The organism is Pseudomonas matsuisoli, from assembly GCF_014647635.1.
In the GTDB taxonomy this organism is placed as follows: Bacteria; Pseudomonadota; Gammaproteobacteria; order Pseudomonadales; family Pseudomonadaceae; genus Pseudomonas_P; species Pseudomonas_P matsuisoli.
Window position 1 is genome coordinate 115343 of record NZ_BMPO01000001.1, and the last position, 459005, is coordinate 574347.

Consider the following 459005-nt stretch of genomic DNA (forward strand, 5'->3'; position numbering starts at 1 on the left):
GCGTGCGACCGCATCGAAATACTTCAATGATCTTAGTTGCATACGTTTCCCCTCGGATCACTGCTTGGCGATGTTCCAGAACACCGGGACCGGCGACGAAATCACGCCGTCGAGCTGCTTGTTCCAAGCTGAGACCATCTGGTACTCGCCCAGGGGGACGTAGCTGACCTCTTTGAGCGCATGGGCCTGAATTTCGCTGGCGATGCGCTTGCGGTCTTCGTCGTTGTTCGCAGCAGCGAACTGGCCACGCATCTCGTCCATTTTCGGATCGCTCTGCCAGCCGAAGAAACCGCCTTCCTTGCCATGCCCGTTCAACATCGGATTGACGATGGGGTTCCACACCTCGGGGATGATCCAGTTGGTGAAGAACATATTCCAACCGCCTTGCGCCGATGGTTGCTGACTGGCACGGCGGGTAACTACCGTCTGCCAGTCCATGGGTTGCAGTTGCACGTTGAAGCCCGCTTTGCGCAGCGCTTCGGCGGCCACGACAGGCTGGGTAGATACACTGGCCACATCGGTAGGTTGCAGAATGACCACCGGGGTATTGTCGTAGCCTGCTTCCTTGAGTAGCGCCTTGGCCTTTTCGAGATCGCCCGTGGCCTTGAAACCCTCTGTACCCGCATCACTGCCCAAGGGTGAACGGCAACCGTAGAACGAACCGCACTCGCGGTAGAAACGGGGGTCGCCCACGCGCGCGGCCAGGATGTCAGCCTGATTGATGGCGACCAGAGCAGCCTGACGAATCTTCACGTTGTCGAACGGCGGATAGAGGAAGTTCATCCGCCCCATGGTCTGGTTACCCAATGGGTTGAGGTCCGCCGTGGCGATGTCCTCGTTGCTTTCCACCAATGGCATGAGGTCCTGCGGGACCTGTTCCATGAAATCCAGATCGCCAGAATTCAAGGCATTCAGGGCCGTCTGTGCGTCCGGCATGTTGATCCATTCGACTCGATCGACCTTCACCACCTTGCCGCCCGCCGTCCAGCTGGCCTTTTCCTTACGCGGGATGTAGTCCGCAAATTTTTCGTAGACGACCTTGTTGCCGGGGTCGAACTCGTTCGCTACGAAGCGGAACGGGCCCGAGCCGATCTGTTCCTTGATGGGTTGATCCGGCGCTGTGTCGGCGAGGCGTTTCGGCATCATGAACGCCGGAACGGAAGACGGTTTGGCCAGCAGTTCAAGCACGTAGCCGAACGGTGTAGCCAACGTCATCGTGATGGTTTTTGCGTCCGTGGCGACGAGACTTTTGACATGCGTCATCATCATCTGGCCACCAGAATCACGCTTGCCCCAGCGGTTGAGCGAAGCAATGCAATCTTCCGCAGTAACCAGTTGCCCGTCGTGCCACTTCAGGCCATCACGAAGAGTGAAGGTGTAGGTCATGCCGTCGTCACTGACCTTCCAGTCCGCCATCTGCGGCTGTGGCTTGAACGCTTCGTCCATGCCCAAAAGCGTGTCGAAGATCATGAAACCGTGGTCACGCGTGATATGGGCGGTAGTAAGGATTGGGTCGAGCACCCGCAACCCGGAATGCATCATTGCGTGGATCGTCTGCGCGGACACAGGCGCACTTGCGGCAAGCACACTCAGACCCAATGCCACCGATACTGCTGTACGACGAAAAACTACCTTCATTTCACCCATGGATGGCTACCCCGATTGTCGTTGGTCGATCTTGGGCGGGAGATGCAAGAGCATCTCCGCGGCGAAACGTACCGCTGGCGCGGGGCCTGAGCGGTTCAGCGACTGCAATCGATCGGCATGCGATCGGCAGTTACGCTGGAGGTAGACGTACTGCAACCCGAGTCCGGGAAACGCCTTTCCTTGGGGCACGGCCTGAACCGTGCGGCGAGCATCTTGTGACCAGAGCAATAACCTTGCCGCTTTCCGGAAAAGCACGTTAGAGCGGCGGATGACGGTGCCTGCGGTTTACGAGGAATGAGTGCAAATGTGCTCTGCATCACAACCCTGCACCAAAATCTTGCGCGCTGACTCACCCATGCCCGCGAGCGAACAGGATGTAACCGGACAGACCTTTCCTGCATCGGCAAGGTCGAAGCAACAAGCTCAAAGAAAGGAAGGAATGGCCATGGCCGAAGATCTGCACCAGCAGTTACAGGCGCTTCGGGATCACCTCGACAGCAACCCGCCGATTACCGAAGAAGAGCGCGAAGAGCTCAACAATCTCATTGCGGATGTGGAACTGAAGATGAGTGCCGAGAACGCGGGCCTGAGCGACCCAAGCCTGATCGATGGCGTAAAACTCGCCGTCGAACGCTTCGAAGTCGCGCACCCGACGACCGCCGGCACCTTGCGCAACATCATGCAGAGCCTGGCGAATATGGGGATCTGAGCCCGGATCGGACGGGCCTCCGCGAGCAAACTCCTCTGTGGGAGCGGGCGGGGCGGCCATCCGCCATGCCCGCGATTGTGGTTAGGTTGTCTGGACGATCGATTCGCGGGCATGGCCCGCTCCCACAGTACTTGCCCCGCCCCCTATAGCAATTTTGACATTGTCCATCTTGGGGCTACTGATGAACCGGCCACCCATTGAAACGTAGGGTGGAAAACGGCGCAGCCTTTTCCACCTTCACGAGCCGCCCTACTGACGAACCAGACGCCCATTAGCCGGCCAGTTTTGCTCCGTTGTGCGATAGGGATTGATGTCCAAACCGCCACGTCGAACGTAACGCGCATACACCGTAAGCCGCTCAGGCGAGAGTAAACGCTGAAGGTCGAGAAATATCCGTTCGACACACTGCTCATGAAAATCCGCATGGCGACGGAAGCTCACCACGTACGCCAGCAACGCTTCACGATCCAGCTTTGGTCCCTTGTATTCGATGAACAGGCTGCCCCAATCCGGCTGACCGGTTACCGGACAGTTCGAGCGCAGCAGATGACTATGCAGCGACTCTTCCACTGCTTCGTCCGCAGTGCACTTCAATAGCTCGGCCTGGGGGTGGTCGTAGTTGTCGATGCGTATGTCCAGATCATCGATGCAGTCACCTGCCAGACGCACCACGCCTTCCGCCTCGACCTCACCCAGCCTGCGAACCCGAACGTGGACCGGCGCGCCCGCCGCTGACGAGAGATCTCTCGTCATCACACCTTCCAGCGCTTCGGTACTTTCGAAAACCGTCTGGTTCAGCGAATTCAGGTAAAGCTTGAACGACTTGGACTCGATGATATTCGGCGAATCGGCCGGAATCGTGAACTCGCCAATAGCCACTCGCGGCTTGCCCGACGGTTCCAGCCAGGACAGCTCGTAGCAGGTCCAGTAGTCCACGCCCTGATAGGGCAATGCCTGCGGGTCAAGCCCAAGCTCCACCCACTTCGTGAGGCGTGAGATCGGAAACAGCAGCTCAGGGCTGTATTGATCGAGGTATTCAGTGGATTTGCCAAGCAGGGAATGCTCGGCGGGGTGATGGGAAGACATGATCGAATCCGGTGAAGCGAATAGATGCGCAGTATACCTGCGGACAGCGAAGAGGCTCGCTGAAAGCCTGCCGGGTGGATCTGTAGGGCGGGTGAAACCCGCGTGGAGTCCGTATTGTTGAAAGAGAAAACAGCAAAGCCGCGGGTTTTACCCGCCCTACGAAACTGTCAGGCGGATCCTGTTGTAACACCCCTACTCGTTTCACAGGTAATGCACTAACGAGTGGCACATCCGCTTTTCTGTAGGAGCCAGCCGGGCTGCGTTCAGCTTGCTGGCGATGCTTTTAAAGAGCGGATCGCCAGCAAGCTGGCTCCTACAGATGAGCTCACCGGGTACATCGATATATCAGCGGCATCACAAACGCCACCGGTAGCCCCCATCAGGGGACAGAATGGAATCGTAGTTTCGAGGGTTAAGCGATATGGATGTCGCAAGAGCGGCAATCACTGCCTCATTCCCCTCCCGCTCACCAACAACCTCACGCAAACCACATACAAAACAACCGTCGCCACGAGCATGAAACTGATCGCCACACCAATATGAATGTCGGAGACACCGAGAATCCCGTACCGGAACGAATTCACCATATGCAGGATCGGGTTGGCCAACGAAACCGTCTGCCAGAACGGCGGCAGCAAGTGGATCGAATAGAACACCCCGCCCAGATACGTCAGTGGCGTCAGCACGAAGGTCGGCACAATCGAAATGTCGTCGAAGTTACGCGCAAATACGGCATTGATGAATCCACCCATGGCGAAGATCGTGGCCGTCAATAGCACCACGAGAATCGTCACACCCAGGTGATGAACCTGCAAATGAGTGAAGAAGAACGACAGCACAGTCACGATGAATCCAACCGCCAGCCCACGCAGCACGCCTCCAGCCACATAGCCGATCAAGATCGTATGCGGCGATACGGGCGAAACCAGTAGCTCTTCGATATTGCGCTGGAACTTGCTGCCGAAGAAGCTGGAAACGACATTGCTATAGGAGTTCGTGATGACCGACATCATGATGAGGCCGGGCACGATGTACTCCATGTAGGTGAAACCACCCATTTCGCCGATCCGCTGGCCAATCAGATTTCCGAAGATCACGAAGTACAGCACCATCGTGATGGCTGGCGGCAGCAGCGTCTGTGGCCAGATCCGGGTAAAACGCCGCACCTCGCGTTTGACGATGGTTTCTAGTGCTACGAGATTGGACTTCAGCTCTTCGCTCATACCGCCACCTTGGACAGATTCTTCTCTACTAACGACACGAACAGCTCTTCCAGCCGATTACTCTTGTTGCGCAGGCTGCTTACTTCGATTCCTTGTGAAGCCAACTGCGCAAACAGGTCGGTGATGCCGAGGCTCTTATCGACTAGAACCTCTAGGGTATGGTGGTCGACGAGCTGCGCCGGATAGCCTTCAAGCTGCGGCGGCACCAGGAGCGACTCCTTCAAATCGAGCAGGAAGGTCTCCACGTGCAACTGCTTGAGCAGCGATTTCATGCTCGTGTTCTCGACGATCGTTCCGTGGTCGATGATTCCGATGTTTCGGCAAAGCTGTTCGGCTTCCTCGAGGTAATGCGTCGTCAGGATGATAGTGATGCCTTGCTTGTTGAGCTCGGAAAGGAAACTCCACATTGACCGGCGCAGTTCGATATCCACGCCCGCAGTAGGCTCATCGAGAATCAAGAGACGCGGCTCGTGGACAAGCGCGCGAGCAATCATCAAGCGTCGCTTCATGCCACCGGACAGTTCTCGCGAGGCGGCGTCGCGCTTGTCCCATAGCCCGAGCTGGTTGAGATAACGCTCTGCCCGCTCAGCAGCTACACGACGGGATATCCCGTAATAGCCGGCCTGAGTGACGACGATGTCGAAGACTTTCTCGAATTGATTGAAATTGAATTCCTGGGGAACGACTCCCAGACAACGCTTTAGCCCAGCGGGGTCGCGGTCCAGATCGTTGCCGAACACATTGACGGTTCCGGAAGACTTGTTCACCAGCGTTGAGAGAATGCCGATGGTGGTCGATTTTCCGGCTCCGTTGGGACCTAACAGGGCGAAAAAGTCACCCTCCTTAACGTCTAGGTCTATGCCTTTCAGTGCTTGAAAGCCGTTTCCGTAGGTTTTGGTCAGCTCCCGGATGGTCAGGGCAGAACTCATATGAAAGAGGCTCTTACTTGAAATGAAGGAGACGCAAGCTCAGACAATACGGCTTCGAAAAGCGCAGCGCCGGCCCTCGAGTTGGCGAGCCGCCGCGCGTGCAACTTGCGGAGTTGAGACGTTAGATAGGGGCGTTGAGTCGGAAATACAACGCCCTAGGGAAATACATCGTTACATGCGTCAATCAGGTCAGCTCCGTCATCACCGCTAGGCGATAAGCATCACGTTCACGCAACGCGTCGTACCAGCGACGTAGATTCAGCAGATCCGGCCGTACGATCGGCATCTCGAACCAGGCATAGGCGAGCGCGCCGAGTGGAATGTCGCCGATTCCCAGTGTGTCCCCGGAGAGGTAAGGACGCTCGGCCAACGCCGCATCCGCAATGGCAAGCACTTCACTGCATTGCTCGATACCGCGCTTGATTGCCGCGTTGTCACGTTCGCTCGGCGGCGTTCTTATCAGCCCCAAAAAAACGGGCGTGAATGTTGGCACCAACGTGCTCGTGGTCCAATCCATCCAGCGATCCGCGAGGGCCCTCTCAGCCGGCAGCTCGGGGCTAAGCTCGCCGGGCGAATAGCGCGCGGCCAGGTAGCGCACAATGGCATTCGACTCCCATAGCACCAGGTCGCCGTCCTCGATCACCGGCACGCGTCCGTTCGGGTTCATCGCAAGGTATCCCGGCTCGTTTACACGACCGAAGACGCCACCGGCATCGATCCGCTCGTAGGGCAGGCCAATCTCTTCGGCACACCAAAGCACCTTGCGCACGTTGTTCGAGTTCTTGCGTCCCCATATCTTCAACATGATTCCGCCTCCTGTAAAAAGCGACAGCATAGCGCCAAGCAAACGCTACAGTGCGGGGCAGACCGTCGAATGGAAGGAACGCTTGGAACCCGAGACAGCCGAAACATAAACGCCGCTTGCTGATTGCGTCCGTCATGAGCGCTGGGTGAGCGGTGTGGCATGTTAACGATCACGGTACCGGCGCCTTATACTGCCGGGCCCCAACCGTATAGGCATCCCATGGTCAGCAAGAACTATTTCGATCACAACCTCGCCCTCCTCGCCCATCTGCGCGGTCTGCTCGTTGCGCTCGGCGAGCGCGAACAAATTCCGGACGAAAGCCATGCGGCGTTCGTTCAGCGCCTGGATGAGCTGATCATCGCCCTGCCGGACATTCCTGAGGACCGTCACCTTGGCCAGGATATGATCTGTCAGGTCTTCCATCGCTACCCACAGGTTGCCCACCAGGTTCCGCGTGACCTGCTGTGGTTCTTCGGCGGAGATTGCCTGCATTACATGCCGGACGAAGAGATTTCGATCTACCAGCAACTGGACGAGCGTCGCCACGAGGCAGAAGCCCAGGGGCAGCCGTTCGACTGGAATCAGGAGCGCCAGCTACTGGAGTTGCCGGAGACCAGTAGCCGGCATTGATGCCCGGCGTAGCGCTAACGCTCGCCGGAAGCTGAAAGCTCGTTCTTCTCCCCCCGTTCGGCCCGTGCGTTTCTGCGCACGGTGTAGCCGAACGCCAGGATGAAGGCGATGGAGAGCAACAGAACGATTGTCGGTGCCGGCGCACTGTCGATGAAGAAAGATAAGTAGACGCCGAGAAAGGCGGCGACCATCGCAATCAGCACCGACAGCAGCAGCATATGGCTGAACCTGCGGGTCAGCAGGAAGACAATTGCCCCAGGCGCGATGAGCATTGCCACCGACAGGATGACGCCCACTGCTTGTAGCGCGCCGACGATGGTCAACGAAATCAGGCACAGCAGGCCGTAATGCAGCCATCTAACGGCAAGCCCGATCGCTTTTGCCTGCGCCGGATCGAAGGCGTGCAAGAGTAGATCGCGCCATTTGATTGCGATCATGGCAGCCACGACGAGCGCGATGACGCCCGACTGCACGATATCAGCGCCATTCACCCCCAACATGTCGCCGAATAGAATGTGGTCCAGATGGACTTCTGCCTGGATCTTCACATAAAGCACCAGGCCCAATCCGAACATTCCCGCGAACACCACGCCCATTACCGTGTCCTGCTTGACCCGGCTGTTTTCCTTGAGAAAGCCCGAGGCCAAGGCACAGAACATGCCCGCGATGAACGCCCCGATCGCATAGGGAAAGCCGACGATATAGGCGATCACGACGCCTGGAAACACCGCGTGGGAGATGGCGTCCCCCATGAGCGACCATCCCTTGAGAACCAGAAAGCAGGACAGCAGCGCCATGGGTATGGCCACCAGCACAGCGATGACAAGCGCGTTGACCATGAAGTCGAACTGGAACGGCATCAGCAACAGATCGATCATGACGCGCTCCCCACCACTCGCGCGGCACGACGGCGGGCGGCGAGCATGCCGTGCTTCGGCGCGAGGAAGAAGGTCAGCAGGAAAATCGACGTCTGCAGAACGACGATGATCCCACCGGTCGCGCCATCGAGAAAATAGCTGATGTACGCGCCGACAAAGCTGGTGAGCGTACCTATCGCGACGGCCACCATGAGCAATCGAGGAAAACGATCGCACAGCAGATAGGCGGTGGCGCCCGGCGTTACCACCATGCAGATCACCAGGAACGCACCCACGGTCTGCAACGCCGCGACCGTGGAGGCGGACAGCAAGGTGAAAAAGACAACCTTCAGCAACGTCGGGTTGAGACCGATCGAGCGAGCATGGTACTCATCGAAAAACGTCACCATCAAGTCCTTCCATTTCACCAGCAATACCGCCAGTGAGACGAAGCCGATAAGCGCCAGCTGCACGATATCCTCAGGTGTGATGGCGAGAATGTTGCCCAGTACGATGGTCTGGATATTCACCGATGTCGGCGAGATCGACACCATGAATAGCCCGAGACCGAAAAAAGCGGAGAAGATCAGGCCAATGATCGCGTCCTCCCGCAGCTTCGTACGCTGATTCAAAAACAGCATTGCGCCCGCAGCCAAGCCACCGGAAAAAAAAGCGCCGATCGCGAACGGCAAGCCGAGCATGTACGCGCCGGCGACGCCTGGCACGATGGCGTGAGAAAGCGCATCGCCAATCAGCGACCAGCCTTTGAGCATCAGGTAGCAGGATAGAAATGCGCAAACGGCGCCAACCAGCGCCGACACCCACATTGCGTTGCGCATGTAGCCGTAGGTAAAGGGTTCCAGCAGCACCTCCATCAACGCTCGTCCCCTTCGTCCGGTTCGGGCGGCCGGGCTGTGGCACGGCCGCCCCGCAGGATTAGCGGGCGTTCGTCATCGGTGATCACGCCGACCGACTGTATCGGCAAGCCTTTACCGTCGCTCAATACGAAGTGGCGCAGCACGCCGCCGAATGCGCGCTCAAGGTTCTTCTGCGTGAAGATGTCTTCTGTCGGTCCATGGGCCAGGATCGTGCCCTTGATAAGGATGGTTCGGTCACAAAATTCGGGAACGCTGCCGAGGTTGTGGGTGGAAACCAACATGACGCGACCTTCATCGCGCAATTCGCGCAAAAGCGCGATGATCTGATCCTCGGTTTTCACGTCGACCCCGGTGAAGGGTTCGTCCAGCAGGATGACGCGACCATCTTGCGCCAGGGCCCGGGCCAAAAAAACCCGCTTCTTCTGCCCCCCTGACAATTCGCCGATCTGTCGGTGACGAAAAGCAAGCATGTCCACTCGCGCCAGCGCCGTATCGACAGCCGCATGATCCGCACGCGACGGACGCCGCAGAAAACCCATGTGACCGTAACGCCCCATCATCACGACATCTTCGACCAGCACGGGGAAATTCCAATCCACCTCTTCGGCTTGCGGCACATAGGCGACCAAGTTTTGCTTGAGCGCCTCGGCTACCGACATACCCAGGATGCGGATATCGCCTTGCGCGAGGCGAAGAAACCCCATGACCGCCTTGAACAAGGTCGACTTGCCGGAACCGTTAACCCCTACCAAGGCGGCGATGGTTCCGGTCGGTATCGTAAAACTGGCATTCCTAAGGGCCGCGTGCCCATTGCGGTAGGTGACCGTGGCGTCCCTGACGTCCAGGCCTACGGCCGAATCAGGTAGCGCATTAACCGTTACCGTCATTCGCCAGCCCCTTCGCAATGGTTTCGGAAGTGACCTTCAGGAGGTCAAGGTAGGTCGGCACAGGTCCCTTCGCGTCGGTCAGTGAGTCGACATACAACACCCCGCCATAGCGTGCACCCGTCTCGCGAGCAACCTGCTTCGCCGGGTCCGCCGAAATAGTGCTTTCAGAAAACACGACGCCGATGTCGTGCTTGCGAACGGCATCAATCACCTTCCGGACCTGTTGGGGAGTACCTTGTTGGTCGGCGTTGATTGGCCAGAGGTACAGTTCCTTAAGGCCGTAGTCTCGCGCCAGATAGGAGAAAGCGCCTTCACTGCTAACCAACCAGCGCTTGGATTCAGGTACACGATCGAGCTCGGCTTTGATAGGCGAGACGACATCGCGGATACGGGCCTTGTAGTTTTCTGCATTGGTCTTGTAGACCTCGGCGTTCTCCGGGTCATGCTCGACCAGAGCATCGCGAATATTGTCCACGTAGATAATCGCGGCGTCTGGCGACATCCATGCATGCGGATTGGGCTTCCCGGAGTACGGTCCTTCGCTAATGCCAATCGGCTCCACCCCTTTCGACACGACGACACTTGGCACTGACTTCAAATTCTGGAAGAACCGCTCGAACCATAACTCCAGGTTCATCCCGTTCCAGAGAATGAGCCTTGCGCCCTGGGCTTTCCTGATATCGCCCGGTGTTGGCTGGTAATTGTGTATTTCGGCGCCGGGTCGCGTGATCGATTCGACGATTGCCGCATCGCCCGCGACGTTGCTAGCAATGTCGGCAATGACAGTGAACGTGGTGACGACTTTGAATTTATCCTGGGCCAACACAGGGCCGGTGAACGCTGCGAGCAAACCGACGAGGCCCGCGGCAAGGGTGATGCGTACCGTTCGGAGATTCATGCGCTTCCTTAGATGATCCAGCATGGTTAGTTGACGACACCTTTATAATCACAAATAAGAGTCATTACCAATCATAGGCAATCTTCGATCTATAAGAATTGTCGCGAAAGACCAGAATGAAGACACCGGGAACGCGCCATCTATTCCCTTTGCAGCCCCATATCTCTATACACGCAAGGATGCTGTAAATCTCTCGCGAGCGTTTGCCTTGTACGCGGTAGGGGGCTACGTACGTTGATACCGGGCATCGGGCAGAAGCGTTTGTGGGGAAATGGAGGGCACCGTCCAAGAACAGACGGCGGAAAACAAAAAAGGCTCCACATCATTCGACGTGGAGCCTCTTTGCTGACCTCGGAATACTTACTCCGAGGTCAAAATTTGGAGCGGGAAACGAGACTCGAACTCGCGACCCCGACCTTGGCAAGGTCGTGCTCTACCAACTGAGCTATTCCCGCGTGGCGTCCCCTAGGGGACTCGAACCCCTGTTACCGCCGTGAAAGGGCGGTGTCCTAGGCCACTAGACGAAGGGGACGTGGCCCGGAACTTCAACAGCTTTTCCGGCTTCCTTCGTTCCGGCTTTCGCCTTCTCGCTGGAAGTGGCGCGCATTCTATGGAGCGCTCCCACCCTCGTCAACCCTAAATTAAACTTTTTTTATCAATGACTTCACGCGTGACAGGAAGCAGACGTCGGTGCTGCATCGGGGCTTGCTGCGTAGCAAAGAAAGCAGGTCGTTCGTCCGCCTATAGAAGACGCGCGTCGTGCCGATAACTTCTCTGCCTACCCCCGCTGTATAACCTTCGACACGTCGTGGCATACAATCTGGCCAAACGCCATCACCCAAAAGGAAACAGGGCAAATGTCCTCAGTCATCATCATGTCGCTTCTCGTTGTCGGCATAGTCGTTCTGATGATGGTCGTGTATGCCAACCATCTCCTCGAAGCGAACAAGCTCGACAAGGCGCGTCAACGGGCAGATTTGACGGACCGGATAAACCGCTGTGCGTCACTGGCCACGGCGCTACCGGGCCAATTCGTTTCGGCCGAACTCAAGCTATTACTGGCGCGGGTCGAACTTTCGCTTTCCCAGCGACTGCAATCGCTGGAAAAGAACAATGCCGCGCTGGCCGAACGTGCGATGGAGTTGACCGCCATGGTCAAGGCGGGCGCGAACAAGATAACGCCCAACCCGCCGCGCCCTATGGACAAAGAAGCGAAGGTGAAGGACCTACGCTTTCAACTCGAAGCGCTGCATGGCCAGCTGGGCCGGGCTGCCCACGATGGCATCATTCCAGCGAATGATGCCAAGGCATGGGTTGAAGAAATCAAGAAAATGCTCGTTCTGGCGCACACCGAGCTGTTCGAAACGGTAGGTCGTCAGGCGTTGCAACAGCAGCAACCACGGCAAGCCCGGTTGGCCTTTGAGCGCGGTGTTCAATACCTTCGCAAGCAGCCCAACCAAGCCCCTTACAAACTCCAGCTGACCAGGCTCGAAGAGTTGCTGGATCATTCGGAAAAGCTGGTTCTCGCTATCGACGCCCCCGAAACCGTCGTCTCCAGCGAACTGACCGACGGCATCAGCACCATCGAAGACGACAGCTGGAAGAAAAAGAACATCTACGATTGATTCGGTGAGGCTCGCTGGCAATCCGTTGCGGCCAAGAAAATTTCCGCTAACCGCTCGATACCTAGCTGGTCGGCGGCGGAGAATCGGCCGACATGAGGGCTGTCCAAATCGAGTACGCCAATGAGCTGTCCATCTTTCAGCAGCGGAACGACCAGCTCGCTATTGGACGCGGCATCGCACGCGATATGACCTGGAAACGCATGGACATCGTCGACTCGCTGCGTCGTCCGGTTTACCGCTGCCGCGCCACAAACGCCCTTACCGAACGGAATCCGGACGCAGGCAACCTTGCCCTGAAAGGGGCCAAGCACCAGTTCGCTCCCGTCATTCAGATAAAAGCCAGCCCAATTCAAACCATCGACTTCATGGAACAGGAATGCCGCAAACTGGGCTGCATTCGCAACGAAATTACGCTCGCCTGCGAGCAATGCGGCCAACTGCGCTTCCAACAGCTCGAACCCGTTCTTGCCGCTGCCCACCTCGTTCAAGTCGATCATTGTTCACGCTCGAGCAGTGCACGCCCCACCCACTGACGGGCGAATTGATAAGCACAGCGGCCGTTCCGGTTTCCTCGCCCAAGCGCCCAGCGGATGGCCTCCTTTTCCAGTGTTTCGTTCCAGCTCCACTCCAGGCCCGCCTTCTGCGCATGCACGTCCACCCAATGCCGCACCACGTCGAGGAACTGGTCTTGCGTGAACGGATAGAACGACAACCACAGGCCAAAACGGTCGGATAACGCGATTTTGTCTTCGACCGCCTCGTTGGGATGCAGCTCGCCGTCCACCATTTGCCAGTTTTCGTTATCGCTTTGCTTTTCTGCCAGCAGGTGCCGCCGGTTCGAGGTCGCGTACAACAAGACGTTGTCCGGTGCTCGCTCCAGTGAGCCATCGAGCACACTCTTCAGCACGCGATAGTCCCCTTCACCGGCATCGAAAGACAGGTCGTCGCAAAACAAGATGAACCGTTGGGGCAAGCGCACGAGGGATTCCACTACTCGCGGTAGATCCGCCAGGTGATCACGCTCGATCTCGATCAGCCTCAAGCCTGCGTGGGCATATCGCGCGAGCAATGCCCGAACGAGGGACGATTTGCCAGTACCGCGCGCGCCCCAGAGCAGCACATGATTCGCCGGCAAGCCGTCGACGAACTGCTGGGTATTGCGAGTGATCTGGTGGCTTTGCGTATCGATACCGTGCAAGTCCGCAAGCTCAAGGTCAAGATCTACGCGCAGCGGCTGGAGATAACCGCCCCGGGCCTCGCGTTGCCAACGGGCCGCGATCTGCTGGTTCCAGTCGATTGCCTCACGCAGCGGCGGAAGCAACGGCTCCAAACGTTCCAACACGCGTTGGGCATGAGTTAAAAACGCATTCAACTGATGATCCAAAATGTTTTCTCCTTCAAGCTCTAGACGCTAACGCACAGGTAGCGGAGGACAGTTCGACGCGACTATGCTTGGCACGCTTAGCCAGGGAGGCGTCAGCACATGGAAATACCCCGCCAGCAACGGCTGTCATTCAAGCAAGCCGGCGTCACCGTATTGGTGGCGTTCCTGCTAGGCGTCCTGCTGAGCGTCATTCAAGTGGGTATCGATTATGCCAGCGAAGACGCGGCCATCAATCATGAAATAGACACCCTCCTCAAGATCACCCATACCCCCGCCGCACGCATCGCCTACAACATCGACGATGAACTGGCACAAGAGTTGGTGCTTGGACTGATCCGTTCGCCGGCGGTACTGAAAGCAGAAATGCTCGACCACAATGGCATTCCATTGGCGTCCACGGCTCGCGAGCCGATCAGTAGCCAGTACCGCTTCATCAGTGACTCACTGTTCGGTGCGAGGCGGGTGTTCTCCGAAGCGTTGCGTGTGGATCATGCGCCTGACGAGCACCTTGGAACCCTCAGCGTTGAAGTCGATACTTATGCTTTCGGTAGCCATTTTCTTAAGCGGGCGCTACTGACACTCGCTAACGGGTTCGTCCGCACATTGTTCCTGTCCCTCATTCTGCTGGTCTTGTTCTACTTCATGCTGACGAAGCCCCTGGTCACCCTGACCCGTGAGCTGGACAGCCGAAACCCGCGCAGTGGCTCTACGCCCCCACTGCCCTGCCCGACTGGACACGAACGCGATGAGATCGGTGTGCTTGTGGATGCGATCAATCGGCAACAGCGCAGCATCGCAGACGAGATGGCGCAACGTCGCGCGGCTGAAGACCGCATAACCCAGCATTTGGCTGAGCTCGAAAGCATCGTGTCAGCACGCACCAAGGAGCTGGAGCAGGCGAACTGGCGCCTGAGTGAATCGAACCGAAATCTTGAAGCGGCCCGACGTACTGCAGAAGACATGGCGCAACAACGTGCGGCGTTCCTGGCGCATATGAGCCATGAGATACGCACACCGTTAAATGGTTTGCTCGGCATGATCGCCTTGTCGCTGGACGCCCCGTTGGATGCGCAACAGCGGCAGCAACTGGAGATCGCCAATGAATCAGGTAAGACGCTGGTCAACCTACTCAATGATTTCCTGGATTTGTCCAAATTCGAGGCGCGGCAATACGAGCTCGAACACATTCCCTTCGATCTAGGCGCCCTGATCGAGGAAACGGCCAGTCTCTTGTCGCAGAACACGGCGGCGGGCGTCGAGCTGACGTGCCATATCTCGCCCCAGCTACCTGCGAAGGTTCTCGGCGACCCGACGCGTATTCGCCAAATCGTCAGCAATCTGCTCTTCAATGCCCTGAAATTCACCCGCGCAGGTCGCGTGGATGTTTATGCGAAGCCCCAAGCAGGCGGTGTATATCTCAGCGTCTATGACACGGGAATAGGCATCGAGCAGAGCGTCCTGCCCGACCTTTTCCAACCTTTTCGCCAGGCTTCTACGGGCACTACCCGCCAGTTCGGCGGCACAGGATTGGGCCTTGCGCTCACGCGTACGCTATGCGACGCCATGAACGGTGAACTTACCGTCTCGTCGGAATTGGGCGAAGGCAGTCAATTCAGCGTGTGGTTGCCGCTCGAGGCGCACGAGCCGCCGCGCGCGATGGCAGGTCTCGACGGTCAAGCTGTGCTCATCGGCCAGTTGGGCTCCGGGCTGGATGAAATGCTGTCCGCTTGGATACCCAACTGGAACATGACCTATGTGTGTGGCAGTGGGTTGGAGTGGGCGCAAGGACTGCGCCCAGACGTATTCATCGTGAACGACATCAAAACGGCCCGCGCCCTCAGACAATCCACCTCGACGCCGATCATTTTGATCGCGACATATGGCCTGTTCCTGCGTCCCGAGCACGCGAGTGAGATGGGGCACTTCCAGCAGTTGCCGCGCCCTGTCACCAGGGCCGCCTTACACGAAGGTATTGGACATGCGCTCTCGGGGACGTTTGCACCACCGAAAAGAATGGCGCATGCCACCGCTGTAACAGCCCACTCGAAGTGCATCCTGCTCGTCGAAGACAACACGGTAAACCAATTGGTGGCCAAGGCCATGCTCACTCGGCTCGGCTACCAGGTCGCATTGGCGGGCAATGGCCGCGAGGCGATTGCCTACCTCGAAAAGCACGACGTCGATTTGATTTTGATGGACTGCAACATGCCGGTCATGGATGGGTATGAGGCGACGCGCCACATCCGCGCCCAAGAGCGTTGGCAGGCGCTCCCCATCATTGCCTTGACGGCGAACGCCATGCCGAACGAGCGGCAAAGCTGCGAGGACGTGGGCATGAACGACTATCTGGCAAAACCGTTCAATCGGGACGATTTACGCGAACGCATCGAAACCTGGCTTCCCGAACCCGACACGGTCAGCGAGATATCCTGAACGCTCCCTTTCGTACTCGCTTCAAAAAGGCCGACCAGCAACAGAAATGCCCCTGCAGCGCTAGAGCATCGCCTCGATGCGATCGGCAAGCGCTTCTGGTTTCACCATCGGCGAAAAACGAAGGACGCTACCGTCCCGCGTATCGACCAGGAACTTGGTGAAGTTCCAGTTGACGCGGCCGAACCAGCCAGGCGCCCGACGCTTAAGTTCGACGAACAACGGATGCGCAGCATTACCGTTTACGTCGATCTTGCTAAAAAGCGGAAAAGTGACGTTGAAGCGACGCTCGCAAAAGCCCTCTATGGCTGCGTTTGCCCCAGGCTCCTGTTTTCCAAATTGGTTACAGGGAAACGCCAGCACAACCAGGCCTCTCGCCGCGAAGCGCTGCCAGAGCGATTCCAAGCCTGCGTATTGCGGCGTGAATCCACATTCACTGGCGGTGTTGACCACCAGTAGAACCTTGCCGCCGAAATCCCCGAGCGTCATCGCCTTCCCATTGATCCGTTCGCAAGCGATGGCGAACAACGGATCCGACATGCCAGGCCCATCGGAATCTTCGACTTTATTCACTCACTTCCAGCCTCAACGACGCGGAATTGATGCAATACCGGAGTCCGGTCGGCTGCGGACCATCTGGGAACAAGTGGCCGAGATGTGCGTCACAGTGTGCGCATAGCACTTCGACTCGATGCATGTTGTGGCTGTAATCATCCCGTTTCGAGATGGAGGTCTCGTCCACCGGCTGAAAATAACTTGGCCAGCCACTGCCTGAGTCGTACTTGGCGTCCGAATCGAACAGCGGCGCGTCGCAGCATTTGCAATGGTAAACACCCGGCGTCTTGGTGGCGTAGTACTCACCGGTGAACGCACGCTCAGTACCGCCCAAGCGACAGATGTGGAAATCCTGCTCGCTCAACTCTTCGCGCCACGTTTCGGTGTCTTTTTCAACTTTGGACATGATCGATTCTCCAGTCTTGCCTTATCGACAGCTCAACGGCTCGCGGCTGCTTGCGATCCAAAGCACCCCGCAAACCAGCAAAAGGATCGCGCGACCTTTTCGGACGTAGAGGGCGAACGTATGATGCGTGTCTGTCGAAATGAGTCTGTCACTCATCCCCTTCCCTGCCAAGCGTCCGGCGGCCGCTAAGGTCTCCCGCGCCTACCTCGTCTGGAATTTCCGCCATGCAGTTCAGCAAGTCCAACAAGCTCGCCAACGTCTGTTATGACATTCGCGGCCCGGTACTTCGTCATGCCAAGCGTCTGGAGGAAGAAGGCCATCGTGTCCTAAAGCTCAATATTGGCAATCCGGCGCCGTTCGGCTTCGAAGCGCCGGAGGAAATTCTGCTCGACGTCATCCGCAACCTGCCTACAGCCCAAGGGTATAGCGATTCGAAAGGGCTGTTCAGCGCGCGCAAGGCTGTCATGCAGTACTACCAGCAAAAGCAGGTAGATGGCATCGGCATAGAAGATATCTACCTTGGTAACGGCGTCTCCGAACTCATCGTCATGTGCATGCAAGCGCTGCTGAACAATGGCGATGAAGTGCTGATCCCAGCACCCGATTACCCTCTGTGGACCGCCGCCGTGGCCTTGGCAGGCGGCAACCCTGTGCACTACATCTGCGATGAGCAAGCCAATTGGTGGCCGGACCTTGCGGACATCGAAGCCAAGATCACCCCAAATACCAAAGCCATGGTGATCATCAACCCGAACAACCCGACCGGTGCGGTGTACTCCAAAGAAGTACTGCAAGGCATGGTCGACATTGCGCGTAAGCACGGTCTGGTGCTGTTTTCGGACGAGATCTACGACAAGATCCTCTACGACGAAGCCATGCACATTTCCACCGCCGCGCTCGCTCCCGATGTACTCTGCCTGACATTCAACGGGCTGTCCAAATCCTATCGTGTTGCCGGGTTCCGCTCAGGCTGGGTCGCGATCTCCGGCCCCAAGGCGACCGCGCAGAGTTATATCGAAGGGATCGACATTCTGGCCAATATGCGCCTATGCGCGAACGTGCCGGCGCAGCACGCCATACAAACGGCATTAGGCGGTTATCAAAGCATCAACGATCTGGTGCTCCCGCCGGGTCGCCTGCTTGAACAACGCAACCGGACCTGGGAGCTGTTGAACGACATCCCCGGTGTGAGCTGTGTGAAACCAATGGGCGCGCTGTACGCGTTCCCGCGTATCGACCCCAAGGTGTGCCCGATTGCTAACGACGAAAAGTTCGTACTCGATCTGTTGCTGTCGGAAAAATTACTCGTCGTCCAAGGCACCGCGTTCAACTGGCCTTGGCCTGACCACTTCCGTGTAGTCACGCTGCCGCGTGTCGACGATCTGGAAGTGGCCATCGGCCGGATCGGTAATTTCCTCAAGACCTACCGTCAATAAAGCGGCTGCCCGGGACAGGATGATGGATTTGCAGATCGACGATTTCTACAAAGACATCGCCAACGCCCTGCTGACGCTCTACCAGGCGTTTCCTCGGCGAGTTCCCCTTTATGTAGAAGACCTCATCGGCCGAGAGGGGGTCGATGAGTTCGGCCTGCCCAGCAAGCGTCACCTGAGTTGTCTCGGCGCCCTGCTCTGGTTGGCAGACGAACACTACCTCCGGTACGAAGCCCGTATCCACTACGAAGCCATCGACCAGGCCGTGCTGACCGAGAAAAGCCTTGTGCGTTTGACGCGTCTGGTCGGGCTTCCGGAGGCGTCGGAAATGCCAGCCGGCGTGATGCGCATCAAAAGCAGCATGGCGCACCAGATGCGCGAGGCACTTGCCGATCAGAACAGCGAAAGCATTGCTAAAGCTGTCCGCGCGTTTCTGACCGATACCGATCGGGCCCCAATATCCAAGGGCGTTACGTGATGCACCCCCGCTAGAGACATAGTTTGAAATAGTCGCCAGTTGAATAGAACCCGACCGGACCTTATATAGCCGGCATACCCATCGCGTTCAGCCTGTAGGAGATCGCAATTTCATGATGCGCATCGTGTTGTTCCTGGCCACTAACCTGGCGGTACTGGTAATTGCCAGTATTACCTTGAAGTTGCTGGGTGTTGACCGATTCACCGGCCAGAACCATGGCAGCCTCCTGGTCTTCTGTGCGGTGTTCGGTTTCGCAGGTTCTTTCGTCTCGCTATTCCTCTCCAAGTGGATGGCGAAGATGAGCACCGGCACTCAAATCATTACGCAACCGCGCACACGCCATGAGCAGTGGCTTGTCCAGACCGTTCAGGAGCTATCGCGCGAGGCTGGCATCAAGATGCCCGAGGTAGGCATTTTCCCTGCATACGAGTCCAACGCATTCGCCACCGGATGGAACAAGAACGACGCGCTTGTCGCCGTGAGCCAAGGCTTGCTAGAGCGCTTTTCACCGGACGAGGTCCGTGCTGTGCTGGCGCACGAAATCGGCCACGTCGCCAATGGCGACATGGTGACACTCGCATTGGTCCAAGGTGTCGTGAACACCTTCGTCATGTTCTTCGCGCGTATCTTCGGTAATTTTGTTGATAAAGCCATTCTCAAGAACGAAGACGGCCACGGCATCGGCTATTTCGTAGCGACCATCTTCGCCGAGTTGGTATTGGGTATTCTCGCCAGCATCATCGTCATGTGGTTTTCGAGAAAGCGCGAATACCGCGCAGACGAAGCCGGCGCGCAATTGGCGGGTACCAGCGCCATGATCGCGGCGCTGCAACGCCTTCGCGCCGAGCAAGGTGTGCCCGTACAAATGCCGGACAGCCTTCAAGCCTTCGGTATCAACGGCGCGCTTAAGAACGGCCTGGCGGGCCTGTTGATGAGCCACCCGCCTTTGGAAGATCGTATCGAGGCGCTTCGCCGTCGCGGATGATTCGATTGGTGAAATGAAAGAGGGCGGCCATTGTGCCGCCCTCTTTCATTTGCGGTCCAAGCAAACTCGATTCCCATCAGGACCTTCGAACGTGCGTGTATTTCCATACGGTTGCTTACTTATATGTCTAGCGGTGCTCTCCGGCTGTAAAAGCGTCTACTACGATGCCCTCGAACGTACGGGCGTTAGTAAACAGGACCTCTTCGTCGACCGTCTCGAGGACACCAGAAAAGCGCAAACCAATGCCCAAGAACAACTAGAGCGGACAATTCGAAGCTACCGGAGCCTTGCGCTGTTTCGAGCCGGGAATCTGCCCAGTCGCCTGGAGCAATTGAAAGGTGACTACCGTACCAGCGATTTGCGTGCACGAAACATTCGCTACCACCGACAAGGCGTGGAAAACGTCGCGGACGATATGTTCGATGAATGGGAGGACACATCGTCCAGCAATGCGACGTTGAAGCCTGTTCGCACGCGCGACATCGAACGTATGCGCGACGAATACGATGATCTGCACGCGAATTTGCTGAAGGTCGATAACAGACTGTCAACGCTACTGGGCTTGCTGGAAGAGCAGATCTCGGTGCTGGAGCAACGACCGGCACCCATACCGAAAGACCTGAGCAGCGCTGTCGCAGGCATCGATGCCAGGCTTCGTGAGGTCGAGACTTATATCCAGCGTAGCAACGATCAGATCGATCGACTCGTCGGTACGTTACGCGACTGATCGAAATGGACGTTCATTCGTCCGAGCGCGTCAGGCGATAGGCGCGTTCGAGTAAATAGGTCACCCCATGCTGATGGAAGCGCTCGTTGCGGTGAAGCACCTCGTCTTCCTGAAGCAGCTCAACCTGCCAGTGCCGACCAAATAGCCGATGCACTTCGTTATCCGGCACGCAGAATGGCGGGCCGTCTTTTTGCTCCTGCGGATACTCTAAAGACACGAGCAAACCGCGCGAACCGCTCGGCATCAACGATGACAGGTGCTCGGCGTATTGCTCTCGTAGGGGCGGAGGTAACGCAATGAGCGCGGCGCGATCATAAAAGCCAGCGCAATCCGCTGTCCGCAACGATCGAAGGTCGAAGAAATCACCGCACAATAGTCGCAGTGGACCCGCGGAGTACTCGATCAAATTATCCAGAGGCTCGCGCTGCGCAGAGAGCGAATGTTCGCTGAGAAAATCCTCAATGGCCTGCTCGGCCAGTTCGACTCCTAACACGGCGTGCCCTTGCTCTGCCAACCAGAGCATATCCTTGCTCTTTCCGCAAAGGGGAACCAGCACCGTAGAAGACTCAGGTAGCTCGAGCCCGCTCCAATAGCTCTCGAGATATCCGTTTATGCGTTTTTGGTGAAAGCCGATTTCATTGCGTGCCCAGCGCTGGCGCCAGAATGCCGAATCCATGGAAGCTCCTGAAATATCGATAAGTGACGTTGAAAACTTGCGTTGGATCAAATGTGTTTGTCCGTCAAAGATAGCCGGATATCCATCAGGAGCCACGACAGTGTTGCCAAGCCTATTCATTTCTCACGGTTCGCCCATGCTCGCGCTTGAGCCCGGCGATAGCGGCCCGGCGCTAAGACGCCTCGTGTCGACGCTGACGAAACCCCATGCCGTGGTCGTGGTATCGGCTCACTGGGAAACCGACGGCGTCTGCATAGGGGCTTCGAATCACCCTGACACCTGGCACGATTTCCGAGGCTTTCCTGAGCCGCTGTACGCATTGCGATACCCTGCCAACGGGTCGCCGGAAATTGCAGCGACAATTCAGCGTTACCTGACAAACGCCGGGATCCCATCAACGCTGGATCACCAGCGCCCTTTGGATCACGGCGCCTGGGTACCGCTGATGCTCATGTATCCAGAAGCGGACATACCTGTCATCCAAATATCGTTGCCCCGTAGAGGCGGCGCCGAGCTTCAGTTACTTATAGGAGCAGCGATGCGCGAGCTTCGAACTCAGGATGTGCTTCTAATTGGGTCGGGAAGCATCACGCACAATTTGGCCGAATTGGATTGGCGAGAAACTGGTACTGGGGTTCCGCATTGGGCGCAAGCATTTCGTGACTGGATAGTAGAGAAGAGTTATGCCAACGATCGCAACGCGTTGACGCACTACCGCTCACTCGCACCGCACGCCTTGCAAAGCCACCCAAGCGAAGAGCACCTTCTGCCATTCCATTTCGCATTAGGCGCCGGTGAGATGTTCGAAGTGGTACACGCTGGTTTCACGCACGGAGCACTAGGCATGGACATCTATCGCTTCGACTAGCTAAGGGCATCTTGTCCTAAAAATTTTTGATAGATCGCCAGCGACGCGGTTCGAGAAAAAGAAAAGAGACCCGGCTCGTCTTTCGCCAGGGCATTGACGCAATACTGCTCCGCCCTAACGGCTAACTGTCGGGCTCGTCGATTTCCTGCGTTACGCCCCAGCCATCCAACACGCCACCCAAAGGCTCGACGACCGACTCCATATCCTGTTCAAAATCGTCGATGCCCACCCGCGTGGCATACATCACCTTACTGACCTGCAGATGCCAGCTGCAGTCTTCACGCTCGAGCACCTGGGCGTTCATGGATTCACCACGAAAGCGGGTGGCTGCTTTCCGTGCACAGTGCTCATCGGGAAAAATTGCGAAAAATTCGATTGGATGCACGCGAGCGAAGTCGAAGCCCCCCTCTTTCATCCGCCGCAATACGGTCATACTGACGTCATCTTGGAAGGTTGCGCTCATGGAACTCCCCTCTTTCAAGCGATGGAAAAAGGTGTCTCTATTGTTTAGGTCGCGTGGTGTTGTCGCGGTTCCTCCTGCATCTAATTGCCGATGCCTTTTAGATGTATTACCTAAAGCCAGAGTAGCTCCCAATCCCTACCACCGCCTTGCCGGATATCGCAAAGCCGTTTCTCAGGCAGCTAGCGAGCCCGCGGCTCGACGCCTTCTAAGAGGCGAGTATCTTGTTTGAAAGCGGAAACGGGAGGACAGCAACTGCCTCTAACGGATAACCTCATACGATGAGCTCACACCAATATTCATCGCATTCGCTTGCTTATCACCCACCGCTGGACTGGCGCCAGTTCGAGTCTTTTTTTGCCCTTCGACTATTACCCGGCGCTGAGCAGATCAGCGCACGCAGCTATCTGCGTATTTTTCGCCACAATGGGCAGGTGAGCTGGTTTTCGGTGCATCCTGCTGAAGATCGGAACGCGCTCGAGTTACGTATCTACAACGGTCACTCGGCAATCGTCTCTTGGCTGGTACCCAGGGTTAGGCACATGTTCGACCTTGACCTGACTCCTGGAACGATCAATGAGCATTTTTCCCATGACAACGATTTAAAGGTATTGGCGCGCCTGGTTCCCGGATTGAGATTACCAGCCGCGTTCGATCCGTTCGAACAGGCGGTACGCGCAATCATTGGCCAACAGATAAGCGTAAAAGCAGCCGTCACGATCACTGGCCGCATCGTTGAACGCTTGGGAGAGATGGTTAGCGGCTGCCAACCCGACATGCCATGCAGGTTGTTTCCCACGCCCGATGCCATCGCAGACGACGAGCTGCTCGAGATAGGGATACCTGGAAAGCGCGTCGCCGCATTGCGAGGCTTCGCCCATGCCGTTGCCCAAGGCCGGATAAGTCTGGGAAGCCATCGAACGGCTGATGAGCTTGTGAACGAACTGCTGATGCTGCCAGGGATAGGGCCGTGGACTGCGCAATATATCGCGCTTCGGGCGTTTGGCGAGAAGGATGCCTTTCCAGCGTCCGATTTAGGCCTCTTGAAAGCGCCCCTATGGGGCGAGAATGGCATCAGTGTAAATGAACTCAAAGCTAAAGCAGAGCAATGGAGACCTTATCGGGCCTACGCCGCCCTGCTCCTCTGGCATAACTACACAGTGGCACCCTAGCAGCCTGAGGGCTTCGATATGTTTTATGACTATTACGACAGCCCAATCGGCTGCCTTCGTTTGATGAATGACGGCCAAGGGCTGAGTGAGCTTAAAAAGGTACTGCCGAATTCTGCGGAACCTACAACGCCGGAAGCACGGAACCCTCCGCTATTCACCGAGGTTCATAGCCAACTCGATGAGTATTTCGCCGGAAGCCGGACGTCATTTGCTTTGAAGCTCAGCTTGAAGGGGACTGCATTTCAGTTGTCGGTATGGCGTGCGCTGATGGACATACCGTTTGGACAAACGACGACCTACAGCGAGATTGCACGACGCATCCAAAACCCACTTTCGGTCAGAGCCGTCGGTGCCGCGAACGGCGCGAACCCGATATGTATCGTCGTACCGTGCCATCGTGTGATCGGTCGTGACGGAAGCCTAACGGGTTACGCAGGTGGGCTTTCAGCAAAAGCCACATTGCTCAGGCTTGAAGGCTTCTGTCCCCACGAACAGTTATCTTTAACCTAGCCATACCGGACATACGCCCACCGGGGCGCATGGCGAGCCAACATCTTAGTGATTGACTGTATGTGCAAGCATCACGGAGAGCTGGCACAACGGTCGCTTACTTTCTTCGTGCCAGGCATTGAATGCCTCTTGCGTTGCGCGCAAGAGCTTTTGACTCGTGGGTGCTTTATCGATAATGCCCTGCGCCTTGAGCGCGACCACAACGTCTTCGGTAAGCACGTATGTGTCCTTCCCAGCCATGCGCAAGAAACGCGGTGCTGATAAGCCACCTAGCTGGTCGCCGCGCTTCACTAATAATCGCCAAAGCCCGGTGATATCGTCTGCCGGCCAGGCCGCAATGAGCTCAGCGAAACTTCCGTGGCTATGGCGTATTTCCATCATTAATTGCGCGTTACGCGGTACGCTTTTGAGTTTCGCCAAATGCCGGATCAAGCGCTCATTCTGCATTAGCCGCTCAAGATGCTCAGCGCTCATTAATGCCACCTTCTCAGGATCAAACCCGAAAAACGCTTCTTCGAATGCGGGCCATTTCGAGTCGACTACGCTGTGCTTAAGGCCAGCCCTGAAAATGCGCAAGCTCATTAGCGAGAGATAACGATTGTCCGGAATACCTAACAACTCTTCTGAAGTCTTTGGCTTCGGCAAAAGTCGCTCGAGGCTTTCCGCGGATCCGAAGCGGTTCAAACAATATTCGTGTAGCCACTTATAGTCGTGCATATGGACGTCACCGGAATTACGAAATCTCTACCAAGCAGACATTATCGCCAGTAGAGAGGTTCATGCGGTAGCGCGTTCATAGAAAGGGGTTAACCACGAATATAATAATGCTCACTCAAATAAAGTCCGCCGAATGAGGGAACGGCCGTGCAGGCAATCACGAGCATGGCTCGTTCCCAATGGGCTATCAATCAGTTTTAAGTCAGCAGCACCAAATGTTTAGATTGGCTCATTGTATTAGATGAGGACCTATCAGATCGTGATCTTCGTTTTATTCTTTTCGAGAGTCGACGCGCCTATGCCTTTGACTTCGAGAAGTTCATCGATATTTTGGAAAGGCCCATGCTCGTCACGGTAATCAACGATCGCTTTAGCTTTCGAGGCGCCAATGCCGGAGAGTTCGCGTGTTAGTGTTTCAGCATCGGCCTCGTTGATATTCACTTGAATGATCGCTTGCTCAGCAGCGGTCGAAACAGCAGCCGATGAAGACTCATTAGCAAATGTAGCGACAGAAGTAGAGGCAATGAGTGCAAAGAATGCTGCGGATAGATACTTACGCATATTAGTCCCTTAATAGTTTGTGTTGTACGGCATACTTGCCGTCCACCCAAAGTAAGGTTTTTAAGCGAAAGCGCAAAGGAAAATTGTGGGTTTCAATCAATAGCGTGATAGGAACCACGAAGAGGATGTGCGCGGAAACGCAAAACGTTTGTCACAGCAGGCACGAGCGATTCGATACTAAGCGCATCAAATGAATAGCGATTATTCCTCTTCGTTAACTCGGTCACGCAGCTCCTTGCCGGGCTTGAAGTGTGGAACGAACTTCCCGTCTAACCGGACTGAATCTCCGGTTTTGGGGTTTCGCCCAACTCGTGGTGCACGGTAATGCAGCGAAAAACTTCCAAAACCCCGAATCTCTATTCGGTCACCAGTCGCCAACGCCTGCGACATCTGCTCTAGCATGGTTTTGATGGCCAGCTCGACATCCCTCGCCGAAAGCTGCCCTTGGTGAGTCACAATACGCTCGATCAATTCCGACTTGGTCATGGATTTCCCTTCTTTTTCAAGTGGCTAGAGCAATCTAAGCTGGTTTTAGCACGCCCGCTTCGTTTTGGATAGCCCTTGAATGGAAGTCCATATTTCCACTTCATCTACACTGCTGCCCTCGATCTGAAGCATCGCGCTCGATCACGCATGGCGCATAACAGTACGATTACTGAAAAGCAGGCAAAGAAAAAGGCGACCAATTGGTCGCCTTTTTCGGATGGTGTATCAGAACGTCTTAGTTCTGGTTTTCCATCTGAGCACGGATCAGATCACCAATGGTGGTCGGACCAGCGCTTTCTACTTCGTGCTTACGCAGCTCTTTCATCGCATCCTTCTCGTCGTCGACGTCTTTGGACTTGATGGAAAGGCTGATAACGCGCGACTTGCGATCGATGCTGATGATCTTCGCTTCGACTTCTTCGCCTTCCTTCAGAACGTTACGCGCATCTTCAATGCGGTCACGGCTGATTTCAGAAGCTTTCAGAGTCGCCTCGACTTCGTTGCCCAGATCGATGATGGCGCCTTTGGCGTCGACTTCTTTCACGGTGCCACGAACGATGGTGCCCTTTTCGTTGAGGTTCGCGTAGTTGGAGAACGGATCGTCTTCCAGCTGCTTGATACCCAGGGAGATACGCTCACGCTCTGGATCGACGGAGAGGATAACGGTATCCAGCTCGTCGCCCTTCTTGAAGCGACGTACCGCTTCCTCGCCCACTTCGTTCCACGAGATGTCGGACAGGTGGACCAGACCGTCGATGCCGCCTTCCAGACCAATGAAGATACCGAAATCGGTAATCGACTTGATGGTGCCGGAGATACGATCACCCTTGTTGAAACGGCCAGAGAAGTCTTCCCATGGGTTGGACTTGCACTGCTTGATGCCGAGGGAGATACGGCGACGCTCTTCGTCGATATCCAGGACCTGAACTTCAACTTCGTCACCGACCTGTACGACCTTGGACGGGTGGATGTTCTTGTTGGTCCAATCCATTTCGGAAACGTGAACCAGACCTTCAACACCCTCTTCCAGCTCGGCGAAGCAGCCGTAGTCGGTGAGGTTGGTGACACGTGCGACAACGCGAGTGCCTTCTGGGTAACGCGCCTTAATGGCAACCCATGGGTCTTCGCCCAGTTGCTTCAGACCCAGCGATACGCGGTTACGCTCGCGGTCGAACTTCAGCACCTTGACGTCGATCTCGTCGCCAACATTGACGATTTCGGAAGGATGCTTGATGCGCTTCCACGCCATATCGGTGATGTGCAGCAGACCATCGACGCCGCCCAGGTCAACGAATGCACCGTAGTCGGTGAGGTTCTTGACGATACCTTTGACCTGCTGGCCTTCCTGCAGGGATTCCAGCAGCGCTTCGCGCTCTGCACTGTTTTCCGCTTCCAGGACGCTACGACGGGAAACGACAACGTTGTTGCGCTTCTGATCGAGTTTGATGACCTTGAACTCGAGCTCTTTGCCTTCCAGGTGCGTGGTGTCACGAACCGGACGCACGTCGACCAAGGAACCCGGCAGGAACGCGCGAATACCGTTAACGTCGACCGTGAAGCCGCCCTTGACCTTACCGTTGATAACGCCCTTGACGACTTCTTCTGCAGCGAAAGCAGCTTCCAGAACGATCCAAGATTCGGCGCGCTTGGCCTTCTCGCGGGAGAGCTTGGTTTCACCGAAACCGTCTTCGACCGCGTCGAGCGCTACGTGAACTTCGTCACCGACCTTGATGGTCAGCTCACCTTGTTCGTTGTAGAACTGCTCTACCGGGATGACACCCTCGGACTTGAGACCAGCGTGAACGGTAACCCAGTCACCATCGATATCGACCACGATGCCGGTAATAATGGCACCTGGCTGCATGTCGAGGGATTTTAGGCTTTCTTCAAATAGTTCTGCGAAGCTTTCGCTCATGTTGATTCCTGTAAGTCGGGCGGGGATTCGCCCTTATCCGCATACCAGCCATGCGGGCTCGTTCATATAAAAAAAGGCCTGCGGGACTATGACTGGTCTCCCGCACGCCTCCTTGTCAGCCTTAGGTCAGGCTCATCCAGCAAGACCGCGATTGGCGACCTCGCTCAGGATCGTTTCCAGCACCTGCTCGATCGGCATTGCCGTCGAATCGAGGTGGACTGCATCTTCTGCCGGTATCAACGGTGCGATAGCACGCTGCGAATCGCGGGCGTCGCGCTCCTGTATCTCCTCAAGAAGACTCGCGAGATTAACATCATCGCCCTTGTCCTTCAACTGATGATATCGCCGGCGGGCACGCTCTTCCGCACTTGCGGTCAAAAACACCTTCAAAGGCGCGAGCGGAAACACCACGGTTCCCATGTCGCGTCCATCGGCGACGAGGCCAGGCAGCTCGTGAAAGGCTCGCTGCCGCTGCAGCAATGCCTCGCGTACGGCTGGCAATGCTGCGACCTGCGATGCCCCAGCCCCCACATGCTCGTTGCGAATGGCGTTAGTAACCTCCTCTCCTTCGAGGACGATGGTTTGCTGCCCCCCGGTCGCACTGGAGAGAAACTGCACGTCCAGATGGGCGGCCAGCACCTTGAGTGCCTCTTCGTTTGTTAAATCGACGCCGTGATTACGCGCCGCGAACGCGAGCAATCGGTACAGGGCACCCGAATCCAAAAGATTCCAACCGAGCCGCCCTGCCAGCAGGCCAGCGACTGTCCCTTTACCCGACCCGCTTGGCCCGTCGATGGTGATGATCGGCGCGCGCGTAATCATGAGACCGCCTCGTGCGAAACGCGCAAGCCTACGCGCTTGGCGAGCTCCAGGAAGTTCGGAAACGAGGTCGCGACGTTCGCGCAATCATGAATGCGTATTGGGGCACTCGCTCGCAGCGACGCCACGCTGAAGGCCATCGCGATACGGTGGTCACCATGACTGTCGACCTCGCCGCCGCCCATCTTGCCACCTTCGATCACGATACCGTCCGGCGTCGCCTCAGCATGGACACCCAGTACCTTCAGACCATCCGCCATTGACTGAATACGGTCGGATTCCTTGACCCGAAGCTCTTCAGCACCCGTCAGCACAGTACGCCCCTGCGCGCACGCAGCCGCCACGAAGAGAACCGGAAACTCATCGATGGCCAATGGCACGAGCGCCTCGGGAATGTCGATACCCTTCAACGGCGCCGAGCGCACGCGGATGTCGGCCACAGGCTCGCCGCCTACCTCCCGCTGATTTTGGAGGGTCAGGTCCGCACCCATGAGCTGTAAGATATCGATGACGCCGGTCCGTGTTGGATTGATGCCGACATGCTCCAAAACCAGCTCCGAACCTTCAGCAATACTCGCAGCCACTAAAAAGAATGCCGCTGAGGAAATGTCCGCTGGCACCTCAATCGCACCACCCTTCAGATGATGGCCGCCCGTCAGGCGTGCAGTGTTTCCTTCTGTAGTCACCGGGTAACCGAACCCGCGCAGCATGCGCTCGGTGTGGTCACGGGTGGGCGCAGGTTCCGTAACGGACGTTTGACCGTCGGCATAGAGGCCGGCAAGCAGCAGCGACGACTTGACCTGCGCGCTGGCGACCGGCATGTCGTAATGCATGCCCTTGAGGCGCTGCGCCCCCTTGATCTTGAGTGGCGGCCGGCCATCCGCACCGGTCTCGATGACAGCACCCATCTCACGCAGCGGCACGGCCACGCGATTCATGGGGCGCTTGGACAGCGATGCATCGCCCGTCAATTCGGTATCGAAGGCCTGCGCCGCCAGCAACCCCGACAACAAACGCATCGACGTACCGGAGTTACCGAGGTACAGCGGCCCCGGGGGCGCCTTGAGTCCATTCATACCGACCCCGTGAATCGTGACGCGGCCGTGCAGCGGGCCCTCGATGACGACGCCCATGTCGCGAAACGCCTGTAGCGTCGCAAGCGCGTCTTCACCCTCGAGAAACCCGCTCACTTCTGTCGTACCTTCGGCCAGCGAGCCCAGCATGATTGAGCGATGAGAGATGGACTTATCGCCAGGAACACGTACACGGCCAGACAATGTGCCGCCTGGTTGCGCATTGAAAATCATGTCGTTTTCGGAGTGCATGGTATCCACATAGGCTCTACGAGCCAGAATTTTGTCGAAATGTTCGCGGGCCACTCGGGCGCGAGTGAAGACGCCCAAGAGCTCGCGCCCGTCTCCTGCGTCGACCGCGGCACGCAGTGCATCCAGGTCGTAGCGATAGGTGTCCAATACGCGAAGAACCGCTTCGCGATTGGCCAGAAAGATGTCATGCCACATGGTCGGATCGCTACCTGCAATCCGGGTGAAATCGCGAAAGCCACCTGCCGCATAGCGGAAAATATCCAGGTTCTCGTCGCGCTTTGCCAGCGAGTCCACGATATTGAACGCGAGCAAGTGCGGTAGATGGCTAGTGGCCGCGAGCACCTGATCGTGATGCTCAACATCCATATGCTCTACGTCAGCACCTAGCGCACGCCAGAGGCGGTCGACCAACGCGAGCGCCGCCACATCCGTCGTCGCCAGAGGCGTCAAGATAACCTTGTGCCGGCGGAACAGCTCGATGCGCGCGGCCTCCACTCCACTTTTCTCCGAACCGGCAATGGGGTGCCCTGGCACGAAGCGAGCCGGAACAGCACCAAACACGCGGACAGCCGCAGCGACAATAGCGCCCTTGGCGCTGCCGACGTCAGTGATCACCGCGTTGCCCAAATCGAGCGTCGCCAATACGGAGAGAACGCGCTCCATCGCCAGGATCGGCACGGCCAGCTGAATAACGTCTGCCCCTACGCACGCCGTGGCGAGATCTTCCTCACAACGGTCCGCCACCCCCTGCTCCACCGCTAACTGGCGAGATGCAGGATCGAGATCGACCCCTACAACTTCGCGAAACAGACCTTGCGCTCTGATGCCTTTCGCGAACGAGCCACCGATCAAGCCAAGCCCGATGACGACCAGGCGGCCTAGTGGTGCTGGATTTGGCACATACGCCACCGTACTCATAACGCCAATATCCCATGCCCGGCCGCCTTACCATTCATGCGGTAAAAGCCACTCACGTGCAAAACATTTCGTGTTTGGTTCAAAGCACGGCCTTCGGGTAAGAGCCAAGGACTTTGAGCGCAACGGCTTCTTGTTGAATCTTGTCCAGGACTGTTTTGATCGCCGGGTCCTGATGATGACCAACAAAGTCGATAAAGAAGACATATGTCCATTTACCGCTTCGCGATGGCCGCGTCTCGATTCGGGTCAGGTCGATTCCATTGCTGTGGAACGGCACCAATAGCTCGTGCAGCGCGCCTGGCTTGTTGCGCATCGACACGATGATCGATGTCTTGTCGTCCCCGATGGGAGGCACATCCTGATTTCCGATGATCAGAAAACGCGTCGAGTTGTCGGGTCGATCCTCGATTTTTTCGAATACTGGCCGGAGCCCATAAAGGCTTGCAGCCATATCGCCGGCGATAGCTGCGGAGTTCCATTCGCTTTTCACGCGTCGCGCTGCATCAGCGTTGCTCGATACGGCGACGCGCTCCACATTCGGGTAATGCGCGTCGAGCCACTTGCGACATTGCGCCAGCGACTGGGCGTGAGAATAGATTCGGGTAATGTGTTCGGTCTTGGTGTTCTCGCCCACCAGCAGATGGTGGTGGATCCGTAATTCCACTTCGCCGCAAATGACGAGATCGTGCTCCAGAAAGCTGTCCAGCGTGTGATTCACCGCGCCTTCAGTCGAGTTTTCGACAGGCACCACGCCAAAATCCACCGCACCGGCTGCCACTTCCCGGAACACTTCATCGATGGCCATCATCGGCTTGCTCACGACCGCCTGACCAAAATGCTTGATCGTAGCGGCATGACTGAATGTCCCTTCCGGCCCGAGATAGGCTGCTTTCAATGGCTCTTCAAGAGCCAGACAGCAAGACATGATCTCCCGGAACAGGCGCGCCATGTCCTCGTTGCCAAGCGGGCCTTCATTTCTTTCCATGATGCGCTTGAGGACCTGTGCCTCGCGCTCCGGCCGATAAAAAACAGCGGTCTCGCCCTCGGCGAGCGCGGCCATTTTGACGCGAGCCACTTCCTGAGCACATTGCGCGCGTGCACTGATGAGTTGGAGGATTTGTCCATCCAGATCATCGATCCGGATTCGCAACGCTTGAAGTTGATCGAGATCAGCCATCACCCGCGCTCCTTTTCGAACTCGGTCATGTAATCGATCAGCGCCTCTACCGCCTCCGGTCCGGTGGCGTTATAGATCGAAGCACGCATGCCACCCACTGAGCGGTGCCCTTTCAGGTTGAGTAGCCCGCGCGCATCCGCGCCCTCCAGAAACGCTTTGTCCAGACGCTCGTCGGCCAAGCGGAAAGGAACATTCATCCAGGAGCGCGCGCTTGGCGCAATAGGGTTCGAATAAAAGGCACTGTTATCGATGAATCCGTACAAGCGCTCCTTCTTCTGTCGATTACGCGCTTCCATGCCGGCGACGCCTCCCTGCTCTTTCAGCCACTCGAACACCAGGCCGGATAGATACCAGGAATAGGTGGCGGGCGTGTTGTACATCGAGCCGTTGTCCGCTGACACCTTGTAGTTCAGCATCGTCGGGCAAGCACTACGTGCACGACCAAGCAGGTCCTCACGAACGATCACGACCACCAGGCCAGACGGACCAATGTTCTTTTGCGCGCCAGCATAGATCAGCCCGTACCTGGACACATCGATCGTGCGCGACAGGATGTCCGAGGACATGTCTACGACAAGCGGCACATCGCCAACGTCAGGCAACCAGTCGAATTGCACCCCGCCAATGGTTTCATTCGAAGCGAGGTGCACATATGCGGCATCGTGGCTCAATTGCCACTCGGCCTGCGCTGGGATCGCCTGATAGTCGTATGCCTTGGCACTCGCGGCGACGTTGATACGACCATAGCGCTGCGCTTCTTCGATCGCCTTCCGCGACCAAATGCCAGTGTCGACATAGTCCGCGACACCGTTTTCAGGCAAAAGATTGAGCGGAATTTCCGCGAACTGCTGGCTGGCACCGCCTTGCAGGAACAACACCTTGTAGTTGTCTGGGACCGCGAGAAGCTCACGCAGATCTCGCTCAGCTTTCTCTGCTATGGCGGTATATTCGTCACTGCGATGGCTCATTTCCATCACCGACAAACCACGCCCTTGGTAGTCCAGCATTTCGGCGCGAGCACGCTCGAGTACGGCAGTAGGAAGCGCGGCTGGGCCGGCACAGAAGTTATGGGCGCGTTTGCTCACAGCGATTTCTCTCGATTCGATTGCCACTCAAACGGCGCTGAGCCGAGAGCCCCTCGCCGACGCGATGCCGTTTTTGGTCATTCGACTTCGCTCAACATCGGCCAAATACGGGTCCGGCCATGCTGGAAAGAGCCGAACGAGAAAGTTCGTTGACGACAAACGAACCCCTCTCGTAATGACGTAAATACGGCTGCCTGCATCTAACACGCAAGCGTTTGAACACTCAATGGCCACAGGGTCGGCTGGCATCGTCAGATGCCAGCCAGCGCAGGCTAGTCTTCGTCGTCCGTCGGTACGACATCCGGCGAGACATCACCTTTGCCACCCAGCAGCTCATCTTCCTCAGGCTCGGTGCTCTCGACCGGCATGCCCTGGGCAAGCGTCTCGTCGTCCAGGGTGGCTTCGATCTCTTCCAGATCCGCCTCGACACTTGGCTCCTGGACCCGCTCGAGCCCTACCAACTTCTCGCCTTTGCCAAGCTTGATGAGCGTCACGCCCTGGGTATTACGCCCCAGGGAAGAAACACCGGAAACCGATGTCCGTACCAGCGTGCCCTGGTCGGAAATCAACATGATCTCCTCGCCTTCATGAACCTGAACAGCACCGATCAGCTCACCATTACGCTCGTTGCAGACCATGGCGATAACACCTTGGCCGCCACGACCACGACGAGGGAATTCAGGCAACTGGGAGCGTTTGCCATACCCATTGATACTTGCGGTCAGCACCTGGGCGTCCGTTTCAGGAATCAGCATCGAAATGATGCGCTGCCCTTCCGGGAGACGCATACCGCGAACACCACGCGCGGTACGCCCCATGGTGCGCACCTTGCTTTCCTTGAAGCGGATGACCTTGCCACCATTGGAGAACATCATCACGTCCTGCGCACCATCAGTGATGGCCGCAGCGATCAGCGTATCGCCCTCCTCCAGACGCAAGGCGATCAAGCCACTGGAGCGAGGCTTGCTGAACTGGATGAGCGGCGTCTTCTTGACCGTACCCTTGGCGGTAGCCATGAAGATGTAGCTGCCGGTGGGTTCGTCCTGACTGTCGTCGTCGGCATCGCCTTCTTCGATTTCCGCGGACAACTCTTCTTCCGGCTCGGCCAAGGTGCCTTCGATGACGTCATCGTCCGCGCCCTCGGCGCCTTCCGGTGCCTCACGACGCACTGCATCGAGATCGACCTGCAAGATCGCGGTGATCCGCTCGCCTTCGTCCAGCGGCAGGATATTCACCAACGGACGACCTCGCGCAGCACGCGACGCTTCGGGAATCTCGTACGTCTTGAGCCAGTAGACCTTGCCCTTGCTGGAAAACAGCAGCAGCGTGTTATGGCTATTGGCGACGAGCAGATGCTCGATGTAGTCCTCATCCTTCACGCCAGTTGCACTGCGCCCGCGACCGCCGCGACGCTGCGCATCGTACGAGGCCAGCGGCTGCGACTTCGCATAACCACCGTGGGAGATGGTGACGACCCGCTCTTCTTCGGTGATCAGGTCCGCAATCGTCAGATCGACGTGGGACGCGACGATCTCGGTACGACGCGTATCCCCGAAGTCCGCCTTGATCTTCTCCAGCTCTTCGCGGATGACTTCCATCAAGCGCTCAGGGCTCGTCAGGATACGGATCAGCTCGCCGATGAGATTGAGGATTTCCTGATACTCAGCAAGCAGCTTCTCGTGCTCGAGGCCTGTCAGGCGGTGCAAGCGGAGGTCTAGGATCGCCTGCGCCTGATCCGGCGACAGGTAGTACTTGCCATCACGCAGCCCGTACTGTTCATCGAGCCCTTCCGGCCGGCACGAATCGGCACCGGCCCGCTCGACCATCGCTTCCACCGCGCTGGATTCCCATGCGGTAGCGATCAGGCGCTCCTTGGCTTCAGCCGGCGTCGGCGATGCCTTGATCAGCTCGATCACCGGATCGATGTTCGACAGCGCAACGGCCTGGCCTTCCAGCACATGCCCCCGCTCGCGGGCCTTGCGCAACTCATAAACGGTACGGCGCGTCACCACTTCACGGCGATGACGGACGAACACTTCGAGCATGTCCTTCAGGTTCAACGTGCGCGGCTGGCCATCCACCAAGGCCACGACGTTGATACCGAAGACACTCTGCAGCTGCGTCTGCGCATAGAGGTTGTTGAGAACGACCTCAGGCACTTCACCACGACGCAACTCGATGACGACGCGCATGCCGTCCTTGTCCGATTCGTCGCGAAGCTCGGTGATGCCTTCGATCTTCTTCTCTTTCACCAGCTCGGCGATCTTTTCGATCAGGCGAGCCTTGTTGAGCTGATAGGGCAGCTCGGTAATGACGATCTGCTGCCGACCACCGACCTTGTCGATGTCTTCGATCTCGGCACGCGCACGAATGTAGATACGTCCACGGCCCGTGCGGTACGCCTCGATGATACCCGCGCGACCATTGATGATCCCCGCCGTCGGAAAATCCGGCCCCGGGATATACTGCATCAGGTCATCAATGGTGAGATCGGGGTTTTCGATCAACGCCAGGCAACCGTCGATCACTTCCGACAGGTTATGCGGCGGAATGTTGGTCGCCATGCCCACCGCGATACCGGATGAGCCGTTGACCAGCAGGTTCGGCACCTTGGTTGGCAGGACCGCGGGAATTTTCAACGAGCCGTCGTAGTTATCTACCCAATCGACGGTTTCCTTATCGAGGTCCGCCAGCAGCTCGTGGGTGAGCTTGAACATACGGACTTCGGTGTATCGCATCGCGGCGGCGTTATCGCCATCCACCGAACCGAAGTTACCTTGGCCATTCACCAACATGTAACGAAGGGAAAACGGCTGCGCCATACGCACGATGGTGTCGTAAACCGCAGAGTCCCCGTGCGGGTGGTACTTACCGATGACGTCACCGACCACACGAGCCGATTTCAGGTACGGCTTGTTCCAGTCGTTGCCCAACTCGCTCATCGCGTAGAGCACGCGGCGATGCACGGGTTTCAAACCATCGCGCGCATCCGGCAGCGCACGCCCGATGATCACGCTCATCGCGTAATCAAGGTAGGACTGTTTGAGTTCGTCTTCGATATTGACCGGAAGGATTTCTTTGGCCAGTTCACCCATGGAAAGCTGGTTCCTTATAAATCAGGGAGGTCCTGCGGAAAGCGCGGGATCATATCACAGCACGCCGTCGACAACCTCTGATGGCCCGCATGAAAGCGTGCGATGGGAGACAATAAAGGCGCACTCGAACCGTTGCCTTCAGTGCAGGCGCTTGCGGCTCATTAATGCGGCCATTTTCGCCGCGTCCGGCCTCTCGATGACACCCCGCTCGGTCACGATGGCATCGATGAGGTCCGCAGGCGTCACATCGAAGACGGGATTGCACACCGGCACATCCGCCGCGACTCGATGTCCAGCCACTTCGAGAAGCTCACTGCTGGGGCGCTCTTCGATGGGAATATCGTCACCGTTTTCCATACTCAGGTCGATACTGGAACTCGGCGCGACCACCATGAAGCGCACGCCGTGGTGCATCGCATTGACCGCCAATTGATAGGTACCAATCTTGTTCGCGATGTCGCCATTCGCAGTGATGCGGTCCGCACCCACGATGACCCAGGTGATCCCCGCATGCTTCATAAGGTGTGCGGCTGACGAATCCGCCACCAGGGCGACATTCACGCCCTCGTTGTGCAGCTCCCAGCTCGTGAGTCGCCCACCTTGCAACCAGGGACGCGTCTCGCCGGCGTAAACCGTCTTCAGCAGGCCGTCCAGACTCGCGGCGCGAATCACACCCAGCGCTGTACCGAAGCCACCGGTGGCGAGCGCCCCGGTATTGCAATGTGTCATCAGGTTCTGCGCGGCTGACTGGCGCTTGCGGATAAGCTCCAAACCAAGCTGAGCCATCGTCAAATTGGCTTCTCTATCACTTTGATGGATTGCGATCGCTTCGCTTTCCAGCGCCTGTAACGGTTCTTCTTCTGGCTTCAAACGCGCGATCCGCTCGCGCATCCGGTTCAGTGCCCAAATTAGATTCACAGCGGTAGGCCGGGCATTAGCCAATACTTCGAAGTCGGCTTCCAGTCGCGCGCGCCAGTCGCCGCCTGCTGCAATCCGTTCGCGAGCACCGAGCAAGAGACCATAGGCAGCCGCGATACCGATTGCTGGAGCGCCTCGTACCACCATTTGCTTGATGGCCGCAGCCACATCGTAAGCAGTGCGGTAGCTCAGCCAGGACTCTTCGAGCGGCAGCACACGCTGGTCGAGCAGGCGCAGCGTACCGTCCACCCATTCGATCGCCTTCACCTTTTCAGCCGCCAGCAAACGCTCGCGCATGCCACACCTCGAGTACCCCTTCAAAGCGGCGGAGTATACGCGAGCCCTGGCCGCTGTTGAGGTTTCGTCGCCGTAACGCGAATTGCCGCACTCTAATGCCGCGAAACCGCGAAGAAGCCTATGGCATTTGTAGATAGGGCCGGAACCTCCAGACAACGAGGACCACAAAACCTTGCTCAACGCGTTAATACAGACACGATCTCGACTTGGCGTCGATAGGCCGTAGGCTTCAAGCTTCGGCGCCGACGCTTTACACTCCAGCGACGCTTCATCAATGCGGACCTTCTCGACATGCCAAAGCCAATGCCAGCACCCTTCGATCTGCTGTTGCTACCCACATGGCTGGTGCCTGTAGAACCCGCTGGCGTGGTACTCAAGGGGCATGGGTTGGGCGTCTCGAACGGTCGTATCGAGGCAATTGCCCCACGTGAGGATCTGCTTCGCCGCGGCGCCGTCGACGTCCGCGAACTCCCTGGCTGCATGCTGACGCCGGGCCTGATCAATGCACATGGGCATGCGGCAATGACGCTATTCCGCGGCATGGCGGATGACCTGCCGCTGATGACCTGGCTCAAACAGCACATCTGGCCCGCCGAAGCCAAATGGGTCGACGAGCAATTCGTGCTTGATGGCACCGAGCTGGCCATCGCCGAGCAGCTCAAAAGCGGCATCACGACGTTTTCCGATATGTACTTCTTTCCCAAAATCGCCAGCGAAGCCGTTCACGAAGCGGGAATACGCGCACAAATCTGCATCACCCTGCTCGATACGCCGATACCGGGCGCCCTCGACACGGCTGACGCCATTCGCCGCGGACTTGAGCTCTTCGACGACCTCAAGCATCACCCTCGAATGAAAGTCGCCTTCGGGCCGCATGCGCCCTACAGCATCAGCGACGACAAACTCGAGACCATCCTGATGCTGGCCGAAGAACTCGATGCGGGCATCCAGATGCACGTGCACGAAGCCGCTGCGGAAGTTCGACAGGCCGTCGAACGCACAGGTGAACGCCCGCTCGCGCGCCTTTCTCGTCTGGGCCTGCTCGGTCCACGCCTCCAGGCCGTGCACATGACCCAGATCGATGAAAGCGACCTTTCGTTGCTTGTGGAAAGCAACAGCAGCGTCATTCACTGCCCTGAATCGAACCTCAAACTGGCCAGTGGCTTCTGCCCGGTCGAACGCCTGCTGCAAGCCGGCGTCAACGTCGCCATCGGCACCGACGGCGCGGCGAGCAACAATGATCTCGACTTGCTGGGCGAAACAAGAACGGCGGCATTGCTCGCCAAGGGCGTTGCTGGATCAGCCACGGCTCTGGATGCGCATGCTGCGTTACGCATGGCGACACTGAATGGCGCCAGGGCCCTCGGAATCGACGACTGTACCGGCACCCTCGAGCCCGGCAAATACGCAGACATGGTCGTATTCGATCTCGATGGTCTGGCGCAACAACCCATCTACGACCCTGTTTCCCAATTGATCTACGCGACCGGCCGCGATGCCGTACGCGACGTCTGGGTCGCAGGCAGACCCCTTGTCAGCGACCGCGCCTTGGTCCGTATGGACGAAGACAAACTAATCGCCACGGCTAACGCATGGGCTGACCGCATTTCGCGAGGTTGAGCACCGCCACCGCAAGCCTTCTAACCTTATCCATTACCCACTTCGAGAACACCATGAGCAACGTTGATCACGCCGAAATCGCCAAATTCGAGGCATTGGCCCACCGTTGGTGGGATCGCGAAAGCGAATTCAAACCGCTTCACGAAATCAATCCACTGCGCGTCAACTGGATCGACGAGCGCATTGGTCTTGCCGGAAAGCGCGTCCTGGACGTGGGCTGCGGCGGCGGCATCCTGAGCGAAGCCATGGCGCAACGCGGCGCGTCGGTGATGGGCATCGATATGGGCGAGGCACCATTATCCGTCGCGCAGTTACATCAGCTCGAATCCGGCGTTCCGGTCGAGTACCGTCAGATCACTGCCGAAGACCTCGCTGCGGAGATGCCGGGCCAGTTCGACGTCGTGACCTGCCTGGAGATGCTGGAACACGTGCCAGACCCTGCCTCTGTAATCCGCGCCTGCCATACCCTGGTCAAACCCGGTGGTCAGGTCTTCTTCTCCACGATCAACCGCAACCCGAAGGCTTATCTGTTCGCGATCATTGGCGCCGAATACGTGCTGCGACTGCTGCCGCGCGGGACACATGACTTCAAGAAATTCATCCGTCCTTCCGAGCTTGGCGCCTGGTCCCGAGCGACGGGACTGGACGTGAAGGACATGATCGGGCTGACCTACAACCCCATCACCAAGCATTACAAGCTCGAACCCGATGTGGACGTGAACTACATGGTCCAGACCCAGAGGAGCCTCTGATGCGCCTCGAGGCGGTACTGTTCGACATGGACGGCACCCTCCTGGACACCGCGCCGGACTTCATCGTTGTTATCCAGGCGATGCGCGCATCGCGGAGCCTGCCGCCCATTTCCGAACAGTCCATTCGCAACGTCGTCTCCGGCGGCGCACGTGCAATGGTGGCCAACGGGTTCGATGTCGATCCGCTATCGGAAGCGTTCGAAGCACTGAGGTTGGAATTTCTGTATCGCTACCAGCAGGACTGCGCCGTTCACTCACACCTCTACGACGGCATGGCAGAGATACTGGCAGACATCGAAGCAGCCGGCTTGAAGTGGGGCGTCGTCACCAACAAACCGGTGCGCTTCGCCGAGCCGATCATGCAGCGCCTGGGCCTGGCCGCGCGCTTGTCGGTGCTCGTCTGCCCGGACCACGTGACCCGCAGCAAGCCCGACCCCGAGCCCATGCAGCTTGCGTGCAGCCAGATGGGCATCTCGCCGGCCAACGTGTTGTTCATCGGGGATGACCTGCGTGACATCCAATCAGGGCACGCTGCGGGGAGCCGGACGGTCGCGGTCACCTATGGCTATATTCATCCCGAGGACAATCCGCGCAGCTGGGGCGCCGATGCCGTCATCGACCACCCGAGCGAGCTACGGGCATTGCTCGATCGCGCAATCTGCAGCTGCTGAGGCATTACCGCGGCCAGTGTCGGCAGACACTTTGCCCATCGACACCTGCCATAGGAGACGCTTTTGTTCGTCTACACCGCCACACCCGATCTGCTCTCTGGACGCGTTATCCTGATTACCGGCGCCAATCGTGGCATTGGTGCCGCTGCGGCAGAGGCTTTCGCCGCGCATGGTGCAACCGTCGCGCTGCTGGGCCGGGCAACCGAAGGCCTCACCGAAATCGCTAATGCCCTTGAGCAGCAAGGTTACAAGCGCCCCAGCGTTCACCCTCTCGACCTTGCAACCGCTGGCGTAGACGACTTTGCCGGGCTGAGCGATGCACTGGCGCAGCGCTACGGGAAGCTCGACGGCCTTCTTCACAACGCCTCTATGCTCGGCCCGCGCTGCAGCCTGGAAGACACACCGCTCGACGCATTTCAGCAGGTAGTGCAGGTCAACGTAACGGCACTACTGGGCCTGACACGTCCATTGCTGCCGCTGCTGCGCGCGTCGAGCGATGCTTCACTCGTTTTCACCTCTAGCAGCGTGGGCCGTAAAGGCCGCGCACATTGGGGGGCGTACGCGATTTCGAAATTTGCAACCGAAGGCATGATGCAAGTCTTCGCGGACGAATTCGCCGGTTCGACAATTCGGGCGAACAGCGTCAATCCTGGTGGTACTCGCACAGCGATGCGTGCGTTGGCATACCCAGAAGAAAACCCAAAAACACGTCCTACGCCAGACGCCATCATGCCGGTCTATCTGTACCTCATGGGCCCGCAAAGCAAAGGGGTCAATGGCCAAGCGCTGGACGCCCAATAACTGTCAGAAATCCGTCTGAACGCGGATATTTTCGGTTGCTTTGGTTAGCGGAAGCGGCAAAAAAATGCCGCAGAGACATTCCCCTAAAAACTAAGCAGCTGATTTATATAGATTTTTAAGAGTGGCATGGAAATCGCTATAGCTGGCTCATCTTGGCCCCCAAAACGCCAAAGGCATCAACTATGGTCATTGCAAACACATCCAATACGATCGACTTCGACGCCGCGAAATTGCGGCGCATGGGCTTGTCCGAACGGCGTAAAGCGTCTGCGCGACCGTTAACGCTGAATGAATTGCGCCGCTTGCTCAATCACCAGCTGCAGACCAGCCTCGAGCTCGATCGCGTACTGGCGCTGTTCTTCGCGTCGGCCCCTCGGCTCGTTCCGCTGGATGCAATGACGTACGTTCATTCAGCCAGCGAGTTCAAGCTTGAACTCGGCGCGGGTGGCATTCATACCGTCGCGTACGAGCTGACGCATGAGCAAAACTATCTCGGCGAATTAGTCTTCAGACGCGAGCACCGTTTCCAGCAGGAGGAGCTCACTCAACTCGAAGCACTGCTCGCCTGCCTGCTCTTTCCCCTTCGCAATGCGCTGCTCTACCGCACTGCGGTACAGAATGGCATGCGTGATTCGCTCACCAATACAGGTAACCGATATGCCATGGATCAGACGCTTCGGCGCGAGGTCGATCTCGCCCTCCGGCATCTGCATCCACTCTCGATTCTGATGGTGGATATCGATCACTTCAAAAAAGTGAACGACACCTATGGACATGGCACCGGGGATGACGTTTTGCGTGCAGTAAGCGCGACCTTGACGGCCAACCTGCGCAATATCGATATGGTATTCCGGTTCGGCGGCGAAGAATTTCTGGTGCTAATGTCGAGCACCGATAGCGATCCAGCCACCATGGTTGCGGAGCGCTTATGCACTGCGGTCCAACAGTTACAGTTTCTGGTGCACGGCAACGACCTTCAACTGTCGATCAGCGTTGGCTGTGCCACGCTGCAATCGATGGAGAGCATGGACAGCCTGCTACGCCGGGCTGACGCCGCGCTGTATATGTCGAAACATGGAGGCCGCAACCGAGTGACCTCCGCGCCTTCATTCTGACTGCCGACCGGTTATCGCTAACCGGCCGCAGGACAGTATCAATAGCGCTCAGCCAATCAAGATTTACGACCGCGACCGAAGCCCGGACGCTGCCCATCCGCAGCGGGGTTTCCACGTTTTGCCGGGCCTGCACCCGGTTTACGCGGCGCCCGAGACGGCCCAGCGGAATCCGACTTCGGGCCACGTGCTGGCTTCTTGTTCACGTCGCGAGGTCGCTCGGCAACAGGGGTACCCTCGTTACGTGAGTGCTTCTCCGGACGCATTGGACGTCCCGATTCGTCGCGCAGCACGCGTGAGGGGCGACCACCCTCTTCATCTTTGCGAACGCGCGGCTTGCGCGAGTCGGACACCGGTTTGGCTGACTTGCGTTGTAGGCGATCCAGGCGATCACGTAATTTAGTTTTCATCTCCGGCAGCGGAATGGGTTTCAACCCAACTTCTGCGCTCAGGATATCGATCTCGCCTTGGGTCATCTCGCGCCAGCGGCCCATGCTCAACTCGGCAGTCAGGAACACCGGGCCGAAACGGACCCGCTTCAGGCGACTGACCACAACATCCTGGGATTCCCACAAGCGACGTACTTCGCGGTTACGCCCTTCCATGACCACGCAGTGGAACCAGTGGTTGAAGCCCTCACCACCCGGCGCACGTTGGATATCGGTGAAGTTGGCCGGACCGTCCTCGAGCATCACGCCGTTCTTGAGCAGCTCGACCATTTCATCGGTGACCTCGCCTCTAACGCGTACCGCATATTCACGGTCCATCTGATAGGACGGGTGCATAAGCCGGTTGGCGAGTTCACCATCGGTCGTGAACAGCAACAGGCCCGTGGTATTGATGTCCAGGCGTCCGATATTGATCCAGCGGCCTGCACGCAGGCGCGGCAAACGCTCGAATACGGTAGGCCGGCCTTCGGGGTCGTCGCGCGTGCAGACTTCGCCTTCGGGCTTGTTGTAGATCAACACACGGCGAACGGATTCCACGGCCTCTTCCCGCTTGAGCGGGCGACCATCCACACTGATGGCGTCGTGACTGTCGACACGCTGGCCGAGCGTTGCGACCACACCGTTGACGCTAACGCGCCCTGCCGAGATCCAGCTCTCGATATCCCGTCGTGACCCCATGCCGACTCGGGCCAATACTTTCTGCAGTTTTTCTCCGTGAGGAGTATGAGGTTCGGTCTGTTCGATATCGGTCATTGGGCACCTCCCGGTGTGCGAATCGAGGAAAGGGCGCGCATCATACGCGCCGAATCAATAGCGCAAAAGCGGCTTCGGTCGCTTGGCGACGTCAACGGTTAGCCGAACGCGGCGAGGGCCTTGCGGCACGCCTGCGTGACCGACTCCCAATCCTGTGCGCTGATCCATTTCGGGTCGAGCATCCAGCTTCCCCCCACGCACATTACGTTAGGAAGCGCGAGATAGTTTTTTAGGTTGTCCGGTGACACCCCACCGGTGGGGCAAAAACGCAGCTCGCCGAACGGCGCCGAAAACGCCTTCAATGCCGCGACGCCACCGCTCACCTCGGCGGGGAACAGTTTGAAGCGTCGATAGCCCAAGCCGTAACCCAGCATGAGATCGGAAGCGGAACTGGCGCCCGGAAGCATCGGGACGGCACTGTTCATGCCGGCCTGTAGCATCTCTGTGGTGCATCCCGGCGTCACCACGAACTGAGCACCGGCCTCCTCCACTGCCTTGAGCATCTTCAAATCCAGCACGGTTCCAGCGCCGACGCATAGGTCCGGTCGTTCCTTACGCAGGCGCCGAATCGCCGTCAAACCATGCTCGGTTCGCAAGGTAATTTCCAGCGTCCGCAGCCCACCGGCGGCCAACGCATCGCACATGGGAAGGATGTCTTCCTCGCGGGGGATAGTGATCACCGGCAGTATGCGCGCCTTGGAACAGATCGATTCCAGCAATGCGTTTTTTTCGTGCATGTTCATCATGTTGTTCAGCTCCGGGCCTCATCAGCGCCAGTAGAGTTCACGGGCGACTCAAAGAGTCGCTGCAAGTCGCGACGATCGAGTGGTGTCGTCTATATCGAACAACGCGAAGTCGTCCACTTGATCGGAAGCACGCCTTGCGCCGCGTGTTCACCGTAAGACCCGATCTCGCGCGTTTCGCTCATAATCTCTCGTACGTGTGCCGTGTAGGCCTACATATCTCCGTACCAGGACCGCCCATCACGGATGATGAGCGCAACGGATGAAACCGGCCCCCAGGTTCCGGCAGCATACGGCTTGGGCAAATCGCCCTGGCGCTTCCAGCCGGCGATGAGCTGGTCGCACCACAGCCACGCGTTTTCTACCTCGTCCTTGCGGACGAACAGGTATTGGTTGCCCTGCATGACTTCGAGCAACAAGCGCTCATACGCATCGGGTATACGCGCACTCTTATAGGTATCGGAGAAATTGAGCTGCAGCGGGCCGCTACGCAGGTGCATGCCCTTGTCCAGCCCCTGGTCTTTCGTCATGACTTGTAGGGAAATGCCTTCGTCCGGCTGGAGGCGAATGATCAACTTGTTGCTGATCAACGAACGCTGCTCAGGGGCGAAGATATAGAACGGTGGTTCCTTGAAGTGGATGACGATCTGCGACAGCTTCTGCGGCATACGCTTGCCGGTACGCAGGTAGAACGGTACGCCGGACCAGCGCCAGTTGCGGATCTCGGCACGCAGCGCAATGAACGTTTCACTGCCGCTCTGGGTATTGGAATTCTCTTCGTCAAGGTAACCCGGGACCGGCTTACCATCGCTACTGCCCGCAGTGTATTGCCCGCGAACGGTGTATCGGCTCAATTGTTCCTCCGTGATGGGCGCAAGCGCCTTCAGCACTTTCACCTTCTCGTCCCGGATGCTGTCAGCGCTTAGATCGCTTGGCGGATCCATGGCAACCAGACACAAAAGCTGCAACAGGTGATTCTGGACCATGTCCCGCAGCTGTCCCGCCTGATCGAAATAGCCCCAACGCCCTTCGATGCCGACTTTTTCAGCGACCGTAATTTCCACATGCGTGATGTGGTACTGGTTCCACTGGCTTTCGAACAGGCTGTTAGCGAAGCGCAGAGCAATCAGATTCTGGACCGTTTCCTTGCCGAGGTAGTGGTCGATCCGGTAGATGCTCGACTCGGGAAAATGCTGCGCGACGGCATCGTTAATGACCCGAGATGACTCCAGGTCATGCCCGATAGGCTTCTCGAGTACGACCCGCGTCTTGTCCGCCAGCCCCTGCGCGGCGAGGTTCGCGCAGATATCACCGAACACGGCAGCCGGCGTCGCGAAATACGCAATGTGCGTTTCTTCACGCGCGAGCAGCGTGACCAGCGGCGCGAAGCTGTCGGTATCCCGAAAATCCATGGGTACATAGGTCAAACGGGCAAGGAATCGGGCCACCGTCTCGGCGTCCATTTCCCTTTCAGCGACATAGCGCTGGAGCGACTGCTCGATCATGGACGCATAGCGGTCGGCTTCGATGTGCTCCTTGGAGAGCGCCAGCACGCGAGTATCAGGATGAATCAGTTTCGCCCGATCCAGGTGATACAACGCTGGGAACAGTTTCCGCAGCGCCAGATCTCCTGTGGCGCCGAACAGGCTCAAAGTGCAGGGATTAACGGTCGTACCCAACATACGCAATCTTTATCCATTGAGAGCGGGCAGCGAATTGCATACCCGGATTTCACGTCGCGCCAGGCGAACTGGCGGCCATAGCAGATGAAGAAAAAGTAGCTCGAGCTGCAAGCATATCGTGACGCTCGTTAATGAACGCAATACGGATGCGATCGCGACAATGAAAAATCGCTTTCGCATGTCCGCCATAGGATAGGCGGAAACGAAAAAGCCGGGCACGAGCCCGGCTTTTTTTTCACTCGGCGATTAAGGCTGAGCTTCGACTTCGGCTTCAACGCGACGGTTGACCGCGCGGCCTTGCTCGGTGCTGTTGTCAGCCACCGGACGGGACTCACCGTAGCCGACAGAGCTCACACGGTTCGAACCTACGCCGTACTGGTTGACCAGCACGTTACGTACCGCGTTGGCCCGACGCTCGGACAGGCGCTGGTTGTACGCATCGGTACCGACGGAATCGGTATGGCCTTCAACCACGGTCGTGGTCTGTGGATACTGGCTCATGAAATCAGCCAGCGACTTGATGTCGCCATAGCTTTCGCTCTTGACGACCGACTTGTCGAAGTCAAACTTGACGTCGAGTTCCACACGTACGGCTTCTGGTTGCTCTTCCACGACAGGTGCCGGAGCCGGTTCCATCACGGTCTCTTCGACCATGACGACTTCCTCCTCGCCCTGTCCGTGAACCCAGCAATAACCGCCAGCGGTGACAGCGGCGATCAAACCGCCCCAACCAGCATAAGCACTGCTTTCGATGGCTCCGATCGCGGCACCGGTTACACCACCCACTGCGGCGCAAACAGGCCAGTCAGATTTCTGTACGCCGGCACAGCCGGTCAATACTCCGGTTGCAACAACGAGCGGAACTGCTTTCCATATCATCTTCACTGGTGGAGTCTCCTAGGTTGATCGGGTCGGGCTCACGGGCCTTCTTATAGAGTTTTCATTGGATCCAACCGCATGCAAATGGCATGGCCAAAGGGCCACCTGCCATAGAGCGTCAAAACTTAGTCTATACCGTTTATCCAGAGGTTCCATGATGGCAACATGCTTTTCTCGACATTCTCCGCAAGAAGTGCTGGCTGCCCTCATCGATCAGACACGGCCCGACCGTGTGCTCTACGTAGGACAAGGCGCGCTGCCTGCACTGGAAGCCTACCGTGCGGCCCATACCGAGCGCACGGTGACCGCTGCGAAACCGGGCTTGTTGGAAGCGGAAATGGGTAGCCAGCGCTACGATCTTGCGCTGTTCGCGGACTGCTTCGAACACATGAGCAAGCGCGATGGGCAGCAGCTCCTTGGTGGCGTCCGTAATCTCAACGCGAGCCGCATCATGGTATTAGTGGATCTGGCAGCCACCGAGTGGCGCGATACCGATTTCTTCGCCCTAGCGCTCCAGGTCAATGCGCGCTTCCAACGCGAAGACCAGGTGTTGACTCTGTACGGTTACGACCTGCTCGAATACAAGCAGGCACCGGATTGGTTAAATGCCAAGTTCTGGGCCAACCCTGAGAATTTCGGCAAATACTGGTGGTGATCGATGAGCCCTTCTTGTCCTTGCGGTAGCGGTGCCCTGCTCGCTGAATGTTGCGGGCGTTACCACACGGGCGCACCGGCCCCTTGCGCGGAACGTTTGATGCGATCGCGCTACAGCGCGTATGTGCTTGGTCTCACCGATTATGTGGTGCAAACCACGCTGCCCGCTCAGCGGAGCGCGCTCGATCGTGATTCGATCGCCGCTTGGAGCGCGTCGAGCACCTGGCTTGGATTGGATGTCGAAGCGAGCGAGGTGATGGGAGGCGTACCGGAACACGCATTCGTCACCTTCGTAGCCCGCTGGCACGACGGAGCGACCGAACATGCCCACCGTGAACGTTCGGCGTTCGTCCAGTCCGGTGGGCGTTGGTATTTCCTCGATCCTACGGTGCCCATGAAGGCAAGCCGCAATGATCCGTGCCCATGCGGAAGCGGCAGCAAGTTCAAGAAGTGCTGCTCCGCTTACTTATGAGTGGTTAGCGGTCATCGTCGAATGAGTGCAGTTCAATCGACCAGCTTCAGATGGGACGTATCAGGCGTCGGGTGAAGCCCGTCATCTTTAACCTGTCCGAGGTCAGCCCCCACGGGGGCCAAGCTCAAGCCCGACAAATCGAGCGCTGGCGACGGTACCGCCGGACGCTCGTCCTGCAAATCGGTCCCTAGCGCAGCCACGCCGAAATCCGGCGCATCAACCTCGGTAAAAGCCGCCATGTACTCGTCGCGCGGCACAACCTTCAAGCGTCCGGTGGCGTGCTCCACCGCTGGCGGTGGTGCGAGCTCGACCTCTTCGATCTCGACATCGAGCGCCCTTACCCGTGCACGCGCACCGGCCTTGGCTAACACCTGCTGGTATTTGGTGGCGGAGGCTTCGTCCAACCCGGTTTTCAATACCCGAGTGCCACTGAACAATGCCTCAACGCGCCCGGCATCGACTTGAAAAAGTCGGGCGAGGTTTGCCCTCACGTGAGCGGGATCCGCTTCAGGCATCAGCTCACCCTCGAACACAATTTCGAAACCGTGCATGACTTTCCTCGTCATCAGATTGTCGGACCGTTGTCGTAAAGTCGGCTCCCACCGTGCCTAAGACGTCATTTTGGCGGGTAGAAGCGGCTAGCGATGGCCTGGCGCATGCCAGAGTCGGCAGCATTGCGGCCCCGCAGACGAAAGGAAACCTTCGTTCAGCCCTCGGCAGTATGGCCCGCTTTTGTGGCTGGCCCAATTCGATTGCGGCCAAACGGTGCATATAGGACACTGAGATGCAAAACAAGGGGATGAGAATGATTCTCTACGGACGCACCGCACATTGTTTCCGCATGGTCTTATGCTGCGGGCTGCTGGCGACGCTGGCCGGCTGCTCGTCCTGGTTCCGTACTGACTTCGAGGATCCAGACGTGCGACTCAAGGACGTGGAGATCGTCAAAGCACGACTTCTCGAGCAAGAGATGCTGTTGACCTTCCACATCGACAACCCGAACAGCATCGCCATCCCAGTGAGAGGGCTGGAATACGACATCCAGCTCAACGGTGTTCCGCTCGCCAAAGGTGAATCGAGTACCTGGTTCAAGGTGCCCGCCTACGGCTCGAAGGATTTTCAGGTCCCTATCAACACGAACCTGTGGCAACACATGAAGTACATTGCCAAGCTGCTGGAGACGCCCGACAAACCTATCGCCTACCAGCTACGTGGCGAGGTGAAGACCGGATTTTTCTTCGGCATGCTAGGACGTGACGTGCACCTTTTACGTAATGGCGAGATAATCCCCGGCAACTACCTTCCGGAGTGATTTCGATGTCCCAACACCCTCACGTACACGGCCCCGACTGCAACCATGACCACGATCACGACCACCACGTACATGGCCCGCATTGCAACCACGGCCCGCAAGAGCCGGTACGCAATCCGCTGAAGCAGGTGGGCCGCAACGATCCATGCCCATGCGGCAGCGAAAAGAAATTCAAGAAGTGCCACGGCGCCTGATCGGCGCCAGATCTAGAACGCCCCGGCGGACGCCTTCTGCGTCTTCACGAATGGCGCCCGCTCATGCAATAACCGTAATGTTTCCTCTCCCGCGCGCCCTCTCCTGAAGGAGCTCGATGCATGCCCTCGTGTACGTTCCGCCCCATCGCCTGGCTAGGCCTTAGCGCCAGCCTTTCTGCGTTCCTACTGCTCAGTGGCTGTGAAAGCCTGCTGGATAAGCGTTACGGCGAAAGCGTCGCACCTACGGAGGGTACGGCGCGCATCCAGGGTATTGGTGAGCGAGCGGACGTTCGACGCAATGCGATGGGGATGCCGCTGATCGAGGCGCCCAACTTTCACGATGCCCTATTTGCATTGGGCTATGTGCATGCGAGTGATCGCTTGAGCCAGATGATCGGCATGCGCGCGCTAGCCCAAGGGCGGCTGGCAGAAACTGCCGGGCCGGGCGTGCTCGATATCGATCGGTTCATGCGCACCGTCAATTTACGCAGCAGCGCCGAGGTGATGTACCGCAATGCCTCGCCGCGCTTGAAGCAGTTCTTCGAGGTGTATGCACGGGGCGTCAACGCCTACATCTTTCAATATCGCAACAAGCTGCCCATGGACCTCGCGCAATCGGGCCAAAAGATCGAGTACTGGGAGCCAGAAGATTCCGCACTGGTGTTTGCGCTGATCAACTTCGGCCTGGCGACCAACCTACGTGAAGAGCTCGCGTCGCTGACGCTGGCGCAAAAGGTCGGAGCGGACAAGCTGGCCTGGCTGATGCCGACCTATCCTGACGAGCAGCTGCCTTTCGACGAAGCCGACAAACTCAAGAATCTGAATCTCACCGGCAACCTGGCAGGGGTGGACGCGCTCACGGAAACGCTCGCGAGCGTTGCGGACCTTCATATGTCAGGTGTTGCGGCATCCAACAGCTGGGCTATCAAACCCAGCAACGCCCGTAGCGGAAAGAGCCTCTTTGCCAATGACATGCACCTGCCACTGGCGATGCCGTCACTGTGGAATTTCGTACAGATTCGCTCGCCCAAATACCAGGCAGCGGGCGTTTCGGTCGCCGGCATCCCCGCGATCGTCGCGGGCTACAACGGCCACCTGGCCTGGGGTATGACCATGGTGATGGGCGATAATCAGGATATTTTCCTGGAACAGGTCAAACGCGAGAACGGCCGAACCCTTTATCTCGCCGATGGCAAATGGATCGCCGCTCGCGAACGTCAGGAGACCTATCTTGTGAAAGGCCAGCGTCCTATTCAAGAGAAGGTTTACGAGACCCGCAACGGCCCGCTACTCAACGCGGCTCTGGGTGAACGCAAGCAAGGCGTACAGCCGCTACCGGCCAGCTCCGGATATGGCCTCGCGCTGCGCTCGATCCAGAACGAGGCGGACCAGACACTCGACGCGCTGTTCGATCTCAGCCGTGCCAAGAGTGTCGATCAGGCGTTCGATTCGGCCCGGGAAGTCCGCTCCATTGCGCTCAACTTGATGTTTGCGGATGCCGGGCACGTCGGGTGGCAAGTCAGTGGCCGCTATCCAAACCGTCGCGATGGCCGTGGCTTGATCCCCTCCCCTGGCTGGACCGATCGCTACAGCTGGGACGGCTATGCTGACCCGATGCTGCATCCCTATGACCTCGACCCGCCGCAAGGCTGGCTGGCGACCGCCAATCAGCGCACGGTCAAGGGCGGCTATGGGGTGCAACTGTCCAACTCCTGGTATTACCCGGAGCGCGCCGAGCGTATTGCTGAGCTCGCGGGTCGCAGCAAGCAGGACACCCGCAGTACCGTCGCCATGCAATACGACCAGACGACGCTTTTTGCCAAGAAGCTAAAAGCGATGCTCGAAGATCCCGCCATGGCCAGCTCGCTACGTCGCTCCATCGATGCACTGCCGGCGCCGCAACGCGTCAAAGCGGACGAGGCGCTGAAACGACTGTTGGCGTTCGATGGACAGATGGCTGCGAGCTCGGCAGATGCGGCTATCTACAGCGCCTTCTTGCAGGAAAGCGCGAAACAGACCTTCCTCGATGAACTGCGCCCAGAAGACGGGCCGACCTGGAAAGCCTTCGTGGAAATGGCAGATATCTCCTACTCCGCGCAGGCCGACCACTTGCTGGGACGTGAAGACAGCCCCTTCTGGAACGACACCCGCACTCCGCGGGAGGAAGACAAGCCTACAATTCTGGCTCGAAGCCTTGCCGCATGCATCGAATACCTTGAAGCGAATCTCGGCGCAGACCGCAAAGCCTGGCAATGGGGGAAGCTGCATCAATACCGATGGACGACTGAAACGACACGTCTAGCGCCTTACCTCGACGCCGGACAACGCGCATCGGTCAATGCGATTCAGGGCTATCTGGATAGAGGTCCCTATCAGGCCGGCGGCGATCACAGCACGCTGAATACATCGGCCTATCACTGGGGCCAGGGTTTCGATACCTGGCTCGTTCCGTCCATGCGCATGATCGTCGACTTCGGCTTAGCCGAACCGATGATGGGGCTCAACAGCACTGGGCAGTCGGGAAACCCGGCAAGCCCTCACTATGACGACGGCATTCAAAACTGGATGAAGGGTCAGTACATGAGCTTCCCATTCCAGCCGGCAGCGATGGACAAGGTTTACGGCACGCGTCGCCTGACGCTGTTGCCGGGCGCTGGAAAGTAACTATTTGCGGATGACGGGCGATAGAACGCCGCGCCGTTGTAGGAGCTAGCTTGCTGGCGATCAGCGTCCAACAGGGCGCTGACGTGGCGTCTATATAAAAGCGATCGCCAGCAAGCCCGCTCCTACAGCCGCTTGTGCCCCATGCGAAAGGGTGGCCCGACCCCGTAAACGCTCTAAACCGGCGGTAATCTGACGAAAAGAACGCGACTTATACGCTCCGCTTGCTACTCTCTCGTCAAGCGTCAAATAAAAGACTCGGCAATAGGAGTACAGAACGTGGCCCGCATCTCGCTGGACATTCCGTCCGACCAACTTTTCTACAAGACCCATCAAACGGTACGTAGCACCGACATCAACAGCAGCGGCCACCTCGGCAATCAGGCGATGATCGCAATGATTTCCGAAGCACGGACGCGCTTCATGTTCTATTACGGAATTCGCGAAGGCGCCGATAACGAGAAAGGCGTGGGCACCATGGTCACGGACCTGGCGACCGTTTACAAAGCCGAAGCCTTCGTTCGCGACCGGCTGCTGTTCGAAATTGGCCTGATGGACCTGAACAAATATGGCGGGGACATCGTTTTTCGCATCACCCGGCCCGAGACGGAAACGCTCATCGCGTTCGCTAAATGCGGGTTCGTGTTCTACAACTATCGCGACCGTCATATCGAGCCGATGCCAGCTGGGTTTCACCGCAATTTTCCCAAAGTGAATTGGGTCTCCGACATGGAAACCGCGCGCGATCAATCGGCGTCGGTGCACAGTTCCTGATCCAGTCGTTGCAGTCGCGAAGGTCTGAAAACAAGGGATCGCGCGGGATCACCTCAACAATAACGATGCGAGTAGCGCGACGGTTAGCAATAGTGAGACGCCCTGCCAAAAGCGCACGGGATCGCGTTCGATAAGGGGCCGACTGACGCGCTGCAGTCCCGCCGGTCGCGGGTTGCGCAACTCGAACGTGAATTCGGAAAGCGCTTCGAAGCGTTGAGACGCAAGCGGATGCAGCGCTTTCCTCAGTACATCGTCGATCCATTCCGGGATGTCACCGTTACCGGCCCCCAAAGGTAGATATCGCAGTCGCCGTCGTGCAGCCGCGGTTCGACATTGTGTGACTTGCACGCCGTAAGGCAGCCGCCCAGTCAGCATCTGATACGTGATGACCGCAAGCGAGAACTGATCCGAGCGTTCGGACGCGGGTTCTCCTAGGAAGTACTCCGGCGCAGCGTATTGCGCCGCACCAGGCGGCAATGCGCTGACCGCGGAATTTTGCGTGACGCCAGGAACGTGCGCAGTTCCGAAGTCGATGAGCTTCACCGTGCCGGAGGCGTCGATCAGAATGTTGGCGGGTCTCAAGTCCTGGTGAAGCATTTCCAATCGATGAAAAGCTCTCAACCCGCGGACGATCTGCTCGATGATGTCGCGCACCTTTTCCATCGGCGGCTTGGGATGATCGATCATCCACTGTGCCAGCGTTTGCCCTTCGACGTATTCGAAAACGCCGTATAAATAGCGCCTCGTTCGGCCCTGCTCCGCCGCTTTCAAGACGTAGGGGCTGTCGATGCGCCGTGCGATCCATTCTTCTAAACCGAAACGCTCCAGGTGCTCGCCACTGTGCGCAAGGTCGATAGACGGCACCTTGAGTACTACCAGTTCTGTCGATTCGCTATCGCTGGCGAGGTAGACATGGCTCCGTGCACTGGCGTGCAGCGTGCGGATGATGCGGTAACCATCCAGCTCGGCCCGCGCCTCCAGCACTGGTGGAATCGGCAACCCGACCGTTTGCTGACGGGCTTCGTGAGCCTGCCGGTTCGGAAGCGAATCGATACGCACGATCATGGCAGTCAGGTTATCGTCGCTGCCGGCTGCGTAGGCCAGTGACGTGAGGCTCCGCGCCAGTGCGTCCAGATCTTCATCAACCGCAAGCAGTTCTCGCAGCCGCTTCGCTGCTACGTACTCGTGAATGCCATCAGTGGTGATGAGATAGAGATCGCCAGCCTGCGCCGGGAACGCGTGGTAATCGATCTCCAGCGTGGCGGTGATCCCCATGGCACGACTGAGATAACTCTTGTCCTGTGAGACCCACAAACGATGGTCGTTGGTGAGCTGCTCTAGATCGCCATCGCGCATACGGTAAATCCGTGCATCTCCGGCATGGAACAGATGCACGGTGGTGGAGCGCACAACCAACGCGCTGAAGGTACACACGTACCCACGGTCCGCATCGTAGCGATACTGACTCTGTCGGGTTTGTGCATGCAGCCATGAGTTGGTGGCGGCAAGCACGCGTTGGCCGGATTTCTTCACCGACCAGGTTTCCGGCGTCGCGAAATAGTCGTCCAGAAACGCGCCGACCGCCGCCTGGCTCGCGATCTGGCTCACGTCGCTGCTACTGATCCCGTCGGCCAAGGCCGCGGCGATCCCCTTCGTCGTGAGCTGCGGCTCAGGCGGAATCAGCACCCCATGAAAGTCCTGATTCGTCGCCTTGCGGCCCCGGTCAGAATGCTGGCCGACCGAGACCGTGAGCTGCCCTGTCATCCCCTACTGCGCCTCGCGTCGGACTTAGATCAGCTCGCGCTTGGGGGCCGTACGGACGTGCGTGGCGTACAGCGTCAGCCCGGTGAACGCTAGCCCGCCGACCAGATTGCCGAGCGCGGTCGGAATCTCGTTCCAGATCATGTAGTCGGATACGGAGAAATCGCCGCCTAGAATCATGGCGGACGGGAACAAGAACATATTCACCACCGAATGCTCGAAGCCCATGAAGAAGAACAGCATGATGGGCATCCACATCGCGATGACCTTGCCGCTGACGGACGTCGAAATCATCGCGCCCACGACGCCCATGGACACCATCCAATTACAGAGCATGCCGCGGATGAAAATGGTGATCCAACCGGCAACGCCATACTCCGCATAACCAAGCGTTCGCGCCTCGCCGATCCCCGCGATCTTTTCGCCGATCGCGCCAGGGCTGGTGGAAAAGCCAAAGGTGAAGACGTACGCCATCATGAACGCAACGGTCAGCGCACCGGCGAAGTTACCGACGAACACCAGGCCCCAATTTCTCAGTACGCGCGCCGGTGTCACCCCCGGTCGCTTGTCCAACAACGCCAGCGGCGTCAACACGAACACGCCGGTCAGCAGATCGAACCCCATCAGGTAAAGCATCACGAACCCCACCGGGAACAGCATCGCGCCCACGAGTGGGCTGCCGGTTTGCACCGTGATGCTGACAGCGAACACCGCGGCCAGCGCGAGAATCGCCCCAGCCATGTACGCGCGAATCAGCGTATCGCGGGTGGACATGAAAATTTTCGACTCGCCGGCATCCACCATTTTGTTGGCAAACTCGGCTGGCACTAGATACGACATGGGTTAATCCTCTGGACAACATTCACGGATGGGCGAACCTGGGCCGATGCTCATGGGAGCTCGTCGGCTTCACTAAAAAACACGCAAGGGGCTAGACCGGGCTGTCCGCGATCTCGACGTGATCACCGTTCAAACGTACCGGCCATACACGCAGGCGCTGCTCTGGAAACTCCATGCAGGAGCCGTCCTTCAATCGGAAGTGCTGCTTGTACAGCGGGGCCGCAATGACGAGATCGCCACAGATTTGGCCGACGATCCCGCGACCGATGATGTTGGCGGCTGACTTGGGGTCGCGGTTATCCAACGCGTACACCGGCTGCTCGGCCTGATCGGGGAGGTAGAACAGCGCGATTTGCGCATCCCCCACTCGCGCGACAACGCCGGAATGAGCAACCAGGTCGTCGCGTCGGCATACGGGCTGCCAGGCCATAGGTTCGGTTTTCTGAGCGAGCATGTTCATCAGGCGGTTTCCTCGGTCACGGGTACGAGCTTAAGTTCATGGAGCGTGGCTGGACGGCGCTGGCCGCGCTCGCTGACAAAATGAATATCCGGATCGCTGCCCTTGTCATTGACGAAGGTGCGGAAGCGCTTGAGCTTTTCGGGGTCCTTCAAGGCGTTGGCCCATTCGCATTCGTAGCGATCGACAACCATCTGCATCTGCTCTTCCAGCTCATCGCCGATGCTCAGGCTGTCCTCGATGACAACGGCTTTGAGGTACTCGAGCCCACCTTCCAACGACTCGCGCCAGACGGAAGTACGCTGCAACTTGTCTGCAGTACGGATGTAAAACATCAGGAAGCGGTCGATGTAGCGGATCAGGGTTTCGTCATCGAGGTCGGTGGCGAACAGCTCGGCATGACGCGGACGCATGCCACCGTTGCCGCAAAGGTAGAGGTTCCAGCCGTTCTCGGTAGCGATGACGCCGACGTCCTTGCTCTGCGCTTCAGCGCATTCGCGGGTGCAACCGCTGACCGCGAACTTGATCTTGTGCGGTGAACGCAGGCCCTTGTAGCGATCTTCCAGGCGTAGGGCCATGCCGACGCTGTCCTGCACGCCATAACGGCACCAGGTGCTACCGACACAAGACTTCACCGTGCGCAGCGACTTGCCATAGGCATGGCCCGTCTCGAAACCGGCTTCGATCAGTTCACCCCAGATATCCGGCAACTCGTGCAGCTGTGCGCCAAACAGGTCGATACGCTGGCCGCCGGTAATCTTGGTGTAGAGGTCGTATTTCTTCGCGACCGCGCCAATGGCGATCAATTTGTCCGGGGTGATCTCACCGCCCGGAATACGCGGCACCACCGAGTAGGTCCCGTTCTTCTGCATGTTCGCCATGAAGGTGTCGTTGGTGTCCTGCAGCGGCACCAGCGACGGGTTCATAATCGGGCGGTTCCAGCAGGATGCGAGGATCGAACCCACGGCAGGTTTGCAGATGTCGCAGCCGACATGGCCCTTGCCGTGCTTGGCCAGCAGCTCTTCGAAAGTCTCGACACCTTCGACGCGGACAAGGTGATACAGCTCCTGCCGGGTATGGGCGAAATGCTCGCAAAGGCTCTTGTCGACCTCAACGCCGCGCGCCGTCAGCTCGTGCTCGAACACCTGCTTGAGCAAGGCCGAACAACCGCCGCAGCCGGTACCGGCCTTGGTGCAGGACTTGATTCCGGCAAGGTCGCTGCAACCCTCGTCGATGGCCGAGCAAATGGCCGCTTTGCTCACGTTGTGGCAAGAGCAGATGGTCGCCGTCGCCGGCAACGCATCGACACCCAGTGCCGGCGCCGCTTCGCCCCGAGGCAGAATCAACCCCGCAGGATCGGCCGGCAGCGCGATACCGTTCTGCACGTATTGCAGCAAGGTGTCGTAATAACTGTTGTCGCCAACCAACACGGCGCCCAATGCGGTCTTGCCATCCGCCGAAACCACCAAGCGGCGATAACTCGATTTCGCCTCGTCGATAAAACGGTAGCTGCGTGAACCGGGCGTTGCGCCGTGGGCGTCACCGATGGAGCCGACGTCCACGCCAAGCAACTTCAACTTGGTGGACATATCCGCGCCGGTGAACGCTTCGGCATCCTCACTGCAAAGGCTGGCTGCGACGGCACGCGCCATCTGATACCCCGGCGCCACTAGACCGAAGATACCGCCGTTCCATGCCGCGCATTCGCCAATGGCATGGATGCTTGGATCGCTGGTGAGGCAGGCATTGTCGATGGCGATGCCGCCACGCGGCCCAAGGCCCAGACCGGACTGACGCGCCAGTGCATCCTGCGGGCGAATGCCGGCTGAAAACACGATGAGGTCCGTTTCCAGGAAATCCTCGCCTGCGAAATTCATGCGGTAGCGATAGATCTCGCCTGCCGTGATGGAACCTGTCGCTTTCGACAGATGCACCTGCACACCCATGCTCTCGATTTGCGCTTTCAGTGCGGCACCGCCTTGATCGTCCAACTGCACCGGCATCAGTCGCGGCGCGAACTCGACGACATGCGCCTCGAGCCCCAGTGACTTCAGCGCGTTCGCTGCCTCCAGGCCAAGCAGGCCGCCACCAACTACAACACCGCGCACGGCCCCCTTGGCTGCCGCACGGATAAGGTCCAGGTCTTCCAGCGTCCGATAGACGAGCCGCGAATTGCCCTCCGCGCCTTCGATGGGCGGCACGAAGGGATAGGAGCCGGTCGCCAATACCAGATGGTCATAAGTCATGCGCCCGTTTCGGGTGATGACCGCCTTGTGCTCGCGGTCGATCTCCACCACCGGCGTGCCCAGATGCAGATGCACGTTCTGTGTGTGATAGAGCGCCAGTTCCCCCAGCGCGAGCGATTCGGCATCGCGTCCACCGAAGTACTCGGACAGATGCACGCGGTCGTAGGCACGCAATGGCTCCTCGCCGAATACATGGATCTGGTAACGCTCACCGGCACCGCGTGCGACCAGTTGTTCGACGCAGTGGTGCCCGACCATGCCATTGCCTACCACGATCAGGGTGGGCAAGTCGTTCGAAGTGGCGAGGTAATTGTTCATGGGGGACCTCGGCTAAGCCATTCACGGTTTTCTTCGGTGCAAAAAAAACGCCCGGACCGAGTGACGGTCCAGGCGCCTTTGCCTGTTCTTTATCTGCAATGTGGGCAGCGGGATTCGTTCGTGGAATCAACCGCTGCACCATAGCTTTTGCACCGGGCATGCCAACGACCGAGTGCCCCTGCTAGAAACAGGCCACAAGGCCCGGAACGCGAGCGTTCAAACGCTTTCAAGCTCTTCTCGCACCGTTGATTGGCAGTGAAACAGACACCTTCGCGACAAACCAAAACCGTGCAGATGATCCGGCCCTTGCACCAAAGGTGAACAAAAAACGGGGCGGCTCGACCCAAAAAACTGGCCACCAAGACCTCCTGAAGCTCCTTACCTATCTTTCCCCAGACATGCGCATCATCCGGTGCATATACCCACCGTGGGAGCGGGCCATGCCCGCGAAAGGAACTGATCAGGCCAGGCATCAATGGGCTTGAGACCGCATCGCGGGCATGACGGATCGCCGCCCGACCCGCTCCCACATACACATATGCCTAGCTATCCAAGACTTCAGTCCACGCGATCATGAACAGGTTCTCGCAGTCTGCCTTCCGCCCTCTGGCTCGCCACTTGCAAAACAGCCGTTGCAGCGATTCCCAATGGATCGCCCTCTTCACGACAAAGGCGCCGTACCACTTCTGTTTTTTCGAACGGAACGTGGACGGCGCCTTTTGCGTTTCTGCTTTACGTTTTTGGAAGGCCGGCATGAAGACAGTGAAAAGCGTGTGTCCCTATTGCGGTGTCGGCTGCGGCATCGTCATGGATGTGGAGAACGACCGCGTCGTGAAGGTCAGCGGGGACAAACAACATCCCAGCAACTTCGGCCGGCTCTGCACCAAGGGCAGCACCTGTCACCTGCCCATTGCCGATAGTGGTCGCATGGAGCACGCCTATCTTCGCCGTGTGCGCGGTGGCGATCCTCTGCCCGTGGCTCTCGACGAAGCCATTTCGGAAACCGCGAATCGCCTGCGCGACATTCTCGACGAGCACGGTGCGGACGCCATCGCGCTCTATGTGTCCGGGCAGATGTCGCTGGAAGCGCAATACCTTGCCAACAAGCTCGCAAAGGGTTTCATCGGCACCAATAACATCGAATCCAACTCCCGGTTGTGCATGGCCAGCGCCGGTACTGGCTACAAGTTGTCGCTGGGTTCAGACGGCCCTCCCGGCGGCTACGACGACTTCGATCACGCCGACCTGTTCTTCGTCAGCGGCGCCAACATGGCGGACTGTCACCCCATCCTTTACCTACGCATGATGGATCGTGTGAAAACCGGTGCACGGTTGATCGTCGTCGACCCACGCCGTACTGCCACCGCCGACAAGGCCGACCTTTACCTGCCCATTCGACCCGGAACCGACCTTGCCCTACTCAACGGCCTGCTCCATCTATTGCTGGAAAACGGCCACTGCGACGAAGACTTCATTGCTCGTCACACCGAAGGCTGGGAGGCGATGCCAGCCTTCCTTGCGGACTACACCCCCGCGAAAGTCGCCGCACTGACCGGGCTGGACAAAAGCGCTATCCGCCAGGCCGCGCAATGGATCGGCGAAGCCGGAGAATGGATGAGCTGCTGGACCATGGGCCTCAACCAGAGCACCCATGGCACCTGGAACACCAACGCGCTGTGCAACCTGCACCTCGCCACGGGCAAGATCTGCCGCACCGGCAGCGGCCCCTTCTCGCTGACCGGCCAACCCAACGCCATGGGCGGACGTGAAATGGGCTACATGGGCCCGGGCCTGCCCGGCCAGCGCTCGGTCCTGAACGAGACGGACCGCGCGTTCGTGGAGGCGGCCTGGAAGATTCCGGCGGGCACGCTGCACACCCGCCTGGGCAAAGGCACCGTTGCTATGTTCGAGAACATGCGAGCGGGGCTCATCAAAGCCTGCTGGATCATCTGCACCAACCCGGTCGCCAGCGTGTCGAACCGCGCCACAGTGATCGAAGCCTTGCAGACGGCCGAACTGGTAATCGCCCAGGACGCCTACCTCGACACCGAAACCAATCGCCATGCCGATGTGCTACTCCCCGCCGCATTGTGGGCCGAGGCGGACGGCGTGATGATCAACTCCGAGCGCAACATGACGCTCGCCCCCCAAGCGGTAGCGCCACCGGGTGAGGCGTTAGCTGATTGGCAGCTCATCGCCAGGGTCGCCACCGCGATGGGCTTTCATGGCTTCGAATATGCGTCCGCTGCCGAGGTGTTCGAGGAGATCAAGGGTTTCTGGAACCCGGTGACGGGCTACGACATCCGCGGTGTCAGTCATTCGCGCCTGCGCGAGGCGCCCGTGCAGTGGCCGTCCGCGCCGGGCGACGAGTCAGTACGGCATCCAATCCGCTACCTCAACTCCGGTACCAGTCAGTTGTTGCGGCTGGAAGAAAATGGCGCGACGCCGACGCTGAATTTCGCAACGGCGTCGGGCAAGGCGCAGTTCTTCCCTCGCCCGCACATGGACGCGAAGGAGCTACCTGATACGGACTTCCCGTTCCTGCTCAACACCGGCCGGCTCCAGCATCAATGGCACACGCTGACCAAGACCGGAAAGATCGCCACCCTCAACAAGCTCAACCCCAAGCCTTTTATCGAAGTGCACCCGCAGGACGCGAACGCACTGAACGTGAAAACTGGCGAGTATCTGGAAGTGCGTTCGCGGCGTGGCCGTGCAGTGCTCCCCGTTCAGGTCAGCGACCGGGTTCAGCCGGGCAACGCGTTCGCGCCCTTTCACTGGAATGATCTCTACGGCGAAAACCTCGCCATCAACGCCATTACCAGTGACGCAGTCGATCCGCTGTCACAGCAACCAGAACTGAAGGTGTGTGCGATCAGCCTGATGAAGGTGGAATTGCTCGAACATCAATTCCTGCCCACGACAATACCCCAGGAAGCAATCGCGACCACTCCGCTGCACGCCTTGGCCACGACACTCGACATTGCGGATGAGCCACGCCCCGTGCTCACCGCAGCCGAACGAACCTGGATGGCGGGCTTCATCGATGGTGCCCACGCGCGGCAGCTTCCTGGCATTCCGACCCTGCCGGCCACTGCGCCAATCGAGCCGGCAACCCGACTCTGGCTGGATGGATTGCTTGCCGGACTGTATGCCGAGGCCATACCGCTCAAAGATGACGCACCGAGCATAGCCGTGCTCTGGGCCTCGCAAACCGGAAATGCGGAAGGACTTGCCGAACGCCTCGTCACCCATCTTGGTGCCGCAGGGCTCAACGCCCAGAGCCACTGCATGGCGGACTACCCTGTCGAACGTCTCGTGAACGCCGGCACGGTCCTGCTCCTCAGCAGTACCTTCGGTGACGGCGATGCGCCAGACAATGGGCAGGCATTTTGGGAATCGCTCAGCGCCAGCGCCTGTCGCCTGGACGGTTTGCGCTATGCCGTGCTCGCCCTCGGCGACAGTAGCTACGATGAATTCTGCCGTCATGGCGGCAATCTGCACGCGGCGTTCGCCGAGCGCGGTGCAGCGCCCCTACTCGATTGCCAGCGCTGCGACGGCGATTTCGAAGGCCCGGCGCAAGGCTGGTTCGAGCGGCTGACAGCCGTTCTGGATCCCTCGATAACACGTTCCGCAAAACCGCTAGCAACCGGCGTCGACTCGCCGAAGAAAGGCATCTCGAAAGAGCGCCCTTTCGCTTCTCGGCTCGTCGGTAATCTTCGTCTGAACGCCAAAGGTTCACTCAAGGACACTCGCGCCTTCGCATTGCATCTGGACGGCACAGCGCTGACCTACGAGGCAGGCGATGCGCTGGGTATCTGGCCCCGTAACTGCCCCGATCTGGTCGATGAAATTCTTCAGAACGGTCGCCTCGACGGAGAGCGTTGCGTGAACGTGCCAAAGGTCGGCGACGTGTCGCTGCGTGAAGCGTTGAGCCGGCACTACGAAATTGCCCGGCCAAGCACGGACAGCCTTGCGCTGATCGCCGAGCGCAGTGGCAATGAAGAATTGCGCGCGCGCCTGAGTGATGCCGTCGGGCTGAAGGACTGGCTCTGGGGCCGACAGCTGGCGGACGTACTGCACACCTATCCCACAGAACTGGACGCCAACACTCTGCTCGCCAGCCTCAAGCCGTTGCAGCCTCGGCTCTACTCGATTTCATCCAGTGCCAAGGCCTACGCCGATCAGGTCCATCTGACCGTCTCGGCCGTGCGCTACGGCGCGCGCAAGGGTGTGGCGTCGACCTTCCTGGCCGATCGGGCAGAGTTCGATCCAGTCTCGATTTTCGTCCAGCCCACCCGTGATTTCCGTCCGCCAGAGGGTGATACACCGGTCATCATGATCGGCCCAGGAACTGGCGTCGCGCCGTTCCGTGCATTTCTCCAGGAGCGTCGGGCGCGTGGCGATACGGGACGCAACTGGCTGTTCTTCGGCGAGCAACATGAAGCTTCGGATTTCTATTACCGCGACGAACTGCTGGGCTTTCACCATGACGGCCTGCTGACACACCTGAGCCTCGCCTTCTCCCGCGACCAGACGCACAAGCTCTATGTTCAGGACCGCATCCGCGAACAGGGCAACGAACTCTGGCGTTGGCTGGACGCCGGCGCCCACCTCTATGTCTGCGGCGACGCGACCCGCATGGCCAAGGACGTCGACAAGGCCCTGCGCGAAGCCATCAGCCTCCACGCAGGAGTCGACGAGACCCGCGCCGCCGAATACCTGCGCACGATGGCTCAGCAGAAGCGCTATGTACGGGATGTGTACTGACACCGGCTACTGGACCACAACTTGCTACGATGGCCCTACCGTGAACCTTTAGCCATGAATACAGAAGAAATGCCCGATACCCACATGCCGCCGGCGCTGCGCTTCATGCTCGCCGCGCGCCGTTGCGAACTGCAGGGGCTGGAAAGCCTCGCGCTCACCGGTGAGCTGGTAACGCTCATCAGCCAACTGGTGCACGCCCTGCAAAAAGAGCGCGGCTATTCGAACATTTATCTAGCCGGCTCGGATCCAGGTCGATTGCCCGCACTCGATGGGCATACGGCCGAAGCCCAGGCGATGGAGGTTCAGGTCCGCGAGTGCTTCGAACGCTTCGACCTGGACGCCGCCAGCGCTACCGACCGCGCTCGTCTGTTCAACCGTATCGCCTATGTACTCCACGGCCTGGACGATCTGCCCGGCTTACGTCGCCGTATTCGCGACCAGGCCCTTTCTTCAGCACAGGCCACTGTATTTTTCACCCGGCTGATCGGTGGGCTGCTGGCTGTGGTTTTCGAGGCGGCCGATACCGCTCTCGATCCCGTCATCACCCGCGCGCTGGTGGCGATGTTCAATTTCATGCAGGGCAAGGAGCTGGCAGGACAGGAACGCGCTGCGGGGGTCGCCGGGTTTTCCGCCGGCCATTTCACGCCCGAGCAGCTGGATCATGTCCGGCACTTGATCGAAGCGCAGGAGCGCTGCTTCGATGTCTTTACCCAATTCACCGATCGCACCGCTCAGGCGAACTGGCAGGCCCTGCAATACGGCGAGACCATGGCGCAGATCGCGCAGTTGCGCCTGATGGCTCAACGTACGTCTGCCGAGGCTCAGGTCGCTCCATCGCTATGCGATGTCTGGTTCGATCTCAATACCCAACGCATCGACGCGATGAAGGACATCGAGGCCCATCTCGCAAGCGACCTGCTCGATCGCTGCCAACAGGCAATCAAGGTCGCCAAGGCCGATCTCGACAACCATCGATCATTGCTCAAGCGTCTGGCCGGCTTCGACAAGGCAAGCGGCCGCGCCGTGCTGTTCAATGTCCAGGGCAGCACGCTGGATGCAGGGCCGCAGGATGGGGTTGGCTCGCACCTCAACCGCTCCATTCTGGACCTCATGCAGGAACAGAACACTCGCTTGCAAAGCGTCAGCGACGAATTGCGAGAGGCACGCCAGACGCTCGACGAACGCCGCCTGGTCGAACGAGCGAAGAAAGCGTTGATGAAGGAGTACCACCTTTCCGAAAGCGATGCTTATACGCATCTGCAGAATGCAGCCATGCAACGTGGCATGCGGTTGGTGGATGTGGCGAAGAGTGTGTTGGATCAGGTCGGGCGAAAAGGATCGGTGCGGGGGTGAGGTCTTTTTAGGGAGGCGATCGGATCGAGTTGTCTTGTGGTTTGGCTTCAGGGTGGTCAGTGCTTGATAGATCGCGGGCGGCTAAAGGGGATCCCTGCCCGGCCGCCCTTACAGGTACGGTGGATTGACCGCCTATTCATATGCGATCAGTAATTCCTGTAGGGGCGACTTTAGTCGCCCGCGATTTCATAAACACCAAATCCCCTAACCCTGCCCCGCTCCCGAGCATCGCAAACGCTCCCCGCCCATCTTCTGTGCGCGAAATGGCTACGTATTCTAAGTGCCCCCTAGACGCTTCTCCTGCCTGATCACTCTACCCCATTGAATTACATAGCGAATCCTTTCTACCCATAGCGTTTTCGCTCCAAACGTTCTTCAAGCGCAAAGCCTGGCACACAAGCTGCTATTTCCCTTTTCGTGACGAAGCCACGCTTCGCCACCTACAACCAGATTCCAGGACAACGGCGTCCACTCTCGCTTCGGCCTAGCGCCAGCAGCGAGCGTGACGCCGTTTTTTTATGCGCGCCTTTTGGGAGTACGACGATGGACGAGAAGAAGACAGGCAAAGAGAAGTTGGCCAGCGAACCACGCCGGACGTTCATCAAACAAACACTTGGCGTGCTTGGCGGTGCTGCCGTCATGGGCATGCTGCCACCGGGCATGAGTTCGGCCGTCTGGGCGGCTGGCTCCGACGCAGTGGAAACCACCAAGGCCAAGCTCGGCTTCATCCCTCTGACCGACGCCGCTCCGCTGTTCGTCGCAGACGAAAAAGGCTTCTTCGCCAAACACGGCATGACCGATGTAGAGGTCGTCAAGCAGTCTTCCTGGGGCACGACCCGCGACAACCTCGTGCTGGGCTCGGGCAGCGGCGGTATCGACGGCGCGCACATACTCTCGCCCATGCCGTACCTGATCTCAGCCGGAAAGGTCACGACCAACAACACGCCATTACCGATGTATTTGCTGGCACGCCTCAACCTCAATGGCCAAGGCATTTCCATCAGTAACGAATTCAAGGACCTCACGCTCACGACGGACGCCTCCTCCTTCAAGAAGGCCATCGCCGACAAGGTAGCCTCCGGCAAGAAGGTGTCCGCCGCGATGACCTTCCCAGGCGGCACGCACGATCTGTGGATTCGCTACTGGATGGCTGCCGCGGGCATTGAGCCGAACAAGGACCTGCCCACCATCGTCGTCCCACCACCGCAGATGGTCGCGAACATGAAAGTCGGAAACATGGATGCCTTCTGCGTCGGCGAACCATGGAACGCCCAGCTCATCAACCAGAACATCGGCTACAGCGCGGTCACTACGGGCGAGTTGTGGAAGAACCACCCGGAGAAGGCTTTCGGGATGCGCGCCGACTGGGTCGACGCCAACCCCAACGCAGCGAAGGCGCTTCTAAAGGCAATCATGGAAGCGCAGATGTTCTGCGAGGACATGGCCAACAAGGAAGAAGTCGCGGAGATCTGCGCCAAGCGCCGCTGGATCGGTGCGCCCGCCAAGGACTTCCTCGCCCGCCTGCAAGGCACCTTCGACTTTGGCACGGGCCGTGTGGAGGAAAAGAGCCCGCACCTGATGCGTTTCTGGAGCGAACACGCGTCCTACCCGTTCCAGAGCCATGACCTGTGGTTCCTCACAGAGAACAAGCGCTGGGGCTATCTGCCAACCGACTTCGACAGCCAGGCTCTGGTTGCCAAGGTCAACCGCGAAGATATCTGGCGTGCCGCCGCCGGCGAGATGGGCCTGCCCGCAGAGCAGATTCCGACGTCCAAGTCTCGTGGCGTAGAGACCTTCTTCGATGGCAAGACCTTCGACCCGGAAAACCCGCAAGCCTATCTCGACAGCCTGTCCATCAAGGCACTCGCCTGAGAGGAGATCTGACCCATGAATGCTCCCGCCAAGCCTCTCAACGCCCCCGCCGCAGGGATATCCAAGACCGTGAAGCCACAGGCTTCGACGGGTTGGGCTAAGCGCCTGGGCAAAGATCTCGTACAGAAAGTCCTGCCACCGCTGGTCATTACGGCCTTCCTGCTGGTGGTCTGGCAGATGCTGTGCAGCGGCACTAACGCCTCGCTGCCACCGCCGAGCCAAGTGCTGGAGGACACCTGGGAGCTGATCGTCGATCCGTTCTATGACAACGGCGGTACCGACGTCGGCATGGCCTGGCAACTCCTGGCCAGCCTCGAACGCGTGGCCTACGGATACCTGATGGCCGCGGTCGCGGGGATCGCGCTCGGCGTGCTGGTCGGCCAGTCGACCTGGGCCATGCGCGGCCTCGACCCGCTGTTCCAGATCCTGCGGACCGTACCACCACTCGCCTGGCTACCACTGTCGTTGGCGGGCTTCAAAGACAGCCACCCTTCAGCGCTGTTTGTGATTTTCATCACGGCTATCTGGCCGATCATCATCAACACCTCGGTGGGCATCCGGAACATTCCGGACGACTACCGCAACGTTGCCAAGGTGCTGCGCCTGAACGGCTGGGAATATTTCCAGAAGATCATGCTGCCGGCCGCTGCGCCCTACATTTTCTCTGGCTTGCGGATCGGCGTCGGTCTGTCGTGGCTCGCCATCATCGCAGCGGAAATGCTCATCGGCGGCGTCGGCATCGGCTTCTTCATCTGGGATGCGTGGAACGCCTCGCGCATCAGCGACATCATCCTCGCGCTGGTCTACGTCGGTCTGGTCGGTTTCATCCTCGACCGTATCGTCGCATTCATTGGCCATCGTGTTACTCGCGGCACGTCAGCAGGTTAAGGAGAACGATATGAGCAGCTACCTCAGCATCGAAAACATCGACAAGCGTTTCGAACGCAACGGCCTCTCCTCCCACGTGCTGGCGGACGTCAATCTGCAAGTCGCGCGTGGCGAGTACATTTCCATCATTGGTCACTCTGGCTGCGGCAAGTCCACCGTCCTGAACATCGTTGCAGGCCTGATCGATTCCACCAATGGCGCGGTGATTCTCGATGGCAAGGAAGTCAAAGGCCCCGGCCCGGACCGCAGCCTGGTGTTTCAGAATCACTCGCTGCTGCCCTGGCTGACCGTCTACGAAAACGTCGCCCTGGCGGTGGACAAGGTGTTCAAACACGGCAAGAGCAAGGCCGAGCGCCAGGAGTGGACACTGCGCCACCTGGACATGGTCGGCATGAGCCACGCCCTGAACAAACGGCCCAGTGAAATTTCCGGCGGCATGAAGCAGCGTGTGGGTATCGCCCGCGCCCTGGCGATGGAGCCCAAGGTGCTATTGCTGGATGAACCCTTCGGTGCCCTCGACGCCCTGACCCGAGCCCACCTGCAGGACGAGGTGATGCGCATCCAGAGCGAATTGCACAACACGGTGATGATGATCACCCACGATGTCGACGAAGCCGTACTGCTCTCCGACCGCATCGTCATGATGACCAACGGCCCCGCTGCCACCATCGGCGAGATTCTCGATATCGATCTGCCCCGCCCTCGCGACCGTATCGCCCTGGCCAATGACGCTCGCTACAACGGGTATCGTCAGGCGGTGTTGAGCTTCCTGTACGAAAAGCAACGCAAGGTCGAGGACATCGGTCAGCATCGTGCGCGCGGGCAGGAGTCTGCCTCGGTCAAGAAGCAGGCGTGACGTGTATCCAGCTAACTGGGCACTGAATGGCTGGCTTCGCAAGGCGGCTGAAGCCGCCCCTACCAAGGCGTTGCAAGCGCAGAATTCCGGACAAATCGAAATTCTGTAGGGGCGGCCGAGCGGCGATCGCTAGCGCTGAGCACGTAAGCTGGCGCATCTCCCTCCGACAGCTCTCCCGCCCCAATGGTCTATGCTGGACATCCCGATCCGACCCACCGAGGGAAACATGGAACAACGCGATGTCGACTTGTTCATCAAGGCCAAACAGCAAGCTCGTCGAGAGCGGGTGATTGCGCCCATTGCCTTCCTGATATTCGTGGCGTTGGTCATCGGCTACCTGACGGACAGCGTGCCGGACTCTCTCAGCGACCCCCTGATCGCGACATTGATTTCCATATCGCTTATGAACTTCGCATGGAGCGGTCTGGTTCGCAGTAATGACTTGCTGCCCGTCATCGAACGTCAATTGAGCCGCGATCCTGATGCGCTTGCGTACTATCTGAGCAGGCGTAATCACAAGTAGCTTCGTGTGGCGCGCGGTCATGGCTATCGCGAGCCCCGCTCGCCCATACAAGGTGTCGGTGCCTAGGCTCACGCACGCCCTGGAACACGTGAAGCCGTAGGGGCTTATACAAAGTCGATCGTTTGTAGAACTCGGACTCCTCCAAAGCGCTCGAAACCATAAGCCCGTTTCGAGCGTATTCATGGATCTCGTTATCGCCCGGCCCGAAGGCCTGTATTGCCCCCCCGGCGACTTCTACATAGACCCTTGGCGGCCAGTGGACCGTGCAGTCATCACGCATGCCCATGGCGATCACGCGCGCTGGGGGATGAAGCACTACCTCGCAGCCGCGCCAGGTGAAGGCATTCTCCGGTCTCGCATCGGGGCTGACATGCCCTTGCAGACACTGCCTTACGGCGAACGCATCGTGCATCACGGGGTAACCTTGAGCTTTCATCCGGCCGGTCACGTGTTGGGATCCGCGCAAGTCCGTCTGGAATACGAAGGTGAAGTCTGGGTCGCATCCGGCGACTACAAGGTCGAACCAGACGGTACCTGCGCACCATTCGAGCCCGTGCGTTGCCACACATTCATCACCGAATCCACGTTCGGCCTGCCCATCTACACCTGGCAGCCACAAGCGGAAATCTTTGCCGGTATCAATGAATGGTGGCGCGCCAATCAGGCCCAGGGCCGGGCCAGCGTGCTGTTCTCCTATGCGTTCGGCAAAGCCCAACGCATCTTGCATGGCATCGATGACGGGATCGGCCCGATTCTCGTACACGGTGCAGTGGAACCACTGAACCGCGTATACCGTGAAGCGGGCATTCGTATTCCGGAGACGCATTACGCGGGCGATTTCAAGAAGAACGATCCGATGCTACGCGAGGCGTTGATCGTGGCGCCCCCATCCGCCGGGGGCAGCACGTGGATGCGGCGTTTTGGCGATTATTCGGATGCGTTTGCCAGTGGCTGGATGATGTTGCGCGGCACCCGTCGCCGTCGGGGCGTCGATCGGGGCTTCGTGCTCTCCGACCACGCGGATTGGCCCGGTTTGCTTTGGGCGATCGAACAAACCGGCGCCGAGCGGGTGATGGTGACGCACGGCTCGGTGGCAATTCTCGTCCGTTACCTGCGTGAACAAGGGCTCGATGCACAAGGATTCACGACCGAGTATGGGGACGAGGAAGAGGCAGACTTGGTCAAAGAGGGGGCGTCGGTATGACAGCGATGGATACGCTGCCCGCTACAGAAACTGACAACCATGCGCGCCCGGCCGATTCGACCTGTAGGAGCGAGTCGGGCCGCGTTCGGTCGGGCCGCGCTCGGCTTGCTCGCGAAAGCGATCGCCCTACCGACACCTTAGCCACCCTGCATTCCCCCGTACGCGAACCCACAGCACATCGGACAGTCATCAACCGCCATCCCTTGCGAGCCACCTTTAACTGTCTCCGGAGGCCCCATGAAAGCCTTCGCTGAACTCTACGCTCGGCTCGATGCCACCACCTCCAGCAACGCGAAGCTCGCGGCGCTCGTTGACTACTTCTCCGCAGCCGAACCAGCAGACGCGGCCTGGGCGGTTTATTTTCTCTCCGGTGGCCGCCCGCGCCAGCTCGTGCCTACCCGGCTCATGCGAGAACTGGCAATGGACGCCGCCAACCTGCCGGAGTGGCTGTTCGAAGAAAGTTACCAAGCGGTGGGGGATTTGGCGGAAACCGTTTCTCTCCTCGTCCCGACCGCCGAGCACAGCTCCAATGATGGGCTTGCGCAGTGGATGGAAGAAAAGCTCTTGCCGCTTCGAGGCGAACCGCCTGAAGTGCTAGCAGATCGCTTGCCACCGCTTTGGCGGCAACTGGATCGGCAAAGCCTCATGGTCTGTCTGAAACTCATCACCGGCGCATTTCGCGTTGGGGTGTCGAAACTGCTGGTCACGCGGGCATTGGCAACGATGACCGGTCTGGATGCCAAGCGAATAGCCCAGCGGCTCGTGGGGTATACCGATCTTTCCAACCGTCCGGACGCTTCGGCCTATGAGCGCCTTGTCGCGCAGGAATCGGCGGACGAACATGCCCAGCGCGGTGGTCAACCCTACCCGTTCTTTCTCGCGCATCCCCTTCAGTTACCGGTCGAGCAATTCGAGCAAACGCTCGGGCCACCGAGCGCCTGGCAGGTCGAATGGAAATGGGACGGCATTCGTGCGCAGCTTGTGAAACGGGACGGCCGCCTTTGGGTGTGGTCGCGCGGCGAGGAACTCATTAGCGAACGTTTCCCTGAGCTCGACGAGTTGGCGCCGCGCCTACTTGACGGCACGGTGATCGATGGTGAACTGGTGGTTTGGAAGCACGCGCCCGATGCCACGGCGTCGCAGGCAGACCTCATGCAGGACGCCGCCGAGCTTGATAGCCAAACCCTGAACGAACAGGTCGAAGGTGAACTAGAACGGTTCGGCATCCAGCCTTTCGCCCTGCTTCAACAACGGATCGGCCGCAAGACGCTCAGCAAGAAGATCCTTCAGGATGTCCCTGTCGCCGTCCTCGGCTACGACCTTCTCGAATGGGAGGGTCGAGACTGGCGCAGCCACCCGCAGCACGAGCGTCGCGCGCAATTGGAAGCGGTCATCACCGCGTGCGCGAGCCCGCGTCTCATGCCCTCCCCCAAACTGACCGCAAACACCTGGGCGGAACTTGCCGAACAGCGTGAAGCATCGCGGTCGCTGGGTGTGGAAGGCATGATGCTTAAGGCTCGCGATGCACTGTACGGCGTTGGCCGGACCAAGGACATGGGTGTCTGGTGGAAATGGAAGATCGATCCGTTTTCCGTGGATGCCGTATTGATCTATGCCCAGCGCGGGCATGGTCGCCGCGCCAGTCTGTATTCCGACTACACCTTCGCCGTCTGGGACGGCCCGCCCGGTGCCAAGGAGCGCACACTCGTGCCGTTCGCCAAAGCCTATTCCGGCCTTACCGACGAGGAGATGCGCAAGGTGGACGCCATCGTCCGCAAAACCACGGTCGAAAAATTCGGCCCTGTCCGCAGTGTGACACCGACGCTGGTCTTCGAGCTCGGCTTCGAAGGCATCGCCCTCTCCAAACGCCACAAGAGCGGCATCGCCGTACGGTTTCCACGCATGCTGCGCTGGCGACAGGACAAACCCGTCGAAGAAGCCGATACGTTGGCAAATTTGCAGGACTTGTTGCAGTGAGGGCTGAGCTCGTCGTTCTTCCTCAATGGCGGCAGCGCCTGCGATTACGCATTCGCGGGCAAGCGGATCGCCGCCCGGCCCGCTCCTACAGAAACGCGGATGACGCCAACTCGGTGTACGACGGTAAATCATGTAGGAATGGGCCGGGCCGCGACCTGCTTGCCCGCGAATGCGATGGGAACGGCAACGCATCAACCCGGCTTTGCGACGCTTTATGCCACCAACGGTCATTCTCCGCATGACCCTCGCCACCGGTTGGTTCGCCCGCAACGGCTGGAAGCCTTTCCCTTTTCAAAAGGACGTCTGGAGCGCCATTAGACGAGGCGAGTCCGGATTGCTTCACGCATCCACCGGCTCAGGCAAGACCTACGCCGTTTGGCTCGGCGTGCTCAATCGTCTGGCTAAGGACAGCAAGTCCGCGGACAAACCGGCCCCGCTCCAAGCACTTTGGATCACACCGATGCGCGCCCTTGCGGCCGACACCGCTCGGGCATTACAGCGGCCGATCGATGACCTGAACATAAATTGGACGCTGGGCCTTCGCACCGGCGATACCGGCAGCGCCGAGCGGGCAAGGCAAGCACGCCGACTGCCCAGCGCGATGGTCACGACACCTGAGAGCCTGACGCTGCTACTGACGAGAGCCGACGCGCAACAGGCGTTCAAAAGCCTTCAGGTCGTCGTGGTGGACGAGTGGCATGAACTGCTCGGTAACAAACGCGGCGTGCAGTTACAGCTAGCGCTCGCGCGCCTACGCCATTGGAACCCAGGGCTCATCGTGTGGGGACTGTCCGCTACACTGGGCAATCTCGCGCATGCCCACGACACTTTGCTCTATCCACGGCAAGGTCGGTTGGTGCAAGGCCGCGTCGAAAAGACGCTGCACGTCGATACGTTGCTTCCCGAGAACATTGAACGCTTTCCATGGGCTGGGCACCTCGGCCTACGCATGCTTTCTCAAGTGGTAGCAGGACTGGATTCCGCGCAGACATCGTTGGTGTTCACCAACACGCGCGCCCAGTCCGAACTTTGGTACCAGGCCATCCTCGGCGCCCGTCCGGACTGGGCGGGCCTGATTGCGCTGCACCATGGCTCGCTTGCCCGAGAGGTCCGAGACTGGGTCGAACAGGGCTTGAAGCAAGGTCAACTGAAAGCCGTGGTCTGCACGTCCAGCCTGGATTTGGGGGTCGATTTCCTGCCCGTGGAACGCGTCCTCCAAATCGGTTCCCCGAAAGGCGTCGCGCGTCTGATGCAGCGAGCCGGCCGCTCCGGCCATGCGCCAGGCCGCCCTTCACGCGTGACGCTGGTACCGACGCACTCCCTGGAAGTCGTGGAAGCGGCGGCCGCGCAAAACGCCATTGCCGCAGGCCGCGTCGAAGGCCGCGCTTCGCCGGAAAAGCCGCTGGACGTACTTGTGCAGCATCTGGTCAGCATGGCGTTGGGCGGCGGCTTCAGACCCGACGATCTCCTCGCCGAAATCCGTACGAGCTGGGCCTACCGAGCATTGACCGACGATGAATGGGCGTGGGCCCTGGCGTTCGTCCGGCATGGCGGCCATTCGCTGACGGCGTACCCGGACTATCAGCGAGTCGAGCCTGATGCAGGGGGTGTCTGGCGCGTACCGGATCGGCGTCTCGCGCTTCGTCACCGCATGAGCATCGGCACGATTGTTAGCGATGCAAGCCTCAGCGTGCGCTATTGGAGCAAGGGCGGAAGTGGCGGGTCATTGGGATCCGTGGAAGAAGGATTCATCGCCAGGCTCCGCCCTGGCGACTGCTTTCTCTTCGCGGGACGCCTGCTCGAACTCGTGCGTGTAGAAAACATGACGGCGTTCGTCAACCGGGCCTCGGGTAAGAAGCCTGCGGTTCCCCGCTGGAATGGCGGACGGATGCCGCTTTCCAGCGAGCTAGCAACTGCGGTGGTAGAGGCGTTTGGTAGAGCAGCACAGGGCCACTACGACAGCCCTGAACTACAACTCGTGCGCCCGCTTCTCGACGTGCAGGCGCACTGGTCAGCCCTGCCGGTGCCGGGCACATTGCTGGCGGAGACGATGAAATCCCGCGAGGGCTGGCATCTGTTCCTCTACCCCTTCGCCGGGAGGCATGTCCACCTTGGGCTCGGTAGCTTGCTGGCATGGCGAATGGGTCAACGCCAGCCGGCCACGTTCTCTATAGCGGTCAACGACTACGGCTTTGAGCTGCTCTCGCCGACGGAGGTGGACTGGCCAAGCTGGCTGGACGATACGCTGTTCGCGCCCAGCCATCTGTTACACGATGTACTGGCGAGCCTTAACGCCGGAGAGTTGGCCCGCCGACGTTTCCGTGAGATTGCGCGAGTCGCGGGCCTGGTGTTCTCCGGCTATCCCGGCGCGCAGAAAAGCACGCGCCAATTGCAGGCCTCCAGCGGGTTGTTTTTCGATGTCTTTCGCCAGTACGACCCTGAAAACCTGTTGCTGACCCAGGCGCAAGAGGAAGTGCTGAAGCAGGAACTCGATGTCGACCGTCTGCAAGCCACCTTGGACCATCTGCGCGATATGCGACTGGACGTGCACTCACTCAAGCGCGCAACGCCGCTGGCATTTCCATTGATGGTGGAGCGTCTGAGAGAAAGCATGAGCTCCGAAAAACTCGTCGACCGGATTCGCCGCATGGTGGCCGATCTCGATAAAGCTGCAGGCCCTGGCGGCTATCAACTGGGGGACGACGACGCCGCGCCTCTGGTTCCCGAAGAGCCTGCACCGAAGCGCAAGCCACGTACTCGAAAGACCGGCATGGCGCGCACGACCAAACGGTCACAATGACCATACGTGTGGACCGCACCACCACCCTGTCCGAAGCAATCCCGGCAGTGGGATATACCGTGATTCAACGCATTAGAACTCGAACATGACCTCGACATTGTCCATCGACTACGCCGGCACGACACTCATACTGCTGGCTGACAAGGCCATCTACTGGCCTGCACAAAGAGCGCTTCTTATCGCCGACGTTCATATCGGCAAAGCCGCTGCTTATCGGCGCCTGGGCCAGCCGGTCCCGCATGGAACGACAGCGGACAATTTCGCGCGGATCGACGCACTGCTGCGTGGTCACACCTGCGAACGGCTTATCGTTCTGGGTGACTTTCTTCATGCGCCCGAGTCGCACAGTATCGCCACGCTTGATGCTATCGGCGAATGGCGTTTTCAGCATGCGGATTTGGATGTCGTGCTGATTCGCGGTAATCACGATCGCTGGGCGGGTGATCCGCCGGCAAGCCTATGTATCCATACCGTTGCCGAACCGCTGTTGCTGGGTCCACTTGCGCTGCAACACGAGCCCGACGCACACGCTACGCATGCGGTCATCGCAGGGCACCTGCACCCTATGTTTCGCCTACGGGGTCGTGGCCGGGAACAGCTGCGGCTGCCGTGCTTTCACATTGATCGGAAGGTGTGCCTCATGCCGGCATTCGGCCTGTTTACCGGGGGCATGAACATCGAGGCCACCGACTACTCACGAACCTATGTCGTGGCGGACGGCGGCCTTTTGGAAGTTTGAAGAGGGCTATAGCCGGGATATGCCGGTCACGGCAATTCCGTAGCATTCGGCGAGTTGAACAGCGGGCTCACTGAGGTCCAGCGACTCGTCCGCGGGCTCCTTGGACTCGCAGTTCTGGTCGGCGTAGGTGAGCACACGCTGCACCGCGTCATCCAGGCTTGGCTTATCCGCCGCCTCGACCTCGAGCTTCTCGGTGTTGTTGTCCTTGCTGTAGGTAATCGCCCATTTGGACATGATGTGTTCCTCCCGCTGGAAAGCTGACAATCCGCGGCCCGATAGCAAGCCGCTCGTACAGGTTTAGCCCATGAGGCGTCCCTGCGCTTTCGGTCTATGTAACGTGCAGCTTCGAAATGAGCCGCGAGACAGCAACGCCGACCTAAATCGGCGCTGCCTAAGATTCAAGCGATGGGTGCAGGTGGCGGCTGATCAGGAACCGTCGGCTCGCCAGGTTCGGTTGGAAGATCAGGGACACCGGGTTCCGGTGTATCCGGCTGCGGTTGTCCGGGTATGCCACCGGCGAGACGCCGCCAGACGCCTACCGCATGCTCCGCCAGGACCAATTCGGCCAGGATGGGATCGTCCGGCATCTGCCGAAACGTGGTGGTGTCGAGATAGCTAGGCATCACAAGGCTCCATTGTTTCACCCGCTCTTCGCCGGGCCTTAACGAATAGAGATGAACAAACGGTGAAAAATTCAACCCGCTCGTCCAACAACTAAGCCTGTTGACCCCCGAAGAAGCCGTGATGCCGCGAAACAGCGGGATCACGCCCGCGGCAGTGTGACGCCTCGCTGCCCTTGGTACTTACCACCGCGATCTTTGTAGGACACTTCGCACGCCTCATCGGACTGCAGGAACAGCATCTGCGCCACGCCTTCGTTGGCGTAGATCTTCGCAGGAAGGTTGGTGGTGTTCGAAAACTCCAAGGTGACGTGCCCTTCCCACTCGGGCTCGAGCGGCGTGACATTGACGATGATGCCGCAGCGCGCGTAGGTGCTTTTGCCAAGGCAGATGGTCAGGACGTCACGTGGGATACGGAAGTATTCGACCGTACGCGCAAGTGCAAAGGAGTTGGGCGGGATGATGCAGACATCACTTTTGATATCGACAAAGCTCTTCTCGTCGAAATTCTTCGGGTCCACCACAGCCGAGTGAATGTTCGTGAAGACTTTGAATTCGTCGGCACAGCGAACGTCGTAGCCGTAGCTCGAAACGCCATAGGAAATGACTCGGTTGTCATCGGCGCCACGGACCTGCCGCTCTACGAAAGGCTCGATCATGCCCTGCTCAAGGGACATGCGGCGGATCCACTTATCGGATTTGATGCTCATTAACGGCGTCCTATGGCGAGCTGAATGTGCCGCGCATATTACCGGGGGGTCTGGCACTCTTCAAAGGTCAGCGTGCCTTGGCACCCCAGCTGACCGCTCATCGCTGCGTTGCGCTGAATTTTGACTATCATTCTCATTAACATTAGTATCGCCAGCACGTTGTCGCTATCTGATAGGTCTTTCATGTACGTGTGCCTCTGCCAGGGTGTTACCGACGGCCAGATCCGGGATGCCATTTACAACGGATGCTGCAGCTATCGCGAAGTGCGTGAGGCCACCGGGGTCGCCACCCAATGCGGTAAGTGCGCCTGCCTGGCGAAACAAGTCGTCCGGGAAACGCTCACCGACGTCCAGACCGCTTCCTTGAATTTAGCCTACCCCGCTCAATTCGCTTCCGCCTGATCCCAAGGCGAATATCCCGCTGCTTTCTATAGAGCGCCGTTACCTAAAGCGGCGCTTTTCTCGTTTCGAAAAAAAAATTTTCTTGGGCCAATGCCACGCGCGCTGAGGACCTGACTACCCTTTGCGTTCGAAATCAATAGTTTGCTGCTCAAACGCGGAATGCAAACGTTCTTATTCAGATTCAAATCTCTATATATTTCAATACGTTAGTGTTGACTGCTCAAAAACTGAGCGGCACACTCGCGCCATCTCTATTTCCTGGCGAGCTTCAGATCATGAAAGGCGACAAGGTTGTCATCCAACACCTGAACAAAGTGCTCGGTAACGAGCTCGTAGCGATTAACCAGTATTTCCTTCACGCCCGCATGTATGAAGATTGGGGCTTGGAGAAGCTTGGCAAGCACGAGTATCACGAGTCCATTGATGAGATGAAGCACGCCGACAAGCTCATCAAGCGCATCTTGTTCCTCGAAGGTCTGCCTAACCTGCAAGAGCTCGGCAAGTTGATGATTGGCGAGAACACCAAGGAGATGCTCGAGTGTGATTTGCGTCTCGAACAGAAAGCAGTGCCGGATCTGAAATCGGCTATCGCCCACTGTGAAAGCGTTGGTGACTACGGCTCCCGGGAATTGCTGGAAGACATCCTCGAATCCGAGGAGGAACATATCGATTGGCTGGAAACGCAGCTTGGTTTGATCGAAAAAATCGGCATGGAAAACTACCTGCAATCGCAAATGGGCGAAAGCGGCCACTGATTTCGAGGTCATGCGTGGAGTGGATTAGCCATGCAATGGCGTAATCCACCGTTCGACCTTAGACCCAGAGCCCATCTGCCCTAGCCGATCAATAATCCCTTCGCCACCGCTCGGTCATGGCAACGCTGCAGCGTTTCCCGGCGTTCCGCGTTCGTCATGCGTGACCAGTCTGTTATTTCAGTGATCGAACGCTGGCAGCCACTGCAGGTGTCGTCGTCCTCCAGCGCACAAATATGTACGCAAGGCGATGCAACGGGCCGCTCCTCTTCTGTAAGGCCGGTCATCGCTCTGACTCACGCAACGACTCAGCCTCGGCGAACGGTTCGTCCAGCACGATGCCTGCGTCGTAGACCACGTTGATCAATTCGACGATGACCATGGCGGTCAGTCCCCAGATCTTGAAGCCTTCATAGCGATAACACGGCACATACCAACTACGCCCCTGGTGGTCGATACGGTGGGTCGATTCTCTCGGCTGCGTGAGGAAGAACCCTAGCGGCACGCTAAAAACAGCAGCGATTTCATCGTCGTTAGGCACGTACTCGACGTAGCTCGGAATGACAGCCACGTATGGCGTCACCTTGATTCCATGTTTTGAAACGAGCGTGCTTAAAGGCCCGACCACTTCCACCAAGCCTGGCGGCAAGCCAATTTCTTCGTGCGCCTCGCGCAATGCGGTGTCTGCTAGCCCAGCATCTTCGAGGTCACGCCGCCCACCTGGAAACGCCACCTCGCCGCCATGGGTCGAAAGGCCGCTGGCGCGCAATGTGAGTACGAGCTCGGGTTCGTCGGTACGCGTGATGGGGACCAGTACCGCCGCTTCGGGATACGTGCGCTCGCTCTCGAGCAGCAAGGGGCGATGATCCCGGACGCGCTGAAGCAGTTCGTCCTGCATGGATTCATACTCGGCTTATCCTGACTGCGAATAATCGCATGAACGCCAGGTCACGCCAAAGCGCGATCATCCGCCAATCGTTGCTGGTTGCGTTGCGCCGCTACTGCACCCAAGATGGCGGTGCCTTGGGAGAGATCATGAAATTCTGCAATCACTGTGGCGGTCCCCTCGTCGAACGCATACCAGATGGCGGTAACCGCGTACGGTTCGTATGTACGAACTGTCATGCCGTTCACTACCAAAATCCCAGGATCGTTGCCGGCTGCCTCCCCGTTTGGGAAGATCAAGTGCTGCTGTGCCGACGCGCGATTGCGCCGCGAAAAGGTCTCTGGACGTTGCCGGCCGGTTTCATGGAAAACGGTGAAACGATGGTCCAAGCGGCGATAAGAGAAACAGAAGAAGAAGCGTGCGCGCGCGTTTCCGGCATACAGCTCTATACGCTGTTCGACCTACCGCACATCAATCAGGTGTACGTCTTCTTTAGAGCGGAGCTCACGGACCTGGCGTTCAGTGCTGGCGTTGAAAGTCTGGAGGTGGCGCTGTTTCGGGAAGCGGCCATCCCGTGGTCAACGATGGCGTTTCCTACGGTGAGCAGAACGCTGGAATGCTTTTTTGCAGACCGGAAAACGCAGGTATTTCCCGTACGCAATGAATTGACCCCGCCACTTGTGACATCGCCGACGTGTACGTCGTGATGCGTCTGCGGCTCAACATGCGTTGGTTGATGGTTGCAATGTTGATGCTGTGCCCGCTCGTTTCCCACGCGGCGATCACCATCAGTATCGGCGACAAGACGGTGGACAAGGTGCTGGTCGTCAAATCGGCTCGCACGCTGCAGCTGATGCACCGCGACGAAGTGTTGAGATCCTATCGCGTGTCACTGGGTAAGCGGCCCAACGGCGCAAAGCTCATGGAAGGCGATCAGCGGACACCGGAAGGTTTCTATTTCATCGATTGGCGCAAGCAGAGCCAGAATTTCAACCTGTCGCTGCACATCTCCTACCCGAATCAAAGTGATATCGAGCGCGCCCGTGACGCCAAGGTGAAGCCAGGTAGCATGATCATGGTCCACGGAACGCCAATCGATGAGGAATATCCGGAATGGTACTTTCATACGCTGGATTGGACTGACGGCTGCATCGCCATGAAGAACGATGACATGCGAGAAGTCTGGGCGCTGGTTAAGGATGGAACATTGATCGAAATCCGACCGTGAACAAAAGCCCCGTCAATGTGCAACGAGCTTTGTAGAATCGCCGAGCCAATTAGCAAGTCCGTCAGAGGTATTTATCTACACACTACCTCTGTAAGAGCGGCCTTGGCCGCGAATGCGGTTCCGGCCTCGACACCCCTGGTGCGACGTACCGCGCATTCGCAGGCAAGCGAATCCCCAGACCATCCCAACATAAACCGCGGGCAGTTCAAAAATCAGCAAGGGCCCAAACGTCGTAAGCCGGCGTTTCATAGGGGTGCGTAGCCTTGAGCGCAGCAACGGCCTGGCGAATCAAATCATCCGCCACGACCATTTCCACCTTCCATTCGGCAACCGTCTCGACTTTACCAAGGTCCCCTATGAAGGGGTCGGCACCGTCCAAAGGGCGGAACTGCCCTTTCCCATGCGTCTGCCAGCAGCAACTGTCGTAATCACCGATCCGACCACCGCCGACCGCGAAGATCGCCTGCTTGACCCCTTCGAGGTGACTGTCAGGAACGAAGAAACATAGCTTGTACACTTTCGCTCCGAGGATCCCGGCCTACCTGACGGTGCCAAGTAGGACGGGGTATGCGGCCATCAATCGACCCAGACGCGCGCATTACGGAAGATGCGCATCCAACCGCCGTCTTCCTGCCACTCATCGTCGCACCAGGAGTTCTGCACCGCACGGAAGACCCGTTCAGGATGCGGCATCATGATGGTCACGCGGCCATCCTGACTCGAGAGTCCCGTGATACCACGTGGCGAGCCGTTCGGATTCGCCGGATAACGCTCGGTGACCTTCCCATGGTTATCGACGAAGCGCAGGGCAACGGTCCCGGATAGGTCCGTCTGCAGCATGGCCTCATCGCTTTCGAACTCGGCAAGCCCCTCACCGTGTGCAATAGCGATCGGCATCCGCGAACCGGCCATGCCTTGCAGGAAGATCGACGGCGAGTCCTGTACCTGAACCATCGCCACTCGCCCCTCGAACTGCTCGGATCGGTTGCGCACGAAATGCGGCCACAACTCGGTTCCCGGGATCAGTTCATGCAGGTTGGACAGCATTTGGCAACCATTGCAGACGCCCAGGGAGAAGCTGTCCTGGCGATCGAAGAAGCGCTGGAAAGCCTCACGTGCCCGCGCGTTGAACAAGATCGACTTGGCCCAGCCTTCGCCGGCGCCCAGTACGTCGCCGTAGGAAAAGCCGCCACAGGCCACAAGGCCCTTGAACGAGTCCAGATCAACGCGTCCAGACAGAATGTCGCTCATGTGCACGTCAACAGCCGAGAACCCCGCGCGATCGAACGCAGCGGCCATTTCGACCTGCCCGTTCACGCCCTGCTCACGCAGAACGGCAATGGAGGGGCGAACGCCCTTCTTTATATAAGGGGCTGCGATGTCTTCGTTGACGTCGAACCCGAGCTTGATGGACATCCCCGGGTTGTTTTCCTCGAGAATCGCATCGAACTCCTGATCCGCACATTCGGCGTTATCACGCAGGCGCTGAATACGATAGCTCGTTTCGCTCCACTGGCGTTGCAGCAAGCGGCGCTGCCCGGTGAACACCGTTACGTCATGGTAGTGGATCGACACGTCGCCATTGTTCAGCGGCTGCCCGATCACAGCGACGCAATCGGCAAGCCCGGCGGCGCTGAATTGCGCGAGCACCTCTGCCGTATCTTCCTGGCGGACCTGTACGACCGCGCCAAGCTCTTCGTTGAAGAGCAACGTCGCGATTTCCGCTTCGCTCTCTGCCAATGCATCCAGCTTGAGCTTCAGACCACAGTGGCCCGCGAATGCCATCTCCAGCACCGTGGAGAGCAATCCACCGTCGGAGCGGTCATGGTAGGCAAGCAACTTGCCGTCCAGATTAAGGCCTTGGATCACTGCGAAGAACGCTTTCAGGTCCTCGGGATCATCGACATCTGGAACCGCCTGGCCGAGTTGGCTGAAGGTCTGCGCCAGGATCGAACCGCCCATGCGGTTCTGCCCACGGCCCAGGTCGATGAGGACGAGATCGGTCTCGCCCTTGTCCATGCGAATTTCCGGCGTGAGGCTCTTACGGACGTCCTGAACCGGTGCGAAGCCGGTAATGATCAACGACAACGGTGCGGTTACGCTCTTGTCGACGCCCTCATCCTGCCAACGGGTTTTCATGGACATGGAGTCCTTGCCCACGGGGATGGTGATGCCAAGTGCCGGGCAAAGCTCCATGCCCACGGCTTTAACGGTGTCGTACAGTCGCGCGTCCTCGCCAGGATGCCCAGCGGCAGCCATCCAGTTCGCCGACATTTTAATATCGGAGATCTTTTCGATTTGGGCCGAAGCCAAGTTGGTGACGGTCTCGCCAATGGCCATACGACCGGATGCCGCGGCGTCCAGAAGCGCAAGCGGGGCCCGCTCGCCCATGGCCATCGCTTCACCAGTGAAGACGTCGAAGCTGGTGGTGGTCACCGCGCAGTCTGCCACCGGAACCTGCCACGGGCCGACCATCTGGTCGCGCGCAACCAGGCCGGTAATGGTCCGGTCGCCAATGGTGATGAGGAAGCTCTTGCTGGCGACCGTGGGATGTTGAATGACACGGGTAACCGCTTCTTCGATGGTCACGGCGGATGCGTCGAAATCATCGCCCTGCTCTGCTTCGCGGGTCGCCGAACGATGCATGCGCGGCGGCTTGCCGAGCAACACGTCAAGCGGCATGTCCACCGGTTTGTTATCGAAATGGTTGTCTGCAACCGTCAAATGACGCGCTTCGGTCGCCTCGCCAACGACGGCATATGGGCAACGCTCGCGTTCGCAGATCGCCTTGAAACGCTCGAAATCCGCAGCATCCACGCTCAGCACGTAGCGTTCCTGGGACTCGTTGCACCAAATTTCCAGCGGACTCATGCCCGGCTCGTCGTTCGGTACGTTACGCAGTTCGAAACGACCGCCACGGCCAGCGTCGTTAACCAGTTCAGGGAAGGCGTTGGACAGACCGCCCGCGCCAACGTCGTGGATGAACTTGATCGGGTTGTTTTCGCCCATCTGCCAGCAACGGTCGATAACCTCTTGGCAGCGGCGCTCCATTTCGGGGTTTTCCCGCTGTACGGAAGCGAAATCCAAATCTGCCGAACTAGCGCCGGTCGCCATAGACGACGCCGCGCCGCCACCCAGGCCAATCAACATGGCCGGGCCGCCAAGGACGATCAGCTTGCCGCCGACGGAAATCTCGCCTTTTTGCACATGATCTTCGCGAATGTTACCGAGACCACCCGCAAGCATGATGGGCTTATGGTAGCCACGAACCTCTTCACCACGTGGCGATTGGACAGCCTGCTCGAAGGTGCGGAAATAACCGTTCAACGCAGGGCGACCGAACTCATTGTTGAAAGCGGCGCCACCGAGCGGGCCTTCGATCATGATGTCCAGCGCGGAAACGATACGTTCCGGCTTGCCGTAGGGTTTCTCCCACGGTTGCAGGAAATCGGGGATGTTCAGGTTGGATACAGTGAAGCCGGTCAACCCTGCCTTGGGCTTGGCACCGCGACCCGTGGCGCCTTCGTCACGGATTTCGCCACCGGAACCCGTCGAGGCACCTGGAAATGGGGCAATGGCGGTCGGGTGGTTGTGGGTTTCCACCTTCATCAGGATGTGCACGGGCTCTTTCGAGGCGCCGTATTGGCGCGTCTCGGGATTCGGGTAAAACCGCCCCGCCGTGAAACCTTCCATCACCGCAGCGTTGTCCTTGTAGGCCGACAGGACGCCTTCGCTGTTCATCTGGTAGGTATTCTTGATCATCCCGAACAAGGATTTCTCTTGAGCTTCACCGTCGATATCCCAACTCGCGTTGAAAATCTTGTGACGGCAATGCTCGGAGTTGGCCTGCGCGAACATCATCAACTCGATGTCGTGCGGATTGCGGCCCAAACCCTTGAAGCTCATGACCAGGTAGTCGATCTCATCGTCGGCCAGTGCGAGGCCGAGCTCGAGGTTGGCGCGTTCTAACGCGTCGCGGCCACCACCCAGGATGTCTACGGACTTCAACGGCTTCGGCTCGGCGCGACTGAATAAGCCGGCCGCCTCATCCAAGGCTGACAGCACCATTTGTGTCATGCGGTCGTGCAATACGGCTGCCGCCACCCGAATATCGGCAGCGCTCAGATCGCCCGAGACGTAGTAAGCGATGCCGCGTTCCAGGCGGCGGACCTTCTCCAGCCCGCAACTGTGCGCGATGTCGGTCGCTTTGCTCGACCAAGGGGACAACGTCCCGAAGCGCGGAACAACGAGGACCAATTGCCCTTCGGGTTCCTCGACCTTTGCGCTCGGCCCGTACTTCAGCAGGCGTGCGAGAACCGTCTGCTCATCGCCGGTCAATGCGCCATCGACATCGGCAAAATGCACGAACTCGGCATACAGCTTGCTGACAGCCGGGACCTTGGTGGTCAACTGGGACAGCAGTTTGCCGTGGCGAAAAGCAGAAAGGGCGGGCGCGCCGCGCAGGATCAACATCGTCAGGACAGCCTCTGGTGGATAGGTGCTGGGAAAGCGGGATAGGCAAAACGCGGGAAACGTCCAAATACCAGCGAACGACCTCGCAGCTCACGCAACGATACGGACGCAGGGCGCGCTTCGAGGGTTCGAGCCGGTTCCGATGGCCTTGGCATGGACAACGGTTTCCACACGGTATGAAAGGCGCTGCATTCTAGCGCAAACGATGCCGACACGCAGCCTGCTACCTGACAAGGTAGACGGTAATGCGCGCTCCGGTAGACGTCGGGGACATCGCAAACTCTGTCGCCCGACTACAAATCTTGAGTGAACGGGACTGTCCGCACAAAGCGATCCGCCGACGGTATGGCGAACATGGCCCTTTGCGTATACTGCTCCGATGTTTGCCCAAACCATGCTCCGCTCGCGTCGTGCCATCGTGTCCATGGCGATCGGAATCTTCCTGTTGCTCGGAGGCTGCAGCCCGCCTGCACAGCCTACTACGCTCGAGCGCGTCAAGGAGGAGGGAACGCTGCGCGTTATCACCCGCAACAGCCCGGCAACGTATTTCCAGGACCGTAGCGGCGAAACCGGTTTCGAGTATGAACTGGTCAAGCGTTTCGCCGACGAGCTCGGGGTTCAGCTGCAAATCGAAACTGCCGACAGCTTCGAATCTCTGTTCACTCGATTGAGTGCGGACGGCGGTCCGGTGCTGGCTGCCGCGGCCTTGGTGAAGACCGAAGGCCGGCTTGCGCAGGCGCAGTTCTCGGACACGTATCTCGAAGTCACGCCCCAGATCATCTATCGCGAAGGCCAACCTCGCCCTACCCAGGTAAGAGACCTGCTCGGCAAGCGCATCATGGTGCCCAAGGGCAGCAGTCAGGCCGAGCAATTGGCCGAGTTAAAACGTGAGCTGCCGGACTTGACCTGGGAAGAATCAGACGAAGTCGAAATCGTCGACCTGCTACGAATGGTCGACGAAGGTCAGATCGACCTGACCCTGGTGGATTCCAACGAGCTGGCAATGAACCAGGTGTATTTCTCGAAAGTCCGCGCGGGTTTCGATTTAGGGGATGCGCGAGGCTTGAGCTGGGCGGTCGCGGCTGGCGAGGACCGGAGCCTGCTCGATGAAGTGAATCGATTTCTACGCGACACGCGGGAAAACGACTTCCTGGAGCGGCTGACGCAACGCTACTACGGCCATGTCGATGTCCTTGGCTATGTTGGGGCGTACACCTTCGCGCAGCACTTGCAGCAGCGGTTGCCGAAATACGAGCAGCAGTTCCGCGCTGCGGCCAAGACCCATGGCGTCGATTGGCGGCTGCTCGCCGCGGTCGGTTACCAAGAGTCGCTCTGGCACCCCAGCGCGACCTCCAAGACGGGCGTACGCGGGCTGATGATGTTGACGTTGGATACAGCACAAGCCATGGGCGTTTCCGATCGGCTGAATGCCAAGCAAAGCATCGAAGGCGGCGGGAAGTATTTCACGCTTATCAGAGACGGCTTGACCGAAGACCTCACCGAGCCGGATCGCACCTGGTTCGCGTTGGCGGCATACAACATTGGCATCGCCCATTTGTCAGATGCGCGCAAACTGGCCGAGGCCGAAGGGCTCGACCCGAACAAATGGCTGGACGTGAGCAAGATGTTGCCCCGCCTCGCCCAGAAGCAGTGGTACAGCAAGACCCGTTACGGCTATGCCCGTGGCGGTGAAACCGTTGCCTTCGTCCGTAACGTTCGGCGTTACTACGACATTCTCACTTGGGTCACTCAGCCGCAGATGGAAGGCAATCGATTGGCCGAAAGCGGCCTGCACGCACCTGGCGTCTCCAAGGACAAGCCCGAGCGCGAACCCAGCCCACCGCTTTGACCGAATTTTGAAAATCGCGAATTACGCAAAAATCGGGTTTTGAGAATTCACTGTAGGAGCCCACTTGTGGGCGATCGCGTTCGTTCAGACCGCTTCTATTACACCTAGATCGCCCACAAGCGGGCTCGTACAAATACCCTAGCGCCCGGTACATTTTTCAAACGATAGCCCGCGCCACGGACGGATAAGACGATTACAACAGGACTTCAACCTCTACGGGCCTTGAAGAACGCCTTCAGCATCTCCCCCGCCTCCTCCGCAAGCAGTCCGCCCTCCAGCAGTACGCGATGATTCAGGTAGTCCTGATCGAAGAATTGCGAGCGACTGACAACTGCGCCCGCGCGTGGCTCGCTGGCCGCGAACACCACGCGCTGAACACGGGCATGGACGATCAGCCCTGCGCACATGCTGCAGGGTTCGAGCGTGACATAGAGCGTGGTTCCGGGGAGTCGATAGTTCTGGGCCTGCTCTGCCGCCATGCGGATGGCGACCATTTCGGCATGCGCACTAGGATCGTGACGCGAGATGGGGCAATTGAAACCACGACCAATGATCTCGCCGTCACGCACCAGAAGCGCGCCCACCGGTACCTCGCCGATTGCCGCGCCTTCTGCGGCAAGGCTCAGCGCCTCGCGCATGAAATGCTCATCGCGACTTCGATCGACAATCAGTGGCCTACGCACGTCAAACCACCGCGATCGCGGCCATCAAACCGGTTTCCATGTGGTCGATGACGTGACAGTGGAACATCCAGACACCGGGGTTATCCGCCACCAAGGCCACACGTGCGGTTTCGTTCTTACCGAGCAGGTAGGTATCGGTAAAGTACGGCTCGATCTTGCGCCGGTTGGAGGAAAGCACCTTGAACGTCATGCCATGCAGGTGGATCGGGTGGAAATACTGCGCCATGTTGCGTAGCTCGAAGATGTAATGTCCGTCTTTTTTCAATGTCGCGATGGGGCGATCGGCGCAGGTCTTGTCATTGATATCCCAAGCCTCCCCATTGATTTGCCAGTACTTCGCCGGCCCTTGATCGTTTTCGCTCGCCAGGGTGGCAGACCATTCGAAATTGAAACGCAGCAACTCCGCGCGCTCCACGTCCGGTTCGGCGATGGGGTTGGGCGGTAGCGCCGGCGGCCAATCGGCACCCTCTTCCGCTTGCGGCGCCACCCCGCGCAAGCTCGCCAAACGCAGCGGACCATTCTTCAGGGGGCGCACTACGTCATCCGTCATCCGGACCGCCACATCCAGACGCATGCCTGGGCCGAGCCAATATTCTTCTTCCAACGGACGCGGCGCGACAGGATTGCCGTCGATGGCATAGACCCGAGCGTCGACATCCGGGAGATTGAGCCGGTAGGTCACAGTATTGTCCAGATTGAACAGGCGTAGCCGCACCACCTGCCCTATCGGCAAATCGATCGTGGGTATCGATACGCTGTTGATCGTGGTCAACCGACCGCGCGTGCCCTCCCGCGCGGCCTCACGCGGAACGCTGAACGCAGTGAAAGCGCCTTCTTTGTCGACATGCCAGGTCTTGAGATTCAATGACCGCTCATGCGCGAAACCTGTAGGTTCGCGCTCCTCGACAATCAGCGGGCCAACGAGCCCGCGGCCCAATTGTTCGCTACTCGTGGTGTGTGGGTGATACCAAAAACTTCCCGCATCATGACACTGGAACTGGTAGTCGAAGTACTCGCCAGGCAGCACCGGCGCCTGGGATACATAGGGCACGCCGTCCATTTCCAATGGCAGGCGTATGCCGTGCCAATGAATGGTGGTCTCCTGGTCGAGCTTGTTGATGAAACGAACACGCAGCCAATCGCCTTGGCGCACACGCAACTCGACACCCGGCACCTGCCCGTTGTAGCCCCACGCCTGCGTCGTGTGACCCGGTACCAATTCCAGATCGAACGGCGCAGCAATTAGCTCGTAGTCATGGGTCGTCGCCGTCAGAGGACGGCCAAGCCAGTACCGGGCACCGCCTGCGCCAGCGCCGACAATACCCACCCCGGCGATCCCAGCCAGCACCTGTCTCCGGGAAAATTTCATGGCCTGCTCCTTACCGTGTGACGGTCTTACGGGCGAACGATAGAGGCGCTGTTAGCCGACCCGTTCGTGCAGTCCGCACACTCTTGAAAATGACAAATTGCAGATCGCCCTTGGCGGCTTAGTCGAGGCGGCGCCTGACCTTTCGGGCCGTCATCAGATACACCGGCAGCCCCGACACCAGCACGATCAAGGCCGCGTATGGTGCGGCAGCGGCATATTCCAGTACGGTCGTATGCGACCAGAACGCAGTGGCTAAGGTATCGAGCCCGGTCGGCCCAAGCACGAGCGTTGCGGTCAGCTCCTTCAGGGTATCGAGGAATACGAGAACGAAACCGGCGGCAATCGCGGGAAATACGATGGGCAGCGTGACTTTCAAGAAGGCAGTGAGCGGTTTGCAGCCCAGTGTACGCGCGGCTTCTTCCAGTTGCGGCGATGCTTTCTCCAGTGCGGTCCTTATCGGGGCCTGCGCCATCGGCATGAACAGAAGCGCATAGGCCACCAGCAGCAACAGCGTCGTTTGGTACAGCGCGGGAACGTAACTCAGCGCGACGAATACTAGCGAAAGCGCCACGACCAAGCCGGGCACAGCCTGTAGCAAATACGGCAAACGTTCCGCCGCCTGCGCGAAACGTCCCTTGTAGCGGACGACGACGAATCCTACCGGCAACGCCAATGCACAGCTCAACAATGCGCCACCTAAAGACAAATAAAGCGATGCGCCGAGGGTCTCGCCAATACGCGCCAACGGGAAGCTTGCAGACGTGCCCTCGGCCACCCAATAACCCAGCATGACCAACGGAATAACGCAGCCGACCGTGACCAGCGCCAGCAGCATCGCTTGGACGACCCATTGCCAGCGCCCGAGCGATACGCTCGCCGGCTTTCTGGCGACACCCTGACCAATACGCGCAAAGCCGCGGCCCCGGAGACGTATCTCCATCCACAGCAGTACCAGACACATCGCCAACAGTACTGCAGACAGCATCGCCGCCTGAGTACTGCTGAACTCGAGTTCGAACTGCTGATAGATCGCAGTGGTGAACGTCTGGAAGCGCAGGATCGACAACGCCGCGAACTCGATTAGCATGTGTAACGCCACCAGCAAACTCGTGCCGAGCAATGTCGGCTTCAACAGCGGAAACGTCACCCGCCAGAACGCGGTTCGCCGGTCGTAGCCAAGCATGCGCGCGGACTCTTCCAAAGACGCATCCAGGCTACGCAGGGCCGCAGCGACCGGCAGATACACGACCGGGTACTTGGACAGCGTCATGATCATGACCGCCCCGCCGAGCCCCTCGAACTCCGGCCCGATGGAAATCCAGGTAAAGCTGCTGACGAAAGCCGGGATCGCGAAGGGCAGACATAGCAACACGTTCCAGTACCGCCGCCCCCGCAAATCGCTGCGTTCCATGCACCAGGCCAGCGCGAGCCCGATAACCGCACATAGCGCAGTCACCAGCACCAGTAGCATAAGCGTATTGACGAGTAATCCGCCTACGAACGGTCGCCACAACAGTCGCCAAGCCGACTGCCAACCCGATTCCCAGGTGCGTACGATGACGAAAAGCAACGGCAAGGCTGCGACGATCCCGACCAGCAGGACCGGGAGCTGTAGCCAAATAGGGGGCCGGCGCGCGACACGAGCGCGGCCACTTACCGGCGCCTCGGCCAGCACGCTTGCCTGATTCAGCATGTCAGTTCAATCCGACTTCACGCTCGAGCTCGAGAGCATCTTCGGCAAGACCGATTTGCGCCGGGGTCAATTGCGGGGGCTGCAGCTCGTCGAACGGTTTCAGCAGCGGATCAGCGGCAACGTTCGGATTCACCGGGTATTCAGCCGACTTGCTCAATACGGCCTTTTGCCCTTCTTCGCTGATCATGAACGCCAGGAACTGCTGCGCTTCCTTCGGATGCTTGCTGGCTTTGACGACCGCAGCACCCGAAACGCTGACCAAGCCGCCCGCGTCGCCGTTGCTGAAATAGTGCAGCTTCGATTTGAGCTGACCCTTTTCCTTGTGCAGGGCGGCCCAGTAATAGCTGTTGACCAGCGCCGCGCCGACCTCGCCGTTCTCGACGGCTTTCATGGCAGTGACGTTGTTCATGTAGGTGCCGCCGAATGCCTTGAGGCCGATCAACCATTCTTCGGTCGCCTCGCGTCCGTCGAGCTTGATCATCGCCGCCGTGTGCCCGAGGAACTCACCGCTGCTGGGCACGAAGGCAATCTTGCCCTGCCACTCGGGGCCGGCGACATCGCGGGCACTTTCCGGCAGATCTTCTTCGCTGACGAGATCCGGGTTGTAGGCCATGACGCGCGCCCGCAAGGTGATGCCCAGCCAGTAACCGTTGTCGTCGACATAACGGGGATCGACCTGAGCCAGTGTCGCATCGTCGACCTTGGCGAGAAGTCCGTCTTGCGCCAGCTTGATCAACGGCGGCGCTTCTTCGGTATAGATGATATCGGCGGGCGAACGCTCGCCTTCCACCGTGATCTGGTTAGCCAGCTGTCCACCGCCGCCTTTGCGGATTTGCACCTTGATGCCGGTTTTTTCCTCGAACGCCTTGGCTACCGCGACACCGGTGGCTTCATGCTGACCGTTGTAGAGCGTCAGGGTGACCGGATCGGCCATGGCGTGCCCAGCCAGGAGCGTGCCAACCAGAGTGGCTGCCGCCAGCCGTGCAACAACGTTGAGCGGTCGCGTATTCATGGATAAACCGTCCTCCTGAGAACTTCTGAAACGTGGGGGCCGGCAGTATAAAGGCGCAAAACCCGGACTGCACTTCATTCTCATCAACTGCCTTTCCAAAAAAAAACCGCCCAAACAGGGCGGTTTTTCTGAGACGCGGAAAATTAGCGCGTCAAGTGCAAGTAATGGCGATGCCGCTCGTATTGGTCGAGCACGTCGCCAATGACGCCATTCAAGCTCCAGCCCATGATGTCGTAGTCCTGCCCACCTTCACGCAGATGCACTTCGGCCCGGAAGTACTTGCGCTCTTCCTGATCCTTTTGATCGCGAGGCACCAGAACCGGCTGTGCGTAGGCTTTCGGATGAACCGAATAATGGAAGTCCAGATGTTCGCCGTGCATCACATCCAACGAGATATTGTTCTTCTCATCGCGCGACACCTGCACCTCGTAACCATGCTTGCCCAACTCCGCCGCCACGGCTTCGAAGGCCGGCTCGACGGTGTCGTCGATGAAGCGCATCACGTGGTTACGGCGCGGCATCATGATCATGTTGCGCAAGCGGCGCTGCCAGTTGTCGCCACTCGAACTTCCACCACTGGAAAGGTTGAGGGCCTGGTGTCGCAGCGACTGCTTGGCTGCATCACGCGACAACGCTTTGAACAGGCCCCACAGTGCGATGAGCAAGATAACCGAGAACGGCAGTGCCGTGGCGATGGTCGCGGTTTGCAGCGCTGTCAGCCCGTCGGCCAGCAATAGCGCAATCGCAACGACGCCCATCGACGAGGACCAGAAGATACGCTGCCAGACCGGCGTGACTTCCTTACCCCCGGACGCCATCAGATCGACCACCAGGGCTCCGGAATCCGCCGATGTCACGAAGAAGACGATGACCATCAACACGGCGATGCCTGACACGACCTTACTCAGCGGCAACTGATCAAGAAATGCGAAAAGCGCGATGGAACTGTCAGCATCGACCGCATCGGCCAATGAGGTCACGCCATTCGCCAGGATCAGATGGATGGCGCTATCGCCGAAGACCGTCATCCAGAACAGCGTGAAGCCAGCCGGTACGAACAGGACCCCGCAGACGAATTCACGAATGGTGCGACCACGGGAGATACGCGCGATGAACATACCCACGAACGGTGACCATGCGATCCACCACCCCCAATAGAACAACGTCCAGCCACCCAGCCAATCGGTTGGCTCATAGGCGTAAAGATTGAACGTCATGCTCACGATATCGGACATGTACGCGCCGATGTTTTGCACGAAGGTCTGCAGCAGGAAGATGGTCGGCCCCAGCACGAGCACGAACAGCACCAGAAGCGCGGCTAACCCCAGATTGAGCTCGGAAAGGATGCGGACACCTTTTTCCAAGCCAGTCGCCACGGACAGCGTGGCAAGCGCGCAGGTCCCGATGATCAACATGATCTGGACTGGAATGGTGGGCTCGATACCAAACAGGAAATTCAGACCACTACCGATCTGCGACACACCCAACCCAAGCGACGTCGCAACGCCCATGACGGTCCCGATGATTGCCAGGATATCCACGGCATGCCCGATAGGCCCGTGGATACGATCCCCGATCAGCGGATACAGCGCCGAACGCAGAGTCAGTGGAAGGTCGTGGCGGTAGGCGAAGAACGCCAAGACAAGTGCCACGACGGCATAGATCGACCAGGCATGTAATCCCCAATGGAAGAACGTGATCTTCATCGCCTCACGAGCGGAATCGACCGTTCCCCCCTCCCCAACAGGCGGACTGATGAAGTGCATGACAGGCTCGGCAACTCCGAAGAACATGATGCCGATGCCCATGCCTGCAGAGAACAACATGGCGAACCAGGTAACGTTCTTGAAATCGGGCTCGCTGTGGTCCGGACCTAACTTGATGTCACCGTACCGACTGATAGCCAGGAAGATGACGGAAATCAGGATGATGCCGACAGCTAAAATGTAGAACCAACTGACGTTGGCAAGAATCCAGGCCTGTACCGCGCCAAATAACGATTGTGCTGACTCAGGCGCGATGATCGCGAACAGCACCAGCGCGATGATCAATCCGCCCGAGGTGTAGAACACCGGGGGATTGATCGTACGTTCGGGTTGTATTTCCAAGGCGTAACTCCTGTTGCGCCCTGCACGAATGCAGGTTTAAACGGTGTGTGCAGTGATGACTCGGTGGCATCACTGATTACCAGACAAGCGTAGCATCTGATAATTCGGCTTTTTTACCTGCCTTCGCACACAGGCTTCTGGATGACGTCATCGGAAGCACTGTTCCAGAGCCTGCGCTTGCGGCGGCAGCTGCACATCCGGAGAATTGCGCGCTTCCCATAAAACAGACTGAGCGCCAAACCATGGTGGAGCAACCATCCCCCAAGGTACGCCCTTCTTCGCGTACCGTTTTATTGATCGAACTTGCGCTTGCTGTAGGTGGTTTTGCGATAGGAACCGGCGAATTCGCCATCATGGGCTTGATGCCTAATGTCGCGCACGGCCTTGGCATTACCGAGCCGCAAGTAGGTCACGTCATCAGCGCTTATGCGCTCGGTGTGGTAGTCGGCGCGCCAATACTCGCCGTGCTTGGCGCCAAACTGTTGAGACGCCACCTGCTATTACTGCTGATGGCCTTTTTCGCGCTGGGCAACTTCGCCAGTGCCATGGCGCCGGACTACCACTCGATGCTCATTTATCGCTTCATCGCGGGCCTGCCGCATGGTGCGTACTTCGGTGTCGCGGCCATCGTGGCGGCAGGTATGGTCCCACCGAACCAAAGGGCGAAAGCGGTGAGCCGGGTGATGTTGGGCCTGACCGTGGCAATGCTCATCGGTAATCCCGTTGCGACACTGATCGGCCAGATGCTCGACTGGCGCTGGGCATTCGCGCTGGTAGGCGCGATCGCGCTGCTCACGGTCCTGCTCGTCTACATCTATCTGCCCGTCAACCGTGAGGAAAAGCGCAGTGATCCGCTGCTCGAGCTCCGCGCGTTCAATCGCGCACAGGTCTGGCTGGCACTCGCTATCAGCTCGGTAGGCTTTGCCGGGATGTTCTGTGTATTCAGTTACCTTGCGCCAACGATGCTCGAGGTCACTCAGGCGCATCCGACCTGGATACCCTTCGCACTGGCGGCCTTTGGACTGGGCGGCATTCTCGGCAACATGTTCGGCGGCTGGCTGTATGACCGGATGCAATTCCGCTCGGTAGCCTGGCTGCTGGCCTGGAGCGCCTTGGTGACGCTGATTTTTCCCATCGCTGCCCAGTCGCTATGGACCGTGCTACCCGCAACACTGCTGGTCGGCACGATGGTGTCGTTGTCACCCGCGCTGCAAACGCGGCTAATGGACGTCGCAGCGGATGCACAAACTCTGGCTGCCGCCTCTAATCACGCCGCCTTCAACGTTGCCAATGCCCTTGGACCATGGCTTGGCGGTATGGCAATCACGGCAGGATTTGGCTGGACATCGACGGGCTACGTTGGAGCGATAACAGCCGTGATCGGGCTGCTCGTGTTTTTCTATGCGTGGAATCTCGATGGCAAGCAGACGCACGGCGCCACCGCGCAGAGCGACCACTGAGAGACACCCGGGCGGCGATAGCACCGCCCAGCCCTTGCCTCAATTGACCGAGTAGCCACGCCCGGACAAGCACGCTCCTAGCGCTCTGCGATAGGTATCCGAAATCGAGGCCCCCGGCGCGGATGTCGCCGAAGCCGGATCGAATCCGCTTTGGCTCACCGCCCACGTATGACACTCGTAACGGTCCCGCGCCTGCTTGTCAGCGTTCTGGCCCTGCGCGGGATACGCAATCACATCATAGTTAGACACCGGGGCGCTCTGCGCCGCTACCGGCGGAGCCACTACAACATATTCACGTTGGTTGGTGTTCCAAAGGTAATAGGTACCGGCTGCAAGGAAGTACAGCGTGCTGCCAATCCAGATTTCCCGGGCAGCATCAGGTAAACCATGTCCATGTCTTGGCCCTGGATTGAAGTGCGGGCCGCCGCCATGCCAATCCGGTCCGCCTCTCGGACCGCCCGGTCCACCAGGGCCACCAGGCCCCGCAATCGCGGGCGTGGCTGCGATTACGGCCAACGTCAGAACAAGGCCTCTGCTAAAGCGACTCGACAGCACTTCTTATCTCCTGGGACGTGCGGACTACGCACCTGCTGGATGAGTATCCCTGGAATAAAAATGCGGCGGGGTCAGGAGATCGTAAGGACGATGTAAATTCTACACATCTCCGAATGCCCCCCGCGGCGGCATCGAACCCAACGCGTACACCACGCGATGAAAACGACTAACATCCACGCTACCCTACCCAGCGGAACCGGAGCAGCATGAAACGAAGCCCTTACGTTCTCATTCCCGCAGCACTACTCGCCCTTAGTGCCTGCGCGAGCAAACCGTCCGACACGGTAACCCTCGATCAAGACAAGACTCAGTCCTGTGCGCCTCTTGTCCTGCAGAAAGGTCAGACGCTGATCCTCACGCTGCCGAGCAATCCGACGACAGGCTTTCGCTGGACGTTGAGCGAGGATGCCTCGCCGCAACTGCGCAACCTTGGACCCGAGGTCTATACCAACCCCGAAGAAGAAGGCCTTATCGGCGCCGAAGGCACCTCAACCTGGCGCTTCAGAGCGGCCGAAGTGGGTCGCGCGCATTTGAAACTGGCCTACCAACGCCCTTGGGAAACGGCCGAGCCAGCTTCGCAGTCCGTGGATTGCGCGTTGGAAGTACGCTAGTTCCGAATCTGCCGTTCGACTGGTTAAAATGCGCGCCCCCTGAACGACCGCCGGGCCTTTGCCGTGAGTGATGATGCCGACCGCCTGTTTTCCCACCCCATGACTCGGGTACAGGACTTCGTATTCAACGAGGACGTCGTTCGCGTCTTCCCCGACATGATCAAGCGCTCGGTGCCCGGCTATCCCACGATCGTCGAAAACATTGGCGTACTGGCGGCGCGCTTCGCCCAACCTGATACCTATCTGTACGACCTCGGCGCGTCGCTCGGCGCGGTCACGCAAGCCGTAAGACGGCACGTGAAAGCGGAGGGTTGCCGCGTGGTCGCTCTGGACAACTCGAAGGCCATGGTCGAGCGCTGCCAGGAATACCTCAAGGCGCAAGACTCGATGTTCCAAGAGCTGCTACCTGTCGAGGTCGTAGAAGCGGACATCCTCGAGTTCCCTTTCCAGCCCGCCTCACTGGTGACGATGAACTTTACGCTGCAATTCATCGACCCGGAGCGCAGGGGCGAATTGCTGTCGCGCATTCGGGCGTCGCTGCTCCCTGGGGGCGCCCTTGTGTTGTCCGAAAAATTGCGTTTCGACGACGATAAGGAACAGGCTCTGTTGAACGACCTGCACTTGGACTTCAAGCGCGCCAACGGTTACAGCGAGCTGGAAATCGCGCAGAAACGCGCCGCCATCGAAAACGTCATGAAACCTGACAGCCTTGACCAGCACCGCGCGCGCCTGCACGACGCCGGGTTCAGCCAGGTCGTGCCTTGGTTTCAATGCCTTAATTTTGCCTCTTTGATTGCCCTTCCATGATCGATCTTTCTCCTCTGGCGGCGCGCTTTTCGCGTACGCCACTGGCCCAATGGGCCGCGAGCCTGCAACAGCAGTTCGACGAAAAATACGCCATCGGCCACGGTGATCTCGCTCGCTGGCAGCACGCGGTCGATTCGATTCCAATGCTTGCGCTTGAAGACATCGAGTTGGTGGACGCACTGTGCCTTTCCGGCCCCTGCTCTGTCGCGCAACACGCACAACTTGAGCAGGCGCTTAAAGGCCTCATCCCGTGGCGCAAGGGCCCTTTTCATCTATTCGGCGTACACGTCGACACCGAATGGCGTTCGGACTGGAAATGGCAACGCGTCGCGCCGCACCTCGACCTTGCGGGCAAACGCATTCTCGACGTGGGCTGTGGCAACGGCTATTACATGTGGCGGATGCTGGGCGCCGGGGCGGATAGCGTCGTGGGCATCGACCCTAATTGGCTGTTTTTCTGCCAATTCCAGGCCATGTGTCGCCTGCTTCCCGATCGCCCTGTCTGGCAATTACCCATAGGCCTGGAAGATCTACCCCCGCGCCTGGAAGGCTTCGATACCGTGTTCTCCATGGGGGTGCTCTACCATCGGCGCTCGCCGATCGACCATCTCCTCGAACTCAAGGACTGCCTCGTGAAGGGCGGCGAACTGGTCCTGGAAACGCTGGTCATCGAAGGCCAGGTGAACGACGTACTCGTTCCCGAAGACCGCTATGCGCAGATGCGCAACGTCTGGTTCCTGCCTTCCGTACCCGCGCTCGAGTTGTGGCTGCGCCGCGCGGGCTTCGTCGATGTTCGCTGTGTGGACGTCAGCGTCACCCGTGTCGAAGAACAACGCAGCACGGAATGGATGCGCTACCAGTCGCTGCCAGATTTCCTTGATGCCGATGACCCTTCGCTCACCATCGAGGGCCTGCCCGCACCCATGCGGGCGGTGCTGGTGGCACGCAAGCCTTAACGCCCTTCGACCGCGTCGCGCATCATGCTTTCCAACACGGTGGTGAAGCGTTGGCTCAAGGTGCTTTCAGCCGTGTGCGCAGGGTGCAAGAGGTAGCTGGAAAACCGGAAGTCCGGCGAAAAGGGACGGACCTGGATGCCAGTGTGGCGGTATTCGCTGGCAACCCAGGGGCTCACGAGACTGACCCCCATGCCCATCCCAACCATCATGCAGATCGTCGCGGCGAAGTGGGTTTCCAGGCTGAGTAGACGTTTCACACCGACACTCTGGAAAAAATGATCGATCCGTAGCCGCGTACCATCGCTGTGAAGCAGTGATATGAATTCCTCGCCAGCCAGATCCTCCACGCGTATGACCGAGGCCGCACTAAGGTGGTGTTCAGGCGGCAGTATGCAGACGCCCGGCACGTCACAGATCAACTCTGGAACGATGCCCGGCGTCTCGTCACCTACGTAGGTCACCAAGCCGAAGTCACAAAACTGCGACGCGGCCCAATGCGCCACGGTTGCGGAGTCGCTGGTATGCACGGAAACAGCGACCTTGGGGTATAGCTGACGGAAGCGCTGCACTACCCGAGGGAGAATGGTCAGCGACATGGACGGGACGGCCCCGATGCGCAGCCGCCCCGTGCCGACCTGACGAATCCGTTGGACCGACTCTTCGAGACTCTTCAGCCCGACAAAGGCCCGTTCGACGTCACGGAAGAGCGCCTTGCCCTCCTCCGTCGGCATGAGCCTTCCCGCAAAACGCTCGAACAAACGAAAGCCACTCGCCCGCTCCAACTGCGCGATTAGCCGGCTGATATTCGGCTGTGAGGTGTGCATTGCCTCCGCTGCGGCAGTCATCGATCCTGAAAGCATGACTGCACGAAACGCTTCCACCTGCTTAAAGTTCATCGTCGCCCCATATCATTTCCGTATGGATGCTTAGCATATTGGGATTTGTCAGCATGAGGCAGTCCCTATAAACCTATAGGCGAGTCATGGCTAACATGGCATCGCCCACAACAAGGTCGATTGCACTATCGCGACAGACGATCAACTCGACCCGTGCTTCGCTTTTCTCCCTGCCAAAACAAACGCGCACTGTCTTCTGAAGACGGCTGCGCCTAGAAAATTGGAGACGAACATGTACCGCACCACCCTTGCAGCACTTCTTCTTACCCTCGTAGGCGCCGCACAGGCGGCTGAAATGCCGCCGCTACCGGAGTCCATCAAGGAGGTCGGCAAGATCAACGCCGGCGTCCGCTGTGATCAACCTCCTTACGGTTACCAAGACAGCAACGGCGAGTTCGCCGGTGTTGAGGTGGAAATGTCTCGTCAGCTCGCCGAATGGGCTTTCGGCTCGAAAGACAAGGTCAGCTTTACCTGTGTGACCGCCGAAAACCGCATCCCACAATTGATGGGTCGTAAGGTCGACGTACTCATCGCCACGCTCGGCGTGACGCCTGAGCGCGAACGCGTAATCGCCTTCTCCAAACCCTACCGCTGGGGCGCGAGCGATGTGCTGGTCCGCAAAGACAGCGGCATCGACAGCATCGCCGACCTGAATGGCAAAACACTGGTGACCCTGAAGGGATCGGTACAGGCGAAGTGGTTCGAAGACCGCCGCCCCGAGGTGAAGACTTTGCGCATGAACAGCGCGGCCGACGCCCTGCAGACCTTCCGCCAGGGCCGTGCGGATGCCTATACCCACGATGCTGCAACGCTGGTTGTGGTTACCGGCAATGACGAATCGGTAAAACTGATCGGCGAGCCCTTCCAGATTTCCGACGCCGCCATTGGCCTGCGCAAGAACGAAGCCGAGTGGCAGACTTACCTCACCGCCGCGGTGGATCGTATGCATGCCGAGCACCTGTTCCGCCCATGGGTCGAGAAGTACGTGCCGGAGAAAATCCGCAGCTACTACCTGAGTGTGTTCGAGCAGCCACGTCCCGCTGAATCCGTCGAATAAGCGGGCCCTGCCATGGACTTCGATGTCAATTACCTGATCGAGCAGTGGCCCGCCCTGCTCGACGGGGTCCTGATGACGCTGCAGGTCTCCCTGCTCGCCATCGGGTTTTCGCTGTTGATCGGCGTGGTGGGCGGTGCGATTCGCCTGTTCCGCCTGCCGCTGCTGAGCCAGATCGTCGTGCTTTACGTCGAGCTGATCCGCAACACGCCGATCCTCGTGCAACTGTTCTTCATTTTCTATGGGTTGCCTGCCGTAGGGCTGGGGCTGTCCCTCTACTGGTCCGGCGTTCTTTGCCTGTCCCTGTGGGCCGGTGCTTATCAGATCGAGAACATTCGCGGCGGCCTGGCCACGGTGGAACGCGGCATGCTGGAAGCAAGCCGCGCGCTCAGCTTACGACCGACTCAGTACTTCTGCCTGATCGCCCTGCCCATCGCGGTACGAACCAGCCTGCCAGCGTCGCTGAACACCGCGATCTCGCTGTTGAAGAACTCGTCCTACCTGCAGGCGATCGGCTTGGCCGAGCTGACCTTCGTAGCCGTGGATCGTATCGCCACGGATTTTCGTGCGATCGAGATGTTCTCGGCCATTTGCGTGATCTACCTGTCGCTGGTTGCAGTGCTTGCGTTACTGACCGGGCGACTGTCGGCCTATCTCCAACGTCCCTTCCAGCACCAGTGAGGACCGGATGAGCTTTTTCATCGAGAACTGGGGCTTCATTTCCAAAGGCTTGCTCATGACGATCGAGCTGGCGCTGGTGATCTTGCTGTTCACCACCGTCATCTCGGTCATATTGGGCGTGCTGGCGACGTTGCCCAACAAATTGCTACGAGGCGTCATTCACGCCTACGTCGAGCTGTTTCGCTCGATACCGCTGATCGTCAACGTGTTCTTCATCTTCTTCGGTGCGCCCATGTTTGGGCTCGACCTCACCCCATTCGCTGCCGTTACCACAGGTCTCACACTGTGGGGCAGCGCCAACGGTATCGAGATTGTGCGCGGCGGGTTGGAGTCAGTCGCGCGCCATCAATGGAAGAGCGCCTGGGCGCTCGGCCTCAAGCCCTGGCAGATCTACCTCTACGTTATCGGGCCACAATCGCTGAAGGCCATCCTTCCGGCCTACACGGGGCTGCTGACGCTGCTCGTACAAGCCACGTCTCTCGGCGCCCTGGTCGGTGTGACCGAGTTCCTCAAGACCGGCCAAACCATTATCGAACGCACCACGATGATGACCGGTGCCAGCCCGGCCTTCGAGGTGTACGGAATCGTATTGCTCGTCTACTTCGTCATTTGCTCCGCACTCAGCTGGCTAAGCCGGTATCTGGAACGCCGCCTCAACCGTTCCTCCATCCGCTCGGCACACTGAACGCCCTTATCGAGAGAATCGCCATGCACGCATCTAAAGTCAGCCGCCGCCTGAAAGAAGCCACCGCCCCGGAAGTCTGCGAATACATCTACCAACCACGCCTCGCAGGTTTCGCCGAAGGATTCGGCTATCTTGGCGATGTCAACAAGGCGCACATCGTCATGCTCGCCGACAGCGGCCTGATCCGTCAGGAACACGCCGCCGCTCTGGCAAAAGGCGTACTAGACATGGAAACCGTCGGCCCGAACGCCGTCGAGCTTGACCCGAATCGTGAAGATGCTTACTTCAACTACGAAGCGCATTTAATGGAGCAAGTTGGCCACGACATCGGCGGGCGCTTGCACACGGGCCGCAGCCGCAACGACATCCTCGCCACCATCGATCGCCTACGCGGCCGCGATGTGTTGCTCGAACTGATCGATACGCTGATCAGCGTTCGCCGCACCGCGCTGGAAAATGCGGGGCGCTACGCCGAAGTCGTGATGCCTGGCTATACGCACCTCCAACCGGCTCAGCCGATTACCTACGGTTTTTATTTGGCAGGCGTCGCACAAGCGCTCGAACGTGACTCCCGGCGTCTGACCACGACCCTGGAAAGCATGAACCAAAGCCCGTTGGGCTCGGCTGCCTTCGCAGGCACGCCATTCGCTATCGATCGGGCGCGCTCCGCAGAACTGCTAGGCTTCGATGGCTACCTGGACAATACACTCGATGCCATTGCGTCACGTGATTTCATCCTTGAAAGCATGTCGCACTTGTCCTTGCTGGCGGTCTTCTGGAGCCGTGTCGCCCAGGATTACTTCACCTGGACGACGCATGAGTTCAGCCTGGTCGAATTCCCAGACAGCGTGGCTGGGACGTCCAGCATCATGCCGCAGAAGAAGAATCCGGTCGTTCTGGAATACCTCAAAGGCCGCAGCGGCCACATCGTGGGCCTGCTGATGGGCGCCAGCATGACCATCAAGGGCACCAACTTTACCCATTCGGGCGATGCCAATCGCGAGGGCACACGCGGTTTCTGGGAAGCCGCCGAGGAATCGGTCCGCTGCCTGAAGCTACTCGAACTCGTTCTGCGCACTGCCGCACCGAAGGCAGAACTGACGCTGCGTCGCGCCGCCGAAGACTTCTCCACCGCTACCGCGTTGGCCGACCTGATGGTGCGTGACGCCGACCTGTCGTTCCGCGAAGCGCACCATATCGTCGGTGCAGTGGTTCGTCAGGCGATGGATGCCGGTCAACACGCAGATCAAATCACTGGCGAGATGATCGATGCGGCTGCCCAGGATCAGATCGGTCATCCTCTGAACCTCGACCCACAGCGCATCCGCGAGTGCCTCGACCCAGTTGAAAACGTCAAGGCGCGTAATTCCGCTGGCGGCCCAGGCATCAGTTCGCTGAGCGCAACACTGGAAGCCGCCAATGCACGCCTGACACTGGACGCTGGGCAGAACCAGGTTCGACACCAACGGCTTGCCTCCGCCAAGGCGCGCCTGCAGAACGCGACCCAGGCGCTTGCCCGATGAGCGACGCCCTGCTCTCGGTCCGCGACCTGCGCAAGCGTTTTGGCGAACACGAGGTCGTCACGGGCGTAGACCTCGACGTCGTCCAGGGTGAGGTCGTGGTCATCATCGGTCCCAGCGGTTCGGGCAAGTCGACGTTCATCCGCTGCCTGAACAGCCTGGAAGCCCCCAGTGGCGGCACGGTGGTGATCGATGGCACCACCGTCAGCGCAGGCGATGCCAAGGCACTCGATCGCCTGCGCAAGGACGTGGGTATGGTGTTTCAGGACTACACGCTGTTTCCGCATATGAGCGTCATGGCAAACATGACGCTGGCACCGGTAAAGCTGGGGCGGATGAAACGCGCTGAAGCCGAGGAGACGGCATTGAAGCTGCTCGATCGCGTTGGGCTTCGTCACAAGGCCGATGCCTATCCCTCGGAGTTGTCAGGTGGTCAGCAACAGCGCGTGGCCATCGTTCGCGCATTGGCGATGAAACCCCGACTGATGCTTTTCGACGAACCCACGTCGGCGTTGGATCCGGAAACCGTCGGTGACGTGTTGAACGTAATGAAGGAGTTGGCGCGCGAGGGCATGACCATGATCGTCGTCACCCACGAGATGGGTTTTGCCCGGGAAGTTGCGGACCGCGTGGTGTTCTTCGATGCCGGCAAGGTAGTCGAAGCCGCGCCGCCCACTGAGCTGTTCAACACGCCGAAGGAGGCACGCACTCAGCAGTTTCTCGCCAATGTGCTGCATTGATGCGAGGGGGCTCAGTTGGCTCGGGCGGAGCCAACCGAAGCTGCAGCGCGAAGCCTTCGATGGTCAGGCAAACGACATTGGCCACGCTACACCATGAATACAGAGCATGTGCGATGCCTTGGGCTCGCGCTTCGCGACGTGTTTCAGAATGGTGAGTAATTGAGAGCGCTTAGCTCAATTCCGGTAACAATTGCGAATCCCTTATTCGATTTCATCGTGTAACCTCTCGCGCCAGGGTGTCGCCGTAATATCACGGTAAGGCAGGTTTAACATTGCGCAGGTCGGGCCGCCGCGCGGAGTGCCTGCGCCTATGCACCCTGAAAGCTCTCGTGTCTCCCAAGCCCAATCGCCATTCTTCATCCGTTTCCTTCATGCCGAATCGTCTGGTGGCATCGTCCTGATCATTGCGGCAGTGCTTGCGCTGATCGTGGCCAATTCGTCCCTGTCGGGCGCTTACTTCGATGCCCTGCACGTCTACGTCGCCGGTCTTTCGATCCACCATTGGATCAATGACGGCCTAATGGCAATCTTCTTTTTGCTGGTGGGTCTCGAGATCAAACGGGAACTGCTGGCTGGGCAACTGGCTACATGGGAACGACGTGCGCTACCGGGATTTGCCGCATTGGGCGGAATGCTCGCCCCCGCGTTGGTGTACGTCTATTTCAACGCCGGTAGTGAGCAAACCATGGCCGGCTGGGCAATCCCAGCTGCAACCGATATCGCGTTCGCACTGGGCGTGCTATCCCTGCTGGGCAAGCGCGTGCCCATTTCACTGAAGGTCTTCCTCTCGGCGTTGGCCATCCTCGACGACCTAGGTGCAGTGCTGATCATCGCCATGTTCTACACCAGCGAACTGTCGGTCTGGATGCTGGCGGGCGCGCTGGCATGCGTCGCGGTACTCATGGTGCTCAACAAGAGCGGCGCGACCCGGTTACTGCCCTATCTTCTGGTCGGCGCCGTGATGTGGTTCTTTACCTTGAAGTCAGGGGTTCATGCGACCTTGGCGGGTGTCATCCTGGCGCTGTGCATCCCTATCGCAGGTAAATCCGAAACGGACGATTCGCCGCTGATGTCGCTGGAGGGGAAGCTTCACCTGTGGGTGGCCTTCCTCATCGTGCCGGTATTCGGCTTCGCGAACGCGGGCGTATCACTCGCGGGCTTCTCGGTCGAGTCTCTGCTGAGTCCAGTGTCGATGGGTGTCGCGCTGGGGCTGCTCTTGGGTAAGCAAGTGGGCATTACCCTCTTTTCGCTGCTAGCCATCAAGTCAGGCGTTGCACGACTCCCACAGGGAAGCAGCTGGCTTCAGCTGTACGGGATCGCTTTGCTGTGCGGTATCGGGTTCACGATGAGCTTGTTCATCGGCATGCTGGCGTTCCCCAACACCCCCGCGCTCGTCGACGAAGTAAAGGTGGGCGTATTACTGGGTTCGCTGCTCTCCGCGGTTTTGGGCGTCGCGGTGCTGTTGCTGGCCGCCAAGCCAGCACGTCACCCTGCTACCCGATAGTCCACCGGCTACTGCGCCGCCCTGACCTCGTCAGGGCGTTTCCCCGGAATCTGCTGTTTCGTTCGCGGCCGTGTACGAAACAACAGACCTAGCAAATATCAGAAAACAAAAAACCCGCCGAAGCGGGTTTTGCCGACCACGTCCCGGTGTCCTTACCGGGCTGCCATCCTGGCGGTGGTGCCTCATCCTTGAGCGACCTGAGCACGTCCTGTGCTGCAGTTGTTGGAACGAGATTCTAGGTATCCGCCAGGCTCAAGAAAATGGCACTTCGTGGATTCGTCTTGTAAGCCATTGGCTATAGTCAGTCGTCGCTGATCTGTATGTTCGGCATCGCAACCGCGTGTCTACCAGCCTGCGCAATGCGCGCGCCGACGTGCCGAGCCGTTTCCTGGTAGATCATCGCGATCTGGCTTTCGGTGTCGGCAACGACTGTCGGCTTGCCACTGTCCGCTTGCAGCCGTATCGCCATCGACAACGGCAAGGAGGCCAAAAGGTCAACGCCGAACTGAGCAGCGAGCTTTTCGCCACCGCCTTCACCGAACAAATGCTCCGCATGGCCGCAATTCGAGCAAATGTGCACCGCCATGTTCTCTACGACGCCAAGCACCGGAATGTTGACTTTGCGGAACATTTCCACGCCTTTCTTCGCATCGAGCAATGCAAGGTCCTGCGGCGTCGTCACGATCACCGCGCCCGCGACCGGTACCTTCTGTGCCAGCGTAAGTTGAATGTCGCCCGTGCCTGGTGGCATGTCGATAACCAGGTAATCCAGATCGTTCCAGGCCGTTTGAGTCACGAGCTGCAGCAGCGCCCCGGAAACCATCGGGCCACGCCAGACCACCGGCGTGTTGTCGTCGGTCAGGAACGCCATGGACATGACCTGTACCCCGTGCGCTACCGGCGGAATGAAGTACTTCTGGTCCTTCACCTGTGGCCGCGTGCCTTCCGGCAAGCCAAACATGATGCCTAGACTCGGGCCATAGATATCGGCATCGAGGATTCCGACCTTGGCACCTTCTCGGGCAAGTGCGAGCGCGAGGTTGGCCGCGGTCGTCGATTTGCCGACACCGCCTTTGCCAGATGCAACGGCAATGACGTTCTTGACGTTGCTCAGCGCAGGCACCTGGTCCTGAGCCTTGTGGGCCTCGATGACACAGTCGACCAGCACCGAAGCGCGCTCTACGCCTTCCAGGTTTTCAATAGCGATTTGCAGGAGCTGGGCAAGGCCATTCCGGAAGAGGTCCGCGGCGTACCCCAATGTAATGCGTACGTTGACCTGGCCACCGTTGATGTCGATCGCACGTAGACAGTCTGCGCTGATGAGATCCTGCCCTTGATGCGGGTCGATGTATTGGCGAAGCGTCGCTTCCACCGCGTCGCGGCTGATGGCACTCATAGAAACTCCAGGCAGGTGATCAAAAATAAGTTCGGAAACTATCGACATGCATAGTATCGAGAGACGGCAATAGGTTGTACCCGATGCAGCGTCTTGGGTGGCCCCGCCATCACTGCATCCTTTATAGTGACGCCCTTTCCCTTCCGCCTTCAGTGACCAGCCTGCCGATATGTCTGAGAACCGCCAGATCCTCGTTACCAGCGCCCTCCCCTATGCCAATGGCTCGATTCACATTGGCCATCTGGTGGAGTACATCCAGACCGACATCTGGGTGCGCTTCCAGAAGATGCGCGGCAACCAGTGCACGTATGTCTGCGCATCCGACGCCCATGGTTCGGCAATCATGCTACGGGCGGAGAAGGAAGGCGTTACGCCGGAACAGTTGATCGACAACGTCCGTCGTGAGCACACCACTGACTTCGCTGACTTCTTGGTCGAGTTCGACAATTTCCACTCGACGCATTCGGAAGAAAACCGCGAATTGTCCGAGTCGATCTACCTGGCGCTACGTAATGCCGGACACATCGCCGATCGCGCAGTGACGCAGTATTACGACCCGGACAAGGGCATGTTCCTGGCGGACCGCTTCATCAAAGGCACCTGCCCGAAATGCGGCGCAGCGGACCAGTACGGTGACAATTGCGAGAAATGCGGCGCGACCTACTCGCCTACCGAGTTGAAAGACCCACGTTCCGCCATTTCCGGCGCCGTACCGGTCCTGAAAGAGTCGCAGCACTTCTTCTTCAAGCTGCCGAACTTCGACGCCACCTTGAAACAGTGGACGCGCGGCGGCGCCTTGCAGGACGCGGTTGCCAACAAGATCGCCGAATGGCTCGACGCAGGGCTGCAGGAATGGGACATCTCTCGTGATGCCCCCTATTTCGGCTTCGAAATCCCCGGCGAACCCGGCAAGTATTTCTATGTCTGGGTGGATGCGCCGATCGGCTACATGGCCAGCTTCAAGAATCTGTGTGCCCGCCGCCCTGAGCTCGACTTCGACGCGTATTGGAAAAAAGATTCGAGTGCCGAGCTGTACCATTTCATCGGCAAGGACATCGTGAACTTCCACGCCCTGTTCTGGCCGGCCATGCTCGAAGGCGCGGGCTACCGCAAGCCAACCGCGCTGAACGTCCACGGCTTCCTGACCGTGGACGGGCAAAAGATGTCGAAGTCGCGGGGCACCTTTATCAAGGCGCGCACCTATCTCGACCATCTGAACCCCGAGTACCTGCGCTACTACTACGCGAGCAAGCTCGGTCGTGGCGTCGACGATCTTGACCTCAATCTCGAGGACTTCGTCCAAAAGGTGAACTCGGACCTGGTCGGCAAGGTTGTCAACATCGCGAGCCGCTGCGCCGGCTTCATCCACAAAGGCAATGGCGGCGTGTTAGTGGCTGAGAATGCCGCGCCTGAATTGACCGCCGCCTTCACCGCTGCGGCGCCCGGCATCGCTGAAGCCTATGAGAACCGCGACTTTGCCCGAGCAATGCGTGAAATCATGGCACTTGCCGACCGCGCCAACGCGTGGATCGCCGAGCAGGCGCCTTGGGCACTGAACAAGCAGGAAGGCAAGCAGGCTGAGGTACAGGCGATCTGCGCTACGGGTATCAATCTGTTCCGCCAACTCGTCATCTTCCTTAAGCCCGTGCTGCCAAAGTTGGCCGAAGCGGCGGAAGCCTTCCTGAATGTCGCCCCGCTGACGTGGGCTCAGCATCAGGATCAGCTGGCAAACCACTCGCTGAATGCCTTCAGCCCGCTGATGACGCGTATCGAATCCGCAAAAATCGATGCGATGGTCGAAGCCTCCAAGGAAGACCTTGCCTCTGGAGCACCTGCTGCGGCGCCTACAGGCAATGGCGAGCTGACAAAGGAGCCAGTGGCCGCCGAAATCAATTTCGACGCATTTGCCGCGGTCGATCTACGGATCGCGCTGATCGAGAAGTGCGAGTTCGTGGAAGGCGCCGACAAGCTGCTACGGCTATCGCTCGACATTGGTGACGAAAAACGCAATGTGTTTTCCGGCATCAAGAGCGCATACCCCGACCCCAGCAAGCTCGAGGGCCGACTGACGCTCTACGTCGCCAACCTTGCACCCCGCAAAATGAAGTTCGGCGTTTCCGAAGGCATGGTGCTCGCCGCAGGCCCGGGTGGCGAAGAAATTTATTTGCTCAGCCCTGACAGCGGCGCAAAGCCGGGTCAGCGCGTGAAGTAAGCAACATCCTTTGTAGCCTTTGCGCCCGCTCTGAACTTCGAGCGGGCGCGTCTTTTTCTGGACTGCCCGGCGTGCCACCGCGTCGGCGATAACATCATGAACAACGCCGCTATCTCAATCGAAGCCATCGATGCCCTGCTCCCGCAAACGCAATGCGGCAAATGCGGTCATCCCGGATGCCGCCCTTATGCGGAGGGCATCGTTGCGGGCGAGGCAATCAATAAATGTCCGCCCGGTGGTCAAGCGACGGTTGTGGCACTGGCTGCGCTGGTGAAGCGTCCGGCGTTGCCTCTCGAAGAACCGGAGGTTCCACCGCAGGTAGCCTTCATCAGGGAAGCCGAATGCATCGGGTGCACGAAGTGCATACAGGCATGTCCAACCGACGCGATACTGGGCGCGGCCAAATTGATGCATACCGTGATCAAGGACGAATGTACGGGTTGCGAACTGTGCGTGGCGCCCTGCCCTGTCGACTGCATCGATATACTCCCACTCGCTCAACCGGAAGCAGCGCGTCAGCGGGCGCGGGCCGATCAATTCCGGCAGCGTTTCGAGTCACGCAATCGACGCATTGCGCTGGAAGAGTCACGGCGCAAAGCCGAGCGTCAGACGCGACTGGCGCTGAACAAGAGGCCATCGTCACCTGTAGACGCTGCAGAGGCCTCGGCGGATCCGGCGGACCTCAAGCGCTTGAAGATCGAAGCGGCTATGGCTCGTATGGCCCTGACCAAGGCTGAAAAGCAATTGGCTCAACATGGCACTGCCGCACTCGCAACGCAGGTCGAATCGCTACGTCTGGCCAGCCTGGCAGCGCAGAACGCACTCGAGCGCGCTTCGAAGGCGCCGACGCCGGCGGATGAAGTGGCCATCAAGAAAGCAAAAATCACGGCTGCCATGAGCCGTGCGCAAGTCAGCAAGGCGGAGAAGGCGTTCGGAGAAGCGCCCTCCCCGGAACAAGCCGCGCAACTGGACGCTCTGCGACAGGCAGCTGTCGCTGCTCAACAGACGCTGGACCAGCTGCAAGCGCGTTAGTCACAACGATCGACAACCGTGAACGCTACCCATGAACGCTGCGAAACGCCTGGAAATCTTCCGTCGCCTGCACGAAGACAATCCTGACCCCAAGACCGAGTTAGCCTATACCTCACCATTCGAATTGCTGATCGCGGTCATCCTGTCCGCGCAGGCAACGGACGTAGGTGTAAACAAGGCGACCGCCAGACTTTATCCGGTCGCCAATACGCCCGAGGCTATCTACGCGCTGGGCGTCGATGGCTTGTCCGAATACATCAAGACGATTGGTCTCTATAACAGCAAAGCCAAGAACGTCATCGAGACGTGCCGCATTCTTATCGAGAAGCACGATAGTCAGGTGCCGGAAAACCGCGCCGACCTCGAGGCGCTTCCAGGGGTGGGCCGCAAGACCGCGAACGTGGTGCTGAATACGGCGTTTCGCCAAGTTGCCATGGCTGTCGACACGCATATCTTTCGAGTGTCCAACCGCACGAATATCGCTCCTGGAAAGAATGTAATCGAGGTTGAACGGAAGCTAATGAAGTTCGTCCCCAAGGACTACCTCATGGACGCTCACCACTGGCTCATCCTGCACGGACGCTACGTTTGCCAGGCCAGGCGTCCCCGCTGTGGCAGTTGCCGGATAGAGGATTTGTGCGAATACAAGCACAAGACTTCGGACGATTGATTAACGCGTGATTTTTACCGTCCGCCGATTGAAAAAATCTTTTTTACGACCTCCAAGTTTGCGGATATAAGGTGCGCCATGTAGCCCCCCGTTCCCCAGGAGCGAACACCATGGCAGAAGACGCAGATATCGAACTCGAAGACGAGGCCTCCACCGACGATCAGGAAGACGCGCCGGTAGAAGTCGCGAAAACCAACCTTACCAAGCGTCGCATCATCGACAATTACCTCGACGAGCGCAGGCTGCAGAAGCAGCTCAACGACTACGACTTCGACCTGTAACCGGCAAGCACCCGCGCACGGTTACCTCAGGCACACATAAACGCCTCGACTTGGTCGGGGCGTTGTTGTTTCGGAACGCAGTGGATTCCCAGACAAGGTGTCAATACGTATAAAAGGTAGGACCGGCGCTGGGCTTTAGATCGCATTCGCGAGCTTTCTCGCGAATTCGGTGGCAAGTTCACCACATCCTTAAAGACGTAAACTCGACGCTTATTGCCCGCAAACAAAAAACCCCAGCACGTAGCCGGGGTTTTCGTCACATCGCATCAACCCGTCAGATCAACTTACGATCCTTGCCAGCCGCAATGCGCAGGCGAAGTGCGTTGAGCTTGATGAAGCCCGCCGCATCGGCCTGATTGTAGGCACCGCCGTCTTCTTCGAACGTCGCGATGTTAGCGTCGAACAGTGAATCGTCGGACTTGCGACCCGTGACGATGACATTGCCTTTGTACAGCTTCAAACGCACGACACCGTTCACGTTAGCCTGTGATGCGTCGATCATCTGCTGCAGCATCAGACGCTCAGGGCTCCACCAGAAGCCGTTGTAAATCAGGCTCGCGTATTTCGGCATCAAATCGTCTTTCAGATGCGCAACTTCGCGGTCGAGGGTGATCGACTCGATGGCGCGATGTGCCTTGAGCATGATCGTGCCGCCCGGAGTCTCGTAGCAGCCGCGGGACTTCATGCCCACGAAGCGGTTCTCGACGATATCCAGACGGCCGATGCCGTTCTCACCACCAATGCGGTTAAGCTCCGCCAAGACCGTAGCCGGCGTCATTTCCTTACCGTCGATGGCAACGATGTCGCCGCTGCGGTAGGTCAGCTCGATATAGGTCGGGGTGTCCGGAGCCGCTTCTGGCGACGTTGTCCAACGCCACATGTCTTCTTCGTGCTCGGTCCAAGTGTCTTCCAGTACACCGCCCTCGTAGGAGATGTGTAGCAAGTTGGCATCCATGGAGTACGGGGATTTTTTCTTGCCGTGACGCTCGATGGGAATCGCGTGTTTTTCGGCGTAGTCCATCAGCTTCTCGCGGGAAAGCAGATCCCATTCGCGCCACGGAGCGATCACTTTCACGCCGGGCTTGAGCGCGTAAGCGCCGAGCTCGAAACGCACCTGATCATTGCCCTTGCCGGTAGCACCGTGGGAGATGGCATCAGCGCCAGTTTCGTTGGCAATCTCGATCAGACGCTTGGCGATCAGCGGACGCGCGATGGAGGTGCCCAACAGGTACTCGCCTTCATAGACGGTGTTGGCACGGAACATCGGGTAAACGAAGTCGCGGACGAACTCTTCGCGCAGGTCATCGATGTAGATTTCCTTCACGCCCATGGCCTTCGCCTTGGCACGTGCCGGTTCCACCTCCTCGCCCTGACCGAGGTCAGCGGTGAAGGTGACCACTTCGCAGCTGTAGGTGTCCTGCAGCCATTTCAGAATTACCGAGGTGTCCAGGCCGCCTGAATATGCCAGGACAACCTTCTTCACGTCCGCCATGCCATCCACTCCACGGGGTTGTTCGCAAAGGACGTGATTCTACTGGTCTGGCGCGTGCATTTACAGCGATGGATGCCGCGCGTCGTTATGCGGGCGCGGGTGCGGCGGTTGCAGGTGCGGTTTCCGGTGCCGCAGTGGGTTTTACAGCGGCCTCTGGAACGCGGGAAAGACTGATCGCGACGCGCCGATTCTTCGCCCGGTTGGCAGCGCTGGAATTATTCACCAGCGGATAGCGTTCACCGTGAAAACGCACGTCGATCCGTTCGCCCGCCACACCGTGGGCGACAAGGTACGCCTGCACCGCCAGCGCCCGTTGCCGGGAAAGTTCGCGGTTGGTGAGCCGGTTGCCGCTGTTGTCGGAATGCCCATTCAGTTCGATATGGTTGACGGTCGGATCTGCTTTCAGGAAGGCCAATACGATGTCGAGTTTGGCTTTCGACAAGTCATCCAGCTCGGCGCCTTCTCCAGGAAAGCCCACCTGCGAGCGACGAATCTGATCGAAATTGACCGGCAGCAGCTTAGCGGTACACGCCAGGTATTCATCGTACGCGGGCTTGAACCGCGTCGGCAGGATGCGCACCTCGAGCGACTCGCCACCGGCCCTGGTACGGTGACGCACCAGCGGCGAGCGTCCTTCCAGCAGCCCCGTGAGCAGACGCCCGGCTTGCTCCTGGGAGCTGTTGAACGGCACCCCTGCCGACACCTGAACGCTGACCGACCCCAGGTTGATATCGCCCCGTCCGGGCTGCCAAGGCGCTGCGGCAGCCAATAAAGTCGCCGAGCCGGCGCTCATCCAAGGCTCATCGGCGTTGAGACGAAAAACGGCGGCCTCGCCTGCCCGGCGGACGAATTCGCCACTGCCAAAGCCCGCCACGGGCTGCGTCAGGCGGCATTCGAATTGATCGCCAGCGACCATCCATTGCGCATTTTCCAGACGCGTCTGAAAGCTCAGCGCCATGACGGGGGCACTGATGAACAGGAGCGACGTTAGAAAGAATAGCGAGCGCACGGTGGACCCCAGCAGCGAAGTGGGTGAATGGATACCACAGATATCGGTGCCCGCTGCCAGAACTTGAGCCCGATGCGCCGTGTCCGGAACGCCCTTTTCCGGTAGCATGCTCGCACCTTATTTTGGCAGCGATGCCATTTTCCGCTGACGCCACACGTCAGCGGAAGCGACCGTCTTATTTTCTGGACTTCCCCATGACCGACCGCATAACTCTGCTGCGCCCCGATGATTGGCATATTCACCTACGCGACGGGGCTGTGCTACCTCATACCGTCACCGACGCAGGCCGCGTATTCGCCCGCGCGATCGTGATGCCGAACTTGGTCCCTCCGGTCAAGAACACCGAAGAAGCGGCACGCTATCGCGATCGCATTCTCGATGCCCGCCCTGCTGAAAGTCGCTTCGAGCCCTTGATGACGTTGTACCTGACCGAGGGCACGACCTCGGACGATATCCGCACCGCGAAGGCCAGCGGGTTCGTGCATGCCGTCAAGCTCTATCCTGCCGGTGCGACAACCAATTCGGCATCCGGCGTGACGCTGGTTGACAATGTGTTCCCAGTGCTCGAAACCATGGCGGAAGTTGGACTGCCGTTGTTGATCCATGGCGAAGTCACCCGCCAGGACGTCGACGTATTTGACCGGGAAAAGCGCTTCATCGATGAACATATGGTGCGTCTGGTCGAGCGCTTTCCAACGTTGAAGATCGTTTTCGAACATATCACCACCGCTGACGCGGCGACCTTCGTGCGCGAAGCCCCGAGCAATGTGGGTGCGACCATTACCCCCCAACACTTGCTGTTCAACCGTAACCACATGCTGGTAGGTGGTATTCGCCCGCACTTCTTCTGCTTACCCATCCTCAAGCGCAACACGCATCAGGTCGCGTTGCTCGATGCCGCCACCAGTGGCAACCCGAAGTTCTTCCTCGGCACCGACTCGGCCCCTCATGCGCAGCATGCCAAGGAAAACGCCTGCGGCTGCGCCGGATGCTATTCCGCGAACGCGGGAATCGAGCTGTACGCCGAAGCCTTCGAGCAGCGCAACGCGTTGGACAAGCTAGAAGGGTTCGCCAGCCTCCATGGCCCAGATTTCTACGGGCTGCCACGCAATACGGACCGCATCACCCTCGTTCGAGAAGACTGGCAGGTACCGACAACGCTGCCTTTCGGCGAGCACGTCGTCGTGCCGCTGCGCGCTGGCGAAACACTTAGGTGGCGTGTGCTGGAGGCCGAAGCGTGAGCGAAGAACAGTTTGACGATGACCTCGAAGGCCAATCCCAATCGGGCCCCAAACATCCCATGGCGCGCCGCTTTCGGGGCTATTTGCCCGTGGTGGTGGACGTGGAAACGGGAGGATTCAACGCCGCGACCGACGCGCTGTTGGAGATTGCCGCCACTACGATCGGCATGGACGAAGGCGGCATGCTCTTCCCGGAGCACACTGCATTTTTCCGCGTCGAGCCGTTCGAAGGCGCCAACATCGAAGCGGCTGCGCTGGAGTTCACCGGCATCAAGCTCGACCACCCCTTGCGGATGGCCGTGACCGAGGAACACGCGCTTACCGAAATCTTTCGAGGCCTGCGCAAATCCATCAAGGCCAACGGCTGCAAACGCGCGATTCTGGTGGGACACAACAGCGCGTTCGACCTGAATTTCCTCAATGCGGCGATCACCCGTACCGGAATCAAACGCAATCCATTCCACCCGTTTTCCAGCTTCGATACCGCGACGCTTGCGGGCCTGGCGTACGGGCAAACCGTGTTAGCCAAAGCCTGCCAAGCGGCAGGAATCGAGTTCGACGGGCGCGAAGCTCACTCTGCTCGTTACGACACCGAAAAGACGGCCGACCTGTTTTGCGGCATCGTCAATCGTTGGAAGGAAATGGGCGGCTGGATGGATTTCGACGACTAAGCGCGTATTCGTGACCGGAACTGCACATCTGATGCGGGAGCGGGCCCTGCCCGCGAAGCTCAACAGATAAACCTCGCTGGATTCGCGACCACATCGCGGGCGTGGCCCGCTCCCACAAGAGGCAAAGCCGACTAACCGTCAGCCAATATGGTGGAAGCAAAGCATCCCGTGGGAGCGGGCCGTGCCCGCGATGGGCTTACCAGATAGGCCGCGTTGGATTAGAAACCACATCGCGGGAGTGGCCCGCTCCCACAAACGAATTAGCGGTCGTTGTGGCCCAGGTTGCGTTCAGGATCGATCCGGTCCCGCACGCGCTGCTTCAACACCTTCGCTTCCGGAAAGCCACCATCGGCTTTTCGCTCCCAGATCTGCTCACCGTCGCAGGTAATCCTGAAAACGCCTCCCTTGCCTGGCTCGAGGATCACCTTGCCGAGGTCATCCGCGAACGTCGATAGCAGTTCCTGCGCCAACCATGCCGCACGCAACAGCCACTGACATTGGGTGCAATAGGTGATGCTGATTTCTGGCTTAGCCTGACTCATCTTCTTGCTCTCGTGTGCGGGGCTCGGACCTATACTATCTGCCTTTCCCGCCCCTCGCTGTCAGGATGACGCCATGCGCCGTCTCGCTCTATTGCTGCTGTTCTGTCTCCCGCTGTTCTGCGTTGCCGAAACCGCGCGACCCAAAGTAGGACTGGTTCTTTCAGGAGGCGCGGCACGCGGGCTGTCCCACATCGGCGTTCTGCAAGCGCTCGAAGAGCAAGGCATCCAGATCGATGCCATTGCCGGCACCAGCATGGGCGCCGTCATCGGTGGGCTCTATGCCTCGGGTTACAGCGTCAACGAGCTGCGGCAGCTCGCGCTTGACCTCGACTGGCGTGAGGTGCTGTCCGATTCCCCTCCTCGGCAAGACATTCCCTTTCGACGCAAACAGGACGACCGTACCTTTCTCGTCAAACAGCGGCTCAGCTTCCGCGACGACGGAAGCTTGGGGTTGCCACTTGGTGCGATCCAAGGCCAGAACCTCGCTCTAACGCTGGAAAAGCTGCTCGTTCGCAGCAGCGATACACGCGATTTCGATCGGTTGCCCATTCCGTTTCGCGCGGTGGCGACAGACATTGCCAACGACGAAAAGGTGGTTTTCAGCAAAGGCCACCTGCCCGAAGCTATTCGGGCCAGCATGTCCATCCCGGCCGTGTTTGCCCCCGTAGAAATTGGTGGCCGGCTGCTGGTGGACGGCGGCATGGTAGATAACATCCCTGTGGATGTCGCTCGGGAGATGGGCGTTGATCGAGTGATCGTCGTCGACATCGGTACACCACTAAAGCCGAAGAAGGAGTTGTTGACCGTCGTGGATGTGCTGAATCAGTCGATCACGATGATGACGCGCCGCAACTCCGAGGCGCAGTTGGCGACATTGGAACAAGACGACGTACTGGTACAACCACCGCTTACCGGTTACGACGTAACCGACTTCGGCCGTGCAGAGCAGATGATGGATGCCGGCTACCGCGCCGCCATGGCATTGAAGGGAAAGCTTTCAGCGCTCAAATCCCCAGCGGGCGGCAACCCTGCGCTGACCCTAGCGCGCTCGTCCGAGGCACGTGAACCGGTCATCTCGACAATCGAGGTCGTCAACGATTCAAAAGTCGGCGATGACGTAATTCGTCGCATCATCCGTCAGGAAATCGGTCAGCCGCTGGACCTCGACCAGCTGCAAAAGGACATGGGCACCCTTTACGGCCTGGATTACTTCGATCAGGTGCAATATCACGTCGTCCACGGCAACCGGGCGCAGAACACATTGATCATCGACGCACGGGAAAAACGTTCTGGAACCGACTATCTGCGGCTCGGCCTCAATTTGTCCGACGACTTCCGCGGAGAAAGCGTCTACAACCTGGGCGCCAGCTATCGCATGAACGGCATCAATCGCCTTGGGGCGGAATGGCTGACGCGCCTGCAGCTCGGCGACCAGCAGGAGTTATTCACTGAGTTTTATCAACCGCTGGATGCAGGCTCTCGCTGGTTTGTCGCGCCGAACGTGTACACGGAAGCGCAGAACGTCGACGCGACCTTGGATAACGACCCCATCGCGCGCTATCGCCTGCAACGTTACGGCTACGGCTTGAACGCGGGCAGGCAGATTGCGAACAACGGCGAGTTGCGCTTCGGGCTTGGTCAGGCATGGGGTAAAACAGAGGTCCGCATCGGGGATACGGATCAACCCGAGGTGAATTTCACCGAGGGCTATTACGAGCTCAAATACTCATTCGATACGCTCGATAATGTCGACTTCCCCCACGAAGGCGAGAATATCGATCTCACCCTGCGGCAATACGATCCTAGCCTCGGCTCCGATCAGCGTTATCGCCAATGGGAGTTGAACGTCGAGAAGCCGTTGACTCACGGCCCGAACACCTGGGTCCTAGGCGCTCGCTACGGACGTACCCTCGATGAAGCGGAGGTCGTGACGTCAAGCTTCCTGCTCGGCGGCGCGCAGCAGCTGTCGGGTTTCAGACAAGACTCCCTGACCGGCCAGAACTACAGCTTGGGCCGCGCCGTGTATTACCGGCGACTTACGCCGAGAGCCTTTCTCCCGCTGGATTTCCCGTTCTACCTAGGCGCCTCATTGGAACGCGGCCGTGTATGGAACAATGAGAATGATTTTGAAAGCGGCTACATTAATGCCGCCAGCATTTTCCTGGGCTACGAAACGCCGCTCGGCCCGCTGAACTTCACGTACGGCTTCAACGATGCGGACGAGCACGCGCTATACCTGAATCTCGGACGAAGCTTCTAGACGTCGCCAAAACGGCGGATGAGCTAGCTGGTCGTCCGCTTCGGTTAGCGTTTTTCCAAGTTGGAAAGAATATGCGCGTGGACCTGTTGGCAACGTTTCAAATCGTCTTCGCTGATGCCTGCAAAGGAGTCCTGCCGGACCTCACGGGAAATCGTCTCGATCTTTTCGATCAAAGGACGGGCCTTGTCCTCAAGTGCGATTTTCTTGGCGCGCCGATCTTCAGGAACGCCGATACGCTTCACCAAGCCCTGCGCTTCGAGGCCATCGAGCAATCGAGCCAGGGTCGGCCCCTCGACGCCGACGCTCTTGGCGAGCTCGCGCTGAGTCGGCATTTCAGGAAATCGGTTCAGGTGCATCAGCACCAACCAACGCGCTTGAGATAACCCAAGCCCCGCGAGGCGGCGATCGAGTTCGGCGCGCCAGGCGCGCGAAAGCCATGCCAGTTGCATGGCGAAACGGTGCTGATCGGGATAGGACATGAGGCTATTCGAATATCACGAAACTAATTATTAGCGGACTATTCATAAAAAGCCGGAGATTCGCAACCATCATCGCGATCTGTGCATGCCGGGATGTTGCAGTTGCTCATAAGACGCCTACCGATGCGAGTGCCGCGCCTCGCACCGACAGGCTTACACCAACGCTATTGCTGCAGTTCCTGCTCGCTGAACATATCGGCGAACAACATGCTCGACAGGTAGCGCTCACCCGAGTCAGGGAGCACGACGACAATCGTCTTGCCCTGCATATCCGGCTCCCCCGCGAGACGAACCGCAGCAGCCATTGCTGCGCCGCATGAAATGCCGCATAGAATTCCCTCTTCCTGCATCAAGCGCAGCGCCATCGCTTTCGATTCATCGTCGGAAACCTGTTCCACGCGATCGACCATTGCGAGGTCGAGGTTTTTAGGAACGAAACCGGCGCCGATGCCTTGAATCTTATGCGGGCTCGGCTTCACTTCTTCCCCCGCCAGGGTCTGACTGATTACCGGTGACCCTATCGGCTCTACGGCAACCGACAAAATCGGCTTGCCCTGTGTGCCCTTGATGTAACGGGAAACGCCCGTGATGGTTCCCCCGGTCCCTACGCCTGCAACCAGGACATCGACCGCACCTTCCGTATCGTTCCAAATTTCGGGACCGGTGGTTTTTTCATGGATAGCCGGGTTCGCAGGGTTATCGAATTGCTGCGGCATGAAGTAGCGTGCGCTATCGGACTCGGCGATTTCTTTGGCCTTATCGATCGCCCCCTTCATACCTTTCGCAGGCTCAGTGAGCACGAGTTCGGCACCTAATGCCTTCAATACCTTGCGACGCTCGAGGCTCATGGAGGACGGCATGGTCAGGAGCAGCTTGTAGCCCTTCGCGGCAGCAACGAATGCCAATCCAATACCGGTATTACCCGAGGTTGGTTCGACGATGGTCATTCCAGCAGTCAATCGCCCACTGGATTCGGCCTCCCAGATCATGTTCGCGCCAATGCGGCATTTGACCGAATACCCAGGGTTGCGACCTTCGATCTTCGCCAGGATCGTCACGCCTTTAGGCGCAATACGATTGATCCGAACCAGTGGCGTGTTGCCGATTGTTTGTGCGTTGTCGGTGTAAATTCGATTCATGGCGGATTCCCTCTTGCTGATTCGAGTTCGTGGCGTCGAGCATACAGCGGATGCCCATCAGAATTCTGCAACGCAGAACTGTCGGGGCAAAACGACGGTCCACGAAACATTGATCCATCACCCGTGGACTTTTCATGAAGCGACGTTATCGCCTTCCGGTGATCATTCTGCTTTGCATCGCCGGCCTGCTGCTGATCTTTCAATTGGCTGCTCCCTCGGTCATCCGGCACTACCTCAACGAACGCCTAGCCGACATGGGCGACTACCGGGGGCACATAGCCGCCGTGCAATTGCGGTGGTGGGAAGGTGCCTACCGTATCCAAGGCCTCGTCATCGAGAAAAAAGATGCAGACGTACCGGTCCCCTTGCTGGATGCACCGGATACTGAAATCGCGGTCAGCTGGCGAGCGCTCTGGAACGAAGGCGCGATCGTCGCGCGGGTCGTCTTCAATGGCCTACGTATCAGTTTCGTGGATACGCCCGGCAAGCAAGACCAGACCGGCGAAGGTGTCGACTGGCGCGTCCAATTGGAGAAGCTGCTGCCGATCACTCTCGACGAAGTGCGCGTCAATGGCGGGCGCGTAGCGTTTCGCAACTTCCAAGCTAATCCGCCCGTGGACGTCTACGTCGACGATATCGACGCCCAGGCATTCAATCTCACCAATACGCGCGACGCGCAGAATCGTCGATCGGCCTCGTTCAAGGGTCAGGGTCGCTTGCTTGGTCAGGCCCCTGTCGAGGTGACGTCACGCTTCGATCCGCTCGTGCGCATGGATAACTTCGACATTCAGCTGCGCACGACCGACCTAGAGCTGATACGGCTTAACGATTTCGCCAAAGCGTACGGCCGTTTCGATTTCAAAGCGGGAACGGGAGACCTGGTCACTGAGATAGAAGTCGATGACAGCCAGGTAAGTGGCTACGTCAAGCCGCTGCTCAAGAACGTGGAAGTCTTCGATTGGGAACAAGACGTCGAGCAGAAGGGCTTTATTCAGGGCGTATGGGAAGCCATCGTTGGCGGTGGTGAGACCGCGCTGAAAAACCAACGAAAAGATCAGTTCGCGACGCGAATCGAATTGTCAGGCAGTACGAAAGATACCAACGTCAGTGCATTCAGCGCGCTGATTGCGATCTTGCGCAATGCATTCGTACAAGCCTTCACGCCTCGTTTCGAACGCGCCTTGGACAAGGAGTGAAACGCTCCGTGGGATAACGCTTCACCCACGACAGTCCTGCCTAGCCTTGCTCGGGTTGGAAACGTACGACGAAGCCATCCAGCTTACGCTGGCGATTCAGCTGAGCTCGTAATTTATCTGCTTCCGCCCGCTCGATCACCGGACCAACGAACACGCGGTTCATACCGCCGACCGTTCGGATATAGGCGTTGTAACCGTCGCTGCGCAAGGTCTTCTGCAAATTTTCAGCGCTCGCACGATTGGACAAACTGGCGAGCTGAATGGACCAGCTGACCGGAAGATCATTGGTGTCAAGACGCGACGCTGGAGCTTTCTGCGCATCAGGTGCGGCGGCCTGCGTATCGGTCGTACCCTTGATCGGTTCCTTAGGCGGCGCAGTGGGTGCCGGAGTGGGTGGTGGTGCAGACGGTGCGGCGACCACCTGCTCATCTTCCGGCGCCGCCAATGGAGGCACTTCCGGCTGCTGAAGTGGCTGTACGGAAGGTGGAGGCGTTGTTGGGCTAGTGGGCGCTGCATCACCGCCCTCCTGATCCTGCATCGAATCTGGCGTTGCAGCAGGCTCCGGCGTTTCCACGGATTCCATGCTGATTTCAGGCATGGCTGGCGTTTGCGGCGCAGGCGGCGCTTCGACGACCGCGTGACGCATATCGTCCTGACGCGTGAACAACATTGGCAGAAAGATTACTGCCAGCGCCAGCAACACCAGCGCACCGACGATTCGCTGCTTCAATCCCTTCTGCACGCTAACCCCTCCAATTCAACGCTCGGCCAGCCACTCGAGGGCTTCGGCCACACAATAAAACGATCCGAGAACAATGATTTCGTCCCCGGTCCTCGCCTTTTGATACTGCGCGTCCAGCGCTGTCCGCACGTCCGGATAGACGGTCGCCGTTGCGCTCGACGCATCCAGGGCAGCTTTCAATGTTTCGGCTGGACGGGTTCGCGCGGTGGGCAATGGCGCGACACCCCACTCGTGCACGACGGGTAGCAGTGGCGCGAGAACGCCCTCCAGGTCCTTGTCCGCCAGTAGGCCGAAGACTGCTAGACGACCCCCCGTAAGCGCGCGCGCGTTCAAGCGCTCGGCCAAATACGCGGCAGCGTGCGGATTATGCCCCACGTCCAGCAACAGGGAGAAACGCTGACCATCGCGTTCGAGAAGGTGTCGCTCGAGCCGCCCGTGCATTCGGGTATTGGCCAACGCTGCGCTGATTTGCTCGGGCACCCATGGATACCCGAGCAGCGCGTACGCTTGAAGCGCCAAACCGGCGTTCTCCATTGGCAGATCAAACATAGGCAGCGCGTGTAGCGAGAGCGGCTCGCCGGTGCCGGTAACGCCGCGCCATTGCCAACTATCCGACCCGATAGTCACCTCGTAGTCGGCTCCGCGGCGCAACAGCTCGGTGCCCTTCTCCTGGGCAATGTCGATCAACACCGCAGGCGGATCGAGATCACCGCAAACCGCTCGCTGTCCCGGGCGGAAGATACCGGCTTTCTCGGCAGCGACGGATTCGCGGGTATCCCCCAGCCACTCAGCATGATCGAGGCCAATACTCGAAATAAGCGCGATGTCGGCGTCGACGATGTTGACCGCATCGAGGCGGCCACCCAGGCCCACTTCAAGCACAGCAACGTCCAGCGCGGCACGCCCGAATAGCCAGAACGCTGCCAATGTGCCCATTTCGAAATAGGTGAGCGTGATCTCACCGCGCGCCGCATCTACTGCCTCGAAAGCCGCACAAAGCGCGGCATCATCCGCTTCGGCTCCGTCGATCTGTACACGTTCGTTGTATCGCAATAAGTGCGGCGAACTGTAGACCCCGACTTTCAAGCCCTGCGACCTCACCAACGCGGCGACGAATGCACAGGTCGAGCCCTTGCCATTGGTACCTGAAACAGTGACGACCTGTTTCGCAGGGCGTGATAGCCCTAGGCGCCGGGCGACCTCTTCGCAGCGATCCAACCCCATATCGATGGCGTTCGGATGCAGCTGCTCAAGATAGGACAGCCACTCGGCAAGGGTACGGGTACTCATGCGTAAGCAGGGCTGGGCTGATGCGTAAGCTGCGCAAGCAGGCTGCCTAGGCGATCGCGCAGTTCGGCGCGATGCACGATCATGTCGACCGCGCCATGGTCCAGCAGGAATTCGCTGCGCTGGAAGCCTTCAGGCAATTTTTCGCGCACGGTCTGCTCGATCACGCGCGGGCCGGCAAAGCCGATGAGCGCCTTGGGCTCGGCGACGATGACATCTCCGAGCATCGCCAGGCTCGCTGAGACGCCGCCGTAGACAGGGTCCGTCAGGACGGATATGAAGGGGATGCCTTCTTCACGCAACCGCGCCAGCACGGCGGATGTCTTTGCCATCTGCATCAGCGAGATCAAGGCTTCCTGCATACGCGCGCCACCCGAGGCAGCGAAGCAGACCATCGGGCAACGCTGCTCGAGCGCGACGTTCGCGGCACGGACAAAACGCTCACCGACAATGGCGCCCATCGAACCACCCATGAAGCTGAATTCGAACGCAACGGCCACGATCGGCATCGTTTTCAATGTCCCGCGCATGGCGATCAGAGCGTCTTTTTCGCCGGTATCGCGCTGCGCCGCAGTGAGCCGGTCCTTGTACTTCTTGCTGTCACGGAATTTGAGTCGGTCAACCGGCTCGAGCTCGGCGCCAATCTCTTCGCGCCCTTCCTCGTCGAGGAAAATATCGAGCCGTGTGCGCGCACCGATACGCATGTGGTGATTGCACTTGGGGCAAACGTCGAGTGTCTTCTCGAGTTCAGGTTTGTAAAGCACGGCTTCGCAGGATGGGCATTTGTGCCACAGGCCCTCGGGAACCGAACTCTTCTTCACTTCGGATCGCATGATCGAGGGAATCAGCTTGTCTACTAGCCAGTTGCTCATGAGTTGTTATCTCCAAACACTTAATCCGAGCGCAATCGAAATGCCGTCGCGCTGAAAACCTATGAATTGGCGCTGCCGCGTTCAACGGCGGCAAGATGGCCTATGGACGGCCTGCCAGCCGTTTTTGTCACATCTTCTCAGGCAGCCCGTACCGCCTGGACGAACGCCTTTACGCTTTCATGATCCTTGATGCCCTTCGATGCCTCGACGCCACCACTGACGTCGACTGCGAAAGGCCGCACCTGCCTGATCGCATCCGCAACGTTCGAAGGGGTGAGCCCGCCGGCAAGGATCAACGGTTTCTCGAGCAGCGGTATCGCGGCCCAATCGAAAGCCTGACCCGTCCCGCCCGCGACGCCCGCCACGTAGGTATCCAGAAGTATTCCGGCGGCGCTGCCGTACGTTTTGGCCAACGCTCCGATGTCCTGTCCCGGTTGCATGCGTAGCGCCTTGATGAACGGCCGACCGTGCCCTTCGCACTGCGAGGGCGACTCGTCACCATGAAACTGAAGAACGTCGAGTGGTACCGCATCGAGAATTTCGCCGATCTCGCAGCGGCTGTGGTTCACGAACAGCCCCACCGTCGTCACGAACGGTGGAAGCGCAGCGATGATGCGACGGGCCATGTGGATGTCGACCGCGCGCGGGCTCGGCCTGTAGAAAACCAGGCCGATGGCGTCGGCGCCCGCGTCGGCAGCTGCCTGTGCGTCTTCTACACGCGTGATGCCACAAATTTTGCTGCGAACGGCTGTCAAGTTGCACATACCCTCGAAAAAACGCAGATATTAGCAAAGGCCGTGTGGTGCGTCAGCGGTCTTCCGGCAACGAGGACAGGAAATGGGGCCCGAGGTAACGCCGAGGCAACTCGAATTCGGCAGGGTACTCGGCGTCGATGAGATATAACCCATATGCTGGAGCGGTAACGCCGCCGGCCCGGCGGTCTTTCGCGTTTAGCGCTTCCGCTACCCAGCTGACCGGGCGATCACCACAACCGACCATCATCAGTGCACCCGCGAAATTCCGCACCATGTGATGCAAAAAGGCGTTGGCGCGAACGTCCAGGACGATAAAGCGTCCGTGCTCGATCACCTTTAGGTGATGAACCGTCTTGATCGCGGTCTTGGCCTGACACTGCACAGCCCTGAACGAAGTGAAGTCATGCTGGCCCTCCAGCGCACGCGCCGCGTCGCGCATCAGCGCGACATCCAGGGGCCGATAATTCCAAGTGACGCCCCGATTAAATTGGGCAGGACGGATCGGATCGTTGTAGATGACATAGCGATATCGCCGCGCAAACGCCTTGAACCGCGCATGAAAATGCGCGGGCATGACCTTCGCCCATGTAACGCTAATGTCCGCAGGGAGGTTTGCATTCGCACCCATTACCCAGGCTTTCAGCGGACGCTCGGCGCGCGTATCGAAATGCACCACCTGACCGCACGCATGGACGCCGGCGTCGGTCCTGCCGGCGCACTCCAAGTGCACGGGCGCGGCGGCGACTTCCGACAGCGCCTTCTCGACCGCTTCTTGAATGGAGGGTACGCCAGCGATCTGTCGTTGCCAGCCTCGGTAGGCGGCGCCGCTGTATTCAATTCCCAGGGCAATTCTAAAAACACCTGCGGCAGCCATTTCGGCTGCCGCAGGAGAAAACGCATCACTCATTTCAAACCAGCTTTTTCATCAGATCACGTGCTTCCTGTTGCTGAGCGTCGTTACCCTCGGAAAGCACTTCGTCGAGGATGTCCTGCGCGCCCTCGTTGTCTCCCATCTCGATATACGCGCGGGCCAAGTCCAACTTGGTGGTCGCTTCGTCAGTACCAGCGAGGAAGTCGAACTCATCGTCAAGCGCATCTTCATCACTAAGAGAGGTCTCCTCGGCTGCCGCGGATTGCTCCAGCTCGTCGGATAGCTCGCCCAATTCAGCGGAGACGCGCTCGAGCTCGGCAGCGAAGTCGGCCTGAGTCGGCTGCACAGGCTCATCGTCCGCCAATGAAAGGTCGAAGTCGGACGGCAGCGATTCAGGTTGTTCCGCCACCGCAGGAGTAACTGGACGGTCTTCGTCCGCACGATCCAAATTCATACCGTCGTCGAGCAGAAATTCTTCGTTATGCTCGTCCAACGCGGGCGGTTCCACAGGTCGCTTCGTGTCGTCGTCCAAATCGAGACTGAAGTCCGACAAGTCGTCTTCCAGCGAGAAAACAGGTTCGGTTACGGTTTCGGTGACAGGCTTCTGCGGCTCGTCGTCGAGCGAGAAGTCATCGAGTACCAGATCAGAATCGGACCGATCCGGGGTTTGCTCGCCGGAGAGCTCCGCCTCAAGGTCGGAGAAATCGAAGTCCAATTCCTCATCACTCAATTCCAGAGAATCCGTACTCGACACAACACGCTCTTCGTCGGTAGCGCCCGAGTTGGCCGCATAGAGCGCGGTAGCCGCTGCACCACCAACCACACCTGCCGCCATCACTTGAGCCATGCCGGGATAACGCGACTTGAGCTGTTCGATTTCCGCCGCAGACCCTCCAATTTCGCGAAGCTCGCTCTCCTGCCGGGCAAACCCTTCGCGGTCACCCAACTCGGCGTAGACCTCCATGAGCTTGAGGCGCAAATCAGCGCGGTGAGGCTCTTGGTCGATCGCATTGAGTAACAGCTCTGCGGCCTGATTGAAGCGGCCATAAGCGATATAGATATCGGCCTCGCCCAACGCGTCCGTGGTCTCAGACTTGTTTTCCACCGCATCCCGTGGAGCGGATACGGCTTCCTCCGCAGGAATCAGCCCTTCGAAACTGCCCGGCGGCAGATCGGACTCACCGTCGTTGAGCACGATCTGGTTTTCTTGATCGGCTTCACGCTTGCGGCGCGCAATCAGCAATGCGGCGAGCAACAGCAGCAGTACACCACCGCCCACGATGCCCATCAGCATGCTGTTGTTCAGCAGGCTTTCGATAAGACCTTCGGACTCGGCCCCTTCCTCTGCCTCCTGCGGAGCAACAGGCGCAGCGGGCTCTGCGGATTCGATCGGCTGAGCCGGCTCGGAGGCCGAAGGAGAAACCGCGTCTTCGGGTGCGGTTTGTTCGGCCGGCGCCGGCGTCTCGGCTTGGTTTTCTTCTGGTGCGGGTTGCTCGGCGGGGGCTTGTGCAGTCACGTCCGGCGCGGCGGTATCGGTGTCCGCATTACCCCCCTCTGCGCCGTGCTGTGCGCCTGCTTCCGGCGTTGACTCGAACGGTGCTTCGCTGCCTTCGCTCCCCGGAGCGGCGGGTGCAGGCGAATCAACCGCGGCCGCTGGATCTGCTGGCGCCGCTTGTCCGTTAGGGCTTGTCTCATCGACCGGCGATTCGGCTTGCGGAGCCGTCTCCGCAGGAGTAGCGGGTGCAGCAGGTGCAGGCGTATTAGCCGCCGACTCCTGCCCAGCCGCCAATCCGGCTTGAAGCTTGGCCAACTGATCATCCTTCAACTGCATGAGCCGCTGGAGTTTCTCCAATTGGCTCTGCAGGTCATTCAGACGGCTGTTTAGCTCTTGGTTTTCCCGGCGTGTGGTATCGAGGCTTTCCTGCGTGACCGCGAGCTTGTCGGACAACGCTTTGTTGCGCCCGCTGGCGCCATCAGCCGTGTCATCGGTCCCACTCGTTGCCTCGCCACTTTCGCCGGACAGCAAGCGCAGGTTGTCTTCGGTATCACGCTGCGTGCCCGTCGGGGCGGCGGTATCACGGCGGCGAGCATCAACCTGCCGCTCGCCTGAAGCCACGTTCGCGCGCTGGCGCCAGGCAGCATTCTGAGAAGCGACCTGCGACAATGCTTCGCCTTGCGAGCGCGCATTGATCTGCTGTTCGTTCGGCAAGCGAAGCACTTGCCCGCTCTTCATCCGGTTGATGTTTCCATCGATGAATGCGTCTGGGTTGAGGTCCTGAATCGCCAGCATCGTCTGATGGACGGAACCTCCGGAACGATTGCGCTCAGCAATCTCCCACAGGGTTTCTCGCGGACCCACTCGGTATTCGTTGGCACCTGAAGACGCCGGCGTGCTGACGACAGGCGCTGCCTGCAGCGCTGGCCGTGGTGCCGCGGGTGCGGGCGCCCGAGGCGCAGGCGCTGCTTGTGGACGCGGCTGAGCAGCAGGCAATTGCGGCGCCGCCGATGCCGTCTGCGGGGCGTACAGCGGTGGATCCAGAAGCAAGGTGAATTCGCGCATCAGGCGGCCACTAGGCCACGCGACTTCCACTAGAAAATTCAGATAGGGTTCGCGTACCGGCTTAGTCGACGTCACCCGAATGACACTTTTCCCGTCGGGACGAACGACCGGCGTGAACTTCAAGTCGGTCAGGAAGTACTGGCGGTCGACACCGGCCTGATTGAAGGCTTCCGGCGACGCGAGGGTCGGTCTGACCTCGTTCTCATCGAGCCCGCGAGTATCGATTAGCTCGATTTCGGCAACGAGCGGCTGGTTCAGGGCAGACTGCAATGTCAGCTCTCCCAATCCCAGCGCGTGTGCCATGCCCGAGCCAAGCGACGAAGCAGCCGCGATTGCCAAGACCAGTTTGCGAACCTGCACCATAGCGATTTCCCTAGTAATTTCTAATCTTGGCCGCCGCGACGTCATTCGAATGCCAGTGGCGTCCGCGTCGAAGTACGTATCAGGCGGCGAAAGCCAAGTTGGTATCGGCAGCTAAAAATAATTCTTTGAACTTCAAGCAAGTATCTTTGACACATTGCCTTTAAGCAACTTCTCGACCCTCTCGACGAGAACGTCGCCACACGTCATTTGCGACGGTTCCGCATGCATCCGGAGATGAGTGCGGCGTCACAGTGAACCCATAGCGCGCGTATCTCCTCCCGCTACAAATCCCTTCCCAGACAACGGCCACATGTGACGCTTTGGGTCAGTCCTATAGCGCTACCGAGATAGACGCGCTGCGCTAGACACCTTATCTCCACGCGCAAGGCGAACGCTTTTCGTACATCCTCGACATGTGACTATCGTCTAGCATTGGCTGGAAAGCAAAAAGCCGACCATAAGGTCGGCTTGATAGCGAGACATCCGCATTTATCTTTCGAGCAGTATCCGCAGCATGCGGCGCAAGGGTTCGGCAGCGCCCCAGAGCAGCTGATCACCGACGGTAAATGCGCCGAGGAACTGGGATCCCATGTTCAGCTTGCGCAGACGCCCAACTGGAATGCTCAGGGTACCCGTGACCGACGCCGGTGACAGCTCGCGCATGCTGGCTTCGCGTCCGTTCGGCACAAGCTTGACCCAAGGGTTGTGCTGACTGATCAAACCTTCGATGTCCGCCATAGGGACATCCTTGTTCAGCTTGATCGTCAATGCCTGGCTATGGCAGCGCATCGCACCGACCCGCACGCAGATGCCATCGACCGGGATCGGACGATTGAACCGCCCGAGAATCTTGTTCGTCTCTGCCTGCGCTTTCCACTCCTCTCGGCTCTGTCCGTTCGGCAGCTCCTTGTCGATCCAGGGGATCAAGCTGCCAGCTAACGGAACGCCAAAATGCTCCGACGGGAATGCGTCGCTGCGCTGGACCTCAGCCACCTTTCGGTCGATTTCCAGGATCGCACTGGCGGGATCGGCCAAGTCACTCGCGACGGTGTCATGGATGGTGCCCATCTGACGAATGAGCTCGCGCATGTTTTGCGCACCCGCACCCGACGCCGCCTGGTACGTCATTGCACTCATCCACTCCACCAGGCCGGCTTCGAAAAGCCCACCCAGAGCCATCAGCATCAGACTGACGGTGCAGTTGCCACCGATGAAGTTCTTGGTGCCGTGCTCCAGCTGCTGGTCGATGACCCGACGGTTAACCGGGTCCAACACGATCACGGCATCGTCCTGCATGCGCAGGCTGGAGGCCGCATCGATCCAGTAACCCTGCCAACCCGCTTCACGTAGCTTGGGGAAGACCTCACCCGTGTAGTCGCCGCCTTGGCAGGTCAGAATGACGTCCAGCGTCTTTAGCTCGTCGATGCTGTACGCATCCTTGAGCGGAGAGACGTCCTTACCAATGGACGGACCCTGCCCCCCCACATTGGAGGTGGTGAAGAACACTGGCTCGATCAGGTCGAAATCGCGCTCTTCCAGCATCCGCTGCATGAGCACGGATCCCACCATGCCGCGCCAACCGATCAGACCTACACGTTTCATCTTGCGACTACCTTAGGTAATGAATGGGCCCGCCATACCACAAACGGGCCGAACAGATTACAGATTCCGCAACGCGGCGACTACTGCGTCGCCCATGGCTTGCGTACCGACTTTATTGCAGCCTTCGGAGTAAATATCGCCTGTGCGCAGCCCCTGATCGAGCACTTGGCTAACTGCCTGCTCGATAGCGTCCGCCGCCGCGGTTTGGCTGAAGGAATAACGCAGCATCATCGACACCGAGAGAATCGTTGCGAGTGGGTTGGCGATGCCTTGCCCGGCGATGTCTGGCGCCGAGCCGTGGCAGGGCTCATACATGCCCTTGCCGTCGATATCTAATGAGGCCGAAGGCAGCATACCGATGGAGCCGGTCAACATCGAAGCCTGGTCCGACAGGATGTCACCGAACATGTTGTCGGTGACGATCACATCGAATTGCTTGGGTGCGCGCACCAGTTGCATCGCCGCGTTATCGACGTACATGTGCGACAGCGCCACGTCTGGGTAATCCTTGGCCACCTCCTCCACGATCTCCCGCCACAGCTGACTGGAAGCAAGCACATTCGCTTTGTCCACCGAACACAGTTTCTTGCCACGCAGGCGCGCCATATCGAAGCCGACCTTGGCGATGCGGCGAATTTCGCTCTCGCTGTAAGGCAGCGTATCGAAGGCCTTGCGCTCTCCGTTTTCCAGGGTTTCGGTGCCGCGCGGCTGACCGAAATAGATACCACCTGTCAGCTCGCGAACGATGAGGATGTCCAGACCGGACACTACCTCGGGCTTCAGCGTCGAAGCCTCGGCGAGTTGCGGATACAGAATGGCCGGACGCAGGTTGCCGAACAACCCGAGCTGCGAGCGGATCTTCAGTAGGCCGCGCTCCGGACGAATGTCACGCTCGATCTTGTCCCATTTAGGGCCGCCAACCGCGCCGAGCAGCACCGCATCGGCCTTGCGCGCACGCGCCAGGGTCTCGTCCGCCAGTGGCACGCCATGCTTATCAATGGCCGCTCCGCCAATGACATCCTCGACCAGCTCGAAATTCAGCGCGTATTTCTCGTTCGCGACACTTAGAACTTTCACGGCCTCGGCCATGATTTCCGGACCGATACCGTCGCCGGGAAGAATCAGAATTTGCTTGCTCATGCTTTCCTCGAATTCATTGGGCCGACGGGACGCCGGCGTCTTGTCACTTTTCAGCGAACAGCACCAGCACATCGGTACTGAAGGAACCGTCCGCCGTAATCTCGAAATATTCCCTGACCTCAGTGCCGACCGAACGCTGCAATGCCAGGATCGCATCGCGCATCACGTCAGGTGTCCGCATCCGCGCGATCCAGGTGCCGAATTCGAGGCGTAGACGCTGACGCTCGTGAGAGAGCGGCTTCAAGCCTGCACCCGAAACCAGATCGAGCCATTCCGAAGGCGCGTAGTCGCGAACATGGCTGGTATCGCGCAGCACTTCCACCGCTTGCAGGTAGGTATCGAACAACGGCTGGCCGGGTGATGCGACATCGACGAACGCCGCGCTACCGCCCGTTTTCAGAACGCGTTTGACCTCACGCAGGGCAACGGCCAGATCCGACCAGTGATGCGCAGAGTAGCGGCTGATCACCACATCGAAGCTGCCATCTGCAAAGGGCAAGCGCTCGGCCAACCCTTGCTGGGTAGCCACATTGCTGAGGCCGCGCGCTTGAGCCGCTGACGCGACCGTCTGCAACATATCCGAAGACAGATCGTATGCAACGACTTCCGCCGCATGGGCAGCCACATGAAAGCTGACATGACCGGCGCCGCAACCAAGATCAAGTACCCGTGCATTCGGATAACGCGCCACGAATGCCTGCAGCTTTGCGAATTCCTCACCCTGCGCGTGAACAGCGCTGTTCAGATAGGCGCTGGCCTGATCGCCGAATTGGCGCTGGACGACATCATTGTGGTTGCTACTGGAAGACATGGGACCTTCTATCACCTGAGCGGCAAGCAACGACTCGCCGCCATGAACGCCTGCCGGGATCAACCGACCGACTTGATGGCACCGAACAACCAGGGCTGCCGTGCCTTGTAGGTTCCTTCGAACGCCTGGATCGCGTCCGCATCCTGCAATGTCAGGCCAATGTCATCCAAGCCGTTAAGTAGGCAATGCTTGCGAAACGCATCCACCTCGAAGGCATAGGCTTTGCCGTCCGGACGGGTCACCGTCTGCGCGGCAAGGTCCACCGTCAGCTGATAGCCTTCGGTTGCTTCGCATTGCTCGAACAGTTCATCTACTTCTTCGTCCTTCAGGACGATGGGCAGCAGGCCATTCTTGAAGCTGTTATTAAAGAAAATGTCCGCAAAGCTCGGTGCAATAACCGTCCGGAAGCCGTATTCGTCGAGCGCCCAAGGCGCGTGTTCACGTGAGGACCCGCAACCGAAGTTTTCCCGGGCGAGCAGCACACTGGCACCTTGATAGCGAGGAAAATTCAGCACGAACTCATGATTGACCGGGCGCTTAGAACTGTCCTGGTTGGGTTGCCCCACGTCCAGGTAACGCCATTCATCGAACAGGTTCGGACCAAAACCCGTGCGCTTGATGGACTTCAAAAATTGCTTGGGAATGATCTGATCGGTGTCCACGTTCGCACGATCGAGCGGGCAAACGAGACCGGTATGCTGGGTAAAGGCTTTCATCTCGTTTCTCCTCAGGCCTGAACCAATTCACGAACATCGACAAAGTGGCCGGTCACCGCAGCGGCAGCGGCCATCGCCGGGCTCACCAGATGCGTGCGGCCACCAGCGCCTTGCCGGCCCTCGAAATTACGGTTTGAGGTGGACGCGCAATGCTCGCCACTGCCGAGTTTGTCGGGGTTCATCGCCAGGCACATCGAGCAACCCGGCTCACGCCACTCGAAACCGGCTTCGAGGAAAATCTTGTCCAGCCCCTCGGCTTCGGCCTGCTGCTTCACCAATCCGGAACCCGGGACCACCATGGCTTGAATAACATTGGCGGCGACCTTACGGCCTTTCGCGACCACTGCAGCAGCACGCAGGTCTTCGATGCGCGAGTTGGTGCAGGAGCCAATGAAGACCCGGTCCAGCTTGATATCGGTGATTGCCTGATTGGCGTTCAGCCCCATGTACTTGAGTGCACGCTTGATCGAATCACGGCGCGTCGGATCGGACTCCGCCTCCGGATCAGGCACGTTTTGATCGACGGCGAGGACCATCTCTGGCGATGTGCCCCAGCTCACCTGCGGCTTGATGTCCTCTGCACGCATTTCGATCACGGTGTCGAAATGAGCGTCCGTGTCGGAGACCAAGTCTTTCCACTGCGCCACAGCGTTTTCCCAATCCGCCCCTTTCGGTGAGAAAGGCAGCCCTTCGACATAGGCGATCGTTTTTTCGTCCACCGCAACCATGCCAACACGGGCACCGGCCTCGATGGACATGTTGCAGATGGTCATGCGGCCTTCCATCGACAACTCGCGAATCGCGCTTCCGGCGAATTCGAGCGCATGGCCATTCCCACCGGCGGTTCCGATCTTGCCGATAACGGCGAGCACGATGTCCTTGGCGGTCACGCCAAACGGGAGCTTGCCCTCTACACGGACCTGCATGTTCTTCATTTTCTTGGCGACCAGGCACTGCGTCGCAAGTACATGCTCGACTTCCGATGTCCCGATCCCATGAGCGAGCGCACCGAACGCACCGTGCGTAGAGGTGTGTGAATCGCCACAAACGACGGTCATACCCGGCAATGTAGCGCCCTGCTCCGGCCCGATGACATGCACGATGCCCTGGCGAACATCGTTCATCTTGAATTGCAGGATGCCGAACTCGTCGCAGTTGTCGTCGAGCGTCTTGACCTGAATACGCGATACTTCGTCCGCGATGGCATCGATGCCGCCCAGGCGTTCGTCGCGCGTAGTCGGGACGTTGTGGTCTGGCGTCGCGATGTTCGCATCGATACGCCAGGGCGTACGCCCGGCGAGCCGCAAGCCTTCGAATGCCTGCGGAGATGTCACTTCGTGGAGAATGTGACGGTCGATATAGATAAGCGAAGAGCCGTCATCGCGACGTTTCACTTCATGCATGTCCCAGAGCTTGTCGTAAAGCGTCTTGCCAGCCATCGAAACGATCCTCATCAGTGCTTTCTATGCGCGAGATGACGGCCACATGGGCTGCCCCTGTTGCTTATGTGGGTAATCCTAAAATTTCACTTCGAATAACTCCAATTCATCTTTATTATCCAGCCAATTCCAATCCGGAATATTTCATTCCGCTGCAGGCCCGCCATGGATCTCGCCAACCTCAACGCCTTTATCGCTGTGGCCGAAGCCAGAAGCTTTTCTGTCGCAGGTGAACGCCTCTTCCTGACGCAGCCCGCGGTGAGCAAGCGAATCGCCGCGTTGGAACAACAGCTTGATACGCGCCTGTTCGACCGAATCGGTCGCGACGTAAGCCTCACGGAAGCAGGGCTAGCCTTGTTGCCGCGTGCCTACCGAATTCGCCATGAACTCGACGATACGCGTCGAGCGCTCACCAACCTGAGCGGCCAGACCAGTGGTCGCTTGAGCCTCGCGACCAGCCACCATATCGGGCTGCATAGACTGCCGCCGTTGCTGCGCGCCTTCACCCAGCAATTCCCTCAGGTGGCACTGGATATCCAATTCATGGATTCGGAAGTCGCGTACGACGAGGTGTTGCACGGACGTGTGGAGTTGGCCGTCATTACGTTGGCACCACAAACGCACCTCCCCATCGCCGCCACGCAGATATGGGACGACCCATTGGATTTCGTGGTGGCGCCCGAGCATCCGCTGGCGAAGCTAAGGGAAGTGAGCCTCAAGGACATCAGCAATCACCCCGCGGTTTTCCCGGGGGAAAACACGTTTACGCATCACATCGCGCGAAGACTCTTTGCTGCCGAAGGCCTGACACCGAATGTGGCGATGAGCACCAACTACCTGGAAACGATCAAGATGATGGTATCGATTGGACTCGCCTGGAGTGTGCTACCACGCACTATGCTGGACGAACAGGTGGTCGGGCTTCAACTGGAAAACATCCGCATCGATCGGCAGCTCGGCTACATCGTGCATACCGAACGCACCCTGTCCAACGCGGCGAAGGCGTTCATGGCGCTGCTAGAGCGCGAGCCGGGCGCAGGCTGAGGCAGAAACGACGAAGCCCGCTGTTCAGCGGGCTTCGTTTGATGGACACGGCCTTGGAGACCGCAAGATCACTCGATCAACTTTCGAGCGCAGGGCGCTGCTGCGTACCGATTGGAATGCGCTTCGCCTTCGCTTCTTCAGGCACCACACGCACCAGCTCGATGTTCAGCAGGCCGTGCTTAAGCTCCGCGCCACGCACCTCAATATGGTCCGCCAAGCGGAACGACAGTTTGAACGCACGCTGGGCGATGCCTTGGTGCAAATACGACACGCTCTCTTCGCCTCGCTCGCGCTTGCCGCCGTTGACGGTCAGCACACCTCGTTCGACCTGTAGCTCAAGGTCATCCTCTTGAAAGCCGGCCGCTGCGACCACAATGCGGTATTGGTCATCGCCGTGCTTTTCCACGTTGTAGGGAGGGTAAGAGCTGCCGTTCTCGTTGCGCAAGGCAGACTCGAACAGATCGTTGAAACGGTCAAAGCCCACGGACTGGCGGAACAGAGGGGCAAGGGACAATACGTTGCTCATGAATTTCTCCTGATAGATCAGCAAGTTTTCAAACGGGGGACCCGACTTCGGCATCCCCACGTTCACCTAGATAGGTACGAGCAAATCGTTTTCAACATCCAAGCGAAATTTTTTTTAGGCGAATGTCGCTCTTCGTAACCAGGTGCAATCCGGCCAGAGGAAGGCCCGATGGCACCGAGGATTCAAGCAGCTGGCCTTACTGGCGCAATGCTGCGGCAGCAACAAAAGCTTCGCGGCCAAGGCCGCCCCTACAAAGGGGGCGTTGTACGCGTTCGCGAGAATCATGCGTCGATCGCAGTGGCCATCTGGGATGTTTCAGAAGCACGCGTGCAGGCGGGTACACCGAGCAAGGCATCGATACGTTCGCAGTCTGTTTCGCGTCGAATTTGCGCGAAGAGCGTAACGGCCTCCGGGTACGTTCTCGTCAACATGGCCAGCCATTGTTTAAGACGGCCCGGTGCATAACGGGGCGCGAGCTTTCGTCGTGCCTGCAACCAAAAATCCTGGAGGAGCGGAAGAAAAGCCGACCAACTCATCGGTGCCAATTCACACCCCTGCTTTTCCGCCGCGATTTGAAGCGCAAGGTCCGGACGCGATACCAAGCCGCGCCCTAGCATGACGTCGGTAGCGCCGCTGATCTCACGGCAACGCTGCCAATCCGCGAGTGTCCAGATCTCGCCGTTGGCGAAGACCGGAACGGACACCACGTCCTGCACGCGTGCGATCCATTCCCAATGGGCAGGCGGCTTATAGCCGTCCAACTTTGTACGCGCATGCACCACGATCTGCTCTGCCCCACCCTCCGCCAACGCGCGCGCGCAATCCAGCGCACCATCCGTGCTGGCGTAACCCAGCCGCATCTTGCCGGTAACCGGAATATGTCCGGGCACCGCCTTGCGCACGGCGGCCACGATATCGTGCATGAGGTCCGGCTCCCTCAATAGCACGGCACCACCGCGAGATTTATTCACGGTCTTCGCGGGGCAGCCAAAATTCAGATCGATGACGGGCGCACCCAATGTACAAGCCAGCGCCGCGTTGTCGGCCAAACACGAGGGGTCCGAACCGAGCAACTGCACACGCATGGGCGTGCCGGTCTGAGTCTGGGCGCCGTCATTCAGCTCGGGCGCCAGCTTGAGGAAATGCGCTTCCGAGAGCAGTCGGTCGCTGACTCGAATGAACTCCGTCACACACCAGTCGACCCCGCCGACACGCGTCAGAACGTCGCGAAGGATCTCATCGACCAACCCCTCCATGGGGGCGAGCGCTATCTGCACTGGAAACCGCCGACATTCATGCTCAGCTCTCGATCAACGCCTGGCCATAACTTGAAAGAAACGCCTCAGGCATGCGCCGGGGGCGGCCACTGGACAGCTCGATACAAACGAACGTCGTTCGCGCGCGCAGCAACGTCAGCCCGTCGCTCGGACGAACGAGCTGAAAGTGGCGGTTCATCTGCAGCTTTCCATCGGAATCGATGATCCAGGTGGCCAAGCGCAACCGCTCGCCATCGCGCGCAGGAGCCAGGTAGTCGATCTCGTGGCGCCGGATCGCCATCGCACGATCGAGCGCTCGGTACACGTCCAGATCCAGCCCAAGGTGCTGAGAGTGCGCCCAGGCACAGCGCTCCATCCATTCGACATAGACCGCATTGTTCACATGCCCCAAACCGTCGACATCCGACGTACTGACCGAGATGTCGATCACATAAGGCGCGGCGGAGTAGTCCAAACTCATGGAAAATCCTGTCTGTTGACAGCGGGACCGATGCGTTTTGAAGGGCCGGAGATGGCACTGTGAGGATTTCGACCCCAAAACAAAAAGGGCCATCAAAAAGTGATGGCCCTTCAATCCCAACAAGGCGGATTACAAAATTGGCGTCCCCTAGGGGACTCGAACCCCTGTTACCGCCGTGAAAGGGCGGTGTCCTAGGCCACTAGACGAAGGGGACTAAACCTTCTGCAACCTCCAAAAACGGAAGTTGCCGTGGACTTGGTGGAGCTAGACGGGATCGAACCGTCGACCTCTTGCATGCCATGCAAGCGCTCTCCCAGCTGAGCTATAGCCCCGAATTTAACGTCTCGCGACGGCATCGATTACGATGCATATTTGGCGTCCCCTAGGGGACTCGAACCCCTGTTACCGCCGTGAAAGGGCGGTGTCCTAGGCCACTAGACGAAGGGGACAAAACCTTCGGCGACACTGCCATCACACAGCAACATCGCGGCAATTTGGTGGAGCTAGACGGGATCGAACCGTCGACCTCTTGCATGCCATGCAAGCGCTCTCCCAGCTGAGCTATAGCCCCGTCTCAAGGACGGGGCGCATATTAGGCAGGCACCTTGCCTATGTCAACAGTAATTTATTGGAGCGCCGATTATTTTTTCACCGCAGAACAAATACTTAACGTGGGCCCAGGCAGCATTAACCATTTAGCAGGCGATAGCCGACAAACGCTTCTCCCATTCCTTGGTTTCTTTCTTCGACACGCCACCCAGCGTTTCAATGGCCTGCCGCAGACGGAAACGGCTCAGATCCGGACCGAGAATCTCCATCGCATCGAGTACGGAGACCGAGCTCGCCTGCCCCGTAATGGACGCAAACAACAATGGCATCAGGTCGCGCAGCTTGACCTCGAGATGCTCCGCGACCGCTTGAACAACCGCCGTGATCCGGTCCTTGTCCCACTGCCGCAATGCTTCGAGCTTCCAGAGCAGAAGCTGCATCGCCAGGCGCACGGTGTCAGCATCCAATTTCTTATGGGCAAACAACGATATATCCGCATTCACGCTGCCAGAGAAGAAGAACCCCGCTAACGGCTCAATCTGGGAGAACGTCTCCACCCGGCCTTGCACCAAGGGTGCGATCTTCATCAGATACTCGGGATTTAGCGCCCAGCGCTGCACTTCACCGGCAAATTGCTCGACCGACAGCTCCCGGATCCACTGGCCGTTGAGCCAGGACAGCTTTTCCATATCGAAGATCGGGCCACCCAGGGACACGCGCGACAGATCGAAATGCTCGACCATCTCGTCCAAGGTGAATTTTTCCCGCTCATCCGGCATCGACCACCCCATGCGCCCGAGGTAGTTCAGCATCGCTTCAGGCAGGAAACCCATGCGCTGATAAAAGGTGATGGACGTCGGATTCTTGCGCTTGGACAGCTTGCTCTTGTCGGGATTACGTAGCAACGGCATGTAGCACAGCGCGGGCTGGTCCCAGCCGAAATATTCATACAGTTTGATCAGCTTCGGCGCAGACGGTAGCCATTCTTCGCCGCGAAGCACATGCGTGATCCCCATCAGATGGTCATCGACCACGTTGGCAAGGAAATAAGTCGGCAAGCCATCCGCTTTCATCAAGACCTGCATATCCATGCGATCCCAAGGAATCTCGACATCGCCGCGGAGCATGTCCGGCACGACACAGACGCCCTCGGTGGGCACCTTCATGCGCGTGACGTGGGATTCGCCTGCCGCGATTCGGCGCTGCGCCTCCTCAGGAGCGAGGTGCATGCAATGCCCGTCATAACGCGGCGTTTCCTTGCGGGCCATTTGCTCCGCGCGGACCTGATCCAGACGCTCCGTCGAGCAGAAGCAAGGAAACGCATGTCCGTTGGCAACCAGTTCGTCGGAGTACTGCTTATAAATATGTCCGCGCTCGCTTTGGCGATAAGGACCGTGCGGCCCGCCTACATCCGGGCCTTCATTCCACTCGATACCGAGCCAGCGAAGGGCGTCGAAAATCTGCTGCTCCGACTCGCGGCTCGATCGCTGCTGGTCCGTGTCCTCGATCCGCAGGACGAATTCACCGCCGTGTTGACGTGCAAAACACAGATTGAACAGGGCGATATAGGCGGTGCCGACATGCGGGTCGCCGGTAGGCGACGGGGCGATACGGGTACGGACTTTGGTCATGGAAATCTCGGGATCGACGGATCGGGAAAAGCGAAGATTTTAGCAGTGCCATAAGGCTGGCTGCCATTTTGGCTGCGATAGGCTCGCAGGCGGTTCATCCAACGCCCACGCCGCAGGAAAATTTAGCCCTTAACGGCCAGGCTCCAATGAGGCTGTTTTCATTGCTTCGAGGCTGCTCATCAAGAAATCGAGGAACGTCTTTACCTTCATTGCCTGGAAACGACGCGAAGGATAGACCGCATAGATCTCCCCCACCGGCAAACGCGCATCCGGTAGCACATTGACCAGCGATCCATCCTTGACCGCGGCAGCACTGATCATGCGCGGCAGTCCGGCTATTCCGGCGCCTGCCAAAGTCGCCTCACGCGCGAACGTGATGTTGCTGCAGGACAAAACCCGTTGGCAGGGAACGTTTTCGTCCAATATCGGCCAGAAACGGGGCGAATCCTGGGCCAGCAAGATTGCCCGGTGATTGGCCAACTCGGCGAAGGTTTCAGGTGTCCCGTGCTCCTCCAGGTAGGCTGGACTTGCACACAGCATGCGACCGTTCTCGAACAGCTTACGCGCAATGAGCGTAGAGTCCTGCGGCTGCCCCAGCATGATTGTGATGTCCACGCCCTCTTCGACCGGGTCCACCTGACGAGAAGTGAGCTCCACTTCCGCGGTAATGAGGGGGTACTGGCGCATGAACTCACCCAGTACGCGCCCCAGATACAGCTGCCCGAACTCAATTGGGGTTGTGATCTTCAACAGGCCCGCTGGCGCCTGCTGAAGCTGCATGACGGCCTGCTCCGCTTCAGCGAAATCCAGCATGATCTGGCGGCAGCGCTCGTAGTAGGCCTGCCCGACCTCGGTGAGGCGCAGCTTGCGGGTCGTGCGGTTCAGCAGCCGAACCCCGAGTCGCTCTTCCAACAGCGCTATACGTCGACTGACGGTCGATTTCTGCATGCCCAGGTTTTGCGCCGCCTGTGTAAAACCGTGGCACTCGACCACACGAGTGAAGATCAGTGCGTCATCCAGGCCCATCAAACTGCTCCTCGCGGCGGCAAAGCAGCAAGCTTAATGGGTGTTGCATTGAAGCAACACAGAAAATCATCAACGGACTTATTTGGTTTGAGTACTGACCGGCGATTGCGATCGCCCATAAATGGGCTCCTACAGAAAGGCGCCTCGAATGAAGCGCGACCCACGAGCAACCGTTTCAGCATCAAACCTGCAATAGCCGCTGCCTCAATCCCTGAATCTCATCCCGCAACTGCGCGGCCGCTTCGAACTCGAGATCGCGCGCGAACTGCATCATTTTTTCTTCCAACTGCCGGATTCGTTTGTTGATCTCGCTCGGTGAGCGCAGCTCCTGCTCATACTTGCCGCTGTCCTCGGCGACCTTGGCCAAACCACGACGCTTGCCCCGGCCACCAGGCACGCTGGCACCCTCGAGGATGTCGTTGATATCCCGCTTCACGCCTCGAGGGACGATACCGTGTGCCTCATTGAAAGCGATCTGTTTCGCGCGGCGGCGGTCGGTTTCATCGATCGCGCGCTGCATCGAGCCCGTGATCGCATCGGCATAGAGAATGGCCCGCCCATTCAGGTTTCGGGCTGCCCGGCCAATGGTCTGGATCAATGAGCGCTCGGAACGCAAAAAGCCTTCCTTATCGGCATCGAGAATGGCCACGAGCGATACCTCGGGCATGTCCAGTCCTTCGCGAAGCAAGTTGATGCCGACCAGCACATCGAAGGTACCCAGACGCAGATCACGAATGATCTCGACGCGTTCGACCGTGTCGATGTCCGAGTGCAGGTAGCGCACGCGCACTTCGTGATCAGCCAGGTAGTCGGTCAGATCTTCGGACATGCGCTTGGTGAGCGTTGTCACCAACACTCGCTCTTCGGCCGCCACTCGTTTTCTAATTTCGGAAAGCAGATCATCGACCTGCGTCGTCGCGGGCCGGATCTCGATTTGCGGATCCACAAGCCCGGTCGGACGCACAACCTGCTCGATCACGCGCCCCGAATGCTCTTCTTCATACGGCCCCGGGGTCGCGGAAACAAAGATCGTCTGCGGGCTGATGGACTCCCACTCCTCGAAACGCAGCGGGCGGTTGTCGAGGGCTGAGGGCAGTCGGAAGCCATATTCAACCAATGTCTCCTTTCGCGAGCGATCGCCCTTGAACATGGCGCCAACCTGCGGAACGGATACGTGGGACTCATCGATGACCAGCAGCGCGTTAGCCGGCAAGTAGTCGTATAAAGTCGGCGGCGGCTCACCTGGCCCGCGTCCGGAAAGGTACCGAGAGTAGTTTTCGATACCGTTGCAATAACCCAACTCGATCATCATCTCCAGATCGAAACGGGTACGTTGTTCAAGACGCTGCGCCTCGACGAGCTTATGGTTTTCCCGCAAGTAGTCGAGGCGGTCTTTGAGTTCCACTTTGACTCGGTCGATGGCCTCCAGCAGGGTTTCCCGGGGCGTCGCATAGTGCGTCTTCGGGAAGAACGTGAAGCGCGGCAGTTTGCGGATCACCTCACCGGTAAGCGGATCGAACGCTGCAATATTCTCGACTTCATCGTCGAAGAGCTCGATACGCACCGCCTCCATTTCGGACTCCGCCGGGAAGATGTCGATGACATCACCACGTACTCGGAAGGTCGCGCGGGCGAAGTCCATCTCGTTACGGGTGTACTGCAGCTGGGTCAAACGCCGAAGCAGCTCGCGCTGATCCATGCGATCGCCGCGGTCCACGTGCAGCACCATCTTTAGATACGTCTCAGGACTACCCAAGCCGTAGATGCAGGACACGGTGGTGACGATGATCGCGTCTTCGCGTTCCAGCAGCGCTTTGGTCGCCGAAAGCCGCATCTGCTCAATATGATCGTTGATCGAGGAATCTTTCTCGATGAAGGTATCCGACGACGGTACATAAGCCTCAGGCTGGTAGTAGTCGTAATAGGAGACGAAATATTCCACGGCATTGTTCGGGAAAAACGTCTTGAATTCGCCATACAACTGCGCTGCCAAGGTCTTGTTCGGCGCCAGAATCATCGTCGGTCGCTTCACCTGGGAGATCACATTGGCGATGCTGAACGTCTTCCCCGAACCGGTTACGCCGAGCAACGTTTGGTGAGACAGCCCCGCCTCCAATCCTTCGACCATCTGCCGTATGGCTTCGGGCTGATCGCCAGCGGGCTGGAAACGTGTGGAGAGTTGGAACTCAGCCATGAACGGCACCTCGAAAAAAACAAAACCGATGACATGTGCCCGTGAAGGCATCAGCGGTGAAAATTCCAGAAACAGAGCGGTAAGCATATCGCAGGTGTCAAGAGCCCCAGCTATACTTCAGCCCCGCCTCCATAGCCCTGGCAGCGCCACGGCTTTACACCTCTCAAACTTCGAGCCCCGCCACTATGAGTTTGTTCTCTTCCGTTGAAATGGCCCCACGTGATCCGATTTTGGGTCTCAATGATGCGTTCAACGCGGATACGCGTTCCAACAAGGTCAACCTTGGGGTAGGCGTTTACTACAACGAAGAAGGACGGATCCCACTCTTGCGCGCGGTCGCCGAAGCGGAAAAAGCCCGCATCGCGGCGCACGCCCCGCGGGGCTATTTGCCGATCGAAGGCATCGCGGCGTACGACCAGGCGGTACAGAAACTCTTGTTTGGCGAAGGCTCGAGCTTGCTGGCGGAAGGTCGCTGCGTGACGACCCAGGCCATTGGCGGCACGGGCGCACTCAAGACCGGCGCTGACTTCATCAAGCGCCTGCAACCGAACGCAGTCGCCGCCATCAGTAATCCGAGCTGGGAAAATCACCGCGCGTTGTTCGAGGCCGCCGGCTTCGATGTCCGCAACTACCGCTACTACGACGCCGCCAGCCATGGTATCGATCGCGACGGCATGCTCGAAGACCTGCGCGCCCTTCCCGCCCGTTCCGTCGCGGTGCTGCATGCGTGCTGCCACAACCCAACCGGCGTCGACCTGACGGTCGAAGACTGGAAAGCGGTGCTCGACGTGGTACGTGAACGCGAACTGATTCCGTTCCTCGACATCGCCTACCAAGGCTTCGGCGATGGCATCCGCGAAGATGCCGTGGCCGTCGAACTGTTCGCCCAATCCGGTCTCGAGTTCTTCGTCTCGAGCTCGTTCTCCAAGTCGTTCTCGCTGTACGGTGAGCGCGTAGGCGCATTGACCATCGTCACCGCGTCCCAGGAGGAATCGGGTCGCGTACTTTCACAGGTGAAGCGTGTCATCCGCACTAACTATTCCAATCCACCGACCCACGGCGCCATCGTTGTCGCCTCGGTGCTGAACAGCCCTGAATTGCGTGCACTTTGGGAGCAAGAGCTGGCTGAGATGCGCGGACGAATCCGCGAGATGCGTGTTTCGATGGTGGAAAAATTGGCGGCACTGGGCGCTACACGTGACTTCAGCTTCGTCAATGCTCAGCGCGGGATGTTCTCCTATTCGGGCCTGACGGCCGAGCAGGTCGAACGACTGCGCAACGACTTCGGCATCTATGCCGTGAGCACCGGCCGCATCTGCGTTGCCGCCCTTAATCGCAGCAATCTAGACGCCGTAACCCGCGCCATCGCACAGGTGCTCTGACCCCCGCCAGGAGGCCGCTGACGGCCTCCGGCATGCTTGACTTTGCCTTACGGATCAGTACGATACGCACCGTTGTTCCGCGATAGCTCAGTCGGTAGAGCAAATGACTGTTAATCATTGGGTCCCTGGTTCGAGTCCAGGTCGCGGAGCCAAATTCGAAACCCCAGGTGCAAGCCTGGGGTTTTTTATTGCCTGATGGACCCTCACCAGGGACCTTGCCCCAGGTGATTCGGCCTAACGGCCTCATGAACGGTGGAAGCCCTTCGGGATTCCACCGTACGAGAATTGCGGGCACCCCACATGCCCCGCGCGCACCTGTAGAAGTTCCCCGCTGCCAAGGCGCCGCGCTGTCGCGCAGCAAGGAGGCGGCGCGGCAGTGATCGGGCCTTGTGGGAGCGAGCCATGCTCGCGATTGGCAGGACGGCGTAACTCCATCGCGGGCATGGCCCGCTCCCACATGAGCTACGTAGGGTGGATTAGCGACTCGTCGCGTAATCCACCGTTCACCGCGTGGTCGCCTGTGATCCGGTTGCCCGCGGTAAACGGTGGAAGCCCTTCGGGATTCCACCCTACGGTCTCGAAGTACATCGAGCGCTCTATCGTGGGGTGGGCCGTGCGGCGCTCAGCGTGCTAGCGATCGTGATCTAGCACAACCACTGGCCCATGACGATTCGCTCGTCAAAAACATCGCCAGCAAGCTGGCTCCCACATGAGCTACGTAGGGTGGATTAGCGACTCGTCGCGTAATCCACCGTTCACCGCGTAGTCGCTTGTGATCCGGTTGCCCGCGGTAAACGGTGGAAGCCCTTCGGGATTCCACCCTACAGTCTCGAAGCACATCGAGCGCTCTATCGTTGGGGTGGGCCGCGGCGCTCAGCGTGCTAGCGATCGTGATCTAGCACAACCACTGGCCCATGACGATTCGCCCGTCAAAAACATCGCCAGCAAGCTGGCTCCTACAGGAGCCGCACACTCAGATCGTCGGTTTAAATCGCCGATCAAAGACTCATCACATCCAAAAACCGCGGTGTCGCCGTGTCATCGATACGCAGGCTGGTGAAATCGAACAGATTACGATCGGCCAGTTGCGACGGTACGACGTTCTGCAGCGCGCGGAACATGATTTCGGTACGGCCGGGGGACTTGCGTTCCCATTCCTGCAGCATGTCCTTGACGACCTGACGCTGCAGATTTTCCTGCGAGCCACACAGGTTGCACGGGATGATTGGGAATTCCTTCAGGCGCGAATACGCCTCGATGTCGGCCTCGTTGCAATACGCCAGCGGGCGAATGACCACGTTTCGGCCGTCGTCCGAGCGCAGCTTTGGCGGCATCGCCTTTAGCGTGCCACCGTAGAACATGTTCAGGAAAAACGTCTCGAGAATGTCGTCACGGTGGTGACCGAGTGCCATCTTGGTCGCACCTATCTCATCTGCATACGTGTACAGCGTCCCGCGGCGCAAGCGTGAGCACAGCGAACAGGTCGTTTTACCCTCTGGGATTTTCTCCTTCACCACCGAGTACGTGTCCTTCTCGATGATGTGGTACGGCACCTCAACGGATTCCAGATACGCCGGCAGTACATGCTCCGGGAAGCCCGGCTGCTTTTGGTCCATGTTCACCGCCACGATCTCGAACCGAATCGGCGCGACCTTTTGCAGGTACAACAGCACGTCCAGCATCGTGTAGCTGTCCTTACCACCCGACAGGCAGACCATGATCTTGTCGCCGTCTTCGATCATGTTGAAGTCCGCGACCGCTTCACCCACCTGGCGGCGCAGGCGCTTCTGCAGTTTGTTCTGGTTGACCGAAAGGGTGCTGCTCATGCTGGTGGTGACATCCCGTATGAAGAAAGTAACGGCAACCGACGTCGAACGCGGGCGCAGTCGATAGCCGTGAAAAGCCGTGCATTTTACGTGTTATTGCGATGACGCCCAGCGTCGATCGACAAAAATCCCATGCCCGACTGCCAGATGGTCTCCGGCCGAACGGTCATTCTCAGGCATAATTTCGGCTCACCGGAGTAGGAACCCATGCCCGAGCAGCTTCATGCACGCGTCGAGGCCTGTTATCGGCTGGCCGAAGACTTTTTCAAGCGCCCTTTCGTGAGACCCGACGTCAGCTTCAAGCTGCGTGGGCAAAAAGCCGGCGTCGCACACCTTCACGAAAACCGTCTGCGCTTCAATCCAAAGCTCTATACCGATAATCGCGAGCACTTTCTCGAGCAGACCGTTGCGCACGAAGTAGCGCATCTGGTTGCCCACCAATTGTTTGGCGACCGCATTCAGCCCCACGGCGAGGAATGGCAACTCATCATGCGTGGCGTCTACGAGCTGCCACCTGATCGCTGCCACACCTATGAAATCGAGCGACGCGCGCGGAACGCCTACATCTACCAATGCGCATGCCCCGAGCGAGAGTTTCCGCTGTCGTCCCAACGTCATGCGCTTATCGGCAAAGGGCGGCGATATATCTGTCGAAGCTGCAAGAAGACACTGATCTACAGCGGCCGCCAGACGCAGGCGTGAGCCGTTCGATGGAACCGTGGGCTGCCTGGCGCTTTCAGACGGGTTTGACGATAGGAATAGGCATGGACGCGGAACCCCGTTCAAACAGTGTGCGAGCACGCATCAACACCATCATCTTTCACGTCAGCACCCCTGCTGGACGGGCCTTCGATATCAGCCTGCTCGTCGTCATCCTGGCCAGCCTGCTGGTCGTCATGCTCGACAGCATCGATACCGTCCATGCGGCCTACGGCGATTGGCTCGCAGGCCTGGAATGGGTCTTCACCACCCTGTTCGCGATCGAGTACCTGCTGCGTGTCTACAGCAGCGAACGGCCAAAGGACTACGTCTTCAGCTTCTACGGCTTGATCGACGTAATCGCCATTCTCCCCGCCTTCATCGCCCTGTTTTATCCGGACGCCCAATACCTGCTGATCGTACGGGTCATCCGCATGCTGCGCGTCTTCCGCGTGCTGAAGCTCGTACCCTACTTGAGCCAGGCGAATTTCTTGCTTGTCGCGCTGCGCGCCAGCAGGCAGAAGATTGTCGTGTTTCTTCTAGGCATCACCACGCTGGTCACCGTGTACGGCACCCTGATGTACGTGATCGAGGGCCCACCCAATGGCTTTACCAGCATCCCCAAGAGCATCTATTGGGCCATCGTCACGCTGACGACCGTCGGCTTCGGTGACATGGTCCCGAAGACTGCCCTGGGTCAAACGCTCGCATCATTGGTGATGATCACTGGCTACGCGATCATTGCGGTGCCCACCGGTATCTTCACCGCGGAACTGGCGAACGCCATGCGCCCCGAGGCGTTGCATCGGGAATGCCCTCGTTGCGAAAAAGGTCAGCACGAGCAGAACGCCAGCTACTGCAATCGCTGCGGTGCGGCCCTGTTCCCCGCCCCAGACACAGGCGCCTCGAAACATTCCGAAAGCCGCTGAACCCGACATCGCCGAACCGCTCGACGCTAGCGGCAGTCCATCCCTTAGGTCATAGCAGGTCGCCCATACCGGTGACGAAAACAACACCATGACAAGGAGAGGCGCCAATGACGGACGCGTCGGAAAACAACACCAGCGGCTCGCGCAAAGCCGCGTCAATCGGCCTAATACTCGGCCCTTTACTATTGCTCGCCTGCCTACTCACCGATCCGCCCGGCGAGCTTTCCCGTGCGGCCTGGAACACACTGGGCCTGACGTTGCTCATGGCCACCTGGTGGTCGACCGAAGCCATCCCGATTCCGGCCACCGCCCTGCTTCCGATTCCAATGATTCCCCTTCTCGGAATCGGCGAGATGTCCAGTGCTACCTCGCCTTACGGCAACCCGACGATATTCCTGTTCTTCGGAGGCTTTCTCCTCGGCCTCGCCATGCAGCGCTGGAATCTTCATAAGCGGATCGCGCTGGCGACCTTGCTGGCCGTAGGCAACCAACCGAAACGCCAGGTCGCGGGCTTCATGATCGCCACCGCGTTCCTAAGCATGTGGGTCAGCAACACCGCGACGGCCATCATGATGCTGCCTATCGGCATGTCCGTGATCGGACTGCTTACGGCCAACGGCGGTGACGAAGCCGATCAAAAACGCTTCGCGACGGCGCTGTTACTGGGGATCGCCTATGCCGCCAGCGTTGGCGGTATCGCAACGCTCATCGGAACGCCGCCGAACGCAATGCTGGCCGCATTCCTGAGTGAGAATCACCAGGTGGAGATCGGCTTCGGTCAATGGATGCTGCTGGGTCTGCCCGTAGCGCTAGGCATGCTGGTGTTCATCTGGTGGTGGCTGACGCTGGGGGGATTCAAGCTGGAAACGTCGGAAAGCACCCATTTATTGCAAGAAGAGAAGGACAAGCTGGGACCGCTTTCCACGGGCGAGAAACGTATCGGTATCGTCTTCACGCTAGCCGCCGCAAGCTGGATCTTTCAGCCAATGCTTGCGGATATCGTTCCGGGCATCAGCGACACCAGCATTGCGATCATTGCCGCCCTTACCCTCTTCCTCGTTCCAGTTAACCGCGAAAAACGCGAGTTCCTGATGAACTGGGACTACGCGACGAAGGTACCTTGGGGCGTGCTTCTGCTCTTCGGGGGTGGCCTGTCGTTGGCAGCCGCAATCAGCAGCTCAGGGCTAGCAGAGTGGATAGCCCAGGGTCTAGAAGGGTTCGATACCCTGCCCTTGGTGCTGATGATCGGCTTAGTTACATTGATCATCGTGATGTTGACGGAAGTAACGTCGAATACCGCCACGGCCGCAGCCTTCCTGCCGCTTCTTGGCGCGCTCGCTGCCGCGCAAGGGCTACCGCCGGAGATGCTGGCGATACCTGCCGCGATCGCCGCGAGTTGCGCATTCATGATGCCCGTCGCAACACCGCCTAACGCGATCGTATTCGGTACCGGGCAGATGAAGATTCAATCGATGATCAAGGCCGGGTTCGCGATCAATCTTTACGGCACGGTGCTTGTGACACTGCTCTGCTACCTATTGATCGGGATGATCTGGTCCAACGCGTAAACCGGTAACGTGGCGATGCTGGCACCTGCAAAGGGTGCCAGCGCGAGCCTTATACAAGCAGATCAGAGGCTACGCAAACCCGGCGGAACGCTCGGCGCCGCAACGGGCTCCCAAGGACCATCCGGCAGCGAAGAAGACATCCACTCGCCTCCCTGCTTCTGGTAATAGACGCGCTCGCGATAGTAAAGCTCGCGTTTCGGCACGACATAGACGCCTAACCGGTTATCCCACTGGGCCGCCACGTGCGGCGGTGGGGCAAATCGTGGGCTTATCGTGGGCTGTGATGCCGGCGGAGCGGGCACTGGCGCAGGTTGGACCGGCGGTGCTTTCGGCGTGGGCAAAGGTACTGGCGCCGGTGCGGGAACGGGCTCAACCGGGGGCATATCTTCCGTGCTACGCCCCGCGCAACCGGCGAGCAGTGCGACGAGCAATAGCGGCACGATCTTCTTGTACGAAACCTGCGCAGTGGATAACAGCGGTCGGCCGTGGCCGACTGAAAACTCACTCATGCATGACTCCCTAGAACGCCTCAGGCGAACACCGGCCAACAACCGGACCTTGTCGATGCTGCTTCTGACCCAGGACACCGCTTCTAATTCCGCTACGCTCGACGTGAACCACCGGTCACCCTCGCTCAAGAAACAGGGTCTGGCGCCGCTAACGGGGGCAATACCCATTTTGGGACGATCGACCACCGCCAAGATCCTCCTCGCGAGGACGCAGGCTCCAATGGTTTGAGCTGAATGACCGATATCGCCGCCGCCCGCGTGCTACCCACGACAACAGCTGCCCGCACCCAGGCCGCGATCGTCGATATGGCGCTGAAACTGACGCAGTCGCTCGAAGGCGTGTTGACCGCGGGCGAAAACGCTACCGCCGAAGTCGTTACCGTCAAGGATCAAGGCCAGAACTTTCAACTGGTGCTGCGCCTGACGCTAGAAAACGGTCGTCAGACCCTGGTGGAAACGGAAAGCCCGCGGGCGATACCGCAGGGGACTGCATTGGCGGTCACTGCCTTGTCGCAGACGCGGCTGCTGGCTGCGTTGCAGAACACATCGCAACAGCCCGTCAGTGAGCTGGATTTGACGCAGATGCCAGTGGGCACGCTGATTCAGGGCCGCGTGGTGTCGAGCCAGCCCGTGACGCCTGACGCGGCGACATTCAAAGTGATCGTCCAGCTGCTCAATGGCGCGAACGCGGGCCAGAAGTTGAACATCGAGACGCCGATCAAGCTGCCCGCTGGCAGCCTGATGACGGCACGTGTGGACGGCAACCAGACACTTTCGTTCGTACCGCTGAGTGGCTTACTGAACAGACTTGATATCGAGCAGCAACTCAACGGGCAACTGGGGCGACAGGGGTCACTCGAAAGTCTGTTCAAAGCGCTGTCAAATCCGGCGACGCCCTTGCCTACGCCGATTAAAGGCGCAGTGGAAAAGCTCTTGGCAGACCTTCCCGAATTCGCCGAGCTGAAGGATCCAAAGGTATTGGCCCGGGCGCTGGCCAACAGCGGCGCGCAGCTGGAAACGCGATTGCTCGCCGACTTGGAGACCACTCAGGACCTCAAGGGCAATCTGCTTCGCCTGGTCTCGCAACTGAGTCAGCAGACCGCCCTGCCACCAAGCCTCAACCCTGGCGTTGCGCAGATGCTTCCCGGGTTGCTGCGCGATGCATTGGGCGCACTGGGTCAGACAGGTTCGCGGCAGAGCGGTGAGAGCTTTCCGCTACCGGCGCGCTTGCTGCAATCGCTGGAACAGAACGCGGACTTAGAGGGCCTCTTGAAGCTGGCCGCCGCTGCGGTCTCCCGCTTGCAAAGTCATCAGCTTTCCGGCCTAGCTCAGACCATGATGACCCCCGAGGGCAATCAGCTTACGACCTGGCAGATGGAATTGCCCGTCAGGGACCGCCAGGATTTCGTCCCCGTGCAAGTAAAGCTACAACGTGAAGAACAGTCCCAACAGGCACGGACGCAAGAACGGGGCGAAATGCTCTGGCGGATCGACCTTGCGTTCGATATCGACCCATTGGGGCCATTGCAAGTCCAGGCACAGCTGTTTCAGGGCGTGCTCAGCAGCCAGCTGTGGGCCGAGCGCCAGAACACCGCACGCTTAGTGGACGCCGAGCTGGGAACGCTACGTGAGCGTCTAGTAAGTGCCGGCCTAACGGTTGGCGACATCGCATGCAGGCAAGGGGCGCCATCGCGCGGCCCGCGCGCTCGTCTGGAACAACGCTGGGTGGATGAAACAGCATGAGTAGAGAAACCTCGCGCCAAGCCATCGCGCTACAGTATGACGGCCAGACGGCGCCTCAGTTAACGGCGAAAGGAGACGACGCACTTGCCGAAGCGATACTCGCGATCGCACGCGAGCACGAGGTCCCCATCTATGAGAACGCGGACCTGGTGAAGTTGCTCGCGCGCCTCGAGCTGGGCGATGAAATCCCGGAAGCGCTGTACCGCACTATCGCGGAGATTATCGCGTTCGCTTGGTACCTGAAAGGCAAGTTTCCCGCGGGGTTTAATCCGTTCGCACCCGACACCAGCGACGTTCCGCTGCTCAGCGGCCCGCGTTAAGTTGCAGCACCTCGCCCATCACGCCTTTACCCTGAGGCAGATCGGCGAGCATCCAAGCAAAGTAGCCGTCCCGAAAGTAGAAGACATTCTCATAGCCCCACTCCACCGCCAGCTCGCTCGCGAACGCGGCCGCCGGGCAAACATCACTGTCACAGTAGATCACCAGCGGCACGTCACGCGGCCATTGGGGGTCGGCTAAGCCTGCGAATCGATTGGTCAGTTCCAAGTGAACCGCGCCGTGAACGTGCCCCCAACCCCATGCCTCGGCGGGACGCACATCGATGAATACCGCACCCAACTGATGTAGATGCTGCGCTTGATAGACATTGACGGTCATCGCGCCTTTGATATCGGCAGGTGCCTCGGCAGCATTGGCGGCAAAGCAAAAGCAAAGCAACAGCGGCAGGAGCAATCTCATGGGAACCTCCCCAAGCGAGATTCTAGGCGCTGCGGAAGGCAGCCCTGAAAAATCCATTTCGTACAATGGTTCGAGAACGATCGGGCAGTCAGGGTTCAACCGACCCGAGCAAAGACGCGCCCGGCGGTCTGGAAGTTTCCTGGTAAGACAGTGTCGAAGAGCATCGCGGGCATGGCCCGCTCCTACAAGGATGACAACAATCGTGTTTGTTCCTGTGGGAGCGGGCCATGCCCGCGATTGGAGCGGCTACAGATCCCGCCCTGGCGATGCGTTTGAATGCAGTAAGTCCTACTTCCGCGACTTCGGCCCTTTGTGCAGCTTGCTGACCAACTCCGCTTCGGCTTGAGTCAGGCCACACGATTGCGTCAGGTCATCGATACTCGCTCCCATCCCCACTAAACGTGCGGCCTGGGTAAAGGAGAAGTTGGCGGGGTCGCGTTGTTCGATTTGGGTGAGCTTGTCGGGAATCGGGGCGAGCGTCTTGCGCAAGTCATGCAACTCTTCACCCATGCGCACACTGCCCGCCAGATAAGTGTCCAGCCGCTTGATGATTTCGCGGATTCGCTGATCATGCAGCGCGTCGCGCTCGGCCTGTTCACGGATTGATTTCTGCAGCTTTTGCTGCCCCTGCATCAACCAGAAACAGGCGCCCCCCAGCCCGACGCAGAGCATGACCAAGGCGCCAATGGCTGCCTCGATCAACTCAGATGTTCTCCAGATCCGACCACTCTTCCTCGGTCATCAGCTTGTCCAGCTCGACCAGGATCAGCAGTTCGCCGTTCTTGTTGCACACGCCCTGAATGAACTTCGCGGACTCGTCGTTACCCACGTTTGGCGCGGTTTCGATCTCGGACTGCCGCAGGTAGACCACTTCGGCCACGCTGTCGACGAGAATACCTACGACCTGCTTATCGGCTTCAATGATCACGATCCGCGTATTGTCGGTCACTTCCGCGTAGTCGAGGCCAAAGCGCTGGCGGGTATCGATTACCGTCACCACGTTGCCACGCAGGTTGATGATGCCCAGCACGTAGCTCGGCGCACCCGGTACGGGAGCGATTTCGGTGTAACGCAGCACTTCTTGGACCTGCATCACATTGATGCCGTAGGTCTCATTGTCCAGGCGGAACGTTACCCACTGAAGGATGGGGTCATCACTACCTTGTCCAGACGTCTTCTTCATGGCCTTGCCTCGTCAATTACCGCACTGGCGGCATTCGTATCATGTTTCTGCCACGTGCCCCAAGGCACGTGTTCAGGCTTGTCGTGCTGCCGCTCCGCTCGCATGGCGAATGGCGCCGCTGAGCAACAGGTCGGCCAGGGCCGATACATCCAAGAGCGCACACATGTGTTCGACGACCGTCCCGGCCAACCAGGGCCGTTGAGCGCGCTGCATGCGCCACTTTACTTCCCTCGGATCTAGGCGAATGGAATGGCTGACATTGTGGACCGCCATTCCCCATTCGCAACCCTGCACGGAAATGACGTATTGCAAACCTTCACGGAAATCATCGCGGTAACGCTCGGGCATGACCCACCGAGCGGCATCCAACACCTTCAGGTTACCTGCCTGGCTGGGAAGGATACCGAGGAACCAGTCCGGCTGCCCGAAGAGCGGTGTCAGCTCCCGATCATTCAACGGATAGATCGACCCCAGACACGCCAAAGGTACAGCTAGCGTGAGCCCCGCCACATCGAACAGCAGGCATTCAAAAGGCTCCTGCGCCCACGCTGGCGGAGTTTCATAATTAGCGGGCGGTGGCGGCGTACTGGCCTGAGCCTTGAGCACGACCAGAGGCTCGACAACAGGCGTCGTGACGGCAGGCTCGAGCTCTGCCATACGGGTAGCAGGCGAAATCGAGGTTTCGACGTATTCGACTTGATCCAACAGAGGCACGTCCGCTACCGGCATGTCCGCTACCGGCACGTCCGCTACCGGCACGTCCGAAACCGGCATGTCCGTAAGCGGCAACTCCGCAACCGGCTCGAGAGCAACGTAAGCCAGCGGCGCGGACTCGGGTGCCGGGGCGGTGTTGACCTGGCGCGGGACGACCTTAAGCGCATCGCGCTGCTGCTCCTCGCGAACGGCCGCCTCGAACTCCTCCACCGACACGCTATCGGCAAGTTCGATCTGGGCATCCTGCAACAACGTATCCAGGTACGACTGGATAGTCAGTTGCGTGCGGTTGACGGTAGCAGTGCTCTGGCTCATGAAAAACGCCCGGTGAAAATGGCTGAACAACCTATCGGCAGCGTGCCGCGAACACTTGAGGCGTCACTGAAGAAATTCATGCGGCCCATCAGGCAACCTGCGCGGCGGTCTGTTGCATCAGCAAATGCTTGAGCAACGCGCGATAGGCGATGACACCCCGGCTATTCGCGTCGTGGCGGGACGGGGTCACGCCGGCACGGCTGGCATCGCGCAGACGCGTATCGATAGGTACATACGCCTGCCACAGGTGCTCCGGGTAGTTGCTTTGAAGCAAGCGCAGCGTGCTCAAAGACGCCTGAGTCCGACGGTCGAACAAGGTGGGAACGATGTGATAAGCCAATGGTTGGCGGCGAGATCGGTTGATCATCGCCAGCGTATTGACCATGCGCTCAAGCCCCTTGACCGCGAGAAACTCGGTCTGCACAGGAATGACCAGCTGCTGGCTGGCTGCCAGCGCGTTCACCATAAGTACGCCTAGCAAGGGCGGGCTATCGATGATCGCGTGATCGAACTGGCCCCATAGCTGAGCGAGGCTTTTCGAAATGACGAGTCCAAGGCCGCTTTGCCCTGGCGACTGACGCTCCAACGTCGCCAGGGCGGTACTGGACGGCAGTAACGACAGACGCTCATGCCCGGTTTCCAGTAGCAATCGCGCCGGTAATCCCTCCGGGACTTGGCCGCCATGCAAAAACAGGTCGTACGTGCTGTGCTCGATGGAATCGGGATCGTGGCGGAAGTAGCTCGTCATCGAACCGTGCGGGTCCAGATCGACGATCAAGACGCGTTTGCCGGCGTCCGCAAGCAACCCGGCCAGTGCGATGGACGTGGTGGTTTTCCCCACACCCCCTTTCTGATTGGCGACGGCCCAAACTTTCATCGAAGCTTCACCTCTGCATGGCAAGGCGGCTAAGCGCCTCGCTGCACCCTACCCAGCGGGCGACGTGGAATTGACGGCGCCATTGCTGGGCGCCTGATTACCCGACGCCGGTGCAGATTGCGTGCCATCCACCGATGCCGGCGGCTGGGCGCCGGGGCCGCTGCGGTGAATATCCGTATCCCGCGATACCAGCAGTACGACGCGGCGATTCCGCGCCCGTCCCTCCTCCGTGGTATTCGCCGCAATAGGCTGGTATTCGCCGTAGCCCACGGCAGCCAGCCGCGCAGGTTCTATCCCGCTTGCGACCATAAGGCGAACGATGCTCGCCGCGCGCGCAGCAGACAGCTCCCAGTTGGTTGGATACGCCGCGCTACGGATGGGAACGTTGTCGGTGAAGCCTTCGACTTTCACCGGATTTTCGTATGGTGCCAAAATTCCGGCGATGCGTTCGATGATGGCGAAGGCTTCATTTCGCGGAATCGCATCGCCGCTTGGGAAGAGCAACCCCGAATTCAACTCGATCTCGATCCACATCTCATTGCCGCGCACCGTGAACTGGTCTGCGGCGATCAGATCGCCAAACGCCTCGCGCACGCTCTCAGCTATGCGTCGCAACGCATCCTCCGGCCCGCTTTCCGCGGCCGTATCAGCCTGCTCAAGATCGGTCGTGCGCGGTCGTTCATCACCAATCGGTATCGGTTTGAGCGAGCGCTCGGGTTGATTGAACACGCCCGTCAGGCTCTCGGTAAGCACTTTGTACTTACCTTCATTCAATGAGGAAATGGCATACATCACGACGAAGAAGGCAAACAGCAGCGTGATGAAATCCGCATAAGAAATTAGCCAACGCTCATGATTCTGGTGTTCTTCGTGACGCCTTCGGCGCCCGCGTGAACCTCTCATGCCGGGTATCTCATGTCATCACTCCATGAAACCCTGGAGCTTCAACTCGATCGCGCGCGGATTTTCGCCCTCAGCGATGGACAGGATGCCCTCGAGCAGCATTTCTCGGTAGCGGGAGCGGCGCAGCGCGACGCTTTTTAGCTTGTTCCCAACGGGTAGCAGAATGAGGTTGGCCACCGCGATGCCATAGATCGTGGCGACGAAGGCGACCGCGATGCCACCGCCGAGCTCGCTCGGGTCCGCAAGATTGGCCATCACATGAATCAACCCCATGACGGCGCCGATGATGCCAAGCGTGGGTGCATAGCCACCCATGCTTTCGTACACCTTCGCGGCCTCGATATCGCGGTCTTCCTGGGTATACATATCCACTTCCAGAATGGAGCGAATCGCTTCCGGCTCGGTGCCGTCCGCTAGCAGTTGCAACCCTTTACGCGCGTAGGGATCCGACTCGGCATCCGCCAAAGGTTCGAGGCCGAGCAGGCCTTCCTTGCGCGCCGTCAGGCTCCACCCCACGACGCGCTGGGTACCGCCGACAAAGTCGATCTTCGGCGGAAACAAGATCCACCCGACCATGGTCAACGCACGCTTGAACACCTGCATCGGGACTTGCAGCAGCGTGGCGCCGAGCGTTCCGCCCAGCACGATAAGCGCAGCAGGGCCATTCATCAGTGCCAGAACGCTGCCGCCTTCCAGGAAATTGCCGCCAACAATGGCGACGAAGGCCAGGATCAAGCCGATCAGGCTCAGCACATCCATCGAAGGTGTTCCTTTTCCTACATGCAGGCTTCAGTTATGTGGCGACCGATGTCATCGAGGCTGTACACCGCGTCAGCGAGATTGGCCTTTACAACGGACATTGGCATGCCATAGATGACGCAACTCGCTTCGTCCTGTGCCCAGACCTGGCTGCCGCTCTGCTTTAGCAAACGCGCGCCCTCACGACCGTCGGCGCCCATGCCGGTGAGCACCACGGCCAGCACTTTGTCACCGTAGGAGCGCGCGGCAGAACCAAAGGTGATATCGACGCAAGGCTTGTAGTTGAGGCGCTCATCACCAGGTAGAATTTTCACGACACCGCGTGAATCCACCATCATCTGCTTGCCGCCTGGTGCCAACAGAGCCAAACCAGGACGCATGTGGTCGCCGTCTTCGGCCTCTTTCACATTGATCCGGCATAGTTTGTCCAAACGCTCGGCGAATGCCTTGGTGAACGCCGCGGGCATGTGCTGGATCAACAGCAGCGGCGCGGGAAAATTCGCCGGAAGTTGCGTCAGTACACGCTGCAATGCCACAGGGCCGCCAGTAGAGGTGCCAATGGCGACAAGCTTGTAGGCCTTGCGACGGGGCGCAGGGCTACTTTGCGCGGGAGCCGGCGTGCCTTGCGGCGAAGCGGCAGGACGGCGCGCAGGTGCAGGCGCCGACGCCGTAGCGGCGGGTGCGCTTGCGGGGGAATAGGCACTAAAACGCCGATTGGCCCGGGCAATCGTGTGAATCTTCTCGCAAAGCAGCGTTTTGACTTTCTGCGGATTGCGCGAGATGTCTTCGAAATTCTTCGGCAGGTAATCGACGGCACCGGCATCCAGCGCGTCAAGCGTGACGCGCGCACCTTCGTGCGTCAGCGAGGAGAACATCAAAACGGGCGTCGGGCTGCGCTGCATGATGTTACGCACGGCCGTGATGCCATCCATCATGGGCATCTCGTAGTCCATCGTGATGACGTCTGGCTTGAGCGCCTGCGCCTGCTCGATGGCCTCGCGGCCGTTACTTGCGGTCCCAATCACCTGGATGTTGGGGTCCGACGACAAGATCTCATTGAGGCGGCGGCGAAAGAATCCAGAATCGTCGACCACCAGCACCTTTACCGGCATACGCACTCCTGACTGACCGCGCACTAGGCGCGGCGCGGCCTAACGGCCATTTAGTATTGCCCGCGCGGCGTCAGACGCGTCGCGCGTAGTGCTTGAGCATGCTGGGTACGTCCAGGATCAACGCGATTCGGCCATCACCGGTGATCGTTGCACCTGACATCCCCGGCGTCCCCTGGAGCATTTTGCCCAGTGGTTTGATGACCACTTCTTCCTGGCCAACCAGTTGATCGACGACGAAACCGATCCGTTGCGTTCCGACCGACAGGATGACGACATGCCCCTCCCGTTGCTCCTCGTGACCTGCGGCCTTGACCAGCCAGCGCTTGAGGTAGAACAACGGCAGCGCCTTGTCCCGTACGATCACGACTTCCTGACCGTCGACGACGTTGGTGCGCGACAGGTCCAGGTGGAATATCTCGTTCACGTTCACCAGCGGGAAGGCGAATGCCTGATCCGCCAGCATGACCATCAGTGTAGGCATGATGGCGAGGGTAAGCGGCACCTTGATGACGATGCGCGAACCTTGCCCCTTTTGCGAGAAGACGTTCACCGTGCCGTTGAGCTGGGTGATCTTCGTCTTCACCACGTCCATGCCGACACCGCGACCGGAAACATCGGAAATTTCAGTCTTGGTCGAAAAGCCCGGCGCGAAGATCAGGTTGTAGGCTTCCAGATCGGTCAGACGATCCGCCGCGTCCTTGTCCAGCAACCCTTTCTCGACGGCCTTGGACTTGAGCACCGCAGCGTCCATTCCCTTGCCGTCGTCGGTGATCATCAACAGGATGTGGTCACCCTCTTGCTCGGCAGACAAGACAACGCGGCCCGTGCGGGATTTACCTGCGGCCTCGCGCTCGTCCGGCGACTCGACACCGTGGTCGACGGCATTACGCACCAAGTGCACCAGTGGGTCGGCCAGCGCCTCGACGAGGTTCTTGTCGAGATCGGTCTCCTCACCCACCAGCTCCAGGTTGATCTCTTTCTTCAGGTTGCGAGCCAAGTCGCGAACCAGACGCGGGAAACGACCAAAGACCTTCTTGATCGGCTGCATACGTGTCTTCATGACTGACGTTTGCAGGTCCGCGGTAACCACGTCCAGGTTGGAAACGGCCTTCGACATGGCTTCGTCGCCACTGTTGAGACCGAGCCGCACCAGACGGTTACGCACCAATACCAGCTCACCCACCATGTTCATGATTTCGTCGAGACGCGCCGTGTCTACCCGCACGGTGGTTTCGGCTTCACTGGCGACCGGCTTTTCGCCGGCAGACGCAGGCGATGCAGCTTTGACCGGCTCAGCGGCTTTTGGCACGGGGGCTGGGGCAGGCTTGCTCACAGGCGCTGGCGCCGGTTTAGCAGCCGCGGGGGGCGGCGTAGCAGGCTTCGGCGCAGCGGGTGGCGGCGACGCTGGTTTAGCAGCCGCGGCGGGGGCTGGCGCGGCAGCGACCGATGGCGCCGCAGGCGCTTCGAACTTGCCCTTGCCGTGTAACTGATCCAGCAGCGCTTCGAATTCGTCGTCCGTGATTTCATCGCTGGACGCATTGGCCGATGCCGGTACCGGTGCCGGCGTCGACGCAGGCGCTGGCGCGGCGGCCTCACTAGGGGTGCTGAACTGGCCCTTGCCATGCAGCTGATCGAGCAATGCTTCGAATTCATCATCGGTGATTTCATCACCACCCGAAGCAGGCGCGCTGGCGGGCGCTGGCGCAGGCGGGCTCACCGGCGCTGCAGCAGCAGGCGATTCGAACTTGCCTTTGCCGTGCAACTGATCGAGCAACGCTTCAAATTCGTCGTCGGTGATTTCATCGCCGCTGGCCGCGGTCACACTGTCGGCCGCGGGCGGCGCGGGCACCTCGCCCATCGCTCCCATCAGCGCTTCGAATTCGGAATCGGAAATCTGCTCGGCAGGCGCTTCGGGTTGAGGCTCGTCCACGACTACCGGCGCCGGTTCGTTTCCGGCCGGCTCGGCAAGACGCGACAACGCAGCCAGCAACGCTGGCGACGCGGGAACGGGATCACGCCGCTCACGAACCTGGCTGAACATTTCATTGACGGTATCCAGTGCCTGGAGCACCACATCCATCAACTCGGCATCCACGCGGCGTTCGCCTTTGCGCAAGATGTCGAACACGTTTTCCGCGATATGGCAGCACTCGACCAGCGCGTTCAGCTGCAGGAAGCCTGCGCCGCCCTTGACGGTGTGGAAGCCACGGAAGATTGCATTGAGCAAATCCATATCGTCCGGACGGCTTTCCAGCTCAACCAGCTGCTCGGACAGGAGTTCAAGGATCTCGCCGGCCTCTACCAGGAAGTCCTGGAGGATTTCTTCATCGGCGTCGAAGCTCATTCGTGTGCTCCCTAAGGGCGTATCGCCATGATCGTTCGTTATTCGAGCGCCGCTCCGGCGTCGATTCAGCGAGCCAGTTCGTCAGAAGCCGAGGCTGGACAACAGGTCGTCGACGTCATCCTGATTGGAAACGACATCTTCCCGTTTATCGGCATGAATCTGCGGACCTTCACCCTGAGATGATTTTTTTTGCTTCGCCGGTGTTTCTTCAGGAGTGACCGGTTCATGGCGGATGCCGGCATAGCGGTCCACCTTACTGGCCATAAGCATCAGCTTGAGCAAATCGCTCTCGACGGTCGTGATCAGTTGCGTCACGCGCTTGATCACCTGTCCGGTCAGATCCTGGAAATCCTGCGCGAGCAATATCTCGTTAAGGTTCTTAGACAGCTGGTCGCTGTCCTGCAAACCACGGGACAGATAAGTCTCGATACGCTTAGCGAGCTCGCGGAATTCATCAGCGCTCATTTCGCGCCGCATGAAACGCTGCCAATCCACCATGAGGCTCTGGGATTCGTAGCTGATGTAGTTCACTAGCGGAGCGCTCTCTTCCACCAGATCCATGGTCCGGTTCGCGGCTTTTTCGGTCATCTGCACGACGTAAGAAAGCCGATCGGTGGCATCGGATATCTGCGAAAGCTCCTTGCCATGCTCACCGGGGCTGTCGATTTGCAAACCGACAATCGCGTTGTGCAGCTCACGCGTCAACTTCCCGACTTCACGATACACGTGTAGGTCGCGGGCCTGATCGAGCTGATGAATTAAGTGAACGGCTTCGCCGAAATTGCCTGATTCCAGGCTCGACACCAGCTCGCGCGCATGCTGCTTCAGGGTCGACTCGAAATCGCCCGTCTCTGAATCATTCTTTGCCATGACGCCCTCGCGGCCAGGATCAGCCGTTGACCCGCTCGAAGATCTTGTCGATCTTTTCTTTGAGAACCTGCGCCGTGAATGGCTTGACGACGTAGCCATTCACCCCGGCCTGAGCGGCCTCGATGATCTGGTCGCGCTTTGCCTCCGCAGTCACCATAAGCACCGGCAATTGCTTGAGCCGGTCATCCGCCCGCACGGCGCGCAGGAGATCGATACCGGTCATTCCCGGCATATTCCAGTCGGTCACGAGGAAATCGAAGTTGCCGCTTTGCAGCATCGGCAAAGCGGTGGTGCCATCGTCCGCTTCCGCGGTATTGGTGAAACCAAGATCACGCAGCAGGTTCTTGATGATACGTCTCATCGTGGAGAAATCGTCCACGATGAGAATCTTCATGTTCTTGTCCAATGCGGCCTCCGTACAGTCGCCGTTAAGCCCGTAGTCATGTCGGGCTGCGTCATTCTATCGCGGAACAGGCTGAACGCAGCCAGCTCGTCCTTGCAAACACACGGCGCCCCTTGCTATGGGCGCCGTCAATCTTCATTCCCTACATCGACAACGGGCCGGCCGACGAAAACACGTTCAACCGACCCGCCCGGCAATCATTCCCGACTAGCGCGAGCGCCACTCACCCAAACGCGAACGCAGACGCGCTGCACATTGGCTATGGAGCTGACTCACGCGGGACTCGCTGACACCCAGCACTTCACCGATCTCCTTGAGGTTGAGTTCCTCGTCGTAGTACAGGGCCAGCACCAGGCGCTCACGCTCCGGGAGGTTGGCGATGGCGTTGGCCAATGCCCCCTGGAAGCGTTCGTCTTCCAGATCACGCGACGGGCCATGATGAGTCGTGCCATGGTCCTCGTCGTCACTGAATTCGCCTTCCTGTAGCAGGTCGTCGAAGCTGAACAGACGGCTGCCCTGGGTATCGCTGAGAATCGAGTAATACTCCTCGAGGCTCATATTCAATTCGGCAGCAACTTCCTGATCTTTAGCGTCGCGGCCGGTTCTTGCTTCAACGGCGCGAATGGCATCGCTGACCATGCGGCTATTGCGATGCACCGAGCGCGGCGCCCAGTCGCCCTTGCGGACTTCGTCGAGCATCGCCCCGCGGATGCGAATACCGGCGTAGGTCTCAAAACTTGCGCCCTTGCCCGCGTCGTACTTCTTGGCCGCTTCGAGCAGGCCGATCATGCCGGCCTGCATCAGGTCCTCGACCTGCACGCTGGCTGGCAGACGGGCCAGCAGGTGGTAGGCAATCCGCTTGACCAGCGGCGAATAACGCTCGATGAGCTGATGCTGCGAATCCTTCGCCGAAGCTTTGCTGTACATACGAAGTCCACTGGCTGCTGACATGGGATTAGCCCGCTACGGGTTGTTGGACGAGACGTTCGACGAAGAACTCCAGATGACCGCGTGGGTTGGCCGGGAGCGGCCAACTGTCGACCTTCTGGGCGATCGACTTGAACGCCAGGGCGCATTTCGAACGAGGAAAGGCTTCATAAACGGCCCGTTGTTTCTGCACCGCCTTGCGTACCGATTCATCGTAGGGAACTGCTCCCACGTACTGCAGCGCCACGTCCAGAAAGCGGTCCGTGACCTTGGTCAGCTTAGCAAACAGATTGCGACCTTCCTGCGGGCTGTGGGCCATGTTGGCCAGCACGCGGAAGCGATTCATGCCGAAGTCGCGATTCAGCAATTTAATGAGCGCGTAGGCGTCGGTGATCGACGTTGGCTCGTCGCATACGACGACTAGCACTTCTTGTGCCGCGCGCACGAAGCTCACGACGGCATCGCCAATACCGGCCGCGGTATCGATGACCAGAACATCGAGGTTCTCGCTGATTTCGCTGAACGCCTGGATCAGGCCGGCGTGCTGCATCGGCGAAAGCTGCACCATGCTTTGCGTACCCGAGGCGGCCGGCACGATGCGGATGCCTCCCGGACCTTGCAGCAGTACGTCGCGCAGGTCGCACTCCCCGTTGATGACGTCCGCGAGCGTGCGCTTAGGCGCAAGGCCCAGCAGCACGTCGACGTTGGCCAGCCCCAAGTCGGCATCGAGCAACATGACGCGACGGCCCAGATCGGCCAGCGCCAAGGAAAGATTGACGGATACGTTGGTCTTACCGACCCCGCCCTTTCCGCCAGTTACCGCGATGACCTGTACAGGGTGCATGCCCATGGTTTTGCTTACCTATGTCCGGTGTGTAGCACAGCACTCCTGAGAGGCTGTCGTTTCGTTCGTGTCGACCGACGTTTACCCGGCGCGGCGCCCGGAGTAGAGGCCGGAGAACATCTCGGCCATCACATCTTCACTGGGCTCCACATCGCTTTGCAGACTTACCGCACGGCTGACCAGCTGGTGAGGCTTGGGAAGCTGGATGTCATCGGGAATCTTTGGTCCATCGGTGACGTAGGCTACCGGCAGCTGGTGTCCAATTGCCAGCGCCAAAATCTCGCCGAGACTTCCTGCTTCATCCAGCTTAGTCAGAATGCAACCTGCCAACCCACACCGCTTGTAACCGTGATACGCCGCTTTCAGCACTTGGCTCTGGCTAGTAGCCGCCAGGACCAAGTAGTTGCGAGCGTTAATTTTCCGACTCGCTAATGACTCCAGTTGCAAACGCAGTGCCGGATCGTTCGCCGGGAGACCAGCGGTATCGATCAAGACGACACGCTTCTTCATCAACGGCGCAATGGTCTGCACCAACGATACGCCCGGATCGACCTGAACCACCGGAACATTAAGGATACGGCCGAGCGTCTTGAGCTGCTCCTGAGCACCGATACGGAAACTGTCCATGCTGACGATGGCAATATTTTGCGAGCCGTACTTCAGCACGTAGCGCGCCGCAAGCTTTGCAAGCGTAGTCGTTTTACCGGAACCTGCCGGCCCGACGAGCGCAATCACACCGCCCTCTTCCAAGGGTTCCTGCTCGGTCGTGCGAATGCCCTGAGCGAGGTACGCCAGAACCAGGCGCCAGGATTTGCGCGCATCAGCGACATGCGCCACTTTCTCCAGCAGGCGACGCGCCAATTCGGCGGGCAAGCCCATGCGCTGCAAGCGGCGCCAGAGGCTCGCCTGCTGCGGACGCATGTTCTGGGTCTGGCTCCAGGCAAAGGAGCCCAACTGCATTTCCAGCAACTCGCGCAGGCCATTCAGTTCGCTACGCATGGCGTCGAGGGCGCGCGTGTCGGATGCAGCCGCAACAGGTGCTGGCGCCTGGGCCGGCTGCGCCTTGGCGACCGGAACCGCCGCGACCATCGAAGCCGGAAGCTCGGGTGCGATCAGTGATTCGTTGGCGAACAGCTGGCGGTCCTTCACGGTACCTTCTTCGCGCTGCGACAGCTCAGCATGAGCGCTGGCGATCTTCGCCTGCGTCTTGCGCAGTTCGGCTTCCAGCGCCGCGTTCGGCTTCGCCGGTTGCGCTGGCATCTGGTAATCGATGGCGGCCGTCAGTTCAACGCCTCCCGCAACCTTGCGGTTGCCGATGATGGCGGCATCGGCGCCCAGTTCATCACGAACCAGCTTCATGGCGGTACGCATATCGGCGGCGAAGAAACGTTTGACTTGCATGGCCTATTGACCTCAGTTCTGTCCCACAGTGGCGACAATGGTGACTTGCTTGTTGTCCGGGATTTCCTGATACGCCAGCACATGGATGTTCGGGACTGCCAGTCGAGCGAAGCGGGAAAGCATCGCTCGGACCGGACCGGCTACCAGCAGAACCGCTGGCTTACCGAACATTTCTTGACGCTGAGCTGCATCTACCAGGGACCGTTGCAACTTCTCTGCCATTCCGGGCTCGAGGAGGATTCCATCCTCGGTACCCTGTCCGGCTCTCTGCAAGCTACTGAGCAATATCTGTTCCAAACGCGGGTCTAGCGTGATCACAGGCAGCTCCGGCTCTAGTCCCACAACGGTTTGCACGATCGAGCGAGACAACGCGACACGTACCGCAGCTACCATCGCGGCGGGATCTTGACTCCGCGCGGAGACGTTCGCGATGGCCTCAGCGATGGTCCGAATGTCGCGAACCGGTACCTGCTCCTGCAACAGCGCCTGAAGTACCTTGAGCAGGGTTGAAAGCGACACCATGCCCGGCACCAGTTCTTCGGCCAGCTTCGGCGAGCTTTTCGCCAGCAATTGCATCAATTGCTGGACTTCTTCATGGCCCAACAGCTCGTGAGCATGCTTGTGCAGAACTTGGTTCAAGTGCGTCGCGACGACAGTACTCGCGTCAACCACCGTGTAACCGAGCGACTGCGCCTGGTCACGCTGATGCACTTCGATCCATACCGCTTCCAGGCCGAACGCCGGATCCTTGGCGGCGATGCCGTTGAGGGTGCCGAATACCTGGCCAGGGTTGATCGCCAGTTCGCGATCTGGATACACCTCGGCTTCCGCCAGGCTCACGCCCATTAGCGTCAAGCGATAGGCGTTCGGTTGCAGGTCGAGGTTGTCGCGGATGTGTACCGACGGCATCAGGAAGCCCATTTCCTGCGACAACTTCTTGCGAACACCTTTGATGCGAGCGAGCAGCTGGCCGCCTTGGTTGCGATCCACCAGCGGAATCAGGCGGTAGCCGACTTCCAGACCAACCAGGTCAACCGGCGTAACGTCGTCCCAGCCCAGTTCTTTGGTTTCCTGCGCGCGTTGCGCCGGCAGCAGTTCCTGCTGTTGCTTCTGTGCTTCGAGTTGCTTGGTTTCAACTTCTTTCTTCTGCTGACGCTTCCAGATCATCCAAGCGCCGCCAGCGGCCAGAGCACCAAGGCCCATGAACGGCAGGTGCGGCATGCCAGGCACGGCCCCCATCACCAGCAGGATCGACGAAGCAACGGCCAACGCTTTAGGCGAGGCGAAAATCTGGCGATTGACCTGTTGACCCATGTCTTCGGCAGACGATACGCGGGTCACCATGATCGCGGCGGCAACCGAGAGCAGCAGCGAAGGAATCTGAGCGACGAGGCCGTCACCGATGACGAGCAAGGCATAGATCTTGGCAGCGTCGCCGAACGACAGGCTGTACTGGATCATGCCGATGCCCATACCGCCGAGCAGGGTCACGAACATGATCAACAGGCCAGCGATCGCGTCACCACGGACGAACTTGCTCGCACCGTCCATGGAACCGTAGAAGTCGGCTTCCTGGGCAACGTCGGCACGTCGAGTCTTCGCGGTGTCCTGATCGATCAAACCAGCGTTGAGGTCGGCGTCGATCGCCATCTGCTTACCAGGCATGGCGTCGAGGGTGAAGCGTGCGCTCACCTCGGCGATACGGCCAGCACCCTTGGTGACTACGACGAAGTTGATGATCATGAGGATCGCGAACACCACGACACCGACGACGTAGTTGCCGCCGATCACCACTTCACCGAACGCCTGGATCACATAACCGGCTGCGTCATGGCCTTCCTGACCATGCAGCAAGACGACACGAGTCGACGCGATGTTCAGCGCCAGACGCATCAAGGTCGCGACGAGCAAAATCGTCGGGAACACCGCGAAATCCAAGGGCCGCAGCGCGTAAACCGCCACCAGCAGCACCACGATGGACAGTGCGATGTTGAAGGTAAAGAAGAGGTCGAGCAGGAACGTCGGCATCGGCAGGGTCATCATGCCGAGCAACATCAACACTAACAGCGGGATGCCAAGGTTGCCGCGACCCATGGTCATGGCACCGGCACGTACATTCCCTATCGTTAGGCTTCGGTTCACTGTCTCTCCTCGCGCGGCGACGCCGCTGAACGATCTTTTGACGCCTGAGCGTCTCGCGACGAGGGTTTTGCAAGAAACCGTCCAACTCTAAAAATATGTGTAGATCAATGCCATGAGAGCCTGTCCATGGCCTCGCGAGCGAGTGGCGTGCGAGTCGAAAATGAGCGGGCCGATCGAACTGGCGCTCCAGCTTGGGTTTAACACGGCAGGTCTGAACTGGCTCTGAGAATGATTCGCGAACTGGAGGCGCCGTGGCTAGTCAGAAAAGACTGAGCTCAACAGAAGGAAAACGGTAATGAAGAAATGGATGATCGCCCTTGCGGGCTGCTCCGCACTGGCCTTGAACGCGCAGGCTGCCGATAAAGAAGTCACGCTGAATGCCGTCGACGCCAAAGGCGTCGGCGCGGCTGTCGGCACCGTTACCATTCACGCTACTGACTATGGGCTGGTCTTCACCCCCCACCTGGAAAAAATGGAGCCGGGCGTTCACGGGTTTCACATCCACGCCAAAGGCAGCTGCGAACCTGCCGACGTGGATGGCAAGCCAACCGCCGCTGGCGCCGCTGGCGGCCATTGGGACCCGGAGAAAACCGGCAAGCACGATTTCCCCTGGGGCGACGGCCACAAGGGCGACTTGCCGGCCTTGTTCGTGACCGCCGACGGCAAAGCGACTCAACCCGTGCTCGCACCACGCATCAAGGGCCTCGACGAAATCGAAGGATTGGCGATGATGGTACATGCGGGTGGCGACAACCATTCCGACCATCCCAAACCGCTGGGCGGCGGCGCCGGACGGGTCGCGTGCGGGGTGATTAAGTAGCTAGACGATGGTCTCGCCTTCTGTAGGAGCCCACCGGGCTGCGGTCAGCTTGTGGGCGATCAGGGCCAGTAGCCTGCTCGGTGTTGCCCGACATAATGCGATCGCCCACAAGTGGGCTCCTACAGGATCAAACGATCCACCATTCGCCTACGTAATGCCGGGCTGTTGTAGGAGCCAGCTTGCTGGCGATCGCGTTGCGTCAGGCACTACCGAGTCGGCCGCCTAGCCCGATCGCCAGCAAGGCTAGCTCCTATTAGATCAAACAACTCGTGAATCCATCTGCGTAACACTGCGCCCTTGTAGGAGCCCATTTATGGGCGATCGCGCCATGCCAGACGACACCAAGCAAGCTGGCGGACCTGATCGCCCATAAATGGGCTCCTACAGGCTCGGGCATACGCGCCGCTGCTCTACTCGTCGCGGCGCAAATCGGGTGGAATCGGCAGGTTCTTCAGCGGAGCAGGACGTTTGCCTTTCCCGGCCTGGAACTGGCGCAATTGATAGACGTAAGCCAACACCTGAGCGACGGCAAGGTAAAGACCGGCGGGGATTTCCTGATCGAGCTCCGTGGAATAGAACACCGAACGCGCCAACGCCGGTGACTCCAGCAGCGTGACCTTGTGTTCCTGGGCAATCTCTCGAATCTTGAACGCCACGAAATCGCCACCCTTCGCCACGAGCACCGGCGCGCCACCTTTCTCGTTGTCGTACTTGAGCGCCACGGCAAAGTGGGTCGGGTTGGTAATGATCACATCGGCCTGCGGCACCGCTTGCATCATGCGTCGCTCGGCTGCCTGGCGCTGCAACTGGCGGATCTTGCCCTTGACCTCGGGCTTGCCCTCACTGTCCTTGTATTCGTCGCGGACTTCCTGCTTCGTCATCATCAGCTTCTGCTTGTGGCTGTGCAGTTGGAACGGCACGTCCACGGCAGCGATCAGGATCAGCCCGCAGCCCATGATCAAGGTGCTCCAACCCACGATCTGGATACTGTGCAGGATGGCGTTCTCAAGCGGCTCATGGGCGATGGCCAGCAGATCGTCCTGATCCGACCGCAACACATAGATCGCGACCATCAGGATCAGCGCAAACTTACCGATCGCCTTGAGCAGCTCGACCAATGCATGCTGGGAAAACATCCGCTTGAGGCCCGCAGCAGGATTCATCTTGCTGAATTTGGGCGCCAAGGAACTGCCGGAAAACAAGAACCCGCCGATGCCTAGCGGGCCAAGCAATGACGCCACCAACAGCAACACGAGCAGTGGCAGCGTTGCCCGCAGTGCAAGCTCGCCCGCTGCCATCAGCGCCTGGATCATGAAACGCGTTTCCAGCAGCGATTCACGCGGCAACTCAAAGCTGAGACGCATGACCGTCATCATCATTTCGGCCAACCCGCCACCGAACGCGATGAGCCCACCTGCACCCGCCAGCACGACGGCCAACGTACTCAGCTCTTTGGATCGCGCGATCTGCCCTTTCTCGCGCGTGTCCTTTTTGCGCTTTTCTGTGGGTTCTTCGCTTTTATCGGCGCCGCTTTCGCTTTCAGCCATGAGCTACCTACCTTGCCCGGACGAGCTCACCCAACCAGCTCAGCGCTTCGGACGAAAACCGCTGGTACTGAGAAAGGATGTCCGCCATACCGATCCAGAAGATGATCATGCCCATCACGAGCGTCATCGGAAAACCAATCGAGAAAATGTTCAACTGCGGCGCAGCTCGCGTCATGACACCGAACGCGATGTTAATGACCAATAACGCCGTAATCGCCGGTAGCGCCACAAGAAGCCCTGCGCCCATCACCCAGCCCAAGCGATTGGCGAGCAACCAAAACTGGTCCGTCAGCAAACCGCCGTTTCCGCTGGGCATTGTTGTGAAGCTTTCCACCAGCACTTCGAAGACCACGAGGTGACCGTTCATGGAAAAGAACAGCAAAGTCGTCAGCATCGTGAGGAACTGACCGATCACCGGGACGGAGATACCGTTCGTTGGGTCGATCATCGAGGCGAAGCCAAGGCCCATTTGAATCGCGATGATTTGCCCTGCTACGACGAACAGGTGAAAGAACAACTGCAGGCTGAAGCCCATGACCGCACCGATCAGAATTTCCTGCGCGATGTACAACAGCCCTTGCAGGCTGAGCGCATCGAATTCGGGTGATGGCGGCAGCACCGGCACGATGGCAAGCGTGATAGCGATCGTCAGAAACAGTCGGACGCGGGTCGATACGATAGCGGTCCCGATCACCGGCATGACCATCAACAAGGCGCCCACACGAAACAACGGCAACAGGAAGCTGGCGACCCAGCCGCCGATCTGCGCGTCGGATAGCTCCAGCATCAGCCGATCACGTAGGGAATGTTCTGGTAGAGCGTCTGGATGTATTCCATGAGCTCACGTGTAAGCCATGGCCCCGCCCAGATCAACGTGACCAGCATCGCGAGCAGCCGTGGCAGGAAGCTCAAGGTCTGCTCGTTGATCTGCGTTGCCGCCTGGAACACAGCAACGATGAGGCCGACGATCAGACTCGGCACGACGAGCACACCCACGATCACACACGTCAGCCACAAGGCCTCTCGGAACAAATCGATGGCGACTTCGGGTGTCATGAGGCGCGCTCCTATAGCGTTCCGAAGCTGGCGGCAAGCGTACCGATGATCAGCCCCCAGCCATCCACCAAGACGAACAGCATGATTTTGAACGGCAACGAGATGATCAACGGCGACAGCATCATCATCCCCATGGCCATCAGCACGCTCGACACCACCATGTCGATGATGAGAAACGGAATGAAGATCATGAAGCCGATCTGAAACGCCGTCTTGAGCTCGGACGTGACGAACGCCGGAATGAGGATGTGCAGCGGGGTCGTTTCCGCACTGGCGATATCCGTCCGCTTGGACAGTCGCACGAACAGCTCCAGGTCGCTCTCACGGGTCTGCGCCAGCATGAAGGATCGAATCGGCCCCTCCGCACGCTCCAACGCCTCGGTCGGTCCCAGTTGCTCATTCAGGTAGGGCTGCAAGGCATCCTGATTGATGCGATCGAACACGGGCGCCATGATGAACATCGTCAAGAACAGAGCGATGCCGACAAGAATCTGGTTCGAGGGCGTCTGTTGCAGGCCCAGCGCCTGACGCAGGATCGAAAAGACGATGATGATCCGCGTGAAGCTCGTCATCAGCATGAGGAACGCCGGAATGAAGCTCAGCGCCGTCATGATCATCAGGATCTGCAGGCTGACCGAGTATTCCTGCTGACCTTCAGGATTGGTGGAAAGCGTGATGGCCGGGACCGACAGCGGGTTGCTGCCAGGTCCAATCAACGGGTTGTTCGGGCTTGGCTCCTGACCGAACGCCAGCGGCGCCAGCAACAGCGCAAAGGCCAGCAGCAATATGCGCATCAATCCTTTTCCTTGCGTTCCCTGCTCAGCATTTCGCTGAGGCGCTGGGCAAATTCAGGCGTGGCGGGCTCGCTGTCCGTGGTTGGAACAGGCTCTTTCAATACGTGCAACGGCGTGATATGACCGGGCGTCATACCCAGCAAGATCTGCTCGTTACCGACTTGCACAAGCACCAGCCGGTCCCGCGGTCCCAGGGCCTGACTCGACACGAGCTTGATGGCCCGACCACTTTTCGGCCCGACCTGCTGCATCCGGCGCACGAGCCAAGCCAAACCGAAAATCAAGGCGATGACGAGCAGCAAACCAAGCGCGAGTTGCGCGAACTGGCCACCGAACGTACCGCCAGTGACCGTGGCCGATTGCGCTGGCGTGGCCGCCTGCTGAGCCCAGGCAGGCAACGTCGCCAGCATGAGAAGCCCTGCGAAGAGACGTTTCATCAGCGTAGCTTCTTGATGCGTTCGCTCGGGCTGATGACATCAGTCAGCCGTATGCCGAATTTTTCGTTGACGACCACGACTTCGCCATGTGCGATCAGCGTGCCGTTCACCAGGACATCCAAGGGCTCGCCCGCAAGCCGATCCAGTTCGACGACCGAGCCCTGATTCAGCTGTAGCAGGTTTCGGATACTAATATCGGTGCTGCCAACTTCCATGGAGATGGAGACCGGGATATCGAGGATGACGTCCAAGTTTGGGCCATCCAGGCTGACGGGGCCACCGTGTTTGGGGGCGTGACCGAATTCTTCGATAGGCGCTTTTGGCGCTAGCGGCGCGGACATGCCCTGATTCATCAGTGCATCGATATCGTCCTGCGACGCATCGCCCGCCTCAGAAAGCGCGGCGGCCCATTCATCGGCCAACGCCTGCTCTTCCGCGGATGTTTCTTTTTCGTCTGCCATACCTGCCCTCGACGGCCTTTACGTAATGGATCCCGGGCGCCGTCAGCGGCGGCCTACGGGTTCGAGAATCTGTAGAGCGAGATTGCCCTTGTGCGCGCCCAACTTGACCTTAAAGGCCGGAACGCCGTTGGCGCGCATGAACATTTCCTCCGGAAGCTCCACCGGAATGACATCCCCCGGCTGCATATTGAGGATGTCCCGCAACTTGAGCTGACGGCGCACGATGGTCGTACCCACAGGCACATTGACGTCGAGAATGTCCTCGCGCAGCGCCTTTATCCAGCGTTCGTCCTGATCGTCGACGTCGGACTGGAAGCCAGCATCGAGCATCTCGCGAATCGGCTCGATCATTCCGTAAGGCAAGGTCACGTGCAAATCACCGCCACCGCCATCGAGCTCGATGTGAAACGTCGACACGACGACCACTTCACTCGGGCTGACGATGTTCGCCAACGCTGGGTTCACCTCGGAATTGATGTACTCGAAGTTGACGTCCATGACCGCATGCCACGCCTCCTTCATATCCTTGAACGCCTGATCCAGCACCATCCGGACCACCCGCAATTCGGTCGGGGTGAATTCGCGGCCCTCGATCTTGGCGTGACGGCCATCGCCGCCAAAGAAATTGTCGACGAGCTTGAACACCAGTTTGGCGTCGAGAATGAACAGCCCGGTTCCCCGTAGCGGTTTCATCTTCACCAGGTTCAGGCTGGTCGGCACGTACAGCGAATGCACGTACTCACCGAACTTCATTACCTGCACACCGCCAACGGCAACGTCCGCCGAACGACGCAACAGGTTGAACATGCTGATTCGCGTGTAGCGCGCAAAGCGTTCGTTGATCATCTCCAGGGTCGGCATGCGGCCCCGGACAATGCGATCCTGACTGGTCAGGTCATAGTTTTTTGCCGTACCCGGCTCGCTGTCGGTCTCGGTTTCCACCAGGCCGTCGTCGACACCGTGCAGCAGCGCGTCGATCTCGTCCTGGGATAACAGGTCTTGAACAGCCATTCCACGTGTCCTATTGCAATACGAAATTGGTGAACAGCACCTGTTCGACAACAGGCTTGCCCATTTCTTTCTGGGCAATTTCCTGAATAGCGGCGGTGGCCTGCTGGCGCAACATGTCCTTGCCCAGCGGTTTCATCAAGCCTTCGAAATCCTGCCCGGAAAACAGCATCACGAGACGGTTACGCAATACAGGCATCTGCGCCTTCAACGCATCCATGTCGGCTTTATCGCGGCCCATCAAGGCAACGCTGACCTGCATATACCGCTGCCGCCCCTGATAGGTGAAATTCACGACGAATGCCGGCGTCAGCTCTTCATAGATCGCGGCGGCCTTGGCCGGAGTAGCCGCTTCCGTGTGCTCAGCCTCATGCGCTGCGTCCTCACTCTTGCCCCCTAGGAAAAACAGGGTGACGCCAACTGACGTTCCGATCAACAGCAACGCAGCGACGACCGCGATGATGATTAGCTTGAGCTTGCTTTTCTTAGGCGGAGCGCCGTCGTCAGAAGTCGGAGCGGGCGGAGGAGCTTTCTTTGCCATGCCAATATTCCGTCGTTATACGAAGAAGATGTGAAGCTGAGCGGGTACGAGCAAGCGTTATGCCAAGCGCGGGCGATTTGCGGGTGCCGATATAACAGCACGATCGACAGATGTCACGTCAACGAGCGTGGGTGAGGTTCAGGATAGGCGAGTTAAGAGGCGGACGCGCGCCTTGCTGAACTCGTTCTAGCTAGAGCGACATTCTCTGTAGGGGCGGCTTTAGCCGCCAAGGCGACTGAAGTCGCCCCTACCCTAGATAGACCCAGAGAGGGAACCGCAAAAGAACCGGTAGTGCTGGTCTGGATAGGTAAGTGACATCCATTGTGGGAGGGGCCGAGCTGCGACCAGCCATGCCCGCGATCGTGACACCACCAATCGCGGGCATAGGCTGCTTCCACAAAAGCCTGTAAGGCCCTGATCCTAAGGTCGCTGAAGCGAATCAGGCGTAGTAATCCACTAGACCTCGTCCTGCCTTCAGCGGGGTAGAAATGGCTTCGCCAATAGGTGTGACATCGACATCCCCCTCGCCTGCCGAACCGTTGCCCGAACCACCGCGCCGTCCCTGTCCAGAGTCCGCCTGCGCTTGCTGCCCCTGCCAGCCTCGGTTCATTGACTGGTCGGAAACGTTCACGTCGACCTGGTTCATGCCCTGCTGCGAGAACATCTCCCGGAGCCGGTGCATTTGCCCTTCCAACGTATCTCGAACCGCTGCATTGGCGGACGCGAAGGTGACTTGGGTTTGATCCTGATCCATCTGGATACGCACTTCCATACGGCCCAATTCCTGCGGGTTCAGCTGTATCTCCGCAGATTTCAGGCTCTGGCTGGAAAGCCACATCACGCGATCGACCACCGCCTCGGTCCAGCCGTTTTGATTCATAGCCACTGGCTGACCGGGGACCAGCTGCGCCGCGCGATCGACTTGCCCAGCCTGCTGCGAAACCGCTTGGCTCAATGCATTCAAACGAGAGACGAATTGGTCACTGCGCAAATCGGCGGTCTTGGTATCGGCAGCCCCTTCGGGCAGGGCGATCTCCAAACTGTCGAGCGATGTATCAGCGGATTCTTCGCCGGCGGCAACCAGTTGCTCACCGACGTTCTTCAGCGCCTCGCTAAAGCCATCGTCAGCTGTCGGTTGATCTGCGGTGGTGTCGAGTGTCGCCGTTCCCAACGTTTGTGCGACCGGCACGCTTGGCGCGCGTCCGCCTAGCGATCCCAATACGTCGATGTCTGCTTCCAGATTGCCCTGATCGACCTCAGTCGGGAAGTTCGTACCTGGCGTAAACGGCGCAGGCGTCAATTCCCCGACAGGCACGGCAGCATTGGCCGAACCGTCGAACAGACCGAACAGCATCAAGGGATCGAGTGTTCCCTCTTCCGGAGGCGCTTCATCTGAAGGCGGCAACGCGTTGCCGTCTTCGGCAACGACTGGCATGGCGGAGTCTACGTCAGGCGCCGACTCCGCATTGTCGACCTTGGCAACTTCGGGCCTGTCTCGGCCGCCTTTGGCCGCAGGGCTATTGCTTTCGGCAGGTTTGGCCTGGCTTTCCTTGTACACCTTGGAAAAGCTGGAAGCGCCGCCACTGCTTGGCTCCGCAGGCTTGGCAGCTGCTTTGGGCGCTGCTTTGGTTGCGATATCCGGCGTGGTTTGAAGTAAAAGATCGGGTCCAACTGGCATCTGTCATCTCCGCCAGAAATCGAGTGGTTCCTGAACGACGATGCAAGCGGCAGGCCAATGACAAAGACGGAGAGTGTTTTAGAAGCGGTAGCGCTGGAGCTCTGCCTTGAAGAGAATCTTCACCACCGCATATTCCCGTTGAATCTGCTCGACCAAGAGGCTTGCCTCTTCCATACGAAACTCACGGCAGGCGTCTTCGAGTTGACGGCAAAGATCGGCCAGCAGCGAGGCCCCCATGTTGCTGCAACTGCCCTTGAAGCTATGGGCCGCGCGGCGCAATGTGTCCGGTTCATCACCGACCGCTGACAGCATCCGCGCGCGCTCGTCCGAGTCCGCGATGAAAGTCTCGAGCAGCACGGGGTATTCGTCCTCCATGACGTCGATCAGTGTCACCAGCACGTTACTGTCGAGGTGCGGAAGGTTGGACATGGCTTCTCCATGGTATGCCGCGCTGCCGAGGGTCGCTTCATCGGCAAGAAGGCTGAAAACGAACACGCAATTATGCCGTCGCAGCGTCTAGCGCGCCACGTCCAAGGTAGCGTGTTTGGTTTCAAGCGACGACATGGTGTTTGGGGCAGAGACGCAGGTCTACGCGTTCTGTAGAGAGGGTGGAACAAGCGGCTTTTCGGTACCGCGGGCTGCACCCGCCCTACATGACCCGGCAGCGCTACGTACTTTCGTTTTTGCGCGCTGTCAGCCGGGCGGCGAGTTCGTCCAGTTGGCGCTGCTCACGGCGGTCTTCGGCCATTCGTGCTTCATACAGGTAACGCTCCACCAGTTTCCGCAGCCCCTCGAGTCGGGCGTACCGTTCTTGCCAAGTAGTACGAACCTTGTCTGCGTTGCCGCGGTGCCAATCCACGTTTCGCTGTTGCTGCGCGATGGCGGTATCAAGCTGGGAGAGAAAGCGCTGGTAGTTCATCAGCCATTGGCCTGAGACACCTTGCTGCCCCTGCGCCACCATCTGGTTCTGATAATCCGCGCAGTAGCGTTGTAGATCGCCCAGTTTGCCCTCCGCTTGCAGCAGCTGTGTCTGGACGGCACCGAGCTGACGCGCAGCATCTCGCTCGGCCTTTTCGGCCATTTCGATGACGGGCTTGAGACGCGCGGCGCGGCTGGTGGACATAGGGGCCTTAGGATTACCTGTGTTCAGAAGCTGAGAAACGATTTCTGTAGAGCGGGTGCAACCCGCGGCTGTTCAGGCATTTCCACGCGGGTTACACCCGCCCTACGGAACTGCATATAGCGTCATTGTAGAAGCGAGCCGGGCTGCGAACAGCTTGCCCGCCCCTACAGGGGGCTGTGCGCGCCTCTCTTACTGCGTCTATAGCAGTGTTGAGTAACCACAAATCTTACCCATTACCCGCCACAATCACCGCCTGCAGCCGTGCAGCGCTCTCGGCCAGCGGCTCGCTCTCATCCAGCCGCTGCCGCAGAAATGCCGCCATCGCCGGTTGTTTAGCGATGGCGAAGTCGGTCTCTGGATCACCGCCGGCCACATAGGCGCCCACGCTGATCAGGTCGCGGCTCTGTTGATAGCGAGACCACAGCTGCTTGAAGCGCTGCGAACCACGCAAATGTTCCTGCGTCACTACCTGCGGCATGACCCGGCTAATGGACGCTTCGATATCGATGGCCGGGTAATGCCCTTCTTCCGCCAAGCGGCGCGACAGTACGATGTGCCCATCGAGTACGCCACGAGCGGAGTCAGCAATCGGATCCTGCTGATCGTCGCCCTCGGAAAGCACGGTATAGAAGGCAGTAATCGAGCCACCGCCCTTTTCCGCATTCCCTGCACGCTCCACCAGCTTCGGCAACTTCGCGAACACCGATGGCGGATAGCCCTTGGTCGCCGGCGGCTCGCCAATGGCCAATGCAATTTCCCGCTGAGCCTGGGCATAACGGGTGAGCGAATCCATCAGCAACAGGACGTTCTTGCCCTTGTCACGAAAGTACTCCGCGATACGCGTGCAGTACTGCGCCGCACGCAAACGCATCAACGGCGCGTCATCCGCAGGCGACGCCACGACGACGGAGCGCTTGATACCCTCCTCGCCCAGAATGCCCTCGATGAACTCCTGAACCTCACGGCCCCGCTCGCCGATCAGGCCGACAATGATGATTTCCGCCTCGGTGAAACGCGTCATCATGCCAAGCAGAACGGATTTACCGACACCGGTACCGGCGAACAGGCCGATCCGCTGTCCGCGGCCGACCGTCAACAAACCGTTGATGCTGCGAATGCCGACATCGAGCGGCTCATGAATAGGGTTACGTTTGAGCGGGTTGATCGTCGGGCCGTCCATCGGCACCCAATCCTCGGCGCGCATACGGCCTTTGCCATCTAACGCTTGCCCCGCACCATCGAGCACACGGCCGAGCATGCTCATGCCCATGGGCAAGCGTCCGGTATCAGGGATGGGAACGACGCGAGCACCCGGCGCAAGGCCAACCAGGCTTCCTGTCGGCATCAAATAGAGTTTGCCGCTAGCAAAGCCCATTACCTCGGCCTCGACCTGCACCGGATGGTAGTTATCGTCGTTGATGACCAAGCAGCGGCTGCCCAGCGGTGCGCGTAACCCTTCGGCTTCGAGCGTTAACCCAACCATCCGCAACAACCGCCCTTCTACGATCGGCAAGCGCGGCAGATCGATGGCGTCCGTGTAGCCACTCAGACGCCTGGCGAAACTCGTGCGTTCAAGGCGCATTAGGCATATCCAGATCGACTTCGGTGTCCGGCGGCAACGGCTGCGTCGCTTGCTCGCGCTGCTGCTCGAACATCTGCGTCAGCGCCTGCGCCAGACGCGTTTCCACCGTGGCGTCGATACGGCTGTGTTCGGTTTCTACCCGGCAGCCCCCGGGCAGCATCGTCTCGTCCTCGAGAATCCGCCACTTCTCGTCATGGCGCTCGCGCAGGGCTTTCACCAGCTCGAAATCCTGTGGATTGACGAGGATGCGTACGTTCTCGGCCCCCATCGGCAACAGTTTCAAAGCCTCGCGAACAACGTGACTCAACTGGCTGGAGTCCATCGTCAGCTCGCGCTGGATGACCTGTCGACTGATGTGCTCCACCAGGCCGACCATCGCCTTCTCCAAATCCCTGTCCTGCTCCGCGATGGGATCGAACAGATGCTGCATCAGGCGCTCCATACGCTGGAGCATCTCCCCCAGATACGCGTCGTTCTCGGCTTTGGCCTTGAGCTGGCCGGCGTGATAGCCGTCCTTCTCACCGATCGCCAGGCCTTCGTTGTAAGCGTCCTGACGGATCGCTTCCAACTCTTCCAGCGTGATCGGCTGGACCTCTTCGACCGGTATTCCTTCGGCCGCAGGCAACTCGGGCTCGGCGTTCGCCTCGTCCGGCTTCGCCACCTCCACGACACTGTCGTCCGAGCCATCGAAGCTTGGCAGGGACCACAAGTCGAAGCGGCTGACCTGACCGCCGCGTATCAGCTCGCTCGGATTGTCTTTATCCGCCATCAGACCATCTCTTCGCCGCCCTTCCCACCGAGTACGATTTCGCCGGCTTCAGCCATGCGCCGTGCAATGGTGAGGATTTCCTTCTGCGCGCCTTCCACTTCGCTGACACGAACCGGCCCCTTGGCTTCGAGGTCGTCGCGCAACAGTTCGGCAGCACGCTTGGACATGTTCTTGAAAAACTTCTCTTTGATACCGTCGTCCGCGCCTTTCAGCGCGAGCACGAGGACATCCGAAGAAACTTCGCGCATCAGAGCCTGAATGCCACGGTCGTCGACGTCCGACAGGTTGTCGAACACGAACATCAGGTCTTCGATCTGCGACGACAGGTCCGCATCGACATCGCGGATCGCGTTCATCAAAGCCCCCTCGGACGTACTGTCGAGGAAGTTCATGATATCTGCCGCGCGCTTGACGCCGCCCATGGAGGTACGCGACTGGCTGGCACTGCCCGAGAACTGCTTCTCGAGGATCAGATTCAACTCCTTCAATGCTGCCGGCTGCACAGTGTTCAACGACGAGACGCGCAGGATGATGTCCAACCGCACCTTGTGATCGAAGTGGCTGAGCACTTCGCCAGCCTGGTCCGGATCGAGATACGCCACGACGATCGCCTGGATCTGTGGGTGCTCGTAACGAATCACATCCGCTACCGCGCGCGGCTCCATCCACTTCAGGCTGTCGAGGCCACTGGTGTTGCCGCCCAGCAGGATGCGATCGATCAGGTTGCCCGCTTTATCTTCACCCAGCGCCTGGGTAAGCATCTTGCGGATGTAACCATCCGAACCCAGGCCCAAACTGGTCTGGTCGCCGACAACGTCGACGAACTCGCCCATTACCTGTTCGATCTGCGGCCGCTGGATGTTGCGCATCTGCGACATCGCCACGCCGACCTTCTGTACTTCCTTCGGCCCGAGGTGACGCAGCACCTGCGCGGCGTCGCTCTCACCGAGAGAAAGCAGCAGGATGGCGGCTTTCTCAGTCTTGCTCATTTTGGCTGCAGCGCGATTATCACTCATCGTCGTTGATCCAATCTTTTACGACCTGAGCCACACGGCCCGGATCTTCGGCCACCAAGCTCTTGATGGCGTTGAGTTGTGCATCATAGCCTTCGCTCGGGCTCGGCAGCAGGATGCTTTGCGGGCCACCCAGGCTCACGCGGTCATCGCTCAGCTCGCCGTCCAGACCGGCCGCGCCCAGCGCGCCGATACCACCTACACCACCCGCAACCGCCAATTCCTTGCTCTTACCACCGCCGCTGATGTTGTTAATCATCGGGCGCAGTACGAACAGCACCAGGATCAGGATCAGCAGTACCGGGAACAGTTGCTTCAGACCCGAGACTACCATCTGGAACCACTCGGTCTGATACCAAGGCAGTTCGATCACTTCATTTGCCAGCGGCGCGAACGGCGCGTTGATCACGCTGACGCTATCACCACGGCTTGCATCGAACCCTACTGCGTCCTGTACCAGACGGGTGAAGCGTGCGATGTCTTCGTTAGTCCAAGGCTGGTGCGAAACCTGGCCATTGGCGTCGAGCTTCATCTGGTCATCCAGTACCACCGCGACGGAAAGCCGACGCAGGCGACCCTGTTGCTGCTTTGTATAACTGATCGACCGATCGATCTCATAGTTCTTGGTGGCTTGCTCCCGCTTGTCAGCCGGATACGGCGCCAGCATCGGTTGGCCAGTGGCTGGGTCCATGATTTGCTGACCGTTCGAGTCGAGCAGCGGACGACCTGCAGCAATCGGACCCTCAGGAGCCGGTGCAGCCTGACCTGCCTGTTGCGGCGCGGTAGCAGCACCCGGAGGTTGGTTGCTCAGCGCCCCCGGAATGCCACCGGCCGATTGGCCGCTGGAACGTTGCTCGCTGACAGTCTGCTCACTGCGCAGTGCAGCCTGATCAGGGTTGAACATTTCCGAGGTCGATTCGACCGCGTTGAAGTCGACATCCGCAGACACTTCAGCCTTGTAGCGACCGTTACCCAACACCGGCGACAGGATGTTCTGTACACGCTGGGTGAACATGCCTTCCATACGACGAGTGTAGTCAAACTGCTTGCCGGCCATGCTCATCTCGGAAAGGCTCTGCTGATCGGAGAGCAGCTCGCCTTTCTGGTCGACGATGGTGACTTGGCTCTTGTCGAGTTCCGGCACGCTAGTCGCGACGAGGTTGATGATCGCCATCACCTGGCTAGGCTCCAGCGTACGGCCCGGGTACAGTTCGACCAGCACCGAAGCGCTCGGCTTGCGATCGTCACGGACGAAGACGGAGCTCTTCGGCATGGCGAGGTGAACACGAGCGCCTTTGACGTTGTTGACCGCAGAGATGGTGCGCGCCAGCTCGCCTTCCAGACCGCGACGGTAGCGAGTCGCTTCCATGAACTGGCTGGTGCCCAGGCCTTGCTCCTGATCGAGGATCTCGAAACCGATGTTACCGTCGGTAGGCGCAACGCCCGCTTCAGCCATCTTCAGCTGCGCACGACCGAAGTCATCCGCCTTGACCAGCAACGCGCCGGAGTTCGGGTCGACCTTGTAATCGATGCCAGCCGTGGTCAGCGTCGAAACGATCTGCTTGGCGTCCATACCGCTGAGGCTGGTGTAGAGCGGACGGTAATCCGCCTGCTGCGACCAGAGCACGACGGCAAAGCCGATCGCGACGCTCGCCGCAAGACCGACCAGCAGGCCGACCTGGCGGAGCATGGTCATCTGGGACAGGTTTTCCAGGAACGCCAGCCCAAGCAGCGGTTTCTTCGGCGCGGCATCTCCGGCTTTGGCCGGAACATTGTCAACGACAGCTTCCATCGTGATCTATCCTCGCCTTAAACCGGCATCTGCATGATGTCTTGGTAAGCCTGAACCAGCTTGTTGCGCACCTGGGTCATGGCCGTCATTGAAACGCTTGCTTTCTGAGAGGCGATCATCACGTCGGTGATGTCGACGCCCTGGGTACCCATTTCGAAAGCGTTGGCGAGAGAGGAAGCCTGGCTCTGAACGTCGGCCACCTTGCCAACTGCCTGACCGAGCATATCGGCGAAGCTGGGAGCGCCTGCTTCCTGGACCGATGTCGCAGGTGCCGGCTTGGCACGCGCCATCGCATCCATCTGCATGGAGCGCATTTCCAACATCAAGCGATTGAATTCGATACCTTGGCTCATCTTCCCAACCCTTTCGTAGCCGCGCTTTTTTGACGCTTCGGCTTTCGCTACAAGGGTATTTGCAAGGGGGATGCCAAGTGGAAGAAGCGCGTTCCGGACGCGCTAGGGAGGGGAAATATCTTTCTGGATCAATGGGTTATAAATTATCGAAATTACCTAGACGTTGGTCGAAAACGACTTCAGCACGCGTCAAATCATCTGTAGGGCGGGTGCAACCCCGCGCATACAGGATGCTGTAGGGGCGGCTTTAGCCGCGATAGCTATTCCAGACTCACCATCCGTGTTTCCCGTCTAAAGCAGATTTCCGCTCCCACCTTCCCTACAGAAGAGCGCATCACGATGCACATAAGTACGCATCCACATCCATCCCCGCATCGCGCATCTGCGCAAGCTTGTAGCGCAACGTCCTGGCGCTTATCCCCAGGCGCTCTGCCGCCTCTTTACGTCGCCCGCGCTCCGCTTTCAGGGTATCGATGATGACCTCGAACTCCCGGCGTCGCAGGTCTTCCCCAAGCCCCGACGCCGGCTCTTCACTCGAAGCCACCAACACCGGCCTTGCCGGCGCAGCAACCGACATCGGCGCCAACCCAATCGGCATCGTCAAACACAAGTCATGCGGCTGAATCACGCCACTCTGCTGCAAGATCAATGCACGCTGTATTGCGTTATCCAGCTCTCGCACATTTCCCGGCCAGGCATGCCCCAGCAGTGCGTCACACGCGTCAGTAGAAAGTCGCACAGGCGAGGTATTCATTTTTTTGACGTGTTTGGCCAGCAGCCGCTCGGCCATCGGCAGAATGTCGGCGGGTCGATCCCGCAGTGGTCGCCACGCCAGCGGGAACACGGATAGCCGGTAGAACAAATCCTCTCGGAAACGACCCGCCGAAACTTCAGCCTGCAGTTCACGGTTGGTTGTCGCCAGCACGCGGATATCCAATTCGATCGGCTTACGCGCGCCAACCCTTTCCACCTCGCGCTCTTGCAACACGCGCAACAACTTCGCCTGCAACCCGAGCGGCATTTCCGAAATCTCATCCAGCAGGATCGTCCCGCCGTTAGCCAACTCGAACTTGCCAGGCTGCGCCGCCACCGCGCCGGTGAACGCCCCCTTCTCATGGCCGAACAGAGTTGCCTCGAGCATGTTGTCCGGGATCGCCGCGCAGTTGATCGCGATGAAAGGTCCCTTCCAACGCGGCGAATGTCGATGGATATAACGCGCCAACACTTCCTTACCGCTGCCCGACTCACCGGAGATCAACACCGTCGAATCACTACGCGCCACGCGGGACGCCAATTCCAAAAGTTGCTTACTCGCGACTTCCACGGCCACCGGCCCTTCGGTATCGCCCGCATCCAGCCGACCCAGCGCGTGCCGTGCTACCAAAGCCATCAACGCCCGCGGTTCGAACGGTTTGACCAGATAATCAGCCGCGCCCTGGCGTATCGCATCCACCGCGCGCTCGATCGCACCATGCGCCGTCATCAGCAGTACGGGCAATTGCGGATGGCCGTTACGAATGGCCCGCAGCAGCTGATGCCCGTCCATTCCCGGCATGTTCACATCGCTGATGACGAGGCCAAACGATGCCCGACCAAGCTCGACCAGTGCGTCCTCGGCCGAGCCAACCGCCGTGCATTCGTACCCCTCCAGCAGCAACGTATCTTCCAGCGCCTGACGCAGGGTGCGATCGTCTTCGACGAGCAGAATCCGAGTAGACATCACTTACTCCTGAACAGGCGAGTGAGGGTTGATCAGCGGCAGGCTCAGCCGCGCGCAGGTACCAAATCCTGGGCGGGACATCAGATGCAGTTCACCGCCGTGCGCGCGGGCAACGGACTTTACGACCGACAGTCCCAGCCCAGTCCCAGTCGCCTTGGTAGTGAAGAACGGCTCGCCCAAGCGAGCCAGCGTTTGCGCGTCGATGCCCGGTCCGTTATCGCTCACCGCAACCATGAGCTTCGCGTCGCGCACATATAGATGGACCTTGTAACCCGCTTGCGGGCCGGCGGCCTGCACGGCGTTATGGATGAGGTTCATTACCGCGCCGACCAGCGTATCGCGGCTGCAACGGAGTTCACCGTCACGCGCATCGCACTGCCAGCGCAGGTTCAGCCCTACCACGTGTGAATCGGCCGCCGAACGCAGTGCAGTGAAGATTTCAGCCGGCGACAGCCGATCCTGCAGCGGCAACTCACCGCGCGCAAAAAGCAGCATGTCCCGAACCTGCTGTTCCAGTTCGTGCAGCCGCTCCTTGATACTTGTTGCAAAGCGCTGCTGTTGTTCCAGCGGCAATGCACGCTCCGCCAGATGACTGGCGTACAACATTGCCGACGCCAATGGCGTGCGTACCTGATGCGCCAGCGACGCCACCATGCGACCCAGCGCCGACAAGCGCTCATGCCGGGCCAATTGATCCTGCAATAAACGGGTTTCGGTCAGATCCGTCAGCAGAATCAGCTGTCCAGGCTCGCCTTGCAGGGAGCGCGTGGCAATCGAAAGCCTGCGGCCGTTACGCAACGAAATTTCATGGCCGTCGTCACGGCGCGGCGCGAAGTTGCGCGCGATCACATCGCGCCAGAGCTCATCAAGGATGGCATCGCCCAGCAATTGCCGGGCAACCGGATTCGCCTCACGGACCACACCGCGCCCATCGATCACGACCACGCCGCCAGGTAGCACGTCGAGCAGGCTTTGTAGCCGATTGGCCAGCCGCTCCTTCTCCGCCAACTCCTGCATCCGCTGCGCGCTGACGTGCGCCAGCTCGCCTTGCAGCTCGCTAAAGCGCGCCTCGAGCAAACCGTAGGAATCACCCAGCTGCGTGGTGATCTGCGCCATGAACTCCGCAGACGGCTGCGCGGCAGCAGCCTGGGCAAGCGCGTGATCGGTACGACGGGCTGATGAAGAAGTCATGCATTCGTCTCAATGGATAGGCGTCAGTGAAACGCCGTTTGCGAGACATAAAGCAATGTATGTGCCTAGGCTGATAAATCTATATAGATCAAATACTTAATATTTAACCAACATCACCCAGTCAGAATCCTGCCATGTGGCGCTTGTAGGGCGGGTGCAACCCGCGCGCTCCTTAAAGAGTGAGAAGTTGCAGGCTTCACCCGCCCTACACGTGGAACCCGCGCACCAGTTGCCTCCACTCCTCGCGTAGAGGCTACTCCGCCTCATCCTCATCGCTCTGCCGGCTCATGCCGTACTTGCGCATCTTCTCAACCAGCGTCGTACGGCGAATCCGCAAACGCTCGGCAGCGCGAGCAACGACGCCCCCGGCATCGTCCAGCGCCTGCTGGATCAGCGTTTGCTCGAGGTTGCCAAGGTAATCTTTGAGGTCCAGCCCTTCCGGTGGTAGCAGTGCGCCGTTCGCGGAAATCGTGCTGCTGGAAAACACTTCGTCGCTGATTGCCGCGCGCTCGTTGAGTTCTTCGCTAAGGCTGCTTGCCAGATGCTCGACATCGTCTTCGACGTAGCGAAACTTCATCGGCAATTCGCCCACGCCGATCACACCATACGGATGCATGATTGCCAGCCGCTCGACGAGGTTCGCCAACTCACGCACGTTACCCGGCCAGTCGTGTTGGCACAGCGACATGATGGCGGAGGAGTTGAAACGGATGGAGCCGCGCTTCTCGTGCTCCATGCGGGAAATAAGTTCATTGAGCAGCAGCGGGATGTCCTCGGCACGATCGCGCAGAGGCGCCATGTCGATGGGGAACACGTTGAGTCGATAGAACAGATCCTCGCGGAAGGACCCGTCGGAAATCATCTTCTCTAGATCCTTGTGCGTCGCCGCGATGATCCGCACATCGGCGGTCTGGGTCTTGTTGCTGCCAATCCGCTCATAGGTGCGTTCCTGCAGCACGCGCAGCAGCTTCACCTGCATCGGCAACGGCATGTCACCGATTTCGTCGAGGAACAGCGTACCGCCGTTGGCAAGCTCGAAGCGCCCTGCCCGGCTGGTGATCGCGCCGGTGAACGCGCCCTTCTCATGGCCGAACAGCTCGCTTTCCAGCAAGTCAGGTGGGATCGCACCGCAGTTGACGGGCACGAAAGGCCCTTCGCGGCGCTTGGAGTGGTAGTGCAGGTTACGTGCAACGACTTCCTTACCAGTGCCGGACTCACCAAGGATCAGCACACTGGCCTCGGTATCCGCCACCTGCTGCATCATCTTGCGCACACCCTGAATGGCGCGGCTGGTGCCGACGAGGCTGCGAAAGAGTTCAGGCTCGCGCTGACGACCACGCTCGCGATCGCGCGCTTGGTCGTACATTTCGCGATAAACCTGGGCGCGGTGCATCGAGTCGATGACCTGGTTGTAGCTGAAAGGCGTGGCCAATGTGGCCAGCACGTGACGGCGGATCTCGATCGGCCAATCCGTTGCTTGCTGGTCACCCAGCAACAGCAAGGGAATAAACTCGTCCCAGTCGCCGACAGCCTTGGCCACCTCGAGGGCGCCGCCCTTGTCGGCAACATCGCCCAGCATCACGCAACGCACTTCGCGGCTTGAAGACAGGCCATCAGCCGTGCTTCTCCAGTTGCCGCTGTCGCACGCAATGTGATCTTCGCCCAAGAACTGCAGGATGACCGTCAAATCACGACGGCGCTCCTGATTGTCATCGATCAGTAGAAGCTTGGTTTCACGCCACATCGTCTTGATTCTGCGCCCGTTCCATGAAGTCGATGCGACGCGTCAAGCATCGCAGCATCCAGTGCGCAGTTAAGTCAAAAATGTGAGCCGAGTCAAATTTATGGCGGGAAAAGTTGCGACAGCAGATGGCTGGATGGAATAGCAATGCGCGATTGCTAGGTGCTATTCGAATTGCTGGATTAGCGCAAGCCCGCCATGTGTTCATCTACCCGGACAAAAGCACGCGGTTTTTCCGGCCCTACAAAAGCCCGCGGCTCACGTAGCGCGGGTGATAACCCGCATTCCGCAATATCTGCTCAATCGCAAAAGCCGCGGGTTCTACCCGCCCTACAAAAGCCCGTAGCAGCGCTAGTAGCGCGGGTGGCAACCCGCATGCCGCGATCAAGGGGCATCCAATCACGCCTCGATCGCCGCCATTCAGCCACTAGGAAGCAGCGATGCCTTTTGCGAAGGCCGAATTGCGCGATACGCGGTCACCGCCACTACCGCAAAGGCCGCTAACAGTGTCAGCCCTGAAATCGGCTCGGTCAGGAACGGCAAGAAATCACCCCGACTACTCATTAGCCCACGACGCAAGTTGGTCTCGATGATCGGCCCAAGAATGAAGCCAAGCAGCAACGGCGTTGTCGGCAGGTTAGCCTTCTTCATCAGCCAACCAAGTACCCCGAATGCCAGCATGCAACCCACGTCGAACAGACGGTTGTTGATCCCGTACGCTCCGATGACGCAAAGCATCATCACCACGGGCAACAAGATGTGCTTAGGCACCGACAGCACACGGACGAAGCCGCGCATGAAGCCAAAAAGTCCTAAGACCATCACCACATTCGCGATCACCAGCGCCGTGAAGATGCCGTAGACCAGCACACCTTGAGTCTCGAACAGCATCGGCCCCGGCGTGATGCCGTGGATCATGAAACCCGCCAGCAGGATAGCCGCAGTGTTGTCGCCCGGAATTCCCAGCGTCATGAGCGGTACGAGCGCGCCGCCCGTCGACGCGTTATTGGAGGATTCGCTCGCCACCAGACCGTCGGTAATGCCGGTGCCAAATTTCTCCGGGTGCTTCGAATACTTCTTCGCCGCGCCGTAAGCCAGAATGTTGCACACCGCTCCGCCGAGCCCTGGCAGAATGCCGATCCCGGTTCCAATGACCGACGAGCGCAGCCAATTCAACGCGTGCGAGGCCCCTGCCCTGATTGAGAACCCCATCTGCCGCAGGTTGAAACCCACGGTCTTCATCGGCTTCTCGACCTTGCGCGACTCGGCGGCCTCCAGCACCTGGGAAACCGCGAACAGCCCGATCAACGCGGGCAACAACGAGATGCCGGCATCCAGTTCGCTCCAACCAAAGGTGAAACGCGGGAATGCGGTGATCGGCGCCATCCCAACGAACGCGACGGTCAGTCCAAGGCCTGCGGCCACCAGCCCACGCGCCAAAGAATCTCCACTCAAGCCAGCCACGAGGGTGAGGGAAAACAACGCAATGGCGAAATATTCGTAAGGACCGAACTGCACCGCGACTTCGGCAAGCTTCGGTGCCACGAAGAACAGCACCAGCAAACTGAACATCCCGCCGAGAAACGAGCAGATGATGGAGACCGACAACGCCTTGCCCGCCTCCCCTCGTTCAGCCATCGGGTGACCGTCGAAGGTCGTGGCAACGGAAGATGGCGTCCCCGGGATTTTTAGCAAAACCGCCGAGATCAACCCGCCGGAGGTTCCACCGATGTAGAGCCCCATCAACAGGGAAAGGCCGTCTACCGGCGACATGGCAAACGTCACCGGCAGGAACAGCGCAACGCCCATCGTGACAGTGAGCCCCGGAATGGAGCCAATGATGATCCCCAACAACGTGCCGCCCGTGATCAGCAGCAGCGTTTGCAGGTTGAGTACGGAAAGAATGCCCTCGAGCAACATGAGCTACATCTCCTTAACCCAGCACGCCTGCCGGCAGGCTAATATCGAATACGTCCACGAAGAGGTAGTAGAGCGCGACGGCTGGCACTACCGAGGTGAGCGCAAACATCAGATAACGCCGCCGGTGCTGTTTGCACAGAATGAGTATCTGCAGAAAGACGTAGACGACCGACGAAATCATGAAACCAACCGCGTCGAGTGCAGCCACGTAGCCCGCCATCAACACCACGCTCAGCGCTACGGCGCCGATTCCGCCCGTGGTCTGCTCACCTTCTGGCTTTGCGTCCGCAGGTACGTCCGAGGTCTTGCTGGCCGCGAATGCACCGCCGATCAACGCAAGTCCCACGAGCAGAAATAACACTGCAGTGAGCTTGGGTACGAAGGACGCACCGACGCCGATGGAACCGAAGTCCTTCACGTCCAGACTGGCCCAGAACAACAATGCTGAAAGCCCGAGCGAAATGACGCCGGTCAGGACATCGAGGCGCTGAGCCCCTTTCGAAAGCATCATGAGAACCCCTCCCACACGCCGCCGTGGCCGCCGACGCAGCCACGGGCACGATCGAATCAGTTGGCCGTGAACAGCGCTTTGTACTGCTCGAGCGCCTGGTACTGTTTGTTCGCGTACTGCGTGGCCTCGTCAGGCCCCATATAGGTTGGGGTCAAATAGAACTTGCTGGCCTCAGCTTGATATTCCGGGTTCTCGACCACCTTCTTCACGGCTGCCGAAAAGGTCTGCACGACGTCCGCGGGCGTGCCTTTCGGCATGGCGAAGTAGAAGAACTTGTTGAGTTCCAGCGGATAGCCCTGCTCCGCAGTAGTCGGCACATCCGGAATCAGCGGATTACGCTCAGGCGAGAGCAACCCAAGGTTGATGAAATCGCCGGACGTGAAGTAGTCCTTGGAAATACCGTATTGAAGGTTCGCCAACCCAATCTTGTGGCCACGCAGCGCGACGATCTTCGCCGCATTACCGCCCACATCGACGAGCGTAAATTCAGCGCCGAGCTGCTGCTCCAGTGCGGCACCCACGAGGTGCGGATAGCCGCCCGTCAACATGCCGAATTCGACGTCACCCGGATTGGCCTTGGCGTATTCGACCATCTCCTTCATCGTCTTGTAGGGCGCGTCTTTATGCGTCACAAGCACCGTGGTGTTATCCACCAGCGCCACGGCGACCATCTGGAACGCGTCCAATCCAAAATCCACCAGCCCGGCAAGCTTCGGCACCATGCCTTCGCCATGGAAGAACAGCGCCGTGTAGCCATCCGGTTTGGCCGACATCACCCGCCGCATGCCGATGGTGCCGCCGCCCCCATCCACATTGACGACCGCGAGCGATTGCCCCAGCTCTTTCTCCAGGTATTTGTTAAACAGGCGCGCGTTGACGTCGGTATCGCCACCCGGCGCGATCGGCAACACCACTTGAACCGGCTTACTCGGATAATCGACCGCCTGTGCCGCAACCGGTGCAGCGATGGCCGTGGTCAACATCAGGGCTTTCATCAATGTGCGGAGGGGTGAGAGGTGCATGTCGTTCTCCTTGTTATTGTCGATAGCAAACAGCTCGCCCTGGCCAATGCCGGACGTATATGGGAATCAGAACGGGAATACGGAAACGTCAGTGCGTCCAACGGCAGTCGTGACATCGGCATCACGATGTGGCGGGCAGCGGAACGTACTGAGGTAAATGGACGGAAATGAGGTCGTCATAGGGTACAAGCGACGAGAGATCGCATCAGGCATAAGGACTCCGGATTGTTATTGTAGGAGTGGATATGATTGCGCTGTCATACGACAAGCTAGAGGAACAATTCGGCGCGCGCAACCCTTCGTATTGGAAAATAACGATCGGGGAGGCTCTAGGCCGCGGAATCCTTGGCGCGCTTCACTGACGAAGGCTTGAAAGCGGCGAGAACTTGTCTGACAAGATCGATAGATCTTTCGCTTAGATTTAAAAGTGTTGCGAGTCGAGCACTCTATGAATCCGCGGGTTGCACTCGCCCTACGACATCCGCGTCACCGTAGCGCGGGTGACAACCCGCATACTCGGATCTCCGTCGAAACGTAAAAAGCCGCGCGGTTCACCCATCCTACGCGGGCCTACGCCTGGGCGATTCAGCCGCACGTTTTATTCCCAAGCACAAAAAAGCGGGTTGCACCACACCCCGTAGGGCGGGTGCAACCCGCGAAGAAAGTATCTTAGGAAGCGCTCAACCGAACAGCTGATACACCTTGGCATTCTGACGCGCGCGATTAAGATTACCCAACTCCGCACCGGCCTCGTCGCGATGTTTCTTGCAGGTGTTCACCGCTAGTGCATAAAGCTCGAGCAGGCTTTCCAAGTTCGCACGCAGCAGCTGCTCTTCGCCCTTCTCTACCGCCTCAGCCATCGCCAAATCGACCAGCATGCGGCAATCCAAATCCAGTACCGAGATCTTTTCCCAATCCTGCTGAATCAACGCGACCGCCAGTTCATTACGAATGGAGCCAAGGCGTTCGACAGCGGTTTCTTTCATAGCAGTATTCATCAGCGGGCTCCTGGAACTCAGGGCGCAATCGCGTCCCAGCCGGACTTGATTTCACGCAGCAGGGTAGCGACTTCGTCGAGGCAGGCCACGTCATCGTTCAGGTTGGCTTCGGTGAGCTTGCCGGTCATGTACTCGTACAGGCTGTAGAGGTTTTGAGCGATATCGCCGCCCTTCTCCAAATCCAGCGCCGCGCGTAGACCACCGACAATGCCGATGGCTTTACCAATCAATTCACCCTTCTCAGCCACCCAACCGCGCTCGATAGCACCACGAGCCTGCGCAACGCGCGTAAGGCCACCGTCGAACAACATTTGAATGAGCTGATGCGGGCTGGCTTCCAATGCCTTGGCCTGGTGGTTCACGTTTTGGTACTGGCGCATGGCTTTGAAAGCATTCATGACTGGGGCTCGCAATGGAGTGATTTCAGATACTTAAGTTAACGGCTCACAATGTGAAAACTTGAGGCCGAATCAGCGAAATCAAGACCCTACGACACCTGGCAGGCTCGCCAACGCACCCGCTAGGCTGTTGCTGGTAGAGCTCATCTGCCCCACGAGCGAATCCATCGCGTTGAACTGGGCCAGCAGCCGCGTCTGCAGCCTATCCATACGCAACGTAAGTGCTTCGTTCTGCTTGTCGATGGACTTGATCGTGCCGTTCAGGCCACTGATCCGCGTTTCGAGAATGCCGCCCGTTTGGGTGTAGACATCGAGCTTGCTGTTCATTCGGCTCATGAGGCCGTTGTCGCCGGTGAAGAACCCCGCTACGCCTTCGAAATTCGTATCAAGCGCTTTGGTCAGCTTCGTATCATCGATGACGAGCTTGCCGTCTTTACCCGTGGTGATTCCGAGATCGGCCAAGATGCGGACGCTTCCATCACCACCAGGCTGGGCATTGCCCAATTCGGTGCGCATCGTTGAAAGCAATTGGCGAACACCCGAATCGCCTACAAGCGCACCCGCAATAGGTGATTTGTCATCACCCACCTTGGTGACCTGCGTTTGTGTGCTGGTAGTGGTGATCAGGCTGTTGTACGCATCGACGAACTTCTTAATGTTCGTCTTCACGCCTGCCTTGTCTTCCGCGACAGTCAGCGTAATCGGCTTGTCCGTCGTGGTCGACGCGCCGTTAACTGTTGTAGTTACCGTCGTCGGCGCGGTAAGGGTGAGCGTTACGCCTTCAATTGCGTTATCTACCGTGTTGCTCGCACTCTGCAATTCAAGCCCATTGATGCTGAACTTAGCATTGGACGCCATGGAGATGTACTGGGCGCCGTTGGACGCGATGTTGCTCGTGCTGCCCTCAGGCCTGGCGGCGACATCCAGCTTCGCCAGATCTCCTGCGCCGGCTAACGTAATATCCTTGCCATCACCCATCTTGCTAGACGTCAGCATCAAGCGAGACTGATTGGTCGACGGATCGGTCACGACCGTAGCCGTGATGCCTTCATCCTTGAGCTGAGCATTGATCGCCGCACTAACATCACTGAGCGAAGACGCTTTATCCGTTCGCAGGGAGACGGTCTTGAGTGCATCGCCGCCAAGGCTGATGGTGAGTGAGCCGCCGGCGGCAAAGGTGTTTTCCTTGTCGAGAGGAGCGGACGCAACCGAACTCGCCGTTGCGAGGCTGGTAACAGAAAGCTTGTAGCTGCCCTGCGCAGCGGTTGTCGACGCCGTAGCGGATACGAGCGTGCTATCCGAAGACGTAGCGGTGCGGCCCTGAAACAATTTTGCGCTGTTCAGATCCTTCATCACCGTCTGCAGGTTTGCGATGCCCGATTTCAGCGAACCGAGACCCGAGATCTGCGCGGTCGTCTTGGTCTGCAACTTCGACAACTGGTCGGCCTTCGGCGCTTTTTCCGCGTTTACCATCGCCGTAACGATGCCGCTGATATCCAGCCCCGAGTTGAATCCACTAATCGTAGTAACAGCCATGACGTAAACCTCGTCAGTTCATTGACAGCTCAGCCCAGTATGGGGACTTATACAAAACGCGTGCCGTCTGGTTATGCTTTTGCTTGAAACAGCAAGCTGCGTGCTTCCTGTAACCGCTGCGCCAATTTGAGCGCTTCCTCGGACGGCATCTGGCGAATGACTTCGCCGGTGCTGGAGTCCGTCACCTTGACGACGACCTTGCCGCTGTCGTCATCCAGGGAGAATTTCAAATCACGGCGAATGCTCTGGGTGAAGGCCTCGACATTGGAGACCACCTCTTCCAATTCACTTGTAGATGAGTCTCGAACATCTTCGGCAGGCGTGGGCGTACTCGTCGCCAGCGGCGTAGCAGGCTGCGGACGACGCTCGGAAACCGCACCTTCTCTGCTCGACAGACGACCAGCAGGGATCGGACCTTGCTGATTGATTGACGTGATGTCCATGGTTTTGACCTCTCAACGAAGAACGGGGCGAAGCGCGAACGCTTCCCCCCGTGAGTCACACTAGCTTCGTACCGATTAACGCAGCAAGCTGAGAACAGACTGTGGCAACTGGTTGGCCTGAGCCAGGATCGCAGTGCCTGCCTGTTGCAGCACTTGGTTCTTGGTCATGTTGGCCGTTTCAGCGGCGAAGTCGGTGTCAGTGATGCGGCCTTTAGCAGCCGATACGTTCTCGCTGATGTTCTGCAGGTTGGCGATGGTGTTGTCGAAGCGGTTTTGAACCGCACCGAGGTCAGCGCGCTGCGAGTCGATCTGTTTGATAGCGTCGTCGATAACCAGAACAGCGGATTGCGCGCCAGCTGCGTTGCTGATGTCGATACCTTTGACGTTGTTCGCGTTATCGGTGGCATCAACCGCGTCGGTGCCCATGGTAATCGCTGCGAAGGTAACACCTGGGTCATTGTCGCCAGCAGTGAATGCGCCAATGGACTTGACCGCAGCAGCCATGTCATCGCCACTTTTGCCATTCGACTTGGAGATGATCTGGTACGCGCCTTCTTTGTCTTTCTGGACGCTGAAGCCCAGGTTGGCATCGTTCAACGCAGCGGCAATACGCTCGTTCGCCATGTCGACGCTGTCGCCATCTTTGAACGTTACGTCGATGGTCTTCGTAGTGTCGTCGTCCAAGGTAACTTCGATCGTACCCGAACCTGCTTTCACACCATCCGCAGCAGTGGCTTCAGTGAATTCGGTTTTGAAGTAGTTACCCTTCAGCGAGTCAGCAGCAGCCGAGTCGACACCTACGCTGATGATTTCGTTAGCAGCAGAACCTACTTGGAAGCTGGTAGTACCGAAAGAGCCATCCAGAAGTTTGCGGCCACCGAACGTAGTGGTGTTGCTGATACGGTCAAGTTCTTGCTTCAGCTGGTTAACTTCGGAGTTCAGGGCAGTACGCTCTGAATCACTGTTAGAACCGTTAGCCGACTGCAGAGACAGGTCACGCATACGCTGCAGGATGTTGGTGGACTGCTGCAGAGCGCCTTCAGCAGTTTGGGCGAGCGAGATACCATCGTTGGCGTTCTTCACCGCAACACCAAGGCCGTTGACCTGGCTGGTCAGACGGTTGGCGATCTGCAGGCCCGCTGCGTCATCCTTGGCACTGTTGATACGGCTGCCTGTAGAAAGCTTTTGCAGCGAAGTATTCAGAGAAGCAGAAGAGTTGTTCAGGTTGCGCTGAGTGTTCAGGGAAGCAACGTTGGTGTTTACGGTAAGAGCCATGATGTTGTCCTCCGAAGGACGGTAATGTTTGCCTGAGCTTGCGACCTCGGGGAGGGACATTGCCCAGGCACCCATGAAGTTCGCATTCGAGATTTGTATCGGCGCCTTGACAGAAAGCTTTAGGGCTGGATTTCAAAATTTTCCGCTTTGCCCATCTTTCGCTTGTAAATCGCTCACGCAACTTACACACCGCTACTTCCCAGCCACCGCAAACGGCGCTGTTACCTAACTTATCGGAGGCGTTTTCAAAAACTTTAGTAGCGCGGGTGATAACCCGCATGCCCCAATCTTCCGCCAAACAAAGGCCGCGGGTTCCACCCGCCCTACAGACAGCTTTCGCTCCGAATACCCCATAAAACCGCCAACCCCGTAGCGCGGGTGATAACCCGCACGCCCTAATCTCCCGCCGAACACAAAGCCGCGGGTTTTACCCGCCCTACGGCAACGCACGTTTTTTCTCGAAGCCGTGAACTGAACGCGGGCGGCGCCCCGGCAAGGACGGCATTCTCTCTGCCCATACACACGCAAAGGATTGCACGATGCCCCGCTATCGACGCGTTCGGGTCCCCGGTGGAACGTACTTTTTTACGGTGGTCACGGAGGGTCGCCAACCGATACTCACGAACGTCGACGTACGCCATGCTCTGCGAGATGCGATAACCCTCGTTCGCAAAGAGCGACCATTTCGTATTGAGGGATGGGTATTGATGCCCGACCACATGCACGCTATCTGGACCTTGCCGCCTGATGATGCAGACTTCGCGGATCGTTGGCGGCGCATTAAAGCCCATGTCACGCGTCAATGCGGTGAACGCTACGTGCAGCCCGATCGATTAACGTCTTACAGAGCGAACAAAGGCCATGGCACGTTGTGGCAGCACCGGTATTGGGAGCATTTGATCAGGGATGAACGCGATATGCGGGAGCATCTGGATTATCTGCATGGCAACCCGGTGAAGCACGGGTATGCGGATCGCGTTCGCGATTGGCCTTGGTCGACGTTTCGCCGTTATGTGCGCGAGGGCGTCTACGCCGAAGGTTGGGGCGGCGGTGAGCAAACGGTGGATGCGAAAAGGGAGTAGGTCGGCTTGTTCAGCGCGCGGTAACCAGCATTTCTGTATCCGATCCGGCGTAGAAAAGCCGCGGGTTTTACCCGCCCTACAGATGGCCAAAATCAAGCTATGAACACTGGAGTTTGCCCAGTAGCGCGGGTGATAACCCGCATGTTCCAGCGTTAAGGCCAACACGTAAGCCGCGGGTTGCACCCGCCCTACGGGGTCGGCGTACTGCGGGCGCATCGCGTGCCTTCGATTTCCGGATGGTAGCGGTTTGGGCTTACAAGTAATTGAAGAGGCTGAGGCTGTTGATCTTCACGTAACTCTGCTGCGCAGCCTGCAGGACGGTGGACTGGAGTGCCATGCGTGACAAGGCCTCGGCGTAATCCAGGTCTTCCAACTCTGACTTCACCGACTTGTTCACCAAACTGACGTCATCAATGAACGTTTCGGTTGTATCGATGGTGTTGAGACGTGCACCCACCTGACCTTGGACGCTGAGAATCTTGGCGCTGACCTTTTCCAGGTTGCTCAAGGCGATGGCTGTCTGATCGCGAATGACTAATCCGCTTTCCGGTGTGTCACCACCCGTTTCGAGCGCCTTGCGCAAGTCGGAAACGACGTTGAGCAAGCTCTTGTTTTCGGACTGCCGGTCTGTCGCAAACGTAAATGTATCCCCGGCCTGCGGCGTTCCGTCCAAGCGCATTTCGATACCACCGAATTTGACGACATCGGTCGTGGTGCTGTCTGTATCGACCGATCCGGTGCCTCTGACATCGCCAGCTGCATTACGAATTTCGTAGTTCTGCGCGCTCGTGAAGACGATCGACATCTGGTAGTCGTTCGGCGCAGGAAACTTTTGGTCGTAGGCAGCCTTATCAGTCACCAACGCTGTCGAGATACGCGCCGTGCTGTCGGGCAACGTACTCTGAGTCGTCTTCACTCGATTGACGTTCTCGATGTTCTCGAAAATCGCCTTGCCGCTGTCACTCACCGGCAAGAAGGTGCTGCTTGCGATCTGCACATTGCGCTGGCCTTCATCGCCCTGATAGCTGTAGGTGCCATCCGCATTGCGCATGAACGGCTGGGTATCCCCCATCGAACCGGAAAACAAATACTTGCCGTTGGCGTCCTTGCTGTTCAGCAGGTTCAACAACTCATCTTCGCGCTGCTTGAGCTCGGTCGCGAGTGCAGCGCGGTCGTTCGAATCCAACGCGCCGTTGCCTGCCTGTACGGCGATCTCCTTGATGCGTTGGAGCACGTTGCCGGTGATGGAACTGAGAATGACGTCTTCCGACGACAGCGCGTTCTTCGCCGCGGTCATGCCGGTTTTGTACTGCGCGTTGAGGGCTTCTTCCTGGCCGAGTTGCAGCAGGCGCACGGAGGCAACGGGATCGTCGGCCGGGGTGAGGATTTTCTTGCCCGTGCTGATCTCTTCCTGCGTCCGCGTGACGTTGGAATAGTTGTTCTGCAGGCCGGCCACGCCGTTGTTGAATGCCTGAACGGTAGAAATTCGCATGACTTAATCCTCAGCGGAACGCGCCGATCAGGGTATCGAACAAGGACCGCGCAACTTGAATCACCTGGGCCGAGGCGCTGTAGTACTGCTGAAACTGGATGAGCTTGGCCGCTTCTTCGTCGAGGTTGACGGCTGATAAGGAGTCCCGGTTGTCCTGGGCCTGCTTGAGTACGGCCTCGCTCGCAGCAGAATTCGTCCGCACCTGCGCCGTCAATGAGCCGACGCGCTCCACCAAACCGCCGTACGACTGGGTATACGTAGCACCCGTCGTGCCAAACCCGCCAATGGTAGGTTTGGTTTGCAGGCCGACCAGGTTCTGGGCATTGCGGTTATCGGAAACGCCCCCTGCGTTGAACGAGATACCGAAACGATCGCCTTGTTGCGGCGTACCACTGAGCGTGAATTCGAAGCGCTGACCGGCGTCATTCTGGATGCGCACCGTGCTTTGTTCGCCAGCCTTGAAGGTTGGCGCAGGCGTAATGGCCGCGCCGTCTTTGTCCACGTAGCTCCATCCCGCCGGCAGATCCATCGTGTAGCCGTCAGCGGTCACGTTGGCAGTCAGGTCAAGAGGAAGCGATGCTTTGAGCGCCGTGACGTCTATCGGCGAACTGCCCTCCGTCATGTTCGGCTGCCCGACGACGCCGCTGCCGCGGTTGGCAACGTCGACACCCGACGCGTTCTTGTAACCCGTGGTCGCTTTGGTTGCGCCAGCGAACGCCAGCTGGCTGGCATCAATCGCGGTGTTATCGATCAGCGACGCACCCCGCCTTGTTGGCTGCAAAGTAAAAACGTCACCGCTATTGGGTGTACCGCTCAGGCTCAGACTGAAGCCCTGGTCAGCACCGGTTGACGGATCGGTAAAGCGCAGCGTTGGTGGCGTACCACTCGCACTCACCGTCATTTCGGTGTTATCGCTCACCCGACGGGCGGTGTAATTCGTACCGTCGAAAGACAATCGGTAGTCGCTGTTGGTCAGCGTGCTCGTGTTGTCGATATTCAGCGCACCCGAGACGGCGCTGGTGTTACCCGAGCGACCGATCACGCGCAACGCCGCACTTTGCGGATCGTTAATATCCTTAAATAGCGATTTCCCCGCATTCCCCGCCAGGTCCAACCCCTGCCCCAGCTGCTTGTTCACCGTATCGGAAATGGTGAGCGCCAGCTGACCGAGGGTGTTGTAAGCCTGATCCAGCGCGGTATCACGGTACGCCAGGAGGCCACCCATCTCTCCGCCTGATACCTGATTGGTAACGTTCTGCGAAGTGCCGCCATTGGTGAGCATGATCTGGAAGCGCGAGGGATCATCCGCGCCGGCCACCGCAGACAGCTGAGACACCGAAGTGCCTACCACCAGTGGCTGTCCGGAACCGATGAACAGGTTCACCTGGCCGGCGTCCTGGTTCACGACCTGGATGCCGATCATGCCCGACAGCTGCTTGATGGCCTGATCGCGTTGATCGATCAGATCGTTCGGGTCCGCGCCCGCGGCCTTGGTGCGGGCGATGGCGCTGTTGAGATCCCCTACCGACTGCGCGAGCGAATTGACCTGCCCCGTCAACGCGCCGAGCTGCTGATTGATCAGCGTGTTCTGCTTGTCGAGTTGGTCGTAAAGCGTATTGAACGACTGCGAAAGACCAGACGCCTGAGCGAGCACAGCCTCACGCGCCGGGATCGACGAAGGATCTTGGCTAGCGGTCTGCAAGGTCGCGAAAAACTTTTGCAGTGCAGGCGTGATGCCGGTGGTGGCGTCGGAAAGCAAACCATCCAGCTGCGAGATCTGGCTTTTAAACGCTTGCAGCTCGGCGTTCTGGCTGTTGGCCGTGCGCAGCTGGCTGGTCAGGAAGTCGCTTGCCAGACGACGAACATCAACGGTTTGGCTACCAGAGCCGATATAACCAGCACCAGTAAACTGGGCGATGTTGGTCTGCGACACCGCTTCCTGGCGCGAATAGCCGGGGGTATTAATGTTGGCAATGTTGTGGCCGGTGACCGTCAGCGACGTCTGCGTGGTGCGCAGGCCGGACAACCCGATGGAAAGCAAGTCAGCCATGGCTCAGCCCTCAGAGTCGCTGCGTGCCAGTGCCGGCCTGCGCCAGCATCTGGATCGATTGATAGGTATCCATGTTCCGCGCGATCTGGTTGATCTTGCGCGCGTACTGGGGGTCGGTGGCGTAACCGGCCTTTTGCAATTCACGGGTGAATTGTTCGGAGTTGCCGTTGGTTTTCAGGGCATTGGAGTAACGACCGTTGCTCTGCAAAAAGCTTACGTAGTCGTGGAAGCTTTCCTGATACGAATCGTAGGCACGGAAGCTGGCTTTCTCGGTCACCGCCCTGCCGTTGACGTACTCTTGGGTATTCGCAACGGCGTTGTTGCCACCCCAACCATGGGATTTGATGCCGAATAAATTATTGGCGCTCGAACCGTCCGAGGTCTTGACCATGTGCTTGCCCCAGCCGGTTTCCAACGCGGCCTGGGCCACGAGGTAACGCGGGTCGACGCCGATACGCTTGGCGGCGGCTTCGGCCATCGGCAGCATGGTTTGCACGAATTCATCACGACTGCTGAAGCGCATCTTGCTGGATGTCACCGCAACCGCTTCTGCGTCAGCCGCTTTCTTCGCAACGGTGTCGTTTGCCGCGGTATCGGTCAGAAAAATGCGTTGCGGTGCCGCAACTTGATAGCGACCCGCATCGGATTCGGCCAGCGGATTGGTTTCGGCCTGTTTGCTCCATTGAGTGCGAATCTGCTCGGCAATCGAACGATTTTCCAATACGTTCTCGCCGGCCTCGGGCACGATGCGCGCAGCGATTCGCTCGGCAATGTTGCCTGGCAGCGCCAGGCGGCGTTGATTCATGCGCAGCGAATCATCGCGACCGCTATCCACTGGCGCCGGGCGCGCTGAGGTACGCAAGCTTTGTGCGTTGACGCTCGCGACTTCGGTCTTGGTAGCAACCTCGGCCTTGGCGGTGTTAGCAACGCTGGAAGCCGGCGCAGTCGCCGCAGCGGTCTCAGCGACCTGAGCGAATGGATTCTTGCGCCCGATGCCGTTCGCAGTCTTGCTCATCTGCCGCTCGAGCACGTCGGCCAGGCCGATGCCGCCGTTCTCGCGCGAGAGCGAAACGGACATCTGCTGGTCGTACATGTCTTGGTATTGCTTGACGGTACCGCTGGAGAACGGGCTGTCTTCGTCCGCGAGGGCCTGGTTGGCTTCGCGCATGGACTTCATCATCTGGTTCAGGAACAGCGACTCGAATTCCTGGGCGACCTTCTTCACGTTTTCCGGGCTGTCCTTGTCCTTCCCCTTCATTTGGGCAAGGCGGTTCAGATCGGTAAAGGTGCCGCTATCGGTTGCGCTGTAAGAACCGCCCAGACGTGAGTCCATGCCGGTCTCTCCTTAATTTCTTGAACCTGCTCTTAGATGACGATCAGGTCAGCTTGTAATGCTCCGGCCTGCTTAAGGGCCTCGAGAATCGCCATCAGATCGCCGGGCGCTGCGCCCACTTGATTGACGGCTCGAACAATCTCATCAAGAGTCGTGCCAGGTCCAAACTTGAACATCGGTTTCATCTCTTGTTCGGCCTTGACCTTCGAATTCGGCACGACAACCGTGTCTCCGCCGGCCAATGCGTTGGGTTGGCTGACAATCGGGTCTTCGCTGATGCTGACCGTCAGGCTGCCGTGGGTCACAGCGGCCGGCGAAACTTTGACGTTCTGGCCGATCACGATGGTGCCGGTACGCGAGTTGATGATGACTTTCGCGACGGCCTGCCCGGCCTCTACTTCAAGGTTTTCCAGGATCGAGATGTAGTCGACGCGCTGGCTTGGATCGAGCGGCGCGGTCACGCGAACCGACCCACCGTCCACGGCCGAAGCGACGCCTGGGCCGAGCAGCTCGTTGATCTTGTCGACTATGTGCTTGGCGGTGGTGAAGTCGGAACGGTTCAGGTTGAGCGTTAGGGTATTGCCTTGATCGAAGCCGCTCGGTACCGGGCGCTCCACCGTCGCACCACCGGGAATACGACCCGCCGACGGAACATTGACGGTGATCTTTGAACCGTCGCGGCCTTCCGCGTCAAAACCACCAACGACGAGGTTGCCTTGCGCGACTGCATAGATGTTGCCGTCAATCCCCTTCAACGGGGTCATCAGCAGGCTACCGCCCCGCAGGCTCTTGGCGTTACCAATAGACGAGATCGTCACATCGATGGTCTGGCCTGGCTTAGCGAAGGCTGGCAGATCGGCATGGATCGCTACTGCCGCGACGTTCTTCAACTGGATGTTGGTGCCCTGCGGAACACGAATACCGAACTGCGCCATCATGTTGTTGAAGGTCTGTACGGTGAACGGCGTCTGCGTGGTCTGATCACCGCTACCGGACAGACCCACCACCAAGCCATAGCCGATCAGTTGGTTGGAGCGCACGCCCTGAATGCTGGCGATGTCTTTCAAACGCTCGGCATGCAGCGAAGGGCTCAGTACCGCGAGCACCAGCAGCATGATCAACATCAGCCAATCAGTGGATAGCCGCCGCCCACGATAGCCGCGACGGCTGGTCGCGAATTGCTGGCGGCAGTTAACGGTTTGCGCACGCATGTCAGGCAACCTCAGAAAGGAAACAGCGGACTGGTGAAGAACTGGCTCAACCAACCAGGTTGGCTGGTATCGGCGAACGCCCCGGTGCCCGAGTAGGTGATGCGAGCATCGGCGACACGCGTAGACGCCACGGTATTGTCGGTTGCGATGTCATCTGCACGAACCAGGCCAGTGATACGCATCAGTTCATTGCCGGTGTTGAGGGTCAGCCACTTCTCGCCGCGCACCGCCAACACGCCATTGGGCAGTACATCAGCAACGGTCACGGTCAACGAGCCCGTCAAGCTGTTGCCCTGAGCGGCTTTCGACGCGCCGTTGTTGCTGCGTGAGCCGCCGAACTCAGCGCTCAAATCCATGCTGTTATCCGTCAGCGGGTTGACACCGCTGACGCGACCGCCAAACAGCGAGCTCAGGCCCAGATTCGCGTTGCTGGTTTTCGAGAGATCGGAGCTGGCGTTCTTGCTGGCCTGCGTCCGCTCTTGAAGCGTGACGGTAATGATGTCGCCGACGCGATACGCCTTGCGATCGGTGTAAAGGTTCTGATCGAAGCCCGACTGGAAGATCGCGCCGTTCGCCTGCGCAGCCGGCAATGGCGTGCGCGGCAGGACAGGTGCGTAGTACGGGTCGTTCGGCTTGGGAGCCGGAGCCATGCATCCTGCGAGCATCACCGCGGAGAGCGCGGGTACGAGAGCGAAAAGGCGGTTCATCGAGCGTTACCTCGCGGGTTAAACGTTCTGGTTCAAGAAGCCGAGCATCTGGTCGGCGGTGGAAATCACTTTGGAGTTCATCTCGTACGCACGCTGGGTGGTGATCATGTTCACCAGCTCTTCAACGGTGCTGACGTTCGAGTTCTCCAGGGTGTTCTGCAGCACGGTACCGAGGCCATTGAGGCCTGGCGTTCCGGTGTTCGGCGCACCGCTGGCACCGGTCTCGGCGAACAGGTTCTGCCCGACTGCCTGCAAGCCGGCCGGGTTGATGAAGTTGGCCGTTTGAATGTTGCCGATGATCTGCGGCTGAGAATTACCAGCAGTCACGACCGAAACGGTACCGTCTTCGCCCACGGTGAACGTGCGCGTCTCGGCGGGGACCACGATTGCCGGCTCCAGCGGGAAACCGTTGGCGGTCACCACCTGGCCGTCGGAGTTCAAGTGAAAAGTACCGTCACGGGTGTAGGACAGGCTGCCGTCAGGCATCACGACCTGGAAGAAGCCGTCACCATTGATCGCCATGTCCAGCGGCTGCTCGGTGGTTTGCAGGCTGCCTTCGGTGAATTGCTTCTGGGTGCCGACGATGCGCACACCGGTACCGAGCTGCAGACCCGAGGGCAACTGGCTGTCCTGCGTGCTCTGCGCGCCGGGCTGGCGATGTACCTGGTACAAGAGGTCCTGGAATTCAGCACGATCGCGCTTGAAGCCCGTGGTCGAGACGTTCGCCAGGTTGTTGGAAATGGTGGTCAGGTTGGTGTCTTGAGCCGAGAGACCGGTCTTCGCAACCCACAGTGCCTGCATCATGATGGAATTCTCCTCGAGCGTCGGATTCGTGACGCTTCATCTACTCGATCAGCTGAATTGCAAAACCTTGGCCATCGCGGCCGAGCCTTCTTCTGCCGTTTTCATCATCTTTACCTGGAGCTCGAACTGCCGGGACAGCGCAAGCATCGAGGTCATCTCGGCGGCCGCATTGACGTTGCTCGATTCGGTGAAACCTGAAATGACACGGACATTGGCGTCTTCAGCGGGGGCTGGTGAGCCGGCTTTCATGTGGATCAGGCCGTCGGGGCCCTTCTCCATCTGTTTTTCGTCTGGGTTCACCAGGCGAATGCGATCAACCTGCGCGAGTACGGCAGCGCTCTGCCCTTCCGCACGAATGCTGATGGTGCCGTCCTGGCCGATCTCGATCTTGCTCGCCGGCGGGATCGCGATGGGACCACCGTTGCCGAGCACAGGCGCGCCGTTGGCGGTACGCAGCATGCCGAGGGCATCGACTTGTAGGCTGCCCGTACGGACATAAGCTTCCTGGCCGTTCGGGTCTTGCACCGCCATCCAGCCTTGACCTTCGATAGCCACATCGAGATCACGACCGGTCTGCTGCAGCGCGCCGGGCGTGAAGTCCGTCGCTGGACGCTCACTCATTGAGTAAACACGGGACGGGTTCGTGTCACCGAAGACCTGCATGGACCGCGCTTGCTCGAAGTCACGGCGAAAGCCGGTGGTGGAGACGTTGGCCAGGTTGTTGGCGTGTGCCGCCAGCGCCTTCTGGTTTTGACTCGCGCCAGACATGGCAACGAAAAGCATCTTGTCCATGGAAATAACCTCGAAGTGACGGACTCTTGCCGCCGTAGCATCGTTTCAAAGGTTATTTAGCAAGGGGCGTGCCAGCAGGAATTCAGTGCGTAACGTACTGAATTTAAAAAGAAAGCCTCGTGAGAGGCTTTGAGGAGGGAATGAAGCGGCAGTTTTCTGCCGCTTCGAGGGATGAGTTGTTCCGGTGAACACAACGCTCTTCTGTAGGAGCCCACTTGTGGACGATCGGGTTTGGTGACGCGGCGCCGCATCTCCAGTCGTACTGGATTGCCCACAAGCTGATCACAGCCCGTGAGCTCCTACAAATAGCATTGAAACGAAACCACCGCGGGTTGATATCCGCCCCACGTCAAACGTAGGGCGGGTGAAACCCGCGTATACCGCCGGAAGATCAAACACCGCGGGTTACACCCGCCCTACGATTAACGCAGGTTGATGATCGTTTGGGTTACCGCGTTCTCGGTTTCGATCGTTTTGGCGTTTGCCTGGTAGTTACGCTGCGCAACGATCAGGTCGACCAGCTCGGTGGAAATATCCACGTTCGAGGCTTCCAGCGAGCCTGCTTGCAGCGCTCCCAAGGTGCCCGAACGCGGTGTACCGATCACCGGCTGACCTGAATCCGCAGACTCGACCCAAGAGGTCTTGCCGATCGGCGTCAAACCCTGGACGTTCGCAAAGTTCGCGAGCACTACCTGCCCCTGTACCTTGGATTGACCGTTGGTATAACGGGCGAAGATTTGACCAGTGTCGCTGATCTCCAATCCGGACAACATGCCCGTGGTGTAACCATCCTGATTGACGCTGTTCACCGCGAACGCGCTGTTGTATTGGGTGGTGCCGCGCAGATCCACGCCGATCGAAGCCGTTGCGGCAGCGCCGTTGGCAACGTACGTTGCCGGCGTCTTGCCGTCCGACTGCACCGGAGTCCAGCCTTTCAATGCAAAGGTGCCGTCCCCGTTGGACACCAGGCCACTTGCTGCGTTGTCTGCCTGGTTTGGAATGAGCAGTCCCTTGTCGGTGAAATCCAGGTCAACGCTGAGAGGCGTAGCGCCGTCAGCATTGGTGCTTCGGCCATCCAATGGGTTACGCCCATCTACCAAAACCTTCATGGACCAGCTGTTCGCACCATCCTTGACGAAATACTGGCTCATCACATGCGAGTTGCCCTCGGCATCGTAAATGTTTACCGACGTCGAAGAGTTATAGGTCGTCGGATCATCCGCGTTGAAGGGCGTATTGACCGGAACAGTATTGGTGGAATTTAGGTTCAGCGTCTGAGCAACCGTCGTGGTGGCCTTAGGCGCCTGGTTCGTCGTTTCCAGACGCAGGTCACCGCGCACACCGTCTTGCAACTGACCCGTAGCACTGGTCGGATAACCCTGCAACTTATAGCCGTTGTTATCGACGATGAAGCCATCCTTGTCGGTACCGAAGTAACCGGCACGGGTGTACTGGATCGCGCCGTTGTTGCTGGTCACGAAGAAGCCGTTACCGTTTACACCCATGTCCAGCGCGTTGCCGGTGGTATCGATCGTGCCCTGGTTGAACAGCTGGCCGACGTTACCGAGCAGTACACCGCTGCCGGTCTGATTGCGGCCGGAGCCAAGCATGGACGACGCGTACAAATCCTGGAACTCGGCGCGGGACTGTTTGAAGCCCACGGTGCTCGCGTTCGCGATGTTGTTACCGGTGATGTTGAGGTCTTGAGACGCAGCCCGAATGCCGCTGAGACCGATATTGAAAGACATGATGCTCTCCTGTGCCGGTGACAGCCGGCGGTTACTGACCGACTACCTGAACTTTTGAAAGCGCGATGCTGCCCTTACCCGTAAGGTTGAGCATCATCTCGCCACCGTTTTGACCCAACGTCACACTTTCCACATTGGCCGGAAGGCTCGTCGCAAATGCCACGCTCTCCCCGCCCACGTTCGCTTGCGCTTCGAACTTGTACGCGCCTGGCGGAAGCGCTCCACCATTGGCATCGGTGCCGTCCCACGTGAAGGAAATCAGGCCAGACGATTGCTGACCAAGGTTGACGCGACTTACCTGCTGCCCGGACGTGTTGTACACATTGACCCAGACGTTATCGCTGGACTGTGTCAGGTTGATCCCGCCCTTGAACGGCTCGGTAGCGGTCTTGCTCGTATCCACCATCGCCGTGTTCGTATCGAGAATCACCGTGCGCCCTACCAGCGACGAAGCTTGCAATGCCTGCGCCGATTGCGCGCCGGTCATGATCGAGTTCACCGAAGTGTTGAGGTTGGTGATCCCCTCGACCGTACTGAATTGCGCCAGCTGCGCGATGAACTCGCCGTTGCCCTGCGGCTCGAGCGGGTTCTGGTTATTCATCTGCGCAACCAGCAGTTTGAGGAACTGGTCCTTGCCCAAATCCTGCGTTTTGGTGACATCCGAGCCCTGACTCTTGATCGCGTACTGATCAAGGACGGAGGACGTCGTCGTGTTGCTCGTATCGATACTCATGGCGGCGCTCTATCCTCACTGACCCAGCGTCAGTACTTTCTGCATCATCTGCTTGGCGGTGTTCATGATCTCGGCGTTGGTCTGGAAGGACCGGCTTGCGGAGATCATGTCCGCCATTTCCTCGACGACGTTGACGTTCGGGTAGTAGACGTAGCCCTCTTCGTTGGCCATCGGGTGGTTCGGTTCGTAGCGCGCTTGCAGCTCGCTCTGATCCTCGACGATGCCGCTGACCTGCACACCCACACCCGCTTGGCCCTGGTCCTGGAACAAACTCTGGCCGCCACCTGCCTGCGCGTTCTGCATCACGGTCTGGAAGACGGCATGGCGCGCGCGGTAGGTCTGATCGACGCTGGATGAAACCGATTCGGCGTTAGCGATGTTGGAAGCAACGGTATTGAGGCGAGTGTTCTGAGCGCTCATCCCGGTGCCGGCGATGTTGAACAGGCTACTGAGAGACATGGTTATTCTCCTCGAAGGGCCGAGATGAGGCCTTTGAACTTGCTATTGAGCAGCGTGAAGCTGGCCTGAAACTGCATGGAGTTTTCCGCGTAGCTCGCCTGCTCCACTTGCGAATCGACCGTGTTCTGGTCGAGCGATGGGTTGGTGGCGACCCGAAAACGGAGTGCGGGATCTGCGATGTTCATTTCCGCGCCTTCCAACGCAATGTGCTTGCTGCTCGTGGTGTTCAGCGCAAAGTGGCCTGACTTACCGGAGGACTTGTCTGCTTCCTGGGCAAGCACAGCGCTGAAATCCAGATCACGCGCCTTGTAGCCAGGCGTGTCCGCGTTGGCCAGGTTATTACCCAGCACCTCGGCGCGCTGAGCGCGGAAATTCAGAGCTTTTTCGTGGATGCCGAGTGCGCTATCGAAGCTGATACTCATGGCGTCAGACCTTTGACTGAACAGGATGTACACCTGGATCAGAGCAATGAGCGTGCCAAAGGGAAATAGCGTTTCAGGCCAAGGGGTTAGGCCAAATACGGGAAATTGACGGCAAGGGATTTCCGCCTGATGAGGGTAAAGCGGCAAGGGATTACCCTTTGCGCGGGAAATGCTTGCCGCTGCCGAAATCGCCCAGGCAGGCCAGGATCTCGCACTCGTAGGGCGGGTAAAACCCGCGGCTTTTGGTGCAGATCTGTCCAATCGCCTGCGGGTTTCACCCGCCCTACATTTACTACGCAAACAAAAACGGCCCGCTTCTTTCGAAGCGAGCCGTTGATGATCAACCGTCAGGCGATCAGAGGTGTGCGTCCTGGTATTCCTTCTCTGCGGCATCGAAACGCTGCTTCATCGAAGCGGTCGCCGAGGCGCCGATCTTGCTGAAGAGCACGATGGCAATGCTGCCGAGGATGAAACCTGGAATGATTTCGTACAGGCCCAACCCGATGAAGTTCTTCCACACGATCACGGTGACCGCGCCAACGACCATCCCGGCCAGCGCGCCATTACGTGTCATGTCCTTCCACAGCAACGAGAACAGCACCACCGGGCCGAAGGCAGCACCAAAGCCCGCCCAGGCGTAGGAAACCAGGCCCAACACTTTGCTTTCCGGGTTGGAAGCGATGGCGATCGCGATAATGGCGATGAGCAAGACCATGCCACGACCGACCCAAACGAGCTCCTTCTGGGAAGCGCCTTTGCGCAGGAAGGCCTTGTAGAAGTCTTCGGTGAGCGCACTGGAGCAGACCAGCAGCTGACAGCTCAGGGTACTCATGACCGCTGCGAGCACCCCGGACAGGATCACGCCCGCGACCCATGGGTTGAACAGCAGGCGAGTCAATTCGAGGAAGACCCGTTCGCCGTTCTCGCGAACCGGGCCGGCAACGGCAGGGTTATCGGCAAAGTAGGCGATGCCGAAGAAGCCGGCGGCAACCGATCCGCCAAGACACAGGATCATCCAAGCCATGCCGATGCGACGCGCGGCCGGGATCGACTTGACCGAGTCTGCGGCCATAAAGCGGACAAGGATGTGCGGCTGGCCAAAATAGCCTAGGCCCCAGGCCAACAGCGAAATGATCGCGACGAAGGTCAGGCCGTTGAACATGTCGAAGGCGGCCGGCACGTTTGCCTGGATGGTGGTCATCGCGGCGTCATAGTCGCCAATCGCGAGGATCACGAACACGGGCGTGAGCAACAAAGCGAAGATCATCATCGTCGCCTGCACGGTGTCGGTCCAGCTCACAGCCAAGAAGCCGCCGATGAATACGTACACGATGGTCGCCAGGGCACCGACCCACAGCGCCGTGTCGTAAGACATGCCGAAGGTGCTCTCGAACAACCGCGCGCCCGCAACGACGCCCGAGGCGCAGTAGATAGTGAAAAACACGAGAATGACCAGCGCCGAGAAAATACGCAGCATACGGCTGGTGTCTTCGAAGCGATGCGTGAAGTAGTCGGGCAAGGTCAACGCATTGTTGTTGTGCTCGGTGTGCACCCGCAGACGCCCCGCAACGAACAGCCAGTTGAGCCAGGCCCCGGCGATCAGGCCGATGGCGATCCAGCTTTCGGAGAGACCGGCAACGAAGATGGCACCTGGGAGGCCCATCAGCAGCCAGCCGCTCATATCCGAGGCGCCCGCCGATAGCGCGGTGACGAAGCTACCAAGACTTCGCCCCCCGAGGATGTAGTCATCGAAGTTCTTGGTGGCGCGGTAGGCAGCAAAACCGATCAACAGCATCGCCGCAATGTAGACCACGAAGGTGATCAGCGTTGGATTGCTCCAGTTCATGGAGAATACCCTTCCCTTGTTGTTATGAGCCTAGGGTGGCAACCACCCGGCGCGTAGACAGGCGAAACGCCTGCGGGATGACGGAATCGATTCAGCCGACCCGTCACATCGGAATACCGCGCTGGACTGTAGTGGCAGTCCGCTGTCGCTTTCTTGTCAGAATCTCTGGAGTTATTTTCGAAAACTCCACTCGCGCGAACAAAAGTGCAACCCCACGGTCGGCGCAGGTTATCCCGAGTTGCACCTGCGTTCTGCGCCCGCCGACGAAGGGTTGCCCCTCTTACTTATCGATGACCTCATGACGTTTGGGGGCAAGCCTCGCAAGGAGCTGGTTTTGCGTGCGGACGGGAACGCCCTGAACCGACATGGCGGCCTGAAGATTTTCTACCAAGGCGTTGAAGTCGGTCGGGGACAGGTCCATGCCCTTATGGCTCTCTTCCAGCGTATCCCCAGTGTAGTCCTGTGGTCCGCCGGTTTCCTGGCTGAAATAGTCGATGAGCATTACCCGCAGCCTGACGATGTCGACCTTCTGGAAGTGCGCACTGATACGCCGATCCCCGGCGACGTTGAGCAGCATGCCCTCGACGATTTGCGCGATGCCTTCGCGGCCACCCAAGTCACGATACAAGGCGTCGTCTCTGGGCGGCTGCTGCGCACACGCCGCCAGCATCAACATTGCTGCAATCAAGAACGCACGCATGATCAGAAGCTCCCCTGCACCGAGAGATAGGCGCCGTTCTGCTCATCGAGCGTCGCAATCTCCCCCAGCCGCGCGTACGCCAGTACGAAGGCGATCCGCTTGTTGGGGAAGTACCCCACGAATACGTCTGACCAGTCACTCTCGCCCGCAAAACTGAGGTTGTCGGGTTTCTCACGGTACTCCACACCCAGCGCCCAATGCGGATCGAACAGAATGGCCACGGAACCTTCCTTCAAAACCGAGTGTTTGTCGCGCCGATCACCGCCGAAGCCCAAAAGACCCAACTCGTTCGCGCGGCTGTAGCGAAGGTTGCCGTTGACTAATAGGTTGTAGCCGAAGGCACCCCCCAAAAACAGTCGGCTAGCCGCAAGATACCCCTCGGTGTCTTCACGCCGCGCCGCGCCCACCAGCGCAGGAATTTGGAAATCCCGCTGACGCTTGTGCAGCACGCCCAGCGATACCTGCGGCAAGCGGTCGTAGACCAGATCGCCGAACAAACGCACCTTCACACCAAGGATGTCCTGGCTCAACGTCTTCTCCGGCAACGAGAGATCGCGGGCAAGCGTTCCCAAATCGAAACGTTGCCGGGCGTAGGAGAATTCGACGCGATTGCCGTAGGCCGCCGCGACGCCTACGGCATCCAAGCGGTAATCGCCTGTCTCGACGCGAGTCGCAAAGGCATCCGCGCCCCACTCACCCCGCTCGCCGTACCCGGAAAGCACCGCCCAAGGCATGATGCCACCTCCCGCCGCGCCTTCCAGACTGGTCGCCCCCGAGGTTGCGAGTAGGCGACCTTCGCCCGCCATCGCGACAAAGGGCAGTAAAGCGCACAGCGCGCCTATCCACATTCGGGTCATGAAAACGCTTCCACAAGAATTTGAGGGCTACGCACGAGCCACGCTTCGAAGTCGGCTGCTGGCAGCGGGCGGCTGATGAGATAGCCCTGGACGACATCGCAGCCCCAGCGCTGTAGTAGTTTGAGGCTGCGCGCGTACTCGACGCCCTCGGCGACGACGCTCAGACCCAGGCTATGGCTCATATCGATGGTGGATTTGACGATGACGGCATCGCCGCTGGATTCGTCCAGCTCCCGGATGAAGGATTGGTCGATCTTCAATTCCTGCACAGGCATGCGCCGCAGCTGAGTCAGCGACGAGTAACCCGTACCGAAATCGTCCACTGAAAACGTGATGCCCAAGCCCCGCAAGGCGTGCAGGATAGAAAGCCCCAGCTCGGGGTCGCGCAGGAAGCTGCTTTCGGTGATCTCGAACTGAAGCTGCGTCGGGGGGACGCCATACCGCGTAAGCAGCGCTTCTACGCGTGACGGCAAATGCACATCGAGCAGGTCGTCACTGGAGATGTTCAGGGACACCTCGACGTGCAGGCCGCGCCCTGCCCACTCCGCCACCTGGCGCATCACCTCTTCGATAACCCAATGCGTCAAACGACTGATGTTGCCCGTTCGCTCGGCCAATGGGATGAATTCACCCGGAGACACCATCCCGAATTGCGGGTGCTGCCAGCGCAGCAAGGCTTCGGCGCGCCCCGCGACCGGCGTGCCATCCAGACTGACTTTGGGCTGATAGTGCAGCAGCAGCTCACAGCGTTCGGCGGCGTGGCGCAGGTCACGAATCAGGGCGACCTGGCGCAGGTGCGAGGCGTCGCGCCCCTGCTCGTACAGCATCAGTCGTCCGGGCTGATTCGTCGCATCGTGCATAGCAATCGCGGCGCGGTTGATCAACTCATCGACACCGCTACCATCTGCGGGATAAATCGCGATACCAACCCGGCATTCCAGAAAGGCTTCATGGCTGCCGACGAAGATGGGCGGTTTGAGCGATTGCAATAGCTCGACCGCGAGCGCGACCGCCCGCTCTTGGTCGCACTGATCGAGCAACAGCAGGAATTCGTCGCCCAGCACGCGTGCTGGGCGATTGCCACGCTGTGAAAATTGCCCGACTCGGCTCCCGAGCTGACGCAGTAGCTCATCGCTTTCGGCCGGTACGAATCGCTCCCGCAACGCGCGGAAATTGGCGACGCCCAGGTAGAGCAATGCGGTTGGCCGGACTGCGGCGATCGCGTTCGCCAAGCGCTCTTGAATCAAGGCGCGGTTGGGCAAGCCGGTCAACGGATCATGCAGGGCGGTGTGCGCCAGCTGTCGCTCCCGTTCGGCGATGCCTCGCTGCATGTGCTGTAGCGAGCGTGCTAGCGTTCCCAATTCGTCCCGTCGCTCGATATCGATAGGCGCCTGATAATCGCCCTCACCAATACGTTCCGCTGCATCCGCCAGCTGGCTTAACGGCCTCGAGACACTACGCCCCAATAAAAGCGCAATGAATAACGACCCCGCGAACGCAACGATGGCGATCCACAAAATGCGCGTCTTGAGGGCATGAAAGCTGGCCATCGCCGCGTCGACCGAGCGCTGCAGGCTGACGATTACCTGGCGCTTTCCGCGATCGGCCAGCACCAGTCGGGACTCGATGAAATGCTCGCCTCGCAATTCCGACTCTTCGCTGATCGAGTCGACGTGCGTCGTATCCAGCCACGCCTGGAACTGATCCGCATCCAGTGTCGTGGACGAGCCGGTGACTTTGCCATCTTCCAACGCCACGACGCTGACATCCAAATGCGTGAGTGCGCGAAACTCCTGGATGAGCCGATCATCGAGGGGAAACCCCATGACGACGTAGCCAATCGGTAATGGCACACGCACGAGCGCACCGACGAGTAAGCTCGGGCCGTCGTGCGCGGGGATCACCGCCGGCTCTTCCGCCTGGCCTTCTTTTGCTACAAGAAGATCCAGATAGGGAAAAGGCTCCCCCTCTTTGAATGCGTCGCCAACTGCAGCGACGACCCGACCGTCGAGCCCGAGCAACAGAACCCCGTTCGCCTCAACACGGGCGCCGTAGTTCGCCAACGCTGAACGAATGGTCGGCACGTCACCGCTCGACATCGCATCCTTGAAGCCGAAGTCAGAGGCCAGTACCTGAAGCGCATCGCTGAGCTGCCTATTGCGCACGTCCAGTTGACGCAAGAAGACCTTTGCCCCGACCTGCAGCTGTTCTTCTGCCTGGCGTTTGACCGCATCGCCCGTAGCAACCTGAGTCGCGACATACACCAGCCCAACGGTCAGGCCAAGCAGCGTCAGCAGCACCCAAGTGATGCGCGCCCGGAAGCTACGGCTTGGCGTCACGAAGCGTGTTCCTGAACAGGGCCTCGAAGCCGTTGGCCGGCGCGGCAGGCGCCACGACTGGCTGGACGTCGAGGTCGAAGCGCGTTTCAACGTCGGTATCACCAACGACCGCCTGCCCTGAAACAACCGGCTGCGCACCAGGGATATCCGGATGCCATAGCGTCACGGAATAGGTACCGGCCGGTAGGTCGAATGCAACACGGCCCTGTGCATCGCTCACCCCCACACGAGGCGCATCGGTGACATAGATGTAACCCACCATGTTGTCGTGGATATTGCAGCCGAGGACCACCAGCCCGGGCTTATCGAAGATCACCGGGTCCGACGGCGTTCCATGGTACAGGCGCAACTCGAAGCGTTTCGCGGGGGAGAAGGAATACACCTGGTGACGAATGTCATCACTGTTCGGGAAGGTCACCTGACTGCCGGTTCGGACCGCCAACACTCTCGGTTCGAACTGCATGTGAATCTGATCCATGATTGCCGGAGCGGGCGACGCGCCGGATAGAGCGCCATCGAGACTGACCACCGCGTCCTTCAGCGGTTTGCCATCGGCCCCATACACGAGCGCCACCCACTCGGCCGCGTGCGCCGTCGAGGCAACGCTCAGCCCGCTAATCGCAAGCAATAACAGCATTCGAAGTTTCGACATCGGCGCACTCGGCAAGAAATCAGATCCGTGCCAGACGGGCAAACGGACTTCATAGGGTTATCGGTAGCTCACCAGTAAACCTAAGCCGCGAAATGACATCATGGCGACATCATCCGATCAATGGTTACGCAGGCGTCCAGGCGTCAATCCGAGGTACCGGCGCATAGCGGTAGTCAGCGCGCTTTGACTCGAGAAGCCGCATTCCTCCGCGATGCGTACGAGCGGCAACGGGCTCTCCCGCAACATGCGCGAAGCATGGTCCAGGCGAACCTTCAGCACGTATTGGTGGGGTGTCAGCCCAACGCTGTCCTTGAACTGCGCATGGAAGTGGCTTGGGCTAAGGTAGGCCACCTGAGCCATTTCCGCGACGCTGATTCGACGTGCCAAATGCTTGCGCACGTAGGCGTCGATAAGCCCCATATCGATCGAACTCGGTCGGCCTTGAGGTGGTTTGTCGAATACACGCAGGTGCAATGCGCGCAACAATACGCCGCTCAACGCACGCGATAACAACGGGTCGCTCCCGTAGCGCCGCAATTCGGCACCGGCGTAGTTGAGCAAGTTCTGAAAATCCGCATCCAGCGCGGGGAACCGCGGTACGTCGAAAAGCCGCTTCAACAGTTCGAGGTCTTCGGGCCCCTGGTCCTGTTCGTCCAGATCGACGATCAGCATCTGATTATCGCCGACCCCCGCGAACTCATGCGCTGCATCGCCGGGCACGAGACAGGCTCGCATGCGGCACACTTCGCCCCCCTCCCCGGCAACGTCGAATGCAGCGCGGCCCTCCAGAGAAAAGATCAACTGGTGGTAATCATGGGCGTGTTCGTCGGGCTGCGCGTCGAGGCGCATGAGGCGGGCGTTAAGCATGGCGATGGGTCGAGCGAATTTCGCGCACTTTAATCGAGGCTCAGGCGTTTTTACAGCCGGATACCACTGTGGACACGTGCCGCCATTGAAATCATCCGCGCCGCGACGCATCTAACAGACAACTACAGCGACAGGTGCCTCATGAGCGATCAGGATATCAACTCGGAACTCGTGGACGATGTGATCACCCAGCCCAGCACCGGCCTTGCCCTGCCAGGGCAGTCGTGGCCGGACAAGCTCTACGTGATCCCGATCCAGAACCGACCCTTCTTCCCGGCGCAGGTCTTGCCGGTCATCGTCAATGAAGAGCCTTGGGCGGAGACCCTCGAGCTCGTGGCAAAGACCGAGCACCACTCGTTGGCGCTGTTTTTCATGGAAAATCCGCCGGAAGATCCGCGCCATCTGGATATCGATGCAATGCCCGAGCACGGCACGCTCGTGCGTGTGCACCACGCCACGCGTGAAAACGGCAAATTGCAGTTCGTGGCTCAAGGGCTGTCGCGCGTTCGCATTCGCAACTGGCTCAAGCGGCATCGCCCGCCCTATCTCGTCGAAGTCGATTACCCCAAGCACAGCGCTGATGGCAGCGACGAGGTGAAGGCTTACGGCATGGCGCTGATCAACGCCATCAAGGAGTTGCTGCCACTCAACCCGCTGTACAGCGAAGAGTTGAAGAACTACCTCAACCGCTTCAGCCCGAACGATCCGTCGCCGCTGTCCGATTTCGCGGCTGCATTGACCAATACCCCTGGGCCACAACTGCAGGAAATCCTCGACACCGTGCCCATTCTGCAACGTATGCAGAAGGTGCTGCCGCTGTTGCGCAAAGAAGTGGAAGTCGCGCGTTTGCAGAAAGAGCTGTCCGCTGAAGTCAATCGCAAGATCGGTGAGCGCCAGCGCGAATTCTTCCTCAAGGAACAGTTGAAGATCATCCAGCAGGAGCTGGGTATCACCAAGGACGACCGCAGCGCGGACGCCGACGAATTCAAGAGTCGCCTGGAAGGCAAAACGCTGCCACCGCAGGTGCAGAAGCGCATCGACGAAGAGCTCAACAAGCTGTCGATTCTGGAGACCGGTTCACCTGAATACGCGGTGACCCGTAACTACCTGGATTGGGCGAGCGCCATGCCTTGGGGCGTCTACGGGCAGGACAAGCTCGACCTCAAACACGCGCGCAAGGTGCTCGACGCCCATCATGCGGGCCTCGATGACATCAAGGATCGCATCATCGAATTCCTTGCGGTGGGTGCCTACAAAGGCTCTATCGATGGCTCGATCGTGCTGCTCGTCGGTCCGCCGGGTGTGGGCAAGACCAGTATCGGCAAGTCCATCGCCGAATCCCTCGACCGACCCTTCTTCCGTTTCAGCGTCGGCGGCATGCGTGACGAAGCGGAGATCAAGGGTCACCGCCGCACCTACATCGGTGCCCAGCCTGGCAAGCTGGTCCAGGCGCTGCGCGAAGTCGAGGTCATGAACCCGGTGATCATGCTTGACGAGATCGACAAGCTTGGTCAGAGCTTCCAGGGCGACCCGGCTTCGGCTTTGCTCGAGACGCTGGACCCGGAACAGAACGTCAACTTCCTCGACCACTATCTGGACATGCGCCTGGACCTGTCAAAGGTGCTGTTTGTCTGCACGGCCAACACGCTGTACTCGATTCCTGGCCCGTTGCTGGACCGTATGGAAATCATTCGGCTGTCCGGTTACATCACCGAAGAGAAGATGGCGATTGCCAAGAAGCACCTGTGGCCGCGCCAGCTGGAAAAGGCCGGCGTGCCGAAGAAGATGCTGTCGGTGACGGACAGCGCGATGAAAGCGCTGATCGAAGGGTATGCCCGCGAGGCCGGCGTGCGTCAGCTGGACAAACAGCTCGGCAAGCTTGTACGCAAGTCGGTCGTTCGGCTGTTGGAAGAGCCCGAAAACCAGAAGCCGATGAAGATCGGGACCAGAGATTTGGAGGAGCACCTGGGCATGCCGTTCTGGCGGCCGGAGCAGATTCTTTCCGGGATCGGCATCATTACCGGTCTGGCGTGGACAAGCATGGGTGGCGCGATCCTGCCGATCGAGGCCACGCGTATCCATACGCTGAACCGCGGCTTCAAGCTCACTGGCAAACTGGGTGACGTGATGCGTGAATCCGCGGAAATCGCTTACGGCTATGTCGCCTCGCACCTGAAGCAGTTCAAGGGAGACCCGAAGTTCTTCGATCAGGCGTTCGTCCACCTGCACGTGCCAGAAGGCGCAACGCCGAAAGATGGCCCGAGCGCAGGCATCACCATGGCCAGCGCGCTGCTTTCGTTAGCACGCAACCAGGCGCCGAAGAAGAACATCGCCATGACGGGCGAGCTGACATTGACGGGCTCGGTCCTGGCGATTGGCGGCGTACGGGAAAAAGTTATCGCGGCCCGGCGGCAGAAGATCTACGAGTTGATCATGCCCGAAGCCAACCGCGGGGATTTCGAGGAGTTGCCGGACTACCTGAAGGAAGGCCTGACGGTCCATTTCGCCAAGCGTTTTGCCGATGTGGCTAAGGTGGTGTTCAGCTGACGCGTATTAGGGCCTGCCTGTCTACGCAGGCCCTAATGCGACCGATTCGCTCTTCTGTAGGAGCCAGCTTGCTGGCGATCAGATATCGAGGCTCGCTCCATAGCGTCCGATCTAAACATAAGCGCGGTAGTCGCTATCGCAGATCGCCAGCAAGCTGGCTCCTACAGGGTTACGTGCCACGTTTAGGTATTTCAGGACTCCATAAACTGGCAATACTCGTCGACCGCCATCCGTTGGCTCACCAACGAATTCACCGCTGCATCCTCATCCGCATACCCGATCGCCATACCGCAATGCAGGATGTACCCGTCCGGCGTTTCCAGAAAATCTTCCACCGTCCGGTGATAACGCGCCCAACAGGCTTGAGCGCAACTGTCCAACCCGTGCTGCTTAAGCAGCAGCATCAAGCTTTGCTCGAACATACCTAAGTCGGCCCATTGCCCGGGTCCCATGCTCCGTTCGACGAAGAAGAACAGCGCGCACGGTGCATCGAAGAACCGGTAATTGCGGGCAAACCAGGCACGCCGCGCGGTCTTGTCCTCGCGAGTGATATTGAGAAGACGGTACATGTCCTCGCCAACCATGAAGCGATGGCTTCGATACGGTTCGTCCAATGGGTCGGGATACACCGGGTAATCCGCCGCATCGGGCTCAGGGTTCGTTTCCAGGCGCGCCGCCATGGTCGTTCGAAAACGCTCGATCGCAGCGCCCGCCAGCACGTACACACGCCACGGCTGAAGATTGCCACCGGACGGAGCCCGCCCAGCTTGCGCCAGCAGATCGCGCAACAACGTCATGTCTACTGGTTCGTCACGAAACACCCGTACGCTGTTGCGTAGCCGCAACGCATCACTGACATCCATGAACGCTCCTGTTTGCTCGCCACATAAATGAAAAGAGCGGGCCAAGGCCCGCTCCGTTCAACATCAATGATCACTGCGCTTGGTTGGACGCCTCAGCCGCCTTGATCAGATCCGCACCGATCTCGCCCTGGAACTTCTCCCAGACCGGGCGCATGGCTTCACGCCACTCACCGCGCTGCTCCGGAGTCAATTGAATGATCTCGCTGGTGCCTGCCTTCGCGATGGCGTCACGCGCTTCGACGTTCAACGCATCGGCTTTCTTATTCACCTCGACACTCACCTCCGCCATAATTTTTTCCAGCTCGGTGCGCACATCGGCCGGCAGGCCGTTCCAGAACTTGGTGTTGGTGATGACCATGTAGTCGATCAGGCCATGGTTCGATTCGGTGAAGAACGGCTGCACCTCATGCACCTTCTGGCTGTAATAGTTCGACCAAGTGTTTTCGGTGCCGTTGACCACCCCGGTCTGCAAGCCCTGGTACACCTCAGCAAAACTCATCTTGCGCGGGTTGGCGCGCACCGCCTTGAACTGCTCTTCAAGTACGTTCGACGCTTGCACCCGGAACTTCAGCCCACGTGCATCCTTCGGTTCACGCAGTGCCTTGTTGGCAGAGAGGACCTTCAGGCCGTTGTGCCAATAGGCCAGGCCCGTAATGTTCTTGTCTTCCATGCTTTTCAGCAGGCCCTTGCCCGCTTCGCCATTCTGGAAACGATCCACTGCCGCCATGTCATCGAACAGGAACGGCAGGTCGAAGATCTGCAGCGGTTTGGAATAGGGTTCGAATTTCGCCAGCGAGGGTGCCAGTAATTGCACGTCGCCTAGCAGCAACGCTTCCATCTCCTTGCCATCGCCGAACAGTGACGAGTTCGGATAAACCTCGACCTTCACTTTGCCGGGGAGACGTTCCTCTGCCAGCTTCTTGAACATCTCGGCGCCCTGCCCTTTCGGCGTGTGTTCGGCAACGACGTGGGCGAATTTGATCGTGATCGGGTTATCGGCATACGCCAACCCAGTGGCGGTCAACGCAAGCGCGCAGGCGAGCGTACGGGCGAAGGGCTTGAGCATCGTGGGTCACCTCATTGTTTTTGTAATTAGGTCGAAAGCTGGACGGCCTAGCTGCATCGGCGCGCGTTCGAACGCAGGCGCCAGCAGGTGTCGCCAAGGCAGAATGCAGAAGCCCTACCGCGGCAGCCATCCACTTTTCGATAACCATGCGTTCAGCCCAACCGAACGCATGCGCGAGTAAGGTTAGACCACTCGGCCGCCATCCACTGGCAATTCCACGCCGTTGAGGAATGCCGCGCCGTCGCTTGCGAGGAAGGTTGCGACGGCGGCGACGTCGGCGGGTTTCGAGAGACGCCCCAGTGGAATCGTTGCCACGAATTTCGCACGATTTTCTGGCGTATCCGGCATACCTATGAAGTGTTCGAGGAGCGCGGTTTCGCCCATCACCGGACAGATATTGTTGACGCGTATGCCATCCGGTCCCAATTCTACGGCCAGCGACTTCGACAACAGGTTCACGGCACCTTTCGAGCCGTTGTACCAAGTCAGCCCCGGACGTGGCCGGATCCCGGCAACGGAGCCGACATTGATGATCGAACCGCTACCGCGCTCGCGCATCAATGGCACTACCGCGTGCACCATATGAAAGATGGACTTCACATTGACCGCGTAAACACGATCGAACGTCGCTTCGTCCACATTCAATAGCGGCTGGTTGCGGTGCGTGGTCCCGGCGTTATTGACCACGATATCCGGCACGCCGAACGCTTCCACACACCGCTCGACCGCCGCGCGGACTTGATCCCCCTGCGTCACGTCGCAGGCGACCGCCAACGCATTGGGACCGAGCTCGTCCGCGAGCCGGCTCGCGGCATCACCGTTGATATCGGCCAGTACGACCCGTGCACCTTCAGCAAGGTAATCCCGCGCGATAGCGGCGCCAAAACCGCTGGCGGCGCCCGTTACGATGGCGATCTTGTTTTCGAGTTGTGCCATGTCGAAATCCCTCTGGATTAGAAAACGATGAGGTCGCGCAGACCGCTGCCCGTGGCAAGGCGGTCGAAGCCGGCATTAATGTCGTCGAGTGCCAGGCGCTCGCCGATCAGCTTGTTCACGGGTAGCTTCCCGGCTTTGAATAGGCCCACGTAGCGCGGAATGTCTCGCGAGGGGATGCAGGAGCCGATGTAGCTGCCCTTCACCGTGCGCTCTTCTGCGGTGAGCGAAAGCTGCTGCAGCGGCCACCGATCATCCGGATGCGGCAGACCGGCGGTTACGGTCGTTCCGCCCCGTCGCGTCGCCGCGTAAGCGAGCTGCATGGCCGGCACGGATCCAGCGAACTCGAAGGCGTAGTCGACGCCCCCTCGCGTCAACTCACGAATACGCTCCACGGCATCCGCGTCCTTCGCATTGACGGCATGGTCAGCGCCCAGCGCCATCGCGAAATCGAGTTTGCTTTGATGCACATCCACGGCGACGACGGGATGCGCGCCCGCCGCAAGCGCCCCTAGTAATGCACTGAGCCCGACACCCCCCAGTCCAACAATTAAGGCCGAGGCCCCTGGTCGGACCTGTCCGGTATTGACCACTGCGCCTACGCCGGTCAGTACGGCGCAGCCGAATACTGCCGCCTCGACGGGATCGATGTCGTCATCGATGGGGATGCAGGACCGCGCGGATACGACCGCATGTTCCGAAAACGCCGAGACCCCACAGTGGTGATGCACCGTGACACCGTCACGGCTGAGGCGGCGCCCGCCATCGAGCATTTCGCCTTTCGCATTGGCGCCATTGCCCGGTTCGCACAACGCCGGGCGACCTTCCATGCAGGGTGTGCAATGGCCACAGCTGGGCACGAAGACCAATGCAACCTTTTGCCCAGCCCGAACATGGCTGACACCACTGCCAACCCGCACAACTTTCGCACTGGCTTCATGCCCGAGCGCCATCGGCACGGGGCGAGGCCGCACACCCGTAATCACCGATAGATCCGAATGACAAAGCCCGGCGGCGATCATCCGAACCAGCACCTCGCCCGGTCCGGGTGGCGCAAGTTCCAGTTCGGTGATGGTCAACGGTTTACTGTCCGCGAACGGGCCTTCGAGGCCTGATTCGCGGAGTACGGCAGAACGTATTTTCATTGTTCTCTCCTGCTGTACGAATCTGGATGATCAGCCGTGGTGGCTCACCACCGTCTTGGTCACACTGAATTCTTCCAGAGCCAGGAAACCCTTCTCCCGGCCGTGACCGCTCTTGCGCACGCCGCCGAACGGCAGCTCCACACCACCGCCCGCGCCATAGCAATTGATGAAGACCTGACCGCCGACGAGTCGACGCGCGAGCCGCTGCTGACGAGCGCCGTTCTCGGTCCAGATGGCGGCGACCAGGCCGTACTCCGTACCGTTGGCGAGGCGTACCGCATCGTCCTCGTCGTCGAACGGCAACGCAGCCAACACCGGGCCGAACACTTCGTCCTTGGCCAAGCGGTGATCGCGCGGCACCGGGCCGTACAAGCGCGGTTTCACATACCAGCCGTTTGTTGGCAAGCCGCTGTCAGCCTTGCCTTCCGCTGCCAATGGCAGACCACTCGCATCGCATTCGGCGATGAACGCCTTGACCCGTTCGAACTGAGCGCGAGTGATGATCGGCCCGCAGTCTGGCGATGCATCTGGCGCCCCCACGCGCATCTCGCTGAAACGCGCTGCGACCTTCGCCAACACCTCGTCGAGCACACTGCGCTGGATCAGCAAACGGCTACCAGCCGAACACGTCTGCCCGGCGTTCTGAATGATGGCGCCGACGATGATCGGGACTGCTTTCTCTAGATCCGCATCCTCGAACACCACCTGCGGGGACTTGCCACCAAGTTCGAGCACGCATTTAACGTGATTGACCGCTGCGGCCTGCTGCACCTGAACACCAACGCCTGGAGACCCGGTGAAGGTGATGAGGTTGATGTCCGGATGCTCGGCAAGCGCGGCACCGGCTTCTCGTCCGAGCCCCGTCACGATATTCAGCGCGCCTGCGGGCAAGCCGGCCTCGACCGCGAGTTCGGCGACGCGCAACGATGTCATGCAAGCATCTTCGGCGGGCTTGACCACAGAGGCATTGCCCATCGCCAGCGCCGGTCCGATGGTGCGGCCTAGCATCTGCGCGGGGTAATTCCAGGGAATGATATGGGCTACGACTCCATAGGCTTCGCGAACGACATTGACCGAATAGCCCGGCAGGTAGGGGATAACCTGGCCATGCACCTTGTCAGCGGCGCCACCGTAGAACTCGAAATACCGGGCCAGGGCCTCGATGTCCTTGCGCGCCAGCGCCAGCGGCTTGCCGGTGTCCCGTGCTTCGATGCCTGCGAGCTCGTCGATATGTTCGAGTACCTTGTTGCCGATCCGAACGAGCAACCGCCCGCGCTCCGTCGCGCTATAGCGACCCCACTCGCCTTCATAGGCACGCCGTGCCGCCTTCACTGCAAGGTCGATGTCCTCCGCCTGCCCGCGACCGATTTCGGCATAGACCTGCCCGTCCGCGGGTGAGTAGACCGGCAGCGTTTCACGCCCGATCGGTGCGTGCCAAGCGCCGTCGATGAACAGCTTGCTCATGGGTATGTCTCCATCTGGGAAAACGTGGGAGCAGCGGAATTTTCCGCTGTCACCAATGGCTCATCCGGCAATAACGCGCCGCGCTCGATATGCAGGATGCGGTCGGGCACATCCTTGAGCAGACTGCCGTTGGATTCGGTCACGACGATGCAAAGGTCCGGTACTTTCTGCTGCAACCGTTTGAGCGCATCCGCGTATTGGGCGGCCAACGCGGGAGCCAAACCTTGGAAAGGCTCATCGAGCAGGATGAGGCGGCTGCCGATCATCAACGCTCGCCCCAGCGCGGCCATCTTGCCCTGCCCGCCGGATAGAGCGGCGCCTGAACGCGGCAACATCTCCCCGAGTTGCGGGACCACCTCCAGTGTCAGCGCCAGGCGCTCGTCGACCTGCTGACGAGAAAAGCGCGCCACCTGGCACGGCAACCGCAGGTTCTCTTCTACCGTCAGGGTCGGGAACATCACCCGCTCCTGCGGTGCATAGCCGATACCCATACGGGCACGCCCATGCGCGGGCACGGTCGAGAGATCCGTGCCATCGAGCGACACACGCCCGTTACGCAGCGGTACCAACCCCATGATGACGCGCAGCAGCGTCGTCTTGCCGGCACCGTTCCGCCCGACTACGGCGCAAATGGAGCCTTTCGGGAGGCCCGCGTGAATCCCCCGAAGGACCGGAGCCCTGACGATATCCGCGCTGATGTTCTCGAGCTCAAGCATGTCGGTCTGCCTCTCATCGAACATGTAAAAGCGATTGTTCTTAAACATCCGCAATTCTGACCTGTAGGGGCGGGCTTGCCCGCGTATTGATTTCACAGGCGGCTACAGTGCGGAGCCTGCCATCGTTCGCGGGCAAGCCCGCCCCTACAGGGGGTCTTCAGAAACCCAAAAAAATCGATTTTGAACGCCCGTAACTCAATGATTTAGCTAGTGGCGAATTGATCAGAAACTTTTTTTTTAATTTTCCCCAAAAGGCCCCCCTACTCCCCCAGCACCTCACGACGCACATTCACATCCGCCAAAACCACCTCAGGTTTCCCATCCGCAGCGATCGCACCGGCGATCCACGCCGCAACCCGCGTTGCATAACGCTTCACGATGTCAACGTCGTGCTCGACGAAAATAGCCGTCACCTTGCGCTCTTCCAGCGCGCCCATGACGATCTCCATCACCCCGTGCTTTTCCTCCGTGGACACGCCACTGGTGGGCTCATCCATGATCAGCAAACGCGGCGCGAGCATCAGCGACATCGCCACATCGAGCAGTTTGCGTTGGCCTTCAGGCAGGTTCGCGGCGGGCTCATGCTGGCGACCGGTCAGGCTGACCAGTTCCAGTACGCGGTCCACTTCGCGACGGTCAGACGTGAACGACAGCGATCGCCAGAACGGCAAGCGCTTCTCCCGCGCCATGCCAGCAAGCTCCAGGCATTGGCGTACGGTGTGATCGAGAAACAGCTGTGGCAGTTGGAACGAGCGCGCCATCCCCCGGCGCACGATGTGGCGCGGCGACAGGCCGGTTATATCGGCGCTGTCGAACTCGACGCGCCCGGCATCCGGACGTAGCAGCCCGGTGCAGATATTGATGAAGGTCGTCTTGCCGGCGCCGTTCTGCCCGATCACCGCCAGCCGCTCGCCTTCACTAAGCTCGAAGTCGATCTTGTTGGCGACTATCAGACCGCCGAAGGCCAATGTCAGCCCTTGTGTCCGCAGCAAGGTGCTCATGGCTGCCCCTCCACCGCCGAGCGGCGTCGCGAAAACAGCCCCACCAGCCCTTTGGGCAGGAAGTAGATGATGACGATGAGCGTCGCGCCCAGTACCAACTGCCAGGCACCGCTGACCAAGGCAGCCGCATACATCTTGAGAAACTCGTAAAGCAAGGCGCCGACGAAAGCACCGACCGCATGCCCCGAGCCACCCAGAATGGCGATGAAGACGAACTCGCCCGAGCGCAGCCAGTAGCCCATCTCCGGCGTGACCAAACCTTGGGAAAGGCCGAACAACGAGCCGGACAGACCGCAGAGCGCCGCCGACAACACATAGCCCTGCCAGAGCAGCTTGCGGGCGGACACACCCAGGTACTCCAGCCGCGTCTCGTTGGTCTTGATTGCGGCCAGTGCCTGCCCGGCGCTTGAGCGGAAATAGCGCTGCACGGCCCAGATCACGGCGAGCGAGGCCAGGATCGCCAGCACCAGCAGCGCACCTTCGAACTCCGGCCGCGACAGATCCATACCGAGCAACGTGGGACGATTCACCCGCAGCCCATCCGTCCCACCGGTATAGGCATAGAACTTACCGAGGATGGTGAACAGCACCATCGACAATGCGAGGTTGAGCATGCCGAAGAAAATCTCGCGGTAACGCACAACGAACGCGCCGATCAGCATGCCCGCGACGATGCTGGCGGCGGTACCGAGCACGATCAGCAGCAGCCCATCCAATCCGGGAAACCGGCTACCGAGAAAGGCGACGGTGTAGCCCGAGATGCAGGCGTACATCGCGTGACCGAAGGATATCTGGCCCGCCCGCAGCAGGACGCCGATGCCGAGCGCCGCCATGCCGTAGCAGAACGCAAGGATCAATGGGATCTTCAACCAGGGGAAACCAAAGCCGACCGCGAGCAGAATGGCGGCCGCGATGGCCGCTCCAATCAGGGATGGGCGCATCAGATTCTCCTCGCCTGAGCCACGGTGAACAGCCCCTGGGGCCGCACCAGTAGAACCAGCACCATGATCACGTACGGCATGACCACTTCGAGTTCGGGATACAGGTACACGCAGAACGAACGTGCGAGTCCGATCATCAGCGCCGTCAGCAGTGCACCGGAGATCTGCCCGAGCCCGGCGGTGGCCACCACCGCGAAAGACAGCACGATCATGTCCGCGCCAATACCGGGCACGAGCGAAGTCGTCGGCGATGCCAGCGCACCACCGAGGGAGCCCAGCATCGCGCCGACGATGAACGTCAGGTAAGCGATGCGTTTGGCGTTGATGCCCATCGCAGTCGCCACTTCACGGTCATGAGTGACGGCGATGATCTGCCGACCAGTGAGCGTGTGCTTGAGGAACCACTGCAACAGCGCAAAGATGGCGATTGCCGCGCCCGGCACGAACAGCAGCTGGTAGTTCATGTAGACGACGCCGAGCACCTCCGACGTGCCCATCTGGTTCACCACATCCGCTACGAAGTACGGCTGGGTGCCCCAGATCATCCGCTGCAAATCTTCGAAGATCATGAACGCGCCGAAGGTCACCAGCAGTTGCAGGATCGGGTCGCGATCCTGGAAACGCCGCAACAGCAACATCAGCAAGGTACCGAGCACCACGCCAACCGCGATGGACGCGCCGATCAGCGCCGCCAGCGATGCGCCGAGCGTGCCGCCGCCCAGCCACAATCCCAGTGTCGCCGCGGCATAACCGCCGCAGGCATAGAGACTGCCGTGGGCCACATTGAGGATTCGCACGACACCGAAGATGAAGGTGAGCCCTAGCGCGACCAGGAACAGCAGGCCGGCGTAGGACACCCCATCCAGCAGCGCCAGAATGAGGATGTCCCGGGTCATGGCTATTGCGCCTGTGCGGGTTGGACGGCGTCGATGATGGACGCGTTGACGGTCTTCAACCAATCAGGCGTGTGCTGGCCAGGCGGCGTGGTGACAGGGGCAGCCGGAACGATCATCACGTCCTTGAGCACCTTGAACTTGTAGTCCGGGTGGCTCGTGGTCATGCCGAACAACTGGTCTTCGAGGCCCTGCCCGTCTTCCGGCCGAATCGTCACCGAACTGGTCAAGCCGCGAAATTCCAGCCCTCTGAACGCGTCGGCCAATTGCTCTTCGGTGGGCCAACCACCGGCGGCCTTGATTGCCTTTTCGTAGGCTGCGGTCATGGCGTCCAGCGACTGGATCATGTGGTAGACGGAGTAGATCGGGTAACTGCCAGTCTTTTCCTTGAAGTTGGCGACGAAGGTCTTGTGCTTCTCGTCGTTCACATAGCGCGGCTCGAGGAAATAGTGGTCGCCCCGTGCGCCGATGAGCACGCCATCCGGGAGCGTCTGACCCAAACGCTCCAGCGAGCTTTCGCCTAGCGGCAGGTAGAACTTCGACGTTCTCAGCAGCCCGCGCTGGCTGGCCTGGCGTACGAAGGTATCCAGATCGCCGCCCCAGGACGTGGAGAGAACGACATCAGGGCGCAGCACTTGCAGCCGGCTTACCTCGGCAGAAAAGTCAGGCGCCCCGAACTTGGGGAACAGCTCGGCAACGACTTTCACATCGGGTTTGAGCTGCGTCAGTACCGTGCGGAAGATGTCCCAGGAGTCGCGGCCCCAGGCGTAGTCCTGGTTCACCACGGCGATGGTCTTGAAGTCCGGGTTGACCTTGAGCAGATAGGCGACAGCCGCGACCATCTCGGTTACGGCGTTCGCTTGAGGGCGGAAGACGTATTTGTAGCCGTGCCCTTCGAGGGCCTTCTCCGTGCCGCAGTCCCACATCAGGTTCACGACCTTGAGGTCTTCGGCCACTGGCGCAAGCGTGTTGCAGTTGCCGCTGGAGATGGACGCAAGCATCAGCTCGGCGCGTTCCTCCTGAACGACCCGGCGGTACTCCGAAAGCAAACGATCGCCACCCACGCCTTCATCGATGAAGATCGGGCGAACCTTCACACCATCGATCCCACCCTTGGCGTTCAGCGAGTCGATATACATCTCCGCAGCGGCTTTGGCCGGTACGCCAAAAACAGAGGCCGAGCCAGACATGAACGTGGTGATACCGACTTTGAGCTCGGCCGGCTTGTCGGCAGCCTGCGCCCCGGTGGCGAGCAGCGAGCAGGAAAACGCAGCGAGCAGGGATGCCCGTATAGCGACACGTCTGAACATAGCTTTTGCCTCTGAGGCTGTTGTTTTTGTTTTTGAAGCGAACGTCTAGAACTGTAGGCGAGGTTGCGCGCAGGCAAACGTTAATTGAATTCGTCTTTCTCCAACCCGGCGTTCCAGCAAGCCGAACGGTGATGGCACGGGTGCATTCAAGTACTTGTGGAAACGGCTTGCTGTTAAATTCTTCGTAGGAGCGGGCCATGCCCGCGATACGGTCCCAGATCTCCGGCGAGGTTATTTAGCTAGATCTCTTCGCGGGCATGGCTGAACGCCGACCGATCCGCTCCCACAATGTCCGACCGCGGAAATGCTATGGCCCGTGGGACCATGGAGGCTTTTTGCGTACTTACCGCCCCGCCAACGCCAACGCCAACAATCGCTGGGCTCGCAACAGAACAGGGGCATCGACCATCTGCCCGTCCAGCGTGAACGCCGCAGCGGCCCCCTGACTTGCGTCCAACACACGCTGAGCCCAAGCCCGCTCACGCTCGTCGGGCGCCAGTGCATCGTGGATCACCTGCACCTGCCGGGGATGGATGCAGAGCGCGCCACCAAAACCCATGTCACGCGCATGACGGATCACCTTTGCCAAACCCTCGCTGTCATCGAACGCTGGGTGCACGCCGTCCAAAGGCGCTTGCAGGCCAGCGCCGCGCGACTGCAACAGGATCTGATAACGCGCCTGGTCGAGGATGATCGCGGCAGCATCACTGCCGGTGGTCAAACCCAGGTCGAGCGCAAGATCCAAGGAGCCGAAGCTCAGGCGCTCGACATCAGGCGCGTTGGCTATCTCGGCCAGGTTCAGAAGCCCTTTGGCACTCTCGATGATGGGCCATACGGGTTTGCCCGCTGCGGCCACCGCGCGTACCTGTTCGGCGCTTTCGACTTTCGGCAGTAGGATATGGGTGATCCCCGTTTGATTCCGGCAGAACACCAAGTCCTCAGCGTGCTCCCGATGGTCCGCGGAGTTGACCCGCACCATGAGTCGCGCCTCGGGCGTCTCGCGCAGAAAACGAGCCAGATGCTCACGCGCCTCGGACTTGAGCGCCTCTTCGACGGCATCTTCGAAATCGACGATGACGGCATCCGCACCGCTGGCAAGCGCCTTGGCGAAACGCTCCGGCCGGCTGCCGGGGACGAATAGCGCAGTACGGATTAGAGGGGATGTCATGGGTGGTCTCCGGTGTTTGGATAGGTGGTGCGGTTAGGTGACGCTCGTGATCAGCAAATTTTGGTTGAAGGCCAACCCGCTACATGTACGCCGCATTTCTCTGTAGGTGCGGGTCGGGCAGCGATCCGCTTACCCGCGGATGCGGTGAAGGGTTAGCAAAATCTTCGCCGCGGAAATCGCATTCGCGGGCAAGCCCGCTCCTACAAGAACGCCGCGGTCCCTGTAGGAGCGGGCTTGCCCGCGAATCGGTGGAAAGATCAACACAGGTTTTAAGGTGGATCTTCTGGCTCAGAGTCGCCATTTCTTTTCCCTGTGCTAACCAGCGAGTTGGTCGATGGGTATTAATAATGCGTTCGCGAGCAAGCGGATCGCCGCCCGGCTCGCTCCTACAGGGACCGTAGTGGTCTTGCCGGAACGGGCCCGACTGGTTGCCTTTTAGGCTACCGCCGCAACAGGCTAATCCACCCCTCAAATCACCCCCGCTGCCCGCAACCGTTCGATATCCGCGCCGCCATATCCCAACTCCTGCAACACCGCTTCACTGTGCTCGCCCAATCCCGGCACCGGGTCCATGCGCGGCGTAAAGGCTGCGTTTCGACCTGGCGGTAACAGCGCGGGAAGCGGGCCGGCCGGGCTGCCGACTTCGGTCCAACGCTGGCGCGCCTTGAGCTGCGGGTGCGCCCACACGCCCGCCATGTCATTCACATGGGCGTTCGCGATCTGCGCGTCGTCGAGGCGTTCGATCACTTGCTCAGCAGTCAACGTCGAGAACGTCTGGAGGATGAGTCCTTTGAGCGTTTCGCGATTTTCCGAACGCTTGAAGTTGGCCGAGAAGCGCGGATCGGTTGCTAGCTCCGGTTGCAGCAGCACTTTTTCGCAAAACAGCTGCCACTCCCGTTCGTTCTGCAGGCCGAGCATGATCGTGCCGCCATCACCGGCCTGGAACGGGCCGTATGGATAAATCGTAGAGTGCGATGCGCCTGCACGCGGCGGTTGAGGCGCGCCGCTATAGGCGTAGTACATGGGATAGCCCATCCACTCCACCAAACCTTCGAGCATCGAGACATCGACGTGGCTGCCCTCGCCCGTTCTCCCGCGCAGCAACAGCGCTGACAGGATGCCACTGTAGGCGTACATCCCAGCCGCGATGTCCGCGATGGAGCAACCGGCCTTGGCCATCTCCTCCTCGCCTGGGCCTCCGGTGACAGAGAGAAAACCACCCTCGCTCTGGATGAGCAGGTCATAGGCCTTTTTCTTCTCGTACGGGCCGCCCTCGCCGTAGCCGGAAATGTCGCAGACGATCAGCTTCGGGTACTGCGCGTGCAATGCTTCGAAGGACAATCCCATCCGTGCCGCCGCGCCAGGCGCCAGGTTCTGCACCAGCACGTCGGCCTTTGCAAGCAGGCTGTCGAGCACCGTACGGGCGTCGTCCTGTTTCAGATCGAGGGTCAGGCTCTCCTTCGAGCGGTTGGTCCAGACGAAATGCGAGGCCAGACCGTCGACGCGCTCGTCGTAACCGCGCGCGAAATCGCCTACACCGGGCCGCTCGACCTTGATGACGCGCGCGCCCAAGTCGGCCAGCTGACGGGTGCAGAACGGTGCGGCGATGGCATGTTCGAGGCTGACGACGGTGATGCCGTCGAGGGGGCGTTGATTTGCTGCGATGTTCATGTTCGTTCTACCTGTCTTCTTATGGGTAGCGTTCTTTCTGGAGTCCGCGTTTTTGTAGGGCGGGTGCGAACCCGCGGCTTATGTCGGTTTCAAAAAAGCCGCGGGTTGGCACCCGCCCTACAAAACGCCCGTACACCTATGAAAATTGTTCAAGAGTTCGGGTGGACCGCAGGTTCCATACCCGCGCAATCAACTCACCGGCCTCGTCCGTGCTACGCGCGCTGGAGAACGCCACCAGCCGGCGGAACTTGTCTTCCAGTTCCTCACGGCTGAGCGTGTTACCGGGATCACCCTTAGGATCATCGATGGTGCCTTTGAGGGTGCGGCCATCCGTTGTCGTCACGATCACACGGCCCAGCCAGCGTGCGGGATAGGCGTTGTCCACTTCGGAATCAAGCTCCATCGTGACCTTCTCTCGGAAGGCGGAAACCTCAGGATCAGTGAGGGCCAGGTCTCTGAACTCGGTGAGCTGTGCCTTGCCATGAACGGCGATGAGACCCAGCACGGTACCCATGGAAAACTTCGCCTGGTGAACCGTTTGCGGCACGACTACACGGCCGAGCACGTCGATAGCGCCCTGATGCACGCGAGTAACGACCTTGGCGATATCACGTGCGACCAGCCCTTCGCGCTGCATGACATCCAGCAACGCATCAGCCGCCGGGTGCGTATGTCGGCAGGACGCGTGGAATTTGAACGAGGTCTCCGCCAACGCCCAGCGGCTGCCGAGGCGGTCTGACAGTTTTGTCGGATCGGCGTCGCTGGACATGCCGGCTGCCATGCCTTGCTCACCTTCGAGGATGTTCTTCGCGCCGGTCAGGCCGTCCTTCGTCAGGTAAGCGGCCAACAGGCCATCGGCTGCTGCTTTCGCCGTATGCAGCTGTTTGGAGTCCGCGGCGTCGCGCAGGAACTCCCACAAGCCTGCCGCCTGGGTGCCGGCATTACCGAGCAGATTGATGAACTGGTCTCGGTCGAAGTCAAGCAGCTTGCCCACCGCCACGGCGGCGGCGAGCGTGCCCACTGTCGCCGTGGTGTGGAAGATCCGGTAGTGAGAGCGACCAAGAAACTCGCCAATACGAATGCCCGCTTCATAGCCGGCCACGGACGCGGTCAGCAGATCAGGCCCCGACTTGCCGAGGTCCTGCGCAGCGGCTAATGCGGCCGAGAATACGACTGTCGCCGGATGCAACACCGAGCTGTTGTGCAGATCGTCCTGCTCCACTAGATGAGAGCTGGCACCGTTCACCAGCGCCGCGAAATACGCCGTGCTGCTGCCGCGATTCACGAGAATGCGTGCACGCCCTTCGGACGGTCCCATTTGGGCGGCATAACGTTCGAACAGAGGAATCGGATGCGCGCCCTGGCTCGCGAGTGCCGAGCCCAGCCAATCGAGGAAGAGGTCTTCGGTGCGCGCCAGGACGGCATCGGGAATTTGCTCGAAACGAAGGTCGGCCAGAAAGGTGGCAAGTTGCTGCGTGTGTGCGCTCATTGTTGTTTTCACTCGACGATTAGGTTGGAAAGTTCGATGAGGTTGAGATCGGGATCGCGCAGGTACACAGACAGAATCGGCCCCGTGGCACCCGTACGCCGGACCGGCCCTTCCAGCACGGATACGCCCTGTGCGCGGAGGTGCTCGACGACTGCTTCGAGCGATGTGGATACGATGAAACAGAGGTCGGCGGAACCCGCTGTTGGGCGTTCGGCTTTAGGCTCGAATTCCTTGCCAACCTGATGCAGGTTGATTTTCTGGTGGCCGAACGCGAGGGCCTTGCGCCCCTCGCCGAAGGTCAGCGCCTGCATGCCCAGCACACGCTCGTAGAAGTCCACCGAGGCATCGATGTCGGCGACGGTAAGTACGAGGTGGTCGAGGTGGCTGATGTTCATGCTTGAGCCCATAGTTCTTAAGAGCAGGCGACTAAAGTCGCCCCTACAGTTGCTTTGCTTTTTGTAGGAGCCCACCGGGCTGCGATCAGCTTGTGGGCGATCCGGATTTAGCCGGCGGTACATCGCTGCCTGACCCACTGCGATCGCCCACAAGTGGGCTCCTACAAGAACCGCGTTATGCCGTAGGGCGGGTGAAACCCGCGTGATTACCGCAACCCGTAAGGTGGATGGCCGAAGCCATCCACGCGCCAACCGGAGGCTCAAATCAAAACGACCTCGGCAGCTCCAGCAGATGCTCGGCCACGTACGACAGGATCAGGTTCGTGGAGATGGGGGCGACCTGGTACAGCCGTGTCTCGCGGAATTTGCGCTCGACGTCGTATTCGCAGGCGAAGCCAAAACCACCGTGAGTCTGCAGGCAGGCATTCGCCGCTTCCCAAGACGCCTTGGCGGCCAGGTACTTCGCCATGTTGGCGCTCGCGCCTGCGTTCTGGCCGCTGTCGTATTCTGCACAGGCGCGCCAGCGCATCAGATCGGCCGCTTCGAGTTCGATGTGGGATTCGGCGATGGGAAACTGGACGCCCTGGTTCTGGCCGATGGGCCGTCCGAACACTTGACGATCGCGCGCGTACGCACTGGATTTCTCCACGAACCAGCGGCCATCACCGATGCACTCGGCGGCGATCAGCGTTCGCTCGGCATTAAGCCCATCGAGAATATAGCGGAAGCCTTTGCCCTCTTCGCCGATCAGGCTGTCCGCCGGAATTTCCAGATTGTCGAAAAACAGTTCGTTGGTTTCGTGGTTGACCATGTTGGCGATGGGCTGGACGGTCAGGCCATTGCCGATGGCTTCGCGCAGGTCCACAAGGAAGATCGACATGCCATCGACCTTCTTTTTCACCTCTGCCAAAGGCGTCGTCCGCGCCAGCAGGATCATCAGGTCCGAATGCTGGATTCTTGAGATCCAGACCTTCTGCCCGTTGATGATGTACTTGTCGCCCTGCTTGACGGCGGTCGTCTTGATCTTGGTGGTGTCGGTGCCAGTGGTCGGCTCGGTGACGCCCATGGACTGGAGGCGAAGCTCGCCACTGGCCAGCTTGGGCAGGTAGAACTGCTTCTGCGCGTCGGTACCGTTTCGCAGCAGCGTGAACATGTTGTACATCTGCCCGTGAATCGTGCCGGAGTTGCCACCGCAGCGGTTCACTTCCTCAAGGATTACCGAAGCCTCCGCGAGGCCAAGCCCGGAGCCGCCGTACTCCTCGGGAATCATCGCGGACAGCCAGCCGGCTTCGGTCATTGCAGTAACGAAGGCTTCGGGGAAGCCCTTCTCTTCATCGATCTTGCGCCAGTATTCGGCCGGGAACTGTGCGCACAGACCACGTACCCCTTCGCGAATCGCGCTGATTTCATCGCTGTTGTAGTCGAACATGGTTCTGCCTCTTGTTATGTATTGCACGGGCGGTCATGTGCCGCGTGACAATCAGTCAAATTCCACTTCTGCTTTTTGTGCGATGCCGTCGCCATTGCCTGCCCAGAGTTCGGCAACGCCGGGCGAGATGATCCGCCCGCCTACCTCGAACGGCTTTGGCGCAATCAACGGGCGAACACCCCGATAGGAGAACCGCTTCACGCGGGCCTGCGGATGGGCGCGGCAAAACGCGCGCAGGTTCAGTGTGGCGATCATCGGCCCGTGCACGACCAGTCCGGGATAGCCTTCGGTATCGGTCACGTAGGGATAGTCGTAGTGAATGCGGTGCCCGTTGAACGTCACGGCGGAGTAGCGGAACAGCAACGTCGGCGTCGGCTCGATCGCCTCACGCCATTGCGCCTCGGGCAGCGGATCGGTCCCGGACAGTTTGGGCGGTGTGGGCTCGCGGTAGACGATGTCCTGCTCTTCGCGCACGCACACTTGCCCGCTTTGTGCATATTCATGACGAACCGTTACGAACAGCAGCGCGCCCGTACGACCGTGTTTCTCTTCGACATTAAGGATGGTGGAGGTGCATTGCGCTTCAGCGCCCGCAATCAGGGGCTTGAGGAACTCGACACGACCGCCGGCCCACATTCGATTACGGTTATCCGCCGGCGGCAGGAAGCCGCCTCGCGCCGGATGCCCATCCGTGCCCAGACCCTGCTCGGCGACCGGTTCCTGGAAGAAGCACCACTGCCATAACGGGGGTAACGGCTCACCGTGGCTTGGGGTGTCTTCACCGAAGGTCGCTGCGATTCGCTTCAGTAAATTGCGGCTCAGCTCGTCGTGCAAGGTCAGCGATTTGCCCAGCCAGGGCGCAAAGCGGGAGTCGGTCATCGTGGCCGTCCTATTGGATTTCTACGGTCGATGATGCGACTGCCCTTAACGTTCCGTAAATTTACAATTCCCTACGACAGCGTTCATGTAAGCTGAACGCGAGCACCCATAACCGATGAGCTTGTTCACGACCTTGCGAGCTAGAGCCATGTGGTGGCGAAATGATTTGAGGACGCGCAGTTTACGTAGGGTAAATGAGCAGGCCGACCGGGCTGGCGTTCCAGAATTATTTCAACGCCTCTTGGCCGACGCGCAGCAGGTCATGGACAAGCTCTTACAAAATGTGCCGCTTCCCGACACGGAGTCCCCATGCACTTCGATCTCGCCGACCTTCGCCTTTTCATTCATATCGCTGAATCCCCGAGCCTCACCCAAGGCGCCCGCCGCGCGTTCCTGTCCCCTGCTGCCGCGAGTGCCCGTATTAAGGCGCTCGAAGGGCAACTCGGCACGCGACTGCTGTATCGGGATAGCCGAGGAATCGAGTTGACCGAACCGGGGCAACAACTGCTCGTGCATGCTCGTCGCATCATGCGCCAGGTCGATTACCTGAAAGCCGAGTTCACCCAACTGGGCAGCGATGAATCCGGGCACATCCGAATTTTTGCGAACACTACGGCGGTCACCGAGTTTCTGCCGGAGGTGCTTTCAGGCTTCCTCGCGCAACGGGCGGGCGTCACTGTGGATCTTCAGGAAAAGTTGAGCCGCGATATCGTCCGCGGGGTACTCGACGGCTCCACGGACATGGGCATCATTGCCGGGCCGGTCAATGCCGCGGGGCTGGAGGTACTCCATTTCAGTACCGACTACCTGGTGCTGGCCGTCCCGGAAGGCCACCCGCTGGCCGGAAAGAGCAAGGTCAAGCTTGGCGAGACGCTCGATTACCAACACATCTGCCTGCACGAAGGCAGCACGCTGCTGACGTTCCTGCGGGATCACGTCGAACAGCTCGGCCGTGAATTGCACATGCGCATCCAGCTCTCCAGCTTCGAAGCCATCTGCCGCATGATCGAGGGCGGCGTCGGCATTGGCATCATTCCCGAATCGGCGGCGCGGCGGCACAGCCGTACCATGAACCTGGTGACCGTGCAGCTCGACGAAGAGTGGGCGTTGCGCGAGCGTAGCGTCCTGGTGCGCGAATTGGAGGCGCTTCCCAGCGTCGTGCGCGCTTTGATCGATACGCTGAGGCAGTCCCAGTGAACGCTCCAATCATGCGCCGAGGGTCGACGCTGGAACCTCAGCATGCCTGACGGGGACCAATCCTGAGATCCAGCCCCTTCTGATTCAGGCCACGCGTCGCGGCGAATGGCGTATCCAGGACACTGTCATGCAACAACTCGACCTGCAGGTCATCGAAAAAGCCCTGGAGTGGGCGCGGGACGGCCATGTTTTGTGGCTGTGCACCGTGCTCTCCACCTATGGTTCGGCACCACGCGCGCCCGGTGCGATGTTCGTCGCCCGGGCCGACGGCGCCCACGTCGGCTCGCTTTCAGGCGGCTGCGTGGAAGAAGCGTTTCTCGAAAGTCTGGCGGATGGTGCCTTCAGCCAACCCGCCCAGATCGTCCGCTACGGGGAAAGCGATGTCGAGCGAAGCCGGCTTCGTCTTCCCTGCGGGGGTGTTTTACAGGTGCTCGTGGAGCACCGGCAGGTCAACGATGAATGGATAACGCATCTGGAACTGTTGCACGCCACGCTTCTGGGCCAACGTCGCCTGCGGCGTTGCATCGATCTCACGAGCGGCACTATCCGCCTACGCGATGATGATGACGGCGGCGCGGGGCCCGTTTCCTTTCAAAACGAAACCGTCACGGTCCAGGTGGGCCCGGCCTTGCGCTTGATCCTTGCGGGACTGTCTCCTGTCGCGGAAGCCTGCGCGAGCTTCGCCAAAGCGATCGGCTGCGAGGTAATCGCCTGCGACCCCCGGGATGAGATGCACTACGTCGAACTGCCGGGCGTCGAAATGCAACGCGTACTCCCGTCCCTCTTCATCGCTTCTGGCTGCTGTCACGAAGCAACCGCAGTCGTTGCTCTCACTCATGACCCGAAGATCGATGACCTTGCGTTGATGGAGGCCGTGCGCACCCCTGCGTTCTACATTGGCGCCATGGGGTCGGTGGAGACATCACGCAAACGTGCCGAGCGACTCGCTCGCATCGGCGGGCTGACCGACAAAGAGATTGCTCGTATCCACATGCCTATAGGCTTGAACCTGGGCAGCAAGTCGCCCGCGGAAATCGCCTTGGCAGTCGTAGCCGACGTGCTGCGCGTCCGCCGAGGCCGAGCGCGTGATGCCCTCTGAGAAGGAAACGGATACCGTCGCTCTGATACTCGCTGCAGGCCAGGGTCAGCGCTTCGGAAGCGACAAGCGCATCGCGACACTGCCTGACGGCCAACGTGTGCTGGACAGGACGGTCCAGCAGGCCTTGCGGGTGTTCGCCCACGTGTATGTCGTTCAGTCGGAGCACGAAGTCGCGCTTGCGCCTTGCGAACGGCTCACGTCTTTTATCAGTGAGCGCGCCCACCATGGGATGGGCGCCAGCCTGGCGGATGGCGTGGCGTTCGTCCTCCATCGCAGCCGTGCATCGGCGATGGCGGTTCTTTTGGGAGACATGCCGTGGACGCGTGCGGAAACCTATTCAGCCCTGATCGCTGCGGCGTCAGCCGACACCATTGTCGTGCCCTGGTTGAACGGTCAGCAGGGCCATCCGGTAATGTTCGGCCGTGCGTTCTGGAACGACCTTCTTGCACTTGACGGTGATGGTGGCGGGCGTACCGTGCTGCAGAAGCATGCTCAGCATCTTCACCGGCTTTCGACAGACGATCCCGGGGTGCTGCTGGACATCGACCATCCCGAGGACCTGACACGAGGACCGACACCATGACTGGGCTGACAAACGCGCAGTGTGAACCTTGTAAAGCCGGAACGAAGCCCCTGGACGCCAGCGAACAACATGCGCTTCTGGCGCAATTGAACGGTTGGCAGATCGCATCCGTCGACGGCATTCCCCGGCTCGAGAAGCGTTACACCTTCAAGAACTTCCGCGACGCTCTCAGTTTCACCCAAGCCGTAGGCGAGCTGGCGGAGCGAGAAGATCACCACCCCGCCCTCTTGACCGAATGGGGCAAGGTCACCGTGAGTTGGTGGACACATGCCATTGGCGGTCTGCATCGCAACGATTTCGTCATGGCCGCGCGAACCGATGCGCAGTTCACCGACTTACCCTGACCCTCGCCGCGAGATAGCGCCTGAGATGCATCATTCATCCCTTAGAACCTGAACGTCTCAATGAACGCCCACGGGCAAGGCAGGGTCACAAAGCCAGGACCACTGCTCAGGATCAAACCGTGCAAGCAACGCGCAACGATATCGAAAAGCTCATAGATGACGCCCAGTCCACCGTCGAACACATTCGCAACGCCGGACGCTCCGTTCCAGAATGGGCGCTCACCGAAGTGACCTTGGCGCGCAACGTTCTCGAAGCACACGATCGCGGCGACGACCCCTCGCACGCGCTTGGGGTTTTACAGACGTTCCAGGATGGAAACAAAGAGGAAAAAGACGCGTTTTTCAGTGATCCAGCACTGTGAGGCGGCGTCACCGCCCATGAAGCGTGTAACGCGGGCTACTTGAGCGCCTTTTCCCTTACCGGCGCAGGCCCTCCCGCAGGCCTGCTTTAGCCCGTCATATCCACTGATCGTTACGTTTCCGACGCACGCGCAACATGGTCGGCAGTAGCAATCCTGCTGCCAGCCCGGCGCCCGCAATACTTCCGCCGTAGACCATATAACGCATCAGCACGTGCTGCTGCTCCTCGCCCAGCTGAGCCTGCAACTCGCGCACTTCGGCATTAGCTTTGCCTAACGCACTGTCGAGGGATGCACGCGCGGTCTCGAGTTCGTCGATCAGCGCTTTTCGGGAATCCAGGGTTTCCTGCATGCCCTGGACGCGGCTCTCCCAAGTCTGATTGATGCTCTCCAACTCCGTACTCAGGTTTGCGGACTTCTGCTCCAAGAGTTCGACCCGCTCACCCTTGCCTGGAACCGCCTGCAAATCGCTGCTGGGAATCCAGACCGAATCACCACTGGCCCCGCGAACCTGGCTGTAATCGCCTTGGGTTTTCAGCAGCTCCACCTGCGTGCCTGATTCCAGCGTGCCGACAATGCGATAGCCATCGGTTGGGCCGCTGCGAACGTACGTGCTCAATTTGTCGCTGACCCAGCGTGCATTACTCGCCGGCTCATTGGACTGTGCGAATGCCCCGGCGCTCAGAAGCCCCGAAAGAACGAAAACTGAAGTGCGGCGTAGGCCAAGAAAGGAAGAAAAACGAAAGAGATGACGAGATGAAAACATGTGCGATCTTCGATTTATAAGGAGATGAAACGCGGCAAATGCGCATGGATGAATGTATTCGCGCGACAGCTGCGTGATCGCATTTGAGAGATGCCCGCATACCGGCCTCTCAAAGCCGCTATGCAAATAGCTGACGCGCCAACAGCGGAGAGACCCACATGCCGGAGGGTAGTTCCCGAAAAATATGGCATTGCGAGGCATGTTCGGCACGGCAATGCGATGACATTGCCGCTTACCGCGCTCACTAAGAGAGCAAGCGAAAGGCTTCAGTCGCGACGCGTAATCAGTTCAGCAGTTGGTACACGCTGAATACGGCACCCACCACGACGGCCAGACTCGAGAGGCCGACGATGGCTCCACCAAAAACAAGAAAGCGTTCAGCATCTACCGCATTGTCTTTATCGAAAAACATCGGCAACACCTCGCGAGGAACACGTAGCGGACCTTTGATCACGTAGATAACGCGTAGGTTCGCCAGCGAATACACGTGCGTTCGACAGCTATTGGGTGCCAAGTTCAAACAGGCTTGAAAACGCGGTGCTGCGTTTACCAATGCAGGATGATGCTGCACTCGTCTGCAGCGTTTAGGTTGTGGGAGCGAGTCATGCTTGCGAACCGCACACCGATCAAAAGGCCGGCCCGCTAGAAAAAAGCGAGTTCCGCTTGAGTCAGCGGCATTGCGGAAGATTAGCCAAGCCTACCCTGCCTCCGATGATGCATGAAATGGCCCCTCGAACGGATAAGGGGCCGGCGCACGGCCGCCCCTCAGGCGTTGAAGAGCGCGTCTTTCATCCACCACGAAGGCGCATCCTGCAACGCCACCGGACGCAGGAAACGCTCGATGGCGGCATAACCCACCGAGGTCGTCTGCGGTGCAGTGGACGACGGCCAGGGTCCACCGTGCTGTTGCGCGGCGCACACCGCGACACCCGTCGGCACCCCGGCGAACAGAACACGTCCAGAAACGGCTTCGGCGGCGCGCACCAGCTCACGATTGCTGTCACTCGCCTCATCAACGCCCCACAGCGTGGTGGTCAGCGTGCCGCCAATGGCTGCCAGCACCTCACTAATCTGCTGGACTGAATTGGCCTTCACGATCAGCGCGGCGGGGCCGAACATCTCTTCGCGCAGGTGCGCATTCGCGATGAAATCCTCGGCGACGACACTGAACAGTCGTGGCGCCGGACCGTCGCCGTCGGCTTCAGGCTGAAACACCAGCTGGGCATGGCGGGCGACGGTCACGGCTGCGTCGTCAAAACCGTTCCTCATACTCGGCGTGAGCATGCGATGGGTCTTGATCTGGCGAATGGCCGCGGCCAGTTGTTCGACGAAGCGCTCACTGGCCGAATGCTCAAGCAGCACCACCACGCCAGGGCTGGTGCAGAACTGACCGCACCCCAGGGTGATGGAGCCCGCCAGGGTCTTGGCCAGCGCCTCGCTGTCTTTTTCCAGCGCGCCGGGCAACGCGATCAGCGGGTTGATCGAACCCAGCTCACCAAAAAATGGAATCGGACGTGGGCGCTCGTTGGCCAACCGCCATAATGCCGTACCGCCCTGATAAGAGCCGGTGAAAGCCACGGCAGCAATGCCGGGATGCTGCACCAGATAGCCACCAGCACCTCGAGAGGCCCCTTCGACCAAGGTCAGCACGCCTTCCGGCAACTGTTGCTCGGCCACCACGCGTCGCGCGAGCTCATACACCGCGCGGGACAAGTCCGGGTGCCCGGAATGCGCCTTCACCACGACGGGGCAACCGGCCGCCAACGCCGAGGCAGTGTCACCACCGAGCACCGAAAACGCGAAGGGGAAATTGCTTGCCGAAAACATGGCGACCGGACCCAGCGGACGCTTTACACGCGTTAAGCGTGGATGGCCAACCGGCGGTGCGCCCGCCACAGCAGCATCGTCGACTCGGCGATACGGCACATCCGATTCGAACTCATCGGCAAAGCCACGCAACTGGAACGCCGTACGGGCCACTTCACCATTCAGGCGGCCCTCGCCTAGACCGCTTTCGCGATCGGCAATGGCGACCAGCTCTGCTCCATTCTTCTCAAGGGCTTCAGCTAAGCCGCGCAGCAGCGCGCCGCGGACGGTCTCGGTAGATTCTCCCCAGATCTCCGACGCGGCCACGGCTTTCGCCACGGCCTGATCGATTACGGACAAAGCGGGGTCTTGATGGGTAGTCATGAAGTTCTCCCAATCGTTAAGTGTCGTGAGAAGAGCGGTCCGCTAGGCGGACCGCTAAAAGTGCAAGCCGACCCAATGGGAAACATCTGGGCAGCCTGCTTAGGCCTCGCTATTGCCGGAATTTAGCGGGCGGGCTGCGGTTCAGAATCGGCCTGCACCGGCTTGATCTTGCCGACGACGAACAAATAGGAAACCGCGGCGATCATTCCGTGTGCGGCAACGAACCAGAGTGCCTGGGTAAAGGAGCCGGTAACCGCTACGGCGTAGCCGATCACGATAGGCGTTACGATGCCCGAAATACTGCCGAACAGGTTGAACAAGCCGCCAGCGAACCCCACTAGATGACGCGGCGACGTATCGGCGATCAGCGCGAAGTTCACCGCACCCAGGCCTTTGCCGAACAATGCCAGGGTTACGAACGCGACCGCTGCATAGGTCGAATCCACGTAGTTACAGAACAGCACGCTCGATGACAGCAGCATGCCCGTCACGAACGGCACCTTGCGGGCGACCGACAGACTGTAGCCATTGCGCGTCAAAGCATCGGAAATCACCCCACCGAGAATCCCACCGATGAAGCCGGCAATGGCGGGAAGCGTCGCGACGAAGCCGACATCCACGATGTCCATGCCGCGACCCTTGACCAGATAGATCGGGAACCAGGTCAGGAAGAAATACTGCATCGACGCCAGACAATACTGACCGACATAGATACCCAGCATCTGCCGGCTGGTCAGGAAGATCTTCAGGTCTGCAATGCGCGCCTTCCGACGAACACCCTGCACGACGTTGCCATCGACGTTCGCACCACCTTCCTGCAAATGCGCGAGCTCCAGATCGTTGATCTTCGGGTGCAACTTCGGCATGTGCATGGTCTTGGCCCAGACCACTGACAGCACGATTCCGATCACGCCCATCACCCAGAACACCGATTCCCAATTCACGTGGCCCACCAACAGCCCCATGAACGGCACGAACACCAGCACGGCCACGTACTGCGCCGAGTTATAGATCGAGGTGGCTGTGCCGCGCTCGGAAACGGGAAACCAACTGGACGTGATGCTGCTGTTCCCTGGCGACAACGGAGCCTCAACGAACCCCATCAGGAAACGTAGGGCAAAGAGGATGACCACCACCCAGCCTACCGGCCCGAATCCGATGAAGCCTTGAGCAAGGGTCAGCACCGACCAACCGAACAGTGCGATGCCATAAACGCGGATCGCGCCGAAGCGATCTAGCAACCACCCCGCAGGCAATTGCCCAGCCACATACGCCCAGGAGAACGCAGAGAACAGGAATCCCAACTCGACCGGACTGATGCCAAGTTCCGCAGACATCGCGGAGCCGGCAATGGACAGGTTGGCCCGGTCCGCCAGCGCTACCGCGCTGGCGATCACCAGCATGGCCAGCGTCGTGTATCGAGCGCGCGAGCGTTTCTGAGCCGTTTCCAGGCCCATGGTTTGCGTCTTCATCAAATGCCCCCAAGACTTGTTTTTGTAGGAGAAGGCAAAACGGTCAGCGGCCTAGCCGTGTCTCTAGCCGTGCAACCAGCCGATCGATCTCGTGCAGGTCTTTTTCCGAGAGCTTCGGCCCTGGAGTGCGCATCGTGGCGTGACGTATCGCCCCGCGCCGACGCATCACTTCCTTGCGTGCACACACGCCCCAGAATCCCATGGCTTCGTAACGCAGCAGCGGCAGGTAGATGTCGAACAGGTCATCCGCTTCCTCGAACTTACCGGCCTGATGCAGCCCGTAGACCTGCGTGAGCATTTCCGGATAGGAGAAACCTGCCATCGGGCCATCTGCCCCACGCTGCAACTCCAGCGGCAGGTACATGGCGTTGTTGCCGGTAAGGATCGCCACCCGCCGACCATTGCCCTCACGCAGACGAGAGATCTTGTTCAGGCAGGGCAGATCCTCTTCCTTAATGAGCTGGATTTCCTGATGCCGCTCTATCAGCTGGTGAATCAGCGGCACTGACATCGCTACTTTCGAGGCGAATGGGAAGTCCTGCAGTACCGTCGGCGTGCCTTCGATACGGCGGAACACCTCGCCGAAGTAACCCAGCAGGTCTTCGTCAGTCTGCAACCCGGCAGGCGGCGCGATCATCACGCCAGCCGCTCCGAGATCCATCGCCTCGCGGCTGAACGCCGACAGCTGCGCCAGACTCGGATTACTGACGCCGATCACCACTGGCAAATCACCCGCGCACTTGATGTAGCGCTCGGCCACCTGCCGCGCCTCTTCCGCGCTGAGTTTGCCAGCTTCGCCGCTGACGCCCAGTACGGTGAAGCCATTGGCACCGTGACCCCGGTAGAAATCGACGAGAGTATCGATGCTGTCCAGGTCCACGTTGCCGCGTTCATCGAAGGGCGTTTGCGCGACTATGTACACGCCTTTAGCGTTGTTAAGCATGTTGCCTCCCTCGCACTCAGCGCTTGTTGATATCGAACACGTGGTGAGCGGTGGTGTGACGTTTGATGTAATCCCAATCGTAGGTCACGCCCAGGCCGGGCCCGGTGGGGACAGGTACGGTGCCGTTGGCATCGATGCAGTCGATCTGGTCGGAGTAATCGCAGGCGTACACCTGGGGAATGTTGTTATCGCAGTCCGGCCCCACCAGCGCCACTTCGTAGAAGTTGGAGTTGCGAATGGCGCCCATCACATGACGATGGGCCGGACCGACCGCATGCACTTCGACGTCCAGACCAAAGGCTTCCGCTAGGCGCGCGGTCTTGATCGCACCGGTGATTCCCATGTCGTATTCGGGGTCGACGCGCAGGAAGTCGGTACCGCCCGCCATCAGGAAGTCCGCCTTCGGCTCCAGGCCGCGCACGTGCTCGGTGATAAGCAGCGGCGTCTTGAGCATCTCGCGCAGCTTCTTATGCGAGAACGCGGAAAGGCCTGCGTCGCGGTACGGATCTTCGAACCAGAAGTACTCGGCCTCATCGCAAGCCTTACCGACATACAGCGCGTCGGCGAAGGTCTTGAGATCGCAGGCGCCGTCGTACATCAGTTCCATGTCACGGCCAACTGCCTTGCGCGTGGCCAAAATCGCGGCGGCTTCCTCGCGTGGATTGCCGTCGAACCAGCCGTGGATTTTATAGCCGGGGTAGCCCATTTCCTTGCAGCGCAGCGCGAACTCGCCATAGGCCTCGGGGCTGTCCAAGCCGCCGTTGCGGTCACCGTGAAAGGTGCTGGCATAGGCCTTCAAACGGCTGCGGTAGCTGCCCAGCAATTTGGATATGGAACAGCCGAGTTGCTTGCCGGTCAGGTCCCAAAGGGCTATGTCGACCGGGCCGTGGCCCATGTGGTCGAAGTGGTGCAGCTTGCGCTTGAACTCGTCGTAGATCGCTTCGCGGTGGTCCGGATCACGACCCAGCAGATCGGGCGCCAGCATGATCGATTGCGCCAGCGCCGGGCGGGTACCGCCCCACATGGCGACGTACTCGCCACGCGCACCATCGTTGGTTTCGATCACGACAGCGTATTTGGCCAACTTCATCTTGCCGCCCTTCTTGTAGGCGACATGGTTATGGGTGTGTTCACCTTGAGCGGCGAGGTTGTGAACCTCGTAGGTGAAGTCGAAGATTTCGACGCGAGTGATGTGGGACATGCTGCCTCCAATTGTTTTTGTATTCGAATGCTGCGCCGACAGGCCATCGCTCGATCGCGGGCTTGCCATGTCTTGCGTGAGGCCAGAATATGAAGCCGATCAATGCATGTCCAAACCCTATTTAGCATTCCAACGATGCAAAAGGTGAATTGATGATTGGCTTTCCACAGCTGCGTTGTTTCGTTGCAGTGGCGACCGAGCTGCACTTCGGTCGCGCGGCGCAAATGCTGCACATGACGCAGCCACCCTTGAGCCGACAGATTCAATTGCTCGAACAGGAGCTAGGCGTTGCGCTGCTGGAAAGGACGTCGCGCTCCGTTTCGCTCACCCCTGCGGGATCGGCCTTTCTGGTGGAGGCCCGCAAGCTCATGGAGCAGAGTGAACGCGCTGTGCAAATCGCCAGACGCGCGGCCAATACGCTCAGCGGAACGGTGACGGTCGGCTTCATCGGGTCTGCCACCTACGGCTTCATTCCCAAGCTGGCTGAGCGCGCCAAGGAAGAGCTGCCGAACATTCACGTCAACTTTCTGGAAATGAATAGCGTCGAGCAGCAGGAAGCATTGCTGTTTGGCAGGGTCGATCTCGGCATCATCCGTCCTGGCCCAAGGGCGGAAGGCCTCGAATCGGTGTGCATCGAGAAAGGCGACCTCGCCCTGGCGGTGGCGCGCAACCACCCCCTCGCGTTACGCCGCCAGCTGGTGACGCTCAAGCAGCTCGATGATTTGCCATTCATCATGTACAGCAAGGTGGGCCGGTATTTTCAAGGTGTGCTGACCACGATGTTCGAGCGCGCGCAGGTCAAGCCCCGCTACGTGCAGTTCATGGACCAGACCCACGCCATTCTCTCGCTGGTTAGCGCCGGAATGGGTGTAGCCATCGTGCCCGAAGACGCGCGTAACGCTTGCTTCGAGAACGTGGTGTTCAAATCGCTGCAAACGCAGACGCAATATGAACTGCATGCGATCTGGCGTGCAGACGACGATGGTCCTGCGGTTGCCGCGGTACGCGAAATTATCCTGCGACAGCGGGTGTCCAGTCAGACGTGACGATAGCGTTGACGCATGGGCGACCGTTGCCGGAGACGTCGGCGGATGCGCTGTCCACCGGACGAAAGCCTGTCGCGGAAGCCGAAAACCCAAAGACATCGAGCGCAGAAGCCGGATAATGGCGCCCTATTTCGCCTGCCCGCAATTCTGGTGTCCCGCATGGAAATCAAGGTCAACTTTCTCGACAACCTTCGTCTCGAAGCCAAGTTCGACGACTTCACCGTCATCGCCGACCAGCCGATTCGCTACAAGGGCGATGGTTCGGCGCCGGGCCCCTTCGACTATTTCCTCGCGTCCTCCGCATTGTGTGCGGCCTACTTCGTCAAGCTCTACTGCCAGACGCGGGACATTCCCACCGACAACATTCGCCTATCGCAGAACAACATTGTCGATCCGGAAAACCGATATAACCAGATTTTCAAGATCCAGGTGGAGCTGCCCGCGGACCTCTCCGAAAAGGACCGCCAGGGCATCCTGCGGTCTATTGATCGCTGCACCGTGAAAAAGGTAGTGCAGGCCGGGCCGGCGTTCGTCATCGAAGAGGTCGAAAGCCTCGACGCCGATGCGCAAGCCTTGCTGATGCCCATCACCGACTCAGCTGCAAGTACCTACATCGCCGGCAAGGATTTGCCGCTGGAACAGACCATCGCTGACATGTCAGCGATCCTTGCCAAGCTGGGGATGAAGATCGAGATCGCGTCGTGGCGCAATATCGTGCCGAACGTGTGGTCGCTGCACATCCGCGATGCGCAGTCACCGATGTGTTTCACCAATGGCAAAGGAGCAACGAAGGAAAGCGCGCTCGCGTCCGCGCTGGGCGAGTTCATCGAACGGCTCAACTGCAATTTCTTCTACAACGACCAGTTCTGGGGTGAGGACATCGCCAATGCCGCGTTCGTACATTATCCGGACGAGCGCTGGTTCAAGCCTGGCCGCAAGGACGCTTTGCCCAAGGAAATCCTCGACGCGTACTGCCTGGATATCTACAACCCCGATGGAGAGCTGCGTGGTTCGCACCTCTACGACACCAACTCGGGCAACGTAGAGCGCGGTATTTGTTCGCTGCCATTTGTTCGTCAGTCCGACGGCGAGACGGTTTATTTCCCATCCAACCTCATCGAAAACCTGTACCTCAGCAACGGCATGAGTGCAGGTAATACGCTGGCCGAAGCGCAAGTCCAGTGCCTGTCGGAAATCTTCGAACGCGCCGTGAAGCGCGAAATCCTCGAGGGCGAACTCGCGTTGCCTGACGTGCCCCAGGCCGTACTGGCGAAATACCCGAGCATTCTGGCCGGCATCCAGGGCCTGGAAGCCCAGGGTTTCCCGGTATTGGTGAAGGACGCCTCGCTCGGCGGCGAATTTCCGGTCATGTGCCTCACGCTGATGAACCCCCGCACTGGCGGCGTCTTCGCTTCTTTCGGCGCGCATCCAAGCCTGGAGATTGCGCTTGAGCGTAGTCTGACGGAACTGCTACAGGGCCGCAGCTTCGAGGGGCTCAACGACCTGCCGCAGCCAACGTTCGAAAGCCAAGCGGTTACCGAACCCAACAACTTTGTCGAACATTTCATCGACTCCAGCGGCGTCGTGTCATGGCGTTTCTTCAGCGCCCGGTCTGACTTCGAATTCGTCGAGTGGGATTTCACGGGCTCAGGCGAAAACGCCAACGTCGAGGAGGCGGCAACCCTGTTCGGCATTTTCGAGGCCATGGGCAAGGAAACGTACATGGCGGTCTACGAGCACCTGGGCGCCAAAGCGTGTCGCATCCTCGTGCCGGGCTACTCTGAAATCTATCCGGTGGAAGACCTGATTTGGGACAACACCAACAAAGCGCTCTTCTTTCGCGAAGACATCCTCAACCTGCACTGCCTTGATGACGATAGTCTCCAGGCCCTGGTAGAGCGACTGGAAGAAAGCGAGCTGGACGATTACACCGACATCACCACCCTGATCGGCGTCGAGTTCGATGACAACACGGCGTGGGGCCAGTTGACGATTCTCGAGCTAAAGCTCTTGATCCAGCTGGCATTACAGCAGTTCGAAGCAGCCAAGGAAGGAGTGGAAACCTTCCTGCAGTTCAATGACAACACGCTGGATCGCGGCCTGTTCTATCAGGCGCTGAACGCGGCGCTGGAAGTGGAGCTTGACGACGATTTGGCGCTGGACGATTACGAAGCCAATTTCCGGAGGATGTTCGGTGATGCGCGCATGGACGCGGTCATCGGTTCTCTGGACGGCAGCGTCCGATTCTTTGGCTTGACGCCCACGAGCATGAAACTGGAAGGACTCGACCGGCACCTGCGCCTGATCGAGAGTTATAAGAAACTCCACGCGGCCCGCGCCCGTTTGCAATAGTTGATCGCCAAGCAACGGTCGGAGATGCCCAACCGCAGCCGGGGTGGACGCTGGACGTTCACCCCGGGCATTACGGCCAATTATCCCCGGCGCCGGAAGACCATCCCACCGTGGTGCAGGGTGTCTTCATCGACGAACGTTCCGTCGGCGGTAAAGCCTGTATCGTCCCAGTAGTCGATATGGTTACCCGTCACCTCGTAGCGCCCTTGATAGGCGCTTTCACGATTGCCGCGGGCTTCGTCGTAGCGACCGTTGGGTAATAGCTCATGGCGAATTTGGTCGCCGTCGGTGGTCCACATGCCGACATAAGGATGGCCAGCGCTGGAATCGTTCATCGCGTTATTCTCCTTTTCGTTTAGGGGGATGCGCCGGATGACATCGTCGTATGGCACAAGATCCAGGAAGGCTGTGACCTCAATCGCGCGCTGCTCAGCCATACGGAAGATCCACACATAACTGTTGTGGTAAGGCTTGCCATCGGCCGCTCTCCCCTCGCCGTCCCAGTTCACGATGACGACGTCATCCTCGGCCCAGATACCTTTCACGGTGGGGCGAATCGGCGTTGATAAACGTGAGACGAAGGGCGTGACCGCCCGCTCCATGAAGTCATCGATACCGCGATACGTGCCCGCGGATGGGCCAGACCCTTCGATGGTCCATACGATGTCCGGCGCCAGCACGTCTTGGAAAAACGTTCGACCGCCTGCCGACCATTTCTCGAATGCCTGCGTAATGAACGCGCGGTTGCGTTCGGTGGTGGCGTCGTCTGCTTGTGCAGGCAGAGCGCTCGTCAACATCGATACCAATATCAGTAACAGAACGGCGAAACGATTTCGGATGATGTTCATGGGTTGTCCTCATGGTGTTCTTATCAGTGAAAAGCCAGGGTTGGTCGAACGACGATTTCGTTCACATCGACGTCCTCCGGCTGTTCGATTGCATAGCGTACGGCCCGTCCGATGGCGTCCGGCTTGAGCGCGATGGCGCGATAGCTTTCCATGGCTTCCTTGGCAACGCCGTCCGTAATGGTCGACGCCAACTCGCTCTCGACAACGCCGGGATGCACACAGGTCACGCGAACGTCCGAACGCTCTTGGCGCAGCCCCTCGGAAACCGCCCGAACGGCGTATTTGGTCGCGCAATACACCGCCGCCGTGGGCGAGACAGTCAATGCGCCCACTGAGGCGATATTGACGACGTGACCGCTGCCCCGCTTGGTGAACTCCGGCAGCACCGCGGCGATGCCGTTCAGCACGCCCTTGATGTTGACGTCCACCATGCGGTCCCACTCATCCGTCTTCATCGCGGCCATGGGGGACAAGGGCATGATCCCGGCGTTATTGACGATCACGTCTACCCGCCCCCAGCGTTGGCGTGCCGCTTCGGCGAACGCGGCGACATCGCGGGCATCGGTTACGTCCAAACGTTGGTATTCGGCCTCGCCGCCCGCAGCGTTTATTTCGTCCACGACGGTCTCGAGCCGATCCGTACGGCGCGCACCCAATAGCAGCTTGGCGCCCGCCGCACCGAGCTCGCGTGCAATGCCTTCGCCGATACCGCTGGATGCGCCCGTAACTAAAACAACTTTGTCGATACTCATATAACTGTCCTCTCGCAGGTCTAAGCGGACCTGAGTGGTTCATGGTTTGTAGTCCGTCACACGAGCGGTTCTTCATGCCGAAGCATGGGCGCTCGAATGCCACGACGAACCTGATCGACGCTAAGCCGTATCCCGCGAACAACGGTTGCTGCGGTCAAAGGAAACGAGTCCTGGTGCAGGTGACTCAACGTTGCGCTCACGATATCCAACGGGCATTGTCGAGAGAATTCCCCAAATACTTACCGAATCGGTTAGCAGGGCTTACCAATGCACACAGATCTCAATCTGCTCAAGGTCTTCACCGCCGTAGCGGAATTACATAATTTCCGCGCCGCAGCGGATCGGCTGGATGTGACACGCTCGGCTGTCAGCCAAGGCATTCGGAGACTCGAAGACGGGTTAGGGATTGCACTCGTGCAGCGCTCGACACGCAGCGTGCGGTTGACCGAAGCGGGGGAACGTCTGCAGCACCAGATAGCCGAGCCGCTAACGGCGTTGCTCGCGGCGCTGGAAGAGGTAGCGACCGACGGCCCCCCGCGAGGCTTGCTCCGCATCGCGGTGACATCGATCGCCGAACGCTTTCTGGACGGTTCGCTGATCGCCACGTTCGCTGCGGCATATCCGGGGGTCATCCTGGACGTCACGGTAACGGACGAAGAATTCGACATTGTCGAGCGCGGCTTCGACGCTGGTGTGCGGCTGGGTGAAGTGATCGAACAAGACATGATCGCTGTCGCGATTACGGGCGAACAACGAGAAGTCGCCGTGGCCACACCGACCTACCTCGCGCAATACGGCACGCCGCAGCATCCAAGCGATCTAGTGAAGCATCGCTGTATCGGCTGGCGGCCTGCGTTGGATGTCGCGCCCTATCGATGGGAGTTCAGCGAACAGGGGCGGGCTTTCGACGTGGCCGTCGCTCCACAGGTCACGACCAATGACATGCTGGTAATGGTACGAACGGCACTCGCCGGCGGCGGCATCACCTTTGGCATCGAGGATACGTTCCGTCCCTATCTCGAACGCGGCGACCTGATCAGCGTACTCGATGCCTACCTCAAGCCCTTTCCCGGATTCTTCCTCTACTACCCAAGCCGGCACAACGTTGCGCCAAAACTGAAAGCGCTGGTCGAGCATGTTCGACAGCACCGTAAGCAGAGGGATGACTCATTGGCGGGCGTGTAATCCACGTCCTGTCTGGCGGCAGGCTAAATCAGCGCTCTTAGCAAACGCTGGAGGCCATTCGGGCTGCTGGCGACCTTAGCTCACTGGAATTTCCCTGAGCGCTAGCAAGTTCAAGAGACCTAGGGTATCGGCCCGACGGCGCGATTAATTTACGAATTGACATATCGGTAAATCTCGATATTATCCAGCCATGGACCTGATCGAAGTATTCAAAGCTCTCTCGAACCCTACACGCCTTGAAATCTTGAGGGGCCTGAAGGATCCCGCAAACAACTTTCCTCCACAGGATGAAGGTGACGTTCTGACGGTGGGAGTGTGCGTCAGCAGTATCCAAGAAGGTGTCGGATTGTCGCAATCAACGGTGTCTGGTTATCTCGCCACTTTGCAACGAGTAGGCTTGGTCGAAGTCAGGCGTATCGGTCAGTGGACCTACTACAAGCGTAATGAAGCAAACATCAGTGCGCTTGCCGAGGCCATAGGGAAAGAGCTGTAAATTTTTTACCGCAATATATCGAAATATCTCGATATCCCTTTTTATCGATAAGGAGATTTACCGTGAAAGCGATGACACTCAAATCATTCGGCAGCCCGGAATCGTTCGAGCTCCGCGACGTGCCGAAGCCTGTACCGCAAGCAGGACAAGTCCTGGTTCGGGTACATGCGACCTCTATTAACCCGCTGGATTATCAAGTTCGACGTGGCGACTATGCCGGTCTGGTGCAACTGCCCGCTATTACCGGACACGATGTATCGGGCGTTGTCGAGCAAGTCGGGCCGGGGGTGAAGAACTTCGCTGCTGGGGACGAAGTCTGGTACACCCCGCAAATATTCGAAGGGCCGGGTAGCTACGCCGAGTACCACGTTGCTGCAGAAAGCATCATCGGCAAGAAGCCTCCATCACTGAGCCATCTTGAAGCGGCCAGCCTTACTCTAGTTGGCGGGACAGTATGGGAAGCGTTGGTGGTGCGTGCGTCGCTCAGAGTTGGAGAAAGCATACTGATACACGGCGGCGCGGGAGGCGTAGGCCATATAGCGATCCAAGTGGCGAAAGCCATGGGCGCAAGAGTGTTCACGACCGTGCGCCAAGCAAATGCAGAATTCGCGCGCAGTATGGGTGCCGATGTGATCATCGACTACGAAAAAGACGATTACGTCGACGCTGTCATTCGGGAAACGGATGGTCGGGGCGTTGATGTCGTATTTGACACCATCGGTGGCGATGCACTGTCCCGCAGCCCCGACGCTCTTGCGCAACTCGGCCGTGTTGTCACGATCGTTGACATTACGCAGCCACAGAACGTTGTCCAGGCGTGGGGCAAAAACGCCAGTTATCACTTCGTTTTTACACGGCAGAACCGCGGCAAGCTCGATGAGCTGAGCGCATTGGTGGAGCGTGGTCAACTACGCCCGCACGTTGGCGAGGTCTATTCGCTCGCCGACATTGCGCTTGCCCACGCCAGACTGGAGAGCCCCAACAACGGCCTTCGGGGAAAAATCGCAATTGCAGTTGAGCAATCGCTCATTTCCTAAGTGCGAACTTTCAAAAGCTTAAGTCACTTTCGAGAGATGCCATGATTTATGAAATCGCTTTGCTGCCCGTTCACGAAGAACGCATTGAAATGTTCAGGCGTGCATTTACCGAGGTCGCTCATCTGCTAACTCGCGCGAAGGGTTACGGCGGTCACTTGCTCGCGCAAGGTATTGAAACTCCCCAGCAATTCAACCTCATTGTGCGATGGCAATCACTCGAGGACCACACGCCGGGCTTCGAAGCGAGTGAAGACCATCAGATGTTCATGACGCGCCTAGAGGAATATTTTTCAGAGGAGCCAACGGTCTACCATATTGAGGGCCCGGCTTTTACGACGGGAGCACCCGATGATTTGAGCAGCGCTGATACCGCAATATTAGTGTCTTGAGGACTTATCGATCGATAGGCGCAATCTAGCGGTGCGCTTGGTGCAGGAAGTCGGGAAGAAGTAGAAAAGAAAAAGCCCCGTAATGTTGTCCGTTACAGGGCTTTTTATATATGGCGGGGAGATAGGGATTTGAACCCTAGGACCTGTTGCCAGATCAACGGATTTCGAATCCGTCCCGTTCGACCACTCCGGCATCTCCCCGAAGCGGCGCGAATGATATCAGCTTGTTATGAATTGTCGAACCCCTGAAGAGATTTTTTCTGCGCATCTTCAGAGGGTTGCGTGTTATTGAGTCAGGCGGGTTAATGCCTCGCGGTACTTCTCGGCGGTTTTCAGGGCAACGTCATCGGGCACCGTTGGCGCCGGTGGCTCCTTGTTCCAGCCCGTGGACTCGAGCCAATCGCGGATGAATTGCTTATCGAAACTTGGCGGGTTGCTACCTTCGGCGTAGCTATCGGCCGGCCAGAAGCGGCTGGAGTCAGGGGTCAGCGCCTCGTCCATCAGGGTCAACGTGCCATGCTCGTCGAGACCGAATTCGAACTTCGTGTCGGCAATGATAATGCCACGCGTAGCCGCGTATTCAGCAGCAGCGGTATAGAGCGCGATGGCCGTATCTCGAACCTTTGCCGCAAGCTCGCTGCCGATGATCGCCTCGCAGCGCTCGAAGGAGATGTTCTCGTCGTGATCGCCAATAGCCGCCTTAGTGGACGGCGTGAAAATAGGTTGAGGCAGTTTGCTTGCCTCACGCAGCCCCTCCGGCAACGCGATGCCACAGACCGTACCCTGCGCCTTGTACTCCTTCCATCCCGAGCCTGCCAGATAACCTCTGACGATGGCTTCTACCGGTACCGGCTGCAAACGCTTGGCGACCACCGAGCGGCCTTCGATCAGCGGATAGACATCAGCAGCCACCACATCTTCAGGGCTATCACCCGTGAAATGATCCGGTACGAGATGGCCAAGTTTTTCGAACCAGAAGTTCGAAATGGCGGTAAGGATCTTTCCCTTCTCGGGGATCGGTTGCTCGAGAATGACATCGAACGCCGAAAGGCGGTCGCTGGCTACCATGAGCATCCGCTTATCATCGATCTCGTAAAGGTCTCGCACCTTACCTGAATAGAGTTTCTTGAGGCCAAGCGAAGAGGTGGTGCTCATGAGGTATGCCCTTTAAATGAAACAGGCGAAACCGAGGTTTCGCCTTGTCATGAGATGAGGCTGTAAGCGCGCGTATGCCGCGCTTCAGCCCAGGTTGTTCTGGATCAACGTCAGAATGCGCCGCGAAACATCAGCAGGGGCAACCTTCTCGATACCCTGCTCGACCGTCACCTGAACATTATCGCCGACCGTGCTCAGGCGCACTTGATAGCGTTCAGCCCGCGCGTCGATTTCTTCCTGGCTAGGCCCGCCTCCGAACAAACGCGAGAAGAAGCCCGGCTTCTCGTTAGGGTTCGCCGCCCCTTCCGCCAGGTTGATGTAATAGAGACCGTTACTGCGGTTAAGGTCTTCGACGCGGACGTCGCCATTCTGCAGGGCACGCCCGACGCTCGACCAGGCACGATCGAAATCGGTGACCAATCCCAGCACAGGATTGCCACTGCCATCCTGGGTCAGGTTTACACGATCGGGTGCGTCGTAGCTGTTGGCAGCGAGAAGCGAAATGGAGTCAGACTGGTTGGCACTCCCGGTCAACGAGGACAAGAGGTCGTCGAGCAGGACGGCTTCGACGGCGGGCTTGCCGGAACGTGCCGGAAAATCGACATTGGCGGTGCTACCAACCGGGCGGCTGGCGCTCGCGACGTAGACTTCACTGGTGTTGCGCGCAACGCCAGGTTCGATACGAACCCGCAGACGCGTTTCATGCCCGGCCAGATCTTCACCACGCGCGCTCAAACGGCTCGCCATATCTGAGGCCAACTGGTCGACCGGCTGCCAGGCCGTTACGAATTCGCCCGTGTGAGGACGCTCTTCGGCAATCCGGAAACCGTTCATTTCGAAAAACTGGCGCGTTACCGTCCACATCTGCGAAGGCTCACGCTGGGCAAGAATCCATCGCTGGTCGGTGCTCTCCTGAAGGCTGAACTCACTCATATCCGTGCCGACATCGATAGGCTGCGGGCGCGGCACCTCATAGTCAGTCCGGGAAACGTGCGTGGAGGCCACGTTCGCAGGAATAGGCAGCAACGGATCGAGCCGTTTGGCCTGGACGTCCGAAGGCACCTGCATCGGCGGTGTCTGGCGGGCCTCGAGATAATCGCTACCGCGGTCGCGGAAATATCCGTCATCGCCCCATAACCAGCCACATCCGCTGGTGCTGGTGATGACAAGTGCTAGCACGGAAAGTCCGGCGTATCGCTTCATGCGCAGTGATTCCTCGAATTAAGCCAGAATGCCGGATTGGCGCATGGCGTGACGCAGTGGTTCCTGAAATTCATCACTCAACCAGGTGAGCGGCAAGCGGATTCCGTCTGGAATAAGGCCCATCTCATGCAGCGCGAATTTGACTGGAATGGGGTTCGACTCCAGGAACAGAGCCTTGTTGAGCGGCATCAGTCGCTCATTGATCGCCCGAGTCGTAGTCTCGTCACCGGCAATTGCCGCGGCGCACAAATCGCTCATCGCACGGGGGGCGACGTTGGCGGTAACGGAAATATTGCCTTTGCCACCCAGCAACATCAGGCCGGCTGCCGTGCCGTCGTCGCCGGAATAGATGTAGAAGTCCTTTGGCGCACGATCGATCAGCGTTTTAGCGCGCTCAAGGTTGCCCGTGGCTTCCTTGATGGCGACGATGTTAGGCACTTCGGCCAGCCGCAGAACGGTATCCGGCAGCATGTCACAAGCGGTGCGGCCCGGTACGTTGTAAAGAATCTGAGGAATGTCCACGGCTTCAGCGATGTGGCGGAAGTGCCGGTACAAGCCTTCTTGCGTCGGCTTGTTGTAGTAAGGGGTGACGAGCAAGCAGGCGTCCGCGCCCATCTCCTTCGCCTCGCGCGTCAGCTCGACGGACTCACGTGTCGAGTTGCCGCCGGTGCCCGCGATGACTGGAATGCGGCCATTCACTTGTTGGACGATTCGTCGGATCGCTTCGACGTGTTCGCTGACTTCGAGCGTGGCCGACTCGCCGGTCGTTCCGACAGCAACGATGGCATTGGTGCCTTCCTGTAGATGGAAGTCCACCAGCTTGCTCAGGCTGTCCCAATCCAGAGCGCCCTGGGCGTCCATGGGGGTGACCAGTGCCACCATACTGCCTGAAATCATGCAACCGCTCCTGCCGAAAAAATGAGCCGTAATGGTAATGGCGCCACCAGCCTTGCACAAGCCAACCGATCAGGTTCAAGCATTCCCACGGCCCCCGCTTTTCGCTACCCTTCGGGCTCTGTTCGAGGTTGTCCTCGTTGCCCGTGATTATCTAGGAATGCTGTATGTCCCTTCCTCCCGTTCGTGAACAATTTCTGCTGATTAGCGCGCTAGGTGCCAATCCGATGGAGCTGACCAATACGCTCTGCCGGGCAGCCAGTGAGAGCCGCTGCGCGGTTACCAGCAGTCGCCTGACACGCCACGGTGAATACAGCGCACTCGTCCTGCAGATATCAGGCAGTTGGGATGCGCTGGCCCGCCTCGAAAGCGGGCTACCGCAGATCGCCAAACGCAACAGCTTCACCATCAGTGTCATTCGCAGCGCGCCGCTGGAGCCGCGCCCGCAATCGCTGCCTTATGTCGCCTATGTGAACGCGATCTACCGCCCGGATATTCTCAACGAGCTCTGCCAGTTCTTCGTTGACCACAAGATCGATCTGGAAAACATCACCTGCGACACCTACCAGGCCCCGCAGACCGGCAGCACCATGCTTACCGCGACCATCACGGTAACGCTGCCGGCAGGCACGCAGATCAGCTGGCTTCGTGATCAATTCCTGGATTTTGCCGACGCCTTGAACCTGGATGCTCTGATCGAACCCTGGCGCCCGCAGAACCCTTAAGAGATCGAACATGACTGTAGAAATCGACAAGCCGCTACCCGACTTTTCCGCCGTTGCAACGGGTGAGCATGAGGTAACTCCCGCCGCCCTAAAAAGCCGGCAAGCCGTTCTTTACTTCTATCCAAAGGACAATACGCCAGGCTGCACGACCCAGGGACAAGGCTTTCGCGATCAGCACCAAGCGTTCCTCGCGGCAGACACAGTGGTCTACGGAATCTCACGGGACAGCCTGCGCACGCATGAAAACTTCAAGGCCAAGCAGGGCTTTCCGTTCGAATTGATCAGCGACAAAGACGAAGCGCTGTGCCAATTGTTCGATGTCATCAAGCTGAAAAAGCTGTACGGCAAGGAATACATGGGCGTAGACCGCAGCACCTTCCTGATTGACCGAGAGGGCGTGCTTCGCCAGGAATGGCGTGGCGTGAAGGTGCCTGGGCATGTCGACTCCGTACTGGCGGCGGCCCAAGCCTTGGCCAAAAAATAGCAGCTCTAAAACGGGCGCCTCGATCGCTGTGGTTTGACTCGGTTGCAGGCCTCGTGCCTGCTCTGCTCAAACAGACTCGGCTTTTTTTAACCAGTAACGGTAAAGGCCTGCATCACTGTCTTCCCTCAAGAGCGCGTGCCCCGACAATCGTGCGAACGCGCGAAAGTCTCGCTGGGAGCCACCATCGGTTGCAGTAACCTCAAGCACTTGCCCAGGCGTTAGCCGTGCCAATTCCATCTTCGCTTTGAGCAACGGCAGCGGGCAATTCAAGCCAGTAGCGTCAAGTCTGGCATCGACGGTAATACCCTGCGAATCAACCATTGCGCACCTCGAAAAAGCCCACAGGATAACGAAGTGCTGAGGGCAGCTCTACAACCATGATGGCCGGTGCCTGCCGATCATCACGGCAAGATTGCCAGCGGGGTGCTATGCGGCACCATCGCACCAACTATCAGCCCGCGCCGACACGTTTTTCAACCCATGGATTCGCCGCGCCCGGAAGCGGGCTGCTACAGTAACGCATCCATTACGTGACGAGCCCCGTGCATGATGTCGCTGCGCCCTACTCTTCTCGCCCTTGCCTGCCTGATCGCCCCATTGCCGCTGACCGCGAACGACTTGCCTTCTTTGGGGGACTCTAGTTCGGCCGCGGTGTCGCCACTGCAGGAGTATCAACTCGGGCGCGCGTGGCTCAGCATTCTTCGCGGGCAGGTGCCACAGCTTTCGGACCCCTTGCTGAAGGACTACGTCGAGCGTAGCGTTTATCGGCTTGCAGAAACGAGTCAGGTACAGGACCGACGCTTCGAATTCGTGCTCCTGCGCAGCGACCAGATCAACGCATTCGCGGCTCCCGGCGGGATTGTCGGCGTTAATGGCGGATTGTTTCTCTATGCAGAAACCGAAGCCGAGTATGCGGCGGTCATGGCGCACGAACTCGCACACTTATCGCAACGTCACTTCGCACGCGGCCTCATGGCCCAACAACGGCTGCAACTGCCGATGATGGCCGCCATGCTCGCCGGCATCGTCGCGGCCGCGGCCGGCGCGGGCGATGCGGGTATCGCAGCCATTGCGTCGACGCAAGCTGCCGCCATTCAGGAACAGCGCAGATTTTCTCGGCAAAACGAACAAGAGGCTGACCGCGTCGGCCTTTTGAACATGGAGAAAGCTGGCTACGACCCCAAAGCCATGCCGCGTATGTTCGAACGACTCGCGCGACAATACCGCTACGACAGCAGGCCGCCCGAATTCTTGCTCACGCACCCGGTTACCGAGTCACGCATCGCAGACACGAGCAACCGCGCCGAGCAATTCCAAAGGGGCGGCCGCGACGACAGCCTCGAATATCAGCTCATACGTGCGCGCACGCGCCTGATGTTCGAACAGACGCCGGGGTCGGCGGCACAGCAGTTTCGCGCAATGCTCGACGAGCACCCTGAAAAGGATGCCGCACGGTACGGCTTGGCCATTTCCCAAACCAAGGTAGGAAAGCTCGACGAAGCTCAGCAATTGCTGTCGGAATTGCTGAAAAAGAATCCCGACAGCCTGATTTACGGACTTGCCCAAGTAGAGCTCGACGAGGCGCGAAACCGGCTCAACGACGCAGGCAAACGCATCGAGCAGTTGACTTCGCTTTACCCGGGCAGCTACCCGGTAAAGCAGGCCGCGATCGATCTACTGCTAAAGCAAAATCAACCACAGCAAGCTGAAAAATTGCTAGACGGCCTGCGGCTGGATCGCCCTAAAGATCCTGATGTTTGGTACGAAGTGGCGGAGGTCCGAGGGCTTTCCGGCAACATCATCGGCGTACACGAAGCACGCGCGGAATACTTCGCGCTTGTTGGCGATTACGATCAGGCGCTTCAGCAACTGGATTTCGCGCGACGTCGCGCCGCGAACAACTTCCCACTCGCGGCACGCATTGACGCACGCTACCAAGCGTTGAAAGAAGAACAACGTGCGGTAAAGGACTTGCTCGGCTGACCTTGCGATCGAACCGGGCTACGCGTTGCCAACGGACTTCAGCCGCGCAGCCTCGGTGAAATCAAGCATCCGCCGCAGCGGTCGCACCGCACGCGGAATCAACGCATTATCGACGTGCACTTCTTCCCGCCCCTGGCGAATTCCAGCCAGCAAACGCTCAAGCGTATTCATAGCCATCCAGGGACATAGCGCGCAACTACGGCAGGCTGCGCCGTTACCCGCGGTGGGCGCCTCCATGAACACTTTGTCGGGGCACGCCTGCTGCATCTTGTAGAAAATGCCGCGATCGGTGGCCACGATGAACGTGCGATGTGGAAGACGTTGCGCCGCTTTGATCAATTGGCTGGTCGATCCCACCGCGTCCGCAAGCTCGATGACCGCTTCAGGCGACTCCGGATGGACAAGGACGGCCGCTTCCGGATACAGGCCTTTCATGTCCGCCAATTGCTTGGCTTTGAATTCTTCATGAACGATGCAGGCGCCTTCCCACAGCAGCATGTCAGCACCGGTTGCGCGTTGGATGTAGCGTCCAAGATGCTGATCGGGCGCCCAGATGAGTTTCTCACCGTTGTCCATCAGGCTTTCGACGATCTCGAGCGCGCACCCCGAAGTCACCACCCAATCCGCCCGCGCCTTCACCGCAGCCGATGTGTTCGCATAAACGACGACGGTGCGCTCCGGATGCTGATCGCAGAACGCGGAAAATTCGTCCACGGGGCAGCCCAGATCGAGGGAACAGGTCGCTTCGAGCGTTGGCATCAACACGCGTTTTTCGGGGTTCAGGATCTTGGCCGTTTCGCCCATGAAGCGAACGCCGGCGACGACTACGGTAGATGCGGAATGCTGGTAACCGAATCGGGCCATTTCGAGCGAGTCAGCAACGCAGCCGCCCGTTTCTTCGGCCAACGCCTGAAGTACGGGATCGCAATAATAATGAGCGACAAGTACCGCGTCCTGTCGTTTGAGCTCATAGGCGATCTGGCGCGCGTATTCGCGCTGCTCGTTCTCCGTCAATACGCGCGCCTGCCTTGCGGACAGGTGCGCCTGAACAAGCTGACGTTCGGATATCTGGGCCATGGGGAGGTCAAGGTCGTTGACGGCCGCCGAGTATAACATCGTGACGGCGGCGCTTCAGAAACGCACGTTTACCCATATCGTAGGCATTAAAAAACCCGAAGCGCCTCGCGGAGCTTCGGGTTATGCAAATGGTGGGTCGTGTAGGATTCGAACCTACGACCAATTGGTTAAAAGCCAACTGCTCTACCGACTGAGCTAACGACCCAACGCGGGGCGCATGATACTGATTCCAATGAAGAAATCAACACCCCACCGAAAAATCAAACGTAACGCGTAGGATCCGATAGTCCAGCAGCGAAAAACCCTTCGCGGCGCAGACGGCAACTATCGCAACGGCCACAGGCTCGCCCATCCGCATCGGCCTGATAGCACGAGACGGTCAAACCGTAGTCGACGCCAAGCCCCGTTCCTTTCGAAACGATCTCAGCCTTTGTCATATATTGCAGTGGCGCTCGGACATGAAGAGGCCGCCCTTCGACGCCCGCCTTCGTTGCGAGGTTCGCCAGCTTTTCGAAGGCATCGATGAATTCTGGCCTGCAATCGGGATACCCCGAGTAGTCGATCGCATTCACACCGATGAACAGCTCACTGGCTTCGATCACTTCTGCCCAGCCTAACGCGAGCGCGAGAAAAACCGTATTCCTGGCCGGCACATACGTTACGGGAATGCCCTCACCAGCAAGTTCCGGGACGGCAATCCGCGTGTCGGTGAGCGCCGACCCGCCAATCCCATCCAGGTTGAGGCCGATGACCTTATGCTCCACCACTCCTTGCTGCCGAGCCACGCGCTCGGCTGCCATCAGCTCTGCGCGGTGCCGTTGTCCGTAATCGAAACTCATGCTGTAAACCGCGTAACCTTCGGCTTTGACCATTGCCAGCACCGTCGCCGAGTCGAGACCACCGGAAAGCAATACGACAGCCTTCTTGTCAGACATAACTTATTCCTCAGCAACCTTTCGAGCGTTCATGAATACAGAGCTTGCCGGGAATTATAACGGTCTCGCCTTTGCAGCAGCGGCCGCTTTGCGGTTCCATCGATCAAAAAGAGGGAACCATCCAAAGCGCAAGTTGTTCGAAAAACCGTTGGCCGTCTGCCCAGCGCCTCGACCCGCACTAATGCGCGCCTGGGCGGCTCCGCCAACGGCTGCCAAGGATTGTTCAGCAGCGACGTCAGACCTGTAACACATATCGTGCATGCTCGACGCATCGTCAAAACGATCACGATTCGAGCGAGTGTCAGTAGAAGCCCTTATTCGATGGAGCGTACGGGGACTGCGGACGGCGTGCAGTTTAGCGCCTTGCCCTGGGGCCTAAATGCCTATCGAAAAGAGAAGGAGACCGACACGTGCAACTAACCACGCCGGAAAAAGACCTTAGAATCGAAACGATCCGGGGACTGGCATTACTCCTGATGGTTGCAGGGCACGTCATCGGTGACGTGGCGACGACGGGCATGGAGGTCGCTGACGACTCATTCTTGCGCTACCTCTACAACTCCCTCGTGTACGTTCGGATGCCGCTTTTCACGGCGATCTCCGGCTACGTTTACGCGCTTCGTCCTGTGACGCGAGATAGCGCACTAGGCCGTTTTTATCAGGGCAAGCTGCGCCGGATCGTCCTTCCACTGGTAGTCGTGTCGACACTGTTTTTCGTAGCACAAATGGTCGCGCCGGGTGCGAACGCCAGTCCAGAATGGATCGACATGTTTCCGATCTACGTATTTGGCTATGCGCACTTCTGGTTCCTACAGGCGATCTTCTGCATCTTTTTAATCGTTTCGTTACTGGACAAGCTAGGTGGACTCAACAGCGCGCCTAAAGCCTTGATCGCAATTGCGCTTTCAGTTGTCGCTTCCCTTGGCTATGACGCGTTTCCTAAGCTGTTCAGCTTTGATCGTGCCGTTGGCCTGTTGCCGTTCTTCCTGTTAGGACTGTCCATTTATCGCTTCTGGGACCAAATCACCAGTCGCGCTATTCAGACAACGCTGCTGGCAACTCTCGTCATCACCGTCGGCCTAGATCAGGCGTACCTATGGAATCAAACCGATTTTTCGAGTTTCGATATATCGGTCGTAGGCACAGCGCTAGGTCTTTCTGCCATCTACTTGTTGATCGTGCACCGCTTTTATTTCAAGCCGCTTGCCTGGCTGGGACGCTACGCCTTCGAAATCTACTTACTGCACGTGTTTGGTACTGCCGGCACGCGTATCTTGCTTGGCAAGCTCAACGTTAATGACGATTGGATCGTGTTCTCCGCCTGCCTGCTGGTTGGCCTTGCCCTGCCGGTCGCAGTCAAGCGAGTGACCCAGCATGTCGCCATTGCAGATCTGCTGATTTTCGGCACACGCCGAACTCAGCGACGGCCAAAGGCGCAGTCCAGCGCTGCGTTCAAAACTAGCCGGGCCGGTTCCCGGTAGAGACGATCTGTGGCGAAGCACGTGATTTCGTTAGCTTCGCCGACTTCGCGCAGCCGACCGTTCGCTACGCAGCCGTTCTAGAGCACGCTTCAGGATTCCACCACAGGGCGGCATCATGCAAATACCGGAGACCAGCAAAACGTAAAACGCAGGATGGATTAGCGCCACCTCCGCATGAGCCGCCGTCCACCGTGCCTTATCAAGTAGCAGGCAACGAAACTCGTCAGGATTTGACCCAACGGCGGGATGGCAAAAAAAATCCGAGACCATAGCGCTGGTATCGGATTTTTTTGCACTCGGAGAACAATATTCGACGCTGGAAACGACCTACGTCGTTTTGGGCCTCTCGCTTACCTAGCGGCCGCGCTGCAAATCACTTTGCGCAAGTTGTGCGGCAGAACTGCCTGGATATTGCGAAACGACCTGCTGAAGAATGCCTCGCGCTTTATCGGCGTTGCCCAAACGACGTTCGACGTCTGCAAGCTTATAAAGCGAATCTGGCACCTTATTGTGGCTCGGGTAATTTTGAGCTACTCGCGCAAATGCTTGCCCAGCGCCTTGGAGGTCGCCATTCGCAAGATTAACCTCACCCAACCAATATTGCGCGTTACCTGCATATTGGCTTTGAGGGTAACGACGTAAGAAGGCATTGAATGCCTGGGACGCCTTATCGAAATCTTTCTGCTTGATAAGATCGAAAGCCGCGTCGTAATAAAGTTTTTCTTTAGCGGGATCCGCAGGTTCGGATGCGGCATTACCTACATCCTGTTGAGCGCTCCCAGCTCCACCTGCTGAAGGGGAGTTAGTAGAATTCTGGCTCCCGCCAGCGCTGTTTGCGCCATTCGAGAGGTTGGCCAAACGACTATCAACATCCTGATAGCGCTCTAGCCCTTCTTGCTTCAAACGCTGGATTTCATTTTGCTGCTCTTCGACCATACCGCGAAGTTGCGCAATTTCACCCTGCATTTGTTGGAGCTGTGTGAACAACTGCCCTTGTGCAGAAGACGGAGCCTGCGCTCCGCCTCCGGCATAGGCGCCATTCGTGCCGTAACTAGGCGACTGATAACTTCCATTGGAACCGGAAGTCCCGTCATCCACAGGAACCTGGGCGACTGCCACCAAAGGCAGCGCCAGTACGGCTAAACCGAGAGCACGATGGCACTTACGCATATGAACTTACTTACGCAGTTCTACGCGACGGTTCTGGGCCCAAGCTTGCTCGTCCTGACCAGTAACGGCTGGACGCTCTTCGCCATAGGAAACAACTTCCAGCTGTGCAGGAGAAACGCCCTGCAGAACCAGGTAGCGCTGAACGGCTTGCGCACGGCGCTCGCCCAGAGCCATATTGTACTCACGGGTGCCGCGCTCGTCAGTGTGGCCTTCCAGCGCAACACGGTTACCGTTCGACTTCAGGTCACGTGCATGGACGTCCAGGGAGCGCATGGCTTCTGGCTTGAGGTCCGAGCTGTCGTATTCGAAGTAGAACGTGGTGATAGCGCGCAGAGCTGCTTCTTCGCCCATGCTGCCGTCTACCGCACCAGTGTTGGCGCCGTAACCAGCGTTAGGATCAACTGCACCGGTGCTGCCGTCGCCGGAAGCGTCGCCGCCACGGGAAGAACAACCAACAGCAACAGCCATTGCCAGCGTAAGCGCGGCGAACTTACCAAACTTCAGCATTTCCATAGTGAAACTCCTTTTGAACCCCAGTTGTTGTGTTAAGCGTAGATCGTTTTTTTACCGCATCAGTTCAGGTAAGGGGACCAGGATGGCTCACGGACTTCGCCTTGAGCGGTAGGAAGTGGGAGCCTAACTCGGCCATTCGTAGACACAAGCATCAAGACTCCCCGGCCCTGCTGGCGGGTGGCGTAGATTAGCATGGTGCCATTGGGCGCAACAGTGGGCGACTCATCCAAATTTGTATCCGACAGGATGCGCAAATTACCTTTCTCCAAGTCTTGTGCAGCGACCTTGAAGTTAGTGTAGCCATCTTGACGATGGATCATCACCAGCGTCTTTTCATCCGCGGAAAGTTTGGGGTTCGCGTTGTAGTTACCCACGAAAGTTACGCGCTCTGCATTATTGGTTCCGATACGCTGCTTGTAGATTTGCGGCTTACCGGCACGGTCCGACGTGAAGTACACCGTCTGACCGTCTTTGCCCCAGAACGGTTCGGTATCGATAGCGTAGTGATTGGTGACGCGAGTGACTTGCCGGCTACCCAGGTCCATTACATAAATCTCTGGATTGCCGTCTTTCGAAAGAACGAACGCCACGCGATTACCATCGGGCGAAAACGCCGGCGCACCGTTAAGACCTTCGTAGTTCGTCAGCTGCTCGCGACGACCTGTATCGATGTTCTGCAAGAAGATTCGAGGACGGCGCTGTTCGAAGGAGACATACGCGATACGACGGCCATCGGGTGCAAATCGCGGCGAAAGAATTGGCTCACGCGATTGCAACAGCGTAGAGGCACGCGCACCGTCATAGTCCGAACGTTGAAGGGTATAGCGTGCATTACCGCCACCCAGCTGCTCTGCGGTGACGTAAAGCAGACGCGTGGAGAACGCACCTTTCACGCCGGTGAGCTTCTCGAACGACTGGTCAGCAATATAGTGAGCCATGTCCCGGAGCTGATCGGTGGAACCGCCGACCGTACCGTTGAAAACCTGCTGTTCTGTCGCTACGTTGAACAACGCATATTGAACCTGCAAACGCCCGCCGGACGGGACGATGTTACCGACGAGAACATATTGGGCACCTAACGCTTTCCAGTCTCGGTAGATCACTTCGCTCGCCTGCGTCGGCAAGCTGATCATGTTCTGCCGTGGGATAGGCTGGAAGACGCCGGAGTTGCGCAGGTCGTTACCCACGATATCCGCCATGTCTTCCGGCAACACGTTACCGCCTTGCCAGCCGAAGGGTACAACCGCGACCGGAATGGCGCGGTCTGCGCCACTGGTAACCAGGATGTTTCTTTCCTGACCGTATGCCAGGCCTGCCATGCAGAGCATGACGACCATCAAACCTCGGAGCATTTTCATCACAGCGCTAGGTCCTCGGGGGTGAATGTAATCAGGAACGACCGATAGGGCGCGAAATCAGCCGCTGAAAGTTGCTGCATTTCGGTGATCCTGCCGATGTTACGCACAGCTGAAACCGCGGAGTTATCGAACGGACCGTCACCGCTTGAGCGAGCGATGCTCACGTTGGTGATGGTTCCATCAGGCAGCATGTTGACCCTTAGCGATACACTCATGTTGTTACGTGCCGACGGCGGACGACTCCAACCTTCGGCCGCGCGCATACGAATCAGGTCGTCCATGTTGCCTGACACCTGATCACCCTGAGTGTCGGCCAGTGCTTGCTGTCGCTCGGTATCGTCGGATAGGAGATCGGCCAGCGCCTGAGCTTTCTTGTCTTCGGCTGCCTTGCGAGCTGCTGCTTCCTCAGATGCCTTTTTCTTCTTAGCCGCTTCGGCCGCTGCCGCTTTCTTTTTCGCCTCTTGCTCTGCGGCGGCTTTCTTTTTAGCGTCTTCGGCAGCCTTTTTCCGCTCCGCCTCGGCCGCGGCTTTCTTCTTCGCTTCTTCCGCTGCTTTTTTCTTGGCTTCTTCAGCCGCCTTCTGTTTTTCCGCTTCTTCTGCAGCCTTTTTGCGTGCGACATCAGCTAGACGCTTCTGCTCCGCCGCTTCTGCCTCCGCCTCCTTGGCGGCCTCCGCTTTCGCGGCGGCCTCGGCTTCTTGCGCCTTTCGAGCCTCCTCGGCTTTCTTTTGTTCCGTGGCCTTTTGCTCGGCCGCCTTAGCATCCGCTTCCTTCTGAGCCGCGGCCTTTGCAGCGGCAGCCTTCGCTTGCGCGATCTTTTGCTGCTCTGCGCGCTGCTGCTCGAGTTGCTCGGTCTCGTATTGCGGCGCCGCGGTCTTGGCTGCTTCACCCGCTATCTTCTGATTAGTCTGGGTGGTCGCCTGACTTTGCGACTTGGCCTGGTAGAGCGTCGCTTGAATGATGGGTCGAGACGGTGGCAGTTCGGGGGTCATGGAGACGCTGACGAACAAGGTGCCGAAAATCAGCACGTGCAGACCTACAGCCCAAACGATCGGCCAGAAGTAACTCTCCGACGGAGAACGTTCCTCGCTGTGTTGCATCACGGCGCCTCGGTGATCAGACCGACATTACCGACGCCAGCCTGCTGCAGGCCACCCATAGCCTGCATCACAGATCCGTAGTCGACCGACTTGTCGCCACGAATGAATACCTGCGTTTGCTTACCCTGGGCACGAGACTGGTTCATGATCGCGCTGACCGCCTTGGTCATCTGATCCAGCGTCAATGCTTTGTCCTGGACCGTCTCGGTATCGACTTCGCTACCCATGTTCCAGTAATAGGTCTTGTCTTTCTTTATGGAGATGGTCAGAACCTGGGAGTTGTTGTCCTGCGGCAGGACATCGGAGCTCACTTGCGGTAGGTCGACTTTGACGCCTTGGTTAAGCATGGGAGCGGTCACCATGAAGATGACGAGCAGCACCAACATCACGTCGATGTAGGGCACCACGTTCATTTCCGCAACCGGTTTACGTTTCTGGCGAATACGGGCCATGACTAATCGAGCCTCACTCGTCGCGTGTATGCACTTTGCGATGCAGGATGGCTTGGAACTCGTCGGCGAACGTGTAGTAACGGCCGATCAGCGTTTCGCCGCGCGCGGAGAACCGGTTGTAGGCGATAACTGCAGGGATGGCGGCGAACAGACCAATGGCAGTGGCAATAAGGGCTTCCGCAATGCCGGGGGCGACCGTGGCAAGCGTCGCCTGCTGCACCTGAGACAGTCCGCGGAACGAGTTCATGATCCCCCACACGGTACCGAAGAGACCGATATAAGGACTGGTGGAACCTACGGTGGCCAGGAATGGTAAGCCTTGCTCGAGCTTTTCTTCCTCACGGGAAATGGCAACGCGCATGGAGCGAGCTACGCCGTCCATGACCGCATCGGGGTCAACGCCCGGTTGCTGCCGAAGGCGGGAGAATTCTTTGAAGCCTGCACGGAAAACCTGCTCGACGCCTGAATCCGGATCAGGGTCAGTACCTGCCTGGCGATAGAGCTTGGACAGATCGATGCCCGACCAAAAACGCTCCTCGAAACTATCGAGCCCACGCTTTGCGGCCCGCAGCGAGTTACCCCGCTGGAAAATCATGACCCACGAAACGATCGAAGCACCGACCAGTATGAGCATCACCAGCTGAACCACGACGCTGGCGTTACTGATCAAACTCCACATGGACATATGGTCGACATTATTGGCGACGTTGGCTTCCACTCTTACTCTCCTGCAGGGGATAGACCCGGTTCGGCTGCAAGAGCGCTGTGCAGCGCTCCTGGAATCGCCCGGGGTTTCAAACTGTCGGCGCGCACACTGGCGACCGTGACCTGACCTTCACAAAGCAAAACACCATCCGCCAATCGACGTACCTGCTGTCGATAGCGCAAGCTCGCCCTCTTCAGCTCGACGACCTCGACCGTCACCTCCAGTACATCGTCCAGTCTTGCAGGCGCCAGGTAGCGAGCCTGAGCGCTATGCACGACAAACAGCAGGTCCTCACCGGCCAGCGTGGACTGGACATAACCCAGACTGCGCAGATGCTCGGTACGAGCCCGCTCCATGAACTTGAGGTAATTGACGTAGTAGACGATGCCGCCAGCATCGGTGTCTTCGTAATAGACACAGCAACGATGAACGAACGTTGGTAACTGCGCGGGCATACTCTAGAGCTCACCTATGGCGTTGCCAATCGGGGTACGTAACATTTTTTTCGGCGTGCTCATTATTTTATTCATGTTTCGCTATCGAACAGATCTGACATCGGCACATCGCGCATGTGCCGTGGCAGGTTCAAACCGAAGTGAAGATAGGCGTGCCGAGTGACGACCCGTCCTCGCGGCGTGCGCATAATGTAGCCCTGCTGAATCAGATAAGGCTCGAGCACATCTTCGATCGTATGCCGTTCCTCACTGATCGCCGCCGCTAGGCTATCGACACCGACAGGGCCCCCATCGAACTTGTCTATCATGGCCAACAATAGGCGTCGGTCCTGATGGTCAAAACCGCGCTCGTCGATATCCAGCATGTTCAACGCAAGGTCAGCGATTGATTTACTGATGGCGCCAGTACCGCGCACTTCGGCAAAGTCTCGAACGCGCCGCAACAAACGGTTGGCAATCCGCGGTGTCCCTCGCGCCCTTCGTGCGATTTCGAACGCCCCTTCGGCATCGATCGGCAGACCAAGAATGCCGGCGGATCGGCCAACGATGGTTGCGAGATCCTCGTTACCGTAGAACTCGAGCCGCTGGACGATCCCAAAACGATCCCGCAACGGGTTGGTCAGCATCCCGGCACGAGTGGTTGCGCCGACCAGCGTAAAGGGCGGCAAGTCCAGTTTGATCGAACGTGCCGCCGGGCCTTCGCCGATCATGATATCCAGCTGGAAGTCTTCCATCGCGGGATACAGCACTTCTTCCACTACCGGAGATAGCCGGTGAATTTCGTCGACGAATAGGACGTCGCCAGACTCCAGGTTCGTCAGAAGCGCCGCAAGGTCGCCAGGCCGTTCGAGGACGGGACCGGACGTACTTTTAATGGCGACACCCATTTCCTCGGCGATGATATTGGCCAGCGTCGTTTTACCTAGGCCAGGAGGACCGAAGATCAACGTGTGATCCAATGCTTCCTGACGTCCCCGCGCCGCTTGAATGAATAGGGACATCTGATCACGAACGGATGCTTGACCAATGTAATCCGCCAGCTTCGACGGCCGAATAGCACGGTCCTGCTGCTCTTCCCGATCCCGGGAGGTTCCGGCAATTAAGCGATCGCTCTCGATCATGGTATTCAGACCATTCCCTTGAGGGCGCGACGGATCATTTCTTCACTGCTCAAACCGTCCTCTTTTATCGCCGCAATGGATCGACTTGCCTCTTGCGGCTTGAACCCCAAGGCGACCAATGCACTGAGGGCGTCATTCTCCGCGCTTGAGACTTGCTGCGCAGAAGTCGGTTCCACGACCAATTGCGCAATCATCGGCATGGTTTCCCAGGCCTTGAAGCGGCCTTTCAATTCCACGAGGAGACGCTCGGCCGTCTTCTTGCCGACGCCGGGAATTTTCACCAGCACGCTCGTATCCTGGTTTTGCACGCAACGGACGAGCTCATCGGCCTCAAGACCCGACATCAAGGCCAGCGCGAGCTTGGGCCCCACACCGTTCAACCGAATCAGCTCACGAAACAGCTCGCGCTCGCGCTTCTCATGGAAGCCATAAAGCAGATGCGCATCTTCACGCACGACGAGATGGGTGAACAACGTCACCGGCTCGCCGACGGAAGGCAGGCGATAAAGGGTCGTCATCGGCACTTCGATTTCGTACCCAACACCGTTGACGTCGATGATCAAGTGCGGCGGATGCTTTTCCGCCAGGGTACCGCGCAAGCGTCCAATCAAAGGTGCATCCTCTAAAGACGCAAACGTCCGCCCCGGCGCTTGGCACCTGCCAAACCGTGCGGTATTAGGCTCTGCCGCATGTGCGCATGGCACAGTGCAATAGCGAGCGCATCCGATGCGTCAATTTGTGGTTTTTGCGTGAGTTTCAGCAGATGCATGACCATCATCTGCACCTGCTGCTTGTCGGCAGCGCCTGTACCGACGATCGCTTGCTTGACCTGCGTGGCGGTGTACTCGCTGACCGCAAGGCCCGCTTCCGCGGCAGCGACAATCGCCGCACCCCGTGCCTGCCCGAGCTTGAGCGCAGAATCAGCATTACGCGCCATGAACACCTGCTCGATGCCGAGCATGATTGGCTGATAGCTCTGGATCACCTCGCGAACACCGCGGTATACGATCTGCAAGCGCTCAGCGAGTTCGCCGTTGCCGGTACGAATACAGCCTGAGGCAACGTATTCGCAGCCGCGCCCCGTATCCCGAACAACGCCGAAGCCAGTTATACGAGAGCCAGGATCGATGCCTAATATGAGCGTCATTGCCGGGCCACCCATAAGCATGTCACAGCGATAGCCACGGCAACGATCTCGAAAGGCAACCGATCAGCCCAACTGCTCCATCACGTCGTCCGGAATATCGGCATTGGAGTACACGTTCTGCACGTCATCCAAGTCCTCGAGCATATCGATCAGCTTCAAGACCTTTTGCGCCGTTTCCAGATCGAGCGTCGATGTTGTCGATGCAATCATCGCGACTTCCGCGTTTTCCGCCTTGTAACCCGCTGCCTGCAACGCCTCGTTCACCGCGATAAAGTCAGAAAACGACGTGAAGACGTCGATCGAACCGTCGTCGTTGGCCACCACATCGTCGGCGCCTGCTTCCAACGCCGCTTCCATGACCTCATCTTCATCGAGGCCCGGCGCAAAGCTGATTTGCCCTTTTCGCTCGAAGAGATAAGCAACCGAACCATCGGTACCCAGGTTGCCACCGCTCTTGGAAAACGCGTGACGAACTTCCGCAGCCGTGCGGTTGCGATTATCCGTCATCGCTTCAACGAAGATTGCTACGCCACTCGGCGCGTAGCCTTCGTAGGTCAGCTCCTCGACGTTATCTCCACCGTCGGCACCCACGCCGCGCGCAATGGCGCGGTCGATGGTGTCCCGTGTCATATTCGCGGTCAGTGCCTTATCCACGGCCAGACGAAGACGCGGATTGTCGGCGGGAATACCGCCGCCCTGCTGGGCGGCAACCGTCAGCTCACGAATGAGCTTGGTGAATATCTTGCCCCGCTTGGCATCCTGACGACCCTTGCGATGCTTGATGTTGGCCCATTTGGAATGACCGGCCATAAATGCTCCGTCGTATTGCTCTGGTTCTATTGGTTATCGGTAACCGCACTTCACTCGGCTTTCGGCTGCTCGCGCAAACGGATATGCAGCTCGCGCAACGCCTTCGCATCCACCACACCCGGTGCCTGCGTCATCACGTCAGCGGCACTCTGGGTTTTCGGGAAGGCAATCACTTCGCGAATCGAAGCAGCACCGGTCATCAGCATCACAAGGCGATCGAGACCAAACGCCAGACCACCGTGTGGCGGCGCACCGTATTTAAGTGCATCGAGCAGAAAGCCAAATTTCTCCTGCTGCTCTTCCTCGCCAATCCCCAGCACGCGGAAGACTGCCTGCTGCATGCCCTTGTCATGGATACGAATGGAACCGCCACCCAGCTCGGTGCCGTTGAGGACCATGTCGTACGCACGGGAAAGCGCGCCAGCTGGGCCCGCTTCCAGCTCCACTGCCGAGCATTTGGGCGAGGTGAACGGATGGTGTAGCGCGGACAAACTACCGTCGTCGTTCTCTTCGAACATCGGGAAATCGACCACCCACAGAGGTGCCCATTCTTTCGTCAGCAAGTTGAGGTCGTGACCGAGCTTGATGCGCAAGCCACCGAGTGCGTCGCTCACGACCTTTGCCTTGTCCGCGCCGAAGAAGACGATGTCGCCGTCTTGGGCGCCTACGCGATCAAGGATCGCATTCAGGTTGGGCTCGGCGATGTTCTTGACGATCGGTGACTGCAAACCTTCGACACCCTGCGCACGAGCGTTGACCTTAATATAGGCCAGACCTTTGGCACCGAAGATGCCGACGTACTTGGTGTAGTCGTCGATCTGCTTGCGCGGCATGCTTGCAGCACCAGGAACGCGAAGTGCGGTCACGCGGCATTTCGGATCGTTAGCCGGTCCAGCGAATACCTTGAAGTCGACATCCTTGAGCAAGTCCTCGACGTCGACCAACTCCAGCGGGTTGCGCAAGTCGGGCTTGTCGGAACCGTAGCGACGCATCGCTTCTTCGAACGTCATGTGCGGGAAGTCACCGAACTCTACGTCCAGTACCTCCTTGAACAGCTGACGCACCATCTTCTCGGTCAGCCCCATGATGTCGGCTTCGTCGAGGAAACTGGTCTCGATGTCGATTTGCGTAAATTCGGGCTGACGGTCAGCCCGGAGATCTTCGTCACGGAAGCACTTGGCGATTTGGTAGTAGCGGTCGAAGCCCGCCACCATCAGCAACTGCTTGAACAATTGAGGCGATTGCGGCAACGCAAAGAAGCTGCCGGGATGCGTACGGCTCGGCACCAAGTAGTCACGGGCGCCTTCGGGCGTCGCACGCGTCAGGATAGGCGTTTCGACGTCAAGGAAGCCATTCTCATCGAGGTAGCGACGGATGCTACTGGTGATGCGCGAGCGAAGTTTCAGCTTGGCAGCCATCTCCGGACGACGCAGATCGATGAAGCGATAACGCAAACGCGTTTCTTCGCCAACATCGGAATACTCGTCTAACGGGAACGGTGGCGTCTCCGCCTGATTCAATACCTCAAGCTCGTAGCCCAGCACTTCGATGGCACCGGACGCCATGTTTGGATTGACTGCTCCCGCCGGGCGTAGGCGAACTTTGCCGGTTACCTTCACCACGTATTCGCTGCGCACGCGGTCGGCCTTGGCGAACGTCTCTTCGCGATCAGGATCGAAAACGACCTGAGCAAGCCCTTCACGATCGCGGATATCGAGGAATATCACACCACCGTGATCGCGGCGACGATGCACCCAGCCGCAAAGGGTTATTTCCTGGCCGTCGAGGCGTTCGTTGAGTTGGCCGCAATAGTGGCTGCGCATCATGTCTGGGTTCGCTTCTCGTATGTCTGGTTCAGGGCAAACAAGCGGTAAATCGGAAATCGTCTGAACCTTCTGCACGAAGCGGAAGATCGCGGACCGACGCCGCTGATAAAGAGGCGGAGTATATATCAGTTGATGCCACACAGGCAGCCGGCCCCACGTCCAGCATTCGATCCGCGGACGACGCCGTAGGCGCGATGGGCAACCTGCCTGGGCAAGAACGGCGCCGCGACCATGGATACCGGATCACTTGGCTTGCGATAGGCCACCGCGAAACCCTACGCTACGCCATGACATCGAATCTGCTGCCGCCCTATCACGGGGCTGCGAGACGTTTTTCTTAGCGCCATACAAGGTAGAGAGCTCATGGAAATAAACATCGGAATCGAAGAGCAGGACCGCGCCGCTATCGCTGAAGGACTGTCGCGCCTGCTGGCCGACACCTATACGCTTTACCTCAAGACTCACAACTTCCACTGGAACGTCACGGGGCCGATGTTCAATACCCTGCACCTGATGTTCGAAGGCCAATACACCGAGCTGGCGCTGGCCGTCGATCAGATTGCAGAACGCATTCGCGCACTAGGCTTTCCCGCACCAGGGACCTATGCGGCGTACGCAAAACTGTCCTCTATAAAGGAAGAAGAAGGTGTGCCGTCGGCGGAAGACATGATTCGGCTTTTGGTACAAGGCCAGGAAGCCGTCGTTCGCACCGCCCGCGGCATTTTTCCACTTTTGGACAAGGTCAGCGACGAACCAACTGCTGATCTACTCACTCAGCGCATGCAAGTCCACGAGAAAACGGCCTGGATGCTTCGCAGCCTGCTTAGCCGCTGATTCACAGGCGCCGCGCTCATACCGCGGCGCACTGCGTCTAACCGCTTGATTTGAGTGGAACTCTTCTTTGGGGTTAAATACGCCGCAACGTCGAGCACAAGTATTAAAAGCTCAGCGCTCAGAGCATGCAGCACGCACCCTCTGAACATTTCGTTGCACCTCATCATCACGAGTTCCTGTCATGCTTAAAATCGTCCACGCGCTGTCGGGCGTATCCGCGCTTGTCCTGTCATTGATTCCAAGCCTTAGCGGCGGCACCCCGCATTATCTCAATCAGCCGAATGCAATCTATCTGGCACTGTTCGGCCTTCTTCAACTGCAGCTCATCCCGGCTTCAGCACCACGTCGCGCACCTCGCCACAATATGCAATGGCTAACCTGCGCGCTGCTCGTACTGGCAATCGCACTTCAGGCTTACATATTGTTGGGTGAACTGGAGCAAATCGCAGGGCAACCTGCTGCAATGTTCAGCTTGATTCTGGCATTCGCCGCGGTATTGACGCACATCACTCAGTACTTCTTGAAAATCCCTAGAACGCCACGCCATACGCAGACGGTCGACCACCTCAACGTTAACCGCGAGACCGGCACGGTGAAGTGGTTCAATACCTCGAAGGGATTCGGCTTTATCTCCCGAGACTCCGGCGAAGACGTGTTCGTCCATTTCCGCGCCATCCGCGGCGAGGGGCATCGCGTCCTCATGGAAGGACAACGGGTCGAGTTCGTGGTCATGCATCGCGACAAAGGCCTGCAGGCCGAAGATGTGATCGCCGCTCGCTGACGAACGTCTATTTCGCTCGCCGTCCGCTCAATAATGAGGGGGCGGCGGCTCCACCCCGCCTCCCGCATCGACGCGCTCCACCAACTCTTCTTGCCGCTTGAGCAATGACGCTATCTGGGCTTGCAGCTTTTCGATGGTCCGCTGCTGCTGCGCCAACTCATGGCTCATCGTATTCAACGCATCGTCCTGGAACGCGACGCGCATTTCCAGATCGACCACTCGTGACTCGACACTCATGAGCGATCACTCACAAAGCGGAAGCTGCTTGGCAATACCAACTTTAAACGTGCCAACAATTCCTCCGTGCGCGACGCTTCGTAAGGCTGGGCAGCATGCTTGCCCCACACTGGGGCCGGCCACGCATCATCGTTCTTTTTCCTAACGATGACATGCATATGCAGTTGCGCGACGACGTTACCCAATGTCGCCACGTTCATCTTGTCTGCACCGAACGTATCTCGGAGCACCTCTGCTAAAAATGTGGTCTCCCGCCACAGCTGCTGTTGATCCTTTTCGTCCAACTGGAAAAGCTCACTTACGTCTTCGCGACGAGGCACCAGGATGAACCACGGATAGCGGGCATCGTTCATCAGCAACAAGCGGCTCAGCGTAAAGTCTCCCACTTCGATCGTGTCACCACGTAGACGGGCGTCTAACTCGAACATCACTACGTCCTCTGAATATCGGTTTCGCGAAGCATACGTGAGTTCACTGCCGCAACTGCAATCACCCACTCGCCTCCGTTTGGTGCACCCTTAAAATTAGCAGCTACATTTAGGTGCAAGACCATTGCGAAAGCGTGGTCTGGCGACAAGCACTGAGCCACCGGGTCGAGATGACTCGAGTAGTACGCAAGGAAAACCGTGTCGCGCACGATTATTGCTTATCTGAAAAATATCGGGTCATGAGAGGCGCGTATACGGATTCCATATGTGGATTCAAAGCGTGCGGCATGATTAAGGCTATTTACGACCGTTCTTCGACATGCAGTAAGTAAGCACTGAAAAAGGTCGCCTTCGGGGTGCCGCTTGTTATAAGTTCGCGCCGATACAAAAACAAAGAACCGTGTGCAGTATCGAGCTACGACGGTCGAAGAATCGTTTAAACCAAAGGAGCAAATCACCATGAAAGTGATGAAGTGGAGCGTAATGGCCCTGGCAGTTGCCGCGGGCACCACCCAACTGGCGATGGCCAGCGCACAATCCGAGTCCAACGGCTTCGTCGAAGACAGCAGCCTGGACATCATCAACCGGAACTACTACTTCAATCACGATGGTAAGAACGGTGGCGGCGACGGCCGCGACTGGACTCACGCCATGCTGGTCAACTATGAGTCAGGCTTCACTCAAGGCACCGTTGGTTTCGGTATTGACGCATTTGCAGTTGTTGGGCTTACCCTTGATAGCCGTTTCGGCGGCGCAGGTAACGCACCTTATGACAACAACGGCGAGAAGAAAGATGACTGGCAGCGTGCCGGTGGCGCCGTCAAATTTCGCGTCTCCGACACTACGCTGAAATACGGTACATTCCAGCCTACCGCGCCGGTATTCGCCGTTGGCGGCAGCCGAATCACGCCACAAATGGCTACCGGCTTTGGTCTTGTCAGCGAGGAGATCGAAGACCTGATGCTCGAGGCTGGCCACTTCACTTCCGCGAGCGGCCCGCGCAGCGTTAGCAACAATGAATCTCTCACTGCAGCCTATGCGGGCATTGAAGCTAACAGTGCAGACTTCGTAGGTGGCACCTATGGTCTTGGCGAGAACCTAAGCCTTTCGCTGTATGGCAGTGAATTCGAAGACGTATGGCGCCAGTACTACGGCAACGTAAATTACACGCTGCCAATCAATGACGATCAAGCGCTGGCATTCGACTTCAATATTTATCGTACCCTAGACGAAGGCAGTGCGGATGCAGGCAGCATCAATACCACGATCTTCTCGCTGGCCACGGCCTACAGTATCGGCGCCCATACCTTTACCGTTGCATATCAGCAGAACAGTGGAGATACCCCTTTCGATTACGTCGGTGTAGGTAACGAAGGAAGTACCGGCGACTCGATCTTCCTTGCCAACTCGGTGCATGTATCCGACTTCAACGGTCCAAAGGAAAAATCTGCCCAAGTCCGTTATGACATCGACATGACAACATTCGGTCTGCCTGGCGTGTCCTTCATGGCTCGTTACCTGACCGGCTGGAATGCCGATTACACGCGGATGAGCTCAAGCTCCGCTTACTTCCCAGGCCTCGACGACGATGGCAACCTGACCCTCGGCGATAACGGCAAGCACCAGGAATTCGATTTCGAAGCGCGCTACGTCGTACAGAACGGTCCTGCCAAAGACCTGTCCTTCCGTCTACGCCAAGCGTTCCACAATGGTAACGATGACTACGCCGATACCGACACCAAGCAAACCCGCTTGATGATCGAGTACCCGCTGAGCATCCTGTAATAACAGCTGCTTAGCGTAACGCGAGAGAGCCCGGCATTTGCCGGGCTTTTTATTGCGATTGCCGCAATCTCTACTCGACCCGCCCGCCGCTATACGCCTGCCAACCACCGCCGTACAATGCCAGGCCATTCCATCCAGCTTCGGTAAGAACGGCCCCGTCATGCGCACCAGTCAGTACCTTCTCGCCACCCAGAAAGAAACGCCCTCCGATGCTGTAGTCATCAGCCATCAGCTGATGCTTCGCGCAGGCATGATTCGCAAGCTTGCCTCTGGCCTCTACACCTGGCTGCCGCTCGGTCTGCGAGTCCTGCAAAAGGCCAGCGCGATCGTGCGGGAAGAGATGAACGCGGCCGGCGCGCTAGAAGTCCTGATGCCAGCCGTTCAACCCGCCGAACTTTGGCAAGAATCTGGCCGCTGGGAGCAATACGGTCCGGAACTGCTGCGTATCAAGGATCGCCATCAACGCGAATTCTGCGTTGGCCCCACGCACGAAGAAGTCATTACCGATCTCATGCGCAATGAGCTCAACAGCTACAAGCAACTGCCGCTGAATCTCTATCAGATCCAGACAAAATTCCGGGATGAGATTCGCCCTCGCTTCGGCTTGATGCGTGGCCGCGAATTCATCATGAAGGATGCCTATTCCTTCCACGCCGACCAAGCGTCGCTTCAAAGCACCTACGACGCAATGTATGACGCCTACTGCAAGGTATTCACCCGCATGGGCTTGAACTTCCGCCCCGTCGAGGCGGACAACGGTTCTATCGGCGGCAGCGGCTCGCACGAGTTCCACGTGCTTGCGAGCTCGGGTGAAGACGACATCGTTTTCAGCGACAGCTCTGATTACGCAGCGAACATAGAAAAAGCCGAGGCAGTTCCTCGCGAGACGGAACGCCAAGTACCCACCGAGGCGATGCACTTGGTGGACACGCCGCAGACGAAGACGATTGCGGCACTCGTCGAAAATTTTGGTCTCAACATCGAGCGCACCATCAAGACGCTGATAGTGAAAGGCGCCGAAGAAGGTACGTTGGTTGCCCTCATCATTCGTGGCGACCATGAGCTAAACGAAATCAAAGCCAGCAATCTTCCCGAAGTTGCATCCCCCCTGGTCTTTGCCAACGAGGCCGAAGTGCGTGCAGCCATTGGCGCAGGTCCCGGCTCATTAGGCCCAGTGAACCTGCCAATGCCATGCATTATCGATCGGTCGGTCGCTTTGATGAGCGACTTCGCCGTCGGCGCCAACATCGAAGACAAACACTACTTCGGTGTGAATTGGGAGCGTGACTTGGCGTTGCCAAACGTCGCAGACCTGCGCAATGTCGTGGCCGGCGATCCGAGTCCAGATGGCAAAGGTACGCTGGTGATCAAGCGCGGCATCGAGGTTGGGCATATTTTCCAACTAGGCGAGAAATACAGCCGCGCCATGAATTGCCAGGTGCTGGGCGAAACAGGCAAACCCGTCGTTCTGGCAATGGGCTGCTATGGTATTGGCGTCTCCCGCGTGGTCGCGGCCGCCATCGAGCAAAACCACGACGAGCGCGGCATCATCTGGCCAGAGGCGCTCTGCCCTTTCCAAGTCGCTCTCGTGCCGCTGAAATACGAAACCGAGTCGGTACGCGAGGCGACCGATGCGCTTTATCGTGAATTGACCAGCGCCGGCGTTGAAGTCCTGTTGGATGATCGCGACCGCAAGACTAGCCCTGGGGTCAAATTTGCGGACATGGAACTGATCGGCATACCGCATCGCATCGTGATCAGCGATCGCGGTCTCGGCGAGGGCACCGTGGAATACAAACAACGCCGGGACAGCGAGCCGCAGCACATCGCGGTCAGCGATATCCTGAGCTTCGTCAAAGAGCGTCTGGCACGCTAGCCACTGCCATGTCGAAACGTCCAACGAACACAATCGTGGCGGCGGCAGGCGCAAGTCTGCTGCTTGCCGGCTGCGCCAATCATCTGCCCCAACGCAGCGAGAACGAACAACGTGTCGAGCGCACATTGCGAGATCACCTCCTGCAAATCGACGCAGGTGATCCGCCGATCATGGAGTTACCGCAACGGCGCATCCGGGTAACCGAGCAAAGACGCTTCGATGTCACCGACTATGAAGTCACGCGGCTTTATGACCGGTACACGCCTTACCAGGCGTGGCGCGAGCTCTATGAAATACCTGCGGGCGCAGTCGCGATCGTGGCCGGCGTCGCTGCGAATGCGCTGAACGTGGTGCTGCTCGGCAACGTTCCCGCTGCAGCTACGAAGGGTTGGATTCAATACGGCATCGACGGGCTCAATCCGGCCATGAATGTCGAGTCGAACGGCCGATCGCAACAGAACCTGGCAGGCATTCAGGAAGTCGAGCGCGATCGCAGGGAAGAATTCACTAACCTTCCGTGGGCCCAGCAGCCTGTTCAATTGGATCTCAACGGTCGCACTTACGATTTGCAAACAGACCGTAACGGCTACCTGAAACTGAACCTATTGGACAGCCCATTTCCGGAGCGTAATCTTTCCCGGCTTGCGTCATTTCAACTCAAGGCTGTCGCAAGCGATGAAACGGTCGGTGTTGCGACTGTGACAGTGAGCCGAAGCTTGCGAGCCAAGCTCGACGAGGCTCACGCACTTGTTTTCGACGACCTCGAAGACGGAGAGATCAGTCAGTGGGTACATCGCGTAGCGCGGCTTTCAGAGCTTGGCCTCGAACAGGAAGCAAACGAGCTTGAGCAAAGCCTAATCGAATTGACCCGAAACGATCCTGAGTTGCAGGCCGAGTTCATTCAGTCTCTCCAAGAAGAGACCGGACGAAAAGCGGCGGACCCAGGTCCCGGCGAGTAACAAAGGCATGCGTTGCCACTTTCGACAGGTGAGCTTGGTGCTCATGCTGCTCGCGGTATTGTCGAACCCCCTGCCTCTTTTTGCTTCCACCTCCAAACTGCCACAAGCGCCTGAGCCTGAACTGCGGGCCTTGCTGCAACGCACGATCGCGGAAGCCAGCAGTTTCAATGACCGCTTCGATGCAGAGGTCTGGTTGGTGGACATGTCCGCCCGACTGTCGCGCTTCATGCCTGATACGACCCAACGGCTCGAACTATTGAGGCTTGTCCATAGCGAGGCACGCAAGGCTGGCTTGCAGCCAGAAATCATCATTGCCCTGATTCACGCCGAGAGCCGATTCGACCGTTTTGCGATTTCTTCGGTGGGCGCGCAAGGCATGATGCAGGTCATGCCTTTCTGGAAAGCTGAGCTGGGCCGCCCTCAGGATAATCTGACGGACAACGCCACCAATTTGCGCTACGGCTGCACGATACTGAGCTACTACCTGAAGAAGGAACGCGGTGACATGCGCCGAGCGCTGGCGCGCTACAACGGTAGCCTAGGGCAAGATCGCTATCCCACCAAAGTCATCGGTTTCTGGCAGGACTACTGGTTCGTCCGTCCGTAGCACGCCGGACATAGCGTGCCTGAAATGGTTATTCGCCAGTCCGTAACCTGTGTAGGACCGTCGCCAACCCCTCTTCCGTCTGCTCACCTACGAGCTCTTGCCTCAAGACACCTCCGCTGTCCACCACGTACGTTGTCGGCAACGCCTTTGGACGAGGCAATTTGTAAACTGCGGCGCGCTTTTCCTCCATCAGCGGAAACGTGATACCTAGCACCGAAGCCGAACGCTGCAACGCATCTCCTTCCAGGCCGTCGTAGTTGATCCCCACGACGCGCGCGCCCGTGCCGCTCAAGCGTACGTCGAGCGCATTGAGCTCAGGCACTTCGGTGCGACAAGGCCCACACCATTCAGCCCAATAATTTACGACAAGCCACTGTCCTTCGAACGATTGCGACGAGGCATTCGACGTGACTTGGTCGGACTCGCCATTGCACCCACTGAGCACGAACACCGCCAGCATCAGTGCTGACAAAGAACCTCGACACGACATAGAAACCTCCTGACTCCAATCCAGCTACTGCGACCTTTCACTCAAAGATACCGTGTCTGGCAAATCCTCGCGCGCATGAGGTGCTAGCGAGAAAATATCGAAGCTGGGAATTAAGTCACACGGACGTAAAACCTACGACACACCATATCCCTTAAGTGGCTCTTAAAATTCGATCCCTCTCCACAGTTGCAGGGAAGCACGAGCAATGCACGCGACGAGTGAAAATGTCATTGGCACCATCAATGAGGCGGTCATGGAAGCGAGCCGCACTGCGGCTCTCGATGTTGCCGCCTGGCTTCTCATTCCAGGTCTTGCCGGCCAGAACGTCAGTCTTTCAGTCCTTTACGATGATGGCCGCGACCACCATGAAGTGTTGATCGATGAAGGCGAAGTCGATTCGAACCATCGCATTCTTCTGGCGAATATCACGCAATTACCACTACAGACCTCTCATGAACCCGCGCGCGCTCGTGTGGTGTTACGCAGCCCAAAGCTGACCCGCGGAGTGGTCGTCGAGTCACTCTACGTCAAACCCATTGAGCCACGGTCGCTACTACGAAGCGCCAACTGAAGGCAGTACATCAGTAAGGTCCGTGACGTCAGCATGCAATGAACGCGCTTGGCATGGCACCCGCTGTCCAAAACAGTAGGCCATCCATTCCCCTACGGAAGGTAGCGACCCTATCTGGAAAAAGAAGCGATCGGCATTCGGGGATATTGGCAGCTAGAATCGGCGCTCTACCTGCAAAGATCATGAGCTATGACTGACCTGACGCTTTATCACAACCCCCGGTGCTCCAAGTCGCGTACCGCACTGGAACTGATTGAATCGAAAGGCCATACGCCTACCATCATCCGGTATCTAGAAACGCCTCCCGACACGCAGACGCTCAGCGAATTGATCAACAAGCTGGGAATACAACCCCGTGCTTTGCTGCGAACGGGTGAAGACGCGTTCCGCGAACTCGGGCTTGCTGATGAGTCTTTGAGCGATGCGCAGCTCATTGAAGCCATGGCAGCGCAGCCCAAGCTGATCGAACGCCCAATTCTCATCACTGGCGACAAAGCGGTAATCGGAAGACCGCCCGAGCGCGTACTGGAGCTACTACCATGACATCCCCCTATCTCCTCGTCCTGTATTACAGCCGCCATGGCGCGACCGCAGAAATGGCGAAACACATTGCGCGCGGCATCGAAATGGGGGGCATGCAAGCCCGCCTAAGAACAGTGCCCGCAGTTTCCACCGAGTGCGAAGCCATTGCCCCCTCGATTCCCGCTGAGGGCGCCGTATTCGCAACGCTAGACGACCTGAAGAATTGCGCAGGATTGGCATTGGGTAGCCCTACCCGCTTCGGCAACATGGCAGCGCCAATGAAGTACTTTCTCGACGGCACCAGCAGCCTTTGGATGACCGGCGAACTGGTGGATAAACCAGCCGCGGTCTTTACTTCGACGTCCAGTCTGCATGGCGGCCAGGAGAGTACCCTGCTGTCGATGCAGCTGCCGCTGCTCCACCATGGCATGCTGGTGCTTGGCATCCCCTATAGCGAATCTGCACTGGTGCAAACGCGCGGCGGTGGAACGCCTTATGGAGCCAGCCATCATGCGGATGTCGACGGGAAGCGCCCATTGGATACGCACGAGATAGACTTGTGCCGCGCATTGGGCAGGCGCCTAGCCGGAATGGCCAAAAAGCTGGGGTAGTATTTCCAGGCTGGGTGCGACCGCGTTGACTGGCGGCCGCACTCGCGGACTACCAGCCCAAGGTCTCCTTGAGAAATGGAATCGTGAGCTTACGTTGGGCCTGAAGCGAGGCTTGATCCAGTTGATCGAGCAATTCGAACAACGCGCCCGTGCTACGAACCCCTCGCGTGAGAATGAAGCGCCCTACGTCATCGGGAAGTTGTAGCCCACGACGAGACGCGCGGAGCTGGAGGGCTCTCAGCTTGTCTTCATCGGACAGCCGGTGCATCTGAAACACCAAGGCAAGCATCAAGCGCGACTGCATGTCAGCGAGCTGGATGGGCGTCTCACGCGGCGCGGTCGCTGCAGACAGCAGCAAACGACGACCCGCATCACGTAGTCGATTGAACAGATGAAACAACGCTTCTTCCCACAGGCGATCGCCGCCGACCACATCCAGGTCGTCAAGGCATACCAGCTCGTACTGCTCAAGATCGTCCAATAAATAGGGGCCGTCCTGAACCAACTCGCTCAGTGGCAGATAAACCGCTGCCTCTCCCTGCTGCTGCAAACGAAGACATGCAGCCTGCAGAAGGTGCGTTCGCCCAACGCCCTCGCTGCCCCATAGATAAATCAGGTTATCGGACCAACCCGCCTCAGGCTCACACAGGCGCTCGACATAACCGAGTGCCGCTGCGTTGGCGCCCGGGTAGAAATTGGCAAAAGTCGCATCGTCTCTGAGACGTACGCCAAGCGGTAACTGGATCGGTTTCATGGGCGGCTTCTGCGAACCTTACCGGGATTTCAGAATCGGGCAGCTGGAAAGTCTATACAAATCAAAGGGCTGGCGCAGCCGATTACCATGAGAAGTAAAGCGTTTTTGGCGCTGCGGGGTCTAGTGCAGCCGGGGCAGGCACCGCGTTTGCGTCGATCGCTTGCGCCGCAGGCGGCGGAGCACTGGACTCCGTCAATTGGATCAACTCCAACTGCGCACGTAGCTGCTGCTCGCTGGCGTTGACGCGATAACGGGCATCGGCGCCTTCGATCGAAAGCATTTGCGCACCAAAAGGCTCCAGTGCTCTTTGGAGTTCCGCATAGCGATCCAGCGTCACACCTGAAATCTGGACGTCGAAGGTGCTCGACGCTCCGGGCGTGATGGCAAAGCGCGGAGCAAGACGCTCGCTCAGCGTCAGCATGATGGCGTCAGCCAGGCCTTCGCGACTGTCAGCCTGAGCGCTGCCCTTTTCCTGTTGCTCGCCCAATGCCAATTGCCAATCGGCCCGCCATACGCCGTCTTGCTGCGCGGCGCGGACCGTGAGTATTCCGTCTGCGTCGTAGCGTTGCGATGCATCGGTCAATGCGCCCCCACCGGGGTTCGCAAGATTGTCCGTCGTCGCGACCAATTGCTCCTCGAGATCAGCGAGCGGCAGCCGTAGAGGAAGCCCGCGATACCGTGCGGCTTCTCGCAATGCGTTAGCCGCAGCCTGGTTATCGCCCGCCAGATTATTGGTGCCGTCCTCGGCACGGTCCAACCACCACGTCAACAGCGCCGGACGGCTCGCCCCCCAGAGCGGTAACCCAGCTTGACGCAGCGCTCGCTCGGTAGTGAGTGGATCGAAATCCACGACGAGCCGGTCTGCCTCGTAACCGTATTGGCTGACCACCTGTTGTGGGTCTTTCTTCAACGCGGCGATCGATGGATCGCTAGCAGCTTCTTTCTTGCCCGTCAGGCGGAGGACCAGCGTCTCGAACGCCGCCTGCAAGGCCTGGTCACGGGCGTCCGGTTGCTGCGAGGACACGGGTTCACGGACCTGATAAAGATCGTCAAGCGTCGCGGCGTGCAACGGCAGCGCCGACAACGCAAGACAGGTCAGAACAAGGCGTGGAGTGAAGCGCATAGGGCGTCTCGCAGGCAGCATGGATCGGAGGCATACCTTAGCAGTAGCCAGCAAAGAGGCGAAAGCCGAAGATGGCTGCTCTTTGGCAAGCCTGATAAAATCGCGCGCCTCGCGGACTGGCTACAATGCCAATCCCCAACACGTTTTCTGCAAAGGCCACCACCGATGAGCAAGCAACCCTCCATCAGCTACAAGGATGCCGGCGTCGATATCGACGCAGGTGAAGCCCTGGTCGAACGTATCAAAGGCGTCGCCAAACGCACGGCTCGTCCTGAAGTCATGGGTGGACTGGGCGGCTTTGGCGCCCTTTGCGAGATTCCGGCAGGTTACCGACAGCCCGTATTGGTGTCGGGGACCGATGGTGTCGGCACCAAGCTTCGCCTGGCGCTGAACCTCAAGCAGCACGACAGCATCGGCCAGGATCTGGTCGCCATGTGCGTCAACGATCTCGTGGTGTGTGGCGCCGAGCCGCTGTTCTTTCTCGACTATTACGCGACCGGCAAGTTGAACGTCGACGTTGCGGCGGACGTGGTGACTGGCATCGGCGCGGGCTGCGAGCTGGCAGGGTGCTCACTCGTTGGCGGCGAAACCGCTGAAATGCCAGGAATGTACGAAGGTGAAGACTACGATCTCGCCGGGTTCTGCGTGGGCGTCGTGGAAAAGAGCGAAATCATCGATGGCTCTAAGGTGGCCGCAGGTGACGCGCTCATTGCGCTGCCCTCCTCCGGACCTCACTCGAACGGTTATTCGCTGATTCGCAAGATCATCGACGTGGCGAATGCAGACATTGCGCACGTGCAGGTCGAGGGTGCTTTGCTGAAAGATTTGCTCATGGCACCTACTCGGATCTATGTCAAACCGCTACTGAATCTCATCAAGTCCACCGGTGCCGTGAAGGCGATGGCCCATATCACGGGCGGCGGTCTGCTGGACAACATTCCGCGCGTGCTGCCTGATGGCGCAAGAGCGGTGATCGATGTCGCCAGCTGGACGCGTCCCCCTGTCTTCGACTGGCTACAGCAGCAAGGCAACGTCGATGAGCACGAGATGCACCGAGTGCTGAACTGCGGGGTTGGCATGGTCATCTGCGTCGCCCAAGCAGACGTCGAGCGTGCGCTGAACGTGCTCCGCGAGAACGGCGAGCAGCCATGGGTCATCGGCGCCATCGAAACAGCAGCGGACGGCGAGCGTGTCGTTCTGAACAATCTCAAACAGCACTAATGCAACCGACTTGCAGCCTGGTTCTTCTACTGTCCGGAAGCGGCAGCAATCTTCAGGCGCTGATCGACGACCTGGAACGGAATAATCATCCAGGTCGTCTTAAAGCCGTCATCTCCAACCGTGCCGATGCATTCGGCCTGACGCGTGCACGCGAGGCTGGTATCGAAACGCACGTGGTGGATCATCGTGATTACGCAGATCGCCTAGCATTCGATCGGGCGCTGATGGCCGTGATCGACGGTTACCACCCTGACCTGGTCGTGCTCGCGGGCTTCATGCGAATTCTCAGTGCCACCTTCGTGGCCCACTACCGCGGGCGCCTGCTCAATGTTCACCCGTCCCTGCTGCCAAAGTACAAGGGCCTCGACACACACGCCCGCGTGCTGGAAGCAGGTGATCCGCTGCACGGCTGCAGCGTGCATTTCGTAACAGAACAGCTGGATGGTGGAGCTGTTATCGCACAAGCATCGGTCGACGTCCTGGCAGACGACACGGCCGAGCGTTTGGCGTTGAAAGTCCATCAGCGAGAACACATTTTGTACCCAGCCGTGATTCGCTGGTTCGCCGAAGGCCGCTTGCGCCTGAACGCCGAAGACGCAATGCTGGACGGCGTCCTGCTGCCACCCTCGGGCAAGATGATCGACATTACTTAGGGAGACGATTGATGCGCCGCACCCTGCTGTTCACGCTCGCATTGCTATGCGGGCAGGCACACGCTTTCGATATCAAACCGTTCACGGCGAGTTATACCGCCGATTGGAAACAACTGCCCGTCAGCGGCAGCGCCGAACGCCGACTGGAACAAGTCGAAGGCAATCAATGGCACCTTGTTTTCAAAGCCTCCATGCTTGTCGCGGGCCTTACGGAAGAAAGTAGATTCAACCTTCAGGAAAATAGCCTGACGCCGCTGACCTATCGCTACGAGCGTAGTGGCCTCGGCAACGGAAAGAAGGTCGAGCAGACGTTCGACTGGAAGACGAAACAGCTTACGGGCGACGATGACGGCGACCCGGTCAAGATGGCGCTTAACAAAGGGTTGCTCGACAAATCGAGCTATCAGCTAGCGCTTCAACGTGACGTTGCCGACGGCAAACAGAGCATGAGTTACCAGGTATTCGATGGCGATGAAGTTGAAACCTATGACTTCCGAGTCCTGGGTTCTGAGATGGTCAAAACGAAGGTCGGCCAGATCGATGCAATCAAAGTCGAACGCGTTAGAGACCCCACCCAAAGCAGCCGCAAGACGACACTGTGGTTCGCCAAAGACTGGGATTACCTGCTGGTAGCGCTGAACCAGGTGGAAAAGGACGGCAAGGAATACCAGATTATGCTCAAGGACGGCACCGTAGATGGCCGCCCGGTGCAAGGCAAGAACTGAGTGCGCATTTCCTCTTACGACGATGCGGCTTGTCGGGGCCAGCTGCAGGCCTCCACAAGCCGTATGTTTCAGATTGCGTAAAGGCCCGTCCGACGGTCAGATAATGCGTGGTTCGATTTCCAGATCGACGCCGAAGCGGCGCTTGATATCGTCCTGAATCAACCGCGCCAGCGCCAGAATCTCTGCCCCACTAGCAGCCCCATAATTGACCAGCACAAGCGCCTGATGCTGATGCACGCCAGCATCACCCTTGCGGTAGCCGCGCCATCCTGCCTGATCGATTAGCCAGCCCGCTGCGAGCTTCACGCGGCCTTCCGCCTGTGGATACAGGACAGCACTTGGAAACGACGCTTTCAGCGCTGCAGCCTGTTCACTGGAAATCACCGGGTTCTTGAAAAAGCTGCCAGCGTTGGGCAGCACCTTGGGATCGGGGAGCTTTTCGGCGCGGATGGCACAGATGGCGTTACTGACGTCTTGCGGTGTCGGGCTATCGATTCCGAGCAGCTGCAGTCGCTGCTGGATAGGACCATACTCCAAGCGCAGCGATGGCTGGCGACTCAGCCGAAAACGCACGCGTAGGATGATCCACCGATCGAGTGACTGCTTGAAGCAGCTTTCCCGATACCCGAACGCACAGGCGGCCGCATCGAAGTCGACGAGCTTACCGGACTGCCGGTCAAGCGCAGTCAGGCCTGAAAATACGTCCTTAATTTCGACGCCATAGGCGCCGATGTTCTGAACCGGCGCAGCGCCCACGGTGCCGGGAATGAGGCTCAAATTCTCCAAACCGTAGAAGCCCATTTCCAGGGTTTGCAAAACGAACGGATGCCAGGGCTCCCCCGCTTCGACCTCGACTGTCACCATAACGCCGTCATCGCTCACGAGCCGGACACCACGACTCGCCATGTGCAGCACCAATCCTTCAATGTCCTGGCTAAATAGAACATTGCTTCCGCCGCCAAGCAGTGTGACCGGCAGCGAGTGGCGGCGCGCGTGGTCGAGCGCTTGGACGACTTCACTATCGTCGGATACCCGGACGTACTGCCGAGCCGTCGCCTGGAGGCCGAACGTATTCAGTGATGCGAGTGGAAAATCGCGTACATAGTCGGGTGTCATGACCGGTCCCTAACCTCAGCCAGTAAAGCGTCAGCGCCTTGCTCGATCATTGCCAACACACGGCTGAAACCGTCCTCACCGCCGTAATACGGATCAGGAACCTCACCCGGACCGATATCGTACCGACCCAGAAACAGATCCATTTCGGCGCGTGAACTTGGCTTTGCCAACCTGCGAATTTCTTCCAGATTCATGTGATCCATTGCCAGGATCAAGTCGAAGCGATCGAAATCATCCGGTCCGAACTGGCGAGCACGCAACGAAGACAAGTCGTACCCGCGACTGAGGGCCGCCCTTTGTGTCCTTGCATCGGGCGCCTTGCCGATATGCCAGCCGCCCGTCCCGGCGGAGTCGATAAGTACACTATCGGTCAAGCCTGCTTGCTGGATCTTGCTTCGGAATACGCCTTCAGCGGTCGGTGAGCGGCAAATATTGCCGAGGCAGACGAACAATATCCGCATCATGCGCCGAGCAAGCGACGCACGCGCTCGAGATCTTCAGGCGTGTCGACGCCTGCGGGCGGCGCCTCCAAGGCATCGGCGACGTGGATTCGGACGCCGTGCCACAACGCGCGAAGCTGCTCGAGCGATTCGCACTGCTCCAACCAACACGGGCCCCAGGCCACGAAATCGTGAAGAAAGCCCGCACGATAGGCATAGATACCAATGTGGCGACGGTAGGGAACACCTTCCGGAAGCACGTCGCGACGCTTGGCGAGTGCATCGCGCGCCCAAGGCAAAGGTGCCCGGCTGAAGGTCAAGGCCAGACCATTCAGATCGCTCGTGACCTTAACCACATTGGGATTGAACAACGCGTCTACCTCATGGAGAGGCTCCGCGAGCGTGGCGATACCCGCTTCCGGATGCGCCGCGAGATTCGCGGCGACCTGATTCACGATGACCGCCGGAACGAGCGGCTCGTCGCCCTGCACATTCACGACAATCTCGTCATCGCCCAGGCCCAGCAGGCTGGCAACCTCCGCCAAGCGGTCGGTTCCAGACTGGTGATCCTCTCGCGTCAGCAGAACGTTCGCGCCAAACCCCTCGCACGCCGAGACGATCGCCTCATTGTCGGTCGCCACAACGACGTTCGCGGCAGCGCTTTTGCGCGCCTGCTCCCATACGTGCTGCACCATAGGCTTGCCCGCGATGTCTTGCAGGGGCTTTCCCGGCAGGCGAGTCGAGGCATACCGAGCGGGAATGACGACGGTAAAACCTGCACTCATTTATCAAGCCGCTCTTCAACGTTCAACGTACGCGCCTCGCTTTCCAGCATGACGGGGATGCCGTCGCGAACAGGGTACGCGAGGCCGTCTGCCTTGCAGATCAGCTCGGACTTGTCGTCGGACAGTTTCAGCGGGCCCTTGCACAGCGGGCAAGCCAGTATGTCGAGCAGTTTGGGATCCATAGAGGGTTCCTCTGAAATCGTTTCGGTGATCAGTGTCGCCCAGCGAGCAGGCGCGGAAGCTGCGCGTCGAACCATGCGCGAAACCCCGCCGAAGGGACCGCTTGAACCTCCAGATACCACCAGTCATCGCGGGCGAAGGGTGCGCATTTGACCGCGTCTTTTTCGGTCATGACGACTGGAAGGGAGGGTTCGAAGGCGAGTGCGTCGGGCGTGAACTCCGCATGGTCGGGAAAGGCGTGAGGTACAGGTCGGCAGTTTAGCGTTTCAAGGGTACGGAAGAAACGCTGGGGATTGCCGATACCCGCAACGGCATGAACCGTCTGACCCGCGAAATGAGTGGGAGACACCCGCTCATGGGTGACTAGGTTGACCAGCGCGCTGGGTTGCAAGGTCATACCGAACCCGCGCGCCGAATCATTCTCGGCACCATTGCATAGGACCGCGTCGACCTCGGCCAAACGCTCGACCGGCTCGCGTAGCGGACCTTCGGGAAGACAACGCTTATTACCCAGACCCCGCGCCGCATCGATGAGTACCAGCTCCAGGTCCCGCGCCAGCCCGTAATGCTGTAGGCCATCGTCAGAAAGCAGCAAATCCAGCGGCTCCTGCTCCAACAACGCTTTGGCACTACGCGCCCGCTGCGGGTCGATCATCATGGGCACGCCGGATCGTTGCACGATCAGCAGAGGCTCATCCCCCGCATGCGCTGCTGACTGGTGGGCAAGGATTCTAAAGGGGAACGCTGGCGGCTGAGCACCGTAGCCGCGACTGATCACGCCAACCCGTATCCCGTTGCGGCGACAGTGTTCGACGAGCCAGAGGATCATCGGTGTCTTACCGGTCCCACCGACCGTCACGTTACCCACCACCACCACTGGCACCGGCGCTCGATAGATGTCTCCTTCCCCGCGTAAATACCGCCGTCTTTTAGCGCGCACGATACGTCGGTAGATCCACTCTAAGGGCCGAAGCACGAAGAGCGCGGGATGCCCCTCGTACCACGCGGTGAGCAGACGCTCCGAAAGACTCACGGCTTGGCTTCGGCCTGAACGGTCGTGATGCGCAAGTGGGCGAATCCAAGCTTTCCAGCAGCGTCCATGGCCGTCACGACCGCTTGGTGCGGGGTATTGGCGTCGGCACTGATCGTCACTGGCTGAGCGGTGTCACCGCCAGACTCACGCTGCAGCGCTGCCTGCAAACCTTGCAGGTCGCTACGCAGCAGTTCTTGGCCATTCAATGCGTACTTGCCGTCGGCGCTGATCATGATTTCCAGCACCGGATTGGCGGACGCCGTCGGCTCGGCGCTGTCCGCTTCGGGCAGATTCACTTGAAGCTGCGTTTCGCGGGTGAACGTAGTGGTCACGACAAAAAATAGCAGCAGAATGAAGACGACATCGATAAGGGAGGCGAGATTGATCTCGACGTTCTCCCGCTCCCGGCGGCGACGGAATTTCACGCCTTCTCCTCGCTCAGATCGACCTCGCGATCGCCCTGGACGACCTCGACCAACTTAATCGCCTCCTGCTCCATCCCTACGACCAGCTCATCGATGCGACGCGTCAGGTAGCGGTGAAAGAACAAAGCGGGGATCGCCACGATCAATCCAGCCGCCGTTGTGATCAGAGCGGTTGCGATGCCACCGGCGAGTTGACCGGCATTGGTCATTCCCGACCCCATGAATGCACTGAAGATCTCGATCATGCCGATGACCGTGCCTAATAAACCAAGCAATGGGGCAATGGCGGCTATCGTGCCAAGGACGGTCAGGTAGCGCTCAAGCTCGTGAATGACACGCGAAGCGGCCTCCTCGATGCTTTCCTTCATGATCTCGCGGCCGCGCTTAGAGTTAGCCAGTCCCGCCGCAAGGATCTCGCCCAGCGGCGCCTGTGCGCGAAGCTCCTTGAGCTTGTCGTTGCTCAGCTTCCTCTCTTTGATCCAACGCCATACCTGCCCAAGCAGGTGCGGTGGCGCTACACGACTGGCGCGCAAGGTCCATAGTCGTTCTGCAATGATTCCAACAGCCGCGATAGAACACAGAATGATTGGCAGCATCATCCAGCCGCCTGCCTTGACCAGCTCCCACACGATGGACCGCTCCTGTTCGCAAAGGGCGTCACTCTAGCATAGGGCCCATGACGGAAAGAGGGATAACGCTCGCATTTAACGCCAGAAGACAACGTGATCGCGGCGCGTGAGTATCGCCTTTCCATGCGTTCCCAGCTGGATATGGATCGCGCCCGTTGCGGCAGTATCCAGTACCTCGACCCCATGCGCATTGAGGCGACCGATAACGTCGGGGTGTGGATGGCCGTAACCGTTGTGTTTGCCCCGTGAAATCAGCGCGACGGCAGGTGCGACCGCGTCGAGAAACGGGTCGCCGGTACCGGTCTTGCTGCCGTGATGTGCCGCTTGCAACCACCGGGAAGGTAGGTTCCAGCCGCTTTCGATAAGGCGCTTTTCAGTGGCCATATCGACATCCCCCGTCAGCAGAACCGACTCACCATTCGCTTCCACCCGAAGCACACAAGACGATGCGTTGCTGTCGCTCGGCGCTGGGCTCCGCCAGGTCGTGAACGTTACGCCATTCCAGCGCCATGATTCCCCGCCGCAGGATTGTGCATTCAACACCGCGGGTAGCGCCTCTGGCTCTCCACTGCTGACTCGGAGGATCGGCATTGTAGAATGCAACGCCAGTGCGCCACCTGCGTGATCGGCATCTGCATGACTCAATAACAATTCATCCAGTCGATGAACACCTAACGCTCGAGCATTTGGCAGGACGACCCGGGCCCCAAGGTCGAAGTCGCCGAATCGCGGCCCTGCATCGTAGACCAACGCATGATCGCGGGTCCGAATAAGTACCGCTTGCCCTTGCCCGACATCGAACATCCAGACATGAGCCTGGCCTTCCGGGACCTCCTCTGCCGGCGCGAAGAACAGCGGCAGAAGCAGAATGCCTCCCAATAACCGCCCTGGTGTGCCTGCCGGCAGCAGAAGGCAAATCGCGCCCAGTCCACCCAGCAACCAGCCCCACCACGGCACATGTACTGGAAGCCAAACGGGAATTGCATCGGCTATCACCGCCAAGATTCGGAACAATAGCTCTAGGAGAAAACCGGCCAACCACAGCAGACTCGATCCGACCCAGGGAATGGGCAATAGCAAACACCCTAACAAAGCAATCGGCACAATCCCCACGCCGACCCAGGGAACCGCGATGAGATTTGCAATCGGACTCGAGAGGCTCACGGGAAGCCCGAGTATCAATAAAAAGGGAAGCAGCCCCACCGTGACCGTCCACTGTGCTCGCCAGGCCGTCGCGAGCATGCCCAGAGCACCAAGACGACCTACGAAGGCCAACGCCAAGATGGAAACCGCACCGAACGAGAGCCAAAAGCCGGGTTGAAGCACGGCCAACGGCTCGGCGAGAAGAACGACGTTCAACGCGACGAGCAATGGCAGCACGATGCCTAACTGACGAAATCGCCAACGCCAGAGCAAAACCAACGCGACCATTACACAAGCCCGTCGAACCGGGACCTGGAAGCCTGCCATCAGCCCATAGGTCAACGCTGCCAAGAACGCGGCGATGCATGCGCACGGGATCCAGGGCCATTGCCTGGGCCACAGCCCAAGACGCGCCATACCGAAAAACAAGCCATACACCAGGCCCGCGACCATGGTGATGTGCTGACCCGAAATAACCATCAGATGGATGGTTCCGGTAGCCTGTAGCAACGTCCAATCCGCGCTCGAAAGCCCAGATCCATCCCCCACGATCAATGCAGCCAATGCGCCTTCGCGACCATAGGCGTCCTGCTCGAACAGCGCCTGCCTTATCGAATCGCGCAATCCGTTCAGGCCGCCTGGCGCCGCCACCTGCTCACCGGCCTTCACGGTTCCCGTCGCGCCAATACGACGCGCTAACAACCACGCCTCGTAGTCGAACCCAACCGGATTCACCAGCCCGTGCGGCGCCCTCAGTGTCACGGCGACTCGCAGATGTTCTCCCGCTTTGAGGTCTGGACCACCACGCCAAGAAAGACGCAGCAAGGACGGCAATTCGGCGCGTCGCGATCGCGCATTCGCGAGCTCGAACCGCACCCCATCTGCCGTCTGTTCAGGAAGGCCAACCACGTTCCCGGTAACCCACAGGGTGCGCCCGTCTAAAGCCGGCGCGAGCCTGTCATCCAGGGCGTTCTGCGCGGAGAAGCAGGCCCAGGTGAAGCCCAGCAGAAAAAAGGAAAGTACGAACGCGCGCGACAGCAGAAATACCGGCGAGACGACCGCGAGCAAGGCCAGAATCCATCCCGGCGGCAGGCTTGGCAAAAACCTCAATGAAACAAGGCCGGCCGCTAACGCCAACAGGGCTAGGCGCATCGGAAATCCTTTTCCTTTGGCTTTCAGCGAAGAAGAGCTACTGGCGCTTTATAGGTTCAAACGCGCCGCGAGCAGGGACGGCACCCTATCAAACACACGCCGGCTGCGGAGGAACTGGTGCACGGTCTGACCAGCGCCTAGGGTCTGTTGCCGCTTCGTTCGCGGCCGCAACGACGCCGCGCGCCAAAACAGGCCCGTCCCTACGGGTTGCGCGGGAAATGGCCTCCGCTGTCGTTGCAGGATTTGGCAAGGGAATAGCCATTACCTGCATCCTGCGCCTAACCGGAGGCCATCTCTCGCAGCAACGCGGCTCGCGACGAAACGGCAACAGACCCTAGCCTACGCCATCTACTCGTAGCGCAATGCTTCGGCTGGCTGCGTCTGTGCGGCGCGCCTTGCGGGATAGAGCGTCGCCAGGAAACTGAGCAGAAATCCCGCCGCGCAGATCAAGGCGACATCTCCCATCTGCAATTGGGACGGTAGCGAATTCACAAAGTAGATGTCGGAGCTGAACACGTGTTGCCCGGTTACCCGCTCGATCCAGTTCACGACTTCACTGACGTTCAACGCCAACAAAACGCCGAGAATGCCGCCGGTCAACGTCCCGACACTACCAATCACCGTACCCTGCACCATGAACGTCGCCATGATCTGCCCAGGGGTCGCGCCAAGTGTGCGCAAGATGGCGATATCCGCCTGCTTGTCGGCCACCACCATGATCAGCGTGGCAATGATATTGAACGCGGCGACAGCAATGATCAGCAGCAACAAAAGCCCGATCATGGTCTTTTCCATCTTCATCGCAGCAAACAAACTGCCCTGGCTCTTCGTCCAGTCGCTTGCCGTGAAATCGGCACCCAAGCGACTGGCAAGGTCAGCGGACACTTGCGGCGCTGCGTACAGATCCTTCAGTTTCAGCCGGAGAGACTCGACCTTTCCGGGCTCGTTACGCTGAATTTGTTCGGCATCGGCGATGTGGATGAGCCCTAATGACCCATCTATTTCCGCGCCTACCTTGAACATGCCAACGATGGTCAGGCGGTGCATACGCGGCGTAACGGCGCTTGACGTCGCGCTGACTTCCGGCACGATCAGGGTCAGACGATCGCCCATCCGCAAACCGAACCGACGAGCGACCAGCTCGCCGATCACGATGCCGAACTCTCCGGGCTGCAGGGCGTTCAATCGACCTTGCGTCACATGGTCAGCAACGATCGACACCTTGGATTCCTCCGCAGGATCGATGCCGTGAATCTGCACCGGTTGCATCGAACCATGGAACGACAGCATGCCATCGAGCTCCGCGAACGGAACTGCGGCTTCGACACGCGGATCGGCCGTCAAGGCCTTTGCCTGTACCCGCCAATCGTCCAATGGCTCGCCCGCCGTCACCACGGCGTGCGGCACCATGCCGAGGATGCGCGAGCTCATTTCCTGTTGGAACCCGTTCATCACCGACAGCACGACAATCATCGCCATGACCCCCAGTCCAAGGCCGATCATCGAGGTTAGGGAAATGAAAGAAATGAAGTGATTGCGGCGCTTGGCCCGCGTGTAACGCGCGCCGATAAAAATTGCGAGAGGCCTGAACATGATCCGTTATGCCTCCACCAGATGGCCTTCCTCGAGGCGCAGCACCCGATCCATCTGGTGCGCCAGCTCCAGGCTGTGGGTGACGACGAGAAACGCGGTCCGTGAGGACTGGCTCAACTCCAGCATGAGTTCTTGAATGCCCTGGGCCGTGTGCTGATCGAGGTTACCTGTGGGTTCATCGAGCAGCACTAGTGCAGGCTGATTGACCAATGCACGGGCAATCGCCACCCGCTGACGCTCACCTCCAGACAACTCGCTTGGCTTGTGGTCCAGCCGGTGACCGAGGCCGACGCGCTGCAAGAGCGTGGACGCACGTTGGCGGGCTTCAGGAATCGGCATTCGTCCTATCAACAACGGCATGCACACATTTTCCAGCGCGGTGAATTCCGGCAGCAAATGGTGAAACTGGTAGACGAACCCCAGCGAGCGGTTGCGCAACATCCCCCGCGCCTTCTCGCTGAGCGACGAAAGCTCCTGTCCGGCGAGCCACACGCTCCCCGTGCTCGGCGTATCAAGGCCGCCCAGCAGGTTGAGCAGCGTACTTTTGCCCGAACCTGAGCTGCCGACGATGGCGATACGCTCACCGGCGCGAAGCTCGAGCTGTACACCCGTCAGCACACTGACTGTTTGCGGACCTTCCTCGTATTGCTTGCCCAGATCGCGGCAGCTGAGTACGGAATCATTCATGACGCAAAACCTCCGCAGGCCGGGTGCGCGCAGCACGCCAGGCGGGATATAGGGTAGCGAGGAAGCCCAGAACCAGGGCTGCCGAGCAAATCAATATCACGTCCGAAACCAAGACCTCGGACGGCAGATAATCGATGAAATAAACGTCTGCGCTAAGGAATTTGTGCCCCATTACACGCTCGAGCAATGCGATGCCTGCACTGACGTTGAGGGCGGCGAGCACACCCAGCACGCCGCCAATCGCCGTGCCAAAGACACCGATGACCGTGCCTTGAACCATGAAGATGCGCATGATCTGGCCGGGCGTAGCGCCAAGCGTGCGCAGGATGGCAATGTCGGAACGTTTGTCGTTAACGACCATGACCAGCGTGGAAATGATGTTGAAAGCCGCGACCGCGACAATCAGCAGTAACAGCAGACCGATGATGGACTTTTCCATGCGAATGGCCTGGTAGAGATTGCCATGCGTGCGCGTCCAATCACGGGCGTAATAGCGTTGGCCGAGTTTTTCTGACAACTCCCAACCGGTTTGCGGCGCTTGGAACAAGTCCTCGAGCTTCAAACGGACGCCTTGCACCTCATCACCTGGCCAGCGCTTCAGGCGGGCGGCGTCGTTGTAGTGCGTCAGTGCAAGATAACCGTCCAACTCCCCTGCTCCGACGTGGAACAGGCCGACTACAGTGAAACGCTTCATGCGCGGGAACATGCCCGCTGGCGTGACGGAAACCTCGGGCGCGACAAAGGTGACCTTGTCACCGACACCGACACCCAGACGCTTGGCCGCCGTATCCCCTAGCACGATGCCGAACTCGCCCGGCTTCAGCGCATCTAGCGAGCCCTCGCCAGGCTTGAAAAAGCGATTGATGATGGACACCTTCGCCTCTTCGGCCGGATCGATGGCGTCAACCAGCACCTTTTGCGCTTCTCCGGTGCTGGTCAACAATCCTTGCATTTGCGTGTAGGGCGCCACAGCCAGAACACCGCTATGCGCTTGGAGCTCTTTGGCGAGGCTGCGCCAGTCCTTGATAGGCTCGGGCGATTCAACGCTGACGTGAGGCACGAGCCCTAGCACGCGTTCGCGCATTTCGCGGTCGAAGCCGTTCATCACGGACAGCACGACAATCATGACGAGTACGCCAAGTGCCAGGCCGATGATCGAGGTCAAAGAAATGAAGGAAACGAAGTGGTTTCGACGCTTGGCCCGCGTATAGCGCGAGCCGATGTAGAGGGACAGCGGTCTGAACATGTAAGGCCGATTCGCTGGATGAAAGCAGGAATGCAGGGCTTGGACAGGCTCCCTAAAAGGAGGTGCCGTGCGAGCCGTCAATGAATGTTGCGACGCTGCATTCATCATGAACGCCGGGCACACCGGCGGGCTACAGAGGCCTGATACACTCGCTCAGTCAACGCAGCCACGGGATCACCATGTCGACACACGAAGCAGATGATCGGCGCGAATACTATCGCATCGAGGATTCCATAGCACTGGAAATTCAGCCGCTTGCGGTCGAGCCCCTACCCACGGAAGACTTTCGGCAAGACGATTCCACATTATTCAATCTGCTCGCCGATCTGCACGCCATGGACTTCGAATCCCAGCACCTGCTGCGCCAGATCGGCGAAAAGGATCGCGCCACCGCAAGCTACCTCAAAACCATCAATAAACGGGTAGACCTGTTAGGACGCGTGGTCGCGCAGCACTTGCTGCGCGATGTAGGCCCGCCACGGCGCGTCATCCTTTCCGAGGGTGGCATACGCTTCTCCGATGAAAACGAGTACCCCGCCGGCATGCGCCTTACGATGCGTATCGTATTGCTTCCACAGGCCTTGGGGTTGCAGCTCAACGCTAGAGTATTGCACTGCCAGCCCCGCGACACCGGCGGGTTCGACATCGGTACGGAATTCGAAGAAACCACGGATGCGCAACGGCAACTGCTGGCACGCCATATTCTCCAGCGGCAAGCCCAGGCCAGGCGACTCGCCCGCGAGCAGGCGGAGCCCTCCCTGTGATCCGTTGCTTCAAGCTGCTGCTGATGGTCATCACCTGGTCAAGCATGAGTGCTTCCATGGCCGAGACGATTACCTTGCCGATCGGCGCGCAAGGCGCGAGCGGCATGGCTATTCCAACGAACGGCATGTCTCGACAAGCTGTGCTAGAAAGATATGGCCTCGCGGACGACGAGCACGACCCCGTTGGCAAGCCGCCGATCCAGCGTTGGGATTATCGCGAGTTCAGCGTCTATTTCGAGGACGATAGGGTCGTTAACAGCGTCCGCCATCATCAGCCCCGCATGCAGAAGGAAGAATGACGTGACGCTCATTTATGGACACCGCGGCGCCAAGGGCGAAGCGCCGGAGAACACACTGGTTGGCTTTCAAACCTGTCTCGAGCATGGCGTGCGCCGCTGCGAGCTCGACCTGCATCTGTCACGTGATGGCGAACTCATGGTGATCCATGATCCCACCCTGCGCCGTACGACTGGCCGTCGCGGTAAGGTCGCTGAACAACACTCGGCGGATTTGATCAACGTCGACGCACGTCACGGTGGGCCGGGTCATATCAAGCCAGCGCCAATTCCGACATTGGATGAGCTGTTCGAAAAGTGCCCGTTCGAACATTGGCAGCTGGAAGTAAAAAGCGCCTCGCGCGTCAGAGCCGCCAGAACGGTTCAGGCGATCGAAGCGCTCGCGACCAAACATGGATTGCTCGACAAGATCACCGTCACGTCGAGCTCTCGAGAAGTGTTGCGGGCGCTACAACGGCTAACTCCCAACATCTCGCGCGGCCTCGTCGCGGAATACGCCTGGATTGATCCGCTGAAAGCAGCTAAAGCGTACGACTGCAGCATCCTGGCGCTGAACTGGACGCTATGCACGCCTGAACGACTACTAAAGGCCCAAAAACAGGGTTTGCATGTCTCGGTCTGGACGGTCAATGAAGCAGCCCTGATGCGCCGGCTTGCCGACTTCGGCGTCGACAGCATCATCACCGACTATCCGGGGCTGGCGGTAAGGACATTGCAGCGTTAGCAGGGAAAGGCCGGCCCTCTGGTTTTCACTGAACGCGACGGCCGCCGAGAAAATTGAGTTGCCCCTATCAGGGTATCTGCGGGCAAGCCGATCGCTGCCCAGCCCGCTCCTACAAAAGCGTCGTAGTCCGTGGCTTCCCAAGGTAGCAAGCTAAGCTCACTCTCTGTAGGGGCGGGCTTGCCCGCGAACGAAATCGGTCAGACGGTGAAGTGGCAACAGTAATACCGCATTCGCGAGCAAGCTCGCTCCTACAAAAGTGCTGTAGTCCGTGGCTGCCTCGGCTAGCAGGCCAAGCCCACGCTCTGTAGGAGCGGGCCGGGCCGCGGCTGGCGCTAAGCCAACCTAGAACAGCCGATTCAACCCATCGAACGCCGCGACGCGATACGCCTCGGCCATTGTCGGATAGTTGAACGTGGTGTTGATGAAGTACTTGAGGGTGTTGGCTTCGCCCTTCTGATTCATGATCGCCTGGCCGATGTGGACGATTTCCGAAGCCTGGTAGCCGAAGCAATGCACGCCAAGCACTTCGAGTGTTTCGCGGTGGAACAACAGCTTCAGCATCCCTACCGGCTCATGGGAAATCTGAGCCCGCGCCATACTCTTGAAAAACGCTTTACCCACTTCATAAGGCACCTGAGCCTGCGTCAACTCACGCTCCGTCTTGCCCAGCGAACTGATTTCCGGAATGGTGTAGATCCCGGTAGGGATGTCATCCACCTCCCGCCAGCTGCCGTTCTCCACGATGCTACCTGCGGCGGAACGACCTTGGTCATATGCAGCGCTGGCGAGGCTAGGCCAGCCGATCACGTCTCCGGCACCGTAGATATTGCCGGCTTCGGTACGGTAGCACTCGTCGACCTGAATCTGTCCGCGGCTGTTCACCTTGACGCCGACGTTCTCCAACCCAAGCTTGTCTGTGTTACCGGTCCGACCGTTACACCACAGCAATGCGTCGGCCTTGATCTTCTTGCCGGACTTCATATGCAGTACGACACCGTGATCCTGCCCTTCAACGCGCTCGTACTCTTCATTGTGCCGAACGACTACATTGTTGGTTCGTAGGTGGTAGCTGAGCGCGTCCGAGATTTCGTCGTCCAAGAAGCTGAGCAACTGATCCCGCGTGTCGATGAGGTCGACCAGAACACCAAGGCCGCTGAAAATCGAGGCGTATTCGCAACCAATGACACCTGCTCCGTAGATCACTAACCGGCGCGGGGTGTGGTTCAAACTCAGAATGGTATCGCTGTCGTAAACACGAGGATGCGAAAAGTCGATGTCCGCAGGCCGATAGGGACGCGACCCGGTCGCAATAACGAATTGCTTGGCGATCAGCGTTTCCATCATGCCATTCAGGCAAACAACCTGAACGGTCTGGTCATCGGCGAAACTCGCGGTACCAAAGAAGGTGTCGACCCGGTTTCGAGCGTAGTAGCTCGTCCGGGATGCCACCTGCTTGGAGATGACTTTTTCCGCACTCCTCAACACATCCGGAAAGGAGAACCAACGCGGCTCGCCGATCTGGCGGAACATGGGATTGTTGTTGAACTGCATGATCTGCCGAACCGAGTGGCGCAGCGCCTTCGAAGGGATCGTTCCGAGATGGGTGCAGTTGCCGCCAACCAAAGGGCGGTTATCCACGACCGCCACCTTGCGTCCGGCCTTGGCAGCGTTCATGGCTGCCCCTTCACCCGCCGGTCCAGAGCCCAGCACCACCACATCGTAGTTATAGACAGCCATGTTTACTCCTATTCACGCAGAAACACGTTCTCGTGCACCCGCTGGATCGTTGCAGACCTGCGACTGAGCGCCGCAGGCCCGGCGCCGGTGCGCATCGTAGCGCAGTTCGCTTCGTTCTTGCAGGCTTGAGGCCGCGCAGCGGGGCCCCTATCGAGCTCCATCTTTGCCTCTTGCTATTGCTGACCTTGACTGGAAAACCATCGTTCAGAGCGATAACAAGAACCGCTAGAACATCGAAATCCAGTTTCTTGCGCAGGCGTGTCTGGTGAACAAAGTACATTTTCTGTCGTGCAATAAAGAAGGGAGCCCTGAGGCTCCCTTGCTTTTCGACCAACATCGTTACGCGCGGGGGAAATCCGCGGGCTTCACACCGGCCATTTCTTCGAGAACGCGAACGACCTGGCAGCTGTAACCGAACTCGTTGTCGTACCAGACGTACAGGACGACACGATTGTCGTGGCAGATGGTCGCTTCGGCATCGACGACACCAGCGTAGCGCGAACCGACGAAGTCGCTGGAAACCACTTCCGGCGAGTTCACGAAGTCGATCTGCTCGTGCAGGTCAGAGTACAGGGCCATGTGGCGCAGGTACTCATTGACTTCTTCGCGATCGGTGGCCTTCTCAAGGTTCAGGTTCAGGATCGCCATCGACACGTTTGGCGTCGGTACGCGAATGGCGTTACCCGTCAGCTTGCCCGCCAATTCCGGCAGTGCTTTGGCCACGGCCTTGGCCGCACCCGTCTCGGTGATCACCATGTTCAGCGCCGCACTGCGGCCACGGCGATTGCCTTTGTGGAAGTTGTCGATCAGGTTCTGGTCGTTCGTGTACGAGTGAACCGTTTCAACGTGGCCGTTGACGATGCCGTACTTGTCGTTCAGCGCCTTGAGCACCGGGACGATAGCGTTGGTGGTGCAAGATGCCGCGGTGACGATCTTGTCTTCGTCGGTGATCGTACCGTGGTTGATACCGTGCACGATATTCTTCAGCGCGCCCTTGCCAGGTGCCGTCAGAATCACGCGATCGACGCCCGGGCACTTGAGGTGCAGGGACAGACCTTCTGCATCGCGCCACTTACCGGTGTTATCCACAACCAGCGCGTTGTTGATGCCGTACTGGGTGTAGTCAACGGTGGACGGATCGTTCGAATAGATCACGTGAACCAGGTTGCCGTTGATCAGCAGGTTGCTGTTCTCTTCGTCGACGATGATAGTGCCATCGAAGGAGCCGTGTACCGAGTCACGGCGCAGCAGGCTTGCACGCTTGGAGAGATCGTTGTCGGCACCTTTGCGCACGACGATCGCACGCAGACGCAGGCCTTCGCCGCCGCCAGTCTTCTCGACCATGATGCGCGCCAGCAAGCGTCCGATACGGCCAAAACCATAAAGGACGATGTCACGGCCTTTGCGATCGCTGGAACCTTGCTTGCCGATGACATCGGCCAGTTCTTCGCGGAGGAATGCTTCGACGCTGCGGCCGTTTCCTTCTTCCTTGAACTTGACGGTCAGGCGGCCAAGATCGATGGTCGCCGGGCCCAACTTGAGCTCGCTCAACGTTTTGAGCAGCGGGAAGGTTTCCTGAACGGACAACTCGACTTCGTCCGCCTGGCGGTGACGAGTGAAGCGGTGTCCCTTCAATAGATCGATGACGGAGCGGTTGATAAGGCTGCGACCGTACAGGGTGATCGCGACGTTATTGTTCCGGTAGAGCTGACCGATCAGCGGTATCATGGCCTCCGCCAGAGCTTCACGATCAATCCATTCACCAAGACACTGGTCGGGCTTTTGAGTCACTGTCGTACCTTCCTATGTAGGGGCTGAAAACAGGGGCTACATTATGACGACGCCTACTGAAGACGGCAATCTGCAGCCGGGGGGAACAATTGATGACGCCTCCCGATCACACTGACAGCGCATCTCTTGGATAGTTACAATCGCCGCGCCCGAATTCTGAACGGAGCCATCCTCTCACGTGTCTGTATTGCGCCTTCCAACTCTGCCCAACGCGGCAGGCAAGCAACAGTGGGGTAATCTTCAAGGGGCCGCACTGCCTCTGGCGATTGCCGAGTCCGCCAGCGCCGCCAAGCGTTTCACGTTGTTGCTGACAGCGGACAGTCAGACGGCCGAGCGCTTCGAGCAAGAGCTCAAGTTCTTCGCCCCAGATCTCCCAGTGCTGCATTTCCCCGATTGGGAGACGCTTCCATACGATGTGTTTTCGCCGCACCAAGACATCACTTCGCAGCGTATCGCCACACTGTATCGGCTGCCGGAGCTTACCCACGGCATTCTCGTAGTCCCTATCGTGACGGCGCTACACCGATTGGCGCCAACCCAATTTCTGCTGGGCTCGAGCCTAGTACTCGACGTAGGCCAACGCCTAGATGTCGAGCAGATGCGTCTACGTCTGGAGGCCGCCGGCTATCGCTACGTGGAGACGGTCTACGAGCATGGTGAATTCGCCGTTCGCGGTGCGCTCATCGATCTATTTCCGATGGGCAGCGCACACCCTTACCGAATAGACCTGTTCGACGACGAAATCGAAACCCTGCGTACGTTCGATCCCGAAACCCAGCGCTCGATCGACAAAGTGGACTCCGTCCGCCTGCTGCCCGCCCGTGAGTTCCCGCTCCGCAAAGAAGCCGTGACCGGCTTTCGTGCGCGCTTTCGCGAGCGCTTCGATGTCGACTTCCGTCGCTGCCCGATCTACCAGGATCTGTCCACCGGCATCACTCCAGCGGGCATCGAGTACTACCTGCCGCTGTTCTTCGAAGAAACTGCGACGCTGTTCGACTATTTGCCACAGGACACTCAGGTGTTCTCCCTCGCCGGTATCGAGCAGGCCGCGGACCAGTTCTGGACGGACGTACGCAGCCGCTACGAAGATCGCCGCTACGACCCGGAACGGCCACTGCTCCCGCCGAATGAGTTGTTTCTGCCGGTGGAAGACTGCTTCGCGCGACTGAAGAACTGGCCGCGTGTCGTAGCCGGCGCGGACGACATCGAGCCGGGCGTGGGACGGGAACGCTTCGTTACCCACCGTTTCCCCGAGCTTGCCATCGAGGCCAAAGCCACCGAACCGATGGGCGCGTTGCGCCGCTTCCTCGAAGGCTACGACGGCCGCGTGCTGTTCACCGCAGAATCCGCGGGTCGCCGTGAAGTACTGCTGGAAATGCTGGCGCGACTGAAGCTCCAACCGACAGAAGTCGACAGTTGGTCGGCCTTCACTTCGTCCGCAGATCGCCTGGCAATCACCATCGCGCCGCTCGACGACGGGCTGTTGCTCGACGACATTGCCCTGATCGCGGAAAGCCCACTGTTTGGCCAGCGCGTCATGCAGCGTCGGCGCCGGGAAAAAACGCGCGACGGTGGCGAAAACGTCATCAAGAACCTCACCGAGTTGCGTGAAGGCGCGCCGGTCGTCCATATCGACCACGGCGTCGGTCGCTACCTTGGGTTGATCACGCTGGAAATCGAGGGCCAGGCCGCAGAATTCCTGGCACTGCAATACGCCGATGAAGCCAAGCTGTACGTGCCGGTTTCCAGCCTGCACTTGATCGCGCGCTATACCGGGAGCGACGACGCCCTCGCCCCACTCCACCGCCTGGGTTCGGAAACCTGGCAAAAAGCCAAGCGCAAAGCGGCTGAGCAGATTCGCGATGTCGCCGCCGAGCTGCTCGACGTCTACGCCCGACGCGCCGCGCGCGAGGGCTATGCGTTCAACGACCCGAGAGCCGATTACGAAACCTTCAGTGCGGGATTCCCGTTCGAGGAAACCGTGGATCAACAGACCGCAATCGAAGCGGTCCGCGCCGACATGCTCTCGCCGCGCCCGATGGATCGTCTCGTTTGCGGCGATGTGGGCTTCGGCAAGACCGAAGTTGCCATGCGCGCGGCGTTCATTGCCGTCCACAGTGGCAAGCAGGTGGCGGTGCTCGTACCGACCACCCTCCTCGCCCAGCAGCACTACAACAGCTTCCGCGACCGCTTCGCCGATTGGCCCGTACGCGTGGAGGTGATGAGCCGCTTCAAGTCGGCCAAGGAAATTGAAGGCGCCGCCCAGCAGTTGGCCGAAGGCAAGGTAGATATCCTCATCGGCACGCACAAACTGCTGCAGGGGGATGTGAAGTTCCAGAACCTGGGCCTCGTCATCATCGACGAAGAGCACCGGTTTGGCGTACGCCAGAAAGAGCAGCTCAAAGCGCTGCGCAGCGAAGTCGACATTCTTACACTGACCGCCACACCGATTCCGCGAACGCTCAACATGGCTGTCGCTGGCATGCGTGATCTCTCGATCATCGCCACACCGCCAGCCCGCCGGCTTTCTGTGCGCACGTTCGTCATGGAGCAGCAGAACGCCGTCATCAAGGAGGCGTTGCTTCGCGAGCTGTTGCGTGGCGGTCAGGTCTATTACCTGCACAACGAGGTCAAGACGATCGAGAAGTGCGCTGCCGATCTTGCCGAGCTGGTACCTGAGGCCCGTATCGCTGTCGGTCATGGGCAAATGAACGAACGCGATCTCGAGCGCGTGATGAGCGACTTCTATCACAAGCGCTTCAACGTGCTCGTGGCGTCAACCATCATCGAAACTGGGATCGACGTTCCCAGCGCGAACACCATCATCATTGAGCGCGCTGACAAATTCGGCCTGGCTCAGCTCCATCAGCTCCGCGGCCGTGTCGGCCGTAGCCATCACCAGGCCTATGCTTATCTGCTGACGCCGCAGCGCAAAGGTATGACGCCGGACGCCGAAAAGCGCCTAGAAGCCATTGCCAACGCGCAGGACCTTGGAGCGGGCTTCGTTCTCGCAACGCACGACCTTGAGATCCGCGGCGCCGGCGAACTCCTGGGCGAAGGCCAGAGTGGCCAAATCCAAGCGGTGGGCTTCACGCTGTACATGGAAATGCTCGAGCGTGCGGTCAAGGCGATCCAGAAAGGCGAGCAGCCCAATCTCGAACAGCCCTTGGGTGGCGGTCCAGAAATCAACCTGCGCATTCCAGCCTTGATTCCAGAAGACTATCTACCGGACGTTCATGGGCGGTTGATCCTCTACAAACGTATTGCCAACGCGACCGATGAAGACGGGCTGAAAGAGCTGCAGGTGGAGATGATCGATCGTTTTGGCCTGCTACCCGAACAGACCAAGAACCTGGTTCGCCTGACCTTGCTGAAATTGAGAGCCGATGCGTTGGGCATTTTGAAGATCGATGGAGGGCCGCAGGGTGGCCGCATCGAATTCGCGGCCGATACGAAAGTCGACCCGCTGACGCTCATCAAGCTCATCCAGGGGCAACCTAATCGCTACAAGTTCGAGGGTGCGACACTCTTCAGATTCCAGGTGCCGATGGAACGGGCGGAAGAGCGCTTCAATGTCATCGAGGCATTGCTCGAACGCCTGGCGCCAGCCGAATAATCCACGCATGGCCATGGAAACGAGAGGCCGACTGGGCTGATGAAGCAGATCATCGAATGGCTGAAAACACACGATTGGCGTGAAGGCTTCGACGTCGGCGCGCTCAAACGAGGTGCAGCCTATGCCCAGCAGAAACGCGTGCGCGTCTTATCGTTGGAAGACGAGCGCATTCTGGCCACGTGCGAAGGCTCGGGCGAAAACGATTATCGGCAATCGATCTTCATCGGTCGCAGCGGCAAGCAGCTTCACGCCGCCTGCAACTGCCCCGTCGGGCTCAATTGCAAACATGCGGTGGCCGTCATCGAACACCTAATGGCGAACGACGGCATCGTGTCCGGCGGACCCGCCCAAGGGCTGTCGAAGCCGCTGCAAGAGTGGCTGCACAAGCTGCCGAAGGTCACGACCGGAACCGGACCCGCCTACCCAGAAGGCGAAATGTCGCGCCTGCATTACGAAATTTGGCCTGACACCGAGGCACGCCTTTACAAAGTGCGGCTCACGCCTGACGGGCAGATTGCCGAGGTGAAGGCTTACAACGCACTGCGTGATGCCATTGCCCGGCAACCGCGCTTCCTGCTACCGATAGACCTGCGCATCGCGCGTCTGGCATTGGGCGGCAGCGATTATCGCTACGGTAATTCGCTGACCTTGGCCGGTGAACTCGGCGCCGAGTTGCTTCCCCTGATCGTATCCACCGGGCGGGCGTTTCTGGACGTCGAAGACACCGAACCCCTTCGCTGGCATGAGCCGCTAAAGGCCGAATTCAGCTGGCACCAGAAGGAATCCGGCGAGTTCCTTCAGGAATGGCGTGTTGCCGGAGACGGCGACATCGAAGTGCTGACGTCCGTACAGCCGCTGCATTATCTCGATATCAACCAGTGCCGAGTCGGCTTGCTCGATTGTGATCAACCGCCCGAGCTGGCCAGTCACCTGAGCCGCATACCGGCCATTCCCGAGGCGCAGGCGGCTGCCTTTGCCCAGGCACTTCGTACGATCGCGCCGGAATTGCCCGAGCCAAAACCGCTCGCACGCCGTAATGTCGACGACATCCAACCGATCGCTCACTTAAGCCTCGGTAGTCACTTGCATACGAACTACGACACCCGTAGCGCGCGCATGATCAGCCAGGCTCAACACCGCGCCGGCCTTGCGTTCCGCTATGCAGGCACGTTGGTCCATGGCAAACCACTACGGGAAAATCGCATGCAGGTGCGCGTGGGCGATGAGTACCTGTCCATTGCTCGCCAACTGAAAGCTGAACAGGCGTTTCGCCAAGCGCTGTTACAAGCCGGCTTCCACGTCGCTTTGCGCCAAAGCCAGGCGCTCCCGGCAAATTCCGCGGAAATGTTCGAGATGCTCGACGAAAAGGCCTGGCTGACCTTCGTCGAGCACGAGCTGCCCAAATTGAAGGCACAAGGCTGGGAAGTCGACATTCGTCCTGGCTTCAATTTCGATCTGACTCCCGTCGAAGGCTGGTATGCGAATGTCGACGAATCGCCCGGCCACGAATGGTTCGACCTGGAGCTCGGCATCGTCATCGACGGGCAACGGATCAGCTTGCTTCCTGTCCTGCTCGGTCTGATCCGACGTAATCCCCAGCTGTTGTCTAGCGAGCGGTTGCAACAGCGCCCAGACGACGAGCAGGTACACCTTCAGATCGATGCACGGCGCGATGCGGAGGGTCGACCGGCCCAAGTCATGCTGCCATTCGGCCGGCTAAAACCCTTGCTCTCTCTGTTGGGCGATATCTATCTCCGGGATGCGAACGCGGCTCCCACCGAGCTACGCCTGGATGCACCCGATGCAGCGCGCCTGTCGGTGCTCGAAGGTTTACCGTTGGAATGGGCGGGCGGCGAACGCGTCCGTGAATTCGCTCAACGCCTGCATGCCTACGGCGGTACCGCCGTCGAGCCACCGGATGGGTTGAAGGCACAGCTGCGCCCCTATCAGCGTGAAGGGCTCGCCTGGATGCAGACGCTGCGCCAGCTACAAGTAGGCGGCATTCTTGGCGACGACATGGGGCTGGGCAAGACGCTCCAGACCCTGGCGCACTTGTTATCCGAAAAACAAGCGGGACGGTTGAGCACACCCTGCCTGGTCGTGATGCCCACCAGCTTAATACCCAATTGGCAGGACGAAGCCGCACGCTTCGCGCCGGACCTGCGCGTCATCGCCCTACACGGACCGCAGAGGCAGCGGGAATTCGGCCGGCTGGACCAGTACGACCTGCTGCTCACGACCTACTCGCTGCTACCACGCGACATCGCGACCCTGCGCTCGCAACGCTTTCATATCGTGGTTTTCGACGAAGCACAGAATCTCAAGAACCCATCGAGCAAAGCGGCCCAGGCGGCACGGCAGCTCCACGCCAACCAGCGGATGTGCTTGAGCGGCACACCGTTGGAAAACCATCTAGGCGAACTCTGGGCCCTGTTCGATTTGCTGATGCCCGGCTGGCTGGGGGACAGCAAACGCTTTTCCCAGGACTACCGGACACCTATCGAAAAACAAGGGGACGGGCAGCGTCTGGAACACCTTCGCGCCCGGATCAAGCCCTTTCTCCTGCGGCGGCGCAAAGAGCAGGTCGCCCGCGAGCTGCCGGAGAAAAACGAATTCGTGCATTGGGTCGAGCTCACCGATGCACAGCGCGATCACTACGAGACCGTGCGCTTGGCAATGGATAAGAAAGTACGTGAAGCGATTCAGAGCAACGGGATGGCCAGAAGCCAAATCGTCATTCTCGAAGCGCTGCTCAAACTTCGCCAGGTGTGTTGCGACCTGCGCTTACTCCCGGAAAGTGGCGAGCGAAAAAGCACAGCAAGCTCGGGCAAACTGACGAGCTTGATGGAGCTGCTTGATGAGTCCCTGACATCGGGTCGACGGGTGCTCCTGTTCTCTCAGTTCACCTCGATGCTGGCGCTGATCGAGGAAGAGCTGAAGAAGCGTGGGCAACCCTATCTCCTGCTGACTGGCGAAACCCGCGACCGACGCACGCCTGTCCAACGCTTCCAAAATCATGAAGTGCCTGTATTCCTCATCAGCCTAAAGGCGGGCGGAACAGGGCTCAACCTAACCGCCGCAGATACGGTCATCCACTACGACCCTTGGTGGAACCCGGCCGTGGAAAACCAGGCGACCGATCGTGCCTACCGAATTGGCCAGGACAAGCCGGTCTTCGTCTACAAGCTCATTACGCGGGGAACGGTCGAAGAGCGCATCCAGCAACTGCAGCAACGCAAGTCCGACCTTGCCAAAGGCCTCCTGGAAACGACAGGCGAAGGCGAATGGCGACTGCAACCCGATGATATCGATGCGTTGTTTGCGCCATTGCCTTAGGTCAGCACAGGTCCAGGTTCCAGGCGTCAGGCATCTAAGCTGACAGAACAACGTTCGCTCGCGGCATGGCCCGCTTCCACATATTACGGCGGTAATGGGACGCGCTGTTTTGAGAGCGGGCCATGCCCGCGAATGGCGACGTTCTAGTATCCAGAGATCGAACCCGCTCCCACAGTGACCGAGGCGTTCGGGTCAACCCGCTAGAAACCGTGCAAGGGTCGTTTTGACCTTGCCGATCCCCTCGCCCAAGGCCAGCTCGATGCCTGCCATGGTGATTGGCCCGCTGGCCTTGCCGGCGGCAGGATTGACTACCAGGGCCAGGCAGGCATAGGGCAGCGTCAACTCACGGGCCAACGCCGCTTCCGGCATACCCGTCATGCCGACGATATCGCAGCCATCGCGCTCCATTCGCACGATTTCCGCAGCGGTCTCCAGACGCGGCCCCTGGGTTGCACCATAGACGCCATGGCTGCTGTGCGCGAAGCCCTCCTCCGCTAAGGCAGAGATCAAGCGCGTCCGTATCGCATCGTCATACGGATGCGAGAAATCAATGTGCGTGACGTGCTCAAGCTCATCCTGGAAATAGCTGTGTTCCCGTCCCCAGGTGTAGTCGATCAGTTGATGAGGTACGCACAGATGACCGCTACCCATTGCCGCGTGAATACCGCCTACAGCGTTTACCGCAAGGACAGCGTCCGCACCGGCTGCTCGCAGCGCCCACAGGTTCGCGCGGTAATTGATTCGATGAGGCGCAATTCGATGTGGCATTCCGTGACGCGCGAGAAACAACACGTCACCGCCGGCGAATCGGCCTTTGAGGATATCCGCCGAGGGCGCGCCATAAGGGGTTTCCAGCGTTAATACACCGTCCAGCGTCAGACCTTCCAGCTGGGTCAGGCCGGTCCCACCCATAATTGCGTATGTCGTCAATGCGAAGTACTCAAACGATCAGATCGGCGGCACGCAGTGCGGATATCGCCTGCGACCAACGGGGTGTAGCACGATAATCGATGCCCTCCCGCCCCTCGCCTCGCATGCGCGCCAAACGCGCGGCAGGCCGTACCGCCAGCCGCTGCAACGCACTCAGCGCCAGCTCGGCCGCTGCCCGATCATTGCAAACCAACCCCATATCGCAACCGGCGCTCAAAGCCGCCTCGACACGGCTAGCGGCGTCACCTACGACATGCGCGCCCGCCATCGAAAGGTCATCGCTGAAGATCACCCCCTCGAAACCTAAATCCCCGCGCAAGATGTCCTGCAGCCACCGCCGTGAAAACCCTGCCGGTTGTTCGTCGACCTGCGGATAGATCACATGTGCCGGCATGACCGCGCCGAGCTGTGAGCTCAACGCCGCGAAAGGCACCATGTCGTGTGCGCGGATGTCGTCCAGGCTGCGCCCGTCGACCGGCACTTCGAAATGTGAATCTGCCTCGGCCCAGCCGTGACCGGGGAAATGCTTACCGGTCGCCTGCATTCCGGCGGCGTTCATGCCGCGAATGAACGCTGTCAGCAACAGCACCGCACGCTGTGGGTCGCTCTCGAACGCACGAGAGCCGACGACTGCACTACGGCCATGGTCCAGGTCCAATACGGGCGCAAAGCTGAAGTCGAGCCCAACAGACAGCACCTCCGTTGCCATCAGCCAGCCGCAATGTTCAGCCAGCACCGCCGCGTTTTCGCAACGACTGATGTCGCGCATGGCAGGCAGGCGAACGAACCCCTCGCGAATACGCTGTACGCGTCCACCCTCCTGATCGATTGCCAATAGCAGGTCTGGGCGTACTGCCCGAATCGCGCGGCATAGTTCACGCACCTGACCCGGCGTCTCGACGTTGCGGGCGAAGAGAATCAGCCCGCCGACTTCTGGCTGACGCAACAGATGGCGGTCCTCCGGCGTAAGCCAGGTACCTTGCACATCGAGCATCAGAGAGCCTTGCATAACAATTCCTTGCAGTGGAGTAGCGGATCACGCGGCGATCTGCCGTAACAGACGAATCGCCAGGTTGGAGATGACTGCCGAGCGGCGGATATTGGCAGGCGGCAAGCTTAATGGATCAAGCGCCATTATTCGATGACGGGCACCGCTGAGCGTTGGCGCTCGCGAGCAGATCGTTGCTAATACCGGATTTCGCGCTCATGCCAGCCGCAAGGAACGGCACCATCAGCCGGAGCACCTGCTCGGTCGAGGTGTGCACGCCAAAGTCATCTTCGGCCATCGCCCGGAGCGCCTTGATCCCGGACATGCTGAACGCCGCTGAACCGAGCATGAAATGCACGCGCCAGAACAGCTCAAGAGGGGGAATATCGGGAGATGCATCATGAACGAGGTGCATGAATCGGCGGAAAACCCGGCCATATACTTCTTCCAGATACGTTCGCAGATGCCCTTGGCTTTCGCTGAACGCCAAGCCGAGCAATCGCATGAACATCGAAAGATCACTGCCATTACGTGGCTTGATGACGAGCATCTGCTCGACAATAAGCCCCAGGAGATCTTCCAAGGTGTAGCTAACTTCAGCCACACCCTCACGCCGATCCAATTCTTGCTCCAGGCTCGTGCAAAACGGCCCGAGGAAACGCGAGAACACAGCCTGGATCAGCGATTTCTTGGAACCAAAGTGGTAATTCACCGCAGCAAGATTGACATTGGCCTTGCTGGTGATGAGGCGAAGTGAGGTTTCCGAAAATCCTTTTTCCGCAAACAGCTGTTCTGCGGCATCGAGGATGCGCTCGACGGTTTCAGACTGAGCCATTGGGAAACACCTGGCGAACGAATGTTTGAAACATACGTATCGACTTCCAAAAGTGTCAAGCAACCGCATTCATATGAAAGGCCAGCGCAGCCCTTACGAATGAGTCGTTGCCAAACGAGACATACTGTATATACTTCCAGCACCTGTACAAAACGACAGAACCAATATGCTGAAACTTACGCCTCGCCAATCGGAAATTCTGACGTTCATCAAACAGTGCATTGAGGATAACGGCTACCCGCCAACGCGCGCCGAGATCGCCGCAAAGCTGGGTTTCAAGTCCCCCAATGCCGCGGAGGAGCATCTGAAGGCCTTGGCACGCAAAGGCGCAATCGAGATGACTCCCGGTGCGTCCCGCGGGATTCGCATTCCCGGTTTCGAACCGGGCGCTGGTGTGGAAGAGGAAGGTCTGCCGATCATCGGTCGAGTCGCGGCAGGGGCGCCCATTCTGGCTCAGGAGAACATCGAAGACGCCTGCAAGATCAGTCCTGATTTCTTCAAACCCAAAGCGGACTACCTGTTGCGGGTGCGCGGAATGAGCATGAAGGACATCGGCATCCACGACGGCGATTTGCTGGCGGTACACAGGACCCAGGAAGCGCGTAACGGACAGGTCGTCGTCGCACGCCTAGGCGAAGAAGTGACCGTGAAGCGTTTCAAGCGCGAAGGCAAGAAGGTCTGGTTGATCGCCGAAAATCCTGAGTTCGAGCCCATCGAAGTTGATCTCGAACAACAGAATCTGACGATCGAAGGTTTGAGCGTTGGCGTGATACGCCGCTAAAGGGAGCGAGCAATGCAATTCCAATTGGCTTTGACACAACCACAGTTTTCACCGGCCCTCATCCTGCCCGGCACGCTGCATGGCCAAGCGGATTGCGAACCTGACGCACAGTCCGATTCATTCAGTGAAATAGCCTTGTCAGGCGTCAAAGAGCACTACCTACTCTTTCTTGCCCCCGTTCTGCGTGACCTCAGCGAAAACGCCGAAGCGCGCTGGCTGACACTCGTCGTGCCCCCGGGTACGCTTTCCCGTAATTGGCTACGCGATGCGGGCCTGAACCGGGAGCGCATTCTTCTACTGCAGCCCCGCGCAGGGCAAACGGCCCTCGAACTGGCCTGCGACGCGCTGAGCCTGGGCCGCAGCCATACTGTCGTGACATGGTTCGACAAACTGACGGCCAACGAACGTCGACGCCTTGCGTTAGCCGCCATGACAGGAAATGGCCAAAGCCTGAATGTGAAGATGGGGTAGCGTTTTTTGACCGCGGAAGTGGGCAACTCGTTAAGTTGCTATCGCTATACCTGAGAGGCGTGTGACTTCCACCCGCGCTACAGATTTCCAAGTTTCGTTGCGAAAGTAGGTTCCGGAAGAGCACCGGGTTATCACCCGGCCTACAAAAGCTCGGTCCGTAGGGCGGGTGAAACCCGCGCGCTCGAGCTCTATGCGTACAGACGTCTTATGAATCGCCACAAAGCGCTGTAACGTTTACCTGCAATACGCTTATCAGCACCGAAGTCGGCCTTCCACTCTGTAATCAGTGAAGAACGCGATCCGATTCGTCTTGCTGAAAGTCGTTTTCAGCGAGCTCTCCCGCCATTTGCACGCCAACACTGAGCATCGCTTTAGCCACTTCTACATGATGCCCCTGCATGAATGCCTTGGCCTCATCGGTAAAATTCAACTCGACGAGTGTCTGTTCATCCTCCGCACGCCGCAGAGCAATCCGCCCATCAGGCAGTTCAACGATTTCGAGGAAAGACGTGGACATAGCATGTACTCGAGTTGTGGACGCGGCATTGTAGCAGCGCGGGCGCAAGGCCACTAAAGGAGAATCAGATTTCACTCAGCCCTTCACGGAACCGCAGCGCCAGCGCCTTGATGCGCTGCCGCCACGCTTCAATTTCCAGTGCATCCAGAGGCTGGACGTCGCGAGACTCATCGCCGACGTTCACCGCCTGAATCAATGGAAGGGTTGGATCCTGCTTAGGTTGAACCGGCGCTACGGGCGGCTTGTAAAGCGTGGCATGGGCCGATAGCAATTTTGCCAGCCAGGTTTCGCCGTTTTGCGCTAGCTCCACGAGCTCAGCCATTTCAGGACTAGGGGATGCCTGTAGTCGCGCCGGCGCCAACAGCGCTTCGACCGTGGGTAACGCATCGTCGGGCAAGCGGTAATAGCCTGCGATCTCGTGGCACAAGCCAAGCACGGCGCCGTACAGATGAAACAGCGCTTCCTCTCGCGAAGCTTGAATCCGCGCCGGGGCATTGAACGAAGACGCCTTCTCTGCCTCCTGCCATGACTCTAGCGCCAACCCGGCGTAGAAGAGCTTTTGATTCGTACGGGTGTAACGTTCGTGACTCATGGCGAACTCCAGCGGGTCGACTGTTGGCAAAAACGCTGACTAGCACTATAGCGCGCGGCTAGACGCCGCCGCGCGCATCCATCGAATCAACCCTTCTGCTTGTCTTCGACTCGCCACTTCCCACCGTCGAAGAACGCTTTCCAACCCGTGGGCTTGCCTTCGACCTCGCTTTGCACGTACTGCTCTTTGGTCTTACGGCTAAAGCGGATGACTGCAGGACGCCCTTCCGGGTCTTTCTGCGGCGCTTTCAGAAGGAAGTGATACTTCGGATCGATCTCGTCCTTGTGCGGAATCAGTTCGGCAACGAGCGGTGCGCGCGTTTCACGATTTTTCGGAAATTGGCTGGCGGCCAGGAACAAACCCGAGGCGCCATCCCGCAAAATGTAGCTGTCATCGACCTTTTCGCAACGCAACTCAGGCATGGGGACCGCATCCATTTTCGGCGGGGCCGGCTCACCATTCTTCAACAGTTTGCGCGTGTTCTTGCAGCTGGCGTTGGTGCAACCGAAGAACTTCCCGAAGCGACCGGTTTTGAGCTGCATTTCGCTGCCACACTTATCGCATTCGAGACTCGGGCCTTCATAGCCCTTGATACGGTACTGCCCTTCTTCGATCTCGTAGCCGGAGCAATCCGGGTTGTTACCGCAGATGTGCAGTTTGTGCTTGTCGTCGAGCAGATAAGCATCCATAGCCGTACCGCACTTCTGGCAGCGACGCTTGTTCCGCAGCACGCGCGATTCGGATTCACCTTCATCGTCAGCCGCGATCTCGTCACCCGGAATGAGGTTCACGGTCGCCTTGCAGCGTTCCTTCGGCGGCAATTGATAGCCCGAGCACCCCAGGAATACGCCGGTAGACGCGGTACGAATCATCATTGGCCGTCCGCATTCGCGGCATGGGATATCGGTTAACGTCGGTTGGTTCGAACGCATACCGGCATCGGATACTTCTGCCTTCTCGAGCTTTTGCTTGAAGTCGGCATAGAACTCATCAAGCAGGTGCTTCCACTCGCGCTCGCCTTGGGCGACATCGTCGAGGTTTTCTTCCATGCCAGCGGTGAAGCCGTAATCCATCAGGTTCGAAAAGCTCTCAGATAGACGATCGGTAACGATGTCGCCCATCTTCTCGGCATAGAAACGCCGGTTGTGCACGGTGACGTATCCACGATCCTGAATCGTCGAGATGATCGCCGCATACGTCGAAGGCCGTCCGATACCGCGCTTCTCCAACTCTTTCACCAGGCTGGCTTCGGAGAACCGAGCAGGCGGCTTGGTGAAGTGCTGACTCGGATCGAGCTTGAGCAGCTCCAACGCTTCGCCCTGCTTCATCTCCGGCAGTACGGCATCCTCGCCCGCCTTGCTTTGCTGAGGCTGAACGCGGGTGTAACCGTCGAACTTGAGAATGCGTCCTTTGGCACGCAGCTCGAATGCACCGGCCTGGACACTGATGGTCGTCGACAGGTATTCCGCCGGCGGCATCTGGCATGCAACGAATTGACGCCAGATGAGGTCGTACAGGCGCTCCGCATCGCGCTCCATTCCGGACAATTGATTGGGTCGAAGATTGACGTCAGAAGGACGGATCGCCTCGTGCGCTTCCTGCGCCCCCTCTTTACTGGAATAGAAATTCGGCTTGGCCGGCAGATACTTATCACCGTACTCGCCCTCGATGAAGCCACGAACCATGCCGATGGCATCGGCGGACAGGTTGGTGGAATCGGTACGCATGTAGGTGATATAGCCCGCTTCGTATAGGCGCTGCGCCATCATCATGGTCTTCTTCACGCCGAAGCCTAGGCGATTGCTCGCCGCCTGCTGCAGCGTGGACGTGATGTAAGGTGCGGAAGGCTTGCTGCTGGTTGGCTTGTCCTCACGCTTGGCGACGCTGTAACTCGAGGCCTTCAGCTTCTTGAGTGCGGCCATCGCCTGGGTCTCATTGACCGGCTTGAAGGCCTCGCCATTTTCCCGAACGACTTCGAAACGTACTTGGGCGTTCTTAGCGCTGGCCAGGTCCGCGTGCACTTCCCAGTACTCTTCCGGGACGAATGCGCGAATCTCCCGCTCACGTTCGACCACGAGCTTGACCGCGACCGATTGGACGCGGCCCGCTGACAAGCCGCGGGCAATTTTCTGCCACAGCAATGGCGACACCATGTAGCCCACGACCCGATCAAGGAACCGGCGTGCTTGCTGAGCGTTGACCCGGTTGATGTCGAGTTCGCCAGGCCGGGAGAACGCGTCCTGAATCGCTTTCTTGGTGATCTCGTTGAACACGACGCGCTTGTAGCGGTTGTCATCGCCACCGATGGATTCGCGCAAGTGCCAGGCAATAGCCTCCCCCTCGCGGTCCAAGTCGGTCGCGAGATAAATGGTATCGGCATCTTTGGCCAGGCGTCGCAGCTCGTCGATCACCTTTTCCTTGCCAGGAAGGATCTCGTATTTGGCTTTCCAGCCATGCTCAGGGTCGATCCCCATGCGGGTGAACAACTGCCGCTTGGCTTTTTCCTTAGGGGACAGAGCGGGTGCTTCCGCGGTGGTTTTGCCACGCTTCGCGGGCTCCTTCGCCGCCGAGGAGCTTCCACTCGTAGGCAAGTCGCGGATGTGGCCGATGCTCGACTTCACCACGTACTGGTTGCCCAGGTACTTGTTGATGGTCTTGGCCTTGGCCGGAGACTCCACGATGACCAGCGATTTGCCCATTGCTTGGATGATTCCTAAATTCGGTGTGTTTGTAGCGCGACTGCCGACTACGCGGCACCGCTATATATAGTGGCGAAAGAGCCAAGGTCAAGCAGACCGCATGCGTGCAAATGACTCAGAGGCGCGTCGTCAGCGGCTCGTCCGCGGTGATCAAAGCAAAGCGCGGCAACAGTTCGCCGTCGACCTCGACGCTTTCCACGAACATGCTCAAAGGGCGAACCCAAAGTCCCCGCTCGCCATAAAGTGCCTGATACAACACCAGCACTTCTTCGGTTTCGGAGTGACGCACGGTGTCGAGGACCCTGTACTCCGCACCCTTGTAGTGACGGTAGAGGCCCGCTGCTAGTTGCATGTCAAAATCCATCTGCTGAAAAACAAGAAGCCGGAGCGAATCGCCCCGGCTTTGGAGATTACCTCGGCGGTACTGACTCAGACGCGCTCGAACACCGTCGAGATACCCTGACCCAGTCCAATGCACATGGTGGCGACGCCGAACGTACCACCCTTTTGCTTCATGACGTTAAGCAGGGTGCCAGATATCCGTGCACCGGAGCAACCGAACGGATGACCCAACGCAATCGCCCCGCCATGCAAATTGACCTTCTCGTCCATTTTGTCGAGGAGCTTCAGGTCCTTCAAAACCGGCAGGGCCTGAGCCGCGAACGCCTCGTTCAGCTCCACATGACCGATGTCATCCATGGTCAGACCGGCACGCTTGAGCACCTTCTGTGTCGCGGGCACCGGGCCATATCCCATGATTGCCGGATCGACGCCGGCCACGGCCATTGCCCGCACCACCGCTAAGGGCTGTATACCCAGGTCTGTTGCGCGCTGGGCGGACATGACGATCATGCAGGACGCGCCGTCAGTGATCTGGGACGAGGTACCTGCCGTGACAGTGCCACCTTTGGGATTGAACGCAGGCTTGAGCGCTGCCAGCGCTTCGACGGTCGTTTCGGGACGAATGGTTTCATCGGTGTCGAACACCTTGAGAAACCCGTTTTCGTCATGCCCTTCCATCGGCAGTATCTCGTCCTTGAACGCCCCGTCCTGCGTCGCTTTCCAGGCTAGGCGATGAGAGCGCGCACCAAACTGGTCCTGCGCCTCACGGCTGATCCCGTGCATCTTGCCCAGCATTTCAGCGGTGAGTCCCATCATCCCGGATGCCTTGGCGGCATGTAACGATAAATGCGGGTTCGGGTCGACGCCATGCATCATGCCGACGTGCCCCATGTGTTCGACCCCGCCGATGACGAATACATCGCCATTGTTCGTCTGGATCGCCTGCACCGCCGTGTGCAGCGCACTCATAGACGAACCGCAGAGCCTGCTGACCGTCTGCGCTGCACTTGTATGGGGAATCGGCGTCATTAGAGCAGCCATTCGCGCAACGTTCCACCCCTGCTCGAGGGTCTGGTTCACACACCCCCAGATGACGTCCTCGACCTCGGCCGGATTGACCTTCTCGTTGCGCGCCAGCAAGGCGGTAATCAGATTGGCCGACAAGGTCTCGGCCCGCACATTGCGGTACATCCCGCCTTTCGAGCGGCCCATTGGGGTACGGCCGAAATCGACAATCACGGCATCTCTTGGATTCAATTTGCTCATGCTCTCGACTCCTTAACCGAAGAACGACTGGCCATTACGGGCCATTTCGCGAAGTTTTTCGGTGGGGTGATACATCGGTCCCAATTCCGCGTAGCGATCCGCCAACGCAACGAACGCTGCCACACCCATTTCATCGACGTAACGCAGCGCGCCACCGCGGAACGGCGGGAAACCAATACCGTAAATCAAGCCCATGTCGGCCTCCGCGGCCGACTCGACGATGCCATCCTCAAGGCAACGAATCGTCTCCAGGCAAAGCGGGATCATCATCCAATTGATGATGTCCTCGTCGCTGAGCTCGCGTGACGCGTGCTTGATGGGCGCCAGGATGCCTTCGATCGACGCATCGACCACTTTCTTGGGCTTGCCACGCTTATCGGTTTCGTAGGCGTAGAAGCCCTTGCCGTTCTTTTGCCCCAAGCGCTTGGCATCGTAGAGCGCGTCCAGCGCAGTACGTCCCGCTTCTTTCATGCGATCAGGAAAACCGTCGGCCATGACCTCGCGCGCATGGTGCGCAGTGTCGATACCGACGACATCCATTAGATAAGCTGGGCCCATCGGCCAACCGAAGCGCTCCATGACCGCATCGATGCGAACGAAGTCGACGCCCGCACCGACGAGCTTCGCGAAGCCGCCAAAGTATGGGAACAACACCCGGTTGACGAGAAAGCCCGGGCAATCGTTGACCACGATCGGGCTCTTGCCCATCTTCTTCGCATAAGCAACCACTGTGGCGATCGTCTGCTCGGACGTTTTCTCGCCACGGATGACTTCCACCAGCGGCATCATGTGCACAGGATTGAAAAAGTGCATGCCACAGAAGTGTTCGGGGCGCTTCAGCGCCTGGGCCAACAGGTTGATCGAGATAGTCGACGTATTGGAAGCCAGCACCGCATCTTCGCGTACCTGATCCTCGACTTCGGCCAGAACGGTCTGCTTAACCTTGGGGTTCTCGACCACCGCCTCCACAACGACATCGACGGACTTGAAATCACCATAGGACAGCGTTGGGCGGATGGCATTGAGCGCAACAGCCATACCCGCGGCATCGAGCCGGCCCTTCTCGATGCGCTTGGCGAACAACTTGGACGCTTCGGAGAGGCCCAGTTCGATCGCTTCCTCGCGGATATCCTTCATCAGGATGGGCGTGCCCTTGAGCGCTGACTGGAACGCGATGCCGCCCCCCATGATCCCGGCGCCCAATACCGCCGCCTGCTTCACGTCGGCCGCGACCTTATCGTAACGCTTCGCCTTTTTCTTCAACGCCTGATCGTTGAGGAAAATACCGACCAAGCTCGATGACACCGACGACTTCGCCAGCTTGATGAATCCAGCGGATTCCACCTCCAGCGCCTTGTCCCGCCCGTAGCTCGCCGCTTTTTGAATCGCCTTGATAGCATCCACAGGCGCGGGGTAATGGGGCCCGGCCTTGCCGGCCACGAACCCTTTGGCAGACTCGAATGCCAGCATCTGCTCGATAGGGCTCAGCTTAAGCTTTTCCAGCTTCGCCTGTCGCCGCGCACGGTAATCCAGCTCGCCAGAAATGGCGCGTTTGACCATGTCGAGCGCGGCGGCTTCCAAGTATTGTGAATCGACGACCGCATCCACTGCCCCAACGGCGAGCGCTTCATCCGCGGTGTTTTCCTTCCCGGACGCGATCCATTCGATCGCATTGTCGCACCCGATCAGACGCGGCAATCGCACCGTACCGCCGAAGCCCGGATAGATGCCGAGTTTCACCTCTGGCAGCCCAACCCGTGCCTTCTCGTTGGCAACGCGGAAATCGGCTGCGAGGCACATTTCCATGCCGCCGCCCAGGGCGATGCCGTTGATGGCAACGACCGTAGGCACAGGAAGATCTTCGAAATCATTGAAGATGGCATTGGCGCTACCGACCCAGGCCAATAGCTCCTCTTCCGGCAAACGGAAGGCATCGAGGAATTCGGTGATGTCGGCGCCGACGATGAAGACGTCCTTGCCGCTGGTGACGATTACGCCCTTGATGCTGGTGTCGGCCTTGATGGCATCTACGGCCTGACGCAATTCATCGAGGGTGAGCCTATTGAATTTATTGACCGATTCGCCGTCGAGATCGAATTTGAGTACGGCGATGCCGTCTTCGACCGACTGAACCGTGATGGCTTTACCTTCGTAAATCATCAACTGATCTCCAGGGTAACGATACAGGTGGAGCGCGTCGCGGACACCGATAAATCAACCCTGTCCGCTCACGCACTTGAACACTCAATGTAACCGGGTGCGAAAGAATTCATACGATCGTTTGATTCGAACGAATGCACATTCATTCAATTGATTGGGTTTGTCAATTGGGCGACCGGACGATGGCGCGTCCATCAGAGTGTAAGTCTGCATGGCGCAAGGTCTACAGGGCCGGGGCGAGATCCGGCGTTAAAACGGAGGCCGATAGCGCACTCGCGGACAAGCTGATCGCCGCCCGGCCCGCTCCTACAGGGTATGGAAGTGGAGTTGTAGGAGCGGGCTTGCCCGCGAATGCGGATTTGCGATCAATACGATATCAGTGGCTTAGCGGATTCATCGCGATCACCTCCGGCGATCGCCCCTCGCTTAGGCCAACGCTTTGAGCACCGCATGTACTTTCTCCAACGCCCCCTCTCCCCCGCGCTCGCCCCAATAGACAGAAAGAAGCTGCGCGCCGGCGTCCACCTTGAAAGCGTCGGCAGGAAGCTCGGCAAGACGCGCAACGACGCGAGCATCGCTACAGGGTTCGCGCCATTGGTTCACCCAAACCCCGGGGCTGGCCTGCCAATAACTCCAAATATCGACACTGCTGCGTCGACGTGGAACATAATACTGCCCGCAACGCTGTGGCGGCTCCGGCTGCTGCCAGTGAGGCCAATGTTGCTCGGCAAGCTGCATGGAAAGCCCTAGCCGGCGGGCCTGCAGGCGTACTTCCATGCTGCCTTTTTGCCGCCGTGAGGGAATCAGCCAGGTAAGCGGGCTGAGCACAGCCAATAGGAGCAACAGGACGATCCAGACGGTCATACGTTATGCCAATAAATAGAAAGAAGCGGAGATACCCCCATCGCTCCTCTATATAAGGAAACGTGGAGAAATAAAACTGATGCGACATGCGGGCGGCTTTTTGCCTGACCATTCGCCCAAGTCGCCAAACCGCGCCGTAGCCAACGTGTAAACCGGGCGCGGCAGAGCCAATGCTCGCCGCGCTGCGTACTCAGCTCGATATCAAGGAGAGTGCCATGATCTACCGCCACATTCTGGTCGCCATCGACCTTGCCGACGATTGCCATCCCGTCATCCGCCGCGCTCAGGCGCTTGCAGAAAGTTGCCAGGCTAAGTTTTCCCTGATCCATATCGTGGAGCCGATGGCCATGGCCTTCGGCGGCGACGTTCCCATGGATTTGTCGATGCTGCAGCAGCAGCAATTCGAGCAGGCCCGCGAGCGCCTTGATGCGTTCACGGAGCGGCACAACGTTCCAGCTGAGAACAAGCATTTGGCTTATGGTCAGCCGCGTCAGGAAATCCATCGGCTTGCCGAAGAGCAAGGTTGCGACATGATCGTGGTCGGCAGCCATGGCCGCCATGGTCTTGCGTTACTGCTTGGATCGACTGCCAATGACGTACTGCATGGCGCGCCTTGCGACGTACTCGCGGTGAAGCTTGAAAAGACCACCGCTTGAAGAAAGCGAAGCGCTGTAGGCCATAGGAACATCGCTGAAACGTTCGAGCCCTGCGCGTGTGGCAGAGACTGCCACACGCGCCCCCTTATTCCTCCAATTCGGCCCAGCGCTCCAGCAGTGCATCGAGCTCCTGCTGCACGTGCTCCATGTCCGCCAGTACGGCCGTTGTTTCCGTGCCAGGCCGGCTATAGAAGTCCGGCGCCGATATCGTTTCATTGAGCGCTGCAAGCTTCTTTTCCAAGGCGTCAATTTGTCCCGGGATAGCGTCCAGTTCGCGCTGCAATTTATAGCTGAGCTTTTTCCTCGGCGTCGCTTCACCCGCGGTGGACTCGGGCTCGGCAGGCTTTTGCGCATCAGCGGCTGGCTTAGTTGATGAAGTGCCGGTAGATGGCCGCTCACCGACGCCCAGTAATCGCGGTGAACCGCCCTGGCGCAACCAATCCTGGTAGCCACCGACATATTCCCGAATCCGCCCCTCGCCTTCGAAGACCAGCGTGCTGGTAACGACGTTGTCCAGGAAGGCCCGGTCGTGGCTGACCATCAGTACGGTGCCCTGGAAATCCAGCAGGATCTCTTCCAGCAATTCGAGGGTTTCGACATCGAGGTCGTTGGTCGGCTCGTCGAGCACCAACATGTTCGCGGGCTTGCTGAAAAGCTTCGCCAAGAGCAGACGCGCCCGCTCGCCGCCGGACAACGCCTTGACTGGCGTGCGGGCACGCTGCGGGCTGAACAGAAAGTCGCCCAGGTAGCTCAGCACATGCCGATTCTGCCCGTTGATGCTGATGAAATCGCGTCCTTCGGCGACGTTGTCGACCACCGTTTTTTCCGGCTCTAACTGCAGACGCAACTGATCGAAATAGGCAATCTCGAGCTTGGTTCCACTTTCGATAGTGCCCGAGGTCGGCTGCAGCTCGCCGAGCAGCAATTTCAGGAGAGTGGTCTTGCCCGTTCCGTTCGCACCGAGGAGGCCAATGCGGTCCCCGCGTTGCACCACCATCGAAAAGTCTCGAATGATCGGTACCTGCCCCGCATGACCGAATGAAACCTGCTCGGCGACAATGACCTGTTTGCCGGATTTATCCGCAACCTCGAGCTGGAAATTGGCGGTGCCCTGACGGTTGCGTCGCTCGCCCCGCTCAGCGCGCATGGCCTTCAGCGCGCGAACACGGCCTTCATTACGGGTGCGTCGCGCCTTGATGCCTTGGCGAATCCACACCTCCTCTTGCGCAAGACGCTTATCGAACAGTGCATTGGCCGCTTCCTCGGCCGCCAATTGCTGTTCCTTGTGCACCAGGAAACTGGCGTAGTCGCCGTTCCAATCGATGAGGTGTCCACGGTCGAGTTCGAGAATCCGAGTGGCGAGGTTTTGCAGGAAGGCCCGGTCGTGGGTAATGAACATTACCGCGCCGGTGAACCCCATGAGGGCTTCTTCAAGCCAAGCGATCGCGCCGATATCCAAGTGGTTGGTTGGTTCGTCCAGCAGCAACAGATCGGGCTCGGCGACCAGCGCTTGCGCAAGCAAGACGCGCCGCCGCCAACCCCCGGAAAGCTCCGCAAGCGTCTTTTCAGCCGGCAGCTGCAAACGGCTCAGGGTACTTTCGACCAACTGTTGCAAACGCCAACCATCACGGGCTTCGAGTTCTTGCTGTACGCGAGCGAGGCGGGTCAGGTCCTCCTCGGTAACGATATTGAGGCTGAGCCGATGAAACTCGGTCAGAAGCTCGCCAACACCCGACAAACCCGCCGCAACCACATCGAATACCGTGCGGTCATCCGCACGCGGCAACTCCTGGGGCAACTCGCCGATCTTCAGCGCTGGCGCACGCCAAATTTCGCCGTCGTCGGCATGCTGATCGCCTTTTACGAGGCGCAACATGCTCGACTTGCCCGTACCGTTACGGCCAATGACGCAAACGCGCTCCCCCCGGGCGATTTGCCAGGAGACCCCGTCCAGCAGTGGTACGGCCCCGTAGGCAAGTGAGACAGCGGTAAACTTGAGCAGCGTCATGTGATTCTCCATGGAACAGGCGGCCATTCTAAGAGCGTCCCCGGCATCTCGCGAGCACCAACGTTGTTGGCGGGCATTTACTTCGAATCAGCAAGCCCAATACGCCGTGGTCACACCTGCTCCCATTCCTCCATAACGTACGCGGCAGCCTCGTTTGCAACCTGTTGTTTCGTCGCCCGTCGGGAGCCAGGCCTTGTGCTTCCCATCCCGGAATAGCACGGGCTAAGCTAGCCTAACCATCTGGCGGTAGCCTCTTGCCGCCATCGGCTCACCCTCTCGTTCGGAAGTGTCATGCGTGATCGTCTGATCAGTCTCTGCTGTGGTCTCTCCCTCGCCCTTCTCACCTTGCAAAGTGCCAATGCCGCCACCCTGGCCGAACAACGCCAGTACTACAACGAAGCCAAAGCGGCCTTGGAAAAAGGCAACAGTGAGCCTTATCGCCGCTACGCGTCCGCATTGAGCGGCTACCCGCTGGAGCCTTACCTGGCATATGACGAACTGACGGCTCGTCTCAAGAGCGCGAGCAACAGCGAGGTCAAAGCGTTCCTGGCGGACCACGGCGATCTCCCCCAGGCGAACTGGATGAAACTGCGCTGGCTACGCTGGTTAGCCGAGCGCGGCGAATGGCAGACCTTCGTGGATTACTACGATCCGGCGATGAATTTCACAGAGCTCGATTGCCTGTACGGTCAGTATCAGCTGTCGCATCGCCAGGAAGCCGAAGGCTTCAAGACCGCAGAGCAGCTGTGGCTGGTGGGTAAATCGCAACCGAACGCATGTGATGCGCTCTTCGACCAATGGGCGGCGCGGGGCCAACTGACTGAAAGCAAACGCTGGCAGCGCGTGAAACTGGCGACCGAAGCCCGCGAATTTGGCCTTGCCACGCATTTGAGCAAGTCGCTCACCTCGCTAGGCAAACACGCCGCGTTGCTGATCGAAGTGGCGCAAAAGCCGCAAATTCTCCAGCAGACTGGCCGCTTCCTGCCAGCCGACGAAGTTATGTCCGATGTCGTGAGTGTCGGCCTGCGGCGGTTAGCCCGTGAAGACCCGGAGAAAGCCGTGCCGTTGCTGGATGTCTATGCCGCGCGGATGGACTTTTCGAGCAGCGAGAAAGTCGCAATTGCGCGCGAGATCGGTCTTACTCTCGCCCGCCGTTTCGATGCGCGCGCCCTGCCGATATTGGACCGATACGACCCGAATCTGCAGGACGACACCGTTAGCGAATGGCATGCGCGCCTCCTGCTTCGACTGGGGCGTTGGGAAGAAGCCTACACGCTCATCAGCCGCATGCCCACGTCCCTGTCCGAGACCAGCCGCTGGCAATACTGGCGCGCCCGAAGCCTGGAACTTGCCCGCCCCAACAGCAAAGAAGCGGTGGCCTTGTACAAGCCGGTCGCCCAGGAGAGGGATTTCTACGGCTTCCTTGCGGCAGACCGTATCCAGGCCCCTTACAGCGTCAACAACCGGCCTCTGGTCCTGAGCAACGCCGTCGAGCGCAAGGTGCGCAATACGCCGGGAATCCAGCGTGCGCTGGAATTCTATGCGCGGGGCGAAGTGGTCAATGCGCGGCGGGAGTGGTACCACGTCTCCAAATTCCTCGACCGCGACGAGATGGTCGCCCAGGCACGCATGGCCTATGACATGGGCTGGTATTTCCCGGCGATTCGCACCATCAGCCAGGCGAAATATTGGGACGACCTCGATATACGTTTCCCCATGGCCTACCGCGACACGCTCGTGCGCGAAGCCAAGGCACGAGGCCTTCATTCGAGCTGGGTATTCGCGATCACGCGGCAAGAAAGCGCATTCATGGCCGATGCACGCTCCGGCGTAGGCGCCACCGGCCTCATGCAGCTGATGCCAGCGACGGCCCGGGAGACCGCACGGCGCTTCGACATTCCGCTAACCAATATCAACAATCTGGTGCTGCCGGATACGAACATCCAACTGGGCGCCGCCTACTTGAGCCAGGTCCACGCGCAGTTCAACGGCAATCGGGTGCTGGCATCCGCAGCGTATAACGCAGGACCGGGCCGCGTGCGGCAATGGCTGAAAGATGCGCGTCACCTGGCCTTTGATGTCTGGGTCGAGAACATCCCGTTCAATGAGACCCGTCAGTACGTACAGAACGTGCTGTCCTACGCGGTCATCTACGGACAGAAACTCAACAATCCGCAGCCCGTCGTGGACTGGCACGAGCGGTACTTCGACGATATCTGAAGGACACGACGTACACGTAGGGCGGGTGAAACCCGCGTGAATATCCGCAAAACGCTGCGGGTTTTACCCGCCCTACGGATCACCTGTACTCCACTACCTCGACAGCCATTCCCACTTCCAGTCGGCCGATCCCATCGCAGACCAGGTTTTGGCCGAACAGCACCCCGCCCTCGCCCTTTCGATAGGTGGCAAGGGTTTTCAGCGGCTCGAGATCACTGCTTTTTTCGCCGGTTTCCGGGTCGAGCGTCGTCATGACGCAGCGGGTGCAGGGTTTCGCGATCCGGAACTCGAGCTCGCCGATGCGAACGCGCTTCCAACGGTCTTCCGCATAGGGCTCGATACCACTGATGACCAGGTTCGGTCGGAACCGAAGCATTTCCAGCGAGCGCCCGACCCGCTGCGACAAATCCGCTAACGAGCCCTCGCCGATCAGCAAAACAGGGAAGCCATCGGCGAAGGACACTCGATCACCAGGTTCCGCGCCATTGACCAAGCGAATGCAGTCTTCTGGCATATACACCAGCCGACAAGAACGCTCGAAGAACGCGCTCAGCCAAGCCGCCGCCGCGTCACCGGCATCTGGCACGCGCAGCGTGTCGGTCCACACGGTTACGCCGCGTTCGAGCGCATTCTCGGCAGGCTGGGGCACATCGATGGCGCCATATCCGGGTGCACTGAGGTTTAGACCGTCGTCGGTATAGCGCGCCGTTAACTGGGTCATTCGAGGGAACTGACGCTGCGTCATGAAGCGGCCGTTGGTTTCATCCACGACCAACCAACGGCGATCACCCTCGAGGCCCAATGCGCCGATAGCGGAAACGGTCAGGGGTTCGGCAACGGAAGATTTCAGAGGGTAGCGATACAACCCGGATAGACGCATGGGAACGATCCTGTCGAGCTCAAAGAGTAGCGACAGAATACGCCATCGTTGCCAGCGGCCCCAGACGTTGCGGATCGCTCAGTTGCCCCCGTCGACCGATCAGCCGAGCGCCAATCGTTCGCGGATGACATCCACGAGCTTGTCGGGCTGGAATTTGGACAGGAAGTTGTCGCAGCCGACCTTCTTCACCATCGCTTCGTTGAAGCTTCCAGAAAGGGAGGTGTGCAACACGACATAAAGGTCGCGCAACCGCGGGTCCTGACGGATTTCGGTGGTCAAGCGATAACCATCCATCTCGGGCATTTCCGCATCGGTGAAAACCATCAGCAAGCGGTCAGTCACGATCTCGCCGGCATCCGCCCACTTCTTCAAGAGAGCGAGCCCACGCAGCCCATCGCTGGCCACGTGAGCGCGGATACCAAGCTGATTCATGGTTTCCCGTAGTTGATTGATCGCGACGCTGGAATCGTCGACGAGCAGCACCTCGCGCCCACGCGCTTTTTCGAGCAGCGGATCGGCCAGTTTTTCCTCGGAGACCTTGGTGTTCATCGGCACGATTTCGGCCAACACCTTCTCGACATCGATGACTTCGACAATCTGATTGTCGACCTTGGTGATCGCCGTTAGATAGTGCTGCCGTCCGGCGCCTTTCGGCGGTGGCTGAATGGATTCCCAGTTCAGGTTGATGATGCGATCGACACTGCCTACCAGGAACGCCTGCACCGAGCGGTTGTACTCTGTCACGATGATCGTGCTCTTCTCATCGGGCACCAGCGGTCGCAGGCCGATAGCCTGGGACAAGTCGACGACCGGTAGGGTCTGGCCGCGCAGATTGATTACGCCGCACACGCAACGGTGACGCTGGGGCATCAACGTCAGTTTTGGAAGTTGCAGCACTTCCTGCACCTTGAACACGTTGATCGCGAATAACTGACGCCCATGCAAGCGGAACATGAGAATTTCCAGGCGATTCTCACCCACCAATTGGGTGCGCTGATCGACGGTATCGAGAATGCCGGCCATCTTGGGTCCTCAGGGCATGACAGAAAGGAGGCCTACTTGCCTCTGCCCCTCGCTATCGGCGGCCGATGGAAAAACTGTAGGCCCAATCGCGTATGGAATTTTCGCCCTGACGGCTATTGCTCCGCAGCCTGTTGACACCGCTTGACCAAGAGAGCGTCTCTCCGAGCGCTTCCCTTCCTTAGCGTGTCACGCGGACGGACGACGACGCCGTCATAGCGCGGTCGTGGCGCTCTCCGTCGGTAGCGCCGAAGGGTTTATTAGCGGGGACGTGGTGGGCAAGTGCACCCGCAATACGCCAGCCAGCACCTTGAAGTGCATTTCCGTACGCTGATGGGGCTCACCGTCTAGATTGAGGTCCAAACCTTCCGGCGCCTCGATCTCGATCCAAGGCAAGCGGGCGGTGACCGAAACCGTGTCCAGGCCATGGATACCTCCGTTCAGCAGCGTTCGAAATGTGCCGACGACATCCTGGGCCGCGGGAACGATGCACAGGTCGAACACGCCATCGTTCACCAGCGCGTTCGGACACAACGCCTGCCCGCCCCCGGCCGTACGACCATTGCCGATTCCCAGCGCGAGAAATTCGCCCTCCCAGCAAAAATCCGGGCCACGAAAACGGCCGAAGGACGAGCGCAGCTCCGAAAACCGCGTCAAGCCCGTGATGAGATACGCACCAGCGCCAAGCACTTTCTTCAGATCTTCCGACGTGCTGGCCGTGACCCGGGAGCCGAAACCGCCCGTGGCCATATTCAGAAACTGATGACCGTCCATGTCGCCGACATCGATTGGCGTTGGCGGCGTCTCCAACAGTTCGAGCGCCTCCGCGGGCGTCAAAGGCACATCGGCGGCGTGCGCAAAATCATTCGCCGTCCCTAGTGGCAAGAGCACGAGGCTTGCTTTGCCGCCGCATGCCACCAAGGCTTCGGCCACATCGCGCAACGTGCCATCGCCACCGCCTGCGACCACCGTGGGATAGCCCGCGTCGATTGCTTCTTTCGTGATCCGCTGCGCATCACCGCCTTCCCAGGTCGTCCGAACGGCAAGCTCCCAGCCCTGCTCGCGCTTAGCCAGAATGGCTGCGCGCACTTCTTCGTTCTGCGCCTGCTTGCCGTGCAGAATCACCAGAGCTCTACGTTCGTTCATCGCTTGATTTCCTGAGAGAGAAGCGCGCGATTGCGCCTCCGAGGGGGACGTTCACCTGCCTTGGAAGGGGTATGCAGCGGAAAAGTTTCGAAAAATTGCCGACCGATGCACCGCCTTTGATTTAGGGTCTGTTGACGTTTCGTCGCGAGCCGCGTTGCTGCGAGAAATGACCTCCGGTTAGGGCGCAGAGCGCAGGTAATGGTTACTCCCTTGCCAAGTCCTGCAACGACAGCGGAGGCCATTTCCCGCGCAACCCTCCGGGACGGGCCTGTTTTTGCGCGCGGTGTCGTTACTCAATGCTTATTTGGAATGACCAAACTACGCATCTCGCGCCTAGCCTCGCGCAAAAACAGGCTCCGGCGCGGCCGCGAGCCAAACGTCAACAGACCCTAGCGCAACGGTCGGCTGACTCGTCGGGATGGAAGCGGTTTAGTTCAACAGCTCGCTGAAGGGGATGAAGCGCACCCGGTCGTTCATTTTTGGCGTCGTACCTTCACGAATCTCGGCCAGGCCATCGGCCCAACTCGCACTTCGCAAGACACCGGAGCTCTGATTGGCATACGGCACCACGCGGCCGTCTTCGAGGCGAGCACGTAAGTACTCACGCCGACCGCCCGGCTTTGACCAATCGAAGCCGCAGGGTACGTCGAAGCCGAGTGGCTCAACGCGCTCCACACCCAGGCGTCGCAATAGGTACGGCCGTGCGAGCAGGCCAAACGTAACCAGCGTGGAAGCGGGATTACCGGGCAGGCCAATGACAGGCGTTCCCCGGTAATGCCCGCACGTGAGCGGCTTGCCCGGCTTGATGGCCAGTTTCCAAAACGTCAGTTCGCCCGCTTCGCGTAACGCGGCGCCAAGAAAATCCGCTTCGCCGACCGATACACCGCCGGTTGAAAGAATCAGATCGGCGTCTGCCAGCGATGCCAGCGCGGTCCGTGTCCGCTCCAGATCGTCTGGCAAAATACCGCCATCGATTACCGTGAATCCCAAGCGCTCGATCCAGCTCGCCAGCAGCCGTCGATTGCTGTTGTAAATCTGCCCGGGGGCCAAGGTACGACCGGGCTCGATCAACTCGTCACCGGTCGAGATCAACGCGACCCGAGGTCGACGCCTCACCGCGAGCGTGTCGAAACCAAGCGAGGCTGCCAGCCCAAGCTCGACAGGCCCCAGACGTGTGCCCGCGGCTAGAACCGTATCGCCTGCCCGTGTCTCCTGCCCCTGCGGCCGTACGTTCTGACCGGGCTTCAATGTCCCAAGAAAACGTACGCAGCCGTCATCATCCACCTCGCAATTTTCCTGCATTTCGACCGTATCGGCCCCCGCAGGCATGGGCGCGCCAGTAAAAATGCGGGCACAGGTGCCGGGTTTTAGCGGGCCAGGGGCAGTACCGGCCTGGATGCGCTGGCTGACGGCCAGGGGCTGCCTTTCCAGATCAGCCAACCGCAGCGCGTAGCCGTCCATTGCGCTGTTATCCCACGGCGGTAGGTCGAGCGAGGCGATTAAGGGCTCCGCCAGCACACGGCCGTCTGCTTCGTGCAACGCAACCTGTTCCTGCTCGCGGATCGGCGCCGCGACGGCCAGGGCCAACAATCGCTCGAGCGCTGCCTCCAGCGGCATGAGAGCATTACTCATCAGCCACGCGTCTCGCAGGCATCGATCTTCTTCAAGTGCGGCACGAAGTTGCACGGACGATGACGAGAATCCAACTGTTCGGACAAGATGCCTTCCCATGCGGTGCGGCAGGCGTTGGTGGAGCCCGGCATGCAGCAAACCAGCGTACCGTTGGCGAGTCCCGCGAGCGCACGCGATTGAACGGTAGAGGTTCCAATATCCGCCACGGAAATCTGCCGGAACAACTCACCGAAACCATCGACGGTCTTGTCCAGCAAGCAGGCTACGGCCTCTGGGGTGCTGTCGCGCCCGGTAAAGCCGGTTCCGCCTGTGACCAACACAACTTGGATCGCATCGCTGGCAATCCATTGCGCGACCTGTGCGCGAATCTTGTAGAGATCGTCCTTGAGCAGCACGCGCTCAGCGAGGATGTGGCCGGCGTCTTTCAGACGATCGGCCAGGAGCTGGCCAGAGGTATCGGTTTCGGTCGTGCGGGTATCGCTGACCGTCAGCACGGCGATTGCCAGGGGCACGAAAACGGCGTCGGGCTTGGTACTCATGATGAACAGCCTACTTGTCGGTCCAGAAAAGGCGGTGTTATATCACACGGCTTCCGCTGGAGATCACCATGCCCGACGACGCTCTTCCCCCTTGCTCCGTATTGCTCCTGGCCGGCGGCCGTGGGCAGCGAATGGGTGGCCGCGACAAAGGGCTGCTGGAGTGGCGCGGGCGCCCCTTGATCGCCTGGCTGCATGATCAGGTACGGCCGGAAACCGACGATCTCATCATTTCCTGCAATCGCAACGCTGAACGCTATGCACCGTACGCAGACCGCCTGATTCAGGATGACGAGCCGGATTTTCCAGGCCCCATGGCGGGCATCAGGGCCGGCTTGGCCGCAGCCAGACACCCCTATCTGCTCGTGCTCCCGTGCGATGCCCCGCAGGTGGACGCGTACCTGTTGCAAGCGCTTCGCGAACGCAGCGGACCGCGACCCGCCATCGTCCGCCAAAATGGTTTTTGGCAACCTATGTTCTGTCTGCTTCCCGTGACGATCCGTGACGCGATGGAAGAGGCCTGGCGCGCCGGGGAGCGAAGTCCGCAACGCGTGCTGCGGGCATACGATCCGATCGCGTTGGACGTGGCGGAAGACGATCCTAGGCTCGCGAACTTCAATACGCCGGACTTGCTGGTCTAACGTAATCTACGGCGAACCCGCGCGCTGGACTGCGGACTAACCGCTTGTGCGGCAAACGTTTTTCAGTAAAAATGCCGCCCATCTTTCGGAGCGTAGCGCAGCTTGGTAGCGCGTCTCGTTCGGGACGAGAAGGTCGCTGGTTCGAATCCAGTCGCTCCGACCAAATCCCGAAAAGCAGCAATGCTTTTCAACAAGAAACCGGCCTTTGCGCCGGTTTTTTTGTGGGTGATCACGATTCAACTGAGAAAGCGGTATTGCATGGCCGTACGTTGATCGCCAGCAAGCTGGCTCCTACAGGTGGTACGGTGCGCGTTTAACTAATCTTGCCCTGAATTTGTAAGGTGGATGGCCGAAGCCATCCACCGATTCGCAACAAGCCGATCGTCCACAAGCTGATCGCAGCCCGGTAGGCCCCTACGGGACCGTCTGGACCTTTAGCTGATTTCCCGCCGGAACGGCGGGAGCGCGTTGAGGATGGCCTTGCCATAGCGTTGGGTGACGACACGGCGATCGAGAAGCGTGATGGTGCCACGGTCGGACTCGGTACGCAGCAGCCGGCCGCATGCCTGGACCAGCCGAAGGGACGCATCGGGAACGGCGATTTCCATGAACGGATTACCGCCCCGCGCCTCGATCCACTCCGCCAATGCCGCCTCAACCGGATCATCCGGCACGGCAAAAGGAATCTTGGCAATCACGACGTGCTCGCAGTAGGCACCGGGCAGGTCGACCCCTTCGGCGAAGCTCGCTAACCCGAACAGCACGCTCTCTTCCCCATCATCCACTCGCGCCTTGTGCTTGTTCAGCGTTTCCTGCTTGGACAGATTGCCCTGAATGAACACACGCTTGCGCCAGTCCCGATCGAGCCCGTCAAACACATCCTGCATTTGCCGCCGGGACGAAAACAGCACGAGCGTCCCGCGCGCGCCTTCCACCAACCCAGGCAACTCCCGCACGATGGCCGCCGTGTGCGCCGCCGCATCACGTGGGTCAGCATTGAGATTCGGCACGCGTAGAAGCCCGGCATCCGCGTGATGGAACGGGCTGGGCACGACCGTCGTGACGGTTGCCTTCGGCAACCCTGCTCGCATCCGAAAACGGTCGAAACTGTTGAGAGCCGTGAGCGTAGCGGACGTCACCACAGCGCCGTAGGCAACGTTCCAAAGATTCCGCCGCAGGGTCTCGGCCGCGAGGATCGGGCTCGCGTTGACTTCAATGTCATACAGCGCGCCGCCCTCCGCTAAGGTCAGCCAACGTGCCATCGGCGGATTGTCTTCGGGGTCCTCGATCGTGAACGCCGTCCATAACTCCCAGTTGCCGCTCGCGCGGGCCAGCAGACTGCCGAACAGCGGATACCACTCCTCGGCCTGATGGCTGGCGATACCCACGCTGCCTTCGCCATCCATCGCTTCCTTGAGCAGCTCTGTCAAACGTGTAAAAACGTCGACAAGCTTGGCGAAGCCCTTTTTCAGCTCAATGCCGAGCTCGCGCAAATGCTCCGGCACCAACCCGCCCTCGAAGCGATGGCGCGGCCGTTCCCGACCTTCCATGTCTTCGCCCGCACGAAAGTCCGCCAGCTGCTCGCACGCCGCGAACATGAATTGCTGCTGGGTCCGCAAATCCCGCGCAAGCTCCGGAACCCCTTCGATCAAACGCCCCAGCTCGCCCGGCAGAGGATGCTGCGCGAGTAGCTTGGTGAGGTTCTTTTCGATCTGTCCCAGCCAATCGGCGGTCGAGCGCAACCGAGTGAAATGCGCGAAGTGCCCGATCGCCTTGTCGGGCAGATGATGGCCTTCGTCGAAGACGTACAAGGTCTCGCGCGGATCGGGAAGCACCGCCCCACCGCCCAGCGCGAGGTCGGCGAGTACCATGTCATGGTTGGTCACGATGACATCGACTTTGGTCATCCCTTCGCGAGCGCGATAGAACGCGCATTGCTGGAAGTTTGGGCAATGCCGCGTGGTGCATTGGCTATGGTCGGTGGTCAGGCGAGCCCAATCGGCGTCTTCCAATGCCTCGGGCCAACTGTCGCGGTCTCCATCCCAGCGATTACCGGCCAGCTTTTCGACCATTTGCGTGAATAACTTCTGACTGCGTTCGTCCACATCTATGTGGAAACCGTCCTCTTCGAACAGCTGCGCCGTCGCGCTTTGCGCTTCGCCTTCTTGCAGCAACGTATCCAGCTTGGACAAACACAGATAGCGCCCGCGCCCCTTGGCCAGGGCAAAGCTGAAATTCAGCCCGCTGTTGCGCATGAGATCGGGCAAATCCTTATGCACGATTTGCTCTTGCAGCGCGACAGTTGCCGTCGCAATGACCAAGCGCTTTTCCGCCGCCTTGGCGATTGGAATCGACGCCATGGCATAAGCCACCGTCTTGCCCGTCCCCGTTCCGGCTTCCACGGCCACGACGGCCGGTTCGCTGTCTCGCTGGCCCTCGTCGTTGTGCTTGATCGTGCCCATGGCTTTCGCCACTTCGGCAATCATAAGACGCTGCCCATAGCGCGGCTTGAGGCCTTTCGCTTCGAGAAAACGCGAGTAGGCACCCTGGATTTGGGTCTTGAGTTCGGGGCTGAGCATGGGGCAGAAAGCCTGGATAAATTTTCAGTACTGCGGACGGGCCGCTATGATAACGCGCATGTCGCGTATCGCCAGTAGAGATTGCCCGGTGGCGTATTTCTGCACTGCTTTCTCTAACCCCATACGGTTGGTAACCCGTCGTGCGCTGGTCAGTTCTGCCGAACTCTGCCCCCCTTCTCGTCCCCTAACGCGGACAGTCACCGACGAAAGGAGAGGCTCACATGCTTCGCATTGCGCTCAATGGCTATGGCCGCATCGGTCGCGCGATCTTGCGCACCTGTTTCGAACAGGGTTTACAAGACTCGATTCGGATCGAGGCAATCAACGATCTGGGCAACCCAGAATCCTTACTACAGCTGACCCGCTTCGACTCCACCTTCGGCCGATTCACGAGCGACATCCGGCTGGAAGGCGACACGCTGTACGTACGCGACCAGCCCATCCGCCTGCTGAGCAACAAAGATCCCAGCGCGCTGCCTTGGGGAGAGCTGAACATCGATGTTGCACTGGAATGCACCGGCCGGCTGAAGAAGCGAGAGCAAGCCGAGCAACACCTCGCCGCGGGTGCCAAGCGTGTGTTGATGTCACATCCTATGGATGATGCGGACCTTACCGTCGTCTATGGCGTCAACCACGACAAGCTCGGCGAGCAGAAGATCGTGTCCAACGCGTCCTGCACGACCAACTGTCTTGCGCCCTTGGCCAAGGTGCTGCACGAAGCGGTTGGCCTGCGCCAGGGCGTCATGACCACTGTGCACTCCTACACCAACGACCAGAGCCTGCTGGACAAGGACCATGGCGACCCCTACCGCTCGCGCGCCGCCGCCTTGTCCATGATTCCAACGTCGACCGGGGCCGCCAAAGCCATTGGGCTGGTGCTTCCCGAGCTCAAAGGTCGTTTGGACGGCCTCGCCGTCCGGGTACCGACGCCGAACGTATCGCTCGTTGACTTGAGCTTCAACGCCGAACGCGCTACCGACCGAGACGCGATCAACCAAGCACTTCGCGAAGGCGCCGCGCGCTTGCCGAAAGGGGTGATGGAGTGCAACGAGCTGCCGCTCGTTTCAAGCGACTTCAACGGGTATCCGGTGTCCTGCGTCGCAGACCTGAACCACACCCGTGTACATGGCGACTTGGTAAAGGTGCTCGCCTGGTACGACAACGAATGGGCGTTCTCCAACCGAATGCTCGATATCGTCAAGGCGTGGGCGTAAGGCTAACGCCGTAGTCCAGCGAGGCATGGCTCGACGCCGTCATGCCCCGCTGTCTGACAAAACGCGATCCTGTTCGACAGCTAATCGATATGCAGCCGACACACCGTCGTCTGCCGCGAGCCGTTGGGGCGGCGAAGCGGATCATCGTAGGTTTCCAATTCGACGAAGCCGGCCTTGCGCATCATGCCAGCGGAAGCCGCGTTGTCGGCATGGCGATCGATATAAATGTCCCTCACGCCATTTTCCATGAGGTGCGCGACCACCGCAGACAATAGCCCCGAGCCGATGCCCTTCCCTACCGCTTCGCGATGCACGACCGCTTCGCACACGTATGCGTGCACCAGCCTGTCTGCTGGCTGATAGCGTAAGAATTCACGGGAAACGGGTTGGAAGCTAATGAAGCCAAGGAGCTGCCCTTGGCTTTCAGCAAGCAACGCGCGGATTCGGCCGGACCCAATCTCCTCTAAATGCGCGCGCACCGGTTCGATCGGCAGGTGATTCCATTGATTCGACCCATACATGAATATGAAGTCGATCAACAGGGGTACGTCGCGGAGCGTGGCCAAGCGGTGGATGTTGGGCATGGGGGCTCTTGAAGATCGTTGGCTTAGACCGACAACTGTAGCGCTTCGACGAGCATAGCCGCCTATTTCGCTAACCCCTCATTCGACACCGCGGGTTGCGCCTTGTCGTGCGCTTCCAGCGCAGGCTCACCGAACAGATCCGCTGCCCGCAGCAGCGCGGCAAGCAATGCATGCCGCTCCCAATCCGGCAGCGCAATGAAACGCTGTAAGCCGTGATTGGGCAATAGCGACGGTGCTTCCTCAATCGCCTCACGCCCGGCGTCCGCCAGGTCGAGCCATTGTTTGCGGCGATCTCGCTCATCGCGCTCCCGAGTGATCATGCCGCGCGCGACGAGACGATCCAGCACGCCTGAAAGGGACGCCTGCGACAGGCTGACTAACCCTGCCAGCTCGCTGGCCGTCAGCCGTCGCTCCACCGCAATGACCTGCAGAATCAACAACTGCAATGGGGTCAAACCGCCGTAGCGAGATAGCCGTTTTGCATGCACCTCGGCGGATTGTTGTAAGCGACGCAGCGCCTGATAAAGCGGCACCTCGAAGCTTCGATAACGTACATTTTTAGTTTCAGACATAACTTTTATCTTGAATGGACAGATGCCACACGCCTTGTTTATCACGCGCCCAGGGCGTCCTCTTTATGTAGGAGCCAGCTTGCTGGCGATCGTTTCAAATAGCGGATCGCCAGCAAGCTGGCTCCTACAAAAGCATTCATCCCGATAAAAAGATGCACAGGCCTATCCATTGCCGCCATGCGCTCCTAGTCGAATCGAACTTAGTTTGACCTGAAAGTGTCTGGTTCGTTTAGGAATTGGCTTTTTCGCACTCGGCACATCGCGCGATGCGGGCTTGCCTTCGAACGAATTTCCCCAACGGAGAACCGGTAAGGATATGTGTGGCATTGCAGGAGAATTGCGCTTCGATAAGCGCCCAAGCGATCTGTCAGCGGTTGAGCGCATCACCCATCATCTAGAGTCTCGCGGCCCCGACGCATGTGGCTTCCACAGCAGTGGCCCCTTGGGCCTTGGGCATCGCCGGCTGAAGATCATGGACTTGGACGATGCGTCCGGCCAGCCCATGATCGACTCCGAGCTGGGGCTTTCGATGGTCTTCAATGGGGCCATCTATAACTACCCGGAGATACGCGCCGAACTCGAAGCGAAGGGCTACCGCTTCTTCTCGGGTGGCGACACTGAAGTGTTGCTGAAGGCCTACCACGCGTGGGGCGAGGCGATGCTGCCGAAGCTCAACGGCATGTTCGCCTTCGCCATTTGGGAGCGGGACACGCACCAATTGTTCATCGCCCGCGATCGCCTTGGCGTGAAGCCACTGTATTTCTCCCTTACCGATCGGCGCCTGCGCTTTGCGTCAGCGCTGCCTGCGTTGTTGCAGGGTGGGGATATCGACACCTCCATCAACCCGATCGCGTTGAACCACTACATGAGTTTCCACGCGGTCGTCCCAGCTCCGTATACCCTCATCAACGGCATTGAAAAACTGCCGCCCGCCACGTGGATGCGGGTCGATGCGTCCGGTAAAGCCGTGCAGAAGCGCTGGTGGACCCTGGACTACGGCCCACGGCCCGAAGAAGAAGGTTTTGGCTTCGAAGACTGGAAAACCCGCGTGCTCGACACGATGCGCGAAGCGGTTGCCATCCGCCAGCGGGCGGCGGTCGATGTCGGTGTTCTGTTGTCTGGTGGTGTGGACTCCAGCCTGTTGGTCGGCCTGCTGCGCGAAGCGGGTGCGGCGGACAACCTGCTCACCTTTTCCATTGGCTTCGAAGATGCGGGTGGCGAGCGCGGCGATGAGTTCCAGTACTCCGACCTCATCGCCAAACACTACGGCACGCGCCATCATCAATTACGGATCGGCGAGCACGAAATCCTCGAGCAGTTGCCGGCTGCCTTCCGTGCCATGAGCGAACCGATGGTCAGTCATGACTGCATCGCGTTCTACCTGCTGTCCCGGGAAGTGAGCAAACACTGCAAGGTCGTCCAGAGCGGCCAGGGCGCGGACGAATTGTTCGCGGGCTACCACTGGTATCCGCAGGTGGACGGCTCGAGCGATCCGGTCGCTGCCTATCTCGCCGCGTTCCGCGACCGCGATTTTGCGGAATACGCGAAGACGGTACAGCCTAAATGGGTCAGCGAGGATTACTCGGGCGATTTCGTTCGCGCGCACTTCGCTCAACCCGGCGCATCGGCGGCCGTAGACAAGGCGCTGCGCATCGACAGCACCGTGATGCTCGTCGACGATCCGGTCAAACGGGTGGACAACATGACGATGGCCTGGGGCCTCGAGGCGCGCACACCGTTCCTGGACTATCGTGTTGCTGAGCTTTCCGCGCGTATTCCTGGCCAATTCAAACTGCCCGACGGTGGCAAGCACGTCCTGAAGGAAGCCGCCCGCCGCGTCATACCTGCCGAAGTGATCGATCGTCCGAAAGGCTACTTTCCGGTGCCAGGTCTCAAGCACTTGCAAGGCGCGACGCTTGGCTGGGTTCGCGAGCTGCTGACCGATCCAAGTCAGGACCGCGGGCTGTTCGACCGGGGCATGATCGAGAATCTGATGAGTAACCCGGATGGCCAGCTCACACCGCTGCGCGGCTCGAAACTTTGGCAGCTTGCTGCACTCAACCTATGGCTGAACGAACACGGTCTGTAGGTCGGTTGACACGCAAACATCTGCAGTAGGTATGCGCAGCCAATTGCGTATGAACGAAAAGAGACGTTCTTCCTGCCAACTATCGAAGAGCGTCTCGCCGCTCCAGTGAGCGGTTCAGGAGGATACATGCCGAAGTCTTACGCCTATGGTCAACGTCTGTTACGGGGCCAGGCACCGTCCTATCAGCGCCTCCAGGCACGTTACGCTGAAGGTGGCGCGGAAGAGCCGCAGGGGCCGGTCGCGCTGCACTGTGGCTGGGGGCGCTTGCTCATCGGCCACACCTACTCCGACCCTGCGAAGCTCGCGGTCGATCTTCTGGAAGAAGACCCCGGCATGCGTGACATCGCACTCTATGTCGCCGCGCCGCAGCAGGTGCTTGCCTACGCGCCGCAGCAATTGTTCCTCGATCCCTCCGATACGCTTCGGGTCTGGTTCAGCGATTACCGCCCTGCACGTCGTCCGTTTCGTGGATTCAATATTCGCCGTGCCCAAAGCGAGGCGGAATGGGCGGCGGTGAATCGGCTCTACCAGACACGCGGCATGATGCAGGTCGACCCCGCGAAGATCACGTCCCGGGAAAAGGGCGGTCCGGTGTATTGGATCGCCGAGGATGTCGACAGCGGCCAGGCGCTCGGCACCGTCATGGGGCTGAATCACTGCGAAGCGTTCAATGATCCAGAGCGGGGCTCCAGCCTCTGGTGCCTGGCGGTCGATCCGCAGTGCCAGCGTCCAGGCGTGGGCGAAGCACTGGTGCGGCATCTGATCGAGCATTATCAGTCGCGCGGGCTCGCCTACCTCGACCTTTCCGTACTGCACGACAACAAGCAGGCAAAAGGGCTCTACACCAAGCTGGGTTTTCGCGATCTACCGACCTTCGCGGTCAAGCGCAAGAACATGATCAACCAGTCACTGTTCATCGGTCCGGGACCGAAGGCCGAACTCAACCCCTATGCCCGCATCATCGTGGACGAGGCAAGTCGGCGTGGTATCGAAGTCCAGGTGGACGATGCCGAGAGTGGGCTGTTTACGTTGATCCACGGCGGTCGCCGAATTCGCTGCCGAGAATCGCTTTCGGATCTCACCAGTTCCGTGAGCATGACCCTGTGCCAGGACAAACAGCTGACCCACCGCTACCTGTCCGCCGCCGGTTTGAAGTTGCCCGCGCAACAGCTCGCAGGCAGCGAGGAAGACGTCGAAGCGTTTCTGCAGCAGCATCAGCGTATCGTCGTGAAACCCGTGGACGGTGAGCAGGGCCAGGGCGTCGCTGTCGATCTATCGACACTGGAAGAAGTCCAGGCCGCCGTGACTCATGCGCGTCAGTTCGATAGCCGTGTGCTTCTGGAGAGCTTCCATGAAGGCCACGATCTGCGCATCCTCGTTATCGGCTTTGAAGTAGTTGCTGCCGCCCTCCGCCGTCCGGCATCGGTTATTGGCGATGGCCGCAATACGATTCGCAAATTGATCGAGACCCAGAGCCGTCGACGTCAGGCCGCGACCGGCGGAGAAAGCAAAATCCCGATGGACAGCGAAACCGAGCGCACACTGCGGGCAGCCGGTTTCAGCTACGACGACGTGTTGCCTGAAGGCGAATGTCTGGCCGTCCGCCGTACGGCGAATCTGCACACCGGCGGCATCCTCGAAGACGTCACCGACAAGCTCCACCCGGTACTCGTGGATGCCGCGGTTAGAGCCGCGCGGGCACTGGAAATCCCAATGGTGGGCCTGGATCTGATGGTCAAGGCCGCGGATGAACCCGACTATGTCTTCATCGAGGCGAACGAACGCGCGGGCCTGGCGAACCATGAACCTCAACCCACCGCAGAGCGCTTCGTCGACCTGTTGTTTCCACTGAGCAAAACACCCGCGTAGGCACTGGCCAACGCGCTCATGGAGCGACTCGATGTTTCGACGGCCCTGCGACGCCGGACGACCCAACTGTTCGATGACGCGTCATGCGGCGCATTCGTTCCACCCGACATACATCGCTCACGACCTATGATTGGCTTCGTGAAGCGCTCATCCACCCTTCACTCCCTCATAGCGAGCCGCGCCTTGTCTTGCAGGCTCGTTTGCATTCCCGAAGGAGATGCGTAATGAACACCCTTCCCGAACCGGATCTGAACTACCTGCAACAGGTGTTATTGGAAATGCTCGCCATTCCCAGCCCGACCGGTTTTACCGACACTATCGTCCGCTACGTAGCTGAACGGCTCGACGAGCTTGGCATTGAATATGAGCTGACGAGGCGTGGGACGATCCGCGCCACGCTGAAAGGCCGCCAAAGCAGTCCGGACCGTGCGGTTTCTGCCCACCTCGATACCATCGGCGCCGTGGTGCGCGGCATCAAGGACAACGGTCGCTTGACGCTCGCGCCGGTGGGTACCTGGTCCAGTCGCTTCGCCGAAGGCAGCCGTATCAGCCTGTTCACCGAACACGGCGTGATTCGTGGGAGCGTGCTGCCCCTTCTCGCGTCAGGCCATGCTTTCAATACCGAAGTCGATAGCATGCCCATCAGTTGGGATCACATCGAAGTTCGCCTGGATGCCTACACCGCAAGCCGCGCAGACAGCGAAAGCCTGGGTGTGTCCATCGGCGACTTCATCGCCTTCGACCCACTGCCTGAATTCACCGAAAGCGGGCACATCAGTGCGCGCCATCTCGATGACAAGGCCGGGGTCGCCGCCCTGCTCGCCGCGCTCAAAGCGGTCAAGGAAAGCGGGGAAGAGCCATACATCGACTGCCACCCGATCTTTACCATTACCGAGGAAGTCGGCTCCGGCGCCGCGGGGGCCTTACCGTGGGATGTCAGTGAGTTCGTGGGAATCGATATCGCCCCCGTGGCCACCGGGCAATATTCCAGCGAGCACGCGGTCAGCGTCGCCATGCTCGATTCTGGCGGCCCGTACGACTATCACTTGTCGCGGCACTTATTGCGCCTAGGCGAACACAACAGCATCCCAACCCGCCGAGACCTGTTTCGCTACTACCACAGTGATGCGCAATCCGCCGTCGCGGCCGGGAACGATACCCGTACCGCCCTCCTCGCTTTCGGTTGCGACGCGACGCATGGCTATGAACGCACCCACCGCGACAGCCTCGTAGCGCTCACCCGGCTGATCTCCGCGTACATGCTCAGCCCACCAGTCTTCGCCAGCGACGCCAAACCGCGACAAGGCTCGCTCGAGCCGTTCAGCCACCAGCTCGAACACGACGCGCAAATGGAAAATGATACCCGCGTACCACCCGTGGACACGCTCATCGGCCGACCCGAAAACGAAGGTCAGGAGCGCAGCTGACGGGAGCACCTTGCCTGATGCGTCGGGGGCGTCATACTGCGCGCCCCTTTACCGCAGACATCCGAATGCTGATCCCCTTTGACTTGCTCGAGCCCGAGACACTGACCCGTGTGATCGAGGACTTCGTGACCCGTGAGGGCACCGACAACGGCGACGACACCCCGCTGGAAACCCGGGTCACTCGCGTCATGCACGCACTGCGACGCAAGGAAGCGTTTATCGTCTTCGATGCGGAAAATCAGCAGTGCCAGCTGATGCATCGCCGCGACGTTCCGCAGGAATGGATTACCGCGCTGAGCGAGGACTGAACCGTTCACGTCTTAGCGGGACACGCCCCCTAACTCGGGTTTCCCACACCTGCTTCTGTAGGAGCAACTAGGGCTGCGATCAGCCGGGTTGCGCTCAGCCGGGCTGCGCTCAGCTTGCTCGCGAAAGCGGTGTGTCGTAACACCACAACGCCCTGCCGCTAACGTCAATTTACCCCTGCGCGAACCGCGGTCCCAGCAGCACGATGCTCGCACCAACGACGCACAAGGCCGCACCGATCAAGTCTGTCCCCAATGGCCTTGCCTTCTCCACAACGGCCAGCCAGCCGATGGACGCCACGATGTAGATGCCACCATACGCGGCATATGCACGCCCAGCGTATGCTGCCTCCACGCGCGTGAGCAGCAGGGCAAAGAGGGTCAGGCTTAACAACCCCGGGATGATCCACAGCGCACTCTTACCCATCCTCAACCAGAGATAGAACGCATAGCACCCCGCGATTTCGAAAAGCGCGGCACAAAGAAACCAGACGTAATTCAGCAAAGAGATGCTCCTGAGCAGGGGATGTTCGCTATCGATTTAAGCATGGCCATCGGTCCGCGATGTTTGCCCAAGCCACAGGGCCAGGAGCACCATCGTCATCGCCATCAGTGTGAGAATCGTGAACGGCAAAACATACGACCCGCCCGCATCGCGGCCCACACCGGCAAGCACCGGTGCGGTACAGGCAATGCAATAACCCGCGCAAAGCATCATCGCGGTCCATCGGCTGACCGCCATGGGAGACTGCGCTTCATGCATGGGCAGCAGCATCGACAAGGAGAACGAGCCGGTCAACGCAATACCCATCAACACCGCCCAAAGATCGGGAAGAACAAGCGGTTTGAACGTCACCATCGCCAGACATGTGGTGGCAACGGCGCCACACACTTGCAACAGCCGATAGCGTGACTGAAACCGGTGAGCAGCCCACGGAACGAGATAGGCAGCAGGCAAGCCCACCAGCATGAAAGTACTGAACAACGTATTGGCACGTAACGCGCTGAACCCTGCCTCGCTATAGCGGGCAACCAGCCACGTAGCCAACGCATAGAAAACGCCAGCTTGCAGCGAGAAGAACACTGTAATCAGCCAGGCGCGTTTGTGCGTCCATGGCAGCCGGCCTGTCTCCCTCGCGTTGAAGGGCTCTTTGACATTTGGAATGAACAGCCACAGCGCAAAAGCAATCAGCGCCGGCACCGCCCACACCGTTAGACCGAGCGTCCAGTCGTCTCCAAGGGCATGGCTCCACGGCACGGTCAGCACCGCACCGGCGCTACCCCCGACAGCCATACTCAGCGAGTACCAGCCCACCACCCGCCCGGATTGCTCTCTGAACTGGCGCTTGATGAAGCCCGCCATCAGGGGACCAATAATGGCGATGGCCATTCCTAGGCAGGCAGCGCTCAGGATCAACAGCGCACTGTTATGGCTACCGAGACGCAGCAGCAGCGAAAGCCCCAGCAGGGCCAAGCACCCGGTGATCGTGCGCTCCAGGCCGAAACGTAGCGCCAGTCGAGGTGCGAGAGGCGCGAGTAATCCCATGCACATCACGGGTAATGCGGTGGTCAGGCTGATGATGCCTCGACCCAACGATAGCTCGGCGGCAACACGTTCGATCAGTGGGGCCAGCGAGGTGATACCGGGTCGCAGGTTGATGGCGGCCAGCACCATTGCCAACAGTGGAAAAAGGGCGAGTGGGCTTTTCACTTGAGGTTGACCGTAAGGGGGCTGGGTAACCTAGCGACATGACTACCTAACTGCAACCCGCTACTAGCGCGCTTCAATTAGCGAAAGCTATCGGAACCATCCCTTTCAATTATTTCATTCTAATAAATGAGAGCAGTAGCTTATTGCCAATGATTCTTATCGGTGATTTGCCATGCTCAAGACCATCACGTTCACCATCATGCATTTCTGTATCGCGTTCAGCGTTGCTTATGTACTGACCGGCAGTTTCACCGTGAGTGGCCTCGTCGCGATCGTAGAACCGCTTTGCAATTCAGTTGGGTTCTATTTTCACGATAAGGTGTGGAAGCGCATCGAAGCGCGCAAGGCAGACAACGATGGACGAGGAGGCAACGGCTCGTTTCGTTTGTGCGGCCATCGCCATTTCTAAAGCGCGCTTCCGCTGCCATACCTAGGTTTCGGCGCTCGAATAGCAAAGGCGTAGGCCCACCCTTCAGCGTTTGCACACCAGATAACAAAAGCCCGCTTCGAACGAGCGGGCCTTTGCATGACAGGTAAAGCGGCATTACCCGCTTCTAGCGGGAAATCCGAACCGGCTCAGCCCACATATCGTATTCATCGGCGTCGACAATGCGCACCCGGACGCGGTCGCCCGGCTGGAAGTCGGTCCCCTCGATGAACACGCTGCCGTCGATTTCAGGCGCATCGGCATAGGAACGTGCCACCGCACCCTCGTGGTCGACCTCATCGATCAACACGTCCATTTCCTGGCCGATCCGACGCTGCAAGCGAGCGGTGCTGATGGCCTGCTGATGGGCCATGAAACGATCCCAACGATCCTGTTTCACGTCATCGGGAACGGTTTCGAGGCCTAGATCGTTAGCCGGTGCCCCTTCGACCGGCGAATACTGGAAGCAGCCCACGCGATCAAGCTGCGCCTCGGTCAGCCAATCCAGCAGGTATTGGAAATCCTCTTCCGTTTCGCCGGGGAAGCCGACGATGAACGTCGAGCGAATGACCAACTCAGGGCACTGCTCGCGCCAGCTCTTGATCCGCGCCAAGGTGCGATCCTCGAACGCCGGCCGCTTCATCGCCTTGAGCACCTTCGGGCTCGCATGCTGAAACGGAATGTCTAGGTAGGGCAAGACCTTGCCTGCGACCATCAGCGGAATGATGTCGTCGACGTTCGGATAGGGATAGACATAGTGCAGACGAACCCACGCCCCCAGGTTCGAAAGCGCTTCGCACAGTTCCTTCATCCGCGTTTTGACCGGCTGGCCATTCCAGAAATCGGTCTTGTATTTCAGGTCCACGCCATAGGCACTGGTGTCTTGGGAAATCACCAACAGCTCTTTTACGCCAGCCTTGACCAAGCGCTCGGCTTCGCTCAGCACCTCTCCGACGGGGCGACTGACCAACTTGCCCCGCATCGATGGAATGATGCAGAAGCTGCAACTGTGATTACAGCCTTCGGAAATCTTCAGGTACGCGTAGTGACGTGGCGTCAGCTTCACACCCTGCGGCGGTACGAGGTCGATCAGCGGGTTATGCTCGGCCTTCGGCGGCACGACTTCATGCACCGCATTGACCACCTGCTCGTACTGCTGCGGCCCAGTCACCGCCAGAACGCTGGGGTGCACCTCGCGAATATTGTTTCCATCGACGCCCATGCAGCCGGTCACGATGACCTTGCCGTTTTCGGCAATGGCTTCGCCGATGACATCAAGCGACTCCGCCTTGGCGCTATCGATGAAACCGCAGGTGTTGACGACCACGACGTCGGCGCCTTCGTAACTCGGCACGACTTCGTAGCCTTCCATGCGAAGCTGCGTCAGGATGCGCTCGGAATCGACCAAAGCTTTCGGGCAGCCGAGGCTGACAAAGCCGACTTTGGGAGTGGAAACAGTAGACATGGGCTAACCTCGGCGGGCGCTCAGAGGGCACCCTTGATCAAAAAGTGCGCAATTCTAGCGATGCGCTACCCATCTGAGAAGTGCCATGTGGCCCTTCGAGCGGGCTGTCGAGGCAATCAACGAGGCAAAGGACGTGGGCCAGGCCCAAAAGCCTCAATTAGCGCGCTGTAGCCGCTCGATGATCTGCGCAGTCGTGCGCTCGGCTTTCGCTTCGGCCGTCAGCTCTTTCGCCATCATCCCAAGCACGAGCGTTAGGCTTTCGCGACCCTCACTGCTCAACCGCTCCCATTCAGCGATCATGGTATCGAACAACAAAGCACCCGTGCGCGCGGGCGAAAATTCTGGGACATCCTCGTGCTGAACAGCTCGGGATACGATCATCAATAGTTCGCGCTCGGTCATTAGCATCACAACAAAATGGGGTCAGAGAACCGCGCTGACCGTTTGTACAGGAAAGACAATCCGGCCGACGGCACCGGCCTCACCGCTGCGCGGGGACCCGGCCGCGCATGTGCGCAAGTCATGGCAGAATGCCGCACGACCTTGCGGAGCGTCCACCGCAAGTGACCAGTGGTAAATGCGTCTAGACCTTTTTCCTTCAGGCGTCATGCGGGCTGTAATGACTGATGTTGAGCGGTTTCAGGGCTGCACTGCGTTTTCTACGGGGGCTCGTGCCTCAATCGCTTTCATCATGAATTGCGCCAGCCGGTCGTAATTGCCGTCGTAGTGGTGTCCGCCTGGAAGCTCTAGCTTTTCGCCAACGGCGCCGGGCTGGGTGCAGCCACTGGTGTCCGCTTCTTCGGTTCCGTAGATGCAATACACCTTCCGCGCAGGCACCTTTGCCATTTCCGGCCCCGTGAGCGCTTCGTCGCCTTGATGGCCGAGCCAGCCGGACACTTGAATCTCGAAATCGCCGCTCCGTGCGAACGCCAGCAGCAGCATCGTCGTAACCTGCGACTGGTCTTCGGCCGGCAAGCGGTTATAGACAGCGGGCAACACATCCGCGCCAAACGAATACCCAGCAAGGACGAAGTGCTTTGCCCCCCATTTTTCGCGGTACTGCTGCATGAGCACCGCCAGATCGGCAGCGATCCGCTCCGGCGATTTGTGTTCCCAGAAATAACGCAGTGCGTCTACACCCACGACGGGATAGCCGTGTCGAGCCATGGTCTCTGCGGAGTCGTGGTCGAGGTCGCGCCAACCGCCGTCGCCGGAATAGAAAATGGTGACCGTGCTCGCCCGCGCCGCATCGGGCTTTTCAGGGGTAATTTCGATGGTAGGAACGTTGCTCTGCCGACCCTGCAATTGCTGCCGGAGCCCGTCGAGCAGAAGCGCCTTGAGCGAGGTGCCATAGTCACTGATGGTGGTCTCGGCATTCGGCTGGTTTCTAACGAAAACAGCGGTCTCGCTTCCTGGATTGTCGTTCCAAACCAGATGCCAACGTCCTTTGCTCGCGCTTTTCGGTAATGCCGCATCGCAATCGGCCTTTTCGATCTGCAGGCCCACCGACAAGGCATTGCGATGATCGCGCTGATTCGCCAACCAGCGCCACGCCAGCGCGCCGCCAGCACCGATACCGGCCACCCAATCAGGCGCTCGCCCCAGTTGCTCGATGGCCGCCGACAGCCGCTGCTGGTTGGCCGCACAATTCTGACCTTCCGGCAATGTGAACTGCAGCAGACGCGCACCGGTTTGCTGGCTCAACGAGAGCAGATCCGATTCCGATAGTTGTTGATCAGTTGGAGACGCGACGATCACATAGCGATGTGGTTCCCCAGCCGGAATCGCCAGCGAGTATCCGCCTTCCAATTTTTGCACGCCGGCCTCGGTCGGCCAGCGTTGCGCCCACCAACGCGCAGTCAAGAACGCTGCAACCAAGAGCACGACCAATACCATCAGCACTTTACGCATTGCCAACCTCAGCGCTTGACCAAACCGGTGTATCCACCCGCAATCAATGCGGCGGTATCAGCGAACGCCACCAACGGATCAAGGCCGGCGGGCACTGCCATGTAACGCGGCTCCCATTCGGGATCGAATTTGTCTTTGAAACGACGCAAGCCTTGAAAGTTGTAGAACTGCTCGCCCCTGCGAAACACCATGGCCCCCAAACGCTGGGTAATTGGTGCACCCCGGCGAGGGTGCAACCCGGACAGCGGCACCATGCCGAGACTGAAGCGGGCAATGCCCTTGGCTTTGTAATGCAGGATCAGCCCGAGCATCAGGAATTCCATCGTCAGCTTCGGCGCATCGGCTGCGACGCGCATGAGATCGATGCTTGCAAGCTCCAGGCGATCGGTTTCCAGCAGATTAGCGAACGCGACCGCCCTACCCTCGAAGCGCACCACCGCCATGCGGAAGTGCTTGAGATAGTCCGGATCGAAGCGTCCCAGCGAGAACCCTTTTTCACGAACCTGCTTGCTCTCCAGCCAGACGTCGGAAATCTGTTTCAGCTCCCCCAGGGGGGCCTCACCCGCCTCATGGAATTCAAGCGCCAGCCCATCGCGCTGACCACGATTCCAGGTGTAGCGAAGATCCTTCTTGCCCTTGCTGTCCAAATCGAACGCCGCCAGATCCACCCGAGCCTCCTCTCCCAACTTGAGGGCGGTCAGGCCTATGTCCATATAGAACGGCAGATTCTCCACCCGCACCTGGTAGAAGACCGGACGCGCATGGTGCAGGTCGCACAGGTCACGGAACTTCCAGATCAATTCGGCGCGGGCCTGCGGCTTACCCACCGGATCGAACAGCGCGATCATGCTACGACCGCGCCGCCCGTACATCAGGAAGGCCTCTTCGCTCTCGTGAAACAGCAGCGCTTTATCACCCGTCATCACCAGCCCGCCATCGGGCTGACTGGATGCCCGCACGATCGCGAACGCGCGTCGTAGATCTTCGTCATCTGGGCGTTTGATGAGCGGAGGCGCGGCGCGCATTAGCCAGCCCAGCGATAGCGCCAACAGCAGCACCGTGCTGCCGAGCGCGGCACGCAGCCCGCGCGGCGCGTCTGCATCCAACGCAAATTGCCACCAGAGCCGGCTATCGTAGGGCACGTCCTTGTACACGAAGAACAAGAGCCAGATGGATGCGCCGATCACGCAAAGACTCGCGACCACATAGAGCGGTGAAAACGGTACCTCCACCAGACGGCTACGCCGGTAAAAGGATCGCCGAAACACGACGAGCAGCGCCGCCGTGACCATCATCAAGCTCGCCTCTTCCCAATCGAGCCCCTTGAGCAATGAAAGCGCAGCGCCCAGCACCAGCAAACACAGCGTCAAACCCCACGCGGCCGACAACCGACGCCGAAGCCCAAGAGCCAGTAGCAGGCAGACGACGCCAATCAAGCTAGCGCCCAAGTGCGACAAGCTGATCAGCGACGTCGGCACAACGAAGTCGAGGATGTCGAGGCGGTTATCAGCCGATGGCGTCACGCCGGACAACAACAGCACCACGCCCGCTACGAACACCATCAGTGCCAGCACCGGCGCCGCCAATCCAGAAGCGATGCGAATGGCAGACCGTCCAGGAAGAAAGCGACGGCCTTCGTTGAACAGCAGCATCACGCAAGCAACGAGAAAGGGAATCAGCAGATAGATCAACCGGTAGACCAACAACGCGGCAGCCAGCGGCGCCGCGCCGATCTGGCCGGCGAACGCTGCCAGTAACACTGCCTCGAAGACGCCGACGCCACCGGGTACATGACTCAAGACACCCGCCGCGAGTGCCAGCAGATACACCAGCAGAAACGCGCCGAACGGCGGTGTTTCCGGAAGCAATAAATAGAGCACCGTGCTCGCTGCCAACACATCCAGCGTCGTGATCAGGAGCTGTAGCATGGCCAACCGGAAGGTGGGCAGGCGTACCGTGATACGCCCCAACCGCGCGAGTACGCTTTCCGGGGACGGTTTTTCCGGCAATCGGCGCATCCGGATCAGCAGAAGCAATGCGCCATAGCCCAGCAGAATCGCCGTCGAGACGGCGGCGACCGTAGTGGTCGAGATGCCTAACGCAACCGCAGCGCCGGAGACGTCGCTCAACGCAGCGACCGCAGCCAAGGGTGGCAGCGCCAGGCCCAATGACAAGCTTGCGAATACCGTCATGCGTGCAATCGGTAGCGCGCTAAGTCCACTTCGCGAATAGAGGCGATAGCGCACCGAACCGCCGGATAGCATGGCGAGCCCGACGGTGTTGCCAATCGCGAATGCCGTGAACCCTCCCAGCAGCCAGGTTTTTGCCTGCATCGACACACCTGCGAAACGTACGGCAGACCATTCGTAGCCAAGCAGCGCTAGATAGCCAAACACCGTTGCCGCGAATGCGCCGGCAATCGCCCATTTCGGAATGGCCGTGACGGCTTCATGCAGCGCGACTGGATTGATATCCGAAAGCAATCGATGACAGACCAGAAGCGCTACGGCGAACAGCAGCAACATCGCGCCTAGTTCGATAGGCCGGCGATACGCCGTCAGCCGTTCGAGCAATCGCCATGGTAAGGCAAGCGGCGCGGTAATGGAGGTTTCAGCAGGATGAACAGAAGAATGACCGGGGCCTGACTCGGAAGCGCTCATGTAATCTCTCGTGGTACCGCGCGTGCGTATGGTGCGCCTCACCAGCGCGATTAACTTGAACTGAAACTGAACGCAATGGGTGGCGGAGCCGCCACGGCATTAATCCCAGCATAGCCCGTGTGAGGCTTGGCACGCCAAGCGCCCTTTCCTTCCCCCAATCAATCGGATACTAAGCGTCGGGGGCCCTTCGAGACGGCTCAACGTTTTTCGGGCTCTGGTACATCTTCGGCGCTGGCGTCTTTCTGCGCGACCTTCTCCGCCACCGCCTGTTCGTCATCTGCGTCGGATTGCAGGCTCTGCTGCTCGGGCGCAGGCGCATACTGCAGCTCCACCAAAACCGGAAAGTGATCCGACCCGAACGCCGGCAGCCGTCCAATGCGTACCAAGCGGAAGTGGTGACTATGAAAAAGATGATCCAGCGGCCAGCGCAAAAACCAGTATTTGGCGTGAAAACTATTGATCATCGCGCGACCAACACGTGGGTCAAGCAATCCGCTGGTCTTGCGAAACAAGCGGGTATTGGCTGACCAAGCCACGTCATTCAAATCGCCCGTCACGATAATCGGCGTCCCCGGATCGTCTTTCACGCTCTTGGCCACGATCAACAACTCGACATCACGCTCGGTGGAGCTGTCGTTTTCCGTCGGGCTTGGTGGCGCGGGATGCAGAAAATGCATACGTACTTTCAACTGCTCGCTGATGACGACCAACGCGTGCATTGAGGGCACGTCGTCCTCGACCAAGAAGCTCGTTTCCGCATTCTCCAGCGGGAAACGAGAATAGACATGCATGCCATACAGGTTATCCAGTGGGCAACGAATGCTGTAGGGATAGGCGCTTTCGAGCGATGACAATTGTGCCTCCCACCACGCATCCGTTTCCAACGTGACCAGCACGTCGGGCTGGTGCTCCTGCACCAGCGCACGCAACCCTTCGGCGTTGCGATTGGGCGTAAGTACGTTAGCGGTCATGACGGAGATGCGCGGATGGTCTTCTGATTCCAGCGCGGGCTTCACCTCGTGCCGCCACATCCGTGTGTAGGGGATGATCCACCAGGCGTGATAAGCCAGGCAGAGCGCGCATAGCGCAATCGTCACCACGCGTAACGGCTCAGCATGAGAAAAGAAGATTGCCTGGCCGATCAGAAGCCCAAAGGCCACGCTGCAGAGCTGCAATCGTGGAAAGTCCCAGCTTCGCACCCACCATACCGGGTGTTTCCAAAGCGGCAGCAACGTCAGTAGCACCATAAAAAGCGTCAGCGTACCGAAGATTCCCTCTCTCATATTTCTCCCAAAATAAGGCCGCGCTCGCGTCCGGCAGGAACGAAAAAACTAAAAAGCCGACACTTGGGCTAGACCACCGATCGAAACGTTCAAAATCGATGCTCCGACTCAATGACCACTGGCATAGGCCCCGCGCCTAAGCGGATACGAACAGATCACGCCATCACGGTGCTCACAGCGCGGACCACCACCTACCGAAGTGACATCTATTCGCTGTTTGAAGTGACGCATGCCAGCAAAAGGAGCAACCAGGACGGTTTGAGCATACGCAAGCAGGATGACCGCGCATTTGCAGCAGTCGAAATGCCTCATCGAACGACGAGGCCATGCATCTTAAAGGTGGCAGCGGCTCACGCCGCGTGAATGCACACGCCCGGAACGTTCAGGATAAAACCAAACGCCAGACAGCAAACGGCCCCGACTGCTTTCACAATCAGGGCCATTGCTTAAAGGTGGTTGCGGGAGCCGGATTTGAACCGACGACCTTCGGGTTATGAGCCCGACGAGCTACCAGACTGCTCCATCCCGCGTCTGTGGGTGCGCATTCTACAGCCATCCGCAACTGTGTCAATAGCGATTTTCAAAAAGTCTCTTATCGCTCAACCGTTTACACACTCGAGACGCAATCCTGCGTTGCCGGGGGTTCAGCCTTTAACAGGCTGCTATCTACCGCCGGACCCTTCATAATAAAGGCGCTCACCCACCGATGAGGCCGGACCGCTGCGCAAGATCGTTCACATAGACTGCGACTGTTTCTACGCGGCGATCGAGATGCGCGATGATCCGCGGCTTGCCGATCGCCCGCTCGCGGTAGGCGGCTCGGCGGAAAAACGCGGCGTGATCGCGACCTGCAACTACGAAGCGCGAGCGTATGGCGTGCGCTCAGCCATGTCGTCGCGCCACGCGATGAAGCTCTGCCCTGACCTGCTGATCGTCAAACCGCGTTTCGATGTTTACCGTGCGGTATCCAAAGAAATACAAGCGATCTTTCGCGACTACACCCACGTGATCGAGCCGTTGTCGCTGGACGAAGCGTTTCTCGACGTCAGCGATAGCCCGCATTTCGATAACAGTGCTACCCGTATCGCGCAGGACATTCGCCGCCGAACCTGGGAGGAATTGCGCGTTACGGTCTCTGCCGGCGTCGCACCGAACAAGTTTCTGGCGAAGATTGCCAGCGATTGGCGTAAGCCTAATGGGCTCTTCGTCATTGCACCGAACCACGTCGACGAATTTGTTGCAGCGCTCCCGGTCGACCGGCTACACGGCGTGGGAAAGGTGACCGCAGAAAAGCTTAAGCGCCTCGGCATCATTACCTGTACCGATCTTCGGCAATGGGATCGGCGGACGCTCGCACGAGAGTTCGGCAGCTTCGGGGAACGTCTTTTCAATCTTGCCCGCGGCGTGGACGAGAGGAGCGTGCAAGTAGATAGCCGACGCCAGTCGGTCAGCGTCGAAAACACCTATGATCGGGATTTGCCAAATCTCGACGCCTGCCTTGCGCAATTGCCGCCATTGCTCGACGAGCTGCAAACGCGCCTGAGCCGACTGGACAGAAGCTACCGTCCCGAAAAGCCTTTCGTGAAGCTCAAGTTTCACGACTTCACTCAAACGACGCTGGAACAGACCGGCGCCGGCTTCGATACACAGACGTATGCTCGACTGCTGGGCGCCGCCTTCGCTCGTGGCGCTCGGCCGGTGCGCCTGATCGGCGTCGGCGTTCGCCTGACTGACTTACGCCATCTCGGCGAGCAACTGGATCTGTTTGGCGAATGACCTTGATTCGTCGAATGCATAAATGAGATTTCCATGACCTACACCATCGACCCGGTCGGCATCATCCACTCATGCTTCAAGGAAAAATTCGCCATCCCTCGCCAGCCGCAACTGGCGACGGCCGCACGTGGGCGGCTGGAGCTGTTTCCACCGTTCGACCAGCCCGAAGCAGTTGCAGGGCTGCAAGCAGCAAGCCACGTGTGGTTGCTGTTCGTGTTCCACCAAACGCTCGAAGAAAAACCACGGCTCAAGGTGCGCCCACCTCGACTGGGCGGAAACCAGTCCATTGGCGTCTTCGCCAGCCGCGCGACACACCGCCCGAATGGCATCGGGCAATCAGTCGTGAAGCTCGACGCCGTAGAGCCCGGGCAACTCATGCTGTCGGGAATCGATCTACTCGATGGGACACCCATCATTGATATCAAGCCCTACGTGCCATATGCGGACTGTGTCCCAAGCGCCACGAATACCCTGGCAATGTCAGCGCCTAACCTTATCGAAGTGCGCTGGGATCAAAAGGCGGAGCGCCAAGCCGAGGAACACGCCCGGCGCCTGGCCGAGCCTCTTAAAGAGCTCATCACCCAGTGCCTTGCACAGGATCCCCGTCCGGCCTATCAACACCCCACGCCGGATAGACGTTACGGAACACGCCTCTGGGACGTCGATGTGCGCTGGCACTATCCAACCCCGAATGCGATTACCGTTTTGGAAGTTGTGGTGGCGCAATCCTGATCGGCAGACCCACAAAAAACCCGCCAATAAGGCGGGTTTTTAGGAAGACGACGGCTTACTTCTCGACGAAAGCCCGCTCGATCAAGTAGTCCCCTGGCTCACCCATTCGCGCGGAAATCTTCAGCCCGAAGTTGTTCAGCACTTCGCTTGTTTCGTCGAGCATGCTTGGGCTGCCACAGATCATTGCACGATCGTCCTGCGGATTGATCTGAGGCAGACCAATGTCGGTAAACAATTTACCGCTACGCATGAGATCGGTAAGGCGGCCTTGGTTGCGGAACGGCTCACGCGTAACTGTCGGGTAGTAGATCAGTTTATTGCGAACTTCCTCACCGAAGAACTCGTTCTGAGGCAGATGCTCGGTGATGAACTCTTCGTAGGCCACTTCGTTCGCATAGCGCACGCCGTGGATCAGAATGATCTTATCGAAGCGCTCATACGCTTCCGGATCCTGTATGACGCTCATGAACGGCGCCAAGCCAGTGCCAGTGCTTAGCAGGTAGAGGTGCTTACCCGGCAGCAAGTCGCCGAGAATGAGGGTGCCGGTAGGCTTACGGCTAACCATAAGCTCATCGCCTTCCTTCAGATGCTGAAGGCGCGACGTCAGCGGACCGTCCGGCACCTTGATGCTGAAGAACTCCAGGTGCTCTTCATAATTAGGGCTGGCAATCGAATAGGCACGCATCAGAGGTTTGCCGTTGACTTCCAGACCGATCATGACGAATTGACCGTTCTCAAAACGCAAACCCGGATTGCGGGTGGTCTTGAAGCTGAACAAGGTGTCATTCCAGTGGTGCACACTGAGCACGCGCTCAACGTTCAGATTGCTCATCGATTCCTCTCATAACATTCGGAAGCCCGAGCACCGTCGTTAGCTATCACGTAGATACTTCGACGACGAATACATCAGGGCGAGATTGCCAGCGATTCTAAGGTCGTCCAGAATATCTGTTAAGTGAATTATCACGATATAGCTAATCGGTTATATAGATATGCGTTTTACCTTGCGCCAGCTTCAGGTGTTTGCAGCCGTTGCCCGGCAGGAAAGTGTGTCACGAGCAGCTGAATCGCTGGCTTTATCCCAGTCAGCGGCCAGTACTTCATTAGCAGAGCTCGAGCGGCAAAGTGGCTGCCTGCTGTTCGACCGCGCGGGAAAGAGGCTCAGCCTCAACGCTCTGGGCTCACAGCTTTTACCCAAGGCAGTATCCCTCCTCGATCAGGCGCGGGAAATAGAGGATTTGCTCAATGGTAAAAGTGGCTACGGCTCGCTTGTCGTGGGAGCAACGCTTACCATCGGTAACTATCTGGCAACCCGACTGATTGGCGAGTTCATGCAGCGGCACCCTGAATGCCAAGTGAAGCTTCAGGTGCAAAATACCGCGCATATCGTCCAGCAGATTCTCCACTATGAGCTTGATCTCGGCCTGATTGAGGGTGATTGCAATCACGATGAAGTAGAGATGCAGCACTGGATCGAGGATGAGCTGGTGGTCTTCTGCTCCCCGCGTCATCCACTGGCCAAGCAAGGCAAGGCATCACTCGATGAGTTGACAGGGGAAGCCTGGATTCTTCGAGAGCAAGGTTCGGGAACACGACTGACGTTCGACCAGGCGATGCGGCACTGCCGCTCGCGCCTGGATGTCCGCCTGGAACTCGAACACACCGAGGCGATTACGCGTGCGGTGGAGTCAGGCCTTGGCATTGGCTGCATATCAAGACTGGCCCTCAGGGACGCGTTCCTTCGCGGCAGTTTGGTGCCCTTGGAAACCCCGGAAATCGACCTTAGCCGGCAATTCTCTTTTATCTGGCACCGACAGAAATACCAGACAGCCGCGATGGCTGAGTTTCTCGACCAATGCCGAACAATGACGGCAGGCGTTTCGCGCAGCCATGAAATCGACCTTCCGCCGTTCGCTTGATTCAAGCGCCAGGAATGGACTCCAGCTGCTGCAGTAATAAGGCAGCTTGGGTACGCGTTCGAACGCCAAGTTTTCGAAAGATCGCTGTTACATGCGCCTTGACCGTCGCCTCGGACACACTCAACTCATAAGCGATTTGCTTGTTCAGCAACCCTTCACACACCATGGTTAGAACGCGAAACTGCTGTGGTGTCAGGCTCGCAAGGCCATCGCTCGCAGCCCGCGCCTCTGGCGTGACGTCCACCGCGTCCAGGGCTTGGCTAGGCCACCAAGCATCGCCATCTAGCACGGTTTGAACGGCCTGCTGAATGACTTCGAGCGCGCTCGATTTTGGAATGAAACCGATCGCACCGAACTCACGGGCGCGCGCCATCACTGCAGGCTCCTCCTCGGCAGATACCATCACGACCGGCACTTGAGGGTACTGGCCGCGCAACAAAACCAACCCGGAAAAGCCGTAAGCGCCCGGCATGTTGAGGTCCAGCAGCACCAGATCCCAATCGCCCTTCTTCCCGAGATGTAATTCGAGTTCTGAAATACTCGAGGCCTCGGTGAGGCGTGCAGCCTGCCCGATCCCCAACGTCAGCGCCTGCCGCATCGCACTACGAAACAGCGGGTGATCATCCGCGATGAGTATGTCGTAACCGGCCATTAGGGCTTCCCTGATTGTTCTTTTTGAAGGCCAAACCTCAGCATCGGACTGTTGATCCCGTCGACACCGGAGCAGCGACTGTCAACGACATCCACTGATGCTTTTGCGGACGCAGCATGACGAGCAGGCCTTGCGGGGTCAAGTGAACGACAGAGAGGAACTCGCCATGGCCGGCAGGACCAACCATACATTGGTAAGCTGTACGGGCTACGGAGATGCCGGAAAACAACTGCCTTACAAAAACGCCTTTACCGCGGCATGGGTGGCATTCTCGGCATCTACAGGCAGACCGCGTTTTGCCAGCAGGTAGCGTTCGCTGAACAAGTCCAGGTAGGCATCCAATGCATGCCCGGCACGTGCATCGCCTGCCAGCTCGAGGCACAACGCCGCCACTTCAGCGGTACACAGGTGGTCCTCTCGCTTCGAACGACGCAGGCGATATCGGGAGAGCTGCTCAGGTTGCAGGCTGAGCACAGGAAACCGATCAAGGTATGGACTCTTGCGAAACATCTTGCGCGCCTCGGTCCAGGTTGCGTCGAGGAGAATGAAAAGCGGACGCCGCGAGGATTTTCCGGCCCCATCGACGGAAGACATAACGCGCTTGGGTTCAACGAATTCGCCCGGAAAGACTACGAACGGCTGCCACTGTGGATCATCCAGAAGTTGCAGCAGTGCAGCATCCACCGAGGTCCGCGACCATCCGAAGGCGAACGTGTCAGACACGAGATCCGCGATGAGCCAGCCCGTATTACTGGGTTTGAGCGGTTCCACATCGTGCATCAATAAGCAGACACCCGCACGACTGGACACCACTGGGCACATGCTACAAAAGCAATGGCTGCGCAGCACCCGGCATCCTTCGCATCGATCCGTCCGCGAGCCGCGCGCCCGAAAGGGCTTGATTGCCCGAGCGAGCCGCTGGGCTCGTAACTTCGCTACCGCATGAACCACGAACGTGCCCCGCTCTGATAAACAATAAGCGCAGGATGCGCTACTCATCTCACCGGGCATTTGCGTAGCCAACCGTGAGAACATCGAGACTCTACTATGGTCGAACCTGACTCGCTTAATTTCATGGAGGCCTAACATGCGCCGCGTTACTTTCACCGCTCTTTTCCTCGCGCTGACCTTGCCTGCCGTACATGCAGCATCATTAAAGGAAATGGAGTTAGGCGAGCTGTTGAACAAAGTCGCCAAGGAAAGCAGTGTTGGAACACCTCGCGCCATCAACGAAAATATCCTGGATCGTGGCTATACCGTCGATGGTAGTGAGCTGGTGAACCACTTGAGCGTGCTCCCCGCTCACGCGGAGCAAATGCGCGCTAACAAAGGCTCAATGCGTGAACAACTCTCGCGTAGCGTCTGCAACAACTCAGGCTTTCGTCAGCTAATGGACCGCGGTGCGACGCTTCGATACGAATTCAGCGAATACCAAAGTAATAGCCCCATCAGCCGAGAGCGGTTCACGAAGTCGGATTGCGGCGCCTGATTCGAGCTGAAGGACTACGGTAATCCGAAACACGACAGCCCGAACACGTAACGCGGCTTGCTTCAATAGATGCCTCTGCGGGATGCGTTCCGGGCCGTGCTCACCACAGCCCGCACCGCTCTCTGCTCGCAGAATTCGCCCATAGGAAAATGCTGCCCAGCTGGATTGAACGAACAGCGCTACGCGTGAAGAGCGAAGTTGCGCGCGGGAAAACAGCATCTGGGGATGGCGCAATGGGTGTACGACGACAGCGCGGCTCAACTTGAGCACGAGCTATGGCGCTAGAAAACCTGACGCAGCGCCGCAAAGAGCGCTTCGACCATTGCGGCCCGGATCGTCAACGCTCGCAGTTCCTAGCCGGATCATTCATCCAGGCGGCCCCTGAATAACCGACCGATCTGATCAAGTGAAAATCCTCGATAGGCAAGAAACCGCGCTTGCTTGGCTTGTTCCTGAGGAGTTTGCGGCAGAGATTTGAATTTGCGCCGCCAGACTTCACGAAGCCCATCGGCCCAATCAATGTCGGCTTCATCGAGTGCAACTACGACCCTATCTCTTGGCAGACCTCGCTGGCCGAGCTCTTCACGTATTCGCACCGGACCATAGCCCGCGCGGGCGCGACTGCTTATGTAGCTTTCGAGGTAGCGGGACTCATCGAGGAGACCCTCCTCCGCCAATCGCGCCAACTCAGATTCAATGAGATTCTCGGGCGCCCCACGCTGGCGCAGCTTACGCCCAAGCTCGACAAGTCCATGCTCCCGGCGGGCAAGCAAATCCATTGCTGCACGCCGAACTGCCACGGGCGTGTCGAGTATGACAGCCATGATCAGACGTCGACGTCAGCCACGTCGTCTACTGGGGTTTCCGCTTTCTTGCTCGACACCAACAGCTTGTCGCGAATCTGCTTCTCGATGCCATTACCTATCTCAGCATTGTCTGCCAGATACTTGGCTGCGTTCGCCTTACCCTGCCCAATCTTGTTGCCTTGATAGCTATACCAAGCACCGGACTTTTCCAGCAATCCGAGCTGGACGCCCAGGTCGATGACCTCGCCATGGCGGTAAATGCCTTTGCCATAGAGGATCTGGAATTCAGCCTGACGGAAAGGCGGTGCCACTTTGTTCTTGACGACTTTTACTCGCGTCTCGCTACCGACGACTTCATCTCCCTCCTTGACCGCACCTGTACGGCGAATATCGAGGCGAACGGAGGAGTAGAACTTGAGCGCATTACCCCCAGTCCCAGGCAATTGGCGTGCTTGATGTTACCGGTGATCTTACGCAGCGCCTGCGACATCAGGCGCGCCTGGAGACCTACGTGGGCGTCGCCCATTTCACCCTCAATCTCCGCCTTCGGAACCAGTGCTGCCACGGAATCGACGATGATCACGTCGACTGCGTTAGAGCGGACCAGCATGTCGGTAATTTCAAGAGCCTGTTCACCAGTGTCAGGCTGTGACACCAACAGGTCATCGACGTTGACGCCTAGCTTGCCTGCGTAATCGGGATCGAGCGCGTGCTCGGCATCGACGAACGCGCAGGTCGCGCCCTGCTTCTGCGCTTCGGCGATGACCGACAGCGTAAGCGTGGTTTTACCCGAGGACTCTGGACCGTAGATTTCGACGATACGCCCTTTAGGCAGTCCGCCTATGCCAAGCGCGATATCGAGCCCAAGCGAACCGGTGGAAATGGCTGGAATAGCCTGGCGATCGTGATCGCCCATGCGCATGACCGCGCCCTTGCCAAACTGCTTTTCAATTTGACCCAGCGCAGCGGACAACGCGCGCTTTTTATTCTCATCCATCAAGATAACCTCGTATGTTCGAGCGGGCCCACGGCCACGAAATAACTGTATAAGTAGACAGTATTAGAGCACATGCCCAACCAGTCGCCTACCCCTGCCCAGGAATTTCTCCTGCACAAAGATGCAAAAGACCGTGCAATGCGCACAATATCGTCTGATGGCGGACGGCCGCACGGTCCCCCTCGAACAAATGCCGCTGTGCATAGAGCCGCGCCCCGTCGGTCCACGCGAGCCAGACGGTCCCCACAGGCTTTTCCGGCGATCCACCGCTGGGCCCCGCAATGCCACTGACCGCGACTGAAAACCGCGCCCCGCTCTTGCGCTGCGCCGCCCGCGCCATCGATTCGACAACCTCGCGACTCACGGCCCCCGGAGCTGAAAAGAGTGCTTCCGGCACTTCCAACTGCGCGGTTTTCTGTGCGTTGGAATAGGTGATGTAGCCGGCTTCGAACCAGGCCGAACTGCCTGCGACACGCGTTATCGCCTCAGCAATACCGCCACCGGTGCACGACTCGGCGGTAGCGACCTGCGCGTCCAGCCGTTGAAGATAAGCGCCGAGCTGTGTTGAAAGCTGATTGATTTCGTCCACTGCCATCTCCGGGGTTAAGCGGGCCAGGGGGATACCGTACACTAGCGGCTTTTGTGCGCAAGGTCCGGAAATGAGTCAAAGCGATCTCAGCCATCACACCCCGATGATGCAGCAATATTGGCGGCTGAAGAACCAACATCCCGACCAGTTGATGTTCTATCGAATGGGCGACTTCTACGAACTCTTCTACGAAGATGCGAAGAAGGCGGCTCGCTTGCTGGACATCACGCTTACAGCGCGGGGCCAGTCCGCGGGCAGCGCCATTCCCATGGCGGGGATTCCGTTCCATTCGGCCGAAGGATACCTTGCCCGACTCGTCAAACTCGGCGAGTCCGTGGTCATCTGCGAACAGACGGGCGACCCCGCCACTAGCAAGGGTCCAGTAGAGCGCCAGGTGGTGCGCATCATCACGCCGGGCACCGTCAGCGATGAAGCCTTGCTGGATGAGCGCCGCGACAACCTGCTCGCCGCTGTGGTGGGCGATGAGCGATTGTTTGGTTTGGCGGTCCTGGATATTGCCAGTGGGCGCTTCAGCGTGCTGGAAATGTCCGCTTGGGAAAGTCTGCTGGCGGAACTGGAACGACTCAACCCGGCTGAGCTGCTCATTCCCGATGACTGGCCGCAGGGTTTGCCTGCGGAAAAACGCCGTGGCGTTCGACGTCGTGCGCCTTGGGATTTCGACCGGGACAGTGCCCATAAGAGCCTTTGCCAGCAGTTTGGCACCCAGGATCTCAAAGGCTTCGGCTGCGAGGGGCTCAAGCTGGCGATTGGCGCTGCAGGTTGCTTGCTTTCGTATGCGAAGGAAACCCAGCGCACTGCCCTGCCGCACCTGCGCGGACTTCGCCACGAAAGGCTTGGTGACACGGTCATCCTGGACGGTGCGAGCCGTCGAAACCTTGAATTGGACACTAACCTGTCCGGTGGGCGCGAGAATACGTTGCAATCCGTCGTAGATCGCTGCCAGACCGCAATGGGTAGCCGCCTGCTGACGCGCTGGCTCAACCGCCCGTTGCGCGACCACTCGATTCTTCAGGCCAGGCAAAACTCGATCACCTGCCTACTCGAACATTACCGTTTCGAAAATCTCCAACCACTTCTCAAAGAGATTGGCGATGTAGAGCGCATTCTGGCGCGCATCGGCCTGCGCAACGCGCGCCCGCGTGACCTGGCGAGACTGCGTGACGCGTTGTCGGTGCTTCCCGACCTGCAGCACAACATGCGCGAGCTGGTTGCGTCGCATCTGGGTGAGCTCGCAGAAAGTATCCGTACATATCCAGAGCTAGCGGCGTTGCTAGCGAGTGCTGTCGTCGACAATCCCCCAGCGGTAATCCGCGATGGCGGCGTATTGAAGATGGGATACGACGCCGAACTGGACGAACTCCTTTCGCTAAGCGAAAACGCCGGGCAGTTCCTGATGGACCTGGAGGTTCGCGAGCGCGAGCGGACCGGGCTATCCAACCTCAAGGTCGGATATAACCGCATCCACGGCTACTACATCGAGCTACCGCGTACCCAAGCAGAACAGGCGCCAGTCGATTACATCCGTCGGCAAACGCTCAAAGGAGCCGAACGCTTCATCACCCCAGAATTGAAGGCATTCGAAGACAAAGCATTGTCTGCGAAAAGTCGGGCGCTGGCCCGAGAAAAAATGCTTTACGAGCAACTCCTGGAGACATTGATCCAGGCGCTGGCTCCGCTTCAGGAGACGGCTGCTGCGCTGGCGGAGTTGGACGTACTGGCGAACCTTGCCGAACGCGCCCTGACCCTGGATTTCAGCCGCCCGACCTTCGTTGAAGACACTTGTCTCAACATCGAGCAAGGGCGTCATCCTGTTGTCGAGCAGGTACTGGAAACGCCATTCGTCGCCAACGACCTCAAGCTTGACCAGAACACGCGAATGCTCGTGATCACCGGCCCGAACATGGGTGGTAAGTCCACTTATATGCGCCAGACCGCCTTGATCGTTCTTCTCGCACACATCGGCAGCTTCGTGCCCGCTGCTCGCTGCGAGCTTTCGATCGTCGACCGGATCTTTACGCGTATCGGTTCGTCCGACGACCTCGCGGGCGGGCGCTCGACCTTCATGGTGGAAATGAGCGAAACCGCGAATATCCTTCATAACGCCACGGACCGTAGCTTGGTCCTGATGGATGAAGTGGGTCGCGGCACCAGCACATTCGACGGCCTCTCTCTTGCGTGGTCTGCAGCCGAGCACCTCGCCAAGCTACGCGCATGGACACTGTTCGCCACGCATTACTTTGAGCTTACGGTTCTGCCTGAGAGTGAGCCGCTGGTGGCTAACGTCCACCTCAGCGCGACCGAGCACAAAGAACGAATCGTCTTTCTGCACCACGTACTGCCAGGCCCGGCCAGCCAAAGCTATGGCTTGGCTGTCGCCCAGCTTGCCGGGGTGCCGAATGGCGTGATCGACCGAGCGCGTGAACATTTGGCTCGCCTGGAAACGACGAGCCTGCCTCACCAACCTCTGCGCACTGAGCCGGGCCGCCCGCCGGCGCCTCTGCAAAGCGATCTTTTCGCCGCGCTTCCCCACCCTGTGCTGGATGAACTGGACCGTATGGAGCCCGATAACATGACGCCGCGCCAAGCGCTCGAATTGTTATATGCATGGAAGCAGCGGATCTGACATAGATTCAAACAAGCTGATAGAATCCCGCGCGCTTAAGAATCGCCGGTCCCACAGCCTGAGCCGATGCGATCGTATTCCGGTCGAACCTGCTGCGTAGACAGCGATCGACCGCCCGAGGAGAGAATCTGAATGACCTTCGTCGTCACCGACAACTGCATCAAGTGCAAATACACCGATTGCGTGGAAGTCTGCCCGGTGGACTGCTTCTATGAAGGCCCTAATTTCCTGGTCATTCATCCGGATGAATGCATCGACTGCGCGCTCTGCGAACCCGAGTGCCCGGCCCAGGCGATCTTCTCCGAAGACGAAGTGCCAGACGGGATGCAGAACTTTGTTGAATTGAATGCGGAACTGGCGGAAGTCTGGACCAACATTACCGAGCGTAAAGATCCACTACCGGATGCGGCAGAGTGGGACGGTAAGAAGGACAAACTGCAACATCTGGAGCGCTAAGGCGCTCCCGGATCGAAGCCCACCTTTGCGATAAAGCTATTCACTCAAAGCCTGCACTGCGTTTTCTTCTTGCCAGCGTGAGCCATGTGTGCGATGCAAGCGCTCCCGCTCTCATGGATCGGCAGGCTTCATCGCAGTGAACAGCGTGACGCACTTGTGGGCTTTTTTTGGGCAAAAAAAGGGGCGGGTTTGACCCCGCCCACCTTTTGTCCCTGTCCTTTAACTCCACCATCTTCCTGATGTGCCATATCCAGTTGGCATTCCTACCAGCGTCCTGCCGGTTGCGTCGTCCTTGGACACAGATGCGATATTAATGATTCCCCGGATGCCGGCAATCCCGCCATTTACAGGTACCAGGCACTTCCCAGTCATTTGAAGTCCTCTAACCTACTGATTTTAAGAAACTAATTATCCAAATTTCAGCATGTACTCACGAAGCTGGGCGGCATGCTTACCTACTATGTAGGCCATGGCTTACATACCCTATGGGCAATTCGTATACACCAGAGCGCTTTGTCGCTGCGTCCCTTCCCGGCCACCTTAATACGCCGCCCGCAGTCAGTTCGAGCGAAATCCCTGCCTAAACGTATGCGCACAAAAAAGGCGCCCCGCGGGGCGCCTCGATTTACCAGTGCGGAGCTACTGGAAAAGCGCATCACTGGAAAGCCCATTGCGCTCGAGAATCTCACGTAGACGCTTCAATGCTTCCACCTGGATCTGCCGTACACGCTCACGGGTAAGGCCAATGCCCTGCCCTACTTCCTCGAGTGTGCTGCTTTCGTGACCACGCAGTCCAAATCGCCGGACAACGACTTCCCGTTGTTTTTCGGTAAGTTCGGAAAGCCACTGATCGATGCTCTGACTCAGGTCATCGTCCTGCAGCAGCTCGCAAGGATCGGTGGGGCGATCGTCGGTCAGCGTATCCAGCAGCGTCTTGTCCGAGTCGGGCCCCAGGAACACATCCACCGAGGATACCCGCTCGTTGAGGCCGAGCATGCGCTTGACCTCGCCGACTGGCTTGTCGAGTAGGTTGGCAATTTCTTCGGGGGACGGTTCGTGATCGAGCTTCTGAGTGAGCTCCCTGGCAGCGCGCAGGTAGACGTTCAACTCTTTGACTACATGGATCGGCAGGCGAATGGTCCGGGTCTGGTTCATGATTGCGCGTTCGATGGTCTGTCGAATCCACCATGTCGCATAGGTCGAGAATCGAAATCCTCTCTCTGGGTCGAATTTCTCGACCGCTCGAATAAGACCGAGGTTGCCTTCTTCAATCAGATCCAGCAGCGAAAGGCCACGATTGATGTAGCGTCGCGCGATCTTTACAACCAGTCGAAGGTTGCTTTCGATCATCCGCTTTCGTCCAGCTGCATCACCCTTTTGCGCCAAACGCGCAAAATGGACTTCTTCTTCCGGCGTTAGAAGAGGTGAAAAACCTATTTCGTTGAGATAGAGCTGAGTGGCATCGAGTACGCGATTTTGATCCACATAGCGAGCAGTGTGTGCTGATACCGACGCCAGAGCACCGCGCGTCTTCTTACCTGCGCGTGCCTCCCCCCCAGGAGTGGAACCATGCCCCATGAGGAGCATTTCTTCGTCGATCTCAAATCGAGGCGCTTCTTGGTCGAGAGCCATTGTTATTGTCCCTTACCGAGTTCGACAACAAGCTCCGATGCACAGGACCTTTCGAGGCATCGAAACCCCAATGCGTCTACGGGCGGACGATCAGCAACTCAGCGATTGGGCAGATACTGCAATGGATCTACGGGTTTACCTTGGCGACGAATTTCAAAATGCAACTTCACGCGATCGGCCCCTGTCGACCCCATCTCCGCAATGGTCTGCCCCACCTTGACCTGCTGCCCCTCCTTAACCAACAGACGCCTGTTGTGCCCATAGGCACTTACATACGTATCGCTGTGCTTGATGATCAGCAGCTCGCCATAGCCACGTAGTCCGCTACCTGCGTAGACCACTGTTCCGTTTGCCGCAGCTAGGACAGGCTGTCCCAATTGTCCGGCTATATCAATGCCTTTATTCAAACTACCGTTTGACGAAAATCGGCCAATCAATTGTCCATTCGAGGGCCAACCCCAACCTGCCGAGGACACGGTCACTTTTTGGACTGGCGTACTGGCTGGGGCGCTCACGGTAGGCTTGGGCGCAGGTGCAGGCGCCGGAGTACTCGATGCTCCCGATGTGATGGGTGGCGGCGTCGGGCGCGCTACCACGACAGGCGTATTGCTGACCGCAGGCCGTACGGTGCGCGGCGCGGTCGCGACCGTACTGGCCCCGCTGCCGAAACGAATCGTTTGCCCGGGGTGAATGACATAAGGCGCCGCAATACGATTGTGCGCAGCCAAAGCGCGCCAATCCCATCCAAAGCGAAACGCGATCGAGTACAGGGTGTCCCCGCGCTGCACCTTATATTGCCCACTGCGAACAGGCTCTCGTGTCGGGCCGTTTCGATCGATGACCTGTACACCTCCGGAGGAGCTGGCACATCCTGCGACAGACACGCACAGCAGTAGGCTGACCGCTAGCCCTGCTAACCGGACGGCCTTGGTAAATCGCAATGGACGGCTCGGATTCACCCATTTCTCCCATTCAGTGTGGACGCGTTATATAGACGGCTCTTCGGCGCAATCATTCACAAATTACCTGAAGTAGCCCGCCTAACTACTGGCTAGTACAGCACATTGACCGAGCAAGCGAGCATCCGACGGCCAGTGTTCGGGATGTTAAATGACCGGACCGTTAAGTAGCGGCACGAAACGCACTGAATCGAGCATGTAGTGAGCAAAGCCCTGCGCCTCACGAACGATGAGCTGCAGTTGCTGAACGTCGCCTGTCCCAACGGGAATCACCAGCCGCCCACCGGGGGCTAGCTGATCGAGCAGCGCCTGCGGGACTTCCGCCGCCGCTGCAGTCACGATAATGCCGTTATAAGGCGCCAGTGCAGGCCAACCTTCCCAGCCGTCGCCCCAGCGGAAAACCACGTTGCGCAGCTTGAGCTCAACGAGCCTCTCTTTAGCGCGTTCTTGCAGGGCTTGAATACGCTCGACCGAGAACACCCGCTCGACCGACTGAGCAAGAACCGCTGTCTGGTACCCCGAACCGGTTCCGATCTCCAATACCTTGTCCAGCGGACCGGCAGCCAAAAGCAGCTCGGTCATGCGGGCCACCATGAACGGCTGCGATATCGTCTGGTTGTGCCCGATGGGCAAGGATGACTCTTCATAGGCGCGGTGCGATAGCGCTTCATCCACGAACAAATGACGCGGCGTACGACGGATGACATCCAGCACCTTGGCGTCGGATACACCCTCTTCCGTCAAGCGCTGAATCAGGCGCTCGCGCGCTCTTTGCGACGTCATACCAGAGCCGCTACGAAGCCGCCCTTCTTGCTCACGGCTCATCAAGACAGCCCCTCCAACCAGCTTTCAAGACCTGCAAAGGCCTCTCGATACGTTCGATCCAGCTGCAAGGGCGTAATCGAAACGTACCCTTGCATCACGGCGTGAAAGTCCGTTCCAGAACCGCCGTCTTCGGCGTCTCCCGACACCGAGATCCAATAGCCTTCTTTACCGCGCGGATTGACCTGCTTCACCGGAGGCTTGGCACGCGCACGATGCCCCAGACGAGTCAATTTGAACCCTCGAATGTGCTCGAGCGGCAAATTGGGGATGTTCACGCTCATGACGGTACGCGGCGGTACCTCTAGTTGATCGTGGCGCTCGACAAGCATCCGTGCGATACGCGCGGCGGCGTCGAGGTTATCCGGCAAACGTGACACCAATGAGAACGCGAACGCGGGGCGCCCCGCGAAACGGCCCTCGATCGCCGCGGCAACCGTACCCGAATACAAGACATCGTCCCCCAGATTCGCACCCAGATTGATTCCTGAGACCACCAGATCGGGGGACGAACCCAGCAGGCCGTTCAACCCCAGGTGCACGCAATCCGTAGGAGAGCCGTTCAGGCCGATGAACCCATTGGGCATGGTGACCGGGTACAGCGGACGATCGAGCGTCAGGGCGCTGCTGGCACCGCTCATGTCTTGGATCGGCGCGACAACGCTGCAGTCGGCATAGTCCGCCAGCGCGTCATGAAGCGCGGCGAGGCCGGGCGCATACACCCCGTCGTCGTTGGCGATCAGAATATGCATCAAATATCCATGTGTCCTACCGGCAAGAGTTCGACCAGTTCGCGAATGACTGAAGTCGCAAAGCAGCCGGACGGCAGGACGAATTCCAGTTGCAGAATGTCCGGGCCGGGATAATGCCACGCCAGGCCCTTTATTGGGAGGCGCAGTACACGCCGTTCATGCGTCAGACCAGCGGTCGTCAACCAGCGCGCAAGATCCGGATGCGCCTGCGCTACCTTCTGCTCCAATACGAATGTCTCGCCGGCAGCGGGCGAATCGCCCTCGCCCCAAAGGGGTCCCGTCGGATGCAGGTCCAGTATGTCCAAACGCGGATCCTGGCATTCCGCTTCACCGGCTGCGAAGAAGCTGCGACTGTCTGTGAACGAGAGCAAATCGCCAATGTGCGCAGTGTTCCAACTCTGCGCCGCAACCCGCATTGCCAACGTGCGGTTGAACAGCCAACTCCTGCCAGCCGAAAGCGTCCGCGAGCGCAGATTGCGTGAATGGGGTAGCTCCTGCTGAGCCGCGAACGACAACGCCGTGGCGACGTTACCGCCGTCATACCCGAAGCGCTGCGGACCGAAATAATTGGGCACCCCACCCGCGCTTATCTGCTGCAGCCGGGCATCCAGCGCAGAGCGATCGGCCTCAAGAGAGGTGAGCCGCAATACGAAACCATTGGCCGAATGGGCGCCACGCTGGAGCTTTCGCCCATGGCGGACCTGCCGCAGGATGCGCAGCTCATCGTCTTCTGCGCGCGCGAGATCAGGGTCTGCCTTGCCCGGCAGATGCAGGCTGAACCATTGCCGGGTCAACGCCTGCTTGTCCTTCAAGCCTGCGTAGCTGATCGCCCTTTGCGGTACACCCGCGGCGCGGGACAACCGGCGGACAGCATCCTCGGTATTCAAGCCGCGTTTTTCGACCCGCAGCCAAAGATGTTCTCCCTGGCCGGACAGCGGAATATCCAATACCTCATCAACTTGGAAGTCTTCGGCGACAGCCTTTAGTACAGCCGACCCACACGGCGGACCGTAAGCCCGAGGGCCAAGCAGTTCTTCTTCAGTCATCGTGGGAGCAACAGGGCGACGGCATGTACTTCGATACCCTCTTCGCGACCGACAAAACCCAGTCTCTCGGTCGTCGTGGCTTTGACATTGACGGCGTCGATGGAAATCTGAAGATCTTCCGCAATGGCTGCACGCATTGCATCGATATGAGGCGCCATTTTCGGCGCCTGTGCCGCGATGGTGACGTCGACATTGCCGACGCGCCACCCTTTGTCGAGAACGATGGCAACGACGTGGCGCAGCAATACGCGGCTGTCCGCGCCTTTGAAATTTGGATCCGTGTCGGGAAAGTGTTTGCCGATATCGCCGAGCGCAGCAGCACCGAGCAACGCATCGCTAAGCGCATGCAGTGCAACATCGCCATCCGAGTGCGCAACAAGGCCGTATTTGTGAGGAATCCGCACGCCGCCTAGGACAATGCTGTCTCCGTCGCCGAACCGGTGAACATCGTAGCCGTGGCCAATACGCATGATATGAACGCCCTACCTTTTGATCGGTGCGCATGATAGCCGAAAGCGGACGCTCTCCGCCCGATCAGGAGGTAGACCCGTCACGCCGGTTGCCGATGCACGGCGGCCGGGGTGTCGGATACCCGGCCACGCACCCGCCTGCCTGAGCCTGCAAACGAGATGCGCAGCCGGTCGAACGAGCCCCTAGCTATTGAGCGCCTTGGCGTGATACGCCAGGTGCTCGCCGATAAAAGACGCGATGAAATAATAGCTGTGGTCGTAACCAGGCTGCATCCGCAAAGTCAGAGGATGCCCCGCCGCTTTTGCCGCCGCTTCGAGCGCCTGAGGTTTCAACTGCCCCTCGAGGAAATCGTCACGATCGCCCTGGTCCACCAGAATGGGTAGTTTTTCGGTCGCTTCGGCCAGCAACGCGCAGGCGTCCCATTCACGCCAAAGCGTACGGTCATCGCCCAGATAATGACTCAGCGCTTTCTCACCCCACGGGCACTGCATCGGATTGGCGATAGGCGAAAACGCCGACACCGATCGATAGCGCCCAGGATTCTTCAGCGCACAGATAAGCGCCCCATGGCCACCCATGGAATGCCCTGCGATCCCACGCTTTTCGGACACGGGGAAATTACTTTCGATCAATGCCGGCAGTTCCTGCGTCACGTAGTCGTACATCCGATAGTGCCGCGCCCAAGGCTCGCGAGTCGCGTTCACGTAGAAGCCTGCTCCGAGCCCGAAGTCGTATGCACCGGCGGGATCGTCCGGCACCGACTCACCCCGCGGACTGGTATCGGGCGCGACGATGATCAACCCCAACTCGGCAGCGAGGCGCTGAGCACCCGCCTTCTGCATGAAGTTTTCATCAGTGCAGGTCAGCCCACTCAACCAATAGAGCACGGGCAATTTCTCGCCCTGCTCTGCCTGCGGCGGCAGATAGACGGCGAAGACCATGTCGCAATTGAGCGAGGTCGAGCGATGCTTGTAGCGCTTGTGCCAGCCGCCGAAGCTCTTGTTGCTAGAGACGATTTCCATGATTCCTCCCAGTCCGCGCAGCCTAAAGGCGAGGCTGCGCGCGTCAGTGATCAGTAATGAATGACGGAACGGATGCTTTTGCCTTCATGCATCAGCTCGAACGCATGATTGATCTCGTCGAGGCCCATGGTGTGAGTAATGAACGTGTCTAGTGGAATTTCGCCTTTCTGTGATTTTTCGACATAGCTCGGCAACTCCGTACGGCCCTTCACGCCACCGAAAGCGCTGCCACGCCAGACCCGACCTGTCACCAACTGGAAGGGGCGTGTGCTGATTTCCTGACCAGCACCTGCAACGCCGATGATCACGGATTCACCCCAGCCTTTGTGTGCGCACTCCAACGCCGCGCGCATTAATTGGACGTTGCCCACGCACTCGAAGCTGTAGTCGACGCCCCCATCGGTCATCTCGATGATCACGTCCTGGATGGGCTTTTCATGGTCCTTGGGATTGACGAAGTCGGTCGCACCGAGCTCACGCGCTACATCGAATTTGGCTGGGTTGATGTCGATGGCGATGATCTTTGAGGCCTTGGCCATCTTCGCGCCAATGATCGCCGCCAGGCCTATTCCGCCCAGGCCGAAGATAGCGACCGTCGCTCCCTCCTCCACTTTGGCCGTGTTAAGCACCGCGCCAATACCAGTGGTCACGCCACAGCCGAGCAAGCAGACCTTCTCGAGTGGCGCATCCTTCGGAATTTTGGCCAGCGAGACTTCCGGCAGTACGGTGTATTCGGAGAACGTCGAACAGCCCATGTAGTGATAGATAGGTTCGCCGTTGTAGGAAAACCGCGTCGTGCCATCAGGCATCAGCCCTTTGCCTTGCGTTGCCCGTACCGAGCTGCACAGGTTGGTCTTGCCAGATTTGCAGAATTTGCACTGGCCGCATTCGGCTGTGTATAGCGGGATGACTTGGTCGCCGACCTCCAACGAGGTAACGCCCTCGCCAACGGCTTCGACGATGCCGCCCCCTTCGTGGCCGAGGATGGAGGGGAAAACGCCCTCGGAGTCGGCGCCGGACAGGGTGTAAGCGTCAGTATGGCAAACACCAGTGGCGACAATACGTACCAGTACCTCGCCGGCGCGTGGCGGCGCCACGTCAACATCAACGATTTTCAATGGTTCATTAGGCGCGAATGCAACGGCAGCACGGGATTTGATCATGACGAGGATCTCTATTGTGGCGAAAAAACGAGTGTAAAACACATCTGAACTGGGACAATGCACTGCCTGCCAATTCATTAATGCCGTATAGGGATAATCATGGGATCATATCGCTGGGAAGGCATTGACGAGTTTGCAGCGGTCGCCCAGGAGGGCAGCTTTCAAGCGGCGGCAGACCGACTGCGGGTGTCGTCGTCCCACGTCAGCCGGCAAGTAGCGCGCCTCGAAGAGCGCCTGCAGACGCGCCTGCTGTACCGCACGACCCGTCGCGTATCGCTAACTGAGGCGGGCCGGACATTCCTGACGCGTTGCCAGCACCTGATCGATGAACGTGAGCAGGCGTTTTCGGTACTCGGGGAAATGCATCGCAGCCCCACCGGCTTATTGCGAATGACCGCAGCGGTGGCATACGGCGAGCGGTTCGTGGTTCCGTTAGTGAACGATTTCATGAGCCAACATCCGCAGCTAAAGCTTGAACTCGAACTCACCAACCGCACGGTCGACATCATCCAGGAGGGGTACGACCTGGCCATTCGACTGGGGCGGCTGACCGAATCGCGCCTTGTCGCCACACGCCTGGCGCCTCGCGCAATGCATCTCTGCGCAGCACCTGAATACATCGCGCGCTATGGCCGCCCGCATACCCTTTCCGAGCTGTCTCGGCACAACTGCCTGCTTGGAACGGGCGACATCTGGACGTTCGACCAGGGCGGACGTACCGTCTCCTTCCGCCCTGCCGGCAATTGGCGATGCAACAGTGGGCAGGCCGTACTGGACGCCGCGCTGCGAGGGTTCGGCATTTGCCAGCTGCCGGACTATTACGTGCAAGCGCCGCTGCAGACCGGCGACCTGGTTGCATTGCTTCCCGCAAGCCAACCACCGGACACCGCCGTGTGGGCCGTATACCCCCAGCAACGGTTGCTGTCCCCAAAGGTGTCGAAGCTCGTCGAAGCGCTCAAGGCGGGCCTTGCCGGTCGCCCGGAATACGCTGCAAACATTGGGCGCGCACCAGCGGTCAGGCCGGTTGGAACCGAGTAAGCCACTCCTCGTCGATATTTTCAGATGGTTCGAACAGGGCCATCGGCTTCATTCACAAGGAGCGAACTATGCAGATCCTGGTAAACGGCAACAGCAGCGTCGCCATTCCCATTCCATTCCAAGAGCGCATCCGCGCGAGTATCGAAGCGCAGGTCGGCCGATACGACGATCACCTCACTCGCATCGAGGTCCATTTGAACGACGAAAACGGTGGCAAAAGCGGCGCGCAGGACAAGCGCTGTCAGATCGAAGCGCGGGTCAAGGCGCACGAGCCACTGTCCGTCAGTCACAAAGCCGACTCGTTCGATCTCGCTATCGATGGCGCCGCCGGGAAACTCGGTCATGCCTTGGACCATACGCTCGGCAAGCTCCGCAAAACCTGAACCGCGCCACGGCCGACTGTTGCCCGCAGCACTCGGCAACACCCCTCGCGAAGGAGCGCCTGACAAAACGAGGAGAGAACGATGCTTCCCACATTGAATCAGGACACGATCAACCGCTTGATGACGCGCCGAGGCGCCCCGGCTTTATCGTTGTATCAGCCGACCCACCGTAGTTTTCCCGAACGCCAGCAGGATCCTATTCGCTTCCGCCACCTGGTCGAACGCCTTACCAACGCATTGCGCGAGCAGTTCCCAGACGGTCGCCATGATTCGATTCTGGAGCCCTTCCACGCCATACAGGCCGACCATGACTTCTGGAACCACAACCAGGACGGCCTCGCCATCTTCGCGGGTGAAGGGTATTTCGACGTCATTCGTCTCCAGCGCAGCGTGGTGGAACAGGCGATCGCCAATGATCGCCCTTATGTAAAACCGCTACTGCGTGTTGTGCAGTCCGCCGACCGCTATCAAATCCTTTGCCTTACCCGGGACGCGATTCGCCTCTTCGAAGGCAATCGCTATGCGCTAGACGAAATATCTGTTCCTGAAGACGTCGCCACGATGGAGGCGGCACTGGGCAGCGAAATGACACCACGAGGTCAGCATGGTTTCCCGCAGGGCTCGGGCCGCGCCAGCGAGCGGGGCGATGCCATGCAGCACAGCGCCGGTGGTGGCGGCAAGCAGGATGAAATCGACAAAGACCAGGAGCGTTATTTCCGCGCTGTCGATAAGGCAATTCTGGAACAGCGCACGCGCCCCTCTGGCCTGCCCTTGATCCTCGTTGCCTTGCCTGAGCAGCAAGCGCAGTTCCGCCGCCTGAGCCATAACGACCGGCTGCTACCCGACGGCATCGAGATGGCACCTGGCGCGATCGATTCTGGCGAACTCAAGGCGAAGAGCTGGGAGGTCATGCTTCCGCAGTACATCAAGCGCCTGGAGGGGCTGCTCGACCGTTACGGTGAGTCCCACGGTCAAGGGCTGGCAACGGATCAGTTGGAAGATATCGGTTCCTCGACGATCGGCAACCGCGTAGCGACATTGCTGGTAGAGGCGGACCGCGACATTCCGGCCTACGTGGACAGCGAAGATGGCTCGTTAATGCCGGCCAAAGAGCAAGGCGCGAACGCACCGGATCTACTGGAGGAATTGTCCATACGTGTCATCGAGCATGGCGGTGAAGTGATCGTCGTCCCACCGGACCGCATGCCTAGCCGAACCGGTGCCGCGGCAATCTACCGCTTCTAGCGTCAAACGGCGCCTGGGCAGCGTTGCCGTAGGGCGGGTGCAACCCGCGGAGTCATTCGTTTTGATATGGGTTGCAACCGCCCTACACGAGAGCAACGGGTGATCGCCGCTTTACGCGTCGCGCACTCCATTCGATTACGACCGATCGTTCTGCCAATGGCGTTGAAGCCATTCGAGATCGTCCGGTCGGGTCACCTTGAGATTGTCGGCCCGCCCCTCGATGAGTAGCGGGGCATAGCCCGCCCATTCCATCGCCGACGCTTCATCGGTAACCGCGACGCCAGCCGCCAATGCATCGGCTAGGCAATTCTGCAATTCACCCAAACGAAACATCTGCGGCGTAAAAGCCTGCCAGATGACGGAGCGATCGACCGTGGCGTGGATTCGACCATCCGCCCCTATCCGCTTGAGCGTGTCCCGCGCAGGTGCCGCTAAAATTCCACCGACGATATCGTTGGCACTGGCGCGAAGCAGTCGATCAAGATCGACGCGATGCAAATTGGGGCGTGCTGCATCGTGAACCAAGACCCAATCGCTTTCGGCAGCGCCTTGTTCGCTCAGCACCATGAGCGCGTTCAACACGGACGTGGCACGCTCTGCACCGCCGTCGGCACGTATGATTCGGTTGTCGGCCGCACACAGTAGCGCTGGCCAGTAGGCATCGTCGTTAGAAAGACTGACCACGAGGCCGAGCAGCCTGGGATGGCCCAAAAAACAATCGAAGGTATGTTCGAGGAGAGTTTTGCCTGCGATAGGTAAATACTGCTTTGGCCGATCGGCCCGCATGCGACTGCCTACGCCCGCGGCGGGAATAACCGCCCAAAAGGCGGGCAGCGACGAATCAGCCATGCTCATTCAGCCAACTGATAGAGCGTTTCGCCATCTTTGACCATGCCGAGCTCGTGCCGCGCACGCTCCTCGACGGTCTCCATGCCTTTCTTCAGCTCCATGACTTCGGCCTCAAGCACGCGGTTGCGCTCGATTAGTCGCTGATTTTCGCCATGCTGATCGGATATTTGGTGCTTGAGCTCCGTCACCTGAGCAAGGCTGCCTTCTCCCACCCACAATCGATATTGAAGGCCGAACAAGACAAGAACCAAGGCAAAAATGAGCCAGTAAGACGCTTTGGACATCGAAACACTTCTGCGCAAATGAAAAGGAGCGGCGTTTGCCGCTCCTTTTACCACTACAACTTCAGCCACGGAACTCGGAACGGCCGCGATAAGGTGCCTTTCCGCCAAGCTGCTCTTCGATACGGAGCAACTGGTTGTATTTGGAAACGCGGTCCGAACGGCACAGGGATCCAGTTTTGATCTGGCCCGCAGCAGTACCCACGGCGAGGTCTGCGATCGTTGAGTCTTCGGTTTCGCCGGAACGATGCGAGATGACCGCGGTGTAGCCAGCAGCCTTGGCCATCTGGATGGCTTCCAGCGTTTCGGTCAGCGAACCGATCTGGTTGAATTTGATGAGGATCGAGTTACCGACACCCTTTTCGATGCCCTCTTTGAGGATCTTGGTGTTGGTCACGAACAAGTCGTCACCGACGAGCTGAACCTTGGTACCGATCTTGTCAGTCAGGCCTTTCCAGCCATCCCAATCGGATTCGTCCATGCCGTCTTCGATGGAAATGATCGGGTAGCGCTCGGTCAAGCCCGCCAGGTAATCGGCGAAGCCGGCCGCGTCGAAAACCTTGCCTTCACCAGCCAGGTCGTACTTGCCGTCCTTGTAGAACTCGCTCGAAGCGCAGTCCAGGGCCAGGGTGATATCGGTGCCCAGCTTATAGCCCGCTTTCTCGACAGCTTCGGCAATCGCGCCCAGCGCATCTTCGTTGGAGCTCAGGTTCGGTGCGAAACCACCTTCATCGCCGACTGCGGTGTTCAAGCCGCGCGCTTTCAGAACGGCCTTGAGGTGATGGAAGATTTCCGCCCCCATGCGCAATGCATCGGCGAAATTCTTGGCACCAACGGGCTGAACCATGAATTCCTGGATGTCGACGTTGTTATCGGCGTGCTCACCGCCGTTGATGATGTTCATCATCGGAACAGGCATGGAGTACTGACCTGGCGTACCGTTCAGGTTCGCAATGTGCGCGTACAGCGGCAGGTCTTGATCTTGAGCAGCGGCCTTGGCCGCTGCCAGGGAAACGGCCAGGATCGCATTCGCGCCCAACTTGCCCTTGTTGTCAGTGCCATCGAGGTCGATCATCGCGCGGTCGATCGCCTGCTGCTCGACCGGGTCTTTGCCCAGCAGAGCGTCGCGGATCGGACCATTGATGTTGGCAACCGCCTTCAGAACGCCCTTACCGAGGTAGCGGCTCTTGTCGCCGTCGCGCAGTTCCAGTGCTTCGCGTGAACCGGTGGAGGCGCCAGACGGTGCGCAAGCGCTACCGACGATGCCATTATCCAGGATCACATCGGCTTCCACGGTGGGGTTGCCGCGGGAGTCGAGGACTTCACGTCCTTTGATGTCGACGATTTTTGCCATTGTTATCAGCACTCCAGGTTTGAAGATATTCGCTGCGCAGATCACAGCAGAACTGGGGGACAGACCACTGAAAATGGGGGCAGTTCAGCGGGCGGCCGGGAAAGCCCGGCATCGAAAATCAAGAAACGGCCATCAGGCCGTTTCTATAGGATCAAAACGCTTAACCAGCTCATCCAACGCCTTTAACTGCGCCAGGAAGGGCTCGAGCTTGTTGAGGCGAAGCGCGCAGGGGCCATCGCATTTGGCATTTTCCGGCTCCGGATGCGCCTCAAGGAAAAGGCCAGCCAACCCTTGACTGATCCCTGCCTTGGCGAGATCGGTCACTTGCGCACGACGACCGCCTGCCGAGTCCGCGCGACCACCGGGCATTTGCAACGCGTGAGTTACGTCGAACATCACCGGGTATTCGAAGCTCTTCATGATGCCGAAGCCGAGCATATCCACGACAAGGTTGTTGTAACCGAACGACGACCCGCGCTCGCACAGAATCAGCTGGTTGTTCCCTGCTTCTTCGCACTTGCTCAGGATGTGTTTCATTTCCTGAGGCGCGAGAAATTGCGCTTTCTTGATGTTGATCACCGCGCCCGTTTCCGCCATCGCGACCACCAGGTCGGTCTGTCGAGACAGGAAGGCCGGCAACTGAATGATGTCGCAGACCTCGGCTACCGGCTTTGCCTGATGTGGCTCGTGTACATCGGTGATGATCGGAACGTTGAAGGTCTTCTTGATCTCTTCGAAGATCTTCAAACCTTCCTCGAGGCCGGGGCCGCGAAAAGAGGTGACGGACGAGCGATTAGCCTTGTCGAAGCTGGCCTTGAACACGTAAGGGATGCCCAGCTTGCTCGTTACCCGGACGTACTCTTCGCAAATCGTCATTGCGAGATCGCGGGACTCGAGCACGTTCATGCCACCGAACAGCACCATTGGCTTGTCGTTGGCGATCTCGATTTCGCCTACACGGATCGTTTTCTGAGTCATGCTTTGCGCACCTTCTGAGCGGATGCCGCATTGACGAAGCCACTGAACAACGGGTGACCATCACGCGGGGTGGAGGTGAATTCCGGGTGGAACTGGCACGCCACGAACCAGGGATGATCAGGCGCCTCGACCACTTCCACCAACGCACCGTCGCCCGAACGACCCGAGACCTTGAGGCCTGCTTCTATCAGCTGCGGCAGCAGGTTGTTGTTGACCTCGTAACGATGGCGGTGACGCTCGACGATCACATCATTGCCATAGACGTCGCGGACCTTCGAGCCGGCTTCGAGCTGACACTCCTGCGCACCCAGTCGCATCGTCCCACCGAGGTCGGATGCCTCGGTGCGAATTTCGGTCGCGCCAGTCGCGTCCTGCCATTCGGTGATCAGGCCGATCACGGGGTGGCCACTGGCGCGGTCAAACTCAGTGGAGTTGGCATCGGTCCAGCCCAATACGCTGCGGGCGAACTCGATGACGGCGACCTGCATGCCCAGGCAAATGCCCAGGTATGGAATCTTGTTCTCGCGGGCATAGCGAACGGTGGCGATTTTGCCTTCTACGCCGCGCAGGCCGAAGCCGCCGGGGACGAGGATTGCATCGACGCCCTCGAGCAGCGCCGTACCCTTGGTCTCGATGTCTTCGGAGTCGATGTAGCGCACATTGACCTTGGTGCGGTTCTGAATGCCTGCATGGCTCAGGGCCTCGATCAGCGACTTGTACGCATCGAGCAATTCCATGTACTTACCGACCATGGCGATGGTGACGTCGCGCTCGGGATTGAGCTTGGCATCCACAACGCGGTCCCACTCGGACAGATCGGCACCGTTACAGGTCAGCCCGAAGCGCTCGACGACGAAATCGTCCAGGCCTTGCGCATGCAGAACGCCGGGAATCTTGTAGATCGTATCGACGTCTTCGAGGCTGATGACCGCGCGCTCTTCGACGTTGGTAAACAGCGCGATCTTGCGGCGCGATGACACGTCGACCGGGTGGTCGGAGCGGCAGATGAGCACGTCAGGCTGCAGGCCGATGGAGCGCAATTCCTTGACGGAGTGTTGGGTCGGCTTGGTCTTGGTCTCGCCCGCCGTGGCGATGTACGGCACCAAGGTCAGGTGCATGAGCATCGCGCGCTTGGCGCCCACTTCGACGCGAAGCTGCCGGATCGCCTCGAGGAATGGTTGGGATTCGATGTCGCCTACCGTACCGCCGATTTCCACCAGAGCGACATCGGCATCGCCAGCACCCTTGATGATGCGGCGCTTGATCTCGTCGGTAATGTGCGGGATGACCTGAATGGTCGCGCCCAGGTAATCACCACGGCGCTCGCGACGCAGTACGTCTTCGTATACGCGGCCAGTGGTGAAGTTATTGTTCTGGGTCATCGTCGTGCGGATGAAACGCTCGTAGTGGCCCAGATCGAGGTCGGTCTCCGCCCCGTCGTGCGTCACGAACACTTCACCATGCTGGAACGGGCTCATGGTGCCCGGATCCACGTTGATATAGGGATCCAGCTTGAGCATCGTGACCTTCAGGCCCCGCGCCTCCAGGATAGCCGCCAGTGATGCCGAGGCGATGCCTTTCCCCAAAGAAGAAACAACACCACCTGTGACGAAGATGTAGCGCGTCATAAGAACCCTAGATTTCAGCGTTAAAGCGGCAAGGCCGCGGGGAAGCGAGCGTGTCGAAGACACAAAAACGAACGACCACGAGTGCAGAGAGGCGCTCGCGGAAGCTGTATCAGGACGGGAGCGTAGTCTACGGGATAAGCGCCATCAGCTCAAACCCAAGTCACTCGTCGGAGGAATCCATTCGAATCGCGCGCCCTGGGCCTCTAGCGCCGACAGGCCGGGCAGATTGGCCACCGCGATGAGCCTTCCGTCTCGATATACGAGTGGCACACGCGCTCGGACGAACACCGGCAAACCACTTTCGTTAAAAAGACGCTTCAGATCACGACGACCGCGCCCTGGGATATCAAGCAGCTCACCCCCTTGCCGATAGAGCACCTCGAGCGCTCCGTTCAGCGACTCCCTTCCGGCCTGGCGCAGCGTGCCATTGCCTGGCAAGACGAGCGGTTGCCCGGTATTTTGCCAAGCATAGCTGTCGCCCCCGTGAGCGAACCGAAGCCACTCGCCCGACAGCCACCAAACGCGTTTACCTGAACGATGCAGTGCACCGGACTTGAGTCGCCAGACCGGTGCAGCCCCCGCCTGAGCATCCCGCAACGTGCGCCAGCCGTCCCAATGCTCGGTATCCGGCTGTTCGTTGAATTGTCTCAGCCAATGACGCATCGCATTACGCTGGCGGGGCTCGGACAACGTAGCGAGTGCGGGCAGAAACAATGAGGGCAATGACAGCCACGGCCAGGTACTGGGAATGCGCGCGCTTACCAAATCATCGTGGGCCAACTCATCCAGGAGGCCCTGAGCTTCAGCGAGATGCGCGGCCGCCCTAGCAGCGCTGGTACGCGCCTGCGGCCAACGTTCCACAGCAACAGGCAATAGTCGATGACGCAGGAAATTCCTCGCCATCGCAGCGTCTGCGTTGGATGGATCCTCGACCCAGGCGATACCTGCGCCTTTCATCTCATCCAGCAGCGCTTGCCGTGAAATATCCAACAACGGCCGAAACAGATGCCCCCGGCCAAGCGTCCGGGTCGCAGGCATTCCGGCCAACCCACGGACTCCGGCACCACGAAACAGACGAAAGAGAAATGTCTCGGCCTGATCGTCTCGATGGTGCGCCAGCATCAGCACTTCATCTGGACCCAGGATTTTATGAAATGCCGCATATCGTGCCTTCCGGGCATTCGCCTCCAGGCTCGGACCGGACGCCACGGTGACACGCACTGTTTTCAGCGGCACATCCAACGTTGCACACAGCTGCTCACAGTGACGAACCCAATCATCTGCTGAGGCTTGCAGGCCATGATGGACATGTATTGCAGAAACAGGGGGAAGCGCGTGCGAATGACGAAGCCGAGCCAGCAAAAGCAGCAAAGCCGTCGAATCCAGCCCCCCAGACAGCGCGACAACCCAACCCGGCGCACCGAGCCATGGCTGAAGGCCTTCAAGAAGACGGGAATCAAGGTCTTTCATCCTGCATCCCTTCTGGATTCGCAGTCCGTTCTGCCGATCGCCCAAGGCAGCTGTAGAAGCCCTGTTTACGTCTCTGACACAGCGCCATCGCACAGCAAACTCGATCTAGTGTAGGAGCGGGCTTGCCCGCGAATGCGGCAACACGATCAGCAAAGGCTTAGCGACTGAAATCGCTTTCGCGGGCGAACCCGCTCCTACAAAAGCTCCGGATACTTTAACGAACCTGTCATCTTGAAAAGCAGCCGTAATGCGCGTGAGTCTATGAGAAATCGCGATACCTGAAGCACCGCGACCGGACGACTCACACTCAGGCGACGCCGTAGCTCATCAAACGCTCGTAGCGCTGATCGAGCAGCGCGCTGCTGTCAAGCGCGTTGAGCTCAGCCAGCTGCCCAACCAGAAGTTCTCGAATGGATTGCGCGGCTTCCACCGGTGAGCGATGCGCGCCACCCAATGGCTCATCGATAACCTTGTCGACGATACCCAGGCCCTGCAAGCGCTCTGCAGTGATGCCCATCGCTTCAGCTGCGTCAGGGGCCTTATCGGCCGTTTTCCAAAGAATCGACGCACAACCTTCTGGCGAAATGACCGCGTAGGTGGAGTACTGCAGCATGTTGAGACGATCGCACACACCAATTGCCAACGCGCCGCCCGAACCGCCTTCACCGATAACGGTAGAAATGATCGGTGTTTTCAGTCGTGCCATGACGCGCAGGTTCCAGGCGATCGCTTCGCTCTGGCCACGCTCCTCGGCATCGATTCCCGGATAGGCACCGGGGGTGTCGATGAAGGTAAGGATCGGCATTTTGAAACGCTCAGCCATTTCCATCAGGCGACAGGCCTTTCGGTAGCCTTCCGGGCGCGGCATGCCGAAGTTGCGGCGGACCTTTTCGCGCACTTCGCGGCCCTTCTGATGGCCAATGATCATCACCGGTTGGTCTTCTAGACGCGCGACGCCACCCACGATGGCAGCGTCATCCGAGAAATGACGATCGCCATGCAATTCGTCGAACTCGGTAAAGATGTGGCTGATGTAATCCAGCGTGTAGGGGCGCTGCGGATGCCGAGCCAGGCGCGCGATCTGCCAGCTGGTCAGGTTGCTGAAAATGCTTTCGGTCAGCGACTGGCTCTTATCCTGGAGACGGGAGATTTCGTCACCAATGTTGAGCGAGTTGTCATTGCCCACCAGGCGCAGTTCTTCAATCTTGGCCTGCAGGTCGGCGATCGGCTGTTCGAAGTCGAGAAAATTAGGGTTCATAGGCATCCGTCATACGTCAGCGGCCATATCGGCCGGGCGGCTGATCCAGTCAAACGCCGTAAGATACGTGATCTGGCGTGCACCGGTCGACCAAAAGTGTCCATTCGATATCGAAAACATAGTGATATCAACGATAGTTCAAGAAGACGTTATCGCGACCGAACTGGTCACGCAGCGCCTGAATGAGGTTATCGGCGGGGTCGATTTTCCACTGATCACCAAATTGGAGCATCGCTTTGGCAGACGCCCCACTGTAGTCGAGCGTCACTGGGCACCCGCCGCGATGTCGGGTCAGGAGTTCCGCCATCCAGCGCAAGCGATCTCCCTGCAAGGCGCCGGCGGCCACCTTCACGCGCAGACTTTCGGCCAGCGATGTGCGAGCGTCTTCGAGCCCCATCACGCGCTTGGCCCGCAACCTCAGCCCGCCGGAAAAATCGTCCTGGCTGACCTCTCCTTCCACGACCACCAGCGCATCGGTCTGCAACAACGTTTGCGCGGCGTGGAAGGCTTCGGAGAACAAGGAGGCCTCGATGCGTCCTGAACGATCGTCCAGTGTGATGAAGCCCATCTTGTCGCCTTTCTTATTCTTCATGACGCGCAGGTTGACGATCAGTCCCGCGACCGTCTGATCCCCTCGCGACGGCTTCAACTCAACGATTCGTTGGCGAGCGAACCGGCGCACTTCACCTTCGTATTCGTCGATGGGATGGCCTGTCAGGTAAAGGCCCAGCGTCTCTTTTTCGCCACGCAAGCGTTCCTTGAGGGAAAGCTCCTTGGCGTTGCGATGGTTGGCATAGACATCGGCCTCAGGCTCGGCGAATACACCGCCGAACAGGTCCATGTGCCCGCTATCCTGGCTGCGCGCCGTCTGCTCGGCGGCGTGCACAGCTTCTTCCATAGACGCCAGCAACATGGCGCGATTCAGGTCGACGGTCGCCTGGTACGCCTTCAATTCGTCGTTGTAGTGGGGGCCAAGCCGGTCCAGCGCGCCGGAACGAATCAGCGCCTCGAGCGTGCGCTTGTTCACGCGTTTGAGGTCGATACGGCTGCAGAAGTCGAACAGATCCTTGAACGCGCCACCTTGCGCACGGCACTGGGTGATCTCTTCCACCGGGCCTTCACCGACCCCCTTGATCGCGCCAAGCCCGTAAACGATGCGGCCATCTTCGTTCACCGTGAACTTGAATTCGGACGTATTCACGTCCGGCGCATCGATGCGCAACTTCATGTTCCGGCATTCTTCGATGAGGATGACCACCTTGTCGGTGTTGTGCATATCCGCAGAAAGCACGGCCGCCATGAACTCGGCGGGATAATGCGCTTTCAGCCATGCCGTCTGGTAGGACACCAGTCCGTAAGCCGCCGAGTGCGACTTATTGAAGCCATACCCCGCGAACTTTTCCACCAGGTCGAAAATGTTGCCCGCAAGGTCAGCCGCGATGTTGTTGTTCGCACAACCTTCGATGAACCCGCCGCGCTGCTTAGCCATTTCCTCGGGCTTTTTCTTACCCATGGCTCGGCGCAGCATGTCCGCCTGACCGAGCGTGTAACCGCCCATGACCTGTGCGATCTGCATCACCTGCTCCTGATAGAGGATGATGCCGTAGGTGGGTTTCAACACCGGCTCGAGGCCCGCGTATTGGTAATCCGGATGCGGATAGGACAGCTCGGCGCGCCCATGCTTACGGTTGATGAAGTCGTCCACCATGCCCGACTGCAGCGGGCCGGGTCGGAACAACGCCACCAACGCGATCATGTCCTCAAGGCAGTCAGGTTTGAGCTTCTTGATGAGCTCTTTCATGCCGCGCGACTCAAGCTGGAAGACCGCCGTCGTCTCCGCCTTTTGCAGCATGTCGAAGGTCTTTTTATCGTCAAGCGGGATGAAGTCGATGTTGAGCGGGTCCTTCCCCTCTTCCGCCCGTTTCCGGTTAATGGTTTCCAACGCCCACTTGACGATGGTCAGCGTCCGCAGCCCGAGGAAGTCGAACTTCACCAGCCCCGCTTGCTCGACGTCGTCCTTGTCGAACTGGGTAACCAGGCCGGCACCCGTTTCATCGCAGGCAATGGGCGCGAAGTCGGTTAGTTTGGTCGGCGCGATGACCACACCGCCGGCATGTTTGCCAGTGCCGCGCGTGATGCCTTCGAGCCTGAGCGACATGTCCCAAATTTCTTGGGCTTCTTCGTCGGCCTTCAAGAAGTCTCGCAGGATTTCCTCTTGTTCGAACGCTTTTTCCAGCGTCATGCCGACTTCGAACGGGATCATCTTCGACAACCGGTCTGCCAGGCCGTAGGACTTTCCCTGGGCTCGCGCTACGTCACGCACGACGGCTTTCGCAGCCATGGTGCCAAAGGTGATGATCTGGCTGACCGCATTGCGCCCGTACGCCTCCGCGACGTATTCGATCACCCGATCCCGACCATCCATGCAGAAGTCGACGTCGAAGTCGGGCATCGAAACCCGCTCGGGGTTGAGGAAGCGCTCGAAGAGCAGGTCGTACGCCAGCGGATCCAGATCAGTGATCTTCAGGACATAGGCAACAAGTGAACCGGCACCCGAACCTCGTCCTGGCCCAACGGGCACGTCGTTATTCTTGGCCCACTTGATGAAGTCCATGACGATGAGGAAGTAACCGGGGAACCCCATCTGGATGATGATATCGAGCTCGAAATTGAGACGATCAATGTAGACCTGCTTCTTGGCGTCGTAGTCCGGCGTGTCCTCCGGCAGCAATACCGCAAGACGCTCTTCCAACCCTTCGAACGACGCATGTCGCAGGTAGTCATCGATACCCATGCCATTGGGCGTCGGGAAGTCCGGCAGAAAGTACTTGCCGAGCTGCACATCGATATTGCATCGCTTAGCGATCTCGACGGTGTTCTCCAAGGCCTCGGGCAGGTCCGAAAACAGCTCCCACATCTCTTCCGGAGATTTCAGGTACTGCTGATCAGAATATTGGCGGATGCGGCGGGGATCGCCCAGTGCTCGTCCCTCGCCAATGCACACGCGCGTTTCATGCGCCTCGAAGTCGTCCTGCTTGAGAAAACGCACATCGTTCGTCGCCACGAGCGGCGCGCGGAGTCGATCTGCCAGCGCCACCGCGGCGTGCACGTGCTCTTCATCACCGACGCGCGCCGTACGCTGAACTTCGAGATAGAAGCGCTCAGGGAAAACGTCCATCCACTCTTTCAGCAAGTATTCGGCCTTGCCGATTTCGCCTTCGAGCAGCGCCTTGCCGACTTCCCCTTCTTTCGCGCCGGAGAGCGCAATCAAGCCTTCGGCGGCATCCTTAACCCACTCACGCTGGATGATGACCAAGTCGTTGCTTTGCCCCTCCATCCAGCCACGCGAAATGAGCTCGGTCAGGTTGCGATAGCCCTTGGCGTTCATGGCTAACAGCGAAAAGCGCGTGAGCGGGCCGTCTTCGTCCGCACTGGCAAGCCACAGGTCGGCGCCACACAAAGGCTTGACGCCGGCGCCCATGGCCGCTTTGTAGAACTTCACCAACGAGCACATGTTGCTCTGATCGGTGACCGCAACAGCGGGCATACCGCCGCCGGCGACGGCCTTGACCAACGGTTTGACACGCACGATACCGTCGACGAGGGAATACTCGGTATGGAGGCGTAGGTGAACGAACTTGGCGACCATATGATTCCTATCGACAAATGAAAAAGTTGGCACGAATTGTACCGGGCATCTCGGGAAAACCGCAGCCGGGCAAATAGCCACTGCCCGATGGCGAGCCGTCAGACAGTGACCTGATAAAAGTAATGCTGCGGGTTCAAACCTCGCTCATGAGCAGCAAGGACACGCGTCGCTCAGGTGAGGCAGTACGGGAAGGCAAGGTGGCGCGTCAGGAACAGACGGCCGTAAGCTGGACCGCGTCCATACCGGATGCCCCTTGGATTTCAAGCGCTGCAGCGGCTTCGATCGCCAACCGCACCGGCGCAAATGAGCGACGATGTATCGGTGTGGCACCGAGCCGCGACAAGGCTTCCAGATGGACGGGCGTCGAATAGCCCTTGTGCGCGCCGAAACCGTAACCGGGGTACCGGGCGTCCATCTCGTGCATCTCGCGATCACGTGAGACCTTTGCCAGAATCGACGCGGCTGCGATTGCAGGTACCGTGGCGTCACCCTGAATGACCGGGGCCGAAGGGACCGCAAGTACAGGGCACCGATTTCCGTCGATCAGCGCAAGCTTCGGCACGATACTCAGCCCCTCCACCGCGCGTTGCATAGCCAACATCGTGGCATGGAGAATGTTGATCTCGTCGATTTCGTGAACGTCGGCTCGAGCGACGCACCACGCCAGTGCTTTTTTCTGAATTTCCAGCACAAGCGCCTCGCGACGCGCATGCGTCAGTTTTTTCGAGTCGTTTAACCCTTCGATGGGCCGCAACGGGTCGAGAATCACTGCCGCGGTCACGACCGGCCCACATAGCGGTCCCCGACCCACTTCATCGACGCCGGCGACAAGCTCTTCTACCAATGAAAAGTCCAGGCCTAGCTGCATGACTGCCTCCCTAGAAGATCGAGCACGGCGTCAGCCGCCTGCTCGGAAGCATTACGCTGCAATGAATGATGTATCTCGTCGAACCCTTGCGTCTGCGTTTCGCCATGGCTCAGCAATGGCAAGAGTGCTTCGACGAGAGCGTCAGGCGTCGCGTCGTCCTGAAGATACTCGGGCACCAACATACGTTGCGCGAGCAGATTGGGAAGCGACACGTAAGGGCTTTTCACCATCCGCCGAAGAATTCGATAGGTCAGCGGCGCCACTTTGTAGGCCACCACCATCGGTCGCTTGTACAGCAACGCTTCTAGTGTCGCGGTTCCGGAAGCGATCAACACCGCATCGCACGCGGCCAACGCATCGTGGGATTGGCCATCGAGCAGCGTCACCGATAGCGCCTTGCCCGCCAGCAACGGCTCAATCTGGGCGCGCCGCTCGGCATTGGCACACGGCAACACGAATTTCAAATCGGGCTCGAGCGTTTGCGCAAGCACCGCAGCATCCAGAAACAGCGGGGCAAGATGCGCGACCTCACCTCCTCGGCTCCCTGGCATTAGGGCGACTATGGGGGCCTCTTGGGGCAAGCCAAGTCGTCCTCTTGCGCCGCTACGATCTGGTAGAACAGGTATCGCATCAGCCAACGGATGACCCACGAAGCGAACGGCCACCTGGTGCTCTTCATAGAAGCGCGCTTCGAATGGAAACAAGGTGAGCATCAGGTCGCAGGCGTCACGTATCTTGAAAACGCGCTTTTGTCGCCAAGCCCAAACGGAGGGGCTCACATAGTGCGCCGTCTTGATCCCGGCATTGCGTAGCTTGAGTTCAAGGTCGAGATTGAAGTCGGGCGCATCGATTCCGATGAAGACGTCGGGACGAGCCTTCAGAAGGTCGGCCAATAGCTGCTTACGACGCTTCAAGAGTTCGAAGAGGCGGCCCAGTACTTCGATCAGGCCCATGACGGCCAAGCGCTCCATCGGAAAATAGGAGCGCAGCCCTTCGGCTTCCATACGTGGCCCGCCAACGCCGATGAACTCGACGTTCGCATGGCGCGCTTTGAGCGCGCGCATCAAACCCGCCCCGAGCAGGTCACCGGATGCCTCGCCGGCGACCAGTGCGATCCGAAGGGTTTTCATGGTTTAGCGGGTGATTCCGCGCTCCGAGGCGCGGACAGAGTCACGAAACATCGCGACTTCAGGATAGGCAGCGGCGCTTTCGGCAAGCTCCACGCAGGCTTCGTCCACGGTCAAGCCCTGGCGATAAACCACCTTGTAGGCTCGGCGAAGCGCGTGAATGGCGTCTGCGGTAAACCCACGGCGGCGCATGCCTTCGAAGTTCATGCTGCGGGCCTCCGCGGGATTACCAAATACCGTGACGAACGCTGGAACGTCCTTGCCAATGGCCGTTCCCATGCCGGAAAAACTGTACGCGCCAATGTGGCAAAACTGGTGCACCAACGTGTAACCCGACAGGATCGCCCAATCACCCACATGGACGTGCCCGGCCAGCGCCGTGTTGTTGACGAGAATACAGTGGTCACCGATGACACTGTCATGACCGACGTGGACGTATGCCATCAACAGGTTGTGGTCACCGATGGTCGTCTCGTTACGGTCCTGCACCGTACCGCGATGAATGGTCACCCCTTCGCGAATAACGTTGTGATCGCCAATGACCAGGCGAGTCGGCTCGCCCTTGTACTTGAGATCAGGGGTGTCCTCGCCAACAGACGAGAACTGATAAATCCGATTGTGACGCCCGATGACCGTTGGCCCCTTGAGCACCACATGGGGGCCAATCACGGTCCCCTCACCGACTTCCACGCCCGGCCCGACGATGGACCAAGGGCCGACTTGAACGTCGTCGGCAAGCCTGGCACTCGGGTCGATAATGGCGCGAGAGTCAATCAGACTCATAGTCTACGTTCCGCACAGATGATCTCACCCGAGCATACGGGTTTGTCATCGACCGTAGCCTGACACTCGAATTTCCAGATTCCACGCTTGACGCTGAGGAATTGAGCATCAAGCTGCAGCTTGTCGCCGGGCAGAACGGGTTGTCGAAAACGCAGTTTATCCGAGCCGACGAAGTAGTAGAGCGTGCCATCCGAAGGGCTCGCCGACATCAACTTGAACCCCAACAGCCCGGCCGCCTGGGCCATGGCTTCGATGATCAACACACCCGGCATGATTGGGTGCTGTGGGAAATGCCCATTGAAGAAGGGTTCGTTGATACTGACATTCTTATAGGCACGAATACGCTTGGCTTCGAGGTCCAGCTCCGTTACCCGATCCACGAGTAGGAAAGGATAGCGATGCGGTAGAAGCTCACGAATTTCGTTGATGTCCATCATGTCCAGAAAAGCCTGTAGTCAAAAGAGAAGATGCGCGGAAGACCAATCAGGCTTCTGATGAAGGATTTTCGTCCGGGGTCACGGCCGCCAGGCTCTTTTCCACCTTACGCAACCGGCGCGCCATGTCATCCAGCTGGCGAAAACGAGCAACGCTCTTTCGCCACTCGCCAGAAGGCTGCAAACCCGTGCCGGACGAATAGGACCCAGGCTCAGTGATAGAGCCCGTGATCATGCTCATGCCGCTCACGAATACGTTGTCGCATATTTCGAGATGCCCGGCGACGCCAACGGCTCCTGCGATCATGCAATTGCTGCCAATACGCGTGCTGCCTGAAATACCCACGCAGGCAGCCATGGCGGTGTTGTTACCGACCTGCACGTTGTGCCCGATCATGATCTGGTTATCCAGCTTCACGCCGTCACCCAGAACGGTATCTGCCAGAGCACCGCGGTCGACGGTCGTGTTGGCGCCGATCTCGACGTCATCGCCCAGTACTACGCCGCCCACTTGAGCGATTTTTTTCCATTCGCCCTTGTGATTGGCAAAACCAAAGCCTTCACCGCCGATGACTGCTCCAGACTGTATGACGGCCCGACGCCCAATCACGACATCGTGATACAGCGTTACACGAGGTGCCAGCCAGCTGCCTTCGCCGATCACGCAACGTGCGCCTACGACCGTCTGTGGGCCGAGAGTTACATTCGCGGAAATGCGCACGCCCGCCTCGATCACGACATAGGGCCCGATACTGGCTGTTGGATCGATGACGGCGTCTTCCGCCACCACTGCGGTGGGGTGCACACCTGGCTTGCCTTTCGGCTTGCGATCGAAGAGGTGCGAAAGTTCGGCATAGGCGAGGTAGGGATCGTCGACGATCAGTACGTCCCCCTGGAACGCATCCGCATCTTCCGCTTTGAGCATCACTGCCCCTGCCTGGCATTCCGGCAGGTGCTTACGGTATTGGGCACTGGTCACGAAGGCGAGCTGAGAGGGCCCCGCTCCCGACAACGACGCGATGCCCGTGATCTCACGATCAGCCGCGCCTCGCAACTGGGCACCGATGCGCGTCGCAAGTTCGCCGAGGGTATAAACGATAGCCGTCATATCAACGAAGCTGGTTCATGCGCTCGATGACCTGGCGCGTGATATCGAACTGAGGTTTTACGTCAACGATCGAGCCACGCTCGACGACCAGGTCATAGTTACCTTTCTTGATAACTTCTTCGACGGCCTGATCCAGCTTGGGCTTGAGCTGCTTCAACATATCGCGGTCAGACGCTGCCTTCGCTTCGTTCAACTCCTTGGACTGGAATTGGAAGTCGCGCGCTTTCTGTTTGAATTCCAGCTCGAGGCGCTCACGCTCGGCATCCTGCATCTTCTGTCCGGCTTTTGCGACCGTATCCTGAATACGCTTGGCATCCCCTTCCAGCGCCTTCAGCTTGTTGAGCTGGGGCCCGAATTTCTTCTCAGCGTCGACCGCGTACTTCTTTGCGGCGTCCGATTCCAGAAGCGCCATTTGGTAGTTCAGCACCGCGATCTTCATTTCGGCAAAGGCCGGTGTGGCGATCATAGTAGCGGTGATCAAAATGAGTTGTGTCAACTTACGCACGCTGCGCTCCTGCGTATAAAACGCTGTTATTGCAGTGGAATTTAGAACGTCTGGCCAAGCGAGAACTGGAACACCTGCGTGTCCGCATCGTCCGGTTTCTTAACCGGCATGCCCAGACTGAAACTGAGTGGTCCCAACGCGGTGATCCATGTCAGCCCTACGCCAACCGAACTTGCCATATTGCTAAAGCTGATGTCGCATGAGTCGCCGCGGCTCTTTTGCACCGATGTGCAATTGGTGTCGAACACATTGCCCACATCCCAGAAAAGCGAGGTACGCAGCGAGCGCTGATCTTCCACGAATGGCGCCGGGAAAAGCAGCTCTAACCCGCCTTGCACCAGCACGTTACCACCGAACGGCAGCGGATCTTGGTCCGGGTCAGCGATCGTTCCAGGATTGGTCCCGCGACTTGGCGTACTGCGTGGGCCGAGACTGCTGTCTTCAAAGCCGCGAACCGAGTTGAAACCGCCCGCGTAGTAGTGCTCATAGAACGGCAGGTCAGAGGTGGAACCGTAGCTGTCGCCATAGCCCAACTCGGTATGGAAACGCATGGTGTATGTATTCGTCAGTGGCGCGAATATCTGACCACGGTAATCCAGTTTGTAGAACGAAAGGTCGCTTCCTGGCAGGGTCGACTCAAGCACAACACTTTGCGAATGACCACGTGTGGGCAACACACCGCGGTTAAGTGTGGATTCCGACCAGCCGATCGATCCCTTGAAGTTCAGGTACTTATCGCCTTCCTGGCGAGTGAAATCAAAAATTTCATCGACGGTATAGCGCCCGGTATTGATTTCATCCTGCTGGACCGTCAAACCGAAATTCAGTCGCGACGTTTCGCTGACGGGATAACCGAAGTTGACGCCCGCACCTAAGCTGTCGACCGAGTAACTGGAAACGTCGACATCGAGCTCGTCGTAGTCGGTGGTGCGATAGAAGGCGTTGTAGCCAAGGCTGACGCCGTCCTCGGTCCAGTAAGGGTCGGTGAAGCTGAAGTTATAACGGGTCTGGTACTCACTGCGTGTCAGGCCGATAGTGACGCGGTTACCTGTACCCAGGAAGTTGTTTTGGCTGATGGAACCGCCCAAGATCAAGCCCGCGCTTTGGGCAAAGCCGACGCTCGCGGTGATGGACCCGGAAGGCTGCTCTTCGACCGTGTAGTTCACATCGACCTGATCATCGGTGCCGGCAACGGCAGGCGTCTCGACATTGACTTCCTTGAAGAAGCCCAGACGCTCGAGGCGCACCTTCGACTGATCGATAAGATAGGTGGACGCCCACCCGCCTTCCATCTGCCGCATTTCCCGACGCAGCACCTCATCCTCGGTCTTGGTGTTGCCGCGGAAGTTGATGCGATTGACGTAAGCCCGCTTGCCTGGATCGACCGCAAACGTCACGGAGACCGTCTTGTCTTCCTCATTCACCTGAGGAATCGCGTTCACCTTCGCGAAGGTATAGCCCTCGTTACCGAGGCGACGCGTGATGAGGTCCGAGGTGGTGGTCAGGACCTTACGCGAGAACACCTGGCCCGGTTTAACGAGCATGAGGGAACGGATATCGTCTTCCGGCACGCGCAGATCGCCGGAGAGATTGACATCGCGGATACTGTATTTCTCGCCTTCATCAACGTTGACCGTGATGTAGACGTGCTTTTTATCCGGGGTAATGGATACCTGCGTAGAGGCGATATCCATGTTGATATAGCCGCGATCGAGATAGTAAGAGCGCAGCCGCTCAAGGTCTCCGGACAGCTTTTCACGTGCGTACTTGTCGTCATTACGGAAGAACGACAGCCAGTTAGTCGTCTTCAGTTCGAAGAGGTTGGTCAACTCTTTTTCAGTGAAAACAGAGTTGCCGACGACATTGATGTGCTGAATGGCCGCAACCGTCCCCTCGTTGATCTTGATTTTCAGACCAACGCGGTTTCGGGGCTGGGGGTCAACTTCAGTTTCGATAGTGGCGGAGTAACGGCCCTGCGCTACGTATTGACGCTGCAACTCGTTACGAACCCCCTCGAGGGTCGCCTGCTGGAATATCTCGCCCTCAGCCAGTCCTGACTGGCGCAGTCCGTTCATCAGGTCGTCCGTCGAGATCGCCTTGTTGCCTTCGATCTCGATACTCGCAATGGACGGACGCTCAACGACCTGAATCACCAGTACATTGCCGTCACGGCCAAGCTGGATATCCTGGAAGAAACCCGTACGAAACAGGGAGCGTGTTGCCTCGACCAGCCGTGCATCGTCGGCGGCGTCGCCCACATTCAACGGCAGCGCACCGAAAACGCTCCCGGCAGACACACGTTGAAGACCATTGACGCGTATATCGGAGATGGTGAAGGACTCGGCGTGAACCTCAGCGGTCATGAGTGCAAGAAGCACAGCAGGTAGCAGGCGTTTCATGAAGTCCTATTTGTTTCAACTGGCTAATAAAGAAACTGCCGCAATCGCGGCAGGTCTCAAGATTCAGTGGCGTTACAACCGGCCCAGATCGTTTACCAGGGCAAGCAGCATGACCCCAACAACAAGGCTGACACCAATTTGCATGCCCCACGCCTGTACCCGCTCTGACAAGGGACGACCACGCGCCCACTCAACCAGGTAGAACAGCAGGTGCCCGCCATCGAGGACAGGTATCGGCAGAAGGTTGAGAACCCCCAAGCTTATGCTCAGATAGGCAAGAAAATTCAGGAAATCCCCTACGCCTGACTGGGCCGAAGCGCCCGCCACTTTAGCAATGGTTATCGGCCCGCTCAAGTTTTTTACCGACAGCTCCCCGAAGAGCATTTTCTTAAGCGAGTCAAGGGTCAAGGCGCTCATCACCCAAGTGCGGCGGGCACCTTCGACGACCGCATCAAGCGGACCGTAGCTAATTTCCTGCAGCATCTCAGCGGGCCAATCGCCACCGGAAACCCCAGCGCCAAGGTAACCGGCGACCGCGCCAGAGCCCTCTCTACGTCCGAGGTCCAACGCGCGCTCCATGAGCGCACCGTCGCGCCGGTATTCGATAACAATGCGCTGATCGGGACGTGCTCGAATCAACTCGACAGCCTGCTGCCACTCGTCGATCGCAACGCCATCTAGGGAAACGAGCAAATCCCCTGTTTTGAGGCCCGCGCGCGCCGCTGGACCGTCTGGATCGAGCTCAGCCAGGACTGGCCTGATCGCCGGTCGCCAAGGATTGATACCTAGGGCAGCGATCGGATCAGGCTCCTCGGCACCTTTCAACCAACCTGAAATTGGAATGGTGTAATGCTGCTCGCGAGACGAACCCTCAGACCGCGTCGTAATCGCGAGGGTGCCCGACTCGCCGAGCCGACCGATTAGCTTGAGATTAACCCCGCCCCAGCCGCGAACAGCATCATCGTCTATCGCCACAATCTCTTGCCCAGATTGCAAGCCGGCCTGAGCAGCGGGGCTGTCTGACACCAAGGATCCAATGACCGGCTTGACCTGCTGTGTGCCGATCATTGCCAACAGCCAGAAGAAAAACAGCGCAAGGATGAAATTGGCGGCCGGCCCTGCGGCAACGATAGCGATGCGCTGACCCACCGTTTTCCGATTGAAGGCGCTATCGATAATTTCAGGCGGCACATCGCCTTCGCGCTCATCGAGCATCTTGACGTATCCACCCAACGGGATCGCGGCGATGGCGAATTCCGTACCCTGGCGATCATGCCAACGTATAAGGGGCGTTCCAAAACCGATGGAGAAGCGGAGCACCTTCACACCACAGCGCCGGGCGACCCAGAAGTGACCGAACTCGTGAATCGTGACTAGCACACCCAGGGCAATCAACGTACCCAGGATCATGTAAAGCGCGCCCATCTGCTTCCTCCGAAATCAGCGCCCGTTGCGCTTCAGCCAGCTCTCGGCTGCGCGACGCGCCTGCGTATCTACCGCAAGTACAGCGTCCAGCGTATCAACCTCTACGATAGAGAGCGCCGCTAAAACATCGGCGATGATACTCGCGATCTCGGTGAAGCGGATACGCCGATCGAGGAACGCAGCGACTGCAACCTCGTTCGCAGCATTGAGCACAGCCGGCGCGCTGCGACCCGTTGCCGCAGCCTCCATCGACAATTTCAGGCACGGAAACCGGTCAAGATCGGGCGCCTGAAAATCGAGCCGCGCGATCGAGAACAGGTCCAGCGGCGCAACACCCGATTCGATTCTCTCAGGCCATGCAAGCGCATGGCTGATTGGTGTGCGCATGTCAGGATTACCAAGCTGCGCAAGGACCGAGCCGTCAACATAATCCACCAAGGAATGGATCACGCTTTGCGGATGGATTAATACTTCGACCTGCGCAGGCGTCGCATCGAACAACCAGCACGCCTCGATCAGCTCTAGCCCCTTATTCATCATGCTGGCCGAATCGACGGAGATCTTCCGCCCCATCGACCAGTTCGGATGCGCACAGGCCTGCTCCGGCGTCACATCGTGAAGCTCGTCCAGCGGCGTGTCACGAAATGGCCCACCGGATGCGGTGAGCAGAATACGCCGTACACCACAGCGTCCTAGCCCATCCCCATAGGTGCCAGGCAGGCATTGAAAGATTGCGTTGTGCTCGCTGTCGATTGGCAGCAACTGCGCGCCATGGTCGCGAACCGCTTGCATGAACAAGGCCCCGGACATGACCAAGGCTTCCTTATTGGCAAGCATCACCTGCTTACCGGCCTTGACCGCGGCAAGCGTCGGTTCGAGCCCGGCCGCACCGACAATGGCTGCCATGACCACATCCGCGCCTGGATGCGAGGACACCGTGCAGAGCCCGGCGTTTCCGTGCAGTACGGAAATGGACAGGCCGGCGCGAGTCAGGCGTCCGGACAATTCTTTCGCCTGATCCACATCACCGGCTACCGCGAACTGAGGGCGATGCCGCAGGCAAAGCTGCTCCAGCTCAGTGAGACGACTGAAGCCGGTCAGCGCGAAGACTTCATACCGGCCGGGGTGGCGTGCGATGACATCTAGCGTGCTCAGGCCAATCGAACCTGTCGCGCCCAGTACCGTTACCCTACGTGGTCGACTCACAGCGCACCCGCCCCTGACACCAGTAACAACATCGTGTAGACGGGAACGGCCGCAGTCAGACTGTCGATTCGGTCCATCACGCCGCCATGCCCAGGGAGCAGATTGCTGCTGTCTTTCATACCCGCCTGCCGCTTGAACATGCTTTCGGTAAGGTCACCTACCACCGATATGGCAACGACCAGTGCGGCCCCGAGCAGGGCTAGCAGGGTCACCGAAAACGACCAGTCGCGCCAGATCGCCACCAGCAAAGTGATGAACAAACTCACCAGCATGCCGCCATAAAAACCTTCCCAGCTTTTCCCCGGACTGACTTGAGGCGCAAGCTTGCGTTTACCGTATCGGCGACCTGCGAAATAGGCACCGATATCTGCGGCCCACACCAGCACCATTACGCCAACAATGAGCGAATTGGCTTCGGGCCAATGCTTCAGCATGACCAACCCCTGCCAAGCGGGTAGCAAAACCAGGAAACCGATAATTTTGCGGACCGTACGCCCTTCCCAATAACGCGCCGTGTCGGGATAGCTCAATACCAGAAGCGTTGCACTGCCCCACCACAGCACACCGGCAACGAGCACGATCTGTCCCAGCGCCGGGAACAGATAGAGAACGAGTAACGCTAATGCGACCATCGCGGCATAAGCAATTCGCCCCTCGGACGCATTTATGCCTGCCAGACGCGCCCATTCCCACGCGCCCAATACCACCACAAAGGCGATGAACAGCGCGAAGGCACCACCTTCCAACCAGAAAAACCCTGCGAGAGCGACTGGCAACAGCACCAGCGCCGTGAGCACACGTTGCTTGAGCATGGATCCTCGCTTAAGTCCGAGCCACCTTCAGCTCATGGATAGGATCGCGCGACCGGTCGATACACTGATGTTTCGTGTCTGCACGACAGAATGAGTATAGAAGCAAGCCAAGAGGTCGCGATCCATGAGCCGATTACGAACGAGCCGCTGGCTCACAGCGTACGCTGTCAAAAACTGACATCTGCAGCCAGTTGCTCGCTCGTGCGGCCGAACCTGCGCTGGCGCTTGGAGTAATCCTGCAGCGCCGCGCGCATGGCTTCATGCTTGAAGTCGGGCCAGTGCAAATCGGAGAAATACAGCTCAGCGTAAGCCAACTGCCAGAGCAAGAAGTTGCTGATCCGGTGCTCACCTCCGGTGCGGATACACAAGTCAGGCAACGGCCCGTCGGAAGTCGCCAGACAATTCTCCAGCATTGCCGGGGTAATCTCTTCTGGCTGCAAGTGGCCGGCCTGAACCTGACGCGCCAAGCGCTGCGCTGCCTGGGTGATATCCCACTGACCGCCGTAATTCGCCGCAATCTGCAGGGTGAATTTTCGGCATCCAGACGTCTGCGCTTCCGCTTCGCGCATCGCAGCCTGCAACTCGGGGTGAAAGCGGGTTCGATCGCCGATGATACGAAGCCGAATATCGTTGTCGTCGAGGCGCCGCGTCTCTCGACGCAGCGCAGACAAGAATAGCTCCATCAGCGCGCCGACTTCGTCCGCAGGGCGCTGCCAGTTTTCACTGGAAAACGCGAACAACGTCAGCATTTCAACCCCGGCCTCGGCACAGACTTCGATAACCGCGCGCACGGCATCCACGCCAGCCTTATGGCCCGCGACACCGGGCAGTAAGCGCTTTCTCGCCCAGCGGTTATTCCCATCCATGATGATTGCCACGTGCCGCGGGATTGCAACGGAATGGCCGGCTTTCGCGAACTTCTCCATGATCTACTCCGATGAACCTCAAACGGCCATCAGGTCGTTTTCCTTCACTTCAAGGGCTTTGTCGACTTCGCCGACGAACTTGTCGGTGATCTTCTGAACCTCGTCAGCAGCCCGGCGCTCTTCGTCTTCGCTGATTTCCTTTTCCTTGACGAGGTCCTTCAACTGCGCGAGCGCATCGCGGCGAATGTTGCGGATCGCCACTTTTGCATTTTCCGCCTCACCCCGCGCTTGTTTGGTGTAACCCTTACGCGTTTCTTCGGTCAACGCAGGCATGGGGATACGGATCGTAGTCCCAGCGGTCGCAGGATTGAGACCCAGATCAGACGTCATGATGGCTTTTTCGACCGCCTGGATCATGCTCTTGTCGAACACGGTGAGCGCCAGCGTACGGGCGTCCTCTGCGACGACGTTCGCCACCTGGCGCAGCGGCGTGTCGGAGCCATAATAGGAGACGGAAATGCTGTCGAGGATGCTGGGGTGCGCGCGTCCGGTCCGGATCTTCGCGAACGCATGATCGAGCGATTCGGTGCTCTTCTTCATACGATCCTGCGCATCTTTCTTGATTTCATTGATCATGCATTCGACTCCTCGATCAAGGTTCCCTCGGCGCCGCCCACCACTACATTCAGGAGCGCGCCAGGCTTGTTCATGTTGAAAACCCGCAAGGGCATGCGGTGATCGCGGCACAAGCATATGGCCGTAAGGTCCATGACGCCCAGCTTCCGATCCAGCACTTCGTCGTACGTCAGACGATCGAACTTCTCGGCGTTAGGGTCCTTGAACGGATCTGCCGTGTATACGCCATCGACTTTAGTCGCTTTCAGCACCACGTCCGCATCGATCTCGATCGCACGCAGGCATGCAGCGGAATCGGTGGTGAAGAACGGGTTACCGGTTCCCGCTGAGAAGATCACGACCTCACCGGTCTTCAAATGGCGCATGGCCTTGCGACGGTCATAGTGATCGGTCACCCCAACCATGGAAATAGCGGACATGACGAGCGCGGGGATATTGGATCGCTCCAGTGCGTCGCGCATGGCGAGCGCGTTCATCACAGTGGCCAACATGCCCATATGATCACCGGTCACCCGATCCATGCCGGCAGCACTCAGCGCTGCACCGCGGAAAAGGTTGCCGCCACCAATGACCAGGCCGACCTGTACACCGATACCGACCAATTGCCCTACTTCGAGCGCCATGCGGTCGAGCACTTTCGGGTCGATCCCGAAGTCCTCGGACCCCATCAGCGCTTCGCCGCTAAGCTTGAGCAGAATGCGTTTATAGCGAGGTTGACGACCACTAACCTGCTGAGCCATTACTTTTCTCCCTGCGGCGATGTTGATTGACGGCACCTCGAGGCACCTAGGTATTTCACGACGGCGAATCGGACCGCAAATCGCCCTCTCGGTTCGAAAAAAAGGCCGCACGCAGAGCGGGCAGCCTCTTTAACGAAACGTCTAGCACACCTTATTGCTTGGTCGCGGCGACCTGAGCAGCAACTTCGGCAGCGAAATCGACTTCAGCCTTCTCGATGCCTTCGCCCACTTCGTAACGAACGAAAGCAACGATCTCGGCACCAGCCTTCTTCGCCAATTCGCCAACCTTGACTTCAGGATCCTTGACGAAGGCCTGTTCAACCAGGCTCGCTTCGGCGAGGAACTTGTTGATACGGCCCTTGACCATGTTCTCGACAATATTTTCGGGCTTACCGGCAATCTTCTCGGCATTTAGCGCCAGGAAGATTTCCTTTTCCTTGGCAACGGCTTCTTCCGAAACCTGCGAAGGATCGAGGAATTGCGGGTTGCTGGCAGCGACATGCATCGCAATGTCCTTGGCCAGCTCAGGGTTACCGCCGCTCAGAACGACCAATACGCCAATGCGGTGTCCGTGCAGGTAGGCACCAACGACGTCACCTTCGACCCGCGCAAGACGGCGAATATTGACGTTCTCGCCCGTTTTGGAAACCAGCGCCAAACGCGCCTCTTCCTGGGCAGCAACCACTGGAGCTGCATCGGTGAGCTTCTCGTTGAAAGCCTGATCCAGGCTCGCTGCAACAAACGACTTGAAGTCATCCTGCAGAGCCAGGAAGTCAGTCTGAGAGTTCACCTCAATGATGGTGGCCGACTTGTTGTCGTCAGCTACGCGAGCAGCAATGGCGCCTTCAGCAGCGATATTGCCCGACTTCTTGGCGGCTTTGATCGCGCCAGCAGCACGCATGTCGTCGATCGCTTTTTCGATGTCGCCGTCGGCAGCGGTCAGCGCCTTCTTGCAGTCCATCATGCCGAGGCCAGTGCGCTCGCGGAGTTCTTTAACCAGGGCTGCAGTAATCTCTGCCATGCTCGTGATCCTCTTGAAATCGGTAGTTCGACCATTTACCCGGAACGAACCGGGCATTTCAAATTCGGTGAGTGGCAAAAAGGGGGCCTAGCCCCCTTCTTGCGCACCGGGTAACACGTCAGACGCCGTGTACTCAGCCTTCAGCGGCTTCGGATGCAGCTTCTTCGACGAACTCGTCGGCGCCGCCAGCGGCGTTCTGACGACCGCGCAGAACAGCGTCAGCCATTGCAGCAAGGTACAGTTGGACCGCACGGATAGCGTCATCGTTGCCCGGAATGATGTAATCGACACCTTCAGGGCTGCTGTTGGTATCGACGATGCCGATCACCGGAATACCGAGCTTGTTGGCTTCGGTGATGGCAATGCGCTCGTGATCGACGTCGATAACGAACAGCGCGTCCGGCAGACCGCCCATGTCCTTGATACCACCAAGGCTACGGTCCAGTTTTTCCAGATCGCGACTGCGCATCAGCGCTTCTTTCTTGGTCAGCTTGGCGAAAGTGCCATCTTCGGCCTGAACTTCAAGATCACGCAGGCGCTTGATCGATGCGCGGATGGTCTTGTAGTTGGTCAGCATGCCGCCCAACCAGCGGTGGTCGACGTAAGGCATGTTGCAACGAGCGGCTTCTTCACGAACCAGCTTGCCAGCCGAACGCTTGGTGCCAACGAACATGATCTTGTTCTTGCCAGCAGCCAGCTTCTCAACAAAGCTCAGCGCTTCGTTGAACATCGGCAGGGTTTTTTCAAGATTGATGATGTGGATCTTGTTGCGCGAACCGAAGATGTACTTGCCCATCTTTGGGTTCCAGTAACGGGTCTGGTGGCCGAAGTGCACACCGGCCTTCAGCATGTCGCGCATGTTGACTTGAGACATTTCAATTCCTCGAAAGAGTCGGGTTAGGCCTCCACGCATCCCGAACGCCAACCCCCTTGGGGCACCCAGGCGACCGTGTCGATACGTGTGTGGGTTTATGCCCTCACGGGACGGACCCGCAAAAGCGGCGCGTTTTATACCACACAACATCGGCCGAAGCTACTGAAGAGAAAAGACCGTAGATACCGGCGCCGCGAACGGTCCGGCTTATGGCTTGCCCGCTGCAACTGTTAATATGCCGGGCTTTACTACCGTTCGCGCTGGAGTGTTCATGACCGTCACCATCAAGACGCCCGAAGATATCGAGAAGATGCGCATCGCAGGTCGACTCGCAGCCGAAGTGCTGGAGTTGATTGCCGAGCATGTCAAACCCGGGGTGACCACCGAAGAGCTCGACCGCATCTGCCACGACCACATTGTCAACGTGCAAAAGGGCATACCCGCGCCGCTCAATTATGGTGGAGCACCGGGCCGAATGCCTTTCCCGAAGTCCATCTGCACCTCGCTTAATCATGTCGTGTGCCATGGCATTCCGAACGACAAGCCCCTTAAGGATGGCGATGTGATGAACATCGACATCACGGTCATCAAGGATGGCTACTACGGCGACACGAGCCGCATGTTCTCGGTGGGCAACGTTCCCGAGTGGGCCGATCGCCTATCCCGCATCACGCAAGAGTGCTTGTACCTCGGTATCGAGCAAGTTCGCCCGGGCGCTCGCCTCGGTGACATTGGCGCGGTGATTCAGAAGCACGCGGAGAAGAACGGATTCTCAGTGGTCCGCGATTACTGCGGCCATGGCATCGGCACGGTATTCCACGAAGAGCCACAGGTCCTTCATTACGGCCGCGCCGGAACCGGCCTTGAGCTCAAGGAAGGCATGACCTTTACCATTGAACCTATGATCAACCAGGGCAAGGCAGAAACCCGGCTACTCGGGGATGGCTGGACGGCGATCACCAAGGACCGGAAGCTTTCGGCGCAATGGGAGCACACCCTCCTCGTCACCGCGACAGGCTACGAAATTCTCACGCTACGTAGCGACGAGACCATCGCCCGCCTCTCAGCCTGACCCCACGACTGCATTACAGGCGCCCGTCCATGCCCCAGGTAGATCAGGAACTCTTCGACAATGGCCAGTTCCAGGCCGAACTTGCGCTGAAGGCGAGCCCGCTGCCGGCGTTCAAGAAGGCGCTACGCCAGGCGCGCGAGGTGTTGGACCGTCGTTTTTTCGCCGGCCGGGACATCCGCCGCCTGGTGGAAGACCGCGCCTGGTTTGTAGACCAGATACTGCAGGTCGCGTGGAAACGCTTCGACTGGCCCACGGACTCGGAGGTCGCGCTGCTGGCCGTCGGCGGCTATGGTCGCGGCGAACTGCATCCCTACTCCGACATCGACCTGCTCATCCTGCTGGCGGAAGACGATCACGAAGCCTATCGAGCGCCGATCGAAGGCTTTCTGACGCTGCTCTGGGACATTGGCCTGGAGGTCGGGCAAAGCGTACGCTCCGTGAACGAATGCGTGAAGGAAGCGCAGGCCGACCTCACGATCGCGACCAATTTGATGGAATGCCGAACGCTGGCCGGTAGCGAGCACCTGCGGCAGGCAATGCTGAAGGTCACCGACGCCGCGCACCTGTGGCCGAGCCGCACCTTTTACCTGGCCAAACGCGATGAGCAACTCAAGCGCCACGCCAAGTACAACGACACCGAGTACAACCTGGAGCCGAACGTCAAAAGCTCTCCGGGCGGGCTGCGTGACATCCAGACGATCCTCTGGATCGCGCGCCGCCAGTTCGGCACGCTGAACCTGCATGCGCTGGTTAACGAAGGCTTTCTCATCGAAAACGAGTTCTCCCTACTCGTGTCGGCGCAAGAGTTCCTGTGGAAGGTTCGCTATGCCCTCCACATGCTGGCCGGGCGCGCGGAAGATCGCTTGCTGTTCAACCATCAGAAACAGGTGGCCGAATTGCTCGGCTACGCGGAAGACGACGCCAAACGCTCAATAGAGCGCTTCATGCAGAAGTACTACCGCGTCGTGATGAGCGTTACCGAGCTCAACGAGCTGATCAATCAGCACTTCGAGGACGTCATTCTGCATGGCGGCGCGAAGAGTACGCCCGAGCCGATCAATAGCCGCTTCCAACTGCGCGACGGCTACATCGAAGCCACCAGTGAGGGCGTTTTCAAGCGAACACCCTTCGCGCTCATGGAAGTGTTCGTGCTCATGGCGCAAGCGCCGGACATCAAAGGTGTGCGAGCCGACACGATTCGCCTGCTGCGCGACCATCGCCACTTGATCGACGATGAGTTCCGCCAGGACATACGCAATACCAGCTTGTTCATCGAGCTGTTCAAGTCTCCGCAGGGGATCCACCGCAATCTGCGGCGAATGAACCGCTATGGGATTCTTGGCCGCTACCTGCCCGAATTCGGCCATATCATCGGCCAGATGCAGCACGACCTGTACCATATCTTCACCGTCGACGCGCATACGCTGAACGTCATCAAGCACCTGCGTAAGCTACGCCGGCCGGAGCTTGCAGAAAAATTCCCGCTTGCCAGCGAACTCATCGAACGCTTACCCAAGCCGGAACTTGTCTACCTGGCCGCGCTTTACCACGACATAGGCAAAGGTCGGGGCGGCGACCATTCGGAAATCGGGGCAGCCGACGCAGAAGCCTTCTGTGCGCGCCACCAGCTACCGCCGTGGGACAGCAAGCTCATCGTCTGGCTGGTGCAGAACCACCTGATCATGTCGTCCACCGCGCAACGCAAAGACCTTTCGGACCCGCAGGTCATCCACGACTTCGCCCTCCAGGTCGGCGACCAGGTCCATCTGGACTACCTCTGCGTACTGACGATCGCCGATATCAATGCCACCAACCCCACGCTCTGGAACTCGTGGCGCGCCAGTCTGATGCGTCAGCTCTACACCGAGACGAAGCGCGCCTTGAGCCGTGGCCTAGAAAACCCACTGCATCGCGAGGAGCAAATCCGCCAGACCCAATCCGCCGCCCTCGAATTGCTGGCCGGCACCATTAGCCAGGACGAAGCGGAGTTACTCTGGAGCCAGCTAGGAGACGACTATTTTCTTCGTCATCCACCAGGCGAAGTCGCCTGGCACACCGAAGCCATCCTGAAGCACCCGCCGACGGGTGAACCCCTCGTTCTGCTGCGGGAAACCACGCGTCGAAACTTCGAGGGTGCGACCCAGATCTTCATTTACGCGCCCGACCAACACGATTTCTTCGCGGTAACGGTCGCGGCCATGAGCCAGTTGAACCTCAGCATTCACGATGCCCGCATCTTGACCTCCACAAGCCAGTTCACACTCGACACCTATATCGTGCTCGATGCGGACGGTGGTTCACTGGAGTCGACACCGGGCAGGACAGAACAAGTGCGCCAAGGCCTGATCGATGCGTTCAAGAATCCCGAGGACTTCCCTACCATCATTCAGCGGCGCGTGCCCCGTCAGCTGAAGCATTTCGCGTTTCCGCCGCAGGTCACGCTGCACAATGATGCCCAACGCCACGTCAGCGTACTCGAAGTCATCGCCCCCGACAGGCCAGGCCTGCTCGCCAAGATCGGGCGGATATTCCTCGAGTTCGATCTGTCTCTGCAAAACGCCAAGATCGCTACGCTTGGCGAGCGCGTGGAAGACGTTTTCTTCGTGACCGATGCGCATAACCAGCCGCTGTCAGACCCGCAGCTGTGCGCTCGCCTGCAGGACGCCATCATCAAGCTTCTGTCCGAGGCCAACAGCGATAGTCCGCTGCAGGTATCCATTTGATCCGCTGACGCACCTTTTTCGAACGAGCCCGCCATGAACGACGCCCTGAACCTGCTGCAGCCCTACCCTTTCGAAAAACTCCGGGCCCTGCTTGCAGGCGTAACGCCCGCTGACCTTCCGCCCATCGCCTTGTCGATTGGCGAGCCCAAGCACCGCTCGCCTGAGTTCGTCGCACAGACCTTGCGCGAAAACCTGGACAAAATGGCGGTTTATCCCACCACGGCAGGGCTGATCGAACTCCGACAGGCAATCGCGACCTGGTGCGAGCGCCGTTTTGGCGTGCCAAGCGGGTGGCTGGAGGCGGCTCGTCATGTTCTGCCGGTGAACGGTACCCGCGAAGCGCTGTTCGCCTTCACCCAGACGGTCGCGCAGCGCGATACCGACGGGTTGATCCTCAGCCCGAATCCCTTCTACCAGATCTATGAAGGCGCCGCGCTGCTGGCCGGCGTAACACCGCATTACCTACCTTGCCTGGACCAGCACGGTTTGAACCCAGACTTCGACGCCGTGACCGATGACGTCTGGAAACGCTGCCAGATCTTGTTTCTTTGCTCACCTGGAAACCCAACCGGCGCATTGGTGCCCATGGCAACGCTTAAGAAACTAATCGCGCTGGCTGACGAACACGACTTCGTCATCGCCGCCGACGAATGCTACAGCGAGCTGTATTTCGACGAAGAAAGCCCGCCCCCAGGGCTGCTTACCGCTTGCGCGGAGTTGGGCCGCAGCGACTTCAAACGCTGCGTGGTCTTCCACAGCCTGTCCAAACGTTCGAACCTCCCCGGCCTACGCTCAGGCTTCGTCGCCGGCGATGCCGACATCCTCAAAGCGTTTTTGCTGTACCGCACCTACCATGGCTGCGCGATGCCGATCCAGACTCAGCTCGCCAGCATCGCGGCCTGGAACGACGAAGCGCACGTGGCAAAGAATCGCGCGCTGTACCGCGAAAAATTCGCTGCCGTGCTCGATATCCTACAACCCGTGTTGGACGTCACGCGCCCGGACGGCAGCTTCTACCTGTGGCCGCGTACGCCGATCGACGATGCGCGCTTCACGCGCGACCTCTACGCTGAGCAGCACGTCACCGTGGTACCGGGCTCCTACCTGTCCCGGGACGTTGGCGGCGTTAATCCAGGGGCCAACCGTGTTCGTATTGCCCTGGTCGCGCCGCTCGCGGAATGCGTAGCGGGCGCCGAACGCATTCGAACGTTCGTGCAACACGGTTAAGCGCGTATAGCGAACCGAATGCCGGGGTGAACGTGGCATAATCCGCACCCACCTTTTCACATGAAGCAACCATGCGGAGGCGAAATGCCTGACGATACGCCGGCCCTTACGCTGTACGGCATCAAAGCGTGCGACACGATGAAGAAAGCACGCACCTGGCTGGATGACAACGGCAAGCCTTTCGCCTTCCATGACTACAAGAGCGCCGGCATCGACCGGACTAGCCTGGAGCGTTGGTGCCGCGAGCACGGTTGGGAAAAGGTACTGAACCGCGCTGGCACTACTTTTCGCAAACTGGATGACGCCGCCAAGGTGGATCTCGACCAAGACAAGGCCATCGAACTGATGCTGGCCCAACCGTCGATGATCAAGCGCCCGGTACTCGACCTGGGCGACCGCACATTGCTGGGCTACAAGCCTGAGCAATACGCCGCTGAGCTCGGCTGACGCGTCCCTGATATTTAAAGGAATTTCCATGAGCACCACTTTATATAGCCTGGCCTTTGGGGTCGGCACGCAGAACCGCCAAGGCCAATGGCTGGAAGTTTTCTACGCCCTGCCATTGCACGCGCCCGCCTCCGAGCTCGTCGACACCGTCAAGCCATTGCTCGGCTACGAAGGCGGCAATCAGGCCATCGCGATCACCCACCAGAAAGCCACCGAGCTCGCTCAGGCGCTTCGGACGCTTGAACCGGCACAGTCCGCCTTGCTGACTCGTCTCGCCGAAAGCCAGCGCCCACTGGTGGCGACACTGCTGGCAGAAGACGCCGCGTTGACCTCCACCCCCGAGGCGTACCTGAAGCTGCACTTGCTGTCCCATCGCCTGGTAAAGCCACACGGCCAGAGCCTGGCGGGTATTTTCCCGCTGCTGCCCAATGTCGCCTGGACAAGCGAAGGTGCGGTGGATCTCAGTGAACTGGCCGAGCGCCAGCTTGAGGCGCGCTTGAAGGGCCAGCTGCTCGAAGTGTTCTCGGTGGACAAGTTCCCCAAGATGACCGACTACGTCGTGCCGAGCGGTGTGCGTATCGCCGACAGCGCGCGTATTCGACTGGGCGCCTACATCGGTGAAGGCACCACCGTAATGCACGAAGGTTTCGTTAACTTCAATGCCGGGACCGAAGGCCCTGGCATGATCGAAGGCCGTGTGTCCGCTGGCGTATTCGTGGGCAACGGTTCGGACCTGGGCGGCGGTTGCTCCACCATGGGCACGCTGTCCGGTGGCGGCAACATCGTCATCAGCGTGGGCGAAGGCTGCCTTATCGGCGCCAACGCCGGTATCGGCATTCCCTTGGGCGACCGTAATGTCGTCGAGGCGGGCCTCTACATTACTGCCGGCACCAAGGTGACGCTGCTCGACGATCAGAACAACGTAGTCAACGTGGTCAAGGCACGCGACCTCGCCGGCCAAACCGACCTGCTGTTCCGCCGCAATTCGCAGAACGGCATGGTCGAATGCAAGACCAACAAGACCGCGACCGAGCTCAACGAGGCGCTGCACGCGCACAACTGACCTGAGCCAGAGGCGACCTCATCCGAGGTCGCCTCTTAGGTAGTTCTCTATGCTTCCCTCCCCATGGCGCCCCGACTTCCCAGCACTTTCCGTCATGGAAGCCGCCGGCCTCACCTATCTGGACAGCGCCGCCACTGCGCAAAAACCGCAGTCTGTAATTGATGCGCTCACCGGCTACTACACTGCAGGCACTGCCAACGTGCATCGCGCCGGACATGCCGTGGGCGAACGCGTCACCGAAGCGTTCGAAGCCACGCGAGGTACCGTCGCACGCTGGATGGGCGCAGCCGATCCAGCCGAGATCGTCTTCACGCGTAATGCTACCGAAGCGTTCAACCTAGTCGCCTACGGCCTCGAACACCGGTTCAGCGCGGGGGACGAAATCGTCATCAGCGCGCTCGAGCACCACGCGAATCTATTGCCTTGGCAACAGCTGGCGGCCCGCAGCGGCCTTACCTTGCGCGTGCTGCCGCTTCACGAAAGCGGCCACGTCGATCTGGAGCAAGCAGCAACGGTAATTGGCGACCGCACCCGGCTGCTCGCCGTCAGTCAGCTGTCGAACGTCCTCGGCACCTGGCAACCGGTTCAAGACCTGATCGCACTGGCCAGACAACAGGGTGCACTGACGGTGATTGACGGCGCGCAGGGTGCAGTGCACCAACGCCCTGACGTGCATGCCTTGGGGTGCGATTTCTATGTGTTCTCCGGGCACAAGCTCTATGCCCCGGAAGGTGTTGGCGTGCTCTACGGACGCACCGAAGCGCTGGCGTACCTGCGCCATTGGCAATACGGCGGCGAGATGGTGCGCCATGCGGAATATCACCGCGCCGACTTCAACCCGGCGCCGCTCGGGTTCGAGGCCGGCACACCCGCGATTGGCGCGGTACTTGGGCTCGGCGCGGCGATCGACTATCTCTTCAGGCTCGATCCGGCCGGTGTTCGCGCGCATGAAGCTGCACTCCTGGAAACACTGCTGCGTGGTCTGCGCACACGAGAGGACGTGCAAGTACTGGGCTCGCCGGACGCAGCGCTGGCTTGCTTTACCGTGGCGGATGTTCATGCAACGGATCTTGCCTATGCTTTGAGCGAACAAGGCATCGCGGTACGGGCGGGCCGTCATTGCGCGACGCCGCTCTACCAACACCTTGGCGCCTCCGGTGCCATTCGGGTATCGCTGGCACTCTACAACGACACGGAAGATCTGGACCGTTTCTTCCGTGCACTGGACAAGGCATTGAACCTTCTCAAATGACGCTACCGGCAAACGCTCAGCACGCCCTCGATGCTTTCTCGGCAGCGGAAGGCTGGGAAAATCGCGCGCGGCTGCTGATGCAGTGGGGCGCACAGGCATTGCCGGAGTTACCTGAGGCGCTCCGCGACGAAGCCCACCGCGTGGCGGGTTGCGAAACAGCCGTATGGCTGAACGTCGAAGTGCACGACGAACGACTCCGCCTTCAGGCGGCAAGCGATGCACGGCTGATTCGAGGCTTGCTTGCCGTCTTGATAGCCCGAGTGAACGGGCTGGATCGTGAGGCGTTGAAAGGCATCGATATCCATGCCTGGTTCGACCAGCTCGGGCTGGCGCGCCAGCTCTCTCCGTCACGAACCAACGGCATGAACGCGGTTTGGCAACGCATCCTCACCGCATCTCGTTAGTTCTCAAAAATCAGCAAGACGCCGGCCGAGCGCATCCACGTCGGCCCAATCGGTGAAATCGACGACGTCATTTCGCCCGGTCGGCCCTTTGGTCATCCACATGATGAAGCGAATCATAGTGCGGTCCAGCAGGCCGTATTTGGGGTAATTGATCTTGCCCGCGAATACGTGGAGCAACGTCGGCCGCCAATCGACCTGAGACAAGAACTTGCTGAGATAAGGGTTTGTCTCTGGCGAACGCTTCTCGGCCTTGCGCGCGACGGCATTCACACTGAAGAACGCGGTGGGCCGCTCAGACAACAACTTACGGTGCTTCTCGACGAAGGCGGACAATGCCTTGGAATGCCGGCCATAGCGAATGCTGGCGCCCACCACGATCTTGTCGAACTGCGACAGGTCCAGTTTCGCTTCGTCATCGATGGACGTGACCATCGCCCGATGACCGCACTCTTCGAGTACCGCCTTGAGTCGCTGGCAAATGGTCGCTGTGTGCCCATCAGTAGTGGAATAAACGATCAGAATCGCAGCCATTGCCGAAGTGTCTCGAATGCGGGGGCGCACATAGTGCCTGAGTTGCCGTGAGCCGTGAACCCGCGGCTCTAGAAGGCACCAATGCTGTGCTTGATCGCCTACCCCTTATGGGGTGACTCGTTCGGCGAGCGCTCCGATGGCCGGCGGCTGCCTGCTACCAGCTTCTCCACGGTCTTCGCGGCGGCCGCCATGCCGAACGCAGCCGTTACCATCATCACTGCGCCAAAACCACCGGCGCAGTCGAGCCGGACGCCCTCGCCGACAAAACCCTTCGCCTGACACACCGTTCCGTCCGGCTTGGGATAACGCAGCTGCTCCGTCGAGAACACGCAAGGCACGCTGTAATGCCGTCCCGGCGTGCGGGAAAAGTTGTAGTCTCGCCGCAACAATGAGCGCACCTTGGATGCCAAGGGATCGTTGAAGGTTTTGTTCAAGTCGGCCACGCGAATCTGCGTGGGATCCACCTGCCCGCCCGCACCTCCGGTGCTGACGATGGAGAGCTTGCGCCGTTTGCACCAGGCGATGAGCGCTGCCTTGGACGGTACGCTGTCGATGCAGTCGATCACGCCATCCAGGTTGGGCGTGATGTATTCCGCCATGGTCTCGCGTGTGACGAAATCGCAGACCGTATGGACGGTGCACGCAGGATTGATCGCGCGTAGCCGCTCGGCCATGACGTCGACCTTCGGTTTGCCGACGGTATCCGTTAGCGCATGAACCTGCCGATTGGTGTTTGTGGTGCAGACGTCGTCCAGGTCGTACAGCGATATCTCGCCAACCCCCGAGCGCACCAGGGCTTCAGCCGCCCAGGAACCGACACCCCCAACTCCGACAACCGCAACATGGGCGGCTGCCAGTCGCCGAGCGCCTTCCACTCCATATAAGCGGGCGATACCGCCAAAACGTTGATCATCGAATTGCATTTGTCACTCCCAGCAAGGCCGCCAGTATAAGCCCGCGGAACCGGCCATTTTGCTTTAAGATGGCCGCCTTTTTCAGCTTGCCTTACGGAGCCCCCATGAGTGCCCTGTCGCCCACCCTTGAACTTGCCTGCGACCTGATACGCCGGCCGTCCGTCACGCCGGTCGACGAGGGGTGCCAGGCGCTCATGATGCAACGCTTGAGCGAAGTGGGCTTTACCGTTGAGCCCATGCGTATCGAGGATGTTGATAATTTCTGGGCCATCCGTGGTGGTGAGGGCCCCGTGCTGTGCTTCGCCGGGCACACTGATGTGGTACCAACCGGGCCAGTCGTTTCCTGGGCGCACGGTCCCTTCGACGCCAAGGTCGACGACCAGGGCATGCTTCGCGGACGTGGCGCCGCGGACATGAAAGGCAGCCTCGCCGCCATGGTCGTCGCCGTCGAACGGTTCGTCGTGGCATACCCGCAGCATAAAGGGGCGATCGCTTTCCTCATTACCAGTGACGAAGAAGGCCCCGCCGTCCACGGGACACGCGCCGTCATCGAAAGGCTGGCTGCTCGTCAGCAGCGTCTGGACTGGTGCATCGTCGGGGAACCGTCCAGCACTACGCTGTTGGGCGATGTGGTCAAGAACGGTCGCCGGGGCTCCTTGGGTGGCACCCTCGTGATCAAAGGTGTACAGGGCCACGTCGCCTACCCTCACCTGGCGAAAAACCCGATTCACCTCGCGGCGCCTGCGCTGGCCGAGCTAGCCGCCGAACACTGGGATGACGGCAACGATTTCTTCCCACCGACCAGCTTCCAGATTTCGAACCTGAATGCAGGCACTGGCGCGACCAACGTCGTACCGGGCACGCTGACCGCGCTGTTCAATTTTCGTTTCTCCACCGAGTCCACGGTCGAACAATTGCAGGCAAGAACCCGTGCAATCCTCGATCGCCATGGCTTGAATTACGACGTCGACTGGAGCCTGTCGGGGTTGCCTTTTCTAACTGAACCCGGCGATCTGCTCGATGCAGTGGCGGGCGCAATTGCTGACGTGACCGGCCGTACGACAACGCCGAGTACCAGTGGCGGCACCTCCGATGGCCGCTTCATTGCAACCTTGGGAACCCAAGTCGTCGAACTAGGGCCAGTGAATGCCACGATTCATCAGGTGGACGAGCATGTATTGGCGAGCGATCTCGACCTGTTGACTGACGTCTATTACCAGACCCTGGTCAACCTGCTGGCCTGACCTATGCTGATCTGTCCAATCTGCCGAGAAGCACTGAGCCCTGTCGAGAACGGTGCCGCCTGTACCAACAGTCATCGCTTCGACCGCGCCCGCCAGGGCTACCTGAACCTGCTGCCCGTACAGCACAAGAATAGTCGGGCACCCGGTGATAACAGCGTAATGGTCGAAGCCCGTCGTCGCTATCTGCAGGCAGGCCATTACGCGCCTGTCGCCGAGCGACTCGCCACCATCGTGCGCCGGTACCGACCCTCGACATGGGTGGATATTGGTTGCGGCGAGGGCTACTACACCGGCGCGGTCGCGGCGGAACTCCCCCACCCCGGCACCCAAGGGTATGCCCTCGATATCTCCCGTGAAGCGGTCCGCATCGCCTGCCGTCGCGCGCCCACCCTGGAATGGCTCGTTGCGAGCATGGCACGCATTCCATTGCAGGAGGACAGCTGCGATCTCGCCCTTAGCGTCTTCAGCCCACTGGACTGGCCGGAAGCCAAGCGCATTCTGGCGCCTGGCGGCGGATTGTTGCGTGTGGGCCCGCTCAACGCTCATCTTATTGAACTGCGGGCCATGCTGTACGAGGACGTTCGACCGTACGACGATACCAAGCACCTGGAATCGATCCCCGATGGGATGCGGCTCGAACATAGCGAGACATTGACCTACACACTGCCGCTCCCGCTGGAGCAAAGCCGCGCAGATCTGCTAGCTATGACGCCACATGGCTGGCGGGCCAATGCCGCACGTCGTGCGCACGTCCTCGCCGCCCCCATCGAGGTCACCGTGGCCATGCGCTACGATTGGATCACCCAACAGCGAGATTGAGCCATGCGCCAACCTGACGTTGAAATCTACGTGAAAGAAGCCGACCGTGACGCCGTCACGCAGTGGCTGACGCACGCGCTTGGCCCCTGCACCCCGTGGCAACCTCGCGGCCAAACCTTCAAATGCAGCGCGGGCGCGCTGGCAATCACCTGGTTCCCGAAAGCCGTCGGCAAATGGCATAGCCTCTATATCGAAGGCGAGCAGATACCCTGGGAAACGGACCTTGCATGCGCACGCTCGGCGCATGCGGCGCTAGGGATGCAAATTCGCTGCGCACCTGGCGGCTGGCAGGAACAAGACAGCAACGAGAATGATCGCTGGCTGAAAATCGACAAAGACGGCGAGACCGAGATCATCTGGAAGACAGACTGATCCTGGGACCGCGGGCATGACGTTGTGCCCTCGAATACGGGACTACCGACCGTAGAACCTGTTCACGATCTCGCGAGCTAGAGATAAACGGTGGCGAAAACGGCTGAGACAGCGCACTGGGCTCGCACGCGAGTTTACGTGCTGTAATTAAGCATGCCGAAGATGTTTTCAACGCCGTTTAGCCGACGCGCAGCAGATCGTGAACAGGTTCTAAGAGCGGGACATGGCCGAACATAGACAATGGCCCGCTGGCTTATCAATCACCCAGCGTGAGTGAACGGCGCTAACACGGTATCGCGCCATTGCACATCACGTTCGAGCAACGTCTTCCGCTTGCAGGCCTTTTTGCCCCTGGATCACGGAAAACTCGACCTTCTGGCCTTCAATCAGGGAGCGGTGGCCCTCACCTCGAATGGCGCGGTAGTGCACGAACACGTCCGGACCGCTGTCACGTTGAATGAATCCATATCCCTTGGCGTCATTGAACCACTTGACGGTTCCGAGCTCACGATCAGCCATTACCACATCTCCAACTCGCAATTTTTAGTCGCCCCCAATTGTTTTTAGCGAGGGCATTTACGGTTCGAGGGGGTCTCCAATACCCGTATCACAGTCCTTGTTTGGTCTGGCCTGGATCGGAAAGTGGACGTGCCCTAATCGACCGCTCACGCAGTATAAGGAAACGAACGGGCCTGAAAAGTGCTTTTTCGAATTGACGCAAAGCGCCACGCTGCGCGGCTTCCAGCGTTTTTTAACAAGCTTTTGGAGGTCTCTGATTTAACAGTCGTTTTTCTGCCACAGCTAGCGCGCAAAAAAATCTAAATGAGAATGTAAATTTTCAAGACAACGCCGTTATCGCCCCCTAGTGAGCCACATTTCTGTCCAACGGAAGTCAAACCGCGTGTAGCCTGTCACGCTGCGCGCAACTGTTTTGCCGTTGCGAACGGTCACTAAAACAACGTTGCAGCCATCGCTCCAGATCGAAGCCATCCCATGACTCGCTCTTTCTTATCCCGTTTCTTCTCTACCTGTCTGCGCCGCCTGCTTTTCTTATGGGTTCGCTCGGAAACCATCAATCAGCCATCGCTGAACCTGAAACTGGATCGCACTAAGCCGGTGTTCTACGTGCTCGAGGAGCGGTCTACCAGCGACCTTGCGGTCATTGATTATGAGTGCATCCGGCTTGGCCTGCCGCGCCCCGTTCTGCCCGTGGCAATAGGCGACCAATTGGAACAGCGCGGCTATTTTCCGCTCACGACCGGCCCGGGCTGGTTCGGCGAGCAGCCTGAAGGCCGGCCACCCGCGGTGCTGCTGCGCCTTACCCACGCTGTTGGCCAGCACATCGTCGAAGACATACAAATCGTACCTGTCAGCGTCTTCTGGGGTCAGTCGCCAGACCGGGAAACCAGCCCATGGAAGTTACTGTTCGCCGACAGCTGGGCGGTCACGGGCCGTTTGCGCAAACTCATGCGCATCGCGATTCTGGGTCGCAAAACGCGGGTTCAATTCTCCACGCCGATCCACATCCGAAATCTTGTCGAGCAGGGAAAAGGCCAGGCCCGTACACAACGTCTTGCCCATCGCATTCTGCGCGTGCACTTTCGCAACCTGAAATCCGCCGTGATCGGACCAGACATTTCACACCGGCGCCATCTGGTCAAAGGGTTGATCCGCGCACCGCAAGTACGCGAGGCCATCACCGAGCATGCCACGCGCGAAAATATTTCAGTCGAAAAAGCAGAGCGCAAAGCGCTGGCCTATGGCAATGAGATCGCCTCGGACTTCACCTATACCGTCGTGCGTTTCCTGGAAGTGATGCTGCGTTGGTTCTGGAACCGGATCTACAACGGCATCAAGGTTCATCACCTCGAAGACATGCAGAATGCGACCCACGGGCATGAGGTCGTGTACGTGCCGTGCCATCGTAGCCATATCGATTACCTGCTGCTGTCTTCCGTCTTGTTCCGCCAGGGGTTGACGCCGCCTCATGTCGCTGCCGGTATCAATTTGAACATGCCGATCATCGGCGGGCTGCTCAGACGTGGAGGGGCCTTTTTCATTCGTCGCACCTTCCGCGGTAACCCCCTTTACACCGCGGTATTCAACGAGTACCTACATACGCTGTTTCGTCGAGGCTTCCCGGTCGAATACTTCATCGAGGGAGGCCGGTCCCGCACCGGCCGAACGCTTCGCCCGCGCACCGGGATGCTTTCCATCACGCTGCGCAGCTACCTGCGTTCGTCCCGCACGCCGCTCATGTTCGTACCCGTCTACATTGGCTACGAACGGGTGCTCGAAGGTAGGACTTACCTTGGCGAATTGCGCGGCAAGGAGAAGAAGAAGGAGTCAGTCCTCGACCTGTTCAAGGTGGTGGGCGCGCTCAAGCAAAACTTCGGCAGTGTGTGGTTGAATTTCGGTGAGCCGATCGCGCTGACGACCTATCTCGATCAGCAGCGACCTGGCTGGCGGCAGGAAGAATACGCGCCGCAGTACCGTCCGGATTGGCTGAACGACGTCACCGACCGCCTGGCCGAACGAATCGCCTGCCAAATGAACGAGGCGGCCGCCATCAACCCAGTGAACCTAGTGGCGCTTGCCTTGCTGTCCAGCCATCGCCAGGCACTGGATGAAAAGGCGCTAATAAGGACGTTGGATATGTACCTCGCCCTGTTGCGCGACGTACCGTACTCGAGCCATACCACGCTTCCCGAGGGAACCAGCACGGATCTCATCGCCTATGTTCGAAACATGGGCTTTCTCGCCGAACAAAGTGACACGCTAGGCCGCATTTTCTATCTGGATGAGCAAAACGCTGTCCTGATGACCTACTACCGCAACAATATCTTGCACGTCTTCGCATTGCCCGCCCTGCTAGCGAGCTTCTTCATCAGCAGCGGTCGGATCAGTCGCGAGCAGGTCATGCGCTTTAGCCACGCGCTCTATCCGTACCTGCAATCCGAACTGTTCATTCGCTATCAACCGGAAGAACTGGAGGACCTGATCGACCGCTGGCTGACGGTATTCGTCGACCAGGAGTTGCTCAAGCGTGAGGACGACCTCTATGTGAGGCCCGCGCCCAGCTCGCGCCAATTTGCCCAATTGAACCTGCTGGCGAATGCGATCGTACAAACGTTGCAGCGCTTCTACATGGCGACCTCGCTCCTACTCAATGCGGGTCAGCACAGTTTGTCCGCGGAGGAGCTGGAGAGCCTATCCACGGTGATGGCGCAACGTGTGTCGATCCTTCATGGCTTGAACGCGCCGGAGTTTTTCGACAAGGCGCTGTTCCGCAATTTCATCCAGAAGCTGCTGCAGCAACAGGTCCTGTTCAAGGACGCAGCGGGAAAGCTTGGCTTCCAGGATCAACTCAGCGAAGTGACCGAGAGCGTCGCAAAACGCGTACTGCCCGCTGACCTACGCCTGTCCATTCAGCAGGTTGCGCTGCATCGTGATGAAGACGCGCCGGAGACGATCGCGCCGCGGCAGTGAAACCGCGATGTCTGGCCGCACTCAGGCGCCGAGTCGTTTGCGTGGGTAGATATCGTAGCGGCTGGACTTTCCATCAAGGCTGTAGCCTGGCTTCGGACCCTCAATGCACGGCGCTTTTCGAGCACGCTTGACCACGACGCGATGGCTCGCCAAGTCCAATGCTGCCTCCAGCAGTAGCGGCGCGTCCTGATCATCGCCAACCAGCGGGCGAAACAGCCGCATTTCTTTCTTCACCAGGGCACTCTTGTCGCGGTGCGGAAACATTGGGTCAAGGTGAATGACTTGAGGGGGCTCACCCTTCCAATCCCCCATTACCTGAATCGCGTCGCCTTCCATAAAGACCATGCGAGCCATGACAGCCGCGACGTCTGGTACTTGGCGCGCGCGCACCAATCCATCCACGAGCAAGGCGGCGATTACCGGATGACGTTCGCACAACGTCACGTCACAGCCCAGACACGCCAACACGAATGCATCCCTGCCAAAGCCTGCCGTTGCATCGAGGACGGAGGGCCGTATACCGGGCGCGACACCGATAGCCTTGGCGATCATCTGCCCGCTGCCACCGCCGAACGCGCGGCGATGAGCAACAGCACCCTCGACGAAATCCACACGAATCGGCCCTGGTGCCTTCGGTCCCAACTCCACCAGTTGCAAACCGTGCGCGGTCAGTTGCAAGGCGAAACCTGCCTCGCCACTGTCGACCAACCCAAGACGGCGCGCCAGTTCGATTGCCTGCTCGGCTTGGTCGGCCGCGAGTGCCTCGACCCGAATGCCCCCTAGCGGGCTATCCATCAACATTGTCATCTCTATCCACTAAATTCGACCGAACACCGGCCGATACAGGGACAGGCATTCTGCCAGAGCCGAGCATCTTTCATGGTCGAAATCGTCAAGCAACCCTCTGCCTTGACCGTGGTTACCCACGGCGAGCGTGGGCGGCCGGCCGAAAACCTTGGCGTGAAGGCGTATTTCGACTTCGAGCACCTGCTGGGCCAGCTACGACAACCCAAGCAAACGTCGCAACCAACTGTCGACGAGCCCCAGCCAGTCCAGCGCACCACCGACAGCTTCGAACGGGTGGACTGGCCAAATCACGGCGAGATCGACTTCACCGTGACGAACCTCGACCAGCCGGTTCGGCGGGAGGCCGCATCGTTCGCCAGTGTCATGCCCGACTTGTTCGAGGGCCCATACATCGACGAAACACCGCCTGAAGACGCGTGGTTCGAAAACCGCACACGGCTATCGCTGCTGGGCATTGCGTGAGGCGACTAAGGGCGCGCTGCCTCGCCTGCGCAGAGGGTCTGTCGACGTTTCGCTCGCGGCCGTGAAGGAGCCTAACGGCAAATCCGAGCGCGGCCCATATCCAAATGAAAATGATCGCGATGCGCCGCGTTGTATTCGGGGCCCAACACGGTATTGAAATACGTGCAAGCGGCATCGCGTACTTCACGCAAGAATCGGGCATCGCGGTCATCGCCCTTCCAATCTCTTGCCAGCGTAATGCGCGTGCCGTCTTGCAGACGAAAGCCCGCAATGTCGAACGCATTGGCCGTTGCGTGCTGACTACGGCGTGCGCTGTTGGCAATGTTGCGGCACGAGAAGCTGCCAAAGTGGTCCACCCGCGCAACGGGCTGGCCATAGATGCGCTGGGCGATGGGCTGCATGCCATGCACCTCGAACATGGCATACGCCATCGCCAACGGACACGTCGCGACGAAGCTGCTATTGAACGTAACGCTCGAACCGCTGACGCGTACGGCATTTTCAATCGGACAACCTGCCGCAGGTACACGATCCCGAACACTTTCGAAGCGAAGCGTGGAGGTGGCGAGCGCCTGCTCGCACAGGGCACGGTCGCCTTGGATCCGCCAACGTTTGATGGGGGTCAGCACATTGGGCGGGGCCTGAATGTCCAGCGGCGCCCACGGATTCCACTCAGGCGGCACATCGATCCACTGTCGATAGACAGCAGTAGGCGCGCCGACCAGGATCAGGACAAAGACAAACCAGAAAAGACGGAGCATTCGACACCTTGATGGGGTACGCATCGATAGACCGCTGCGTATCGATCAAAGTGCTCGACCCTAGAGCAGCCCGAGCTGCTCCGCTTCCACTACAGCGACCGGCAGCGCAGGCAAGCCAGGTAACCGTCCCATGAGCATGGCGTGAAAGCGAAAGGCTTGAGCCGCGGCGTTTCGATTGTCCGGTGTGTGCAGGTACACATGTGGTCGCTTGCCCTGCTCGATCCATTCTGCGACCTTCTCGACCCATGGGCGCAGAAACGCATCGTTCTCTGACAGCGCGTTTCCGCCGATGAAGCGCACCTGCGGCTCGTCAGTGAGCGCCGCCGCGCGGATGGGCAAACGAGGCTTGCGCGCCTGCGCCTCAAGGACAAAAGGGTCACGCGATGTGCATTGAAATACCGCACGGGTATCGAACGCGATCCGCTCCACGCCACGATCGAGCAGCAAGCGGTTCAACCGCCGCTCGTCCTCGCCTTTATCGAAAAAGCCGAGGTGACGCACCTCGACCGCAGTACGAATGTGGGAAAAAGCGTCGAGCCAAGCGATGAGTTCCGGCAGCCGTTCCGGGCCAAAATTCTGCGGCAATTGCAGCCAGAGCGGCGTTAACCGTGCGCCGAGCGGACGCAGTAGCGCCAGAAAGGTCTCGGTATCTTCGAATCTCGCACGCAGGTCCCCGTTATGGCTGATGTCCCGATTACATTTCGCACAGAAGCGGAAATGCGCGGGCATGCTCTCTGCCCAGCGGGCAACCGTTGCGGCTGCGGGTCTCGCATAGAAGGTGGTATTGCCTTCGACGCCATTGAAAGTCGCGCAATATCGCTTGAGCAAGTCGGGTTCGTTTTCGTCACCGGCCAGAAGTGGCCGCCAGGCTGGCTCGCTCCAGGACGGGCAACCCAGCACGTAAGGCAGGTCAGACATTCGCGCTTAACAGGGTATAGGGGCGTCGGGCGATAGTCACAAGACGGGATGCATCACGCGTACAGGTCGAGACCGACAACCTCGTCAGCATCGAGATTTCGAACCATGTTGGCGGTACTGCCGTAGCTGGCCAACGCTTGTGCGGCTTTAGCCGAGACCGGCTGCTGGTAACGTTCGGCGATATCGGCGTATCGGGCAGGCAAATATTCAGCGTGGGTAGCGTCTCGATCGCTCGGCGCTTCGACTTCACGGTAGCTTGCAGTGGCAGACGAAGGGCTGTCATCGGCGGGCGCGCCGCTCTGGACGTCCTCGACCGGCTTTACCTCGCGATAGGACGTACCGACCGTGCTCGGCCGAGCAGGTCTGTCCAGAGGATAGGCGGAGGAGAAACTGTCGATGCGCATAAAAAGGGCCCTCGAGGCGTCGCGCAACTCTAGCGAGTCGCCTGATGCTTAGCAATCTGGCATCGAGCACCCACGACAAAAGGCGACGGAGTGCGCTCGATATCAAATAGACGGTCTACAGAGACCGCCAGTTCCGCCGAGCGGACTGATACGTCATCAGGCGCGGTCAGGTTTTTTTCGGGGTCGCGACATTGTCCCGCAGGTAAATTGGCTGGGCAGATTCTGCAGGTAACGCCTCGCCTCGCGCCCATGCGTTGGCGGCTAATGTCAGCATGTCCTGCGCATGGGGCAACAGGTCTGCCAGGATCGAGCGCGGCGCGTGCGGAATACGGTCAGCGTAGCCCCAGCCGGTCCCGGCGCCTGACCACTCGGAATCGCTCCAATGCGGCAGAGGTACTTGCTCCGGCGGCAGTACAGCCTCCCGCCCAACCAGACGCATTTCGCCATGACTGTGCTCGTAGCAACCCCAGTACACCTCGTCCATGCGCGCATCGATGGCGACCGCAACGCGCGTCGTACTCGTCTCGCGGTAAGCCCGCTGAGCGATGACCGCAAGATCGGAAACTGGAAGAACAGGCCGGTCGAGGGCGAAGGCAAGCCCCTGGACGACCCCGATCGCGATACGCACGCCGGTGAACGCTCCTGGCCCGCGGCCGAATGCAATGGCGTCGATATCGCTCGCTGTCAGTCCTGCTTCGTCTAGCAGCTCTTGCACCATTGGCAGCACACGCTGGGCATGCAGACGCGGGATCACGTCATAGCGACTCAGCACGGCGCCGTCACGCAAGAGCGCCACGGAGCAAGCTTCGGTTGCGGTATCTAAAGCCAACAGGACAGTCATGGAATCAACGCTACAGGATGGATCGACGGGGCGGCATTAAAGCGGGTTGCGGCGACATTTTCCACTGGGCTAGAACGAGAAACGGCCCGCAAGCGGGCCGTTCGGATCAACCCACGCGATCAGCTGAGCGCGCTGAACACCTTGGCCGTGATCTCTTCTACGCTGCCAACGCCTTCGACGCGGGTGTACTTAGGCGTGCCCTGCGCGGCAGCCATCTCCTTGTAGAAGGCTACGAGCGGCAGCGTCTGGGAATGGTAGACCGAAAGTCGATGACGAACCGTATCTTCATGATCGTCCGCACGCTGGACCAGATCCTCGCCCGTCTCGTCGTCCTTGCCTTCGACCTTCGGCGGCTGATGGACGATGTGGTATACGCGACCGGACCCTGGGTGCACACGACGACCGCCGATGCGGCTCACGATCTCTTCGTCCTCGACCGCGATCTCCACGACGTGGTCGATACCGACACCTGCGTCGCGCAGCGCTTCGGCCTGAGGAATCGTCCGCGGGAATCCGTCGAACAGGAAACCCTTGGCGCAGTCCGGCTGGGTGATCCGCTCTTTGATGAGATCGATGATGATGTCGTCGGAAACAAGACCGCCGCTATCCATTACGCCTTTGACCTTGAGGCCGAGCGGGCTGCCCGCCTTGACGGCAGCGCGCAGCATGTCGCCTGTGGAAATCTGGGGGATACCGAACTTGCGAGTGATGAATCCCGCCTGTGTACCTTTGCCCGCGCCTGGGGCTCCCAACAGAATCACGCGCATGTCTGTGCTCCTCACATTATTGTTACAACTCTGGATTCGCCACGTAGCAAGCTGTTTGGGCCAATCTTGTTGTCGGCTCCCGCATCGCTGCAAGCCTCGAATGGCCTGGCAGGAAGCGGCAAAAAGGCTGATCAAGATACACAGCGCACCTAGGGCACACAAGCCGTCGAAAGTCGCATCCTTCGGGTATTGGCCACCCGCCCTGCGGTAGCCCGCTAGCCACGTGAGGTCAAGACAGCGACTGCGGCAATCAGTCGCGCGTGCAGGCGGTACGCAACGAGCGAAGCGGAATTACCGCATGCGAGATGGAGTCGGAATGACATGCCCGAGCGTTGCGTCGCCCCCGTCGGCAACGCCGCATGCGATAGCACACCGATCCGTACAGGAGAAACCAATGAAAATCCGTGAGCTTACTCAGCATTGGGAAGAGAGTTCCCGCGCGCAGTCGACGGCGCATACGTACAGCTTGCGTCTCGATATCGAATCTGCAGCGCGCATCGAAGCGTTGTGCGAGCTGTATCCAAGCCGGACACGCGAAGCCCTGCTGGCCGAGCTCGTTCAATCCGCGTTGGAAGAACTCGAAGAGAGCTTTCCCTATGTCGAAGGGGACAACGTGCAATCGCGAGACGAGATGGGCGACCCAATGTACGAGGACGTCGGCCTGACGCCCCGCTTTCTGGAATTGTCTCGCAAACATTTGCACCGTCTACAACAAGCGAAATGACCCCGACAGCGTCTGGAACTTGACTGAGCGATCAGGCGCCGCGGAAATATTTTGAACCCTTGAAACGCGCTTTTAGTCACAAAAACTAGCTGGCCAAGACTCCTGGTCACACTCGCATGGTGGATACATCAGCCCATAGGGACATGGAGTCGCGGATTGAACCGGCACGTTTTCGACTGACATCTGGAGAACGCAAGATGAAAGCAATGACCAATCCCGCATCAGGATCCGGACTGCGGAATCTGAAGATGGCGACACTGGCAATCGGCAGTGCATTTTTGATTGCGGGCTGCGCTGGGAACCCACCGACCGAGCAATTCGCATTGACCGAATCCGCAATCAACCGAGCCGTTAGCGCGGATGCCACGCAATACTCGGCGGTCGAAATGAAGTCCGCACAGGACAAGTGGAAAAAAGCGGAAATGGCGATGCATGACGAGGAATTCGACAAAGCACGCAAGCTTGCTGAGCAAGCGGAATGGGACGCACGCCTGGCAGAGCGTAAAGCCATGGCCGCCAAGGCTGAGAAAGCGGTAAGTGACGCCGAACAAGGCATTCGTGAACTGCGTGACGAAGGCATGCGTTCGGCCCAGTAAGCCGAACCTTTAGTGTTTTCCCAGGAACAAGGATTTACTCAATGAAAAAGACCATCTTCCTGCCTACTTTGCTCGCCATGGCTATTGGCTTGAGCGCCTGTGCAACCAAGCCCAACCCTGATCTGGACACTGCTCGCTCGAACTTCGAAACGCTGCAGACCAATCCCCAAGCCACCCAGATCGCTGCGCTCGAAACCAAAGATGCGAACGACGCTTTGGACAAAGCCGAGAAAGCTTTCCGTGATGGCGAAGATCGCGAGAAGGTCAGCCAGCTGGCATACCTTGCTAACCAGCGTGTGAACGTCGCGAAGCAGACCATCGCCCTTCGTGCCGCAGAGCAGCGTCTGCAGGGCGTATCCGCTGAACGTGCCCAGGCGCGCCTGGATGCTCGTGATGCGCAGATCAAGAAACTGCAAGAGCAGATGAACGCCAAGCAAACCGACCGCGGCACCGTGGTCACTTTTGGCGACGTCCTGTTCGACCTGAACCGCTCCGAGCTCAAGCCGGGTGGAATGCGCAACGTGCAGCAGCTTTCCCAGTTCCTGCAGGAAAACTCAGAGCGTAAGGTCATCATCGAAGGCCACACCGACAGCACCGGGTCCGACTCCTATAACCAGTCGTTGTCCGAGCGCCGTGCGATGTCGGTCAAGAGCGCACTGGTCCGCATGGGCGTCGACCCATCGCGTCTTGTCACGCAGGGTTACGGTAAGGAATACCCAATTGCCGATAACTCCAGCGCCGCCGGTCGTGCGCAGAACCGCCGTGTAGAGGTCACGATCTCTAACGACGCCAACCCAGTCGCGCCACGCCAAATGGGGCGCTAAGCGCTTCTGGTGACAAAAAACCCAGCTTCGGCTGGGTTTTTTTGGCGTCGCTAAAAAGCGATCGCCAGCAAGCTGGCTCCTACGTATTGCGGGCTATCTCCAAGCTCTGATTCACACTTTTAAGATTCGAGCAACCGGATGGCAACCCGGTCTCCGGCCCTATAGCTGTCGATTATTGGCAGGCCTGGATCTAGCGGCGCGCGAATTCGTAGCGGGGGTGGCACCCGCATGCCCCCGCTCGATCGGCAGCAGATAAGTGCTGTCCAGCCCCATACGCATGCCCTCCAGATTCGGGAAGCCGGGTTACACCCGGTCTACGGCCCTATAGCCGCCGACTATTGGCAGGCCCGGGTCTAGCGGCGCACGAATTCGTAGCGCGGGTGGCAACCCGCATGCCCCCGCTCGATCGGCAGCAGATGCAGCTGTCCGGCCTCCATACTTATGCCCTCCAGATTCGGGAAGCCGGGTTACACCCGGTCTACGGCCCTATAGCCGCCGACTATTGACAGGCCCGGGTCTAGCGGCGCACGAATTCGTAGCGCGGGTGGCAACACGCATGCCCCCGCTCGATCGGCAGCAGATAAGTGCTGTCCAGCCCCATACGCATGCCCTCCAGATTCGGGAAGCCTGGTTACACCCGGTCTACGGTCGGATTGCCCACAACCTGATCGCTCTTATCCATCATTCAGACGATATTCGCGTAATCCGCCTCAATGCGGTCCAAGCTAAGGTGATTGAGGAAGTTCGAAAAACACATCCACGCAGACAACGCATTCAGGTCACGGAATTGCGCCGGTAGATACCGCGGCGGCACCACCAGCCCCTCCTCCACCAGGTTGCCCAACGTTCGCATGTCCTCGAGCGTCGTCTTGCCGCAGAACAGCAAAGGAATCTGCTCCAGCTTGCCCTTCTTCACCGCCAACTGGATGTAGTTGTAGATCAGGATAAACCCCTTGAGGTAGGAGAGATCCTTGGTGAAAGGCAAACCATTCGCGCTGGACCCGCGGAAAACACGGCTCGCATTGGTATAGCTTTCTTCCATGGCGTAGCCCTGTTCGCGGTAGAAGCTGAACACATCGAGAAAGTCCGCGCCCTCTTCCGCCAGGTGAATGGCACGCGTCCGATTAGTGAGCTTGCGCAGACGCGTCGGGTAAGACGCGAACGCGATCACCTCCATCAATATGGCCAGACCTTCCTGAGTGACCGTTGACGACGGGGGGCCTTTCGCCAAGAAGGTGCATATCGGCTGGTTCTGGCCATTGAGCGTGGTGCCGACATGGACGAGCCCTTCGTGCACTTCCAAGGCGCGCACGTCTCGCTCATTGAACATCGCATCTGCACGAACCTTGATGTAATCGGCGCCCGCAGCGGCATCCGCAACGATCCCGTCCGACTCGAATACACGGATAACCCCTTCACCTTCACCGAACACCAGGTCCAAACGCGTTTGTAGCAGGGCAACCGCGTCTTTCGCGGTCAGCGTTTTCGGCTCGTCCTGCAAGTCGCCACGGTCGGCAATTTTGTTTAGGTAACCCGACAGCATGAGCCCAAGATCAGCCAGGGTCGGATCACCGGCATGAAACGCATCGGTCGCTGCGCCGTAGAGCTCTTGCGAAATCAAACCGAAGTCATTGGTACCCCGGGCTTCCAGCATCCGGATGACCATGCGGTATTCACGACACATCCGGCGCATGATCTGTCCGACCGGGTTGAACTGGCCAAGCTGGCGCGTAACGTCGCGTTCGATGTCCTGAAATTCCTGCTTTTTCGCAGAGGCATCGAATGCCAGCGGACGCGCATCGTAAAAGGCGCGATCTACCTTCGGCAGCTCCCTACCCTTGGCGGCCAGGAAGTCGCGCTTGATGGCGTCGTCCCATTTGATGGCGTCCAACACCCGAATCGGAGTTTGCGCGTCGACGATGCGGTCGGACAGCGCCCGAACGATGAGTTGATAGTCGTCGAGTTTTTTCTGCATGTTCATGGTGGTCTCGGAACCGAAGGCATCGCCTACATAGTAGCGTTTCGAAAAGATCAGGTGTGTCGAGGTAAACGCGATCGCCCATGAATGGGCGATCGCTCTTTGCTCATCTGATAAAACGACAAAGCCGCCCGAAGGCGGCTTTGTCTGACGCAGGAGCGGTTATTCCGGCCGCATGTGCGGGAACAGGATGACGTCGCGAATGGACGGCGAATCGGTCAGCAGCATCACCAAGCGATCGATACCGATACCTTCCCCTGCTGTCGGCGGCATGCCGTACTCGAGTGCACGAACGAAATCGGCATCGAAATGCATGGCTTCGTCATCACCCGCGTCCTTCTCGGCCACTTGCGCCAGGAAGCGCTCGGCCTGATCTTCGGCATCGTTCAACTCAGAGTACGCGTTGGCGATCTCGCGGCCACCGATGAACAGCTCGAAGCGATCGGTCACGCTCGGATCGTCATCGTTGCGACGCGCGAGCGGAGACACCTCGAACGGATAGCGCGTGATGAAGTGCGGCTGCTCCAGCTTGTGCTCGACCAGCTCCTCGAAAATCATAACCTGCAACTTACCCAGACCTTCATGGCCGAGCACCTTGGCGCCTGCCTTCTTGGCGATCGCACGAGCTTTCTCGACGTCGTTGAGATCGTCGGCGGTCAGCTCCGGGTTGTACTTGAGGATCGAGTCGAACACCGAAAGACGCACGAATGGCTCACCGAAATGGAACACCTTGTCGCCGTATGGCACGTCGGTGCTACCTAGCACGGTCTGGGCGAGCTCGCGGAACAGCTCTTCGGTCAGGTCCATGTTGTCTTCGTAGTCGGCGTAGGCCTGGTAGAACTCGAGCATGGTGAACTCTGGGTTGTGCCGGGTCGAGACGCCTTCGTTACGGAAGTTGCGGTTGATCTCGAAGACTTTCTCGAACCCACCGACAACGAGCCGCTTGAGGTACAGCTCCGGCGCGATCCGCAGGAACATCGGCATGTCCAGCGCGTTGTGGTGCGTTTCGAACGGCTTGGCCGCCGCGCCGCCAGGGATGGTCTGCAACATGGGCGTTTCGACTTCGAGGAAGCCGCGTTCGGCGAGGAAACGACGTACATGCGCAATGACCTGAGAGCGGACACGGAAGGTTTCGCGCACCTCCTCGTTGACGATCAGGTCGACATAGCGCTGGCGATAGCGTTGCTCGGTGTCGGTTAGGCCGTGGTGTTTGTCTGGCAGCGGACGCAGCGATTTGGTCAGCAGACGCACGTTCGTCATGTAGACGTACAGGTCACCCTTACCGCTACGTGCGAGGGTGCCTTCGGCGGCGATGATGTCACCCAGGTCCCAGGTCTTGACCGCTTCGAGAGTCTCCGCAGGCAGCGTCTTGCGATCGACGTACACCTGCAGGCGGCCACTGCTGTCCTGCAATACCATGAACGCGCCGCGATTGAGGACAATCCGCCCTGCCACCTTGACCTTGATGCCCTTGGCTTCCAACGCTTCCTTGGTTTCGTCCGCGTACTGTTTCTGCAGATCGTTGCAGAGGCTGTCGCGACGGAAGTCGTTGGGGAACGAAATCGGCTGTTTCTCGCGGATAGCGGCAAGCTTTTCCTTGCGCTGGGCGATCAGCTTGTTTTCTTCCTCGTGCTGGGCGGTCGGGTTCAGCGGTTGTTCGCTCATGGTTTCCGGTGGTTCCTGGTTGGGTCTTGCCTGGGTCTAAACGTATTTGAAACGGTGTAAAGAGTGGACGAGCGGCGATCCAAGAAGCGGCCCTACATTCGAGCCGATCGCCGCTCTTCTCTCGAGCGATTACAGCCCCTGCTTCAGGCTGGCCTCGAGGTACTCGTCGATGTCGCCATCGAGCACCTTGTCGCAGTCGCTGCGCTCGATGCCGGTACGTAAATCTTTGATGCGTGACTGGTCGAGGACATACGAGCGAATCTGATGACCCCAACCAATGTCGGACTTGGTGTCCTCCAGCGCCTGGGCTGCCGCATTGCGCTTCATCATCTCGATTTCATACAACTTGGCGCGCAGCATCTTCATGGCGGTATCGCGGTTGGCGTGCTGAGAACGCTGGTTCTGGCACTGCACCACGGTGTTCGTCGGCACGTGCGTGATCCGCACTGCGGAATCGGTGGTGTTGACGTGCTGACCGCCGGCGCCAGACGAACGATAGGTGTCGACGCGCAGGTCAGCAGGGTTGATTTCGATTTCGACGTTGTCGTCGATCTCGGGCGATGCGAACACCGCGCAGAACGATGTGTGACGGCGGTTGCCGGAGTCGAACGGGCTCTTGCGAACGAGGCGGTGAACGCCGATTTCCGTACGCAGCCAGCCGAAGGCGTATTCGCCCTTGATGTGCACCGACGCGCTCTTGATCCCCGCAACTTCGCCTTCGGACAGTTCGACGATCTCAGCGTCGAAGCCGCGCTTGTCAGCCCAGCGCAGGTACATACGCAGCAGCATGTTGGCCCAATCCTGGGCCTCGGTGCCGCCGGAGCCGGCCTGGATGTCCAGGTAGGCGTTGTTCGGGTCCATCTCGCCGGCGAACATGCGGCGGAATTCGAGCTTCTCGAGAATCTCGCGCAGGCGATCGACTTCGACGGCGACGTCGTTCACGGCGCTCTCGTCGCCTTCTTCGGCCGCCATGTCGAGCAGGTCACGGGAATCGGCGAGGCCGCCAGTGAGCTCATCCAGCGTCTCGACGACCAGCGCCAGTTGCGCGCGCTCACGGCCGAGATTCTGGGCGTACTCAGGGTTGTTCCACACAGCTGGGTCTTCCAGCTCGCGGTTGACTTCAGTCAGCCGATCACTCTTGTGATCGTAGTCAAAGATACCCCCGAATCGTCTGGGTACGTTCGGTCAGGTCCTTGATGCTGTTGAGGATCGGGTTGATTTCCATGGCGGGCATCACTCACAGGCGGGCAAACGAAAAGTTCGGAAGTATACGCGACGTAAGCGGCGCGTTGCAGCCGGATTGTCTGCGATGCCGAGGAGCCAAGTTTAAAACCGCCAGGGAAATACGCCGACAGTCCGCTTTCGCGAGCAAGCGGATCGCGAAAGCGGTGTGCCGTCGAACATCAGATTCTCGCCACGCCCACGAGCCATTCCCGTTTGCGGCGCCCTACCTCACCCCTCATTCAAATCCACATGCCGCGTCTCGCGCAGGAACAACAAGCCCACCACGAGGCTCACCCCGGTAATCAGCACCGGATACCACAGGCCATAGAAAATGTCCCCGGTGTACACCACCAGCGCGAACGACACTGTTGGCAGCAGGCCGCCGAACCAACCGTTGCCGATGTGGTACGGCAAAGACATCGACGTGTAGCGGATGCGCGTCGGGAACAGTTCGACCATCAGCGCCGCCAGCGGTCCGTAGCACAGTGTCGCGATAAGGATCAGCGCAACGATAACGGCCACCACCATGGGCTTGTTCACGTTGTCCGGGTTGGCCTTCTCAGGGTAGCCGGCCTGCGTCGCCGCAGCATTGATGGCTGCTTGGTCGAAGCCTTCGATCTTCTGATCACCCACCGACACCACCACCCCACTTCCCGCTGCGCCGTCCGCGGTCTCGTACGGCAAGCCACGTTTGACAAGCAAGGTTTTCACCTTATCGCAGGCGCTGTCGAAGGTTGCCTTGCCCACCGGATCGAATTGGAAGGTACAGGTCGCAGGATCCGCTTGAACGGTGATCGGCGCCTGCTCACGCGCTTGATAGATCTCCGGGTTGGCGTAGTGCGTGAGCGCTTTGAACAGAGGGAAATAGCTCACCGTCGCAAGGAGCAGACCCGCCATGAGGATGGGCTTGCGCCCGACTTTGTCCGAGAGCCAGCCGAAGAAGATGAAGAACGGCGCGCCGATCACCACACTGATGATCAACAAGCTATTCGCGATCGCCGGGTCCATCTTCAGCGTTTGCGTCAGAAAGAACATAACGTAGAAATGCGCCGCATAGAACGTCACGGCCTGCCCCGCATTGATACTGAACAACGCGATCAGCACGACCTTCAAGTTCGGCCAGTTGGTGAAGGACTCGCGAATGGGCGACTTAGCCTGTTTGCCCTCTTCCTTCATCTTAAGAAACGCTGGCGATTCGCGCATCGACATGCGGATCCACACCGAGATGCCAAGCAGGAAGATGGAGAGCAGGAACGGCAACCGCCAGCCCCACACCTCGAACTGATCTCCGGTGATCTGCCTGCAGGCGAAGATCACCAACAGTGAAAGCAGCAAGCCCGTCGTTGCCGTAGCCTGGATCCAACTCGTATGAAAGCCGCGCTTGCCTTGCGGCGCGTGCTCCGCCACATAGGTCGCGGCGCCGCCATATTCACCGCCAAGTGCCAGCCCCTGTAGCAGGCGCAGCAGAATGAGAATGATCGGTGCCGCCACGCCAATACTGGCGTAATTTGGCAGCAATCCCACGGCGAAGGTCGCGGCGCCCATCAAAATGATGGTGACGAGAAACGTGTACTTACGTCCGACCAGATCACCTAAACGGCCGAACACCAAAGCGCCAAAGGGGCGAACGATGAATCCAGCGGCGAATGCCATCAGGGCAAAGATGAACGCGGTGGTTTCGTTCACGCCCGCGAAAAACTGCCGGCTGATGATCGCCGCAAGTGCGCCGTAGAGGAAAAAGTCATACCACTCGAAAACCGTTCCCAGCGAAGACGCGAAGATGACTTTGCGTTCCTCGCTAGGCGTTGGGGTGGCGCGATGGGCTGAAACAGGTTGGGCGTAATCGGACATCGTGGCTCTCCTGGCCTTAATTAGGCCTCAGTGGCGTGTTGTTCTTGTTGTGCGACTGCAGGGGCACCGAGTGCGAAGCGATGGTTTGGGTAGGGGCATCTCCTAGGTGGGGGCATGGAATGGAATGTTAGGTGACAGCGCGTTCCGCCCTTGCTGCCGTTCTTGTAGTCACAGGCGCCAGCGTCTTCGCCGCATCTTCGAGAATCAAACCTGCGGCTTTCTCGGCGACGGCCAACGTGGGCGAGCAGGTATTGCCGGACACGATGCTAGGCATGATCGACGCGTCGGCCACGCGCAGGCCCGGAATACCGTGGACCCTGAGCCGCGCATCGACCACGGCAGATCGATCACTGCCCATGCGACACGTTCCCGCGGGATGGAAGATCGTCGTCCCGATCTCGCCCGCGGCGCGGTAAAGCGCGTCTTCGTCGTCATAGCCCGGACCGGGCAAGTATTCCTCCGGACTAAACGCGGCCAGCGCAGGCGCGGCCGCGATGCGACGCGTCAGCCGAATGGCATCGGCGGCGACCTTCAGATCATCGGGATGACTGAGGTAATTGGGCTGGATCAAGGGCGCGTCAGCTGGATCGGCCGAGCGTATCGCCACTCGACCTCGACTCGCGGGGCGAAGGTTGCAGACCGATGCAGTAAACGCCGCGAACGGATGCAACGGTTCGCCAAAGCGATCCAGCGATAACGGCTGCACGTGGTATTCCAGGTTGGCGGATGGCTGCGAGGGGTCGGAGCGGGTGAATGCACCCAATTGACTTGGCGCCATCGCCAGGGGACCGCTGCGATTCAGCAGGTACTGCCAGCCCATGCCGATCTTGCCCAGCAAGCTGCCCGCGATCATGTTGAGCGTCGGCACGCCGGTCACCTTGTAGATCATCCGCAGTTGCAAGTGATCCTGAAGATTACCGCCTACCCCTTCCAAGGCGTGCCGTACGCCAACGCCGAGCGACTCGAGCAACCCTCGAGGGCCGATACCGGAGCGTTGCAATAGCGTCGGCGAACCAATCGCACCCGCGCACAGTACAATTTCGCGGCGCGCATGAATGCTTGCCTCACCCGCACCCTTGCGTCGGATTCGAACGGCCTTGGCACGGCCATCAGCCAACTCGACGCGCAAGACTTCGGCATTGCTTTCGACGGTCAGATTGGGGCGGTGCTTCACCGGCTTGAGAAACGCCTTCGCCGCATTCCAGCGAATCCCCGCGCGCTGGTTGACCTGGAAGTAGCTGCAGCCCTCGTTATCGCCTTCGTTAAAATCATCGACCGAAGGGATGCCATTTTGCGCTGCGGCTTCGCGGAAGGAATCCAGTAGATCCCAATGCAGCCGCTGCTTCTCGACTCGCCACTCGCCGCCGGCGCCATGTGCCTCGGATGGGCCACCATAGTGGTCTTCCATACGCTTGAACAACGGCAGCATGTCGCGCCAAGCCCAGCCCGGATTGCCTGCTGTCGCCCACAGATCGTAGTCACGGGCCTGGCCACGCATATAGATCATGCCATTGATCGACGAGCAACCACCCAGCACGCGGCCGCGTGGGTAGCCAATGGCGCGCCCGCCCAAGCCGGGTTCGACTTCGGTCTTGAAGCACCAATCGGTGCGCGGATTGCCGATACAGAACAGGTAGCCAACGGGAATGTGAATCCACGGAAGGTTGTCGTGCCCACCGGCTTCAAGAAGAAGGACGCGTACGGAAGGATCGGCTGAGAGACGGTTGGCTAGCAAACAGCCGGCGGGCCCTGCACCAACGATGACGTAGTCGTACGGCTCGGACACACCGGTCATGGGGAGCCTCGCGTTATTGTTTTTATGCTCGGCTCAGACTAGCCCTAAGCGCGCGACGAGCGTCACCCGATTTTTGCTTGGTGGTTATTCATAAATGCATATATGCCCGCTAACGCGTTTTCGTGTTGCAATACGTCTGCGGCAAGCTGTTCGGCAAACGCAAGATCGCTCCCAATTTGTCGCCGTCGAAAACGCTGGAAGGCTTCGTCGGTGGCGTTGCGCTATCGACCTTGATCGGCGCATCGCTCTTTTGGATCACACCTTTCACGTTTTGGCAGGCCGGACTCATCGCCTTATGCCTGAATCTACTGGGCTTTTTGGGCGGGATCGTGATGTCGGCAATCAAGCGCGACCGCGGCGTAAAGGATTGGGGCCATATGATCGAGGGGCACGGCGGCATGCTCGATAGGCTGGACTCCGTATGCTTCGCTGCGCCAATTTTCCTGCGCATCGTTCACTATTGGTGGGGCGTCTGAGTGGCAGGCGTCGTAGGGTCTGTTGACGTTTCGCTCACGGCCGCGCCGGAACCTGTTTTTGCGCGAGGCTAGGCGCGAACCGCAGGGTTTGGTGGGCCAAATCCAAGGTGAGCAACAACGCAGCGCGCAAAAACAGGTCCGTCCCGAAGGGTCGGGCCGCGTAGGTTGCGCGAGAAATGGCCTCCGTTGTCGTTGCAGGACTTGGCAAGGGAATAACCATTACCTGCGTCCTGCGCGATCTCCATGGATGGAGTGAATGCCGCGGCCCGTAGGGAACGGGCGCGGCCTAATCGGAGGCCATTTCTCGCAGCAACGCGGCTCGCGACGAAACGTCAACAGACCCTAGCCAACTACCCAACTGGAGTCTGGTGAATCTGCTGTTCGAGTTCGGTTTTGAGATCCGCTGGCAGCTTCAACTGCTTGGCCAACTCGTCCAGATAGGCGCGTTCCATAAACTGTTCTTCGTCCACCATCAGCAGGCTGGCGAGGTACATTTCAGAGGCCATTTCAGGCGTTTGTGAAGCACGGGCAACGCCAGCCGGGTCGAGCGGTTTGTTCAGTTCGTTATCCAACCAAGCGCGCAGATCAGCATCCGCGGTTAGCTTGCCGAACTCTTCTTCGATCAATTGACGTTCGCGGGCATCCACGTGCCCATCGGCCTTAGCGGCGGCAATGAGAGCGACGAGAATCGCCTGACTGTGTTGTTCGGCCTCCGCTTCGGGCAGTCGATCCAGCGTTCTTGGCTCCTGCACGGGAGCGCTTGCCTGTTTTTCTTGCCAGTTACCGTAGGCTTTGTAAGCGAGGACGCCAAGCGCTGCGAGCCCACCGTAGGTCAATGCCTTGCCACCCATCTTGCGCCCCCGCTTGCTGCCCAGCAGCAACCCCAGCGCACCGCCGCCGACAACCCCCTTCGAGCCACCGAGCAAACTGCCGAGTCCACTCACGAGATCACCGCCTGAGCCGGCTTTTCCGGTAGAGGGGCCGCCCGATTTCTGCTGCAGGAGCTGCTGGCCGGACTTGAGCAATTGGTCGAGCAATCCACGGGTATTCATCGCATCACCTCCACAACTAACGGAAGACGATGACTTTACCGACTACGTGGGCGCGTGAGGTTGCAACAAATTTCCGGATATTACCGCCGGTGCCGTCAGCCGCGTCGGCATTCGGCCTCGACGATCAATTGCTTCATCTCGCGCACCGCTTGCTTGAACCCAACAAATAATGCGTGCGCAACGATCGCGTGACCGATGTTGAGCTCGTGAATACCGGCGATCGAGGCAATCGGCTGAACGTTGTGATAGTGCAAGCCATGCCCAGCATTCACGATCAGATCATGGGAGCGACCAAGGGCGACACCGTTCCGGATCCGGCCAAGTTCATGACTTGCGTCGGCAGCTCTCTTGGCATCGGCATAACGCCCTGTGTGCAACTCGATCGCTGGTGCGCCGACGCGATACGCTGCCTCGATTTGTCGGGGATCGGGATCGATGAATAGCGACACCTCGCTACCCGCTCGCGTGAGGCGCTCGACCGCCGCGCGAATACGCGCCTCTTGCCCCACGACGTCCAGCCCGCCTTCGGTCGTCAATTCCTGACGGGTTTCTGGGACCAGGCAGACATGCTCAGGGCGCGTTCGCTCGGCGATCCCCAGCATCTCCTCGGTGACGCCTATCTCCAGGTTCATCCGCGTCTGCAACGCCTGCTTGAACCGCTGAACATCGTGATCCTGGATGTGCCGCCGGTCTTCACGCAAATGCAGCGTAATGCCGTCGGCGCCCGCTTCCTCGGCATCCAGTGCTGCCTTCAGCGGGTCGGGATAACGCGTCCCTCGAGCCTGCCTCAGTGTGGCGACGTGATCGATATTGATCCCAAGCAACACAGCGGTCGCATCAGTCACGGATAGGTTCCTTTCGGTTGATGAAGAGTTCACGACTGATAAGAGGCTTGCCACCCAAGTGAGGCGCAAGTGCCTGGCGCATCAATCGTTTGGCAGCCGCCAACGCCCCAGGTGATTCCCAGTCGGCTTGAGCCAGTAGGCATATGTCGCGGCCATGAAACGCTCCGGGCTCCAAGCCGCCGATGGGCTCGAGCCCGTCTTCGGTGCGAAAGCGATACAAACCCGCTGGCTGAATCGAATTGCCCTGTGTGTCGTGGGTCAACGAGAACCCATATCCCAATTCATCGAGCAGGCGCCATTCGAATGCACGTAGCAAGGGTTGCAGCGCCCTCCCCTCCGCCAACGCAGCCAAGGTTGCCGCGTAATGCAGGTACAACGCTGGATGAGGATCGTCCGCCGGTAGCAAGCGCACGATGAGTTCGTTGAGGTACAGGCCGCTGAACAATAGATCGCCATTGAGAATATGGGGAATACCAACGGCTTCGAGGCGAGCGACGCTCTTCAACTCCGTACGTCCACGCAGTTCAATTTCAAGCGGGAGAAAAGGCCTCGCCAAGCCGCCAGCACGTCCGCGGGCGTTACGCAAAACAGCGCGACAGCGACCCTGTTCACTAAACAGGTCGACCAGTGCGCTGCTTTCCTTATAGGGGCGACTATGCAAGACGTAGGCGTGCATGAGAAGAACGTCGAAACGAAAGCGGGATCATCCCAGAACGAAAGGCGGCAAACCAGCTTAGGCCGCCTTCCGGTAAATCGGCTATTGGTCGTGATAACCGAGGGACTGCAGGGCACGCTCGTCATCCGACCAGCCGCTTTTGACTTTGACCCACAGATTGAGCATGACTTTGGTATCGAACAGCGTTTCGATGTCCTTGCGCGCGCTCTGACCGATGCTTTTAAGGCGTTCGCCTTTCTCGCCGATGATGATCTTCTTCTGACCTTCGCGCTCGACCAGAATGAGCGCATGAATGTGCAGAATGCGACCTTCCTTCTGGAAGGACTCGATTTCCACCGTCATCTGGTAGGGCAGCTCGGCGCCCAGCTGACGCATGATTTTTTCGCGCACCATTTCGGCAGCCAGGAAGCGGCTGGAACGATCGGTGATCTGATCCTCCGGATAGAAGTGCTCGCTTTCAGGCAGACGCTCCCCCACTAGACGCTCGAGGATATCGAGGTTCTGTCCATGCAGAGCCGAGATTGGCACGATTTGCGCGTCGGCCAATTGCGAGGATAACCATTCCAGATGCGGCAAGAGCTCGGCCTTGTCTTCGAGACGGTCCGACTTATTAACCGCGATCAAGACCGGGCAGCGTACGTGCACGAGGCGATCAAGCACCATCTGGTCTTCGTCGGTCCAGCGCGTACGATCGACCACGAATACCACGACATCGACGTCCTTGAGCGCGGACGACGCCGTTTTGTTCATGAAACGATTCAATGCACGTTCGTTGTTCTTGTGCAGGCCCGGCGTATCGACGTACACCGCCTGGACCTCACCCTCGGTCTTGATACCGAGCATGTTGTGACGGGTTGTCTGCGGTTTGCGGGACGTAATGGCGAGCTTCTGCCCAAGAATATGATTCAGGAGCGTAGACTTGCCGACATTGGGTCGCCCGACGATAGCAACGTACCCACAGCGGGTGGTGATGGCTTCATCAGTCATTGGCGTTTCCTGCTCCAAGTGCGGCGAGTGCGGCAGCGGCAGCTACCTGTTCGGCAATTCGGCGGCTGGCGCCATGGCCTTGCGTTTTTTCGTTCAGCAACTTCACTTCACACTCGACGAAGAACGTGCGGCAGTGGGGCTCGCCCTGGATATCGACGACCTCATACCGTGGGAGCTCACACGCCCGCGCCTGCAGCAGTTCCTGCAAACGCGTTTTGGGGTCTTTATTGGTGTCAACCAACGTCAGCCCTTCGAATTCCGTGGTCAACCACGCTAGGACTCGCTCGCGCGCCGCCGCCATACCCGCATCGAGATAGATCGCACCGATCAATGCTTCGAGCGCGTCAGCAAGAATTGACTCGCGTCGAAAGCCCCCACTCTTAAGTTCTCCGGAACCCAGCCGCAGGTATTCGCCAAGTTCGAAGCCACGGGCTAGCGAGGCAAGCGTTTCACCTTTGACCAGACGTGCTCTCAAACGCGACAACTGCCCTTCCCTCGCTTGCGGGAAACGTTCGTAGAGAGCTTCGCCTGCGACAAAGTTCAGGACAGCATCACCCAGGAACTCGAGACGCTCGTTATTGCGCCCAGCGAAGCTACGGTGCGTCAGGGCAAGAGTCATCAACTCCTGATCGGCAAAGGTATGACCGAGCCTACGCTCGAGACGATTCAACGGTGTATTCACGGTATGGGGACGCGGAACTCTTTATCGAATCGTGCAACCAGGTCCAGGTTCTGGATCATCGGTTCACGTTTTTCGTAGTGTAGTTGGGCTATGAAAGTCTGGTTCTCGACTTTCACATTCAAGATATCTTTTACATTGAGGTCGCGGATGCCATTGACCTGCATGCCTTTACTGACATGCGAGTAAAAATCCGCCACGGTGGTCACGTTGGCAACACGGTCCGTCTGAACGGACGTGATGATTTTTTCCAACGCCATGTAATCCATGTAGTGCGGCACCATTTTGAATGCCGTACTGGCCAGGAACGCAACGATGGCGAGTGCCATCAACCAGCCCAGTAGGGACAATCCGTTTTCCGACTTCGTGCACTTCATGGCGACCCTCGCACAGCACTGGCTGGAGGCCCACCGGCCACGATGGTGGCGCTAAGGCGGGCAATCCTAGGAACGATCCGTCTCAGTGAATGAGACCGACCCGGGAGAAATGGGGAAGATGGCTGAATTTCGGATCCGGCCAGCTCATCCATACGGCAAACGCCTTACCAACGATATTGCGGTCCGGCACCATGCCGTGCAGCGCCTGCGGAATCGACGGATCATCCCAGAAACGGCTGTCGTTGGAGTTGTCGCGGTTGTCACCCATCATGAAATAGTGACCCGCCGGGACTTTCCACTCTCCACCGGGCTCCATGCGATAACGCTGCATTTCGAGGCGGATAAGATGCTCGACCTCACCCAACTGCTCTTTGTAAAGACTTGCGCTACCCAGGCTTCCGGGCTCCTCTCCAACCAGTTGGCGGCTTACTGGCTGGCCGTTCACGAACAACTGCTTATCAGGCGTGTAACGAACGACGTCTCCAGGCAGCCCGACCACACGCTTGATGTAGTTGATGTTCGGGTCACTGGGATAACGAAAGACCATCACATCGCCGCGCTTTGGATCTTCGATATCGATCACTTTCTGATCGATCACGGGGAGACGGATGCCATAGGCAAACTTGTTGACGAGGATAAAGTCCCCTACCTCCAGCGTCGGCTTCATCGATCCGGACGGAATCTGGAAGGGCTCGACCAGAAACGAACGCAATACCAACACGATGGCGAGGACCGGGAAGAACGACTTCCCGTACTCCACCAGCAGCGGCTCTTTGTTCAGTTTGTCGACGACATTCTGGTCAGGTGTTTCCACTCGACCGTAATACGCTGCCGCCGCCGCTCTGCGCCGAGGCGCGAGCAGCACGAGATCCAGCAGCGCCAGCGCGCCACAGACGGCGACGGCAATAACCAGCAGCAACGGAAAATTGATCGACATAGAGATTAGCTATCCACTTTTAGTACCGCGAGGAAGGCTTCCTGTGGAATTTCCACGCTGCCCACCTGTTTCATGCGCTTCTTGCCCGCTTTCTGTTTTTCCAGCAGCTTGCGCTTACGGCTCACGTCGCCGCCGTAGCACTTGGCCAAGACATTCTTACGCAGCGCCTTCACCGTAGTGCGCGCGACAACCTGCCCACCAATGGCGGCCTGTATTGCCACGTCGAACATCTGCCGAGGGATGAGCTCTTTCATCTTTTCCGTCAGCGCCCGACCTTTGTAGTGCGCCTTATCGCGGTGCACGATCAGTGCCAGCGCGTCGACTTTCTCGCCATTGATTAGCACGTCGAGCCGCACGAGGTTAGCGGCCTGGAATCGATCGAAGCTGTAGTCCAGAGACGCATAGCCTCGACTCACGGACTTGAGCCGATCGAAGAAGTCCAGCACTACTTCGTTCATCGGTAGATCGTAGCTGACTTGCACCTGGCTGCTGAGGAACTGCATGTCGCGCTGCACGCCGCGCTTTTCAATGCATAGCGTGATGACGCTGCCAAGATGCTCCTGCGGCACAAGGATGTTCGCGCGCACGATGGGCTCGCGCATCTCGTCGATAGAGGCAAGGTCCGGTAGTTTGGATGGGTTGTCGACGTAGAGGATGTCGCCATTCTTCATGACGATCTCGAAAACAACGGTCGGGGCCGTGGTGATCAGATCGAGATCGTACTCACGTTCCAGACGTTCCTGAATGATCTCCATATGGAGCATGCCCAGGAAGCCGATACGGAAGCCAAAGCCCAGTGCGTCCGAACTTTCTGGCTCGTACTGCAGCGCCGCGTCGTTGAGTGTCAGCTTTTCGAGCGCATCGCGGAAATCTTCGAAATCGTCTGAACTGACCGGGAAGAGACCGGCGTATACCTGCGGCTTGATCCGCTGGAAACCCGGAAGCATCGCAACGTCTGGCGTATTGGAAAGTGTCAGCGTGTCGCCGACCGGCGCGCCTTTGATTTCCTTGATGCCCGCAATGATGAACCCGACCTCGCCTGCTTTCAGGTCAGCCATCTCGGTGTGCTTCGGAGAGAACACACCAACACTGTCGACCTGATGAAACTTGCCAGTCGATTTGACAAGAATCTTGTCGCCCTTCTTTACGCGCCCATGCTTGACGCGGACGAGCGAAACGACACCGAGATAGTTATCGAACCACGAATCGATGATCAGCGCTTGCAACGGCGCATCGATATTGCCTTCCGGCGCCGGGATAACTTGCACCAAACGCTCGAGCACGTCGAGCACACCCATGCCGCTCTTAGCGCTGCAAGGGACGGCATCGGTCGCGTCGATGCCGATGATATGCTCGATCTCTTCCTTCACCCGATCAGGTTCGGCTTGCGGCAGGTCCATCTTGTTGAGAACCGGCATGACCTCGAGCCCTTGCTCGATTGCGGTATAGCAGTTCGCAACTGATTGCGCCTCGACGCCTTGCCCGGCATCCACGACCAACAACGCGCCTTCGCAAGCGGCGAGCGAGCGGCTGACTTCGTATGTGAAGTCGACGTGCCCCGGCGTATCGATGAAGTTCAGTTGATACGTTTGGCCGTTCTGCGCCTTATAGTGCAGCGTCACACTGTGCGCCTTGATGGTAATTCCACGCTCGCGCTCAAGGTCCATCGAGTCGAGCACCTGTGCCTCCATCTCCCGATCGGAGAGACCACCACACAGCTGTATGAAGCGATCTGCCAAGGTCGACTTGCCATGGTCGATATGGGCGATGATCGAAAAATTGCGGATATGACTCAGGTCACTCACAAAATAGCACTCGAGTAGGTGGAGGCCGGCATGGACGCCGCCGAAAAATCAGCCCGAAAGTGTACCTGATAGCCCATGCCCCCGCCACGCTACCCGCCAGAAATGAAAGAAGGCAGCCGAGGCTGCCTTCTTATTGAGCGATATTTACTCGCCTAATTTGAACGTAATGAAACTTGCACGGCCTTCACGCAGCACGCGCATAGATACCGAGCGGTTCGTCGGCAGGGATTTGGCCACCTTGTCGAACGTGGCGACCGAGTCGATCGATTGGTTGTTAAGGTGCGTGATGACATCGCCAGGGCGCAATCCCACCATCGCCGCAGGACCACCCTGTACTTCCCGAATGACCACGCCACCACTGAGCTCCAGGCTTTTCTTCTGCTGACTGGTAAGGTCAGAAACTGACGCACCTAAGCGGTTGTCGCTTTTTGGTACGGCATTTCCACCGCTCGCCATTTGCTGGTCATCGTCTGCTGGCATGGAGCCCACTGCGAGCGTGATCTTCTGCCGCGAACCTTCCCGCGCAACTTCCAATACCACCTTTGTACCCGGCTTGAGCGTACCGACCATATGCGGTAGATCCGCCGACATGATGACCGGCTGGCCGTCCACGCTCAGAATGACATCACCCACTTGTAAGCCACCCTTGGCGGCCGGGCCATCCTCCATCACCTGCGCGACGAGCGCACCGGCAGGACGCTCGAGACCGAACGACTCGGCCAGGTCCCGGTTGACCTCCTGAATGACCACGCCGAGCCATCCACGATCAACCTTGCCGGTCTTTTTCAACTGGTCAGCAACATTCATCGCCACATCGATCGGGATCGCGAACGAAAGGCCCATGAAACCGCCGGAACGGGTGAATATCTGGGAGTTGATACCGACGACTTCACCGTCGAGATTGAACAGCGGACCGCCAGAGTTGCCAGGATTGATAGCAACGTCTGTTTGAATGAACGGCACATAGTTCTCGTTCGGCAGGCTACGACCTTTCGCGCTGACGATACCGGTGGTTACCGAGTGATCGAAACCAAACGGCGAACCAATGGCGAGCACCCACGCACCGACCTTCAGCGCGTTGGAATCACCGAGTTTCACGGTAGGGAGGTTCTTGCCCTCCACCTTCAACAGGGCGACGTCCGTGCGAGGATCTGCACCGATAAGTTTGGCTTCCAATTCGCTGCGATCGGGCAAGCGAACCATGATTTCGTCCGCATCCGCGACGACATGGTTGTTCGTCAGCACATACCCGTCATCGGAAATGATGAAACCAGAGCCCAGCGACTGGGCTTCGCGCTGCGGCTGACGACCGCCTGGCGCGCGTGGAATGCTGCGCTCGAAAAACTCGCGAAACATCGGCGGCAGGCCTTCCAGATCGGGAATCCCGAGCTGACTAATGCCATTAGCAGGTACTTTCTGTCGCGTACTGATGTTAACGACTGCTGGCGAAGCCTGCTCCACCAGCTGTGTGAAATCTGGCAAGTCCACCGCTTGCGCCATCGCAGCCTGAGTAGCCAGCCACAAGCCAAACATGGCAACGAACCAAGATCTAACCATTTTCATGAATACGAATCCCCGCTGAAACGAGCACAACTGCAAAAAGGCCCTTCGGCCTACCACACACAAAACGTATTGCGATCACACAAAGTCAGCACTCGAATTGCGCCAAACCACCGGTCCGCGCTGTACGAGCCCTGATCATCGCGCTCCATCGCTAGGCACAACAGCCTATTACGAAGTCCGCTGAAACAAGGAATTGAAAAGCGAAAAGAAAGTGTAAATATCAGAACGCGTATCGAGGTCATCCCTCTTTAAAACCGGAAACTCACTGTGCTTCAGGTGCCGCTGTGGGCGCGTTTGGCACCACGGATAGCGCGATACGTTCCGCCGTTCCAATGGGGATTTCACCTACGACAGTCACGATGTAATCCACACTATCACCAGCAACTCGCTTAGAGACGACGGACGTAGGCCCTAAACGGCTTCGAGCATCGCCGACCGACGGATCGCTAATAGCCTCGACGAAGATGGAGAAACGAGCGAGTCCATCACTATAGTTAGATATCAAAGCGCTCGATGCAGGATCCGAGGCCGCGCTTCGCAAGGGCGTCGCATGAAACGCGGTGGGAACCCAGTCCGGACGCCAAGCGGGTTCAGCTAACGATCCAGCTGATACGTCGCGTGATTCAACGCACCTTGCCTGAACTTGAAGCTCGGATGCGGAAGGCGTCTCAGTGTGAAATGTCGCGTATTGAAACCGCTCAAGAAGCGAACCATCATCGCTAACCAGTAGCTGCTTTAGCGGCACGCCGGTCGCGAAGTCGACATGAACTTCAAGACCATAGCGATGACGATCTCTAGGAAGGATCCCAATCACCTGTGCACGACGGCCCGCTACCCGGGATTCGCCTAACACGCGAAGCTCATAGGCCTGCTGCAGGCGATCGAAATCGAATTGCGTAAAAATGGAAGGGGGGATAGAGGGAAAGCCGGCGCTAGCGCATTCTAACTTTCCATTGACCCGCAAGCTTTCTGCAGGAGGACCGTCAAGCTGTAGAAGCCGCTCTGTTACCGCCGCCTGTTTGGAAAGGTGCCAGACTTGGTAACTGGAAAAATTGCCACTTCTTTCGTGTACGAACACACCTTGGTAGCTGTGTTGCGTCGCTTTTTCCACTTTCCCCATCCAGTCTTCGATACTCGAAGCCTGGACTGAAGAGACTGCAGTGCCAGTAATTGCAGACAGCAGTATTAAAAAGCGACGCATGCACTTCCTTAGCGGTTGTCTACGCCAACCTCACGAGCAAGAGGCGAAGCGGTCTCAGACTGCTGCGCGTGCTGACGCACGTACTCAGGAAGACGCTCTTCATGCCAATTACTGTCAGCATCTTCTGCTGCAGGAGTCTCGACGCTGCCAGCCTTATAGCCAGCCAGAACTGCTGGACCCTGCGCCTGAGGCGCCTCGATGGCAGGCTGGCCCGACTGGGCAGCCAGTTGCGGTGAGCTAACGTCGTCTTGGTTGTACAAGCTCACGCCCGCCAACACCGCTACAGTCACCGACGCAGCGATAGCGACACGCGCTAAACCGCGAACAGGACGGCGCTCGACTTTTGCCGGCGTTTCTTCCTGAGCGATAGCAGCCGCGACTGCCGACGCAAGGTCTAGCTTAGGCATCAGAAGCTCTTTGTGCATTGCTGCCCGAGCGACTTGATAACGCGCCCACGTTTCACGAACCTCGCGCTCGTCGCTTGCGACAAGAGCACGACGAAGTTCCAGATCGTCCGCTTCGTTATCCATCACTGCGGACAGCGTTTCATGCAGGGCTTCACGACTCATGTGTTTCCTCTCTTGGCTATCGCCGCTGTCTCAGCTTTCCTGCAGCAGAGGCTGCAGAGCCTTGTCTATCGCTTCGCGCGCCCGGAAGATGCGCGAACGTACTGTACCTACGGGACACTGCATGACACTCGCAATGTCTTCATAGCTGAGCCCATCGAACTCGCGTAGCGTTAAGGCGGTACGCAAGTCTTCAGGCAGCTGCTGGATGGTGCGGTGCACAGCACCTTCAATCTCATCCCTCAGCAAAGATCGTTCCGGAGATTCGATATCTTTGAGTGCGTGATCGCCCTCGTAGAATTCCGCATCTTCGGCGCTTACATCGCTATCCGGCGGGCGCCTGCCCCGCGCAACAAGATGGTTTTTCGCGGTGTTGATCGCGATGCGATACAGCCACGTATAGAAAGCGCTGTCGCCGCGAAAATTTCCGAGTGCACGATAGGCCTTGATGAACGCCTCTTGTGCAACATCTTGCGCTTCCTGAGTGTCATGCACGAAGCGCACGATCAACCCAAGTATCTTGTGCTGGTACTTCATTACCAGCAGATCGAATGCACGCTTGTCTCCGCGCTGCACTCGCTCAACTAATTGCTGATCCTGTTCCTGGGTCAACATGAACACTCCTCATTAAACCGATGGGAGTGTTGCGCAACCAAGTGAATCGACACGCCAACATTGACCAAGAAGTTGCGCAAAAGTTCTCCCCTCTAGGCAAGCTTCATTCAGAAGCTCTTTACTACACAACGTGCTCTGACATGGTTTGTCAGAACAGGTAATTTTTTCTCTAAAACTGACGCTCCACGGCACCACGGGGAAGGATTACGCTCACTGGGAGACGCTCCCAGGCCATAGTGCAATTGGAGTATCCACCAGTTGAAAGGTTCCAGCGTCCAAGCAGACGGCAACGCTACCTGCACATAATACGTCCAAATGGAAGGCAGCATTCGGTTGATGGCGAAAATAGCGCGAAGCGAAATCATCATCCGACCCGGCCGACATTCTCAGTCAGCTAAGCCCGGCACCGCCCAACGCTTACGACTGAACTGAAGTCGCATCCGCAGGCGTCGATGACTGGGAGGCGGTAATACATCAGGTGTCAACAATACGGCCTGACTGAAACGATCGCCGCCCCGTTTGAACGACAGCAATACGCAAAACGGCAGCGCCACACTTGAAGGTAGTAACTGCACATGCTGCCAACCGTCGCTCAGTGAGTACAGCTGCCAGCCGCTCTCGTCATGGCGCAAACCGGTAACCGCAGAAGGCGCAGTGCGCAATATGTCCCTTGGCGCGATGCGAATAGCGTGCGCTGAACATATCAGCAAGCCTGCTACAGTCGACCACCACGGCAGGTCACAATGCAACAATGATAGAACGCAGCATGCCTGCAGCGTGACATAGGCCGCCATCTGTGCCGACGACCGCCGCCAATGACATTCGAATAGCCCCACCGTCACTGACCTATGCCTTAGGCTGCACGCGATCCAAAATCATGCGTACCATCCGCAAAAGATCAGGATCTTCCGGCTCTCCCCGCTGCATGAACCACACAAACATGTCCTGATCTTCGCAGGCAAGGAGCTTGCGATAGCGCGCTTGATCATCGGCGTTGAGCCCTGGATATACCTCTTTAACAAAAGGCACGAGCAGGACATCTAGCTCCAGCATGCCACGACGGCTATGCCAGAACAGTCGGTTCAATTCAATCTCGTCAGACATGAAGGCTCCTTCAAATAGGCGGGCATTATAGCGATTCCACGCCACTGACAAGCTATCCAGTGCGCTCTATGATGAACGCCAGTCCACCAGAATTGATGTACTTATGATCCAGCCTCCGTTCTTCACACACTTGAACCATGAGCGCGTGCTCGCCATTCGCGGCCCAGATGCCAAGAAATTTCTTCAAGGTCAGCTCACCTGCAACCTGGATTACCTGGAAGACGGCGACGCCAGTCTTGGCGCCCGCTGCACGCCGAAAGGCCGAATGGTTTCGAGCTTTCGAATTCTCAAGGACGACGACGGCTACCTGCTTGCCATGGCGGCGGACCTATTCGAGCCGCAACTCACGGACCTGAAAAAGTACGCGGTATTTTCCAAAGTCGCGCTCTCCGACGAGTCGGAAAGCTGGCACCGGCTAGGAGTCGTCGGCACGAATGAAATGTTCGCTGCGTTTGCGCCAGATCTTGACGCGCGTAACGGTGCAACATCGCGCGATGACAATCAGATACGGGTGAACCTGGGCTGCAACCGTTTGGAAATATGGTCCCGCCTGCCCGGTGCCTCGGCGATCGGAGCGATCGAGGGTATAAAAGAGGCACCGCTGAACAGCTGGCTGCTCGCCCAGGTTCGCGCCGGGGAGGGTCAGGTGTTCGGCGAGACCCGGGAGATGTTCATCCCGCAGATGATCAATCTTCAGGCGGTCGGCGGCGTTAGCTTTAAAAAGGGTTGCTACACCGGACAGGAGATCGTTGCGAGAATGCAGTACCTCGGACGCCTTAAACGCCGCCTCTATCGTTTAGCACTGGAAAGCACCGAGGTTCCGCAACCAGGCGTCGCGCTATTCTCCCCAGTCCACAACAGCAGCGTTGGCGAGGTCGTTCTTGCTGCACGAAGCGAGACAGGCACTGAGCTACTGGCCGTTTTACAGGAGGATGCCGCTACGGATAGCCGTATTCATCTCGACGACTCAACTGGGCCGGCATTGAAATTGCTCGAGCTTCCCTATGTCTTGGACCGAGACCAGGAAATCCGGCGGTAGCGCTGTCGGGCCTACTCTCGGCGAATACCTATCTGTGAGGAAGCCTGCTGTGAACACCTTCACCCACGCAATACAGGATGAGCTCATCGACGCGATCGAAAACGATCGCCTGGTCCTTCCGACGCTTCCCGAAGTCGCCCTTCGTGTTCGGGAAGCCGCAGAAGACCCCGATATCGGTGTGCCGCAACTGGCGAAAGTCATTGGTAACGACGCCGCACTCAGCGCGCGGATCATTAAGATCGTCAACAGTCCTCTGCTGCGGACGAGCAAAGAGATCAACGACCTTCAGACGGCTGTTGGTCGGCTTGGCATCAACTACACCTGTAACCTCGCGACTGGGCTGGCCATGGAGCAGATGTTCCAAGCCACGTCCGATGCTGTGGATCGTCGCCTGCGCGAGGTATGGACGCGAAGCACGGAAATTGCCGGAATCTGCACCGCGCTTTGCCGCCACTACACAAGGCTTCCTGCGGATCAGGCAATGCTCGCTGGACTGGTTCACCAAATCGGCGCATTGCCGATCCTGACGTTCGCGGAGGAGCAAGGTAACCTGCTGAACGATGCAATCAGCCTGGATCGCCTTATTTCGAAGCTGCACCCCATACTGGGTGAAAAGATTCTACGTACGTGGGACTTCCCCGCACCGATCGCCGTAATTCCGACGCAGCATCTAGATTTCACCCGCGACTCCAAAACGACCGATTACACCGACATCGTGCAGGTCGCGGTCCTTCAGAGCTATCAGGGAAGTGAACATCCGTTCGCGCAGATCGATTGGACGACGGTTCCGGCGTTCACCAAGCTAGGCATGGACCCCAGCGCCAACGTCAACGAAGACGAGGATCTTTCGGAAGCGATGGCTGCGGCGACGCGCATGCTGCAGGGCTGACAATTCAGCGCTGGCATATAGAACACCGAGAGAGGCGGGTCTTCTAGCATGGCAGGCGGCGTTCAGCGATCCCGGCGAATCGCGGGAGTCGCCCACACCCACCGGCAGAACGACTCGCTTTGCTTGAATGAGGACATATTGGGTTAAGCGCGCCAAATATGTGACCTAGCGCACACCAGCGTCAATCAATGACGGGAAACGTCACTCGGACGATCAGGCCTCCCAAGCTCCCCTCCCCCAGGGTTATCTCCGCCCGGTGTATTCGGCAGATTTCCCCAACGATGGAGAGACCAAGCCCCGCGCCTTTGCCGTTAGCCTGACGCCGATAGAAGCGGTCGAACACTTTTTTTCGATCGTGCTCGGGAATCCCCGGGCCGTCGTCTTCCACCTCAAGCACACCCCCCTCGGCGACACGAAGTATCACGCTGCCCCCAACAGGCGTATGTGCCAGCGCATTATCCAGCAGATTGCTCAGTAACTCATTCAACAGCGTAGGCTCGCCAATGACCCTGACAGGATGCTCGGCCTCCAATGCCAGCGTAACCCCCCGCTTATATGCCAGCGCAGCCATCGCCAGAGCAAGATCACGTGCGACTTGCGCCAGGTCCAGGCGTTGCGCACCGCCTTGGGCAATCGACTGCGCTCCATTTTCGATCCGTGCCAACGACAGCAATTGATTCGCGAGCTGTGTCAGGCGATCGGTATCCTGCGCGGAGGCCTCGAGCGTTTCGCGCCATATCGCTGGGTTCTGCTCTCTCAGCCCCAGCTCGATGCGTGCTTTGAGCGCTGCGAGCGGGGTACGCAGCTCATGCGCGGCGTCAGCAATGAATTGCGCTTGGCGCTCGAATTGGTTTCGCAGGCGACCGGTAAAACCGTTCAACGCGTTGACTAGCGGACTGAGCTCGCGCTGTACCGCAATATTCGGCAACGGCCGAAGATCATCCGGCTGACGCTCCGTGACGGCGACACTCAATTGCGCCAAAGGACGTAGCGCGACACTGACGGCAAGCCAAACGAGCAGCAACGCGCCGATGGCCAGCGCAGTCATTCGCCATAAGGTGTCGTTGAGCAGCGAACGCGCCAATGCTTCACGTTGCCCGTCGGTTTCTGCCACCCGGATTTCCGCCATACCTTTCAAGCCAGGCTCGGAGATTGGCTGCAACAGGCTTACGACGCGAACGCCGAGCCCTTGGTAGTCAGCGCTGTAGAACCGCGCTAATGCTGGATAGTCTTGCGTGCGTGCCGCGGTATCAGGCGGTGCCGGCAATCCCTCATAGCCCGAGATGAGTCGGCCGTCGAAATCCAGAACCTGATAAAAAATGCGCCCAGCGCTGTCGTAGGCGAACGCATCCAACGCTAGATACGGAACATTGACCTGCAGTGCGCCGTCCTTTGTCTCCATCCGCTCGGACACCGCCCGCGCGAAGGCCAACAAGCTACGGTCGTAGGCACGGTCAGCTGCGGCCCGTCCGTTGAGGTAAGACGTCCAGCCACTGACGATCAACAGCAATGCGAGGAGCAATGCGAGCCTACGCAGTAAACGCCCGCGCAGGCTGCCGGCTTCACGCATCATATTCTTCCAAGAGATAGCCCAGGCCACGGAAAGTCACGATTCGCACATCGCTGCCTTCGATCTTTTTACGAAGACGATGGACGTAAATCTCGATAGCATCCGGGCTTGCCTCTTCATCGAGGCCGAACACCTGCGATGCCAACTGCTCCTTGCTCATCACGCGTCCGGGGCGAGCAATCAAAGCCTCCAGCACGGACTGCTCCCGCGAGGTCAGGGTCAGCGTTTGCTCTCCGAGCGCGAACCGGCGAATACCCAGGTCATACACCAGCGATCCGCAACGCTGCTGTTGTTCGCCACCCAGCACACTACGCCGCAGCAAAGCCTTTACGCGCGCTTCGAGCTCGCTCAATTCAAAGGGCTTGGCCAAATAATCATCGGCCCCCAGATTTAATCCGTGCACCCGATCCTTGACCTCCCCGCGCGCCGTGAGCATCAGAACGGGAACTGTCTTGCCGCGGTCGCGCAAGCGCGCCAGCACCTGAAACCCATCGAGGCGAGGCAACCCGACATCGAGTATCGCCAATGCGTAATCTTCGCTGGCCAACGCCAAATCGGCAGCCACGCCATCCTGCAACACGTCCACATTCAAACCAGCCCCCTTGAGGGCCTTCGCCACGCTTTCAGCTAACGGTGGGTGGTCCTCTACCAGAAGAACTCGCATTATGTACTCCGTCCTGAACGTCAATGCGGGCCGGGAGTGTACTCTGCCACGGACCACGGAAGCATTCTGATCATGAAGTCCAATCCCTGTGCCTGCCGCGTCATTGCCCACCTTTCGAAAGGTTCGTGAAAGCTTGCGTTTATAGGCTCCGGAGCGGCTTGCTGTGCGGACCGGTGCCGCACATAAAACAAGAACGGATCGCCACCCATGCCTTCACGATGTACCGCTCGACGTTCATCTTCGCAGCACGGCCTACCTACTGCGTCCGCGCGGCCAAATTTGCACACCCGCAACGAAGCCCCACGCGCAGGCCATCCCTGTTCATGACAATTTCAACGCGTTTCATCGTGCTCCTGTGGCTCTTCATCGCGGGTTTTGCCCATGCTGAGCCGGCACCACGCTGCATAGCCCCGGCCAAACCCGGCGGCGGCTTCGACCTCACCTGCGCACTCGTTGCCAAAGGGCTTGCATTAGAGAAATCGCAGGATGCGAAGATGTCCACGGTTTATATGCCGGGGGGTGTCGGCGCGGTTGCCTACAACACCATTATCGATCAACACGCTTCAGAACCGTCGACCTTCACCGCGTTTTCCAGCGGGTCACTGCTCAATCTGGCGCAAGGCAAGTTCGGCCACCACGACGAGCATGCCGTTCGATGGCTCGCCGCAATAGGCAATGACTACGCCGTGATCAGTGTTCCTGCCGACTCGCCTTTCCACACGTTGGGCGAGCTCATGGCCGAGGTGAAACGCAAACCCACTGACGTCCTGTTCGGTACAGACGCCACGATCGGCGGCCAAGATTGGATGCGCATTGCCTCGCTGGCACGTACGGCAGGAATCAATCCTGACAAATTGAGCTACGTCGTTTTCGAAGGTGGCGGTGAAGGCATGGTGGCGATGCTCGCCGCGCACGTGAACGCGATCGCCAGTAATCTTGGCGAAGTGTCGACTCAATTGGAAAGCGGCAATATTCGCGTGCTCGCCGTGCTTTCCCAGGAACGGCTACCCGGTAAATACCACGAGATTCCAACCGCACGCGAACAGGGTTACGACCTGACCTGGCCGACTATGCGGGGCGTGTATATGGGACCCGATGTCGATGAAAAGGCCTTCAGGTATTGGCAAGCCCGCTTCCAGCACATGCTGGCTGATCCGTCGTTCGACACGCTTCGTGAGAACAGTGGAATGTTCCCGCTCGCCCTCACCGGCGATGAATTGACCTCGACTATCCAGGCGCAAGTGGAGCAATACCGCAAACTGGCCGCTGAATTCGGCTTGATGCCTGGTCGACGCTGAGATGACGCGCTCCGAGTTTCTAAAACCCAAACATTGGTGGCCGACACCATTCGTTGGCGCCGCTGGAGGCTGGATTGCCGCCACCCTGAATTGGCCACTACCGTGGATGATCGGGTCGCTGCTGGCAGTCATTCTGTTTCGCTGCCTTACCCCGTGGCGAATCGCGGAAATCCCGAATGGCCGCAAAATCGGGCAACTCATCGTAGGAATCGGGATCGGCCTTCATTTCAACTCGGAGGTCACCGAGCAAATTGCCGAGCACTTTCTCCTTATCCTCGCGGCAGCCAGCATCACTGTGCTCGGCAGCGTTGTCGCGGTCTGGCTGCTGCAAGCCACGGGCGAAGATCGCGCGACATCGTTCTTCGCGAGCATGCCTGGCGGTTCTGGCGAGATGGTCAACCTGGGCGCCCGCAACGGTGCGCAGCTCAGCAACGTCGCTGCGGCGCAGAGTTTAAGAGTCGTCGCCATCGTGTTGTGTATCCCAGCCCTGTTCAATCACCTCTTCGCCGGCGCAACGATAGCTCCCCACCTGACGGCAGCTGTGGATTGGCAGTGGCTCGCACTGCTCGTCCCGGCCAGCATTTTCATGGGATGGGCGTGGCAACGGCTTAAGCAGCCTAACCCTTGGCTTTTCGGCCCACTTCTGGTGAGCGCGCTCGCGAGCATCTTTGCCGACCTGCATATTGGTTTGCCAACAGGATCAAGCGGAATCGGACAATTGCTTATCGGCGCCGGCCTGGGCTGCTATTTCGACCGAGCCTTCTTCAAGCGCGCCCCTTGGTTTTTATGCCGGACCATGCTCGGCACGGCGGCAATGGTCCTTATCGCGGGCGGGTTCGCATGGGTACTGAGTTTTTTCAGCGCCCTGGATCTTCCGTCTCTGACGCTAAGCATGATGCCCGGCGGTATTGCGGAAATGAGCCTGACCGCCGAGGCGCTGAATATGAGCGTTCCACTGGTGACGGCCGTTCAGGTTTTACGGCTACTGATCGTGCTGTTCTGTGCCGAGCCGCTGTTTCGCCTATGGCAGCGAAAACGACCGGCACCTACGAACTGACGCGACACCTATGCGACAGGCTCGGCTGATGCGCTAGCTGGCAGCTGCCAGTCAACCGGCTTCACACCATGCTGCTCGAGAAACTTGTTACAGCGACTGAAATGCCCGTTCCCTAGAAAACCTCGGTGGGCGGACAACGGCGATGGGTGCGCCGACTTAAGGATGAGATGCTTCTTCGGATCGATCAGCCGCTGCTTGCTCTGTGCATGGGCACCCCAGAGCAGAAACACCACGTTCGGGCACTCTGCACTGACGACTTCTATGACCTTGTCCGTAAAGGGCTGCCAACCTGCCTTAGCATGGGATCCTGCATTCGCGCGCTCCACTGTGAGCGACGTGTTGAGCAGCAGCACGCCCTGCTCGGCCCAATGCTGAAGATAGCCATGTGACGGTACGTCGATGTTCAGGTCGCGCTTCAATTCTTTGAATATGTTCTGCAACGAAGGCGGTGCGGGCACGCCCGGCTGGACGGAAAAGCATAGCCCATGAGCCTGGCCTGGCCCGTGGTAGGGATCCTGTCCGATGATCACCACCTTCACCTGATCCAACGGCGTCGTATTGAGCGCGTTGAAGATCAACGGCCCAGGTGGATAGATCACCTTTCCGGACGCTTTCTCGTGACGCAGGAAGTCGGCTAGCACTTTCATATAAGGCTTTTCGAATTCCTCACGTAACGCCTCTTTCCAGCCCGGCTCGAGCTTGATCCGATCGTCCTCACCCATAACGCTTTGCTCATCGATACGAAGCCGGGCACGCTATTGAAGCGTTCGGACCAAGTCAAGGTGAGACAGCTCTTATGGTGCGCATACCCCAACTGCTACAACGAAGCATTCCTGGCAGGCGCGCACGCAGCCGTACCGACGTTACCTACCAGCCCTCTTCCGATAGCCGAGCTGGAAGCACCGCGATAGCATTGTCAGGCCTTATTTGGATCCCATGTCGATGCCCTTACCTTCAAGTGCCTTTTCTGCCGACCGATGCCCCGTGTGCGGCGCATTGAATCAATGCGGCCTAGTTGCCGAGGCGCGCGTCGCAGGGGAATGCTGGTGCTTTCAAACCTCGATAGCACCCGCGGCGCTCGATCGACTGCCCGCAGATGAGCGAGATGTCGCATGCCTCTGCCCGCGATGCGCAGGCTTGCACGCCATCGACGAGCCGACGCGGAAGCCCTAAGCAATGCGTCTCGATCGTTTGATTGCCCACCTTGCCTGCATAAGTCAACAGCACGTGCGCCGGCTGCTTGCCGGCGGTCACGTCAGCGTCAATGCGGAGACCGTACACGATGGCAGTCGCGCCATACGTCCATTCGATCGGGTGGAGAGCGAACAGCGCATCCTGCAGCTCGGATACCCCGCGCGCTATCTAATGCTGCACAAGCCCGTAGGTTACGTGAGCGCCACCGAGCACCCCACCCATCGCACCGTTCTGGACCTTGTAGGTGCATCCGCGGACGAATTGCACCTTGCGGGACGGCTGGACCTGAACACTACAGGCCTCTTGCTGCTGACGAACGACGGCCATTGGTCTCGCCGCCTCACCCTGCCTGGCAATAAACAGCCGAAAGTGTATCGGGTGCAAACCGAAGACCCTATCGATCCAGCCTGCATTGCCGCGTTCGAGAAGGGCCTTTATTTCTCATACGAAAAGCTTACGACGCTGCCCGCCCATCTCGAGATACTGGATAGCCACACCGCGCGATTGACGCTCCATGAAGGCCGTTATCATCAGGTCAAACGCATGTTCGGCCATTTCCGTAACCGTGTGACAGGGCTCCACCGGGAGACGATCGGGCCTTTATCTTTGGGAGACCTGCCTGAAGGTACCTTCCGCGCGCTAACGCCGGCCGAAATAGCTGCCTTCTGAACCTTACGATTGGCAACTATCGAATGTCCTTCATTTTCCAAGCGGGTTCTGGTAAAAAGGCGCCCACGCGGGCGTCGTATAATGGCATTACCTGAGCTTCCCAAGCTCATGACGAGGGTTCGATTCCCTTCGCCCGCTCCATTTCTCTCCGCTCTTCTCCTGCTTTTTTCCTTAACCTACCTTGAAACACTGCAACATACGCGTCGGCACAACGTTCCACGCTTGGCAGGGGTGGCTAAAAAATCTCTGTATAGTTCCGGCGTTCTTACCTGACAGCCCAACGGCTTCATTGGCCATGTCGTTGCACCGAGGAGAACTGTTCGCTTAGCCGAAAATGTCCCGCCCCAAGGTGCGAGGATTTACCAACCTTATTAAAACTTTTTAAATAATTCAGCCCGCTTTCAAAGGCTCGTAATTAGCGATGAAGTCATGCCCTCGCGAAGTAAGCTGAAACAAGCTTTCCCCTGTCAGTGGATGTGTTTCCATCTTGATCAGCCCTTCCTCGCCCATCAATTTAACGATGTACTCGGAGACTTCGACTTCTTCTGCAGTAGGGCGGTATGTCGTCAGGTACAGCGACGCCAACGTCGCCGGAGCAATTCCATGCTTATCTGCATACTGCTCGATGAGATCGGCTATTTGCTTCGCTTTGAAAATGTCTCGTTTCATACTATTCGCTCGCCAGAAAAACTAACGGCCGTCGGTAAAATGTTCCTATAGGCATAGACCACTGAGCCGATACGAAGGTGCTGTCGCTGCGTAACAGTTGTTCAAAGCACATGACTGACGTTACTCTTCACGCACGGCACCGCGCTGACGCGCAATAACCCCTCCGCCGGCCCATCCTATATTTATGAATTAATGGAATACGCTGTGACGAAAGACGAACTGCGCGCGGAACTCGAGCGCCAGGAACAACGTTTCAAAGACATTTATGGTGGTGAAGTGACGACTTATGCGGCGCAACACACCCCAGATCGAAAGCCTTGGAAAAAGAAAGCGACCGTACAGGACAAGGCTTTTCAACGAGAACTCGAAAAAATCGAAGCGGATCGTTTGAAGACTGCCAAGCCTTGCACGTCATAAGTACTTGGGCAGACCGGCAACGTTTAGCGTTTTTTCCCCGTCAACGCCCCTAGCAGGCCTCTTACCAGCTGGCGTCCTATTTGGGTTGCGGCTTGCTGAACGGTACTTTTCACGACCCGCCCGACAAAATCTCCAAACACGCCTTGTTCAGATAACGCGGCATCGGCCTTCGTGTTTTTTTTGCCAGAGCCCACTTCCAACGCGGTGTCGCGCATCGCTCTGTCGGCCAGCACTTCGTACGCTGATTCACGATCGATCATGCGGTCATAGCGGCCGCGCAAGGGCGAGCTTTGAATAAGCTGCGTCCGTTCCTGATCAGTCACCGGTCCAATCCGCGATTGCGGCGGCGCGATCGCCACGCGGCGAACCATCGCAGGTGTACCCTTTTCTTCCAGCGTGCCGACAAGCGCCTCGCCAATCCCAAGCTGGGTGAGCACGCTCAATGCGTCGATATCAGGGTTCGGCCGGAAACCATCAGCGACCGCTTTCAGTGCCTTCTGCTCCTTGGCGGTAAACGCTCTCAGGCCATGCTGAATGCGCAGACCCAGTTGCGCCAGAATTTCATCAGGAAGGTCGCTTGGCGACTGCGTCACGAAGTACACGCCAACGCCCTTGGAGCGCACGAGACGAACGACCTGCTCCAGGCGTTGCTGCAAGGCTCTAGGCGTGTCAGTGAAAAGCAAATGGGCCTCATCGAAGAACAACGCCAGTATGGGCTTATCGGCATCGCCTCGTTCAGGTAACTGCTCGAACAGCTCGGCAAGCAACCACAGCAGGAACGTCGCATAGACCTTCGGCGACTCATGCACCAGACGCCGGGCATCCAATAGGTGTACGTGCCCCCTACCATCGGCCGTTGGCGCCAATAAATCACCCAGTTCCAGCGACGGCTCACCGAACAGTGAGTCACCGCCTTGTTGCTCCAGCGTGGCGAGACGGCGCAAGAGCGCCGCGCTCGACGCCCCAGTGAACAATGCAGAGTCCACGCCAAGACGGCTTGGGTCTTCCCGCAAATGGTTGAGCAGCGCTTTCAAATCCTTTAGATCCAGCAGCAACAGACCCTCTCGGTCGGCTGCCTGGAAAGCGGCATACAACGCGGACTGCTGGCTATCGGTCAGGCTGAGCAGATTCCCCAATAGCAGCGGGCCCATTTCGCTGAGGGTCGTACGCAACGGATGGCCGCTTTGCCCGTGAATGTCCCAAAGAACAACCGGACTTGCGCTTGGCGTGCAATTCAACCACGCCATGCTCGCAATGCGCTCAGCGATCTTGCCGGCGGGCTCTGAGGCCGCAGCGAGCCCACTGAGATCGCCTTTGACGTCTGCGGCAAAGACCGCCACGCCTGCAGCGCTGAACTGCTCGACCAACCGTTGGAGCGTGACCGTCTTTCCGGTTCCCGTCGCACCGGCGATCAGGCCGTGGCGGTTCGCCAAACGCAGCGATTGGCTGACGGGTTCATTCTGCGCATCTGCTCCCAGCACGAACGTCGGCATTACGACCCTCCAAGGTGACCTATCTCAGGCGAACACGACCGTCTTGTTATCGTGTACCAGAACGCGATCTTCGAGGTGGAAGCGTAGCCCACGAGCTAGAACCCGCCGCTCCACGTCCTTGCCCAGCCGAACCATTTCTTCCGGACTGTCGCCATGCGTGACCCGAGCGACATCCTGCTCGATGATCGGTCCGGCATCGAGCTCTTCGGTTACATAGTGGCAGGTGGCGCCAATCAGCTTGACGCCACGCTTGGCGGCCTGGTGATAGGGTTTTGCCCCTACGAACGACGGCAGGAAGCTGTGGTGGATATTGATCACGCGCTGCGCGAACTTCTCACAAAGCGCGGGCGGCAATATTTGCATGTAGCGGGCAAGCACCACGGCGTCTGCGCTTTGTTCGTCGATCAAGCGCGTGACCTCGTCAAAGGCAGGCTGCTTGTCGGCGGGGTTCACCGGCACGTGGTAATACGGAATGCCGTGCCATTCAACCATGCCACGCAGGTCGTCGTGGTTGGCAATGACACAAGGGATATCGCAGTCGAGGTCGCCGCTTTGCCAGCGGTGCAGCAGATCCGCCAGGCAATGGGACTCGCGGCTTGCCATCAGCACGACACGCTTACGAACCGAGGAATCCGTCACGCGCCACTCCATGGAGAACTCGTTCGCGATGGGCGAAAACGCCTGACGAAAACCATCGAGATCGAATGGGAGCGAGTCGGCCCGAATTTCGTGGCGCATGAAGAACCAGCCACTGTGCGTATCGGAGTGATGGCTGGCTTCGGTGATCCAACCATTGTAGGTCGCCAAAAAATTACTCACCTTCGCGACAATGCCAACGCGATCCGGACAAGCGATCACCAAACGGAAGGTGCGCATGAGGTAAAACTCCAAAACTTTACAGGAGCGCCATTCTAGCGGGCTCCACTTAAAACGTCAGCGCCACGCGCCGTCTGCTCGCAAGACGTTCCCGCGGCTCACCCTCCCATGAGAAGCTGCGCGCAAGTAAGCGGCCCGCTTGGGAAGATATAAGAAACGCCATCTCCCTCATGTTTACTTGCCTACCGGCAGGTGCCTATGATTGCCCTCGTTTTGATCATTTCAGTTTCGAAAAGGAGATTCGTATGTCGCGGTTGAATGAGTTTCGAGCAACGGAAGAAGCAATCAAGGAACTGCAAGAACGGCTGAACCGCCTGACGCAAGATGATGGACTGAAAAGAGAACTGGAATTCGAAGGTAAATTGCGTGCGTTGATGGATGAGCACGAGAAGTCGCTGCGTGACATCATCGCCTTGCTAGACCCTTCGGGCTCATCCAAAACGCCACGTAGCGCAGCGAGTCCTGCTGCCGCCAAACGAGCACGAAAGATCAAACAGTATAAAAACCCCCATTCGGGCGAAGTGATCGAAACCAAGGGTGGCAATCACAAAGCGTTGAAAGAATGGAAGTCCCAGTGGGGCAATGAAACCGTCGAAAGTTGGGCAACTCTTCTAGACTGATCGAAGATTAACGAAAGCCAGCAAAAACGCTGTAGTGCCACTCGTTATAAGTAGAGCGGCACCGACCGTAGGGTGGAATCCCGAAACGCTTTCACCGTTAATTACCGCGGAAGATTCGACAAGGCTGAGCGGTAGACTACGTGGCTGTAGCGGTAATCCACCCTACCTCTTGATAGTGCTACATCGCATGATTTCGACAGCGGCTTGCCATCTGCAAGCCGTTGTAAACAAACAGTGCGAGCAAATATGTTGGCGCTGTTCACTCCA

Annotated in this window: 429 protein-coding genes, 12 tRNA genes and 5 pseudogenes (2 of these 446 running past the window's edge); 145 read left to right on the forward strand and 301 right to left on the reverse strand. The window is 59.0% G+C overall.

All coding sequences use genetic code 11. The features are described 5' to 3' along the window. Positions 1–42: the beginning of a LysR family transcriptional regulator gene (locus IEY47_RS00495; RefSeq protein ID WP_188981190.1), read on the reverse strand. Its footprint begins 879 nt before the window's first position; only the first 42 of its 921 coding nucleotides appear in the window; its start codon is at positions 40–42; its stop codon lies beyond the left edge, outside the window. 15 nt (positions 43–57) lie between these two features. Continuing rightward, positions 58–1647, reverse strand: coding sequence for an ABC transporter substrate-binding protein (locus IEY47_RS00500; protein WP_229779117.1), 1590 nt, complete (start codon positions 1645–1647; stop codon positions 58–60). A gap of 445 nt (positions 1648–2092) precedes the next feature. Between IEY47_RS00500 and IEY47_RS00505 the strand changes: the two genes are divergently transcribed. Next, the gene (locus IEY47_RS00505) at positions 2093–2356 is read left to right on the forward strand and encodes a DUF4404 family protein (RefSeq protein WP_188981191.1); all 264 of its coding nucleotides are present in this window, start codon (positions 2093–2095) and stop codon (positions 2354–2356) included. A gap of 249 nt (positions 2357–2605) precedes the next feature. Here the strand turns inward: IEY47_RS00505 and queF are convergent, their stop codons facing one another. The 4 genes from queF to IEY47_RS00525 all read right to left on the reverse strand — a co-directional run bounded on the left by queF (position 2606) and on the right by IEY47_RS00525 (position 6399). Further along, on the reverse strand, positions 2606–3442 hold the full coding sequence (queF, locus tag IEY47_RS00510) for an NADPH-dependent 7-cyano-7-deazaguanine reductase QueF (RefSeq protein ID WP_188981192.1): 837 nt from the start codon (positions 3440–3442) through the stop codon (positions 2606–2608). A gap of 443 nt (positions 3443–3885) precedes the next feature. Beyond that, positions 3886–4665, reverse strand: coding sequence for an ABC transporter permease (locus tag IEY47_RS00515; RefSeq protein ID WP_188981193.1), 780 nt, complete (start codon positions 4663–4665; stop codon positions 3886–3888). Beyond that, the gene (locus tag IEY47_RS00520; protein ID WP_188981194.1) at positions 4662–5594 is read right to left on the reverse strand and encodes an ABC transporter ATP-binding protein; all 933 of its coding nucleotides are present in this window, start codon (positions 5592–5594) and stop codon (positions 4662–4664) included. The genes IEY47_RS00515 and IEY47_RS00520 overlap by 4 nt, the downstream gene beginning before the upstream one ends. Before the next feature lie 184 nt (positions 5595–5778). Then, positions 5779–6399, reverse strand: a complete 621-nt coding sequence (locus IEY47_RS00525; RefSeq protein WP_188981195.1) for a glutathione S-transferase family protein — start codon at positions 6397–6399, stop codon at positions 5779–5781. A 219-nt stretch (positions 6400–6618) separates the two neighbouring features. Between IEY47_RS00525 and IEY47_RS00530 the strand changes: the two genes are divergently transcribed. Beyond that, positions 6619–7029, forward strand: coding sequence for a PA2817 family protein (locus IEY47_RS00530; RefSeq protein WP_188981196.1), 411 nt, complete (start codon positions 6619–6621; stop codon positions 7027–7029). Positions 7030–7043: 14 nt separating this feature from the next. Here the strand turns inward: IEY47_RS00530 and IEY47_RS00535 are convergent, their stop codons facing one another. The 6 genes from IEY47_RS00535 to IEY47_RS00560 form a co-directional block, all read right to left on the reverse strand. Further along, positions 7044–7907 carry a metal ABC transporter permease gene (locus IEY47_RS00535; RefSeq protein ID WP_188981197.1) on the reverse strand — a complete coding sequence of 288 codons (864 nt, stop codon included), beginning with the start codon at positions 7905–7907 and terminating at the stop codon, positions 7044–7046. Beyond that, positions 7904–8761 (reverse strand): metal ABC transporter permease, encoded by an 858-nt coding sequence (locus IEY47_RS00540; RefSeq protein ID WP_188981198.1) that lies wholly within the window; start codon positions 8759–8761, stop codon positions 7904–7906. Before IEY47_RS00540 ends, IEY47_RS00535 begins: the two co-directional genes overlap by 4 nt. Then, positions 8761–9651, reverse strand: coding sequence for a manganese/iron ABC transporter ATP-binding protein (locus tag IEY47_RS00545; protein WP_188981199.1), 891 nt, complete (start codon positions 9649–9651; stop codon positions 8761–8763). Before IEY47_RS00545 ends, IEY47_RS00540 begins: the two co-directional genes overlap by 1 nt. Continuing rightward, complete coding sequence (locus IEY47_RS00550; protein WP_188981200.1) at positions 9635–10549, reverse strand: metal ABC transporter substrate-binding protein; 915 nt, start codon at positions 10547–10549, stop codon at positions 9635–9637. Before IEY47_RS00550 ends, IEY47_RS00545 begins: the two co-directional genes overlap by 17 nt. A gap of 379 nt (positions 10550–10928) precedes the next feature. Next, positions 10929–11004: transfer RNA gene (locus IEY47_RS00555), tRNA-Gly, on the reverse strand. 1 nt (position 11005) lies between these two features. Further along, a tRNA-Glu gene (locus IEY47_RS00560) sits at positions 11006–11081 on the reverse strand. A gap of 325 nt (positions 11082–11406) precedes the next feature. On the opposite strand from IEY47_RS00560, the gene IEY47_RS00565 reads away from it, so the two are divergent. Then, positions 11407–12174: a hypothetical protein gene (locus IEY47_RS00565; protein ID WP_188981201.1), complete on the forward strand. Its 768-nt coding sequence runs from the start codon at positions 11407–11409 to the stop codon at positions 12172–12174. Here the strand turns inward: IEY47_RS00565 and msrC are convergent. Together msrC and IEY47_RS00575 are read right to left on the reverse strand one after the other, a co-directional pair. Then, the gene (gene msrC / locus IEY47_RS00570) at positions 12165–12671 is read right to left on the reverse strand and encodes a free L-methionine (R)-S-oxide reductase MsrC (protein WP_188981202.1); all 507 of its coding nucleotides are present in this window, start codon (positions 12669–12671) and stop codon (positions 12165–12167) included. The genes IEY47_RS00565 and msrC overlap by 10 nt on opposite strands. Further along, positions 12668–13558 (reverse strand): ATP-binding protein, encoded by an 891-nt coding sequence (locus tag IEY47_RS00575; protein WP_188981203.1) that lies wholly within the window; start codon positions 13556–13558, stop codon positions 12668–12670. Before IEY47_RS00575 ends, msrC begins: the two co-directional genes overlap by 4 nt. A 99-nt stretch (positions 13559–13657) precedes the next feature. On the opposite strand from IEY47_RS00575, the gene IEY47_RS00580 reads away from it, so the two are divergent. Next, positions 13658–15991: a hybrid sensor histidine kinase/response regulator gene (locus IEY47_RS00580; protein WP_188981204.1), complete on the forward strand. Its 2334-nt coding sequence runs from the start codon at positions 13658–13660 to the stop codon at positions 15989–15991. 60 nt (positions 15992–16051) lie between these two features. Here the strand turns inward: IEY47_RS00580 and IEY47_RS00585 are convergent, their stop codons facing one another. Both IEY47_RS00585 and msrB read right to left on the reverse strand, forming a co-directional pair. Continuing rightward, complete coding sequence (locus IEY47_RS00585) at positions 16052–16528, reverse strand: glutathione peroxidase (protein ID WP_188981758.1); 477 nt, start codon at positions 16526–16528, stop codon at positions 16052–16054. Between the two features lie 25 nt (positions 16529–16553). Further along, on the reverse strand, positions 16554–16949 hold the full coding sequence (gene msrB / locus IEY47_RS00590; RefSeq protein ID WP_188981205.1) for a peptide-methionine (R)-S-oxide reductase MsrB: 396 nt from the start codon (positions 16947–16949) through the stop codon (positions 16554–16556). Between the two features lie 224 nt (positions 16950–17173). Between msrB and IEY47_RS00595 the strand changes: the two genes are divergently transcribed. The 4 genes from IEY47_RS00595 (at position 17174) to IEY47_RS00610 (ending at position 20572) form a co-directional block, all read left to right on the forward strand. Then, positions 17174–18385, forward strand: coding sequence for a pyridoxal phosphate-dependent aminotransferase (locus IEY47_RS00595; protein ID WP_188981206.1), 1212 nt, complete (start codon positions 17174–17176; stop codon positions 18383–18385). 22 nt (positions 18386–18407) lie between these two features. Then, entirely contained in the window at positions 18408–18860 is a 453-nt protein-coding gene (locus IEY47_RS00600; RefSeq protein WP_188981207.1) for a hypothetical protein, read from the forward strand. Positions 18861–18972: 112 nt separating this feature from the next. Continuing rightward, positions 18973–19845, forward strand: a complete 873-nt coding sequence (gene htpX / locus IEY47_RS00605; protein WP_188981208.1) for a protease HtpX — start codon at positions 18973–18975, stop codon at positions 19843–19845. Between the two features lie 91 nt (positions 19846–19936). Then, positions 19937–20572, forward strand: a complete 636-nt coding sequence (locus tag IEY47_RS00610; protein WP_188981209.1) for a DUF2959 family protein — start codon at positions 19937–19939, stop codon at positions 20570–20572. Between the two features lie 13 nt (positions 20573–20585). On the opposite strand, the gene IEY47_RS00615 is transcribed toward IEY47_RS00610, so the two are convergent. Next, positions 20586–21248 (reverse strand): thiopurine S-methyltransferase, encoded by a 663-nt coding sequence (locus IEY47_RS00615; RefSeq protein ID WP_188981759.1) that lies wholly within the window; start codon positions 21246–21248, stop codon positions 20586–20588. A 100-nt stretch (positions 21249–21348) separates the two neighbouring features. Between IEY47_RS00615 and IEY47_RS00620 the strand changes: the two genes are divergently transcribed. Continuing rightward, positions 21349–22116 carry a DODA-type extradiol aromatic ring-opening family dioxygenase gene (locus tag IEY47_RS00620; protein WP_188981210.1) on the forward strand — a complete coding sequence of 256 codons (768 nt, stop codon included), beginning with the start codon at positions 21349–21351 and terminating at the stop codon, positions 22114–22116. 121 nt (positions 22117–22237) lie between these two features. Here IEY47_RS00620 and IEY47_RS00625 read toward each other — a convergent pair whose 3' ends face one another. Next, positions 22238–22579, reverse strand: coding sequence for a ribonuclease E inhibitor RraB (locus IEY47_RS00625; RefSeq protein ID WP_188981211.1), 342 nt, complete (start codon positions 22577–22579; stop codon positions 22238–22240). Between the two features lie 278 nt (positions 22580–22857). Here IEY47_RS00625 and IEY47_RS00630 point away from each other — a divergent pair, with 278 nt between their 5' ends. Together IEY47_RS00630 and IEY47_RS00635 are read left to right on the forward strand one after the other, a co-directional pair. Next, the gene (locus IEY47_RS00630) at positions 22858–23748 is read left to right on the forward strand and encodes a DNA-3-methyladenine glycosylase family protein (RefSeq protein WP_188981212.1); all 891 of its coding nucleotides are present in this window, start codon (positions 22858–22860) and stop codon (positions 23746–23748) included. Between the two features lie 18 nt (positions 23749–23766). After that, positions 23767–24258 carry a methylated-DNA--[protein]-cysteine S-methyltransferase gene (locus IEY47_RS00635; RefSeq protein ID WP_188981213.1) on the forward strand — a complete coding sequence of 164 codons (492 nt, stop codon included), beginning with the start codon at positions 23767–23769 and terminating at the stop codon, positions 24256–24258. A 45-nt stretch (positions 24259–24303) separates the two neighbouring features. Here IEY47_RS00635 and IEY47_RS00640 read toward each other — a convergent pair whose 3' ends face one another. The 10 genes from IEY47_RS00640 to mtnA all read right to left on the reverse strand — a co-directional run bounded on the left by IEY47_RS00640 (position 24304) and on the right by mtnA (position 37571). After that, entirely contained in the window at positions 24304–24975 is a 672-nt protein-coding gene (locus IEY47_RS00640; RefSeq protein ID WP_188981214.1) for a DNA-3-methyladenine glycosylase I, read from the reverse strand. A gap of 252 nt (positions 24976–25227) precedes the next feature. Continuing rightward, positions 25228–25536: a ComEA family DNA-binding protein gene (locus IEY47_RS00645; protein WP_188981215.1), complete on the reverse strand. Its 309-nt coding sequence runs from the start codon at positions 25534–25536 to the stop codon at positions 25228–25230. A gap of 201 nt (positions 25537–25737) precedes the next feature. After that, on the reverse strand, positions 25738–26022 hold the full coding sequence (ihfB, locus tag IEY47_RS00650; RefSeq protein WP_188981216.1) for an integration host factor subunit beta: 285 nt from the start codon (positions 26020–26022) through the stop codon (positions 25738–25740). Between the two features lie 235 nt (positions 26023–26257). Next, a complete protein-coding gene (rpsA, locus tag IEY47_RS00655) occupies positions 26258–27937 on the reverse strand; it encodes a 30S ribosomal protein S1 (RefSeq protein WP_188981217.1) in 1680 nt (559 codons plus the stop codon). A 132-nt stretch (positions 27938–28069) separates the two neighbouring features. Continuing rightward, positions 28070–28759 carry a (d)CMP kinase gene (gene cmk, locus IEY47_RS00660; RefSeq protein ID WP_188981218.1) on the reverse strand — a complete coding sequence of 230 codons (690 nt, stop codon included), beginning with the start codon at positions 28757–28759 and terminating at the stop codon, positions 28070–28072. Then, the gene (locus tag IEY47_RS00665) at positions 28756–30999 is read right to left on the reverse strand and encodes a bifunctional prephenate dehydrogenase/3-phosphoshikimate 1-carboxyvinyltransferase (RefSeq protein WP_188981219.1); all 2244 of its coding nucleotides are present in this window, start codon (positions 30997–30999) and stop codon (positions 28756–28758) included. Before IEY47_RS00665 ends, cmk begins: the two co-directional genes overlap by 4 nt. A 79-nt stretch (positions 31000–31078) precedes the next feature. Beyond that, on the reverse strand, positions 31079–32176 hold the full coding sequence (pheA, locus tag IEY47_RS00670; protein WP_188981220.1) for a prephenate dehydratase: 1098 nt from the start codon (positions 32174–32176) through the stop codon (positions 31079–31081). Further along, the gene (gene serC / locus IEY47_RS00675; protein ID WP_188981221.1) at positions 32176–33261 is read right to left on the reverse strand and encodes a 3-phosphoserine/phosphohydroxythreonine transaminase; all 1086 of its coding nucleotides are present in this window, start codon (positions 33259–33261) and stop codon (positions 32176–32178) included. The genes pheA and serC overlap by 1 nt, the downstream gene beginning before the upstream one ends. Before the next feature lie 272 nt (positions 33262–33533). Further along, entirely contained in the window at positions 33534–36356 is a 2823-nt protein-coding gene (gyrA, locus tag IEY47_RS00680; RefSeq protein ID WP_188981222.1) for a DNA gyrase subunit A, read from the reverse strand. 138 nt (positions 36357–36494) lie between these two features. Continuing rightward, positions 36495–37571: an S-methyl-5-thioribose-1-phosphate isomerase gene (mtnA, locus tag IEY47_RS00685; RefSeq protein WP_188981223.1), complete on the reverse strand. Its 1077-nt coding sequence runs from the start codon at positions 37569–37571 to the stop codon at positions 36495–36497. A 291-nt stretch (positions 37572–37862) separates the two neighbouring features. Here mtnA and IEY47_RS00690 point away from each other — a divergent pair, with 291 nt between their 5' ends. The 5 genes from IEY47_RS00690 to IEY47_RS00710 all read left to right on the forward strand — a co-directional run bounded on the left by IEY47_RS00690 (position 37863) and on the right by IEY47_RS00710 (position 42530). Then, a complete protein-coding gene (locus tag IEY47_RS00690; RefSeq protein ID WP_188981224.1) occupies positions 37863–39191 on the forward strand; it encodes a TRZ/ATZ family hydrolase in 1329 nt (442 codons plus the stop codon). A 53-nt stretch (positions 39192–39244) separates the two neighbouring features. Continuing rightward, complete coding sequence (ubiG, locus tag IEY47_RS00695) at positions 39245–39943, forward strand: bifunctional 2-polyprenyl-6-hydroxyphenol methylase/3-demethylubiquinol 3-O-methyltransferase UbiG (RefSeq protein ID WP_188981225.1); 699 nt, start codon at positions 39245–39247, stop codon at positions 39941–39943. Beyond that, a complete protein-coding gene (mupP, locus tag IEY47_RS00700; protein ID WP_188981226.1) occupies positions 39943–40614 on the forward strand; it encodes an N-acetylmuramic acid 6-phosphate phosphatase MupP in 672 nt (223 codons plus the stop codon). Before ubiG ends, mupP begins: the two co-directional genes overlap by 1 nt. Positions 40615–40677: 63 nt before the next feature. After that, positions 40678–41415 (forward strand): YciK family oxidoreductase, encoded by a 738-nt coding sequence (locus IEY47_RS00705; RefSeq protein WP_188981227.1) that lies wholly within the window; start codon positions 40678–40680, stop codon positions 41413–41415. Positions 41416–41597: 182 nt separating this feature from the next. Then, complete coding sequence (locus tag IEY47_RS00710; protein WP_188981228.1) at positions 41598–42530, forward strand: GGDEF domain-containing protein; 933 nt, start codon at positions 41598–41600, stop codon at positions 42528–42530. Positions 42531–42586: 56 nt separating this feature from the next. Here IEY47_RS00710 and rluB read toward each other — a convergent pair whose 3' ends face one another. The 4 genes and pseudogenes from rluB to IEY47_RS20450 form a co-directional block, all read right to left on the reverse strand. Next, the gene (gene rluB, locus IEY47_RS00715) at positions 42587–43729 is read right to left on the reverse strand and encodes a 23S rRNA pseudouridine(2605) synthase RluB (protein WP_188981229.1); all 1143 of its coding nucleotides are present in this window, start codon (positions 43727–43729) and stop codon (positions 42587–42589) included. Positions 43730–43827: 98 nt separating this feature from the next. Then, positions 43828–44472, reverse strand: coding sequence for a bifunctional 4-hydroxy-2-oxoglutarate aldolase/2-dehydro-3-deoxy-phosphogluconate aldolase (locus IEY47_RS00720; RefSeq protein WP_229779145.1), 645 nt, complete (start codon positions 44470–44472; stop codon positions 43828–43830). A gap of 212 nt (positions 44473–44684) precedes the next feature. Then, complete coding sequence (gene zwf / locus IEY47_RS00725) at positions 44685–46154, reverse strand: glucose-6-phosphate dehydrogenase (RefSeq protein WP_188981230.1); 1470 nt, start codon at positions 46152–46154, stop codon at positions 44685–44687. A 246-nt stretch (positions 46155–46400) separates the two neighbouring features. Beyond that, positions 46401–46751: pseudogene (locus IEY47_RS20450) on the reverse strand (OmpA family protein); the annotation flags it as partial. A 439-nt stretch (positions 46752–47190) separates the two neighbouring features. On the opposite strand from IEY47_RS20450, the gene IEY47_RS00735 reads away from it, so the two are divergent. Together IEY47_RS00735 and IEY47_RS00740 are read left to right on the forward strand one after the other, a co-directional pair. Continuing rightward, entirely contained in the window at positions 47191–47688 is a 498-nt protein-coding gene (locus IEY47_RS00735) for a DUF6231 family protein (protein ID WP_188981762.1), read from the forward strand. Positions 47689–47691: 3 nt separating this feature from the next. Then, complete coding sequence (locus IEY47_RS00740; RefSeq protein WP_188981231.1) at positions 47692–48159, forward strand: YchJ family protein; 468 nt, start codon at positions 47692–47694, stop codon at positions 48157–48159. 32 nt (positions 48160–48191) lie between these two features. On the opposite strand, the gene IEY47_RS00745 is transcribed toward IEY47_RS00740, so the two are convergent. Next, positions 48192–48710: a hypothetical protein gene (locus IEY47_RS00745; protein ID WP_188981232.1), complete on the reverse strand. Its 519-nt coding sequence runs from the start codon at positions 48708–48710 to the stop codon at positions 48192–48194. A 254-nt stretch (positions 48711–48964) separates the two neighbouring features. Between IEY47_RS00745 and IEY47_RS00750 the strand changes: the two genes are divergently transcribed. From IEY47_RS00750 to IEY47_RS00765, 4 genes are all read left to right on the forward strand, one after another. Further along, the gene (locus IEY47_RS00750) at positions 48965–49471 is read left to right on the forward strand and encodes an LEA/WHy family protein (RefSeq protein WP_188981233.1); all 507 of its coding nucleotides are present in this window, start codon (positions 48965–48967) and stop codon (positions 49469–49471) included. A gap of 5 nt (positions 49472–49476) precedes the next feature. After that, positions 49477–49665, forward strand: a complete 189-nt coding sequence (locus IEY47_RS00755) for an SEC-C metal-binding domain-containing protein (protein WP_188981234.1) — start codon at positions 49477–49479, stop codon at positions 49663–49665. A 120-nt stretch (positions 49666–49785) separates the two neighbouring features. Then, the gene (locus tag IEY47_RS00760) at positions 49786–52329 is read left to right on the forward strand and encodes a penicillin acylase family protein (protein WP_188981235.1); all 2544 of its coding nucleotides are present in this window, start codon (positions 49786–49788) and stop codon (positions 52327–52329) included. Between the two features lie 276 nt (positions 52330–52605). Then, complete coding sequence (locus IEY47_RS00765; protein ID WP_188981236.1) at positions 52606–53100, forward strand: thioesterase family protein; 495 nt, start codon at positions 52606–52608, stop codon at positions 53098–53100. 48 nt (positions 53101–53148) lie between these two features. Here IEY47_RS00765 and IEY47_RS00770 read toward each other — a convergent pair whose 3' ends face one another. From IEY47_RS00770 to nirB, 4 genes are all read right to left on the reverse strand, one after another. Then, positions 53149–54864, reverse strand: coding sequence for a bifunctional protein-serine/threonine kinase/phosphatase (locus IEY47_RS00770; protein WP_188981237.1), 1716 nt, complete (start codon positions 54862–54864; stop codon positions 53149–53151). A gap of 24 nt (positions 54865–54888) precedes the next feature. Continuing rightward, a complete protein-coding gene (locus tag IEY47_RS00775) occupies positions 54889–55701 on the reverse strand; it encodes a formate/nitrite transporter family protein (protein WP_188981238.1) in 813 nt (270 codons plus the stop codon). A gap of 91 nt (positions 55702–55792) precedes the next feature. After that, positions 55793–56161, reverse strand: coding sequence for a nitrite reductase small subunit NirD (gene nirD / locus IEY47_RS00780; RefSeq protein WP_188981239.1), 369 nt, complete (start codon positions 56159–56161; stop codon positions 55793–55795). Continuing rightward, complete coding sequence (gene nirB / locus IEY47_RS00785) at positions 56161–58722, reverse strand: nitrite reductase large subunit NirB (RefSeq protein WP_188981240.1); 2562 nt, start codon at positions 58720–58722, stop codon at positions 56161–56163. The genes nirD and nirB overlap by 1 nt, the downstream gene beginning before the upstream one ends. Before the next feature lie 753 nt (positions 58723–59475). Between nirB and IEY47_RS00790 the strand changes: the two genes are divergently transcribed. From IEY47_RS00790 to pdeM, 10 genes are all read left to right on the forward strand, one after another. Further along, a complete protein-coding gene (locus tag IEY47_RS00790) occupies positions 59476–63492 on the forward strand; it encodes a bifunctional nitrate reductase/sulfite reductase flavoprotein subunit alpha (RefSeq protein ID WP_188981241.1) in 4017 nt (1338 codons plus the stop codon). Between the two features lie 54 nt (positions 63493–63546). Next, positions 63547–64845 (forward strand): nitrate regulatory protein, encoded by a 1299-nt coding sequence (locus IEY47_RS00795; RefSeq protein WP_229779120.1) that lies wholly within the window; start codon positions 63547–63549, stop codon positions 64843–64845. 543 nt (positions 64846–65388) lie between these two features. Then, a complete protein-coding gene (locus IEY47_RS00800) occupies positions 65389–66717 on the forward strand; it encodes a CmpA/NrtA family ABC transporter substrate-binding protein (protein WP_188981242.1) in 1329 nt (442 codons plus the stop codon). 15 nt (positions 66718–66732) lie between these two features. Beyond that, complete coding sequence (ntrB, locus tag IEY47_RS00805) at positions 66733–67605, forward strand: nitrate ABC transporter permease (protein ID WP_188981243.1); 873 nt, start codon at positions 66733–66735, stop codon at positions 67603–67605. Positions 67606–67615: 10 nt separating this feature from the next. Next, positions 67616–68461: an ABC transporter ATP-binding protein gene (locus IEY47_RS00810; RefSeq protein WP_188981244.1), complete on the forward strand. Its 846-nt coding sequence runs from the start codon at positions 67616–67618 to the stop codon at positions 68459–68461. Positions 68462–68687: 226 nt separating this feature from the next. Next, positions 68688–68984 (forward strand): hypothetical protein, encoded by a 297-nt coding sequence (locus IEY47_RS00815; RefSeq protein ID WP_188981245.1) that lies wholly within the window; start codon positions 68688–68690, stop codon positions 68982–68984. A gap of 181 nt (positions 68985–69165) precedes the next feature. Further along, positions 69166–70188: a ligase-associated DNA damage response exonuclease gene (locus IEY47_RS00820; protein WP_188981246.1), complete on the forward strand. Its 1023-nt coding sequence runs from the start codon at positions 69166–69168 to the stop codon at positions 70186–70188. 237 nt (positions 70189–70425) lie between these two features. After that, complete coding sequence (locus tag IEY47_RS00825) at positions 70426–72165, forward strand: ATP-dependent DNA ligase (protein ID WP_188981247.1); 1740 nt, start codon at positions 70426–70428, stop codon at positions 72163–72165. A 238-nt stretch (positions 72166–72403) separates the two neighbouring features. After that, complete coding sequence (locus tag IEY47_RS00830) at positions 72404–74965, forward strand: ligase-associated DNA damage response DEXH box helicase (RefSeq protein WP_188981248.1); 2562 nt, start codon at positions 72404–72406, stop codon at positions 74963–74965. Positions 74966–75050: 85 nt separating this feature from the next. Beyond that, positions 75051–75704 (forward strand): ligase-associated DNA damage response endonuclease PdeM, encoded by a 654-nt coding sequence (gene pdeM, locus IEY47_RS00835; protein ID WP_188981249.1) that lies wholly within the window; start codon positions 75051–75053, stop codon positions 75702–75704. 6 nt (positions 75705–75710) lie between these two features. On the opposite strand, the gene IEY47_RS00840 is transcribed toward pdeM, so the two are convergent. From IEY47_RS00840 to dcd, 3 genes are all read right to left on the reverse strand, one after another. Continuing rightward, positions 75711–75938 carry a hypothetical protein gene (locus IEY47_RS00840; protein WP_188981250.1) on the reverse strand — a complete coding sequence of 76 codons (228 nt, stop codon included), beginning with the start codon at positions 75936–75938 and terminating at the stop codon, positions 75711–75713. A gap of 164 nt (positions 75939–76102) precedes the next feature. Next, on the reverse strand, positions 76103–76291 hold the full coding sequence (locus tag IEY47_RS00845) for a hypothetical protein (protein ID WP_188981764.1): 189 nt from the start codon (positions 76289–76291) through the stop codon (positions 76103–76105). A 176-nt stretch (positions 76292–76467) separates the two neighbouring features. Continuing rightward, positions 76468–77034: a dCTP deaminase gene (gene dcd, locus IEY47_RS00850; RefSeq protein ID WP_188981251.1), complete on the reverse strand. Its 567-nt coding sequence runs from the start codon at positions 77032–77034 to the stop codon at positions 76468–76470. 183 nt (positions 77035–77217) lie between these two features. Between dcd and IEY47_RS00855 the strand changes: the two genes are divergently transcribed. Then, on the forward strand, positions 77218–77436 hold the full coding sequence (locus IEY47_RS00855) for a bacterioferritin-associated ferredoxin (RefSeq protein ID WP_188981252.1): 219 nt from the start codon (positions 77218–77220) through the stop codon (positions 77434–77436). Positions 77437–77711: 275 nt separating this feature from the next. Beyond that, positions 77712–78191, forward strand: coding sequence for a bacterioferritin (bfr, locus tag IEY47_RS00860; RefSeq protein ID WP_188981253.1), 480 nt, complete (start codon positions 77712–77714; stop codon positions 78189–78191). 80 nt (positions 78192–78271) lie between these two features. Here bfr and IEY47_RS00865 read toward each other — a convergent pair whose 3' ends face one another. Both IEY47_RS00865 and IEY47_RS00870 read right to left on the reverse strand, forming a co-directional pair. Continuing rightward, the gene (locus IEY47_RS00865) at positions 78272–78475 is read right to left on the reverse strand and encodes a DUF1289 domain-containing protein (RefSeq protein WP_188981254.1); all 204 of its coding nucleotides are present in this window, start codon (positions 78473–78475) and stop codon (positions 78272–78274) included. Further along, positions 78472–79086: a CoA pyrophosphatase gene (locus IEY47_RS00870; protein WP_188981255.1), complete on the reverse strand. Its 615-nt coding sequence runs from the start codon at positions 79084–79086 to the stop codon at positions 78472–78474. The genes IEY47_RS00865 and IEY47_RS00870 overlap by 4 nt, the downstream gene beginning before the upstream one ends. A 137-nt stretch (positions 79087–79223) precedes the next feature. Here IEY47_RS00870 and IEY47_RS00875 point away from each other — a divergent pair, with 137 nt between their 5' ends. Both IEY47_RS00875 and IEY47_RS00880 read left to right on the forward strand, forming a co-directional pair. Continuing rightward, positions 79224–79781: an NUDIX hydrolase gene (locus IEY47_RS00875; protein ID WP_188981765.1), complete on the forward strand. Its 558-nt coding sequence runs from the start codon at positions 79224–79226 to the stop codon at positions 79779–79781. Between the two features lie 17 nt (positions 79782–79798). Continuing rightward, positions 79799–80302 (forward strand): L,D-transpeptidase family protein, encoded by a 504-nt coding sequence (locus tag IEY47_RS00880; RefSeq protein WP_188981766.1) that lies wholly within the window; start codon positions 79799–79801, stop codon positions 80300–80302. Between the two features lie 205 nt (positions 80303–80507). Here the strand turns inward: IEY47_RS00880 and IEY47_RS00885 are convergent, their stop codons facing one another. Both IEY47_RS00885 and purL read right to left on the reverse strand, forming a co-directional pair. Beyond that, positions 80508–80819 carry a YqfO family protein gene (locus IEY47_RS00885; RefSeq protein ID WP_188981256.1) on the reverse strand — a complete coding sequence of 104 codons (312 nt, stop codon included), beginning with the start codon at positions 80817–80819 and terminating at the stop codon, positions 80508–80510. Between the two features lie 59 nt (positions 80820–80878). Next, on the reverse strand, positions 80879–84775 hold the full coding sequence (gene purL, locus IEY47_RS00890; RefSeq protein ID WP_188981257.1) for a phosphoribosylformylglycinamidine synthase: 3897 nt from the start codon (positions 84773–84775) through the stop codon (positions 80879–80881). Positions 84776–85154: 379 nt separating this feature from the next. Between purL and mltF the strand changes: the two genes are divergently transcribed. Then, positions 85155–86624, forward strand: coding sequence for a membrane-bound lytic murein transglycosylase MltF (gene mltF, locus IEY47_RS00895; protein WP_188981258.1), 1470 nt, complete (start codon positions 85155–85157; stop codon positions 86622–86624). A 206-nt stretch (positions 86625–86830) separates the two neighbouring features. Here mltF and tadA read toward each other — a convergent pair whose 3' ends face one another. The 5 genes from tadA to IEY47_RS00920 all read right to left on the reverse strand — a co-directional run bounded on the left by tadA (position 86831) and on the right by IEY47_RS00920 (position 93489). Then, positions 86831–87307, reverse strand: coding sequence for a tRNA adenosine(34) deaminase TadA (gene tadA / locus IEY47_RS00900; protein ID WP_188981259.1), 477 nt, complete (start codon positions 87305–87307; stop codon positions 86831–86833). Between the two features lies 1 nt (position 87308). Continuing rightward, a complete protein-coding gene (locus tag IEY47_RS00905; protein ID WP_188981260.1) occupies positions 87309–88676 on the reverse strand; it encodes a multicopper oxidase family protein in 1368 nt (455 codons plus the stop codon). 118 nt (positions 88677–88794) lie between these two features. Then, positions 88795–90369 carry an ABC transporter permease gene (locus IEY47_RS00910; protein ID WP_188981261.1) on the reverse strand — a complete coding sequence of 525 codons (1575 nt, stop codon included), beginning with the start codon at positions 90367–90369 and terminating at the stop codon, positions 88795–88797. A gap of 1 nt (position 90370) precedes the next feature. Beyond that, positions 90371–91381, reverse strand: coding sequence for an extracellular solute-binding protein (locus IEY47_RS00915; RefSeq protein ID WP_188981262.1), 1011 nt, complete (start codon positions 91379–91381; stop codon positions 90371–90373). Between the two features lie 143 nt (positions 91382–91524). Then, positions 91525–93489 carry a BCCT family transporter gene (locus tag IEY47_RS00920; RefSeq protein WP_188981263.1) on the reverse strand — a complete coding sequence of 655 codons (1965 nt, stop codon included), beginning with the start codon at positions 93487–93489 and terminating at the stop codon, positions 91525–91527. Between the two features lie 242 nt (positions 93490–93731). On the opposite strand from IEY47_RS00920, the gene IEY47_RS00925 reads away from it, so the two are divergent. Beyond that, positions 93732–94949: an MFS transporter gene (locus IEY47_RS00925; RefSeq protein ID WP_188981264.1), complete on the forward strand. Its 1218-nt coding sequence runs from the start codon at positions 93732–93734 to the stop codon at positions 94947–94949. A gap of 39 nt (positions 94950–94988) precedes the next feature. On the opposite strand, the gene IEY47_RS20455 is transcribed toward IEY47_RS00925, so the two are convergent. Continuing rightward, a complete protein-coding gene (locus tag IEY47_RS20455) occupies positions 94989–95501 on the reverse strand; it encodes a hypothetical protein (RefSeq protein WP_373293505.1) in 513 nt (170 codons plus the stop codon). Between the two features lie 209 nt (positions 95502–95710). Between IEY47_RS20455 and IEY47_RS00930 the strand changes: the two genes are divergently transcribed. The 3 genes from IEY47_RS00930 (at position 95711) to cmoB (ending at position 97878) form a co-directional block, all read left to right on the forward strand. Beyond that, positions 95711–96115, forward strand: coding sequence for a protease inhibitor I42 family protein (locus tag IEY47_RS00930; protein ID WP_188981265.1), 405 nt, complete (start codon positions 95711–95713; stop codon positions 96113–96115). 63 nt (positions 96116–96178) lie between these two features. Further along, positions 96179–96922, forward strand: a complete 744-nt coding sequence (cmoA, locus tag IEY47_RS00935; RefSeq protein ID WP_188981266.1) for a carboxy-S-adenosyl-L-methionine synthase CmoA — start codon at positions 96179–96181, stop codon at positions 96920–96922. Then, positions 96919–97878 carry a tRNA 5-methoxyuridine(34)/uridine 5-oxyacetic acid(34) synthase CmoB gene (gene cmoB / locus IEY47_RS00940; RefSeq protein WP_188981267.1) on the forward strand — a complete coding sequence of 320 codons (960 nt, stop codon included), beginning with the start codon at positions 96919–96921 and terminating at the stop codon, positions 97876–97878. The genes cmoA and cmoB overlap by 4 nt, the downstream gene beginning before the upstream one ends. Here the strand turns inward: cmoB and IEY47_RS00945 are convergent. Next, positions 97875–98774, reverse strand: coding sequence for a LysR substrate-binding domain-containing protein (locus tag IEY47_RS00945; RefSeq protein ID WP_188981268.1), 900 nt, complete (start codon positions 98772–98774; stop codon positions 97875–97877). The genes cmoB and IEY47_RS00945 overlap by 4 nt on opposite strands. A gap of 232 nt (positions 98775–99006) precedes the next feature. Here IEY47_RS00945 and IEY47_RS00950 point away from each other — a divergent pair, with 232 nt between their 5' ends. The 6 genes from IEY47_RS00950 (at position 99007) to nhaA (ending at position 104958) form a co-directional block, all read left to right on the forward strand. Further along, the gene (locus tag IEY47_RS00950) at positions 99007–99831 is read left to right on the forward strand and encodes a transporter substrate-binding domain-containing protein (RefSeq protein ID WP_229779121.1); all 825 of its coding nucleotides are present in this window, start codon (positions 99007–99009) and stop codon (positions 99829–99831) included. A 12-nt stretch (positions 99832–99843) separates the two neighbouring features. Then, positions 99844–100509 (forward strand): amino acid ABC transporter permease, encoded by a 666-nt coding sequence (locus IEY47_RS00955; protein ID WP_188981269.1) that lies wholly within the window; start codon positions 99844–99846, stop codon positions 100507–100509. A 7-nt stretch (positions 100510–100516) separates the two neighbouring features. Then, positions 100517–101194, forward strand: a complete 678-nt coding sequence (locus IEY47_RS00960; RefSeq protein WP_188981270.1) for an amino acid ABC transporter permease — start codon at positions 100517–100519, stop codon at positions 101192–101194. A 23-nt stretch (positions 101195–101217) separates the two neighbouring features. Further along, complete coding sequence (gene argH / locus IEY47_RS00965; protein ID WP_188981271.1) at positions 101218–102717, forward strand: argininosuccinate lyase; 1500 nt, start codon at positions 101218–101220, stop codon at positions 102715–102717. Beyond that, entirely contained in the window at positions 102714–103454 is a 741-nt protein-coding gene (locus IEY47_RS00970) for an amino acid ABC transporter ATP-binding protein (protein WP_308426265.1), read from the forward strand. The genes argH and IEY47_RS00970 overlap by 4 nt, the downstream gene beginning before the upstream one ends. 310 nt (positions 103455–103764) lie before the next feature. Further along, complete coding sequence (gene nhaA / locus IEY47_RS00975) at positions 103765–104958, forward strand: Na+/H+ antiporter NhaA (RefSeq protein WP_188981272.1); 1194 nt, start codon at positions 103765–103767, stop codon at positions 104956–104958. A 301-nt stretch (positions 104959–105259) separates the two neighbouring features. On the opposite strand, the gene apbC is transcribed toward nhaA, so the two are convergent. Further along, positions 105260–106354 carry an iron-sulfur cluster carrier protein ApbC gene (apbC, locus tag IEY47_RS00980; protein ID WP_188981273.1) on the reverse strand — a complete coding sequence of 365 codons (1095 nt, stop codon included), beginning with the start codon at positions 106352–106354 and terminating at the stop codon, positions 105260–105262. Positions 106355–106523: 169 nt separating this feature from the next. Here apbC and metG point away from each other — a divergent pair, with 169 nt between their 5' ends. From metG to IEY47_RS01000, 4 genes are all read left to right on the forward strand, one after another. Further along, a complete protein-coding gene (gene metG, locus IEY47_RS00985; protein ID WP_188981274.1) occupies positions 106524–108566 on the forward strand; it encodes a methionine--tRNA ligase in 2043 nt (680 codons plus the stop codon). Between the two features lie 96 nt (positions 108567–108662). Further along, on the forward strand, positions 108663–109598 hold the full coding sequence (locus tag IEY47_RS00990) for an RnfABCDGE type electron transport complex subunit B (protein ID WP_188981275.1): 936 nt from the start codon (positions 108663–108665) through the stop codon (positions 109596–109598). A 31-nt stretch (positions 109599–109629) separates the two neighbouring features. After that, positions 109630–110268, forward strand: a complete 639-nt coding sequence (gene nth, locus IEY47_RS00995; protein WP_188981276.1) for an endonuclease III — start codon at positions 109630–109632, stop codon at positions 110266–110268. Positions 110269–110378: 110 nt separating this feature from the next. Further along, on the forward strand, positions 110379–110549 hold the full coding sequence (locus IEY47_RS01000; RefSeq protein WP_188981277.1) for a PA3496 family putative envelope integrity protein: 171 nt from the start codon (positions 110379–110381) through the stop codon (positions 110547–110549). Positions 110550–110823: 274 nt separating this feature from the next. On the opposite strand, the gene IEY47_RS01005 is transcribed toward IEY47_RS01000, so the two are convergent. Together IEY47_RS01005 and IEY47_RS01010 are read right to left on the reverse strand one after the other, a co-directional pair. Further along, a complete protein-coding gene (locus tag IEY47_RS01005) occupies positions 110824–112041 on the reverse strand; it encodes an argininosuccinate synthase (protein ID WP_188981278.1) in 1218 nt (405 codons plus the stop codon). A gap of 85 nt (positions 112042–112126) precedes the next feature. Next, entirely contained in the window at positions 112127–112999 is an 873-nt protein-coding gene (locus tag IEY47_RS01010) for a flagellar protein MotY (protein WP_188981769.1), read from the reverse strand. A 245-nt stretch (positions 113000–113244) separates the two neighbouring features. On the opposite strand from IEY47_RS01010, the gene pyrC reads away from it, so the two are divergent. Then, positions 113245–114291, forward strand: coding sequence for a dihydroorotase (gene pyrC, locus IEY47_RS01015; RefSeq protein WP_188981279.1), 1047 nt, complete (start codon positions 113245–113247; stop codon positions 114289–114291). After that, the gene (rnt, locus tag IEY47_RS01020; RefSeq protein WP_188981280.1) at positions 114288–114962 is read left to right on the forward strand and encodes a ribonuclease T; all 675 of its coding nucleotides are present in this window, start codon (positions 114288–114290) and stop codon (positions 114960–114962) included. Before pyrC ends, rnt begins: the two co-directional genes overlap by 4 nt. Before the next feature lie 260 nt (positions 114963–115222). On the opposite strand, the gene IEY47_RS01025 is transcribed toward rnt, so the two are convergent. Beyond that, positions 115223–115504: an Rdx family protein gene (locus IEY47_RS01025; RefSeq protein WP_188981281.1), complete on the reverse strand. Its 282-nt coding sequence runs from the start codon at positions 115502–115504 to the stop codon at positions 115223–115225. 73 nt (positions 115505–115577) lie between these two features. On the opposite strand from IEY47_RS01025, the gene IEY47_RS01030 reads away from it, so the two are divergent. Further along, complete coding sequence (locus IEY47_RS01030) at positions 115578–117764, forward strand: patatin-like phospholipase family protein (RefSeq protein ID WP_188981282.1); 2187 nt, start codon at positions 115578–115580, stop codon at positions 117762–117764. Positions 117765–117808: 44 nt separating this feature from the next. Here IEY47_RS01030 and IEY47_RS01035 read toward each other — a convergent pair whose 3' ends face one another. After that, positions 117809–118243 (reverse strand): MarR family transcriptional regulator, encoded by a 435-nt coding sequence (locus IEY47_RS01035; protein ID WP_188981283.1) that lies wholly within the window; start codon positions 118241–118243, stop codon positions 117809–117811. 164 nt (positions 118244–118407) lie between these two features. Further along, positions 118408–119382, reverse strand: coding sequence for a cysteine synthase A (cysK, locus tag IEY47_RS01040; protein ID WP_188981284.1), 975 nt, complete (start codon positions 119380–119382; stop codon positions 118408–118410). Between the two features lie 134 nt (positions 119383–119516). Here cysK and IEY47_RS01045 point away from each other — a divergent pair, with 134 nt between their 5' ends. Then, entirely contained in the window at positions 119517–120578 is a 1062-nt protein-coding gene (locus IEY47_RS01045; protein ID WP_188981285.1) for a DUF748 domain-containing protein, read from the forward strand. Between the two features lie 40 nt (positions 120579–120618). Here IEY47_RS01045 and IEY47_RS01050 read toward each other — a convergent pair whose 3' ends face one another. From IEY47_RS01050 to leuC, 11 genes are all read right to left on the reverse strand, one after another. Beyond that, positions 120619–121320: an SPOR domain-containing protein gene (locus IEY47_RS01050; protein WP_229779124.1), complete on the reverse strand. Its 702-nt coding sequence runs from the start codon at positions 121318–121320 to the stop codon at positions 120619–120621. Positions 121321–121335: 15 nt separating this feature from the next. Continuing rightward, positions 121336–122610: a bifunctional tetrahydrofolate synthase/dihydrofolate synthase gene (folC, locus tag IEY47_RS01055; protein WP_188981286.1), complete on the reverse strand. Its 1275-nt coding sequence runs from the start codon at positions 122608–122610 to the stop codon at positions 121336–121338. Continuing rightward, the gene (gene accD, locus IEY47_RS01060) at positions 122607–123479 is read right to left on the reverse strand and encodes an acetyl-CoA carboxylase, carboxyltransferase subunit beta (protein WP_188981287.1); all 873 of its coding nucleotides are present in this window, start codon (positions 123477–123479) and stop codon (positions 122607–122609) included. The genes folC and accD overlap by 4 nt, the downstream gene beginning before the upstream one ends. A gap of 137 nt (positions 123480–123616) precedes the next feature. Beyond that, the gene (locus tag IEY47_RS01065; RefSeq protein ID WP_188981288.1) at positions 123617–124234 is read right to left on the reverse strand and encodes a phosphoribosylanthranilate isomerase; all 618 of its coding nucleotides are present in this window, start codon (positions 124232–124234) and stop codon (positions 123617–123619) included. A 52-nt stretch (positions 124235–124286) separates the two neighbouring features. After that, the gene (truA, locus tag IEY47_RS01070) at positions 124287–125141 is read right to left on the reverse strand and encodes a tRNA pseudouridine(38-40) synthase TruA (protein WP_188981289.1); all 855 of its coding nucleotides are present in this window, start codon (positions 125139–125141) and stop codon (positions 124287–124289) included. A 1-nt stretch (position 125142) separates the two neighbouring features. Further along, complete coding sequence (locus IEY47_RS01075) at positions 125143–128028, reverse strand: FimV/HubP family polar landmark protein (RefSeq protein ID WP_188981290.1); 2886 nt, start codon at positions 128026–128028, stop codon at positions 125143–125145. A gap of 489 nt (positions 128029–128517) precedes the next feature. Then, positions 128518–129630, reverse strand: coding sequence for an aspartate-semialdehyde dehydrogenase (gene asd / locus IEY47_RS01080; protein WP_188981291.1), 1113 nt, complete (start codon positions 129628–129630; stop codon positions 128518–128520). 57 nt (positions 129631–129687) lie between these two features. After that, positions 129688–130770 carry a 3-isopropylmalate dehydrogenase gene (leuB, locus tag IEY47_RS01085; protein ID WP_188981292.1) on the reverse strand — a complete coding sequence of 361 codons (1083 nt, stop codon included), beginning with the start codon at positions 130768–130770 and terminating at the stop codon, positions 129688–129690. Between the two features lie 43 nt (positions 130771–130813). Next, positions 130814–131581, reverse strand: a complete 768-nt coding sequence (locus tag IEY47_RS01090; protein ID WP_188981293.1) for a class I SAM-dependent methyltransferase — start codon at positions 131579–131581, stop codon at positions 130814–130816. A gap of 59 nt (positions 131582–131640) precedes the next feature. After that, positions 131641–132297, reverse strand: a complete 657-nt coding sequence (leuD, locus tag IEY47_RS01095; protein ID WP_188981294.1) for a 3-isopropylmalate dehydratase small subunit — start codon at positions 132295–132297, stop codon at positions 131641–131643. 11 nt (positions 132298–132308) lie between these two features. Next, on the reverse strand, positions 132309–133736 hold the full coding sequence (leuC, locus tag IEY47_RS01100; RefSeq protein ID WP_188981771.1) for a 3-isopropylmalate dehydratase large subunit: 1428 nt from the start codon (positions 133734–133736) through the stop codon (positions 132309–132311). Positions 133737–133901: 165 nt separating this feature from the next. Between leuC and IEY47_RS01105 the strand changes: the two genes are divergently transcribed. After that, a complete protein-coding gene (locus tag IEY47_RS01105; RefSeq protein WP_188981295.1) occupies positions 133902–134780 on the forward strand; it encodes a LysR family transcriptional regulator in 879 nt (292 codons plus the stop codon). A gap of 76 nt (positions 134781–134856) precedes the next feature. Here IEY47_RS01105 and IEY47_RS01110 read toward each other — a convergent pair whose 3' ends face one another. From IEY47_RS01110 to uvrB, 10 genes are all read right to left on the reverse strand, one after another. Further along, positions 134857–135306, reverse strand: a complete 450-nt coding sequence (locus tag IEY47_RS01110) for an Hsp20 family protein (RefSeq protein ID WP_188981296.1) — start codon at positions 135304–135306, stop codon at positions 134857–134859. Between the two features lie 281 nt (positions 135307–135587). After that, the gene (locus IEY47_RS01115; protein WP_188981297.1) at positions 135588–136583 is read right to left on the reverse strand and encodes a tRNA dihydrouridine synthase; all 996 of its coding nucleotides are present in this window, start codon (positions 136581–136583) and stop codon (positions 135588–135590) included. Between the two features lie 22 nt (positions 136584–136605). Next, the gene (locus tag IEY47_RS01120) at positions 136606–137043 is read right to left on the reverse strand and encodes an acyl-CoA thioesterase (RefSeq protein ID WP_229779125.1); all 438 of its coding nucleotides are present in this window, start codon (positions 137041–137043) and stop codon (positions 136606–136608) included. 138 nt (positions 137044–137181) lie between these two features. Then, positions 137182–137257 (reverse strand) — tRNA-Glu (locus IEY47_RS01125). Between the two features lie 42 nt (positions 137258–137299). Next, positions 137300–137375: transfer RNA gene (locus IEY47_RS01130), tRNA-Ala, on the reverse strand. A gap of 41 nt (positions 137376–137416) precedes the next feature. Beyond that, positions 137417–137492, reverse strand: a tRNA-Glu gene (locus tag IEY47_RS01135). 46 nt (positions 137493–137538) lie between these two features. Beyond that, positions 137539–137614 (reverse strand) — tRNA-Ala (locus IEY47_RS01140). 124 nt (positions 137615–137738) lie between these two features. Beyond that, a complete protein-coding gene (gene gltX, locus IEY47_RS01145) occupies positions 137739–139223 on the reverse strand; it encodes a glutamate--tRNA ligase (protein WP_188981299.1) in 1485 nt (494 codons plus the stop codon). 129 nt (positions 139224–139352) lie between these two features. Further along, on the reverse strand, positions 139353–140249 hold the full coding sequence (locus tag IEY47_RS01150) for a LysR family transcriptional regulator (protein WP_188981300.1): 897 nt from the start codon (positions 140247–140249) through the stop codon (positions 139353–139355). Between the two features lie 181 nt (positions 140250–140430). After that, positions 140431–142443 carry an excinuclease ABC subunit UvrB gene (uvrB, locus tag IEY47_RS01155; RefSeq protein ID WP_188981301.1) on the reverse strand — a complete coding sequence of 671 codons (2013 nt, stop codon included), beginning with the start codon at positions 142441–142443 and terminating at the stop codon, positions 140431–140433. Positions 142444–142628: 185 nt separating this feature from the next. On the opposite strand from uvrB, the gene IEY47_RS01160 reads away from it, so the two are divergent. After that, the gene (locus tag IEY47_RS01160) at positions 142629–143825 is read left to right on the forward strand and encodes an amino acid aminotransferase (RefSeq protein WP_188981302.1); all 1197 of its coding nucleotides are present in this window, start codon (positions 142629–142631) and stop codon (positions 143823–143825) included. Positions 143826–143901: 76 nt separating this feature from the next. After that, a tRNA-Asn gene (locus IEY47_RS01165) sits at positions 143902–143977 on the forward strand. 846 nt (positions 143978–144823) lie between these two features. Here the strand turns inward: IEY47_RS01165 and ttcA are convergent. Beyond that, a complete protein-coding gene (ttcA, locus tag IEY47_RS01170; RefSeq protein WP_188981303.1) occupies positions 144824–145651 on the reverse strand; it encodes a tRNA 2-thiocytidine(32) synthetase TtcA in 828 nt (275 codons plus the stop codon). Positions 145652–145858: 207 nt separating this feature from the next. Between ttcA and IEY47_RS01175 the strand changes: the two genes are divergently transcribed. The 3 genes from IEY47_RS01175 (at position 145859) to IEY47_RS01185 (ending at position 148847) form a co-directional block, all read left to right on the forward strand. Beyond that, the gene (locus tag IEY47_RS01175; protein ID WP_188981304.1) at positions 145859–146353 is read left to right on the forward strand and encodes a SprT family zinc-dependent metalloprotease; all 495 of its coding nucleotides are present in this window, start codon (positions 145859–145861) and stop codon (positions 146351–146353) included. A 62-nt stretch (positions 146354–146415) separates the two neighbouring features. Beyond that, entirely contained in the window at positions 146416–147279 is an 864-nt protein-coding gene (locus IEY47_RS01180; protein WP_188981305.1) for an ion transporter, read from the forward strand. Positions 147280–147386: 107 nt separating this feature from the next. Then, positions 147387–148847 (forward strand): SLC13 family permease, encoded by a 1461-nt coding sequence (locus IEY47_RS01185; RefSeq protein ID WP_188981306.1) that lies wholly within the window; start codon positions 147387–147389, stop codon positions 148845–148847. A 62-nt stretch (positions 148848–148909) separates the two neighbouring features. Here the strand turns inward: IEY47_RS01185 and IEY47_RS01190 are convergent, their stop codons facing one another. Beyond that, on the reverse strand, positions 148910–149356 hold the full coding sequence (locus tag IEY47_RS01190) for a hypothetical protein (protein WP_188981307.1): 447 nt from the start codon (positions 149354–149356) through the stop codon (positions 148910–148912). 234 nt (positions 149357–149590) lie between these two features. Here IEY47_RS01190 and fliK point away from each other — a divergent pair, with 234 nt between their 5' ends. After that, positions 149591–151099 (forward strand): flagellar hook-length control protein FliK, encoded by a 1509-nt coding sequence (gene fliK / locus IEY47_RS01195; protein WP_188981308.1) that lies wholly within the window; start codon positions 149591–149593, stop codon positions 151097–151099. Continuing rightward, a complete protein-coding gene (locus tag IEY47_RS01200; RefSeq protein WP_188981309.1) occupies positions 151096–151419 on the forward strand; it encodes an EscU/YscU/HrcU family type III secretion system export apparatus switch protein in 324 nt (107 codons plus the stop codon). Before fliK ends, IEY47_RS01200 begins: the two co-directional genes overlap by 4 nt. Here the strand turns inward: IEY47_RS01200 and IEY47_RS01205 are convergent. The 15 genes from IEY47_RS01205 to flhA all read right to left on the reverse strand — a co-directional run bounded on the left by IEY47_RS01205 (position 151403) and on the right by flhA (position 166589). Beyond that, positions 151403–151837 (reverse strand): rhodanese-like domain-containing protein, encoded by a 435-nt coding sequence (locus IEY47_RS01205; protein WP_188981310.1) that lies wholly within the window; start codon positions 151835–151837, stop codon positions 151403–151405. The two genes, IEY47_RS01200 and IEY47_RS01205, sit on opposite strands and share 17 nt — an antisense overlap. Positions 151838–152125: 288 nt before the next feature. Further along, positions 152126–152539, reverse strand: a complete 414-nt coding sequence (locus IEY47_RS01210) for a DUF2802 domain-containing protein (protein ID WP_229779126.1) — start codon at positions 152537–152539, stop codon at positions 152126–152128. Position 152540: 1 nt separating this feature from the next. After that, the gene (locus IEY47_RS01215; protein WP_188981311.1) at positions 152541–153020 is read right to left on the reverse strand and encodes a chemotaxis protein CheW; all 480 of its coding nucleotides are present in this window, start codon (positions 153018–153020) and stop codon (positions 152541–152543) included. A 72-nt stretch (positions 153021–153092) separates the two neighbouring features. Continuing rightward, the gene (locus IEY47_RS01220) at positions 153093–154049 is read right to left on the reverse strand and encodes a CheW domain-containing protein (RefSeq protein WP_188981312.1); all 957 of its coding nucleotides are present in this window, start codon (positions 154047–154049) and stop codon (positions 153093–153095) included. Between the two features lie 88 nt (positions 154050–154137). Next, complete coding sequence (locus IEY47_RS01225; RefSeq protein WP_188981313.1) at positions 154138–154926, reverse strand: ParA family protein; 789 nt, start codon at positions 154924–154926, stop codon at positions 154138–154140. A gap of 48 nt (positions 154927–154974) precedes the next feature. Then, on the reverse strand, positions 154975–155829 hold the full coding sequence (motD, locus tag IEY47_RS01230) for a flagellar motor protein MotD (RefSeq protein ID WP_188981314.1): 855 nt from the start codon (positions 155827–155829) through the stop codon (positions 154975–154977). An 18-nt stretch (positions 155830–155847) separates the two neighbouring features. Continuing rightward, positions 155848–156588, reverse strand: coding sequence for a flagellar motor protein (locus IEY47_RS01235; RefSeq protein WP_188981315.1), 741 nt, complete (start codon positions 156586–156588; stop codon positions 155848–155850). 17 nt (positions 156589–156605) lie between these two features. Continuing rightward, on the reverse strand, positions 156606–157700 hold the full coding sequence (locus tag IEY47_RS01240; RefSeq protein ID WP_188981316.1) for a protein-glutamate methylesterase/protein-glutamine glutaminase: 1095 nt from the start codon (positions 157698–157700) through the stop codon (positions 156606–156608). Positions 157701–157770: 70 nt separating this feature from the next. Continuing rightward, a complete protein-coding gene (locus tag IEY47_RS01245) occupies positions 157771–160044 on the reverse strand; it encodes a chemotaxis protein CheA (protein ID WP_188981317.1) in 2274 nt (757 codons plus the stop codon). Between the two features lie 81 nt (positions 160045–160125). After that, a complete protein-coding gene (locus tag IEY47_RS01250; RefSeq protein WP_188981318.1) occupies positions 160126–160914 on the reverse strand; it encodes a protein phosphatase CheZ in 789 nt (262 codons plus the stop codon). Positions 160915–160933: 19 nt separating this feature from the next. After that, the gene (locus IEY47_RS01255) at positions 160934–161308 is read right to left on the reverse strand and encodes a chemotaxis response regulator CheY (RefSeq protein WP_188981319.1); all 375 of its coding nucleotides are present in this window, start codon (positions 161306–161308) and stop codon (positions 160934–160936) included. A gap of 216 nt (positions 161309–161524) precedes the next feature. Next, positions 161525–162268 carry an RNA polymerase sigma factor FliA gene (fliA, locus tag IEY47_RS01260; RefSeq protein ID WP_188981320.1) on the reverse strand — a complete coding sequence of 248 codons (744 nt, stop codon included), beginning with the start codon at positions 162266–162268 and terminating at the stop codon, positions 161525–161527. Between the two features lie 4 nt (positions 162269–162272). Next, on the reverse strand, positions 162273–163094 hold the full coding sequence (gene fleN, locus IEY47_RS01265) for a flagellar synthesis regulator FleN (RefSeq protein WP_188981321.1): 822 nt from the start codon (positions 163092–163094) through the stop codon (positions 162273–162275). Positions 163095–163169: 75 nt separating this feature from the next. After that, the gene (flhF, locus tag IEY47_RS01270; RefSeq protein ID WP_188981322.1) at positions 163170–164489 is read right to left on the reverse strand and encodes a flagellar biosynthesis GTPase FlhF; all 1320 of its coding nucleotides are present in this window, start codon (positions 164487–164489) and stop codon (positions 163170–163172) included. 12 nt (positions 164490–164501) lie between these two features. Further along, positions 164502–166589, reverse strand: a complete 2088-nt coding sequence (gene flhA / locus IEY47_RS01275; protein WP_373293498.1) for a flagellar biosynthesis protein FlhA — start codon at positions 166587–166589, stop codon at positions 164502–164504. A gap of 337 nt (positions 166590–166926) precedes the next feature. On the opposite strand from flhA, the gene sodC reads away from it, so the two are divergent. Further along, the gene (gene sodC, locus IEY47_RS01280) at positions 166927–167451 is read left to right on the forward strand and encodes a superoxide dismutase family protein (RefSeq protein WP_188981324.1); all 525 of its coding nucleotides are present in this window, start codon (positions 166927–166929) and stop codon (positions 167449–167451) included. Between the two features lie 410 nt (positions 167452–167861). Here the strand turns inward: sodC and flhB are convergent, their stop codons facing one another. From flhB to IEY47_RS01415, 27 genes are all read right to left on the reverse strand, one after another. Continuing rightward, positions 167862–168998, reverse strand: a complete 1137-nt coding sequence (flhB, locus tag IEY47_RS01285; protein ID WP_188981325.1) for a flagellar biosynthesis protein FlhB — start codon at positions 168996–168998, stop codon at positions 167862–167864. A gap of 7 nt (positions 168999–169005) precedes the next feature. Continuing rightward, positions 169006–169785 (reverse strand): flagellar biosynthetic protein FliR, encoded by a 780-nt coding sequence (fliR, locus tag IEY47_RS01290; RefSeq protein ID WP_188981326.1) that lies wholly within the window; start codon positions 169783–169785, stop codon positions 169006–169008. After that, a complete protein-coding gene (fliQ, locus tag IEY47_RS01295) occupies positions 169785–170054 on the reverse strand; it encodes a flagellar biosynthesis protein FliQ (RefSeq protein ID WP_188981327.1) in 270 nt (89 codons plus the stop codon). The genes fliR and fliQ overlap by 1 nt, the downstream gene beginning before the upstream one ends. 11 nt (positions 170055–170065) lie before the next feature. Beyond that, on the reverse strand, positions 170066–170851 hold the full coding sequence (gene fliP, locus IEY47_RS01300) for a flagellar type III secretion system pore protein FliP (protein WP_229779127.1): 786 nt from the start codon (positions 170849–170851) through the stop codon (positions 170066–170068). After that, a complete protein-coding gene (gene fliO, locus IEY47_RS01305) occupies positions 170848–171285 on the reverse strand; it encodes a flagellar biosynthetic protein FliO (protein ID WP_188981329.1) in 438 nt (145 codons plus the stop codon). The genes fliP and fliO overlap by 4 nt, the downstream gene beginning before the upstream one ends. After that, entirely contained in the window at positions 171285–171746 is a 462-nt protein-coding gene (fliN, locus tag IEY47_RS01310; RefSeq protein WP_188981330.1) for a flagellar motor switch protein FliN, read from the reverse strand. Before fliN ends, fliO begins: the two co-directional genes overlap by 1 nt. A 42-nt stretch (positions 171747–171788) precedes the next feature. After that, complete coding sequence (gene fliM / locus IEY47_RS01315) at positions 171789–172757, reverse strand: flagellar motor switch protein FliM (RefSeq protein ID WP_188981331.1); 969 nt, start codon at positions 172755–172757, stop codon at positions 171789–171791. A gap of 10 nt (positions 172758–172767) precedes the next feature. After that, a complete protein-coding gene (gene fliL, locus IEY47_RS01320; protein WP_188981332.1) occupies positions 172768–173295 on the reverse strand; it encodes a flagellar basal body-associated protein FliL in 528 nt (175 codons plus the stop codon). Between the two features lie 439 nt (positions 173296–173734). Then, positions 173735–174973, reverse strand: a complete 1239-nt coding sequence (locus IEY47_RS01325; protein WP_188981333.1) for a flagellar hook-length control protein FliK — start codon at positions 174971–174973, stop codon at positions 173735–173737. Between the two features lie 78 nt (positions 174974–175051). Beyond that, positions 175052–175402 carry an Hpt domain-containing protein gene (locus IEY47_RS01330; protein ID WP_188981334.1) on the reverse strand — a complete coding sequence of 117 codons (351 nt, stop codon included), beginning with the start codon at positions 175400–175402 and terminating at the stop codon, positions 175052–175054. Positions 175403–175640: 238 nt separating this feature from the next. Next, positions 175641–176096, reverse strand: a complete 456-nt coding sequence (fliJ, locus tag IEY47_RS01335; RefSeq protein ID WP_188981335.1) for a flagellar export protein FliJ — start codon at positions 176094–176096, stop codon at positions 175641–175643. Positions 176097–176322: 226 nt separating this feature from the next. Continuing rightward, positions 176323–177678, reverse strand: coding sequence for a flagellar protein export ATPase FliI (gene fliI, locus IEY47_RS01340; protein ID WP_188981336.1), 1356 nt, complete (start codon positions 177676–177678; stop codon positions 176323–176325). Further along, on the reverse strand, positions 177668–178447 hold the full coding sequence (gene fliH, locus IEY47_RS01345) for a flagellar assembly protein FliH (protein ID WP_188981337.1): 780 nt from the start codon (positions 178445–178447) through the stop codon (positions 177668–177670). Before fliH ends, fliI begins: the two co-directional genes overlap by 11 nt. Next, positions 178447–179463: a flagellar motor switch protein FliG gene (gene fliG / locus IEY47_RS01350; protein ID WP_188981338.1), complete on the reverse strand. Its 1017-nt coding sequence runs from the start codon at positions 179461–179463 to the stop codon at positions 178447–178449. The genes fliH and fliG overlap by 1 nt, the downstream gene beginning before the upstream one ends. After that, complete coding sequence (fliF, locus tag IEY47_RS01355; RefSeq protein ID WP_188981339.1) at positions 179456–181252, reverse strand: flagellar basal-body MS-ring/collar protein FliF; 1797 nt, start codon at positions 181250–181252, stop codon at positions 179456–179458. Before fliF ends, fliG begins: the two co-directional genes overlap by 8 nt. A gap of 17 nt (positions 181253–181269) precedes the next feature. Next, on the reverse strand, positions 181270–181605 hold the full coding sequence (fliE, locus tag IEY47_RS01360) for a flagellar hook-basal body complex protein FliE (RefSeq protein WP_188981340.1): 336 nt from the start codon (positions 181603–181605) through the stop codon (positions 181270–181272). Between the two features lie 334 nt (positions 181606–181939). Then, positions 181940–183325: a sigma-54-dependent transcriptional regulator gene (locus IEY47_RS01365; RefSeq protein WP_188981341.1), complete on the reverse strand. Its 1386-nt coding sequence runs from the start codon at positions 183323–183325 to the stop codon at positions 181940–181942. Between the two features lie 3 nt (positions 183326–183328). After that, the gene (locus IEY47_RS01370; protein ID WP_188981342.1) at positions 183329–184516 is read right to left on the reverse strand and encodes a sensor histidine kinase; all 1188 of its coding nucleotides are present in this window, start codon (positions 184514–184516) and stop codon (positions 183329–183331) included. 253 nt (positions 184517–184769) lie between these two features. Then, positions 184770–186260 (reverse strand): sigma-54 dependent transcriptional regulator, encoded by a 1491-nt coding sequence (locus IEY47_RS01375; RefSeq protein WP_188981343.1) that lies wholly within the window; start codon positions 186258–186260, stop codon positions 184770–184772. Between the two features lie 417 nt (positions 186261–186677). After that, entirely contained in the window at positions 186678–188177 is a 1500-nt protein-coding gene (locus IEY47_RS01380; RefSeq protein ID WP_188981344.1) for a tripartite tricarboxylate transporter permease, read from the reverse strand. Between the two features lie 13 nt (positions 188178–188190). Then, positions 188191–188688, reverse strand: a complete 498-nt coding sequence (locus IEY47_RS01385; protein ID WP_188981345.1) for a tripartite tricarboxylate transporter TctB family protein — start codon at positions 188686–188688, stop codon at positions 188191–188193. Between the two features lie 56 nt (positions 188689–188744). Next, a complete protein-coding gene (locus IEY47_RS01390) occupies positions 188745–189710 on the reverse strand; it encodes a tripartite tricarboxylate transporter substrate binding protein (protein ID WP_188981346.1) in 966 nt (321 codons plus the stop codon). A gap of 680 nt (positions 189711–190390) precedes the next feature. Next, complete coding sequence (gene fliT, locus IEY47_RS01395) at positions 190391–190708, reverse strand: flagellar protein FliT (protein ID WP_188981347.1); 318 nt, start codon at positions 190706–190708, stop codon at positions 190391–190393. A 17-nt stretch (positions 190709–190725) separates the two neighbouring features. Beyond that, entirely contained in the window at positions 190726–191106 is a 381-nt protein-coding gene (fliS, locus tag IEY47_RS01400) for a flagellar export chaperone FliS (RefSeq protein WP_188981348.1), read from the reverse strand. Between the two features lie 81 nt (positions 191107–191187). After that, entirely contained in the window at positions 191188–192642 is a 1455-nt protein-coding gene (gene fliD, locus IEY47_RS01405) for a flagellar filament capping protein FliD (RefSeq protein ID WP_188981349.1), read from the reverse strand. A gap of 71 nt (positions 192643–192713) precedes the next feature. Next, a complete protein-coding gene (locus tag IEY47_RS01410) occupies positions 192714–193085 on the reverse strand; it encodes a flagellar protein FlaG (protein WP_188981350.1) in 372 nt (123 codons plus the stop codon). 75 nt (positions 193086–193160) lie between these two features. Next, positions 193161–194360: a flagellin gene (locus IEY47_RS01415; RefSeq protein ID WP_188981351.1), complete on the reverse strand. Its 1200-nt coding sequence runs from the start codon at positions 194358–194360 to the stop codon at positions 193161–193163. A 539-nt stretch (positions 194361–194899) separates the two neighbouring features. Between IEY47_RS01415 and IEY47_RS01420 the strand changes: the two genes are divergently transcribed. Then, a complete protein-coding gene (locus tag IEY47_RS01420; protein ID WP_188981352.1) occupies positions 194900–195442 on the forward strand; it encodes an REP-associated tyrosine transposase in 543 nt (180 codons plus the stop codon). Between the two features lie 253 nt (positions 195443–195695). Here the strand turns inward: IEY47_RS01420 and flgL are convergent, their stop codons facing one another. The 17 genes from flgL to IEY47_RS01505 form a co-directional block, all read right to left on the reverse strand. Then, complete coding sequence (flgL, locus tag IEY47_RS01425; protein WP_188981353.1) at positions 195696–196934, reverse strand: flagellar hook-associated protein FlgL; 1239 nt, start codon at positions 196932–196934, stop codon at positions 195696–195698. A 10-nt stretch (positions 196935–196944) separates the two neighbouring features. After that, entirely contained in the window at positions 196945–198984 is a 2040-nt protein-coding gene (gene flgK / locus IEY47_RS01430; protein WP_188981354.1) for a flagellar hook-associated protein FlgK, read from the reverse strand. A 10-nt stretch (positions 198985–198994) separates the two neighbouring features. Further along, entirely contained in the window at positions 198995–200317 is a 1323-nt protein-coding gene (locus IEY47_RS01435; RefSeq protein WP_188981355.1) for a glucosaminidase domain-containing protein, read from the reverse strand. Positions 200318–200349: 32 nt separating this feature from the next. Then, complete coding sequence (locus tag IEY47_RS01440; protein WP_188981773.1) at positions 200350–201441, reverse strand: flagellar basal body P-ring protein FlgI; 1092 nt, start codon at positions 201439–201441, stop codon at positions 200350–200352. Positions 201442–201539: 98 nt separating this feature from the next. Beyond that, entirely contained in the window at positions 201540–202235 is a 696-nt protein-coding gene (flgH, locus tag IEY47_RS01445; protein ID WP_188981356.1) for a flagellar basal body L-ring protein FlgH, read from the reverse strand. A gap of 18 nt (positions 202236–202253) precedes the next feature. Continuing rightward, positions 202254–203039 carry a flagellar basal-body rod protein FlgG gene (gene flgG, locus IEY47_RS01450; RefSeq protein ID WP_188981357.1) on the reverse strand — a complete coding sequence of 262 codons (786 nt, stop codon included), beginning with the start codon at positions 203037–203039 and terminating at the stop codon, positions 202254–202256. Between the two features lie 48 nt (positions 203040–203087). Continuing rightward, positions 203088–203831 carry a flagellar basal-body rod protein FlgF gene (flgF, locus tag IEY47_RS01455; protein ID WP_188981358.1) on the reverse strand — a complete coding sequence of 248 codons (744 nt, stop codon included), beginning with the start codon at positions 203829–203831 and terminating at the stop codon, positions 203088–203090. A 422-nt stretch (positions 203832–204253) separates the two neighbouring features. Then, positions 204254–205579, reverse strand: a complete 1326-nt coding sequence (flgE, locus tag IEY47_RS01460; protein WP_188981359.1) for a flagellar hook protein FlgE — start codon at positions 205577–205579, stop codon at positions 204254–204256. A gap of 31 nt (positions 205580–205610) precedes the next feature. Next, positions 205611–206312 (reverse strand): flagellar hook assembly protein FlgD, encoded by a 702-nt coding sequence (locus IEY47_RS01465; protein WP_188981360.1) that lies wholly within the window; start codon positions 206310–206312, stop codon positions 205611–205613. A gap of 15 nt (positions 206313–206327) precedes the next feature. After that, positions 206328–206771 (reverse strand): flagellar basal body rod protein FlgC, encoded by a 444-nt coding sequence (gene flgC, locus IEY47_RS01470; RefSeq protein ID WP_188981361.1) that lies wholly within the window; start codon positions 206769–206771, stop codon positions 206328–206330. A gap of 2 nt (positions 206772–206773) precedes the next feature. Then, a complete protein-coding gene (flgB, locus tag IEY47_RS01475) occupies positions 206774–207193 on the reverse strand; it encodes a flagellar basal body rod protein FlgB (protein WP_188981362.1) in 420 nt (139 codons plus the stop codon). 355 nt (positions 207194–207548) lie between these two features. Next, positions 207549–209039 carry a sodium/proline symporter PutP gene (gene putP, locus IEY47_RS01480; protein WP_188981363.1) on the reverse strand — a complete coding sequence of 497 codons (1491 nt, stop codon included), beginning with the start codon at positions 209037–209039 and terminating at the stop codon, positions 207549–207551. Between the two features lie 280 nt (positions 209040–209319). Continuing rightward, positions 209320–209739, reverse strand: coding sequence for a group I truncated hemoglobin (locus tag IEY47_RS01485; RefSeq protein ID WP_188981364.1), 420 nt, complete (start codon positions 209737–209739; stop codon positions 209320–209322). 2 nt (positions 209740–209741) lie between these two features. After that, positions 209742–210596 (reverse strand): DUF3034 family protein, encoded by an 855-nt coding sequence (locus tag IEY47_RS01490; protein ID WP_229779128.1) that lies wholly within the window; start codon positions 210594–210596, stop codon positions 209742–209744. Beyond that, complete coding sequence (locus IEY47_RS01495) at positions 210593–212935, reverse strand: putative bifunctional diguanylate cyclase/phosphodiesterase (protein ID WP_188981365.1); 2343 nt, start codon at positions 212933–212935, stop codon at positions 210593–210595. The genes IEY47_RS01490 and IEY47_RS01495 overlap by 4 nt, the downstream gene beginning before the upstream one ends. Then, the gene (locus IEY47_RS01500; RefSeq protein WP_188981366.1) at positions 212919–213587 is read right to left on the reverse strand and encodes a methylamine utilization protein; all 669 of its coding nucleotides are present in this window, start codon (positions 213585–213587) and stop codon (positions 212919–212921) included. The genes IEY47_RS01495 and IEY47_RS01500 overlap by 17 nt, the downstream gene beginning before the upstream one ends. Positions 213588–213704: 117 nt before the next feature. Next, complete coding sequence (locus IEY47_RS01505) at positions 213705–214454, reverse strand: helix-turn-helix transcriptional regulator (protein WP_188981367.1); 750 nt, start codon at positions 214452–214454, stop codon at positions 213705–213707. Positions 214455–214595: 141 nt separating this feature from the next. Between IEY47_RS01505 and lon the strand changes: the two genes are divergently transcribed. Beyond that, on the forward strand, positions 214596–217001 hold the full coding sequence (gene lon, locus IEY47_RS01510) for an endopeptidase La (RefSeq protein WP_188981368.1): 2406 nt from the start codon (positions 214596–214598) through the stop codon (positions 216999–217001). 191 nt (positions 217002–217192) lie between these two features. Here lon and IEY47_RS01515 read toward each other — a convergent pair whose 3' ends face one another. The 16 genes from IEY47_RS01515 to IEY47_RS01590 form a co-directional block, all read right to left on the reverse strand. Beyond that, positions 217193–217864, reverse strand: a complete 672-nt coding sequence (locus IEY47_RS01515; RefSeq protein WP_188981369.1) for a nitroreductase — start codon at positions 217862–217864, stop codon at positions 217193–217195. A 70-nt stretch (positions 217865–217934) separates the two neighbouring features. Next, positions 217935–218930 carry a TRAP transporter substrate-binding protein gene (locus IEY47_RS01520; RefSeq protein ID WP_188981370.1) on the reverse strand — a complete coding sequence of 332 codons (996 nt, stop codon included), beginning with the start codon at positions 218928–218930 and terminating at the stop codon, positions 217935–217937. Positions 218931–219113: 183 nt separating this feature from the next. After that, complete coding sequence (locus tag IEY47_RS01525; protein ID WP_188981371.1) at positions 219114–219866, reverse strand: SDR family oxidoreductase; 753 nt, start codon at positions 219864–219866, stop codon at positions 219114–219116. A gap of 17 nt (positions 219867–219883) precedes the next feature. Further along, positions 219884–221008, reverse strand: a complete 1125-nt coding sequence (locus IEY47_RS01530) for a zinc-dependent alcohol dehydrogenase family protein (RefSeq protein WP_188981372.1) — start codon at positions 221006–221008, stop codon at positions 219884–219886. Positions 221009–221038: 30 nt separating this feature from the next. Continuing rightward, a complete protein-coding gene (locus IEY47_RS01535) occupies positions 221039–222472 on the reverse strand; it encodes an aldehyde dehydrogenase family protein (RefSeq protein WP_188981373.1) in 1434 nt (477 codons plus the stop codon). Further along, the gene (locus tag IEY47_RS01540) at positions 222469–223236 is read right to left on the reverse strand and encodes an ABC transporter ATP-binding protein (protein ID WP_229779129.1); all 768 of its coding nucleotides are present in this window, start codon (positions 223234–223236) and stop codon (positions 222469–222471) included. Before IEY47_RS01540 ends, IEY47_RS01535 begins: the two co-directional genes overlap by 4 nt. Before the next feature lie 212 nt (positions 223237–223448). Beyond that, on the reverse strand, positions 223449–224189 hold the full coding sequence (locus IEY47_RS01545; protein ID WP_188981374.1) for an ABC transporter ATP-binding protein: 741 nt from the start codon (positions 224187–224189) through the stop codon (positions 223449–223451). Beyond that, complete coding sequence (locus IEY47_RS01550) at positions 224186–225130, reverse strand: branched-chain amino acid ABC transporter permease (protein ID WP_188981375.1); 945 nt, start codon at positions 225128–225130, stop codon at positions 224186–224188. The genes IEY47_RS01545 and IEY47_RS01550 overlap by 4 nt, the downstream gene beginning before the upstream one ends. Next, complete coding sequence (locus IEY47_RS01555; RefSeq protein WP_188981376.1) at positions 225130–226026, reverse strand: branched-chain amino acid ABC transporter permease; 897 nt, start codon at positions 226024–226026, stop codon at positions 225130–225132. The genes IEY47_RS01550 and IEY47_RS01555 overlap by 1 nt, the downstream gene beginning before the upstream one ends. Before the next feature lie 2 nt (positions 226027–226028). Further along, on the reverse strand, positions 226029–227333 hold the full coding sequence (locus tag IEY47_RS01560) for an ABC transporter substrate-binding protein (RefSeq protein WP_188981377.1): 1305 nt from the start codon (positions 227331–227333) through the stop codon (positions 226029–226031). Between the two features lie 343 nt (positions 227334–227676). Next, on the reverse strand, positions 227677–228501 hold the full coding sequence (locus IEY47_RS01565; protein ID WP_188981378.1) for an HpcH/HpaI aldolase/citrate lyase family protein: 825 nt from the start codon (positions 228499–228501) through the stop codon (positions 227677–227679). A gap of 468 nt (positions 228502–228969) precedes the next feature. After that, positions 228970–230172, reverse strand: a complete 1203-nt coding sequence (locus IEY47_RS01570) for a CaiB/BaiF CoA transferase family protein (protein WP_188981379.1) — start codon at positions 230170–230172, stop codon at positions 228970–228972. A gap of 136 nt (positions 230173–230308) precedes the next feature. Then, complete coding sequence (locus IEY47_RS01575; RefSeq protein ID WP_188981380.1) at positions 230309–231661, reverse strand: MmgE/PrpD family protein; 1353 nt, start codon at positions 231659–231661, stop codon at positions 230309–230311. 8 nt (positions 231662–231669) lie between these two features. Next, the gene (locus tag IEY47_RS01580) at positions 231670–232056 is read right to left on the reverse strand and encodes a VOC family protein (RefSeq protein WP_188981381.1); all 387 of its coding nucleotides are present in this window, start codon (positions 232054–232056) and stop codon (positions 231670–231672) included. 265 nt (positions 232057–232321) lie between these two features. Further along, positions 232322–233485: an acyl-CoA dehydrogenase family protein gene (locus IEY47_RS01585; RefSeq protein ID WP_188981382.1), complete on the reverse strand. Its 1164-nt coding sequence runs from the start codon at positions 233483–233485 to the stop codon at positions 232322–232324. 51 nt (positions 233486–233536) lie between these two features. Beyond that, positions 233537–234364 (reverse strand): HTD2 family dehydratase, encoded by an 828-nt coding sequence (locus IEY47_RS01590; protein ID WP_188981383.1) that lies wholly within the window; start codon positions 234362–234364, stop codon positions 233537–233539. Between the two features lie 309 nt (positions 234365–234673). On the opposite strand from IEY47_RS01590, the gene IEY47_RS01595 reads away from it, so the two are divergent. The 5 genes from IEY47_RS01595 (at position 234674) to IEY47_RS01615 (ending at position 237949) form a co-directional block, all read left to right on the forward strand. After that, on the forward strand, positions 234674–235561 hold the full coding sequence (locus tag IEY47_RS01595; RefSeq protein ID WP_188981384.1) for a LysR family transcriptional regulator: 888 nt from the start codon (positions 234674–234676) through the stop codon (positions 235559–235561). A gap of 127 nt (positions 235562–235688) precedes the next feature. After that, entirely contained in the window at positions 235689–236660 is a 972-nt protein-coding gene (locus IEY47_RS01600) for an XdhC family protein (RefSeq protein WP_188981385.1), read from the forward strand. Then, entirely contained in the window at positions 236650–237243 is a 594-nt protein-coding gene (locus tag IEY47_RS01605) for a nucleotidyltransferase family protein (RefSeq protein ID WP_188981386.1), read from the forward strand. Before IEY47_RS01600 ends, IEY47_RS01605 begins: the two co-directional genes overlap by 11 nt. Continuing rightward, on the forward strand, positions 237240–237587 hold the full coding sequence (locus tag IEY47_RS01610) for a 4a-hydroxytetrahydrobiopterin dehydratase (RefSeq protein WP_188981387.1): 348 nt from the start codon (positions 237240–237242) through the stop codon (positions 237585–237587). The genes IEY47_RS01605 and IEY47_RS01610 overlap by 4 nt, the downstream gene beginning before the upstream one ends. A gap of 119 nt (positions 237588–237706) precedes the next feature. Then, positions 237707–237949 (forward strand): hypothetical protein, encoded by a 243-nt coding sequence (locus IEY47_RS01615; protein ID WP_188981388.1) that lies wholly within the window; start codon positions 237707–237709, stop codon positions 237947–237949. A gap of 94 nt (positions 237950–238043) precedes the next feature. Here IEY47_RS01615 and IEY47_RS01620 read toward each other — a convergent pair whose 3' ends face one another. The 6 genes from IEY47_RS01620 to IEY47_RS01640 all read right to left on the reverse strand — a co-directional run bounded on the left by IEY47_RS01620 (position 238044) and on the right by IEY47_RS01640 (position 244518). Continuing rightward, positions 238044–238712 carry a TIGR04211 family SH3 domain-containing protein gene (locus IEY47_RS01620; protein ID WP_188981389.1) on the reverse strand — a complete coding sequence of 223 codons (669 nt, stop codon included), beginning with the start codon at positions 238710–238712 and terminating at the stop codon, positions 238044–238046. A gap of 283 nt (positions 238713–238995) precedes the next feature. Then, positions 238996–239124 carry a hypothetical protein gene (locus IEY47_RS20580; RefSeq protein ID WP_268240410.1) on the reverse strand — a complete coding sequence of 43 codons (129 nt, stop codon included), beginning with the start codon at positions 239122–239124 and terminating at the stop codon, positions 238996–238998. 353 nt (positions 239125–239477) lie between these two features. After that, positions 239478–240902 (reverse strand): aldehyde dehydrogenase (NADP(+)), encoded by a 1425-nt coding sequence (locus tag IEY47_RS01625; RefSeq protein ID WP_188981390.1) that lies wholly within the window; start codon positions 240900–240902, stop codon positions 239478–239480. A 122-nt stretch (positions 240903–241024) separates the two neighbouring features. Then, the gene (locus tag IEY47_RS01630; RefSeq protein WP_188981391.1) at positions 241025–242374 is read right to left on the reverse strand and encodes an MFS transporter; all 1350 of its coding nucleotides are present in this window, start codon (positions 242372–242374) and stop codon (positions 241025–241027) included. Positions 242375–242417: 43 nt separating this feature from the next. Further along, positions 242418–243317: a dihydrodipicolinate synthase family protein gene (locus IEY47_RS01635; RefSeq protein ID WP_188981392.1), complete on the reverse strand. Its 900-nt coding sequence runs from the start codon at positions 243315–243317 to the stop codon at positions 242418–242420. 16 nt (positions 243318–243333) lie between these two features. Continuing rightward, the gene (locus IEY47_RS01640) at positions 243334–244518 is read right to left on the reverse strand and encodes an enolase C-terminal domain-like protein (protein WP_188981393.1); all 1185 of its coding nucleotides are present in this window, start codon (positions 244516–244518) and stop codon (positions 243334–243336) included. Between the two features lie 152 nt (positions 244519–244670). Here IEY47_RS01640 and IEY47_RS01645 point away from each other — a divergent pair, with 152 nt between their 5' ends. Together IEY47_RS01645 and IEY47_RS01650 are read left to right on the forward strand one after the other, a co-directional pair. Further along, a complete protein-coding gene (locus tag IEY47_RS01645; RefSeq protein ID WP_188981394.1) occupies positions 244671–245564 on the forward strand; it encodes a LysR family transcriptional regulator in 894 nt (297 codons plus the stop codon). Positions 245565–245723: 159 nt separating this feature from the next. After that, entirely contained in the window at positions 245724–247916 is a 2193-nt protein-coding gene (locus tag IEY47_RS01650; protein ID WP_188981395.1) for an OsmC domain/YcaO domain-containing protein, read from the forward strand. Between the two features lie 80 nt (positions 247917–247996). On the opposite strand, the gene IEY47_RS20665 is transcribed toward IEY47_RS01650, so the two are convergent. The 3 genes and pseudogenes from IEY47_RS20665 to IEY47_RS01660 all read right to left on the reverse strand — a co-directional run bounded on the left by IEY47_RS20665 (position 247997) and on the right by IEY47_RS01660 (position 249516). After that, entirely contained in the window at positions 247997–248251 is a 255-nt protein-coding gene (locus tag IEY47_RS20665) for an Atu4866 domain-containing protein (RefSeq protein ID WP_229779149.1), read from the reverse strand. A 90-nt stretch (positions 248252–248341) separates the two neighbouring features. Next, positions 248342–248764 (reverse strand): annotated as a pseudogene (locus tag IEY47_RS20670) (nuclear transport factor 2 family protein); the annotation flags it as partial. Between the two features lie 23 nt (positions 248765–248787). Then, entirely contained in the window at positions 248788–249516 is a 729-nt protein-coding gene (locus IEY47_RS01660) for an SDR family oxidoreductase (protein WP_188981396.1), read from the reverse strand. A gap of 267 nt (positions 249517–249783) precedes the next feature. Between IEY47_RS01660 and IEY47_RS01665 the strand changes: the two genes are divergently transcribed. The 4 genes from IEY47_RS01665 to IEY47_RS01680 all read left to right on the forward strand — a co-directional run bounded on the left by IEY47_RS01665 (position 249784) and on the right by IEY47_RS01680 (position 252620). Further along, positions 249784–250701 carry a LysR family transcriptional regulator gene (locus tag IEY47_RS01665; protein WP_188981397.1) on the forward strand — a complete coding sequence of 306 codons (918 nt, stop codon included), beginning with the start codon at positions 249784–249786 and terminating at the stop codon, positions 250699–250701. Between the two features lie 190 nt (positions 250702–250891). Continuing rightward, positions 250892–251194 (forward strand): ArsR/SmtB family transcription factor, encoded by a 303-nt coding sequence (locus IEY47_RS01670; protein WP_188981398.1) that lies wholly within the window; start codon positions 250892–250894, stop codon positions 251192–251194. Between the two features lie 62 nt (positions 251195–251256). Further along, positions 251257–252231: a zinc-dependent alcohol dehydrogenase family protein gene (locus IEY47_RS01675; RefSeq protein ID WP_188981399.1), complete on the forward strand. Its 975-nt coding sequence runs from the start codon at positions 251257–251259 to the stop codon at positions 252229–252231. A 41-nt stretch (positions 252232–252272) separates the two neighbouring features. Further along, on the forward strand, positions 252273–252620 hold the full coding sequence (locus IEY47_RS01680; protein ID WP_188981400.1) for an antibiotic biosynthesis monooxygenase family protein: 348 nt from the start codon (positions 252273–252275) through the stop codon (positions 252618–252620). A 111-nt stretch (positions 252621–252731) separates the two neighbouring features. Here the strand turns inward: IEY47_RS01680 and IEY47_RS01685 are convergent. From IEY47_RS01685 to dapA, 4 genes are all read right to left on the reverse strand, one after another. Then, a tRNA-Ser gene (locus IEY47_RS01685) sits at positions 252732–252821 on the reverse strand. Between the two features lie 84 nt (positions 252822–252905). Then, positions 252906–253775: a phosphoribosylaminoimidazolesuccinocarboxamide synthase gene (locus IEY47_RS01690; protein WP_188981401.1), complete on the reverse strand. Its 870-nt coding sequence runs from the start codon at positions 253773–253775 to the stop codon at positions 252906–252908. An 84-nt stretch (positions 253776–253859) separates the two neighbouring features. Further along, entirely contained in the window at positions 253860–254978 is a 1119-nt protein-coding gene (bamC, locus tag IEY47_RS01695; protein ID WP_188981402.1) for an NlpB/DapX family lipoprotein, read from the reverse strand. 18 nt (positions 254979–254996) lie between these two features. Further along, entirely contained in the window at positions 254997–255875 is an 879-nt protein-coding gene (dapA, locus tag IEY47_RS01700; protein WP_188981403.1) for a 4-hydroxy-tetrahydrodipicolinate synthase, read from the reverse strand. A 164-nt stretch (positions 255876–256039) separates the two neighbouring features. Between dapA and IEY47_RS01705 the strand changes: the two genes are divergently transcribed. Together IEY47_RS01705 and IEY47_RS01710 are read left to right on the forward strand one after the other, a co-directional pair. Then, complete coding sequence (locus tag IEY47_RS01705; RefSeq protein ID WP_188981404.1) at positions 256040–256597, forward strand: glycine cleavage system transcriptional repressor; 558 nt, start codon at positions 256040–256042, stop codon at positions 256595–256597. Between the two features lie 10 nt (positions 256598–256607). Further along, positions 256608–257081 carry a peroxiredoxin gene (locus IEY47_RS01710; protein ID WP_188981405.1) on the forward strand — a complete coding sequence of 158 codons (474 nt, stop codon included), beginning with the start codon at positions 256608–256610 and terminating at the stop codon, positions 257079–257081. 66 nt (positions 257082–257147) lie between these two features. On the opposite strand, the gene IEY47_RS01715 is transcribed toward IEY47_RS01710, so the two are convergent. Beyond that, positions 257148–257402: a sulfurtransferase TusA family protein gene (locus IEY47_RS01715; protein WP_188981406.1), complete on the reverse strand. Its 255-nt coding sequence runs from the start codon at positions 257400–257402 to the stop codon at positions 257148–257150. 225 nt (positions 257403–257627) lie between these two features. Here IEY47_RS01715 and IEY47_RS01720 point away from each other — a divergent pair, with 225 nt between their 5' ends. Further along, entirely contained in the window at positions 257628–259064 is a 1437-nt protein-coding gene (locus tag IEY47_RS01720) for a M48 family metalloprotease (protein ID WP_188981407.1), read from the forward strand. 18 nt (positions 259065–259082) lie between these two features. Here the strand turns inward: IEY47_RS01720 and nadA are convergent, their stop codons facing one another. The 3 genes from nadA to queC form a co-directional block, all read right to left on the reverse strand. Next, the gene (gene nadA, locus IEY47_RS01725; RefSeq protein ID WP_188981408.1) at positions 259083–260141 is read right to left on the reverse strand and encodes a quinolinate synthase NadA; all 1059 of its coding nucleotides are present in this window, start codon (positions 260139–260141) and stop codon (positions 259083–259085) included. A 129-nt stretch (positions 260142–260270) separates the two neighbouring features. After that, a tRNA-Lys gene (locus tag IEY47_RS01730) sits at positions 260271–260346 on the reverse strand. A 55-nt stretch (positions 260347–260401) separates the two neighbouring features. Next, complete coding sequence (queC, locus tag IEY47_RS01735) at positions 260402–261076, reverse strand: 7-cyano-7-deazaguanine synthase QueC (protein WP_188981409.1); 675 nt, start codon at positions 261074–261076, stop codon at positions 260402–260404. Positions 261077–261486: 410 nt separating this feature from the next. Here queC and IEY47_RS01740 point away from each other — a divergent pair, with 410 nt between their 5' ends. Further along, the gene (locus tag IEY47_RS01740; RefSeq protein WP_188981410.1) at positions 261487–262557 is read left to right on the forward strand and encodes an acyltransferase family protein; all 1071 of its coding nucleotides are present in this window, start codon (positions 261487–261489) and stop codon (positions 262555–262557) included. 354 nt (positions 262558–262911) lie between these two features. On the opposite strand, the gene ybgF is transcribed toward IEY47_RS01740, so the two are convergent. The 12 genes from ybgF to aspS form a co-directional block, all read right to left on the reverse strand. Next, positions 262912–263727: a tol-pal system protein YbgF gene (gene ybgF, locus IEY47_RS01745; protein ID WP_188981411.1), complete on the reverse strand. Its 816-nt coding sequence runs from the start codon at positions 263725–263727 to the stop codon at positions 262912–262914. Between the two features lie 6 nt (positions 263728–263733). Continuing rightward, on the reverse strand, positions 263734–264240 hold the full coding sequence (gene pal, locus IEY47_RS01750) for a peptidoglycan-associated lipoprotein Pal (RefSeq protein ID WP_188981412.1): 507 nt from the start codon (positions 264238–264240) through the stop codon (positions 263734–263736). Between the two features lie 59 nt (positions 264241–264299). Continuing rightward, the gene (gene tolB, locus IEY47_RS01755; protein ID WP_373293506.1) at positions 264300–265568 is read right to left on the reverse strand and encodes a Tol-Pal system beta propeller repeat protein TolB; all 1269 of its coding nucleotides are present in this window, start codon (positions 265566–265568) and stop codon (positions 264300–264302) included. A gap of 29 nt (positions 265569–265597) precedes the next feature. After that, positions 265598–266695, reverse strand: coding sequence for a cell envelope integrity protein TolA (gene tolA / locus IEY47_RS01760; protein WP_188981414.1), 1098 nt, complete (start codon positions 266693–266695; stop codon positions 265598–265600). Beyond that, positions 266695–267147: a protein TolR gene (gene tolR / locus IEY47_RS01765; RefSeq protein WP_188981415.1), complete on the reverse strand. Its 453-nt coding sequence runs from the start codon at positions 267145–267147 to the stop codon at positions 266695–266697. Before tolR ends, tolA begins: the two co-directional genes overlap by 1 nt. 13 nt (positions 267148–267160) lie before the next feature. Beyond that, the gene (gene tolQ, locus IEY47_RS01770) at positions 267161–267865 is read right to left on the reverse strand and encodes a protein TolQ (RefSeq protein WP_188981416.1); all 705 of its coding nucleotides are present in this window, start codon (positions 267863–267865) and stop codon (positions 267161–267163) included. Between the two features lie 2 nt (positions 267866–267867). Next, positions 267868–268308, reverse strand: coding sequence for a tol-pal system-associated acyl-CoA thioesterase (gene ybgC / locus IEY47_RS01775; protein WP_188981417.1), 441 nt, complete (start codon positions 268306–268308; stop codon positions 267868–267870). Between the two features lie 71 nt (positions 268309–268379). Further along, positions 268380–269429 carry a Holliday junction branch migration DNA helicase RuvB gene (ruvB, locus tag IEY47_RS01780; protein ID WP_188981418.1) on the reverse strand — a complete coding sequence of 350 codons (1050 nt, stop codon included), beginning with the start codon at positions 269427–269429 and terminating at the stop codon, positions 268380–268382. A 5-nt stretch (positions 269430–269434) separates the two neighbouring features. Beyond that, positions 269435–270040: a Holliday junction branch migration protein RuvA gene (gene ruvA, locus IEY47_RS01785; RefSeq protein ID WP_188981419.1), complete on the reverse strand. Its 606-nt coding sequence runs from the start codon at positions 270038–270040 to the stop codon at positions 269435–269437. Between the two features lie 11 nt (positions 270041–270051). Next, complete coding sequence (gene ruvC / locus IEY47_RS01790) at positions 270052–270576, reverse strand: crossover junction endodeoxyribonuclease RuvC (RefSeq protein ID WP_188981420.1); 525 nt, start codon at positions 270574–270576, stop codon at positions 270052–270054. A gap of 63 nt (positions 270577–270639) precedes the next feature. Next, a complete protein-coding gene (locus IEY47_RS01795) occupies positions 270640–271386 on the reverse strand; it encodes a YebC/PmpR family DNA-binding transcriptional regulator (RefSeq protein ID WP_188981421.1) in 747 nt (248 codons plus the stop codon). A 50-nt stretch (positions 271387–271436) separates the two neighbouring features. Beyond that, on the reverse strand, positions 271437–273212 hold the full coding sequence (gene aspS / locus IEY47_RS01800; RefSeq protein ID WP_188981422.1) for an aspartate--tRNA ligase: 1776 nt from the start codon (positions 273210–273212) through the stop codon (positions 271437–271439). Between the two features lie 363 nt (positions 273213–273575). Between aspS and IEY47_RS01805 the strand changes: the two genes are divergently transcribed. The 3 genes and pseudogenes from IEY47_RS01805 (at position 273576) to IEY47_RS20465 (ending at position 274827) form a co-directional block, all read left to right on the forward strand. After that, positions 273576–274046, forward strand: coding sequence for a Dps family protein (locus IEY47_RS01805; RefSeq protein ID WP_188981423.1), 471 nt, complete (start codon positions 273576–273578; stop codon positions 274044–274046). 181 nt (positions 274047–274227) lie between these two features. After that, positions 274228–274545: pseudogene (locus IEY47_RS20625) on the forward strand (cold shock domain-containing protein membrane protein); the annotation flags it as partial. Positions 274546–274572: 27 nt separating this feature from the next. Further along, entirely contained in the window at positions 274573–274827 is a 255-nt protein-coding gene (locus IEY47_RS20465) for a cold shock domain-containing protein (protein ID WP_308426270.1), read from the forward strand. 27 nt (positions 274828–274854) lie between these two features. Here the strand turns inward: IEY47_RS20465 and IEY47_RS01815 are convergent, their stop codons facing one another. Then, positions 274855–275064 carry a SlyX family protein gene (locus tag IEY47_RS01815; protein ID WP_188981425.1) on the reverse strand — a complete coding sequence of 70 codons (210 nt, stop codon included), beginning with the start codon at positions 275062–275064 and terminating at the stop codon, positions 274855–274857. After that, positions 275061–275492, reverse strand: a complete 432-nt coding sequence (locus tag IEY47_RS01820) for an HIT family protein (protein WP_188981426.1) — start codon at positions 275490–275492, stop codon at positions 275061–275063. Before IEY47_RS01820 ends, IEY47_RS01815 begins: the two co-directional genes overlap by 4 nt. Before the next feature lie 459 nt (positions 275493–275951). Between IEY47_RS01820 and IEY47_RS01825 the strand changes: the two genes are divergently transcribed. The 4 genes from IEY47_RS01825 to IEY47_RS01840 all read left to right on the forward strand — a co-directional run bounded on the left by IEY47_RS01825 (position 275952) and on the right by IEY47_RS01840 (position 280719). Then, positions 275952–277277, forward strand: a complete 1326-nt coding sequence (locus tag IEY47_RS01825; RefSeq protein WP_188981427.1) for an OprD family porin — start codon at positions 275952–275954, stop codon at positions 277275–277277. 160 nt (positions 277278–277437) lie between these two features. Beyond that, complete coding sequence (locus IEY47_RS01830; protein ID WP_188981428.1) at positions 277438–279153, forward strand: proline--tRNA ligase; 1716 nt, start codon at positions 277438–277440, stop codon at positions 279151–279153. An 8-nt stretch (positions 279154–279161) separates the two neighbouring features. Continuing rightward, positions 279162–280112 carry a hypothetical protein gene (locus IEY47_RS01835; protein ID WP_188981429.1) on the forward strand — a complete coding sequence of 317 codons (951 nt, stop codon included), beginning with the start codon at positions 279162–279164 and terminating at the stop codon, positions 280110–280112. A gap of 43 nt (positions 280113–280155) precedes the next feature. Then, positions 280156–280719, forward strand: a complete 564-nt coding sequence (locus tag IEY47_RS01840) for a lytic transglycosylase domain-containing protein (protein ID WP_229779156.1) — start codon at positions 280156–280158, stop codon at positions 280717–280719. A 28-nt stretch (positions 280720–280747) separates the two neighbouring features. Here the strand turns inward: IEY47_RS01840 and IEY47_RS01845 are convergent, their stop codons facing one another. Next, the gene (locus tag IEY47_RS01845) at positions 280748–281209 is read right to left on the reverse strand and encodes a TlpA disulfide reductase family protein (protein WP_188981431.1); all 462 of its coding nucleotides are present in this window, start codon (positions 281207–281209) and stop codon (positions 280748–280750) included. A gap of 205 nt (positions 281210–281414) precedes the next feature. Between IEY47_RS01845 and IEY47_RS01850 the strand changes: the two genes are divergently transcribed. From IEY47_RS01850 to wrbA, 3 genes are all read left to right on the forward strand, one after another. Next, on the forward strand, positions 281415–281780 hold the full coding sequence (locus IEY47_RS01850; protein ID WP_188981432.1) for a hypothetical protein: 366 nt from the start codon (positions 281415–281417) through the stop codon (positions 281778–281780). Between the two features lie 189 nt (positions 281781–281969). Then, positions 281970–282323 (forward strand): arsenate reductase (glutaredoxin), encoded by a 354-nt coding sequence (gene arsC / locus IEY47_RS01855; protein ID WP_188981433.1) that lies wholly within the window; start codon positions 281970–281972, stop codon positions 282321–282323. Further along, positions 282320–282913, forward strand: coding sequence for an NAD(P)H:quinone oxidoreductase (gene wrbA / locus IEY47_RS01860; RefSeq protein WP_188981434.1), 594 nt, complete (start codon positions 282320–282322; stop codon positions 282911–282913). The genes arsC and wrbA overlap by 4 nt, the downstream gene beginning before the upstream one ends. Before the next feature lie 49 nt (positions 282914–282962). Here the strand turns inward: wrbA and hda are convergent, their stop codons facing one another. Together hda and IEY47_RS01870 are read right to left on the reverse strand one after the other, a co-directional pair. Continuing rightward, a complete protein-coding gene (gene hda, locus IEY47_RS01865) occupies positions 282963–283667 on the reverse strand; it encodes a DnaA regulatory inactivator Hda (protein WP_188981435.1) in 705 nt (234 codons plus the stop codon). 82 nt (positions 283668–283749) lie between these two features. Then, complete coding sequence (locus tag IEY47_RS01870; protein WP_188981436.1) at positions 283750–284790, reverse strand: DUF2066 domain-containing protein; 1041 nt, start codon at positions 284788–284790, stop codon at positions 283750–283752. Positions 284791–284955: 165 nt separating this feature from the next. Here IEY47_RS01870 and purM point away from each other — a divergent pair, with 165 nt between their 5' ends. Genes purM through IEY47_RS01885 form a run of 3 tightly spaced genes read left to right on the forward strand, consistent with a single transcriptional unit; the run spans position 284956 to position 287389 of the window. After that, entirely contained in the window at positions 284956–286011 is a 1056-nt protein-coding gene (purM, locus tag IEY47_RS01875) for a phosphoribosylformylglycinamidine cyclo-ligase (RefSeq protein ID WP_188981437.1), read from the forward strand. Continuing rightward, positions 286011–286664, forward strand: coding sequence for a phosphoribosylglycinamide formyltransferase (purN, locus tag IEY47_RS01880; RefSeq protein ID WP_188981438.1), 654 nt, complete (start codon positions 286011–286013; stop codon positions 286662–286664). The genes purM and purN overlap by 1 nt, the downstream gene beginning before the upstream one ends. 11 nt (positions 286665–286675) lie before the next feature. Further along, complete coding sequence (locus IEY47_RS01885) at positions 286676–287389, forward strand: DUF3108 domain-containing protein (protein ID WP_188981439.1); 714 nt, start codon at positions 286676–286678, stop codon at positions 287387–287389. Between the two features lie 96 nt (positions 287390–287485). On the opposite strand, the gene murB is transcribed toward IEY47_RS01885, so the two are convergent. The 11 genes from murB to IEY47_RS01940 form a co-directional block, all read right to left on the reverse strand. Further along, positions 287486–288505, reverse strand: a complete 1020-nt coding sequence (murB, locus tag IEY47_RS01890) for a UDP-N-acetylmuramate dehydrogenase (protein ID WP_188981440.1) — start codon at positions 288503–288505, stop codon at positions 287486–287488. Next, the gene (locus tag IEY47_RS01895; protein ID WP_188981776.1) at positions 288502–288966 is read right to left on the reverse strand and encodes a low molecular weight protein-tyrosine-phosphatase; all 465 of its coding nucleotides are present in this window, start codon (positions 288964–288966) and stop codon (positions 288502–288504) included. The genes murB and IEY47_RS01895 overlap by 4 nt, the downstream gene beginning before the upstream one ends. Further along, on the reverse strand, positions 288966–289730 hold the full coding sequence (kdsB, locus tag IEY47_RS01900) for a 3-deoxy-manno-octulosonate cytidylyltransferase (RefSeq protein WP_188981441.1): 765 nt from the start codon (positions 289728–289730) through the stop codon (positions 288966–288968). The genes IEY47_RS01895 and kdsB overlap by 1 nt, the downstream gene beginning before the upstream one ends. After that, on the reverse strand, positions 289727–289912 hold the full coding sequence (locus tag IEY47_RS01905) for a Trm112 family protein (protein ID WP_188981442.1): 186 nt from the start codon (positions 289910–289912) through the stop codon (positions 289727–289729). Before IEY47_RS01905 ends, kdsB begins: the two co-directional genes overlap by 4 nt. A gap of 29 nt (positions 289913–289941) precedes the next feature. Then, positions 289942–290943 (reverse strand): tetraacyldisaccharide 4'-kinase, encoded by a 1002-nt coding sequence (lpxK, locus tag IEY47_RS01910; RefSeq protein WP_188981443.1) that lies wholly within the window; start codon positions 290941–290943, stop codon positions 289942–289944. Then, the gene (gene pocB / locus IEY47_RS01915) at positions 290940–291368 is read right to left on the reverse strand and encodes a flagellar polar localization protein PocB (RefSeq protein WP_188981444.1); all 429 of its coding nucleotides are present in this window, start codon (positions 291366–291368) and stop codon (positions 290940–290942) included. The genes lpxK and pocB overlap by 4 nt, the downstream gene beginning before the upstream one ends. After that, positions 291365–291997 carry a flagellar polar localization protein PocA gene (gene pocA, locus IEY47_RS01920; RefSeq protein ID WP_188981445.1) on the reverse strand — a complete coding sequence of 211 codons (633 nt, stop codon included), beginning with the start codon at positions 291995–291997 and terminating at the stop codon, positions 291365–291367. Before pocA ends, pocB begins: the two co-directional genes overlap by 4 nt. A gap of 75 nt (positions 291998–292072) precedes the next feature. Continuing rightward, positions 292073–294292, reverse strand: coding sequence for a DNA internalization-related competence protein ComEC/Rec2 (locus IEY47_RS01925; RefSeq protein WP_188981446.1), 2220 nt, complete (start codon positions 294290–294292; stop codon positions 292073–292075). 348 nt (positions 294293–294640) lie between these two features. Beyond that, a complete protein-coding gene (locus IEY47_RS01930; RefSeq protein WP_188981447.1) occupies positions 294641–295885 on the reverse strand; it encodes a lipoprotein-releasing ABC transporter permease subunit in 1245 nt (414 codons plus the stop codon). Between the two features lie 6 nt (positions 295886–295891). Next, the gene (lolD, locus tag IEY47_RS01935; protein ID WP_188981448.1) at positions 295892–296572 is read right to left on the reverse strand and encodes a lipoprotein-releasing ABC transporter ATP-binding protein LolD; all 681 of its coding nucleotides are present in this window, start codon (positions 296570–296572) and stop codon (positions 295892–295894) included. Continuing rightward, positions 296565–297818 (reverse strand): lipoprotein-releasing ABC transporter permease subunit, encoded by a 1254-nt coding sequence (locus IEY47_RS01940; RefSeq protein ID WP_188981449.1) that lies wholly within the window; start codon positions 297816–297818, stop codon positions 296565–296567. The genes lolD and IEY47_RS01940 overlap by 8 nt, the downstream gene beginning before the upstream one ends. A gap of 179 nt (positions 297819–297997) precedes the next feature. Between IEY47_RS01940 and IEY47_RS01945 the strand changes: the two genes are divergently transcribed. Genes IEY47_RS01945 through IEY47_RS01955 form a run of 3 tightly spaced genes read left to right on the forward strand, consistent with a single transcriptional unit; the run spans position 297998 to position 299602 of the window. Further along, a complete protein-coding gene (locus IEY47_RS01945) occupies positions 297998–298582 on the forward strand; it encodes a PilZ domain-containing protein (protein WP_188981450.1) in 585 nt (194 codons plus the stop codon). Between the two features lie 23 nt (positions 298583–298605). Continuing rightward, positions 298606–298881 carry a phosphodiesterase gene (locus tag IEY47_RS01950; RefSeq protein WP_188981777.1) on the forward strand — a complete coding sequence of 92 codons (276 nt, stop codon included), beginning with the start codon at positions 298606–298608 and terminating at the stop codon, positions 298879–298881. Between the two features lies 1 nt (position 298882). Then, positions 298883–299602 carry a glycerophosphodiester phosphodiesterase gene (locus IEY47_RS01955; RefSeq protein WP_188981451.1) on the forward strand — a complete coding sequence of 240 codons (720 nt, stop codon included), beginning with the start codon at positions 298883–298885 and terminating at the stop codon, positions 299600–299602. Positions 299603–299944: 342 nt separating this feature from the next. Here the strand turns inward: IEY47_RS01955 and sthA are convergent, their stop codons facing one another. Then, complete coding sequence (gene sthA / locus IEY47_RS01960) at positions 299945–301339, reverse strand: Si-specific NAD(P)(+) transhydrogenase (RefSeq protein WP_188981452.1); 1395 nt, start codon at positions 301337–301339, stop codon at positions 299945–299947. 339 nt (positions 301340–301678) lie between these two features. Next, positions 301679–303130: a glyceraldehyde-3-phosphate dehydrogenase gene (locus IEY47_RS01965; protein ID WP_188981453.1), complete on the reverse strand. Its 1452-nt coding sequence runs from the start codon at positions 303128–303130 to the stop codon at positions 301679–301681. Positions 303131–303308: 178 nt separating this feature from the next. On the opposite strand from IEY47_RS01965, the gene mfd reads away from it, so the two are divergent. Together mfd and IEY47_RS01975 are read left to right on the forward strand one after the other, a co-directional pair. Then, positions 303309–306746 carry a transcription-repair coupling factor gene (mfd, locus tag IEY47_RS01970; protein WP_188981454.1) on the forward strand — a complete coding sequence of 1146 codons (3438 nt, stop codon included), beginning with the start codon at positions 303309–303311 and terminating at the stop codon, positions 306744–306746. A 39-nt stretch (positions 306747–306785) separates the two neighbouring features. After that, positions 306786–310082: a DEAD/DEAH box helicase gene (locus tag IEY47_RS01975; protein ID WP_188981455.1), complete on the forward strand. Its 3297-nt coding sequence runs from the start codon at positions 306786–306788 to the stop codon at positions 310080–310082. A gap of 192 nt (positions 310083–310274) precedes the next feature. Here IEY47_RS01975 and IEY47_RS01980 read toward each other — a convergent pair whose 3' ends face one another. From IEY47_RS01980 to IEY47_RS01990, 3 genes are all read right to left on the reverse strand, one after another. After that, positions 310275–311012 (reverse strand): S-methyl-5'-thioinosine phosphorylase, encoded by a 738-nt coding sequence (locus IEY47_RS01980; protein ID WP_188981456.1) that lies wholly within the window; start codon positions 311010–311012, stop codon positions 310275–310277. Positions 311013–311022: 10 nt separating this feature from the next. Further along, complete coding sequence (nagZ, locus tag IEY47_RS01985; RefSeq protein ID WP_188981457.1) at positions 311023–312021, reverse strand: beta-N-acetylhexosaminidase; 999 nt, start codon at positions 312019–312021, stop codon at positions 311023–311025. A gap of 115 nt (positions 312022–312136) precedes the next feature. Further along, positions 312137–312835, reverse strand: a complete 699-nt coding sequence (locus IEY47_RS01990; RefSeq protein ID WP_188981458.1) for a TetR/AcrR family transcriptional regulator — start codon at positions 312833–312835, stop codon at positions 312137–312139. Positions 312836–313001: 166 nt separating this feature from the next. Between IEY47_RS01990 and lexA the strand changes: the two genes are divergently transcribed. Both lexA and sulA read left to right on the forward strand, forming a co-directional pair. Continuing rightward, positions 313002–313616 carry a transcriptional repressor LexA gene (gene lexA / locus IEY47_RS01995; protein WP_188981459.1) on the forward strand — a complete coding sequence of 205 codons (615 nt, stop codon included), beginning with the start codon at positions 313002–313004 and terminating at the stop codon, positions 313614–313616. 12 nt (positions 313617–313628) lie between these two features. Continuing rightward, positions 313629–314087 carry an SOS-induced cell division inhibitor SulA gene (sulA, locus tag IEY47_RS02000; protein WP_188981460.1) on the forward strand — a complete coding sequence of 153 codons (459 nt, stop codon included), beginning with the start codon at positions 313629–313631 and terminating at the stop codon, positions 314085–314087. Between the two features lie 283 nt (positions 314088–314370). On the opposite strand, the gene IEY47_RS02005 is transcribed toward sulA, so the two are convergent. The 7 genes from IEY47_RS02005 to IEY47_RS02035 form a co-directional block, all read right to left on the reverse strand. Next, positions 314371–314604 carry a hypothetical protein gene (locus IEY47_RS02005; RefSeq protein ID WP_188981461.1) on the reverse strand — a complete coding sequence of 78 codons (234 nt, stop codon included), beginning with the start codon at positions 314602–314604 and terminating at the stop codon, positions 314371–314373. Between the two features lie 64 nt (positions 314605–314668). After that, a complete protein-coding gene (locus tag IEY47_RS02010; protein ID WP_188981462.1) occupies positions 314669–315196 on the reverse strand; it encodes a DUF6586 family protein in 528 nt (175 codons plus the stop codon). 86 nt (positions 315197–315282) lie between these two features. Further along, a complete protein-coding gene (gene topA, locus IEY47_RS02015) occupies positions 315283–317895 on the reverse strand; it encodes a type I DNA topoisomerase (RefSeq protein ID WP_188981463.1) in 2613 nt (870 codons plus the stop codon). Between the two features lie 115 nt (positions 317896–318010). Further along, positions 318011–318247: a DUF1653 domain-containing protein gene (locus tag IEY47_RS02020; protein WP_188981464.1), complete on the reverse strand. Its 237-nt coding sequence runs from the start codon at positions 318245–318247 to the stop codon at positions 318011–318013. A 77-nt stretch (positions 318248–318324) separates the two neighbouring features. Continuing rightward, entirely contained in the window at positions 318325–319503 is a 1179-nt protein-coding gene (gene fadA, locus IEY47_RS02025) for an acetyl-CoA C-acyltransferase FadA (protein WP_188981465.1), read from the reverse strand. A gap of 12 nt (positions 319504–319515) precedes the next feature. Further along, entirely contained in the window at positions 319516–321663 is a 2148-nt protein-coding gene (gene fadB / locus IEY47_RS02030) for a fatty acid oxidation complex subunit alpha FadB (RefSeq protein ID WP_188981466.1), read from the reverse strand. Positions 321664–322089: 426 nt separating this feature from the next. Beyond that, positions 322090–322527: a hypothetical protein gene (locus IEY47_RS02035; RefSeq protein ID WP_188981467.1), complete on the reverse strand. Its 438-nt coding sequence runs from the start codon at positions 322525–322527 to the stop codon at positions 322090–322092. A 215-nt stretch (positions 322528–322742) separates the two neighbouring features. Here IEY47_RS02035 and IEY47_RS02040 point away from each other — a divergent pair, with 215 nt between their 5' ends. Beyond that, the gene (locus IEY47_RS02040; protein ID WP_188981468.1) at positions 322743–323183 is read left to right on the forward strand and encodes a universal stress protein; all 441 of its coding nucleotides are present in this window, start codon (positions 322743–322745) and stop codon (positions 323181–323183) included. 85 nt (positions 323184–323268) lie between these two features. Here IEY47_RS02040 and IEY47_RS02045 read toward each other — a convergent pair whose 3' ends face one another. Then, complete coding sequence (locus IEY47_RS02045; protein WP_188981469.1) at positions 323269–325191, reverse strand: ATP-binding cassette domain-containing protein; 1923 nt, start codon at positions 325189–325191, stop codon at positions 323269–323271. A 291-nt stretch (positions 325192–325482) separates the two neighbouring features. On the opposite strand from IEY47_RS02045, the gene IEY47_RS02050 reads away from it, so the two are divergent. Further along, complete coding sequence (locus tag IEY47_RS02050; RefSeq protein ID WP_188981470.1) at positions 325483–327411, forward strand: transglycosylase SLT domain-containing protein; 1929 nt, start codon at positions 325483–325485, stop codon at positions 327409–327411. Between the two features lie 79 nt (positions 327412–327490). On the opposite strand, the gene IEY47_RS02055 is transcribed toward IEY47_RS02050, so the two are convergent. From IEY47_RS02055 to moaB, 5 genes are all read right to left on the reverse strand, one after another. Further along, positions 327491–328291 (reverse strand): MOSC domain-containing protein, encoded by an 801-nt coding sequence (locus tag IEY47_RS02055; RefSeq protein ID WP_188981471.1) that lies wholly within the window; start codon positions 328289–328291, stop codon positions 327491–327493. A gap of 99 nt (positions 328292–328390) precedes the next feature. After that, complete coding sequence (locus IEY47_RS02060; protein ID WP_188981472.1) at positions 328391–329314, reverse strand: chemotaxis protein CheV; 924 nt, start codon at positions 329312–329314, stop codon at positions 328391–328393. Positions 329315–329524: 210 nt separating this feature from the next. Then, complete coding sequence (gene yegS, locus IEY47_RS02065) at positions 329525–330457, reverse strand: lipid kinase YegS (RefSeq protein WP_188981473.1); 933 nt, start codon at positions 330455–330457, stop codon at positions 329525–329527. A 429-nt stretch (positions 330458–330886) separates the two neighbouring features. Further along, the gene (locus IEY47_RS02070; RefSeq protein WP_229779130.1) at positions 330887–332089 is read right to left on the reverse strand and encodes a molybdopterin molybdotransferase MoeA; all 1203 of its coding nucleotides are present in this window, start codon (positions 332087–332089) and stop codon (positions 330887–330889) included. Continuing rightward, positions 332089–332628, reverse strand: coding sequence for a molybdenum cofactor biosynthesis protein B (gene moaB, locus IEY47_RS02075; protein ID WP_188981474.1), 540 nt, complete (start codon positions 332626–332628; stop codon positions 332089–332091). The genes IEY47_RS02070 and moaB overlap by 1 nt, the downstream gene beginning before the upstream one ends. A gap of 68 nt (positions 332629–332696) precedes the next feature. Here moaB and mobA point away from each other — a divergent pair, with 68 nt between their 5' ends. Together mobA and IEY47_RS02085 are read left to right on the forward strand one after the other, a co-directional pair. After that, the gene (mobA, locus tag IEY47_RS02080; RefSeq protein WP_188981475.1) at positions 332697–333266 is read left to right on the forward strand and encodes a molybdenum cofactor guanylyltransferase MobA; all 570 of its coding nucleotides are present in this window, start codon (positions 332697–332699) and stop codon (positions 333264–333266) included. A gap of 86 nt (positions 333267–333352) precedes the next feature. Further along, positions 333353–333429, forward strand: a tRNA-Pro gene (locus IEY47_RS02085). A gap of 271 nt (positions 333430–333700) precedes the next feature. Here IEY47_RS02085 and dinG read toward each other — a convergent pair. Then, positions 333701–335845: an ATP-dependent DNA helicase DinG gene (dinG, locus tag IEY47_RS02090; protein WP_188981476.1), complete on the reverse strand. Its 2145-nt coding sequence runs from the start codon at positions 335843–335845 to the stop codon at positions 333701–333703. A 221-nt stretch (positions 335846–336066) separates the two neighbouring features. On the opposite strand from dinG, the gene gap reads away from it, so the two are divergent. Continuing rightward, positions 336067–337059: a type I glyceraldehyde-3-phosphate dehydrogenase gene (gap, locus tag IEY47_RS02095; protein ID WP_188981477.1), complete on the forward strand. Its 993-nt coding sequence runs from the start codon at positions 336067–336069 to the stop codon at positions 337057–337059. 80 nt (positions 337060–337139) lie between these two features. Here gap and IEY47_RS02100 read toward each other — a convergent pair whose 3' ends face one another. Together IEY47_RS02100 and IEY47_RS02105 are read right to left on the reverse strand one after the other, a co-directional pair. Then, positions 337140–337634 (reverse strand): GNAT family N-acetyltransferase, encoded by a 495-nt coding sequence (locus IEY47_RS02100; protein WP_373293507.1) that lies wholly within the window; start codon positions 337632–337634, stop codon positions 337140–337142. Positions 337635–337705: 71 nt separating this feature from the next. Beyond that, a complete protein-coding gene (locus tag IEY47_RS02105) occupies positions 337706–338215 on the reverse strand; it encodes a MarR family winged helix-turn-helix transcriptional regulator (RefSeq protein WP_188981479.1) in 510 nt (169 codons plus the stop codon). 316 nt (positions 338216–338531) lie between these two features. Here IEY47_RS02105 and IEY47_RS02110 point away from each other — a divergent pair, with 316 nt between their 5' ends. From IEY47_RS02110 to IEY47_RS02125, 4 genes are all read left to right on the forward strand, one after another. Then, entirely contained in the window at positions 338532–340304 is a 1773-nt protein-coding gene (locus IEY47_RS02110; RefSeq protein ID WP_188981480.1) for an N-acetylglutaminylglutamine amidotransferase, read from the forward strand. A 126-nt stretch (positions 340305–340430) separates the two neighbouring features. Next, entirely contained in the window at positions 340431–342173 is a 1743-nt protein-coding gene (gene ngg, locus IEY47_RS02115; protein WP_188981481.1) for an N-acetylglutaminylglutamine synthetase, read from the forward strand. Between the two features lie 224 nt (positions 342174–342397). Further along, positions 342398–343600, forward strand: coding sequence for an osmoprotectant NAGGN system M42 family peptidase (locus IEY47_RS02120; RefSeq protein ID WP_188981482.1), 1203 nt, complete (start codon positions 342398–342400; stop codon positions 343598–343600). A 65-nt stretch (positions 343601–343665) separates the two neighbouring features. Further along, positions 343666–343908: a YheU family protein gene (locus IEY47_RS02125; RefSeq protein WP_188981483.1), complete on the forward strand. Its 243-nt coding sequence runs from the start codon at positions 343666–343668 to the stop codon at positions 343906–343908. A gap of 169 nt (positions 343909–344077) precedes the next feature. On the opposite strand, the gene IEY47_RS02130 is transcribed toward IEY47_RS02125, so the two are convergent. Both IEY47_RS02130 and IEY47_RS02135 read right to left on the reverse strand, forming a co-directional pair. Continuing rightward, entirely contained in the window at positions 344078–344410 is a 333-nt protein-coding gene (locus tag IEY47_RS02130; protein ID WP_188981484.1) for a YnfA family protein, read from the reverse strand. Between the two features lie 36 nt (positions 344411–344446). Next, a complete protein-coding gene (locus tag IEY47_RS02135; RefSeq protein ID WP_188981779.1) occupies positions 344447–345580 on the reverse strand; it encodes an MFS transporter in 1134 nt (377 codons plus the stop codon). Positions 345581–345788: 208 nt separating this feature from the next. On the opposite strand from IEY47_RS02135, the gene IEY47_RS02140 reads away from it, so the two are divergent. Beyond that, the gene (locus tag IEY47_RS02140; RefSeq protein ID WP_188981485.1) at positions 345789–346025 is read left to right on the forward strand and encodes a DUF2061 domain-containing protein; all 237 of its coding nucleotides are present in this window, start codon (positions 345789–345791) and stop codon (positions 346023–346025) included. Positions 346026–346170: 145 nt separating this feature from the next. Here IEY47_RS02140 and rimO read toward each other — a convergent pair whose 3' ends face one another. From rimO to IEY47_RS02170, 6 genes are all read right to left on the reverse strand, one after another. Next, positions 346171–347508 (reverse strand): 30S ribosomal protein S12 methylthiotransferase RimO, encoded by a 1338-nt coding sequence (gene rimO / locus IEY47_RS02145; RefSeq protein ID WP_188981486.1) that lies wholly within the window; start codon positions 347506–347508, stop codon positions 346171–346173. A gap of 153 nt (positions 347509–347661) precedes the next feature. Beyond that, positions 347662–347910: a hypothetical protein gene (locus IEY47_RS02150; protein WP_188981487.1), complete on the reverse strand. Its 249-nt coding sequence runs from the start codon at positions 347908–347910 to the stop codon at positions 347662–347664. A 237-nt stretch (positions 347911–348147) separates the two neighbouring features. Further along, a complete protein-coding gene (locus IEY47_RS02155) occupies positions 348148–349419 on the reverse strand; it encodes a virulence factor family protein (RefSeq protein ID WP_188981488.1) in 1272 nt (423 codons plus the stop codon). Positions 349420–349427: 8 nt separating this feature from the next. Beyond that, the gene (mprF, locus tag IEY47_RS02160; protein WP_188981489.1) at positions 349428–352079 is read right to left on the reverse strand and encodes a bifunctional lysylphosphatidylglycerol flippase/synthetase MprF; all 2652 of its coding nucleotides are present in this window, start codon (positions 352077–352079) and stop codon (positions 349428–349430) included. Positions 352080–352276: 197 nt separating this feature from the next. Continuing rightward, complete coding sequence (locus IEY47_RS02165) at positions 352277–353362, reverse strand: endonuclease/exonuclease/phosphatase family protein (RefSeq protein WP_188981490.1); 1086 nt, start codon at positions 353360–353362, stop codon at positions 352277–352279. A 453-nt stretch (positions 353363–353815) separates the two neighbouring features. Then, a tRNA-Met gene (locus IEY47_RS02170) sits at positions 353816–353892 on the reverse strand. A 190-nt stretch (positions 353893–354082) separates the two neighbouring features. On the opposite strand from IEY47_RS02170, the gene dinB reads away from it, so the two are divergent. Further along, entirely contained in the window at positions 354083–355138 is a 1056-nt protein-coding gene (gene dinB / locus IEY47_RS02175; protein ID WP_188981780.1) for a DNA polymerase IV, read from the forward strand. A 33-nt stretch (positions 355139–355171) separates the two neighbouring features. Continuing rightward, positions 355172–355870 (forward strand): tRNA (N6-threonylcarbamoyladenosine(37)-N6)-methyltransferase TrmO, encoded by a 699-nt coding sequence (gene tsaA, locus IEY47_RS02180; RefSeq protein ID WP_188981491.1) that lies wholly within the window; start codon positions 355172–355174, stop codon positions 355868–355870. Positions 355871–355925: 55 nt separating this feature from the next. On the opposite strand, the gene fpr is transcribed toward tsaA, so the two are convergent. Beyond that, positions 355926–356702, reverse strand: coding sequence for a ferredoxin-NADP reductase (gene fpr, locus IEY47_RS02185; protein ID WP_188981492.1), 777 nt, complete (start codon positions 356700–356702; stop codon positions 355926–355928). 160 nt (positions 356703–356862) lie between these two features. On the opposite strand from fpr, the gene IEY47_RS02190 reads away from it, so the two are divergent. After that, a complete protein-coding gene (locus tag IEY47_RS02190; RefSeq protein ID WP_188981493.1) occupies positions 356863–357789 on the forward strand; it encodes a LysR family transcriptional regulator in 927 nt (308 codons plus the stop codon). 1 nt (position 357790) lies between these two features. On the opposite strand, the gene erdR is transcribed toward IEY47_RS02190, so the two are convergent. Together erdR and IEY47_RS02200 are read right to left on the reverse strand one after the other, a co-directional pair. Next, the gene (gene erdR / locus IEY47_RS02195) at positions 357791–358441 is read right to left on the reverse strand and encodes a response regulator transcription factor ErdR (RefSeq protein ID WP_188981494.1); all 651 of its coding nucleotides are present in this window, start codon (positions 358439–358441) and stop codon (positions 357791–357793) included. Positions 358442–358675: 234 nt separating this feature from the next. Next, positions 358676–359392, reverse strand: a complete 717-nt coding sequence (locus IEY47_RS02200) for a tRNA-uridine aminocarboxypropyltransferase (RefSeq protein ID WP_188981495.1) — start codon at positions 359390–359392, stop codon at positions 358676–358678. A 136-nt stretch (positions 359393–359528) separates the two neighbouring features. On the opposite strand from IEY47_RS02200, the gene IEY47_RS02205 reads away from it, so the two are divergent. After that, positions 359529–359930, forward strand: a complete 402-nt coding sequence (locus tag IEY47_RS02205) for a PA3611 family quorum-sensing-regulated virulence factor (protein WP_188981496.1) — start codon at positions 359529–359531, stop codon at positions 359928–359930. Positions 359931–360292: 362 nt separating this feature from the next. On the opposite strand, the gene recX is transcribed toward IEY47_RS02205, so the two are convergent. The 3 genes and pseudogenes from recX to IEY47_RS02220 form a co-directional block, all read right to left on the reverse strand. Further along, positions 360293–360754, reverse strand: coding sequence for a recombination regulator RecX (gene recX / locus IEY47_RS02210; RefSeq protein WP_188981497.1), 462 nt, complete (start codon positions 360752–360754; stop codon positions 360293–360295). Between the two features lie 2 nt (positions 360755–360756). After that, positions 360757–361733 (reverse strand): annotated as a pseudogene (recA, locus tag IEY47_RS02215) (recombinase RecA). A gap of 88 nt (positions 361734–361821) precedes the next feature. Continuing rightward, positions 361822–362328: a CinA family protein gene (locus IEY47_RS02220; RefSeq protein ID WP_188981781.1), complete on the reverse strand. Its 507-nt coding sequence runs from the start codon at positions 362326–362328 to the stop codon at positions 361822–361824. A 64-nt stretch (positions 362329–362392) separates the two neighbouring features. Between IEY47_RS02220 and mutS the strand changes: the two genes are divergently transcribed. Together mutS and fdxA are read left to right on the forward strand one after the other, a co-directional pair. Then, the gene (mutS, locus tag IEY47_RS02225) at positions 362393–364966 is read left to right on the forward strand and encodes a DNA mismatch repair protein MutS (RefSeq protein ID WP_188981498.1); all 2574 of its coding nucleotides are present in this window, start codon (positions 362393–362395) and stop codon (positions 364964–364966) included. Positions 364967–365098: 132 nt separating this feature from the next. After that, positions 365099–365422: a ferredoxin FdxA gene (gene fdxA / locus IEY47_RS02230; RefSeq protein WP_188981499.1), complete on the forward strand. Its 324-nt coding sequence runs from the start codon at positions 365099–365101 to the stop codon at positions 365420–365422. 639 nt (positions 365423–366061) lie between these two features. Here fdxA and rpoS read toward each other — a convergent pair. The 8 genes from rpoS to IEY47_RS02270 form a co-directional block, all read right to left on the reverse strand. Next, complete coding sequence (gene rpoS / locus IEY47_RS02235) at positions 366062–367054, reverse strand: RNA polymerase sigma factor RpoS (RefSeq protein ID WP_188981500.1); 993 nt, start codon at positions 367052–367054, stop codon at positions 366062–366064. 98 nt (positions 367055–367152) lie between these two features. Continuing rightward, complete coding sequence (locus tag IEY47_RS02240; protein ID WP_188981782.1) at positions 367153–367995, reverse strand: peptidoglycan DD-metalloendopeptidase family protein; 843 nt, start codon at positions 367993–367995, stop codon at positions 367153–367155. A 165-nt stretch (positions 367996–368160) separates the two neighbouring features. Further along, positions 368161–368796 (reverse strand): protein-L-isoaspartate(D-aspartate) O-methyltransferase, encoded by a 636-nt coding sequence (locus tag IEY47_RS02245; protein WP_188981783.1) that lies wholly within the window; start codon positions 368794–368796, stop codon positions 368161–368163. A gap of 41 nt (positions 368797–368837) precedes the next feature. Then, positions 368838–369587 (reverse strand): 5'/3'-nucleotidase SurE, encoded by a 750-nt coding sequence (gene surE / locus IEY47_RS02250; protein WP_188981501.1) that lies wholly within the window; start codon positions 369585–369587, stop codon positions 368838–368840. Further along, complete coding sequence (gene truD / locus IEY47_RS02255; protein ID WP_188981502.1) at positions 369587–370633, reverse strand: tRNA pseudouridine(13) synthase TruD; 1047 nt, start codon at positions 370631–370633, stop codon at positions 369587–369589. Before truD ends, surE begins: the two co-directional genes overlap by 1 nt. Then, entirely contained in the window at positions 370630–371103 is a 474-nt protein-coding gene (gene ispF, locus IEY47_RS02260; RefSeq protein WP_188981503.1) for a 2-C-methyl-D-erythritol 2,4-cyclodiphosphate synthase, read from the reverse strand. The genes truD and ispF overlap by 4 nt, the downstream gene beginning before the upstream one ends. A gap of 183 nt (positions 371104–371286) precedes the next feature. Further along, positions 371287–372126 (reverse strand): S-formylglutathione hydrolase, encoded by an 840-nt coding sequence (fghA, locus tag IEY47_RS02265; RefSeq protein ID WP_188981504.1) that lies wholly within the window; start codon positions 372124–372126, stop codon positions 371287–371289. Positions 372127–372176: 50 nt separating this feature from the next. Next, positions 372177–373289 carry an S-(hydroxymethyl)glutathione dehydrogenase/class III alcohol dehydrogenase gene (locus IEY47_RS02270; RefSeq protein ID WP_188981505.1) on the reverse strand — a complete coding sequence of 371 codons (1113 nt, stop codon included), beginning with the start codon at positions 373287–373289 and terminating at the stop codon, positions 372177–372179. Between the two features lie 99 nt (positions 373290–373388). On the opposite strand from IEY47_RS02270, the gene IEY47_RS02275 reads away from it, so the two are divergent. From IEY47_RS02275 to IEY47_RS02285, 3 genes are all read left to right on the forward strand, one after another. Next, positions 373389–374327, forward strand: a complete 939-nt coding sequence (locus IEY47_RS02275; protein WP_188981506.1) for a LysR family transcriptional regulator — start codon at positions 373389–373391, stop codon at positions 374325–374327. 68 nt (positions 374328–374395) lie between these two features. After that, the gene (locus tag IEY47_RS02280; RefSeq protein ID WP_188981507.1) at positions 374396–374710 is read left to right on the forward strand and encodes an HPF/RaiA family ribosome-associated protein; all 315 of its coding nucleotides are present in this window, start codon (positions 374396–374398) and stop codon (positions 374708–374710) included. A gap of 81 nt (positions 374711–374791) precedes the next feature. After that, on the forward strand, positions 374792–375955 hold the full coding sequence (locus IEY47_RS02285) for a baeRF3 domain-containing protein (protein WP_188981508.1): 1164 nt from the start codon (positions 374792–374794) through the stop codon (positions 375953–375955). Positions 375956–376090: 135 nt separating this feature from the next. On the opposite strand, the gene ispD is transcribed toward IEY47_RS02285, so the two are convergent. From ispD to rpsB, 23 genes are all read right to left on the reverse strand, one after another. Further along, complete coding sequence (gene ispD / locus IEY47_RS02290) at positions 376091–376804, reverse strand: 2-C-methyl-D-erythritol 4-phosphate cytidylyltransferase (protein ID WP_188981509.1); 714 nt, start codon at positions 376802–376804, stop codon at positions 376091–376093. Between the two features lie 2 nt (positions 376805–376806). Beyond that, a complete protein-coding gene (ftsB, locus tag IEY47_RS02295; protein WP_188981510.1) occupies positions 376807–377088 on the reverse strand; it encodes a cell division protein FtsB in 282 nt (93 codons plus the stop codon). Between the two features lie 61 nt (positions 377089–377149). Further along, the gene (gene eno / locus IEY47_RS02300) at positions 377150–378439 is read right to left on the reverse strand and encodes a phosphopyruvate hydratase (protein ID WP_188981511.1); all 1290 of its coding nucleotides are present in this window, start codon (positions 378437–378439) and stop codon (positions 377150–377152) included. Between the two features lie 132 nt (positions 378440–378571). Beyond that, positions 378572–379417 carry a 3-deoxy-8-phosphooctulonate synthase gene (gene kdsA / locus IEY47_RS02305; RefSeq protein WP_188981512.1) on the reverse strand — a complete coding sequence of 282 codons (846 nt, stop codon included), beginning with the start codon at positions 379415–379417 and terminating at the stop codon, positions 378572–378574. After that, complete coding sequence (gene pyrG, locus IEY47_RS02310; protein ID WP_188981513.1) at positions 379414–381045, reverse strand: CTP synthase; 1632 nt, start codon at positions 381043–381045, stop codon at positions 379414–379416. The genes kdsA and pyrG overlap by 4 nt, the downstream gene beginning before the upstream one ends. Before the next feature lie 144 nt (positions 381046–381189). After that, positions 381190–382515, reverse strand: a complete 1326-nt coding sequence (gene tilS, locus IEY47_RS02315; protein ID WP_188981514.1) for a tRNA lysidine(34) synthetase TilS — start codon at positions 382513–382515, stop codon at positions 381190–381192. A 307-nt stretch (positions 382516–382822) separates the two neighbouring features. Next, positions 382823–383773: an acetyl-CoA carboxylase carboxyl transferase subunit alpha gene (gene accA / locus IEY47_RS02320; RefSeq protein ID WP_188981515.1), complete on the reverse strand. Its 951-nt coding sequence runs from the start codon at positions 383771–383773 to the stop codon at positions 382823–382825. Positions 383774–383900: 127 nt separating this feature from the next. After that, entirely contained in the window at positions 383901–387422 is a 3522-nt protein-coding gene (dnaE, locus tag IEY47_RS02325; RefSeq protein WP_188981516.1) for a DNA polymerase III subunit alpha, read from the reverse strand. Positions 387423–387627: 205 nt separating this feature from the next. Further along, positions 387628–388290: a ribonuclease HII gene (gene rnhB, locus IEY47_RS02330; protein ID WP_188981517.1), complete on the reverse strand. Its 663-nt coding sequence runs from the start codon at positions 388288–388290 to the stop codon at positions 387628–387630. Next, positions 388281–389420 carry a lipid-A-disaccharide synthase gene (lpxB, locus tag IEY47_RS02335; RefSeq protein WP_188981518.1) on the reverse strand — a complete coding sequence of 380 codons (1140 nt, stop codon included), beginning with the start codon at positions 389418–389420 and terminating at the stop codon, positions 388281–388283. Before lpxB ends, rnhB begins: the two co-directional genes overlap by 10 nt. A gap of 3 nt (positions 389421–389423) precedes the next feature. Then, entirely contained in the window at positions 389424–390200 is a 777-nt protein-coding gene (lpxA, locus tag IEY47_RS02340) for an acyl-ACP--UDP-N-acetylglucosamine O-acyltransferase (protein WP_188981519.1), read from the reverse strand. Then, positions 390197–390637 (reverse strand): 3-hydroxyacyl-ACP dehydratase FabZ, encoded by a 441-nt coding sequence (gene fabZ / locus IEY47_RS02345; RefSeq protein WP_188981520.1) that lies wholly within the window; start codon positions 390635–390637, stop codon positions 390197–390199. Before fabZ ends, lpxA begins: the two co-directional genes overlap by 4 nt. A gap of 46 nt (positions 390638–390683) precedes the next feature. Continuing rightward, complete coding sequence (gene lpxD, locus IEY47_RS02350; protein WP_188981521.1) at positions 390684–391742, reverse strand: UDP-3-O-(3-hydroxymyristoyl)glucosamine N-acyltransferase; 1059 nt, start codon at positions 391740–391742, stop codon at positions 390684–390686. Between the two features lies 1 nt (position 391743). Further along, complete coding sequence (locus tag IEY47_RS02355) at positions 391744–392247, reverse strand: OmpH/Skp family outer membrane protein (RefSeq protein ID WP_188981522.1); 504 nt, start codon at positions 392245–392247, stop codon at positions 391744–391746. A gap of 41 nt (positions 392248–392288) precedes the next feature. Continuing rightward, on the reverse strand, positions 392289–394646 hold the full coding sequence (gene bamA, locus IEY47_RS02360; RefSeq protein WP_188981523.1) for an outer membrane protein assembly factor BamA: 2358 nt from the start codon (positions 394644–394646) through the stop codon (positions 392289–392291). A 72-nt stretch (positions 394647–394718) separates the two neighbouring features. Further along, positions 394719–396071, reverse strand: coding sequence for an RIP metalloprotease RseP (rseP, locus tag IEY47_RS02365; protein ID WP_188981524.1), 1353 nt, complete (start codon positions 396069–396071; stop codon positions 394719–394721). Positions 396072–396086: 15 nt separating this feature from the next. Continuing rightward, the gene (gene ispC, locus IEY47_RS02370) at positions 396087–397277 is read right to left on the reverse strand and encodes a 1-deoxy-D-xylulose-5-phosphate reductoisomerase (protein WP_188981525.1); all 1191 of its coding nucleotides are present in this window, start codon (positions 397275–397277) and stop codon (positions 396087–396089) included. After that, positions 397274–398089, reverse strand: coding sequence for a phosphatidate cytidylyltransferase (locus tag IEY47_RS02375; RefSeq protein ID WP_188981526.1), 816 nt, complete (start codon positions 398087–398089; stop codon positions 397274–397276). The genes ispC and IEY47_RS02375 overlap by 4 nt, the downstream gene beginning before the upstream one ends. Before the next feature lie 167 nt (positions 398090–398256). Next, entirely contained in the window at positions 398257–399015 is a 759-nt protein-coding gene (uppS, locus tag IEY47_RS02380; protein WP_188981527.1) for a polyprenyl diphosphate synthase, read from the reverse strand. A gap of 18 nt (positions 399016–399033) precedes the next feature. Then, positions 399034–399591 (reverse strand): ribosome recycling factor, encoded by a 558-nt coding sequence (gene frr / locus IEY47_RS02385; RefSeq protein WP_188981528.1) that lies wholly within the window; start codon positions 399589–399591, stop codon positions 399034–399036. Then, positions 399588–400331, reverse strand: a complete 744-nt coding sequence (gene pyrH / locus IEY47_RS02390; RefSeq protein WP_188981529.1) for a UMP kinase — start codon at positions 400329–400331, stop codon at positions 399588–399590. The genes frr and pyrH overlap by 4 nt, the downstream gene beginning before the upstream one ends. 151 nt (positions 400332–400482) lie before the next feature. Then, positions 400483–401352: a translation elongation factor Ts gene (gene tsf, locus IEY47_RS02395; RefSeq protein WP_188981530.1), complete on the reverse strand. Its 870-nt coding sequence runs from the start codon at positions 401350–401352 to the stop codon at positions 400483–400485. Positions 401353–401485: 133 nt separating this feature from the next. Next, positions 401486–402226, reverse strand: coding sequence for a 30S ribosomal protein S2 (gene rpsB, locus IEY47_RS02400; RefSeq protein WP_188981531.1), 741 nt, complete (start codon positions 402224–402226; stop codon positions 401486–401488). Between the two features lie 271 nt (positions 402227–402497). Between rpsB and map the strand changes: the two genes are divergently transcribed. The 7 genes from map (at position 402498) to IEY47_RS02435 (ending at position 410414) form a co-directional block, all read left to right on the forward strand. After that, positions 402498–403298, forward strand: a complete 801-nt coding sequence (map, locus tag IEY47_RS02405; RefSeq protein ID WP_188981532.1) for a type I methionyl aminopeptidase — start codon at positions 402498–402500, stop codon at positions 403296–403298. 29 nt (positions 403299–403327) lie between these two features. Beyond that, entirely contained in the window at positions 403328–406021 is a 2694-nt protein-coding gene (locus IEY47_RS02410; protein ID WP_188981533.1) for a [protein-PII] uridylyltransferase, read from the forward strand. A gap of 33 nt (positions 406022–406054) precedes the next feature. After that, positions 406055–407248 carry a succinyldiaminopimelate transaminase gene (dapC, locus tag IEY47_RS02415; RefSeq protein WP_188981534.1) on the forward strand — a complete coding sequence of 398 codons (1194 nt, stop codon included), beginning with the start codon at positions 406055–406057 and terminating at the stop codon, positions 407246–407248. Between the two features lie 84 nt (positions 407249–407332). Further along, on the forward strand, positions 407333–407695 hold the full coding sequence (locus tag IEY47_RS02420; RefSeq protein WP_188981535.1) for an ArsC family reductase: 363 nt from the start codon (positions 407333–407335) through the stop codon (positions 407693–407695). Between the two features lie 28 nt (positions 407696–407723). Beyond that, complete coding sequence (gene dapD, locus IEY47_RS02425) at positions 407724–408758, forward strand: 2,3,4,5-tetrahydropyridine-2,6-dicarboxylate N-succinyltransferase (RefSeq protein WP_188981536.1); 1035 nt, start codon at positions 407724–407726, stop codon at positions 408756–408758. A gap of 49 nt (positions 408759–408807) precedes the next feature. Then, a complete protein-coding gene (locus IEY47_RS02430; RefSeq protein ID WP_188981537.1) occupies positions 408808–410010 on the forward strand; it encodes an aminotransferase class V-fold PLP-dependent enzyme in 1203 nt (400 codons plus the stop codon). Next, positions 410007–410414 carry a SufE family protein gene (locus IEY47_RS02435; protein ID WP_188981538.1) on the forward strand — a complete coding sequence of 136 codons (408 nt, stop codon included), beginning with the start codon at positions 410007–410009 and terminating at the stop codon, positions 410412–410414. The genes IEY47_RS02430 and IEY47_RS02435 overlap by 4 nt, the downstream gene beginning before the upstream one ends. Positions 410415–410417: 3 nt before the next feature. Here IEY47_RS02435 and hemG read toward each other — a convergent pair whose 3' ends face one another. Together hemG and tcdA are read right to left on the reverse strand one after the other, a co-directional pair. After that, entirely contained in the window at positions 410418–410945 is a 528-nt protein-coding gene (gene hemG / locus IEY47_RS02440) for a menaquinone-dependent protoporphyrinogen IX dehydrogenase (protein WP_188981539.1), read from the reverse strand. 98 nt (positions 410946–411043) lie between these two features. Further along, positions 411044–411868 (reverse strand): tRNA cyclic N6-threonylcarbamoyladenosine(37) synthase TcdA, encoded by an 825-nt coding sequence (gene tcdA, locus IEY47_RS02445; protein WP_188981540.1) that lies wholly within the window; start codon positions 411866–411868, stop codon positions 411044–411046. Positions 411869–411927: 59 nt separating this feature from the next. On the opposite strand from tcdA, the gene dapE reads away from it, so the two are divergent. Genes dapE through IEY47_RS02460 form a run of 3 tightly spaced genes read left to right on the forward strand, consistent with a single transcriptional unit; the run spans position 411928 to position 414294 of the window. After that, a complete protein-coding gene (gene dapE / locus IEY47_RS02450; RefSeq protein WP_373293500.1) occupies positions 411928–413103 on the forward strand; it encodes a succinyl-diaminopimelate desuccinylase in 1176 nt (391 codons plus the stop codon). Positions 413104–413106: 3 nt separating this feature from the next. Further along, positions 413107–413922, forward strand: a complete 816-nt coding sequence (locus IEY47_RS02455) for a putative RNA methyltransferase (RefSeq protein WP_188981542.1) — start codon at positions 413107–413109, stop codon at positions 413920–413922. A 3-nt stretch (positions 413923–413925) separates the two neighbouring features. Then, positions 413926–414294, forward strand: a complete 369-nt coding sequence (locus tag IEY47_RS02460; protein WP_188981543.1) for a hypothetical protein — start codon at positions 413926–413928, stop codon at positions 414292–414294. A gap of 309 nt (positions 414295–414603) precedes the next feature. On the opposite strand, the gene IEY47_RS02465 is transcribed toward IEY47_RS02460, so the two are convergent. Beyond that, positions 414604–414813, reverse strand: coding sequence for a cold-shock protein (locus IEY47_RS02465; RefSeq protein WP_188981544.1), 210 nt, complete (start codon positions 414811–414813; stop codon positions 414604–414606). A 474-nt stretch (positions 414814–415287) separates the two neighbouring features. Between IEY47_RS02465 and plsB the strand changes: the two genes are divergently transcribed. Further along, positions 415288–417783, forward strand: coding sequence for a glycerol-3-phosphate 1-O-acyltransferase PlsB (plsB, locus tag IEY47_RS02470; RefSeq protein WP_188981545.1), 2496 nt, complete (start codon positions 415288–415290; stop codon positions 417781–417783). A 21-nt stretch (positions 417784–417804) separates the two neighbouring features. Here the strand turns inward: plsB and IEY47_RS02475 are convergent, their stop codons facing one another. Further along, the gene (locus IEY47_RS02475) at positions 417805–418578 is read right to left on the reverse strand and encodes a class I SAM-dependent methyltransferase (RefSeq protein WP_188981784.1); all 774 of its coding nucleotides are present in this window, start codon (positions 418576–418578) and stop codon (positions 417805–417807) included. A gap of 84 nt (positions 418579–418662) precedes the next feature. Between IEY47_RS02475 and IEY47_RS02480 the strand changes: the two genes are divergently transcribed. After that, positions 418663–419052: a hypothetical protein gene (locus IEY47_RS02480; protein WP_188981546.1), complete on the forward strand. Its 390-nt coding sequence runs from the start codon at positions 418663–418665 to the stop codon at positions 419050–419052. 71 nt (positions 419053–419123) lie between these two features. On the opposite strand, the gene IEY47_RS02485 is transcribed toward IEY47_RS02480, so the two are convergent. From IEY47_RS02485 to adk, 5 genes are all read right to left on the reverse strand, one after another. Continuing rightward, positions 419124–419813: an extensin-like domain-containing protein gene (locus tag IEY47_RS02485; RefSeq protein WP_188981547.1), complete on the reverse strand. Its 690-nt coding sequence runs from the start codon at positions 419811–419813 to the stop codon at positions 419124–419126. Between the two features lie 60 nt (positions 419814–419873). Continuing rightward, positions 419874–420731, reverse strand: a complete 858-nt coding sequence (locus tag IEY47_RS02490; protein ID WP_188981548.1) for a DUF72 domain-containing protein — start codon at positions 420729–420731, stop codon at positions 419874–419876. Between the two features lie 53 nt (positions 420732–420784). Further along, on the reverse strand, positions 420785–421135 hold the full coding sequence (locus IEY47_RS02495; protein ID WP_188981549.1) for a hypothetical protein: 351 nt from the start codon (positions 421133–421135) through the stop codon (positions 420785–420787). Positions 421136–421301: 166 nt separating this feature from the next. After that, on the reverse strand, positions 421302–421976 hold the full coding sequence (gene tsaB, locus IEY47_RS02500; RefSeq protein WP_188981550.1) for a tRNA (adenosine(37)-N6)-threonylcarbamoyltransferase complex dimerization subunit type 1 TsaB: 675 nt from the start codon (positions 421974–421976) through the stop codon (positions 421302–421304). 119 nt (positions 421977–422095) lie between these two features. Continuing rightward, positions 422096–422743, reverse strand: a complete 648-nt coding sequence (gene adk, locus IEY47_RS02505; RefSeq protein ID WP_188981551.1) for an adenylate kinase — start codon at positions 422741–422743, stop codon at positions 422096–422098. A 394-nt stretch (positions 422744–423137) separates the two neighbouring features. On the opposite strand from adk, the gene IEY47_RS02510 reads away from it, so the two are divergent. The 3 genes from IEY47_RS02510 (at position 423138) to lptF (ending at position 424887) form a co-directional block, all read left to right on the forward strand. After that, entirely contained in the window at positions 423138–423467 is a 330-nt protein-coding gene (locus tag IEY47_RS02510) for a pilin assembly protein (protein ID WP_188981552.1), read from the forward strand. A 197-nt stretch (positions 423468–423664) separates the two neighbouring features. Beyond that, entirely contained in the window at positions 423665–424063 is a 399-nt protein-coding gene (locus tag IEY47_RS02515) for a DUF4398 domain-containing protein (RefSeq protein WP_188981553.1), read from the forward strand. A gap of 41 nt (positions 424064–424104) precedes the next feature. Next, positions 424105–424887 carry a lipotoxin F family OmpA-related lipoprotein LptF gene (lptF, locus tag IEY47_RS02520; RefSeq protein ID WP_188981554.1) on the forward strand — a complete coding sequence of 261 codons (783 nt, stop codon included), beginning with the start codon at positions 424105–424107 and terminating at the stop codon, positions 424885–424887. Between the two features lie 685 nt (positions 424888–425572). On the opposite strand, the gene IEY47_RS02525 is transcribed toward lptF, so the two are convergent. The 5 genes from IEY47_RS02525 to IEY47_RS02545 all read right to left on the reverse strand — a co-directional run bounded on the left by IEY47_RS02525 (position 425573) and on the right by IEY47_RS02545 (position 433400). Beyond that, on the reverse strand, positions 425573–426868 hold the full coding sequence (locus IEY47_RS02525) for a flavohemoglobin expression-modulating QEGLA motif protein (protein WP_188981555.1): 1296 nt from the start codon (positions 426866–426868) through the stop codon (positions 425573–425575). Positions 426869–427027: 159 nt separating this feature from the next. Then, entirely contained in the window at positions 427028–428530 is a 1503-nt protein-coding gene (gene lysS / locus IEY47_RS02530; protein ID WP_188981556.1) for a lysine--tRNA ligase, read from the reverse strand. Between the two features lie 129 nt (positions 428531–428659). Then, positions 428660–429755 (reverse strand): peptide chain release factor 2 gene (gene prfB / locus IEY47_RS02535; protein ID WP_188981557.1). Its coding sequence is split into 2 segments (ribosomal slippage): positions 428660–429682 and positions 429684–429755, totalling 1095 coding nucleotides; the frame shifts between segments, so codons are not numbered across the junction. A gap of 227 nt (positions 429756–429982) precedes the next feature. Next, positions 429983–431605, reverse strand: coding sequence for an MFS transporter (locus IEY47_RS02540; protein ID WP_188981558.1), 1623 nt, complete (start codon positions 431603–431605; stop codon positions 429983–429985). 127 nt (positions 431606–431732) lie between these two features. Then, the gene (locus IEY47_RS02545) at positions 431733–433400 is read right to left on the reverse strand and encodes a GMC family oxidoreductase (protein ID WP_188981559.1); all 1668 of its coding nucleotides are present in this window, start codon (positions 433398–433400) and stop codon (positions 431733–431735) included. A gap of 122 nt (positions 433401–433522) precedes the next feature. Here IEY47_RS02545 and IEY47_RS02550 point away from each other — a divergent pair. Beyond that, positions 433523–433876: pseudogene (locus IEY47_RS02550) on the forward strand (phosphatidate cytidylyltransferase); the annotation flags it as partial. A gap of 350 nt (positions 433877–434226) precedes the next feature. Here the strand turns inward: IEY47_RS02550 and IEY47_RS02555 are convergent. From IEY47_RS02555 to IEY47_RS02615, 14 genes are all read right to left on the reverse strand, one after another. Further along, on the reverse strand, positions 434227–434928 hold the full coding sequence (locus IEY47_RS02555) for a tellurite resistance TerB family protein (RefSeq protein WP_188981560.1): 702 nt from the start codon (positions 434926–434928) through the stop codon (positions 434227–434229). A 95-nt stretch (positions 434929–435023) separates the two neighbouring features. Further along, complete coding sequence (gene pdxJ, locus IEY47_RS02560; protein WP_188981561.1) at positions 435024–435773, reverse strand: pyridoxine 5'-phosphate synthase; 750 nt, start codon at positions 435771–435773, stop codon at positions 435024–435026. After that, a complete protein-coding gene (gene recO, locus IEY47_RS02565) occupies positions 435766–436449 on the reverse strand; it encodes a DNA repair protein RecO (protein ID WP_188981562.1) in 684 nt (227 codons plus the stop codon). The genes pdxJ and recO overlap by 8 nt, the downstream gene beginning before the upstream one ends. Before the next feature lie 81 nt (positions 436450–436530). After that, positions 436531–437436, reverse strand: coding sequence for a GTPase Era (gene era, locus IEY47_RS02570; protein ID WP_188981563.1), 906 nt, complete (start codon positions 437434–437436; stop codon positions 436531–436533). After that, positions 437429–438118, reverse strand: a complete 690-nt coding sequence (rnc, locus tag IEY47_RS02575; RefSeq protein WP_188981564.1) for a ribonuclease III — start codon at positions 438116–438118, stop codon at positions 437429–437431. The genes era and rnc overlap by 8 nt, the downstream gene beginning before the upstream one ends. Beyond that, entirely contained in the window at positions 438115–438492 is a 378-nt protein-coding gene (locus IEY47_RS02580) for a DUF4845 domain-containing protein (RefSeq protein WP_188981565.1), read from the reverse strand. The genes rnc and IEY47_RS02580 overlap by 4 nt, the downstream gene beginning before the upstream one ends. Before the next feature lie 82 nt (positions 438493–438574). Then, positions 438575–439429 carry a signal peptidase I gene (lepB, locus tag IEY47_RS02585; RefSeq protein WP_188981566.1) on the reverse strand — a complete coding sequence of 285 codons (855 nt, stop codon included), beginning with the start codon at positions 439427–439429 and terminating at the stop codon, positions 438575–438577. Positions 439430–439434: 5 nt separating this feature from the next. Further along, positions 439435–441234, reverse strand: coding sequence for a translation elongation factor 4 (lepA, locus tag IEY47_RS02590; protein ID WP_188981567.1), 1800 nt, complete (start codon positions 441232–441234; stop codon positions 439435–439437). A gap of 144 nt (positions 441235–441378) precedes the next feature. Beyond that, a complete protein-coding gene (locus IEY47_RS02595; protein WP_188981568.1) occupies positions 441379–442797 on the reverse strand; it encodes a DegQ family serine endoprotease in 1419 nt (472 codons plus the stop codon). Between the two features lie 262 nt (positions 442798–443059). Then, positions 443060–443998 carry a MucB/RseB C-terminal domain-containing protein gene (locus tag IEY47_RS02600; protein WP_188981569.1) on the reverse strand — a complete coding sequence of 313 codons (939 nt, stop codon included), beginning with the start codon at positions 443996–443998 and terminating at the stop codon, positions 443060–443062. Between the two features lie 8 nt (positions 443999–444006). After that, positions 444007–444567, reverse strand: coding sequence for a sigma-E factor negative regulatory protein (locus tag IEY47_RS02605; protein ID WP_188981570.1), 561 nt, complete (start codon positions 444565–444567; stop codon positions 444007–444009). 30 nt (positions 444568–444597) lie between these two features. Beyond that, positions 444598–445179, reverse strand: a complete 582-nt coding sequence (rpoE, locus tag IEY47_RS02610) for an RNA polymerase sigma factor RpoE/AlgU (RefSeq protein ID WP_188981571.1) — start codon at positions 445177–445179, stop codon at positions 444598–444600. A gap of 386 nt (positions 445180–445565) precedes the next feature. Next, a complete protein-coding gene (locus IEY47_RS20630) occupies positions 445566–446021 on the reverse strand; it encodes a protein YgfX (protein ID WP_308426268.1) in 456 nt (151 codons plus the stop codon). A gap of 4 nt (positions 446022–446025) precedes the next feature. After that, entirely contained in the window at positions 446026–446283 is a 258-nt protein-coding gene (locus IEY47_RS02615; RefSeq protein WP_188981572.1) for an FAD assembly factor SdhE, read from the reverse strand. Between the two features lie 103 nt (positions 446284–446386). On the opposite strand from IEY47_RS02615, the gene ygfZ reads away from it, so the two are divergent. Together ygfZ and IEY47_RS02625 are read left to right on the forward strand one after the other, a co-directional pair. Further along, a complete protein-coding gene (ygfZ, locus tag IEY47_RS02620) occupies positions 446387–447322 on the forward strand; it encodes a CAF17-like 4Fe-4S cluster assembly/insertion protein YgfZ (RefSeq protein WP_188981573.1) in 936 nt (311 codons plus the stop codon). A 49-nt stretch (positions 447323–447371) separates the two neighbouring features. Further along, positions 447372–448211 (forward strand): HDOD domain-containing protein, encoded by an 840-nt coding sequence (locus tag IEY47_RS02625; protein WP_229779132.1) that lies wholly within the window; start codon positions 447372–447374, stop codon positions 448209–448211. A 181-nt stretch (positions 448212–448392) separates the two neighbouring features. On the opposite strand, the gene IEY47_RS02630 is transcribed toward IEY47_RS02625, so the two are convergent. Both IEY47_RS02630 and tctD read right to left on the reverse strand, forming a co-directional pair. Next, a complete protein-coding gene (locus IEY47_RS02630) occupies positions 448393–449781 on the reverse strand; it encodes a sensor histidine kinase (protein ID WP_188981785.1) in 1389 nt (462 codons plus the stop codon). After that, the gene (tctD, locus tag IEY47_RS02635) at positions 449774–450445 is read right to left on the reverse strand and encodes a two-component system response regulator TctD (RefSeq protein ID WP_188981575.1); all 672 of its coding nucleotides are present in this window, start codon (positions 450443–450445) and stop codon (positions 449774–449776) included. The genes IEY47_RS02630 and tctD overlap by 8 nt, the downstream gene beginning before the upstream one ends. Before the next feature lie 323 nt (positions 450446–450768). Between tctD and IEY47_RS02640 the strand changes: the two genes are divergently transcribed. Together IEY47_RS02640 and IEY47_RS02645 are read left to right on the forward strand one after the other, a co-directional pair. Beyond that, positions 450769–451743 carry a tripartite tricarboxylate transporter substrate binding protein gene (locus IEY47_RS02640; protein ID WP_188981576.1) on the forward strand — a complete coding sequence of 325 codons (975 nt, stop codon included), beginning with the start codon at positions 450769–450771 and terminating at the stop codon, positions 451741–451743. 1 nt (position 451744) lies between these two features. After that, entirely contained in the window at positions 451745–452800 is a 1056-nt protein-coding gene (locus IEY47_RS02645; RefSeq protein ID WP_188981577.1) for an AbrB family transcriptional regulator, read from the forward strand. A gap of 8 nt (positions 452801–452808) precedes the next feature. Here the strand turns inward: IEY47_RS02645 and ung are convergent, their stop codons facing one another. Continuing rightward, positions 452809–453522, reverse strand: coding sequence for a uracil-DNA glycosylase (ung, locus tag IEY47_RS02650; protein ID WP_188981578.1), 714 nt, complete (start codon positions 453520–453522; stop codon positions 452809–452811). Between the two features lie 220 nt (positions 453523–453742). On the opposite strand from ung, the gene IEY47_RS02655 reads away from it, so the two are divergent. From IEY47_RS02655 to IEY47_RS02665, 3 genes are all read left to right on the forward strand, one after another. Then, positions 453743–453973 (forward strand): cysteine-rich CWC family protein, encoded by a 231-nt coding sequence (locus IEY47_RS02655; RefSeq protein ID WP_188981579.1) that lies wholly within the window; start codon positions 453743–453745, stop codon positions 453971–453973. A 3-nt stretch (positions 453974–453976) separates the two neighbouring features. Further along, on the forward strand, positions 453977–454663 hold the full coding sequence (locus IEY47_RS02660) for a pseudouridine synthase (RefSeq protein WP_188981580.1): 687 nt from the start codon (positions 453977–453979) through the stop codon (positions 454661–454663). A 67-nt stretch (positions 454664–454730) separates the two neighbouring features. Further along, positions 454731–454804 (forward strand) — tRNA-Gly (locus IEY47_RS02665). A 249-nt stretch (positions 454805–455053) separates the two neighbouring features. Here the strand turns inward: IEY47_RS02665 and IEY47_RS02670 are convergent. Beyond that, positions 455054–455332, reverse strand: a complete 279-nt coding sequence (locus tag IEY47_RS02670; protein ID WP_188981581.1) for a hypothetical protein — start codon at positions 455330–455332, stop codon at positions 455054–455056. Positions 455333–455536: 204 nt separating this feature from the next. On the opposite strand from IEY47_RS02670, the gene IEY47_RS02675 reads away from it, so the two are divergent. Continuing rightward, complete coding sequence (locus IEY47_RS02675) at positions 455537–455749, forward strand: hypothetical protein (protein WP_188981582.1); 213 nt, start codon at positions 455537–455539, stop codon at positions 455747–455749. A 23-nt stretch (positions 455750–455772) separates the two neighbouring features. On the opposite strand, the gene IEY47_RS02680 is transcribed toward IEY47_RS02675, so the two are convergent. Next, the gene (locus tag IEY47_RS02680; RefSeq protein WP_188981583.1) at positions 455773–457242 is read right to left on the reverse strand and encodes a helicase HerA-like domain-containing protein; all 1470 of its coding nucleotides are present in this window, start codon (positions 457240–457242) and stop codon (positions 455773–455775) included. Between the two features lie 24 nt (positions 457243–457266). Then, the gene (purU, locus tag IEY47_RS02685; RefSeq protein WP_188981584.1) at positions 457267–458118 is read right to left on the reverse strand and encodes a formyltetrahydrofolate deformylase; all 852 of its coding nucleotides are present in this window, start codon (positions 458116–458118) and stop codon (positions 457267–457269) included. 245 nt (positions 458119–458363) lie between these two features. On the opposite strand from purU, the gene mvaT reads away from it, so the two are divergent. Continuing rightward, a complete protein-coding gene (gene mvaT / locus IEY47_RS02690; protein WP_188981585.1) occupies positions 458364–458738 on the forward strand; it encodes a histone-like nucleoid-structuring protein MvaT in 375 nt (124 codons plus the stop codon). 259 nt (positions 458739–458997) lie between these two features. On the opposite strand, the gene sbcB is transcribed toward mvaT, so the two are convergent. After that, positions 458998–459005 carry the 3' end of an exodeoxyribonuclease I gene (sbcB, locus tag IEY47_RS02695; RefSeq protein ID WP_188981586.1) on the reverse strand. The gene runs 1429 nt beyond the window's last position, so only the last 8 of its 1437 coding nucleotides appear in the window; the start codon falls outside the window, past its right edge; it ends in the stop codon at positions 458998–459000.

Bases quoted from the DNA above. Each gene is read 5' to 3' on its own strand.
- IEY47_RS00500 (WP_229779117.1), bottom strand. From the start codon at position 1,647: ATGGGTGAAATGAAGGTAGTTTTTCGTCGTACAGCAGTATCGGTGGCA.
- IEY47_RS00505 (WP_188981191.1), top strand. From the start codon at position 2,093: ATGGCCGAAGATCTGCACCAGCAGTTACAGGCGCTTCGGGATCACCTC.
- queF (WP_188981192.1), bottom strand. From the start codon at position 3,442: ATGTCTTCCCATCACCCCGCCGAGCATTCCCTGCTTGGCAAATCCACT.
- IEY47_RS00515 (WP_188981193.1), bottom strand. From the start codon at position 4,665: ATGAGCGAAGAGCTGAAGTCCAATCTCGTAGCACTAGAAACCATCGTC.
- IEY47_RS00520 (WP_188981194.1), bottom strand. From the start codon at position 5,594: ATGAGTTCTGCCCTGACCATCCGGGAGCTGACCAAAACCTACGGAAAC.
- IEY47_RS00525 (WP_188981195.1), bottom strand. From the start codon at position 6,399: ATGTTGAAGATATGGGGACGCAAGAACTCGAACAACGTGCGCAAGGTG.
- IEY47_RS00530 (WP_188981196.1), top strand. From the start codon at position 6,619: ATGGTCAGCAAGAACTATTTCGATCACAACCTCGCCCTCCTCGCCCAT.
- IEY47_RS00535 (WP_188981197.1), bottom strand. From the start codon at position 7,907: ATGATCGATCTGTTGCTGATGCCGTTCCAGTTCGACTTCATGGTCAAC.
- IEY47_RS00540 (WP_188981198.1), bottom strand. From the start codon at position 8,761: ATGGAGGTGCTGCTGGAACCCTTTACCTACGGCTACATGCGCAACGCA.
- IEY47_RS00545 (WP_188981199.1), bottom strand. From the start codon at position 9,651: ATGACGGTAACGGTTAATGCGCTACCTGATTCGGCCGTAGGCCTGGAC.
- IEY47_RS00550 (WP_188981200.1), bottom strand. From the start codon at position 10,549: ATGAATCTCCGAACGGTACGCATCACCCTTGCCGCGGGCCTCGTCGGT.
- IEY47_RS00565 (WP_188981201.1), top strand. From the start codon at position 11,407: ATGTCCTCAGTCATCATCATGTCGCTTCTCGTTGTCGGCATAGTCGTT.
- msrC (WP_188981202.1), bottom strand. From the start codon at position 12,671: ATGATCGACTTGAACGAGGTGGGCAGCGGCAAGAACGGGTTCGAGCTG.
- IEY47_RS00580 (WP_188981204.1), top strand. From the start codon at position 13,658: ATGGAAATACCCCGCCAGCAACGGCTGTCATTCAAGCAAGCCGGCGTC.
- IEY47_RS00585 (WP_188981758.1), bottom strand. From the start codon at position 16,528: ATGTCGGATCCGTTGTTCGCCATCGCTTGCGAACGGATCAATGGGAAG.
- msrB (WP_188981205.1), bottom strand. From the start codon at position 16,949: ATGTCCAAAGTTGAAAAAGACACCGAAACGTGGCGCGAAGAGTTGAGC.
- IEY47_RS00595 (WP_188981206.1), top strand. From the start codon at position 17,174: ATGCAGTTCAGCAAGTCCAACAAGCTCGCCAACGTCTGTTATGACATT.
- IEY47_RS00600 (WP_188981207.1), top strand. From the start codon at position 18,408: ATGGATTTGCAGATCGACGATTTCTACAAAGACATCGCCAACGCCCTG.
- htpX (WP_188981208.1), top strand. From the start codon at position 18,973: ATGATGCGCATCGTGTTGTTCCTGGCCACTAACCTGGCGGTACTGGTA.
- IEY47_RS00615 (WP_188981759.1), bottom strand. From the start codon at position 21,248: ATGGATTCGGCATTCTGGCGCCAGCGCTGGGCACGCAATGAAATCGGC.
- IEY47_RS00625 (WP_188981211.1), bottom strand. From the start codon at position 22,579: ATGAGCGCAACCTTCCAAGATGACGTCAGTATGACCGTATTGCGGCGG.
- IEY47_RS00630 (WP_188981212.1), top strand. From the start codon at position 22,858: ATGAGCTCACACCAATATTCATCGCATTCGCTTGCTTATCACCCACCG.
- IEY47_RS00635 (WP_188981213.1), top strand. From the start codon at position 23,767: ATGTTTTATGACTATTACGACAGCCCAATCGGCTGCCTTCGTTTGATG.
- IEY47_RS00640 (WP_188981214.1), bottom strand. From the start codon at position 24,975: ATGCACGACTATAAGTGGCTACACGAATATTGTTTGAACCGCTTCGGA.
- IEY47_RS00645 (WP_188981215.1), bottom strand. From the start codon at position 25,536: ATGCGTAAGTATCTATCCGCAGCATTCTTTGCACTCATTGCCTCTACT.
- ihfB (WP_188981216.1), bottom strand. From the start codon at position 26,022: ATGACCAAGTCGGAATTGATCGAGCGTATTGTGACTCACCAAGGGCAG.
- rpsA (WP_188981217.1), bottom strand. From the start codon at position 27,937: ATGAGCGAAAGCTTCGCAGAACTATTTGAAGAAAGCCTAAAATCCCTC.
- cmk (WP_188981218.1), bottom strand. From the start codon at position 28,759: ATGATTACGCGCGCGCCGATCATCACCATCGACGGGCCAAGCGGGTCG.
- IEY47_RS00665 (WP_188981219.1), bottom strand. From the start codon at position 30,999: ATGAGTACGGTGGCGTATGTGCCAAATCCAGCACCACTAGGCCGCCTG.
- pheA (WP_188981220.1), bottom strand. From the start codon at position 32,176: ATGGCTGATCTCGATCAACTTCAAGCGTTGCGAATCCGGATCGATGAT.
- gyrA (WP_188981222.1), bottom strand. From the start codon at position 36,356: ATGGGTGAACTGGCCAAAGAAATCCTTCCGGTCAATATCGAAGACGAA.
- mtnA (WP_188981223.1), bottom strand. From the start codon at position 37,571: ATGCGCGAGCGTTTGCTGGCGGCTGAAAAGGTGAAGGCGATCGAATGG.
- IEY47_RS00690 (WP_188981224.1), top strand. From the start codon at position 37,863: ATGCCAAAGCCAATGCCAGCACCCTTCGATCTGCTGTTGCTACCCACA.
- ubiG (WP_188981225.1), top strand. From the start codon at position 39,245: ATGAGCAACGTTGATCACGCCGAAATCGCCAAATTCGAGGCATTGGCC.
- mupP (WP_188981226.1), top strand. From the start codon at position 39,943: ATGCGCCTCGAGGCGGTACTGTTCGACATGGACGGCACCCTCCTGGAC.
- IEY47_RS00710 (WP_188981228.1), top strand. From the start codon at position 41,598: ATGGTCATTGCAAACACATCCAATACGATCGACTTCGACGCCGCGAAA.
- rluB (WP_188981229.1), bottom strand. From the start codon at position 43,729: ATGACCGATATCGAACAGACCGAACCTCATACTCCTCACGGAGAAAAA.
- IEY47_RS00720 (WP_229779145.1), bottom strand. From the start codon at position 44,472: ATGAACATGCACGAAAAAAACGCATTGCTGGAATCGATCTGTTCCAAG.
- zwf (WP_188981230.1), bottom strand. From the start codon at position 46,154: ATGTTGGGTACGACCGTTAATCCCTGCACTTTGAGCCTGTTCGGCGCC.
- IEY47_RS00735 (WP_188981762.1), top strand. From the start codon at position 47,191: ATGGCAACATGCTTTTCTCGACATTCTCCGCAAGAAGTGCTGGCTGCC.
- IEY47_RS00740 (WP_188981231.1), top strand. From the start codon at position 47,692: ATGAGCCCTTCTTGTCCTTGCGGTAGCGGTGCCCTGCTCGCTGAATGT.
- IEY47_RS00745 (WP_188981232.1), bottom strand. From the start codon at position 48,710: ATGCACGGTTTCGAAATTGTGTTCGAGGGTGAGCTGATGCCTGAAGCG.
- IEY47_RS00750 (WP_188981233.1), top strand. From the start codon at position 48,965: ATGATTCTCTACGGACGCACCGCACATTGTTTCCGCATGGTCTTATGC.
- IEY47_RS00755 (WP_188981234.1), top strand. From the start codon at position 49,477: ATGTCCCAACACCCTCACGTACACGGCCCCGACTGCAACCATGACCAC.
- IEY47_RS00760 (WP_188981235.1), top strand. From the start codon at position 49,786: ATGCCCTCGTGTACGTTCCGCCCCATCGCCTGGCTAGGCCTTAGCGCC.
- IEY47_RS00770 (WP_188981237.1), bottom strand. From the start codon at position 54,864: ATGACAGGGCAGCTCACGGTCTCGGTCGGCCAGCATTCTGACCGGGGC.
- IEY47_RS00775 (WP_188981238.1), bottom strand. From the start codon at position 55,701: ATGTCGTATCTAGTGCCAGCCGAGTTTGCCAACAAAATGGTGGATGCC.
- nirD (WP_188981239.1), bottom strand. From the start codon at position 56,161: ATGAACATGCTCGCTCAGAAAACCGAACCTATGGCCTGGCAGCCCGTA.
- nirB (WP_188981240.1), bottom strand. From the start codon at position 58,722: ATGAACAATTACCTCGCCACTTCGAACGACTTGCCCACCCTGATCGTG.
- IEY47_RS00790 (WP_188981241.1), top strand. From the start codon at position 59,476: ATGAAGACAGTGAAAAGCGTGTGTCCCTATTGCGGTGTCGGCTGCGGC.
- IEY47_RS00795 (WP_229779120.1), top strand. From the start codon at position 63,547: ATGAATACAGAAGAAATGCCCGATACCCACATGCCGCCGGCGCTGCGC.
- IEY47_RS00800 (WP_188981242.1), top strand. From the start codon at position 65,389: ATGGACGAGAAGAAGACAGGCAAAGAGAAGTTGGCCAGCGAACCACGC.
- ntrB (WP_188981243.1), top strand. From the start codon at position 66,733: ATGAATGCTCCCGCCAAGCCTCTCAACGCCCCCGCCGCAGGGATATCC.
- IEY47_RS00810 (WP_188981244.1), top strand. From the start codon at position 67,616: ATGAGCAGCTACCTCAGCATCGAAAACATCGACAAGCGTTTCGAACGC.
- IEY47_RS00815 (WP_188981245.1), top strand. From the start codon at position 68,688: ATGGAACAACGCGATGTCGACTTGTTCATCAAGGCCAAACAGCAAGCT.
- IEY47_RS00820 (WP_188981246.1), top strand. From the start codon at position 69,166: ATGGATCTCGTTATCGCCCGGCCCGAAGGCCTGTATTGCCCCCCCGGC.
- IEY47_RS00825 (WP_188981247.1), top strand. From the start codon at position 70,426: ATGAAAGCCTTCGCTGAACTCTACGCTCGGCTCGATGCCACCACCTCC.
- IEY47_RS00830 (WP_188981248.1), top strand. From the start codon at position 72,404: ATGACCCTCGCCACCGGTTGGTTCGCCCGCAACGGCTGGAAGCCTTTC.
- pdeM (WP_188981249.1), top strand. From the start codon at position 75,051: ATGACCTCGACATTGTCCATCGACTACGCCGGCACGACACTCATACTG.
- IEY47_RS00840 (WP_188981250.1), bottom strand. From the start codon at position 75,938: ATGTCCAAATGGGCGATTACCTACAGCAAGGACAACAACACCGAGAAG.
- IEY47_RS00845 (WP_188981764.1), bottom strand. From the start codon at position 76,291: ATGCCGGACGATCCCATCCTGGCCGAATTGGTCCTGGCGGAGCATGCG.
- dcd (WP_188981251.1), bottom strand. From the start codon at position 77,034: ATGAGCATCAAATCCGATAAGTGGATCCGCCGCATGTCCCTTGAGCAG.
- IEY47_RS00855 (WP_188981252.1), top strand. From the start codon at position 77,218: ATGTACGTGTGCCTCTGCCAGGGTGTTACCGACGGCCAGATCCGGGAT.
- bfr (WP_188981253.1), top strand. From the start codon at position 77,712: ATGAAAGGCGACAAGGTTGTCATCCAACACCTGAACAAAGTGCTCGGT.
- IEY47_RS00865 (WP_188981254.1), bottom strand. From the start codon at position 78,475: ATGACCGGCCTTACAGAAGAGGAGCGGCCCGTTGCATCGCCTTGCGTA.
- IEY47_RS00870 (WP_188981255.1), bottom strand. From the start codon at position 79,086: ATGCAGGACGAACTGCTTCAGCGCGTCCGGGATCATCGCCCCTTGCTG.
- IEY47_RS00875 (WP_188981765.1), top strand. From the start codon at position 79,224: ATGAAATTCTGCAATCACTGTGGCGGTCCCCTCGTCGAACGCATACCA.
- IEY47_RS00880 (WP_188981766.1), top strand. From the start codon at position 79,799: ATGCGTTGGTTGATGGTTGCAATGTTGATGCTGTGCCCGCTCGTTTCC.
- purL (WP_188981257.1), bottom strand. From the start codon at position 84,775: ATGTTGATCCTGCGCGGCGCGCCCGCCCTTTCTGCTTTTCGCCACGGC.
- mltF (WP_188981258.1), top strand. From the start codon at position 85,155: ATGTTTGCCCAAACCATGCTCCGCTCGCGTCGTGCCATCGTGTCCATG.
- IEY47_RS00905 (WP_188981260.1), bottom strand. From the start codon at position 88,676: ATGAAATTTTCCCGGAGACAGGTGCTGGCTGGGATCGCCGGGGTGGGT.
- IEY47_RS00910 (WP_188981261.1), bottom strand. From the start codon at position 90,369: ATGCTGAATCAGGCAAGCGTGCTGGCCGAGGCGCCGGTAAGTGGCCGC.
- IEY47_RS00915 (WP_188981262.1), bottom strand. From the start codon at position 91,381: ATGAATACGCGACCGCTCAACGTTGTTGCACGGCTGGCGGCAGCCACT.
- IEY47_RS00925 (WP_188981264.1), top strand. From the start codon at position 93,732: ATGGTGGAGCAACCATCCCCCAAGGTACGCCCTTCTTCGCGTACCGTT.
- IEY47_RS00930 (WP_188981265.1), top strand. From the start codon at position 95,711: ATGAAACGAAGCCCTTACGTTCTCATTCCCGCAGCACTACTCGCCCTT.
- cmoB (WP_188981267.1), top strand. From the start codon at position 96,919: ATGATCGATCTTTCTCCTCTGGCGGCGCGCTTTTCGCGTACGCCACTG.
- IEY47_RS00945 (WP_188981268.1), bottom strand. From the start codon at position 98,774: ATGAACTTTAAGCAGGTGGAAGCGTTTCGTGCAGTCATGCTTTCAGGA.
- IEY47_RS00950 (WP_229779121.1), top strand. From the start codon at position 99,007: ATGTACCGCACCACCCTTGCAGCACTTCTTCTTACCCTCGTAGGCGCC.
- IEY47_RS00955 (WP_188981269.1), top strand. From the start codon at position 99,844: ATGGACTTCGATGTCAATTACCTGATCGAGCAGTGGCCCGCCCTGCTC.
- IEY47_RS00960 (WP_188981270.1), top strand. From the start codon at position 100,517: ATGAGCTTTTTCATCGAGAACTGGGGCTTCATTTCCAAAGGCTTGCTC.
- argH (WP_188981271.1), top strand. From the start codon at position 101,218: ATGCACGCATCTAAAGTCAGCCGCCGCCTGAAAGAAGCCACCGCCCCG.
- IEY47_RS00970 (WP_308426265.1), top strand. From the start codon at position 102,714: ATGAGCGACGCCCTGCTCTCGGTCCGCGACCTGCGCAAGCGTTTTGGC.
- nhaA (WP_188981272.1), top strand. From the start codon at position 103,765: ATGCACCCTGAAAGCTCTCGTGTCTCCCAAGCCCAATCGCCATTCTTC.
- apbC (WP_188981273.1), bottom strand. From the start codon at position 106,354: ATGAGTGCCATCAGCCGCGACGCGGTGGAAGCGACGCTTCGCCAATAC.
- metG (WP_188981274.1), top strand. From the start codon at position 106,524: ATGTCTGAGAACCGCCAGATCCTCGTTACCAGCGCCCTCCCCTATGCC.
- IEY47_RS00990 (WP_188981275.1), top strand. From the start codon at position 108,663: ATGAACAACGCCGCTATCTCAATCGAAGCCATCGATGCCCTGCTCCCG.
- nth (WP_188981276.1), top strand. From the start codon at position 109,630: ATGAACGCTGCGAAACGCCTGGAAATCTTCCGTCGCCTGCACGAAGAC.
- IEY47_RS01000 (WP_188981277.1), top strand. From the start codon at position 110,379: ATGGCAGAAGACGCAGATATCGAACTCGAAGACGAGGCCTCCACCGAC.
- IEY47_RS01005 (WP_188981278.1), bottom strand. From the start codon at position 112,041: ATGGCGGACGTGAAGAAGGTTGTCCTGGCATATTCAGGCGGCCTGGAC.
- IEY47_RS01010 (WP_188981769.1), bottom strand. From the start codon at position 112,999: ATGGCGCTGAGCTTTCAGACGCGTCTGGAAAATGCGCAATGGATGGTC.
- pyrC (WP_188981279.1), top strand. From the start codon at position 113,245: ATGACCGACCGCATAACTCTGCTGCGCCCCGATGATTGGCATATTCAC.
- IEY47_RS01025 (WP_188981281.1), bottom strand. From the start codon at position 115,504: ATGAGTCAGGCTAAGCCAGAAATCAGCATCACCTATTGCACCCAATGT.
- IEY47_RS01030 (WP_188981282.1), top strand. From the start codon at position 115,578: ATGCGCCGTCTCGCTCTATTGCTGCTGTTCTGTCTCCCGCTGTTCTGC.
- IEY47_RS01035 (WP_188981283.1), bottom strand. From the start codon at position 118,243: ATGTCCTATCCCGATCAGCACCGTTTCGCCATGCAACTGGCATGGCTT.
- cysK (WP_188981284.1), bottom strand. From the start codon at position 119,382: ATGAATCGAATTTACACCGACAACGCACAAACAATCGGCAACACGCCA.
- IEY47_RS01045 (WP_188981285.1), top strand. From the start codon at position 119,517: ATGAAGCGACGTTATCGCCTTCCGGTGATCATTCTGCTTTGCATCGCC.
- folC (WP_188981286.1), bottom strand. From the start codon at position 122,610: ATGAGTACCCGTACCCTTGCCGAGTGGCTGTCCTATCTTGAGCAGCTG.
- accD (WP_188981287.1), bottom strand. From the start codon at position 123,479: ATGAGCAACTGGCTAGTAGACAAGCTGATTCCCTCGATCATGCGATCC.
- truA (WP_188981289.1), bottom strand. From the start codon at position 125,141: ATGAGTGATGCGTTTTCTCCTGCGGCAGCCGAAATGGCTGCCGCAGGT.
- IEY47_RS01075 (WP_188981290.1), bottom strand. From the start codon at position 128,028: ATGGTGCAGGTTCGCAAACTGGTCTTGGCAATCGCGGCTGCTTCGTCG.
- asd (WP_188981291.1), bottom strand. From the start codon at position 129,630: ATGAAACGTGTAGGTCTGATCGGTTGGCGCGGCATGGTGGGATCCGTG.
- leuB (WP_188981292.1), bottom strand. From the start codon at position 130,770: ATGAGCAAGCAAATTCTGATTCTTCCCGGCGACGGTATCGGTCCGGAA.
- IEY47_RS01090 (WP_188981293.1), bottom strand. From the start codon at position 131,581: ATGTCTTCCAGTAGCAACCACAATGATGTCGTCCAGCGCCAATTCGGC.
- leuD (WP_188981294.1), bottom strand. From the start codon at position 132,297: ATGAAAGCCTTTACCCAGCATACCGGTCTCGTTTGCCCGCTCGATCGT.
- leuC (WP_188981771.1), bottom strand. From the start codon at position 133,736: ATGGCTGGCAAGACGCTTTACGACAAGCTCTGGGACATGCATGAAGTG.
- IEY47_RS01105 (WP_188981295.1), top strand. From the start codon at position 133,902: ATGGATCTCGCCAACCTCAACGCCTTTATCGCTGTGGCCGAAGCCAGA.
- IEY47_RS01110 (WP_188981296.1), bottom strand. From the start codon at position 135,306: ATGAGCAACGTATTGTCCCTTGCCCCTCTGTTCCGCCAGTCCGTGGGC.
- IEY47_RS01120 (WP_229779125.1), bottom strand. From the start codon at position 137,043: ATGAGTTTGGACTACTCCGCCGCGCCTTATGTGATCGACATCTCGGTC.
- gltX (WP_188981299.1), bottom strand. From the start codon at position 139,223: ATGACCAAAGTCCGTACCCGTATCGCCCCGTCGCCTACCGGCGACCCG.
- IEY47_RS01150 (WP_188981300.1), bottom strand. From the start codon at position 140,249: ATGGGCCTGGATGACGCACTGATCTTCACTCGTGTGGTCGAGTGCCAC.
- uvrB (WP_188981301.1), bottom strand. From the start codon at position 142,443: ATGGCTGAGTTCCAACTCTCCACACGTTTCCAGCCCGCTGGCGATCAG.
- IEY47_RS01160 (WP_188981302.1), top strand. From the start codon at position 142,629: ATGAGTTTGTTCTCTTCCGTTGAAATGGCCCCACGTGATCCGATTTTG.
- ttcA (WP_188981303.1), bottom strand. From the start codon at position 145,651: ATGAGCAGCACCCTTTCGGTCAACCAGAACAAACTGCAGAAGCGCCTG.
- IEY47_RS01175 (WP_188981304.1), top strand. From the start codon at position 145,859: ATGCCCGAGCAGCTTCATGCACGCGTCGAGGCCTGTTATCGGCTGGCC.
- IEY47_RS01180 (WP_188981305.1), top strand. From the start codon at position 146,416: ATGGACGCGGAACCCCGTTCAAACAGTGTGCGAGCACGCATCAACACC.
- IEY47_RS01185 (WP_188981306.1), top strand. From the start codon at position 147,387: ATGACGGACGCGTCGGAAAACAACACCAGCGGCTCGCGCAAAGCCGCG.
- IEY47_RS01190 (WP_188981307.1), bottom strand. From the start codon at position 149,356: ATGAGTGAGTTTTCAGTCGGCCACGGCCGACCGCTGTTATCCACTGCG.
- fliK (WP_188981308.1), top strand. From the start codon at position 149,591: ATGACCGATATCGCCGCCGCCCGCGTGCTACCCACGACAACAGCTGCC.
- IEY47_RS01200 (WP_188981309.1), top strand. From the start codon at position 151,096: ATGAGTAGAGAAACCTCGCGCCAAGCCATCGCGCTACAGTATGACGGC.
- IEY47_RS01205 (WP_188981310.1), bottom strand. From the start codon at position 151,837: ATGAGATTGCTCCTGCCGCTGTTGCTTTGCTTTTGCTTTGCCGCCAAT.
- IEY47_RS01215 (WP_188981311.1), bottom strand. From the start codon at position 153,020: ATGAAGAAGACGTCTGGACAAGGTAGTGATGACCCCATCCTTCAGTGG.
- IEY47_RS01220 (WP_188981312.1), bottom strand. From the start codon at position 154,049: ATGAGCCAGAGCACTGCTACCGTCAACCGCACGCAACTGACTATCCAG.
- IEY47_RS01225 (WP_188981313.1), bottom strand. From the start codon at position 154,926: ATGAAAGTTTGGGCCGTCGCCAATCAGAAAGGGGGTGTGGGGAAAACC.
- motD (WP_188981314.1), bottom strand. From the start codon at position 155,829: ATGAGAGGTTCACGCGGGCGCCGAAGGCGTCACGAAGAACACCAGAAT.
- IEY47_RS01235 (WP_188981315.1), bottom strand. From the start codon at position 156,588: ATGGATGTGCTGAGCCTGATCGGCTTGATCCTGGCCTTCGTCGCCATT.
- IEY47_RS01240 (WP_188981316.1), bottom strand. From the start codon at position 157,700: ATGCCGGTAAAGGTGCTGGTGGTCGACGATTCTGGATTCTTTCGCCGC.
- IEY47_RS01245 (WP_188981317.1), bottom strand. From the start codon at position 160,044: ATGAGCTTCGACGCCGATGAAGAAATCCTCCAGGACTTCCTGGTAGAG.
- IEY47_RS01250 (WP_188981318.1), bottom strand. From the start codon at position 160,914: ATGGCAAAGAATGATTCAGAGACGGGCGATTTCGAGTCGACCCTGAAG.
- IEY47_RS01255 (WP_188981319.1), bottom strand. From the start codon at position 161,308: ATGAAGATTCTCATCGTGGACGATTTCTCCACGATGAGACGTATCATC.
- fliA (WP_188981320.1), bottom strand. From the start codon at position 162,268: ATGTCAGCAGCCAGTGGACTTCGTATGTACAGCAAAGCTTCGGCGAAG.
- fleN (WP_188981321.1), bottom strand. From the start codon at position 163,094: ATGGGCATGCACCCTGTACAGGTCATCGCGGTAACTGGCGGAAAGGGC.
- flhF (WP_188981322.1), bottom strand. From the start codon at position 164,489: ATGCAAGTCAAACGTTTCTTCGCCGCCGATATGCGTACCGCCATGAAG.
- flhA (WP_373293498.1), bottom strand. From the start codon at position 166,589: ATGACCATGGGTCGCGGCAACCTTGGCATCCCGCTGTTAGTGTTGATG.
- sodC (WP_188981324.1), top strand. From the start codon at position 166,927: ATGAAGAAATGGATGATCGCCCTTGCGGGCTGCTCCGCACTGGCCTTG.
- flhB (WP_188981325.1), bottom strand. From the start codon at position 168,998: ATGGCTGAAAGCGAAAGCGGCGCCGATAAAAGCGAAGAACCCACAGAA.
- fliR (WP_188981326.1), bottom strand. From the start codon at position 169,785: ATGCTGGAGCTATCCGACGCGCAGATCGGCGGCTGGGTCGCCAGCTTC.
- fliQ (WP_188981327.1), bottom strand. From the start codon at position 170,054: ATGACACCCGAAGTCGCCATCGATTTGTTCCGAGAGGCCTTGTGGCTG.
- fliO (WP_188981329.1), bottom strand. From the start codon at position 171,285: ATGAAACGTCTCTTCGCAGGGCTTCTCATGCTGGCGACGTTGCCTGCC.
- fliN (WP_188981330.1), bottom strand. From the start codon at position 171,746: ATGGCAGACGAAAAAGAAACATCCGCGGAAGAGCAGGCGTTGGCCGAT.
- fliM (WP_188981331.1), bottom strand. From the start codon at position 172,757: ATGGCTGTTCAAGACCTGTTATCCCAGGACGAGATCGACGCGCTGCTG.
- fliL (WP_188981332.1), bottom strand. From the start codon at position 173,295: ATGGCAAAGAAAGCTCCTCCGCCCGCTCCGACTTCTGACGACGGCGCT.
- IEY47_RS01325 (WP_188981333.1), bottom strand. From the start codon at position 174,973: ATGCCAGTTGGACCCGATCTTTTACTTCAAACCACGCCGGATATCGCA.
- IEY47_RS01330 (WP_188981334.1), bottom strand. From the start codon at position 175,402: ATGTCCAACCTTCCGCACCTCGACAGTAACGTGCTGGTGACACTGATC.
- fliJ (WP_188981335.1), bottom strand. From the start codon at position 176,096: ATGTCCACCAGCCGCGCCGCGCGTCTCAAGCCCGTCATCGAAATGGCC.
- fliI (WP_188981336.1), bottom strand. From the start codon at position 177,678: ATGCGCCTTGAACGCACGAGTTTCGCCAGGCGTCTGAGTGGCTACACG.
- fliH (WP_188981337.1), bottom strand. From the start codon at position 178,447: ATGGCGGATAAAGACAATCCGAGCGAGCTGATACGCGGCGGTCAGGTC.
- fliG (WP_188981338.1), bottom strand. From the start codon at position 179,463: ATGAGTGATAATCGCGCTGCAGCCAAAATGAGCAAGACTGAGAAAGCC.
- fliF (WP_188981339.1), bottom strand. From the start codon at position 181,252: ATGGAAGCTGTCGTTGACAATGTTCCGGCCAAAGCCGGAGATGCCGCG.
- fliE (WP_188981340.1), bottom strand. From the start codon at position 181,605: ATGAGCCAAGGTATCGAATTCAATCGCTTGATGTTGGAAATGCGCTCC.
- IEY47_RS01365 (WP_188981341.1), bottom strand. From the start codon at position 183,325: ATGTCTACTCGGATTCTGCTCGTCGAAGACGATCGCACCCTGCGTCAG.
- IEY47_RS01370 (WP_188981342.1), bottom strand. From the start codon at position 184,516: ATGACTTCTTCATCAGCCCGTCGTACCGATCACGCGCTTGCCCAGGCT.
- IEY47_RS01375 (WP_188981343.1), bottom strand. From the start codon at position 186,260: ATGTGGCGTGAAACCAAGCTTCTACTGATCGATGACAATCAGGAGCGC.
- IEY47_RS01380 (WP_188981344.1), bottom strand. From the start codon at position 188,177: ATGTTGCTCGAGGGCATTCTTTCCGTACTCAACCTGCAAACGCTGCTG.
- IEY47_RS01385 (WP_188981345.1), bottom strand. From the start codon at position 188,688: ATGATGCTTTCGAAAGGGGCTCAGCGCCTCGATGTCCTGACCGGCGTC.
- IEY47_RS01390 (WP_188981346.1), bottom strand. From the start codon at position 189,710: ATGCACCTCTCACCCCTCCGCACATTGATGAAAGCCCTGATGTTGACC.
- fliT (WP_188981347.1), bottom strand. From the start codon at position 190,708: ATGAATACTGCTATGAAAGAAACCGCTGTCGAACGCCTTGGCTCCATT.
- fliS (WP_188981348.1), bottom strand. From the start codon at position 191,106: ATGAATGCTTTCAAAGCCATGCGCCAGTACCAAAACGTGAACCACCAG.
- fliD (WP_188981349.1), bottom strand. From the start codon at position 192,642: ATGGCTGTTACTACGATTAGTGGATTCAACTCGGGGCTGGATATCAGC.
- IEY47_RS01410 (WP_188981350.1), bottom strand. From the start codon at position 193,085: ATGGACATCACGTCAATCAATCAGCAAGGTCCGATCCCTGCTGGTCGT.
- IEY47_RS01415 (WP_188981351.1), bottom strand. From the start codon at position 194,360: ATGGCTCTTACCGTAAACACCAACGTTGCTTCCCTGAACACTCAGCGC.
- IEY47_RS01420 (WP_188981352.1), top strand. From the start codon at position 194,900: ATGCCCCGCTATCGACGCGTTCGGGTCCCCGGTGGAACGTACTTTTTT.
- flgL (WP_188981353.1), bottom strand. From the start codon at position 196,934: ATGCGAATTTCTACCGTTCAGGCATTCAACAACGGCGTGGCCGGCCTG.
- flgK (WP_188981354.1), bottom strand. From the start codon at position 198,984: ATGGCTGACTTGCTTTCCATCGGGTTGTCCGGCCTGCGCACCACGCAG.
- IEY47_RS01435 (WP_188981355.1), bottom strand. From the start codon at position 200,317: ATGGACTCACGTCTGGGCGGTTCTTACAGCGCAACCGATAGCGGCACC.
- IEY47_RS01440 (WP_188981773.1), bottom strand. From the start codon at position 201,441: ATGTTGATCATGCTGCTGGTGCTCGCGGTACTGAGCCCTTCGCTGCAT.
- flgH (WP_188981356.1), bottom strand. From the start codon at position 202,235: ATGAACCGCCTTTTCGCTCTCGTACCCGCGCTCTCCGCGGTGATGCTC.
- flgG (WP_188981357.1), bottom strand. From the start codon at position 203,039: ATGATGCAGGCACTGTGGGTTGCGAAGACCGGTCTCTCGGCTCAAGAC.
- flgF (WP_188981358.1), bottom strand. From the start codon at position 203,831: ATGGACAAGATGCTTTTCGTTGCCATGTCTGGCGCGAGTCAAAACCAG.
- flgE (WP_188981359.1), bottom strand. From the start codon at position 205,579: ATGTCTTTCAATATCGGTCTCAGCGGCATTCGGGCTGCGTCTCAAGAC.
- IEY47_RS01465 (WP_188981360.1), bottom strand. From the start codon at position 206,312: ATGAGTATCGATACGAGCAACACGACGACGTCCTCCGTCCTTGATCAG.
- flgC (WP_188981361.1), bottom strand. From the start codon at position 206,771: ATGTCTCTCAGTAGCCTGTTCAACATCGCCGGCACCGGGATGAGCGCT.
- flgB (WP_188981362.1), bottom strand. From the start codon at position 207,193: ATGAGTATCAGCTTCGATAGCGCACTCGGCATCCACGAAAAAGCTCTG.
- putP (WP_188981363.1), bottom strand. From the start codon at position 209,039: ATGAACTGGAGCAATCCAACGCTGATCACCTTCGTGGTCTACATTGCG.
- IEY47_RS01485 (WP_188981364.1), bottom strand. From the start codon at position 209,739: ATGCGTGCGTTCTTGATTGCAGCAATGTTGATGCTGGCGGCGTGTGCG.
- IEY47_RS01490 (WP_229779128.1), bottom strand. From the start codon at position 210,596: ATGACCCGAATGTGGATAGGCGCGCTGTGCGCTTTACTGCCCTTTGTC.
- IEY47_RS01500 (WP_188981366.1), bottom strand. From the start codon at position 213,587: ATGTCGAAACTTCGAATGCTGTTATTGCTTGCGATTAGCGGGCTGAGC.
- IEY47_RS01505 (WP_188981367.1), bottom strand. From the start codon at position 214,454: ATGCTTAACGCCCGCCTCATGCGCCTCGACGCGCAGCCCGACGAACAC.
- lon (WP_188981368.1), top strand. From the start codon at position 214,596: ATGAGCGATCAGGATATCAACTCGGAACTCGTGGACGATGTGATCACC.
- IEY47_RS01515 (WP_188981369.1), bottom strand. From the start codon at position 217,864: ATGGATGTCAGTGATGCGTTGCGGCTACGCAACAGCGTACGGGTGTTT.
- IEY47_RS01520 (WP_188981370.1), bottom strand. From the start codon at position 218,930: ATGCTCAAGCCCTTCGCCCGTACGCTCGCCTGCGCGCTTGCGTTGACC.
- IEY47_RS01525 (WP_188981371.1), bottom strand. From the start codon at position 219,866: ATGGCACAACTCGAAAACAAGATCGCCATCGTAACGGGCGCCGCCAGC.
- IEY47_RS01530 (WP_188981372.1), bottom strand. From the start codon at position 221,008: ATGAAAATACGTTCTGCCGTACTCCGCGAATCAGGCCTCGAAGGCCCG.
- IEY47_RS01535 (WP_188981373.1), bottom strand. From the start codon at position 222,472: ATGAGCAAGCTGTTCATCGACGGCGCTTGGCACGCACCGATCGGGCGT.
- IEY47_RS01540 (WP_229779129.1), bottom strand. From the start codon at position 223,236: ATGTTTAAGAACAATCGCTTTTACATGTTCGATGAGAGGCAGACCGAC.
- IEY47_RS01545 (WP_188981374.1), bottom strand. From the start codon at position 224,189: ATGAGCACCTTGCTGCGGACACAAGGGCTGACATTGGCCTTCGGCGGT.
- IEY47_RS01550 (WP_188981375.1), bottom strand. From the start codon at position 225,130: ATGCGCCCATCCCTGATTGGAGCGGCCATCGCGGCCGCCATTCTGCTC.
- IEY47_RS01555 (WP_188981376.1), bottom strand. From the start codon at position 226,026: ATGACCCGGGACATCCTCATTCTGGCGCTGCTGGATGGGGTGTCCTAC.
- IEY47_RS01560 (WP_188981377.1), bottom strand. From the start codon at position 227,333: ATGTTCAGACGTGTCGCTATACGGGCATCCCTGCTCGCTGCGTTTTCC.
- IEY47_RS01565 (WP_188981378.1), bottom strand. From the start codon at position 228,501: ATGACATCCCCTCTAATCCGTACTGCGCTATTCGTCCCCGGCAGCCGG.
- IEY47_RS01570 (WP_188981379.1), bottom strand. From the start codon at position 230,172: ATGAACATCGCAGCAAATCAACGCCCCCTCGACGGCATCACCGTCGTC.
- IEY47_RS01575 (WP_188981380.1), bottom strand. From the start codon at position 231,661: ATGAGCGCACACACGCAGCAACTTGCCACCTTTCTGGCCGACCTTCGT.
- IEY47_RS01580 (WP_188981381.1), bottom strand. From the start codon at position 232,056: ATGAACATCAGCCACCTCGACCACCTCGTACTTACCGTCGCCGACATC.
- IEY47_RS01585 (WP_188981382.1), bottom strand. From the start codon at position 233,485: ATGTTCGACTACAACAGCGATGAAATCAGCGCGATTCGCGAAGGGGTA.
- IEY47_RS01590 (WP_188981383.1), bottom strand. From the start codon at position 234,364: ATGACCGACTCCCGCTTTGCGCCCTGGCTGGGCAAATCGCTGACCTTG.
- IEY47_RS01595 (WP_188981384.1), top strand. From the start codon at position 234,674: ATGCACTTCGATCTCGCCGACCTTCGCCTTTTCATTCATATCGCTGAA.
- IEY47_RS01600 (WP_188981385.1), top strand. From the start codon at position 235,689: ATGCAACAACTCGACCTGCAGGTCATCGAAAAAGCCCTGGAGTGGGCG.
- IEY47_RS01605 (WP_188981386.1), top strand. From the start codon at position 236,650: ATGCCCTCTGAGAAGGAAACGGATACCGTCGCTCTGATACTCGCTGCA.
- IEY47_RS01610 (WP_188981387.1), top strand. From the start codon at position 237,240: ATGACTGGGCTGACAAACGCGCAGTGTGAACCTTGTAAAGCCGGAACG.
- IEY47_RS01620 (WP_188981389.1), bottom strand. From the start codon at position 238,712: ATGTTTTCATCTCGTCATCTCTTTCGTTTTTCTTCCTTTCTTGGCCTA.
- IEY47_RS20580 (WP_268240410.1), bottom strand. From the start codon at position 239,124: ATGTTTTTCGATAAAGACAATGCGGTAGATGCTGAACGCTTTCTTGTT.
- IEY47_RS01625 (WP_188981390.1), bottom strand. From the start codon at position 240,902: ATGACTACCCATCAAGACCCCGCTTTGTCCGTAATCGATCAGGCCGTG.
- IEY47_RS01630 (WP_188981391.1), bottom strand. From the start codon at position 242,374: ATGAAGACGCAAACCATGGGCCTGGAAACGGCTCAGAAACGCTCGCGC.
- IEY47_RS01635 (WP_188981392.1), bottom strand. From the start codon at position 243,317: ATGCTTAACAACGCTAAAGGCGTGTACATAGTCGCGCAAACGCCCTTC.
- IEY47_RS01640 (WP_188981393.1), bottom strand. From the start codon at position 244,518: ATGTCCCACATCACTCGCGTCGAAATCTTCGACTTCACCTACGAGGTT.
- IEY47_RS01645 (WP_188981394.1), top strand. From the start codon at position 244,671: ATGATTGGCTTTCCACAGCTGCGTTGTTTCGTTGCAGTGGCGACCGAG.
- IEY47_RS01650 (WP_188981395.1), top strand. From the start codon at position 245,724: ATGGAAATCAAGGTCAACTTTCTCGACAACCTTCGTCTCGAAGCCAAG.
- IEY47_RS20665 (WP_229779149.1), bottom strand. From the start codon at position 248,251: ATGAACGATTCCAGCGCTGGCCATCCTTATGTCGGCATGTGGACCACC.
- IEY47_RS01660 (WP_188981396.1), bottom strand. From the start codon at position 249,516: ATGAGTATCGACAAAGTTGTTTTAGTTACGGGCGCATCCAGCGGTATC.
- IEY47_RS01665 (WP_188981397.1), top strand. From the start codon at position 249,784: ATGCACACAGATCTCAATCTGCTCAAGGTCTTCACCGCCGTAGCGGAA.
- IEY47_RS01670 (WP_188981398.1), top strand. From the start codon at position 250,892: ATGGACCTGATCGAAGTATTCAAAGCTCTCTCGAACCCTACACGCCTT.
- IEY47_RS01680 (WP_188981400.1), top strand. From the start codon at position 252,273: ATGATTTATGAAATCGCTTTGCTGCCCGTTCACGAAGAACGCATTGAA.
- IEY47_RS01690 (WP_188981401.1), bottom strand. From the start codon at position 253,775: ATGAGCACCACCTCTTCGCTTGGCCTCAAGAAACTCTATTCAGGTAAG.
- bamC (WP_188981402.1), bottom strand. From the start codon at position 254,978: ATGAAGCGATACGCCGGACTTTCCGTGCTAGCACTTGTCATCACCAGC.
- dapA (WP_188981403.1), bottom strand. From the start codon at position 255,875: ATGATTTCAGGCAGTATGGTGGCACTGGTCACCCCCATGGACGCCCAG.
- IEY47_RS01705 (WP_188981404.1), top strand. From the start codon at position 256,040: ATGTCCCTTCCTCCCGTTCGTGAACAATTTCTGCTGATTAGCGCGCTA.
- IEY47_RS01710 (WP_188981405.1), top strand. From the start codon at position 256,608: ATGACTGTAGAAATCGACAAGCCGCTACCCGACTTTTCCGCCGTTGCA.
- IEY47_RS01715 (WP_188981406.1), bottom strand. From the start codon at position 257,402: ATGGTTGATTCGCAGGGTATTACCGTCGATGCCAGACTTGACGCTACT.
- IEY47_RS01720 (WP_188981407.1), top strand. From the start codon at position 257,628: ATGATGTCGCTGCGCCCTACTCTTCTCGCCCTTGCCTGCCTGATCGCC.
- nadA (WP_188981408.1), bottom strand. From the start codon at position 260,141: ATGGCCCAGATATCCGAACGTCAGCTTGTTCAGGCGCACCTGTCCGCA.
- queC (WP_188981409.1), bottom strand. From the start codon at position 261,076: ATGTCTGACAAGAAGGCTGTCGTATTGCTTTCCGGTGGTCTCGACTCG.
- ybgF (WP_188981411.1), bottom strand. From the start codon at position 263,727: ATGCGTAAGTGCCATCGTGCTCTCGGTTTAGCCGTACTGGCGCTGCCT.
- pal (WP_188981412.1), bottom strand. From the start codon at position 264,240: ATGGAAATGCTGAAGTTTGGTAAGTTCGCCGCGCTTACGCTGGCAATG.
- tolB (WP_373293506.1), bottom strand. From the start codon at position 265,568: ATGCTCTGCATGGCAGGCCTGGCATACGGTCAGGAAAGAAACATCCTG.
- tolA (WP_188981414.1), bottom strand. From the start codon at position 266,695: ATGCAACACAGCGAGGAACGTTCTCCGTCGGAGAGTTACTTCTGGCCG.
- tolR (WP_188981415.1), bottom strand. From the start codon at position 267,147: ATGGCCCGTATTCGCCAGAAACGTAAACCGGTTGCGGAAATGAACGTG.
- ybgC (WP_188981417.1), bottom strand. From the start codon at position 268,308: ATGCCCGCGCAGTTACCAACGTTCGTTCATCGTTGCTGTGTCTATTAC.
- ruvB (WP_188981418.1), bottom strand. From the start codon at position 269,429: ATGATCGAGAGCGATCGCTTAATTGCCGGAACCTCCCGGGATCGGGAA.
- ruvC (WP_188981420.1), bottom strand. From the start codon at position 270,576: ATGACGCTCATATTAGGCATCGATCCTGGCTCTCGTATAACTGGCTTC.
- IEY47_RS01795 (WP_188981421.1), bottom strand. From the start codon at position 271,386: ATGGCCGGTCATTCCAAATGGGCCAACATCAAGCATCGCAAGGGTCGT.
- aspS (WP_188981422.1), bottom strand. From the start codon at position 273,212: ATGATGCGCAGCCACTATTGCGGCCAACTCAACGAACGCCTCGACGGC.
- IEY47_RS01805 (WP_188981423.1), top strand. From the start codon at position 273,576: ATGGAAATAAACATCGGAATCGAAGAGCAGGACCGCGCCGCTATCGCT.
- IEY47_RS01815 (WP_188981425.1), bottom strand. From the start codon at position 275,064: ATGAGTGTCGAGTCACGAGTGGTCGATCTGGAAATGCGCGTCGCGTTC.
- IEY47_RS01820 (WP_188981426.1), bottom strand. From the start codon at position 275,492: ATGTTCGAGTTAGACGCCCGTCTACGTGGTGACACGATCGAAGTGGGA.
- IEY47_RS01825 (WP_188981427.1), top strand. From the start codon at position 275,952: ATGAAAGTGATGAAGTGGAGCGTAATGGCCCTGGCAGTTGCCGCGGGC.
- IEY47_RS01830 (WP_188981428.1), top strand. From the start codon at position 277,438: ATGCGCACCAGTCAGTACCTTCTCGCCACCCAGAAAGAAACGCCCTCC.
- IEY47_RS01835 (WP_188981429.1), top strand. From the start codon at position 279,162: ATGTCGAAACGTCCAACGAACACAATCGTGGCGGCGGCAGGCGCAAGT.
- IEY47_RS01840 (WP_229779156.1), top strand. From the start codon at position 280,156: ATGCTGCTCGCGGTATTGTCGAACCCCCTGCCTCTTTTTGCTTCCACC.
- IEY47_RS01845 (WP_188981431.1), bottom strand. From the start codon at position 281,209: ATGTCGTGTCGAGGTTCTTTGTCAGCACTGATGCTGGCGGTGTTCGTG.
- IEY47_RS01850 (WP_188981432.1), top strand. From the start codon at position 281,415: ATGCACGCGACGAGTGAAAATGTCATTGGCACCATCAATGAGGCGGTC.
- arsC (WP_188981433.1), top strand. From the start codon at position 281,970: ATGACTGACCTGACGCTTTATCACAACCCCCGGTGCTCCAAGTCGCGT.
- wrbA (WP_188981434.1), top strand. From the start codon at position 282,320: ATGACATCCCCCTATCTCCTCGTCCTGTATTACAGCCGCCATGGCGCG.
- hda (WP_188981435.1), bottom strand. From the start codon at position 283,667: ATGAAACCGATCCAGTTACCGCTTGGCGTACGTCTCAGAGACGATGCG.
- IEY47_RS01870 (WP_188981436.1), bottom strand. From the start codon at position 284,790: ATGCGCTTCACTCCACGCCTTGTTCTGACCTGTCTTGCGTTGTCGGCG.
- purM (WP_188981437.1), top strand. From the start codon at position 284,956: ATGAGCAAGCAACCCTCCATCAGCTACAAGGATGCCGGCGTCGATATC.
- purN (WP_188981438.1), top strand. From the start codon at position 286,011: ATGCAACCGACTTGCAGCCTGGTTCTTCTACTGTCCGGAAGCGGCAGC.
- IEY47_RS01885 (WP_188981439.1), top strand. From the start codon at position 286,676: ATGCGCCGCACCCTGCTGTTCACGCTCGCATTGCTATGCGGGCAGGCA.
- murB (WP_188981440.1), bottom strand. From the start codon at position 288,505: ATGACACCCGACTATGTACGCGATTTTCCACTCGCATCACTGAATACG.
- IEY47_RS01895 (WP_188981776.1), bottom strand. From the start codon at position 288,966: ATGCGGATATTGTTCGTCTGCCTCGGCAATATTTGCCGCTCACCGACC.
- kdsB (WP_188981441.1), bottom strand. From the start codon at position 289,730: ATGAGTGCAGGTTTTACCGTCGTCATTCCCGCTCGGTATGCCTCGACT.
- IEY47_RS01905 (WP_188981442.1), bottom strand. From the start codon at position 289,912: ATGGATCCCAAACTGCTCGACATACTGGCTTGCCCGCTGTGCAAGGGC.
- IEY47_RS01925 (WP_188981446.1), bottom strand. From the start codon at position 294,292: ATGCGCCTAGCCCTGTTGGCGTTAGCGGCCGGCCTTGTTTCATTGAGG.
- IEY47_RS01930 (WP_188981447.1), bottom strand. From the start codon at position 295,885: ATGTTCAGGCCTCTCGCAATTTTTATCGGCGCGCGTTACACGCGGGCC.
- lolD (WP_188981448.1), bottom strand. From the start codon at position 296,572: ATGAATGATTCCGTACTCAGCTGCCGCGATCTGGGCAAGCAATACGAG.
- IEY47_RS01940 (WP_188981449.1), bottom strand. From the start codon at position 297,818: ATGTTCAGACCGCTGTCCCTCTACATCGGCTCGCGCTATACGCGGGCC.
- IEY47_RS01945 (WP_188981450.1), top strand. From the start codon at position 297,998: ATGTCGACACACGAAGCAGATGATCGGCGCGAATACTATCGCATCGAG.
- IEY47_RS01950 (WP_188981777.1), top strand. From the start codon at position 298,606: ATGGTCATCACCTGGTCAAGCATGAGTGCTTCCATGGCCGAGACGATT.
- sthA (WP_188981452.1), bottom strand. From the start codon at position 301,339: ATGGCTGTCTATAACTACGATGTGGTGGTGCTGGGCTCTGGACCGGCG.
- IEY47_RS01975 (WP_188981455.1), top strand. From the start codon at position 306,786: ATGAAGCAGATCATCGAATGGCTGAAAACACACGATTGGCGTGAAGGC.
- nagZ (WP_188981457.1), bottom strand. From the start codon at position 312,021: ATGCAAGGCTCTCTGATGCTCGATGTGCAAGGTACCTGGCTTACGCCG.
- IEY47_RS01990 (WP_188981458.1), bottom strand. From the start codon at position 312,835: ATGGCTCAGTCTGAAACCGTCGAGCGCATCCTCGATGCCGCAGAACAG.
- lexA (WP_188981459.1), top strand. From the start codon at position 313,002: ATGCTGAAACTTACGCCTCGCCAATCGGAAATTCTGACGTTCATCAAA.
- sulA (WP_188981460.1), top strand. From the start codon at position 313,629: ATGCAATTCCAATTGGCTTTGACACAACCACAGTTTTCACCGGCCCTC.
- IEY47_RS02005 (WP_188981461.1), bottom strand. From the start codon at position 314,604: ATGTCCACGTCTTTCCTCGAAATCGTTGAACTGCCTGATGGGCGGATT.
- IEY47_RS02010 (WP_188981462.1), bottom strand. From the start codon at position 315,196: ATGAGTCACGAACGTTACACCCGTACGAATCAAAAGCTCTTCTACGCC.
- topA (WP_188981463.1), bottom strand. From the start codon at position 317,895: ATGGGCAAATCGCTGGTCATCGTGGAGTCTCCGGCCAAGGCCAAGACC.
- IEY47_RS02020 (WP_188981464.1), bottom strand. From the start codon at position 318,247: ATGCAACTAGCAGCGGGCCTCTACCGTCACTACAAGGGTGCGGAGTAC.
- fadA (WP_188981465.1), bottom strand. From the start codon at position 319,503: ATGAGCAAATTGAATCCAAGAGATGCCGTGATTGTCGATTTCGGCCGT.
- fadB (WP_188981466.1), bottom strand. From the start codon at position 321,663: ATGATTTACGAAGGTAAAGCCATCACGGTTCAGTCGGTCGAAGACGGC.
- IEY47_RS02035 (WP_188981467.1), bottom strand. From the start codon at position 322,527: ATGACCGTCTGGATCGTCCTGTTGCTCCTATTGGCTGTGCTCAGCCCG.
- IEY47_RS02040 (WP_188981468.1), top strand. From the start codon at position 322,743: ATGATCTACCGCCACATTCTGGTCGCCATCGACCTTGCCGACGATTGC.
- IEY47_RS02045 (WP_188981469.1), bottom strand. From the start codon at position 325,191: ATGACGCTGCTCAAGTTTACCGCTGTCTCACTTGCCTACGGGGCCGTA.
- IEY47_RS02050 (WP_188981470.1), top strand. From the start codon at position 325,483: ATGCGTGATCGTCTGATCAGTCTCTGCTGTGGTCTCTCCCTCGCCCTT.
- IEY47_RS02055 (WP_188981471.1), bottom strand. From the start codon at position 328,291: ATGCGTCTATCCGGGTTGTATCGCTACCCTCTGAAATCTTCCGTTGCC.
- IEY47_RS02060 (WP_188981472.1), bottom strand. From the start codon at position 329,314: ATGGCCGGCATTCTCGATACCGTCGATCAGCGCACCCAATTGGTGGGT.
- yegS (WP_188981473.1), bottom strand. From the start codon at position 330,457: ATGAACGAACGTAGAGCTCTGGTGATTCTGCACGGCAAGCAGGCGCAG.
- IEY47_RS02070 (WP_229779130.1), bottom strand. From the start codon at position 332,089: ATGAGTAATGCTCTCATGCCGCTGGAGGCAGCGCTCGAGCGATTGTTG.
- moaB (WP_188981474.1), bottom strand. From the start codon at position 332,628: ATGAGTACCAAGCCCGACGCCGTTTTCGTGCCCCTGGCAATCGCCGTG.
- mobA (WP_188981475.1), top strand. From the start codon at position 332,697: ATGCCCGACGACGCTCTTCCCCCTTGCTCCGTATTGCTCCTGGCCGGC.
- dinG (WP_188981476.1), bottom strand. From the start codon at position 335,845: ATGCTCAGCCCCGAACTCAAGACCCAAATCCAGGGTGCCTACTCGCGT.
- gap (WP_188981477.1), top strand. From the start codon at position 336,067: ATGCTTCGCATTGCGCTCAATGGCTATGGCCGCATCGGTCGCGCGATC.
- IEY47_RS02105 (WP_188981479.1), bottom strand. From the start codon at position 338,215: ATGTCTGAAACTAAAAATGTACGTTATCGAAGCTTCGAGGTGCCGCTT.
- IEY47_RS02110 (WP_188981480.1), top strand. From the start codon at position 338,532: ATGTGTGGCATTGCAGGAGAATTGCGCTTCGATAAGCGCCCAAGCGAT.
- ngg (WP_188981481.1), top strand. From the start codon at position 340,431: ATGCCGAAGTCTTACGCCTATGGTCAACGTCTGTTACGGGGCCAGGCA.
- IEY47_RS02120 (WP_188981482.1), top strand. From the start codon at position 342,398: ATGAACACCCTTCCCGAACCGGATCTGAACTACCTGCAACAGGTGTTA.
- IEY47_RS02125 (WP_188981483.1), top strand. From the start codon at position 343,666: ATGCTGATCCCCTTTGACTTGCTCGAGCCCGAGACACTGACCCGTGTG.
- IEY47_RS02135 (WP_188981779.1), bottom strand. From the start codon at position 345,580: ATGGTGCTGGCCGCCATCAACCTGCGACCCGGTATCACCTCGCTGGCC.
- IEY47_RS02140 (WP_188981485.1), top strand. From the start codon at position 345,789: ATGCTCAAGACCATCACGTTCACCATCATGCATTTCTGTATCGCGTTC.
- rimO (WP_188981486.1), bottom strand. From the start codon at position 347,508: ATGTCTACTGTTTCCACTCCCAAAGTCGGCTTTGTCAGCCTCGGCTGC.
- IEY47_RS02150 (WP_188981487.1), bottom strand. From the start codon at position 347,910: ATGACCGAGCGCGAACTATTGATGATCGTATCCCGAGCTGTTCAGCAC.
- IEY47_RS02155 (WP_188981488.1), bottom strand. From the start codon at position 349,419: ATGCGTAAAGTGCTGATGGTATTGGTCGTGCTCTTGGTTGCAGCGTTC.
- mprF (WP_188981489.1), bottom strand. From the start codon at position 352,079: ATGAGCGCTTCCGAGTCAGGCCCCGGTCATTCTTCTGTTCATCCTGCT.
- IEY47_RS02165 (WP_188981490.1), bottom strand. From the start codon at position 353,362: ATGAGAGAGGGAATCTTCGGTACGCTGACGCTTTTTATGGTGCTACTG.
- tsaA (WP_188981491.1), top strand. From the start codon at position 355,172: ATGACCTACACCATCGACCCGGTCGGCATCATCCACTCATGCTTCAAG.
- fpr (WP_188981492.1), bottom strand. From the start codon at position 356,702: ATGAGCAATCTGAACGTTGAGCGCGTGCTCAGTGTGCACCACTGGAAT.
- IEY47_RS02190 (WP_188981493.1), top strand. From the start codon at position 356,863: ATGCGTTTTACCTTGCGCCAGCTTCAGGTGTTTGCAGCCGTTGCCCGG.
- erdR (WP_188981494.1), bottom strand. From the start codon at position 358,441: ATGGCCGGTTACGACATACTCATCGCGGATGATCACCCGCTGTTTCGT.
- IEY47_RS02205 (WP_188981496.1), top strand. From the start codon at position 359,529: ATGCGCCGCGTTACTTTCACCGCTCTTTTCCTCGCGCTGACCTTGCCT.
- recX (WP_188981497.1), bottom strand. From the start codon at position 360,754: ATGGCTGTCATACTCGACACGCCCGTGGCAGTTCGGCGTGCAGCAATG.
- IEY47_RS02220 (WP_188981781.1), bottom strand. From the start codon at position 362,328: ATGGCAGTGGACGAAATCAATCAGCTTTCAACACAGCTCGGCGCTTAT.
- mutS (WP_188981498.1), top strand. From the start codon at position 362,393: ATGAGTCAAAGCGATCTCAGCCATCACACCCCGATGATGCAGCAATAT.
- fdxA (WP_188981499.1), top strand. From the start codon at position 365,099: ATGACCTTCGTCGTCACCGACAACTGCATCAAGTGCAAATACACCGAT.
- rpoS (WP_188981500.1), bottom strand. From the start codon at position 367,054: ATGGCTCTCGACCAAGAAGCGCCTCGATTTGAGATCGACGAAGAAATG.
- IEY47_RS02245 (WP_188981783.1), bottom strand. From the start codon at position 368,796: ATGACGTCGCAAAGAGCGCGCGAGCGCCTGATTCAGCGCTTGACGGAA.
- surE (WP_188981501.1), bottom strand. From the start codon at position 369,587: ATGCATATTCTGATCGCCAACGACGACGGGGTGTATGCGCCCGGCCTC.
- truD (WP_188981502.1), bottom strand. From the start codon at position 370,633: ATGACTGAAGAAGAACTGCTTGGCCCTCGGGCTTACGGTCCGCCGTGT.
- ispF (WP_188981503.1), bottom strand. From the start codon at position 371,103: ATGCGTATTGGCCACGGCTACGATGTTCACCGGTTCGGCGACGGAGAC.
- fghA (WP_188981504.1), bottom strand. From the start codon at position 372,126: ATGGAAATCGTCTCTAGCAACAAGAGCTTCGGCGGCTGGCACAAGCGC.
- IEY47_RS02270 (WP_188981505.1), bottom strand. From the start codon at position 373,289: ATGATCAAATCCCGTGCTGCCGTTGCATTCGCGCCTAATGAACCATTG.
- IEY47_RS02275 (WP_188981506.1), top strand. From the start codon at position 373,389: ATGGGATCATATCGCTGGGAAGGCATTGACGAGTTTGCAGCGGTCGCC.
- IEY47_RS02280 (WP_188981507.1), top strand. From the start codon at position 374,396: ATGCAGATCCTGGTAAACGGCAACAGCAGCGTCGCCATTCCCATTCCA.
- IEY47_RS02285 (WP_188981508.1), top strand. From the start codon at position 374,792: ATGCTTCCCACATTGAATCAGGACACGATCAACCGCTTGATGACGCGC.
- ispD (WP_188981509.1), bottom strand. From the start codon at position 376,804: ATGGCTGATTCGTCGCTGCCCGCCTTTTGGGCGGTTATTCCCGCCGCG.
- ftsB (WP_188981510.1), bottom strand. From the start codon at position 377,088: ATGTCCAAAGCGTCTTACTGGCTCATTTTTGCCTTGGTTCTTGTCTTG.
- eno (WP_188981511.1), bottom strand. From the start codon at position 378,439: ATGGCAAAAATCGTCGACATCAAAGGACGTGAAGTCCTCGACTCCCGC.
- kdsA (WP_188981512.1), bottom strand. From the start codon at position 379,417: ATGACTCAGAAAACGATCCGTGTAGGCGAAATCGAGATCGCCAACGAC.
- pyrG (WP_188981513.1), bottom strand. From the start codon at position 381,045: ATGACGCGCTACATCTTCGTCACAGGTGGTGTTGTTTCTTCTTTGGGG.
- tilS (WP_188981514.1), bottom strand. From the start codon at position 382,515: ATGAAAGACCTTGATTCCCGTCTTCTTGAAGGCCTTCAGCCATGGCTC.
- accA (WP_188981515.1), bottom strand. From the start codon at position 383,773: ATGAACCCTAATTTTCTCGACTTCGAACAGCCGATCGCCGACCTGCAG.
- dnaE (WP_188981516.1), bottom strand. From the start codon at position 387,422: ATGGTCGCCAAGTTCGTTCACCTACGCCTCCATACCGAGTATTCCCTC.
- rnhB (WP_188981517.1), bottom strand. From the start codon at position 388,290: ATGCAGCTAGGCCTGGACTTTTCATTGGTAGAAGAGCTTGTCGCCGGC.
- lpxB (WP_188981518.1), bottom strand. From the start codon at position 389,420: ATGAAAACCCTTCGGATCGCACTGGTCGCCGGCGAGGCATCCGGTGAC.
- lpxA (WP_188981519.1), bottom strand. From the start codon at position 390,200: ATGAGTCTGATTGACTCTCGCGCCATTATCGACCCGAGTGCCAGGCTT.
- fabZ (WP_188981520.1), bottom strand. From the start codon at position 390,637: ATGATGGACATCAACGAAATTCGTGAGCTTCTACCGCATCGCTATCCT.
- lpxD (WP_188981521.1), bottom strand. From the start codon at position 391,742: ATGACGGCTATCGTTTATACCCTCGGCGAACTTGCGACGCGCATCGGT.
- bamA (WP_188981523.1), bottom strand. From the start codon at position 394,646: ATGAAACGCCTGCTACCTGCTGTGCTTCTTGCACTCATGACCGCTGAG.
- rseP (WP_188981524.1), bottom strand. From the start codon at position 396,071: ATGGGCGCGCTTTACATGATCCTGGGTACGTTGATTGCCCTGGGTGTG.
- IEY47_RS02375 (WP_188981526.1), bottom strand. From the start codon at position 398,089: ATGCTCAAGCAACGTGTGCTCACGGCGCTGGTGCTGTTGCCAGTCGCT.
- uppS (WP_188981527.1), bottom strand. From the start codon at position 399,015: ATGGAGAAGTTCGCGAAAGCCGGCCATTCCGTTGCAATCCCGCGGCAC.
- frr (WP_188981528.1), bottom strand. From the start codon at position 399,591: ATGATCAATGAAATCAAGAAAGATGCGCAGGATCGTATGAAGAAGAGC.
- pyrH (WP_188981529.1), bottom strand. From the start codon at position 400,331: ATGGCTCAGCAGGTTAGTGGTCGTCAACCTCGCTATAAACGCATTCTG.
- tsf (WP_188981530.1), bottom strand. From the start codon at position 401,352: ATGGCAGAGATTACTGCAGCCCTGGTTAAAGAACTCCGCGAGCGCACT.
- rpsB (WP_188981531.1), bottom strand. From the start codon at position 402,226: ATGTCTCAAGTCAACATGCGCGACATGCTGAAGGCCGGTGTGCACTTC.
- map (WP_188981532.1), top strand. From the start codon at position 402,498: ATGACCGTCACCATCAAGACGCCCGAAGATATCGAGAAGATGCGCATC.
- IEY47_RS02410 (WP_188981533.1), top strand. From the start codon at position 403,328: ATGCCCCAGGTAGATCAGGAACTCTTCGACAATGGCCAGTTCCAGGCC.
- dapC (WP_188981534.1), top strand. From the start codon at position 406,055: ATGAACGACGCCCTGAACCTGCTGCAGCCCTACCCTTTCGAAAAACTC.
- IEY47_RS02420 (WP_188981535.1), top strand. From the start codon at position 407,333: ATGCCTGACGATACGCCGGCCCTTACGCTGTACGGCATCAAAGCGTGC.
- dapD (WP_188981536.1), top strand. From the start codon at position 407,724: ATGAGCACCACTTTATATAGCCTGGCCTTTGGGGTCGGCACGCAGAAC.
- IEY47_RS02430 (WP_188981537.1), top strand. From the start codon at position 408,808: ATGCTTCCCTCCCCATGGCGCCCCGACTTCCCAGCACTTTCCGTCATG.
- IEY47_RS02435 (WP_188981538.1), top strand. From the start codon at position 410,007: ATGACGCTACCGGCAAACGCTCAGCACGCCCTCGATGCTTTCTCGGCA.
- hemG (WP_188981539.1), bottom strand. From the start codon at position 410,945: ATGGCTGCGATTCTGATCGTTTATTCCACTACTGATGGGCACACAGCG.
- tcdA (WP_188981540.1), bottom strand. From the start codon at position 411,868: ATGCAATTCGATGATCAACGTTTTGGCGGTATCGCCCGCTTATATGGA.
- dapE (WP_373293500.1), top strand. From the start codon at position 411,928: ATGGCCGCCTTTTTCAGCTTGCCTTACGGAGCCCCCATGAGTGCCCTG.
- IEY47_RS02455 (WP_188981542.1), top strand. From the start codon at position 413,107: ATGCTGATCTGTCCAATCTGCCGAGAAGCACTGAGCCCTGTCGAGAAC.
- IEY47_RS02460 (WP_188981543.1), top strand. From the start codon at position 413,926: ATGCGCCAACCTGACGTTGAAATCTACGTGAAAGAAGCCGACCGTGAC.
- IEY47_RS02465 (WP_188981544.1), bottom strand. From the start codon at position 414,813: ATGGCTGATCGTGAGCTCGGAACCGTCAAGTGGTTCAATGACGCCAAG.
- plsB (WP_188981545.1), top strand. From the start codon at position 415,288: ATGACTCGCTCTTTCTTATCCCGTTTCTTCTCTACCTGTCTGCGCCGC.
- IEY47_RS02475 (WP_188981784.1), bottom strand. From the start codon at position 418,578: ATGGATAGCCCGCTAGGGGGCATTCGGGTCGAGGCACTCGCGGCCGAC.
- IEY47_RS02480 (WP_188981546.1), top strand. From the start codon at position 418,663: ATGGTCGAAATCGTCAAGCAACCCTCTGCCTTGACCGTGGTTACCCAC.
- IEY47_RS02485 (WP_188981547.1), bottom strand. From the start codon at position 419,813: ATGCTCCGTCTTTTCTGGTTTGTCTTTGTCCTGATCCTGGTCGGCGCG.
- IEY47_RS02490 (WP_188981548.1), bottom strand. From the start codon at position 420,731: ATGTCTGACCTGCCTTACGTGCTGGGTTGCCCGTCCTGGAGCGAGCCA.
- IEY47_RS02495 (WP_188981549.1), bottom strand. From the start codon at position 421,135: ATGCGCATCGACAGTTTCTCCTCCGCCTATCCTCTGGACAGACCTGCT.
- tsaB (WP_188981550.1), bottom strand. From the start codon at position 421,976: ATGACTGTCCTGTTGGCTTTAGATACCGCAACCGAAGCTTGCTCCGTG.
- adk (WP_188981551.1), bottom strand. From the start codon at position 422,743: ATGCGCGTGATTCTGTTGGGAGCCCCAGGCGCGGGCAAAGGTACACAG.
- IEY47_RS02510 (WP_188981552.1), top strand. From the start codon at position 423,138: ATGAAAATCCGTGAGCTTACTCAGCATTGGGAAGAGAGTTCCCGCGCG.
- IEY47_RS02515 (WP_188981553.1), top strand. From the start codon at position 423,665: ATGAAAGCAATGACCAATCCCGCATCAGGATCCGGACTGCGGAATCTG.
- lptF (WP_188981554.1), top strand. From the start codon at position 424,105: ATGAAAAAGACCATCTTCCTGCCTACTTTGCTCGCCATGGCTATTGGC.
- IEY47_RS02525 (WP_188981555.1), bottom strand. From the start codon at position 426,868: ATGAACATGCAGAAAAAACTCGACGACTATCAACTCATCGTTCGGGCG.
- lysS (WP_188981556.1), bottom strand. From the start codon at position 428,530: ATGAGCGAACAACCGCTGAACCCGACCGCCCAGCACGAGGAAGAAAAC.
- IEY47_RS02540 (WP_188981558.1), bottom strand. From the start codon at position 431,605: ATGTCCGATTACGCCCAACCTGTTTCAGCCCATCGCGCCACCCCAACG.
- IEY47_RS02545 (WP_188981559.1), bottom strand. From the start codon at position 433,400: ATGACCGGTGTGTCCGAGCCGTACGACTACGTCATCGTTGGTGCAGGG.
- IEY47_RS02555 (WP_188981560.1), bottom strand. From the start codon at position 434,928: ATGAATACCCGTGGATTGCTCGACCAATTGCTCAAGTCCGGCCAGCAG.
- recO (WP_188981562.1), bottom strand. From the start codon at position 436,449: ATGCACGCCTACGTCTTGCATAGTCGCCCCTATAAGGAAAGCAGCGCA.
- era (WP_188981563.1), bottom strand. From the start codon at position 437,436: ATGACTGATGAAGCCATCACCACCCGCTGTGGGTACGTTGCTATCGTC.
- IEY47_RS02580 (WP_188981565.1), bottom strand. From the start codon at position 438,492: ATGAAGTGCACGAAGTCGGAAAACGGATTGTCCCTACTGGGCTGGTTG.
- lepB (WP_188981566.1), bottom strand. From the start codon at position 439,429: ATGTCGATCAATTTTCCGTTGCTGCTGGTTATTGCCGTCGCCGTCTGT.
- IEY47_RS02595 (WP_188981568.1), bottom strand. From the start codon at position 442,797: ATGAAAATGGTTAGATCTTGGTTCGTTGCCATGTTTGGCTTGTGGCTG.
- IEY47_RS02600 (WP_188981569.1), bottom strand. From the start codon at position 443,998: ATGCGTCGCTTTTTAATACTGCTGTCTGCAATTACTGGCACTGCAGTC.
- IEY47_RS02605 (WP_188981570.1), bottom strand. From the start codon at position 444,567: ATGAGTCGTGAAGCCCTGCATGAAACGCTGTCCGCAGTGATGGATAAC.
- rpoE (WP_188981571.1), bottom strand. From the start codon at position 445,179: ATGTTGACCCAGGAACAGGATCAGCAATTAGTTGAGCGAGTGCAGCGC.
- IEY47_RS02615 (WP_188981572.1), bottom strand. From the start codon at position 446,283: ATGTCTGACGAGATTGAATTGAACCGACTGTTCTGGCATAGCCGTCGT.
- ygfZ (WP_188981573.1), top strand. From the start codon at position 446,387: ATGATCCAGCCTCCGTTCTTCACACACTTGAACCATGAGCGCGTGCTC.
- IEY47_RS02630 (WP_188981785.1), bottom strand. From the start codon at position 449,781: ATGCGTGAAGCCGGCAGCCTGCGCGGGCGTTTACTGCGTAGGCTCGCA.
- tctD (WP_188981575.1), bottom strand. From the start codon at position 450,445: ATGCGAGTTCTTCTGGTAGAGGACCACCCACCGTTAGCTGAAAGCGTG.
- IEY47_RS02640 (WP_188981576.1), top strand. From the start codon at position 450,769: ATGACAATTTCAACGCGTTTCATCGTGCTCCTGTGGCTCTTCATCGCG.
- IEY47_RS02645 (WP_188981577.1), top strand. From the start codon at position 451,745: ATGACGCGCTCCGAGTTTCTAAAACCCAAACATTGGTGGCCGACACCA.
- ung (WP_188981578.1), bottom strand. From the start codon at position 453,522: ATGGGTGAGGACGATCGGATCAAGCTCGAGCCGGGCTGGAAAGAGGCG.
- IEY47_RS02655 (WP_188981579.1), top strand. From the start codon at position 453,743: ATGCCCTTACCTTCAAGTGCCTTTTCTGCCGACCGATGCCCCGTGTGC.
- IEY47_RS02660 (WP_188981580.1), top strand. From the start codon at position 453,977: ATGCGTCTCGATCGTTTGATTGCCCACCTTGCCTGCATAAGTCAACAG.
- IEY47_RS02670 (WP_188981581.1), bottom strand. From the start codon at position 455,332: ATGAAACGAGACATTTTCAAAGCGAAGCAAATAGCCGATCTCATCGAG.
- IEY47_RS02680 (WP_188981583.1), bottom strand. From the start codon at position 457,242: ATGCCGACGTTCGTGCTGGGAGCAGATGCGCAGAATGAACCCGTCAGC.
- purU (WP_188981584.1), bottom strand. From the start codon at position 458,118: ATGCGCACCTTCCGTTTGGTGATCGCTTGTCCGGATCGCGTTGGCATT.
- mvaT (WP_188981585.1), top strand. From the start codon at position 458,364: ATGTCGCGGTTGAATGAGTTTCGAGCAACGGAAGAAGCAATCAAGGAA.